We start from the raw sequence: 447299 nt of genomic DNA on the forward strand, positions 1-447299 counted from the left end.
GAAGGCGGTCGCCACACGCCCTTCTTCAACAACTACCGCCCGCAGTTCTACTTCCGCACGACGGACGTGACTGGCGCCATCGAGCTGCCCAAGGACAAGGAAATGGTCATGCCCGGGGACAACGTGAGCATCACGGTCAAGCTGATCAACCCGATCGCCATGGAAGAAGGCCTGCGCTTCGCGATCCGCGAAGGCGGACGCACCGTGGGCTCGGGCGTGGTGGCGAAGATCCTCGACATCTGATTCGAACGCACAAAGGAATCACCATGGCCACCAAGCAAAAAATCCGCATCCGCCTGAAGGCGTTCGACTACAAGCTGATCGACCAGTCGGCGGCCGAGATCGTGGACACCGCCAAGCGCACCGGCGCCATCGTCAAGGGCCCCGTGCCGCTGCCGACCCGCATGAAGCGTTTCGACATCCTGCGTTCGCCGCACGTCAACAAGACGAGCCGCGACCAGTTCGAGATCCGCACGCACCAGCGCCTGATGGACATCGTCGACCCCACCGACAAGACCGTGGACGCGCTGATGAAGCTCGACCTGCCGGCCGGCGTGGACGTCGAGATCAAGCTGCAGTAAGCCCACGGCACTGAGCTCATGAAGCCTGCATGCAGCGATGCATGCAGGCTTTGTTTGTATTGCGCCTATGTTGGTAGCCGGGCTATAATCGCCGGCTCTGCCTAACTTGCGTCCTATGCGGGCGCTTCTTGGTGCAGGGCTTTATCAACCTTCTCTCGCATACCAAACGCTGTCGCCAATTGAAGTGACAGCGGCGGGAGAGGATTCCATTTTTGGAGAAAAAAATGAGTCTGAGCAACTCCCTCGGGTTGCTGGGCCGCAAGGTGGGGATGATGCGTCTCTTCACCGATGACGGGGATGCAGTTCCCGTCACGGTGGTGGATGTGTCCAACAACCGCGTGACCCAGATCAAAACCCAAGAGACTGATGGCTACGTCGCGCTGCAAGTGACGTTCGGTTCGCGCAAGGCATCGCGCGTGACCAAGCCGCAAGCCGGCCACCTCGCCAAGGCGGGCGTCGAAGCTGGTGAAATCATCCAGGAATTCCGTGTCACCGCCGATGCGGCCGCCCAGCACAAGGCTGGCGGCGCGATCGCAGTGAGCAGCGTGTTCGCGGTCGGCCAGAAGGTCGACGTGCAGGGCACCTCGATCGGCAAGGGCTTCGCCGGCACGATCAAGCGCCACAACATGAGCTCGCAACGCGCGTCGCACGGCAACAGCCGTTCGCACAACGTTCCGGGCTCGATCGGCATGGCGCAGGATCCGGGCCGCGTGTTCCCGGGCAAGCGCATGACGGGCCATCTCGGCGACGTCACCGTGACCACCCAGAACCTCGACGTGATCCGCATCGACGAAGCCCGTCAGCTGCTGCTGATCAAGGGCGCGATTCCGGGCTCGAAGGGTGGCTTCGTCACCGTGCGCCCGGCCGTCAAGGCCAAGTCGCAAGCGGCCCCTGCGGCTTAAGGAGCGAAAGCAATGCAACTCGAACTCCTGAACGAACAGGGCCAGGCCGCGTCGAAGTACGACGCCCCCGAGACCGTGTTCGGCCGTGACTACAACGAGGACCTGGTGCACCAGATCGTCGTCGCATTCCAGGCCAACGCGCGCCAGGGCACGCGTGCCCAGAAGGACCGCGAACAGGTCAAGCACTCGACCAAGAAGCCGTTCAAGCAAAAGGGAACGGGCCGCGCCCGTGCCGGTATGACGTCCTCGCCGCTGTGGCGCGGAGGCGGCCGGATTTTCCCGAACATGCCCGACGAAAACTTCTCGCAGAAGATCAACAAGAAGATGTACCGCGCCGGCATGGCCTCCATCTTCTCGCAGCTCGCCCGCGAAGGCCGTCTGGCCGTGGTCGATTCGATCAAGGTCGATTCGCCCAAGACCAAGGCACTGGCCGCCAAGTTCAAGGCGATGAATCTCGACTCCGTGCTCGTGATCGCCGAGGAAGTCGACGAGAACCTGTACCTGGCTTCGCGCAACCTGATCAACGTGCTTGTGGTCGAACCGCGTTACGCCGATCCGGTGTCGCTGGTGCATTACAAGAAGGTGCTGGTCACCAAGGGCGCCGTCGACAAGCTCAAGGAGATGTTCGCATGAGCCGCATGAATCCGACGCCGCAACAACGTCAGTTCGACGAAGGTCGCCTGATGAGCGTTCTGGTCGCCCCGATCGTGTCCGAGAAGGCCACGATGGTCGGCGAGAAGTCGAACGCAGTCACTTTCAAGGTGTTGCAGGACGCCACCAAGCCCGAGATCAAGGCCGCCGTCGAACTGATGTTCAAGGTCGAGGTCCAGGGCGTGTCGGTGCTCAACACCAAGGGCAAGACCAAGCGCTTTGGCAAGTCCATCGGCCGCCGCGACAACATTCGCAAGGCCTATGTGACGCTCAAGGCCGGTCAAGAGCTCAACCTCGCTGGGGAAGGCGCTTAATCATGGCCGTCATCAAGATGAAACCCACTTCGCCGGGCCAACGCGGCGCGGTGAAGATCTCGCGGGACCACCTCTACAAGGGTGCGCCGCATGCAGCCCTGCTGGAGCCGCAATTCCAGAAGGCCGGCCGCAACAACAACGGCCACATCACGACCCGTCACAAGGGCGGTGGGCACAAGCACCACTACCGCGTGGTGGACTTCGTGCGCAACAAGGACGGCATCCCGGCCAAGGTCGAACGCATCGAATACGACCCGAACCGCACCGCCCACATCGCGCTCGTGTGCTATGCCGACGGAGAACGCCGCTACATCATCGCCCCGCGCGGTCTGGAAGCCGGCGCAACGCTGCTGAGCGGTTCGGAAGCCCCGATCCGCGCCGGCAACACGCTGCCGATCCGCAACATCCCGGTGGGCTCGACCATTCACTGCATCGAACTGCAGCCCGGCAAGGGCGCGCAGATCGCCCGTTCGGCTGGCACGTCGGCCACGCTGCTGGCGCGCGAAGGCGTCTACGCCCAGGTCCGCATGCGCTCGGGCGAAGTCCGCCGCATTCACGTCGAATGCCGTGCGACCATCGGCGAAGTGGCCAACGAAGAGCACAGCCTGCGTCAACTCGGCAAGGCCGGTGTGAAGCGCTGGATGGGCATTCGCCCGACCGTTCGCGGCGTGGTGATGAACCCGGTCGACCACCCGCACGGTGGCGGCGAAGGCAAGACCGGCGAAGGCCGCCATCCTGTCGACCCCTGGGGCAATCTCACCAAGGGTTATCGCACCCGCAACAACAAGCGCACGCAAGTCTTCATCGTGTCGCGTCGCAAGAAGTAAGGGACAGCACAATGACTCGCTCTCTCAAAAAGGGTCCGTTCGTCGACCACCATCTGGTGGCCAAGGCCGACAAGGCCGTGACGACCAAGGACAAGAAGCCGATCAAGACCTGGTCGCGCCGTTCGATGGTGCTGCCCGAATTCATCGGCCTGACCATCGCCGTTCACAACGGCAAGCAGCACGTGCCTGTCTACATCACCGACCAGATGGTCGGCCACAAGCTCGGCGAATTTGCGCTCACGCGCACGTTCAAGGGGCACCCCGCGGACAAGAAAGTCCAGAAGAAGTAAGGAACGACCATGTCTGAAACACGTGCAGTCCTCCGCGGCGTCCGCCTTTCGGTCGACAAGGGCCGTCTGGTCGCCGATCTGATCCGCGGCAAGAAGGTCGATCAAGCGCTCAACATCCTGCAGTTCACGCAGAAGAAGGCCGCTGTGATCGTCAAGAAGGTGCTCGAATCGGCCATCGCCAACGCCGAGCACAACGACGGCGCCGACATCGACGAGTTGAAGGTCAAGACCATCTACGTCGAGCAGGGCGCCACGCTCAAGCGCTTCACCGCGCGCGCCAAGGGTCGCGGCAATCGCATCAGCAAGCCCACGTGCCATGTGTACGTGACGGTCGGCAACTAAGAGGCCTGGAAGAATATGGGACAGAAGATCCACCCCACCGGCTTCCGCCTTGCGGTCAGCCGTAACTGGTCCAGCCGCTGGTACGCGAGCAACCGTGATTTCGCGGGCATGCTGGCCGAAGACATCAAGGTGCGCGAGTACCTGAAGAAGAAGCTCAAGAACGCCTCCGTTTCGCGCGTGCTGATCGAGCGTCCCGCCAAGAACGCCCGCATCACGATCTACTCGGCACGTCCGGGCGTCGTGATCGGCAAGAAGGGCGAAGACATCGAGAACCTCAAGCGTGAACTCGGCCGCCAGCTCGGCGTGCCGGTCGCGGTCAACATCGAAGAAGTGCGCAAGCCCGAAATCGATGCCCAACTGATCGCCGACAGCATCACGCAGCAGCTCGAGAAGCGCATCATGTTCCGCCGCGCCATGAAGCGTGCGATGCAGAACGCGATGCGTCTGGGTGCCCAGGGCATCAAGATCATGTCGGCCGGCCGCCTGAACGGCATCGAAATCGCGCGCACCGAGTGGTACCGCGAAGGCCGCGTGCCGCTGCATACGCTGCGCGCCGACATCGACTACGGCACCTCGGAAGCCAAGACCACCTACGGCGTCATCGGTGTCAAGGTCTGGGTCTACAAGGGCGATACGCTGGGCCGCAACGACCTGCCCGCCGTCGAGACGCCGCGTCCCGACGAAGAGCGTCGCCCGCGCGGTCCGCGCCGCGATGGCCGCCCGGGTGGCGACCGTCCCGGTTCCGACCGCCGTGGCCCCGGCCCGCGCGCCGGTGCCCGAGGCCCGATCGGCGGCAACGTCGCGCCGGCCGATGGCAGCGACAAGCCCGCAGAAGCCACCGGTGCAGCCCCTGGCGCCCCGGGTGCAGACTCGAAACCCGCCGTTAAGCGCGTACGCAAAGCCGCGCCAGCTGCAGCAGCTGACGGTGCCAAGACCGAGTGATCGGTCTTAGAACTACGGAGTAAGAAAAATGCTGCAACCTGCACGCAGAAAGTTCCGCAAGGAACAAAAGGGCCGCAACACCGGCATCGCGACCCGCGGCAACGCGGTGTCGTTCGGTGACTTCGGCCTGAAGTCGATCGACCGCGGCCGCCTGACGGCGCGCCAGATCGAAGCCGCACGTCGCGCCATTTCGCGCCACGTCAAGCGCGGTGGCCGCATCTGGATTCGCGTGTTCCCGGACAAGCCGATCTCGCACAAGCCTGCCGAAGTGCGGATGGGTAACGGCAAGGGCAACCCCGAGTACTACGTCGCCGAGATCCAGCCCGGCAAGGTGATCTACGAGATCGTCGGCGTTCCCGAAGAACTCGCACGCGAAGCGTTCCGCCTGGCTGCCGCCAAGCTGCCGCTGCGCACCACCTTCGTCGCGCGCCAGCTCGGCGCCTGATCGAGGAGAACACTGATGGCAACACGCAAGAAGAAGGACGCCGCGGCCAAGCCGGTCAAGGTGTCGAAGGCTGCAACGCTGCGCGACAAGGACGTCGCCGGCCTGCAGACCGAAATCAAGGATCTGCAGAAGGCCCATTTCGGCCTGCGCATGCAGAAAGCCACGCAACAACTGTCGAACACGTCGACGCTGCGCGTCACGCGCCGCGACATCGCGCGTGCCAAGACCATTCTTGCGCAAAAGCAGCAAGAAACCCAAGCCGCCAAGTAAGGAGTGAACATGACGGAAGCTAAAAAATCCCTCAAGCGCACCTTGATCGGCAAGGTGGTCAGCGACAAGCGCGAGAAGACCGTGACCGTGCTGGTCGAGCGCCGTGTGAAGCACGAGCTCTACGGCAAGATCGTGGCGAAGACGAGCAAGTACCACGCGCACGACGAAAAGGGCGAGTACAAGCTCGGCGACACCATCGAGATCACGGAGAGTCGGCCGATCTCGAAATCAAAGAACTGGATCGTGACCCGTTTGGTGGAAAAGGCCGTTCTGGTCTGATCGCCGGCGCCACGGCCTCGCAAAAAGAGCCCACAATGTGGGCTCTTTTTTTTGGGAGCATTTTGATGATCAAAGTTGGCGACGCCCTTCCTTCGGCCACCCTGCAGGAATACTCGGAGGTCGAAGGCGAAGGCTGCAGCATCGGCCCGAACCCGGTCGACGTGACCAAGGCTGCTGCAGGCAAAACCATTGCGTTGTTCGCGCTGCCCGGCGCATTCACGCCGACCTGCTCGGCCAAGCACGTGCCGGGCTATGTACAGCATTACGACGAACTCAAGGCCGCCGGCGTCGACGAGATCTGGTGTGTGAGCGTCAACGATGCCTTCGTGATGGGTGCATGGGCACGCGACCAGAAGACCGGTACCAAGGTGCGCATGCTGGCGGACGGCAGCGCGGCCTTCGCGAACGCCACCGGCCTCACGCTCGACCTGACGGCACGCGGCATGGGCGTGCGCAGCAACCGCTATTCGATGCTCGTGAAGGATGGCAAGGTCGCCACGCTCAACGTCGAGGCGCCCGGCAAATTCGAAGTCAGCGACGCCGCCACGCTGTTGGCGCAGGCACGCGCCTGAGTTTTCGGAGCGACGAACGACGTCGAATCGAAATGCTTGATTCCAGGGAGCTAAAAAACTTCTGGCCGGCGATCATGACGCCGAGCCACGACGGCAAGTTCTTCCAGAACTATGTCGTTTCTCTGATGCACTTCATCGGTCTGGCCAACCAGACCGGCATGCGGCTGCAATTGTGCCTGCAGCAAGGCGAGAGCCTGGTCACCCGTGCGCGCAACAACTGCGTCGCGACCTTTCTTTCGCATCCCGAGTGGACGCACCTCTTCTGGATCGATGCCGACATCGGCTTCTCTGCGGAAGCCGCGACCCGGCTGCTGCTGTCGGACTACGACATCGCGTGCGGCGTCTATCCGCTCAAGCGCGAGGAATGGCCCGCGGAGGGTGTGCCGGCCAGCACCACGCGACAGCAGTTCGAGGCCACGTACACGCGCTACGCCGCGAACACCGATGTGATGCCCGGCGGCACGCCCAACATGGTCGACCTGATCGTGCAGCCCGATGGCTTCATGCGCGTGACCGAGGCGCCGACGGGCTTCATGGTCATCAAACGCCGCGTGTTCGAGCGCCTGATCGAGAGCTATCCCGAAATGCGCTATGTTCCCGACAGCCTGGGCGTTCCAGACGAAGGCCGGCACTACAGATTCTTCGACGTCATGGTGGACCCGGTGACACGGCGCTACCTGTCGGAGGATTACGGCTTCTGCCGCCTCTGGTCGGGTCTTGGCGAATCGATCTACATCGATGCCAATTCGAACCTGACGCATCAGGGCTCGAAGACCTACCGCGGCGACTTCGCCACTTCGCTGAAGACCTTTCTGCCGAACGCCCTTGGCGCGCCTGCCGGCTCCACCCTGCGCCTTCACGGCGCCGAGTACCTGAAGCCGAACGCGTTCCCGGGCTTTTGATCAGCCGACGTCGACCTTGAGGTAGTGCGACCCTGCGATCGGGTTGTGATAGTAGGGTGGCACTTCCACGAAGCCCAGGTCTTCGTAGAGCGCGCGCGCCGACTCCATGTCGTCGAGCGTATCCAGCAGCACGCAGGCGTAGCCCGCGCTGCGTGCTGCGTCCAGGATGGCCTCGGCCAACTGCCGTCCCAGGCCGAGACCGCGGAAGGCGGGACGCACATAGAGGCGCTTCATCTCGGCGGCATTCGGATAGTCGGTCGTGTCGAGCGGCCGCAGCGCGCAGCAGCCTGCGACATGCGCGAGCCCTCCCTGTGCGCGCGGCAGCAGCGGCGCATCGACCGCACCCGATGCGTGCGCCGCATCGACCAGCGCCAGCAGCAACGCGCCTCGCGGTTCCGCATAGTCCCCGGGAAGGCGTGCCAGTTCCTCGTCGAAATTCTGGAATCCGAGATCGATGCCCAGTGATGCGGCGTAGTCGCGAAAGACCGCACGCGTCGCCTCGATCTCATGCGCCTCGTCGGGCGTGATCAGGATCACCGCCGGGGTGCCGGCGAGCGGCAGCGGACGTGAAACCGGGTTGCTCATGCTCTGAGGGACGCGATCCATGCTGCGAAGCCCGCGCACAGCGCGAACACCACGAACGCCAGCAGGCGCGACGCAGCGTCGTCGCGGCTGGAGGGGGCCGCGCCTTCGGTGATCAGCTTGTCGCCTGAAATCATCGGCCGCACCAGGGGCCGGCGCTTGACGAACACGTAGTAAAGCACCGCCAGCACGTGCAGGCTCGCCAGCGCGATCACGATCCACTTGCCCGGTGCCTTGTGCCAGCTCGTCGCCGCGCTGACGACGGCGTCGGAGACGAAGCGGGTGAGCGGCCCCGATGCCGAGATCTCGTCGTCCGACACCAGCCCGGTCGCGACCTGCACCGCCAGAATGCCGAGCACGCCGAACACCGACAACGCGCCCAGCGGCGTGTGGCCGATGAGGTGATCCGGATGGCCTCGGCCGCGCAGATACGCGACGAGCGAGGAGGGCGCGTAGACGAAGGCGTGAAAGCGCGACCACCGGCCGCCCACGAAGCCCCAGATCAGCCGGAACAGCAGCAGCGACAGCACGGCGTAGCCCAGGCGAAAGTGCCATTCCATGATGTCGCCGAGCCCGGTCGCGATCAGGCCGACCACGGCCACCGCCAGGATCCAGTGGAAGAGCCGCGTCGGCAAGTCCCAGACCCGTGTGCGGGGCAGGCTGGCGCGATCCCGGCGTGCGCTGTGCATGGAGAGCTCGAAGGGGGCTGTCATCGAAGAGGTTGGCGAGGCGGCACGATGCGCAGATTAGCAAATTTCAGCGGCCGCGCACGTCATGGCTTGCCTGGTCCCGAGCGCAGAATCGCGTGTTCCCCTAAACTCGCCGGCAGCGCCGTGGCCCACGGACGGCTCAGCAGACGAAGGAATCACGATGAATCGCCTTGTCCCGTTCATGCTGGCGGCCGCCTGTACCGCGCTGTCCGTGCCGGCGGCCGCCCAGTTTGCCAAGCCCGAAGACGCCGTCAAATATCGCCAGAGCGTGATGTTCCTGCAGAACCAGCATTTCGGTCGCATCGCCGCCATGGCCAATGGCCGGGTGCCCTATGACGCTGCGGCGGCACTGGCGAATGCGGACCTGGTGGCCACCATCGCCAAGCTGCCATGGAGCGGCGCCTATGCGCAGGGAACCGAAGGCGGCAGGGCCAAGCCCGAGATCTGGACGGAACAGGCCAAGTTCAAGGAATTGAGCGACACGCTGGTGGACGAAACCGGCAAGCTGGCGACAGCCGCCAAGTCCAACAACCTGGACGCCATCAAGACCTCGGTCGCCGCTGTCGGGGAGACCTGCAAGTCCTGCCACGACAGCTTCCGCAAGCGCTGAACGGGCGGCGCCGCGGCTGCAGCCGCGAAGCCTAGGCTTCGGCGAGCAGCTTCTCGATCAGCTTGTGCAGTTCGGCGAAGTCGGGTTCACCGACATAGCGCTTCACGATCTCGCCGTGCTTGTTCACGACATAGCTGGTCGGCGTGAGCTTCACGTCGCCCCAGGCCTGGGCCACCGCGCCGGTGTTGTCGATCGCCACCTTGAACGGCAGCTTGCGCGTCTCGGCATAGTTGATCACGTAGCTGGGCGGGTCGTAGCTCATGGCGACCGCCAGCGTGTCGAAGCCCTGGCTCTTGTACTTGTCGTAGGTTGCGATCACCTTGGGCATCTCGCCCACGCAGGTGACACAGCTGGTGGCCCAGAAGTTGACCAGCGTCACCTTGCCCTTGAGGTCGTCCGTGCTCTTCTTGCTGCCGTCGAGCAGCACGAAGGTCGATGCCGGCGCTGCCGTGGCTCCCGTGTTCAGATACACGCCCACACCGATGGCCAGGGCAATCGCGGTTGCGGCGACGTAGATGATTTTTTTCATGGGGGAGACGGATGGAGGAAGCCCGGTCATTTTAGTTCCGCTTCGAGGATCGTGCTTGGCGCCGGAATGCCATGCGCAGGACGCCCTCGATAATGGCCTTTCCCATGCCATCCCTGTTCCGTCCCCATTTCGCATCACTCGCGCTGGCCTTTCTTGCCGCATGCAGTCCCACTTTCAACTGGCGTGAAGTGCCGATCGGGGAGGACGGCGTGGTGGCGCTTCTGCCCTGCAAGGCCGATCATGCGACGCGCGCGCTGCCGCTCGGTGGCGCGGAGTCGGTCGCGGTGGATGTGAGCGGCTGCGAGGCCGGCGGCGCCACTTTCGCCGTCGCGCATGCCACGGCCACCAGCACAGTGCAGGCCGAGGCCTGGATGAGCGCCTGGCGCGCAGCGACTCGCACCCGCCTGGCCGGTGCATCGATCCAGGAAGCCGCAGCCGTCGTGCAGCGCGCGGCATCCTCCCCGGCGCCCGGGCGGCTCGACGCGCAGGGCGCAGGGGCCAGTGCCACGCCGACCCATGTGCTCTGGTTCGCCCAGCAGGGCGCAGGCAAGGTCTCGCTCTACCAGGCGACCGTGCTGGGAAAGCCCTCGTCGGCCGACGCGATCAAGACTTTCTTCGAAGGCCTGCGTGTTCCCTGAGTGCCGGCCGCGCGTTGTCTCCTGGTCACTTGCTCCCATGGGTGTCCCCGCATAATCGACAGGCCCCTTCGATCCGCATGAACAGCATCTTCATCATCGCCCATTCACCGCTCGCACAGGCGCTGCGGCAATGTGCGCTGCATGTGTTCCCCGATTGCGAACCCTCGATCGTCGCGCTCGACGTGCTGCCCAACGTGTCGCCCGAAGAAACGCTCGGTGCCGCGCGCATCACGCTGGCGCAGCTGCTGCCCACGCCACGCTCCCAGGTGCTGGTGCTGGCCGACGTGTTCGGCGCCACGCCCTGCAACGTGGCGCAGAAGCTGGTCGACGGCATCCGTTCGCGGCTGGTGGCCGGCGTCAACCTGCCGATGCTGCTGCGGGCGGTAAGCTACCGCAACGAACCGCTCGACACCCTCGTGCAGCGGGCGCTCACCGGCGGGACGGCGGGTGTGATGCAAGTGGCGGTCACGGCACCGCAAAACCAGGCAAGAAGAAAGCACAGTGACCAAGACATCCGTGACCATCAGCAATAAGCTGGGCCTGCATGCGCGTGCGTCGGCCAAGCTCACCAAGCTCGCAGGGAGCTTCCCCTGCGATGTCTGGCTCGCGCGCGACGATCGCCGCGTCAATGCCAAGAGCATCATGGGCGTGATGATGCTGGCCGCCGGCCTCGGCGTGGTGGTGGAGGTCGAGACGCAGGGCGAGCGCGAGCAGGAGGCGCTGGACGCGATCGTTGCCTTGATGAACGACAAATTCGGAGAAGGCGAATGACCTTTGCCGTCCACGGGCTCCCGGTTGCCCGTGGCATTGCCATCGGCCGCGCCGTGCTGGTGGTCTCGAGCCGCATCGACGTGGCCCACTATTTCATCAAGCCCGAGCAGATCGAGACCGAGATCGACCGTGTGCGCACGGCGCGCAACGCGGTGTCCGAGGAGCTGCAGAAGCTGCAGGCCAGCGTTGCGCTGATGGGGCCGAACGACACGCCGCACGAACTCGCCGCGCTGCTCGATGTGCACCAGATGCTGCTGCAGGACGAAGTCCTCACCGGCGGCGTCAAGCACTGGATCACCGAGCGCCTCTACAACGCCGAATGGGCGCTGACCACGCAGCTCGAAGTGATCGCGCGCCAGTTCGACGAGATGGAGGACGAGTACCTGCGCGAACGCAAGGCCGACCTGGAGCAGGTCGTCGAGCGCCTGCTGCACCGCATGAAGGGCACGGCCGCGGTGCTGGCGCCGACCCCGCCGCGGCGCAAGCGTGCGGCCGAGACGGAAGAGGGCGGCGACGATCCGGTCGCCAGCGAGGCGATCGATGCACCGCTGGTGCTGATCGCGCACGACCTCTCGCCGGCCGACATGCTGCAGTTCAAGAAGAGCGTGTTCGCCGGCTTCGTCACCGACGTCGGCGGGCGCACTTCGCACACCGCGATCGTCGCACGCAGCATGGACATCCCGGCCGTCGTCGGCGCGCGCAGCGCGAGCCAACTGGTGCGGCAGGACGACTGGGTCATCATCGACGGCGACACCGGCGTGATGATTGTCGACCCCTCGCCGATCATCCTGGCCGAGTACGGCTTCAAGCAGCGCCAGGGCGACCTCGAGCGCGGCCGGCTGGCCCGGCTGCGCCACAAGCCGGCCGTCACGCTCGACGGCCAGCGCGTCGACCTGCTGGCCAACATCGAGATGCCCGAGGACACGATCGGCGCCGTCAAGGCGGGCGCCGTCGGCGTCGGCCTGTTCCGCAGCGAATTCCTTTTCATGGGCCGCGAGGCGCAGCGTCTCACGCGCCTGCCCGACGAAGAGGAGCAGTACCAGGCCTACAAGCGCGCGGTCGAGGGCATGCAGGGCATGCCGGTCACCATCCGGACCATCGATGTCGGCGCCGACAAGCCGCTCGACGGCAAATCGGTGCGCGACGACGCGCACCTGAATCCGGCGCTCGGCCTGCGCGCGATCCGCTGGAGCCTGGCCGACCCGGCCATGTTCCTCACGCAGCTGCGCGCCATCCTGCGCGCCGCCGCGCACGGCGAGATCCACCTGCTCATCCCGATGCTCGCGCACGCGAGCGAGATTCGCCAGACCATCTCGCTGATCGACTTCGCACGCGCCGAGCTCGACAACCGCGGCGCGGTGCATGGCGCGGTCAAGCTCGGCGCGATGATCGAGATCCCGGCCGCCGCGCTCACGCTCAAGACCTTCCTCAAGCACTTCGATTTCCTGTCGATCGGCACCAACGACCTGATCCAGTACACGCTGGCCATCGACCGCGCCGACGAATCGGTGGCGCATCTCTACGATCCGGCCCATCCCGCCGTGCTGCGCCTGGTCGCCGACACCATCGCCGAGTGCCGGCGCCAGGGCAAGGGCGTCAGCGTGTGCGGCGAAATGGCCGGCGACATCGTATTCACGCGCTTGCTGCTCGGCCTCGGCCTGCGCAGCTTCTCGATGCACCCCTCGCAGATCCTCGCGGTCAAGCAGGAAGTGCTGCGCGCCGACGCGGGCAAGCTCGAGGCCTGGGCGCAGCAGGTGCTCGAGGCCGAGGATCCCGCCGCCGCGCTCATGCCGGTGCCGGCGCGTTAGTCGCGATCGCGCGCGCGGCGCCGCCGTCGCGCCTCTCTCAGGGTTTGCACGCAGTCGCGCATCCGGTGGTCCGGGCGCCGCGCTCACCCTGCGCACGGGTTGCCGGCAACGCCGTCCCGCATGCGTGCATGAAGCCCTGATAAATCAATAACTTAGCTCGCCGCTTGCCTCGGTCGAGGCATGGCACACCCGTTGCTCTGTCCGTGGGCCGGTCGCATCACCCGATGCGGCACGGGTCCATGACACAGGAGACAACGATGAGCACGACGGGCGACCTCGATCCCACCGAGACAGGCGAATGGGTGGACGCACTCAGCGCGGTCCAGCAACACCGTGGCAATGAGAGGGCCAACTTCCTGCTCAATCGCCTGGTCGACGAAGGCCGGCGCGACGGCGTCTACACGCCGCGTTCGCTCAACACCGCCTACCGCAACACCATCGCGCCGGAGCGCGAAGAGAAGAACCCCGGCGACCGCGCGATCGAGCACCGCCTGCGCTCGATCATCCGCTGGAACGCGATGGCAATCATCCTGCGCGCCAACAAGGACTCGTCCGAACTCGGCGGCCACATCGCGAGCTTCCAGTCGGCCGCCACGCTCTACGACATCGGCTTCGGCCACTTCTGGCACGCGGCCACCGACACGCACGGCGGCGACCTGCTCTTCATCCAGGGCCACAGCTCGCCCGGCATCTATGCCCGCGCCTTCCTCGAAGGCCGCCTCACCGAGCAGCAGTTGCTCAACTACCGCCAGGAAGCCGATGGCCACGGCATCCCGTCCTATCCGCATCCGTGGCTCATGCCCGACTTCTGGCAGTTCCCCACCGTCTCGATGGGCCTCGGTCCGTTGATGGCGATCTACCAGGCGCGCTTCCTCAAGTACCTGCACGGCCGCGGCCTGGCCGACACGGCGCCGCGCAAGGTCTGGGCCTTCATGGGCGACGGCGAAATGGACGAGCCCGAATCCCTTGGCGCCATCTCGCTGGCCGGCCGCGAGAGCCTCGACAACCTCGTGTTCGTCATCAACTGCAACCTGCAGCGCCTGGACGGCCCGGTGCGCGGCAACGGCAAGATCGTGCAGGAACTCGAGAGCGTGTTCCGCGGCGCCGGCTGGAACGTCATCAAGGTGCTGTGGGGCAGCGGCTGGGACGCGCTGCTCGCCAAGGACCACAGCGGCAAGCTGTTGCAGCGCATGGAGGAATGCGTCGATGGCGAGTACCAGGACTTCAAGAGCAAGAGCGGCGCCTACGTGCGCGAGCATTTCTTCGGCAAGTACGACGAGACGAAGGCACTGGTCGCCGACATGAGCGACGACGACATCTGGGCGCTGACCCGCGGCGGCCACGATCCGCAGAAAGTCTTTGCCGCCTATGCCGCCGCCGTCAAGCACAAGGGCCAGCCCACGCTGATCCTGCCCAAGACCGTCAAGGGCTACGGCATGGGCGAATCCGGCGAAGGCCAGATGATCGCCCACCAGGCCAAGAAGATGACGCAGGACGCGCTGCGCAATTTCCGCGACCGCTTCCAGATCCCGGTGTCCGACGCCGACCTGCCCCACGTGCCCTTCGTCAAGCTGCCCGAAGACAGCCCGGAGATGAAGTACCTGCGCGAGCGCCGCGTCGCGCTCGGCGGCTACCTGCCGCAGCGCCGCCGCAAGTCGAGCGCGCTCGAGATCCCGCCGCTGGCCACCTTCGAGCGCTTGCTCAAGGACACCGGCGAGCGCGAGATCTCCACCACCATGGCCTTCGTGCAGATGCTCGGCACGCTGGTGCGCGACAAGGCGATCGGCAAGCACATCGTGCCCATCGTGCCCGACGAGTCGCGCACCTTCGGCATGGAAGGCATGTTCCGCCAGCTCGGCATCTGGTCCTCGCTCGGCCAGCTCTACAAGCCGCAGGACGCCGACCAGCTCATGTACTACCGCGAATCGAAGGACGGCCAGGTGCTGCAGGAAGGCATCAACGAAGGCGGCGCGATGTCCAGCTGGATCGTCGCGGCCACCTCGTACAGCACGAACAACGTGCCGATGATCCCGTTCTACATCTACTACTCGATGTTCGGCCTGCAGCGCGTGGGCGACCTCGCCTGGCTGGCCGGCGACATCCGCGCGCGCGGCTTCCTGCTCGGCGGCACCGCGGGCCGCACCACGCTCAACGGCGAAGGCCTGCAGCACGAGGACGGCCACAGCCACATCCTGGCCGGCACCATCCCCAACTGCATCTCGTACGACCCCACCTTCGCCTACGAGGTGGTCGTCATCGTGCGCGACGGCATGCGCCGCATGTACGCCGAGCAGGAGGACGTGTACTACTACATCACCCTCATGAACGAGAACTACCCGCACCCCGGCATGCCCGAGGGCAGCGAGGCGGGCATCCTCAAGGGCCTCTACCAGCTCGGCGACGGCGGCAAGACGCCCAAGAAGGGCCACCGCGTGCAGCTCATGGGCAGCGGCACCATCCTGCGCGAAGTGATGGCCGCGGCCGAACTGCTGAAGACCGACTTCGGCGTCGCCTCTGACGTGTGGAGTGCCACCAGCTACAACGAGCTGCGCCGCGACGGCATGGCCGCCGAGCGCTGGAGCCGGCTGCATCCGACCGAACCCGCGCGCAAGAGCCACGTCGAGCAATGCCTCGAAGGCCACGACGGCCCCGTCGTCGCCGCCACCGACTACATGCGCAACTACGCCGACCAGGTGCGCGAATACGTGCAGGCCGCCGGCCGCCGCTACACCGTGCTCGGCACCGACGGCTTCGGGCGCAGCGACTACCGCCGCAAGCTGCGCCGCTTCTTCGAGGTCGACCGCTGGCACGTGGCCGTGGCCGCGCTCAAGGCGCTGGCCGACGACGGCGTGATCAAGCACGCGGTCGTCGCCGAGGCCATCGAGAAATACGGGCTCGACGCCGAGCGCGCAGCCCCCTGGACCGTCTGAGGCACGACATGAGCAACGCAATCGACATCAAGGTTCCGGACATCGGCGACTTCAGCGACGTGCCGGTCATCGAGATCTTCGTCAAGGTCGGCGACACCGTGAAGGCCGAGGATCCGCTGGTCTCGCTCGAATCCGACAAGGCCACGATGGATGTGCCCGCGCCGCTGTCGGGTGTCGTGCAGGCCATCACGATCAAGCTCGGCGACAAGGTCAGCGAGGGCAGCGTGATCCTGTCATTGGCGACCGGCGATGCGCCCGCAGCGACGGCTGCAGCCGCACCGGCTGCGCCTGCCGCTGCTCCAACCGCAGCGCCGGTGCGCGATGCCGCCAGCACCGGCAGCGCGATCGACGAAGCCGCCTTCGCACTCGCCTACGCCGGCCCCGCCGTGCGCAAGCTCGCACGCGAACTCGGCGTCGACCTTGGCAAGCTCGAGGGTTCGGGCGAGCACGGCCGCATCGTGCGCGCCGATGTCGAGTCCTTCGCGAAAGGCGGCGGCGCAGCGGCCGCACCGGCTGCCGGCAAGACCGCCGCGGCACCTGCAGGCGGCGGCGTGGGCGGCATCGATCTGCTGCCCTGGCCCAAGGTCGACTTCGCCAAGTTCGGCCCGACCGAGCGCAAGGAGCTGTCGCGCATCAAGAGGATCAGCGCCGCCAACCTGCACCGCAACTGGGTCGTCATTCCGCACGTGACCACGCACGACGAGGCCGACATCACCGACCTCGAACCCTTCCGCGTGCAGATGAACAAGGAACTCGAGAAGTCCGGCGTCAAGATCAGCATGCTGCCCTTCATGATGAAGGCGGCGGTCGCGACGCTCAAGAAGTTCCCCGAGTTCAATGCGAGCCTCGACGGCGATGCGCTGGTGCTGAAGAACTACTGGCACATCGGCTTCGCGGCCGACACGCCCAACGGCCTCATGGTGCCGGTGATCCGCGACGTCGACAAGAAGACCGTGCCCGACATCGCCAAGGAGATGGGCGAACTCGCCAAGCTCGCGCGCGACGGCAAGCTCAAGCCCGACCAGATGTCGGGCGGCACCTTCACCATCAGCTCGCTCGGCGGCATCGGCGGCATCTACTTCACGCCGATCATCAATGCACCCGAGGTCGCGATCATGGGCGTGTGCAGGAGCTACTGGAAGCAGCACTCCGCCGACGGCAAGAGCTACACCTCGCGCCTCACGCTGCCGCTGTCCCTGTCGTGGGACCACCGTGTGATCGACGGCGCCGCCGCCGCGCGCTTCAACGTCCATTTCGCCAACGTGCTCGCCGATCTGCGGCGCGTGCTGTTCTGAACTGAAGGAAAGCTCCCATGGCCCACACGGTGGAAGTCAAGGTCCCGGACATCGGCGACTTCAAGGATGTCGCGATCATCGAACTGCTGGTCAAGCCCGGCGAGGTGATCGCGGTCGACACCGGCCTCATCATGGTCGAGTCGGACAAGGCATCGATGGAGATTCCATCCAGCCATGCCGGGACGGTGAAGGCGCTCAAGGTCGCGCTCGGGGACAAGGTCAGCGAAGGCTCGGTGATCCTCGAGCTCGAGGCCGCCGCATCTGCCTCCCCTCTCCCTGCGGCCGCACCCTCACCCCAACCCTCTCCCGCAAGCGGGAGAGGGAGTGAAGCGGCGCCGCAGGCGGCGCACCACGCAGGGTCGGCCGACCTCGAATGCGAAGTGCTCGTGCTCGGCGCCGGCCCCGGCGGCTACTCGGCCGCGTTCCGCAGCGCCGACCTCGGCATGAAGACCGTGCTGGTCGAGCGCTACGCCTCGCTCGGCGGCGTCTGCCTCAACGTCGGCTGCATCCCGTCGAAGGCGCTTCTGCACACCGCCGGCGTGATGGACGAGGTCAAGACGCTCGGCCACCACGGCATCAAGTACGCACCGCCCGAGATCGACATCGACGCGCTGCGCAGCTTCAAGGACGGCGTCGTCAAGAAACTCACCGGCGGCCTCGCCGGCATGGCCAAGGGACGCAAGGTCGAGGTCGTCACCGGCGTCGGCAGCTTCCTCGATCCGCACCATCTCGAAGTCGCGATCGAGGGCGGCGCGAAGAAGGTCGTGAAGTTCGCCAAGGCCATCATCGCCGCCGGTTCGCAGGCCGTGAAGCTGCCCTTCATGCCCGAGGACGAGCGCGTCGTCGACTCCACCGGCGCGCTGCTGCTCAGGAGCATCCCGAAGCGCATGCTGGTGATCGGCGGCGGCATCATCGGCCTGGAGATGGCCACCGTCTACTCGACGCTCGGCACCCGCATCGACGTGGTCGAGATGCTCGACGGGCTGATGCAGGGCGCCGACCGCGATCTCGTCAAGGTGTGGGAGAAATTCAACGGCGCGCGCTTCGACCACGTGATGCTCAAGACCAAGACCGTCGGTGCCAAGGCGACGCCGGCCGGCATCGAGGTCAGCTTCGAAGGCGAGAAGGCGCCCAAGGACGCGCAGGTCTACGACCTCGTGCTGGTCGCCGTGGGCCGCAGCCCCAACGGCGGCAAGATCGGCGCCGACAAGGCCGGCGTGGCCGTGACCGATCGCGGCTTCATTCACGTCGACAAACAGATGCGCACCAACGTGCCGCACATCTTCGCGATCGGCGATCTCGTCGGCCAGCCCATGCTTGCGCACAAGGCCGTGCACGAGGCGCACGTCGCGGCCGAAGCCGCGCATGGCGAAGCGTCCTTCTTCGATGCGCGGCAGATCCCTTCGGTCGCCTACACCGACCCCGAGGTGGCCTGGGCCGGCAAGACCGAGGAGCAATGCCAGGCCGAAGGCCTCAAGGTCGGCCGCGCCGTGTTCCCCTGGGCCGCATCGGGCCGCGCCATCGCCAACGGCCGCGACGAGGGCTTCACCAAGCTCATCTTCGACGAGGCCACGCACCGCATCGTCGGCGGCGGCATCGTCGGCACGCATGCGGGTGACCTGATCAGCGAGGTGTGCCTGGCCATCGAGATGGGCTGCGAGCCCGGCGACATCGGCAAGACCATCCATCCGCATCCGACGCTCGGCGAATCGATCGGCATGACGGCGGAGCTGTTCGAAGGCCTTTGCACCGACCTGCCGCCCGTGAAGAAGAAGTAGGGCCGCGCCATGCCTGTCCAACTCGCGTTCGAGGCCGTCGGCGACGGTCCTGCGGTGGTGATCCTGCACGGCCTGTTCGGCGCCGGGCGCAACTGGGCGCAGATCGCACATGCGCTGGCCGCCGACTACCGCGTCTACCTCCCCGACGCGCGCAACCACGGCGCATCGACCTGGGCCGAAACCATGTCCTACGAGGAGATGGCGCTCGACGTGCGGGCGCTGATCGCGCGCGAAGGGCTCGAACGGCCTTTCATCGTCGGCCACAGCATGGGCGGCAAGACCGCGATGGCGCTGGCGCTCGGCCTCGAGGATCCGGAATCGATCGGCGGCATCGCGGTGATCGACATCGCGCCCGAGAGCTACGCCGACCAATTCTCCTCGTACGTGTCGGCCATGCGCCACCTGGACCTGGCCGCCGCGACCAGCCGCAGCGAGATCCGCCGCGCGCTGGCCGACAGCCTGGTCGGCGATGCGCCGATCGACTTCCTGATGCAGAACCTGCGCCGCCACAAGGACCGCTTCGACTGGCGGCTCAACCTGATGGCCACCGCGGTCTGCATGCGCGAGCTCTGTGCGTTTCCGGAGGCACTCCCACACGCACGCTACGACGGGCCGGCGCTGTTCCTGGCCGGCGCGGAGTCCGACTACGTGCGGCCCGAATCGCTGCCCCGCATCCTCGAACTGTTTCCGGGTGCGGAGCTGGTGCGCATTGCCGACGCCGGCCACTGGGTGCATGCCGACCAGCCCCAGGCGCTGCTGCGCGGCTTGAACGACTGGCTCGCCGAAGCGCGTGCGCTTGCGCCGCGCTGACGCCGCATCCTTCTCGACAGACCCCGAACGAAAGACGACACCATGTCCGACGACAAGCTCCGCGAAGCCGCGCTCGACTACCACCGTTATCCGACGCCCGGCAAGATCTCGGTGACGCCGACCAAGCCGATGGCCACGCAGCGCGATCTCGCGCTCGCCTATTCGCCGGGCGTCGCCGATGCCTGCATGGAGATCGTGCGCGATCCGGCCGAGGCGATGCATCTCACCTCGCGCGCCAACCTCGTGGCCGTCATCACCAACGGCACCGCGGTGCTGGGCCTGGGCAACATCGGCCCGCTGGCCGGCAAGCCGGTGATGGAAGGCAAGGGCTGCCTGTTCAAGAAATTCGCCGGCATCGACGTGTTCGACATCGAACTCGACGAGAACGACCCCGACGCGCTGATCGACACCATCGCGCGCATGGAGCCCACCTTCGGCGGCATCAACCTCGAGGACATCAAGGCCCCCGAGTGCTTCTACATCGAGAAGAAGCTGCGCGAGCGCATGAAGATCCCGGTGTTCCACGACGACCAGCACGGCACCGCCATCGTCGCCGCCGCGGCCATCCTCAATGCGCTGCGGCACGTGGGCAAGGACATCACCGAGGTCAAGCTGGTCGCCTCCGGCGCCGGCGCCGCGGCGCTGGCCTGCCTGGACCTGATCGTCAGCCTCGGCCTGCCGATGGGCAACATCTTCGTCTCCGACAGCCTCGGCGTGGTCTACACGGGCCGCAAGGAGCAGATGGATCCGAACAAGGCCCGCTATGCGCAGCAGACCCCGGCACGCCAGCTGGCCGACGTGATCGGCGGCGCGGACATCTTCCTCGGCCTGTCGGCCGGCGGCGTGCTCAAGCCCGGGATGGTGAAGGAGATGGCGCGCGATCCGATCATCCTGGCCATGGCCAACCCGACGCCGGAGATCCTGCCGGAGGACGCGCTCGCGGTGCGGCCCGACGCGATCCTCGGCACCGGCCGCTCGGACTATCCGAACCAGGTCAACAACGTGCTGTGCTTCCCGTTCATCTTCCGCGGCGCGCTCGATGTCGGCGCCACCACCATCAACGAGGAGATGAAGCTCGCCGCCGTGCGCGCGATCGCCGAGCTCGCGCATGCCGAGATTCCCGAAGTGGTGGCGCAGGCCTATGGCGCGGTCGGCCTGCGCTTCGGCCGCGACTACCTGATCCCCAAGCCCTTCGATCCGCGCCTGATCGAAGCGGTCGCGCCCGCCGTCGCCCAGGCCGCGGTGGACAGCGGCGTCGCGACCCGGCCGATCGCCGACATGGCGGCCTACCGGCAGCGCCTGACGCAGTTCGTCTACCAGTCCGGCAGCAGCATGCAGCCGCTGTTCGCGGCTGCGAAGCAGTCGCCGAAGCGCGTCGTCTATGCGGAGGGCGAAGACGAGCGCGTGCTGCGTGCCGCGCAGGTGGTGGTCGACGAAAAGCTGGCGCGGCCGTTGCTGCTCGGCCGCCCCGACGTGATCGCGCAGCGCATCGAACAGTTCGGCCTGCGGCTCGAACTCGGCAAGGACTGCGAGGCGATCAACCTTCTCGACCCGGCCATCTACGGCGACGCGGCCGATGACTACCATCAGCTGCGGCGCCGCGATGGCGTCTCGCGCGCCGCCGCACGCGCCGAGATGCGCAGCCGCTGCACCCTGCTGGCGGCGATGCTGGTGCGCCAGGGCCGCGCCGACGCGATGCTGTGCGGCACCTTCGGCAACTACGGCGAGCACTTGCGCCATGTGCGCGACGTGATCGGCCTCAGGCCGGGCACGCGGACGCTGGCCGCGATGCAGATGCTGATGCTGCCCGGCCGCCAGCTCTTCATCTGCGACACGCACGTCAACCGCGACCCGGACGCCGCGCAGGTGGCCGAGATCGCGCTGCTCGCCGCCGAGGAGGTGCGCCGCTTCGGCGTCACGCCGAGCGTGGCGCTGCTGTCGCACTCCAACTTCGGCGGCTCGGATGCGGCCTCCGCCGTGAAGATGCGCGAGGCGCTGGGGCTCATCAAGGCCAGCGATCCGAAGCTCGCGGTCGAGGGCGAGATGCGCGGCGACGCGGCGCTGTCCAAGACCATCCTCGACCACGAGTTCCCCGACTCCGGCCTCGTCACCGAAGCCAACGTGCTCGTGATGCCCAACGTCGATGCGGCCAACATCTCGTACAACCTGCTGCGCATCGCGGCCGGCGGCGGCATCACGGTGGGCGGCATCCTGCTGGGCGCGGCGCGGCCGGTGCACATCCTCACGCCGTCCTCGACCGTGCGCCGCATCGTCAACATGACGGCGCTCGCGGTGGTCGATGCGGCCTCGCAGCGCGCCGCGGCCGCGGCGATCGACTGACACGGCGATGAACGAACTCCTCGCCAAGGCGCCGCAGCGCGGCGCCGCCAAGACCCGGCGCATCCCGATCCACGTGGACGGGGCTGCGGCGCTGGGCCAGTACCTGCAGCCGCGGCCGGGCAACCTCGCGGTCGAGCGCTGTGTCGCGCCCGCGCAGTTCGACGCGCCGGCCGGGCAAGCGCAGGCGATGGGCTTCTCGCACGCGGCCTGCGGGCCGCTGGTGCGATCGAGCTGCCACGCCGACCGCCAGGCGCATGCCGCCGGTATCTGAAGCCGCCATCCGAATACCAAGGAACCAAGGAGACATCGTGGACCATCAACCCGTATCCAGACCCTTCTACCGGTCGCTCTATTTCCAGGTCATCACGGCCATCGTCATCGGTGTCGTGGTCGGGCATTTCTATCCGTCGACCGGCGAGGCGATGAAGCCGCTGGGCGACGGCTTCATCAAGCTGATCAAGATGATCATCGCGCCGATCATCTTCTGCACCGTCGTCGTCGGCATCGCCGGCATGGAGGACATGAAGAAGGTCGGCAAGACGGGCGGCCTCGCGCTCCTGTATTTCGAGATCGTCAGCAGCGTCTCGCTGGTCGTCGGCCTCGTGATCATCAACCTCGTGCAGCCCGGCAGCGGCATGAACATCGACCCGAGCACGCTCGACACCAAGTCCATCGCCGCCTACACCGGGCCCGGCAAGATGACCTCGACGACGGACTTCCTGCTCAACATCATTCCGAACACCGTGGTCGATGCCTTTGCCAAGGGCGAGATCCTGCAGGTGCTGCTGATCGCCGTGATGTTCGGCTTCGCGCTGCACCGCTTCGGCGGCCGCGGCACGCTGGTGTTCGATGTGATCGAGAAGGGCTCGCACGTGCTGTTCACGATCGTCGGCTACATCATGAAGGTCGCACCCATCGGCGCGTTCGGCGCGATGGCCTTCACCATCGGCAAGTACGGCGTCGGCTCGCTGGTTTCGCTCGGCGCGCTGATGGCGACCTTCTACGCGACCTGCCTGTTCTTCATCTTCGTCGTGCTGGGCACCATCGCGCGCTTCAACGGCTTCTCGATCTGGAAGTACATCAAGTACATCAAGGAAGAGCTGCTGATCGTGCTGGGCACCTCGTCCAGCGAGGCCGCACTGCCGCGCATGATGGTCAAGATGGAGAACCTGGGCGCCAAGAAGTCGGTGGTCGGGCTGGTGATCCCGACGGGCTATTCGTTCAACCTCGACGGCACCTCGATCTACCTCACGATGGCGGCGGTGTTCATCGCCCAGGCCACCAACACGCCGATGACCCTTGGCCAGCAGATCACGCTGCTGCTGGTGCTGCTGCTCACCTCGAAGGGCGCCGCGGGCGTTACGGGCAGCGGCTTCATCGTGCTGGCGGCCACGTTGTCGGCGGTAGGCCATGTGCCGGTCGCGGGGCTCGCGCTCATTCTCGGCATCGACCGCTTCATGTCGGAAGCGCGCGCGCTGACCAACCTGATCGGCAACGGCGTGGCCACGCTCGTCGTCGCGCGCTGGACCGGCGACCTCGACACCGAGCGCCTGCACCGCCACCTGAACCGGGAAAGCGGCACCGAGGCCGACGAGCCCGAGCTGGTGCTCGACGCGACCGAGACCCGCATGCCGGCCAGCCCGGCACGCTGATGCGCATCGCTTCGAGGCCCGCACCATGAGCGGCTCCCCATCGGCGCATCGCATCGTGATCGTCGGCGGCGGCGCGGGCGGGCTCGAACTCGCCACCCGCCTGGGCGACACGCTGGGCAGGCGCGGCCGCGCCGAGGTCACGCTGATCGACAAGCACCGCACCCACGTCTGGAAGCCCAAGCTGCACGAGATTGCATCCGGCAGCATGGACATGAGCGCGCACGAGGTCGACTACCTGGCGCAGGCGCACTGGCACCGCTTCCGCTTCCGGCTCGGCGAGCTGACGGCGATCGACCGCGCGCGGCGCGAGGTCCGCGTCGCACCCTACCTCGACGACGAAGGCCGCGAGGTCACGCCCGACCGCAGCTTCGGCTACGACACGCTGGTCATCGCCATCGGCAGCCTGAGCAACGACTTCGGCACGCCCGGGGTGCGCGAGCATGCGCTGCGGCTCGAATCGAAGATCGATGCGCTGCGCTTCCATGCGCGCATGGTCAACGCCTGCATCCGCGCCCATGCGCAGACCACGCCGCTTCGGCCCGAGCAGCTGCATGTGGCGATCATCGGCGCCGGCGCCACCGGCGTGGAACTCGCGGCCGAGCTGCACCGCACGGCGCGCCAGGTGGTCGCCTACGGGCTCGACCGCGTGGATGCCGAGAAGGACATCCAGGTCAGCCTCATCGAGGCCGCCGAGCGCGTGCTGCCCGCGCTGCCGCCGCGCCTGTCGAAGGCCACCGAGGACCTGCTGCGCGAGCTGGGTGTCGAGGTCCATACCGCGGCCAAGGTAGCCGAGGTGCTGCCGGCCGGCGTGCGCCTGGCCGACGGCCGCGTCCTGCCCGCCGAGCTGGTGGTGTGGGCCGCGGGTGTCAAGGCCCCGGACCTGCTGCGCGACATCGCCGGCCTCGAGACCAACCGCAGCAACCAGCTGGTGGTCCGGCCCACGCTGCAGACCACGCGCGACGAAGACATCTTCGCGATCGGCGATTGCTCGGCCTGCGCCTGGCCCGAGGCCAACGGCGGCGCGGGCGGCTTCGTGCCGCCGCGCGCGCAGGCCGCGCACCAGCAGGCCTCGCACGTGGCCGCGCAGATCCGGCGCCGGCTGGCGGGCAAGCCGCTCAAGGCGTATCGCTACCGCGACTTCGGCTCGCTGGTGTCGCTCGGCGAATACAGCACCGTGGGCAACATGATGGGCGGCCTGATCGGCGGCAGCCTGATGATCGAAGGCGCCTTCGCGCGCCTGATGTACATGTCGCTCTACAAGATGCACGAGCTGGCGCTGCACGGCATCGTCAAGGTCTCGCTCGACACGCTGGCCCGCCTCATCACGCGGCGCACCGAGCCGCATGTCAAGCTGCATTGAAGCGGCGCTTTCTTCTTCTCATCCCGCCATGAACTCCTCTGCCGCTCCCGGATTCGACGCCGCGAACTGGTTCGATGCGTCTGCCCTGATGCAGGCGTGGCAGCAGAGCCTGACGCAGGGCCATCTGCAGTTCGCGACCGCCATGCGCGGCGCGCTCGATGCCGCGCCGCTCGACGAGCGCGACAAGGGCCGCTGGGGCTTCGCACTGCGCCAGGTGATCGATGCGATGAACCCGGCCAACTGCCTCGCGACCAATCCCGAAGCGCTGCAGGCCGCGCTTGACAGCGGCGGCGAGAGCCTGCGCGAAGGCGCGCGCCTGTTCCTCGAGGACGTGGCGAAGGGGCGGGTGTCGATGTCCGACGAGAGCGCCTTCGAGGTCGGCCGCAACGTCGCCACCACGCCGGGCAGCGTGGTGTTCGAGAACGAGCTGATGCAGGTCATCCAGTACGCGCCGAGCACGGCGAAGGTCCATCGCCGGCCGCTGCTGATCGTGCCGCCCTGCATCAACAAGTTCTACATCCTCGACCTGCAGCCCGAGAGTTCGCTGGTCGCCTATGCGGTGGCCGAGGGGCACACGGTGTTCCTGGTCTCCTGGCGCAACGTCGATGCGCGACAGGGCCGGCTCGGCTGGGACGACTACGTCGAGCACGGCGTGCTGCAGGCGATCGAGGTGGCGCGCGGCGTCGGCCGCAGCGAGCAGGTCAACACGCTGGGCTTTTGCATCGGCGGCACTCTGCTCGCCAGTGCACTGGCGGTCGCGGCTGCGCGCGGCACGCAGCCGGCGGCCAGCCTGACGCTGCTCACGACTTTGCTCGACTTCACCGACACGGGCGAGCTCGGCCTGATGGTGGACAAGGCGCTGGTGGCCGCGCGCGAAGCGGCCATCGGCAAGGAGGGCCTGCTGCGCGGGCGCGAGCTGGCGCAGGTGTTCGCGGCGCTGCGTGCCAACGATCTGATCTGGCCCTATGTCGTCAACGGCTACCTCAAGGGCCAGGCGCCGCGCGCCTTCGACCTTTTGTTCTGGAACGGCGACGACACCAACCTGCCGGGCCCGATGTACTGCTGGTACCTGCGCAACACCTACCTCGAGAACCGCCTGCGCGAGCCCGGCGGGACGGTGCAGTGCGGCGTGCCGGTGGACCTGTCGCGCATCGAGGCGCCGGCCTTCGTCTATGCCTCGCGCGAGGACCACATCGTGCCCTGGCAGACCGCCTACGCGAGCGTGGCGCTGCTGGGTGGCCAGACGCGCTTCGTGCTCGGCGCCAGCGGCCACATCGCGGGCGTCATCAACCCGCCCGCGAAGAAGAAGCGCAACCACTGGGTCGGCGATCCCGCGGCCGGTGCCGGCGCGTGGCTCGAAGCCGCGCAGGGCATCGACGGCAGCTGGTGGCCCGCATGGAGCGAGTGGCTGGGCACGCACGCCGGCACGCGCATCGCGGCGCCGGCGGCGGCCGGCAATGCCGAGTTTCCCGTCATCGAGCCCGCACCCGGGCGCTACGTGAAGACCAAGGCGGCCTGAGCGCGAGCCGTCGTCATTTCATCCCTCCATCCCCATCCCAACCCTGAAGGAATTTCTCATGACAGATGAAATCGTCATCGTGGCCGCACAACGTACGGCGGTCGGCAAATTCGGCGGCGCGCTCGCCGGCACGGCGGCGCCCGATCTCGGCGCGCATGTGGTGAAGGGCCTGCTGGCCAAGGCCGGCGTGCCCGGCGATGCGGTCTCCGAAGTGATCATGGGCCAGGTGCTCACGGCGGCCTCGGGCCAGAACCCGGCGCGGCAGACGGTCATCAAGGCCGGGCTGCCGATCGGCGTGCCGGGCCTGACCATCAACAAGGTCTGCGGCTCGGGCCTCAAGGCCGTGATGCTGGCGGCGCAGGCCGTGAAGTGCGGCGATGCCGAGATCGTGGTCGCCGGCGGCCAGGAGAACATGAGCGCCGCGCCGCATGCGCTGCCCAACTCGCGCAACGGCCAGCGCATGGGCGACTGGAAGCTGGTCGACACCATGATCGTCGACGGTCTGTGGGACGTCTACAACCAGTACCACATGGGCACCACGGCCGAGAATGTGGCGAAGAAATTCGGCATCACGCGCGAGATGCAGGACGCGCTCGCATTGGCCTCGCAGCAGAAGGCCGCGGCCGCGCAGGACGCGGGCCGCTTCGACGACGAGATCCTGCCCTTCAGCATCGCGCAGAAGAAGGGCGACCCGATCGTCTTCAAGGCCGACGAGTTCGTCAACCGCAAGACGAACGCCGATGCGCTGGCCGGCCTGCGCCCCGCCTTCGACAAGACCGGCTCGGTGACCGCCGGCAATGCCTCGGGCCTGAACGACGGCGCGGCCGCGGTGCTGGTGATGTCGGCCGCGCGCGCCGCGTCGCTGGGCCTGCAGCCGCTGGCCGTGATCCGCGCCTGTGCGAGCGCCGGGCTCGATCCCTCGCTGATGGGCATGGGCCCCGTGCCCGCCTCGCAGCTGTGCCTGAAGAAGGCCGGCTGGAAGGCGCAGGACCTCGACCTGATGGAGATCAACGAGGCCTTCGCCGCCCAGGCCTGCGCCGTCAACCAGGAGATGGGCTGGGACACCCGCCGCATCAACGTCAACGGCGGCGCCATCGCCATCGGCCACCCGATCGGCGCGTCCGGCTGCCGCGTGCTGGTGACGCTGCTGCACGAGATGCGCCGCCGCGGTGCGAACAAGGGCCTGGCCTCGCTGTGCATCGGCGGTGGCATGGGCGTGGCCCTTGCTGTCGAGCGAGCCTGAGAACCCATTCTTCAACGACAACAGGAGCAAGAACATGAGCAAGCAACGCGTGGTGCTGGTGACGGGCGGCATGGGCGGCCTGGGCGAGACCATCTCGACCAAGATGGTGGATGCGGGCTACCGGCTCGCGGTGACCTATTCGCCGGGCAACAAGACGCATGCCGAGTGGGTGGCGCAGATGAAGGAGCGTGGCTATGACATCCTCGCCGTGCCCTGCGACGTGGCGGACTTCCCGTCCTGCACGGCAGCGGTGGCCGACGTGGAGCGCCAGCTCGGCCCGGTCGACGTGCTGGTCAACAACGCCGGCATCACGCGCGACACCACCTTCAAGAAGATGGACAAGGTCAACTGGGACGCGGTCATGCGCACCAACCTCGACAGCCTGTTCAACATGACCAAGCAGGTCGCCGACGGCATGGTCGAGCGCGGCTGGGGACGCGTGATCAACGTCTCGTCGGTGAACGGTTCGAAGGGCGCGTTCGGCCAGACCAACTACTCGGCCGCCAAGGCCGGCGTGCACGGCTTCACCAAGGCGCTCGCGCTCGAGGTGGCGAAGAAGAACGTGACCGTCAACACCATCTCGCCCGGCTACATCGGCACCAAGATGGTCACGGCGATTCCGAAGGAAGTGCTCGACAGCAAGATCCTGCCGCACATCCCGGTGGGGCGCCTGGGCAAGCCGGAGGAAGTGGCGGGCCTGATCATCTACCTGGCCTCCGAGGAGGCGGCCTTCGTGACCGGCGCCAACATCGCGATCAACGGCGGGCAGCACATGCAGTGAGCGCGGCACCCTGACAGCGACGCCGAAAGAATAGCCATGGACGCCCTGATCCTGGCCCGCATGCAGTTCGCGGCCAACATCACCTTCCACATCCTGTTCCCGACCATCAGCATCGCGCTGGGCTGGGTGCTGCTGTTCTTCCGGTTGCGCTGGCGCCGCGCGCTGCGGCGCGGCGAGCCCGCGTTGGCGCAGGCATGGCTGGATGCCTACCGCTTCTGGACCAAGGTGTTCGCGCTCAGCTTCGCGCTCGGCGTGGTCAGCGGCATCACCATGAGCTTCCAGTTCGGCACCAACTGGCCGGGCTTCATGGAGAAGGTCGGCAACATCGCCGGACCGCTGCTCGGCTACGAGGTGCTCACGGCCTTCTTCCTCGAGGCCGGCTTCCTCGGCGTGATGCTGTTCGGCCACGGCAAGGTGAGCGAAGGCGTGCACCTGATGTCGAGCTTCTTCGTCGCCTTCGGCACCACGCTGTCGGCGTTCTGGATCCTGGCGCTGAATTCGTGGATGCAGACGCCGGCCGGCTACGAGATCGTCGATGGCATCTATCACGTGAAGAGCTGGGTCGACGTGATCTTCAACCCGTCATTTCCCTACCGCTTCACGCACATGCTGCTGGCCTCGGCATTGACCTGCGCCTTCCTGCTGACCGGCCTCTCGGCATGGCAGCTGCTGCGCGGCGCGGGCCGGCGGTCGGCGGCGCCGGTGATGCGCGTCGGCCTCACGCTCGCGGCGATGCTGGTGCCGCTGCAGATCGTGGTCGGCGATGCGCACGGCCTCAACACGCTCGAACACCAGCCGGCCAAGATCGCCGCCATGGAAGGCGTGTGGCAGACCGAGCGCCGCGTGCCGCTCTTGCTGTTCGCGATCCCCGATGGGGCGACGCGCAGCAACCATTTCGAGCTCGCGGTACCGGGCGTCGCGAGCCTGATCCTCACGCACCAGGCCGATGGCGAGATCAAGGGCCTGAACGAGTTCCCCGACGCGCATCCGCCGCCGCTGCCGCTGTTCTTCGCCTTTCGCATCATGGTCGGTATGGGCCTGCTGATGCTGGCGACCAGCTGGGTCGGCTGGTGGCGGTACCGGCGCGCGAAGTGGCAACCGGCGCGCTTGCCGCGCGCGCTGCTCTGGGGCTTCGCATGCATGACCTTCTCGGGCTGGGTCGCGACCGTGGCCGGCTGGTACGTCACCGAGATCGGGCGCCAGCCCTTCATCGTCTATGGCCTGCTGCGCACCGCCGACGTGGCCTCGGCGGTGGCACCCTTGATGATCGGCCTCACGCTGGCGCTGTACGTGACGCTTTACCTGTCCCTGATCGTCGCCTATGTCTCGGTGCTGAAGTACATGGCCGAGAAGCCCGATGCGGTGCTCGAGATCGAGGCCGCCGAAGAGACCGCGACGCCGGCCGGCGCCATCACCGGGCAGCTGCCGGCAGGAGCCTCGCCATGACCTGGATGGGCTTCGATGCCGCGCTGCCGGTGATCTTCATGGCGCTGATGGGCGTCTCGATGCTGGTCTATGTGGTCAGCGACGGCTACGACCTCGGCGTCGGCATGCTGATGCACCGCGCCACCGATGCCGAGAAGGACGTGATGGTCGCCTCCATCGGCCCCTTCTGGGATGCCAACGAGACCTGGCTCGTGCTGGGCGTCGGCATCCTGCTGGTCGCGTTCCCGAAGGCGCATGGGCTGGTGCTGGGCGAGCTCTACCTGCCGGTCGCGCTGATGCTGGTCGGGCTCACCTTGCGCGGCGTCGCCTTCGACTTCCGCGTCAAGGCGCGTGACGCGCACAAGCGGACCTGGGACCGCCTCTTCTTCGCCGGCTCGACGCTGGCCTCGGTGGCGCAGGGCTGGATGCTCGGGCGCTATGTGAGCGGCTTCGGCACCGGCTGGAACTTCACGCTGTTCGCGGCCGCCATCGCCGCGGCGCTGCCGATGGCCTACGTGCTGATGGGCGCGGCGTGGCTGATCATGAAGACCGACGGCGAGCTGCAGGCGCGCGCCGTGCAATGGGCCCGCATCGCCTGGGCGCCGATGATCGGCGGCCTGCTGCTGATCTCGATGGCGACGCCGTGGATCAGCGCGACGGTGCGCGCGCGCTGGTTCGCGCTGCCCGAGATCATCGCGCTGATGGCGATCCCGCTGATGTCCGGCGTGGCCTTGATCGCGGTGGCCGGCGTGCTCAACGTGCGTGCCGTGCGCGGCCCGCTGTGCTGGCTGCCCTTCGCGCTGATGATCGTTGTCTTCGTGCTCGGCTTCCTCGGCCTCGCGTACAGCATCTATCCCTACGTCGTCATCGACAAACTGACCCTCTGGCAGGCGGCCAGCAGCCCGGAGGCGCTCAAGGTCATCGGCATCGGCGCCTGCATCTCGGTGCCGGCCATCGCGGGCTACACGGTGTTCTCCTATCGGGTCTTCCGCGGGAAGATCGGCGAACTCAAGTACGCATGAGCGGGGATTCACACTGATGCGTGCGGCAGTGCCTTGTGCGATACACGGTCCCATGCCGTTCGCGCCCGATCTCCGCCCCGCATCCCGCACGGAAGCTTCGCGCCGCTGGCGTGGCCTGCTGCGCTGGTGCGGCGCACTGGCACTCGTCGCGGCCGCGGCCTACGCGGGGCACCGGCTCACGATGCAGGCGAGCCTGAAGAACCTGCGCGAGGCGCAGGAGCATCGTCTCGACATGCTGGCCACCGCGCTCGGCGCCGACCTGGCCCGCTTCGACTACCTGCCGGCCTTGCTGCAGATGACGCCGGTCGTTCCCGCGCTGCTCGATGCGCCGGCCGACGCGCAGCTGCGCGATGCCGTCAACCGCTACCTCGGCGGCGTCAATGCCACGGCGGGCGCGGAGATGCTCTACCTGCTCGATGCCGGCGGCACTTCGCTGGCAGCGTCCGACTGGGACCGGCCCGGCACCACGGTCGGACAGAATTTTTCCTTTCGACCCTATGTGATCGATGCGCTGAAGCTCGGGCGGGGCCGCTTCTACGGCGTCGGCATCACCAGCCGCAAGCCGGGTTACTACCTCTCGTACGCGCTGCGCCGCAGCGATCGCATGGGCGGCGTGGTCGCGGTCAAGGTCAATCTCGAAGAGGCCGAACGCGCCTGGCGCAAGCTGCCCGGCGACGTGCTGCTGGTCGACGAGCGTGGCGTCGTCATCCTCTCCACGCGCGACGATCTCAAGTTCAGGCCGCTGGCGCCGCTGGGCGCGCATCAGCTGGACGACGTGCTGCGATCCCGCACCTACGGCACCGCCGATCTGAAGCCGCTGTACTGGACGCCGATGCAGGCGCTGGCTTCCGATGCGCAGGTGGCGGTGCTTGACGGCCACGCCGATCTCGCATCGACACGCACGCTCCGGGAGGCGCCCTGGCGGCTGGTGGTGCTGGACGACCTCGCGCCCGCGCGCGCGGCGGCGCGCTATGGCGCGATCACCGCAAGCCTCGCCATGGCGGTGCTGCTGCTGCTGGCCGTGACCCTGCGCCAGCGCCGGCGCGCGGTGCGCCAGAAGCTGGCGAACCAGGCCGCGCTGCAGGCGGCGCACGACAACCTCGAATCGACCGTCGTCGCGCGCACCGCGCAACTGCGCGCGGCCCAGAGCGAGCTGGTGCATGCCGGCAAGATGTCCGCGCTCGGCCAGATGTCGGCGAGCATGGTGCACGAGCTGAACCAGCCCCTTACCGCGCTGCGCACGCTGTCGGACAGTGCCGGCATCCTGCTCGACCACGACCGCCCCGACGAAGTGCGCGGCAACCTGCAGCGCATCACCGGCATGGTGGACCGCCTGGCACGCCTGACCTCGCAGCTGAAGACCTTTGCCCACAGGAGCGACGCGCCGCTCGCGCCGGTGCCGCTGGCGCGCAGCATCGCCGATGCGCAGGCCCTCGTCGGTGCCGAATCGAAGGCCCATGCGATCGCCGTCGAGGTCGACGTGCAGCCCGCCGGACTCAGCGTCATGGCCGACGCCGCGGGCATCGAAAGCCTGCTGGTCAACCTGATGCGCAACGCGATCGATGCGATGCAGCACGCGCCGCAGCGCGTGCTGCGCATCGAGGCCCGGCCGCAGGGCGCACGCGCGATCCTGACGGTCAGCGACACCGGCCCGGGCATCCGCGCCGACATCCTGCCGCGCCTGTTCGAACCCTTCGTCACCAGCAAGTCGGCCGGCGCCGGTCTCGGGCTGGGCCTGGTCATCTCGGCACAATCGGTGCGCGGCGTCGGCGGCACGCTGCAGGCGGCCAACCGCGAAGGCGGCGGCGCCTGCTTCACCGTCGATCTGCCGATCGCCGCAGAACAGGAGTGACCCGACAGTGAGTGAAGCCATTTCCATCCGTGTGCTGCTGATCGAGGACGACGACGACGTGCGCCAGAGCACCGCGCAGGCGCTCACCCTGGCGGGCTTCGCGGTCGAATCGTTCGCGAGCGTCGAGCGCGCACGCGCGCAGATCGTGCTGGGCGCGCCCGTCGTGGTGGTCTGCGACGTGCGTCTGCCCGGCTCGAGCGGCACCGACTGGCTGCCCGAGATCCGCACCATCGACGCCGAGATCCCGGTGATCCTGATCACCGGCCACGGCCACATCGCGATGGCGGTGCATGCGATGCGCGACGGCGCCTACGATTTCATCGAGAAGCCCTTCACCTCCGAGCGCATGAACGCCATCGTGCGCCATGCGGTGGAACGGCGGCAGCTCACGCTGCAGGTGCGCGCGCTGCGCGATGCGCTGGAGAACTGGAGCGGCATCCAGGGCGTGCTGATCGGCCGCTCTGCGCAGATGCAGCAGGTGCGCGCCACCGTCATGACGCTGGCCGGCACCTCGGCGGACGTGCTGATCTACGGCGAGACCGGCACCGGCAAGGAACTGGTCGCGCGCTGCCTGCACGACCATGGCGAGCGGCGCCGGCAGCACTTCGTTCCGCTCAACTGCGGCGGTCTGCCCGAATCGCTCGCCGAGAGCGAACTCTTCGGCCACGAAGCGGGCGCCTTCACCAGCGCCAACCGCGTGCGCATCGGCAAGTTCGAATACGCGCACGGCGGCACGCTGTTCCTCGACGAGATCGAGAGCATGCCGATGGCCGTGCAGATCAAGCTGCTGCGTGCGCTGCAGGAGCGCTGCATCGAACGCATCGGATCGAACAAGCCCATCCCCTTCGATTGCCGCGTCGTCGCGGCCAGCAAGGACGACCTCAAGTCGCTGAGCGACCAGCAGAAGTTCAGGGCCGACCTGTACTACCGCATCGGCGTCGCCTTCATCGAACTGCCGCCGCTGCGCGAACGGCGCGAGGACATCCCGCTGCTGTTCGAGCACTTCACGCTGCTGGCGGCCAGCCGCTACGAGCGCGCCGCGCCGATGCTCACCCACGCGCAGCTCGCCGACCTGATGGCCTATGCGTGGCCCGGCAACGTGCGCGAGCTGCGCAACGTGGCCGACCGCTTCGTGCTCGGCCTCCTCGGCGAACGCCTGACGCAGGCGCGCAGCATGGGCCAGGGGCCGTCCGCGCTGCCGCACGGGCTGCCGCAGCAGGTCGAGCATTTCGAGCGCACCGTGATCGTCGAGGAGCTGCGCCGCCACCGCGGCGACCAGCCCGCCACCGCAGGCGCACTCGGCATCGCGCGGCAGACGCTGTACGACAAGCTGCGAAAGCTCGGCGTGTCGGCCGAGGACTTCAAGTGACAACACGCAGCGGCGCTGCGCCGCAATAAAACGAAACACGCCGAAACCGCCGCGAAAGGACTTCGCGGCGCGCGCGCCGCACCATCGGGTCTCCCTGATCGATTCCGATCGTTGTTGTTGAAGGAAGACCCTCATGAAACACTGGTTCAAGCGTTCCCTCTTCGGTATCGCCGGCGCGGCTCTGCTCGCCGGCAGCCTGGCCGGCTGTGCCGGTTCCCGCCACGGCTGGAGCGGCGACTCCGCCGAATTCCGCGCCCGCATCGTCGAGCGCGTCGGCAGCCGGCTCGACCTCGACGCGGTACAGAAGCAGAAGCTCACCGTGCTGACCGAGAAGATCCAGGCGCAACGCGCGGCACTGCGCGGCGGCGGCGATCCGCGCGCCGAGTTCCGGGCGCTGTTCGCCGGCGCCAAGCTCGACCAGGAGCGCGCGAAGAAGCTGGCCGACGACAAGATGGCGGCGCTGCAGGCCGGCAGTCCCGAAGTGATCGCGGCCGCGGCCGACTTTTTCGACAACCTGAATCCGGCGCAGCAGCAGAAGGTGCGGGAATTCATGGAGCGTGGTCGCCGTTGGAGAGGATAAAGCTCGCCCCCAGGCTTGCCCACTTCGTGTGGCCGCCCACCCCCTACCGGGGGCAACACCAGCGGCCCGGCGAAGCCGGTTGCACGGTGTTCCCCGAACGGGCCCGGCCTTGCCGGCCGGCCTCATCGTTAGCCACCTCCTTGCTCGTGGGCACAATCGCCTCATGGCTCGCATCCTGCTGATCGACGACGACGCACACCTGGCCGCACCGCTGGCAAGCTACTTCGCGCGCTTCGATTGCGTGCTCGACAGCGCATCGCGGCCGAGCGAAGGCCTGGCCAAGCTGCGCGCCGGAAGCTACGACGCAGCCATCCTCGACGTCATGCTGCCCGAGATGGACGGCTTCGCGCTGTGCCGCGAGATCCGCAAGGAGAGCGACATCCCGATCGTGATGCTGACCGCGCGCGGCGACGTGATGGACCGCGTGGTGGGCCTCGAACTCGGCGCCGACGACTACCTGCCCAAGCCCTTCGAGCCGCGCGAGCTGGTGGCGCGGGTGCAGACCATCCTGCGGCGTCAGCGCACGGCGCCGGCGCAGCCCGCATCCGCGCAGCGCCGCGTGTTCGAAGGCCTCGCCATCGACCTCGACAAGCGCGAAGTGCTGCGCCAGGGCGAGCGCGTGGAGCTCACGGGCACCGAGTTCGAGCTGCTCGCGCTGCTGGCCGGCGAGCCGGGCAAGGTCTTCAGCCGCGACGACATCCTCAACCGGCTGCGCGGCCACGAGGCCGAGCTCTACACGCGCGCGGTCGACATCGTGGTGAGCCGGCTGCGCAAGAAGCTGGAGCCGCTCGACTGCATCAAGACGCTGCGCAACGCGGGCTATGCGCTCGCGGTCGGAAAGGGCTAGCGCGTGATGCGGCGCGGGCTCGACGCAAGCGCCGGCATCGGCCGCCGCCGCTGGCGCCATCGCTGGCGCCATTCGCTGCGCCTGCGGCTCGTCACCGTGTTCGTGCTGCTGGCGCTGGCGATGACGGCGGTGTTCATCGCCGGCATGCAGGGCACGTTGGCGGGCGGATGGCGCGAGGCCGGCCGGCCGCTGATCAAGGACTACGTCGATCGCATGGTCGCCGAGATCGGCACGCCGCCCGATGTCGCGCGGGCCGAGGCGCTGACCACGCGCCTGCCGATCTCGATCCGGATCCAGGGGCCGGTGGTGAACTGGGAATCGCATCCCGGGCGCATGGACCGGCGCGGCTTCGGACCGCGCGGCAACGAGCTGCTCAGCCGCACCACGGCCGACGGCCATCGCATCAGCTTCGGCATCGGCACGCTGCCGTGGCACGAAGGCGCAAGCGGCATCGGCTGGACCACGCTGGCGCTGCTGCTGCTGCTGATCGCCTGCGCGTTCGCCTATGTGCGACGGCTGCTGCGCCCGCTCGACGACATCCGCGAAGGCGCCGAGCGCTTCGGCCGCGGCGCCTTCGACGCGCCGATTCCGCTGCGCCGGCGCGACGAACTGGGCGATCTCGCGCAGCGCATCAACACGATGGCGCACGACCTTCAGGGCATGCTCGATGCCAAGCGCGCGCTGCTGCTGGCGCTGAGCCACGAACTGCGTTCGCCGCTGACCCGCGCGCGGCTCAATGCCGAGCTGCTGCCCGCCACGCCGGAGGGCCGCACCGAGCGCGAAGCCTTGCTGCGCGACCTGGGCGAGATGCGCGATCTGATCAGCGACCTGCTCGAAAGCGAGCGCCTCGCGAGTCCGCATGCGGCGCTGCATCGCGAGCCGGTCGATCTGGCCGCGCTGGTGGAGGAGGTGCTTGGCGATCTGCCCGGCGGCGCGGATGTGACACGCGAGCTCGCGCCCGGCCTGCCCGCGCTCGCGCTCGACCGCACGCGCATCCGCCTCCTGGTGCGCAACCTGCTGGACAACGCGCTGCGCTACAGCAGCGGCGCCGCGCGGCCGCCGCGCATTGCGCTGCGTGCGGCCGGCGGCGGCATCGCGCTCGAGGTGCGCGACTTCGGCCCCGGCGTCGATGCGGCGCAGCTCGAACGGCTGACCGAGCCCTTCTACCGCACCGACAGCGCGCGCCAGCGCGCGACCGGCGGCGTCGGGCTCGGCATGTACCTGTGCCGGCTGATCGCCGAGGCGCACGGCGGCTCGCTCGCGGTGCGCAATGCGCAGCCGGGGCTGCAGATCGACGTGTCGCTCCGCTGATTCGCTCGCGCCGAAGCGCGCGCCTGTCGCGTCCGCTACCGTGGTCGCCGCGCGCCGGGGCTAGCATGCGCATCCACCGTCAGCCCCCTCCAAGGAGACCTTCATGAGCAGCAATCTCAGCAACCACCAGGTCCGCCTCGCCAAGCGGCCCGAAGGCCTGGCCACGCGCGACAACTGGCAGTTCACCACCGAGCCGGTCGGCGATCCGGCCGAGGGCGGCGTGCTCGTCAAGACGCTGTCGCTCTCGCTCGACCCCGCGATGCGCGGCTGGATGAACGAGGGCAAGAGTTACATCGCGCCGGTCGAGATCGGCGCCGTCATGCGCGCGGGCGGCGTCGGCCGCGTGGTGGCCTCGCGCAACCTGGGCTTCGCGGTCGGCGACACGGTCTACGGCACGCTCGGCGTGCAGGAATACCTGCTCGTCGCGCAGGAACAGGTCAAGGGCCTGGCGAAGATCGACCTGCGCGCCGGCTCCATCACGCAATGGCTCAACGTGCTCGGCATGCCCGGCATGACCGGCTACTTCGGCCTGATGGATGTGGGCCAGCCGAAGGCGGGCGAGACGGTCGTCGTCTCGGGCGCGGCCGGCGCGGTCGGCCAGACCGTCGGCCAGCTCGCCAAGATCAAGGGCTGCCGCGCGATCGGCATCGCCGGCGGTCAGGCCAAGTGCGACTGGGTGGTGAAGGAGCTCGGCTTCGATGCGTGCATCGACTACAAGGCCGGTCCGTCGGCCGTGCGCGACGGACTGAAGACGCATTGCCCCAAGGGCATCGACATCTACTTCGACAACGTCGGCGGCGAGATCCTCGATGCGGCACTGGCGCGGCTCGCGCGCGGCGCGCGCATCGTCATCTGCGGCGCGATCAGCCAGTACAACAACACGACGCCGGTGCAGGGTCCGAAGAACTACCTGAGCCTGCTGGTCCACCGCGCGCGCATGCAGGGCATGGTGGTGTTCGACTATGCCGACCGCTATCCCGTGGCCATCGCCGAGCTGTCAGGCTACCTGAAGGACGGCCGCATGAAGAGCCGCGAGGACGTGGTCGAGGGCATCGACACGTTCCCCGAAGCGCTGACGCGGCTCTTCACGGGCGAGAACTTCGGCAAGCTGGTGCTGCAGGTGGCGAAGGACTGAGCGCGGTCACGCGCGGATGCGCGAGCCCATCACCGCGGCCGCGATGATCAGCGCGGCCGCGAGCGCGATGCTCCAGCTCAACGGCCGGCCTGTCACGAGCATCAGCAGCGCGGTCGAGGCCAGCGGCGTGATGTAGCTCAGGATGCCGAGCTGGCGCGCATCGCCGCGCTTGAGCGCCATGTCCCAGAAGAAGAAGGCCGCGCCCAGCGGACCGAGGCCGCACAGAACGATCAGCAGCCCGTCGCGCAGCGATAGCGCGGCCGAGGGTTCGAGCAGCACATGGCAGGCCAACGACAGCACGCCTGAAATCAGTCCGAACAGGCCGATCGCCGTGGTCGGAAATGCCGGCACGCGTTTCGTCCACAGCGAGTAGCTGGCCCAGATGAAGGCCGAGCCCAGCGCCGGCGCGAAGCCCCAGTAACTCACGCCCGCGCCGACTGTCGACGCGTCACCGCCGCGCGCGCCGAGGATCGCGATCGCCGCGCCCGCGAAGCCCAGCAGCGCCGCGACCACGTGCATCGGACGCAGCGACAGGCCCGGCAGCAGCAGCGGCGCCAGCACCACCATGAGGAGTGGCCACAGGTAGTTGACGAGGTTGGCCTCCACCGGCGGCGCATGCCGCAGCGCGATGAAAAGCAGGAAGTGGAATCCGAACAGGCCATAGACGCCGAGTGCCAGCGTGCGCGCCGGGATGGCCCATGCCTGGCGGTCGCGCAGCACCGATGGCCAGCTCAGCACGCTGCCGACCAGCAGCGCCAGCCCCGTGAGCAGGAAAGGCGGCACGTGCGAGAGCGCGGTGCCGAAGGAGGCGAGCGAGGCCCAGAGGGCGATGGCGACGAGGGCGTTCAGCGTGGGCGACATGAATTCAATCAAAGCCGAAGCAGCAGCGCCGAGGCCGCGCAGACCAGAAGAAACGGAATGCTGATGCGATGGAATTCGCGCAGCCCGTGCGGCACCTTCGCGAGCCGCAGCGCGATCAGGTTGGCCAGCGAGCCCAGCACGCAGCCGAAGCCGCCCACGCTCACGCCGGCTGCCAGCGCCGGCAGGTCGTGCACGTAGCGGTCGAGCAGGATCGCGGCCGGCACGTTGCTGATGAACTGCGAGCTCACGATCGCCGCGAGGTAGGCGCGCCAGCCTTCGGCGATCGGCCATGCCTGCAGCAGCGCCGAGACCGCGGGAAGATACGCCAGCTGCCGCAGGTCGACGAACATCAGCGCGATGATCGCCAGCAGCGCCCAGTCGATGCCGAGCAGCACGCGCGGCCGAAAGAGCAGGAAGGCGGCGAACACCACGCCGAGTCCGGCCAACAGCCAGTGCCGATCGAGTGCGACCACGAAGCCGATGAAGAGCGCCCCCGACAGCGCGAGCAGCCGCGGCTGCACCGGCGCCGCATCGGCCGATGGCTTGAGCGCGATCGGCGTGCGCGGCACCAGCAGCCAGACGGCGACGAAGAGCCAGAACAGCATCGCCGCGACCGTCGGCGCCATCATGGTGATGAAGCCCGCGAAGCTTTCGCCGGAGCGGTGCCAGAGATAGAGGTTCTGCGGATTGCCGATCGGCGTCAGCGCCGAGCCGGCATTGACGGCCAGCGCTTCGAGCACCACCAGCCGCCCCAGCGGCAGATGGGCCTGCGCCGCCAGCACGCGCGTGAGCGGCACCAGCAGGAACAGGCTCACGTCGTTGGTGACCAGCGCCGACAGCAGGGCCGCGCTGGCGGTGAGCATCAGCGCCAGTCCGCGCAGATGGGTCGCGCGTGCGAGCAGCCGCTGCGCGGCCGCCTGCAGCATGCCGCTCTGCTCGACGCCCTGCGTGATGGCCAGCAGGCCGGCCAGCGCTCCGAGGGTCTGCCAGTCGATCAGCTTCGGATAGTCGGGCAGTGCACGCGGACGCAGGATCGCGAAGCCGATCGCGACCAGCACCAGAACCCACAGCAGCCCGTTGCCGCCGCCGCCGTGTTCGGACGGCTGCGGGGCAGCCTCAGCGCGCGTCACGTTCACGCAGTTCGCGCTTGAGCACCTTGCCGATGGCACTGCGCGGAAGCTCGTCGATGTACTGCAGGCGCGCGAGACGCTGGGTCTTGCCGACTTGCGCGTGGGTCCATTGCAGCAGCGCCTCGGCGCTGGTGTCGTCGCCGGCATGCCGCACGACGAAGGCCACCGGCGTCTCGCCCCATTGCACGGAAGGCACGCCGACGACGGCGACGTCGGCCACCGCCGCGTGCCCGCGCAGCACGGCTTCGAGATCGCTCGGATAGATGTTGAAGCCGCCGCTGATGATCATGTCCTTCTTGCGATCGAAGAGCACGAGGAAGCCGTCCTCGTCGAAGCGGCCGACGTCGCCGGTGCGGATGAAGCGTTTGCCGTCGGGGTCGAACCACTCGGCCTCGCGCGTGCGCTCCGGCTGGCGGTGGTAGCCCACCATCATGCCGGCTGAATGGCCCACGACCTCGCCTGCTTTGCCGCGTGCGACCTCGCGGCCTGCATCGTCGATCAGCCGGATGTCGCTGCCCTCGGCCGGCCGGCCCACGGTGTGCAGCTTGGTCGGGTGCAGGTGCGCCTCGAGGATGCAGGTGCCGCCGCCTTCGGTCATGCCGTAGAACTCGATCAGGCCGCCGGGCCAGCGCTTCAGCACGTCGGCCTTGAGCGCGGCGTTGAAAGGTGCGCTGGTGCTGAACTTGGCGTGGAAGCTCGACAGGTCGAAGGTGTCGAAATCGGGATGCGCCATCAGCCGCTGGTACTGCACGGGCACCAGCATCGTGTGGGTCACTCGATGGCGTTGTGCCAGCGCGAGGTAGCCGGCGGCATCGAACTTGGGCATCAGCACGACGCAGCCGCCATAGGCGATCGTCGGGAAGAAAACGACCAGCGTGGTGTTGGAGTAGAGCGGCGTGGACAGCAGCGTGACCGTGTCCGGTCCATAGCCGTACTTTGCGCCGCGCCGCACGTGCGCCCAGCGCATGCCGTGGCCCTGCACGATGCCCTTGGGCTCGCCGGTGGTGCCGGAGGAATAGATGATGTTGAAGGGCGAGGTGGACTGCAGTGCGACCGCTGCGGGCCGCGCTTCGGCGGGTGCCAGCCAGGCGTCGAAGTCGGCGCCGGCTGCTGATCCATCGAGCGCGATGCGGGGGATGGCGCGGTCGCCGGCCGCTGCGATGAGTTCGGCCGCGGCCGCATCGACGAACAGGATGCGCGCCTCGGCGTCGTCGATCATGCGCGCCAGGCTGGCCGCGGTCGAGCCGGGCGCCAGCGGCGCGACCGCCACGCCGGCCCGCAGCGCGCCGAGGAACAACGCTGCATAGGTCACGCTCGAGGCGGCGCAGATCGCGATTGCATCACCGGCCTGCAGGCCGTCGCGCTGCAGGCTGGTGGCGATCCGGTCCATCAGCGCGTCGAGCGCGCCCCAACTCAGTTCGCGTGTCGCATCGACCAGCGCAGGCCGCTCGGGCCGATGCTGCGCCTGGAGCCGGACCAGGTCGGCGATCAGATTGAAGTCGCGGTCCATCGCCGCCAGGATCGGGCTCATGCCGCTGCCAAGAAAATATGCATGGTCCGCAGGATATCTCTCGCATGACAAGAACGGGTATCTCGAAGTGTCGTGACTAAGCCATCTGCGGCTCCGAATTCAGAGCCGCACCACGTTCTACATGCTCGGCGAAGCGAGGTGCATCGATGTTCGTGCCGCAAACGAGCAGCCCGACCCGCATACCGTCGAGCTGTGCCTTCAGCGGCCCGAACAACGCCGCCGTGGCCGCGGCGGCGGCCGGCTCGGCCACGAGCTTCATGTCGCGGAACAGCCAATGCATTGCGCGCGCGAGTTCGTCGTCCGACACACGCACGATCGCGTCGACATACCGCCGACATAGGCTGAAGCTGTAAGGCAGCGTGTACGGCGCACCCAGGCTGTCGGCGATGGTGGCGACGCGCTCCAGTGTCTGCGTGTGGCCAGCATGGAAGCTGCGGTACATCGCGTCCGCTCCGAAAGGCTCGACGCCCAGCACGACGCAATCCGGATTGATCTGCTTCACCGCTGCAGCGATCCCGCCGATCAGGCCACCGCCGCCGACGGGCACCACGACCGCATCCAGCTGCGGCACCTGGCGCATCAGCTCAAGGCCGACAGTGGCGGTTCCCTGCGCGATCTGCGGCCCGTCGAAAGGATGGACCATGGTGCGGCCTTCCTCATCGACCCAGCGCCTCGCGAGCGCAAATGCCTCGTGCACCGTGTCAGTCAGGTGGACTTCTGCGGCATGGGCTTTGCAGGCGGCAATGCGCACCGGGCTGGCATGGCGCGGCATCGCCAGTCTGGCGTGCGTGCCGACGGAATGGGCGGCATATGCCACCGCTATCGCATGGTTGCCTGCGCTCGCGGCCGCCACACCCTGGCGAAGCGCAGGCGCATCGAGCGAGGCCACGCAGTTCATGGCGCCGCGCAGCTTGAAGCTGCCGGTGTGCTGAAAAAGCTCCAGCTTGAGCCAGACCCTGGTCGAGGGCTTGAGCACCTGCTCGACGATGCCGGACTGCCAGCGCCACACGGGTGTTTCGACGATCAGGCCGTCGAGACGCTTGGCGGTTTGCTGGATCTCGTGCAGCGAGGGCCCGTCAGCGACGCTGGACGTGCACGCGTCCTTGAACAATGAATTCATCAAAAAATCTCCATTCGAGTTGAATCGGCGAGCGTTCTCGCCGTGCCTGGTGCGGTCGGATCGCCGAGCACCGGCCGAGGCCGTAGCTCAACGACCCAGGCAAATTCGAATGGAGAAGTCCCGCACCGCACCGTGCATGCGAGAGACGCGCGCAGCGGCGCATCGCAAGCAGTCGGGGTGGAGGAGACAGGGGGTCACGCGCAATTTATCGCAGCTGGAACAGGGTCAATTGCGCGTCGTGTCAGGTACCCCGGCGGCGTGCGCCTGCTGGTCGGCGTGGTAGCTCGAACGCACCATCGCGCCGACGGCTGCGTGGCTGAAGCCCATCTTGTAGGCCTCGTCCTCGAACATCTTGAAGGTATCGGGATGCACGTAGCGGCGCACCGGCAAATGGCTGCTGCTGGGCGCGAGGTACTGGCCGATGGTCAGCATGTCGATGCCGTGCGCGCGCATGTCGCGCATCACCTGCAGAATCTCGTCGTCGGTCTCGCCGAGGCCAACCATGATGCCGCTCTTGGTCGGCACCTCGGGGTGCAGCGCCTTGAATTTCCTGAGCAGGTTGAGGCTGAACTGGTAGTCGCTGCCGGGGCGCGCTTCCTTGTAGAGGCGCGGCGCGGTCTCGAGGTTGTGGTTCATCACGTCCGGCGGCGCGGCCTTGAGGATCTCGAGCGCGCGGTCGTCGCGGCCGCGGAAGTCGGGCACCAGGATCTCGATCTGCGTCTCTGGCGAGAGCTCCCGGATGTTTCGGATGCAGTCGACGAAGTGCTGGCTGCCGCCGTCGCGCAGGTCGTCGCGGTCGACGCTGGTGATGACGACGTACTTGAGGCGCAACTTCGCGATGGTCCTGGCGAGGTTGAGCGGCTCGTCCTTGTCCAGCGGATCGGGCCGGCCATGGCCGACGTCGCAGAACGGGCAGCGCCGCGTGCACTTGTCGCCCATGATCATGAAGGTGGCGGTGCCGTTGCCGAAGCACTCGCCGATGTTGGGGCAGGAGGCCTCTTCGCAGACGGTGTGCAGGTTGCTCTCGCGCAGGATCTGCTTGATCTCGTAGAAGCGGGTGGTGGGGCTGCCGGCGCGCACGCGGATCCAGTCGGGCTTCTTGAGCACCTCGCCCTGGACCACCTTGACCGGGATGCGTGACAGCTTGGCCGCGGCTTTCTGCTTGGCCAGGGGGTTGTAGTTCTCGGCGCTCTGTGCGTCGCGGACAACGTCGAAGGTGCTCATGACTTCTTTGTCGGGGCTCAGGGTGCGAGGTAGACACCGAGCTTGTTGCCCAGCACCCGCGCCGCTTCGTCCCAGGTTGTTTGAACGCCGATTGTAGAAAGGTCGACGGTTTTCAGGCCCGCGTAGCCGCAGGGGTTGATGCGCGAGAAGGGTTCCAGGTCCATCGCGACGTTGAGCGCGACGCCGTGGTAGGTGCAATGGCGGCTGACCTTGATGCCGAGCGCGGCGATCTTGCCGAGACCACGGAACGGGTCCGAAGCCATCATCGGGCCGGTGAGCGCCGCATGCGAGAACGGATCGTCGAGCCGCACGTAGATGCCCGGCGCGCCCGCGACGCGATGGCCCGTGACGCCGAAGTGCGCCAGTGTGCGGATCACGGATTCCTCGATCCGGTAGACGTACTCCTTCACGTAGTAGCCGGCGCGGCGCAGGTCGATCAGCGGATAGGCGACCACCTGACCGGGGCCGTGGTAGGTGACCTGGCCGCCGCGGTCGGTCTGGACCACGGGGATGTCGCCCGGGTTCAACACATGGCCGGCCTTGCCGGCCAGGCCCTGCGTGTAGACCGGCGCGTGCTCGCAGATCCAGAGCGCATCGGCGACCTCGGGCGTGCGGGCCTGGGTCATGCGCTGCATGGCCTCGAAGGTCGAGGCGTAATCGGTGCGGCCGAGCAGCTCGACCTGCAGGCCTGTGCTCAGAGCACCACCTTCACCATCGGATGCGCGGACAGCGCCATGTAGATGGCATCGAGCTGCTCGCGGCTGGTGGCGGTGACGGTGATGGTCACGCCCAGGTAGTTGCCGGCCTTGCTGTTGCGCAGTTCGATGGTGCTGGCATCGAAGTTGGGATCGAAGCGTTCGGCGATCTCGGTGACGGCATGCACGAAGCCGTCGGCCTTGGCGCCCATCACCTTGATCGGGAACTGCGAGGGGTATTCGATCAGCGATTCCTTGCGCGCGTCCACCGGCGCGCCGGGTTCTGTGTCGGGCGAAATGCTCATGCGGGAACTCCCTTGTCTTGCGTGCTGCGCTGCTTGGCCCGCTGGTAGCCGGCATACAGTGCCTGGTAGATCGCACCCGGACGGCCGCTGCCGATGGTCTGGCCGTCGAGCGCGACGACCGGCAGCACTTCCTTGCTGGCCGAGGACAGCAGCAGCTCGTCGGCGCCGAATACTTCGTCGCGCGCGATGCGCCGCAGCGAAAACGGGATGCCGGCGTCGGCGCAAAGCCCTTCGATCAGCCCGTAGCGAATGCCGGCGAGCACCAGTTCGTCCTTGGGCGGACCGCTGACCGTACCGTCCTTCACGACCCAGACGTTGCTGGACGACGCCTCGCTGAGCCAGTCGCCGCGGAACATGATGGTTTCGGCCGCTCCGGCCTCCACGCTGATCTGGCGTGCCAGCACGGCGCCGAGCAGACTGGTGCTCTTGATGTGCGCCTTCTGCCAGCGGAAGTCGTGCGCGGTGACGCAGGCGACGCCCGCGGCGCGCACGGCGTCGGAGATCGGCTTCTGGGGGTTGACCATCGCGAAGACCGTCGGCGTCAGGCCCTCGGGCATCGCGTGGTCGCGCGGCGCGACGCCGCGTGTGACCTGGAAGTACACGGCCTGCGCGCCGCTGCGCGCAGCCGGCGCACTCGCCTCGATCAGCCGCATCGCCACCTCGCGCCACTGTGCGTGGGTGAGCGGGTTCGCGATGCGCAACTCGGCCAGCGAGCGGTCGAGGCGCGCCATGTGCTCCTCGAAGCCGAAAGGCTGGCCGCCATAGGCAGGCACGACCTCGTAGACGCCGTCGCCGAAGATGAAGCCGCGGTCGAGCACGCTGACTTTCGCATCGCGCAACGGCGTGTAGTCGCCGTCGAGGTAGCACAGGGACTCGGGGAGGGCGTCGAGGATCGGATGCATGAGCGATTATGGTGGGGGCATGCCGGCGCTTTCCAAGCGCGCTGCCATGGCCGCGTCGATGGCCGAGCCTCTTTTCCGAGTCGGGCGCAGGAACATGCCGGAGAGCGGGTGTTTTTTATTTATAATCAATGGCTTTGTCAAAATCTGGGTCGTCATCCGGGCTTCATTCGAAATGAAAACAATCGCCCGAGATGCCCTGAATGCGAGAGTTCCTGAGGAAGTTCAGGACCCGGACGATGACTTCAAGCCGCTGACAGCCGATGAGGCTCGGCGGCTGCGCGACAGGAAGCCATCGATCTCGCCTTGGCGCGTGATCGCGGTTCAGGTCGTTGGGGGGCTGCTGGTGGCATTGGTCACCTGGGGTCTGACGGGAAGGCAAAATCTGGGGTGGTCCGCCGGATACGGTGCGCTGGCAGTGGTCGTTCCCGCTGCGGTCTTCGCACGGGGGCTGACCGGACGGTTTTCATCCCTGAATCCGGGCACTGCGATGTTCGGATTCCTTTTGTGGGAAATGGTCAAGATGGCCTTGACGGTGGCGATGCTGATCGCCGCGCCAAGGCTGATTACGGCGCTGAGCTGGCCAGCAATGCTGATCGGCCTGGTGGTGACAATGAAGGCGGCTTGGGTGGCGGTGATGCTGGCCCCCAGGCGCCTGAAACTGAGAGACGAGTAAACGGATGGCTGCTGAAAACGCTGCGGAACAAGGTCAGACCGCTGGTGAATACATCATTCACCATCTGACGTATTTTCAAAGCCACAAGCCTTCGGGCGTCGTCGACTTCACGGTCTTCAACTTCGATTCGCTGTTCTTCTCCATCCTGCTGGGCGTGATCGGCTGCTGGCTGCTCTGGCTCGGCGCGCGCAAGGCGACATCGGGCGCGCCGGGCCGCTTCCAGGCCGCGGTGGAAATCCTGGTCGAGATGGTCGACAACCAGGCCAAGGGTCTGGTCCACAACGCGACGAGCCGCAAGTTCGTCGCGCCGCTGGGCCTCACGATCTTCGTCTGGATCATGCTGCTCAATGCGATGGACCTGTTCCCGGTCGACCTGTTCCCCGCCCTCTGGGGCAAGGTCGTCGGCGCCACCGGCGAAGATCCTCACCACGCCTACCTGCGGGTCGTGCCCACCGCCGACCTCTCGGTCTGCATGGGCCTGTCGGTCTCGATCCTGCTGATCTGCTTTTATTACAACGTCAAGATCAAGGGCGCCGGCGGCTGGGCCCATGAGCTCGTCACCGCACCTTTCGGCACCAGCAAGAACCCGATCGTCGCGATCGTCCTCGGCATCTGCAACTTCGCGATGCAGATGGTCGAGTTCGTCGCCAAGACCGTGTCGCACGGCATGCGGTTGTTCGGCAACATGTATGCCGGCGAGCTGATCTTCCTGCTGATCGCCCTGATGGGCGGCGCCTGGACCGCCTCGGCGACCGGCGTGGGCCTGGCCATCGGCCACATCATCGCCGGCACGGCCTGGGCGATCTTCCACATCCTGATCATCACCATCCAGGCCTTCGTCTTCATGATGCTGGCACTGGTGTACATCGGTCAGGCGCACGACCACCACTGACCCGCTTTTTCTCGCGTTTTCCTTTCTCTTCAATCAACCAAAGTCCTCTAGGAGTCATCATGGAAGTTATCAGCTTTGTCGCACTGGCCGCCGGCCTGATCATCGGTCTGGGCGCGGTCGGCGCATGTATCGGGATCGGCATCATGGGCAGCAAGTACCTCGAATCCGCTGCACGCCAACCCGAGCTGATGGGTGAACTGCAAACCAAGATGTTCCTGCTGGCCGGCCTGATCGACGCCGCGTTCATCATCGGTACCGGTGTTGCCCTGTGGTTCGCCACGGCCAACCCGTTCCTGTCGCAAATCGCCAACCTGCCGAAGTAAGGCTTTCCCGTCGGACCCGCGTCGTCATTCCCGCGGAACGGCTTAGGTCAATCCCAAAGAGGGTGAAAAGTGAGCATTACCGGTACCCTGATCGTTCAGATGATCGTGTTCCTGATTCTGATCGGGTTCACGATGAAGTTCGTGTGGCCGCCGATCGCCAAGGCACTGGACGAGCGCGCCCATAAGATCGCCGAAGGGCTGGCAGCCGCCGAGAAGGCGAAGTCCGAACTGTCCGCCGCCAACAAGCGCGTCGAAGTCGAACTGGGCCAGGCGCGCAACGAGTCCGCGCAACGTCTGGCCGATGCCGAACGCCGTGGCCAGGCCATCGTCGAAGAGGCCAAGGCCCGCGCCACCGAAGAAGGCAACAAGATCGTCGCGGCCGCCCGGGTCGAGGCCGAGCAACAGGCCGTGAAGGCGCGCGAGGCGCTGCGCGAGCAGGTCGCCGCACTGGCCGTCAAGGGCGCCGAGCAGATCCTGCGCAAGGAAGTGAATCCGGCCGTCCACGCCGATTTGCTGGCCCGCCTGCAGACCGAACTCTGATCGCCATGGCAGAACTCGCCACCATTGCGCGTCCTTACGCCGAGGCCTTGTTCAAGGCGTCTTCGTCGGACCTCCAGGGCACGGCCGCCTGGCTCGACCGCGTCGCGGCCATCTCCGGCAATCCCGAGCTGCAGCAGTTCGCGGACAACCCGAAGGCCACGCCCGAGCAGGTGCTGGGCGTGATCGCCGGTGCCCACGGTTCGGCGCTGCCGCCGGCGGCGGACAACTTCCTGATGGCCTTGCTGGAAAACGGCCGCTTCGCCGTGCTGCCCGAGATCGCCAAGCAGTTCCGCACGCTGGCGAATGCGCAGAGCGGTTCGTCCGATGCGGTGGTGTACAGCGCCTTCCCGATCGACGCCGCAGCGCTCGGCTCTGTGTCCTCGGCGCTCGAAAAGCGCTTCGGCCGCAAGCTGCAGCTCACGGTGCAGCAGGATCCCTCGCTGATCGGCGGCATTCGCGTGGTGGTCGGCGACGAGGTGCTCGACACCTCCGTCAAAGCGCGCCTCGAACAAATGAAAGTTGCGCTGGCAGCCGCCTGAGGCCGTCAGCCCTTACCAAGAAAGAAGGAAAGAGTCATGCAACTCAATCCCGCAGAAATTTCCGAACTGATCAAGAGCCGCATCGAGGGTCTCGGCGTCAGCGCGAACATCCGCAACGAGGGCACCGTGGTGTCGGTGACCGACGGCATCGTGCGCGTGCACGGCCTGTCGGACGCGATGCAGGGCGAAATGCTCGAGTTCCCGCCCAGCGCCGACGGCACGCCGTCGTATGGCCTGGCGCTGAACCTCGAGCGCGACTCGGTCGGTGCCGTGATTCTGGGCGAGTACGAGCACATCTCGGAAGGCGACACCGTCAAGTGCACGGGCCGCATCCTGGAAGTGCCGGTCGGCCCCGAACTCATCGGCCGCGTGGTCAATGCGCTGGGCCAGCCGATCGATGGCAAGGGTCCGGTCAACGCCAAGATGACGGACGTGATCGAGAAGGTCGCGCCCGGCGTGATCGCCCGCAAGTCGGTCGACCAGCCGATGCAGACCGGCCTCAAGTCCATCGACTCGATGGTGCCGATCGGCCGCGGCCAGCGCGAACTGATCATCGGCGACCGCCAGACCGGCAAGACCGCGGTGGCGATCGACGCGATCATCAACCAGAAGGGTCAGAACATGACCTGCGTCTACGTCGCGATCGGCCAGAAGGCTTCGTCGATCAAGAACGTGGTGCGCGCGCTCGAGCAGGCCGGTGCGATGGACTACACCATCGTGGTTGCCGCCTCGGCCTCCGAATCGGCCGCCATGCAGTACGTGAGCGCGTATTCCGGCTGCACGATGGGCGAGTACTTCCGCGACCGCGGCCAGGACGCGCTGATCGTCTATGACGATCTGTCCAAGCAGGCCGTGGCCTACCGCCAGGTCTCGCTGCTGCTGCGCCGCCCGCCGGGCCGCGAAGCCTATCCCGGCGACGTGTTCTACCTGCACAGCCGCCTGCTCGAACGCGCCGCGCGCGTCAATGCCGACTATGTCGAAGCCTTCACCAAGGGCGAAGTCAAGGGCAAGACCGGCTCGCTCACCGCGCTGCCGATCATCGAGACGCAAGCCGGCGACGTGTCGGCCTTCGTGCCGACCAATGTGATCTCGATCACCGACGGCCAGATCTTCCTGGAGACCAATCTATTCAACGCCGGCATCCGGCCCGCCATCAACGCCGGTATCTCGGTGTCGCGCGTGGGCTCGTCGGCGCAGACCAAGGTCATCAAGGGCCTGTCTGGCGGTATCCGTACCGACCTCGCGCAGTACCGCGAACTCGCCGCCTTCGCGCAGTTCGCCTCCGACCTCGACGAAGCGACCCGCAAGCAGCTCGACCGCGGCGCCCGCGTGACCGAACTGTTGAAGCAGGCGCAATACAGCCCGCTGCCGATCTCGCTGATGGGCGCGTCGCTGTTCGCTGTCAACAAGGGCTTCATGGACGACATCGACGTCAAGAAGGTGCTGGCGTTCGAACACGGCCTGCACCAGTTCCTCAAGTCCAGCCACGGTCCGCTGCTCGACAAGATCGAACAGGCCAAGGCGCTCGACAAGGATGCCGAGGCTGAACTGCTGGCTGCCGTGACTGCGTTCAAAAAATCGTTCGCCTGATCGACGACGACCCAAGGAGTCCCAATGGCAGCTGGCAAGGAAATCCGCGGCAAGATCAAATCGGTGGAGAACACCAAGAAGATCACCAAGGCCATGGAAATGGTGGCCGCGTCGAAGATGCGCAAGGCGCAGGAACGCATGCGCGCCGCCCGTCCCTACAGCGAGAAGATCCGCAACATCGCGGCCAATCTCGGACAGGCGAATCCCGAGTACACGCACGCGTTCATGAAGACCTACGAGGTCAAGGCCGCGGGCTTCATCGTGGTCTCGACCGACAAGGGCCTGTGCGGCGGCATGAACACCAACGTGCTGCGCGCCGTGACGACCAAGCTGCGCGAGCTGCAGGCCGGCGGCGCCTCGATCGAGGCGGTGGCGATCGGCAACAAGGGCCTCAGCTTCCTGAATCGCATCGGCGCCCGCGTGGTGTCGCACGTCACCCAGCTGGGCGACACGCCGCACCTCGACAAGCTGATAGGCCCGGTCAAGGTGCTGCTCGACGCCTATGCCGAGGGCAAGCTCGGCGCGGTCTACCTCTGCTACACCAAGTTCATCAACACGATGCGCCAGGAGTCGGTGGTCGAGCAACTGCTGCCACTGGCGGCCGACTCGCTGCAGCTCGAGAAGGGCCAGCATGCGTGGGACTACATCTACGAGCCCGATGCGCAGAGCGTGATCGACGAGCTCCTGGTGCGCTACGTGGAGTCGCTGGTCTACCAGGCGGTGGCCGAGAACATGGCGTCCGAACAGTCGGCACGCATGGTCGCGATGAAGTCCGCCACCGACAACGCCGGCAACGTGATCGACGAACTCAAGCTGATCTACAACAAGACCCGTCAGGCCGGTATCACCAAGGAGCTGTCGGAGATCGTTTCGGGCGCCGCAGCGGCCGCCGGCGTCTGAGCCTTCGCTCGACGTCCCACAGATTCAATTTTTATCGGAGCAGAAGATGGCTCAAGCAAATGCAGTTCAAGGCAAGATCGTTCAATGTATCGGCGCCGTGGTCGACGTGGAATTCCCGCGCGACAAGATGCCCAAGATCTACGACGCCCTGAAGTTCGAAGGCGGTGGCCTCACCCTGGAAGTTCAGCAGCAGCTCGGCGACGGCGTCGTGCGCACCATTGCGCTCGGCTCGTCCGACGGCCTGCGCCGCGGCCTGATCGTGACCAACACCGGCGCGCCCATCACGGTGCCGGTCGGCAAGGCCACGCTCGGCCGCATCATGGACGTGCTCGGCCGTCCGATCGACGAGCGCGGCGAAGTGGGCCAGGAGCTCACCGCCTCGATCCACCGCAAGGCACCCGAGTACGACGAACTCTCGCCGTCGACCGACCTGCTCGAAACCGGCATCAAGGTGATCGACCTGGTCTGCCCTTTCGCCAAGGGCGGCAAGGTGGGCCTCTTCGGCGGCGCCGGCGTCGGCAAGACCGTGAACATGATGGAGCTCATCAACAACATCGCCAAGGCGCACTCGGGCCTGTCCGTGTTCGCCGGCGTGGGTGAGCGCACGCGCGAGGGCAACGACTTCTATCACGAGATGGCCGACTCCGGCGTCGTGAATCTCGAGAAGCTCGAAGACTCGAAGGTGGCCATGGTCTACGGCCAGATGAACGAGCCCCCGGGCAACCGCCTGCGCGTGGCGCTGACCGGCCTGACCATCGCCGAATCGTTCCGCGACGAAGGCCGCGACGTGCTGTTCTTCGTCGACAACATCTACCGCTACACGCTGGCCGGCACCGAAGTGTCTGCACTGCTGGGCCGCATGCCTTCCGCCGTGGGCTACCAGCCGACGCTGGCCGAGGAAATGGGCCGCCTGCAGGAACGCATCACCTCGACCAAGGTCGGCTCGATCACCTCGATCCAGGCCGTCTACGTGCCGGCCGATGACTTGACCGACCCGTCGCCCGCCACCACCTTCGCCCACCTGGATTCCACCGTGGTGCTGTCGCGCGACATCGCCTCGCTCGGCATCTACCCGGCCGTGGACCCGCTGGATTCGACCTCGCGCCAGCTCGACCCCAACGTGGTCGGCGAAGAGCACTACAACACGGCCCGCGCCGTGCAGGGCACGCTGCAGCGCTACAAGGAACTGCGCGACATCATCGCGATCCTGGGCATGGACGAACTGGCGCCCGACGACAAGCTGGCCGTGGCCCGCGCGCGCAAGATCCAGCGCTTCCTGTCGCAGCCCTTCCACGTGGCCGAAGTGTTCACCGGCTCGCCCGGCAAGTACGTGCCGCTGGCCGAAACCATCCGCGGCTTCAAGATGATCGTCAACGGCGAAGCCGACCACCTGCCGGAACAGGCGTTCTACATGGTGGGCGGCATCGACGAGGCTTTCGAAAAGGCCAAGAAGGTCGCTTAAGAAGGAATCACCATGGCAGGCACCATTCATGTGGACGTGGTCAGCGCCGAGGAGTCGATCTTCTCGGGCGAGGCCAAGTTCGTCGCGCTGCCCGGTGAAGCCGGCGAGCTCGGCATCTATCCGCGCCACACGCCGCTGATCACGCGCATCCGCCCCGGCGCCGTGCGCATCGAGACGGCCGACGGCGGCGAGGAATTCGTCTTCGTGGCCGGCGGCATTCTCGAAGTGCAGCCGCATGCGGTCACCGTGCTGTCCGACACCGCGATCCGCGGCAAGGATCTCGATGACGAGAAGGCCAATGTCGCGAAGGCGGCGGCCGAGGAAGCGTTGAAGAACGCCAAGACGGACATCGACATCGCGATGGCGCAGTCGGAGCTGGCGGTCATGGCCGCGCAGCTTGCCGCGCTTCGCAAGTACCGGCAAAAGAAGTAGCTGTCCCCAGGCTTATTGCACTTCGTGTCGCTTCGCCTGACCCCTGCCGGGGCAACACGAGCGGCCCGGCTAGGCCGGTTCCGCGGTGCATCCAAATATCAAGGCCGCCTTCGGGGCGGCCTTTTTCTTGCGGGCGTATGCTCGCCGCGAAGCCCATGCCGTCGAAGAACAAATTCAAAGCGGCCCTCGCCGCCCGCCGCCCGCAATACGGCCTCGTGCTCGGTACCGGCGATCCCAGTGTGCTCGAGATCATCGCGGGCGCCGGCTTCGACTGGTTGTTGCTCGACGGCGAGCATTCGGCGCGCGAAATGGCGGCACTGCCCCAGCAGCTTGCGCTGATCGCAGCTTCCGGAGCCAGCGCCGCGCTGCGGCCGGGAAGCCTCGACAAGGCAGCGTGCGGCCTTTGTCTGGACATCGGCGTGCAGACCCTCGTGGCGCCGCTGGTTGAAAGCGCGAGCCAGGCCCATGGGCTCGTCGCCTCGACGCGCTTTCCGCCGGCGGGTACGCGCGGCGTCGGCACTGCGCTCGCACGCGCGGCCGGCTGGGGACGCGACGCGGACTTTCTGCGGGGCAGCGCGGCCGAACTCTGCATCGTGGCGCAGATCGAATCGGCCGCCGGCGTGCATTGCGCCGGCGAGATCGCGCGGGTCGACGGCATCGATGCCCTGCTGATAGGCCCTTCCGATCTCGCGGCCAGCCTCGGGCATCTCGGCCAGCCTTCCCATCCGGAGGTCGAAGCGCAGATCGCCGAGGCCGTGACCGCAGCCCTCTCCGGCGGCAAGGCCGCCGGCATCTTCGTGCGCGACCCCGATGCCGCGGCGCGCTACCTGCGCCTGGGGTGCAGCTTCTTCATCGTCGGCGTCGATATGGCGGTCATGGCGGGTGCCTTCGACGCCCTGCGCGCCGGCTACGCCGCTCGCCCGGACTGAGTCCGCGGGCGCGTGAGGCCCGCGCCGTGCGGCCGGCTGACCAGCGCATGGACCAGGTCGCAGGCCCAGCGCTGCGCCCCAGAAGCTTTGGCATGCCGCAGCGCGACCATGCCGATCTGCACCGGCGCCAACTCGAAGGGCGGCGCATGCAACTGAAGCCCTTCGTGAGCGGCCGCATCGCGCAGGAACACGCCCTGGCTGTGGGTGGCGAACAGCGTGGAATGGCGCAGCAGATCGGGCACGCGCGAGTAGGTCGGCACCACACAGCGCACCCGCCGAGCGCAGCCGATCGCGCGCAAGGCCTCGTCCACCGAACCGAATTGCTCGCTGCCCACTTCGACGCTCAGATGGTCGGCCTGCAGATAGCGTTCCAGCGTCAGTGCCGGCAGTTCCACCTCTTGAGAGCAGGCGACGACATAGGGCTCCGAGAGCAGCACCCGGCATTCGAGATCCGGGTGCCGGCAAACCGGGTTGCCGACGATCGCGAGGTCGAGTGCGCCGGACAGCACCATCGGCTCGGCCGCGTAGCGATTGATCGAACGGACCACGAGGCGCACGCCCGGCGTACGGCGTTCGATCTCCATCCACAGTCGCGGGGACAGCAACTGCTCCTCGTAGTCGGTCATGCCGATGCGCAGATCGAAGCTGTCGCGCTGCGCATCGAAGCCGCGTTGCCGCCCGCGCAGCGAATCGATCAGCGAAACCGCTTGCGCGATCGTCGGATAGAGCGCCTCGCCAAGCGCTGTCGGCTGCATCTCGCCGCCGCGCACGACGAACAACTCGTCGCCCATCAACGTCCGCATCTTCGACAGCGAATGGCTGATCGCCGACTGGCTGCGGTGAATGCGGCGCGCTGCCGTGGTGACGTTGCGCGCCTCGTAGACGGCAAGAAAGGCCAGCAGGTATTGGATCTCGATGCCGAACGGCCGCGGCGCGTCGGCCGCCACCGAGCCGGCGCGTGAAGCCCGAAGGCTGGAATGAATGATCTTCATGGCGGTGCTTCGCATTATTCATGCCGCGGCGCCCTCGGGGCGCATCAATTGCTCCACACTCGACATCGGCAGTTCAAGGCCGCGCGCAACCGACGGTCCTGCCCAAGTCTTCCCTTCCACGACAGCGACGAGATCCGACGATGACTGCACGCCGCACTTTCCTGCTTGCCGCCGCCCTGGCGCCCCTTGCACCGCTGGGCTATGCCGCCTCGGGCAGCGACTTTCCACAGAAGCCGATCCGGCTCATCGTGCCCTTTCCGCCCGGGGGCGGCGTCGACCAGATCGCGCGCATCCTCGGCCCGCAGTTGTCGCAGGCGCTGGGGCAGTCGGTCGTGATCGACAACCAGGGCGGCGCGGGCGGCGCGATCGGGGCCGGCGCGGTCAAGCGCGCGAACCCGGACGGCTACACGCTGCTGATGGGCACCGCCAGCACGCACGGCTCGAACTACGTGGTCCAGAAGGACCTGCCCTATGACCCGGTCAAGGATTTCGAGCCGATCAGCCTGCTGATGGAAGCCCCCTACGTGCTGGTGGCCAACAAGTCTGTGCCATACGACAGCATCGCGCAGCTCAACACCTACGCCAACGCGCATGCCGGCAAGGTCAACTTCGGCAGCTACGGCATCGGCAGTTCGAACCACCTGGCCGCCGAACTCTACAAGGCGCTGTCAGGCGCGAACATCACCCACATTCCCTACCGCGGCGCGGCGCAGGCCATGACGGCGCTGCTGGCCGGCGAGATCGACATCACCTTCGACACCCTGCCCAACGTCGTGCCTTACCTGAAGGCACGGACCGTCAAGGCGCTCGGCGTCGGCGCGCGCCAGCGCAGCCCGCTCTTTCCCGACATCCCGACGGTGATCGAGTCGGGCGTGCCGGGCTACATCTCGGGCACCTGGTTCGGCGTCTGGGCGCCCAAGGGCACGCCGCCCGGGGTGATCCGCAAACTCGACAACGCCTTCGTTCAGTCCTTGCACAAGCCCGCGGTCGCGAAGATCTTCGAGGACGCCGGCAATCACGTGCTGGCCGCCGGACCCGCTGCATTGAAGGCGCGCGTGAGCGCGGAGATCGAAGGCCTGCAGCGGCTCGTCAAAGAGCGCGGACTGCGCTTCGACTGACACGGTGCAAGTTCAATCAGATACACGAAAGACGAAAGGCGATTTCATGAGCGTACAAGCGATGCAGGCCAGGGATGGCGCGACGGCCGCGACGAGCGCGATCAGGGTCACGCCCACCGGTGCCGCAGTCGGCGCGCGGGTGGAAGGCGTGGACCTGCGCGCCGGCGTGAACCCGGAGCAGCTCCACACGATCGTGGACGCGCTCGGCCGCTTCGGCATGCTCTACTTTCCCGGTCAGGACCTTGACGACGAATCGCTGATGGCCTTCAGCCGCCTGTTCGGCAGCGAACTCGACATCCATGCGCTGACGCAGTTCGCCAAGCCCGGCCATCCCGAGATCTTCGTGCTGAGCAACATCGTCGAAAACGGTCGCCCGCTGGGTGCCTCCGATGCGGCGCAGTACTGGCACACCGACCTGTCCTATTCGCCGACGCCCAGTCGCGTCTCGCTGCTCTATGCGCTGAAGGTGCCGCAGGACGAGACCGGCCCGCTCGGCGATACGGAATTCGCCAGCACTGCTCAGGCCTATGCAGACCTGAACGCATCGACCAAGGCGCTCGTGGCAGGACGGCGCGCCTTCCACGACGCCAAGAAGGAAAAGCCCCGGCCGGGCTCTCACTTCACGCGGCCGCTGAGCGTCGATGTCGACCAGCGGCTGCAACAGGTGAGCCATCCGATCGTCCGCACCCACAAGGACAGCGGCGCCCAATGCCTCTACGTCAACGAAGGCTTCACCACGGCGATCGATGGCCTACCGCCCGAGGAGGGCAGCGCGCTGCTGCACCGCCTGTTTGACCACATGACGCAACCCCGCTACATCTACCGGCACAAGTGGCAGACCCATGATCTGGTGATGTGGGACAACTGCCTGACGATCCACCAGGGCATCCCCAACTACGGCCCCCACCAGCCGCGGCTGATGAACCGCACCATCGTGAAGGGCGAAGTCCCGTTCTGAGTCGACGCCGCGCCGCGCGGCCCTCCGATCGGCCGGAAACAGGTCGAAGTTCAGTCTTGTTGGGCTGAAGCCCAGCGCCTAGTATTCGCGTTCGCCCGAACCCGGAGACAAGCGCTTGGCCCCCTGGAGCCGACTCACCGCCGATGAGATGCAGCTGCTGGAGACCACCTTCTGGTCGGCCGGCGGCTCGCGCCATGGCATGGCCGAAGGGCTGGGCTTTTCGAAGAGCAAGGCCAATGCGCTGATCGCCGGACTCGTCGATCAGGGGCTTCTGGCCGAAGCCGGCCTGCAGCGTTCGTCGGGCGGACGCCGGCCCGAAAACCTCCAGCTGCATGCCGGGCTCGGCGTGCTGCTCGGTGTCGACATCGGCGCCACCAGCCTCGACGTCGCGGTGCTGCGGCCCGACCTCCGCGTGCTGGCCCATCATGGCGAACCGGCCGACGTGCGCGAAGGCCCGGGCGTGCTGCTGGCGCGCGTGCGGGTGCTGATGCGCGAGCTGCTTGCGCAGAGCGGCTTCGACGCCAGGCAGGTGATCGGCATCGGCATCGGCGTGCCGGGCCCGGTCAACTTCGAGATCGGCCAGCTGGTGAACCCGCCGCTGATGCCGGCCTGGGACAGCTTCTCGATCCGCGACTACCTGCGCGAGGACTATGCGGCGCCGGTGTTCGTCGACAACGACGTCAACCTGATGGCGTTGGGCGAACTCTGGCGACTCAAGCGCTCGCTGTCCAACTTCCTTGTCATCAAGGTCGGCACCGGCATCGGCTGCGGCATCGTGTGCCATGGCGAGGTGTACCGCGGCGCGGCCGGCTCGGCCGGTGACGTCGGCCACATCTGCGTCGATCAGGAAGGCCCGCGCTGCCATTGCGGCAACCTGGGTTGCGTCGAGGCGATGGCCGCCGGGCCGGCGATCACACGCATGGCCGTGCAGGCGGCAGAGGCCGGCGAGAGCGCCGCGCTGGCCGAATGCCTGCGCGTCCAGGGCCGCATCGAGGCCACCGACGTCGGGCAGGCCAGCCGTGCCGGCGATGCGGCGGCCAACGCGATCGTGCAGCGCGCCGGCAGCCTGATCGGTCAGATGCTGGCGTCGATCGTCAACTTCTTCAACCCCTCGCATGTCTTCATCGGCGGTGGCATCACGCGCATCGGGCCGCTGTTCCTCGCGGCGGTGCGCCAGAGCGTCTACCAGCGTTCGCTCGCGCTGTCGACGCGGCACCTGGAGATCCAGTACACGCCGCTCGGCACGCAGGCTGGACTGATCGGCGCCGGCGTGCTGGCGATGCACGAGACGCTCAAGGTGCGCGGGGTCGCGCCATGACCGTGAGCGCCGCCGCCGTCGCGCCGGCCGCAAAGGCCGCTGTCGCCGTCGAGTTCGACGGCGTGCTCAAGGCCTTCGGCCCGGTGCAGGTGCTGCACGGCGTGAGCTTTGCGATGGCGCCGGGCCACGTCTACGGCCTGCTCGGCGAGAACGGCGCCGGCAAGTCGACGCTGATGAAGATCCTCGCCGGCTACGAGGCGCCGAGCGGCGGCGGCGTGCGCGTCAACGGGCAGGCGCGGCAGTTCGCCGGCTCGCGCGATGCCGAGGCGCTGGGCATCGTGCTGATCCACCAGGAATTCAATCTGGCCGACGACCTGAGCGTGGCGCAGAACATCTTCCTCGGCCACGAAAAGAAGCGCGGCTGGCTGCTCGACGACAAGACCATGGACCGCGAAGCGGCCGCCGCGCTGGCGCAGGTCGGCCTGCACATCGATCCCGCTACCAAGGTGCGCCGCCTGATCGTGGCCGAAAAGCAGCTGGTCGAGATCGCGAAGGCGATCGCGCGCCATGCGCGCCTGCTGATCATGGACGAGCCCACCGCCACGCTCACCCGCAGCGAGACCGAGCGCCTCTTCAAGCTGATCGCTCGGCTGCGCGCCGATGGCGTGACCATCGTCTACATCTCGCACAAGCTCGACGAGGTCGAGCGCGTGACTGACGAGGTGATCGTGATGCGCGACGGCCGCTTCGTCGCGCGCGCGCCGACCGCCGAGCTCACGCGCCACCAGATGGCGAACCTGATGGTCGGCCGCGAGCTGGCCGACCTGTACCCGCCGCGCGATCCGGTCGCGGCCGCCGATGCGCCGGCGCTGCAGGTGCGCGACTTCAGCGTGTCGGGCTGGGCGCAGGACGTGAGCTTCGAAGTGCGGCCCGGCGAGATCCTCGGCTTCGCCGGCCTCGTCGGCGCCGGCCGCACCGAACTCTTCGAAGGCCTGCTCGGCCTGCGGCCCGCGAGCGGCCGGGTCGAGATCCTGGGCCGGCCTCTTTCCACCGGCAAGGGCTGGCGCAAGCCGCGCGATGCGGCACGGGACGGCCTTACCTACCTCAGCGAAGACCGCAAGGGCAAGGGCCTGCACGTGCACCTCGGCCTGCGCCAGAACCTCACGCTGATGGCACTCGAACGCTATGCCACGCCCTGGCTCCAGCCCGAGGCCGAGCGCGGCGCGCTGGCCGAGGCGGTGAAGGAGTACGGCATCCGCACCGGCGACCTCGACGCGCGCGCCTCGTCGCTGTCGGGCGGCAACCAGCAGAAGCTCGCGCTCGCCAAGGTGCTGCAGCCGAAGCCGAAGGTGGTGGTGCTCGACGAGCCCACGCGCGGCGTCGACGTCGGCGCCAAGCGCGACATCTATTTCCTGGTCCAGCGGCTCGCACGCGAGGGGTTGGCCGTGATCGTCGTCTCGTCGGAGCTGGTGGAGCTGATCGGGCTGTGCCACCGCGTCGCGGTGATGCGCGCCGGCCGACTGGTCGCCACGCTCGACGCCGCGCAGCTGACCGAAGAGCAGCTCATCGCCCACGCCACCGGAACCGCCACCGCCCATGCCTGAGACCACGCCCGAAAGCTCCACCGCCGCCGCGCACCGCGCGCCGGACAAGGCCCGCTGGCTGCACCGCCTGTACGGCCTCGGCCCGGTCATCGGCCTGGTGTTGCTGTGCATCGCCGGCACGCTGCTCAACAGCGACTTCGCGACCTTCGACAACGCAATGAACGTGCTCACGCGCACCGCCTTCATCGGCATCATCGCGGTCGGCATGTGCTTCGTGATCATCTCGGGCGGCATCGACCTGTCGGTGGGCTCGATGGCGGCGCTGATCGCCGGCTGCGTGATCATGTTCATCAACGAGATGGGGCCGCTGCTCGGCTCGCCGCTGGCGGCGGTGGTGCTCGGCGCCGTGCTGGCCGTGGTGCTGGGCGCGGTGTTCGGGCTCGCGCACGGGCTGCTGATTACCAAGGGCCGCATCGAGCCCTTCATCGTGACGCTCGGCACGCTCGGCATCTTCCGCGCCTACCTCACCTACTTCGCCAACGGCGGCGCGCTCACGCTCGACAACGACCTGTCGGACCTCTATGCGCCGGTCTACTACGCGAGCCTGCTCGGCATCCCGGTGCCGGTGTGGGTGTTCCTCGTCGTCGCGCTGATCGGCGGCCTGATCCTCAACCGCACCGCCTACGGCCGCTACGTGCAGGCCATCGGCTCCAACGAGCAGGTGGCGCGCTACGCGGCGGTCGACGTCGACGGCGTGAAGATCCTCACCTACGTGCTGCTCGGCGTCTGCGTCGGCATCGCGACCCTGCTCTACGTGCCGAGGCTCGGCTCGGCCTCGCCGACCACCGGCCTGCTGTGGGAGCTGGAGGCGATCGCCGCGGTGATCGTCGGCGGCACCGCGCTCAAGGGCGGTGCGGGCAGCATCACGGGCACCGTGGTCGGCGCCATCCTGCTCTCGGTCATCAGCAACATCCTGAATCTCACCAGCATCATCAGCGTGTACCTCAACGCCGCGGTGCAGGGCTTCGTGATCATCATCGTCGCCTTCCTTCAAAGGGGAAAGCGATGACCCGCCCCGCTGGCTACGCGCATTCATTTCATCGGCCCGTTCCCGTTTCACTCAACCACCAGGAGACAAGCAGCATGACATCCATCACACGACGCCTTGCACTCACCGCCGTTGCGGCGGCGACCTTCGCTGCGCTGCCCGCGCTGGCCGACGAGAAGGTCAACCTCGGCGTGTCGATTCCGGCCGCCACGCACAGCTTCATGGGCGGCATCAACTACTGGGCCAACCAGGCGAAGAAGGATCTCGAGAAGGCGCACAAGGACCTGAAGATCACCATCAAGACCGCGGCCAACGCGCCCGAGCAGGCAAACCAGCTGCAGGACCTGTCGACCGTCACCAAGATCAACGCGCTGGTCGTGTTCCCCTTCGAGTCGGCCGCGCTGACCAAGCCGGTGGCGCAGGTCAAGGCCAAGGGCGCCTACGTGACGGTGGTCGACCGCGGCCTCACCGACACCAGCGCGCAGGACGCCTACGTGGCCGGCGACAACACGGCCTTCGGCAAGATCCCGGCCGAGTACATCGCCAAGAAGCTCAACGGCAAGGGCAACGTGGTGGCGCTGCGCGGCATCGCGACCACGCTGGACAACGAACGCATGGATGCCTTCAACTCGGTGCTCAAGAACTATCCCGACATCAAGCTGCTCGACGCCAAGTACGCCAACTGGAATCGCGACGACGCCTTCAAGGTCACGCAGGACTACCTCACGCGCTTCAAGGACATCGACGCCATCTGGGCCGCCGACGACGACATGACGGTGGGCGTGCTCAAGGCGATCGAGCAGGCCAAGCGCAACGACATCAAGATCGTGTTCGGCGGCGCCGGCGCCAAGGACATGGTCAAGACCATCATGGACGGCAAGAACAAGATGATCGACGCCGACGTGAGCTACTCGCCCAAGTTCATCTACGACGCGATCAAGCTCACGGCCGAGGCGCGGCTCAAGGGCGAGAAGCTGCCGGCGACCACGATCATTCCGTCGGTGCTCATCACCAAGGACAACGCGAAAGAGTTCTACCACCCGAACTCGCCTTTCTAAGACTCTCCCCCAGGCTTCGCGCACCTCGTGCCGCTTCGCCAACCCCCTCGCCGGGGGCGACGCCAGCGGACCGGCGAAGCCGGATCCGCGGCGTCCCGCGAAAGGGGCTCGGGCTCGCGGCTGATCGGTATCCATGACTGACTCTATGTTCCCCCGCAAGCTGCGCTACGCCATGGTCGGCGGCGGGCGCGATGCCTTCATCGGCGCGGTGCACCGCAAGGCGATCGCGCTCGACGGGCAGGTCGATCTCGTCGCCGGCGCGTTGTCGTCGAGCGCCGAGAAGGCCCGCGCCTCGGGCCGCGACCTGTTTCTTGCCGACGACCGCAACCATGGCGACTGGCAGCGTCTGCTCGGCGACGAGCTTCAGCGTGCGCCGGACGAGCGCATCGACTTCGTCTCCATCGTCACCCCGAACCACCTGCACTTCCCGGTGGCGCAGGCCTTCGTCGATGCGGGCTTCCATGTGGTGTGCGACAAGCCGCTGGTGCATACGCGCGAACAGGCCGACGCGCTGGTCGCGGCGGTCGCACGCCAGGGCACGGTGTTCGGCGTCACCTACAACTACACCGGCTATCCGATGGTGCGCCAGGCGCGCGAGATGGTGCGCGCGGGCGCGCTGGGCGAGATCCGCAAGGTGGTGGTCGAGTACAACCAGGGCTGGCTCGCGACACGCCTCGAGGACGGCGGCAACAAGCAGGCCGCGTGGCGCAGCGACCCGGCGCGCAGCGGTGCCGCCGGTGCGATGGGCGACATCGGCTCGCATGCCGAGAACCTCGTCGCCAGTGTGACCGGCCTCGAGATCGAAAGCCTCTGCGCCGACTTGAGCGCGCTGGTGCCCGGCCGCGCGCTCGACGACGACGCCGGCGTGCTGCTGCGCTTTCGCGGTGGCGCGCGCGGCGTGCTGGTGGCCTCGCAAATCAGCACCGGGCTCGAGAACGACCTGCGCCTGCGCGTCTCGGGCACCCTCGGCACGCTCGAATGGCGGCAGGAGCGGCCGAGCCAGTTGACGCACCTGCCGCACGACGGCCCGAAGCGCATCCTCACGCGCGGCGCGCCCTGGCTGTGCGAAGCCGCGCAGCGCGCGAGCCGCCTGCCGAGCGGCCATCCCGAGGGCTTCATCGAGGCCTTCGCCAATGTCTATGCCGGCGTGGCGGCGGACATCCGTGCGCGGCTGGCGGGCGGCACGGCCGATCCGCTGGCTGCCGACTATCCGCGCGTCGAAGAAGGCGCGCGCGGTGTGCGCTTCATCGAGCGCACGCTGGCTTCGGCGACGAGCGAGCTCAAGTGGACGGCCTGGTGAGCCGCCGGCGACACGGATGACCGGCGCACCAGCCTTGGCGAAGCGCGGCCATCCGTTGCCGGGGCGTGGAGAAATCAGCCGCGATCGCCTATGCTTTCATGCCAGCTGACCTGGCGCGCGGCATCGCCCGGACTTCGGGTTCCCGCGCCTTTCCCGGAGGAACGACCATGAAGACCGTCGCGCAGATTCTCAAGGCGAAAGGCGACCAGGCGGTTCATACCATGGCGCCCACGGCCTCGGTGTTCGACGCGGTCGCGCTGATGGCGCAGAAGAACATCGGCGCGCTCCTGATTCTGGAGAACGACCGGATCGTCGGCATGTTCACCGAGCGCGACTATGCACGCAAGATCGTCCTGCTTTCGCGCGCGTCGAAGGACACATCGCTGCACGAGGTGATGACCACCTCGGTCATGTACGTGCGTCCCGACCAGACCACCGAGGAATGCATGGCACTGATGACCGAGAACAGGGTGCGCCACCTGCCGGTCATCGACGGCGGCAGGCTGACGGGCCTGATTTCGATGGGAGACCTCGTCAAGGGCATCATCTCGGAGCAGAAATTCATCATCGAACAGCTCGAACACTACATTTCCGGAGAGCGCAGCTGAGCTTCGGCGCACCCATGGACCTGACGCCCGAAGACCTCGCGCACCTCAGCGCGCGCACGCTTGCGCACTACGACCGGCAGGCGGAAGACTTCCGGGCCGCCACGCGCGACCACGACGTGCGCCAGAACATCTCGGCGCTGCTCGCGGCCATCGAGGCGCCGCCGCCGTTCGAGATTCTGGATTTCGGCTGCGGGCCGGGGCGCGACCTTCTCGCGTTCAGGCGGCTCGGTCATCGCGCGACCGGGTTGGAAGGATCCGCGCAGCTCGCGCAGATGGCGCGCGCAGACAGTGGCTGCGAGGTGCTGGAGCAGAACTTCCTTTGGCTGGATCTGCCGGCCGGCCGCTTCGACGGCGTGTTCGCGAACGCGGCGCTGTTCCATGTCCCCACGCAGGCCTTGCCGCGCGTGCTGCGGGAGCTGCATGCGGCGCTGAAGCCGGGCGGCGTGCTGTTCAGCTCGAATCCGCGCGGCGACGGGCAGGAGGGCTGGCGCGGCGAGCGCTACGGCGCCTTCCACGATCTGGCGGCATGGCGACAGCACATGACGGCCGCCGGCTTCGTCGAGCTCGGCCACTACTACCGCCCCGCCGGCCTGCCGCGCGAGCAGCAGCCGTGGCTGGCCAGCGTGTGGCGCAAGCCGATATCCTGAGCGGGCGCGAACTGGCACCATGGCCGTCCCTGAGTTCAACGGAGACACCGCCATGAGTTCATTTCGTCGGTCCCTGGCCGTGAGCGGCGTGCTGCTCGCGAGCGCTCTCGGCGCGCATGCTGCCGGCTTCGCGCTGCACAGCCCCACCATCAAGCCGAACAGCACGCTCAGCGACGCCCAGGTCTTCAACGGCTTCGGCTGCAGCGGCAAGAACATCTCGCCCGCGCTGTCGTGGAGCGGCGCGCCGGCCGGCACCAGGAGTTTCGCGCTGACCCTCTATGACCCGGACGCGCCGACCGGCTCCGGCTGGTGGCACTGGGTGGTCTACGACATCCCGGCCACGGCCACCGGTGTGCCCGAGGGCGCGGGCAACGGCGACGGCAAGGGGCTGCCGGCCGGCAGCGTGCAGGGCCGCACCGATTTCGGCGCGGCGGGCTTCGGCGGCGCCTGCCCGCCGGCCGGCGACAAGCCACATCGCTATGTGTTCACGGTCTACGCGCTGAAGGTCGACAAGCTCGACGTGCCGGCCGACGGCACGGCGGCGCTGGTCGGCTTCGCCGTGCACGCCAACATGCTCGGCGAAGCGAAGTTCAGCGCGCGCTACGGCCGCAAGAACTGAACGGCTAGGTGGAGGCCGCCTCCATCGCGGCCTCGTACTTGCCTTCGCTGGCTGCGCCGTTCAGTCGGGCGCGCTTGAGCAGCGCGTCCTGCGCCGGGCGCAGCTGCGCGGCCTTTCCCTGCCAGGCCTGCAGCACCGGATCCTGCAACGCGCGCCCGTACGAGAAGCTCAGCGACCACGGCTGCGCGCCGAGCCGGTTCAGCGCATCGAGATTGGCCGTCGCTTCGGCGGGCGACTGGCCGCCGGACAGGAAGTTGATGCCGGGCACCGCCGCGGGCACCGTGCGCCGCAGCACGCGCAGCGTCGCGGCGGCTACCTCGGCCGGCGACGCCTGTTGTGCGTGGGTCTTGCCGGGCACCACCATGCTCGGCTTCAGCAGCATGTGTTCGAGCGCCACCCGATGGCGCTGCAGCGCGCGGAACACTTCCTGCAGCACGGCCTGCGTGACCTCGGCGCAGCGCGCCATCGTGTGATCGCCGTCGATCAGCACCTCGGGCTCGACGATCGGCACCACGCTCTCGGCCTGGCAGATCGCTGCGTAGCGCGCGAGCGCTTCGGCATTGGCCTCGACCGCGGCCCGACTCGGCAGCGTCGCGGAGACGTTGTAGACCGCGCGCCACTTGGCAAAGCGCGCGCCGTGCTGCTTGTACCCTTGCAGCCGCTCGGCGAGCCCGTCCAGGCCCTGCGTGATCTCGTCGCCCGGCGACAGGGCCAGCGGGATCTTGCCGGCATCGACCTTGATGCCCGGCACGATGCCCTGCCGCGCCGCGAGTTGCGGCAGCGGCTCGCCGTCGTCGGCGTTCTGCGTCAGCGTCTCTTCGTAGAAGATGACGCCGCTGAGGTAGCGGCCGGCCTGCGGCGTCGTCAGCAGCAGGCTGCGGTAGGCGCGCCGGTTTTCCTCGGTCGAGTCCAGCGCGATCGCCTTGAAGCGCTTCGCGATCGTCGGACCGCTTTCGTCGGCGGCAAGAATGCCCTTGCCCTTCTGGACCAGTGCGTCCACAGTGGCTTGAAGTTCGGTGGTCATGGCGTGTACTCCGTTCGAGCCGTCCAGTCTGCTGCCGCGAGGCGGTCTGGCGCAAGCCCCTTTCGGGCGCTCGGCGATGTAGATTACGAATGCCAACTCGAAAGGCAATCATGCAGACCCAGACAAGAGAGACAGGGCGCAGGGACGAGCGCCTGGACGAAGTGGTGCAACTGGTGCGGGCCAAGGTGGCGGCCGCGACGGCGGATGAACTCGTCGCCTTCGTGCGCGAATACTTCGGCCAGGTCGACCCGGAGGATCTGGCCGAGCGCCAGGTGGCCGACCTGTACGGCGCGGCGCTCTCGCAATGGAGCTTCGCGCGCCAGCGCGAGCCGGGCCGCGCCAAGCTGCGCGCCTTCAACCCGACGATCGCCGAGCATGGCTGGCAGTCCACGCACACCATCATCGAGATCGTCAACGACGATATGCCTTTCCTGGTCGATTCGGTGACGATGGAGGTCAACCGCCACGGGCTCACGCTGCACCTGATCATCCATCCGCTGGTGGCCGTGAAGCGCGGCGGCGACGGCATCCTGCAGGGCTTGGCGGGCGAAGGCGCGTCGCCCGATGCGCGGCGCGAATCCTTCATCCATGTCGAGGTCGACCGCGTGCCCGAGCCGGCCCGGCTCGACGCGCTGGCCGAGGACCTGGTGCGCGTGCTCGGCGACGTGCGGCTGGCCGTGGCCGACTGGAAGAAGATGCAGGACCATGTGCTGGCCATCGTCGCCCACCTTGACGAACACGCGCCGCCGATCCCGCCGCAGGAACTCGCCGAGGGCCAGGCCTTCCTGCGCTGGCTGGCCGACAACCATTTCACCTTTCTCGGCCATCGCAGCCACGAACTGGTCACGGTCGACGGCGAAGACGCGCTGAAGATCGTCCCCGATTCGAGCCTGGGCATCCTGCGCGACGGCCCGGCGCCGAGCGCCAACGCCGCGTTCGCCGCGCTGCCGCCCGAGGTACGAGCCCATGCGCGCCGGCCCGAGCTGCTGGTGGTGACCAAGTCCACCTCGCGCTCCACCGTGCACCGGCCCGGCCATCTTGACTACGTCGCCGTCAAGCGCTTCGATGCCGGCGGCAGCGTCTGCGGCGAGGACCGCTTCCTCGGCCTGTTCACCTCGACCGCCTACAGCGCCAGCCCGGCCGAGATCCCGCTGCTGCGGCGCAAGGTGGCCAGCGTCGTCGAGCGCGCCGGCCTGCCCGCGGGCAGCCACTCCGGCAAGGCGCTGATCAACATCCTCGAGACCTACCCGCGCGACGAACTGTTCCAGACCGGCGACGACGACCTGCTGCAGACGGCCATGGGCATCCTGCACCTGGGCGAACGCCAGCGCTTTCGCCTGTTCGTGCGGCGCGATCCCTTCGAGCGCTTTCTCTCGTGCCTGATCTACGCGCCGCGCGAGAACTACACCACCGAGCTGCGCCAGAAGTGGCAGGACATCCTGCTGCGCGAGTTCAACGGCATCGGTTCGGAGTTCAACGTGCACCTGTCGGAATCGGTGCTGGCGCGGGTCCAGATCACCGTGCGCACCAAACCCGGCAGCATCCCGCCCTTCGACGTGCGCGAGCTCGAGCAGCGTCTGGTGGCGGCGGCCCGGCGCTGGGCCGACGACCTGCGCTCGGCGCTGATCGAGGCGGCCGGCGAGGCGCGCGGCAATGCGCTGCTGCGCCGCTTCGGCGCCGCCTTCCCGCCCGGCTACCGCGACGAGTTCGCGGCGCGCGCTGCGGTGCACGACATCGAGCTGATGGCGCGCCTGAGCGACAAGCAGCCGCTCGGCATGAACCTCTACCGGCCGCTCGAGGCGGCGCCCGGCACGCTGCGCTTCAAGCTGCTGCGGCAGGGCGAGCCGCTCACGCTGTCGGCCAGCCTGCCGATGCTCGAACACCTGGGCATGAAGGTGCTGGACGAGCATCCGCACCGCGTCGCACCGGAGGGCGCGGCGCCGATCTGGATCCACGACTTCGGCCTGCAGAGCGCGCTCGGCGATGCCGACATCGAGGTCGACACGCTGCGCCCTGTGTTCGAGGAAGCCTTCGGCGCGGTGCTCGGCGGCGAGGTCGAGAACGACGACTTCAACCGCCTGGTGCTCGCGGCTCGCCTGCCGGTGCATGAGATCGTGGTGCTGCGCGCCTATGCGAAGTACATGCGGCAGATCGGCTTCGCGCTCTCGCAGTCCTTCATCGAAGGCACGCTGGCAGGCAATGCCGCCGTGGCGCGCGCGCTGGTCGAGCTGTTCAAGCTGCGCTTCGATCCGGCGCTGGCCGCCGATGCCGGCATCGACGCGCGCTGCGGCGAGAAGGTGCGCGAGATCGAGACTGCGCTCGAGCAGGTGGCGAACCTCTCCGAAGACCGCGTGCTGCGCCAGTACCTCGCGCTGATGCTGGCCACCACGCGCACCAACTTCTGGCGCCGCGATGCGGCCGGCCGGCGGCGCAGCTACGCCTCCTTCAAGTTCGATTCGGCGCAGGTGCCCGACCTGCCGGCGCCCAAGCCGATGTTCGAGATCTTCGTGTACTCGACGCGCTTCGAAGGCGTGCACCTGCGCGGCGGCCGCGCCGCGCGCGGCGGGCTGCGCTGGTCGGACCGGCCGGAAGACTTCCGCACCGAGGTGCTGGGCCTGGTGAAGGCGCAGATGGTCAAGAACACGGTGATCGTGCCGGTCGGATCGAAAGGCGGCTTCGTCCTCAAGCGCGCGCCGTCGGCCAGCGACCGCGATGCCTACCTGCGCGAAGGCGTGGCCTGCTACCAGGACTACCTGCGCGGCCTGCTCGACATCACCGACAACCGGGTCGGCGAGACGATCGTGCCGCCGCCCGAGGTCCGGCGCCACGACACCGACGACCCCTACCTGGTGGTCGCGGCCGACAAGGGCACGGCCACCTTCAGCGACTATGCCAACGGCATCAGCAAGGAATACGGCTTCTGGCTCGGCGACGCCTTCGCCTCCGGCGGCTCGGTGGGCTACGACCACAAGGCCATGGGCATCACCGCGCGCGGCGCCTGGGAGTCCGTGAAGCGGCACTTCCGCGAGATGGGCATCGACACGCAGACCACCGACTTCACCGTCGCCGGCATCGGCGACATGTCGGGCGACGTGTTCGGCAACGGCATGCTGCTGTCGAGGCACATCCAGCTGCTGGCGGCGTTCGACCACCGCCACGTCTTCCTCGACCCGGCGCCGGACCTCGAGCGCAGCTTCGCCGAGCGCGAGCGCCTGTTCAGGCTGCCGCGTTCGTCGTGGGCCGACTACGACGCGTCGCTGATCTCCGAGGGCGGTGGCATCCATGCGCGCAGCGCCAAGTCGATCGTCCTCACGCCGCAGGTCAAGGCGATGCTGGGACTCGCGGCCGATGCGCTGACGCCCACCGAACTCGTCAATGCGATCCTGAAGGCGCCCGTCGCGCTGATCTACAACGGCGGCATCGGCACCTATGTGAAGGCGACCAGCGAGAGCCATGCGCAGGTGGGCGACCGTGCCAACGACGCGCTGCGGGTGAACGGCCGCGAGCTGCGCTGCAAGGTCTTCGTCGAAGGCGGCAACCTCGGTTGCACGCAGCTCGGGCGCATCGAGTACGCGCTCGCCGGCGGGCGCATCAACACCGATGCCATCGACAACTCGGCCGGCGTGGACACCTCGGACCACGAGGTCAACATCAAGATCCTGCTCGGCCTGCCCATCACGGAAGGGGAGCTCACCGAGAAGCAGCGCAATGCGCTGCTGCCGGAGATGACCGACGACGTGGCCGCGCTGGTGCTGCGCGACAACGTCTTCCAGACCCAGGTGCTGTCGGTCACCGGCCGCATCGCGCCGCAGTTGCTCGATGCGCAGACGCGCTTCATGCAGTACCTCGAGAAGGCCGGGCGATTGAACCGCGCGATCGAATACCTGCCCTCCGACGAAGCGCTCGCCGAGCGCCGCGCCCAGGGCCTGGGCCTGACCAGCCCCGAGAGCGCGGTGCTGCTGGCGTACAGCAAGATCTGGCTCTACGACGAGCTGCTGGCCTCGCCGCTGCCCGACGACCCATGGGTCGCGACCGCGCTGCAGCGCTATTTCCCCCCGCTGCTGCAGCACAGGTTCGAGGCCTACATGCAGCGCCATCCGCTGCGGCGCGAGATCATCGCCACCCACGTCACCAACAGCATGATCAACCGCGTGGGCAGCACCTTCGTGCACCGGCTGGGCGAGACCACCGGCGCGCGCGCCTTCGAGATCGTGCGCGCCTACCTGATGAGCCGCGAGATCTTCGGCATGGTGACGCTGTGGCAGGCGATCGAGGCGCTCGACAACCAGGTCGACGACGCGGTGCAGTCGAGCATGCTGATCGACACCAGCCGCCAGCTCGAGCGCGGGACGATGTGGTTCCTGCGCTCGCGGCGCCTGGGCGAAGACATGGCCGCGACGATCGAGCACTTCACGCCGAACGTCGAGACCCTGTCGGCGCGGCTGTCCGAACTGCTCGACGCCGACGAGCGCGCGCGCGTCGATGCCGCGGTGGTGCGCTACGCTGCCAGCGGCGTGCCGCGCAAGCTGGCCGAACGCGTGGTCACCTTCGACACGCTCTACGCCACGCTCGACATCGCCGAGATCGCGGGCGGCGCCCGCTGGCCGGTCGCACTGGTGGCCGCGATCTACTTCGACCTCGCCAACCGGCTCGGCATGCCGTGGCTGCGCGACCGGATCGCGGCGCTGCCCGGCGACCAGCACTGGCAGATGCTGGCCAAGGGCGCGATGCTCGATGACCTGGCGGGCCTTCAGCGCTCGATCACCGGCGCGGTGCTGGCCGGTGGCGGCGAGAGCGAATCCCCGGCCGCGCTGGTCGAGGCCTGGCAGGCCGGCAACGGCCGCACGCTCGAACGGGCGGCGCAACTGCTGGGCGAACTGCGCGCGGTGGCAGCGCCCGATGCGGCGATGCTGTCGGTGGCGCTGAGGGAATTGCGGGCCTTGGGATAGCGGCGTGGGCAGGGCCTATGCCGATCGCGCTATTTCGTTGATTCGGCGTGCAGGGTAGAAAGCGGCTGGCTTTTCCTCCACCCCTCCGCCGGAGCCTGCAATGACCTCTTTCATCCCGTCCGCCCGGATCGCCGTCGCATTCGCAGCCGGACTTTCGCTGGCCGGCGCCGCGTTCGCGTTCGACTTCCCGGCGCGCAAGCCCGGCCTGTGGGAGATGTCGATGAACCTGGGTGCCACGGCATCGAAACTCCCGGTCCAGGTGACGCAGCAGTGCTTGGATGCCGCCAGCGACAAGGCCATGCGCGAGATGGGCGAGGGCATGAGCAAGGACCGGTGCTCGAAGCAGGACATGCGCAACGAAGGCGGCAAGATCATCGTCGACACCGTCTGCAAGATGGAAGGGCCGAGCAACACGGTGGCCACCACCCATTCCGTCATGTCGGGCGACTTCAACAGCACTTACCACGTGGAAAGCAAATCGAGCTACAGCCCGCCGATGATGGGCCGTGCCGAGGGCTCGATCGTCATCGACGCGAAGTGGGTCGGGCCCTGCAAGCCCGGGCAGAAGCCGGGCGACATGATCATGTCGAATGGCATGAAGATGAACCTGCTGGACAAGATGGGCGGCAAGAAGTAGCGCGTTGCCTCGCGCGCGTGGCCGGCAGAAAGAGAAAAACTTCTCGCCCACTGCCGCCGTTGTGCGCGCGCCGCGAGAAAGTGCGAGTTTTGGGACTTGGGGCCTCTGAGAAACTGGCCGCGTGTCCTCTTCCTTCCCTCCTTGTCGTTTCGAATTCGCAGGTCGGCCCGTGCCGGGCGGCACCACGCCGGCGCTTCCAGGCATCGGCGGCGAGGCGGTGCGGGCCTTTCCGGCCTGAAGCAGCGGCCATGAATCCGTCCACCTCATCGCCCTTCTGCATCGACCTGCGCGAACATGCGGTCCATCTGCTGATCACCGCGGCGCCGATGGCCCACATGGCCGCGCACGAGGCCCGCATCGTGGTCAATGCGATGAAGCCCCTGCACCTGTTGCCGGACACGCTGCTGTTCGAAGAGGGCGACGCGGCCGGCAGCGACTACATGGCGCTGGTGCTCGAAGGACAGGTGCGCGTTGTCTCCGCCGCCAGCGTGCCGGGCGCCGAAGTCGTGATCTCGGTCGTCGGTCCGGGCAGCCTGATCGGCGAGATGGGCGTGATCGACGGCGCGCCGCGTTCGGCCAGCTGCACCACGCTCACCGAGGTCAAGCTCGGCATCCTGTCGCGCGCCGCGCTGCTCGAGCTGGTCGGCACGCGCCCGGTCGTGGCGGCGCGGCTGATGCTGGGGCTGTGCAAGGGCATGGCGGACCGGCTGCGCGACAGCAACCGGCGGCTGCGCACGCTGTCGCAGGTCTCGCGCGCACTGCAGTCCGAGCTGGATGCGGTGCATGCGGTGAACCACCGCCTGCTGAACGCGCAAGGCTCCTGAGCGCGGCGCCGGCGCTGCGCTTCAGAGCACGACGGGCGCGTCCGGCAGTTCGTTGCGGTTGGCTTCGCCTTCGGCCAGCGGGAAGTGCGCGACCAGCAGCGCCGACACTTCCTCCAGCGCCTGCGTGAGTCCGTCCTCGAAGCGCGCTTCGCGAAACGCGGCAGCCATGCGCTTCGCCATCGCGGCCCATTCCTCGCTGCTGACGTGCGAATCGATGCCGCGGTCGGCCACGATCTCGATCGCGCGCTCGGCCAGCAGCAGGTAGATCAGCACGCCGTTGTTGTGCTCGGTGTCCCAGACGCGCAGCTTGCCGAACAGCATGATCGCGCGCTCGCGCACCGGCGCGCCGCGCCACAGGTAGGACAGCGGCAGCCCGGCCTCGATGCAGACGCGGATCTCGCCGCTGTGCCGGCGCTCGCTCGCGGCAACGCGGCGCGTGAGGCGATCGAGCAGCGCCGGCGGCAGCGCGCGCCGGACCTCGGCCTCGTCGACCCAGCGATGGCGCCACAAGCGGCCGAGCCTGGCAAGAAGAGAGGCCATGGCTACCAGTTCCCCGAGGCGCCGCCGCCACCGAAATCGCCGCCGCCGCCCGAGCTGAAGCCGCCACCGCCGCCGGACGATCCACCGCCGAAGCCGCCGCCGCCAAAGCCACCCCCGAATCCGCCGCCACGGCCGCCGCGCCCGAGACCCGAGCCGAAGGCCAGCGACAGCAGCGTGAAGAACAGCGCGCCGATGCCGGCCAGCACTGCGATCACGAGGCTCGACGTGAGCAGCATCGCGATCACGCCAGTCAGCCCGCCCATCGCGAGCGAGCCCGGGATCCGGCCGAGCACCGAGCGCGCGATCGGGCCGCCGACCATCACCGCGATAAAGAGGAAGACGGCGAGGTCCTGCCAATCGAAGCCCCTCGCCGGCCCGCGCTCGCCGAAGTCGCCGCTCTTCGCATCGACCTCGGGCAGCGGCTCGCCGCTGATGCGCGCGATCAGCTGGTCGGCCGCCGCATCGAGGCCGCCCGCGAAATCGTTCTGGCGAAAGCGCGGCGCCATCGCCTCGTCGATGATGCGCGCCGCCGCCAGATCGGGCACCGCGCCTTCGAGCGTCTTGGCGACCTCGATGCGCATCTTGCGGTCGTTCTTGGCGACCAGCACGAGCACGCCGTCGCCGACCGCCTTGCGGCCGATCTTCCAGGCATTGGCGACTCGGTTGGCATAGCTCGCGATGTCCTCGGGCTGCGTGGTCGCCACCATCAGCATCACGATCTGCGAACCCTTCTTCTGCTCGAAGGCCTGCAGCTTGGCGTCGAGCGCCTGGCGCTGCGACGCATCGAGCGTGTCGGTCTGGTCGATCACGCGCGCGTTGAGCGGCGGTATCGGCTGCAGGTCCTGCGCGTGCGCGCTGCACAGCGCGGCCGCCAACAGGAAGAGGGCGGCCAGCGCGCGCCGGATGCGGACAGCCGCCATGGTGCCGTGGCTACTTTTTCGGGGCGCTGAAGTCGACGGTGGGGGGCGTCGAGATCTGCGCCTCGTTCTGCACCGTGAAGTTGGGCTTGGGCGCGTAGCTGAAGACCTTGGCCGTCAGGTTGGTCGGGAAGCTGCGCGCGAGCACGTTGTATTCCTGCACCGTCTGGATGTAGCGGTTGCGGGCCACGGTGATGCGGTTCTCGGTGCCTTCGAGCGTCACGCGCAGATCGCGGAAGGCCTGGTTGGCCTTGAGGTTGGGATAGTTCTCCGACACCGCCATCAGCCGCGACAGCGCGCTCGACAGTTCGCCTTGCGCCTGCTGGAACTTGTTGAAGGCCTCGGGGTTGTTGAGCGTCTCGGGCGTGACCTGGATCGAGGTCGCCTTGGCGCGCGCCTCGATCACCTTGGTCAGCGTGTCCTGCTCGAAGCTGGCCTCGCCCTTGACCGTGGCCACGATGTTGGGCACCAGGTCGGCGCGCCGCTGGTATTGGTTGAGCACTTCGCTCCAGGCCGACTTGCTGGCCTCGTCCAGGCGCTGGAAGTCGTTGTAGCCGCAGCCCGCGAGCGAGAGGGCTGCAAGGATGATCAGGAACCAGCGTTTCACCATGATGTCGGAGCCTCCGTGCGAAGTGGGCGAAGTTAGCATAGATGGATGGCGGTCGATCCTCTTCAAGCGCTGCAGGCCGCGAACCGGCCGCCCGCGCCGGCCGTTGCCGACGCTGCCGCGGCCGGCACCCTGCTGATCGCCGGCGCCACCGGCGCGCTGGGCCAGGAGCTGGTGCGGCGGCTCGTCGGCCGGCATCGCTTCGCGCGCACCCGCGTGCTGGCGCGCGAGCCGATGCGCGCTGCGCTGCGCGATGTCGAGGCCGTGCCGGCGCCGGCCTTGCCGATCGCGCAATGGCCGCCCATCGCGGCCGATACGGCACTCGTGCAGTTCGAGCCGCCGCGCCTCTACCATGACCGCGAACGCGCGCTCTGGACGCCCGATCCGGCGCAGCTGCCGGCACTGGCCGCATGGCTGCGACGCTGTGGCGTGCGCACGCTGGCCATCGTGCAGCCGCACGAACAGGGCCGCCTGCCCGAGGCGCTGAAGCGCGGGCTGGCCACGCTCGACGAGCATGCGGTGGTCGCGCTGGGTTTCGAGCGCGTGATCCTCGTGCGCTCGGCGCAGAAGCCAGCCGCGGCGCGCTTCGCGAATCCGGCCGAGCGGCTGGCGGCCTGGATGCTGTCGGCCGCGCGCTTCATGGTGCCGGCCAGCGAGCAGCCGGCGCGCGCGTCCAAGGTGGCGGAGCTGGTGGACATTGCACTGCGCCTGGCGCCGCCCGGCGTGCACATCGCCGCGCCGGAAATGGTGTGGCAGGCCTCGCAGGGCGATGCGCTGCGCGCGGTGGCCGAAGCCTGGCTCGGCGTGCCGCGCTGACCCGCCGAGGCGCCGCGATCGCAGGCCCACCAAGCGGTCGCCAAGCCGGAGGCGGCACGCTGCACAATCGCCGGCATCCGTCCGGATTTTTGCCATGCCCAAGACCAAACCCCGTACCGCTGCGACCGGCACCGCCGACGACATCGAAGCGGCCTTCTACGAAGCGTTGCAGCGCGGCGATGTCGATGCGCTGATGGCCTGCTGGGCCGACGAGGACGAAGTGTTCTGCGTTCATCCCGGCGGCCCGCGGCTGGTCGGGCCGGCCGCGATCCGCGCCGCCTTCGAGCACATGTTCGCCAACGGCGCCATCCATGCCACGCCGGCGCGCGTGCGCAAGATCGAGTCGATCGCGAGCGCGGTGCACAACGTGCTCGAACGCATCGAGGTGCTCACCGCCGAAGGACCGCGCCATGCCTTCGTGCTGGCCACCAACGTCTATCACCAGACCGCCCAGGGCTGGCGCATGGTCGCGCACCATGCGAGCCCGGGCACCGCGCACGAACCCGCGGACGGGAGCGACGTGCCTCAGACCTTGCACTGATGCAGAACTACGTCGCACCCCGCTGGCTGCCGGGCGGCCACCTGCAGACCATCTGGCCCGCGCTGTGGGCGCGGCGCGCCGACGCCCCCTTGCCCGACTACCGGCGCGAGCGCTGGACCACGCCGGACGGCGACTTCATCGATGTCGATTTCCTCGATGCCGCGGGCGCGCGGCCGCGGCCGTTGCTGGTGCTGTTCCACGGGCTCGAAGGCTCCTCGCGCAGCCACTATGCCGAGGCCTTCGCATCCTTCGCGGCCGCGCGGGGCTGGGACTATGCGGTGCCGCATTTCCGCGGTTGCAGCGGCGAGATCAACCTCGCGCCGCGCGCCTACCATTCGGGCGATTTCGAGGAGATCGGCTGGATCCTCGCGCGCTTGCGGGCGCACAGGGACGCGACCGGCGGCGGGCCGATGCTGGCCGTGGGCGTCTCGCTCGGCGGCAATGCGCTGCTGCGCTGGGCGGAAGAGGCGGGCGAAGCGGCGGCGAAGACGGTGCGCGCGGTGGCCTCGATCTCGGCGCCGCTCGACCTCGCGGCCGGCGGCGCGGCGATCGGGCGCGGCTTCAATCGGCTGGTCTATACGCGCATGTTCCTCGCGACCATGAAGCCCAAGGCGCTGGCCAAGCTGGCGCAGCATCCGGGCCTGTTCGATCGCGAGCGCCTGCTGGCGGCGCGCGACCTCTACGCCTTCGACAACGTCTTCACCGCGCCGCTGCATGGCTTTCGCGACACCGAGGACTACTGGACGCGCGGCTCCGCCAAGCCGCACCTGCACGCGATCCGGATTCCCGCGCTGGTGGTGAATGCCGTCAACGATCCCTTCGTGCCGGGCGGGAGCCTGCCGCGGCAGGGCGAGGTCGGCGATCACGTCACGCTCTGGCAGCCTGCGCATGGCGGCCATGTCGGCTTCGCGATGGGGCTGCCGCCCGGCCATGTGCGCGGATTGCCGGAGCGTGTCGGCGCATGGCTGGCGGGAGCAGAATAGCTCGATGGACGACATTGTTCGACAGGCGCTGGCCAAGTGGCCCAACGTACCGCACTGCTACGGCTGGCTCGGGCTCGATGCGCGCGGCAACTGGTACATGCGCGACGACCGCACGCAGGCGCTGGGGCCCTTTGCCTCGGCCAAGGGATCGCTGCTGCGGCACGACAAGCTGATCGAATTCATCCATCGCAACTACGACCACGACGAGCAGGGCCAGTGGTTCTTCCAGAACGGTCCGCAGCGCGTGTACGTCGAACTCGAGGCCGCGCCCTGGATCTGGCGCGTGGGCGATGATTTCTCGGTGCGCTCGCACACCGGCCTGGCCGTCGAGCCGGGCACCTGCCTGCTCGACGAGGACGGCAAGCTCTATCTGGCGGCGCCGATCGGGCTCGGCCTGGTCCACACGCAGGACGTCGGCGTCGCGGCCGGCGCGGTCGAAGAGGGACGCTGGGTGCCGCAGAACGTGCGCGCCGCGGACCTGCCGGCACGCTTCGGCCATGTGATGAGTCCGGCGGCGGCGCAGCCCGTCAAGCCTGCGTCGGTCTGACTCGGTCCCCAAAAGAAAAAGAGCCCCGCTGGGGCTCTTTTCGTTGAGGGGATCGATCGCCGGGGCGCTTACTTGCTTGCGGCCGCTGCGGGTGCCGGCGTCGCACCGGAAGCGTCGGCCGCCGGTGCGGAGGCCGCATCGGAAGCCGCGCCTGCTGCGCCGGCAGCCGCCGGGCGGTCCGGCACGGGGAACTTGGCACCACCGGCATCGGCCATGTAGACCACGGCGCGGCCGATCTCGGTGTCTTCGAAGTCGCCGCCGCCCTGCGGGGGCATCATGCCCTTGCCATGCAGCGCATGGTCGAGCAGCGTGGCATAGCCCTGGCCGATGCGCGGGGCCCAGGCTGCGGCGTCGCTGAAGTGCGGTGCGGCCGGAATGCCGGGCGTGCCGTGGCAGGCAAAGCACTGCGCCTTGAACACCGCCTCGCCGGTGGCCAGCGGGCGGTTGGCATCGCGGATCTCGACCGAGCCGATCTTCTCGAGCCGGGCGGCAACGTCGCGGTCGCGCGTTTCCTTCGAGACGCCGTACAGCGCCATGCTCTCGCCTTGCGCGAGGCTCGAGGGATGGTTGCCGGAGACCACGTACGAGACGAGCCCCATGATGATGAAGATGGGTGCGACGAACGCAAAAAATACCGTCAGCAGCAGCTGTTTCGGGTTCTTGATCGGGCCGGTGTGGGCATCTTCTGTGGCCTGGTTGTGCGCGTCGCTCATTGCGTCCTCAGTATCGGGGGGCTCTTCGGGGGCTTGTCGGATCAACCGGGGATTATAGAGAGGCCCATGGACTTGCTCGCCGGACACGGCCGAGGCGGCCTTGCCCGGCTGCCTTCAACCCGCTCCTCCGCCCAGCGTCTTGTAGAGAACCACCTGGTTCTGCAACTGCAGCAGCCGCGTCTCGACCGCGGCCTGCTGCGCCGCGAACAGCGAGCGCTGCGAATCGAGCAGGTCGAGTCCGCTGGCGATGCCGTTGCGATAGCGCAGGTCGGCCAGCTTGAAGCGCACTGCCTCGGCATCGCTCTGCGCACGCAGGGCGCGCACCTGTTCGCCGAAGGTCGCGCGGCCCGCGAGCGCGTCGGCAACTTCGCGGAAGGCGGTCTGGATGGTCTTCTCGTACTGGGCTACGGCGATCTCGCGGCCGGCGCGCGCCGATTCCAGCCCGGCCTGGTTGCGCCCGGCATCGAAGATCGGCAGCGTGATCTGCGGCGCGAAGGACCATGCCTTCGTGCCCTTGTCGAACAGGCCCGAGAACTCGGTGCTCGCGGTGCCGATCGACGAGGTGAGCGTGATGCGCGGGAAGAAGGCCGCGCGCGCGGCGCCGATGTTGGCGTTGGCCGCGATCAGCTGCTGCTCCGCCGCGCGGATGTCCGGCCGGTCGGCCAGCAGGTCGGAGGGCAGGCCGGCCGGCAGGTCCGCCATCGGCGCGGCGGCCTCGAGGCCGCGTTCGTCGCCTGCGGTGGCTTCGGGCGGCACGGGCGCGCCGAGCAGCAGCGCCAGCGCGTTCTCGTCCTGCATGCGCTGGCGCTGCTGCTGGGCATAGGCCGCGCGCGCCGTCTCGGCCAGCGACTCGGCCAGGCGCGAATCGATCTCGGAGGCCACGCCATTGTCGAAGCGCAGGCGCGTGAGCTTGAGCGACTCGTCGCGCGTGGCCAGCGTCTGGCGCGTGATCTCGAGCAACTGGTCATCGGCCAGCAGCGTCAGCCAGCCGCTGGCGACCGCGCTCACCAGGCTGATCTGCGCGGCCTTGCGCGCTTCGTCGGTCGCGAGGTATTGCGCCAGCGCCACATCCTTCAGGCTGCGTACGCGGCCGAAGAAATCGAGCTCCCAGGCCGACACGCCGAGATTCACGCTGTACTGCGACAGCACGCTGCCGAGGCTGGGGTCGATCGCCTGGTACGGATTGGGCCCGGAGCGCGAGCCGCTGGCCGTCACGCCCACCGCCGGGAACAGCGCCGAACGCTGGATCTGGAACTGCGCCCGCGCCTGCTCGATGTTGAGCACCGCCACGCGCAGATCGCGGTTGTTGGCCAGCGCCGTCTCGATCAGCTTCTGCAGCCGCGCATCGGTGAAGAAGTTCTGCCATGCGATCGTGGATGCAGGTGCCTGTCCCGCGGCAGGCGCCTGCGCCGCGTTCGGGAAAGTGGCCGGCACCGGCGCGGCAGGGCGCTCATAGGTCGGAATGAACGAGCAGCCGGCCACGAACAGCGCAGCAGCCAGCGCGAGGCCGTTGCGTGAGATACCGCGGATCCGGCTCCGCCGGTCCGCCGGTATCGCCCCCTGCAAGGGGGTTGGCGAAGCGACACGAAGTGCGCGAAGACTGGGGGTGAGCCTATTCATCATGACTTTCCTCGATGCCAGCGGCTTGCGCATGGCGCTTGTCGGCCTCGTGCTGGCGCGCGCTGCCCTTGAAGAAGCTGCGCACGACGACGAAAAATATCGGCACGAAGAACACCGCCAGCCCGGTGCCCGTCACCATGCCGCCGAGCACGCCGGTGCCGATGGCGCGCTGGCTGGCCGAGCCCGCGCCCGAGGCCAGGAACAGCGGCATCACCCCGAGCCCGAAGGCCAGCGAGGTCATCACGATCGGGCGGAAGCGCAGATGAGCAGCAGCCAGCGCCGACTCGATCACGCCCTTGCCCTGCGCCTGCAGGTCCTTCGCGAACTCGATGATCAGGATCGCGTTCTTCGCCGACAGGCCGATGATGGTGATCAGGCCGACCTGGAAGTACACGTCGTTCGAATACGAGCGGAACAGCGTGGCCAGCAGCACCCCCAGCACGCCGCAGGGCACGACCAGGATCACCGCCAGCGGGATCGACCAGCTCTCGTAGAGCGCGGCCAGGCTCAGGAACACCGCCAGCACCGCGAAGCCGTAGAGGATGATGGCCTGCGAGCCCGCGAGTTTTTCTTCGCGCGACTGGCCGGTCCATTCATAGCCGAAGCCGGCCGGCAGTTTGGCCGCCAGGTTCTCCATCTCGGTCATCGCCGCGCCCGAGCTGTAGCCCGGTGCGGCCGAGCCCGAGATGCGGATCGCCGGATAGCCGTTGTAGCGCACCGTCTGCTGCGCGCCGTTGACCCAGCGCGTGGTCGCGAAGGTCGCGAGCGGCACCGGCGCACCCTGGCTGTTGCTGGCGTTGAGCTTGAGGATGTCCTCCGGCTGCATCCGTGCCGGCGCATCGGCCTGCACGATCACGCGCTGCAGGCGGCCCTGGTTCGGGAAATCGTTCACGTAGGCGGAGCCGAGCGCGGTCGACAGCGTGGTGTTGATCGAATCGAAGCTCACGCCCAGCGCGTTCGCCTTGTCGCGGTCGATGTCGATCTGCAGCTGCGGTGCGTCCTCCAGGCCGTCCGGCCGCACCTGCGTCAGCATCGGGCTCTTGCTGGCCATGCCGAGCAGCTGGTTGCGCGCGTTGATGAGCGCCTCGTGGCCCGCGCCGTTGCGGTCCTGCAGCCGGAAGGTGAAGCCGCTGGCGTTGCCCAGTTCGGGAATCGGCGGCGGGCTCAGCGGATAGATGAAGGCATCGCGGATGCCCGACAGCGCACCGAAGGCGCGGCCTGCGAGCGCGTCCGCCGAATGCGCCGGATCCTCGCGCTGCTTCCAGTCCTTCAGCGTCACGAAGGCCAGGCCCGCGTTCTGGCCCTGGCCCGAGAAGCTGAAGCCCAGCACGCCGACCATGCTCTCCACCTCGGGCTGCTTGAGGATGTAGCTCTCGACCTGCTTGATCACCGACAGCATGCGCTCCTGCGTGGCGCCCGGCGGCAGCTGCACGTTGACCAGGATGTTGCCCTGGTCCTCCTGCGGCAGAAAGGAGGTCGGCAGTTGGCGGTACACCAGCACCACGGCGGCGATGATGGCCGCGTAGACCACCAGGTAGCGCGCCGCGCGCCGCAGCAGCCGCGCGACGACGCTCTCGTCGCCCTTGGCGGTGCGCGAGAAGCCGCGGTTGAACCAGCCGAAGAAGCCCGTCTTCTCGTGATGGTGGCCGGCCTCGACCGGCTTGAGCAGCGTGGCGCACAGCGCCGGCGTGAGCGACAGTGCCATGGTCGCCGAGAAGCTGATCGACGCCACCATCACCGCCGCGAACTGGCGGTAGATGTTGCCGGTCGAGCCGGCGAAGAAGGCGAGCGGCACGAACACCGAGATCAGCACCACGGTCACGCCGATGATGGCGCCCGAGATCTGCCGCATCGCCTTGCGCGTGGCCTCCAGCGGCGACAGGCCTTCCTCGCTCATGATGCGCTCGACGTTCTCGACCACCACGATCGCATCGTCCACCACGATGCCGATCACCAGCACCATGCCGAACATGGTCAGCACGTTGATCGAGAAGCCCAGCGCGAGCAGCGTCGCGAAGGTGCCCAGCAGCGCGATCGGCACCACGATGGTCGGGATGATCGTGTAGCGCCAGTTCTGCAGGAACAGGAACATCACCAGGAACACCAGCGCCACCGCTTCCAGCAGCGTCTTGACCACCTCGGTGATGGAGATGCTGACGAAGCGCGAGCTGTCGTAAGGGATCGTCCACTTCACGCCCTGCGGGAAGTACTTGGCGAGTTCGGTCATCTTGGCGCGGATCGCTTTCGCCGAGGCCAGCGCATTGCCGCTCGGTGCCAGCTGGACGCCGATGCCGACGGCCGGCTGGCCGTTGAGCCGCGCCGAAGTCGAATAGGCCTGGCCGCCGAGCTCGATGCGCGCCACGTCCTTCAGCCGCACGGTCGAGCCGTCGGTGTTGGCGCGCAGCACGATGTTGCCGAACTGCTCGACCGACGTGAGCTGGCCGTTGACCACCACCGTGGCCGCGATGGCCTGGCCCGGCACATTGGGCAGGTCGCCGATCGTGCCGGAGGACACCTGTGCGTTCTGCGCGCGGATCGCCGCGTTGACGTCGGCCGCCGAGAGATTGAGGCCCTGCAGCTTGGCCGGGTCGATCCAGATGCGCATGGCGCGCTCGGTGCCGAACAGCTGCGCCTGGCCGATGCCCGGCACGCGCTGCAGTTCGGGCAGCACGTTGCGCGAAGCGTAGTCGCCCAGCGCGGTCGGATCGATCGCCGGATTGTCCGAGGACAGGATCGTGAACAGCAGGAAGTTGTTGCGCGACTTGTCCACGCGCACGCCCTGCTGCGTCACCGCGGCCGGCAGCCGCGGCGTCGCGCGTGACAGCCGGTTCTGCACGTCGACCTGCGCGAGGTCGGGGTTGGTGCCGGTCTCGAAGCTGATCGTGATGGTGCCGGTGCCGTCGGCCTGCGCAACCGATTCCATGTAGATGAGACCGGGCGAGCCGTTCATCTCGCGCTCGATCACCGACAGCACGCTGTCTTCCAGCGTCTGGGCCGAGGCGCCGGGATAGGCCACGTTGATGACGATGGCCGGCGGTGCCACCGGCGGGTATTGCGAGATCGGCAGCTGCGTGATCGCCACGCTGCCCATCACGATGATGAACAGCGCGATCACCCACGCGAAGATCGGTCGGTCGATAAAGAACTTGGCCATGCGGGCGCGCTCCTTACGACTTCGCCGCCGAGGCCGAAGCCGGCGCGGAAGCGGCCGACGCGGCCGGTGCGGAACCCGAGGCGGCGCCGGCGGGCGCGGCGGCCGCGGCCTTCCACGGCACCGCCTTCACCGCCGTGCCGGGCGGCATCATCTGCAGCTTCTGGAAGCCGTCGACCATGACCTGCTCGCCGGCCTTGAGGCCATCGAGCACCACCCACTGGTTGTCCCGCGCGGCGCTGATCTTCACATCGCGCTTGCTCAGCTTACCGTCGGTGCCGACCACCGTCACCGTGTCGCCCTGCTGGGTGCGCGTGACCGCCTGCTGCGGCAGCGTGATCGCATTGGTGGCCTGTGCCTGTTCCAGCCGCACGCGCACATACAGGCCGGGCAGCAGCTCGCCCTTCGGGTTGGGAATCTCGGCGCGCAGCATGACCTGGCCCGTGGTGGCATCGACCGTCAGGTCGGAGAACAGCAGCTTGCCGGGCAGCGCGTATTCGCTGCCGTCTTCCAGCACCACGCGGATGATGGCCGCATCGGCGCCATTGGCGCGCTTGAACTGCCCGTTCTCCATGGCGCGGCGCAGCTTGAGCACGTCGTTGGCCGACTGCGTGAAGTTCACGTAGATCGGATCGATCTGCTGGATCACCGCCAGCTCCGTCGCATCGCCCTGGCCGACCAGCGCGCCCTCGGTCACCAGCGCGCGGCCGATGCGGCCCGAGATGGGCGCCGTCACGCTCGCATAGCCGAGATTGATCTTTGCGGTCTGCACCGCGGCGCGGCCGACGGCGACGTCCGCCTCGGCAGTCTTCTGCGCCGCCACCGCGTTCGCGTATTCCTGCTTGCTCACGGCATTGGCCTCGACCAGCGGCTTGTAGCGCTCCGCCAGGGCCTTGGCCTGCACCGCATTGGCCTCGGCGCGCGCCAGGCTGGCCTGGGCGCTCTGCGCGGCGGCGGCGTAGGGCGCGGGATCGATGCGGAACAGCGGCTGGCCCGCCTTCACGTCGCTGCCCTCGCGGAACAGCCGCTCCTGCAGGATGCCGGCGGCCCGTGCGCGCACCTCGGCCACGCGCGAGGCTTCGAGCCGGCCGGGCAATTCGGTCACCAGGCCGATGTCGCCCGGCGCCGCGACCACCACGCCCACTTCCGGCGGCGGCGCGGCCTGGCCACCGCCGCCTGCGGCAGCGGGCGGATCGCTCTTGCCGCAGGCCGCGAGCACCAGCACCACGGCGACCGCGGCCGTGACGGCCGCACGGCGCGGCGAGAACAACGAATGATGCGAGACATGCAGGACGGGCATGCGATTCCTTTGAGGCAAAGACGGGAGACGGCGCGATGCATGGCGCGTGCCTGAAGCAGCACGGCGAATGTGGCCATCGGAAAGGCCCGTAGTTTACATACATTCATGGATGTATAGTCCTGACCTTGCGCAGCGTGTTGATTTGATTTCAAGAAGGAGACCCAGTGGTTCGTCGCACCAAGGAAGAAGCGCTGGAGACGCGGCATCGTTTGCTCGATGCGGCTGAGGTGCTGTTCCAGGCCCAGGGCGTTTCGCAGACCTCGCTGCAGCAGATCGCGCAGCGGGCCGGCGCCACGCGCGGCGCGATCTACTGGCACTTCAAGGACAAGGCGGATCTGTTCAACGCGATGATGGAGCGCGTCAAGCTGCCGCTCGAGGCGGCCGTGCAGAAGGCCGCCGGCGCCATCGACGCCGACCCGATGGACGAGGTCGAACGCATGATGGTCGAGGCGCTGAAGATCATGACCACCGACCCGCAGGTGCGGCGCGTGTTCGAGGTCGCCACGCACAAGGTCGAATACACGCACGACATGGCGTCGGTGCAGGAGCGCCATCTGGCCGCGCGCAACGCCTGCGTGCTCGATTTCGAGAAGGCCATGCTGGGGGCCGCGCGCCGCGCCGGCATCCGCCTGCCGCTGCCCGCCGCGGTCGCGGCGCAGGGGCTGCATGCCCTGATCAGCGGGCTGATCCAGAACTGGCTGCTCGACCCGAGCGCGTTCGACCTCGTGGCCTGCGGGCGCCGCACCTTCCGCGTCTACCTCGCCGGACTGGGCTTTTCGCGGCCGCTGGCGAGCGGCGCCTGATCGGCGATAATGATGGGCTCCCGACCCGATCGGGCGCAATCCTCTCGCTGTATTTCAACGGATAGAATTCGGCCCTCCGAAGGCTGAGATCCAGGTTCGATTCCTGGCGGCGACCAGAACATCGTTTCACACGGTCTCAAACCAGCTCAGAACCCGCATGCTTCCTGGCATTGCGGGTTTTTTCTTGCCTCACACCACCCGCCACGCACCATCACATCGCGGAGAAATGCCATCATTTCGGGGAGCCCGTGGTGATGTCTTGGCCCGTGCGAGAAATGCAGTCGCACCGCGCAGCATCGAAGCCCGCGTCAATGCTCGCGCATCCCTTTGCGACCGTTCGACTCCGCCATTGCAAGTTCTCGAGCGTCCAGCACGTAGTTCGTGGACCGGGCCAACCGCTCCACGGTCAGATCGACGAAAGCCCGGACCCGTGATGGCTGCGCCGCACGGCTTCCGTAGTAAACGTGAACGCTCATATGGTCGGTGGCGTGGTCTGCGAGCAACGGCACGAGCCGTCCCGAGCGAATCAGGGGAGCCGCCGACAAGCCCGACAACAAGCCGATCACGTGCCCCGACAGCACCGCCTCGGTCTCGAATTGGGCATCGTTCGTCGACAACGCAGGCGGGACTTCGCGAGAGATCACTTCGCCACCGATCTTGAGGAGCCAGGGCAGTACGCGGCCGGTGCCGGGATGTCGAAACACGCTGCACCGATGCGAGTTCAGTTGTTCGATCGAGTTCGGCGCGCCATGCGCCGCGATGTAGGCCGGCGCCGCGCAGACGATAAGCTGCATGGCGAAGAGACGGCGAGCGGTGACGCCGTCTTCCGGTGCCGACCCGATGCGAAATCCGACATCGGCACGGTCCTGCACCCAGTCGCCGACACGGTCATCCAGTTTGACGTCTGGCTGGACCTCGGGGTGGCGGCGGCAGAACTCGTCGACAAGAGGCCAGAGCAACGGCGCAAACGAGTACTTCGGCGCAACGATGCGCAGCGGACCCGCAACCTCGTCCTTCGCCGTGCGAACGCGATCGACAGCGCGCTCCAGCGCCGCCAGCGCGGGCCGGGTCGATTCGAGGAACTGCTGTCCTTCGTCAGTGAGCGCGATGCTGCGCGATGTGCGATGCAAGAGACGTACGCCCAGTCGCTTCTCGAGGGCTGCAAGTGCCTGGCTTGCGGCCTGAGGGCTCACACCCTGGGCCGCCGCTGCACGCCGAATGCTGCCGAGTTCGATGGCCTTCGTGAAGGTCTCGATCGCGCGAAGGTCGTTGATGGGCACGTGATGATCCTCGAAAGCAGGGGTCGGCAGCATCAATCTGGGCTTGCGGCGGGTTCAAGAAGCGGCCTACTAGTGAGCCGGGGGCATGCCGCCTAGAGTCGAGTTCGACATCAACATCAACATCGACATCAGGAGAATCTCATGAGCGGCCATATCAAAGGCAAGGTCATCGTCATCACCGGCGCGAGCAGCGGCCTCGGTCAGGCGGCCGCGCGCCTTCTGAGCGCGCAGGGCGCGCACGTCGTGCTCGGTGCACGGCGCATCGAGCGCCTGCAGCAACTGGCCGATGAATTGAATGGCCCGGCGCAGCGGGCACTCGCCATCGCCGTCGACGTCACCGTGCGCGACCAGGTCAAGCACCTCGTCGACACCGCCGTGCAGAGCTTCGGCCGCATCGACGTGATGATCAACAACGCGGGACTGATGCCCCAATCGCCGCTCGAGCGACTGAAGGTCGACGAGTGGGATCGGATGATCGACGTGAACCTGAAGGGGGTGCTGTACGGCATCGCGGCTGCCCTGCCGCACATGCAGCGTCAGAAGTCCGGTCATATTCTCAATGTGTCGTCGGTGGCTGGCCACAAGATCATGGTCAACGGCGCCGTCTACAGCGCAACCAAGCATGCGGTGCGGGCCCTGTCGGAAGGCCTGCGGCAGGAGGTCAAGCCCTGGAACATCCGCACCACCATCGTGTCGCCGGGCGCCGTGGACTCCGAACTGCCGGGCAGCGTGACGGAGCCGGACATGGCGCGAGGCCTGCGCGATTTCTACCAGGCCAACGCGATCCCCGCCGAATCATTCGCGCGTGTCGTGGCCTTTGCCATCGAGCAGCCGGACGACGTCGACGTGAACGAGATTCTGTTCCGGCCGACCCGCCAGGTTCCTTGAGAGCGAGCGCCCGAAGGCAGGAGCCCCGGCGGCCGGCGCCGCTTGAATGCAGGATCAGGCGCATCGGGTATTTGACGAGTCGCCGACGCGCAGGCGAGACGGGATAATGCGCCGATGACTCAGCCGTTTCGAATCACATTGCGCCAGCTCCGTGCGTTCTCGCAGGTCTACAAGCTGCGCAATCTCACGCATGCGGCCGAGTCGCTTCATATGACGCAGTCGGCGATGAGTGCGCTCATCCAGCAACTGGAGGAGTCGCTCGGCGTCAAGCTTTTCGAGCGCACGCCCCGGATGCTGCGCCCCACGGAAGCGGCCGATGAAGCTTATCTGCAGGCCAATGAGATTCTTGCGCGGGCCACGACCTTGCAGCGCGACATGACCGAGCGTACGAAAGCAGCGCAGGCCACGTTGGCATTCAGTTGCATACCCGCGCTGACCTCGGGGATCGTACCGACTGTCATCGCGGAATTCGAACGAACGGTTCCGCAGGCGCGCGTGGTTGTGTATGACGAGATCGATGCATCGCTGATCGAACGCGTTCTTTCGCGAAAGGCCGAATTCAGTATCAGCACCTTTGAGCACGATCCGGAACTCATCGAGCACTCGCCGCTCGTCGAAAGCTTCATCAGCGTCGTGTGCCACCACGAATCCGAGCTGGCCGGAAAGGAACAAGTCAGCTGGCGGGACTTGCTGGATCAACGCATCATCAACCTGTTCAGAGGAGATCCCGTCCAGCACTTGATCTCCGAAGTATTTCCCATCGAGGGGAGGCCCTTCGAATCCGCCTTCGAGATCGGCTACATCCAAACCGCACTGGCGATGGCTGCGCAGCGTCTGGGCGTGGTCATCCTTCCCGACTATTTCGTCGTCGAGAATCCGCACTTCGGCTCGCTGGTCGCCAGGAAGCTGCATGACCCGGAAGTCAAGCAAACTCTCTACATTCACACGCGCAAAGGGCATGTGCTTTCTGATGTTGCACAGACCTTTCTCGGGCTGCTCCGCCGGCATCTGGATGCTTCCAGTGTCAATCGGGTTTGATGTTGGCCGCCTTGATGACCCGGCTCCACCGCGCGGTATCTTCGGCGATGCGTTTTGCCAGCGCTTCGGGTGAACTGGACGCGGGTTCCATGCCTGCCAGCGAAAACTGTGCGCGCACTTCACTTGAATTGAGTACCGTCACAAGTTCGTGATTGAGGCGTTCGATGATGGGTGACGGCGTCGCTGCTGGCGCCATGACCGCGAACCAGCCTTCAGCCTCGTAGCCCGGCAGGCCCGCTTCGGAAAGCGTGGGAATATCCGGGGCTGTCGGTGTCCGCGATTTTCCGAGCACGCCGATGGCCTTCAATCGATTGCCGAGATAGGGGCGAACGGTCCCCATGTCGGCAAACACCAGTTGTACGTCCCCGCCAAGCAAGCCAACGACCGCAGGGCCGCTTCCCTTGAACGGGACATGGAGAAGATCCGTGCCTGTCATGAGCTTGAACAGTTCGCCCGCGAGATGGGGCGCTGTGCCATTGCCCCCTGAGCCATAGGCCAGTGTGCCCGGCTTCTGCTTCGCCAGACGTATGAGATCTTTCAGGTTGGAAACCGGGAACTCGTTTCGCACGGCAATGACCAGCGGGCTGACGCCAAAAAGGGATACCGGTGCCAAGTCCTTTTCCGGACTGAACGGGAGGTTCTTGTAGAGCGAAGTCAGCGCCGTCAGCCCGCCCGAAGACGTGAGCACCAAGGTGCGGCCATCGGGAGCGGCTTTCGCGACCAGGGCCATGCCGATGCCGCCCGCCATGCCGGGCCTGTTGTCGACGATCACGGGTTGCCCAAGCCGCTCGGCAAGCTTCGGTGCCACCAGGCGCGCCGCTGCATCGGTGCCGCCGCCCGGCGGAAAAATCACGATGAGACGAACCGGACCCGTGGGGTAAGCGCCCGACCCCTGTGCGGCGGCGGCCGAAGCCGCAACGCTGAGAAGGCCGGCAAGGACGGCTCTGCGTCCCACGACTTTGTTCTGTAAGAAATCCATGGTTGTCTCCTGTGACGCTGAGGCCTTGCTGCAAAAAGAATGATGTCGCAAACGGCGCGAGGATTGCACCAACGCTTTTCGATGGGGGCATCGATGTTTGCGATGGCCTAGATGGCCTTCTGCCTCCATCTCAATCGATGGTCTCATCGAAATTCGTTGGTTCTCCCTGCGCGACCGCTTTTCTAGACTTGCTCCATCGCGCTTCGAGCCGGCACTGCAGGGAATGCCCGTGCGAGTCCGGCCATGAAGTTCCAGAACCCAAGTCCAAGAATTCGGAGACCCCATGCTTTCACACGAACAGAACGAACTCCTCACGCGAGTCGGGCGGGGCACGCCGATGGGAACCATGATGCGACGCTACTGGCATCCCATCGCCATCAGCGCCGAGCTTCCTGAACGCGATGGCGATCCTGTCGTGCGCAAGCTGCTCGGTGACACCTTCGTCCTCTTTCGTGATACGCAGGGCCGTGTGGGTGCCATGGACGAGGGATGCCTGCATCGTGGCGCTTCCATGGCGCTGGGGCGCGTGGAAGAGGGCGGCATTCGATGCATCTACCACGGGTGGAAGTTCGACGTGGAAGGCAAGCTGCTGGAGACGCCGAACATCCCGGACGAACGCATACGGGAACGCTTGCGTGCCAATGCCTACCCGGTCCGAGAACAATCCGGATTGATCTGGATCTACATCGGGCCGAAAGACAAGCAGCCACCCTTCCGTCGCTTCGCCTATGACGAAGTACCGGAGACTCATCACACGGTCGTACGCGTCAATATCCCGTCCAACTACCTGCAGAATTGGGAGGGCGGCACCGACAGCTCGCACGTCAGCATCCTGCACAGCAACGTCACGCGGCCGGGTTGGCTGGCCGAAAGCAAGGCGCAAGCGGCCCACCTGCAGGATTTCGTGAGTTCGGCCTGGGACGACATGGCGCCCAAACTCGAGATCGAGGACACGCACTTCGGTTTTCACTATGCCGGTATCCGCCGAACCGGCCAGGAAGGCATGACGAACGTGCGCGTGGTCCCGCTCTTTCTTCCCTATGGCCGGATGATTCCTCTTCCTGGATTCGAATCGACGATCCTCGAGGTGCCACTGGACGACTTCAATACCTCCACGTATCTGGTCGACCTGAGTGTCGACGCCCCGATCAGCGTCGAGGCGCGGCTGAAGCGATCGGGATTCGGCCCCCACAACTATCGCGGCTACAACTTCATCGTGGACAAGGCGCAGCACTATGGCCAGGACCGCGTGGCCATGCGTGAGAAGAGAAGCTGGACAGGGCTGGAGGGCCTGACGCAGGAGGACGCCACGGTCACCGTCTCCCAAGGGTCCATCTACGATCGAAGCACGGAGCATCTGGTGTCTTCGGACGCTGCAGTCGTACGGCTGCGGCGGCGCCTGATGCAGGCCGTCGAAGTCTGCATGGCCGGCGGCGATCCGCCCGGGGCTCTGGTCGAGGACATGACCGGCGTGCGCTGCGTGGATCAGAACCTGGAACTCGGACGTTCCTGGCGGGCGTTGACCCCCGGCCACATGGCCTTGCCCGACGCCGACGCACGCGGCTAGCAACCCCTGAGGAGATTTCTGTGCTGAATTCAAATGACAACAAGGCCATGTGCCAGGTAGGCCCCGGCGAACCGATGGGTCGACTGCTGCGGCGCCATTGGCTGCCGTTCATGGTCGCTGCCGATCTGCCCGCCGGAGGCGATCCGAAGGACGTTCCCCTCGTGGGCGAGAATTTCGTGGCTTGGCGCGACGCCGAAGGCCGGCCTGCGTTGTTCGAGGACGGTTGCCTCCATCGAGGCGCGTCCTTGCTTCTGGCGCGCTCCGAGGGAGATGGGCTGCGCTGCATCTACCACGGCTGGAAGTTTGCGACCGATGGCACCGTGCTCGATACCCCGAACGTGGCCGATGCGGCCTACAGGGGTCGTTTGCGGGGCCGTACCTCTCCCGTGCGGGAATCCGGGGGAATTCTATGGACTTATCTGGGGGCTGCAGGACAGGAACCGGATTTTCCGCGTTGGCCTTGGATGGATCTTCCCGAGTCCCAGCGCGTGGTCGCCATTCATGTGCAGGAATGCAACTTCGTTCAGATCATCGAAGGTCTGGTCGACTCCTCGCATTTGGGGTTTCTGCATACCGACACACTGCGCAAGACGGGGGGCAGTGATCTGGAATACGCCCAGAAGGTCAACTCCATGCAAGACGACCTGGCTCCGAAGATCGAAGCCGAAGACACGCCATTTGGCTTCTACTACGCGGCCTTGCGAGATATTCGCAGCAAGGAAGGGAACTCGCGGCGGGAAGCGCGCGTCGCGGGCTTTGTCGCGCCTTTCACCATTCTCAATGCGAATGGTGATCTTCACCAGATCGTGATTCCTCAGACCGATACCCGGTCGATCTTCTTTCATGTCTACTACAGCGAATCGCGGCCGTTGAACGAGGAGCCACTGCGCAGTCAGCAATTGCGCATTGTCGGAATGGACGATGACACGCTGCAGCGCTTTCACCTGACCCCCGAGACGCTCGGTCGCGGCGACTACCCCCAGCGAACCAACTACTTTCATCAGGATCGGGCGGCCATGCGTGATGGAAGGACTTGGAGCGGCGTCTCCAGTCTGACGATGGAGGACGCCATCGTCTGTGTCTCTGCAGGCGCTGTTCGCGACCGCTCCCGCGAAACGCTGTCGACGGCCGACGTGGCAATCACCCGGCTGTACCGAGCCTTGCTGAGTGCCGTTGAATCGCAGGAGGTGGCTCGGATCGACTGGGTTCAGTCTCGCGGCTTCGCCGCTCAGCTTGCGCCGGGACAGGAATGGCGGGATCTGTTGCCGTGATTCATGCTCATTCAAAATCGGAGAAATTGATGACAGACATGACGATCTCGCAACGTCGCGCCGCCGGCGCCAAGGTGCGCCGCGAGGTGCTGGGCGTTGCCCACGTGCAGCCCGATGCCCAGCCTTCCATTTTCGATAGCACATTCACCGCATTCACCGAGGACTTCTGCTGGGGCAATGTCTGGACGCGGCCGGGGCTCGAGCGATCGACACGGAGCATGATCAACATTGCCATGCTGGCCGCCATGGGCTGTTGGCACGAGTTCGAGGTTCATGTGCGAGGCGCGCTCAACAACGGTGTCACGGAAGCCGAGATCGCGGAGATCGTGCTGCAGGCTGGCGTCTACGCTGGCATTCCGATCGCCGCGGAGGGCCTGCGCCGTGCCAAGGCAGTGGTGATGCAGGCCAGGGGCTCTCCCGAGGGAACGCAGGTGCCATGAATGCCGTGCAAGTTCAGTTCCGCACGAGGGGCAGCCTCGCCTACAGCATCGGCGGCGATGGTCCGGCCCTGGTTCTGCTGCATCCCATCGGCATGGATCGCTCCTTGTGGGCGCCTTATATGCAGCATTGGCTCCCGCGATATCGGGTCATCGCCGCAGACATGCTGGGTCACGGTGAATCGGGCCCGATCCGGGGGTCCGTCTCGCTGGCGGACCATGCGTGCGCAGTGCTGGAAGTCATCGAGGCAGAGGGCCTCGCATCGGCGGTCGTCATGGGCGTGTCGATGGGCGGCATGGTGGCCCAGAGCATGGCCATCGCAGCGCCCGATCGGGTGCAGGGATTGGTGCTTTGCGCGACGGCAGGAGGATTTCCAGAGGCTTCGCGTGCGGCCATTCGGTCGCGGGGCGATAGCTCCCGCCGCGGCGACATGTCGTCAGAAGTCATTGAATCCACCGCAGCCCGCTGGTTTGCGTCAGACACTCCGTCGGAGCTCGTCGAAAGGTGCTGCGCGAAACTCGCACTGAACGACTGGCACAGCTGGAGCGTCAACTGGGAAGCAATTTCGGAACTGGACCATCTGAGTGTCCTGTCCAGGCTCACGATGCCCGCGCTCGTCGTTGCGGGGGATCGCGATGCCAGCATCCCGGTCGCGGTTTCGAAGGAACTCGCCGATGCCTTGAAGGCAGACTTCGTCGTGCTGGAGAACAGCGCGCACTTCGGTGCTTTCGACGCGCCGCAGCGCATCGAGCCCGTGGTCGACCGATTCCTGGCCAGGCTCCATGCGGATCGAGTGGCGACTGATTCGCCGCTTCGGACAGCCGCAAGTGAATGCCCTAGCCGGCCGATGCGCTCAGGCGAACGAGGTGTTCCTTGAAAAGATCTGCCAATGCCCGCGCGCCGGGCGAGAGGGAGCGTCTGCTCTTGGTGACGACATAGAGGTTGCGACTGACCAGTGGCTCGCGCAGAGGTATCGCCACCAGACCCGGATCGTTGGGCTGTCCGTAGATCATGAAGGACGGCATGACGGCCACGCCCAGCGCCTTGGCCGTCAGGGCGAGGGCGGTCGACGAGTAAGAGGCGCGGTAGCGCGGGTGGATCTCTTCGCCTTCGGCCAATCCCGGGCGCAGGAAGTCGGGCCAGCCCGTGCCGCCGGTGACCACGATCACTCGCTCGTGCCGCAGCTCGCTCCAGGTGGCATCTCCTCGCTGGGCAAAGACCGAATCCGGACGGCAGATCAGGCACAGATGATCCGAATGCAGCAAGGTGTATTCGAGATCGGAGCGCCGCTCTCCCAAGGTGGAAATGCCGAACTGCACCGCCTCGTTCAAGACGAGTTCGAGCAGGCGATCGGGCGGCGCATCCAGCATCGACACCTCGAGGTTCGACCACAGCGCTTCGAATTCGCTCAGCACATCGGGCGCCACGTTCGCGGCAAGCATCGGCGTGATCGCAAAGCTGACGTGGCCGCGTCGCTTCTCGGCCAGCCCCTTGAGACTGGTCTTGAGATAGTCGACGTCGCTCAGGATTCGCTCGACGATCAGGATCGCTTCCTCGGCGGCTTCCGTCGCCTGCAGCGCGCTCTTGGTGCGGTCGAAGAGGCGCAGACCCAGTACTTCCTCGAACTGCTGCGTCAACCGGCTCACTGCCGATTGCGTGAGGTGGAGTTCTTCGCCGGCCTTGGTGAAGCTGCGCAGGCGATAGGCGTAGTAGAACGCGCGCAACTGTTGAACTTTGGGATCCATGCACCGAGCATTTCACACTCGCCGGGCGGGTGAAAGGGTGGATGCCCGAGGAGCGCGCCTGTCACACCCATTCCGTTTCTTCATGTTGCCATGCGCAAGAGTCGTTTGCTGCCGGCGTGCCGCCTTCCTACGATCGAGGCACGAAACGATGGGTAGAAGAACATGAGACTTGCAAACAGGCGCATCCTCGTCACCGGGGGCGCCTCCGGCATCGGACTCGAGGCCACTCGGCGCTTTCTCGGCGAAGGTGCCCGGGTCGCGGTCATCGATCGCAACCCCGCCGCATTGGAGGCCCTGGCCGCGCAGCTTCCGGCCGCGATCGCCTTGAAGGCCGACGTCAGCGATGAGGCGCAGGTGGCGACCGCCGTGGCCGAAGCCGGCGAGAAACTGGATGGCCTGGATGGATTGGCCAATGTGGCGGGCATCGGCACACGCAAGTCTTTCGACGAGACGACGCTGAAGGTGTTGATGACGGACCTGAACGTCAACCTGATCGGCCCGTTCCTGGTGTGCAAGGCCGCGGTGCCGTGGATGCGCAAGGCCGGCGGCGGCGCGATCGTCAATGTCTCCTCCGGCCTGGCGCTGCGGCCCACCGAAGGCCGAACGGCTTACGGCGCATCCAAGGGCGCGCTCATCGTGATGAGCAAGGCCATTGCTGTCGACCTCGCGGCCGACAACATCCGAGTCAACGTCGTCTGTCCTGGACTCATCGATACGCCGCTGGTGGCGAATGCCACCCACGGCGCACTGTTCACGCCGGCCCAGTTCGAGAAGCTGATGGACCGGCGCCTCATCCGCCGGATGGGCCGGCCGCAGGAACTCGCCGACGCGCTGCTGTTCCTGATGTCCGAGGAGTCTTCGTTCATGACGGCCAGCGTGCTGGCGGTGGACGGCGGCGGCTCGATGCACTAGCTCGGAGGCCCATTCCGATGGACAAGCAGATTTCCCGGCGCCGGTTGCTGAGCTTCGCATCGGCCGCGTCGGTGGCAGGCGTGCTGCCGCGCACTGCCGCAGCCACGGCCGCAGCAGCGTCGTTTCCCAATCATCCCTTGCGCCTCATCGTCGGCTTCCCGCCGGGCGGCATCACGGACCAGGTGATGCGTGTCGCCGCTGTCGATGCCGAGAAGAAGCTCGGCCAGCCCGTGATCATCGAGAACCGTCCCGGCGCGGCCGGCGTCACCAGCTTTCTGCTGATGAAGAACGCGGCGCCCGACGGCTACACCATCGGCCAGATCAATACGTCCTTGTGGCGACAGCCGGTCTTCACGCCGGTCGACTACGACCCGATGCGGGACTTCACGTACATCATCAACCTCGTCGACAACATCTTCGCCGTGGTGGTGAATGCGGAGTCGCCGTTCAAATCATGGTCGGAATTGCTGGCCTATGGCAAAGCCAACCAGAATCGGATTTCCTATGGTGCGCCTCCCGGGCTCGGGCAGAGTGCCCATTTGTTCGTCGAGGAGATCGCAGCGAAGGAGCACGTGTCCTGGCAGGCGATCGGCTACAAGGGCAGCAGCGAGAGCATGACGGCCTTGCTGGGCGGCCAGATCGACTTTTCCGTCGACACCGTGATCAGCAGCAGCGCGTTCGTGCGTGCCGGCAAGGCCCGCTATCTGGCCGTGGCGGCGAATCAGCGGATGCAGACCTGGCCGGACGTGCCGACGATGCGAGACCTGGGCTACCAGCTGTCGATCGACAGTCCCATCGGACTCGGCGGTCCTGCGCGAATGCCTCCCGAAGTCGTGGCATCCATCCACGACGCCTTCAAGTTCGCGCTCGAGCAACCCGCGATGACGGCTTTGCTTCAGCGCGCGGACCAGCACGCACGCTACATGGGAACCGCCGAGTTCACCGCCTTCGTCGCGCGCTCGAACGTCGAGCAGCGCGAACTGCTGACGCGCTTCGGCATGGCCAACAAACGCTGACTTCCAGTCGGACCGCGTCTCGACAGGCGCTTTCTTCGACTCCGCGGGTCGGGTTGCCAAATCGCTGGCGCGCCGCAATTGGCCCTGAAAGCGCAATTCCTGTCCATTGCATTGGCAATGGCACTGGAAGATCTTCGCGCTGATAACTCGGGCAGCACCAACACCAATTTTGATGGTGTCACCGGAATTCATCGCTTTTGCCGCCACTGGCCGCGGCCGACAATTTAAGGCATTCAACGAACTGGAAGGATGCCTAGCTTGTCCCACATACTGAGTCATCCGCATCCGGCGCCCATCTTCTCGGACGCCCAGAGCGCCGGGATTCCTCGCCTCGGCGATACGCGCCTGGACGGTCAACATGACGAAATCCATGCGTTGGTACGGAGCCTGCGCACTGCCGATCCGCGGTCGATGCTGGAAGCATTCGATGTGCTGCATGCGCATGTCCTCGATCACTTCGCCATGGAAGAAGCCTTGATGGCGCTGAATGAATTCTCTTCCAAGGAGTGCCACATCAGCGAGCACGCAGCCGTTCGCCAGTCCTTCCAGGAAGTGCGTGCGGCCATCGAGGCGGGCAGGCCCGGCGTTGCGTTTCGATTTGCACAGCAGCTGCTCGACTGGCTCCCCGAACATGCCGACGCACTCGACCGTCACTTGGTCAAGCTTCTCTTCTTTCAGAAGACCGGCGGCGCTGCCGTTCTGTTGCACCGTTTGAGTTCCTGATCATGACTTCCGAAGTTCAATCCTTGAGATTGTCGGCCATCCGATACGAGGCGGAAGCTATTGCGTCCTTCCAGTTTCAGCATCCGGACGCCGCCCCGCTCCCCGCCTTTGCGCCGGGTGCACACGTCGACGTTCATCTGCCGAATGGACTCATCCGCAGCTACTCCCTGAGCAACGAAAGCTCGGAGACGCACCGTTATGTCGTCACGGTCGCCCGCGACGTGAACAGCCGCGGGGGATCGGCCTACATGCACGACAAGCTGCACGTCGGCCAACTGCTCAAGGTCGGTGTCCCAGCGAATCACTTTCCGCTGGACGAGAGCGCCTCGGACACGGTCTTGATCGCGGGCGGCGTCGGCGTCACGCCGATCTGGTGCATGGCCCAGCGTCTGGAGCGACTCGGCCGTCCCGTCAAGGTCTTCTATGCGTCGCGGTCGCGCGCGAACGCTGCGTTCTCGAAGGATTTCGAAGCACTCGGCAGGCGGCATGCCGCCTGCGTCCATCTTCACTTCGACGACGAGCGCGGTTTGCTGGACATCAGGAAGCTGGTGAGCGAGAACGTCGGCGCGGGTACGCATGTGTATTGCTGCGGACCGACTCCCATGCTGCAGGCCTTCGAGGCTGCCTGCAGCCACCTGCCGCCGGAGTGCGTGCACGTCGAATACTTCAAGGCCAAGGACGCGCCGATCACCGCCGATGGCCTCGAGCTTGTTCTCGCGAAGTCGCAGAAGACGCTGCGCGTTGGCCACGGCAAGACGGTTCTCGACGCCATTCTCGAGGCGGGCATCGACGTGCCGTATTCCTGCATGGAAGGCATCTGCGGTTCCTGCGAAGTCCCGGTGCTGGATGGCGTCCCGGATCACCATGACAGCGTACTGAGCGCCAAGCAGAAGGCATCCAACAGCACGATGCTGATCTGCTGTTCCGGCGCGAAGTCTTCGCGCCTGGTGCTCGACCTTTGAATTCGAAATCCACACACTCCATCTGAGAAGGATCACCATGCTGAACAAGGAACAGAACGAAAGGCTGACGCGCGTCGGAAAAGGAACCCCGATGGGAACCATGATGCGTCGCTACTGGCACCCCATTGCGTCCTCTTCGGAGTTGCCGCATCCGGACTGCGACCCGATTCGCGCCAAGCTTCTGGGCGAGACCTTCGTCGTCTTTCGCGACACCGGCGGCAAGGTGGGCGTGCTGGACGAGCTGTGCCTTCACCGCGGCGCATCGATGGCCATCGGGCGGGTCGAGGAAGGTGGTATCCGCTGCATCTACCATGGCTGGAAATTCGCGGTGGACGGCACCTTGCTCGATACGCCGAACCATGCCGACGCGAGGGTGAAGGAGCGCCTCAAGGCCAGGGCCTATCCGGTGCGCGAGCAGTCCGGCCTGATCTGGACTTACATCGGCCCAGCGGAGAAAGAGCCGCCCTTCCGGAATTTCGCCTACGACAAGGTCCCCGAGGCCAACCGCATCGTCCTCAAGCTGGTCGTGAAGGCCAACTACCTTCAGATGTGGGAAGGCGGCACCGACAGCTCCCACGTGGGCATCCTGCACAGCAACGTGACGCGTCCGGGCTGGCTTGCCGAAGGCGGTGGCAAGGCACCGGAGATCAACGACATGGTGAGCTCCGCGTGGGACGACATGTCGCCGAAGCTCGAGATCGAGAACACCGGCTTCGGATTCCACTACGTGGGTATCCGCCGCGTCAACGATTCCACGCGCAACGTGCGCCTGGTCCCGCTGTTCATGCCCAACGGCCGGATCATCCAGTTTCCGGATTTCTACACCACCGTGTTCGACACGCCGCTCGACGACACCACGACGGCAAGCTACCTCGTCGATGCGAGCGAGACCAGAGCGTTGAACCTCGACGAGCGTCGCAAGCGTTCCGGCCTGCAAGAGGAGCGCTTCTACAAGAACGATCAATTCACGGCAACGTGGGACGACTACTTCGGCCAGGATCGGGCGGCCATGCGCGACAAGGAGAGCTGGAGCGGCTTCCATGGCATCACGCAGGAAGACGCCGTCATCTCCACGTCCATGGGGCCGGTCTACGACCGCAGCACGGAGCATCTGGTGGCGGCAGACGCTGCGATCGTGCGGCTGCGTCAGCGCCTGCTGGAATCCGTTCAATTGTCGGAAGAAGGCAAGGATCCATTCGGTGTCGACTACGGGGACCTGACTCACATGATCGGTTTTGATCGCGACATCGGCGAGGGCGACAGCTGGAAGCCCTACGCAGAGCACCACACCTCCCAATACCCCGCCGAGGAATGAACGTGAGCAAACACAGAATCGCAGTGATTCCCGGTGACGGAATCGGCAAGGAAGTCGTCCCGGAAGGGGTGCGTGTCGTCGATGCGGTCGCGCGCAAGCGGGGCATCGAGATCGAGTGGAAATGGTTCGACTTCTCGAGCTACGACTATTACGCCAAGCATGGACGCATGCTGCCCGAGAACTGGTTCGATCAGCTCGCGGGCTTCGATTCGATCTACTTCGGTGCCGTCGGCTGGCCGCAAGGCATTCCCGACCATGTCGCGTTGTGGCAGTCCTTGATGCTGTTTCGCCGGGGCTTCGATCAATACGTCAACATGCGGCCCGTCAAGACCATGCCGGGCCTGAGGAGCCCGCTGGCCGATCGCGGACCCGGAGACATCGACTTCGTTGTCGTGCGAGAGAACACGGAAGGCGAGTATTCAAGCATCGGTGGACGCGCGTTTCCCGACACGGACCGCGAGTTCGTCCTCCAGGAAACGGTCATGACGCGCGTCGGCGTCGATCGCATCCTGAAATACGCCTTCGAAATGGCATCCGGCCGCCCGGACAGGCATGTGACTTCGGCCACGAAGTCCAACGGCATCGCGGTCAGCATGCCGTACTGGGACGAGCGCTTCAGGCAGATGGCGGCCAAGTATCCGGAGGTGCGAACCGACCAATATCACATCGACATCCTGACCGCGCATTTCGTGCAGCATCCCGATTGGTTCGACGTGGTCGTGGCCAGCAATCTCTTCGGAGACATTCTGTCCGACCTCGGTCCGGCCTGCGCCGGCACGATCGGCATTGCACCCTCTGCATCCATCAATCCGGAGCGGATGCTTCCCAGTCTCTTCGAGCCCGTGCACGGCTCCGCGCCGGATATCGCGGGCAAGGGCATCGCCAATCCGATCGGCCAGATCTGGAGCGGGGCGCTCATGCTGGAGCATCTGGGCCATCCGGACGCGGCGGCGACGATCGTGTCTGCATTCGAGAAGGTGCTCGAGGCCGGTCCCCAGCATGCGCCGCTCACGCGCGACATGGGCGGCAGGGCCGGCACACAGGATCTGGGCAAGGCCATCGCCGAAGCGGTCTCCGCATCACATTGAAAGAAGGAAACATCATGATTGTCGAGATGCGCACCTATCAGCTGCGCCCGGGTACCGTCCCCACGCTGGAAAGCCTGTTCCGCGAGCACTTGCCCCACAGAACGCCGCTGGGCCCTCTGGGAGGCCTGTGGCACACGACGACCGGGCAGCTCGACACGGCCGTTCACATGTGGCCGTATGAATCCATCGAAGAGCGGATGGACGTCCGCGCCAAGATGATTCAGCCGGGCAAATGGCCGCCGCCCCTCAGACCCATCCTGCTCGAGATGAAGGCCACCATCCTTCTGCCCGCGCCCTTCTCGCCGCCGATGCTGCCCGCGCGGCACGGCCAGGTGTACGAGTTGTGCGTGGAGACCTATCTGCCGGGTGGTCCCGCAGATTGCGTGCGCGATTGGTCGCCGCTCATCGACAGACGCCAGAAGCTGTCGCCGCTCGTGTTCTGCGGCACCTCCGAGTTCGGCGCACTCAATGAATGGGTTCATCTGTGGGCCTATCGCGACATGGACCATCGCGCGGCAGTCCGCGAGGAGCTCGATCGGGAAGGATGGTGGCCGCCTTCAGGAGGACGGGAGCGTCTCATCCGCCAGCAGACACAGCTGCTCGAACCTGCGGAATGCTCGCCACTCGCATGAGGATCGCGGGCCTGTCCGCAGCCGCGGACAGGCCCTTTGCGGCGTGAACTATTTCAGAGCCCTGCAAACGGCATGGGTGACCTCGCTGCACCTTGCGGTGCCCCCGATGTCTCTCGGCACAGAGCGCCCGTCTTCCAGTACCTGAGCCACGGCGGCATCGATGCGGTCCGCGGCCGCGAGCAGGCGTGGATCCGCGTGCTGTTGAGCGAGCCAGCGCAACATCATGACGCCGGAGAGAATGGTCGCGAATGGATTCGCTGCATCCTGACCGGCGATGTCGGGCGCAGATCCGTGGGCACCCTGGAACAAGCCGTACTGGTCACCGACTTCTGCCGACGGCGCCATCCCGAGTCCGCCGATGGTGCCGGCACCCAGGTCGGAAATGATGTCGCCGAACATGTTCTCGGCCACGATGATGTCGTAGAAGTCGGGCTTGCGCAGCATGTGGACCGTGATGGCGTCCGCGTAGGCGTAGTCCAGCTCGACATCGGAGAACTCAGCGGAGACCTCGGTCGTCACGGCTCGAAAGAACGCATAGCTTCTCAGGATGTTGGCCTTGTCGCAGACGGTCAGGCGACGCTTTCCATCGCGAGGCGCTCCGTTTCGCTGGCGTGAGAGCGCAAAACTGAATCGTGCGACCCGCTCGACGCCCTTGCGCGTCATGACCAGGCTGTCCGTCACGACCTCTCCACGAAGATTGATCCCCGCGCCTCGGCTGGCATAGAGACCTTCGGTATTCTCGCGAACGATGACATAGTCAATCTGGCCCGGGGACCATCGCTTGAGCGGGCCATCAACGCCCGGATACAGCTTGATGGGCCTGACGTTGGCGTAGAGGTCGAGCCGTGAGCGCAGCATCAGGTGAAGGTCGTTCCCCACCTCGGTGCCGTCGGCATAGGTGACGCCCGGCAGACCCGCCGCGCCGTGCAGGATCGCGTCCGCCGAACGGCAGACGGTCTCGGTGGCCGCGGGCAAGACCTCGCCGGTGCGCGTGTACTGGCCAGCGCCGCCATCGAGAGCTTCGAAGTCGAGCCATCCGCTGCCGCACGCTTCGCGCAACACGGCCACCGCAGACTGGCACACCTCGGGACCAATGCCGTCGCCGTCGATGGTTGCGATGCGATATCGGCGGCGATCCGTTCCAGCAGGCGTTTGTTCTTGCGACATGTCGATCGGAGTCTGCATGCGAGTCAGCGATCGATCTGGGCCATCACGGCGGCGCCATAGCGAGGTCCGGTAACACCTGTTTCGGCAACAACGCGCGCGATCTGCGCGGCTTCATCCGCGCTGAGGCGGACATCCAGCGCGGCCAGGTTCTCTTTCAGACGTTCCACGCGCCGCGTTCCCGGGATGGGGACGATCCAGTCCTTTTGCGCGAGGACCCAGGCAAGGGCGAGCTGTGCCACGGTGATGCCTCTGTCTTTCGCCAGCTGACCCAACACCGCGACAGCTTGCACATTCTTCTCGCGATTCTCGCCAACGAATCTCGGATTGCCTGCTCGGAAGTCGGTGGGATCGAAGACGGTCGTTGCGTCGACGGTGCCGGTGAGGAATCCGCGGCCGAGAGGGCTGTAGGCCACGAACCCAGCGCCGATCTCCTCGAGCGTGGAGAAGATCTCGTCTTCGGCCTCGCGCGTCCACAGCGAGTATTCGGTTTGCAATGCGGCAACCGGATGCACCGCGTGCGCTCTTCGGAGGGTCGCCGCGCTTGCTTCGGAGAGCCCGAAGAACCGCACCTTCCCTTGCTTCACCAGGTCGCCGACCGCTCCCGCGACATCTTCGATCGGCACCTTCGGATCGACCCGATGCTGATAGAACAGATCGATCACATCGGTGCGCAGCCGCTGAAGGCAACCTTCAACGACTCTGCGGATGTTCTCGGGCCGACTGTCGAGACCCGTGCGGACACCTCCGATGCCATATGAATAGCCGAACTTCGTCGCAAGGATGACTTTGCTCCGTACGGACGCCAAGGTTTCGCCGATGAGCTCTTCGTTGGCATAGGGCCCATAGCCTTCAGCCGTATCAAAGAAATTGACGCCACGCTCCACTGCTTCATGCAGCACGGCAATGCTTTGCCCGCGGTCGGACGGGCCGTAGCCGGCTGTCATTCCCATGCACCCCAAGCCCAGGGCTGACACTTTCAGGCCGGAGGTTCCAAGTTCCCGTGAAGGTAGATTCGTCGTCATTTTGCTTTCCGAGGCTGACTCAAGAGAGGGAGTGGCGCAGTGTAGGAGCGACGTCGCGCGGCCAAGGCGAAAAATACCGATGACATCATCGGCTGCGGCAATGGCGCATGCCTCTTGAACTAGCCCAGGCTGGCGAGATGCTCCTTCAGCATGTCGATGAACTCGACGGCAACAGCCGAGAGCGTATGGCCCTGCCGGGTGTGAATCAGAAGGCTTCTCTCGATCACCGGATCATGCAGCTTCTTCGCAACCAAGGTTCCCACATGGGGGTTGCCCTTGATCAGGTAGCCGGGCAGCACAACGAGCCCCATCCCTTGGGCCGCCAAGGCGAGGGCCGTATGGATGAATGAAATCTCGTAGGCAGGTCGATAAGCCCGGCCTGCAGTGGAGAGTGCTTCGCTGATCAGCTGATGTACTTTCACACCTCTGGACAGATTGATGATCGGCTCCGAGACAAGATCCTCCCAGGTCACCCGCTCTCTGGCAGCCAGAGCGGAATCGGCCCGGCAAACCACAGAAAGATGGTCCATCACGAGTGGCGTGCTGGCGACCGCTTCGGGTTCATGCTGGAAGAAGCCCAGACTGAACTCCACCTCTTCGTCGAGCACGCGCTTGATGAGGCTCGAATCGCCCGCGTCGTAGAACACGATCTTCACTTCAGGAGCCGCTCGATGCAGCTTGGCCAACACCGTCGGCACGACGCCGGCGGAGAGGGCGGGCGCACAACTGAATGCGAGCACGCTCTCGTGAACCTCCGCGAGGTCTTGCATGTCTGCGCCCAGGGCGTTCACGTTGTCCAGGATCGCCTCGACCTGTGCAAACGCTTTCTCTGCCGCCTTCGTCGGCCGCAGAACGCGGGGCGTACGCTCGAACAGCCGTATGCCCAGCGACTCCTCGAACTGTCGGATCATGGCGCTCATGGCCGACTGAGTCATGTTCATGGCATCAGCGGCATGCGTGAGATTGCGAAGACGATAGGCCGTCAGAAACGCCCGCATCTGCCGCAATGTGATGTTGATTTGGACTGGCATGGCTGGGATTGTCGCGCTGTCCGAAAACGAAGATTGTGGCGCCGCCCCCAAAAAAAGCGATAGCACCATCGAAAAGCCTCGCTCTCGGGCGATAGCCTGCCTTCTATACTTCATCGGACACGAGTCTCAAGGGACGTCTTTAGCCCCTCGGAGAGCGCGAAGCCGGATGGCTATGCGCCGCATTTCCGCGGCCACGAAGAATTCCAGGCATTTGCCATGAAAGCCGAACGCGAGCAGCGAGCGCTGCTGGCCAAGTTCGGACTGCTGCGGATGAACCAGGCCCATGCAAAACGACTTGCCACGATTCGAAGTCTACGCAATGCGCTACGCGACCCGAACCGCGATGCGGCGCGATCATTTCATCGGTGGCGATCCGCACGAGGCGTCGATGCCGATGGATTACTACGTCTGGGCGATCGTCGGAAAGACCCGCACAGTCGTCGTGGACACCGGTTTTTCATCGGCCGTCGCACTGCTTCGAGGCCGGGAGCACCTTCGATGCCCGGCTGACGCCTTGAGGCTGATCGGCATCGATGCCGCCGAAGTTCAGGACGTGGTCATCACCCACATGCACTACGACCACGCGGGCAACCTGCCCAAGTTTCCAGGTGCTCGCGTGCATGTTCAAGAAGCCGAGATGCAGTTTGCGTGCGGGCGGCACATGCGCGAAAGGGTGCTCGCGTATTCCTACGAATGCGAGGATGTGGTTTGCGCCGTTCGATTGAATTTCGCCGGGCGCGTGACGTTCTGCCAAGGCGATACCGAGCTATGTCCCGGCATCAGCCTGCACCTGGCAGGCGGCCATACGCCAGGCATGCAGTTCGTTCGCGTGCACACCCAGCGAGGCTGGGTCGTCCTGGCTTCCGATGTGGCGCACTACTACGAGAACATCGAGGCCAGGCGGCCATTTCCCATCGTGGCGGACTTGCCGCAGATGGTCGACGGATGGAGCCGGGTCAATGCGCTCGCAGACTCAGCGCAGCATGTCATTCCGGGCCATGACCCTCTCGTGATGGCCAGATATCCGGCGCCTCGATCTTCGCTCGAAGGCATCGTCGCCAGGCTGGATGTCGATCCTCTCTCGAGTTGCTGATGCGGGCCGAAGGTGAAACTCGGGTATCGGGGCCTTCGGTGCCGGGATGAACAGGATGATCAATTGAAAAACCTCAATCAAGTCGGATCGCCCCAGGAGCCTCGTGTCATAGGATTGCTCGTCGCGCCGGGTTCCGGCCGAATCCCGCCCGATGGAGAGCTGCTGTACGGGGGGCGTGGGATTCGCTTCATTTCGCAGGGCCTTGGCGTGGGAGAAATATCACCGTCTGGTTTTGATGCGGTGGAAGCCAGGGTCCTGGAAAAGTCGCGCCTTCTGAGCGATGCAGGCGCGCAGCAGATCATTCTGATGGGAACCTCGCTGACCTTCTACCGAGGTCCGGCATACACGGACGAACTCCGCGACGAGATGAGCGAAGTCACGAAAGTGCCTTGCACGACGATGAGCCATGCCATCGTCGACAGCATGCATGCGCTTGGGATGAAGAGGGTGGCGGTTGTGACTTCTTACATCGAAGAACTGAACCTCGCACTTCGAAAATACCTGGAAGACCTTCACTTCGAGGTTGCGGACATCGAGGGCCTGGGGATACGAGGCGTCGATGCGATGCGAGCCGTGCCGGCGGAGACGCTTGTCGAGCTGTCTCATAGAGCGGTTGCGAAAGCCGGGCAGGCTGACGGTCTTCTGATTTCCTGCACAGGTCTCAATACCCTGGGGCTTCACGCAAACCTGGAAAGGACGCTCGGCATCGCGGTGACGTCGAGCGCACCTGCTGGTTTTTGGCATGTCATGCGTCTTGCAGGGCTGCCGACCGCATGTCCTGGGTTTGGCCGTCTTTTCTCACTCTAGACAGGCAGGCCGTTCGGCGGGTCTGTGCGTCAGATGCGATCGCCCCGGCACCTCATCGCGAAAGATATGATGACCCGATGAGCAGGGTGCGAAGCAGAAACCGGAGTTGTCCAGGATGGCACGCAAGCAACTGAAGAGAAGCCCTGTGTCGAGCCTCGTCGCGGCGCCTAGCGCGGCGCGGAGCGATCCGCGATTCAATACGGCCCTCGCGCGCGGACTTGATATCTTGAGGGCATTTCGTCCCGGGGATATGTTTCTGGGAAACACCGAGCTTTCCGAGCGCACAGGCATACCCGCCTCCACGATGTCGCGCTTCACCTTCACGTTGCAGGAACTCGGCTACCTGCTGTACGTCGAAGATCTGGGGCGCTATCAGCTTGGACCCGGTGTCCTGTCACTCGGATTTTCGATGATGGCGACCATTGGCATTCAAACGATCGCGCATCCCCTGATGGTCGAGTTGGCCCATGCATGTGGTGGCGTGGTGGGTCTTGCGGCCATGGATGGGCTGGAGATGGTTTATCTCGAGGTCGTCAAGGGCCATGCCCCTGTCGTTCCGAGTTATGTCGCAGGCTATCGAATCCCGGTTGCTCGCACGACCTTGGGCTGGGCCTGTCTCGGTGGAATGAATCCGCTGGAGCGAAAGCGGTCCTTGGCGGAGCTCGAGCGCGCCTCTGGCGCAGACTGGCCCGGCGTCAAGGCGAGGATCTTCGCTGCGTTCGCAGAACTGGAGACCCGTGGCTTTTGCCTGCAGGTTGGAGGCCCCTATGTGCCTTCGGTCGGTGCTGTCGGCGTTCCGGTGCACTCCCACAATGATGCGCGGAGCTTTTCATTCAATCTCACCGCGTCGGCCACCTTGGTTTCTCAAGAGGATCTCGAAAATATCTGGGGCCCCCGATTGCTGGCGCTGGTGAGGAAGATCGAGGTGGAGCGCGTCTCGCAATTGCCGCGCATTCTCTAGCGCATTGCTTCCGCCTTCGGCAGCACAAGGCCATGGCAAAGCACTTTCATCGGCTTTCTTCCTGCGTGCTCAGGAGGCGGCGAGCTTAAAGCTTCCAACTGCGCCGAGTGAGGATCCGCCATCGACAGCGATGACATTGCCGGTGACATAGGCGGCCAAAGGCGATGCCAGGTAAAGCACTGCCGACGCAACATCGGAAGTTTCCCCGGGACGGCCCATCGGGATGCGGGAAGACTCCTGCTTCCAGTACTCCGCAGAATTGTTCGCGACAAGCCGCGGCGTTCGAGTGAGCCCCGGTGCCACGACGTTCACGCGAATGCCCGAAGGCGCCAATTCCTGCGCCGCGCCTTTCGCCAGGTGATGCAGCCCCGCCTTGGCAGAGGCGTAGGCGAGCGCTGCGCCGCTGCGCACCACATGGCCGGCGATGGAACCGATGAAGACCATGTTGCCGCCTCGATCCTTCATGGCCTTCGCGCCGAAGTGCAAAGTGAGCCACACGTGATCGAGCACCAGTTCGAACTGACGCTTCCAGCTTCCCGTGTCTTCCGAGGCCAGCTCATTGCGCAGGACCATGCCGACCACATTGACGACGCCGAGCGGTCCACTGCCCTGGACTTTCGAAGCTTCGCTGAAGACGCGATCCATCTCCTCGGGCTTCGTCACGTCGGCGGCGAGCGCGATGCCGTTGTTTGCGGACGCCACGTGCTGTGCCCGTTCCAGTACCGAGTCGACGCACACCACGCGCGCGCCGCATTGCGACAGCGCCCGGACGACTTCCTCGCCGATGCCCTGACCCGCGCCCAATACGACGAAGACCTGCCCGTGCAGCGAAAGAAGATTTCGATAGTCGGTGTTGCTCATGGTTTCGGTGCGTCTGTCCGGCGAGTCTAGGCAGCGAACGAGACCCATGAGGCGAATTCTTCCGATGACGCCATCGGAATTCCAGTCTAGGCCCGGCGACCCTTCTTGAGCTGCAAGCGCTCGTGGGTATCGCTGAGGGACGCACGATCGAGGCGGCGCGCCGCCGCGCGACTGTCGCGGGTCCAGAACTCCTTGTCGGCCTGCTCGATCCTGATGGCGGTGTTGTGCATGTGGAGGAACGCAGCGGTGCGCGCGGCCGGTGCGTCGCGCATGCGGATCGCCGCACAGATGGCTTCGTGTTCGGCCAGGACCTGCGCCGCCAGGTCGGCCCGTCGCGCCTCGTTGGTTCGCGTGAGCCGGATGGCATCGTGCAAGGCGCGCGTGAGAAGACCGAGCAACTCGGTGTAGTGCGTGTTGTGTGCTGCGCGTGATATGGCGATGTGAAAGGCAAGGTCTTCCTCGACGCCGTCACCACCGCCCTTGACCGCGCTTGCGATCGCACGAAGCGCCTGCTGGATCTGTGCCATCTCGCCGGCAGTGCGCCGTTGCGCCGCGAGCGCCGCCATCTCTGCCTCGATGCCGCGACGCAGTTCCAGGATTCGCAGCACGCCCTGGGCCGGATCCTTTTGCGTATCCGCCGGTTCGAGGCCGAGCCGGAATGCGTCCGCGCCCTTCGGATCCCGCACCACGGTGCCGCTGCCCTGGCGCGTCTCGACCAGGCCCTCCGATCTCAATCGTGCAATGGCCTCGCGCACCACGGTGCGGCTGACACCGTACTGCTCGGTCATGGACTGCTCGCTCGGCAGCCGCGTGTTGACGGGATAGGCACGACCGCGGATATCTGCCGCGATGAGATCGGTGACCCGGTCTGCCAGGGTGGCGTCCGGGTCTGGACGAGCGTTTGAGTTGTCGATGCGGGTGGGCGCCATGGGCTGGACAGAGCATTGCGAAGCTGAGCGAAGGATACTACCCGGCGTCCTTGGATTGACAAAGTTGTATGATGGATTTGTAATATGACTTTGTTGGCCTGGTGCCGATGTCTCCTAGGACCCATGCAGTCTTCTCCCCAGTCAAAGGCGTTCCTTTGTCGCCGCTACACACCGAAGGTCGAGGCCGCCTTGCGGGAACGTTTCGCGCTGGATCTCAACGAAGACGACACGATCCTGCCGCCCGCAGAGATCGCTCGGCGCGCACGAGGCAGCGCCTTGCTGTTCGTCAGCGCCACCGAGATGGTGGACAAGGCCGTGATCGCGGAACTCGCTCCGGCGCTGCGCGTCATTGCGACGCTCTCCGTGGGATTCGATCACATCGATCTCGAAGCGGCGCGCCAGGCGGGCGTGAAGGTGCTGCATACCCCGGAAGTGCTGAGCGACGCCTGCGCCGAGGTCGCCATGCTGCTGTTGCTCAATGCATGCCGCCGCGGCTTCGAGGCCGATCGGATGGTCCGCAGCGGGTCGTGGCCCGGATGGGCGCCCACGCAATTGCTGGGCATGGGATTGGTCGGAAAGCGCCTCGGAATCTTCGGCATGGGGCGCATCGGGCGCGCGATTGCCGTGCGAGCGCGCGGTTTCGGGCTGGCCATCCACTACCACAATCGCACGCGTGTGCAACAAGAGGAGGGCGCGGTCTATCACGAGACCCTTGAAAGCCTTCTTGCGCACAGCGACATCCTGATGATTGCAGCGCCGGGAACGCCATCGCTGCGGGGCGTGATCAATGCGCGTCGACTCGATGCGCTCCCGGAGGGTGCGGTGGTCGTGAACATTTCGCGCGGCGATCTGATCGACGACGCTGCGCTGGTGCAGGCGCTTCGATCCGGTCGCCTGCGTGGCGCCGGGCTGGATGTCTTTGCGAACGAGCCCGACATCCATCCGGACTATCGAACATTGGACAACATCTTCCTCACGCCGCACATCGGAAGCGCGACCCATGAGACGCGCGACGCGATGGGCTGGCTGCTGATCCATGGCGTCGAGGCGCTGGACCGCGGCGAAACCCCGGACAACCTGCTTTGCTGATCACCTCCTCGCTCATCATGAACCTCCGACATCCCGAACTCTTTCGTCAGCAATGCCTGGTGGACGGCGCATGGGTCAATGCCTCCGGCGGCGAAACCATTCAGGTCATCAATCCGGCCGACGACAGCGTGCTGGGCTCGGTGCCGCGCCTGACGGCCATGGACGTACGCGCGGCCGTTCAGGCAGCCGATCGGGCCCTCTCGCCCTGGCGCCAGACCAGCGCCAAGGAAAGGTCGCGGCTGATGCGGCGCTGGTTCGATCTGTGCATGGCGCACCAGGACGATCTTGCGATGCTGCTGACGCTCGAGCAAGGCAAGCCGCTGCTGGAAGCCAAGGGAGAGATCGCCTACGGCGCCAGCTTCATCGAGTGGTTCGCCGAAGAGGCCAAGCGCGTCTACGGCGACGTCATCCCCGCGGCAACGATGGACCGCCGCATCGTCGTGCTGAAGCAGCCGGTGGGTGTGGTGGCCGCCATCACGCCCTGGAACTTCCCCAACGCGATGATCACCCGCAAGGCGGGAGCGGCACTGGCGGCAGGGTGCACCATCGTCATCAAGCCGGCCTCGGCCACGCCGTACTCCGCGCTGGCACTCGGGCAACTCGCTCTCGAGGCGGGCATTCCGCCCGGGGTGATCAACGTGGTGACGGGGTCGGCCGCCACCATCGGGCAGGAACTCACGTCCAACCCGACCGTGCGAAAGCTGTCATTCACAGGCTCGACCGAGGTCGGCAAGCAGCTGATGGCGCAGTGCGCCGCGACCGTGAAGAAGGTCTCCATGGAGTTGGGCGGAAATGCCCCCTTCATCGTCTTCGACGATGCCGACCTCGATGCGGCGGTCGCCGGCGTGATGGCCTCCAAGTTTCGCAACGCGGGCCAGACCTGCGTGTGCGCCAACCGGATCTTCGTGCAGGACGGGATCTATGAACGCTTCGCGAACAAGCTGAAAACCGTCGTCGAGGCGCAGGTGGTGGGCAATGGCATGGACGAAGGCGTCCATCTTGGGCCGCTGATCGACGACGCGGCCGTCGCGAAGGTGCGCGAGCACATCGACGATGCGGTGTCCCTGGGAGCGACCGTCATCACGGGTGGTGCCTCGCATCGGCTCGGCAAGCGATTCTTTACCCCGACCATCCTCGCCAACGTCTCGCCGAAATCGAAGCTGATGTACGAGGAAACCTTCGGCCCGGTGGCTCCCCTGGTGCGCTTCAAGTCCGACGACGAAGCGATCGCCATGGCCAACGACACGCCGTTCGGTCTGGCCGCCTACTTCTATACGCAGGACTACGCCCGCGCATGGCAAGTGGCCGAGGCGCTGGAAGTCGGCATCGTGGGGCTCAACGAGGGACTGATCTCGACGGAACTTGCCCCCTTCGGCGGAATCAAGGAGTCGGGCGTCGGCCGCGAAGGCTCCAAGTACGGCGTGGACGACTACCTTGAGATCAAATACGTGTGTGCCGGTGGGCTGTCGCGCAGTCCGCTCGCGGCGCGCTGAGCCCACTTGCAAAGGAAAGACATGACTGCAAAGAAAATCGGATTGATCGGTGTCGGATTGATGGGCCATGGCATCGCCACCAACATCGTCAAGCACGGGTACTCGCTCTCGTTCCTGGAGCATCCCGGAAACCAGCCCACTGACGCATTGAAGGCCGCGGGCGCTCGAAGCCATGCGCGCGGCCGCGACCTCGCCGCCGAGGTGGACGTGCTGCTCCTGTGCGTCACCGGTTCGCCGCAGGTCGAAGATGCGCTGCTTTCCGATGGCGGCGTGCTGCAGGGCATGCGGCCGGGCACCGTGATCATCGACTGTTCGACGGCCATTCCGGAGTCGACGGAAAGGCTGGCGGCGTTGGTGCATGAAGCCCATGGCCTCTTCATCGACGCGGCCATGACACGCACGCCGAAAGAAGCCGCCGAGGGGCGACTCAATCTGCTGATCGGCGGGGATGCCGATGTGATCGCCGAATGCCGTCCGCTGCTTTCTTGTTTCGCGGAGAACATCACGCACGTGGGGCCGGTGGGATCGGGACACAGGATGAAGCTGCTTCACAACTATGTGTCCCTTGGATCGGTGGCGCTGATCGCAGAGGCGGCCGCCTGTGCAGAGCGTGCGGGCGTGGCGCCGGAGATCTTCATCCAGGTCCTGTCGCAGGGCGGCGGCGCAGGAACGGCGCTCGAGCGGCTGAAGCCCTTTCTCCTGTCGAGAGACCCGAAAGGACTTCAGTTCACCGTCTCGAATGCCTTCAAGGACATCGGCTACTACGTCGCATCGGCGCAGGCGAGTGGCGCCGCCCTTGCGATTGCCAAGGGCGTCCACGAAACCCTGGAAAGTGCGCTTCAACAAAAGCCTTCGGCATTGATGCCGGAGCTGGCCGAAATACTCGTCAACGCGAAAGCGGGCGACAAATAGATCGCCCTCACGCCATCCAAAAATGAGCTCTGACGCCATCTATCGGCCCCTCGGACAAAGCGGCCTGCGCGTTCCGTCCCTGTGGCTCGGCACCATGATGTTCGGCGGCCCGACAGACGAAGCCGAGGCCCGGGAGATCGTGGCGGCCGCGCAGGATGCCGGGCTGAACGCCATCGACACCGCTGACAACTACTGCGGCGGGGAGTCCGAGCGAGCCGTCGGCCGTCTCATCGCCTCGAACCGCTCGCGCTGGGTGGTGGCCACCAAGGTTGCAAACCCTGTCGGCAATGAACCCAACGACCGCGGGCTGTCGCGGCGATGGCTCATGCAGGCGGTCGACCACAGCCTGGGCCGCCTGCGGTCGGAGTGGATCGATCTCTACTACATGCATCGTGACGATGAAGTGACGCCTGTGGAGGAAATCGTCGGGACCATGGCCCGCCTTATCGAGCTCGGGAAGATTCGCTACTACGGCGTCTCGAACTTCCGCGCGTGGCGCGTCGCCCAACTGGTCGAGACAGCACGCCGGATGGGCGTTCCGCAGCCCATCGCCTGCCAACCTCCTTACAGCGCCGTCAATCGCCAGATCGAAACCGAACTGCTTCCGGCATGCCAGCACTATGGCGTGGGCGTCATCGCTTACAGCCCTTTGGCGCGCGGCGTGCTGTCCGGCAAGTACCGGCCGAACGAAGCGCCCGACCCGGCCAGCCGGGCAGGACGCGGTGACAAGCGATTGCTCCAGACCGAGTTCCAGCCGCGCGCCCTGACGCTCTCGCAAGAGTTCAAGGAATTCGCTTCGCAACGTGGGTTGAGTCCCGTGTCCTTTGCGATGGCGTGGGTGCTCAACAATCGCCACGTCAACGGTGTCATCGGTGGCCCGCGCACCCTCGCGCAATGGAAGGAATACATCGCGGCCCTGTCCGTGCGCCTCACCCCGAGTGACGAAGCGTTTGTCGAACGTTGCGTGCCGGCAGGCTATGCGGCGACCTATGGGTACACCGACCCCCAATACCCATTGGATGGTCGAGCGCCGCGGAACCACGAGGATACAAAATGAAAACGAGACTACTGACCTGTACCTTGGTCACCACGGCATTGGCGACTGCGACCGTTTTGGCTTTCGGTCAGGACAAAGGCTTTCCGAATCGGCAGGTGACGCTCGTCGTACCCATTGCCGCCGGCGGCGGTGGCGACGGGGTCGCGCGCGCAATTGCCGAAGGGCTTTCGAAGGAAATAGGCTTTCCCGTCATCGTGGAAAACAAGCCAGGCGGAAATGGCGTGTTGGCCGCCAACATCGTTGCGAAGTCTCCCCCTGACGCCCACACGGTTCTTTTGGGATTCAGCGGCGTGGTGCAGAACGCGGCTCTGCGCAAGGACATCCCGAACGTCCTTCCTTTGCTGCAGCCTGTGGGTCAGATGGTTTCGAGCGGGTTCTCCTTCGCGGTGAGCCCGTCCTTGAACGTCGCGAACTTGCAGGATCTGATCAAGAGCGTCAAAGCCAGCAATGCGATCATCGACTACGGCACCAATGGCGTGGGGTCTACGCAGCACATCGATGGCCAGCTCTTCGGCAAGCAAGCCGGGATTCGAATGGAGCATGTGCCTTTCAAGGGCGGCGAAGTCGAGTCGCTCTCCGCCGTCATGAGTGGAACGATACAGGCGGCCTTCGGTTCTCCCGGCGTTTTCAAGACTTACCAGGACACAGGCAAGGTCAAGATCCTTGCCGTCACCGGCGCGAAGCGCAGTCCGGCATTGCCCCATGTGCCGACATTTGCAGAGTCGGGGTATGCCAACCTCGATATCGTGGGCTGGATCGGCGCCTTCGTCAGCAAGGCGACACCGGATGCTGAGGTCGCGCGATTGAGCACGGCATTGCAACGCGCATTGCTCAATCCGCGCGTGAAGGAACGCATTGCCTTCATCGGCTTCAACGTCGACTTCACGGGCACAGACGACTTCAAGCGCCAGATCGATTCGGAGATGTCGCGCTGGGCCATCCTCGGCAAGGACGTCAAGCTCGACTAGCGCGCTTTGCGGGCCTTCCGCCGCGCTGCGTCTTTCGTGGCGCGGGCGCTGTCGAAGCGCCCGGACAAAGAACGAAAGCGCCGAGGCCGGTCGGACCTATTTGTCCAGCATGGCCATCGCGGAGGGCGCGTAGCGATTCCCGACGATCACGAAGGACTGGATGAGCTCGGCGATTCGCCCGAGTTCGTCTGCCGTGAGCTGGATCTGCGCGGCCGCCATGTTCTCACGGAGGCGCTCGGAGCGCTTGGTACCCGGGATCGGCACGATCCAGGGCTTCTGCGCAAGCACCCAGGCGATCGCCAGTTGCGAGGACGTCACGCCGCGTTCCGTGGCGATCGCGGAAACCGCTTCGACCAGCGCAATGTTCTGCTTTCGATTCTCGGCCGCGAACCTCGGGTTCGCGTTGCGGGCATCGCCGGCTTCGAAGGTGGTTTCGAGATTGACCGCCCCGGTCAGGAAGCCTCGGCCCAGCGGGCTGTAGGCGACGAAACCAATTCCCAGCTCTTCCAGCGTCGAAAAGATCGCAGCCTCGGGCTCGCGCTCCCACAGCGAATATTCGCTCTGCACGGCGGTCACCGGCTGAACGGCATGGGCGCGGCGAATGGTCGATGCACCCGCTTCCGAAAGCCCGAAGTGCCGCACCTTGCCTTCCTTGATCAGATCGGCGACGGCGCCGGCCACATCCTCGATGGGAACCGCGGGATCGACCCGGTGTTGATAGAACAGGTCGATGACATCGGTGCGCAGGCGCTTGAGCGAGGCCTCGCAGGTCTTGCGGATGTGCTCCGGACGGCTGTTCAGTCCCGTGACAGAGGGCTTGCGGGTCGGGTCGATCTGAAAGCCGAACTTCGTTGCGATGAGCACCTTTGCTCGGACTTCGGCCAATGCTTCTCCGAGCAACTCTTCATTGTCGAACGGGCCGTAGACCTCCGCGGTGTCGAAGAAATTGATGCCGGCATCCGCAGCCTCGCGAAGCAGGCTCAGGCATGCCTCGCGATCCGTCGACCCATAGCTTCGGCTCATCCCCATACAGCCGAGTCCGATGGTCGTGACTTCCAACCCGCTCTTGCCCAGTGCTCTCTTCAACATTCTCTTTTCCTCGTTCAACAAGATTCAAAAACCGCAGTGATTCGATTGCTTCAGGACCGCCCGGGGGCGGTTGCAGGGCGCGATGCCGACTTGGCCATCGGCCGCAACATCCCGATGCCGGCTCCGCCGTCGACAGGAAGGACCACGCCGGTGATATGCGTTGCCATCGGCGAGGCGAGAAACAGGATGGCGCTTGCGATGTCGGACGGCGATCCTGCCCGGCCCAGAGGAATCTCCGCAGCCTGTGATTGCCAGAACTCCTCGTCGTTGGCATCCAGAAGACGCGGCGTGCGCGTCAGACCCGGCGCCACGACGTTCACGCGAATGCGTCTGGGCGCCAGATCCTGGGCGGCGCCCCGCGCAAGGTGGTGCAGCGCCGCCTTCGCCGACGCGTAGGCCAGCAATTCGCCGCCGCGGACCCATGAGCCCGCCATCGAGCCCACCAGAACAATGCTTGCGCCCGGGACGAGAAGCGGGGCACCCATCTGGATGGCCAGGAAGGCATGGCCCACCACCAGGTCGAACTGGCGCTGCCAACTGCTGTCGTCGAGGGTCTCCAGGGTCTTGCCGACGCCGATGCCGACGACATCGACGATGCCGTCGAGACGGTTGCCGAATTCACTGGCTGCCATGGCGAATACCTTCTGGATGTCGGCACGCGAGGTGACGTCCGCGACGCAAGGAACGCCACGCGTCGCCTCGGCAATCGCGCGTGCACGCGCTTCGTTCGAATCCACACACAGGACTCGGGCGCCGCATTGCGCGAGTGCATGCGCGGACTGCTCGCCAATGCCTTGCCCCGCGCCGAGAACGACAAAAGCCTTGCCATCCAGGCGCAACATCGGGGCGAATTCGGGAATATCTTGTCTGGTCACAGGGTCGCAATCCTCAGGGTGTTCGACGATTGTGCGAGTGAGCGCGTCGCCCCTGCCAGCAACTTTTTTCTATGCCGCCATCTGATTTGCCGCTTTCGATGTGCAATCGCCAAATCCGATTGCGGCATAAAAACATACACGTGTTCAGCGGCGCGCAGCCTGACTAGACTCCGCCGCGCCGGAGAAAGACTCTGCGCATTCTCGCCACAAGGACACAGACATGAGACAACCTCCATCCAGCATCGTGTGGTCGCGCCGGCGCGTACTGTCCGTCGCAACCGGATTGATTGCCGCGAATCTCGCCGCGCCGGCGCGCGCGCGCGCATTTCCCGATCGACCCATACGGCTCATCGTCGGCAATCCTCCAGGCGGCATCAACGACCAGATCATGCGCGCGGCTGCGGTCGACGCCGGCAAGAAGCTCGGTGAATCGCTGATCATCGTCAACAAGCCAGGGGCCGGCGGCGTGATCTCGTTCTTGTCGCTCAAAGGCTCGCCGCCGGACGGGTACACGATCGGTGTGACGACGCCTCCGCTGTGGCGGCAGCCCGTCATTGAGGATGTCGACTACGACCCGATCAAGGACTTCACCTACATCATCAATATTGCCGAGACTGTCTTCGGGATTGTCGTACCACAGGATTCGCCGTTCAAGACCTGGGCCGACGTTCTGGCTTACAGCAAGGCCAATCCGGGCAAGCTCTCTTATGGCGCCCCTCCCGGGCAGAACCAGACTTCCCACATCATGGTGGAGGGGATGGCTCGAAAGGAGAAGATGCAATGGGTACCCATCGGCTACAAGGGAAGCGCCGAAAGCATTCCGGCAATGATGGGCGGCTACGTCGCCTTTTCGATGGAGCCCATGGTCAGCATCAGCTCGCTGGTCCGTTCAGGCAAGGCGCGCCTTCTTGCGGTTGCCACGCCGACCCGGCTGAAAAGCTGGCCCGAGGTGCCGACATTGAAGGAACTCGGGTATCCGAGCATCATCGACAGCCCTACGGGACTGGCAGGTCCGGCAAACATGCCACCCGACATCGTGAAGACGCTTCACGACGCATTCAAGTATGCGATGGAACAACCGTCCTTGATTTCCGTGCTCAGCCAATCGGATCAAAGTCCGCGCTACATGGGATCTGAGGAGTACACGAAGTACGTTGTTCGAGCCGCGAAGGAGCAGCGTGATCTCCTGGTGAGCTACGGCATGGCCAAGAAGAAGTGATCGCCACCTGAATCGGTTCCTGCCAATGGAAAAGACGAACGACTACTCGCCGTCGAGGCTCGCCGCCCGATCGGCAATTCAGGACATCGAATATCGCTGGTGCCGTGCGGTCGATCGCCGCGACTACGCGGCGATACCCGGTCTGTTCCACGCCGATGCCTATGACGACCACGGATCGTACCGCGGAGACATTGCAGGGCTGGTCCAGTGGCTCAGAAAGCGTCACGAGTCCGTGGTGCTTTCGATGCACCAGATTGCCAACATGCTCATCGAGTTTGTCGACGATGACAACGTGCTGGTGGAAGCCTATCTCACGGTCGTTCAGAGGTATGCGCCCGGCGCTGCAGGCGCCCTGGCGCCGAAAAGCAGGCCGTTCCTCGGGCAGAGTCACGTGGACCTGATCTCGCGCTCGCGCTACATCGACCGGCTGGAGCGCCGCGAGGGTGAATGGAAAATCCTGCGCCGAACCTTCGTCCAGGATTGGAAGCAGATCCTGGAACTGGCGCACGCGCCTGAAGACAGCCCGAACGCGATATCGGGCCGACGCGGCCTGGACGATCCCGTTTTTTGCGAACGCCGGGAAATGGGATTCGGGGACTGAGGCCCCGGGCGAATTGAACGCCGGTTCTGTATGGAAAGAGTCAACATGACAACGTCGCTGACAATGACCAAGGATTCCTCCGAGGTCGCCATTCTGGATATCGCCGACCTGAGGCATCCGGATCTCGATGTTCGCCGCCGCCTGGGACGCGAACTGGTTCGCGCCTGCACGGAGGTGGGCTTTTTCTACATCGTCAATCACCAGCTTCCGCAGACCCGGATCGACAGGATGTTCGAACTCACGCGGCGCTTCTTCGACCTTCCTTCCGAGGACAAGCAAGCGGTGTCCATGGCCCGCAATGACCACTTCAGTGGCTATCTGCCTCAAAAGCTGTCCGGGGATGCGAACTTGAAAGGAACGCTGATGGAAGCGTTCCATGCCTGGATGGAGCCGGCGGACGGCCGGAAACAAAGCTTCGCAGGCAAAGAGATGAGCAACGCCAATGTCTGGCCGCGACCGCTGCCCGATATGCAGACAGAGGTGACGCAATATATCGATGCGGTGGCCCGGTTGACGCGTGACCTGCTCAAGGTCGCAGCACTCGGAATCGATCTGCCAGAGGAGACCTTTCTTTGCTTCTTTCAATCACCGCTCTCGTTGTTGCGGCTCATCCACTATCCACCGCAAGACTCGACAGACCTCGTCGATGGCCGCTTCGGCATCAGGCCGCACACCGACAACTGTGCATTGACGCTCCTGCTCCAAGATGATGTCGGTGGATTGCAGATTCTCGGCAAAGACAGGGAGTGGATCGACGTCACGCCGATACCCGGAAGCTACGTCATCAACCTTGGCGAAACGATGAAGCTATGGACCAACGGGTTGTTCAAGGCAACGCCGCACCGTGTCATCAATCGCTCGGGCAGGCAGCGTTACTCCATCGCGTTCTTCATGAATGCGGACGACAACGCCCGCATCACGCCGATGCTTCAGGAGGCCCGCTCGGGAGGCGTGGAACCCGTCTTTCATTCGACCGTGCCTTTGGATGATGAGTCGACGGCGGGTGAAGTCCTCCATCGGCTGTATGCACGGATCTATCCCTCGTCGAGTTCAAACCACTCGGCATGACGACGCGATTCGCAGTTGATCGAACGCACTAACCCAAGGAGCTTCACCCATGACAAATGAGTCGGTCCAGGCGATACGACGCGAGATCGCCAAGTTCGGCGCACGTTTTGACGAGTCGCTCAACAAGGCGACGAGAAGCTTGTACGAGCCGCATCTGGATCGTGCGAACGCCAGGACGGAGACGCTCGACCTTGCCTATGGCCCGCACGAGAGGAATCGCCTGGATCTGTTCAGCGATGGCGGCGTCGACCTGCCGATCGTGCTTTTCGTGCATGGTGGTGGATTCATCGCCGGCGACAAGCGGTCGACCGATCACTTCTACGCGAACGTCGGAAGATACTTGGCGGCGAAGGGGTTCCTGTGCGCGACGATGAACTATCGGCTGGCCTCCACGGATGGCTGGCCAGCAGGCTCGGAGGATGTTGCAGCCGCGGTGAAATGGCTTTCCGGGAATGCGGGTTCCCACGGCGGTGATTCGTCGCGAATAGGTTTGTTGGGGCAGTCTGCGGGCTGCTGTCACGTGGCGGGCTATCTTTTCGATCCGCAGTCGTCCTCGATCGCGTCGACGCACGTAAGCGCAAGCGCGCTGCTGAGCGGCTACTACGTCGTCAAGCCGCCTTTGTCGCCTGGGCAGCAGGCCTATTTCGGAACCGATGCCAGTCGATTCGTGGAGCGCTCGCCGGCGACCCATGTCGCCAGCAACGCGGTGCCAGTACTTCTGTCTCTCGCGGAGTTCGATCCGCCCCAGATTGCGCAGCAAACGCTGGAGTTTGCCGCCGCACTGACGGCGTCGCGAGGCGCCTGTCCTGCGATGCATTGGCTCGCCGGGCACAATCACGTTTCCAGCGCCCTTAGCCTTGGGACAGTGGATCGAGAAGTGGGAAATCTGCTGACCGGCTTCTTTTCCGAGCACCTCTCGAAGGTCGCCGCGACCAGGCTGTGATGCCTCCGGCTGCTATTTGCGCCAGCCGACGAACTGCGGAAATCTGCGAGCGATCAGCGAACCGTCGAAGTCCCAGGCAAGGCACTGGCCCATGTGAGGGCCGGGCTTGTCTTGAGCGTAGACGGGCACGCCCTCGCGGCGCTTCTGCATGTTGCGGTAGGGCATGATGGTCTGAAAAGCCACGGTCGCGATCGCATAGAGCAACTCGCGCACATGGGTACAGCCGCGGACGTCGCCCATGGCCTCTTCCACCGCCTTGCGCCAACCGGCACTGCACGACGCGCCGACCAACGCGGCCAGCGGCGGTTCGGCAGCGGGGCATTCGGGAAAAGGCGTCTCGGTCATTGCGGCTACGGCTTCGCGGACCGTCATGCGGTCGTCCAGCGTCAGCCGCACGCGCATATGGTGCACGGACTGGCCCGGCTCCCGGTGCCGGCCGTCGGGGTTGGTGAAGGGATAGGTCTTGGTATCGACCAGTTCCCCCTCGATGTCCCACAGGTCGTCAGCGCGCAGATAGCCGCATGTGGTCACCTGCCGGGTGTGAATCAGTTCCCGCGCGACAGAGTGGGGCAATTCGGTCATGGCGCGTCGTCTCCTTTTGGCACTCTGCTGGATCGTTGGTGTCGGCCTTCTTCGATCACCGCGAAGGAGCCCTACGAGATGGCCTTCGGTATGAATTCCTTCCAACCGATTCCCGCCGGCGCGGTTTCATGGATGCCGTGCAGGTGCGCAATGGATTGGGTTGCGCTGCTCGGCCGTTCACCGCGTTCCGCCTGCTGGCACATCTTCAGGAGCGACCGATAGAGCAGCGCCACGCCCACATCCGGCGCACACAGGGTTTCCTTGTCCCGCGGCCGGATGGTGCCCGCGGTCACGCCTACGACAGCATCCTCGAGCGTCAGCGTGGACAGGCCCGAGAAGCTGCCGTTTTTCATGGCGACGCGGTCTTGGTGCCATCCGTTCTCTTTGCTCATTCTGCGGGGCGTTTCGTATGCCGTTCTGGAGAAGCCGTGCGCGTCCAGCAGCGCTGGCGTTCTGCCCACGAGCTCCAATTGCTTGGTGCGCAACGGCTCCTCGCCAAACTTCCGCTCCCCATCCCACCAGAGCGTGTAGAACGCGGACTTTTCATCCGTGAGCGGAACAACCCCGGTTGCTTGATCGCCATTCGGATTCAGGACCCAAAAGGGCAGCATGAAAGGGGCGATCCGGATTTGCGCCTCGCCATTGACTTCGCGAACAGCCGCGTAGTACATGCCGAAGTCGGTGGCTTCGGCGCCAATCACAGGCGCGGCGTCGAACGCCATATGACTGGTCTTCGTCGCGAAGTTCAGGTCGCTGCTTGCCGCGCGCTCAAGAAAGCTCTTGTGCAATACCGAGAGATGCGCGCTGTCGATCAATCCCTCGATGAGTTGAACGAAATTGCAGCCGATGACCGATCGCGTATGCAAACGCATTGACGCATCCGCGTTCATCCATGGAAAGTCCGGCAGCGGCGGCGGATCGCCGTCGCCCAAGTAGGCCCAGATCAGTCCTCCAGCTTCACGCACCGGATAAGCGTGTGCCTTGAGGCGAGACTTGAATGCCGGATCGATGACGTTCGGCGTCTCGAGCACCTTTCCCTCGGTCGAGAACACCCAGCCATGGTAAATGCAACGAATGCCGCCGGATTCGACGCGGCCGACAGTGAGCGATGTCGCACGGTGCAGGCACAACTCGTCAAGCAATCCCACTTTTCCGGCGCTGTCTCGAAACGCCACGAAACTCTGGCCGACCAGTTCCACCTGGACGGGGTCGCCGTCTGGCCCGGGCAGATCCGAACTCGAAAGTGCGGGCAGCCAGTGGTACCGCAACGCCTTGCCCATGGGTGTGCCGGGGCCGACCCGGCACATCCGCTCGTTGTCTTCCTTGGAAAGCATGCTTTTCTCCGTTGAGAATTGGCGTCCTCCGTTGCGTGAGAGCGGCCGCCAACTGTGTAAAAGGGCGATTTTGGTTTTGCGAACCGACGCATGGTGTGACTTTTTCCGTGAGAGCCATCGGCGAATCCACTGGCCGGCCTTCGCCTTTGTGGACTGTGTTCTCTCGGCGAATGTCTTCCAAGGGCATCGGCTCAGGTCTTTTTTGCGAAGCCGTATTTGGTCAGCAGAATGCGTTGCTCGACTTGCGCCTTGACGGCAAACTGGGTGTAGTCCGAGGTATTTAGATATTGAGGCTTCTGGCCGGCCTTCTCCATGAGCGAGATGAAGGCCGACTGTTCCGTGGCAAAGAGGAAGGCATCCTGAATCTTCCGCACCACGTCCGGCTGCATGTGGGCGGGGCCGCTGATTCCGAATTGACTGTTGATGGAAATAGGGTAGCCGAGGTCGCGCATCGTTGGAACGCTCGGCCAGTTCGCGACCCGGGCGTCCGTCGCCATGGCGAGCAGTCTGATCTTTCCTGCCTGTATCTGGCCCAGCGCACCGATCAGAGTGTCGGTAGAAAATGTGAGCTGACCGGACAGCAGCGCGGTCACGCAGTCATTGCTGGCTCTGAACGGCACCGGAGTCCATTCGACCTTCTCGCGAGACGCGAGTTCGGCGGTGAACATGTGGGCACTGTTGCCAAGGCCCGACGGCGCACCGTAGAACACTTTCTTGGGATTCGCCTTGGCCCAGGCCAGGAGCTCAGCCCATGTGTTGAACGGCGACTCGGCCGCAACCATGACGGCAAAATTGATACCTCCTATTCCGGCAATCCACGTGAAGTCCTTGACGTCTTCGTAGCCTACGTTCTCCAGGATGGGCTGGCGAATCGTACTGAGGCCCGAAATAACCAGCGTGTATCCGTCAGGCGGTGCAAGTTTCGTCTGAACGAAAGCCGGTGTGCCTCCGGCCCCGGATTTGTATTCGAGAATGATCGGCTGGCCGAGCTTCTTCTCTGCTTCGCGCGCAGCTGCGCGCCCGACTGCGTCGTACATGCTGCCCGGGGGGCTGGGAACATACAGCTTGATCGGCTTCGTGGGATAGGCGCTCTCTTGCGCAAAGCTGCCTGTTGCGCCTGTTGCCAGAAGTGTGGCGGCCAGTTGGCCGAAGCTGCGCCGGGTGATCGTGTGCTTTTCGCCTTGGTGATTCATCGCTTGTCTCTCTCAGTATTTGTTTGGGACGGACCGATGACGGCTCCATGGCACTCGCGGGATGCGCACGGAGAAAGCAATGGGAGGAACCGCCATGCGGCAGTCTAGGAAGCGTTGGATCGGCCGAAAAGCAATAGTTATGGATGGCGCTATCGGAATCTTCGATGCCGCGGAGCGGCGCCGCATCAGCGGCCGCTGAACTTCGGCGCGCGCTTTTCGGCCCAGGCGGCGCGGCCTTCCTGCAGGTCGGCAGATTCGCGAGCGGCGTTGCAGTCGCGAGCGATCTCGGTCGCATCCGCCGTGCCGCGCGCAATACGGTTCAGGTTCTTCTTCATGCCCAACAGCGCAATGGGCGCCATGCCGGCCAGCGTGGTCGTGAGTTTGGCGGCGGCCATGGCGAGGTCGCCGGGCTCCACGAGCTGGGTGAGGTATCCGATTCGGTGCATCTCGGTCGCATCGATGCGCTCGGCGGTGAGGTACAGGCGCTTGGCAGCATCCAGGCCGATGCGCTCCACATAACGTTGCAAGCCGGTCGCGTAGTAGTGCAGGCCGAGCCGCGCGGCAGGATTGAACATGTCGCCGCCGGTGACGCCGATGCGGAAGTCGCAAGCCAGGGCCAGGTCCACGGCGCCGCCATACAGCCCGCCGTGGATCACCGCGATGGTGACCGGCCGCGCCAGTTCCAGTGCATCGACCAGGGTGCCGAAGCCTATCGCAAGCCTGTCGCCGATCTTGCCGATGTCGAAGCCGCTGCAGAAGTATTTGCCACCGGACTGCAAGCGCAATACCAGCACTTCGGCCAGGGCGTTGACGGTCGCTATGTGCGCGTAAAGAGTCGCAAGATCGTCCGGCGTCAATCGATTGGCCTTGTCGGGACGCTGCAGGGTGATGGTCGCGACGGCGCCGTCCATGGTGAGCAGCGGCGACCCGTTCATGTCACGACCTCGGCGGCGCGCATCGCGGCGATCTCGTCGTCCCCATAACCCAGTTCGGTCAGCAATTCAGTGCTGTGTTCGCCCGGGTCCGGACCGGCATGGTGGAAGGCTTCGGGAAATGGAAAGGCTGACAGGTTGATGGGCGAGCGCACCAACTGCATCTCGCCGAGTACCGGATGGGTCGCTGGGCGGGTCATGCGCAGGTGGCGGGTCTGGGGGTCCTCGAAAGCCTGGCCGATCGTGTAGACGGGCCCACAGGGCACGCCCAAAGGATTGAGCCGTGCCACCAGTTCGGACACGGTGAATGCAGAGGTCACGCGGTTGAGGTCGGCGTTGAGTTCGTGCCGGTGGGTGAAGCGGTTCGCACGACTCGCATAGGCAGGCCGAGTGGCCAATTCAGGCGCGTCGAGCGCTTGGCACAGGTTCTGCCACATGCGTTCGGTCATGGCGGCGAGATTCACCAGACCATCTTTGGCGTCGAAGGTGCCCATGGGCGCCAGGGTGGGATGGAAATTGCCCTCCTGTACCGGCACCTCGCCCGCGACGGTATAGCGGGCTCCCTGGAAGTCCAGTTTGCTGAGCATGCCTTCCAACAGCGAGGTGTGCACCCATTGCCCTTCTCCCGTATGGGCCCGGTGCAGCAAGGCCATCAGGATGCCCTGGCCCAGGAACATGCCCGCAGTGGTGTCCGAGATGGCGATGCCGACGCGCGTGGGTCGGGTGCCTGGCTCGCCCGTGACGGACATCAGCCCGCTCATGCCCTGCATGATCTGATCGACGCCGGGTCGCTCGGCGTAGGGGCCGGTCTGGCCGAAGCCCGAAATGCTGGCCAGGATGATGTCCCGCTTGACCTTGCGCAGCTGCTCGTAGTCCAGTCCGAGGCGCGTCTTCACCTCGGCGCGGAAGTTCTCCACGACCACGTCGGACTGCATCACCAGCCGGCGCAGCACCTTCGCGCCCTCGGGCGACTTCAGGTCCACGCAAAGGCTGCGCTTGTTGCGGTGCATGTTCTGTTCGTCGGGTGCCCGTCGCTTTCCCGTGACCGAGCCTCGGTTCTGCTGGGGCGGCGCCTCGATCCGGATCACTCGTGCGCCCCAGTCGGCCAAGAGACGCACCGCGACCGGGCCGGCGCGGGCGATGGTGAGGTCCAGCACGGTGTAGTCGGAGAGAGGCAATTTCGATTCTTGTGTCATGGTCAAGAAATGCGAACATCCGTTCTGGGTATCTGCAGATCACAGAGACCCGTTGTGATCCGTCGTCTCGCATCGTCGTTGGTTCCAGATGGCGCACAGGTACCGATGGTGCGAGGCGGCGTCTGTCGATGTCTCCCTGCGGCGCAGTCTATGGCGCGCTGTCGAAGTGCGTTCCGAGAAATCCTGATGACTCAATCGCTTTTCCAACGACATGTTTTGCGAGGGCGATGCTTGGCCGGCGGTACGCCGCGTCGCGGATCATTCGGAGGGAGGCGAGGTCGTCACTGCGTGATCGCCAAGTGATCGCGGCCGCAGGGCATAGCGCCGTATGATGGGGTCGTGTTCATCGAACACGCGATGAAGGTCTCGTTTTACTTCTCTCTCTCTTCTGGAGAACATCATGGGCATCCTGGACAAGTTGGAAGAAGTCGCTGGCGCCGTCGTGGCCGTCGAGGGTCTGAAGAAGTTGGATCCGAATGCGTCCATCCTGACCGAAGCTGCTGCGGCCGTGGCCGGATACAAAGGTGCAGAGCTGCTGAAGGACAAGCTGGAGAACCAGGACGAGGCGAGTGCCACGGATCAGCAGCCCCCTTCCACCTGAACTGATCGCGCATGCTCCGCGGCGCTCTTGATCGGGCGCCGGACCGGCGCGAGAACGTCCGCGTCGGTGAGAGCCAGGACATGTGGGTCGACGTGGCCAACGATTCCGCCGTGACAGACCCGAAATGGGTCGGTCCATGCATGCGATATGACAACCGACGAAAAGCCCACGATACGGATATTGCTGCACGCACCGACGGGCAGCGCCCTGCAGCGAGCTCGCAACAACGCGGCGAACATTCTCAAGGATGATCCTGCGGCGGACGTGCGCATCGTGGTCAATGCCGAGGCCGTGGCGGCCGCGCTGGACCAGCCGGATCCGGCGGCCGATGCGCGGACGTGGGTGTGTCCGAACACATTGCGTCGCCTGTCCCGCGAGCCGGCAGCCTCGATGACCGTGTTGCCGCACGCGGCCGCTCTGGCGCTCGCCCTGCTGCAGCGGGAGGGTTGGATCTATGTTCGCGCGTGAGACCGGCCCTCGCGGACGCGCGTACCGCCCGCCCACTCAACCGTGGTGGCTTCCGATCTCCGCCGGCTCGTGCCGCACATCGGTCGTGAGAAGCCCCGCGTGCTTCGCCCGCCGCATGATGAAGTCGATGAATGCCGCAGCGGACCTGCGCGGCCTCAGCACCGCGTTGCGGACCACCATCACGGGCTCGACGCGGCTGGCGAGATTGAAGCGCAGTGTCTTCGCCATGCCCACCGACACCAGCTGCGCCGCGATCCGCGCCGGCAGCACGGCCAGGAAGTTCGCGTTGCGCAGCACATAGAGCGTCATCGGAACATCGCTGGTCCGGATGCCGCGTGTCGGCGCCTGCAGGTCGTGCGCCTGGAAGGCGGCCTCCAGGTGATACTGCAGCCGCGAGCCCCATGCGGGCAGCACCCATTGCTGCTGCGTCAGCGCCTCGGCGCTGATCTTCGGGCTGCGCAGCAGAGGATGGCCGGGGCTCGCGACGACGACCAGCCGCTGCCCGTTGACCACCGGCGTGCTCAGCAGCTCGCTGCGTTCGAAGCGCGGATCCTTGTAGGCGAACAGCAGGTCGAGTTCGCCCTCCGTGATCTGGTCGATCAGGTCGTCCACGGCGCCTTCGGCCACGTTGACGCTGACGAGCGGATTGGCCTCGTGGAATTCGCACACGGCCTGCGCAAGCAGCGGCTGCACCGACAGCGTCCGGTAGGCGATGGTCAGCCGGCCCCGGGTTCCTTCGCGCGTCGATTGCACGAACTCCGCCATCTGCGTCAGCTGGGCGCCGACGAAGGTGGCGCAGCGAATGACCTCCTCGCCCAACTCGGTCGGGTGCATGCCGCGGCGGCCGCGTTCGAACAGCTCGGCGCCCGCGATCTCTTCGATCTCGGCCAGGGTCTTCGAGATGGCCGCCGGGCTCACGTGGAAGCGTTCCGCCACTCGCGCCAGACTGCCGAGCTCGCTCAGCGCGACGACGATCCGCAGGTGGCGCAGCTTGAGCCGGGAGACGAGAGTGTCGACCGAAGGACGGAGGGACATGGCGCGCAGCGGAGCAGGGTGGGAGCCTTTGGATGTTAACCAGATGCTCAACTCTCCTGCAGAAAATCTCACTTCTGGTTGTTTCCTGCTGGTTCTAGACTGGACTTCTTTTCACGCCGAAGTCAGTTGCCATGCGCTTTGTGATTGCCGTGATACGGCACGAAACCAATACCTTCTCGCCGATCCCTACGCCCCTCGGCGCGTTCTCGCGCGGCACCGGCGTCGTCGGCCCGGCCTATGGCGAAGCGGCGGTCGCGGCCTGCCGCGGGACGGCCTGTGCGGCGGCCGCGTTCATGGACATCGCGCGCGCGCAGGGCGACGAGTTCGTGATGCCGCTGCTGGCGAGCGCGGTCCCGAGCGGCACGGTGACGGCACAAGCCTTCGAATCGATGGCCGCCACCGTCCTCGAGGCGATCGGGGAAGGCTGCGACGCGGTGATGCTGGACCTGCACGGCGCCATGGTGGCCGAAGGCTTTCCCGACGCGGAGGGCGAGTTGCTGCGGCGCATCCGCGCCATCGCGCCGACGATGCCGATCGCGGTCGCGCTGGACTTCCACGCCAACCTCAGCGCGGTGCTGATGGCCCACGCCACGGTGATCACCGGCTACTGCACCTACCCCCACACGGACATGTACGAGACCGGCGTGCGCGCGGCCCGCACCCTGATGGCCAGCCTGCGCGGGAATGCCGAGCCGCGCATCCTGTGGCGCACCTTGCCGATGCTCACCCACATGCTGTGCCAGACGCCGAGCCGCCAGCCGATGAAGGACATCATGGACCGCGCGATGCGGGCCGAGGCCGACGGCGAGGTGCTGAACGCCTCGGTCTTCGGCGGATTTCCGCTGGCGGACATCCCGCACGTGGGACTGGGCCTGGTCGTCGTGGCCGAGGCCGGCCGCCTCGAGGCCGCGCGGCGTCTTCTGGACGAACTGGCCGAGATGGCCTGGGCGCGGCGCGAGGACTTCGTCTATGCCGGCGAAGCACTGGAGCGCACCATCGCCCACGCCAAGACGCTGCGGGACGGGCCGATCCTGCTGGTCGACCACGGCGACAACTGCGGCGCGGGCGGGCCCACCGACAACATGCGCGTGCTGCGCGAGGTGTTCGACCAGGGGCTGGACGATGTCATCGCCGGGCCCTTCTGGGATCCGCAGGCCGTGGCCCGGATCATCGAGGCCGGAACGGGCAGCGAGCTCACGCTCGAGGTCGGCGGCAAGACCGACATGCCGGCGCTGGGCCTGAAGGGCGAGCCGCTGAAGCTCAGCGGCCGTGTCCGCTGCATCACGGACGGCAACTACCGCGTCACCGGTCCCATGTTCACCGGCGTGCAGTTGAGTCTCGGGCGCACCGCCGTCATCGACGTGCGCGGCGTGTCGGTCATGGTCTGCGAGAAGCCGCAGGAGCCCTTCGATGCCGGCGTGTTCACACATGCGGGCCTCGATCCGGCGAAGGCGCGCTACGTGCTGATCAAGTCGCGGCAGCATTTCCGCGCGGGTTTCGAGCAGGGTGCGAAGCACATCCTGATGGTGGCCGGCCCCGGCGTCTGCAGTTCCGACTACGCACTGTTTCCCTTCCGGCACCTGCGGCGCCCCATCTATCCGCTGGACGCGGACGCCGCGCTGGCGCATACCCTGTGCTACGAGGCGCCCGCCACCGAAACTGCCTGATCGTCGAAGTCATCGAAGTGTTCTGAAGAAAGAGGATGTCCATGCTGAACCAGCCCCTGACGCGCCGCGCGTCGCTCGTCCTGTCCGGCCTCGCCCTGGCCTCGCCCGCGACGGTCTTCTCTGCCAGCGCGCAGGAGATCAAGAAGGGCGGCACCCTGGTCGTCGCGACCACCGACTCGCCGCGCCATCTCAACGGCGCCGTGCAGTCCGGCTGGGCCACCGGCATGCCCTCCACGCAGCTGTTCGCGAGCCCGCTGCGCTATGACGACCAGTGGAAGCCGCAGCCCTACCTGGCCGAGAAGTGGTCGCTGGCGCCGGACGGCCTGTCGCTGACCCTGAACCTGCGCAAGAACGCGTTCTTCCACGACGGCCGGCCGCTCACCTCGGCCGACGTCGCCTTCTCGATCATGGCGATCAAGGCCAACCATCCCTTCAGCACCATGCTGGCGCCGGTCGAGAAGGTGGACACGCCGGATGCACACACGGCGATCATCCGGCTGCAGACGCCCCATCCCGCGATCCTGCTGGCGATGTCGCCCGGGCTCTGCCCGATCCTGCCCAAGCACATCTACGGCGACGGCCAGGATCTGAAGAACCATCCGCGCAACAGCAAGGACGTGGTCGGCTCGGGCCCCTTCAAGCTGGTCGAATGGAAGCAGAACGAGCGCATCGTGCTCGAGCGCTTCGACAAGTTCTTTCTCGAGGGCCGGCCCTACCTGGACAAGGTCGTCTTTGCGATATCGGCCGACGCGACCACCGCCACGCTCGGCGTCGAACGCGACGATGCGCAGATGATGCCCTTCTCCTCCAAGCCGGCGAACCTGAATCGCCTCGCCGGCAACAAGAAGGTGGCCGTGCTGTCCAAGGGCTATGAAGGTTTCGGCGGCGTCACCTGGCTCGCGTTCAACCTGACGCGCAAGCCCTATTCGGACATCGCGGTGCGCAAGGCGATCGCCCATGCCCTCGACCGCAATTTCATCGCCAAGGCGCTGCAGGGCGGCTATGCCGAACCGCTCGAAGGCCCGTTCCATCCCTCGAGTCCGTTTGCGACCAAGGACCTGGTGCACTATCCGCTCGACCTCAAGAAGGCCGCGCAGATCCTCGACCAGGCCGGCTACAAGCCCGGCGCCGACGGCGAGCGCTTCAAGATCGTGATGGACTACTTCCCGGGTGCCGACGAGTGGTCCAGGAACGGTGCGGAATACGCGCGCAGCCAGCTCAAGAAGATCGGCATCACGGTCGAGATCCGGCCCGAGCCCGACTTCCCGACCTGGGCCAAGCGGATGGCAGAGCACGACTTCGACGTCTCGCTCGACGGCGTCTTCAACTGGGGCGACCCGGTGATCGGCGTGCACCGCACCTACCTCTCGACCAACATCAAGCCGATCGTCTGGTCCAACACGCAGTCGTACAAGAACCCGAAGGTCGACCAGCTGCTCGAGCAGGCCGGCAAGGAAGTCGACCTGGCCAAGCGCAAGGCCGAGTACGCGGAATTCCAGAAGATCGTGACGGACGAACTGCCGCAGGCCTTCCTGACGACGCAGGGCTACCGCACCGTGGTCAGCAGCCGCATGGTGAATCCGCCGACCTCGATCTGGGGTGCCTTGTCGCCCTACGACGAGATCTACTTCAAGCCCGCATGACCCTCCGTCCGGTGACAGCGACATGACGGCCAGACCCCCGCAGGATGCCGGCGCGGCGAACACCGACGACGACGGCCGCGCCGCAGCCGCGGCGGCCCGCGCGTTCGAGGCGCGCCACGAGACCCTCGACGATTTCCGCTACCCCGACGGGATCCGGATCGCCGTCAACTTCACGGCCGACTTCGATGCGATGCTCTTTCGCCGCGCACTGAACGAGCCGCCGATGCAGAAGGCCAAGGGCGAATTCGGCGGCCGTGTGGGCATCTGGCGCCTGATCGAACTCTTCGATGCACACGGCGTGAAGGCGACCTTCTTCACGCCCGGCCGGATCTGCGAGCTCTACCCGCACTCGCTGCGTGCCGCTGCAGCGAGCGGGCATGAGCTGGCCGACCACATGTGGGAGCACCTGACACCGGAGAGCGACGAACTGCAGCGCGACCACATCGAAAGGACCGCGGCGGCGCTGGCCGGGATCTGCGGCCAGCGGCCGGTCGGCACGCGCAGCTACTACCGGCAAGCGCATCTCAAGGAGGCCGGCCATCTCTACAACAGCGAAGGCACGTCGAGCCGCCTGCCCTACTACGCGGCCGATGAAAAGCGGGAGAACTGCCTCCTGATCCTGCCCTTCCACTACGCGATCGACGATGCGCAGTTCTACAACTTCGGCTGGCTCAAGAGCGAGCCGCAGGCGCAGCGCCTGACGGATCCCGAGCGCATCATGGACATGTGGTGGAGCGCCTTCGAGCAGCAGTACGCGCTGGGCAACGGCTACCTGAACATCTGCCTGCATCCCTTCGTCTCGGGCCGCGCGCTGCGCACGCGCCTCTTGGGGCAGCTGATCGAGCGCATGAAGGAAAAGCCGGGCGTCTGGTTCCCGACCTGCGCGCAACTGGCGCGCTACGTGCTCGCCGAGTTCCCGCCCAAGTCCCTGAAATTCTGAAGCGAAGGACGCCGACACCATGCCGTGGAAAGAGGGCTACACCATCAGCGACGAGCGAACGCTGGCCGATGCGTCGATCCGCTGGCCGGGCGGCGCGCGATGCTGCGTGAAGATCGTGGTCAACCTCAGCCTCGCGAAAGGCCCGGCCGGCGTGCGTCCCGCGGACTTCGGCACCGACGACGCGTACTTCACGATGGGCGAGGGCCTCGATGCGCTGCTCGGCTGCCTCGCGCGCCACGACTTCAAGGCAACCTTCGCCGTTCCCGCGCGGGTCGCGCACGCCTGGCCGGCGCGGATCCGCGAGATCCTCGCCGCCGGCCACGAGATCGCCGCTCAAGGGCTCGCGCACGAGGACGTGAGCGGCCTCGACCGCGCCGACGAGCACGAGCGGCTGCGCCGCACCACCGCACTGCTGGCCGAGGTGACGGGCCAGCGTCCGGCAGGATGGTTCGCGCTGCCGAGGCCGGGCGATGCGTTCGCCGTCGGCACCATCAGCGAGTCCACCATGGACCTGCTGATCGACGAAGGCTATTCGTACATGGGCAACAGCCTGGCGGACGACATTCCGCATCACTGGGTGGTGGATTTCACGCGTCGCAAGAGCATCCTGGCGCTGCCCTACTACTACCATTTCGACGACCAGTTCTTCATGCTGTATCCGAGCCAGGGCTCGGGCCTGGAGAACCCGGATTTCCTGGACCGCAACCGGCGCCACGAATTCGCCGCGCAGCACGAGCGCGGCCGCTTCTTCGAGATGACCCTTCATCCGAAGAGCTCGGGCTGGCTTCATCGCCTGCATGCGCTGGAACAGTTTCTGCGCCACATGCGCAGCGCCGGCGACATCTGGAATCCCACCAGCCAGGCCTGTGCCGACTACTGGCTCGGCGCCTATCCCGCGAGCGCCACGCTGCAGCTCGAGAACAGCATCTGGCAGGACCATGCCGGCAGCCTGAGTTGAGATGATCATGCAGAAAAGATTCGAAGGCATGGCCGTGGTCGTGACCGGCGCGGGCTCCGGTCTCGGCCGCGATGCAGCCATCCGCCTCGCGCAGGAAGGTGCGAGGCAGCTGGTCCTCATGGACCTGAGTGCGCACGGCCTGCGCGAGACGGCCGAGTGCATCGGCCCTGCGGCATGCACCATCGTCTGCGACACGTCCTCGCCCGAACAGATGGCCGATGCCTGGGGCCGCCGCGAGGTTCCGGCCGAGCTGGACGTGCTGATGACGGCCGCCGGCACCATCGGCGACGGCAGCTCGATCGAGCATTGCAGCGTGGCCGAGTGGGACCGCATCTTCGACGTGAATGTGCGCGGCACCTTCCTCGCCATCCAGCACGCGCTGCCGCGGCTGCGGCGCAAGAAGGGCTGCATCGTGACCTTCGGTTCCACCGCCGGTCTCGCCGGCAGCACGGCACTCGGGCCCTATTCCGCCTCCAAGGGCGCGGTCGTCATGCTGACGCGCAGCGTCGCGGTGGTGCACGCCGCCGAGGGCATTCGCGCCAACTGCGTGTGCCCGGGCTCGATCGAGACGCCGATGCTCGATGCCGTCTTCGATGCGAGCGGCGACCCGCAGGCGCGTCAGGCCCGCGAGAGCCTGTACCTGCAACGCATCCCCTTCGGCCGCTTCGGCCGCGCGGCCGAGATCACCGAGGCCGCGCTGTTCCTCGCCAGCCCTGGCGCTTCGTACCTCACGGGCGTGGCGCTGCCGGTGGACGGGGGCCGCCTCGCATGAGACTGCAGGGACGGACCGCCGTCGTCACCGGTGCGAACCGTGGCATCGGCCGTGCCACCGTCGAGCGCTTCCTGGCCGAGGGCGCACGCGTGCTGGCGGTCGATCTGGACGTGCACGAGATCGGCCACCTTCCGGTCCATCGGCTCGCGGTCGACCTCGCGTCGGACGACGGTCCCTCGCGGGTCGCGGCCGAGGCGCGCGCGCTGGGGCCCGTGCATTGCCTGGTCAACAATGCCGGCATCGGTGCGGCCCGCTCGCTCGCGGACAGCGACGACGCGCTCATCGACCGCATGCTCGGGACCAATCTGCGCGCGGTGCTGCGGCTCACGCGCGACATGCTGCCCCTGCTCGATGCGGATGCGAGCATCGTCAACGTCGGCTCGGTTTTCGGCGAAACGGGCTACCCGACCTCGACCGCCTACGCGGTCACGAAGGCCGGCATTTCGCAGCTGACGCGCCAGCTGGTGGCCGACCTGTCGCCCAGCGGCGTGCGCGTCAATGCGGTGGCGCCCGGCGTGATCCGCACCGCCATGACGGCCGCGCGCATCGACGGCGACGAGGCCTACCGCAAGGCCATGGTCGGCGGCACGCCGCTCGCGCGCATCGGCACGCCCGAGCAGGTCGCGGCAGTCATCGTCTTTCTTTGCACCGAAGAGGCGGCCTTCGTGAATGGCCAGGTCATTGCCGTCGACGGCGGCTGGCTGGCCGCTCGCACGCACGCCTGAGCCGGCAGGCCAGCCGGCCTCGTGCGCCGGTCGGTCGCGGTGATGCGCGGCCACCGGCTCGCCATGGCCGGGTTCCCAAAATAGAATGAAGACAGGGCATGGCCCTTGGGGAACCCGTTCTTCCGGGGCCGCCGCGCGCAAGGAGACCTGCCATGACACGCATGACCCGGCGACGTTTTTCCGAGCTGGCCGCCGCGGCTCTGCTGCCAGCTCCGGCGCTCGCGCAGGACAGGTCGGTCCCGCTCCTCCGGCGCGCGATCCCGAGCAGCGGCGAACTGCTGCCAGCGGTCGGCCTCGGCACTGCCCAGGTGTTCGACCGCGACGACGCGCGCACCCGCGATGCCTCGATGCAGGTCGTGCGGACCTTGCTCGATGCGGGCGGAAGCCTCATCGATACCTCGTCGGTCTATGGCGATGCCGAGCAGGTGCTCGGCCAGGTGATGGCGGCCGGTGGCTGGCGCGACAAGGTCTTCGTCGCGACCAAGCTGGAGGCGCCGGACCCGGCCGAACTGGAACGCTCGCAGACGCGGCTCGCGACGCGTCGCATCGACCTGCTCCAGCTCCACAACGTGCGCGACCCGCGCCAGTCGCTGTCGCAGTTCAAGGCCTGGAAGGCGCAGGGCGTCTGCCGCTACATCGGCATCACGTCCACCTCGCACCGCGACTTCGCGGCGATCGAGGCGGTGCTCCAGCGCGAGAAGCCCGACTTCGTGCAGATCGATTATTCGCTCGACGACCGCGAGGCCGAGGGGCGCATCCTGCCGGCGGCCGCGGACGTGCATGCGGGCGTGCTGACGGCATTGCCCTTCGGCCGCGGCCGCCTTTTCCGCGCGGTGCGCGGCAGGCCGGTACCCGATTGGGCCGCGGACTTCGCGGGCAGCTGGTCGCAGTTCTTCCTGAAGTTCCTGCTGGGCGATGCGCGCGTCACGGCGGTGATTCCCGGCACCTCCGATCCGGCGCACATGGCGGACAACCTCGGTGCCATGCGCGGCCGGTTGCCGGATGCCGAAGAGCGCAGGAAGATGGTTGCCTTTGTCCAGAGCCTGTAGCGCCCGTGCAAGCGCGGGCGCGCACGACTGCATCGCGCCGAATCCATGTCAGGCCACGCGCGGCATTCCCGCAGCGGCTTCGACCGGGGCCGGAGACGCCACCATCCGCACGCCACTGCCCGCGTCGAAGAGATGAGCCGCGTGCCCCTTGGGCCGAAGGTGCAGCACGTCGCCAGGCGCTGCGCTCAGGCGCTCGTGGAACAGCGCGATCACCTGCGCGTCGCCCAGGCGCAGCACGAGCTGCGTCTCGGAACCCAGCGGCTCCACCAGCATCACCTGCGCGGGCAGCCCCTCGCCGGCCGCGCAGCGCTCGAAGTGCTCGGGCCGGATGCCGTAGATGGCCTCGCGTCCTGCATGCGCCGCGCCGGATTCCGCAGGAAGCGGCAGCAGCACGCCGCCGGCCGCGAACCCTTCGGCCGTGCAGCGCCCGGGAATGAAGTTCATCGCAGGCGACCCGATGAAGGCCGCCACGAAGCGATTGGCGGGCCGATCGAAGAGCTCCAGCGGCGATCCCACCTGCTCGACGCGTCCCGCGTTGAGCACCACGATGCGATCGGCCATGGTCATGGCTTCGACCTGATCGTGGGTGACGTAGAGGGTGGTGGTCCGGAGCCGCTGGTGCAGGCTCTTGATCTCGCCGCGCATGACGATGCGCAGCTGCGCGTCGAGGTTGGACAGCGGCTCGTCGAACAGGAACACCTGCGGATCGCGCACGATGGCGCGGCCCATGGCGACCCGCTGGCGCTGGCCGCCGGAGAGCTGGCGCGGACGGCGTTCGAGCAGTTGCGACAAGCCCAGGATCTCGGCGGCCCGGCGCACGCGCTCGGCGATCTCCGCCTTGGGGCTGCCGCGGTGCTCGAGCGAGAAGCCCATGTTGGCGGCCACCGTCATGTGCGGGTAGAGCGCGTAGTTCTGGAACACCATCGCGATGTCGCGGTCCTTGGGGTCCAGCTCGGTCACATCGCGCGCGCCGATGCCGATGCTTCCGTGCGTGACGCTTTCCAGCCCGGCGATCATGCGCAGCAAGGTCGACTTGCCGCAGCCCGAAGGGCCCACCAGCGCAAGGAATTCGCCGTCGCGAACATGCAGGTCGAGCCCGTGAATGACGTCGACGGCGCCGAAGCGCTTGCGGACTTGGGAGAGGATGACTTCGGCCATGAATGAGGATGAATGAGGACGATCAGCCCTTGAGCCCCGTATGGGCCAGGCCTTCGACGAACTGCCGCTGCGCCAGCACGAAGACGATCAGCACCGGCAGCGCGGTGAGCGTGGCGGCGGCGAGCTGGATGTTCCACATCGGGCCGCCGTAGGCATCGGTGTACTGCGTGAGCGCCTGCGGCAGCGTGAACTTGGTCGGCGTCGACAGGAACACGATCGGCTCCAGGTACATGTTCCAGCTCTGCAGGAAAGTGAAGATGCCCACCGACGCCAGCGCCGGCCGCGCGAGCGGCAGCGCGATGGTGCGAAAGATCTCGAAGCGCCCGAGACCATCGACGCGCGCGGCCTCTTCCAGTTCCTGCGGCAGCGCGATGAAGAACTGGCGCATGATGAAAGTGGCGAACACGCTGGGCGCACCGAAGACCGGGATCAGCACCAGCGGCCAGTGCGTGTTGACCCAGCCCAGCTTCAGGAACATCTGGAACAGCGGCACGATGGTCACTTCGGAGGGGATCAGCAGCCCCGTCAGCACGACGATGAACAAGAGGTCGGCGCCGGGAAAGCGGATGCGCGCGAAGGCATAGCCCGCCATCGACGACACGGCGAGCGTGCAGGCCGTGACCACCGCCGCGATCCAGGCCGAGTTCCAGTATTGCTGCGCGAAAGGCTGGATCGTGAACACCTGCCTGTAGCTGCTCCAGTCCGGGTGCGTCGGGAACAGCTGCGGCGGAAACACGAAGATGTCGCTGATCGGCTTGAGCGACGAAGTCACCATCCACCAGGTGGGGAACACGAAGGGGATGAGCAGCACGCACATCGCGCCGTAGAGCGCGACCTTCGTCCGCACGGGGATCTCACTGTTCATGGAAGACGAAACGCCTGCGCATCTGCCATTGGGCCAGCGTCAGCAGCGCCACGATCGCGAACAGCACGATCGCCAGCGTGGAGCCGTAGCCGAAGCGGTGGAACTGGAAAGTCTGCTGGTACAGGTAGTACACCAGCACCGTGGTCGACACGCCCGGCCCGCCCTGCGTCAGCACCGCGATCTGCGCGAACACCTGCAGCGAGCCGACGATGGTGATGATCGATGTGAGCAGGATGGTCGGGCTGATCAGCGGCAGCGTGATGCGGCGGAACTGCTTGAAGACCGGCGCGCCGTCGATGCGCGCCGCCTCGTACAGCTCGCGCGGCACGCCCTGCAGCGCGGCCAGGAACAGCACCATGTTGAGCCCCACGTTCTTGAACACCTGCACCACGATCACCGACAGCATGGCGGTGGTGGGCGTGCGCAGCCAGTTCGGCCCCTCGATGCCGAGCAGCGCGAGCAGGCCGTTGATGCCGCCGTTGTTCTGCAGCAGGAAGCCCCAGACGATGGTCCAGGCCACCAGCGACACCACCACCGGCGAAAAAAACAGCGTGCGGAACACCGCGATGCCGGCGAGCTTCTGGTTCAGCAGCACGGCCAGCAGCAAGGCGAGGCTCATGTTCAACACGACGAGGCCGGCCGAGAAGAGCGCCGAGGCCAGCAGCACGCGCGGCAACGAGGGGTCGCCGAGCAGCTGCGCGTAGTTGCGGTCGCCGGTGTAGGTGAAGGTGTTGGCCAGCACGTTCCACTCGTGCAGCGAATACCAGAACACGAGGACCAGGGGCACCAGCACGAACACGAGCGTGCCCGCCAGCTGCGGCGCCGCGAACAGCAAGCCCGCCAGGCCATCGCGCCGCGCCATGGTCCAGAAGGGCCGGGGCTTGACGGGCGCCCGCCCGGTCGCGGATTCGTCCTGCGTACGGATCACGGCGGTGGCTCGGCGAGTCCCGGTGCTTCAGGCCCTGCGCTATTGCGCAAGCAGCGGTCCGAGCTGATCGCAGATCGCACGTGTCGCCGCCGGGATGTCGGCCTGCGGTTGCCACACGGCATCGAGCCCTGCGCGCACGACCTGCTGCAGGCGTGCGAAATCCGTGTGCGCCGGCATCACCTTGCCGGTCGCGATGCCCGAGACCACGACCTTGTCGAGCTGCGCGGGCGACAGCAGCGCATTGGTCTTCGCCAGCACGTCGGCGTTGAGCAGCGACTTGCGTGCCGAAGGAAAGAACTGCGCCAGCCTGGCCGAGTTCTCGGGGTTGGTCATGTAGGCCACGAACGCTGCCGCGCTCGCCGAATTCTTGCCGGCCTTCAGCACGCCGATGCCGGCCTGGCCGACGATCGCGTAGTCGCCCGCGGGGCCCTTGGGCAGCGGCACGAGATCCCAGTCGAAGCGCTTGTCCTTGGGCAGCAGCGAGGCGCGGCTGATCTGCGTGATGGTCATGGCGGCATCGCCGGCGAAGAAGTCGACGTTCTGGCCCGGCCCGGGCATCGCCTTCTTCGCGTAGATCGCGTCGTGGATGAAGCCCAGCGCATCGACCATCGGCTTGTCGGCGAAGCCGCAGCGCTTGCCGTCGGCGCTCCACGGCACGGCGCCCCAGCCGTTCCAGACCGAGGACAGGTACTGCCAGGCCTGGTAGTTGAAGTCGCGCACCACCAGACCGCCCTTGCCGCTCCTGGCCACGGCCTCGGCCGTCGCGATCGCGTTCGGCCAGGTCCACTGGCCGGCGGCGATGAGCTCCGCCGGGGTCTTGGCGCCGGCCTTCTTGATGAGGTCATTGTTGACGAACACCGCGAAGGGCGAGGTCGAGAAGGGATAGGCGTAGAGCACGCCGTCCCGCGACCAGCGCTCGGTCGCGGCCGGGCTGATCTCGCCCGCGTTGTAGCCGGGCGTGGCGGCCAGCGTCTTCGACAGCGGCACCAGCGCGCCCGAGTTGACGAAGTCGTAGGCGGCGGTCTCGAAGATCCAGGCCATGTCGGGCGCATTGCCGCCGGCGATCTGCGTGGTCAGCGCCGTGGTGTAGGTCTCGAAGGGCAATGGCTCGAAGCTGACCGTGACGTCGGGGTGCTCCTTCCTGAAGCCTTCGGCGATGCCGTTGAAGACCTTCAGGTGCGCTTCGTTGGCGCTCCAGATGGTCATGCGCAGCTTGATCTGCTCGGCCGACGCGCCGGCCGCGAGGGTCAATGAAAGGACGAGCCCGCCGGCGATCGCGCGGAGCAGGGCGGAGGTCTTGCGGTGGAACATGGTGAGGGTCTCCTGGTCTTGTTTTCGATGCGATCGATGCTTCAGTAGGCGCGCACGTCGGGCCAGTGCGTCTGGATGCCGGCGCGGTGCAGCATCGCCTGGAAGGCGAGCAGCCGCGCATCGCCGGCCTGCACCTGGTGCGGCGTGGTGCCGGTGTCCAGGCAATGCGCGGCCAGAATGCCGGCCGCTTCGCCGACGTTCCACTCCACCGGGTGCAGCCGGTAGCAGCCGTTGGTGATGTGCGTGGTGGCGATGTTCTTGCCGCCGGCCAGCAGGTTCGTCATGCGGCGCGGCAGCAGGGCGCCCAGCGGGATCTCGAAGGGGCACGACGGCACGTCGATGTAGTTGTCGCCACCCGTCGAAGGGTGCAGGTCGATGCGGTACATGCCGACCCCCACGCTGTCGCGGTAGCGCAGCGCGCCCTGGTCGCCGCGCACGGCATGCGACAGGTGCTGCTCGACGATGCGCGTCACGCCGAGGATGCGCCGGCTCTCGCGGATGTACGGCGCCATGGCCAATCCGTGCGCCGTGCCCGTGATGTCGCCGCGCAGCCGCAGACCTGGAAAGCCCGTGCCGCCGTCGGCGCGCGGCGCCTCGGTCTGCAGCCAGTAGAAGACCGCGTGCGACAGCTCGGCCGCGGCCTCGAGGTGGCGCGCCTTCTCGGCTTCGGGCACGTCGATGATCGTGCCCTCCATGTAGTCGATCATCGGCCAGTTCACGAGGCAGATGTCCGAGGCATAGGCGCCCGGCACGAAGTTGCGCCGCGCTGCGATGCGTCTGAAGGTCCACAGGTTCTCGTCGCCGCCGCCCTTGCGCTGGTCGGCGTCCACCTGCAGCGGATCGTCGTCCGGATTGGGCGTGAAGGAGCGCTCGACGATCTCCAGCGTGCGCGGATGCGGCGCCTTGAAGCCCAGCAGCGGCCCGCCCCAGAAGTGCGGCTGGTACGCGCGCCAGAAGTCGTAGTTGCGCGGCTTGTCGATCGTGTGGTCGCCGTCCACGTGGTCGATCGCGAAGCAGATCGATACCGCTTGCACGTTGTGCGGCTGGGCGATAGCGGGTGCGCTCGGCTCGCCCGTGTCGTCCTGGCTCTCGAAGCCGGTCAGGTACTCGGTGCCGGTCAGCGGCAACAGGTCGCCCAGCTCGGTCGCATCGATCACGAAGGCAGCGGCCACCGTGACGGTGTCGCCGGTGTCGCGATGGCGCAGCGACACGGCGCGCACCGTATCGCCCTGCGTCTCGGCAGCCACCGGGCGGTAGGGCTGCAGCACCGTCAGCCGGCCGCTGCCGCGGTGAGGGGCCAGCATGGCTTCGAGCACGGCCAGGCCCACGCGCGGCTCGGCGCAGACGCGGCTGACCCAGCCTGCGCCCGGATTGAGTTCATTCCATGCGCGGCTGGCCGCGGTCAGCGGATAGTGGTCGCGGTAGTAGCGGCGGATGCCGTCGCGCAGCGCGCGATAGCGGCGCGTGACGCCGAACTGCTCGACCCAGCTGTGCTCGTCGGGCGGCACGGCCTGGCTGGTGAGCTGGCCGCCGATCCAGTCGTATTCCTCGCTCATGACCACCGTGCGGCCGGCTTCGAGTGCGCCCAGCGCCGCGGCAATGCCGCCCAGGCCGCCGCCGACCACCAGGATGTCCGTCTTCAGTTCTCGCATGCGTCGTCGTTGTTGCAGTGGAAGGTTGGGTTGGCGCGTCAGCGCGGCGCCGGGCCGAGCGTTTCGCCGCGGATCGGCTCGCAGGGCAGCAGGACCTGCTGCGGCGTCTGCGCGCTGCGGCCTTCCACCCGGCGAACGAGCATGGCCGTGGCCTGGCGTCCCATCTCCTCGCGCGGAATCGCGAAGGAGGCGAAGCGCGTGCCGCTGCCCTCGGTGCGGATGTGCGAACCCAATGCCAGCAGCGAGAGATCGGCCGGAAGCCCCAGCCCGCGCGCCTGCGCCGCGCGTTCGAGGCGCACCGCGTCGGCCAGCTCGACGCAGAAGGCCGCGGTGGCGCCGCTGGCCAGCAATGCGTCGAGCAGATCGCCGTCCGCAGCCGGCAGGTCCTCCAGTTGCAGGACCAGATTCAAGTCGGTGCCGAGGGCCGCGGTGAATCCCTGCCAGCGGTCCGCCGTCGACTCGGCCGGACCGATGGGCCCGAGGTAGGCCAGACGCCGATGGCCCAGCTCGCGCGCCTGCCGCACCAGCGCGCCGGTGGCGGTCGCGTAGTCGCCGCCCACGAAGGGCACCGGGCCGCCCGCATCCTCGCGCCGCCCGATCGCGACGAAGGGGTAGTCGCCCGCGATCAGCTGGGCGAGTTCATCGCGGTCGAAGTTCTTGCCCAGCACGATGCAGCCGTCGGCGATGCGCAGGCGGCTCTCCTCGGCGAATATCTTGCGCTGCGCCTCCTGGCCCGCGCCGGTGAGCAGCAGCAGGTCGTAGCCGCGGGCCTGCGCTTCTTCCTCGATGCCGAACAGGAAGGGCAGGAAGAAGTCGGCGTGCGCGCTGGGAAAGGCCGGCTCGTAGGTGAAGACGCCCAGGATCCGGTTCGACCCGTTGGCCATGCGGCGGGCGATCGGATCGGGCACATAGCCGGTGTCGCGAATGATCTTCTGCACCCGATCGCGGGTTTCCGCAGGAATACGCACCAGCGCAGGATCGGCCCCGTTGAGCACCAGCGACACCGTGGCCTGACTCACGCCGGCGAGCTTGGCGATGTGGTGCTGTGTCAGGCGACGGGTCGTGGCCATGGTGCCGAAGGAGGTTGCTGATGCGTATTACCGAATAGATAATGCGCATTATCAGAAGATCGATTTAATAATCAAGAGAAACAGGGGGAGGGATTTCCCGCCCCCTCATTGCGACCTGTCGGATGACGGCCGTCCTGCCGTTCAACGCCTGTCGAAGCAGCCTCCCGCGTAGTAGGCCTTGTCGCCCCCTTCAACGAATGGCACCTTGATGGGCTTGCCCTCGTTGCGCCAGCCATCGACACGCTTGTAGCCTGCCGATGCCAGCTCGCCCATGAGTTCGTCATGGCGTTGGATGCGATAGGGACACACCGCGAAGCCGACGCTGTTGAGCGTGTGCATCGTGCGGTCCGGGTGCGCGGCCGTCGTGTTCAGCACGATGCGTCGGGGCTTGACCGGAAGCGCGGCGAGGATCTCGCCGATGCGCGTGGGCAGGTATTGCAGCGTGCCCGATGCGTACAGCACGTCGTGGCCGCTGGCCTCGCGGAAGTCCGTGCAGAAGCTCAGCTGCGCGGCCGCTTCCCGTTCGATGGCCAAGGCCCCGCCGGCTTGCACGACACCCGGCACGTCGCACACCCGCCAGCGGAGTTCGGCGGGGTAGTTCGCGACGCGCCGGAAGGCGTAGTACTTGATGCCCACATGGCCGCCGAGGTCGAAGAAGCTGCGCATGCCGTCCTCGATCGAGCGCTTGATCCAGAACAGCGCGGGGTAGTCCCAGAAGTAGATCTGATGGCTGTACAAGGCCTTTGCAGCCTCGGCGTTGTCATAGCCGACGGCCTTCGAGGCAGGGGCGGCGGCTTCGGCCGCGGCGAAGCTGTCGAACGACCCCATGAACAGGTTGTCTTCGCGATTGGCGAGGAACTTCCGACGGTACGAGGCGACGCTCCAGGGCGCCGCCAGAAGAGTCGAGATCATGTGTGTTTCTCATTCGTGTGAGGATGAAGAAGGCGCCGCCGCCCGGGTCCAGGCGCGGCATTCCCCGGCTTGGACGGGGAAGAGGGCGCCGAGCAGATGGGGTCGGCGTTCTGCAGGAGGCGGACTCCTGGCCGGCGTGGCTATCGGCGCGGAAAGTCAGGCACGCGTGCAGCGTGCGATCCGCAGCCGATCGGCAACATGAAGACAGTCCGCGCGCGCCGAGGCGCGGTGGGCGAATGCGTCTTCAGGTGGCTTGGCGAGGAGGCCGCTGAAGGCCGTCGAGATAGGGCCAGGGCAGGGCAGGCTCTTCCGCCGCGACGGGACGGACTGGGTCGATGCGCGGCAGCATCAAGCTCGTGGGCGGAACCGCTGCGTCCCCGAGAGATCCATCGGCCGCCATGTGATGGGCCGACTCGGCGGAGCTGTTCTGCGAGACAGAGCCATCCGCATGGTGATGGTGCGGCTTCTCTTGCCAGTGAAGGACGGCATGCCCGATGTCCGTCGCGCCGCCGATCGTCAGGACATAGCCGCCCATGGTCAATGCCTGCCAGAAGGCAGAGACCCACAGCAGAACGAGCGCGAACCGACGTGGCATCGGGCAAGTCTAGTCCAAGGCAGCCCATCGGCCAGCATGCACGGCGACGCGGCGGGCCGGCCTCGCCGAACGCTCGGACTGAGCCCCCATCACCGCGTTGTTCGGGCCATTGAAACCGGCCTGTGCGCCCTAGGATCGATGCCGTACCTCCAAGGCAACTTCAACCCCAGAGCCCACCCGCATGGTCGACGACGGAATTTCGCTGGTGGGCATGGCCCGCCTCATGAAGATGGCCTTCGACGGCATCGACCTCGCGCCGATCGCCGTCAAGCTGATCGCGCGCGCGAGCGCCGACGAGCAGGATGCCGAGGCGCTGATGGACCTGTCGACGCTGCTGCAACTGCAAGGCAAGCGGGAGGTCGGTCTCGCGGCGCAGGCGCATGCGTTGAAGATCAAGCGGCTGTACGAGCTGCCGGCCCGTGGCGAAGCCGCCATCCGCCTGCTCGCGATCATGGCGCCGGGCGACCTGATGACGAACACGCCGCTGCCCTTCCTGCTCGAGGACTCGGATGTCTCGCTCGGCATGCTCTACCTGCTGCCGGGCGAGCCGATCCCGAGCGAATTGCCGGTCTGCGATGCCGTCTTCATCGCGGTCGCCGAATCGGATTCGGTGCGCGGCCTGCATCGCGGGCTCGCCGGCAGCGTCGGGTCATGGGGCAGGCCGGTCCTCAACCTGCCCGACCGGATCGTGAACACCTCGCGCACGCAGGCCTACCAGCTGTTGGATGCGGCCGCGGGCGTCTCGATTCCGATGACCACCCGGACCCCACGCGACGCGCTGGAGCGGCTGTCGATCGACGGACTGGCCATCGGCGAGCTGCTGTCGGACGGCGTCTTTCCGGTGATCGTGCGGCCGGTCAACTCGCATGCGGGCCGCGGGCTGGCCAGGGTCGATGCGGCGCACGACATGGCGGCCTATCTGCAGGCGACGGCCGGCGACGAGTTCTTCATCTCCCGCTTCATCGACTACCGCGGCGAGGACGGGTTGTTCCGCAAGTACCGCATCGTGCTCGTGGATAGCGTGCCCTATCCGGCGCACATGGGCGTGTCCGCGCACTGGATGATTCACTACCTCAACGCCGGCATGACCGACAGCGCGTCCAAGCGCGCCGAGGAAGAAGCCTTCATGCGCGACTTCGCGCACGGCTTCGGCCGGCGCCATGCCGAGGCTTTGCGCACGGTCGCCGAGCGCTTCGGGCTGGACTATCTGGTGATCGACTGCGCAGAGACGCCGGACGGCGAACTGCTGGTGTTCGAGGTATGCACCGGTGCGGTGGTGCATGCGATGGATCCGCCGGATCTCTTTCCCTACAAGCCGCCGCACATGGCCAGGATCTTCGACGCGTTTCGCGCGATGCTGGCGCGCGCGACCGGCGCCCTTCCGTAGTCGGACCCGGATCACACGCGCAGCCGGCCCGCGACCACGCACCGCGGTCTGCCGGCGGCGGCAGAATGCGCAGCTCTGACCGCATGGAGGTTCCCGTCTTGGCCTATCAACTTCACTATTGGCCCACCATCCAGGGCCGCGGCGAGTTCGTGCGCCTGGCGCTCGAAGCCGCCGGTGCCGAATACCTCGACGTGGCGCGCGAGCCGCCCTCCAAAGGCGGCGGCGAGGCCGCGCTCGGGCGGCGCCTCGGCGATCCGCACGACCCGCGCCCTCCATTCGCCCCGCCCTTCCTGATCGACGGGGATATCGTGATCGGGCAGACATCCGCGATCCTGCTGTACCTCGGCCCGCGCCTCGGCCTCGTCGGCGCCGGCGAGGCCGACGCGCTCTGGACCCATCAGCTGCAGCTGACCATCGCCGACGCCGTGGCCGAGGCGCACGACACGCACCATCCGCTGTCGACCGGTGCCTACTACGAAGACCAGCGCGACGCGGCGCTGGAGCGGGCGCGTGCCTTTCGCGAAGCACGCATTCCGAAGTTCCTCGGCTGGTTCGAGCGCGTGCTGCAGCGCAATCCCGCGGGCGACCTGCATCTGGTCGGCGATGCGCTGACCTATGCGGACCTGTCGCTGTTCCAACTGGTGGCGGGGCTGCGCTATGCATTTCCCAAGGCCACGGCGCATGCGATGGCGAAGACGCCGGCGGTGGCGAAGCTGCACCTCAACGTGAGCCGCCGCCAGCGCGTGCACGACTATCTGCAGAGCCCGCGCCGCATCGCGTTCAACGAGGACGGCATCTTCCGCGCCTATCCCGAGCTCGACGGCTGAGCAGCGGCTACCCGTTCCCGGCTTGCTCGCGCAGGCGCAGCGCGGTGTCGTAGAGCGCGTTGCGCGGCGCGCCGCTGATCTCGGCCGCGAGACGCACTGCGCTCTTGAGCGGCAGCTCGGCCAGCAGCAGTCGCAGCACGCGTTCGCCCTCGGCACCGTCGTCGGCGACGACGGCCTTGGGATGCAGCACCAGCGCGAATTCGCCGCGCGTGCGGTCGCGGCTGGCCGCGAACCAGTCCGGCAGGGCGGCGGCCGTGACGGTCGCGATCTCCTCGAATTGCTTGGTGAGTTCGCGGCCCACCGTCACCCGCCGTTCGCCCAGCGTGGCCAGTGCGCGCGCCAGCGCCTCGATGCGATGCGGTGCCTCGAGCAGCACGACGCTGCGCGGCTCGCGCTCCAGCCGCAGCACGGCCGCATCGCGCTCGCCGGCCTTGCTCGGCAGGAAGCCGGCGAACACGAAGGCGCTGCTGTCGTCGCCGGCCGCGACCAGTCCGGCCGCGCCGATCAGCGTGGTGACGCTGCTGGCGCCCGGCAGCGGCAGCACGCGGTGGCCCGCCTCGCGCACGGCGGCGACCAGGCGCGCGCCCGGATCGCTCACGCCCGGCGTGCCGGCATCGCTCACGTAGGCGATGCGTTCGCCTCGCGCGAGCCGCGCGACCACCGACTGCGCCGCTTCGGTTTCGTTGTGCTGGTGGATGGCGAGTAACTGCGCGCCCGGGCGGTCGATGCCGTAGGCACGCAGCAGGCTCTGGGTGTGGCGGGTGTCCTCGCAGGCGATCGCATCGACCTGCTGCAGCACCTGCAGCGCACGCAGCGTGATGTCCGCCAGGTTGCCGATCGGCGTGGCGACCACGTAGAGCGTGGCCTGCGGATAATGCTGCGCACCCGCGGCATCGCGTGCCGCCTGCAGGGCGGCGCCGAACGAAGCGGGAGCGAGTGAATTCAACGGACTGACTCCATAACAGGACGGCAGGGAGGCCATCTCGGTGACGACCAAGGAACGCGGCGACGCGGCGGAAGATGCCGCGCTCGCCCATCTGCTGGCGGCGGGCTTGACGCTGCGTGCGCGCAATTATCGAACCCCGGGCCGCGGCGGCGGCGAGATCGATTTGATCATGCGCGACCCGAAGGACGGCACGCTGGTCTTCGTCGAGGTGCGGCACCGCGCCGGCACCACGCATGGCGGCGCCGCGGGCAGCATCACCGGCGTGAAGCAGCGCCGCATCGTGTTCGCCGCGCGGCACTACCTCAGCCGGCTGCCGGCGCTGCCGCCTTGCCGCTTCGATGTGGTGCTGGTCGAGGCGCGCATCGAATGGCTGCAAGGCGCCTTCGACGCCGGTTGATGCATCGACGAGGGAACTGCCGCAGCCGATCGGGCTCAACGCAACACACGTCTTGTTTCACCCCGCGCAGTTATCATCCCGGCCCATGCTCGAGCAACGGATCCAGCAGCACTTCATCGACAGCGCCGACCTCAAATACCAGGCAGGCCCGTTGCTTGGAAAGCCGATTTCGCAGGCCATGCAGGCGCTGCTGGCCTGCGTGACCAGCGGCGGCAAGATCCTGGCCTGCGGTGCGGGCGTCTCGGGCTTCCTGGCGGCGCAGTTCGCAGCCCAGTTCGTGGGCCGCTTCGAGCGCGATCGCCCCGAGCTCGGCGCGATCGCCTTGCCCGGCGATGCGACCGACCCCGCGGCCGATACCGCGGATGCGCTCGACGCCGACCGCTTCGCGCGCCAGGTGCGTGCGCTGGGGCAGGCCGGCGATGTGCTGCTGGCCTTGAGCGCGAGCGGCCAATCCGCAGCCGTGCTGGCCGCGGTGGAAGCGGCGCATGCGCGCGACATGACAGTGGTCGCGCTGCTCGGCAATGCGGCCGGCGGCGCTGCCGGCGGGGCGGTGGGCCGGGCCTTGCGCGAAACCGATGTCCAGGTCTGCGTGCCGCACGAGCGTGCGGCCCGAATTCATGAAGTCCATCTGCTTGCGCTGCATTGCCTGTGCGACGGCGTGGACGCCCAGTTACTCGGAGAACAGGAAGGTTCCATATGACGACGACATCCCTCCAACGCATCGCGTTCGCGCTGAGTGCCAGTGCCGCCCTGGTGGCCGGGCTTTCCGGTTGCGTGCCGCTGGTGGTCGGCGGTGCGGCGGCGGCCGGGGTCGGCCTGGTCGCGACCGACCGCCGCAGCTCCGGCGCGCAGCTGGACGACCAGACCATCGAGCTGCGCGGCGCCGCGCGGGTGCGCGACATCGCCAACGACGAGATGTACGTCAGCGTCACGAGCTTCAACCGGCAGGTGCTGCTGACGGGCACGGTCGGCAGCGAGGCCGATCGCCGCCGGGTCGAGGACGTGATCCAGCGCATGGACAACGTCCGCTCGGTCGTCAACGAGCTGGCGGTGGGGCCGTCGAGCACATTCCCGGAACGGTCGAACGACACCTACATCACCGGCAAGGTCAAGGCCTCGCTGCTCGATGCCAAGGACATCTTCGCCAACTCCTTCAAGATCGTGACCGAGCGCGGCGTGGTCTACATCATGGGCCTGGCCACCCGCCGCGAAACCGACCGCGCGACCGAGATCGCGCGCGGCGTCTCCGGCGTGCGCAAGGTCGTGCGCGTGGTCGAGATCGTCAGCGAGGCCGAACTCGCCGGCCAGGCGCCGCAAGGCGGCACCGGCGCCGCGTCGTCATCGCGCTCCAACGTGCCGCTGCCGCCGATGGAACCCCTGCCGCCCGCAGGCTCGCCGCCGCAGGGCGGCGCCGTCGCCACCCCCGTCCGATAGGCGGCAATACCAGAAACACCGCGGAACCGGCTTCGCCGGGCCGCTGGTGTTGCCCCCGGTAGGGGGTTGGCGAAGCGACACGAAGTGCGCGCAGCCTGGGGGCGAGCTAAAGCCGTTTTATGAGGCTCGAAGTGTCCCAGCGCCCGCCGCCGATCTGCTGCACGTCGGCATAGAACTGATCGACCAGCGCCGTCACCGGCAACCGGGCGCCATTGCGCTTGGCCTCGTCGAGCACCAGGCCCAGGTCCTTGCGCATCCAGTCGACCGCGAAGCCGTAATCGAACTTGCCTTCGATCATGGTCTTGCCGCGGTTGTCCATCTGCCAGCTCTGCGCGGCACCCTTGCCGATCACGCCCAGCACCTCGTTCATGTCGAGGCCGGCGCGCTGGCCGAAGGCGATCGCCTCGGACAGGCCCTGGACCAGGCCCGCGATCGCGATCTGATTGACCATCTTCGCCAACTGTCCCGCGCCGCTGGCACCGAGCAGCGTCACGGCCCGCGCGAAGGCCGCGACCACGGGCCGCACGCGCTCGAAGGCGGCCGCATCGCCGCCGCACATCACCGTCAGCGCGCCGTTCTGGGCGCCGGCCTGGCCGCCGGACACCGGCGCATCGATGAACTGCAGGCCACGGTCGAGCGCGGCCCTGGAGAGCTCCCGCGCCACGTCGGCCGAAGCCGTCGTGTGATCGACGAAGACCGAGCCCTTCGCCATGCCCGCGAACGCGCCGTCGTCGCCCAGCACCACTGCGCGCAGGTCGTCGTCGTTGCCCACGCAGCAGAACACGATGTCGGCCTTCGAGGCCGCCTCGCGCGGCGTCGGCGCGTGGCCCACGGCCGCCTTCGCCTGCGCTGCGATCTCGGCCTGCCAGGCCACGGCCTTGGCGGCGCTGCGGTTGTAGACCGTGACCGCGTGCCCCGCGAGCGCGAGATGGCCGGCCATCGGATAGCCCATCACACCGAGGCCGAGGAAGGCGACCTTCTGCGAGGGAACGGAGTCGTAGGTTTTGGGGTTGAGGCTGCTCATGCCCCGAGCTTAGCGCGCAGCAGCCGTGGCCGCCGCGCGCTCACACGATTGCGAAATGTTCCGTGCCTGCCGACAGATCGGGCGTGCGCGCGCGCTGGCTGTTGAGCTTGATCTGCAGCCGCAGGTCGTTGGCCGAGTCCGCGTTGCGGATCGCATCCTCGAAGGTGATCGCGTTGCCCTCGAACAGGTCGAACAGCGCCTGGTCGAAGGTCTGCATCCCGAGGTTGCGGCTCTTCTTCATGATCTCCTTGATTTCGCCCACCTCGCCCTTGAAGATCATGTCGGAGATCAGCGGCGTGTTGAGCAGGATTTCGACCGCAGCGATGCGGCCGTGCCCATCCTCGGTCGGGATGAGGCGCTGCGAGATCAGCGAGCGCAGGTTCAGCGACAGGTCCATCAGCAACTGGGCCCGGCGTTCCTCGGGAAAGAAATTGATGATGCGGTCGAGCGCCTGGTTGGCGCTGTTGGCATGCAGGGTGGCCATGCACAGATGCCCGGTCTCGGCGAAGGCGACCGCATGCTCCATGGTCTCGCGGTCGCGGATCTCGCCCATCAGGATCACGTCGGGCGCCTGGCGCAGCGTGTTCTTCAGCGCGGCTTCCCAGCTGTCGGTGTCGATGCCGACCTCGCGCTGCGTCACCACGCAGTTCTTGTGCGGGTGCACGAACTCGACCGGATCCTCGACCGTCACGATGTGGCCGTAGGAGTTCTCGTTGCGCCAGTCGATCATCGCCGCCAGCGTGGTCGACTTGCCCGAGCCGGTCGCGCCCACCAGGATCGTCAGGCCGCGCTTGGTCATCGCCACATCCTTGAGCACCTGCGGCATGCCGAGGTCATCGATGGTCGGCAGCTTGGCCGGAATGGTCCGCAGCACCATGCCGACCTTGCCCTGCTGCACGAAGGCGTTGACGCGGAAGCGCCCGATCCCGGTCGGCGAGATCGCGAAGTTGCATTCCTTGGTGCGCTCGAACTCGGCCGTCTGGCGGTCGTTCATGACGGAGCGCGTGAGCGCCAGCGTGTGCTGCGCGCCGAGCGCCTGCTGGGAGACCTTGGTGACCTTGCCGTCGACCTTGATCGCAGGCGGGAAGTCGGCCGTGATGAACAGGTCGCTGCCGTTGCGGCTCACCATGAGCTTGAGCAGATCGTTGATGAACTGGCTGGCTTGATCGCGTTCCATGTCGGGACTCCGGGTCGGGGCGGATTGAGGGCTCTCAACCGGGGAAATTCTCGGGGATTTTTGCTTTGCCGCGCGCTTCCGCGGGCGAAATCACGTTGCGGCGCACGAGATCGGTGAGGTTCTGGTCCAGCGTCTGCATGCCCTGGCCGCTGCCGGTCTGGATCGACGAATACATCTGCGCCACCTTGCCTTCGCGGATCAGGTTGCGGATCGCGGAGGTGCCCAGCATGATCTCGTGCGCCGCCACCCGGCCCTGGCCGTCCTTGGTCTTGCACAGCGTCTGCGAGATCACGGCCTGCAGCGACTCCGACAGCATGGCGCGGATCATTTCCTTTTCCTCGCCCGGGAACACGTCGATGATCCGGTCGATGGTCTTGGCGGCCGACGAGGTGTGCAGCGTGCCGAACACCAGGTGGCCGGTTTCGGCCGCGGTCATCGCGAGGCGGATGGTTTCGAGGTCGCGCATTTCGCCGACCAGGATCGCGTCCGGGTCTTCACGCAGCGCCGAGCGCAGCGCGTTCGCGAAGGACAGTGTCATCGGCCCGACCTCGCGCTGGTTGATCAGGCACTTCTTCGATTCGTGCACGAACTCGATCGGGTCTTCCACCGTGAGGATGTGGCCGTACTCGGTTTCGTTGAGGAAGTTGATCATCGCGGCCAGCGTGGTCGACTTGCCCGAGCCGGTCGGGCCGGTCACCAGCACGAGACCGCGCGGCTTGAGCGCGAGGTCGCCGAAGATCTTGGGCGCGTTGAGCTGCTCCAGCGTGAGAATCTTCGAGGGAATGGTCCGGAACACCGCGGCCGCGCCGCGCGCCTGGTTGAAGGCGTTGACCCGGAAGCGCGCCAGCCCGTCGATCTCGAAGGAGAAATCGACTTCGAGGAATTCCTCGTAGTGCTTGCGGTGCGTGTCGCTCATGATGTCGTACACCATGGCGTGCACGGCCTTGTGGTCGAGCGCGTCGACATTGATGCGCCGCACGTCGCCGTGCACCCGGATCATGGGCGGGAGCCCGGACGACAGATGCAGATCCGACGCCTTGTTCTTGACGCTGAAGGCCAGCAGTTGGGTGATGTCCACGAAGTTCCTCGGTGACGTTTTGATACGCTTTTGATGATTATGACGATGATTGACGACAAGCTCCAACAAGTTCGCGCCCGGATCGTGACAGCGTGCACAGCCGTCGGCCGTGATCCGGCGAGCGTGCACTTGCTCGCGGTGTCCAAGACCTTTGCGGCCGACGCGGTGCGCGAGGCCCTTGCGGCAGGCCAGCAGGCCTTCGGCGAGAACTATGTCCAGGAAGGCGTTGCGAAGATCGAAGCCCTGGCGGGACTCCGCGACCAGCTTCAATGGCATTGCATCGGACCCTTGCAAAGCAACAAGACACGCACCGTGGCCGAGCATTTCGACTGGGTCCACAGCATCGACCGCCTCAAGATCGCCGAGCGCCTGAGCGAACAGCGCCCGGCCCATCTGCCGCCGCTGCAGGTCTGCCTGCAGGTGAACGTGGACGGCGGCGCCAACAAGTCCGGCGTGCCGGCCAGCGAGGCGCTGCCGCTGGCGCGCGCCGTGGCGGCACTGCCGCGGTTGCAGTTGCGCGGGCTGATGGCGATTCCCGAGCCGGCGCCGGACTTCGCGGCGCAGCGGGATCTGTTCCTGCGCGCCGCCGCGGTTTTCGGCGGCATGCGGGAGGCCGGGCTCGCGGTGGACACCTTGTCGCTGGGCATGTCGGCCGACCTCGAGGCGGCGATCGCGGCCGGCAGCACGATGGTCCGCGTCGGCACGGCGATCTTCGGCGCGCGCTGAACGTTGGGCGTCCGGCGCCGCTTGCCGCAAGCGCATAACCGGCAACGCATCGCGCATAGGGCATGGCGCGCCGGGCATCGGAGGTCTATCGTCACGGCCATTCGTTCAACCACAAGGATTGCCATGGGCGCCGATCTCTCTTACGTTCATCCGACCGCCAACAGCCCCTGGGGCACCTACCTGTCGCAGGTCGACCGCGTCGTGCCCTACCTGGGCGACCTGGCCCGCTGGGCCGAGACGCTCAAGCGCCCCAAGCGCGCGCTGATCGTCGACGTGCCGATCGAAATGGACAACGGCACCATCGCCCACTTCGAGGGCTTCCGCGTGCAGCACAACATGTCGCGCGGCCCGGGCAAGGGCGGCGTGCGCTTCCACCCGGACGTGACGCTGGAAGAAGTGATGGCGCTGTCGGCCTGGATGACGGTGAAGACCGCGGCGGTGAACTTGCCCTACGGCGGCGCCAAGGGCGGCATCCGCGTCGATCCGAAGAAGCTGTCGCAGAAGGAGCTCGAGAAGATCACGCGCCGCTACACCAGCGAGATCGGCATCATCATCGGCCCGCACACCGACATCCCGGCGCCCGACGTCAACACCAACGCGCAGATCATGGCGTGGATGATGGACACCTATTCGATGAACATCGGCGGCACCGCCACCGGCGTCGTCACCGGCAAGCCTTTGCACCTGGGCGGCTCGCTCGGCCGCGTCAAGGCGACCGGCCGCGGCGTGTTCGTCACCGGCCGCGAGGCCGCGCGGCGCCTCGGGCTCGACCTGCGCGGCGCGCGCATCGCGGTCCAGGGCTTCGGCAACGTGGGCTCGGTCGCGGCGGAGCTGTTCGTCGAAGCCGGCGCGAAGATCGTCGCGGTGCAGGACCACACGGGCACCATCGTCAACGAGAACGGCCTCGACCTGAAGGCGCTGATCCCGCTCTCGCGCGCCGACGGCCTGGTGAGCTTCAAGGGCGGCGACGTGATCGCCAACGAAGCCTTCTGGGACGTGGCCTGCGACATCCTGATCCCGGCGGCGCTCGAAGGCCAGATCACCGCCGAACGCGCGAAGAAGACCACCGCCAAGCTGGTACTCGAAGGCGCCAACGGCCCGACGGTGCCGGTCGCGGACGACATCCTGGCCGAGCGCGGCGTGCTGGTCGTGCCCGACGTGATCTGCAATGCCGGCGGCGTGACGGTGAGCTACTTCGAGTGGGTGCAGGACTTCTCGTCCTTCTTCTGGGACGAGGACGAGATCAACGTGCGGCTGGACCGCATCATGATGAACGCGCTCAACAACATCTGGGACACGGCCGACAAGCACAAGATCACGCTGCGTACCGCCACCTTCGCCGTGGCTTGCGAGCGCATCCTGATGGCGCGCCAGGAGCGTGGCCTCTACCCGTGATCGCACTGCGCATCGGCGGCTGAGCGGGAACGCCAGGCCCGCGGCATCGTCAAAGGGTGGTTCGTTTCGCGCGATGGGGTGCCGCTAGCATCCCTGATCCTGACCCACCCAATGCCGCCATGCGTTTGCCGTTGTCCCGCGCTTCCTTCCTGCTGCTGCTTCCGCTCGTTCTTGCCGGCTGCGGCGATCTGCCCACCAAGCGCGTCTCGTACGAACCGGAAGAGTTCGATTCCACCACCACCCACACGCGCACCTACGGCGCCAGCGAGGCCCAGACCTGCGAAGCGGCCCGGCGTGCGTTGCTGAGCCAGGGCTACATGATCACTGCGGGCAATGCCGATCTGGTGACCGGGCGCAAGAGCTTCCAGCCGGCCACCGAGGTGCATGTCGAAGTCGAATTCCGCGTCGTCTGCGCGCGCGAAAGCGACGGCAAGGGCGGCGCACGCAACACGATCGCCTTCGCCAGTGCGCTGCAGGACCGCTACGGCATCAAGAAAGTCAACAACTCGGCCAGCGTGGGCGTCGGTGCGATCGGCTCGCTGTCGCTGCCTTTTTCGTCCAGCGACGACGCGCTGGTCAAGGTCGCCAGCGAAACGCTGACGGACGAGCGCTTCTACGACCGCTTCTTCGCGCTGATCGACCGCTTTCTGCCCGAGGCCGCCGAAATCACGCCGTCCGAGCCGCTGGCGCCCGCGCCGGCGGCGGCCACGACGCCGTCCGAGCCGGTCTTGCGGCCCGTGCCGCCATCGGCCACGCGCGGCTGAGGGCGTGCGCAGGCCGCGGCGGCCCGGTTCCGTGTCTGGTCGAGCAGTGGGGGCCCGCTATAGCGATAGCGCGACCGAGCGCGCGGCGTAGGCCGGCAGGCCCGTCAGCCCGCACAGGCGCTGCAACACGCCGTAGCCCTGGGCCAGCGCGGCCGAATAGGTCGCGAACGAGCGCTCTGCGCGGTGCAGCGGCTCGAAACGGCCGTCCTGGCGGACATCCTCGTGGATGACCCAGAAATACGATCCATCGGTCGGTTGTTCCACCAGCAGTCCAATTTTGCGAACGCCCATCTCAGTTCTCCATAAGCCGCAGCGAGTGCTTAAGAATGTAAGGCGATGTGCTTAATTTGAAGTGTTCGAAAATTCACGGTCGGGCCTCTTTTGGCGAGGCCGTCAACGGTTTTCAACGCGCAAGCGTCGACTTGCCGAACAGGCTCTCGATCAGCTCCACCGCCACCTCCGCCGTGCGATTGCGCACATCCAGCGCCGGATTGAGCTCCACCACATCGAGCGAGCCGAGGCGGCCGGTGTCGGCGATCATCTCCATGCACAGCTGCATCTCGCGCCAGGTCGGGCCGCCGCGCACGCCGGTGCCGACACCGGGCGCGTAGTCCGGATCGAGGCAGTCGAGGTCGAAGCTCACGTGCAGGTGGGTGTCGTCGTCGACATCCTGCAGCGCCTCGGTCATCGTCGTGCGCATGCCGTGCTCGTCGATGTGGCGCATGTCGAACACCTGGAACCCGAGCGCGCGGATCGCCGCCTTTTCGTCGGCGTCGACGCTGCGGATGCCGAGAAAGCGGATCGCGTCGTGCGCGATCGCGGCGCGCTCGCCGCTCCAGCCGGTCAGCGCCGCCGGACCGTGGCCCAGCAGGCAGGCCGCGGGCATGCCATGGATGTTGCCGCTCGGGCTGGTGGTCTCGGTGTTGACGTCGGAATGCGCATCCAGCCACAGCACGCGCAGCTTCTGTCCACGCTGGCGCACCTGCCGCGCGATCGCGCTGATCGAGCCGATCGCCAGGCAATGGTCGCCGCCCAGCAGGACGGGCAGGCGGCCCGCGCCGAGCGCCTGGTCGACCGCCGCGTAGACCGCGCGATTCCAGACGACCACCTCGTCGAGATGGCGCAGGCCGTCCATCGGCGCGGCCCAGGGCGTCGCCGGTCCGGCGAGATTGCCGCTGTCGACGACGGTGAAGCCCAGGCGCGCGAGCATGCCCGCGATGTCCGCCACCCGCAGCGCGTCCGGGCCCATGCCGGCGCCGCGGACGCTGGCGCCGATGTCGGTGGGCGCACCGATGAGTTGGAGGATGATGGTCATGGCAGGAGTCCTTGCGAAGGATGTCGTGTCGGCCGGCGATGCGCCGACGGTACAGCATGCGCGCCGGCTTGCGGGTAAGCCCGAGTGCCGCGCCGCACGGATGGCGCGCCGTGCCGTCGTAGCATGCCAGGGTCGGAATTGGGGCAGTTGGACTAACTATCGAACCGTTCTAGTTTTTCAGGCCTAGGGCTTTGCGAAGAAGATGAGACCCATCAACTTCATCAAGGAAACCACCATGTCCACCCAGAACTTCGCAAGCGCCGCCATTCACGTCGTCGGCCAGTACAACGACGCCGGCAAGACCCTCGTCAGCGCCTATCGCAGTGGCGCGCATCGCCTGCTGAACGGCGCCGCCTCGCGCTACGGCCAGTTCCTCGGCAACCGCCAGCTGCCGCTCCTGAACGAAGACATCAAGGCCCGCCTGATCGGCGCGCAGGAAAAGGTCAACGGCTTCCTGGCCAACCGCCTCGACATCGACACCAGCCGCGTCGTCAACGTGATGGACCGCGTCGCCACCGGCGCCACCACCGGCATCGAATCGGTCTCCAAGCTGGCCGCGCGCGTCGAATCGCCGCTGGGCAACTCGGTGCTCGGCACGCTCAACAGCCTCCACATGCCGATCGCCCAGGTCTCGGTGCAGATCGCCGACCGCATCGCCGCCGGCGCCAAGAAAATCGAAGATCGCGTGGCCGGCGCTCCCGTCGCCAAGGCGGCCCGGACCGTCAAGGGCAAGCCGGTCGCACGCCGCGCAGCGCGCACCACGCGCAAGGCCTGACCGGATGGCGGACGGCGGCCTCTCTTCCCAACGCTTTTTCGGAGCCACGCATGGCGACTCGCCGCGATGAAACTGTAGCCGTGAAGAAGAAGGCGCCGGCCTCTGCCAAGGCGCCGCCGGCCCGCAAGGCCGCGGTGCGCAAGACCGCAGCGGCAAGGAAGACCCGATCGCAAGATGCGCCCCCCGCCGCGCCGCCGGCGAAGAAGCCCGGCGCGCAAGCCCTCCTGCGTGCCGGCCTGAAGGCCCTGGACAACGTGCGCAACGACGTCGTCAAGCGCCAGACCAACGTGATCGAAAGCCTGCTCGGTATCGCGCAAGGCAGGCCCGACGCGGCGGGCGGCAAGGCCGCTCCCGCGCGCGGATTCCCGAGCCTCGACAGCTTCGGCATCCGAAAATTCGAAGATGTCTTCGACCAGCGCGTCGCCACCGCGCTGCAGCGCCTCGGCATGCCGAGCGCCCAGGAAATCCAGGAACTGCGCGAACAGATGCGCCAGCTGCTCGAGCACCTCGAGCGCATCGAATCGGGCCGGCGCAAGCGCTGAGGCCGGCGCGGTCCGCATCCCTCGTCGTGGCCAGCTCCAACACGCGCGAACGCATCCTGCAGGTCAGCCTGGCGTTGTTCAACGCACAAGGGCTGGCGGCGGTGTCGACGCACCGGATCGCAGCGGAGCTCGAGATCAGCCCCGGCAACCTGCACTACCACTTCAAGGCCAAGCAGCTCATCGTCGATCGCCTGTTCCGGCGCTTCGAGGACCGGCTCGCACTGCTCAACGGCTCTGCCGCCACCGTGCGCGCGATCGACGACCTCTGGCTCGCGCTGCATCTGCGCTTCGAGGCGATCGAGGCCTTTCGCTTCGTCTACCGCGACATGGCCTATCTCGCGAGCGAATATCCCGCGCTCGGCCAGCGCGCACAGTCGCTGACTGCGCAGAACCTGCTGGCCGCCCAAGCGCTGTGCGAGACGCTGGTCGGCGCCGGTGTCATCGATGCGACAGCCGAAGAGGCGCAGATGCTGGCCCTGCAGATGGTCTTCACCACCACCTGCTGGCTGTCCTTCGAGCGCCTGGTGCCCGGGCGCGACGCCTTGCAGCAGGCCGATCCGGGCCTCGCGGCCTTCTACACGCTGACGCTGGTTTCGCCCTACGTCTCCACCGAGTCGAGGGCTTACCTCGATTACCTGCGGGGCAAATACCTCCGATAAATGAGTCGCCTGTCCGACTCGTATTTCGAAGCCACGACCCTACATTCCCCAAGAACGACCCAGGAGCCTGCCATGACCGCCGCCGCCCACGATCCGATCAAGCCGCCCTCGAAGCTGCTCCTCCTGGCCGAAGGCCGCGCACTCTGGGAGGCCGGCGCTGCCGTGGCCCTGTGGCCGCTGCTTCAGCTGACGCCGCGCGGCGACGGCCATGCCGTGCTGGTGCTGCCCGGGCTGGTGGCCAGCGATCTCTCCACCAAGATCCTGCGACGCTACCTGCAAAGCCGCGGCTACGAGGCGCACGGCTGGGGCCTGGGCCGCAACTTCGGCCCGCGCAAGGGGATCGAGCAAGGAATGCTCGAGCGGCTCGAAGCGCTGCATGCCGAGACCGGCCGCAAGGTCAGCCTCGTGGGTTGGAGCCTGGGCGGCGTCTATGCGCGCCTGCTCGCATCGAGCCGGCCCGAACTCGTGCGCAGCGTCATCACCCTGGGCAGCCCCTTCACCGGCAGCGCACGCGCAACCAACGCCTGGCGCGTCTATGAAGGCGTGAGCGGCCAGAGCTCGGAAGACCCGCGCCGCATGCGGCAGGTGGAGCCCACGCCCTCGGTGCCGACCACCTCGATCTTCAGCCGCAGCGACGGCGTCGTCGCATGGCGCTGCAGCGTCGAGCAGCCGGGACCGAACGCGGAGAACATCGAAGTCGTGGCCAGCCATCTCGGCCTGGGCACGCATCCCGCGGTGCTGTACGCGCTGGCAGACCGCCTCGCCCAACCCGAAGGCACCTGGAAACCCTTCGACCGCGGGATGCTCGGCCCGCTGATCTTCCCGGACCCCGCGCGCCCGGACTGAAGGACCTCATTCCAGAAACACCGCGGAACCGGCTTTGCCGGGCCGCTGGTGTTGCCCCCGGCAGGGGGTTGGCGAAGCGACACGAAGTGCGCGAAGACTGGGGGCGAGTTTATGCACCTGCCCAGACGTCCAGCACGTAGCGCTGGTCGGCAATCATCCGGTCCATCCATGCGCTGCCGTCCTGCCCGTGCTCGCGCGCGATGTCCGACAGCGTGCGCCGCACGTCGGGCTCCATGCGCGAGCCATCGCCGCACACGTAGACGATCGCGCCCTGGTCCAGCAAGCGCCAGACCTGCGCGGCCTGTTCGCGGATCAGGTCCTGCACATAGACCTTGCGCTCGCCCGCACGCGAGAAGGCGGTGTGCAACTGCATCAACCCGCTGTCGGCCCAGCGCTCGAGTTCGTCCCGGTAGATGAAGTCCTGCCCGGGATGCCGGCAGCCGAAGAAGAGCATCGCCTCGCCCGGCGCCGTGCCCTTGGCGATCTGCGCCGCGCGTTCCTGCAGGAAGCCGCGGAAGGGCGCAAGCCCGGTGCCCGGCCCGACCATGATGACCGGCCGCGCCGGATCGTCGGGCAGGCGAAAGCCCTCGGCCGTGGTCTCTCGCACCACGCCATGCACCATGTCGCCGGCCTCGGCGCGTGCGAGATAGCTCGAGCACACGCCCTCGAAACGGCCCAGCCCCGAGCGCGCCGGCCCGTCCACCACGCCCACCGTGACGCTGCAGCGCGCCGCATCGGCGCTCGGTGACGACGAGATCGAGTAGTAGCGCGGCGTGAGCGGCGACAGCATCTCGAGGAACAGCGCGAACGGGATCTGGCAGGCCGGGAATTCCTCCAGCAGGTCGAGCACCGACTTGCGCTTGTGCAGCACCTCGCTCTTGTAGAGCGCGGCCGAGGCCTCGTCCGCGCCCGACAACGCCGCCAGCTTCGGCTGCGTGAACGGGCATTCGGTCTGCGCCGCGAGCTGCGCGATCTGCTTGCGCGTGGCCACGTCCTGCAGTTCGACGTAGTCGCCGAGCAGGCGGTCGATCGCGATCACCTGGTCGACCGGCAGCGCCGCCTTGCGGCCCGGCGCGGCCTGCAGCCGCAGGTGCGCGTTGCGCGCGAAGCCGAAGCGCGCCATCGCGCGCTCGACCTGTGCCGGCCCGTTGCGCGGCACCACGCTCAGGTGATCGCCGGGTCGGTAGCTCACGCCCTCGGGCAGCTGCAATTCGACATGGCGCGTCGAGCGCGTGTCGGCCGCTGCAGCGGCACCTGCGCTCTGCAACTCGCGGTTCTCGATCACACGCATCGCCACCGCACCGAGCGCATCGACCAGCGCATTCTTCTGCGGCGGCGGCAGCTCTTCGAGCGTGTAGAGCGGCTCGCTCTGCGCCGGCGCGTCCGCGCCCGTCTTCAGATCGAAGGCCGCGACCAGCGCCGGCCACAGCGCATCGCTCCAATCCTGGAAGGCGCCGTCCATGTCCTCGCGCGCATCGCCTTCGCCGCGTGCATGCAGGCGCGTCGCGCCCAGCGTCGCGAGCTGTTCGTCGATGCGGCGCGGCACGGCCTGGTAGGTCGAGGCCCAGTCGGTGTTGCCGCAGCCGAACACGCTGAAGCGCACGCCGTTGAGCGCGTCGTCGGCCTTGTCGAGCCAGCGATGGAACTCGGCCGCATTGTCGGGCGCCATGCCGTTGTACGAGGCGCAGACGATGGCCACGGCGCCGTTCGCCGGCAGGCGCTCGGCATAGTCGTCGAGCGAGGCCAGCTGGGTCGAGAAGCCGCGCAGCTCGCCGGCTTCGGCCAGCTGGCGCGCGAGATCTTCGGCGGTGCCGAGGTTGGAGCCCTGCAGCACCAGCAGCGAGGTGCCGTGGCGCGCCGCCTGCGTTCTGCGGGATGCGGCCGGCTTCCCGCTGGCCGCGGCCGGCACTGGCTGCGATGCGCCATCGCCGCGCGAACGCGTGGCCGGGTCGCGCAACAGCGCCTTGATCCTGAAGCCCTCGGGCTTGATCGTCAACGCTTCCTTGATCTTCAGCTTGTAGCCGGTATGGTCCACCAGCGTGAAGCGCTGCAGGATCATGCCGAGCGTGAGCACCGCTTCCTGCAGCGCGAACTGCCGTCCGATGCAGGCGCGCTGGCCGTTGCCGAAAGGCTTGAAGGCATTGACCGGCCGCTCGCGTTCGGCCTCGCGGCTGAAGTGATCGGGGTTGAACCGGTCGGCATCCTCGCCCCACACCGTCTTGTCGCGATGCAGCGCCAGCGCGTGCATGATGATCATGTTGCGCTTCTTGATCGTGTACTGGCCGCCGATGGTCGTGTCTTCCTTCGCGGCCATCGCGATCGCCGGCGCGGTCGGGAACATGCGCAGCGATTCCTTCAGCACCTGCAGCACGTAGCCGAGGCGGTTGACCTGCGCATAGGTCGGCTTCACCGACAGATCGGGGCCGAGCACGTGGTCGACCTCGGCCTGCGCCTTGGCCATCGCGTCCGGATTGTTCAGCAGGAAGTAGATCGCGAACGAGAGCAGCCCGCTCGTGGTCTCGTGGCCCGCGATCAGGAACTCGATGCATTCGTCGCGGATCTGCCGGTCGTCCAGCTGCTCGCCGGTCTTCTTGTCGACGCCGGCGATCATGTAGCTCAGCAAGTCGGGCTTGGTCGCGATGTCGGCGCCGCTCGCACGCCGCTCGCGCACGATGTCCTCCACCATCTTGTGCATGTAGCGCACGTCCTTGCGCTGTTGTGCCAGCTCTTTCTTGAGCATCAGCTCCTCGAGCGGCAGGCCGCGCCGGTTCTGCACCGTCTCCAGCGTGCGCACCATCGCATCGACGAAGGGATGGAAGCCCTCGCGGTAGAACGAGTTGAAGCGATAGCCGAAGCCGCACAGGCCGATGGTGTCGAGCGTGAGCGCGGTCATGTCGCGCACCACGTCGACCTCCTCGTCGAAGTTCAGCCGCTCCCACTTGGTCACGAGCTGCTCGGCGATGTCGAGCATCATCGGATGGTAGGCCTGCATCGCGCGCTGGCTGAAGTTGGCCAGCAGGATGTTGTGCGGCTTCGACCAGGTCGACTCGTGCGTGTCCGAGGTGAAGAGCCCGTGCGACAGCGCGCGCAGCCGGCGCAGCGTGCCCTTGGTGCTCTTGTCGAAGCGCTTCTCGTCGCACAGTTCGTCCACCAGCGCCGCCGAGGACACCACGATCACCGGCATGCCCGGCATGTCGAGCCAGTAGATGGCGCCGAGCTCCTGCGCGATCTTCCACATGTCCAGCACCGGCGAGACGGAGCCGATCGACAGGATGTTGCCGACGAAGGGCTTCTTCGCAGGATGCGGAATCGGGTAGAGCGCGTTCTTGCCTGCCATGGTCTTCGTGCCTTTCGCGTGAAACCGATCACGGACCGCGGATGCGGTCTCGCAGTATCTCGATGGTGGAGGGGTGCGGCGGGCCGGGGTATTCCCTTAGCGGTGCGTGCGAAGGCCGAACACGCGCCAGGCCAGCTTCGACAGTTGCGCCACCACCTCGTCCGGCGACAGGCGCCCGCCCGGGCGGTACCAGGTGTAGAGGAAACCCGGCAGGCTGCAGGCGGCGAGCGCGGTGATGCGGGTGTCGTCGAAGTCGAAGTCGCCGTCGCGCCGGCCTTCCTCGAGCAACGGGAACAGCCGGTCGTAGAAATGGTGCGCGAGCTTCATCTGCGCAGCCTTGTATTCGGGGCGATAGACCTGCGGCTCGCGGTAGGGAAAGAAGGCGCAGGGATGGTGCGCGACGGTGGCGCGGATCAGCCGTTCGATGCCTTCCATCACCTTCTCGCGCGCGCTGCGCCGGTCGTCGGGCGCGAAGTCCATCGCGGTCAGGCAGTCGACCGTGGGTCGCCACGAAAGCGTCTCGAAGATTTCCTGCTTGTCGCGGAAATAGTAGTAGACGAAGGGCTTGGTGACGCCGAGCGCGCGCACGATCTGCGCCATCGTGGTGTTGGCATAGCCCTGGCGCGCGAACAGGTCGGTGGCCGCGGCGAGGATGCGCTCGCGCTGCACGTCGGTCGCCTCGGTGGCGGCGCGCTGGCGGCCCGTGCCCCGCGGCAGGTGGGGTTTGTGCGGTGTCTCCGATGTTCTACCCATCGGTAGGATTGTTGGTGCACCATGCGGGGCTGGCAAGCGAGCCGGTCGCTGCACCGGCTATCGATAACCCTGAGAGAGTGACGCCATGGAGACAAGCTCCCCGCTTCGCGATCCGCGGCGCAAGGGCAGGGCCTGAAGAAGGACCGCGGGTGTTCCAGAAGATCCTCGTGGCCAACCGCGGCGAGATCGCCGTGCGGCTGACGCGCGCCTTGCGCGACCTTGGCATCGCGAGCGTCGCCGTCCATGCGAAGGACGATGCGGCTGCGCTGCACGTGCAGCTGGCGGACGAGGCCGCGCCGCTCGCCGCGGCCGGCCCGTCGGCCTACCTCGACATCGCGGCGCTGATCGCCATCGCGCGCGAGCGCGGCTGCGACGCGGTGCACCCAGGCTACGGCTTCCTCAGCGAACGCGCCGATTTCGCGCAGGCCTGCGAGGCCGCGGGCCTGTGCTTCATCGGCCCGACGCCGGCGCAGCTCGCGCTGTTCGGCGACAAGGCCCGCGCCCGCGCGCTCGCCGAACGATGCGGCGTGCCGGTGATGCCGGGCAGCACCGGCGCGGTGACGCTGGCCGAGGCGCAGGCCTTCTTCGCGGCCCAGCAGGCCGAGGGCGCCGGCATCATGGTCAAGGCGCTCGGCGGCGGCGGTGGCCGCGGCATGCGCGCGGTGTCGAATGCATCCGAGTTGGCCGAAGCGCATGCGCGCTGCATGTCCGAAGCCCGTGCCGCCTTCGGCATCGAAGGCGTCTACGTCGAGCGGCTGATGCGCGATGCGCGCCACATCGAGGTCCAGATGCTCGGCGATGGGCAGGCGGTCGCGAGCCTCGGCGAGCGCGAGTGCACGCTGCAGCGACGTTTTCAGAAGCTGGTCGAGATCGCGCCGAGTCCATCCTTGCCCGAGGGCTTGCGCGCGCTGATCACGCAGGCCGCGCTGCGCATGGCGCGGGCGGTAGGCTACCGCAGCCTCGGCACCTTCGAATTCCTGGTCGACCTGCATTCGCCGACCTTGCCCTTCGTCTTCATCGAGGCCAATCCGCGGCTGCAGGTCGAGCACACCGTGACCGAAGCCGTCACGGGGCTCGACCTGGTGCAGCTGCAGATCGGAGTTGCGGCCGGGTTCGGCCTGGCCGAGCTCGGCATCGATGACGTGCGCACGGCGGCGCAGCGCGGCTTCGCAGTGCAGTGGCGCATCAATGCCGAGACACTCGACGCGCAGGGCCATGCGCGGCCGTCCGCCGGCACGCTGGCGCGCTTCGAGCTGCCATCGGGGCCCGGCGTGCGCGTCGACACGCACGGCCATGCGGGGCTCGCGCCCTCGCCGCACTACGACATGCTGCTCGCCAAGCTGATCGTGCACTCGCCGTCGCCGCGCTTCGGCGATGCAGTGCGGCGCTCGCTGCGCGCATTGGCGGAATGCCACATCGACGGCCTGGCGACCAACCTGGCGCTGCTGCGCGCGATCGCGGCGCGGCCCGAGTTCGCGACGCAGGCGGTGCACACGCGCTTCGTCGAAGAGAACCTGGCCGATCTGCTGGCTGCGGCCGCGCACATCGACGCCGCGGCCGCGAAGAACGCGCGGCCGGCCGCCCTCGTCGAAAGTGTCGCTGCGCCGTCGCAGGGCGAAGCGGGCGGCCTGGTGGTCAGGGCACCGATGCCTGCGAGGCTGGTGCAGTTCGAAGTGGAGCTCGGCGATGTCGTGCCGGCCGGCGCGCAGCTCGGCGTGCTCGAGGCCATGAAGATGGAGCATCTGCTGCCCGCGCCCGCGGCCGGCCGCGTGGTCGCGCTGCTCGCGGTCGCCGGCGACTACCTGGTCGAGGGTCAGTCGCTGGTGCGGCTCGAAGCGGTGGATGCACAGGCGGCTGCGGCCGAAGCGCAGGCCGAACCGGACCTCGATGCGATCCGGCCCGACCTGCGCAAAGTGATCGACCGCCATGCGCCGACGCTCGATGCCAACCGCATCGCGGCGATGGCAAAGCGCCATGCACAGGGCGGGCGCAGTGCGCGCGCCAATATCGCCGATCTCTGCGACACGGCCGGCGATCCCGGCAACTTCACAGAATACGGCGCGCTCGCGATCGCCGCGCAGACGCGCCGCCGTTCGCGCGAGGACCTGGTCGCTCACACGCCGGCCGACGGCATGGTGACCGGCATCGGCAGCGTCAATGCGACGCAGTTCGGCGCTGAAAGCTCGCGCTGCGTCGTCATGGCCTACGACTACACGGTGCTGGCCGGCACCCAGGGCATGCGCAACCACCAGAAGACCGATCGCATGCTGGGCATCGCACACCATCTGAAGCTGCCGGTGGTGCTGTTCGCCGAGGGCGGCGGCGGCCGGCCGGGCGACACCGACATGCCGGTGGTCGCCGGCCTGAACAACCACACCTTCAGCCGCTTCGCCGCGCTCTCGGGCCAGGTGCCGGTGGTCGGCATCGCGCATGGGCGCTGCTTCGCGGGCAATGCCGCGCTGCTCGGCTGCGCCGACGTGATCATCGCCACCGAGGCCAGCAACATCGGCATGAGCGGCCCGGCGATGATCGAAGGCGGCGGCCTCGGCCGCTTCGCGCCCGAACAGATCGGGCCGAGCGGCGTGCAGTCGCGCAATGGCGTGATCGACGTCCTGGTCAGGGACGAAGCGCAGGCGGTCGCCGTGGCGAAGCACTACCTGTCCTACTTCCAGGGCGCGACGCAGCACTGGCAGTGCGCCGACCCGCGCCGGCTGCGCCGCGCGGTGCCCGAGAACCGGCTGCGCGTGTACGACATGCGCGCGGTGATGCACGACCTGGCCGACAGCGGCTCGCTGCTCGAATTGCGCGCGGGCTTCGGCGCCGGCATCGTGACGGCGCTGGCGCGCATCGAGGGAAAGCCCATCGGCCTGCTGGCCAACAACCCGCACCATCTCGGCGGCGCGATCGATGTCGATGCGGCCGACAAGGCCGCGCGCTTCATGCAGCTGTGCAATGCGCACGGCCTGCCGCTGGTGGCGCTGTGCGACACGCCGGGCTTCATGGTCGGCCCCGAGATCGAGGCCCAGGCGCAGGTGCGCCACGTGTGCCGGATGTTCATGGTGGCCTCGCACTTGCGGGTGCCGTATTTCGCGGTGGTGCTGCGCAAGGGCTACGGGCTGGGTGCGCAGGCGATGACGGCCGGCGGCTTCGATGCGCCGGTGTTCACCGTCGCCTGGCCGACCGGAGAGTTCGGTGCCATGGGGCTCGAAGGCGCGGTGCGGCTGGGCTTTCGCAAGGAGCTCGAGGCCGCGGCCGAAGGCGCCGAGCGCGACGCGCTGTTCAAGTCGCTGGTCGCGCAGCAGTATGCGAACGGCGAAGCGATTCCGATGGCCGAGACGCTGGAGATCGATGCCGTGATCGATCCGGCCGACACGCGCGCCTGGCTGGTGCGCGGGCTCGCGTCGTCGGCGCGCATGGCGGCGCAACGGCCGGCGGCAACCTTTGTCGACACTTGGTAACGCGCGCGGGCCGATGTCCGACATGGATCGCGCAGCGCCTTCGTAAACTGATGCGCTTTTGCGCATGAACCTGGTTTCACGATTCTTCAGCCGTGCGGGTGCGGCGGCACTGGCCTGTTGCGCCGGTGCGTTGCTGCTGCTGCTGCCGATGATGGCCGCGCAGGCCGCCGATGTGCGATGGGCGGCGAGCTGGGCCGCGGCGCCGCAGGACTACCAGCAGCTGCCGCCCCCGCTGCGCACCGCGCCGCCGGAGGCGCTGGCCGCGTCCGGCGCGCAGACCTTGCGCGAGCGCCTGCTGCCGACGCTGGGCGGTCGCCGTGTGCGCATCCGCTTCTCGAACGTGTTCGGCAAGGTGCCGCTGCACATCGCCGCCGCGAGCGTGGCGCGCAGCACCGGCGGTGCCGCCGTCTCGCCCGCCACGCTGCGCCAACTGCAATTCGGCGGCCGCACCGACATCACCCTCGCGCCGGGTGCCGAGGCATGGAGCGACGCGGCCCGCCTGAGCCTCGAGCCCGGCCAGGCGGCGGCGGTGAGCTTCGAGGTCGGTGCGCCGACGTCGTTCGCCACGGTGCACCATCTGCCGCCCGATGCGACCTGGGTGCTGCCGGGCCGTGCGGTGATGCGGACGTCATGGCGCGATGCGGCGCCCTCGCCATGGAACCATGTCGTCACGGGGCTCGACGTCGCGAGTGCGACGACGCCGCGCGTGGTCGTCGCCTTCGGCGATTCGATCACCGAAGGCGTGGGCGGCCGGGATGCGCAGGGTCAGCCGGGGTCCTATCCCGATCAGCTCGCGACGCGGCTTCGCGGCCAACCGGGCGGCAGGACTTCCTTCGCGGTGATCAATGCCGGCATCGCCGGCAACCGCCTGCTCGCGGACCGGATCGGCCCCGGCGGCATCGCGCGCTTCGAGCGCGACGCGCTGGGGCAGAGCGGCGTCACGCACGTGCTGATCCTGATCGGCATCAACGACCTCCTCTTCGGCCAGTCGCCTGGCCTGGCCGAAGGCGGCAAGCCCTTGCCGGAGACCCCCGGCGTCGAGCAGATCACTGCAGGACTGCAGCAGTTGATCCGGCAGGCTCGCGACAAGGGCGTGAAGGTGCTGCTGGGCACGCTGCTGCCCTTCAAGGGCATGCCGGAGCCGTACTGGAGCGAAGAGCGCGAGGCGCGCCGGCAGGCGGTGAACCGATGGATCCGCGGCCGCCAGGATGTGGAAGCGGTGGTCGATTTCGACGCCGCGCTGCGCGACCCGGCCGACCCCGCGGCATTGAACCCGCTGTACGACAGCGGCGATCATCTGCATCCGAGCCATGCCGGCTACGCCGCCATGGCCGGCGCGGTCGATCCGCAGGAGCTGAGGGAATGAGGCGACACAGCTTTACACAAGACTTCGCGCGCGACTTACATGCGATTCACACGGGCGCGGGAGGATGAAGTCTTCAACCACTCATGAGGAGCATCCTATGAAAAAACTCGCTGTCACCCTGGCCGTCGGTGCCGCATCCCTGTTGTCGGTGGGGGCCGTGGTCGTGCCGACGGCCGCGCAGGCGCAGCCCCTGGTCATCCAGGTGGCGCCGCCGCCGCCGCGCTTCGAGCGCGTTCCACCGCCGCGCCGCGGCTTCGTGTGGGCGCCTGGCCACTACGAGTGGCGTGGCGGACGCCATGTGTGGGTGGGCGGCTTCTGGGTGCCGGCGCGGCCGGGCTACGTCTACCGTGCGCCGGAATGGCGGCAGCACGGTGGCCGCTGGGAATACTCCGGCGGCCGCTGGGACCGCGACGGCGATGGCGTGCCGGACCGCTATGACCGCAGGCCTAACAATCCCTACCGCCGCTGACGCAGGCACCCCGGCATGAAGAACGCCCGCCCTCATCCGGCGGGCGTTTTCGTTGGGCAGCGAAGACAACGAGACGCCGCACGCGCAGGGCGGGACTGGGCGGGGCCGCGTACCATCGGGGATCGAGAGTCGATCGTGAATTTTCACTGCATTGACCGGATTCCGGAACGATTCGATAGAATGCCGCCCAGGAGTGATTTGCAACGATGGCTTTGTCCCCGGAACTCGAACGCGCGCCTGACGACAAGAGCAGGATCCAGTCCATCAGCAAGATGATGGACATCCTGGGCTGCTTTTCCACCACCTCGCGCCACCTGACCCTCGGGCAGATCGCCAAATCGGCCGGCGTGCCGCGGCCGACGGCGCACAGGATGCTGTCGGCGCTGCGCGAGATCGGCTTCGTCGAACAGGACGGACGCAACGGAAGCTACAGCCTCGGCATCCGGCTGTTCGAGCTCGGGAGCCTTGCCCTGGCGAACCTCGACCTGCTGCGCGAAGCCAAGCCGTACATGGACCGGCTGTCGCGGCTGTCGGGCGAGTCGGCCCACCTCGGCGTGTTCAACGGCTTCGAAGTCATCGTGGTCGAGCGCGAGGAGCCGGTCGACCGGCCGCTGCGCGGGGTGCAGCCCAGCGAATCGTCGCCGGCCTACTGCACGGGCGTGGGCAAGGCGTTGCTGGCGTTCCAGAAACCGGAGGTCATCGAGCGCGTGATCTCGAACGGCCTGAAGGCCTTCACCACCAACACCATCACCTCGCCCGAGCGCCTGCGCTCGGAGCTCGAGGCCATCCGTGCGCGCGGCTATGCCACCGATGATTCCGAGCACCAGCTCTGGACCAACTGTGTCGCGGCCCCGATCCGGAACGCCTCCGGCCACGTGTTCGCCTCGATCAGCGTGACCGGGGCCGCCGATCGGATGACCGCCGATCGCATCGTTCAGCTGGCGCCGGTCGTCGTCCAGACGGCCGACACGATCGCCCGCCAACTGGGTTACGAAATACCGGGCTGACACTGGGCCGAGGCGCTTTCGCGCCTGTCGCCGCGGCCGCCTTCCATCCTGCATCCGCGAGACCTCGCACGGGGGCGCGCGCGTCTGCGCGCCTTCGATCGAAATACGGGAAAACCCTTTGCAGGTCGGACTTTCTTATCGCCTATATTTGTCGAAATGATGTACCGGATTCCGGAATGACATCGACTCGGCGAAACCCCTTCGCCCCACTCAAAGGAACTGCGACATGACCCATCCCGCCTCCAGCCTGCGAAGCAAGCTCACCGGCGTTCTGCCTCCCATCACCATGCCCTTCGATGACCAGGGCGACCTCGTGAAGGGCGGCTTGCGCAAGCAGATCGACTTCATCATCGAGCAGGGTTCGCGTGCCGTCGTCGCCGGCGGCAGCACCGGCGAGGGCCATACGCTGACGGCGGCCGAATACGAGATGGTGATGCGCGAAGCCTTCGACGCGACCGCGGGCCGCGTGCCGTTCGTGGCCGGCCTGATCGTCCAGAGCACGCGCGATGCCATCGAGCGCACCAAGAGCCTGAAGGGCCTCGACATCGCGGCGCTGCAGGTCACGCCGGTCCACTACCTCTTCAAGCCCGATGCCGACGCGACCGTCGAGCACTTCCGGGCCATCCATGCGGCGACCGGCATTCCGATCATCATCTACAACGTCATCCCCTGGAACTACCTGAGCGTCGACCTGATGCTGCGCATCATGGAAGAAGTGCCGGGCGTGATCGGCATGAAGCAAAGCGGCGGCGATCTCAAGTCGATCTCCGACCTGCTGCTGCGCTGCAAGCCGGAAAGCCTGGTCCTGTCGGGCGTCGATGCGCTCCTCTACCCCGGCTTCTGTCTCGGCATCCATGGCGCCATCAGCGCGCTGACCAGCGCCGTTCCCGGCGTCGTCGTGGCCATGCAGAAGGCCGTCGAGGCCGGCAACCACGCGCTCGCGAAAGACATCCATTTCAAGCTCAACGCGCTGTGGAACACGCTGCCGCACGACAACCTACCGGCCTGCGTCAAGTACATCCAGCATCTGCAGGGCGTGCCGATGTTCCAGCCGCGTGCTCCGATGATGCGCGTGACCGAGGCCCAGAAGGCCGCGATCAAGGTCGCCCTCCAGCCGCTGCTGGCTTGAGCTTCCCACGGCGCGGATTCGGAGACACCGGCTTGAAAAAAATCCTCAATCGACCGGACGACTACGTCGACGAGATGCTGGACGGCCTCGTGCTCGCGCACCCGGAGAGCCTGCGGCGCGTCGGGCCCGACGGCCGCGTCCTTGCCCGCGCCGCGGGCGCCCGCAAGGGCAAGGTCGGCATCGTCACGGGCGGCGGCTCCGGCCATCTGCCGGTGTTCCTGGGTTATGTCGGCGAGGGCCTTCTCGATGCCTGCGCGGTCGGCAACGTGTTCGCGGGTCCTCGCGCCTCCGACTGCCAGGAGGCAGTGCGCGCGGCCGATGGCGGCGCGGGCGTGCTGCAGCTGTACGGCAACTACGGCGGCGACCGGATGAACTTCGACATGGCGCAGGAGCTGCTGGAGCTCGAGGGCCTCGGCGTGCGTTCCGTGCGCGTGAGCGACGACGTCGCCAGCGCGCCGCTCGCCGAGCGCGCCAAGCGCGCCAAGCGCCGGGGTGTCGCCGGCATGGTCTACGCGTTCAAGATCGCCGGCGCCAGGGCGGCTGCCGGCGCCAGCCTGGACGAAGTGGCGGCCACTGCGGCCAAGGCCGCCGACGCCTGCCGCTCGATCGGCGTGGCATTGACGCCTTGCGTCATCCCGGAGTCGGGCAAGGCCTCGTTCGAGATTGCCGAGGACGAAGTGGAGTTCGGCATGGGCATCCATGGCGAACCCGGCATCTGGCGCGGCAAGCTCAAGTCGGCAGACTCGCTGGGCGCGGAGATGCTCGAGCGCCTGCAGGCCGAACTGAAGCTCGCGCGCGGCGACCGCGTGGCCGTGCTGGTCAACAGCCTTGGTGCGACGCCTCTCGAAGAGCTCTACATCCTGTACCGCCATGTCGCGACCGCGCTCGCGCAGCAAGGCGTGACACCGGTCATGCCGCTGGTCGGACGCTACGCGACCTCGATGGAAATGGCGGGCGCATCCCTGACGCTGATGCCGCTGGACTCGGAACTCGAGGCGCTGCTGAAGGCGCCGGCCTCGTGCCCGTTCTGGAGCGTGTGATGCCGAGTCCGACCGACCTGCACCAAGGCCTCGAGCGCTGGGCGACCGCGCTGCATGAGTCGACTCACGAGCTCAACGCGCTCGACGGACGGCTCGGCGATGGCGACCTCGGCACGACCCTGGACAAGTGCGCATCGAACGTGCGCGAGGCGCTGCCCGCGCTGCCGCAGGACTTCGCCGGCATCTTCAGGTCCTGCGCTGCGGCTTGTGCCAAGGCCTCGGGCTCGAGCTTCGGCACGCTGCTGGCGCTCGCCTTCATGACCGCGTCCAAGCACGTGAGCGGCGTGGAGCGCCTCGACCGTCCCGCGCTCGTGCGCCTGCTCGATGCCGTGACGACGTCGCTCGGCGCGCGTGGCGGCGCGGCCTTCGGGGACAAGACGATGCTCGACAGCATCGACGCCATTGCGCGCGCGCTGGAAGCCGCGCCCGATGATGCCGAACTGCGCACGGTGGCCATCGACGCCGCCCGTGAAGCCCTCGACACGTACAGATCGAAACCCAACCGGATCGGCCGCGCCCGCATGTTCGCGGACAAGAGCATCGGCATGGACGACCCGGGGATGGTGGCGGTTCACCGGATGACCCAAAGCCTTCAGGCCTGAAGCCTGGCGTATTGAACCAGCGGATCGCGGCGCCATCGCCCGCGCCGCGACATGGAGACAACCAATGAACATGAGCGCAACCGTCGCCGCCGACCGTTCCATGGGCGGCGCGGACGATCGGAATCAGAAGCTGAGAACCGTCGTCGGTTCGAGCCTCATCGGCACGACGATCGAATTCTTCGACTTCTTCATCTACGGGACCGCCGCGGCACTGGTCTTCCCGAAGCTGTTCTTTCCGACCCTGTCGCCGCTGGTCGGGATCCTCGCTGCCTACGCCACGCTGGCGATTCCCTTTCTGACCCGGCCGCTGGGCGCGATCGTGTTCGGCAACTACGGCGACAAGCTGGGCCGCAAGAAAATGCTGATCCTCTCGCTGATGATCATGGGCCTGGCCACCTTCGCGATCGGCCTGGTGCCGACCTACGAATCCATCGGCGTGGCCGCGCCGATCCTGATCATCGTGCTGCGTCTGGTCCAGGGCTTCGCGCTCGGCGGCGAATGGGGCGGGGCGACGACGATGGTGGTCGAATACGCGCCGCCCGCGCGCCGCGGATTCTTCGGCTCCTTCGTGCAGCTGGGCAACGTGCTGGGCCTCTTCATCGCGACCCTGGTCTTCGCGCTGCTGCCCAAGGACACCCTGCTCGACGGCTGGTGGCGGCTGCCCTTCCTGGCCAGCATCCTGATGCTCGGCGTCGGTCTCGTGATCCGCTCGAAGATCGAGGAGACGCCGATCTTCGCGCAGCTGAAGACATCCGAGGTGCGGCGAACGCCCATCGTGGACGTCCTGCGCCACCACAAGAAGGCGGTGCTGCTGGCCATGGGCATGCGCACCGGCGAGATCGTGCTGGGCTGGCTCGTGATCGGCTTCCTGCTCACCTACGCGACGAAGACGGTCGGGTTCAGCTCGAACGACGTGCTCTACGCCATCCTCGGCGCGAGCGGACTCGGGCTCTTCACCTTCCCCCTGTTCGGCGCGCTGTCCGATCGCATCGGCCGCCGGCCGGTCTACCTGATCGGCGCGATCATTGCCGCGGTCTTCGCGTTTCCCTTCTTCTGGCTGATCGATGCCAAGGTGCCGGCGCTGTTCTTCTTCGCCATCATCTTCGGCTACGCGATCGCGCTGGGTGCCATGTTCTCGGTGCAGCCGGCCTTCTTCTCCGAGGCCTTCGACACCAACGTCCGCTACACGGGCGTGTCGCTGGGCTACCAGCTCGCCAACGTCATCGGCGGGCTGACGCCGATGATCGCGACCTCGCTGGTCGCGGCGGCCGGCGGCAAGTCCTGGCCGATCTCGACCTTTCTGGCCATCGCATCGCTCATCACGGTCGGCTGCGTGCTGCTGTCGAGGGAAACCTCCGGCAGCTCCCTGGCTTCCCGTGCGGGCCGCGCGTCGAGATGAGCGATATCCCGGGGCAGGGCGGCGACGCCAGCGGCCCGTCTTTCATTGCCTTTGACTCTTTGTGCCCATCACTTCGGAGAATGCCCATGAATACCAGCACCGTCACCTCACGCGAACCGGGCGCGGCGCAACCGCTTCGTCGAGGCTGCGGCCCGATGGCCAGGCGCTGTGCGCTGATCGGCGCCGCGCTCGTCCTGCCGGGCCTGGCCGCCGCGGAGGACACAGAGCTCTCGTTCTGGACCAACCTCACGACGGCCGCGCAGGCCAATGTGATCCAGAAGCAGGTCAACGATTGCACGGCGGCCACGCCCAACGTCAAGGTGCACTTCGAGACTGTGCCGTTCTCCTCGATGTACACGCGGCTCGTCACCGCGTTGCGCAAGGGTGATCCGCCCAACGTCATGAACACGCTGGAGGGCGCGGTGGCCTTCCTGCAGGCCAAGAACGGCATCGTGCCGGTCACGGATGTCGTCAACGGCCTCGGCCAGGACGACTTCATTCCCGCCTATCTGCATGCCGCCAGCAAGGGCGGCCAGATCTGGGGCGTGCCGGACTGGGCGCTGCACCAGGAAGTCTGGTATCGCAAGGATCTGTTCGCGCAGGCCGGCCTCAAGCCGCCGAAATCCTGGCCCGAGCTGTTGCAGGCAGCCAAGGCGCTCAACCGCGAAGCCAAGGACGGCAAGCCGGCGACCTACGGATTCGCCGTGCCGATGAGCAGCGCGCTGGTCGGGCCGCAGACCTATTTCCAGATCTTCTATTCGGCCGGCGGCACCGTGTTCGATCCGAAGACCGGCGCCTATGTGTTCGACAAGCAGAAGGACATCGCCGTCAAGTCGCTGCAGTTCCTCGTGGATCTCTACAAGGCCGCCTCGCCGCCGTCCAGCGTCGAATGGTCGTGGAACGAATACCGCACCGCCTACGTCAAGGGCCAGGTCGCGATGACCAACGAATGGGGCGCGGTGGTCCAGATGGCCGTCGAACAGAACCCGGACATGCTCAAGCAGATGAGCGTCTTTCCCTTCCCCGGCCCGAGCGCGGACAAGAAGCCGGCGGCGGCGCTCAACGGCGGCTACTACTACGTGGTCGGCAATTCGACGCCGGCCAAGGTGGCGGCTTCGAAGGAACTGCTCAAGTGCCTCTACAAGGTCGATCGCGTCGTCGAGCGCGCGAACACGCGTCCCATCTTCGCGGTGCCTTCGACCAAGAGCGCATTCAACAGCGCGGGCTACCAGTCCAATGAGATGGTCAAGCGCTTCAAGCCCGAGATGGACACCATCTTCAATGACGTCATGCAGAACTGGTACCGCTACGGCATGGAAGCGGGCCTGAATCCGCTGGCGGGGCAGATCGAGGCGACGACCTTCATCGGCGATGCGCTGCAGAATGCGGCGCTCGGCAAGATCACGGTGGAGAAGGCCGTCGATCAGATGAACGACCAGCTCAAGCAGCAAGTCGCGGCGATGTCGCGCTAACCATGGACGCAGCACGCAAGATGCCGGGCGCGACCCTTGCCAGGAGCTTCCGGGGCCGGGGTGCGCGAACCGGCTTCCTGTTCGCGGCACCCGCGATCCTGTTCCTGCTCGTCTTCGTTGCGTATCCGATCGTGGATGCCATCCGTCTGAGCTTCCTGGAGATCGACTTCGTCACCGGGGCCGAGCGCTTCGTCGGCGTGCAGAACTTCGCCGAGATCTTCCAGTCGCCGAAGCTCGGGACGGTCCTGCTCAATACGCTGGTCTGGTCGCTCGGCTCGCTGGTCGGGCAGTTCGCGCTGGGTCTCGGCGCCGCACTGGTGATCAACCAGGACCTGCCCGGCATGCGCTTCGTGCGCTCGGTGCTGCTGATTCCCTACGTGGTGCCGGTGATCACCGTCGCGCTGTTCTGGCGCTGGATGCTCGACGGCACCTACGGCATCGTCAGCTACGGGCTGCAATCCGCGGCCCTGCTGGCGCCCAACCAGTCGCCGCTGGCCCTGCCGGCGGGCGCGATGACGAGCGTCGTGCTCGCCAACATCTGGCGCGGCTTCTCCTTCGTCATGATCTCCTACTGGGCGGCGCTGCAGAACATTCCCAAGGACCAGTACGAGGCCGCGTCCGTCGACGGCGCCAACTGGTGGCAGCAGTTCCGCTACGTGACGCTGCCGAACCTGGCCGAGGTCACGCGCACACTGATCGTGCTGCGGGTCATCTGGACCGTCACCTACTTCGACCTGATCTGGCTGATCACGCGCGGCGGACCGGGCGGCTCCACCGAGCATTGGCCGATCTGGATCTACCAGGAGACGATGGGCTTCTTCCGATTCGGCTACGGCGCCGCCCTGGCCACCACGCTGGCGGCGGGGCTGATGCTGCTCGCCCTGCTGTATCTGCGCTCGACGCGCGAAAAGGTGAACGCATGAGACGCCATCGGAGAATCAGGGCCGGCGTGGTCTATCTCGCCGCGCTCCTGCTGTTGCTGTCGGTGGGTTTTCCGCTGATCTGGATGCTGCTGTCCTCGCTCAAGCCCTCGGCGCAGCTGTTCACCTCGCCGCCGAAGTTCTGGAGCGGCAGCCTGACGCTGGAATGGTACCGGTCGGTCGCGTTCTCGTCGGGAGCGCCGCGCCTGTTCCTCAACAGCTTCCTGGTCGCGATCTGGACCACGGTGATCTGCCTGACCGGCGGCTGCTTCGCCGCCTACAGCGTCACGCGCTTCGACTTTCCGGGCAAGCAGACCTTCATGATCGGCGCGCTGGTGAGCTACGTGTTTCCGGCCATCGTGCTGTTCGTGCCCATCTTCTTCATCCTCAACGCCATCGGCCTGGTCGACACGCTGGCCGGCATCGTGCTGGCCCACACGGTCCTGACCTTTCCGCTGGCCGTCTGGATGCTGCGTTCCTTCTTCCTCGGCATTCCGAAGGAGATCGACGAAGCGGCCTGGGTCGACGGCGCTTCCTACTTGCGGACCTTCATCCTCGTCATCCTTCCGCTGACGCTGCCCGGCATCTTCTCGGTCGGCATCTTCGTCTTCGCGCTGTCGTGGAACGAGTACCTGTTCGCCAGCATCCTCGCCACCTCCGGCATCAACAAGACCATCCCCGTCGGCATCGCCGAATACATCACCTCGTTCGACATCCGCTGGGGGGAGATCATGGCGCTCGGCACGCTGACGACCATTCCGGTGGTCGTCCTCTTTCTCGGCGCGCAGAAATATTTCCTGCGCGGCGTCCTGGCCGGCGCGGTGAAGGGCTAGCGTCGAACACGGCGCAGCCCCGTGCTTCGCCACACCCACAGAATCGGAAAACCATCCATGGCATCAGTAGTGTTCGAAGGCGTCGAAAAGGCCTTCGGCGACACCCGGATCATTCAGGGCATCAGCTTTTCCATCGACGACGGCGAGTTCGTGGTGCTCGTGGGGCCGTCGGGCTGCGGCAAGTCGACGCTGCTGCGCATGCTCGCGGGCCTCGAGGACATCGATGGCGGCAGCATCGCCATCGACGGCCGGACCGTGAACGAGCTCGAGTCGAAGGACCGGGACATCGCGATGGTCTTCCAGAGCTATGCGCTCTATCCGCACATGACCGTCGGCGAGAACATGGCCTTCAGCCTCAAGCTCAGGAAGTTCGATCCGGCGCTGATCGAGGCGCGGGTGTCGAAGGCCGCTGCCATCCTCAACCTCGAACCCTATCTCGCGCGGCGCCCGCGCGAACTCTCGGGCGGGCAGCGCCAGCGCGTCGCCATGGGGCGGGCGATCGTGCGGGATCCGAAGGTGTTCCTGTTCGACGAGCCGCTGTCGAACCTGGATGCCAAGCTGCGGGTGGCGATGCGCGCAGAGATCAAGGCGCTTCATCAGCGGCTGAAGACCACCACGGTCTATGTCACGCACGACCAGATCGAAGCCATGACGATGGCCGACCGGATCGTGGTGATGCAGAACGGACGGATCGAACAGATCGGAACGCCGCTCGCGTTGTACGACGCGCCGGTGAATCTGTTCGTGGCCCAGTTCATCGGCTCTCCCTCCATGAACATCGTCGAAGGCACGATGAGAACCGGTGCCGACCCCTGCGTGGAAGCGGCCGGCGGCGCGCGCTGGCCCGCGCCCGCGGGCACGGGCACGGACGGCCAGCATGTCGCCTACGGCGTGCGGCCCGAGCACCTGCGCCTCGTCGGTCCGGAACACAGCGGGGCCGTGGCCGGCGAGATCGTCGTGGTCGAGCCGACCGGGTCGGAGACCGAGCTTCACGTGCAGGTCGGCGAGGCGCGGATCGTGATGTCGATCCACGGCCGGCTTGCGGCGCGACCCGGTGACCGGGTCTTCCTGGTCGTCGATGCGCAACTCACCCATGTGTTCGACGTCTCGACCGGCATTCGACTGATCGCGCGCTGAGTCTTCCTTCTTCCACGGTTCGCATCCAGTTTCTCGCACCTCATCCGCCCATGAAGACCATCACCGAAGCCGCCCGCCAGACACCGCTGGTCGAAACCTATGACGTCATCGTGGCCGGTGGCGGGACCGCCGGCGTGATCGCCGCGATCGCGTCGGCGCGCAATGGCGCGCGCACATTGCTCGTCGAGCGCAGCGGCTTCCTGGGCGGGCACATCGCATCGCAATTGCTGGAACACAGCGCGGGCTGGTTCGATGCCGCGGGCCGGCGCATCGTCGCCGGGCTTCCACAGGAGCTGGTCGACCGGCTGGTGAGTGCCGGCGCATCGCCCGGCCATGTGCGCGACGACACCGGCTATACGCTGTCGCGCGTGCCGGTCAACCACGAGATGTTCAAATCGATCGTGACCGGGATGGTCGCGCAGGCGGGTGTCGATCTTCTCTTCTTCTCGCCCGTCGTGGGTGTCCTGAAGGACGATGACAAGGTCTCGGGCCTGATCGTCGAGAACAAGTCGGGGCGCACGGCCTACGGTGCCGACGTGGTGATCGACTGCACCGGCGATGCGGACGTCGCCGAAAGAGCGGGCTGCGCATTCCTGTCGGAGGCCGATGCGCCGACCCAGCCGGTCAGCCTGTTGTTCAAGCTCGGCGGCATCGACCACCAGGCCCTGCTCAAGCACGTCGCCGCCAACGAGCAGGACTTCAAGCTCGGCGTCGCCACGGCCGCTCTGGTCGGCGAGGACCATGTGAATCTCTGGGGGTTCGGGCCGCAGCTCGCGCGGGCGTTCGACGACGGCACGGTGTCCCTGAAGCGAAACGAACTGCACTACAGCGGCTGGGTGCGCAGCGGCGAAGCGGTGATCAACGTGACGCGCTTCGCGGCCGACGCCACCCGGTCGGAAGCCCTTGCGGAGGCCGAGATCGCGCTGCGCCGCCAGGTGCTCGAGTTCACCGAGTTCTTTCGACGCTACATCCCCGGCGCGCAGAACTGCTTTCTGTCGGCCAGCGCGTCGTGCGTCGGCGTGCGGGAGAGCCGGCGCATCAAGGGCCGCAACATCCTGACCGACAACGACGTCCGGACCGGACGCCGGTTCGAGGATGCCGTTCTGCGCGGCGGCTTCCCGATCGACAGCCACGACCCGAAGGGCGCGAGCCTGGACTCGGCCGAGCATCTGGCGAGCGGCTACGACATACCGCTGTCGGTGCTCGTGCCTGCGGATGTCGATGGGCTGATCGTTGCAGGACGCTGCATCTCGGCGGAGCGCAAGGCGCTGGCGAGTGCGCGCATCTCCGGCACCTGCATGGCCATGGGACAAGCCGCCGGAACGGCGGCTGCGATGGCGTCGCGTCTTGGCAAGCCGTTGCCGACGCTGGACATCGGCGACTTGCAGCGCGTGCTGGCCGAGCAGGGCGCGATCCTGCGATGAGCCACGGCGGTCCGCGGGATGCCGCGGCGCCGCGCGCCAGCCGTCAGAAGAAGAGCCGGAATACCAGCGGCATCAGCAGCGCCGCCAGCACCACCTGCAGGCCCAGCGCAAGCCCGGCATAGGCGCCCGCATCGGCATCGACGTGCAGCGCACGCGCCGCGCCGATGCCGTGCGCCGCGGTGCCGAGGCCGAAACCGCGCGCCGCGAAGCCCTCGGCATCGGTGCCGATGCGCAGCGCATCGAACAGATACTTGGCCGACAGTGCGCCGACCATGCCGGTGAGCACCGCGAACACGGCCGACAGGGCCGGGATGCCACCGATCTTTTCCGAGATGCCCATGGCCACCGGCGCCGTGACCGACTTGGGCGCCAGCGACAGCACCACGTCGTGCGGCAGGCCGACGGCCCAACCCAGCGCGACGGCCGATCCGCAGGCGGCCGCGCCGCCGAGCAGCGCCGCGAGCATCAGCCGGCCGAAGCGCTGGCGCAGTTCGATGCGCCGCTGCCACAGCGGCCAGGCCAGCGCGACCACGGCGGGGCCGAGCAGGAAATGGATGAACTGCGCGCCCGCGAAATAGGTCGGGTAGTCGACGCCGGTCGCGAGCAGCCCGCTCGCCAGCGCGATCACCGACCACAGCACGGGATTGGCCCAGGGCGGACTGCCGAGCCGCGCATAGGCCGCGTTCGCCAGCAGGTACACCACCAGCGTGGCCGTGAGGCCGAACAGCGGCGTGGCCGAGAGATAGATCCAGAGTTCGACGAAGCGCGGCATGCTGCTAGGCTTTCTTGCGGGTGCCGTAGAGCACCAGCGTCGTCACCGCCAGCCCGATCCAGGTCGACAGCACGATCACGAGCAGCATGCGGCCGCCGTACTGGCTCAGCAGCGCGAGATGCGTCATGACGCCGACGCCGACCGGCACGAACAGCAGCGACAAATGCGCGAGCAGGAAATTCGCGCACTCGCCGACCGGCTCGCGCACGATCGCGAAGCGCAGGCCTGCGAGCAGCAGCACCAGCCCGAGCACCGGCCCGGGCAGGGGCAGCGACAAGCCGCGCGACAGCAGCTCGCCGATCGTCTGGAACACCAGCAGCCAGGCCATGCCGCGCAAGCCGTTCATCGTGTTCTCGCTCTAGAACCGCGGCAGCTCCGCGAAGCGCTGCGCCTGCCCGCCGCGCACCACCTGCTTGCCATACTCCGCGCAGCGCTGCAGCGTCGGGATCACCTTGCCCGGATTGAGCAGCCCCGTCGCATCGAAGGCGCGCTTGACCCCCGCCATCTGCGCGTTCTCCTCGGCCGTGAACTGCACGCACATGCTGTTGAGCTTCTCCACCCCCACCCCGTGCTCGCCCGACACCGTGCCGCCCATCGCCACGCTGGTCTCCAGGATGTCGGCGCCGAACAGCTCGCAGCGGTGCAGCTCGTCCGCATCGTTGGCATCGAACAGCACCAGCGGATGCAGGTTGCCGTCGCCCGCGTGGAACACGTTGCAGCAGCGCAAGCCGTACTTCTTCTCCATCTGCTGGATCGCCAGCAGGATATCGGCCAGCCGCTTGCGCGGAATGGTCGAATCCAGGCACATGTAATCGGGGCTGATGCGCCCCGAGGCCGGGAACGCGTTCTTGCGCCCGCTCCAGAAGCGCAGCCGCTCGGCCTCGTTCTCGCTGCAGGCGATGGCCGTCGCGCCGCACTCGCGCAGCACCGCCGTCATGCGTGCGATCTCTTCCTCCACCTCCTCGGGCGTGCCATCGGATTCGCACAGCAGGATCGCTTGGGCATCGAGGTCGTAGCCCGCGTGCACGAAGTCTTCCACCGCCGCGGTCATGGGCTTGTCCATCATCTCCAGGCCCGCGGGGATGATGCCCGCGGCAATCACCGCGGCCACCGCGTCGCCGGCCTTTCGCACGTCGTCGAAGCTGGCCATGATGCAGCGCGCCAGGCGCGGCTTCGGGATCAGCCGCACCGTGACCTCGGTGGTCACGGCCAGCATGCCTTCGCTGCCGATCACCAGCGCCAGCAGATCGAGCCCGGCGCAGTCGAGCGCCTCGCTGCCGAACTCGATCGCCTCGCCCTCGGCGGTGAAGCCGCGCACGCGCAGCACGTTGTGCAAGGTCAGGCCGTATTTCAGGCAATGCACGCCGCCGGAGTTCTCGGCCACGTTGCCGCCGATGGTGCAGGCGATCTGGCTGGAAGGATCGGGCGCGTAGTAGAGGTTGTAGGGCGCGGCGGCCTCGCTGATGGCGAGGTTGCGCACGCCGCACTGCACGCGCGCGGTGCGCCCGACGGGGTCGAGGTGCACGATCTGGTTGAACCTGGCCAGCGAGAGGGTGACGCCGCCCGCATGGGGCATGGCGCCGCCGGACAGACCGGTGCCCGCGCCGCGCGCGACCACGGGCACGGCCATCGCATGGCAGGCCTGGAGCACGGCCTGCACCTGGGCCTCGGTTTCGGGCAGGGCGACGGCCAGCGGGCGCTGGCGGTAGGCGGTCAGGCCGTCGCATTCGTAGGGGGTCACGTCCTCGGTGGTGGAGAGCACGGCGTGCGGCGCCAGCACGGCCTGCAGGGCGCGCACGACCTTGGCTTGCAGCGCGCTGCGCTCGGAGGCCGGGGGGGCGGAATCGGCTGGCACGGGGTTCATCGCGTCATTGTCCACAAGCCCGATGCCGGCCGCACTCAGCGAAAGACCACCGTCCGATGCCCGTTCGGCAGCACGCGATGTTCGCTGTGCCATTTCACCGCGCGCGCCAGCACCTGGCTCTCGGTGTCGCGGCCGCGCGCCGTGAGGTCGTCGACCGTGTCGGTGTGGTCGGCGCGCGCCACGTCCTGCTCGATGATCGGGCCTTCGTCGAGGTCCGCGGTCACGTAGTGGGCGGTGGCGCCGATCAGCTTCACGCCGCGGTCGTGCGCCTGGTAGTAGGGCTTGGCGCCCTTGAAGCTCGGCAGGAAGGAGTGGTGGATGTTGATCGCGCGGCCCGCCAGCTTGCCGCACAGGTCGTTGCTGAGGATCTGCATGTAGCGCGCCAGCACCACCAGCTCGGCGCCCTCGGCCTCGATGATCTCGAGCTGCTTCGCCTCGCCCTGCGCCTTGGTCGCGGCCGTGACCGGGATGTGGTGGAAGGGCACGTTGTAGCTGGCCGCCAGCTGGTAGAAGTCGCGGTGGTTCGAGATGATGGCGCGGATGTCGATCGCCAGCAGGCCGCTCTTCCAGCGGAACAGCAAGTCGTTCAGGCAGTGGCCTTCGCGGCTCACCAGGATCACGGTCTTCATCGGCTCGGCGGCCGCATGCAGCTTCCAGTTCATGCCGAAGCCGGTGGCGAAGCCCGCGAGTTGCTCGCGCAGCGCGGCTTCGCCGTGCTCGCTGCAGGCAAAGCGCACGCGCATGAAGAACAGGCCGGTGCCGCGGTCGTTGTACTGGGCCGCTTCCTCGATGTTGCCGCCGCGCTCGAGCAGGAAGCCGGAGACAGCGTGCACGATGCCGATGCGGTCGGGACAGGACAGGGTCAGGATATACGCGGGAGTCATAGGGCGGCGATTGTCGCAGGGCGGCCGGGAAATGCGGTCGGTGCCAGAATCGCCATTCCCCAGCACGCAATCTGCAGGAGCGACCCATGGCTTTCAACGACTTCAACATGGACAACCAGTGGTTGCCCTTCACCCCCAACCGGCATTTCAAGAAGGACCCGCGCGTCTTCGTCGCCGCCGACGGCATGGAGTTCACCACGCACGACGGCAAGAAGGTGATCGACGGCATCTCGTCGCTGTGGTGCGTGGGCGCGGGCCACAACCGCAAGCCCATCAACGAGGCGATCAAGAAGCAGCTCGACACGCTCGACTACGCGACCGCTTTCCAGGTCAGCAACGACAAGGCTTTTCGCGCCGCCGAGATGATCGCCGCGATGGCACCCGGCGACCTCAACAAGGTGCTGTTCTGCAACTCGGGCAGCGAGGCGGCCGACACCTCGCTCAAGGTCGCGCTGGCCTACCACCGCGCGCGCGGCGAAGGGCATCGCAACGTCTTCATCGGCCGCGAGAAGGGTTACCACGGCGTCGGCTTCGGCGGCATGTCGGTCGGCGGCATTCCGGGCAACCGCAAGGTGTTCGGCTCGGCGTTCCTGCCGCGCGTCGATCACATGCGCTTCATCCACGATCCGGTCAACCACGCGTACATCCACAACGAATTGCCGGTATGGGCCGAGGATGCGCTGGCCGACCTCGAGCAGCGCATCCTGCCGCTGCACGATCCGAGCAACGTGGCCGCGATCATCGTCGAGCCGATCGCGGGTTCGGCCGGCTGGTATCTGCCGCCGAAGGGTTACCTGCAGAAGCTGCGCGAGATCTGCGACAGGCACGGCATCCTGCTGATCTTCGACGAGGTCATCAGCGGCTTCGGGCGCATGGGCACCAACTTCGCGTCGGACTATTTCGGTGTCGTGCCCGACATGCTGAACTTCGCCAAGTGCGTGACCAACGGCGTCATTCCGCTGGGTGGCGTGATCTGCCGCGACAAGCTGTACGACGCGATGATGAACACCTCGGCGCCGGAGCATGTGGTGGAGTTCTTCCACGGCTACACCTACTCGGGCCACCCGGTCGCCTGCGCGGCCGCGATCGCGACGCTCGAGCTGTACCAGAAGGAGCAGCTCTTCGCGCGCGCCGGAGAGATGGGCAAGGTGCTGGGCGATGCGTTCCACGGCACATTCAAGGGCCTGCCGAACGTGATCGGCATCCGCAGCCTGGGCCTGGCCGCGGCCGTCGAACTCGCGCCGATCGCGGGCGCACCGGGCAAGCGGGCCTACGACATCTTCCTGGACTGCTACCACAAGGGCGCGCTGGTGCGGCCGGCCGGCGATGTGCTGGTGATCGCACCGCCCTACATCGTCGAGAAGTCGCACATCGACACGCTGGTCAACACGCTCGCGGATTCCATCAAGAAGAACGCCTGAGGCTTTCGCAGTAGTCCTTCTCGGGCAGCGCGGGCGTCTGCCACACGCTGTCGAAGGCGGCGCTGCGTTCGCCCGCGGCGCCGGCCTGCAGCTGCACGGTCCTGACGCGAAGGTCGGTCGGCAGATGCTGCGGCACGCCGAGCGCCTTGGTGGTGTGGCCCGAGCCGCTCAGCAGCAGCACCGTCTTGCCCGGCACGCGCGCCTTGACGATGGCCTGTGCCATGGCGCGGTCGCGTGCGATCTGGATGCGCGTCATCGGCACGATCTGCGATTCGGGCAGCAGGTTGCAATGGCCCGCGCGCACGGCGTCCTGCTGCGCGGCGCGGGCCGCGTCGCCGAGCTGCGCATCGAGCGAGACATCGGCCATCGCGTCCTTCATGTGCTCGCGCGGCAGGTTGGCGCCGACCACCGGCACGCCGGCTTGCACCGCGGCCATCACGGCGGGGCCGTAGTCGCTCCAGGGCCAGGCCTTGTCGTCCCAGCTCAGGGCGGTGCGCACCTGCGACTCGCTGGCCGTTCGGTCGAGGTAGCCGGTGCTGTTGCCCTCTTCGGCCATTTCGAGTGCCAGCGCCGCGAGCCGGCCGCGCTCGACCAGCGCCTGGACCGCTTCGCGCTCGATCAGGTGATGCGCGGGTGCGTCGTGCTGTTCGCCGATCAGCAGCGCGTCGGCGGGAAGCAGGGACGCGATGCGACGACTCACCGGCGCATCGTCGGCCGGCGCGAAGGCGCTGCAGCCGGCCAGCGCGATCGCGCCGAGCAGCAGCGCCCAGCGCGGCGAAGAGAGGAGAAACGGGAATGGGCTGGGCGGCATCCGGTTCATCCTATGCCAGCCCGCCGCGGCATGCAGCCGGCCTGTGAAGCTCAGTGCACCAGAACCGGCGTGTGCGCCAGCTCGGCGTAGCCTTCGAGCGTGTCCTCGACCTCTTCCTGGGTCGGCGTCTTGAGCTGCCAGGCGGTGATCTGCTGCTGGAACAGTTCGGCCCACGAGCCGTCGAGGTAGACCTCCTTGCCCGAGCGCTTGTCGACGATCTCGAAGCCATGGCGCGCCAGCACGGGCACGTGCGGTGCGACCGGCGCTTCGCCTTCGGTCGGCTGCACGTGCACGACGACGAAGGAGTCGGAGTCGTAGAGCATTTGCATTTCGGGTCCAGTCAGGATGTCGATGGCATTCATGGTGTCTAGATAGCAATCAACGCGCCAGTTTCAAGACGGCTGTCGTCTTGTAGGCACGGACCGGGATTTTTTGTGCTGTTTTGGGCGTTTCACTGCCGCAATGGCAGGATTTCCCGCAGCTGCAGGTCGGCGAAGTCGCCATTGGCCTGGGTCTGCTTGATGCGCACCGGCAGGTAGCCCAGTTCCGGCGCCACCCAGAGCTCCACCTTGTCGTCGAAGGGCTTGCGCGGGTTGCGCGTGAGCTTGCGCACGGTGTAGTCGCCGGCCGGCAGGCTCAGCTTTTCCTCGCCCTCGACGTTGAAAGTCCAGATGTCGGCATCGCGCGGGCCGACGGTCTGGATGGCGATGACCGCGCCCTGCGGGTAGTGCGCCGGATCGCCCGCGAGCAGGGCGCCCAGCTGCATCACGATGCTCAGCCGGTCCTGCGCGCCGGCCATCAGCGGCACGCTCGGCGTGTTGCTGCTGAAGACGATCGTTCCCTGGTCGCGCACGAAGTGCGAGGCCACCTCGGTCTTGCGCGTTTCCGAGAAGCGCGCCGGCTCGATCCCCGTGGGGCCGATCATGCCGGCGCTGTGCTGCGTGCGGATCGTCCGGAACAGGAAGGTGAGCGACAGGCGGGCGTCGTACTGCTGGCCGTCCTGCAGCCATGTCAGCTCGCCGAACACGCCCTGCATCGGCGAAGTGCCCTGCTGGCCGGTGACCGCGAAGGCCAGCTTGACGGAGCCGGGGATGCGCAACGCGACCGGACCTGCCACGTTGCCTGAGGCATCCCCGCTGGCCGTGGCTGCAGATGCCGACGCCGAACCCGATGCGCCCTTTGCGCCGCTGACCGCGGCGGGGCCGCTCGCCGCCGCGACGGCCGGCGTCGCGGCGGCCGATGCCGCTGGCTCTGCAGCCGATGCCGCCTGCTCCGCCGCGACCGCCGCATTGGCCTGGGCGATCAATTGCTCCAGCGGAATGTCGGGCGTCGCCACGCTGTCCGGCCTGGGGCTGGGCTGCGGCGCGGGCGACGGAGCCGGTGCCGGCGCCGGCGCGCGCGGCCGCGCCGCGGGCCGGGGGCGCGCGGGCCTCGGCGGCGACGGCCGGGCCTCGGCCCCTGCGGTCGCCGCCGGCGCCGGCGCCGCAGCGGCCGGCGGCCCGATCACGATGGTGCGCGTGATGAACTTGTTCGCCAGCGGCGAGGGCCGTGGCCCGACGGCGGCCGGCGTCAGCCCCAGCAGCACCAGGTGCACCAGCACCACCGCCACCGTCAGCGCCGCGATTCCGCGCCGGGGCGGGCGCGGGGCGGCGGGCAGGGCAGGGGCGGCGAGCGTCGGCATCGGGAGTGGATCGGACGCCGGCCCCGAGGTTCACCTCGGTACACTGCCGCCCGTTCAACCAGTTTAGTTGCGATGCCGCACCGGCATCCGAGGCCACCCATGAAACTCGCCACACTCAAGGACGGCTCGCGCGACGGCCAGCTCGTCGTCGTCTCGCGCGACCTTGCCAGCGCCCACTACGCCACCGGCATCGCCAGCCGCCTGCAGCAGGTGCTCGACGACTGGGGCTTCATGAGCCCGCAGCTGCAGGACCTGTACGACGCGCTCAACGCCGGTCGCGCGCGCCACGCCTTTCCCTTCGATCCCGCGCAATGCATGGCGCCGCTGCCGCGCGCCTACCAGTGGGCCGACGGTTCGGCCTACCTCAACCATGTCGAATTGGTGCGCAAGGCGCGCAACGCCGAGGTGCCCGAAAGCTTCTACACCGACCCGCTGATGTACCAGGGCGGCAGCGACGACTTCATCGGCCCCTGCGATCCGGTCGTGGCCGGCAGCGAGGCTTTCGGCATCGACTTCGAGGCCGAGATCGCGGTCGTCACCGGCGACGTGAAGATGGGCGCTTCGCCCGCGCAGGCGCTCGACGGCATCCGCCTGCTGATGCTGGCCAACGACGTCAGCCTGCGCAACCTGATCCCGGCCGAACTCGCCAAGGGCTTCGGCTTCTTCCAGAGCAAGCCCGCGACCGCCTTCAGCCCGGTCGCCGTCACGCCCGACGAGCTCGGCGAAGCGTGGCAGGGTGGCCGCGTGCACCTCGCGCTGCAGAGCACCTGGAACGGCCGCAAGGTCGGCATGTGCGATGCGGGCGAAGAGATGACCTTCCATTTCGGCCAGTTGATCGCGCACATCGCCAAGACGCGCAACGTGCGCGCCGGCAGCATCATCGGCAGCGGCACGGTGAGCAACAAGGGCGTCGAGAAGAACGGCCGCATGGACTGGCCCAAGGGCTACAGCTGCATCGCCGAGAAGCGCTGCATCGAGACAATCCAGGACGGGCAGCCGAGCACCGAGTTCATGAAGTACGGGGACACGATCCGGATCGAGATGAAGGGGACGGATGGGCATTCGATCTTCGGGGCGATCGAGCAGGAAGTGGTGGCGCCGGGCGCTGCCAAGTAGCGTCGGTTGCAGCTTGCCCGTTGCGGGTTCGTTGCGGGCCGGCCCTTCAGAGCATCAGCAATTCTTTCAGCGTGCGAATCCCCAACCGCCGAAACGCCCGGTACTGATGCGTGCGCACCGTCGTGAGCTCGATGCCGACGTCGCGCGCGGTTTCCTTCGCGGTCTTGCCGGCGAGCAGATGGCCGACGACCTCGCGTTCGCGCAGGCTCAGCACCAGCAGGCGCGAGGCCATGGCCGGCGAGACGGCCTCGCGCGCGGCGACGGCGCTGCGGCCGTGCGCGGCCGTCGCATCGGCCAGCAGCGCGGCATGCGCTTCGAGCAGCGCAAAATCGGCGGCGCTGAAATCGGGCTGCGCGAGGCTTCGGTAAAAGCTCACGGCTGCGCGCTGACCCGTCGGCAGCAGCAGCAACACCGAGGCGCGCTCGCGGATGCCGACGTCGCCGTAGCAGGCCGCGCGATAGGCCGGGTCCGCCACGTCCGACGCATGGTGATGCCCAAGCCATAGCTGCGCGCGCTGGGGCAGCTTGCGCGCGGCGAGCCAGACCATGTTGGGATCGAGCAGGTCGAAGCGTTGCGCCACATAGCGTTCGGCGGTGCGCTCGGCCGTGTTGCCATAGGAACTCGCGGCCGACACCGTCTCGATGCGGCCGCTGCTGCCCACCGCGAACACGGTGCAGAAGGTGACCGGCAGCACGCGCTGCATCGCCGCAAGGTAGCTGGCCGCCAGGTGCGCCGTGCCGATGCCGGCGAGCACGTCGCGGACCACGGGCGCCGCCAGGTCGCGCTCGGTGGCATGCAGAGGCCAGCGCTTCATCGGCATCCAAGGGTTGTCACTTCGTACGAAGTTACGACATCGGCTTCGCGAGCGCATGCGGACAATCCCTTCGCATGGACACCGCGATCACCGCTTCCACTTCTTCGCCGGCCGCGCGTGCGGGCGATGCCGCGACCGGGCCCTTGCCGCCCGAGGCCGGCGCACTGCCGCCCTCGATCGGCGCGTTCCACTACACGCGCTTCGCGCCCCGGCTGCCGGCGCTGGAAGAGGGCATCGAGCCGGGCCGCCATCCGGTCGTGATCGCGGGCGGCGGGCCGGTCGGGCTGTCGCTCGCGCTCGGCCTCGCGAACCATGGCGTGCGCAGCGTGATCCTGGAAGCCGACGACACGGTCTGTGTCGGCAGCCGCGCGTGCTGCATCTCGCGCCGCAGCCTGGAGATCGTCGAGCGCCTCGGCGCGCTGCCTGCCTTCCTGGCGAAGGGCCTGCCCTGGGCCGTCGGCCGCAGCATCTACAAGACCGACGAGGTGTTCCGCTTCGAGATGCCGCATGATGCGCATCAGAAGCTGCCGCCGATGATCAACCTCGAGCAGTACTACATCGAGCAGTACCTGCTGGACGAGATCGTGCGCCGCAACGAGGCCGCACCCGGATTGATCGACATCCGCTGGGGCACCGAGCTCGCCGGCTTCACGCAGGACGCCGCGGGCCTGACGCTGCAGGCGCGCAATGCACTCGGCGCCTATGCGCTGCATGCCGCATGGCTGGCCGGCTGCGATGGCGGCCAGAGCTTCGTGCGCAAGTCGCTCGGCCTCGAGCTCGAAGGCACGGCCTACGAGGGCCGCTACGTGATCATCGACATCGAACTGCACAGCACGCATCCGACCGAGCGCCGTGCCTGGTTCGATCCGCCGTGGAACCCGGGCTCGACCGTGCTGATGCACCGCCAGCCCGACGACATCTGGCGCATCGACTACCAGCTGCGCGCCGGCCAGAGCACCGAAGAAGCGCTGCAGCCGGCTGCGGTGCAGGCCTTCGTGCAGCGCCATCTCGAAGCCATCGGCGAAGGCCATCTGCCGTGGAAGACGGTCTGGACCTCGGTCTATCGCGCCGGCGCGATGACGCTCGGCAGCTACCGCCACGGCCGCGTGCTGTTCGCCGGCAATGCCGCGCACGCGATGCCGATCTTCGGCGTGCGCGGCCTCAACTCGGGCTTCGACGATGCCGACAACCTGGCGTGGAAGCTGGCGCTGGTGGCGCGCGGCGTGGCCGATGCGTCGCTGCTCGACAGCTATTCGCAGGAGCGCATCGCGGCCTTCCACATCAACGCCGAGAGCGCGATGCGCAGCACCGAGTTCATGTCGCCGCCGTCGCGCGGCTTCGATCTGCTGCGCGAGGCGGCGCTGTCGCTGTCAGGCGCGCACCGCGGCATCGCCAACCTGATCAATCCGCGGCAGACGCAGGCGGTGCGTTATGAGGGCTCGCCGCTGTCCAGCGAAAGCGATGCGCTTGCGGCCGGGCCGGTGCCCGGTGAGGCGATGCCGGAGCAGTGGCTCGCGCCGGACCTGCATCTGAGCGATCGGCTGGGGCCGGCGTTCACCGTGCTCGTGCTGAACATGGACCGTATGGATGCCGCGCTGGCCGACGAGATCGCCGAGGCCCGGACGGGTCCGCTGCAGGTCGTGCGGCATGAGCTCCCTCCGGGCACTGCGCCCGAGGCGGTCTTCGCTGCGCTGGGCGCGCAACAGGGCGCCGTCTACCTCTTGCGTCCGGATGGCCACGTGGCCGCGCGCTGGCGCCGTGTGCCCGTCGGCGCGTTCAGGTTGGCATTGGCGCGCGCCGCGGCGCTCGCAGAAAGGGGATCCGCATGACGGCATTGAATCCGGATGCGCGCGACCGGCTGTATGCCGACTGCGCGCGCGCCATCAGCGAGGCGGGTGTCGAGCGAGAATCGTTGTTCCTCGCACGGCTCGCGCTGCTGCTGTTCGAGCAGATCGGCGACGAGGCGCGTTGCCGGACCGCGCTGGCGCAGGCGCTGGACGGTCTGCCGATGCCATCGCTGTCCGCCGCGGCGGCGATGGGACGCGTGGGCTGAGTTTCTTCGACAAGAATTTTTCCAACCACCAGGAGACTGACCGATGGATCGCAGAACACTGCTCACCACCCTTGCCGCCGGCGCGACGGCCGCCGCCGCGCCGTGGGCCCGCGCGCAAGGCTATCCCGAGCAGCTCATCCGCTGGATCGTGCCGTACCCGGCAGGTGGCGGCACCGACGTGATCGCGCGCACGCTGGCCGAGGCGATGCGCCAGACGCTGGGCCAGCAGATCATCATCGACAACCGGCCCGGCGCGTCGACCAACATCGGTGCCGACCTGGTCGCCAAGTCCAAGCCCGACGGCTACACCATCATGTCGGCCGACAACGCGCTCCTGGCCTTCAACGAGTACCTGTACAGCAAGCTGCCTTTCAACCCTGCCAAGGACTTCAGCTACATCGGCGCGATCGGCAAGTTCCCGCTCGCGCTGGTGGTGAACCCGGCCTTTCCGGCGCAGGACTTCAAGTCCTTCCTCGCCTACGTCAAGGCCAACCCGGGCAAGGTCAACTACGCCTCGCCCGGCAACGGTTCGCCGCACCATCTCGCGATGGAGCTGTTCAAGAACCACACCGGCACCTTCATCACGCACATTCCCTATCGCGGCGCGGCGCCCGCGATGGCCGACGTGATGGGTGGCCAGGTGCCGTGCATGTTCCTGGACCTGGCCTCGGGGCTGTCGATCATGCAGAGCAAGAAGGTGCGCGTGCTCGCCATCGGCTCGGGCGCGCGCTCGAAGCTCTTGCCCGACGTGCCGACGCTGGCCGAAGTGGGTGTGCCCCATACCGAGGTGTTCGCGTTCCAGGGCATCCTCGGCCCGGCCGGGCTGTCGCCCGCGGTCGTCAACCGGCTCAATGCCGACCTCAACCGTGCCTTCGGCGCGCCCGCGGTGCAGAAGCACTTCAACGACTTCGGCATGGAAGCGATGCCCGGAAGTCCTGAGCAGTTCGCTGCCTTGTCGCGTGCCGAGTCGCAACGCTGGGGTCCCATCATCAAGGCCGCCAACATAAAGCTGGACTGATTGTTGCTCGCCCCCAGGCTGCGCGCACTTCGTGTCGCTTCGCCAACCCCCTGCCGGGGGCAACACCGGCGGACCGGCAAAGCCGGATCCGCGGTGTTTCTGGAAGGAGATAGCGCTCGCGTTTGCGAGCGCTATCTTGAATAGGATTTGCGGGAACCGTCGGCGAAGACCTCGTCGTCGCGCTGGACCTGGCCGTTCTCGTCCCAGGTGCGTTCGCGCGTGATGCGGCCCTTGTCGTCGTAGACCGATTCGGCCATCAGCGTGCCCTTGTCGTTGAAGCGCCGATGCACGCCCACGGCGGTGCGGCGAAAGCGGTCGATGACCAGGAAGCGGCCGGAGCTCGCGGGCTGGCCGTTGTCGTGGAACTCGTTGATCTCGACGGTGCGCGGCGCATCGCCTTCGCTGTAGATCGCCTTCGTGCGCGGCTGGCCGTTGAGGTAGTAGCTGTCGTCGCTGAGCGGATCGCCGGCCGCGTTCCATCGCTGATCGCGCACCAGCGTGCCCCGCTCGGAGAACTCCTGCACGCGCTGCCTGATCGCACCGCGCTCGCTCAGCGTGGACACCACCTCGCGCCGCTTGATGCCTTCGGAGGAGAAGCTGCGCTCGGTGCGCTGGTTGCCGACGATCTCGTCCTGCGCTGCGGGCCTGCCGTTGTCGTAGAGGTCCTCGCTGCGCACCCGCTTGCCCGCGGCGTACGAGAGCCGCGAGCGCAGCGTTCCCTTGCTGTCGTAGAGCTCGACCTGCGACGGGCCGTCGGTGAAGCCGCACAGCCGCGCGTCGTCGGCCGCCGGCGCCAGCATCGGCTTGTCGCCGCAGCGCAGCGATGCGAGGCGACCCGAGGGCGTGAAGTCGACGGCCGCGCGTTCGCCGCCCGGCTCCGCATAGAAAGCGGCGCGCCGCAGCGAGCCGCCGGGATAGAAGTTGCGCACCAGGCCGGTCTCGCGGCCGTCGTCGTAGACCGCTTCGCGCAGCACCTGGCCGGTCGGCGAGAACTCACGCGCAGGGCCATCCATGTTGCCGCGCTCGTTCACGCTCTGTTCCTTGACCAGCTTGCCTTTCTCGTAGAAGCGCGCCAGGCCCATGAAGACACCGTTCTGGAGCTGCTGTTCGCGCATCAGCACGCCGGTGTCGCGGTCCTTGCAGCGCATCAGGCCGGACTTGCCGGCGGTCGTGTTGCCATTGGCGGGATTGACGCTCCGGCCGTCGAGTTCGCAGTCCTGCACCGCCTGCGCGGCGTTGGCCAGCAAAAGGCCGCCGACGATCAGCGCGGCCAGGCGGAAGGCGATCGGCCCGACAGCGCTCATGCTGCGTGGACGCGAAGGGCGCGTGGATAGAGGCCAGGCATGGCCGCGAATTATCCGTCGCGGGACGCTGACAGAATGCGCATTCCGTTTCTCGCCGCGGGCCGCAAGGCCCGATCATCCGTGACCTTTTTCTCGTTTCTCCGCACGTTGCCCCGGTGCTTGCGTGCAGGGGCCGCGCTCTGTGGCGCAGGCCTGGTCTTTGCTGCGGCCGCAGCCCAGGCCGCACCGGCCGGCGAGTCCGCAAGCCCTGCCTGCCCGCCGGCGGCGGTGATGCCCGATCTGTCCCGGGATGGGCTGGCCGCGGCGATGCAGCGTGCCGTCGATCGCGGGATCCTCTGGCGCATCGACAAGGACGGCCACAGCTCGTGGCTCTACGGAACGCTGCATCTGGGCGAAGCCGACTGGATGTTCCCGGGGCCGACCGTGCGGCGCGCCATGGCAGAGAGCGACACGGTGGCGCTCGAGCTCGACCCGCTCGACCCGGCGACGCAAGCCGCCTTCGCCGCGCCCATCGACGAAGCTGCCGCGGCCCGCGTGCTCACGCCCGAACGCCGGCGCCGGCTCGACCGCCAGGCCGCGCGCGCCTGCGTGCCCGAAGCGACGCTCGCCAGGATGCCGCCTGTGCTGCAGGCCACCACGCTGGCCTTGCTCAGCGCGCGCACCGACGGCCTGTACGCCCAGTTCGGTTCCGAGGCCTTTCTGTCGGGTCTGGCACGCGGCCGCGGCAAGCCCGTCGTGGCCCTCGAAACTGCGGCGGCGCAATGGAAGGCCCTGACCGGCGGCTCCGAAGCGGACCAGGGCGAGCAGGTCGACGCAGCGCTCGACGAACTCGAGGCCGGCCAGAGCGCGACGAAGACCAGCGAGCTCGCACAGGCCTGGGCGCACAGCGATGGGTCCAAGCTGGACCGCTATGCGCAGTGGTGCGGCTGCATGGACACGGCCGCCGACCGCCGCATGCTCCGGCGATTGCTCGACGACCGCAACCCGCATCTGGCCGACGGCATCGCGCGGCTGCATGCCGAAGGCCAGCGCGTGTTCGGCGCCGTCGGCGCGCTGCACATGATCGGGCCGCTCGGCCTTCCGGCGCTGATGGCGGCGCGCGGATTTCGCGTGACACGAATGTTGCCCCTTCCCTGAGCCGGACTGGCCGATAATCCCCGTCTCATGACCGCCGTCCCGCGCCGCCTTCGCCGCCTCTGCAGCTTTGTGCTGTTGTGGTTCGTCGCGTCGCTGGGCGTGGCGATGGCCTCGCCGGTGGTGCATCCGCGTGCGATGGAGCTGGTCTGCTCCGCGGCCGGCGCCGTCAAGGTGATCGTGCACACGGACGACGGCGCGCAGGACATGGGCATGGGCCACATGGATTGCCCGTTGTGCATGCTGGCCGGCGCGCCGCCGCCGCCGACGCCGGCCGTCTCGATGCCCTCGATCCTGCCGCTGGCCCACGCGGTCCAGCCGATTCCGGCCGCGCGCATCGCCGCGGCCACCGCTGCGCCCTTGCCGGCGCGCGGGCCTCCCGTTCTCCTCTGACCCTGCTGTAGCTATCGCCGCACGGCGCCCGCTGAACGGGCGTGGTGCTTCGCAGTCACGGCCCCGCGCGGGCCGAGGAGAACCCCAATGAAGAGAACCTGGCTGGCGCTCGCATGCAGCGCCGCCTGCCCATGGAGCATGACCGCCTTCGCGCAGGACACGCCCGAACTCGCCAAGTCGCTCGGCGTGGTGACCGTCACCGGTGGCCGCCCGACCTCGCTGCCGACGCAGATCCCGACCACCATCGAGGGCATCACCGGCGAGCAGATCGAAACCACGGTCAATGCCACCGACAGCGAGGATGCGCTCAAGTACTTTCCGAGCCTGCTGGTGCGCAAGCGCTACATCGGGGACTACAACCACGCCATCCTGTCCACGCGCGCCTCGGGCACCGGCAACAGCGCACGCTCGGCGGTGTATGCCGACGGCATCCTGCTGTCGAACTACCTCGGCAACGGCATCGCCAACGGCACCAACTTCGCGCCGCGCTGGGGACTGGTGACGCCCGAGGAGATCGAGCGTGTGGACGTGATGTACGGCCCTTTCTCTGCGGCTTATCCGGGCAACTCGGCGGGTGCCGTGGTCGACTACGTGACCCGCATGCCCACGCAACTGGAGGCGCACGTCAAGGCCGGCTATGCGTCGCAACCCAACGACCTGTACAACACGCGCCAGAGCTTCGACAGCTGGCAGACCAGCGCCTCGATCGGCAGCCGGAGCGGCGACTGGTCGTGGTGGATCGACGTCAACCACACGACCAGCAACAGCCAGCCGCTGACCTTCACGACGGCGACCATCGCCTCGGGCACACCGGGCGCGGCCGGCACGCCGGTGACCGGCTTCGTCCCGGGGCTGAACACGACCAACACGCCGTGGTACATCCTGGGCACCGGCACCCAGTACCACACGGAACAGGACCATGCCAAGCTCAAGCTGGCCTACGACTTCTCGCCCACCGTCCGCGCGACCTACACGCTGGGCTATTGGCAGAACAGCGCCGAAGCCCGGCCGGCCAGCTATCTGACCAACGCGGCGGGCTTGCCGGTCTATGCGGGCGCGGTGAACATCGGTGGCCGCAGCTTCACGCTCGCGCCGACGGCGTTCCCGCTCGCCGACGATGCGCAGACGCACTACATGCACGGCCTTTCGGTCAAGAGCAACACGCAGGGCGTGTTCGATTGGGAAGTGACCGCCAGCCTGTACGACTATGCCAAGGACACCGAACGCGCACCCACCGTCGCCTTGCCGCTGGCGGCCATCGGCGGCGCCGGCACGCTGCAGGACCAGGGCGGCACCGGCTGGAACACCCTTGCGGCCAAGGGCACCTGGCGCCCGCAGGGTGCGGGCGGTGCGCACATCGTCGACTTCGGCGTCGGGCGCGATGCCTATGAGCTGGACATCCTGAAGACCAATGTGCTGGGCAACTGGCAGGACGGCCCGGGATCCTCGCCGGTCAGCGACGTCGGCGGTCGCACGCAAACGTACAACGCCTGGGCGCAGGACGTCTGGTCTTTTGCGCCGAAGTGGAAGGCCGTGCTGGGCTTGCGCTACGAGCACTGGGAGGCCCGCGACGGCTTCACGTCCGCAGGGATCAACTCGCAGTCCTATGCGGCTCGCAGCGAGTCGGATCTTTCGCCCAAGGCCGCGCTGGCCTATCAATGGACCAAGGACACCGTGCTCAAGGCATCGGTCGGCCGCGCCGTGCGCTATCCCACCGTGGGCGAGCTGTATGGCGCCACGACGGGCGGCGCGCTGTCCTTCATCAACGATCCGAACCTCAAGCCCGAGAAGTCGTGGACCGGCGAGCTTTCGCTCGAGAAGGACCTCGGCAACGGACTCGCCCGCGCGACGCTGTTCCACGAGACCACCCGGGACGCGCTGTTCAGCCAACTGATCCCGGGCACGACGGTGTCGGCGGTCCAGAACATCGACAAGGTGCGCACCACCGGACTGGAACTGGCCTACACCGGACAGGACGTGTTCATGAAGGGCGTGGACCTCGGCGGCAGCCTGACCTTTGCCGATTCGAAGACCGTGGCCGATGCCGCCTTCCCGGCCGCCGTGGGCAAGTGGCAGCCGCGCGTGCCGCGCTGGCGCTCGACCGTGTTCGCGACCTGGAAGCCCGATGCGCGCTGGGCTTTCACGGTCGCTGCTCGCTACAGCGGGCGGCAGTACTCGACGCTCGACAACAGCGACGTCAACGCCTTCGCCTACTTCGGCGCCAGCAGGTACTTCACCGTCGACCTGCGCGTGCGCTACCAGATCGACAAGCAGTGGTCCGCCGCCTTCGGCATCGACAACGCCAACAACGACCAGTACTGGAACTTCCATCCCTATCCGCAGCGCACCTTCAGCGCTGAACTCCGCTTCGACCTCTGACTCCCACTTCTCACCAAGGAACGCTCATGACCTCCTCATCCCTTCTCAAGACCCTTGCCGCATGTGCCCTCGCCGCCGGCGCCGGCGGCGCCATGGCCCACGTGACCCTGTCGCCGGGTGCCGCCACCGCGGGCAGCGACTACACCGCTGCATTCCGTGTCGGCCATGCCTGCAAGGACGCCACCGCGACCCGCGGCATCGCCGTGCGCCTGCCGGCCGGCTTCGTGCTGGCCGATGCGCAGGCGCGGCCGGGATGGAAGCTCGACGTGCAGCGCGCGGCCGGCGAAGTCCGCTGGAGCGCCGAGTCGCCGGGCACCGCCGTGCCTACGGCCGAGCATGCCGAGTTCGTGCTGCGCGGCAAGGTGCCCGCGAAGCCCGGCGTGCTGTGGTTCAAGGTGCTGCAGACCTGCGACGTGGGGCAGGCCGACTGGGCGCAGGTGCCGGCCTCTGGCAGCTCGACCGCCGGGCTGGAGAACCCCGCGGCCAGGCTCGAGGTGGTGGCGGTCGGTGTGGCCACGGTCGACGTCCGCGACGGCTGGGTGCGGCAATCCGTTCCGGGCCAGAGCGGCAGCGGCGCCTTCATGAAACTCACCGCGCCGACGGGTGCCCGGCTGGTCGGCGTGTCGACGCCTGCGGCCGGCGTGGCGGAAGTGCACGAGATGAAGATGGACGGCGACACGATGCGCATGCGCGCGATGCCGGTGCTCGAGCTGCCGGCCGGCAAGACGGTCGAGCTGACGCCCGGCGGCTACCACGTGATGCTGATGGACCTGAAGCAGCCGCTGGTGAAGGGCACGACCGTGCCGATGACGCTGCGCTTCGAGGACGCCAAGGGCGCATCGAGCTCGCTCGAGGTCCAGCTCCCGGTGGGCACGGGCGCGGATGCCGGGGCGTCGGCGCACGATCACATGCACATGAAGTGAGGGTCTCGAAATCGCCATGCCTTGGAGTAAGCTGCCCGCACAAGAACCACCTGCCAGGAGATCTCCCATGAGCGATGCGAGCAAACCCTTTGCCTTCAGCCAGTTCGTTCCGGGCTTCGATTTCCTCAAGAACCTTGCGGGCGCCAGCGCATCGGCCGGCCCGAGCGCGGTGCCGGGCCTGCCGAGCCTGTCGAGCTGGGTGGCGCCGACGCTGAGTGTCGAAGAGGTCGACAAGCGCATCCAGGAACTCAAGACCGTGCAGTACTGGCTGGAGCAGAACGGCCATGCGCTCAAGGCCACGATCCAGGCGCTCGAAGTGCAGAAGATGACGCTCTCGACATTGCGCGGCATGAATGTGCGCATGGAAGATCTCGCGAGCGTCTTCACGCGGCAGGCTGCCGCGCCATCGCCATCGCCATCGCCATCGCCATCGCCTGCAGCAGCCCCGGCGCCGCGGCCGGCGGCAGCGCCCGAGGCGAAGGCCGAGGAAGCGCCGGCCGCTGAAGCGAAGCACACCGAGCACCCCCGGAAGCCGGCTGCTGCCGCGTCAGCACCGGACGCCGCCGGCGTCGTCGACCCCTTGCAATGGTGGGGGGCGCTCACGCAGCAGTTCCAGCAGATCGCGAGTTCGGCCTTGCAGGACGCCTCCCAGCTGAAAGTGCCCGCGATGGCCCAGCCGCTGGCCGATGCGGTCGGCAAGGCCATGGGCGCCGCACCCGGCAAGCCGGCACGCAAGATGCCCGCGGCCGCCGCGAAAAAGCCATCCGCCGCAGCCAGGCCGGCGGCGCGCAAGCGCTGACGAAGAGGTCGAACGGACCAGACAGAGAAAGCCGAGGCCATGAAACTGTTTCCCTCCGGTCATGCCACCCATCCGCAGTGGCGCATGGCGGCCGGGCTCGTGCTCGCCCAGCTGCGCGCGCAGATGGCGCTGCCCGACTACGCGCGCGCACCCACGCTGGGCCTGCTCTACATCACCGACCACTACGCGGCCGATGCGCAGGAGATCCTCGATCACCTCGGCGCCGAGCTGCCCGAGATCACCGACTGGTCCGGCACGGTGGGGGTGGGCGTGGCGGCCAACAATGCCGAGTACTTCGACGAACCCGCGTTGAGCGTGATGCTGTGCCAGCTGCCGAGCGACCAGTACCGCGTGTTCTCCGGTGTGGCACCGCTGGCCAGTTCCGAGACGAGCGGCTTCGCGCCGCACACGGCGCTCGTGCATGCCGACCCCGCCACGCAGGATCTCACCGAGCTGATCGCGGAAATGGCCGAGCGCACCGACACCGGCTATCTGTTCGGCGGTCTGTCGTCGGGGCGTGGCGGCGCCCTTCAGTTCGCGATCGGCGGCAACGGCAATATCCGCGGCCATGGCGCGGCGGGCGGCGTGTTCTCGGGCGGCCTCTCGGGCGTGGTGTTCGGCGAAGGCGTGCGGCTGGTCTCGCGCGTCACGCAGGGCTGCCAGCCCGTGTCGCGCGAACGCGAGATCACCGAAGCCGACGGCAACCTGCTGCTCAAGCTCGACGGCGAACCGGCGCTCGACGTGCTGCTGGCCGATCTGCATGTGTCGCTCGACATGCCGCAGCAGGCGATCGACGCGGTGCGCGCCACGCTGGTCGGTCTCGCCGATGCGGGCAGCGACGGCATCCGGCGCACCGGCGACCTGGGCGCCGACGTGCTGGTGCGGCACATCATCGGGCTCGATCCGACGCGTCGCGGCGTGGCGATCGCCGACGTCGCCGAAGCCGGCATGCGCATGACCTTCTGCCGCCGCAATGCGCAGGCGGCGCGCGCCGATCTCATGCGCGTCTGTGCCGAGATCCGCGAGGAACTCGAACCCGAGGAGCAGACGCTGGCGACGGCGCGCGAGGTCGCGGCCGGCGAGGCCGAGGCCGCGCCCCATCCCGCGCGCCGCATCGCGGGCGCGGTGTACGTGAGCTGCTCCGGCCGCGGCGGCCCGCATTTCGGCGCGCCCGGCGCGGAGCTGCAGATCGTGCGGCATGCGCTCGGCGACGTGCCGCTGGTCGGCTTCTTCGCGGCCGGCGAGATCGCGCGGCATCACCTGTACGGCTACACCGGCGTGCTGACGGTCTTCACCGGCGCCGATTGAGCGCGAGGCGGCCTGCGCCGGCCTACATGCCGCGGAAGGCGAACTCGAGTTCGGGCCGCAGGCCGCTCATGATCCGGGCGATCGACTTGCCGGCGCCGCAGACGTGCACCCAGCCATGCGCGCCGGGCGCCGTGTTGAGGAACAGGTTGGGCAGCCGCGTCTTGCCGATCATGGGCAGCCCGTTCCGGCTCACCGCATGCCCGACGGTTTCGAGCGTGGCGTGCGCCGTGTCGGCGGCGCCGGGGAACAGCTGCTCGAAGCGGCGCAGGATGGCGTCGAAGCGATCGGAGTCGGCTTCGCCTTCCTCGTCGAGGCGGTCGCGCGCGAAGCCCGAGACCCGCAGGGAATCGCCCGCCGGCGTCTCGATGCGCATGATGCGCAGCTTGCCCTGGCGGTCCCGCAGGGTCACGCGCGGAGCGCGGGCGGCGTCCTTGACCGGCATCGTGACGATGTACTCGCGCAGGTGGCGCAGCGGCATCGCGATGCCCAGCTGCTGCGCATGCGGCGCGCCGGCCGCGCCGAGCGCGAGCACATAGGCCTGGGCGCGCATGGCCGTGGGCCGGCCGCCGGCATCGCGCAGTTCGACGTGGTCGATGCGGCCCTCGCGCTCGTGCAGCGACACCACCGTGTGCTTCATCGCGAAGCGGACCCCGGCCGCGCGGCACAGGAAGACGAGGCTGGCCGCGAACTGGGCCGGATCGCGCGCCGGGTCGTCCTGCGCATAGGCCGCGCCGGCGAGGCCTATGCGCATCGCCTGCAGCGCCGGCTCGATGCGCAGCGCGTCCTCGGGCGAGAGCAGGCGTTCTTCGCAGCCCAGCCTGTTCCAGTGCGCGGCGCGGGCCGTGCGGTCCTCGAAAGCGGCGGTGTCCGTGTAAAGGCTCAGCAGGCCTGCGGTGCGCGCGCTCTGGGGCATGCCGGCCTCGTCGCTCAGCGCGCGCACGCTTTCGCGGCTGTAGGCGGCCAGGCGAACGAGATGCTCGAACGGATCGGGCTTGCGGCGTTCGCCGATGGCACGGTCGAGCAGCCGGGCCAAGTGCCTTCGCAGGCGGCTGTACAGCGCCGATTCCTTGCGCTTCGTGCCGGCAGGGGATGAGGACAGTGCCGCCGGCTGCGCTGCGGCGCCTTCCTCATGGCGGTTCACGCGGCCGCGCGCCTTGGCCGCGGGGCTCGCGTGCCGGTCGACCACCGTCACCTCGTGGCCCAGCTGTTGCAGGTAGTAGGCCGATGCGACGCCGAGCAGGCCGGCGCCCAGAACAATCACGCGCATGTCCGTATCCTTTTTGGATGGCACGAACGGCGGGTGGCGGCGCGGATGGCGGCCTTCACCCGGGGTTCAGACTGCCGCTCCCCCTGTCTTGTACCTGAGAGATTCACCCGCGTGCGACCCGCAGCGGGCTTGCTCCTTCGGTGCGCCGCGTGCCGCGGCGGCTCTCCAGTCGGCGATTGATCAACAACGATGCAGTGATCGAATCGCCTTCGGCGATTCACCTGAGCGTTCATGGGAGTTTGCGCCATCGGTGGGATGGGGACCATCCGCTTTCTGCGATCGGTAGTCTAGCGCAGAAACCGGTTTCTTGAATCATGTGGGCGACCCGCTCAAGCCCGGCGCAGGCGCGTGAAAAGCTCGAATTCCCAGTTGCGCATGCCGAGCAGCAAGGTATAGCCCTCGCGCTCCTTGGGCGACAGCTTCTGGTCGGTCTGGTGCTGCTGGGCGAAGTCCTGGGCCACGCGCTGCAGGCGTTCGAGGAAAGCGGGCGCCAGCGAGCGGCTGATCGAGCCGTGGACCAGCAGCAGGCCTTCGGCCGGCCCGTCGAAGCCGCCCTTGTAGTAGTCGAGCACCACGTTCTCGCGGAAGAAATCCATCACCGGGCCATGCGGGCGCCAGCGGAAGGTCTTGGCCAGCTTGAGGCGGTAGCGGTTCAGCGGACGCAGCTCGATGATGCCGATGCGGTCCAGCTGGGCCAGGTAGCCGATGCACTCGGCCTGGCTGATCCGGTAGGCGGTGACGATCTGCTCCAGCGTCCACTGGCTCAGCACGTTGATCGCCACCAGCAGCAGCTTCTTGTCCTTGACCACGGCATTTTCCTGCTCGAGCGTCAGCTCCTTCAGCAAGGGCTGGTCGTCGGCCACGCGGCGGGCGAGTTCGGCGAAATCGATCTTGAGTGCGCGGCAGATCGCGTCGACCCGCGTGAGCGGCATGTCGCCCTTGGCGAGCATGCGCTTGACGCTGGACTCGGCCATGTCGAGCGACTTGGCGAGATCCGCATAGGTCATGCGGGCATTCTTGAGTTCGTTCTTCAGGGCCTGGACGAGGTCGACGGTGGTGCTCATGGGAAGAGTATTGCCTGTTGATACCAAGGGGCGTTGGAAATTGCTCCGTATCGATTTTCGATGCCCGAGAGGGGGTTGGCAACCTACATTCCGCCCCACCGCCACCTCTCGGAGCCCGCCATGTCCCTGCTGCCTTCCCTTTCCCGCCGCGAGCGCGGCCTGCTGTCCGTGTTCGCGTTGCTGACCCTGGTCGCGGTCGCCGGGCCGGACCTGCAAGCGACCGAACTGCCGCCGGCCGTGTTCGCCGATACCCAGGCCTGGCACGGGCTGCCGAACGCGATGGATGTGCTCAGCAACCTGCCCTTCCTGGTCATCGGGCTCTGGGGCCTGCGCTGGCTGCACTGGCTCGACCGGGCGCATGAAGACGTGCTGGATGCGGTGCCGCTGCCGCCATCGATGGTCCATCCGCCGGTCAATGCCCTCGATTGCGCCTGGATGTTCTTCGCCGGCCTGATCCTCACCGCCGCCGGCTCGGCGTTCTACCACCTGCAGCCCGACGACCTGCGCCTGGCGGCGGACCGCGCCGGCATGGCGGTCGTCTTCGCGGGGCTGGTCGGCTTCGCCGTCTGCGAACGGGTCAGTGCACGCGCCGGCTGGCCGGCCGCGTGGTTCGTGCTGGCGGCCGGGCTGCTGGCGGTGGGTGTCTGCGAGGAGACGGGCAACGTGCTGCCATGGGGACTGGTCCAGTTCGGCGGCATGGCGCTGGTGCTGACGCTGGCGCTCGGCAGGCCGATGCATGGCGCGGTCGGGCTCAGGCTCGGCTGGGTGGTCTTCTTCTATGCGTTGGCGAAGTTCTTCGAGTTCTCGGACGGCGCGATCCTCCAGGCCACGCATCAGCTGGTATCCGGCCACACGCTCAAGCATCTGACGGCCGCGCTCGCGGGATTGCCCGTGCTCCATGCACTGCAGGCCATGGGTCGCCGGACGCTGCGGCACAATCCGGGCGCGGCCGCAGTGACGGCCTGAGGAACCCGCAAGGGCATTCGCATGACCATCCCTGCCGACGCTTCCCTCGTCCTCGCGCCCGACGCGCCGGCGCACGCCAACCAGTTCGCGTTGCTGGGGCAGCGCCGCTTCGCGCCCTTCTTCTGGACCCAGTTCGCGGGCGCGGCCAACGACAACCTGTTCAAGTTCGCCTTCACGGTGATGGTGACCTACCAACTCCAACTCGACTGGATGCCGCCGGCGATGGCGGGGTTGGCGATCGGTGCGCTCTTCATCCTGCCCTTCCTGCTTTTCTCCGCGACCTCGGGCCAGCTCACCGACAAGTACGACAAGACGAAGATGATCCGCTTCGTGAAGAACCTCGAGATCGTGATCATGGGGGTCGCGGCCTGGGGCTTCATGCGTGCGGATGCCGCGGTGCTGCTGGGCTGCGTGTTCCTGATGGGGCTGCATTCGACACTCTTCGGTCCGGTCAAGTACGCCTACCTGCCGCAGGTGCTGGAGGCGCACGAACTCACCGGCGGCAACGGCGTGGTCGAGATGGGGACCTTCGTTGCCATCCTGCTCGGGCAGGTGGCCGGCGGCCTCCTGGTCGCGGTGCCGCAGATCGGCCATACCGCGGTGGCGGTGGCCTGTGTGCTGCTGGCGCTGGCGGGGCGCGGCGTGGCGCAGGCAATCCCGCGCACCCCGGCCACCGACCCGGGCCTGCGAATCAACTGGAATCCCGTCAGCGAGACCTGGCGCAACCTGAAGCTCGCCCACGGCAACCTGGTGGTCTTCCGCTCGCTGCTCGGCATCTCGTGGATGTGGTTCTTCGGCGCCGTGTTCCTGAGCCAGTTCCCGAGCTTCGCCAAGGAAGTGCTGCATGGCGACGAGCAGGTGGCATCGCTGCTGCTGGTGGTGTTCTCGGTCGGCATCGGCATCGGCTCGCTGCTGTGCGAGACGTTGAGCCGGCGCCAGGTGGAGATCGGCCTGGTGCCGCTGGGCGCGATCGGCATGAGCGTGTTCGCCATCGACCTGTATTTCGCCTCGCGCGCGCTGCCCGCCTCGGCGGAGATGGGGCTCGGTGTCTTCGTCGGCCGCTCGGCGCACTGGCATGTGATGGCCGATCTCGGCCTGCTGTCCCTCTTCGCGGGGCTCTACAGCGTGCCGATGTATGCGCTGATCCAGCTGCGCAGCCAGGCCACGCACCGGGCGCGGATCATCGCGGCCAACAACATCCTCAACGCGCTGTTCATGATCGCCAGCGCGGTCATTGCCGGCGCGCTGCTGAAGGCTGGCTTCACCGTGCCGCAGATCTTTCTTTTCACCGGCATCGCCAACGCGGTGGTCGCGTTCTACATCTTCATGCTGATGCCCGAGTACCTGCTGCGCTTCGTGGCCTGGGTGCTGACGCGTTTCGTCTACCGCTTCGACGTCCGGGGCAGCGAGCACATCCCGGCCGAAGGGCCCGCGGTGCTGGTGTGCAACCACGTGAGCTTCATCGATGCGGTGTTGCTGATGGCGGCGAGCCCGCGGCCGATCCGCTTCCTCATGGACCACCAGATCTTCCGGGTGCCCGTGCTCGGCGGGCTGTTCCGGCTGGCGAAGGCCATTCCGATCGCGCCGCAGAAGGAAGACCCCGCGGCCTACGAGGCGGCGTTCGCCCAGGCCGTGCAGGTGCTGCGCGAAGGCGACCTGCTGGCCATCTTCCCCGAAGGCGCGATCACGCGCGACGGCCAGCTGCAGCCGTTCAAGGGCGGCGTGATGAAGATCCTCGACGGCGCGCGGGCGCAAGGCCTCGAGGTACCCGTGATCCCGATGGCACTGACCAACCTCTGGGGTTCGTACTTCAGCCGCGTCGAGGTGCGCGGCGGGCAGAACGTGGCGATGGTGCGTCCGTTCCGGCGCGGCTGGTTCAGCCGTGTCGGGCTCCACGTCGGCAGCGCGATGCGGCCGGCCGATGTCGCGCCCGACGCGCTTCACGCGCGCGTGACCGGGCTCCTGAGCACCTGATGGCGTTGCCGTTTCCGGTCGGGTTCTGGCAGGTCGTCACCTGGTTCGGCGACAGCGGATTCCTGCTGCCCGTGGGCTTGTGGATCGCGGTGTGGCTCGGCGTTCGGCGCGCGACCCGGCCGACCGCGCTGATCTGGATCCTGCTGTTCGGTTTCGGCGGCTTCCTGATCGCCGCTTCCAAGATCGCGTTCATGGGCTGGGGCATCGGCAGCGCCACAGTCAACTTCACGGGCTTCAGCGGCCACACGGCGCTGTCGGCCAGCGTCTGGCCGGTCGCGTGCTGGCTCACGGCTTCGCACTGGGAGCACCGCGTGCGCGTGACGGCGGCCTCGCTCGGCCTGCTGTTCGCGATGCTCATCGGCCTCTCGCGGCTCGCGCTCTATGCGCATTCCAAATCCGAAGTGGTGGCGGGCTTCGCGCTCGGTCTCGCTGTCAGCGGATGCTTTCTCTGGCTGCAGCACCGGCGGCCTCATCCGCGATTGAACTGGACGCTGGTGCTGGTCAGCCTGGCCACCCCGATGATCTTCCTGCAGCCCGGGACGCCCGCGCCGGCCCAGGACGCGCTCGAACTGATCGCGATCCGTCTGGCGGGCACCGAGCGGGCGTTCACGCGCGATGACCTGCTGGCCCGGCGCCAGCTGCATTCGAGTATCAAATAGGGATACTGCCAGCGCTGTAGATCGCCACCGGTGCACTTATCTGCACCTTTGCGGCGGACCGCGAACCATCATTCGCGCTCCTTCACTACGCCGCGAGGCATGCATGCAATCCTCATCTTTCGCCACATCCATTCAGCGCGATACGCGCGCCTGGCAGGCCCAGGTCTGGATCTCTTTCGGGCTCGCGGGATTTCTCTGTGCGACCGGTCTCGCATGGCTGCCCGGTGCGACGCTGGACCGCGCCTTCATGGTGATGGGCTACGTGTTCTGCCTGTCGGCGGCCTTCGTGCTGGCGAAGTTCGTGCGCGACAGCCAGCGCGGCGCCATTCCCGGCGCCGGCGATACGCCGATGTGGAAGCTGGTGGTGTGGGGCGGCTTCCTCACCGCCATGGGGCTGACCGGCTGGGGGTTGCTGCGGATGGAGATCAGCGAAACCTACCGCGCCTTCCTCGGCGTCAGCTGGCTGTTCCTGATCAGCAGTGCGTTCACGCTCGCCAAGACGCTGCGCGACCGCCACGAGGCCGATCTTGCCGAGGCGCGCGTGCAGGGGCGCCGTGAAGGCCGCCTCGAAGCCGCGCAAGACGAATGAGGGACCGCATCATGATCAACAAGTCCCTCATCGCTCTGGCTGTCTGGATGGCGGCGTGTTTCGCGGCCGGCAGCCTTGTCGCACCGCTCAGCGCCCACGCGCAAAGCGAAGCCTCGGTCGGGCTCTCGCTGATGCCGGTCGCGTCGGTGGTCGGCGCTGCCTCGGCGACCGGGGCTGCGGCGAGCGCCGTGGTGGCGCTCCCTGCGGCGCTCTCGGTCGGCGGCGCGGCGCTGTCGGTGGTCGCCGTCGAAAGCGTGGCGGAGGGCACGGTCTACGTGCTCGAGCGCGCCTCGGACGGTGCGCGGGCCAGCATTCGGCTGACGGGCCGCGCGGCCCATGCGGCTTCGGTCGGCGTCGGCTCCGCGGTCGCGATCAGCGTGATCGGCACCGGCGTCGTGCTGTCGGCGGCGGGCGAGGTGCTGGCCTTCATCCCCAACGCGATCGGCCGCGCACTGCTCTACGACGAGAGGCTGTCGTGAAGCGCATCCCGACCAACTTCGGCCCCTACGAAGCCGAGGACGAGGCCTGCGTGCCGCGCTCGCTGCGTCTGCTGAAGACGACGCTGCAGCTCGCCGCCACGGTGGCGGCCGTGATCCTGGCGAGCATCTTCCTGTTCCCGCTCAACGCGCACGCCGGCCGGTCGTGCGAGCAGGTGAGGCCGAGCGCCGCCGCGATCGCCAAGGGCATGGCGCTCGCGCAGCGCACGTCCGAGGCGCTCGATGCGAGCGGCGCGCGCGTGGTGCTGCTGGCCCGAGCCGGGCAGGACCTGAGCAAGTACGGCCTGCGCTATTCGCACGTCGGATGGGCCTACAAGACCGAGGCGGGGCCGTGGCGCGTGGTGCACAAGCTCAACCAGTGCGGCACCGCGGTGGCCGAGGTCTATCGCCAGGGGCTGGGCCAATTCTTCCTCGACGATCCCTGGCGCTACGAGACCGCGTGGTCGGTGCCGACGCCGGCCGTGCAGGCCCAGATGCTGGCCGCGCTCAACGAGACACCGGCGCGCATCACACGGCTGCACGTCGAGCCCTACAGCATCGTGAGCTATGTCTGGGGCCGCAAATACCAGCAGTCGAACCAGTGGGCGATCGAGACGATGGCCGCCGCCATGGAGCCCGCCACCATCCGCACGCGCGAACAGGCGCAGGCCTGGCTGCAGTTCAAGGGCTACGAGCCGACCACGCTGAAGCTCGGCCCGCTCGCGCGGCTCGGCGGACGTATCAGCGCGGCCAACGTCGCCTTCGACGATCATCCGAACGAGAAGCGCTTTGCCGATCGCATCGAAACGGTGACGGCCGACTCGGTGTTCGAATGGCTGCCGCGCGCCGGACTCGGCGCGGCGCCGGTGGTGCTCGGCCTGTAGCGCGCACCGTCATGCAATCCCTGTCAGGAGGAACGAGATGAGCAAGTCCTTGCGGCTTTCGGAAAAATGGTTTCGTCGCGGTCTGTGGCTGGTGGCGCTGGCCTTCGCCGGTTTCCTGATCGGCCTCGGCAGCACGATCGTGGGCGATCTGCCACGGGTCGAGCGCACGCTCGGGCCCGAGGACTTCATCGATCGATCGGCCGCCGACCCCTTGCGCGCCACCATCACCGCGGCCGAGCGCAGCGGGCAGCAGGCCGAGCGTGAGCGCGAACAGGCCGAGCTGAAGCTCACGGCCGCACGACAGGCCAGCCGCGCGGCGCGCGAAACCTTCGCGAACTGGCTCGCGACGCGCCATGCCACCGCGCAACCGGACCAGGATGGCGAACTGGTCGCGCGCACCAAGGCATTGGACGTGCTCAAGCAGAAGGAGGACGAGGCCCAGCGCGATCTGGGCGCGCAGAACCAGATCGCGCTCGATGCGCGGCAGTCGCAGCAGCAGGCGCAGCAGAAGCTCGCGGTGCTCGAGGACGAGGCCAATGTCCGGCTGGAGGCCGAGAACCGCCGCGTCGAGCTGCGCGTGTTCGGCTATCGCCTCGCGCTCACGCTGCCGCTCCTGGTCATCGCCGGCTGGCTGTTCGTGCGCAAGCGCAAGAGCCAGTACTGGCCCTTCGTCTGGGGCTTCATCTACTTCGCGCTGTTCGCCTTCTTCGTCGAGCTGGTGCCCTACCTGCCGAGCTATGGCGGCTATGTCCGGTACGTGGTCGGCATCGTGCTGACCGTGCTCGTGGGGCGCTATGCCATCGTCGCGCTCAATCGCTATCTCGCACGCCAGAAGCTGGCCGAGGCGCAACCGGACCTGGTGCGCCGCGAAGAGCTGGGCTACGACACGGCGCTCGCGCGGCTCGCCAAGGGCGTATGCCCGGGCTGCGAGCGCCCGGTCGACCTGAAAAATACCGAGATCGATTTCTGCCCGCATTGCGGCATCGGCCTGTTCGACCATTGCCGCGTGTGCACGGCGCGCAAGAGCGCCTTCTCGCGCTTCTGCCATGCCTGCGGCACGGTGGCCGATGCGCCGGGCGCGCCGGAGCTTTCGGCTCAGGTCCAGCCGGCGTCGACCACGTAGTCCTGCGCAGTGCACATCTTCGAATCGTCGGCCGCGAGGAACAGCGCCATGCTCGCGATGTCCTCGGCCATCACCCGGCCCGGCAGGCACTGGGCGGCGTCGATCTGCGCTTCCGATTCGGGCTTGACCCACAGGCGCAGCTGGCGCTCGGTCATGACCCAGCCCGGCACGATCGAGTTGACGCGGATGTTCTCTTTGCCGAGGTCGCGGGCGAGCGAACGCGTGAGCCCGCGCGCAGCCGCCTTGCAGGCCTGGTACACCGGATAGCCGGCGCCCTTGATCATCCAGCTGATCGAGCCGAAGTTGATGATCGAGCCGCCGCCGAGCGCACGCATGTCGGGTGCGACCGCTTGCGCGGCGAAGAACTGGTGCTTGAAGTTGACGGCCACGAGGCGGTCGAAATCTTCGCTCGTGACATCGGCCATCTCATGGCGGCGGTCGTTGGCCGCGTTGTTGAGCAGCACGGCAATCGGCCCGAAGCGCTGGCGCACGGCATCGATCGCGGCCTGGAATGCGGGCACCTCGGTCACGTCGCATTGACAGAACAGCGGCGCATTCGTTGCGGCCAGTTCGGTTGCCAATGCGTGGCCCGCGGCCGCGTCGAGATCGCAGAAGCCGACGCGCGCGCCCTGCGCGTGAAAGAAGCGCACCAGCGTCTCGCCGATGCCGGAGGCGCCGCCGGAGATGAACACAGTGCGTCCCGACAGCGATGGATAGCGCGCCGAAGCCGAGGAGGTGGTGGATGCGGTCATGGCGAAGATTCTGATCCGGATCAGACGCCGCGTGCGCGTTCGGCCTTGAACTGCGCCCGGAATTCGGCAAAGCGCCCTGCATCGAGCGCGGTGCGGATCTCGTGCATCAGGTTCAGGTAGTAGTGCAGGTTGTGGATGGTCGTGAGCATCGGGCCCAGCATCTCGCCGCAGCGGTCGAGATGGTGCAGGTAGGCGCGGCTGAAACCGTCGCGGCCGCCTTCGTTCCATGGCACGCCCGACGCGCCCGCACAGGCATGGCAAGTGCAGCTCGGATCGATCGGCTGCGGATCGCTCTTGTGGCGCGCGTTGCGCATCTTGAGATCACCGAAGCGCGTGAACAGCGTGCCGTTGCGCGCGTTGCGGGTCGGCATCACGCAGTCGAACATGTCGACGCCCTGCGCCACGCCCTCCACCAGGTCTTCCGGCGTGCCCACGCCCATCAGGTAGCGCGGCTTGTGCGCCGGCAGCCGGTGCGGCGTGTGCGCCATGATGCGCAGCATCTCGTCCTTGGGCTCGCCGACGCTGACGCCGCCGATGGCATAGCCCGGGAAGTCCATCTCGACCAGCTGCGCCAGCGATGCCTCGCGCAGGTTCTCGAACATGCCGCCCTGCACGATGCCGAACAGCGCGTTGGGATTTTCGAGGCGCGCGAACTCCGTCGCGCAGCGCCGCGCCCAGCGCAGGCTGAGCTCCATCGACTGGCGCGCCTGGGCTTCGGTCGTGACCTGGCCGTCGATGTCGTAGGGCGTGCATTCGTCGAACTGCATCGCGATGTCGCTGTTCAGAATGGTCTGAATCTGCATCGAGACCTCGGGCGTGAGGAAGAGCTTGTCGCCGTTGACCGGCGAGGCGAACTTCACGCCTTCCTCGCTGATCCTGCGCATCGCGCCCAGCGACCAGACCTGGAAGCCGCCCGAATCGGTGAGGATGGGCTTGTCCCATTTCTCGAACGAGTGGAGACCGCCGAACTTCGCCATCACGTCGAGGCCGGGCCGCATCCACAGGTGGAAGGTGTTGCCGAGGATGATCTGCGCGCCCATCTCGTCGAGGCTGCGCGGCATCACACCCTTGACCGTGCCGTAGGTGCCCACGGGCATGAAGATCGGCGTCTGCACCACGCCGTGGTTGAGCGTGAGCGTGCCGCGCCGCGCATGGCTCGCGGGGTCGGTGGCGAGGAGTTCGAAATTCAACATGTTCAGGGTTGTCGTGCGAGCAGCATCGCGTCGCCGTAGCTGAAGAAGCGATAGCGCTCGCGGATCGCATGGGCATACAGCGCCATCACGTGCTCGTAGCCCGCGAAGGCGCTGACCAGCATCATGAGCGTGCTCTTGGGCAGGTGGAAGTTGGTGATCAGCAGGTCGACGTGTTCGAACACGAAGCCGGGCGTGATGAAGATGCGCGTGTCGCCGCGGGCTTCGCCGCTCTTGGCCCACGATTCGAGCGTGCGCACGGTGGTCGTGCCGACCGCGACGATGCGGCCGCCGCGCGCCTTGGCTTCGGCGATCGCGCGCTGCGTGGCCTCGGGCACTTCGTAGCGCTCGGCATGCATCGCGTGCTCGGCGATGTTCTCGGTCTTGACGGGCTGGAAGGTGCCGGCGCCGACATGCAGCGTGACGCTGGCGCGCCACACGCCGCGCGCTTCGAGCTGGTCGAGCAGGGCCTCGTCGAAATGCAGCGCCGCGGTCGGTGCGGCGACTGCGCCGGGCACGCGTGCGAACACTGTCTGGTAGCGGCGCTCGTCGTCGGACGAGTCGGTGTGCGTGATGTAGGGCGGCAGCGGGACATGGCCGCAGCGCGCCATCAGCGCATAGGGATCTTCGTTCGCGGCGTTGTCGAAGCGCAGGCGAAAGAGTGCGCCGTCTTCGTCGGGCCAGCGGCCCAGCAGGGTGGCGTTGAAGCCGCCGTGCATCGTCAGCGCGGTGCCGACCTGCGGCTTCTTGCTGACCTTCATGTGGGCGACCACCTCGTTGTCCTGCAATACGCGCTCGACCAGCAACTCGAGCTTGCCGCCGGTCGGCTTCTCGCCGAAGAGCCTCGCCTTGACGACGCGCGTGTCGTTGAAGACCAGCAGGTCACCGGCGCGCAACAGCGAAGGCAGATCCTTGAAGATGCGGTCGATCGCGCCGGGGCCGGTGCCGTCGAGCAATCGCGAGGCGCTGCGTTCGGCGGCGGGATGCTGGGCCACCCGATCGGGTGGCAGGTCGAAATCGAAATCGGAGAGGGTGAAGGTTCGCATGCTGCTCGAGGGTCGGACGGACCCGTGCCAAGTGCCAGAATTGTCCCATGCCCGCCGCCGCCAAGCGTTCGACTCCGGAAAAGCCCGCACCGGCCCCTGCGCCGGGCACGGGGCTGAGCCTGGTGCAGCGGGCGCTGCGCAAGCTCGGCCTCGTGCGCGACGTCGACTTCGCGCTCTACCTGCCGATGCGCTACGAGGACGAGACGCGCATCGTGCGGCTGGCCGACACGCGCGACGGCGACATGGCGCAGGTCGAGGCGGTGGTCACCGAGAGCGAAGTGGTGTTCCGGCCGCGGCGCCAGCTGGTCGTCACCGTCGACGACGGCAGCGATACCTGCCAGCTGCGCTTCTTCAACTTCTATCCCTCGCAGCAGAAGCAGCTCGCGGTGGGCGCGCGGGTTCGCGTGCGCGGCGAAGTGCGCGGCGGCTTTCTCGGGCGGCAGATGATGCATCCGGCGGTCAAGGCCGCGGGCACCGAATTGCCGGAGGCGCTGACACCGGTCTATTCGACGATCGCGGGGCTGGCGCAGCCGGTGCTGCGCCGCGAGGTGCGCTCGGGCCTGGCGCGCGCAGTGCTCGACGAGACCTTGCCGGCCGGCACGGCGCCGCACGGCGCCTGGGATCTGCGCCGCGCGCTGTCCTTCCTTCACTATCCCGCGCCCGATGTGGCGCTGGCCACGCTCGAGGACCGCAGCCATCCGGCGTGGCAGCGGCTCAAGGCCGACGAGTTGCTCGCGCAGCAGTTGTCGCAGCTGCAGGCGCGCCGCGCGCGTGCGGCGCAGCGCGCGCCGGTGCTCGATGCGGCGGCGTCCGGCGCTTCGCTGCATCGCGAGCTGCTTGGCGTGCTGCCCTTCGCGCTGACCGGCGCGCAGCGGCGCGTCGGCGAAGAGATCACGCGCGACCTCGCGCGCGAAGTGCCGATGCATCGGCTGCTGCAAGGCGATGTCGGCTCCGGCAAGACCGTGGTTGCCGCGCTCGCGGCCGCGCGCTGCATTGATGCGGGTTACCAGTGCGCGCTGATGGCGCCGACCGAGATCCTCGCGGCCCAGCATTTCGGCAAGCTGGTCGGCTGGCTCGACCCGCTGCTGGCCGAGCGCGGCCTGCGCGTCGCCTGGCTCACCGGCAGCCAGAAGAAGAAGGAGCGCGATGCGATGTCGGCCGCGGTCGAGAGCGGCGAGGCGGCGCTCGTGATCGGCACGCACGCGGTGATCTCGGAGAAAGTGTCGTTCAGCAAGCTCGCGTTGGCCATCATCGACGAGCAGCACCGCTTCGGCGTGGCGCAGCGCCTCGCGCTGCGCGGCAAGGCGGTCGGTGAACTCGAGCCTCACCTGCTGATGATGAGCGCCACGCCGATCCCGCGCACGCTGGCGATGAGCTACTACGCCGACCTCGATGTCTCGACGCTCGACGAACTGCCGCCCGGCCGCACGCCGATCGTCACGAAGCTGGTGGCTGAACACCGTCGCGACGAGGTCGTCGAACGCATTCGGGCGCAGCTCGCGCAGGGGCGCCAGGTCTACTGGGTCTGCCCGCTGATCGAGGAGAGCGAAGCGGTCGACCTGCGCAACGCGACCGAAACCCGCGACGAGCTGGCCGCCGCGCTCGGCGCGCAGGTCAGCGTCGGCCTGCTGCATTCACGCATGCCGACGGCGGAGAAACAGGCGGTGATGGAAAGCTTCACCGCCAACCGGCTGCAGGTGCTGGTGAGCACCACCGTGATCGAGGTCGGCGTCGACGTGCCCAATGCCTCGCTGATGGTGATCGAGCATGCCGAGCGTTTCGGCCTCTCGCAATTGCACCAGCTGCGCGGCCGGGTCGGGCGCGGCGCGGCAGCATCGGCTTGCGTGCTGCTGTACGCGCCGAACGAAGGCGGGCGCGTCGGCGAGGCGGCGCGTGCGCGGCTCAAGGCGATGGTCGAAACCGCCGACGGCTTCGAGATCGCACGGCGCGACCTGGAGATCCGCGGACCCGGCGAATTCCTCGGCGCGCGGCAGTCGGGCGCGCCGCTGCTGCGTTTTGCCGACCTGGCGACCGATGTGCTGTTGCTCGATTGGGCGCGCGAGCTCGCGCCGCGGATGCTCGACCGTGATCCCGCACTGGCCGAGAAACACATCGACCGATGGCTTGGCACCAGGGCCGAGTACCTCAAGGCTTGAGCACGTTCGGGCAGCGTGCCGGCGCCATGGCCCTTTGCCGGCTCTTTCTTCTCAGGTGTCGAGGCCGCCCTCGGGCATGCGCCGGGCATAGACGGCCAGCACGATGCGCTCTGAATGCACGAGGTAGTCGTTGAGCGCGGCCGCGCCCTCGGTGAACTTGCCGGCCTCGAAGAACTCGAGGATCTTCATGTTCATGTCCACGTACGGCGCGTGCAGGAATTCGGGGTCCTTGAGCAGGCCGAAGGCGAGCCGCAGCTCGACCAGGATGTGGGCGAAGAGCACGTTCAGCCGTTCGCTGTCGGCAAGCTCCACGATCGCCATGTGGAACTCCATGTTGGCCGTGCCCACGCCCAGCCAATCGCCCTTGTCGCGGCAGCGCAGCGCCATTCCCACGGCCTCGCGCATGTGTTTTCTGGCGGGGTGCTGCGGATAGGCCTGCGCCAGCGCCTGGCACTCGATGAGGCGCCGCACGCGGTAGATGTCGATGATCGACGCGATGCTCGGCACCGCCACGAACACGCCGCGGTTGGGCGCGTGCTTGAGCAGGCCTTCCTTGGTCAGCGTGCGGAACACCTCGCGCAGGGTGTTGCGGGAAATCTCGAAGCTGTCGGCCAGCGCGGCCTCCGACAGCCGCTGGCCCGGCGAGAACTCGCCCTTGACGATTTTCTGGCGGATGAGCTCGGCCACCCTCTCGTTGAGCGTCTGCGAGGCGGCGGCCGGCGAAACAGGGTGAGGGTGGGAAGCCAGTGGGTTCATGCCGGACATGGAAGGGGAAGCGCTTTGTAGCAGATCGCCGACCCGGCAAGCAGCGCATCCAACAGCGCTGTGCTCAGGGTTTTCATGGGGTTGTTGCGGCATGATTGTTTGGCAAACTACATGTGATTGTTCAACAATTAAATATGAATGATATGTTCATTCTGAATTGATTGCTCATCGATTGGCGCGAAATTTGCGTTGCCCTGGCGTGCGGGCGCACATTGCGCGAGGTGATTCCGAACTCCAACGAAAGACCCACATGACACCTGAGATCTCTCTGTGGCCGCTGATCGGCGTGGCCGTCATCATTGCGGGCTTCGTCCTGCGCTTCAACCCGATGCTGGTGGTGATCGTGACGGCCATCGTGACGGCGTTCGCTGCGGGCTTCGGCCCGACCGCGGTGCTGGCAGCCATCGGCAGCGGGTTCATCAAGACCCGCAACCTCCCGCTGATCATCCTGCTGCCGCTGGCGGTGATCGGGCTGCTCGAGCGCCACGGCCTGCGCCAGCATGCGCAGAACTGGATCGGCCGCATCAAGTCGGCCACCGCCGGACGGCTGTTGATCGTCTACCTCGCGGCCCGCGAGCTCACTGCCGCCGTCGGCCTCACCAGCCTGGGCGGTCATCCGCAGATGGTCCGCCCGCTGCTCGCGCCCATGGCCGAAGGCGCCACCGAGGCCCGCTACGGCAAGCTGCCCGAGCGCATTCACCACAAGCTGCGTGCCTATGCCGCGGCGACCGACAACGTGGGCCTGTTCTTCGGCGAGGACATCTTCGTGGCCTTCGGCGCGATCGTCCTGATGAGCACCTTCCTGCACGAGGCCGGCATCGACATCGAGCCGCTGCACATCGCGCTGTGGGGCATCCCGACCGCGATCTCCGCTTTCGTGATCCATGCCTGGCGGCTGCGCCGGCTGGACCGGTCGATCGCGCGTGAGATGCGTGAAGAAGAGGGGGCCGACAAGCCGGCGGTTCCCGCCGTTCCCGCTGTGCAGGAAGGCCGCTGATCATGATTCTCTCGATCCAGCTCCTGTACGTTCTGGTCGGCCTGATCCTCGCCATCACGGCGATCATGACGCTGACCGATCGCCAGCACCCCAAGCGCTACACCAGCGCGCTCTTCTGGGGCCTCTATGCGCTGGTCTTCCTGATCGGCGATCGGTTGCCGCCCACCTGGGTCGGTGTCGGCGCGATCGCCATGGCCGTGATCGCCGGCTTGCGCGGTGTCGGCGCGGGCAAGCATCGCGAACCGACGCCGGTCGAGTACCAGGCCAGCGCCCGGCGCCTGGGCAACAAGCTGTTCATGCCGGCACTGGCGATTCCGCTGGTCACCGTGATCGGCACCGTGCTGATGAGCAAGGTGAAGATCGGCGACGCCTTCCTGCTCGACCCCAAGAACACCACGCTGGTCAGCCTGGGCGTGGGCTGCGTGGTGGCGCTGGCGCTGGCGTGCTGGCTGACGCGCGAGACACCGGTGCAGGGCATGCGCGAGTCGCGCCGCCTGACCGACGCGCTGGGCTGGGCCGTGGTGTTGCCGCAGATGCTGGGCATGCTGGGCCTGGTGTTCTCCGATGCCGGCGTGGGCAAGGCGGTGGCGCACATCACCACCAGCTACATCAACATGGACATCCGCTTCGTCGCCGTCGTGGTGTACGTCGTAGGCATGGCGCTCTTCACGGTCATCATGGGCAACGGCTTCGCTGCCTTCCCGGTGATGACGGGTGGCGTCGGCGTGCCGGTGCTGGTGGGCGTGTACCACGGCGACCCGGCGGTGATGGCGGCCATCGGCATGTTCTCGGGCTACTGCGGCACGCTGATGACGCCGATGGCCGCCAACTTCAACATCGTGCCGGCGGCGCTGCTGGAGCTGCCCGACAAGAACGCGGTGATCAGAGTGCAGTTGCCGACCGCTGCGGCCTTGCTCGTGGTCAACACCTTCCTTCTGTACTTCCTGATGAACCGCTGATGGCCGCCCTCGCAGGACAAAGATCGACGGCCCGGCCGATGCCATCGGCGCCGCACTGACCTGATCCCACCGCGCACGCCGTGCGCCGGAGACCGACGATGAAGATCGACTTGAACAGCGACCTGGGCGAAAGCCTGGGCGCCTGGCGCATGGGCGACGACAACGCCATGCTGGCGGTGGTGAGCAGCGCCAACGTGGCCTGCGGCTTCCATGCGGGCGACCCCGCCGGCATCCTCGAGACGCTGCGCCGCGCAAAGGAGCGGGGCGTCGCGGTCGGCGCCCACGTGGCCTACAACGACCTCGTCGGCTTCGGCCGGCGCAACATGGACGTGGCGAGCGCCGACCTGCGGGCCGACGTGATCTACCAGATCGGCGCATTGCAGGGCCTGGCGACGGCCGCCGGCACTTCCGTGCGCTACGTGAAGCCGCACGGCGCGCTCTACAACACCATGGCCCATGACGAGCGGCAGGCGCGCGACGTGATCGCCGCCATCCGCGAGATCGACCCCGGCCTGTGCCTCGTCGCGCTGGCCGGCTCGCCGCTGCTGCGCTGGGCCGAGGCCCAGGGGCTGCGCACGGTGTCCGAGGCCTTCGCCGACCGCGCCTACACGCCCCAAGGCACGCTGGTATCGCGGCGCGAACCCGGCGCGGTGCTGCACGACGCGCAGGAAGTGGCCGAGCGCATGCTGCGGCTGGTGTCGGACGGCATCGTCACCGCCCTCGATGGCAGCACGGTGCGCATCCGGGCCGAGTCGGTGTGCGTGCACGGCGACAGTCCGGGCGCGGTCGAGATGGCGCGCCAGGTGCGCGCTCGGCTCGAGCAGGCGGGCGTGGCGATCCGCTCCTTCGTGGATGCGCCGGCCTCATGACGATGCGCATCCTCAGCGTCAACACGAATGCCGTGCTGGTCGAGCTGGACGACCTCGCGCGCACGCTTGCACTGCAGGCCTCGCTGCGGGCCGAGCCCATTGCGGGGATCGAGGAACTCGTGCCGGCAGCGCGTACCCTGCTGATCACTTTCCGCCCAACCGCCATCTCGGCCGCAGAACTCGCGCGCCAGGTTCGGCAACGCCCCCTGGAAGCCCGCGAGCTGCGTGCGGACAAGCGCATCGAGATTCCCGTGCGCTACACGGGCGAGGATCTGGCCGAGGTGGCCGGGCTGCTCGGCATCACGCCGCAGGAGCTGGTGCGCCGCCATACCGGCAGCGACTACACGGTGGCCTTCACCGGCTTCGCGCCGGGATTCGCCTATCTGTCCGGTGGACATCCGAGCCTGGACGTACCCCGGCGCACTGTGCCGCGCACGCGGATTCCGGCAGGCGCCGTCGGGCTCGCGGGCAGCTTCAGCGGGGTCTATCCGCAGGCCAGCCCGGGCGGCTGGCAGATCGTCGGCGTCACCGACGCGCCGATGTGGGACCTGGCGCGCGAAACGCCAGCGCTTCTGCAGCCGGGCGACACGGTGCGCTTCGTGGACGTCACGGCGTCGCCGCGGCGCCTGTCTGTGGTCGTGGATACAGCGCCGTTGTCTTCGAATGCCGACGTCGTGCCGGGCGGCAGCGCGCTCGAGGTGCGCGCCACGGGGTTGCAGGCGCTGTGGCAGGACCGTGGCCGACTTGGCCAGGCCAAGCAAGGTGTCTCCGCTTCCGGTGCCATGGACCAGCGGGCACTTCAGGCGGCCAATCGCCTCGTCGGCAATGCATCGGATGTGGCCTGCGTGGAGATCGCCGACGGCGGATTTCGGTTCGCCTGCCGCGGCGATGCCGTGGTCGCCGTGACGGGCGCCGACGGGCCGCTCGCGCTGACCCGTGCCGACGGTGCGCAGTGGCCATTGGCGCGCTACCAGGCCATCGCGCTCGCCGATGGCGACACCGTGGCGCTGGCCGAGCCGCGCGCCGGCGTCCGCAGCTACCTGTCGGTGCGTGGCGGCTTCGCCATCGCGCCGGTGCTGGGCAGCTGCGCAACCGACACACTGGCCCGCGTCGGCCCGCCCCCGCTGGCCGTGGGCGACGTGCTGCGGGTGCGCGCGGTGACCGCGGGCGGCGTGGTGGGCGCGCCCGAGACGCCACCGGCCGACCTGCCCACCTTGCAGGAGGAGGTCGTGCTCGACATCGTGCTCGGGCCGCGCACGGACTGGTTCGCGGCCGACGCCATCGAGCGCCTGTGCAGCCAGCCGTGGCAGGTCACGCCGCAGTCCAGCCGCGTCGGCATCCGGCTGGCCGGGGAACAGCCGCTGGTTCGCACCCGGCTGTCGGAACTGCCCAGCGAGGGCACTGCGCGCGGCTCGCTCCAGGTCCCACCCAGCGGCCAGCCGGTGTTGTTCCTCGCCGACCACCCGCTGACGGGCGGCTACCCCGTGATCGCCTCCGTCGCCATCCATCACCTGGACCGTGCGGGACAGATCCCGGTGAATGCCCGCGTCCGCTTCCAACCGGTGGCCGCGCTCGGCCCCGTCGAACTGTGAGAGTCTTGCGATGAAAAAAGTACTGATCGCCAACCGCGGCGAAATCGCCGTGCGCATCGCGCGCGCCTGCGCGGACTACGACGTCCGATCGGTCGCGGTCTACGCCGATCCCGATCTCGATGCGCTGCACGTGCGCATGGCCGACGAGGCCTACGGCCTGGATGGCCACCGGCCCGCCGACACCTACCTGCACATCGCCAAGCTGCTGGCCGTCGCTGCGCGCTGCGGCGCCGACGCCGTGCACCCCGGCTACGGCTTCCTGTCGGAGAGCGCGGCCTTCGCGCAAGCGGTGATCGATGCCGGCCTGGTCTGGATCGGCCCCTCTCCGTCCGCCATCGCGCGCCTGGGCGACAAGGTGCAGGCCCGCAAGCTCGCATTGCAGGTCGGTGCCCCATTGGTGGCGGGCACGGCCGATCCCGTGAAGGATGCTTCGGAGGTGCTTGCCTTCGCCGAGCAGCACGGCCTGCCGGTCGCGATCAAGGCCGCGTTCGGCGGTGGCGGCCGTGGCATCAAGGTGGCGTGGCGCATGGACGAGGTGGCGGGGCTCTTCGAATCGGCCGTGCGCGAAGCGGTGACGGCCTTCGGCCGCGGCGAGTGCTATGTCGAGCAGTTCCTGGACCGGCCGCGACACGTCGAGGCGCAGGTGATCGCCGACACGCACGGGCAGGTGGTGGTGCTCGGCACACGCGACTGCTCGCTGCAGCGGCGCAATCAGAAGCTGGTCGAAGAAGCGCCGGCTCCTTTTCTGAGCGACGCGCAGCGCGAGCGCATTCATCGGTCGGCGCGCGATATTTGCCTGGAAGCCGGCTACACCGGCGCCGGCACCGTCGAATTCATGCTCAGTGCCGGCGGCGCGATCTCCTTTCTCGAGGTCAACACGCGGCTGCAGGTCGAGCATCCCGTGACCGAGGAAACCACCGGCATCGACCTGGTGATCGAGCAACTGCGCATCGCCGACGGGCTGCCGCTGTCGGTCACGCAGACGCCGGTGCCGCGCGGCCACGCCTTTGAATTCCGCATCAACGCCGAAGACGTCGGGCGCGGCTTCTTGCCGTCGCCGGGGCCGGTCGAGGTCTTCGACGCGCCCTCGGGGCCCGGGGTTCGTGTCGACAGCGGCGTGGTTGCCGGCTCGACGGTGCCCGGCACTTTCGATTCGCTGATGGCCAAGCTCGTCGTCGTCGGCGCCACGCGCGAGCAGGCGATGGCGCGCGCGCGGCGGGCGTTGAAGGAGTTCCGCATCGAAGGCCTGCCGACGGTGCTGCCGTTTCATCGCGCGGTCATGATGCACCCGGACTTCGTGTCAGGTGATGCCTTCAAGGTGCACACCCGCTGGATCGAGACCGACTTCGCGAACGGCGAACCTGCCGCGCTGCGCCCCGAGCCGCTGCCGGACACCACGCTGATGCGCACCGCGATCGAAGTGGATGGTCGCCGGATGTCGCTGGGCCTGCCGCCGCAGCTGCTGCGCGGGCTGTCCGTGGCCTCTGCCGGCGGCGCGAGCCCGGCGCCGGCCGGCGCGGCGCCTGCGATGGATGCGGCCGCCGTGGCCGCGCCGGTCTCGGGCACGCTGCAGGGCTGGAAGGTCGCCGACGGCGAGGAGGTCGAGGCGGGCTGCGTGATCGCCGTGATGGAAGCGATGAAGATGGAGATGCAGGTTCTGGCACACCGCAGCGGGCGCATCGCCATGTTCGCGGCGACTGGCGGCTTTGTGGCGGCCGGTGCGACGATCGCGGCCATCGGCTGACGGCATCTTCATCCGGTATCGAGCGGACAAGCCCGGCGGTTGCGCGCGCCCGCCGAGACCCCGCGACGGTCGGGTCACGGACCCCTGCGCATAATTGCCGCAAGCCATGACACTCACCGAACTCAAATACATCGTCGCGGTTGCACGCGAACGGCATTTCGGCAAGGCGGCCGAAGCCTGCTATGTGTCGCAGCCCACGCTGTCGGTCGCGATCAAGAAGCTGGAAGACGAACTCGAGGTCAAGCTGTTCGAGCGCAGCGCCGGCGAGGTCACGGTCACGCCGCTGGGCGAGCAGATCGTGCAGCAGGCGCAGAGCGTGCTCGACCAGGCGGCCAGCATCAAGGAGATCGCCAAGCGCGGCAAGGATCCGCTGTCCGGCCCGCTCAATCTGGGGGTGATCTACACCATCGGGCCCTACCTACTGCCCGACCTAGTGCGCCAGAACATCACGCGCACGCCGCAGATGCCGCTGGTGCTGCAGGAGAACTTCACCGTCAAGCTGCTGGAGATGCTGCGCGCCGGCGAGATCGACTGCGCGATCATGGCCGAGCCTTTTCCCGATGCGGGCCTCGCGACCGCTGCGCTTTACGACGAGCCCTTCATGGCCGCGCTGCCGGCGCACCATCCGCTGGCGCAGCGCGAGTCGGTGAGTTCCGAGGAGCTCAAGAAGGAAACCATGCTGCTGCTCGGCACCGGCCACTGCTTTCGCGACCATGTGCTCGAGGTGTGTCCTGAGTTCGCGCGCTTCTCGAGCAACGCCGAGGGCATCCGCAAGAGCTTCGAGGGCTCGTCGCTCGAGACCATCAAGCACATGGTGGCCTCGGGCATGGGCGTGACCTTGGTGCCGCGCCTTTCGGTGCCGGCGAATGCGCTCAAGCCCAGAGCCAAGGGCCGCAAGGAGCCGGAGCAGATCGTGCGCTATCTGCCGGTGCGCGATGCGCATGGCGGCGAACCGCCGACGCGGCGCGTCGCGCTGGCCTGGCGCCGCAGCTTCACGCGCTATGAAGCGATCGCGGCCTTGCGCAATGCCATCTACGCCTGCGAATTGCCGGGCGTCACGCGCCTCTCGTAGCAAGCGGGTCGAGCGCGTATCGCTGCGATAGAGTGCGGCTGTTGCGCAGGCGGGATGCGGCCTCTAAAGTTTGCGTGTCCATCATCCCCAAAGAGAATCCATCACATGGCCAAAGTCGTGAAGAAAACCAAGTCCACCATTTCCGCCGCGCCGTCGGCTTCGGCTGGCAAGGTGCCCAAGAAGGGTGGTGCCGTGGTCGCACAGGAATCCGGCAGCCGCAACGCGCCGATCATCAACATCGGCATCGACCGGCAGGACCGCGCGGCCATCGCCGAAGGCCTGAGCCGCGTGCTCGCCGACACCTACACGCTTTACCTCACCACGCACAACTTCCACTGGAACGTGACCGGCCCGCACTTCAACTCGCTGCATGCGATGTTCATGAACCAGTACACGGAGCTCTGGGGCTCGACCGACATCCTTGCCGAGCGCATTCGCGCACTCGGCCACTACGCGCCGGGTTCGTACGCCGAATTCAGCAAGATCGCGACGGTGCCCGACGTGCCGCAGAACCCGCCCAAGGCGATGGAGATGGTGCGCATCCTGGTCAAGGGCCACGAGACCGTGTCGCGCATTGCGCGCGAATTCATTCCCGTTGCCGAGGAGGCCGGCGATGACCCGACCGCCGACATGCTCACCGCGCGCTGCACGGTGCATGACCAGACGGCCTGGATGCTGCGCTCGCTTCTGGAAGATTGAGGTGTTGCCATTGAAGCCGGAAACACCGTGGAACCGGCTCCGCCGGGCCGCTGGTGTTGCCCCCTTGAGGGGGGAGGCGGCTACGCGAAGTGAGCAAGCAACGGGGGTGGGTTTGTACCTCGATCTCATTCGCTGGAACCGCCCGGCGGGCTGGCTGCTGCTGCTCTGGCCCACGCTGGGCGCGCTGTGGTTCGCCGCCGACGGCTGGCCGGGCTGGCATCTGCTCATCGTCTTCGTGGCGGGGACGGTATTGATGCGCAGCGCAGGCTGCTGTATCAACGACGTGGCCGATCGGGACTTCGACCGCCACGTCAAGCGCACGGCCCAGCGTCCGGTGACCCGCGGCGCCGTCTCGGTCAAGGAGGCGCTCGCGCTCGGTGCCGTGCTCGCGCTGGCTGCCTTCGGGCTCGTGCTCACGACGAACCGCGTCACGGTGCTGTGGTCCTTCGCGGCGCTGGCCATCACGCTGGTCTATCCGTTTGCCAAGCGCTTCGTCTCGGTGCCGCAGGCGGTGCTGGGCGTTGCCTTCAGCTTCGGCATTCCGATGGCATTCGCCGCCGTGCGCGGCAGCGTGCCCGGGCTGGCCTGGTGGCTGCTGGCGGGCAATCTGTTCTGGGTGCTGGCCTACGACACCGAGTACGCCATGGTCGATCGCGACGATGACCTCAAGATCGGCATGAAGACCTCGGCCATCACCTTCGGCCGCTTCGATGTGCCCATCGTCATGGCGAGCTACGCGATCTTCCTGGCCGCCTGGGCAGCGGCCGGCGCGGGCCGGTCGCTGGGCGTGGTCTTTTTCATTGCCATCGGCATCGCGGCCGCGCAGGCGCTGTGGCACTGGCGGCTGATTCGAGCGCGCACGCGCGATGGCTGCTTCAAGGCTTTTCGCCTGAACCACTGGCTCGGCTTCGCGGTGTTCGCCGGCGTCGCGGCCGGCTACGCGCTGCGCTGAGGCCGGCGCCGGTCCTCAGCCGCGGCCGAACTCGTGCGCGAGTTCGCCGGCACGCTGGTGTGCGGCGCGGATCGCGGCCTTGAACTTCGCCTTGACGTCGGCCCCTTCCAGAGAACTGATGGCGGCGTGGGTGGTGCCGCCCTTGGAGGTCACACGCTCGCGCAGCACCGCCGGCGGATCGGTGGCGTCGCCTGCCAGGGCCGATGCGCCTGCGAAGGTGCCCACCGCGAGTCGATGCGCCTGGTCCGCGGACAGGCCCAGCTCGATGCCGGCCTCGGTCATGGCCTCGATGAAATAGAACACATAGGCGGGGCCCGAGCCCGACACCGCGGTGACGGCATCGAGTGCGCTTTCGGCATCGACCCACAGAAGATCGCCCGTGGCGTCCAGCACCTGCTCGACCCGCTTTCGGTCATCGCCGTCGACCGCCGCGCGGGCGTAGAGCCCGGTCATGCCGCGGCCGATCAGGGCCGGCGTGTTGGGCATCGCGCGCACGATGCGTTCGGTGCCGAGCCAGTGGGCGATGCTGTCGGAGGGGATGCCCGCGGCAACGCTCAGATGCAGGGCGTCACCGCCCATGGCGCGTACCGGCCGTGCGGCTTCCGCAAAGGTTTGCGGCTTCACGGCCCAGACCATCACCTCGCAGCGGGCGAGCGCGCTGCCTGCCTGCGCTTGCGCGACGATGCCGAAGTCGTGCGCCAGCCGGGCGCGGGCTTCTGCAAAGGGCTCGACGACCTCGAAGGCGTCGGCCGGCGTTCCCTGCTTGACGAGCCCGCCGATGATGGCGCTCGCCATGTTGCCGCCGCCGATGAAGGCGATCGGCGGCAAGGGGGCCGCCTCGCGGCGAGGCAGGAAGGTGACTGCGATGTTCATGACTTATCCCGTGAATTCGAATGCGGCGAACTGCGTGATCTGCAGGGGATTGAAATTGTCGTCGTTCACCACCACCAGCATGCGATGGCCGTTCGGCAAGGAGGGTCCCCAGCACATGCCTTCGGTGTTGTCCAGGCGCGAGAGGCCGAGCGTCGCGAAGTCGGCGACCAGGGTTTTCGGCGCCGGCTGGTAGCTGTCCGGGACGAGCGCTTCCAGCGGCAGCGTGTCGCTGGCGTTGCGCGTGTCGATCTCGTAGAGGCGCGGCGAGTTGCCGACGCCGGTCGCGTAGGCGCTCTCGAGCACCAGCATGCGATCGGCATCGATCATCAGCACTTCGCTGACGCCGTTGTCCGCGTAGGCACCCGGAACCAGGGGTCGCTGCGGGATCGCATCCGGCAGGTAGGCGATCTGGCGTGTGGCGCGCCCGGTCGCGAGTTCGATCCGGGTGAATCGGCAAGGCCCCCCCGGCGCGCACAGGGTCGGAACGGGGCCGTCCTGGATCAGGGCGTTCTGCATGGCGAGCCAGGCGTGGCGGCCGTCGGGTGTCAGCGTCAGGCCTTCCAGGGCGAGGTTGTCGCGCGCGCCGCGCCGGCCGTCGGGGCTGGGCTGGAACATCGCCGGCAGCGGGATCTCGCGCAGCAACGAGCCGCCGCGCCGCGATTCGTAGAAGGCCGGACCGAAACCCCGGGCCTCATCGCCCTCGCTGGTCCAGAGAACCGTGCCACTGTCGCGACGCCACCGCAGCGCTTCGGGATCCGGCACGGGCACACCCGCGCGCGCCTGCGGCCGTGCAGGCCAGGACTCGCCATTCGCTTGCCTGAACGTGGTGACGTCGGTGGGTTCGGGCGCCGCGCTGCCGACCGACCAGCGCATGCTGTAGAAGCGGGCAGGATTGATGTCTGATCGGTCATCGCTGATAAGCAGGTACTCACCTCGATCGGTGTCGTAATCGATGCCGGACAGACCGCCGATCGTGGTTCCCCGAAATGCGAGGCGATGCGGCCAGCGCGCCTCGGCCAGCAGCCGCAGGCGCGGCGGCCCGATCACGGCGGGCGCCACGCTGCGGCAAGCTGCCAGGCTGCCTGCAAGTGCCATGGCTGCGAATATCGCCTGGCGGCGGGGCAAATGCGCCGTGGTGGAAGTTTGCACGCGGCGCAGTCTATGGGCGCCGCGTGACATCTCGAATGCAGGGTGGTTGACAGCCCTCGGGCGTCATGCAACAATCGCGGGCTTCGCTTTTCCAAAGGCGATCCAAGGCGAATGCTTTCTGCCCAACGGAAGCGCACCAGAGTGGTTTTGGTGTGTGGACGACGGGCCCAAGACTGACTGCAGAACTTCCGCAAGGAGGGGAGGCGGTACAAGTTGGGAATATCACGAAATGATCCAAACTGAATCCCGGCTCGATGTGGCCGACAACACGGGCGCGAAATCCGTCCTGTGTATCAAGGTGCTCGGTGGCTCCAAGCGGCGTTACGCCAGCGTGGGCGACGTCATCAAGGTCAGCATCAAGGAAGCCGCTCCGCGGGGTCGCGTCAAGAAGGGCGAGATCTACAGCGCAGTGGTGGTCCGCACCGCCAAGGGCATCCGTCGCAGCGACGGGTCGCTCGTCAAGTTCGACGGCAATGCCGCCGTCTTGCTCAACGCCAAGCTGGAGCCCATCGGCACCCGCATCTTCGGACCGGTCACGCGCGAACTGCGCACCGAGAAGTTCATGAAGATCGTCTCGCTGGCTCCCGAAGTTCTGTAAGGACAAGAACGCCATGAACAAGATTCGCAAAGGCGACCAGGTCATCGTGTTGGCCGGGCGCGACAAGGGCAAGCGCGGCACGGTGTCGCTGCGCAAGGACGATTCGCATCTGATCGTCGACGGCATCAACATCGTCAAGAAGCACACCAAGCCGAACCCGCTCAAGGGAACCACCGGTGGCATCGTCGAGAAGGCCATGCCGATTCACCAATCCAACGTGGCGATCTTCAATGCCGCGACCGGCAAGGCCGATCGCGTGGGCATCAAGGTCACGGACGGCAAGCGCGTGCGCGTCTTCAAGTCCAGCGGCGACGAAATCAAGATCGCCTAAGGGGTACTCACAATGGCACGTCTCCAACAGCACTACCGCGAAAAGATCGCGAAGGACCTGACCGAGAAGTTCGGCTACAAGTCGCCGATGCAGGTTCCCCGTCTGACCAAGATCACGCTCAACATGGGTGTGGGCGAAGCGGTCGCGGACAAGAAGGTTCTCGACAACGCCGTCGCCGACCTCACCAAGATCGCCGGCCAGAAGCCGGTCGTCACCAAGTCGAAGAAGGCCATTGCCGGCTTCAAGATCCGCGAGAACCAGCCGATCGGCTGCATGGTCACGCTGCGCGGCGTGCAGATGTACGAGTTCCTGGATCGCTTCGTGACCGTGGCGCTGCCGCGCGTTCGCGACTTCCGCGGCATCTCCGGCCGCGCGTTCGACGGCCGTGGCAACTACAACATCGGCGTGAAAGAGCAGATCATTTTCCCCGAGATCGAATACGACAAGGTCGATGCCCTGCGCGGTCTCAATATCAGCATCACGACGACGGCCAAGACCGACGAGGAAGCCAAGGCGCTTCTCGCCGGCTTCCGTTTCCCGTTCAAGAACTGAGGCGACCCGTGGCTAAAGCATCTCTGATCCAGCGCGAACTCAAGCGCGACAACCTGGTCGCCAAGTACGCCGCGAAGCACGCGGAACTCAAGGCAATCGCCAACGACGCGAAGAAGAGCGACGAAGAACGCGCCGCTGCGCGTCTGGGCTTGCAAAAGCTTCCGCGCAATGCCAATCCGACGCGCCAGCGCAATCGCTGCGAAATCACCGGCCGTCCGCGCGGCACCTTCCGTCAATTCGGTCTGGCCCGCGCCAAGATCCGTGAACTGGCTTTCAACGGCGACATCCCCGGTGTCACCAAGGCCAGCTGGTAAGCCAGGCAGGAGCAAACAACATGAGCATGAGTGATCCCATTGCCGACCTGCTGACGCGTATCCGTAACGCGCAGATGGTGGCGAAGCCCACCGTGTCGGTCCCGTCTTCCAAGGTGAAGATCGCGATCGCGCAAGTCCTGAAGGACGAGGGCTACATCGACGGCTTCCAGGTCAAGACCGAAGCCGGCAAGAGCGAACTCGAAATCGTGCTGAAGTACTACGCTGGCCGTCCGGTCATCGAGCGCATCGAGCGCGTCAGCCGCCCCGGCCTGCGTGTCTACAAGGGCACCACCGCCATTCCACAAGTCCAGAACGGCCTTGGCGTCGCCATCGTCACCACCCCCAAGGGCGTGATGACCGATCGCAAGGCGCGCGCTACCGGTGTCGGTGGCGAAGTGCTGTGTTACGTCGCCTGACCGAGACATCGAGGAGAAACTGAATGTCCCGAGTAGGAAAAATGCCGGTCGCCGTCCCCGCAGACGTGGATGTGTCGATCAAGGAAGACCAGATCAGCGTGAAGGGCAAGGGCGGCACGCTCAACCTGCAACGCCACGCGCTGGTCACTGTCGTCAGCAAGGACGGCAAGCTGAGCTTTGCACCCGCCAACGAATCGCGTGAAGCCGATGCGATGGCCGGAACGCATCGCCAGTTGGTGAACAACATGGTTCTCGGCGTGACCAAGGGCTTCGAGAAGAAGCTCGCTCTGGTCGGCGTCGGGTTCAAGGCTGCGGCGCAGGGCGCGAAGCTCAACCTGCAGGTGGGTTATTCGCACCCGGTCAACATCGACATGCCGCAGGGCATCACGGTGGCGACCCCGACCCCGACCGAAATCGTGATCAAGGGTGCCGACCGTCAACGCGTCGGCCAGGTGGCCGCCGAGATCCGCGCTATTCGTCCGCCCGAGCCCTACAAGGGCAAGGGCATCCGTTATTCGGACGAGAAGATCGTGATCAAAGAGACCAAGAAGAAATAAGGGGCAGCAAAATGATGTTGACCAAAAAAGCACAGCGTCTTCGCCGTTCGCGCCAGACCCGCATCCGCATCGCGACGCAGGGCGTGGCTCGCCTCACGGTGAACCGCACCAACCTTCACATCTACGCCACCGTCATTTCCGACGACGGCTCGAAGGTGATCGCCACCGCATCGACGGCCGAAGCCGAGATGCGCACCTCGCTGGGCGGTTCCGGCAAGGGCGGCAATGCCGCTGCGGCCACCGCTGTCGGCAAGCGCATCGCCGAAAAGGCGAAGGCTGCCGGCATCGACAAGGTCGCTTTCGATCGCGCAGGTTTTGCATACCACGGCCGCGTCAAGGCGCTGGCCGAAGCCGCTCGCGAAGCCGGCCTGCAGTTCTAACCGGACACGAGATTCAAAAATGGCAAAGATTCAGGCAAGAACGCAGAACGAAGGCCCCGAAGACGGTCTGCGCGAGAAGATGATCGCGATCAACCGCGTCACCAAGGTGGTGAAGGGTGGTCGTATCCTCGGTTTCGCCGCACTCACCGTGGTGGGCGACGGTGACGGCCGCGTCGGCATGGGCAAGGGCAAGTCGAAGGAAGTGCCGGCCGCCGTGCAGAAGGCGATGGAAGAGGCGCGCCGCAACCTCGCAAAGATCTCGATCAAGAACGGCACGCTCCATCACCGCGTGACGGGCCACCATGGCGCTGCCTCCGTGGTCATGATCCCGGCCCCGAAGGGTACCGGCATCATCGCCGGCGGCCCGATGCGCGCCGTGTTCGAGGTCATGGGCATCACCGACATCGTGGCCAAGAGCCATGGTTCGTCGAATCCCTACAACATGGTCCGCGCCACGCTGGACGGCCTGAAGAACTCGACGACCGCATCCGAAGTCGCTGCCAAGCGCGGCCTGACGGTCGAAGAACTCTTCGCCTGAACCGGAGCATCGACATGACGACGCAACAACAAACGCTCAAGGTGCAACTGGTCAAGAGCCCGATCGGCACCAAGGAATCGCATCGCGCGACCGTGCGCGGCCTCGGCTTGCGCAAGCTCAACAGCGTGAGCGAGCTGCAGGACACGCCCGCGGTACGCGGCATGATCAACAAGATCAGTTATCTGGTCAAAGTGCTCTAAACAGAGTCGCTGAGAGAGACGCATATGGAACTCAATGGCATCAAGCCGGCGGATGGCGCCAAGCACGCCAAGCGCCGTGTCGGCCGCGGCATCGGCTCCGGCCTCGGCAAGACCGCGGGTCGCGGTCACAAGGGTCAGAAGTCGCGCGCAGGCGGTTTCCACAAGGTCGGCTTCGAAGGCGGTCAGATGCCGCTGCAGCGTCGGCTGCCCAAGCGCGGCTTCAAGTCGCAGCTGCTCAAGTACAACGCCGAAGTGACCCTGGGCGCCCTCGAAAAGCTCGGCCTGGCCGAAGTGGACGTGCTTGCGCTGAAGCAAGCGGGTCTGGTCGGTCAGATCGCGAAGGTCGTCAAGGTCATCAAGTCGGGTGAGCTTACCAAGGCCGTCAAGCTGACGGGCGTTGGCGCGACCGCTGGTGCCAAGGCCGCGATCGAAGCTGCCGGCGGCAGCGTCGCCTGAGCGGACTGAGAGAAGTTCTTCGTGGCAACCAACGCAGCAACGCTCGCAAAAACAGGCAAGTTCGGTGACCTGCGTCGCCGGCTCGTCTTTTTGCTGCTCGCGCTCGTGGTCTATCGCGTCGGTGCGCACATTCCCGTGCCAGGCATCAACCCGGACCAGCTGGCTCAGTTGTTCCAGGGCCAGCAGGGCGGCATCCTGAGTCTGTTCAACATGTTCTCGGGCGGTGCGCTGTCGCGCTTCACCGTGTTCGCGCTGGGCATCATGCCGTACATCTCGGCGTCGATCATCATGCAGTTGATGACCTACGTGGTGCCGAGCATGGAGCAGCTCAAGAAGGAAGGCGAAGCCGGCCGCCGCAAGGTGACGCAGTACACGCGCTACGGCACGCTCGGGCTGGCACTGTTTCAGTCGTTCAGCATTGCGGTGGCGCTCGAGTCTTCGGCGGGTCTCGTGATCTCGCCCGGCTTCGGCTTCCGCATTACCGCCATGGTCAGCCTGACCGCGGGTTCGATGTTCCTGATGTGGCTGGGCGAACAGATCACCGAGCGCGGGCTCGGCAACGGGATCTCGATCCTGATCTTCGCCGGCATCTCCGCCGGGCTGCCGAATGCGGTGGGCGGTCTGCTGGAACTCGTTCGCACGGGCGCCATGAACGTGATCGTGGCGCTGTTCATCGTGGCCGTTGTTGCGCTGGTGACCTATTTCGTGGTGTTCGTCGAGCGCGGCCAGCGCAAGATCCTCGTGAACTATGCGCGGCGCCAGGTCGGCAACAAGGTCTACGGCGGCCAGTCGTCGCACCTGCCGCTGAAGCTCAACATGTCGGGCGTGATCCCGCCGATCTTCGCGTCGTCGATCATCCTGCTGCCGACCACGGTGGTGGGCTGGTTCAGCACCGGCGAAAGCATGCGATGGATCAAGGACATTGCGAGCGCGCTGCGTCCTGGGCAGCCGATCTACGTGCTGCTGTACGCCAGTGCGATCGTGTTCTTCTGCTTCTTCTATACCGCGCTCGTGTTCAACAGCCGCGAGACGGCCGACAACCTGAAGAAGAGCGGTGCCTTCATTCCGGGCATCCGTCCGGGTGACCAGACGGCGCGCTACATCGACAAGATCCTGGTTCGCCTGACGTTGGCCGGCGCGGTGTACATCACCTTCGTCTGCCTGCTGCCGGAGTTCCTGATCCTCAAATACAACGTGCCGTTCTATTTCGGCGGCACTTCCCTGTTGATCATCGTGGTCGTCACGATGGACTTCATGGCCCAGGTACAGAACTACATGATGTCGCAGCAGTACGAATCGCTGTTGAAGAAAGCCAATTTCAAGACTTCGTAGACGGCGGCTGGTGACAAGGTCACTGTCGAGTTGACGCCCTATGACTTGAGCCGGGCGCATTGTGTTTCGGGCGAAATGAATCGCCGGGTTGGACAGAGTTTTAGGAGAATGAAATGAGAGTTTCGGCTTCGGTCAAAACCATTTGTCGTAATTGCAAGATCATCCGCCGCAAGGGTGTGGTGCGTGTGATCTGTACCGACCCGCGCCACAAGCAGCGCCAGGGTTGATTGAAGAGTATTAGAGGACGCACATGGCACGTATTGCTGGCATCAACATTCCGCCGCACAAGCACGCTGAAATCGGCCTGACCGCCATTTTCGGTATCGGTCGCACGCGCGCTCGCAAGATCTGCGAAGCGAGCGGCATCGAGTATTCGAAGAAGATCAAGGATCTGACGGACGCCGATCTCGAGAAGATTCGCGACCAGATCGCGCTCTTCACCATCGAAGGTGACCTGCGTCGCGAAACGACGATGAACATCAAGCGCTTGATGGACATCGGCTGCTATCGCGGCTTCCGTCACCGCCGTGGTCTGCCGATGCGCGGCCAGCGCACGCGCACCAACGCCCGCACCCGCAAGGGTCCGCGCAAGGCCGCGCAGTCCCTGAAGAAATAAGGATAGAACAGCATGGCCAAAGCTCCTGCCAACAACGCCGCACAGCGCGTTCGCAAGAAGGTTCGCAAGAACGTTGCGGACGGCATCGCGCACGTGCACGCATCTTTCAACAACACGATCATCACGATCACCGACCGCCAGGGCAATGCCTTGTCGTGGGCGTCTTCGGGTGGCCAGGGCTTCAAGGGTTCGCGCAAGTCGACGCCTTTCGCCGCGCAGGTCGCCTCCGAAGTCGCAGGCCGCGCAGCGGTCGACCAGGGCATCAAGAACCTGGACGTCGAGATCAAGGGCCCGGGCCCGGGTCGCGAATCGTCGGTGCGCGCGCTGGCCGCGCTCGGCATCCGGATCAACTCCATTGCCGACGTGACCCCGGTGCCGCACAACGGCTGCCGTCCGCAGAAACGCCGTCGCATCTGAGCGTTCGACGTCCGGCGCAGCCTGCTTCACAGCGGCTGCGCATTTTGTTTTTATGTTGAAGCCCACCGCCATCGGCACGCCGCTGATGGCTCCCGCAGGCAACTGCGGTAGATGACACAAAGGAAGATCAAGTGGCACGCTACCTCGGCCCCAAGGCCAAACTCTCCCGCCGCGAAGGCACCGACCTGTTCCTCAAGAGCGCCCGCCGCTCTATCCAGGACAAGGCCAAGTTCGATTCCAAGCCCGGCCAGCATGGCCGCACCTCGGGTCAACGCACGTCCGACTTCGGCCTGCAACTGCGTGAAAAGCAGAAGGTCAAGCGCATGTACGGCGTGCTCGAGAAGCAATTCCGCCGCTATTTCGAAGAAGCCGATCGCCGCCGTGGCAACACGGGCGCCAACCTGCTGTTCATCCTCGAAGCCCGCCTGGACAACGTCGTCTATCGCATGGGTTTCGGTTCGACCCGCGCCGAGGCACGCCAACTGGTGTCGCACAAGGCGATCACGGTGAACGGCCAGTCGGTCAACATCCCGTCGTACCTGGTCAAGACCGGCGACGTGATCGCGGTTCGCGACAAGTCGAAGAAACAGACCCGTGTGGCCGAGGCGCTCCAGCTGGCCCAGCAAGTCGGCATCCCGGCCTGGGTCGAGGTGAATGCCGACAAGGCCGAAGGCACCTTCAAGAAGGTTCCCGATCGCGACGAATTCGCCGCCGACATCAACGAATCGCTGATCGTCGAACTGTATTCGCGTTAAACGGACGATGACGCGCCGCTTCGCGGCTCGTACTTGTGTATTTTTTTGTTCCCGCCGGGGCTCCATTCCCGTCGGGTGCTTCACCAGCCTTACCGGTGTAACGAGCCGGGGGTATTGAGAGGAAGTCTGCATGCAAACCACCCTGCTGAAACCCAAGACCATCCAGGTCGAGCAACTGGCGCCCAACAAGGCAAAGGTCACGCTCGAACCCTTCGAGCGCGGCTACGGCCACACGCTCGGCAATGCGCTGCGCCGCGTCCTGCTGTCGTCGATGGTCGGCTACGCAGCCACCGAAGTCACGATCGCCGGCGTGCTGCACGAGTACTCGTCGATCGATGGCGTGCAGGAAGACGTCGTCAACATCCTTCTCAACCTCAAGGGCGTGGTGTTCAAGCTCCACAACCGCGATGAGGTCACGCTGAGCCTGCGCAAGGACGGCGAAGGCCCGGTCCTCGCCTCCGACATCCAGACGCCGCACGACGTCGAGATCATCAACCCCGATCACGTGATCGCGCACCTGTCGCAAGGCGGCAAGCTCGACATGCAGATCAAGGTCGAGAAGGGTCGCGGCTACGTGCCCGGCACGATGCGCCGCTATGCGGACGAGCCGACCAAGTCGATCGGCCGTATCGTGCTCGACGCGTCGTTCTCGCCCGTCAAGCGCGTGAGCTACACGGTCGAAAGCGCGCGCGTCGAACAGCGCACCGACCTCGACAAGCTGATCGTCGAGATCGAGACCAACGGTGCGATCACCGCCGAAGACGCGGTGCGTGCCTCGGCCAAGATCCTGGTCGAGCAACTGGCTGTGTTCGCGCAGCTCGAAGGTGGCGAACTCGCTGCGTTCGACACGCCGGCGCCGCGCAGCGCCCAGCAGTTCGATCCGATCCTGCTGCGTCCGGTCGACGAGCTCGAACTCACGGTGCGTTCGGCCAACTGCCTCAAGGCCGAAAACATCTACTACATCGGTGACCTGATCCAGCGCACCGAGAACGAGCTGCTCAAGACCCCCAACCTGGGTCGCAAGTCGCTCAACGAAATCAAGGAAGTGCTCGCCTCGCGCGGCCTGACCTTGGGCATGAAGCTCGAAAGCTGGCCGCCGGCCGGCCTCGACAAGCGTTAAGAAGATCACCACACCTGTGTGTTGCACCAGGCAGTACCTGACACGGCTGCCTGTTTTTATAAAGTAAAGGAAAAGCACCATGCGTCACGGACACGGACTCCGCAAACTCAACCGCACCAGCTCGCACCGCCTCGCGATGCTGCAGAACATGATGAACTCGCTCATCGCACATGAAGCGATCAAGACCACGGTCCCCAAGGCCAAGGAATTGCGTCGCGTCATCGAGCCGATGATCACGCTGGCGAAGAAGCCCACGGTTGCCAACAAGCGCCTTGCCTTCGACCGTCTGCGCGACCGCGACAGCGTCGTCAAGCTTTTCGCTGAACTCGGCCCGCGCTACCAGGCACGTCCGGGCGGCTATACGCGCATCCTGAAAATGGGCTTCCGCGTGGGCGACAACGCGCCGATGGCGCTGGTCGAACTGGTCGATCGCCCCGAGGTGAATGAAGCCGCTGCGGATGAGCAGAACGGTGCCGAATAAGCTATAATTCCATCTTGCCGCGCGATGGAGCAGCCTGGTAGCTCGTTGGGCTCATAACCCAAAGGTCGCAAGTTCAAATCTTGCTCGCGCAACCAACACGACAGCGGTCTTCGCTGACACAAAACGCCCACTTCGATGTGGGCGTTTTGCTTTGTGCCTCACTGACGGCCTTCCGAGGCTCAGCCGATCGTCATCAAGCTGGCGTTGCCGCCGGCCGCTGCGGTGTTCACGCTGAGGGCACGCTCGACGACCAGCGCCTCGAGCGGGATGTCGGTGGCACCGGGCCGGAAGGCCCTGACACTCACGATGGGGCCGTCGCGCTCCGCCACTCGGCGGACCACCGTCGCCAATGTCCCGGCATCGCCGTGATGGAGCACGGCATCGAAGGTCACGGTCGGCGCAGTCCAGTCCTGGGCGATGACGATCGACGGTCGGACCGCAGCGGGCAGCGTGGCGAGCAGCGCGTCCGTGCCTTGGCCTGCCGGCCACAGCGCGGTACTGCCCACGGCGAGCACCGCGGCAAGCTGGGTCAGCCGATCGACATCGTTGCTTGCCAGACAAAGCACGGCATGGCGTGCATGCAGCGTATAGACATTGCGCTCGCCGGTCGGACCCGCGAGCGTGCGCGCACGACCGCTGCGGGTGAGTCGCCTGAAGCGATCGCATGTCCGCGCGAGATCGGGCTTTCCTGCGGCCGAAGCCCATGCGGCCAGCGCATCGAGCGCGGGATGGCCCGCGTGGCCCGCGATGTCCGCGGTGTGCCCGGGATCTGCATCGTCGAGTGAGCGAGCGAGCACGTCGTCCGGACGCGACGCCAGCATGCGGTACATGTACAGCGGCCCGCCGGCCTTGGGGCCGGTGCCCGACAAGCCCTCGCCGCCGAACGGTTGCACCCCGACGACCGCGCCCACCATGTTGCGGTTGACGTAGACATTGCCGGCGTTCGCCGCGTCCACCACCTGTGCGATCGTCTCGTCGATGCGCGTATGCACGCCCAGGGTCAATCCATAGCCCGTGGCATTGATCTGCCCCAGCAGCGCGCCCAGGTCGCGGCGGCGGTAGCGGACCAGATGCAGCACGGGGCCGAACACTTCGCGCCGGAGTTCGGAAAGGCTTTCCAGTTCGATGAGCGTCGGCAGGACATAAGTGCCGCGCTGCGTCGCGTGATCCAGCTCGCGCCCGTGCCGGTGCACGTGGCGACCGCGCTTGCGCATCTCCGAGATGTGCTGCTCGATCCCGGCGCGGGCCTCTGCATCGATGACCGGGCCGACATCCACCGACAGCCGTGCGGGATCGCCGAGACAGGCCTCCGCCATCGCGCCCTTGAGCATGTCGATGAGCCGATCCGCCGCTTCTTCCTGCACGCAGAGCACGCGCAGCGCGGAGCAGCGCTGCCCGGCACTGTCGAACGCCGATGCCATCACGTCCAGGACCACCTGTTCGATCAGCGCCGAGGAGTCGACGATCATGGCGTTCTGGCCGCCGGTCTCGGCGATCAGCGGAATCGGCTCGCCACCGGCGCCGAGCCGCGTGGCGAGCGTCTTCTGCAGAATCCGCGCGACCTCGGTCGATCCGGTGAACATCACGCCCTGCGTGCGTGCGTCGGCCACCAGCCTGGCGCCCACGGTTTCGCCGCGGCCGGGCAGCAGCTGAACCGCCGCGCGAGGAACGCCTGCTTCCCACAGCAGGCGGACTGCCTCGGCGGCGACCAGGGGTGTCTGCTCCGCCGGCTTGGCGAGCACCGGATTGCCGGCAGCCAGCGCCGCAGCGACCTGGCCGACGAAGATCGCCAGCGGGAAGTTCCAGGGACTGATGCACACCATGGGGCCGAGCGCGCGGTGGGTCTCGTTCCTGAAATCGTTGCGTGCCTGCGCGGCATAGAAGCGCAGGAAGTCGACGGCTTCGCGGACTTCGGCAATGCCGTTGGCAAAGGTCTTGCCCGCCTCGCGCGCGAGCAGGCCCAGCAGCTGTTGCTCGCGCGCCTGCAGCAGAGCGGCAGTGCGGTCGAGCAAGTCGGCGCGGCGCGTCGGCGACGTGGCGGCCCACTCCTCGGCAACGGCCTGGGCATGGTCCAGCGCCTCGTCGACCTCGGCGTCGCTCGCGTCCCGCGTCTGGCCGACCCCATCGCGATGATCGGCCGGGTTCAGCACCGGATGCCATGCGTCGGTCGCGACCGCGCCCGGCGTCGCTGAGGCCAGCATCGGCGCAGCGATCCATGACTCGCGCGCGCTTTGCGCCAGCGCGTGTCCCAGTTCACGCAGCGACGCTTCGCTCGAGAGATCGAGCCCCTTCGAGTTTCGGCGCCGTGTTCCGTAGAGGTCTGCTGGCAATGGAATGGAAGGATGCGGCTTGCCGATCGCACCTTCCGCCAAGGCCATGCGTTCGACCGTCAGCACCGGATCTTCGACCAGGGTCTCCAGCGATACCGTGGGATCGGCGATGCGGTTGACGAACGAGGTGTTGGCGCCGTTCTCGAGCAGCCTTCGCACCAGGTAGGCGAGCAGGGTTTCGTGCGTGCCGACCGGCGCATAGATGCGACACGGCCGTCCGAGCTTGCCGGCTTCGGCGCGGCCGACGACCTGTTCGTAGAGCGGCTCGCCCATGCCATGCAGGCACTGGAACTCGTACTGCCCGGGCTGGTATGCAGCCGGGTCCGCCAACACGTAGATCGCCGACAGCGTGTGCGCGTTGTGCGTGGCGAATTGCGGATAGACGGCTTCCGGCGCCGCGAGCAATCGGCGCGCGCAGGCGAGGTACGAGACATCCGTGTAGGCCTTGCGGGTGTAGACGGGATAGCCCGCCTGCCCGTCGACCTGTGCGCGCTTGATCTCGCTGTCCCAGTAGGCGCCCTTCACCAGCCGAATCATGAGCCGGTGCCGGCTGCGGCGCCCGAGGTCGATCACGAAGTCGATGACGGATGGACAGCGCTTCTGGTACGCCTGGATCACGAACCCGATGCCGTCCCATCCGGCCAGGCCGGGTTCGAAGCACAGGCGCTCGAGCAGATCGAGCGAGAGCTCGAGGCGATCCGCTTCCTCGGCGTCGATGTTCAGGCCGATGTCGTACCGCTGCGCGAGCAAGGCGAGATCGCGCAGCACGGGATAGAGCTCGTTCATCACGCGCCGGTACTGCGCGCGGCAGTAGCGTGGATGCAGCGCCGACAACTTGATCGAGATGCCGGGCCCTTCGTACACGCCGCGGCCCGCGGACGCCTTGCCGATCACATGGATGGCCTGCTCGTAGGCGACGCGGTATCGCTCGGCATCGTGCGCCGTCAGCGCCGCTTCTCCGAGCATGTCGTAGGAATAGCGAAATCCCTGCGATTCCAGAAGCCTTGCGTGATCCACCGCCTGCCGGATCGTCTCGCCCGTCACGAACTGCTCGCCCATCATGCGCATGGCCATGTCGACGCCCTTGCGGATGAGCGGCTCGCCACCCTTGCCGATGAGGCGCGTGAGCAGCGCGGACAGGCCGGCCTCGCTGTGCGTGGCGACCAGCTTGCCCGTCAGCAGCAATCCCCAGGTGGCGGCATTCACGAACACGGACGGACTGCGGCCCGCGTGCGACTGCCACTGGCCGTGCGCGATCTTGTCGCGGATCAATGCGTCGCGCGTCGCGGTGTCGGGGATGCGAAGAAGCGCCTCCGCCAGACACATGAGCGCCACGCCTTCCTGCGACGACAGCGCATATTCCTGCAACAGGCCCTGCACCAGCCCGGCCCGGCCCGTGGAGGCCTTGCGGGTGCGAAGTTGCCCGGCGATGCGGTGGGCGAGGGCGTGCGCCTCGCTCGCCTTGCCGCCCGGCAGGCGTGCCTGCTCGAGCAAGGCCGGAAGCACCTCTTCCTCGGGCAGACGGCATGCGCCGGTGATCGGCTCCCGCAGCGACGACCGTTCGCCCATGCCATCGGCGAAGGCTTCGAACGGGCGGTGGAGAGCGGGTGCGATGACAAGATCCGACATGTGAACCTCTGTGGTGACATGTTGGATGATGCCGCTACATTTATCGACTTACTGTTCGAAATCGACTGCCTATGCCGAACAATTCACTAGAGGCGGCTGCCGAGCGGCTGGGTCTCGATCGCATCGATCTGCGCATCCTGAGCAGCCTGCAGGAAGACGGCCGCATCGCCAACCTCAAGCTGGCCGAAGCGATCGGCCTGTCGCCGACCGCGGTGCTGGCGCGGGTCCAGCGCCTGACGCGCGACGGCTACATCCTGGGTTATGAGGCGCGGTTGAACCCGCTGAAACTCGGGGCCGGCATGCTGGTCTTCGTGGAAGTCCTGCTGGACAGAACGACCCCCAACGTCTTCGATCAATTCAAGGCCGCAGTGCAGGTGCAGCCAGGGATCCTGGAATGCCACATGGTCGCGGGCGGCTTCGACTACCTGCTCAAGACGCGCAGCGCCGACATGAACGACTACCGCCGCTTCGCCGGCGACGTGCTGTGGCAACTCCCGGGCGTGCGGGAAACCCGCACCTACGCGGTGATGGAAGAGGTCAAGAACTCGACGCACCTGCACCTGCCGCGATAGCCGCGAGCAAGCCTGGGGCGAGCTAAGGAACTACGGCCGTCACTTCGATCTCGATCTTGGCGCGCGGCTCCACCAGCGCAGCGACCTGCACGCAGGTCATCGCCGGAAAATTCCGTCCCATCGCATCGCGGTACACCGGCCCCAGCTCTGCGAGCCGGCGGGTGTACTCGTCGCGATCGACGACATACCAGGTCATGCGAACCATGTGCTCCGGTCCGGCGCCCGCTTCGCGCAGCACCTCGACGATGTTGCGCAGCGCCAGCCCGGTCTGCTCGATGAAGTCGTCGGACTCGAACTGCTGCTGCGCGTTCCATCCGATCTGTCCGCCGACGAACACCATCGTGCCGCGCGCGGCCACGCCGTTCGCATAGCCCTTGGGAGCTGCCCAGCCAGGCGGTTGCAGGAGTTTGATCATGTGGATTGCCTCAGTCTGAATCGTTGGAGTTTCCCGGTTTCCGTGCGCGGCAGGCTCGCGACGAATTCGATCTCGCGCGGGTATTTGAAAGGCGCGATGGTCGCCTTCACGTGGTCCTGCAGCGCCTTGACCAGTGCGGCATCACCCGCATGGCCCGGCTTCAGCACGCAGAACGCCTTGACGATCATGCCGCGCTCCGCATCGGGCTTGCCGATCACACCGCATTCGGCCACGGCCGGGTGCTTCAGCAGCGCATCCTCCACCTCCGGCCCGCCGACGTTGTAGCCCGAGGTGATGATCATGTCGTCGGCACGCGACTGGTAGAAGAAGTAGCCGTCCTCGTCCTGCACGAACGCGTCGCCCGGATAGTTCCAGCCGTCCTTCACGTAGTTGGCCTGGCGCGGATCGTCGAGGTAGCGGCAGCCGACCGGTCCGATGATCGCCAGCTTGCCGACGGTGCCGCGCGGCACCTCGTTGCCTTCGTCGTCCACCACTCTGGCGGTGAAGCCCGGCACCGCCTTGCCGACCGCACCGCGGCGCACCTCATTGCCCGCGGCCGAGATGTAGATGTGGAACACCTCGGTGCCGCCGATGCCGTCCAGCATCTCGATGCCGGTGGCCTCCTTCCACAGCTGCCGCGTCGCGTCCGGCAGCGCCTCGCCCGCGCTCACGCTGATGCGCAGCGTTGGCACGCCGAGGGCCTTGGCAAAGGGCGCCATCTGCCGGTAGAAAGTAGGCGCCGTATAGCAGAGGGTGGCGCCGATGTCGCGAATCGCCTTGACCATCGACTCGGGCGTGTAGGGCCCGTCGGCGTAGTAGACCGAGGCACCGGCCCACATCGGGAAGATCAGCAGGCCGCCGAGGCCGAAGGTGAAGGCCAGCGGCGGCGAGCCGATCACGATGTCGTCGGGGGTCGCGCGCAGGATGTGGCGCGGCCAGGTCTCGCACATCGCGAGCACGTCGCGGTGCGTGGTCGCGGGCGCCTTGGGCTTGCCCGTCGTGCCGGAGGTGAAGGCCAGGAGCGCGATGTCGTCGGCCGCAGTCGGGCAGGCTGCGAACACGCCGTGCTTGCCGGCGGCGCGCGCCTCCAGCGAATCGGGCGCATCGGGCTGGTTGAAGGCGACGATCGTCTTCAGCACGGGATGTGCCTGCTGCGCGATGCGCAGTTCGTCCTGCAGCTTGCCGTCGCACAGCGCGGCCACGGGCTGCGACTTCTCGATGATGTCGCCGAGTTCCTTGGCGCGCAGCAACGGCATGGTGGCGACGGCGATCAGGCCGGCCTTCACCACCGCGAGCCACGCGAGCGCCATGCCGATCGAATTGCCGCCGCGCAGCAGCACGCGATTGCCCGGCACCAGCCCGAGGTCTTCGACCAGCACTTTCGCGATGCGGTCGACTTCGACGCCGGCCTCTGCATAGCTCAGCATGCGGCCCGGCGAGCGCAGCATCGGCTTGTCCGCGAAGCCCTTGGCCGCGGCCTTGTCCAGCAATTCCTCCACCAGGTTCAACTGGTCCGGCAGTTGCAGCTCGGGCAGGTCGTAGCGGAAGATAGGCAACTGCGCTGCCGGCGGCAGGCGGTCATGGACGAAACGGTCGATCTGCGCGCTCATGCTTGGTGGCTCCTCAACACGGCCTTGCCGATGATCAGTTGCTGGACCTCCGTCGCACCTTCGTAGATGCGCAGCGAGCGGATGTCGCGGTAGAGGCTTTCCACCTTGGTGCCCACCTTCACGCCGAGGCCGCCGTGCATCTGCAGCGCCATGTCGATCACGCGGCTTGCGTTCTCGGTCGCGCACATCTTGGCCATCGCGGCTGCGGCCGTGAGATCGCCGACCGCGGGTGCACCGCGGCGCTCGCTGTCGTCGCGCATCCAGGCGGCGCGGTAGGTCAGCAGCGCGGCGCCGTCGATCAGCGCGGCCATCTCGCCGAGCTTCGCCTGCGTGAGCTGGAAGTCGGCCAGCGTCTGGCCGAACATGCGACGCGTCTGCGCATGGTGGATCGCCTCGGCCAGCGCACGGCGCGCCATGCCGAGCGCGGCACCGGCCACCGAGGCGCGGAAGATGTCGAGCGTGCGCATCGCGAGCTTGAAGCCGCCGTTCAGTTCGCCGAGTTGCGCGTCGCGCGGCACCACGCAGCCGTCGAAGCGCAGCGTGGCAAGCGGATGCGGTGCCATCACCTCGATGTGCGCCGAGGTATCGAGGCCAGGTGTCGCCGCGTCGACGATGAAGGCCGTGATGCCGCGCGAGCCGGCGGCCGGATCGGTCTTGGCGAACACGCAGTAGAAATCGGCGATACCGCCATTGCTGATCCAGGTCTTCTCGCCACTGAGGCGCCAGCCGTCGGCGGTGGCTTCGGCGCGCATCGCCATCGCGCCGACATCGGAACCGGCCTCGGGCTCGCTCAGCGCGAAGGCCGCGATCTTGTCGCCGCGTCCCACGGGCTCGAGGTAGTTCTTTTGCTGTTCGGCGCTGCCGGCCAGCGTGATGGCGCCGCTGCCCAGGCCCTGCATCGCGAAAGCGAAGTCGGCCAGCGGCGAATGGAAGGCGAGCGTCTCGCGCAGCAGCACGAGCGCGCGCGAATCGAGCCGCTCCAGCGCGCCGCCCGAAGCCGCCGACACGCAATAGCGCAGCCAGCCGCCATCGCCCAGCCGCCGCACCCAGTCACGGCAGGCCGCGCGGTCGTCGCGCTCGTCCACCGATTGCGAACGGGCCCAGGGCAGCAGCGTGCGCGCGAGCGCGCGGTGCGCATCGTCGAAGAAGGGCAGCGCGAGGTGCGCCGTCGAGGGGTCGAAAGCCGCAGCAGCCATCGCGTCAGTCTCCGCCGAACACCGGCTTGCGCTTGGCCGCGAAGGCTTCGTAGGCGCGCTTGAAGTCCTCGGTCTGCATGCAGATCGCCTGCGCCTGCGCCTCGGCCTCGATGGCCTGGTCGATGGTCATGGCCCATTCGTGCGCCAGCATGGTCTTGGTCATGCCGTGCGCGAAGCCCGGGCCTTCGGTGAGTTCGCGCGCCATCGCGGTCGCGGCGCCGAGCAGCGCATCGCTTTCGTGCAGCGCGTTGAAGAAGCCCCAGGCATGGCCTTCCTGCGCCGTCATGGCGCGGCCGGTGAAGAGCAGTTCCGATGCGCGGCCCTGCCCGATCACGCGCGGCAGCAGCGCGCAGGCGCCCATGTCGGCGCCCGCCAGCCCGACGCGCGTGAAGAGGAAGGCCGTGCGCGTGGCAGGCGTGCCATAGCGCAGGTCGCAGGCCAGCGCGATCATCGCGCCGGCGCCGGCGCAGACGCCGTCGATCGCACCGACGATCGGCTGCGGGCAATGGCGAATCGCCTTCACCAGGTCGCCCGTCATGCGCGTGAACTCGAGCAGCTCGGGCATGCGCATGCGCGTCAGCGGTCCGATGATCTCGTGCACATCACCGCCCGAGCAGAAGTTGCCGCCGGCACCGTTGACGACGATCGCCTTCACATCGGTCGCGTAGTTCAGCGCGCGGAACAGGTCGCGCAGTTCGGCATAGGAATCGAACGTCAGCGGGTTCTTGCGTTCGGGGCGGTTCAGCGTGACCGTGCCCACGCCCGCGTCGAAGGACCAGGAGAAATGCTTCGCCGCATAGGCGGCCTTGGGTTCGAACTGGGCGCGCATGGGATTGTCCGCGCCGATGTAATGCTTCATGTGGCCTCCGCCATTTGTTGATGGGAGTGTTGCTTGACCTTGCCGAGCAGCCGGTGGAGCTGCGCGATTTCCTTGCCGTTCAGCGCCGCAAAGGCATCGACGATCCAGTCCTCGTGCGCCTGTGCCATGTCGTTGAAGAGCTTGCGGCCGCGCGAGGTGAGGCGCACCCGCCATGCACGGCGGTCGCCCGCGACATCCACGCGCTCGACCAGTCCTTCGGCCACCAGCTGGTCGGTGATGCCGGTGATGTTGCCGCCCGTGACCATCATCCGGCGCGACAGCTCGTTCATCTTCAGGCCGTCGGGCGAGCGCTCCAGCTGCGCCATCAGGTCGAAGCGGGGCAGGGTGGTGGCGAACTGTTCGCGCAGGCCGTTGCGCACCTGCTTCTCGACCAGCTGGGTGCAGGTCATGAGGCGCAGCCAGAGCCGCAACTCATCGGGGTGCTCGCTGTGGGCTCTTGCTTCGAGGTCCATTCAGTGTTCCTCCTCGGTGTTGCGTTGCGGGGCTGCGGCTGCCATGGCCGCCGCCATCGCCTGCTGCTTGGCGATCTCGCGGTACATCTGGTCGCGGCCGCTGAGGTACTGCTTCGGCCACTCGACATCGTGGCTTTGCAGCTTGGCGGCTTCGTGCAGCGTCCATGCAGGGTCGGCCAGGTGCGGCCGCGCGATCGCGCACAGGTCGGCGCGGCCGGCCGCGATGATGCTGTTGGCCTGGTCGGCGTCGGTGATGGCGCCGACCGCGATGGTCGCGATGCCGACCTCGTTGCGGATGCGGTCGGCGAAGGGCGTCTGGTACATGCGCCCATACACCGGCTTGGCCGCGCGCGTGGTCTGGCCCGACGACACGTCGATGAAGTCGCAGCCCGCTTCCTTGAACAGGCGGGCCACCACGACCGCGTCGGCATCGGTGTTGCCGCCGGGCGCCCAGTCGTGGGCCGAGATGCGCACGCTCATCGGCCGCTCGGCCGGCCATACGGCGCGCATCGCGCGGAACACCTCGAGCGGATAGCGGCAGCGATTGCCGATGTCGCCGCCGTATTCGTCGCTGCGCAGATTGGTCAGCGGGCTGATGAAGGACGACAGCAGGTAGCCGTGCGCACAGTGGAGTTCGAGCCAGTCGAAGCCGGCTTCGGCCGCGCGCCGCGTGGAGTCGACGAACTGGTCGCGCAGGCGGTCCATGTCGGCGCGCGTCATCTCGGCGGGCAGCTGGTTCTGTTCGCCGTAGGCCAATGCGCTGGCGGACAGCAGCGGCCAGTTGCCTTCTTCCAGCGGCTCGTCGGTGCCTTCCCAGCCCAGGCGCGTCGAGCCCTTGGCGCCGCTGTGGCCGAGCTGCATGGCGATCTTCGCGCTCGACTGCGTGTGCACGAAATCGACGATGCGCTTGAAGGCCGCGGACTGCGCGTCGTTGTAGAGGCCGGTGCAGCCCGGCGTGATGCGGCCTTCGGGCGTCGGGCTGGTCATCTCGACGCACACCATCGCCGCGCCGCCGAGCGCGCGCGCGCCCAGGTGCACCAGCAGGAAGTCCTGCGGCACGCCGTCTACCGCGCTGTAGGTGGCCATCGGCGAGACGAGGATGCGGTTCTTGAGCGTGAGGCCGCGCACCGTCAGCGGCATGAACATCGGCGCCAGCGGCTTGCCGCCGGCCAGCCATTGCTCGTAGCCGCCCAGCCATTGCGTGTCGCGCAGGCGCAGGTTCTCGTGGCTGATGCGCTGCGAGCGCGTCAAGAGCGAATAGGCGAACTGCTCGATCTGCATGCCGGTGTAGCGCGGCACGTTCTCGAACCATTCGGTCGAGTTGCGCGCCGCGTTCTGGATCTTGAGCACTTCGACGCTGCGCCGCGCCTCGTAGGCCTCGAGCACCTGGTCGACGCTGCCGCCGCGCTCGAACTCGCCGGCCAGGTCGATCGCATCCTCGAGCGCGAGCTTGGTGCCCGAGCCGATCGAGAAGTGCGCGGTGTGGGCCGCATCGCCCATCAGCACCACGGGCACCGACCTGCCGCCGACGTCGACGCGGTGCGTCCAGTGCTGGCAGACCACGCGCGGGAAACGGATCCAGTTGGCCGAGCCGCGCAGGTGGGTGGCATTGCTGATCAGCGCATGGCCGTCGAGGTACTTGGCGAACAGCTGCTCGCAGAACGCGATCGCCTCGGGCTGCTCCATCTTGTCGAGGCCATGCGCCTGCCACACCGCTTCGGGCGTCTCGACGATGAAGGTCGAGGTCTTGTCGTCGAACTGGTAGGCATGCGCCTGGAACCAGCCGTGCTCGGTCTGTTCGAACGCGAAGGTGAAGGCATCGAAGGTCTGGTGCGTGCCGAGCCACACGAAGCGGCACTGGCGCAGATCGATGTCGGGCTGGAACACCTCCTGGTAGCGCTGGCGGATGCGGCTGTTGAGGCCGTCGCTGGCGATCACGAGGTCGGCGCCGTACTGCGCGGCCAGCGCCTGGTCGTCGGTCGCGTCGGTCTCGAACACCAGGTCGACGCCGAGCGCGAGGCAGCGCTCCTGCAGGATGTTCAGGAGGCGCTTGCGGCCGATGCCGCAGAAGCCGTGGCCGCCCGAGCGCACCTGCCTTCCCTTGAAGAATACCTGGATGTCGTCCCAGTGATGGAATTCCCGGCCGATGATCGCCGCGGTCTCGGCATCGGCGGCCGCGAGGTTGGCGAGCGTCTGGTCACTCAGCACCACGCCCCAGCCGAAGGTGTCGAAGGGGCGATTGCGCTCGATGACGGTGACCTGCAACTCGGGTCGTCGCGCCTTCATCAGGAGCGCGAAGTAGAGGCCGGCGGGGCCGCCACCGATGCACAGGACACGCTGGAGTTCTGCCGTTGAGCTATTCATGGATAAATAGTTTAGACCTAAACAATCAAATGTCAACGTCAAAAGGTCTTTTGAAGGGGCCGGTTGACGAGCGCCCGCGCGCTGGGAAAAATCCCCGGCATGCAAAGCCTGATACCAAAAATAGAGTCCCAGCTTTCATCCCTGCCGGTGCCGATCACGCTGCAATTGCCCGATGGCAGACGGGTGGCGAAGCCGGGTTCGCGCGTCACCCTGGCCTTCACCGAATGGTCCGTGCTCGCCAAGCTGGCGGCCAAGCAGGTCGGTGCGATCGGCGAGGCGTATGTCGAAGGCCGGGTCCAGATCGAGGGCGCGATGCGCGACCTGATCGACGCCACGGTTGGCATGTTGCCGGGCAATCCGGCCGAGACCAACACCGGCTGGTGGTCCCGCCTTCAGCGGCGTGCCAAGTCCCACGGTGCGCACTCACTGCGCAAGGATGCGGCGCAGATCGAGTTCCACTACGATGTCTCCGATGACTTCTACGCGCTGTGGCTCGATCCGCGGCGTGTCTATTCCTGCGCCTACTTCCGCGAGCCGGGGCTGACGCTGGCGCAGGCGCAGGAGGCCAAGCTCGACCATATCTGCCGCAAGCTCATGCTGCAGCCGGGCGACCGCTATCTCGACGTCGGCTCAGGCTGGGGCGGCCTGCTGCTGTGGGCGGCCGAGCACTACGGCGTCGACGCGACCGGCATCACGCTCTCCAAGAACCAGCATGCGCACGTGCAGCGCCTGATCGAAGAGAAGGGCCTGCAGGGCCGCGTGCGTGTCGAACTGCTCGACTACCGCAAGCTCGACGAAGCGCGGCCTTTCGACAAGATCTCCTCGGTCGGTATGCTGGAGCACGTCGGCAGCGCCAACATGCCGACTTACTTCGGCAAGCTCCATGCGCTGCTCAAACCCGGCGGGCTGGTGCTCAACCATGGCATCACCTCGGGTCAACTCGACTACCGGCAGCTTGGCGCCGGCATGGGCGATTTCATCGAGAAGTACATCTTCCCGGGCGGTGAACTGCTGCACGTGACGCATCTGCTGCGCGACACGGCGGCGGCCGGCCTCGAGATGGTCGATACCGAGAGCCTGCGACCGCACTATGCGCGCACGCTCTGGGCGTGGTCGGACGCGCTCGAGTCCAAGCTCGACCAGGCGCGCGAGGTGCTGCAGCGCGCCGGCGGCCGGCAGGGCGCCAACGCGGAGCGCATCCTGCGGGCCTATCGTTTGTACCTGGCGGGTTCGGCGATGAGCTTCGAGCAGGGCTGGATCTCGCTGCATCAGATGCTGTCGACCCGGCCCGATGGAAAGGCGCAAGGGCGTACGCTGCGCGGCTCACAATCGGTGTACCCTTTTGTCCGGGACTACATCTACAAATAAGCCGCCATGCTCTATCGATTCAAATCACAAGCGACCGCCGATGTCGTGATGCTCGAAGCCAATGCCCGCCAGTTGCTGGAGATCATCGGCAAGTCCTCCGCGCCCAAGGGCATCATCATGGTCGACCAGATGTCGGCCGCCGTGTCCGCGCTCGAAGCGGCGATCAAGGACGATGCCGTCCAGAACCGCCACAACCACGATGCCTTCGCGGTGGAGAACCATGCGAGCGAGGCCGAGTTGCAGCACGTGGGCCTGCACCAGCGCGCCGCGCCGCTGATCGACATGCTCAAGCGCTCCCAGGCCGAGAGCAAGGACATCGTCTGGGGGGTTTAGAGCCCCCCCCCAGGCTTCGCGCACTTCGTGTCGCCTCGCCTTCCCCCTACCGGGGGCAATACCTGCGGCCCGGCCCAGCCGGTTCCGCGGTATTCCTGAAAGGGGTCGCAGGCTAGTCGACGGTTGCGCCGGACGCCTTCACCACCTTCGCCCACTTGACGTGTTCGCTGGCGATGAGCTTCGCGAATTCGGCGGGGGTGTTGCCGCTCGGCAGGGCGCCCTGGGCCAGCATCTTCTCCTTGATGGCCGGGGTGCCGAGCGACTTGGCGACTTCCTGCTGGATGCGGTTGATGATGTCGGGCGAGGTGCCGGCGGGCGCGAGCAGGCCGAACCAGGAGCTGGCCTCGTAGCCCTTGAGGGCCGGGCCGCCGGCTTCCTCGACGGTCGGGATGTCGGGCAGCGCCGGCGAGCGCTGGGCGCTGGTCACTGCGAGCGCCTTGAGCTTGCCGCCCTTGATCTGGGCCATCGACGAGGGCAGGTTGTCGAACATCACGTCGGCATTGCCGCCCACGAGGTCGAGCAGGGCCGGCGCCGATCCTCGGTAGGGAATGTGCACCATGTAGCTGCCGGTCATGCTCTTGAAGAGTTCGCCGGCCAGGTGGATCGAGGTGCCGCTGCCGCTCGACGCCATGTTGAGCTTGCCCGGATGCGACTTGGCGTAGGCCACGAAGTCGGCGACGTTGTTGATCTTCAGCGCGCGGGCCTTGTCGGCGTTCATCTCCATCACGTTGGGCACGGCCGCCACCAGCGTGATCGGCGCGAAATCCTTGATCGGGTCGAAGGGCAGCTTCGGGTACAGCGCGCGGTTGATGCCGTGCGTGCCGACGGTGCCCATCAGCAGCGTGTAGCCGTCGTTCGGCGCCTTGGCCACGATCTCGGCGCCGACGTTGCCGCCCGCGCCCGCGCGGTTGTCGACGAAGAACTGCTGGCCGAAGGCCTTCGCCAGTTCGGGCGCCACGGCGCGCGCGAGGATGTCGGTGGTGCCGCCCGGTGCGAAGGGCACCACGATGCGCACCGGCTTGGTCGGCCAGGCGGCTTGCGCGCCCGCGGGGTGGGCGGCGAGCATCATCGTGCCGAGGGCAGCGAGGGTCAGCACGGTGCGGCGGCGGGGCAGGGACAGGACAGGCATGCTTTTTCCTTGGTGGGCCGGCGGTCTTCGGTGACGCGTGACCATCACGCAGGAAGTCGCCCGCATGGCGCTGTGTTGTACAGGCGCGTGTCCCGTTCGTCGCGGGTGAAAACCCCGTGCGCTCAACTCCCTTGCATGTCGCGCGCGAAGTGCCGGCTGCGGAAATGCTCGACCACGAAATCGACGAACACGCGCGTTCTCGCCGGCAGCAGCTTCTTGCTCGGGTAGTAGAGCGAGATCGGCCCGGAATCGACCCACCACCCGGGCAGCACGCGCACCAGCGTGCCGCTTTGCAGCCGCGGCAGCGCGAACGGCATCGGCAGCAGCGCGATGCCCAGGCCCATCACGGCAGCCTGGGCCATCGCCTCGGGGTCGCTGAAGATCACGCGCGCCCGGGTGTCGACGGCGCCCTCTTCGCCGGCCTTGTTGCGCAGGGTCCAGCTGCGTATGCGTCCCGTGGGGGACGAACGCCGCACGATGCCGTCGAACGCGGCCAGGTCCGAGGGGCGCCGCGGCATCGGCTTGCCCGCCATGTAGCCGGGTGCCGCGGCAGCGACGATGTGGATGCGCGCCAGTTCGCGCGCCACCACGCCCGGCGTGAGCTCGATGCCGCCACCGATGGCCGCGTCGAAACCCTCGCCGATCAGGTCGACCTGCCGGTTGTCGAAATGCCAGTCGGGCAGCACCGCCGGATAGCGCGCGAGAAATCCGTCGAGCAAGGGCACGACGTAGTCACGCCCGAAAGCCTGGCCCATGCTGACCTTGAGTGTGCCGGCCGGCTGGCCATCGTCCTTGGCCACGCTGGCCACCGCATCCGACAGCGTGCTCAGCGCGCCGCCGATCTCGCGCAGCAGCCGCTCGCCGCCCTCGCTCAGGGTCAGCCGGCGCGTGCTGCGCTGGAACAGGCGCACGCCGAGGCCGGCTTCGAGCCGGGCCACGTTCTTGCTCACGGCGGCCGGCGTCAGCCCGAGCTGGCGCGCGGCGGCGGAGAAGCTGCCGGCCTCGGCGCTGCGGACGAAGGATTCGAGATGGCTCAAGGGCTGCATGGCGCTTATTTTCAACCCAGGGTTGAATGTGATAGGGCACTCGGGCGGCTATTCGAAGGGCAGTGGAAACCCGACACTGAAGCCATCGCCACACCACTTCAGGAGCCCGCCATGTCACTCTCCACTTCGTCTTCTTCATCTTCTTCGCAGCCGGTGCTTGCCGGCAAGGCCGCCTTCGTCACCGGCGGATCGCGCGGCATCGGCGCCGCCATCGTGCGCCGGCTGGCACGCGATGGCGCGGCCGTCGCCTTCACCTACGCGAGCAACGAGGCCGCGGCCCGCGAACTCGCCGGCAGCATCGAAGCGGCCGGCGGCAGCGCGCTGCCCCTGCGCGTCGACAGCGCCGATGCGGCGGCTCTGGTTGCGGCCGTGGACCAGGCGGCGAAGACGCTCGGCCGCATCGACATCCTCGTCAACAGTGCGGGCGTGCTCAAGCTGGCCACGATCGACGCGATGTCGCTCGAAGACCTCGACCGCACGCTCGACGTCAACGTGCGCGCCGTGTTCGTCGCCACGCAGGCGGCCGTGCGCCACATGGGCGAGGGCGGCCGCGTCATCACCATCGGCAGCACCAACGCCGAGCGCATGCCTTTCGCGGGCGGCGCCGCCTATGCGATGAGCAAGTCCGCCATCACCGGCCTGACCCGCGGACTCGCGCGCGATCTGGGGCCGCGCGGCATCACGGTGAACAACGTGCAGCCCGGCCCGGTCGACACCGAGATGAACCCGGCCGATGGCCCGATGGCGGCCACCATGCACAGCTTCATGGCGCTGCAGCGCCATGGCAGCGGCGACGAGATCGCCGGCATGGTCGCGTACCTCGCGAGCCCCGAAGCGGCCTTCGTGACCGGCGCAAGCCTGAGCATCGACGGCGGCTTCGCGGCCTGAGCCTCCTACTCGGCGTTTTCGGAGATGGATGCGATCAGCTTGTCCAGCGTCGTGTTCAACTGCCGCAGTTCCTCGGCCTCGACGCCGCTGAAGAGTTCGGCCTCGCGCTCGCGGGCCTGCACGCCGAGCACCGCGAACAGCGCCTTGCCGATGCTGCTCAGATAGAGCCGGCTGCGGCGCAGGTCCGCCGGATCCTCGTGGCGATGCAGCCGCCTGTGGCGTTGCAGTCCTGCCAGTGCGCGGCTCACCGCCATCTTGTCCAGGCCGGTCAGTTCCGCGACCTGCGTGGCCGAGAGACCCGGCTGCTTGCCCAGCACGGCCATGGTGCGCCATTCGTTGAGCGTGAGCTGATGCTGGCGACCGACGCGCTGCTGGAACGGACGCGCCGTCAGGTTGACCACACGCACCAGCTTGAAGAAGACCGAGTCCTCGGCCCTGCGCTCGGGCGCTGCATCGGAGCCGGTGGCTTTTTCGGTGCTCATGGCTGCAGGGCCCGGGCCGCTTTCACGATCTGTTGCGCGCTCACGCGCGACTGCGCTTCGAGCACGGGCGAGTAGCCGACCGGAATCCGCGGCGCACCCAGGCGCGCGACACGGCAGCCGGTCGCTTCGGCCGCGCTGGCCGCGATCTCGGCGCCGAAGCCGCCGGCCTGCACCGCCTCGTGCACCACCAGCAGACGACGTGTGCGGGCGCACGAGTCGAGCACCGTGTCGCGGTCCCAGGGCCACAGCGTGCGCAGGTCGATCAAGTCGACGGCAATGCCTTCGGCCGCCAGCATTTCGCAGGCGGCGCTGCAGGCCTGCATCTGCCTGCTCCAGCTCACGAGGGTCAGCGCATCGCCTTCGCGCACGCGCGCGGCCTTGCCGAGCGGCACCTCGACCGCTTCGCTCACCGGGCCTCGCACATTCCACAAGGTCTTGTGCTCGATGTAGACCACCGGGTCGCCGCATTGCAGCGCGGCGCGCAGCAGCGAATGGTTGTCCTGCGGCGTCGAGGGGCATACCACCACCACGCCCGGCAGATGCGTGAACCAGGCTTCGAGCGATTGCGAATGCTGCGCCGCCGACGCATCCCAGATGCCGCCCGGCATGCGCGCCACCAGCGGCACGCGGCCCTGGCCGCCGAACATGAAGCGGTTCTTGGCCGCCTGGTTCACCAGCTCGTCCATGCCGCACAGCGCGAAGTCGACCACCCGCATCTCGACCACAGGGCGCAGCCCCGCGAGCGCCATGCCGACGCCGGCGCCCATGATCGCGGCTTCCGAGATCGGCGTGTCGATCACGCGCTCGCTGCCGAAGTGCTGCTGCAGACCTCGGTACTGCCCGAAGATGCCGCCGCGCCCGACGTCCTCGCCGAGCACGACCACGCGCGGATCGGCTTCCATCTCGCGCCGCAATGCGAGCATGGCGGCGTCGGCATAGCTGAGTTCCTGGACGGTGGCCGTCGCCGCGCGACCGGTGCGCTCTTCCGCCAAGCCGCTGCTCATGTCCATTGCCCGGCTCCCGTGGTCTGCACGTCGGTGAAGGCCGCGCTCGCATCCGGCCAGGGCGCGGCATCGGCGATCACGAGCGCGGCCTCGACCTCGGCATGCGCCGCGTGCTCGAGCGCATCGAGCGACGCCGCATCGACGCCATCGGTGATCATCCGCACGCGTGCCCGCGCGATCGGATCGGTCTCGAGCGCGGCGGCCAGCTCGCCCGGATCGCGGTAGCCCGCAGGATCGACCGAGACATGGCCCTTCACGCGGTACGTCAGCGCATGCAGCAGCCGCGGGCCTGCCCCGGCACGCACCTCGGCGATCAACTCCCCCGCTGCCGCATGCACTGCGAACACGTCGTTGCCGTCGACCTGCGTGGCGGCAATGTCCAATGCCTCCGCACGCGCGGAAGCGCCGTCGCCGGCGGTCATCGGGCCGCTGGCGGTGGTCGCGCTCCAGCGGTTGTCCTCGCACACGAACAGCACCGGCAGCGCGTAGACGCGCGCCCAATTCAGCGATTCGAGAAAAGGTCCGCGGTTGATCGCACCGTCGCCGAAGAAGCAGACCGTGATCGCGTCCTTCTTCTGCAGCTTCTGTGCATGCGCCGCACCGACTGCGATCGGCAGGCCGGCCGCGACCACGCCGTTGGCGCCCAGCATGCCGACCGAGAAATCGGCGATGTGCATCGAGCCGCCCTTGCCGCCGTTGAAGCCGGTCGCCTTGCCGAACAGCTCGCACATCATGCGCGCGAGGTCGGCGCCCTTGGCCAGCGTGTGGCCGTGGCCGCGATGGGTCGAGGTGATGCAGTCGGCGATGCGCAGATGGGCGCAGACGCCCGCCGGCACTGCCTCCTGGCCGGTGGACAGATGCAGCGGTCCGCGCACGCTGGCCGCGCCCGCGGCCTCCTGGCCATAGGCGCTCACGCCGCCCTGGCTGGCGGCTTCGGCGGCGTTCTCGAAGGCGCGGATGCGCGCCATCGTGCGGTAGAGCGCCAGCCACTCGGCAGCGGAATTCGCGAAGTCCATCCTGTTTCCGGGGTACGCCCGGTGGGCGTTCGGCTGCAAATCGTATCGGCCGTGACCGAGCGCGCCGAAGCGCATTTACCCGCAGGGAATGGTCTATTTCCTCTCGCCGGCTTGGCTCACCGACCTGCTCATCTCGAATTGCGCAGCAATCCTCGGCAATCCCGACATCCCTGCCGACTCGCCGAACAGGATGTCCGGATCGTCCGGCATCGGTTCGCGCTCCCGATTGATCCAGACACAGTTCGCCCCCAGCGCCCTGCCCGGCCTCAAGTCGTACTGGAGGTTCACGGCCGCGTACAGCCAGCGATCGGAAGAGACGCCCGTCAGCTCGAGAAATCTTCTCGCGTGCGCATCGGCCGGTTTGTAGGACCGCACGTCCTGCGCGGTCACGACCAGGTCGATCAGGCAGCTGAAGTGCCTGAGCGTGCCGGTGATGAGGTCGCGATCGACGTTGGACAGGATCGCCAGCTTCCACCCCGCCCGCTTCAGTTCGAGCAATGCCTCGTTGGTGTCGGGATAGACGGGCCAGAAGGGCAGGGTCGCGGCCAGGATCTCTTCGTCGCCTGGGCCCAGCGGCAGCTGAAGGCTTCGGGCCATGCGCCGCACCGACTCCGCGAGGACCTCGCGGTAGGGCCTGTAAGCCTCCTGCATCTCGATCTCGCCTTCGATCTTCCGGTGCAGGGAGAGCATGTCGGCACCTCGGCCAGGTGCAACGATCTCCAGCGAATTTCCCATGCCGGTGCGCCAGTCGACCAGCGTGCCGTAGCAGTCGAAAGTGATCCACTTGTCCATGTCAGCTCCTGTAGGTGAGTCAACCGCTCTCGTCTTCGGCCTCAGCGTGCCCGGGGCGTCATCCTGCGCAAGGCACGGCTGCGCGATTCCAATCCCCTGAGTACGACATCGACCCAGGCGTCGAAGCTGCTGTCGAGCGGCCGCTCCTGACCGCTCGACCAACGCAGCAGGAAGGTGCGATTGCGAAGCGTCGCCGCATGTTCGCCGAGCCGCGGATGGTGCAGCGGGTCGATGGCGTCGATCCGTGCGCGGCAATCGGCTTCCCACGACGCGTCCGCGCCATCGGGCGCCGTCGACAACTCGAGGGTCGCGAAGCCGCACATCGCGGCGATCACGACATTGAAGGCGTCGACCAGTGCGTCACCCTCGAAGCGCGCATCCTCCAGCGCTGCGACCACATGTTCCAGCAGTGGCGCGTCGAATGCGGCGTTGTAAGCCAACTGGCTGGCCACCGCAGGCGCCAGCGCCGGATGGCGGCGCAGCGCGGCGCGGAACTTCTTCAGCAGCGCGCCCAGCCGAAGCTGCCAATCGCCTGCCGGCAGATCGTCGGCCACGCCTTCGAGTGCGATGCCGATGGCGCCGGCGACCAGCGCTTCGCGGTTCGGCACGTGCCAGTAGATGGCGGCCGGGAAGACGCCCAGCGCGGCCGCCAGATCGCGGATGCCGAAGTTGGCGAGGCCCTTCTCGCCGATCAGCGCCAGCGCTGCATGCAGGATGCGATCGCGGCCGAGACTCGGCCCATTGGCATCCGCGCGCGGGCGGCCCGGACCGGCTCGCGGCGGCTTCTTCTTTCTGGTGGCGGTGGCCGGCATGGGTCGATTCTAGTTGCTTATTGAGCCGTGTTCAATTTTAATTGAACTTCGTTCAATTCACATGAAGGAGTCCCGCCATGCCAGTGCCACCCAAGCCGCCGGTCCAACAGTTCGATGGCGGCTGCGTCTTCATCGACGGCGCCTACGCGCCGCTCTCGGAAGCCAAGATCTCGATGTTCGATTGGGGCTTCACGCGCTCCGACGTCACGTACGACGTCGCGACCGCCTGGCGCGGCAGCTTCTTCCGCCTCGACGCGCACATGGACCGATTCTTCGAGAGCCTGGGCAAGATGCATCTGGCAATACCCTTCGACCGTGCCGAGCTGCGCGAGATCCTGCACGGCTGCGTGCGCGCCGGCGGCCTCCAGGATGCCTACGTGGCGATGGTCTGCACGCGCGGCGTGCCCCCGCGTGGCGCGCGCGATCCCCGGCAGGCGCAGAACCGTTTCTATGCCTACGCGCTGCCCTACGTCTGGATCGCGTCGCGCGAGAAGCAGCAGGCCGGCATCGACCTGCATGTGAGCGAACGCCAGCGCATCGCTCCCGAGTCGGTCGACCCGACAGTCAAGAACTACCACTGGATCGACCTGGTGCAATCGATGTTCGACGCCTACGACCGTGGCCACGACACCAGCTGCGTGCTGGACGCCGCCGGCAACGTCACCGAAGGCCCCGGATTCAATGTCTTCGCGGTCAAGGGCGGCGTGGTGCACACGGCCGGGCGCGGTGTGCTGGAAGGCATCTCGCGCCGAACCGCCATCGAGCTGTGCCGGCGCCTGGACATTCCGCTTCGCATCGAGCCTCTGCCGGTGGCCTTGCTGCGCGACGCGGACGAGGTCTTCCTCACATCAAGCGGCGGCGGCGTGCTGCCCATCGCAAAGATCGATGGACGGCCGCTGCCGGCTTTTCCCGGTCCCGTGACCGCCCGCCTTCAAGACGGCTACTGGGCCCTGCACGACGAGCCCGCCTTCAGCGACCCGGTGGACTACGCTGCGTGAGGCGCGTCACATTCTCAAGCCCCCGCACTCGCCAGGTCCGCCCCGCGCCGACCACGCGCATCCGTCACCGCCCACGCAAATACGCCCATGCCCGCCACCGCCAGCAGCGCGCCGACCCAGCCGGTCGAGGTCCAGCCAAGCCCGGCATCGATGGCCACGCCACCCAGCCATGCGCCGAGCGCATTGGCCAGGTTGAAGGCCGAATGGTTGAGCGCCGCGGCCAGGGTCTGGGCGTCGCCGGCCACGTCCATCAGGCGGATCTGCAAGGCCGGCGCGATGGCGACGATGGTGCCGAGCAGCAGCACGTTGATCGATGCCGTGAGCCAGTGGTGCGACGACCAGATGAAAGCCAGCAGCACAACGGCCGAATAGACGATCACGCCGCCGATGGTCCGCATCAGCGCCTTGTCCGCCAGGCGCGCGCCGACCAGGTTGCCCAGCACCATGCCGACGCCGAAGAGCGCCAGCACCAGCGGCACATGCTCCACGCTCATGCCCGCCACCTCGGTCAGGGTCGGCTTGATGTAGCTGAACACCGCGAACATGCCGCCGAAGCCGATGGCGCCGATGCCCAGGGTGAGCCAGACCTGCTTGCGCTTGAGCGCGTCCAGCTCGCGCAGCGGGCTGGCGCCCTGCGTCGGCTGCAGGTTCGGCACGTCGCGCCAGATCATCGCCACCGCCAGCAACGCGATCACCGCCACGAAGACGAAGGCGGCGCGCCACCCGTAGTGCTGCCCGAGCCAGGCCGCGATCGGCACGCCCGCGAGCGTCGCACCGGTGAGCCCCAGCATCACCAGCCCGACCGCGCGCGCCCGCCGCCCGGGCGGTGCCAACGCGGCTGCGACCAGTGCCGCCACGCCGAAGTAAGTGCCGTGCGGCAAGCCGCTGGCGAAGCGCAGCAACAGCAGGGAAGGGTAGCCGGGCGCCGCCGCGCTCGCGAAGTTGCCGATTGCGAAGGCCAGCATCAGCGCCATCAGCAGGTTGCGCCGGCCCCATCCGGCGGCCAGCACCGCCAGCACGGGCGCGCCGATCACCACGCCCATCGCATAGGCGCTGATCGCATGGCCGGCCTGCGGGATGCTGACGCCGATGTCGCGCGCCACCTCCGGCAACAGGCCCATGATGACGAACTCCCCGGTGCCGATGGCGAAACCGCCGACGCCGAGGGCGAGGATCGCCCGCAGCATGCGGGATTCGCTGGTGGGCGCGGAGGGGGAGGCGGCTTCGGCGGGTGCGGGGCTCATTGAGCGGTGATCCTGGGGTTAACCCTTATTTTAGGGTCCTCGGCGATAACCCATCGGAGGCTTCGGTCATCTCACTCGACTGAAGCGTCGAGTTCGGAATGGCCGCCCCCGCCTACCAGACATACGGAATGAGGCGATGGCGCACACGGCTTGCGTAGTCGCTGTAGCCGGGAAGATCGCGGCGCAAGACCCTTTCCTCATCAAGAAGCCGCCAGAAAAGCACCGGCAGGACGAGCGGGACGAGACAGATCGTGAGCCACGAGCCGAGTGCCAGCGGCATGCCGATGAAAAGCCAGAGTGCGCCGGCGTACATGGGATGACGCACATGCGCGTAGGGGCCGCTGTCGATCACTCTTTGATCGTCCGCGACACTGATGTTGGCTGCTGCATAGCTATTGACCTTCAGCACCCAGAAGATAAAGAGGAATGACAATACGACCACGATGTTCCCTGCAAGGGACAGGTACGCGGGCACCGGCGAGACGCCAAAGCGGTGATCGAGTGGAGGCAGGATGATGAAAACAAGGAACGCGAAGATGATGAGCGACACGATGATCTTCTGCGACCACTCTTTCTCATGCTGTGGTCCGGCATTCATGCGGCGCTCGAGAAGCGGCCTGTCGTAGAGAGCGAGATAGACGGTGAAGCCGATGGTCGAGCCGGAAAAGACGGCGATAAAAAGCCAGCCTTGCCAGTACCGCCACGTGCCCGCGGGCAGGAAAATGAAGGCGACGAACACGGCCATCCCCGCAACCCCTTGCGCGATGGCTTTCTTGTAGAGCGGATCCATGGATACGTGTCGAGCAGACGCCGGGGATCGGAGTCGAGAGTGAGCCATCGTAAGGCGGCCAGACTTGCGGTGATCGGACGTGGTCTGATCGGGTCGGCGGCTGCGCGACATCTGTCCAGGATGGGCCACGATGTCGCACTGATCGGGCCCGACGAGCCGGCAGATTATTCGCGCCACGGCGGCGTCTTCGGAAGCCACTACGACGAGGGCCGTATCACGCGGAGTCTGGATTCGAACCCGTTCTGGATGCAAGCGAACCGCGCTGCGATCTCGCGTTACGGCGAGATCGCGGCGGAAAGCGGTATGGCGTTCTACCGGGAAGTCGGCGTGCTCCACGTCGGCCCTCGCGAAAGCAGCGACGTTGCAACGATTGGCCAAGTTGCCGCCGAGGCCGGGATCCTTTGCGAAGCCTACGATGCAGCAGGGCTCGCAGAGTGATTTCCGTTTTTGAGATCAACGACAGCGATCCGGTCGACATTCCGCTCGAAAGCGAGACGGACATCAGGGACTGGTTCCGTTCGGGCGGATCTGTCCACGTTGCCGATGGCCTTCAAGAACCAATCCTCGATCGCATTCGCGACCTCCATTTCGAAGAACGCCGCGTCGTGCCTTGCATGGCCACCTTTGGCGACTCGGGCCTGCCCCGCATCGGACTTCTGTCCGCGCGCGTGGCCGTTGCATTCGGCTGCTACGGCAAGAGCGCGAAGTGTTCGGACGAACTGGGCCGGATCGGCGGGACGGCGCTGCTCGGTGAGGTCAATGCAGAACTCGCGCCCTGACCTAAGGCCACGAACTGCGTCTTGGCAGCGGTTGCGGCCAGTCGATTCTCAGCAGGCTCACCGCTCCACCGGCCAATGCAGCCAATGCCGCGAACGTCAAGCCCCAGTGCACGGCGCGCAGCGAGGGCAACAGCGCGAACAGGAGTCCTGTCCACAGGCTGCCGAGCGTCAGCCCGGTCAGCCGCGCGGTGCCCTGGGCACCTCCAGCCGCTCCACTGCGTTCCTTGGGCGCGGAGAGCAGCATGTTCTGATTGTTGGGTGTCTGAAAGAATCCGAAGCCGAGACCTGCCAGGCCTGTGAAGATCGCCATCGGCAGCCAGGCGTTGCCGTGAATCGGCCACGCGGCGCACAGCGCCAGGCCGAGCGCGAGGCACCCACCGCCGACTGCGCAGAGCCACCCGGTCGGCACGCGCCTGGCCAGGCGCGCCGACAAGGGCGCAGCCACCATCACCGCCAGGGGCCACGGTGTCATCAGGAGGCCGGTGTCCATCGTGCTCAGACCCAGCTCGTGCTGGAAGTAGAACGGCAGCGCCACATAGCCCATCATCTGCCCGGTGAAGCAGCACACCGACGCGACGATCGACACCCGAAACGACGGCACCCGAAGAAGATCCAGCGGGATCAACGGCGCCGATTTCGGCATCTCGCGCCTCACCAGCAGAACCATGGAGACGACCGACGCGGCCAACAATGCAGCGCCGTACCACGGAGACGACGGCAGCCGATCGCTGCCCAGCACGAAGGCGGCGAACATGATCGCGTTGAGCGCGATGCTCACGACGTCGAGGCGACGCCCGCTGACCTGCGGACGTGGCAACCCGGCACAGGCGGCCAGTACCAGCACGCCGAGCGGCAGGTTCACCGCGAAGAGCCACGGCCAGCTCGCGACGGACAGCAAGCCTGCGCCGACGGCCGGCCCGGCCGCCGAGGCGCCTGCGATCACCAGCGCGTTCCACGCAATCGCCTGACCCAGCAATCGACGCGGATAGGTAAAGCGCAACAGCGCAAGACCCAGCGACATCACCGCAGCGCTGCCCAGGCCTTGAAGGCACCTTGCCGCCACCAGCCATGGCAATGACGGCGCCAGCGCGCACAACACCGACGCCGCGGTGAACAGCGCGATGCCCGCGGCGAAAACACGGCGATAGCCCAGTCTCTCGCCCACAGTGGCAGCGGGCAGCAGGAACATCACGACCGCGAGCTGATAGGCGGTGACGATCCAGACCGCGTCGGCCGGCGCAGCGTGCAACTGCTGCGCAATGCTCGGCAATGCCACGTTGGCGATCGCGCCGTCGAGCACCACCAGCACGACCGCGCCGAGGATCGCAGCGACGGCGGCGTAGCGCCGCGGCAGCGGCAGGCCATCGAGCTCGTCTTCCGTGCCGGATCCGGTGCGGCGAGAGACCGTGGGGGAATTGGATGCGAGGACAGGTGACAGCATGTGGAGGACCGGAGGGCGCGCTCGATTGCGCCACGTCAGGATAGGTCGGTGATCCCGGCCCACACAGAGCGTGGCGCGCATCTTGTTCCTGCACGCGGCGCCCGTCCCGCGCTCACGAATCGTGCTAGTTTCCGCGCATGCCCACGGATGCCGACCTCAACCTTCTCATCGCGTTGAACGCCCTGCTCTCCGAGGGCAGCGTCTCCAGAGCGGCCGAGCGGTTGGGCCTGAGTGAATCGGCCATGAGCCGCACGCTGGCGCGACTGCGTGAGGCGACGGGAGACGAACTCCTCGTGCGTGCGGGCCGGGCCATGGTCCACACACCGCGGGCGCTGGCGCTGCGCGACCGCGTCAGGGCGCTGGTCGACGAAGCCAATGCCGTGCTGCAGCCGGCCGGCCCCGATCTGAACTTGGGCACGCTCAAGCGGACCTTCACCGTGCGGGCCAATGACGGCTTCACCGAGGCCTTTGCGCATCTGCTCGTGGCGCGCACCGCGCGCGAAGCGCCCGGTGTGCGCCTGCGCTTCGCGCCCAAGCCCGACAAGGACGTGCGACCGCTGCGCGAGGGATTGATCGATCTCGACGTCGGCGTTCTTGGCGAGTCGGGCCCCGAGGTGCGCATTCAATCCCTCTACCGCGACCACTTCGTCGCCGTCGTGCGACAGGGGCACCCGCTGCTGGCAGAAGGCGAGATCACGCCCGAGCGATATGCGGCTTGCGACCATGTGGTCACGTCACGCCGAGGACAGATCGCGGGTCCCGTGGACAACGCCCTCGCCGCCGCTGGATTGACGCGCAACGTCGCGGTCGTCGTTCCCAGCTTCGGCACCGCGCTGTCGACTGCGGCCGCCACCGACATGGTGGCGCTGATACCCGCCTCGTACTTCGAATACCAGAGAGCAGGCGCCGCGCTGCGCTCGTTCGAGCTGCCGGTGCCGACCGAGCACATCACCATCTCGCAGATGTGGCACCCCCGATTCGATCGAGATTCAGCGCACCGATGGCTGCGCGGCGTCGTGCTCGAGGTGTGCCGCCATCACGGCGCGAAGGGGCCCTGAATATTGCCTCGCCGGCACTGCGTTCACTTGCCGAACAACCTGGTCACGTGTTGCCACGAACGCAGCATCAGCCCCGCTCGCTCCACATCGGCCTGCGCGACCAGCGGGCTTTCTCCCACCGGCTTGCCATTCGCGTTCGCGACCACCTTGCCGATCACCGTGCCCTTGGTCACCGGCGCTTCCAGGTCCGGCTTGATCTGCACCGAGGTCTGCACTTGCTGGCCGCGCGGCACGGTCACCGACCATGCCGACTGCAGCACCGCGGGCACCGTGTCGGCCTTGCCGAAGCTGACCTTGGCCGCCGTCACCACCGTGTTCGGTTGAATCGGGGTGGCCTTCTCGAAGTTGCTGTAGCCCCACCCGAGCAGCGTGCGCGTCTCGTCGGCACGCGCCTGCGCGCTGTTGGTGTTGAGAATCACCGTGATGAGGCGCATCCCGTTGCGCTTGGACGAAGTGACGAGGCAGTAGCCCGCTTCCTGGGTGTGGCCGGTTTTCAGTCCGTCGACCGTGGGATCGGTGTAGAGCAGGGCGTTGCGGTTTCCCTGCTTGATGTTGTTGTACTTGAATTCGCGCTCCGCGTAGATCGGATAGTAGTCGGCGCTGTCGCGGATGATGGTGCGCGCCAGGATCGCGAGGTCGCGCGCAGACGACTTGTGCTCCGGGTCGGGCAGGCCCGTCGCGTTCACGAAATGCGTGTGCGTCATTCCGATGCGCTGGGCTTCGGCGTTCATGAGCTTGGCGAAGTTCTCTTCGGAGCCGGCCATGTGCTCGGCGATCGCCTTGGATGCGTCGTTGCCGGACTGGATGATGATGCCGCGCAGGAGGTCGATCACCGTGGCCTGGCTGTTGAGCGGCAGGTACATGCACGACTCGGTGCTCGAGCCGCGGCACCAGGCGTTCTGGCTGACCGACACAAGATCTTCCTTCTTGAGCTTGCCCGAGCGAAGTGCCTGCTCGACCAGGAAGCTGGTCATCATCTTGGTCAGTGAGGCCGGCGGCAGCGGTTCGTCGGGGTTGTCCGAGGCGAGCACCTCGCCGGAGTCGAAGTCCATCAGCAGCCATGCCTTGGCGGGCAGCGCGGGCAGGCCGCCGCCCGCAGTGGCCGGTGCTGCCGCGGGCGCCGAGGCAGGCGCGCGAGCCGCGGGCTTGTGGTGGGCTGCGGGCTTGGCGGCATGGTTCGCGGCCGCGTACGACGCCGAGTACGGTACAAGGGCGCCCGCGGAGATTGCGAGGGCGAGGGACAGGGTGGTGAGGCGCTTGGTTTGCACGATGATCAGGGGCAAAACGAACATTGTGGCGGATCGTTTGTGGGGGTGGGCATGGACGCCGAGGCCGAGGCGGCTTCGGCGGGTGTGGAGCTCATCGAGCGGTGAGCCCGGGGTTGGCCCTGATTTTATGATTGCCAGCGACCGCTTGCCGCGCGTCTGGCGGAATCCATTTCTCGTACGGAGTGAAGCGTGTCATTGAGATCCCACGAGCCCGTTGCCGCCGATCGGGGCGGCGCCTATCGCGAGCAGACGCTCAGGCGTTTGCAGCTCACTGCCTTCGAGATGGGCGTGACGGCCGTGCTGGGCTCGGCGGTCGCCCTCCTCGCTCGGCTCCTGATCCCCACGCCGGAATACCTTGGGCTGCGCCTGCTGCTGCTGCCGCTGACGGCGCTGTTCGCCTACATCATCGTCCGGGCGCTGGCCTGCCATGCCTTCTTCCTGCCCTTCGTGGTCGATCACGCAGTCAACCGGGCCGACACGGTTTTCAGCCTGTTGTTCGCGGCGATGAAGGCGGCTGCCAGTGCGCGCGCGTCCGGCCGGGGAAGAGTTCTGCGTGCTGTTGCCCGACCAGGGCGAAGCCCTGGTCCGGACGCTGGCGGATCGATTGCGCATCCTGCTGGCCGCGGTGCCGAGGCCCGACGGGCGGCTGACCGTTTCGGCCGGCGTCGCCGGCATGCGAGTCGACGAATCCGTCCTGCAAACGCTGCACCGCGCGGACCTCGCCATGCTCAAGGCCAAGCAGTCCGGCCGCGATGCGGTCTGCGTCGCGGACGAGATCCACTGACGGTCGCGAAGAAGCCTGCTACGGTACGTCCGAGTCCAACCCCCAGCACGGAGACCTCGATGAGAAAGCTCAAGATCATGGAACACATCTCGCTGGACGGCGTGATCCAGTCCTCCGGCGAAGACGACTTCCCCTACGCCGACTGGACCGTGCCCTATCGGACCCCCGCCGGCCGGGATGAAGTCCTCGCCGCGCACGGCGAGCGCTTCGACCTGCTGCTCGGCCGTCGCACCTACGACATGTGGTCGGGCTACTGGCCCAAGGCGCCGAGCGGTCCGATGGCCGACGGCATCAATGCGGCGACCAAATATGTCGTGACCCATCGTCCGGAAAGTCTCGAATGGGGCCCGTTCGAGGGCGTCGGGCCGGACATCGTCGAGGGCATACGTCGCATCAAGTCACAGGATGGTCCTCATCTCATCCTCTGGGGCAGCTCCACGCTGACGTCGACGCTGCTCGAACATGGGCTCGCGGACGAGGTCATGCTCATCGTCTATCCCGTCCTGCTGGGCGCCGGGAAGCGCTTCTTTGCCGAGGGATCCCCGGCACGCGCCTTCGAACTCGTCGGCACCAAGGCCATGCCGTCCGGCATCGTCCTCAGTGCTTACAAGGCCGCGGAGCCGTCGCCATCGCGTGCCATTTGCACACCGGCCTGAAGCCGCTCCGCCATCTTCTGCTGCACCACGCCGATCGCCTTGAGCGGCCTGACCATCACCCTGAACTCGATGATCTGGCCCGCGTCGTTCCATTGGACGATGTCCACGGCGTTGAGGGTCACGCCATCGATCTCGCTTTCGAATTCCATCATGGCGTCCGTGTCGCCGAAGAGCTTGCGGATGACGCGAAAGCTCGGGCTGAAGAACGCATGCAATGCCGCGTCCAGGTAGCGTGTCACGATCTGCTTGCCGCGTTGGGGCGTGTGGACGACGGGGGAGTGGAACACCACGTCGTCCGCGAGCAGGTCCTGCAGGCCGCTCGGGTCCTGGGTCACCACGATGCGATGCCAGGTTTCAAGAGGGTTGGCCGTCAATCTGCACCTCGCTGGTTGGGAGTGAATGCGGTTGCAGGCAAGGGCCTGTGCCTGACCCGGCCCTTCGGCTCGTCGGCGTTGGCAGCGAGCCACTCGCGCCACGTGGTGACGCCCTTGCGGCCGCGCGCTTCGGCAAAGCCCAGCCGGGCCGCCGTCCGGGGCGCGACATTGATGCCGATCACGCGCCTGTTCAGTCCGCGCGCCTGCAGATACTCGCGCGCAAGCGCCGGGAGCGGCAGCGCCGCCGGGCCGCCGATCTCTTCGCGCAGGCCGAGCCTGCCGTCATCGACGCACTCGATCAGATACGACGCCACGTCGGCGGTGTCCACGGCGTCCATGACGGCAGTGGGGAGGATCCACCAGGGCATCCATCGCATGCCGCCGAAGAGCCGCGCCAGCAGGTAGTAGAACGGGCCGGCGCGCACCACCGACCAGGGCAGATCCGACTGCCGAACCAGGGCCTCGCCTTGCAGCTTCACCTTGCTGTAGGGAAGGGAAGCGGCTCCGTCCAGGCCGACGATCGACACGTGCAGAAAGTGCCGCACTCTTGCGCGCCGGCACGCCGCCAGAAGGCGACGAGTTCCGTCCACGTCGACGGCCGAGGGCGTCGTGAAGAAGTCCACGGGCCGGATCCCGCCGCGCTGCGCGATCGGAGAGAAGGTCGCGGCATGGATGACCGTGGTGACGCCGGCCAGCGCCTCGCGCAGGCCGGCGCCTGTCGAAAGATCGCCGCGCGCCCATTCGACGCTCGGATCCGTGCCCGGCAGCCGCGCCAGGACGCGCGCCCGTTTGCCCCGATCGAGCAGCTGGCTCACGATGTCGCGCCCCAGGTGGCCGGTGCCGCCGGTGACAAGAATGCGCTCTTCATCAACGCTGGTTTGCTGGATCATCTTTCCTTCCCGCAGTAAGGTTGATCGAACCCGGGTCCTCGCCGAAGACCCTTCGGTGATTCCCTTCATCATTCCTCCAAGACGTTCGAGGCTGCAGTTTTGTCACCACCCTCAGAGACCCAGACCTTTCTGGACCTGCGGCCGCGCCTGTTCGGCATCGCCTACAGGATGCTCGGAACCACGCAGGACGCGGAAGACGCCGTGCAGGAGGCGTACCTCAGGTGGCGCGAGGCCGATGCCCGCAGCCTGCGTTCGCCGCAAGCGTGGCTCGTGAGCGTGACGACGCGCCTGTGCATCGATCGCCTGCGCAGCTTGAAAGTCGAGCGCGAGGCCTATGTGGGGCCGTGGCTGCCCGAGCCCATCGTCGCGGAAGTGACGTCGCCCGAGGCCGAGTTGGAGAAGGCCCAGCATCTGTCCATCGCCTTTCTCCTGATGCTGGAGCGGCTGAGTCCGGAAGAGCGTGCTGCCTTTCTGCTGTACGAGGTGCTCGACTTCGACTACGCCGAGATCGCCGATGCGCTTCAACGCAGCGAGGGCGCCTGCCGTCAGCTGCTCTACCGTGCCAGGCAGCGGCTGGGCGAGGCCCGGGGCCGGTTCAGTCCATCGTCAGCCCAGCATCGCGCGCTGCTGGAGCAGTTCGTCGCGGCCACGACCGCCGGCGACATCGACCGCGTCGTCGCGCTCCTGTCGGAGGATGCGCAGCTCGTGGCGGACGGCGGCGGCAAGGCGCGCGTGGTGCTCAAGCCTCTGCACGGAGCGCACCGCATTGCGCGGCTCTTCCACGCGGTCGCCCGCCAGGTCGCTGCGCATGGCGCGCGACTCGACCATCGGCTGGTGCGGGTCAATGGCGAGTTGGGGTTGCTGCGGCTCTTCAATGGCGTGCCGCACTCGGTGCTTGCGTTCGAGACGGCTGGGGATCGGATCTTGTCGATCGGCATCGTGGCGAACCCGGGGAAGATGAGTGGGGTGGCCGATCGGGCTTTGGCTGGGGCATAGGTGGGTGCGTGGCGAAAGTCGACTTCGACGCGCCTCGAGCTCCAATGACACCACCTGTGGCAACGGCCTCATCAATGAAGTGAGGAGAGGAAGGGTATGACGCTCAAACGCATGGACAACGTCCTTATCGTTGTCGACGATCTCGAAGCCACCAAGGCGTTTTTCATCGAACTGGGCCTCAGGCTCGAGGGCGAAACGACAGTCGAAGGGCCTTTGGTCGGACAGCTGATCGGGCTCAAGGATGTCCGCGCCACCGTCGCGATGATGCGGACGCCCGATGGACAGGGCATCGAGCTGGACAAGTTCCACACGCCCGACGCGATCAGGTGGGGCCCCGTGGACCTGCCGGTGAACACGCTGGGCATCCGACGCATCATGTTCGCCGTCGATGACATCGACGCCCTCGTCGCGCGCATGCGCGACCACGGGGCCGAGCTCATTGGCGAAATGCAGTACGCGGACACGTACCGCCTGGCCTATCTCCGCGGGCCCGAGGGCATCCTTGTCGGGCTGGCCGAGCAGCTCGGCGCGCCATCTTCTGCTGCACCTATTCGATCACCGGCGTGAAGCCGTTGTCCTGCCAGCGCTCGCTGCCCACGCCGTGGTGGACGAAGAAGAGGCCGTCCGGGTCATGGCGTGCCTTGACCGCCTGCAGCCGCGGGTGGTTGCCACCCCAGAAGGCCCGGGCCCAATCGGGCTGGAAATAGTCGCTCTCCGACACGTAGGCGCCGGCGTCGGGCACGAGGCGGCGGATCGGATCCATGGCGGCGGCGACCGCGCGGGCATGGCTGCGCGCCGCGGCCGTGTCGGGCTCGTGGCCCGGCACGCCGGGGTAGGCCGGGGGCGCATTGGAGGCGCAGATCATCAGCGCGAAGGCATCGATCACGGCGGGGTTCGTGGCCGTGTCCCGCGTGGCGTCGAGCGCCCACGTCGGCGCGCCGGCCAGGCCCTTGTTCAGGTGCAGCGCGAAGCCCCATTGGCGGCTCGCCCGGTAGAGCGCCTCGGCGAGGGCCGTGCCGTTCCCTTCCCGCAGCAACGCGGCCGGCAACCAGGCCGACTGGTAGGCATTCAGCACCTGGCCCGCATCCTTCACGTCGCCGCTCCAGGCCATGTTCGATGCGGGTGCGCCGGGCCGCGCGTCGCGCACCACCACGCCCGGCGGACGCCAGTGCTCGGGATCCCAGAAGCGGCGCGCATCCAGGCCGAGGATGAAGGGCGCGGCCTCGAAGCGGAAGTCGCCCGGCGCGGCCATGACCGCGTCGATGAAAGGCTGCCAGATGGCCGAGGCCTCGCCCCGGCCGATGCCCTGGAACAGCATCGCCACCGACAGCACGTTGCCGGGCTGGAAGATGATCTGCTCGCCCCAGTGCGGGTCGACCAGGTGGTCGCGGCAGTGGGCCACCACCAGCCCGACCAGCCGCCGGTAGGCCGCGTCCGAACTCGCCGCGATGCGCATGTTGACCGTGCCGAAGCCGTCCGGCAGCGGATGGGTGCGCAAGGTCAGCCGCGTCACCACGCCGAGGCTGCCGCCGCCACCGCCCTTGAGGCCCCAGAACAGCTCGGGCTCGCGGCAGCGGTTGACGATGCGGACCTGGCCGTCGGCCGTCACCACCTCGGCCTCCAGCAGGTTGCTGGCCGCCGTGCCGTGGCCCTTGGAGAAACTGCCGAAGCCGCCGCTCTGCACCAGCCCGGCCACGCCGACCGTCAGGCAGCCGCCGCCTTGCACGTAGCGCCCGCCCCGGGTCGTGACCGCGTCGTACACCGGTCCCCAGACCGCGCCGGCGCCCACCGTCACGGCGGGCTGGGGCGCGTCCGCGCAGCCGCTCGCGACGAAGCCCTCATGCAGCTCGATACGGTTCATCGCCCGCGTCCAGACCAAGAGCGAATCGGGCGCGTTCGACGTGCCCTGGTAGCTGTGCCCGCCGCCCTTGACCACCAGCCGCAGGCGATGGCGGCGCGCGAAGTCGACCGCCGCCGCCACGTCGATGGCCGATGCGGCCGCGACCGCATAGGCGCTCGGCTGCGAGGTCCAGGCATCGACCCATGCGAGGGTCTGCGTCAGGCCCACGCTGTCGCCCAGCAACCAGGGGTTGCGCAGCGTGGCGAACAGCGCGTCGCGGCTGGCGGCGGCGGCGCTCCGGCTCGCGATCAGCGGCGATTCCACCTTGACCAGGCGGCCGCCGACGGCCCGGTCGAGCTCGGACCATCGCGCCGGGTCGGGCCAGTCGGCGTCGCCGGGCCGCACGCGCGGGCGCAGGGCCGGGACGCCGGCGGCGGCCGCGGCACCCCGGGTCGAGGGGATGAAAAAGGGCGCCGCCGCGGCGGCTTGAAGGAGTCGTCTTCGGTCCATGGGAAAGGCCTCGTGAATCGATCGGTCTGCCTAGAATCGGACCGATCGCCGCCTCCAGAGTGCCGAAAGTGACCAAACCCGCCGAATCCGGGACGAACACCGCCCCTCCCGTGACCGGCCAGCGCCCGGGCTGGGCCTGGGTCTTCGTTCTGGCGGCCGCCTGGATGGCCGTGCAGGCGACCGTCAACAGCGCCTCGGTGACCAGCGACCTGACGCGCCGCGGCATTGCCTTCCAGCCGGTCGAGCCCTGGATCTGGGAATTCAGCAGCGCCCTGGCCCTGTTGATCTGGTTGATCCCCACGCTGTGGTTCGCCGGCCGCCTGCAGTTCCGGCGGCCCGGCTTCGCGCGCCGGTTGCCGCTCGTGGTGCCGGCCAGCGTCGTCTTCTGCGTGGGCCATGTGGCGACCATGGTGGCGCTGCGCCACCTCGCTTACCAGGCGATGGGCCGGTCCTACGACTTCGGCCGCTGGCTGCCCGGCCTGCTCTACGAATACCGCAAGGACGTGCTGACCTTCGCGTTGATGCTGACCGCGGCGACCGTGCTGGGCCTGCTGCGCGAACGCCAGCGGCCGGTGCCGGCGGACGCGCCGCCACCCCCGGCCGCACCCGCGTCGCCGCCGACCTTCATGGTCAGGACCGCGACCCAGGGCGACGTGCTGGTTCGCACCGACGAGATCGACTGGATCGAGGCCCAGGGCAACTACGTGGCGCTGCATGTCGGCGCCGACACGCGCCTGCTGCGCCAGACCTTGTCCGAGATGGAGACCCGGCTGCGCGAGCACGGCTTCATCCGCACCCATCGCCGCGCGCTGGTCAATCGCCTGCGCATGCAGGCGATCATTCCGCCGGAGCACGGCGAACTCGGCGTCCGGCTCAGCGGCGGCGACATCGCGCCGCTGAGCGAGAGCCGGCGGGCCGAGGTGCTGCGGCTGGTGCTGGCGGGTTGAACCCGCCCGCAATCCAAAAGCGTTGCGTCGCCGGTCATCTCTTCGAGGCGATGGCTCCGCTCACGGACCGGATTGCATCCGCGAACTCCGTGAGGATCGCGGGCCTTGCCATTCCGTCTCGTCGAAAGAAAAGCCCGAACGACGGCAGGACGACCTGCGGCAGGACCTTGATCCTCAGCACGCCGCCCCTGGCGACTTCGTCCAGCGCATGCTCCAGCCGTACCGCGCACAGCAGCGAGGGATCCTTGCGAAGCACGGTGCCGATCGTCACCGAGGACATGGCCTCGATGACCGGCTCGGGCGGCGTCACGCCGCTGTTCAGGAAGGCCGTGATGAATGCCTGCCTGACCAGTGTCTCCTTGGGCGGGAGCACCCAGGCTGCGGATTGCAGATCGGCCCACTGCCATCTTCTGCGTCCCGCGACGCTCCGGTTCGAAGCGGAAGCCAGCACGCACAACTCGTCCTTCAGCAGCACGACGGGCTCGAGCAAAGGGATCATGTCGCTTGAGATCAACTCGGGCGTGATGGCGCCGAAGACGCAGTCGAGCTCCCCTTCGAGCAGGCGATGAATGAGCTCGTGGACGCGGCCCTCGCGCAACTGCACGGCGACTCCCGGCATCCGCTTGCGAAGCCTGACGATGGCCGCCGGAACGGCGGCGGTGACCGAGGGCGCACCCACGCGCAGAACCGCCGTCACGCCGCTCTGCATGGCGTCGACGTCCTCGGTGGCGCGGGCCAGTTCATTCAGCACGGCGCGGGCGCGAAATGCGGCACTCGAACCCAGCGCGTTCGCAACGATCCCCTGATGGCTGCGTTCGAACAGCCGGGCTGCGAAACAGTCTTCGATTTCGCCGAGCATCTTGCTGATCGCGGGCTGGCTCAGGTGCAGCCGCACCGCTGCGCCGCGCATCGTGGGCGTCTCTGAAAGCGTCACGAGCAGCTCGAGATGTCGCAGGCGCAGCTTGCGGATGAGACGGTCTGTCTTCGTGTCCATTTCAGTGCCCGAAGGATATAGCCAATCGTGATCGCCCCCTCACGATTCTCGAATTTTCAAGCATCGGCGAAAGCGCTAACTTCGCGCCAATGAAATTCGAATCCGAAGAGGCAACCGGGCCCGCCGCCCCGTTGAGGAACGTGCGCGTGATCGACCTGGGCCAATACATCGCCGGCCCCGGCGCGGCCATGGTCCTGGCCGAGCTGGGCGCGCAGGTGATCAAGATCGAACCGCCGGCAGGCGACCAGGCCAGACACATCGGCCGCTACGGCGAGTCGATGATCCGCGCCTACAGCCGCGGCAAGCAGTCCATCGCGCTCGACCTGAAGAGCGAGGCCGGCCGGGCGATCGCGTGGCGCCTGATCGAGAAAAGCGACATCGTCATCCAGAACCTGCGCCCCGGCGCGGTGGAGGCACTGGGGCTGGGGCCGTCCGCCGTGCGCGAGCGATTCCCCAGGGTCATCTACCTGTCGATCTCGGGCTTCGGGGACCTGGGACCATCGAGCGAACGTCCCGGCTACGACATCGCCGCTCAGGCCGAGAGCGGCTTGATGTCGGTCACCGGCGAGCCGGACCGCCTGCCGCAGAAGGTGGGCGTGCCGATCATCGACGCGGCCGCTGCGCACCTCGGGGCCCAGGCGGTGCTGGCCGCGCTCTACGGCCGCGAGCGGACGGGGACCGGCGAGACGCTGCGTACCTCGCTGCTCGAGGTGGCCATGCATCTTCAGGCCACCACGTGGTGCGACTACCTCGGAGGCGCCCCCGAGCCCACGCGCATCGGCGACGGCCAGCCCAACAATGCGCCCGCCGCGGAGGTGGTGCCCACGCGCGACGGGCACATCGTCCTGTCCGCCTACGCGGACGAGCACTGGGTGCGGTTCTGTCGCGTGATGGGGCGCGAGCCGCTCGCGACGGACCCGCGCTTTTGCACCAACGCCCTGCGGGTGCAGCACCGCGCCGAGCTTCGCGCCGTGTTGCGTGAATGTCTCTCGGCCTTCACCAGCGAGGAATGCGTGGCGCTGTTGAGCCGCAACCAGATCGTGGTCGGCTTTGTTCGCAGCTACCGGCAGGTGCTGCAAAGTGCCGATGTCCAGGCCAGCGGAATATTGGTCGATGCCATGGACACCGATGGCCGCGCCTATCCGTCCCTCGCATTGCCCTATCGGCTGGGTGATGCGCCCCGTGCCAGGCCGCCCGCTGCGCCTGCGTGCGGCGCGGACACGGATCGGCTGCTGGCCGAACTCGGACTCGCGGCGCACGAGATCGACGAACTTCGCCGTGCCGGCGCCGTCGCGTGACCCCGGAGAAGATGCCCATGAATTCGAAGACGAATCCCGTCGCGCGCGGATGCGAGGCCGTGGTGATCCAGACCCTGCCGCTGTTCGAGATGATGCGCATGCGCGCGGCGACCACCGCACGCCGCCACCCCGTTCTCGGCTTCGCTGCGCCGAATCCGCAATCCACGCTGCGATGGGTCAACCTCTTTACCCATACGCACCGCCGACTCGGGCCAGAGGACAAGGAGGTCGTCAGCCCGAACAACGACACGGTCTACAGCAATGCCTGGCTGGACCTCTCCGAAGGACCGGTCATCATCGAGACGCCCGACATGGGCGAGCGCTATTGGACCCTCGGGCTGCTGGATGCCTGGACCAATCCCTTCGCCTACGTGGGGCGCCGGACGACCGGCAACCGGCCCCAGCGCACCCTGGTACATGGACCCGGCTGGCACGGTGCGGTTCCGCCGGACATCACGGGGACGGTGGCCGCGCCGGGCGACGACGTGTGGCTGATCGGCCGCCACCTCGTGGAAGACGATGGCGACGATGCTGCGCGCGTGCGCAAGTCGCAGTCCGCGATGCGGCTCGTTCGCCTCGACGGCGCCGACGCAGCCCTGCGTGCGGATACCTGGATCGACGGCCGCGATACCGGCATCCCGTCTGCGGACATTTATCTGTCCATCGTGAGCGCCGCGCTGCGGCGCAATCCACCGTCGCCGGGTGAACATCTGGCGTGGCCTGCCGCGGCCGTCGATCTCGCGACCTCGCTGCCTGCCGTCTACGAGCGCCTGCGAACCGGCCATCAGCCGCACGAGCTGGGCGGAGGCTGGGCGATCCCGGTCCTGGTGAAGACCCACTGGGGCGACGACTACCTGACGCGCGCCCGCATCGCTCGCAACTTCATCGGCGCGCTCGGCGTCGAGGAGGCGATGTATCCCACGGCGGAGGTCGACGCGCACGGCGCGCCGCTGGATGGATCGAAGCGCTATGAGTTGCGGTTCGCGCCGGGCAGGGGCCTCAAGGTCGGCGCCTTCTGGTCGCTCACCATGTACCGCCGCAGCGATTGCCTTTTCGTCGCCAACCCCATCCACCGCTACTCGATCGGCGATCGCACGCCCGGCTTGCGCCACGATGCCGATGGCAGCCTCGCCATCAGGCTTCAGGCCGAGGACCCGGGCCCTGGCCTCAACTGGCTTCCGGCGCCGGGGGGCGAGTTGTTCTACGTCGTGCTGCGGCTCTATCAACCGCATGCCGACCACCTGGAACTGCGATTCGACTATCCGCCGATCCAGCCAATCTGAGACCCCAACACAACGGAGACAAGCCAGCATGACACTGAACCTGAACCGCCGACACCTTCTCACGGCCGCCGCAGCCGGCCTGGCGCTGCCCTGGAGCGCATCGAGTCACGCGCAGACATGGCCGGCACGGTCCATCCGCATGGTGTCGCCCTACAACGCCGGTGGGTCGAACGACATCCTGACGCGTGTCCTCAGCGAGTTCCTCGGGCGCAAGCTGGGCCAGGGCGTCGTGGTCGAGAACAAGGCGGGCGCCGGTACGCGCATTGCCAATGACTTCGTGGCCAAGGCGCCGCCCGACGGCTATACGCTGCTCCACGCCGCAGCGCCGATCGCGATCGGCGAGGCCTTGTACAAGGACCTGCCCTACGACGTGCACAAGAGCTTCACGTCGATCGGCAGCACGGCGATCGCGCCCTTGTTCCTCATCGTCAACGCACAAGCACCCTACAAGACGCTCGCTGAGTTCATCCAGTACGCGAAGGCCAATCCTAAGGGAGCGACCTTCGGCTCGCCCGGGGCCGGGTCCGCGCCGCACCTGACGGCCGAGCTCCTGTTGCGCGCTGCCGGCGCGAAAGGCATCGTCGTGCAGTACCGCGGCGATGCGCCGGCCTACACCGAGCTTCTTGCCGGGCGAATCGATGCCACCTTGACGGCCATCTCGACCGCGGTGCCCCACCTACAGGCTGGCAAGTTGCGCGTGCTGGCCGTCGCCAACGAAGAACGCACGCCGCTCTACCCTGACGCGCCGACCTTCCGCGAGCAGGGGCTGCAATCGGTCGTGGGCTATGGGTGGTATGGCATGCTGGCGCCGGCCGGAACGCCGGCCAATATCGTCGAGCGGCTGAATACGGAGATCAATGCCGCAGTGGCCGACGCGGAGGTCCGCCGCAAGGCGGAGGCCGTGGGGCTGCAACTGCGGGGTGGCACCGCAGCCGAATTCAGCGCCTTCATCTCCAGCGAAACGCGCAAGTGGGCGCAGATCATCAAGGTCGCGAACATCACGGCCGAGTGATCGCCCGGCGTTTGGCATGGGTGGCGCTGGCCATTGTCGCGACCAGCGAAGCGCCTAGAAACTGGTCGAATCCGAGATGTAAAGACCATGCGCCACCAGGCCGCCAGCGGCACCCAAAACGAAAAGCAAGACGAGCATCGGAGTTTCCCTAACAGAGGGGCAATTGTCAGGGTTAACCCGAATCCGTGCAGCGCCTGGTCGAGAAACCTTGGAAGACGCGGTGATTGGTCACTGGCGACAGCGCGCTTTCGGTCTGCCTAGAATCGGGCCGATCGCCGCTTCCCCAGTGCCGAAAAGTGACCAAACCCGCCGAATCCGGGAGGAGCCGCCAGAGCACGGCGAACGCGGCTTCGGCGCCAGACCCATTCGGTCGATTCCCCACACGGAGTACCCCATGGAATATCGCTTTCTCGGGAAATCAGGCTTTCGCGTTCCGGTGCTCAGCTTCGGCACCGGCACCTTCGGCGGCAAGGGCGAGTTCTTCCAGGCCTGGGGCAACACCGACGTCGCCGAGGCCCGCAAGCTGATCGACATCTGCCTCGAGGCGGGCGTCAACATGTTCGACAGCGCCGACATCTACTCGGGCGGCGCGGCCGAGTCGGTGCTCGGCGAGGCGATCAAGGGCCGGCCGCGCGACAAGCTGCTGATCTCCACCAAGGCCACCTTCCGCAGCGGCGAGGGCGCCAACGACATCGGCGCTTCGCGCCACCACCTCGTGAGCGCGGTCGACGCGGCGCTCCGGCGCCTCGGCACCGACTACATCGACCTGTTCCAGCTCCATGGCTTCGACGCCGCCACCCCGGTGGAGGAGACGCTCTCCACGCTCGACGATCTGGTGCGTGCCGGCAAGCTGCGCTACGTCGGCGCCTCCAACTTCTCGGGCTGGCACCTGATGAAGTCGCTGGCGGTCGCCGAGCGCTACGGCTATCCGCGCTACGTGGCGCACCAGGCCTACTACTCGCTCGTGGGCCGCGACTACGAATGGGAGCTGATGCCGCTGGGGCAGGACCAGGGCGTGGGCGCGGTGGTGTGGAGTCCGCTCGGCTGGGGCCGGCTCACCGGCAAGATCCGGCGCGGCCAAGCGCTGCCGGCCAACAGCCGCCTGCACGTCACGGCCGACATGGGGCCACCGGTCCCCGACGAACTGCTCTACCGCGTGGTCGACGCGCTCGACAAGATCGCCGGCGAGACCGGCAAGACCGTGCCGCAGGTCGCGCTGAACTGGCTGCTGCAGCGCCCGACCGTGTCCAGCGTCGTGATCGGCGCGCGCGACGAGCAACAGCTGCGCCAGAACCTCGGCGCGGTGGGCTGGAACCTCACGCAGGCGCAGGTGGCTGAGCTCGACGCGGCGAGCACGACGACGCGGGCCTATCCCTATTGGCATCAACAGGGCTTTCTCGAGCGCAATCCCAACCCGGTGTGATCGAGACCCGAATGCGCATCGAACATATTGCCCTTTGGACCGACGACCTCGAACGCTGCAAGCAGTTCTACATTCGCTATTTCGATGCGCAGCCCGGCAGCGGGTATGTCAATGCGGCCAAGGGATTCGAGTCCTGCTTTCTGAGTTTCAAGGAGGGCGCGCGGATCGAAGTCATGAAGACGACGACGCTGCATCCGCTGGTCATCGAGCCCGGAGCGCAGCGCATGGGGCTTGCGCATTTCGCGGTGTCGCTGGGCTCGGAAGTGTTGGTCGATGAACTCACTCGACGATTGAAGGACGATGGATATCCGGTGCTTGATGGGCCTCGTAAGACTGGAGACGGGTACTACGAGAGTGTTGTGCTCGACCCGGATGGCAATCGGATTGAGATTACGGCTTGACGATCCACGATCGCGAATTGAGCAGTTGACGCCTCGGTGACGACACGGTCATCGAAGCGATCCGACCGCCAACGCCAAAGCATCGAGTCATCGGCTTGGCTTACGACCGTCCTCGCGGAAAGTATTGAGCGGGCTCAGGAATCACAACCCAATCGTGCTTGCGTTCCTCCCAAACCGACCGAATGGGAGCCGGGTATGTTGGATCGCAGATCGCCCCGACAGCGACCCCGATCAAGGTGGGATGCTTTGCGGCGCGGGCATAGACGGTAGATCCGCAGGTTGGGCAGAAAAAGGTCTCGAACGTGCCACCTTTTGCAGTCGATCTCTTGTAGCGAGTCGCCTCGCCTGTGATCTTGACGCTCTCAATTGGGTAGTAGGCCAACACACCGAACGGCAACCCGCTTCGCCGCTGGCAGTCGCTGCAATGACAAGCGACGATCGATGAACTCGGGCCGGGCAAATTCACGGAGAGCTGACCGCACTGGCACTTGGCATCCATCCCTTGCCTCCTTGCATGACAACGCTGGACGCAAGGTCCGCAGCGGGTCGAACATTCCCGTAGGGCCACCTCGCGAATCGCGACATTGTGCATGTTCGTGGCTTGGCCAGCGGACGCTTCGATCTTTCAGGGGATGCCGCTGAGTCCCTAGAATAGGAACGGGATATCGCTCAATACTTGAGCAGACGAATTCGCCAGCAAGGGTCAAAATTCGTCTAACTTCGGGTATCCGACTTCGATTGCACGCGTGACGTATTTATGAACTTGAGATACGAGGTTGAAGAGTACGTGCGGACGCGCTACACCATCATTTGGGTGGGTTGAGCGTGCTCAACTTCAAGTTCGGACTGACGCTTTCGGAGGTCTTTGTGGCCTTAGTGCACGGCTACGCCATGGGTGTAGCGCTGCACTAACCAATTCAATCGGCGACGCAACAGGGAGATCGCACAAATGCCGCAGGAGCAGTCGTTAAAGGAAGTCCTTCAGGCCGCGAGCGGCGATCTGCTGCAGGCCATCCACGCGACGGCCCGAGGTGCACGGGATCGATTCGACGATCTCGCCCGGGATCTCGCGGCTCTTCACAATGAGGGCACTGTCGATGCTGTGGCCGCTTTTGCAGGTCTGAAGAATTCCGCCCAGCAGAACCACGAGTTCTTTTTAACCCGTCATGTGTTCGAGAAAGCATTGCCGCAGTTGCAAGCTCCGGTCGAACGGGTTATGGGCTGCGTGCTCGCATTGTGCCGTGAAGCCGGGCGAGATCTGGCGGCCGGCACTATTTTGAACGCCTTCACAGCGTTCTGCGTACAGGATCCGCCTCGCGCAGATGAAGCGATGCGCCTGATTCTGGCCGATCCTGCAGGCCTAGCCGAGATGATCGCCGCCGTAGCGGTCGCCCAATCGACGGTTGCCGAGATTTATGATCCGGCCCCCGTACTTGATCTCGCTTGCCATTCGGTGGTCGAGGTGCGCCAGCACGCGGTTTTTGCTATCGGGCGCATCCGTGTACCAGCGACGAGTACGCTGCCGCAAGTGATGCTTGCGGCCTTGGAGGAGGCGCAGACCCGCGAGACCAACGACCACGTTCTGGCCGCCATGATCGACGCATCGCTTGCTTGCCTAATCCGCGACCCAGCACTGCAGACGCGGGCGGTCATGCTGATCGACGCGGCGCTCGGCAAGGGCCAAGGCGCCAGCCTGCATGCCGCAGCCGGTCTGTTGTGGCTCCGCGGAAAAGAAATCCCGTCATCGCTACGCCGCGCTCTGCTGCCGCATCTTCTGCGCGTCGAGCCACAGCACACGGGTACGCTGGACCAGTTGGACCATGGGCTCGCGATGATGCTGACGCCAGAGAATCCAACGGACGGCCTGCAGTTCCTCGAGACACTGCTCGTCACACACGACGGGCGCTTACTTGTTGAAAGTCTGCGCAGCACGATCAGCGAGATCCAGCAAAGCCCCGCGCTGCTAGCAACGGTAATCACGCGCTGGTTTCTGAGCGGGCGAAAGGTGCTGTGCGAGGCTATCCCTCAAATCGTCCAGGCCCATCGCCGCGTCGACCTGCCGATCGATATCGACGAGCGCGAAATTCCGCGCATGGATTTCGTACACCTCGTCTTCATCGCTCGCAAGGCGATCGGCTACCTGTTCATGGCGCACGTGGCAGCCGCGAGCATCGTGGTGACCCTCATGCATCACGCACCAGACGAAGAAACCCTCGACGCGCTGGCCGCCCTGCTGATTGATCCTTTGCTCTTGAACTATCCGGGCAGCACGCGCGAGTACCTGGAGCGCCGGTCCGCACGCACGAGTGAACCGGTCAGACACGCGATTGACAAGGCGCTGGCCGCCATCGCCGGGCATCTTGGCGAACTCGCTCAAATACCAGTACTCAACGCGCTGCAACCAGGGCCCTCGCAGCGCGAAACCCATCGCCGCCAGATGGCCGAATCGATGGCGACTGCGATGAAGGCCGCAGAGCGCGACTCGGTCTTTCTGAACCTCTTCTCGCGCAGCACCCTACTTTACGGGCACAAGTCGATCAGCTATATCCACACCGGCGAGTCCGAGCCGCGCCGCATCGAACTGCCGTTGACGAGCCATAGCGTGTCGATGGAGTTTCCGCGCATGGAGATCCTGGACCCCTACGGTCTGGACTTTACACTGCGCGTCTTTCGCGTCGAGCGTCTCGACCCATGAAGCTCATCATCAGACAATACCTCTCGGCACTCAGAGAGCGCGGCGAACTCGATGCTGTGCTGCCCGATCTGCTGAGCCAGCTGGGACTCAATGTCTATTCGCGCCCGGCGCGGGGCACGCGCCAGGATGGAGTGGACGTCGGTGCCGTCGGCAGCTTGGATGGCGGCGCCGACAAGGTCTATCTGTTTTCGATCAAGCCAGGAGATCTCACGCGACGCGGCTGGAACGGCGAGTCGGAGCAGTCGCTGCGACCTTCGCTGGACGACATCTTGGATGCGTACATCCCGAACCGACTGCCCGCCGAACACCGGGACAAAGATATCGTAATCTGCGTGACGCTTGGCGGGGATGTGCAGGAACAGGTGCGCCCCGCGCTCGCAGGCTACATGACGCAACGCACGACAGCCCAAATCAGCTTCGAGGAGTGGAACGGCGACAAACTCGCCGCTTTAATTCAGTCGAGTTTTTTGCGTGAGGACCTGTTGCCGACGCAGGCGCGTTCTCTGCTGCGCAAGTCGCTGGCTATGCTCGACGAGCCAGAGGTCGCCTTTCGTCATTTCGCGGCACTCATCTGCAAGCTGTCGTCTGTCGAAGCGCTCGATGACGCGCAGCGCGTGACCGCGACGCGGCAGATGAGCATTTGCCTGTGGATCTTGTTGTCGTGGGCACGCGATACCGAGAACATGGAGGCCGCTTATCAGGCTAGCGAGCTGACGTTGCTGCACGGCTGGAACATCTTGCGACGGCACGTGAGTTCGGGCACGAAGACGGCACGTGAGCTCGAGGCTGCATTTTTTTCGATCTTCCAGGCATATCGCCTGATCTCCGCCGAGTTCCTGGGCAAGAACGTTTTGCCTTATGCGGACAAGACACACGCAGTGTCGAGCGCGGTGCAGGGAGCGAACAGCGTGGATGTCAATCTGAAGCTGTTCGACCTCCTTGGTCGCTTGAGCATGAGCGGAATCTGGGCGCGATGGTTTGCATCGCGCCTAAAGGAGAAGATACAGGAGCGCGATGTCTCTGGCGTTGATGCGGAGACGTCTGTCATGGCGCAAGCGCACAGCGTTTTTTTGCAACACATGGAGGCTGCAAAGATGCTGATCCTGAACAACCCGGCGCTGCGGCTGCCGGCTACTGATGATCAGGCAATCGATATCCTTCTGGCGACCCTTTTGCTGGCGATGGATAGCAGCAACAGGGACTTCGTGCGCAACTGGCTGGCCGATGTTCTGGAGCGGGCGCGATTCTCCTATCAGACCTATGGCCGCTATCCCCGCGCGCTCGCGACATATGCCGAGCTCATCGAACACCCGAAGTCGGGTGATGAGGAAGATCGCAAAAAGGTAACGTCGGCCAGTATCCTTTACCCGTCGATCGCGCTGATTTCTGCATTGTTGGATGACGAGCAGACGTATCGCAAAGTCGCCTCGATGAAGCAGGACATCATGGCGCACTGCACCTTTCAGTTCTGGTATCCCGATGCGGGCTCAGAAGCGCACTTCTATGTCGACTCGGATCACCACGGCGCGACACTCGCCGAACTGAACCTAGATGGTTCGAAGGAAGCTTTCCTAGATCAAGTCTTCGCAGAATGCGCACAGATGCCTTACTTCGGCGAGCTGTCGGCCGTCAAGTTCGGCTGGTGGCCTCTCGTGCTGCTTGCCTGTCGCCAGCACAGGGTTCCCGTGCCCTTGCAGCTCTTCGAAGGGTTGCGTCACGTGGGCGACGGCACTCCCACACCGCCGCGGCGCGATGCGATATAGCTTCTGCAGCAATAGAGGACTTGAGGGATCTTGACCAGCGTGGCGGATTTCTGGGCGCGACTGTGAGCTGCGGCTCATCGCGCGACAGAACGGTTCCTTAACATGGCCAAGCGACTGCGCATTGGCCGATGTGTCGGTTTTGAAAAGTAACAATTGGCCAGAAGATGAACTTCGAAGACTATGAGCGCAGCGGGCTAGCAGCCTATGCATCTCTTGCAGAAACAGTTGCCGCCATCCTAGCCGCTGCAATCGAACGCGAAGGAGGCTACCGGCTGCAGCAGGTGACGAAGCGGGCGAAGAGTCCAGCCTCGCTGAACAAGAAGCTTCAGGACCGGCAACTCGAGGGGACCACAGCCGTTGAGACGAGCATCAAGGATCTGGCGGGCTGCCGTCTCGTCTTCTATACCAACAGCGACGTCTCCCGATTCATCAACTCCGGCATCATCGACCGGAACTTCGAGATTCTAGAGGCCAAGCTTCATCATCCGCGAAGAGACGCAGAGGCCAACAATCTCTACATCTCCAACCACTACCTTGTGGCTCTTCGTCCCGAGCGGGTGGCGCTACCGGAGTACGCTTCATTCGCGAGCATGCGTTGCGAGGTTCAAGTCCAGACCATCCTTAATCATGCGTGGGCGGAGATGGCACACGACACCATCTACAAAACTCCGGAGTTTGGAAGTTTCGGTGCCCAACAATTTGACAGCATCAAGAAGCGGTTACACAAGGTCGCGCGTAAGTACCTTCTTCCCGCTGGCTACGAATTTCAACAGATTGCGAATGACTTTAAGCGACTGTTGGAAGGTAAGGCGCTCTTTGATGGCGATCCGCTGGAGGTAATCGTTCAGGCGTCCGACAACAACGCACGAGCAGATGCGCTTGAGACCTTCTCGGAAAGCGTCCTCCCGCTCTACGACGACTTGCAGAGCGTATACCCGCATGTGGTCGAACGGTTGATTGCTGCAGCTGAGATCTCTCGAGTGACCCAGCCAGTTGCGATAGACACGCCATACGGTGAGATTCCCGCTAAGACTTATGCAGATATCGTTTCGAAAATCGCTAAGGTTCTGACACGCTATCGGTACGTTGACATTGAGGTCACATTCGAAGCGCTCCGGACACTGTATGGCTGGGCAGCAGACGAGGCAGAGAGAAAACCCCTCATTGAAGTCGCCACATCGCTCGCAAAGCACGACCTCGCGGTCTGGCGCAAGCACGGTCCGGCGGCGCAAGCGGTGCTGGTGGACAGCGTTGCCCAGCTTGGCGACGATGAGCGGCGCGGTTCGGCGAAACTTCTAACGTCGGTGCCGCGCGAAATACTTGGCGCAGAAGTGACAGGTAGCTCGAACACATCCGAGACGGTGACCTTTCATCGTGGGGCGGTGGTCGCCTCCGACGCCCTTGGCGACATTCGGACGAAGGCGATTGGTCTCTTGAAGCACCAGTTTGCACTGAGCGAGGAGGAAGACGAACGCCGAGAGGTGCTCTTGGCGCTTCAGGCCGCAACTCGCCCCGCGATAGGAGCTGGGTACAGCAACGCGCTCGCTCGGCTTGTGATGGACGACACGTGCTCCATTATTTGCTTTGAGGCGGAGGTCGCCCCCAGGCTTAGCCTGAGTCTCAGGCAAGCTACAGAGACGCGAGTGCATCGCAACTATCGGATGTACGCAGATTTGCCCGAAGGAATGCGCGAAGATGAGAGTCTTGTCGCAGGGCAAGCCAAGGTGAAGGCCGCAGCGTTCGCCTTCCGTGATGTCGTCAATTCCAATCCAGACTTTGTCGCGTTCAAGACGCTAGTCGGGTTCGACTGCGTGTTTCCGCCTGCATGGGAAGATGAAACGTTCCGGCGTGCTGAAGCCGACGCATATCGAGCCCGGGAGGTGACGGCACTTCTGGCCCTCGTTAACGTGCGCAGCGCCGACGAGTGGTTCGACAGACTGAGTCGCTACGCGCGAATCGAATCGAATGACCTTGCGACCTTTCCAGTATTTGGCAAATTCCTCACCAAACTGGCAGAAGAGCAGCCGGCGATAGTCTTGGGTTACGTCGACAAACTAAATGGCGGACCACTCGAAGCTTTCTTGCCTGCCATGTTGTCCGGATTCTTTGCCAGCGGCGAACGAGAGAAAGTCCTTGCTATGGTCGAGGAATGGCTGAAAGAAGGTCGGTACGTCGAAGAGATTACGTGGTTCCTGCGGTCTGCGGATCCGTTCGATGAAAGCCTGCTGCAACGCGCGGCGCAAAGTGCGCTGCGGCATGGCAACGCTCGAGCAGTGCGCAACGCATTGCTCGCCTGTGCGGACCAGTACGATGAATATCCAGGCATGCTCATCGAGTCAGTGTTTCTCCCGGCGCTCCGCTACCTATCTGAAGCACATGACTTTAGTTGGATTCGTATGCCTTGGGTGTCGTGGCTAAGCAAGCCCATTATTGAGGCTCTCGAGGAAAGCCAGGCGGAAGTAGTGTTGGAAGCGCTGCTTCAGTATCCGGATCTTGAATACGACTCCGAATACATTGCGGCGTCGATTGCCAAGAGGTGGCCGGGACGCGTTATCGACTTTCTAGGGCATCGGCAAGCTTTCAAGCTGACGGGCCGAGCGCCAGCCGACTACGACGCGCTCCCCTTCAGCGTGTATGAACTTCAAGCCCCGCTTGCTCTGGTGCCGGATCTCATGCTTGCGGCTGCACGCCGTTGGTTCAATGCGGATTCGTTGCACTTCCGCTTTGACGGTGGAAAGCTGCTGGCATCTGTGTTTCCAGACCTAGCTAGTGGCCTTAGCGATCGGCTGGCTCAACTAATTGCAGATGGAACCAAAGATGACCTTGCCTTCGCGCTCGCCATACTGTCAGGTTTTGAGGGCAGGGAGATCATCTATGACCACGTTCGAAACATCGTGGCTGCGTTAGACGTCGACAGCCCGTTGCTCAAGGAGGCGAGGTACGTTCTGCAAGAGTCAGGCGTGGTTGCCGGCGAATTTGGATTTGCGGAGCTTCATGCTCGCCGCAAGGTTTGGCTTGAGCCGTGGCTAAGGGACGAGCGCGAGACGGTGAAGGCATTTGCTGCATCAAAGATTCTTGAATTGGAGCAGCAGATTGCCGCTGAGGTCAGAGCAGCCGAAGGGTCGATTGCCTTGCGGCGGCTGAACTATGGCGAGGAGCTGGATGAAGCTGAAGAGCGGACACCAAATGCATAAAATAGGCTAGGCATAGCACGCCGTTTGCGCTTTCCTCATGCGCTATCGATCCGTGGCGGATCAAATGCTGTTCGGAGGCCAAGGAGTCAGCCGGATCTCGTCAATGACTATTTGCTTGCAGCCACCAAGCGATTGTCAAGCTGCTCTAGCTTTGGAATCGCATTGCACTATTCGAGCCAGAGCTGTTGGTATAGCTTAGTTCGTGATTCACCCGAGAGGCCCATCACGCGTATTCCTTATCATGACGAATGACGCAACGCTCATAGAGCGACTGCAGCGTTGCAAGCAGCGAATCGCCAGCACAATTGCCTGCTGGCGACCAGTGGAGTGCGCGGTCCTCCACAGGCAGCACACAACGAATCCATGCAGCGATCGATGGGCCTTCGCGCGTGTGCAACTCAAGACAGCGCGCAACGTCGATGCCGTCGAAACACTCTTGCAGCCGCTTCATGCGGGCAAGAAAAACTTCTGTGTCCAGGGACGGGAAAGCGCCTTGAATGCGATTGCAGGTCGTCTTGAACTTCGCCGCGATGCGAGGCGCATCGCATGACGCGACGACCACGCCTGCGTTGAGGAATTCGCTGGTACCACGATCGTGCATGTAGCGCAGCACCGTGTAGACATAGGGGCTGCCTGTCATCGTGGCCTGCTCAAAAATATCAACTGAACTCACGGAGGGCATTCATGAACGGCGCCTTGAAGGTCGTTGATCTACGTTATTCGTAGAGCAACTATACCCCCATTCTTCGAATATCGAAGAATGATTTCAAGCGCCCGGGGAGACACAACACCGTTGTTCGGCAGGCGCCTTCGCGAAGCGCGCGAGTTGGCCGGCATTCCGCAAGACAAGCTCGGCGTGCTCATCGGTCTTGATGAATCGAGCAGTAGCGCCCGAATCAGCCGCTATGAGACAGGCGTGCATGAGCCCCCCGTGCGAACGGCCAAGCTGATCGCCGCGGCTCTCAAAGTGCCCCTTGCCTTCCTCTATTGCGATGACGACGTCCTGGCCGCCATTCTGCTGAAGGCCCATCGAATGTCCAAGGAGGCGCGGCGCGCACTGTTGGCTTCGCTTCAATCGAGCTAGCGCAGGCGCCGCGCGCCTCTGGTGCTCGAAGAACTCCGCGCAGCTCGATGTAGCGAATTCGCCCGCAGGGATTCCCCCGATACCCGCCCCCCGCGCCGCCTGCCATAGTTAGTTCGGCACTCGAACTAACTCCCTTGGAGGCTCGCACCCATGAAGCTCAATCGCATCCTGTCTTCCGCGGCGACCCTGGCCTTGAGCCTGACCGCCATCGGCGCCGCCGCCCAGACCGTCGTCGGCGTGAGCTGGTCCAACTTCCAGGAAGAGCGCTGGAAGACGGACGAGGCCGCGATCAAGGCGCAGCTCGAGAAGCTCGGCGCCAAGTACATCAGCGCCGATGCCGGCGGCTCGCCCGAGAAGCAGCTGGGCGACATTGACGGGCTGATCTCGAAGGGCGCCAAGGCGCTGATCGTGCTGGCGATGGACAAGGACGCGATCCTGCCGGCCGTCAACAAGGCGCTGAAGGAGAAGATTCCGGTGGTCGCCTACGACCGCCTGATCGAGACGCCTGGCGTGTTCTACATCACCTTCGACAACGTCGAGGTCGGGCGCATGGAGGCGCGCGCGGTCTACAAGGTCCAGCCCAAGGGCAACTACGTGATGATCAAGGGCTCGCCCAGCGATCCGAATGCCGACTTCCTGCGCGCCGGCCAGCAGGAGGTGATTGCCGATGCGGTGAAGAAGGGCGACATCAAGATCGTCGGCGACGAATACACCGAAGGCTGGAAGCCCGAGGTGGCGCAGAAGAACATGGAGCAGATCCTCACCAAGGTCGGCAACAAGGTCGATGCGGTGGTGGCGGCCAACGACGGCACGGCCGGCGGGGTGGTGGCGGCGCTCTCGGCCAAGGGCATCCGCGGGATTCCGTTGTCGGGGCAGGACGCCGACTTCGCGGCACTCAATCGCGTCGCGCTCGGCACGCAGACGGTCACGATCTGGAAGGACTCGCGCGAACTCGGCAAGGACGCCGCATCGGCAGCCGTCGCGCTGGCCCAAGGCAAGCCGGCCGAGAAGGCGGTCAACTGGAACCAGGGCCAGAAGAAGATCTCGATCTCGTCGCGCTTCCTGACGCCGGTGGCGATCACGCGCGACAACCTCGACGTGGTGGTCAAGGCCGGCTGGATCAAGAAGGACGAACTCTGCAAGGGCGTGTCCGGCGACAAGGCGCCTGCGGCCTGCAAGTAGGTTCGCAATGAGCGACTCCCCCGGGCTCTGGCGCAGGAGCGGTGTCGATCTGCGCCTGTTGTTGATGAGCGTGCTGCTGGTCGTGATGGCGATCGTCTTCCACGTGATGTCGGGCGGCCTCTTCCTCACGCCCGAGAACCTCTACAACCTCGCGCAGCAGACCGCCGTGGTCGGCGTCGTGGCGACGGTGATGGTGCTGATCATCGTCGCGCGCCACATCGATCTGTCGGTCGGTTCGGTGATGGGTTTCGTGGGCGTGCTGATCGCCTACCTGCAGTACACGGCCGGCTGGTCCTGGCCGGCGTCCTGCCTCGCGGGGCTGGCGGTGGCGCTGCTGGTGTCGCTCTATCAAGGCGGGCTGACCGCGCTGCTGGGCGTGCCTTCGTTCGTCGTCACGCTGGGCGGGCTGATGTCCTTTCGCGGCGCGGCCTTTCTGGTGGCCGACGGCAAGACCCAGCCGGTCAACGACGAGTTCTTCCAGACGCTCGGCGGCGGCTACGACGGCGGCATCGGCGTCACCGCGACCTGGGTGCTCGCCGCGCTGGTCGGCCTCGCGCTGTTCGCGCGCATGCTGCAGAAGCGCAGCGCGCGCCAGCGGCACGAGATGGCGGTCGAGCCGCTGTGGCTCGATGTGCTGCTGACGGCGGTGCCGGTGGCGGTGGTGCTCGCCTTCGCCGCGACCATGAACCACTACCAGATCCCGTCCAAGACCGCGCCGCAGGGCATTCCGATCCCGGTGCTGATCTGGGCGGTGGTGGCGGTGGTGCTGTCCTTCCTCGTGCACCGCACGCGCTTCGGGCGCTATGTGTTTGCGATGGGCGGCAACCCGGATGCGGCGGCGCTGGTCGGCATTCCGGTCAAGCGCGTCACGCTGATGCTGTTCGCGCTGCTCGCGGTGCTGGTGACCATCGCGGCGATCGTCTCCATCGCGCGGCTCAACGCGGGCACCAACTCGCTGGGCACCGGCATGGAGCTCTATGTGATCGCCGCCGCGGTGATCGGCGGCACGGCGCTCGCGGGCGGCAGCGGCTCGATCTTCGGCTCGGTGCTGGGCGCGCTGATCATGCAGTCGCTCGACAGCGGCATGCTGCTGCTCGACGTGCCGATCGGCAAGCGCATGGTGATCATCGGGCAGGTGCTGATCGTGGCCGTCGTGTTCGACGTGCTCTATCGCAAGTACGTGGGCGAGAGTTCATGAGCACCGCCACCAACACTACCGCGCCGCTGGTCGAATTGCGCGAGATCCGCAAGGCCTTCGGCGGCGTGAAGGCGGTCGATGGCGTGAGCGTCAATCTCTATCCCGGCGAGGTGGTCGCGCTGCTGGGCCACAACGGCGCCGGCAAGTCGACGCTGATGAAGATGCTGGCCGGCGCCTACCCGGTCGATTCGGGCGACACGCTGATCGCGGGCGAGAAGGTCCACATCCGCAAGCCCTCGGACGCGCAGGCGCAGGGCATCGAGACCATCTACCAGACGCTGGCGCTGGCCGACAACCTCGATTCGGTGTCCAACCTCTTCCTCGGCCGCGAGAAGCTCACGCCCTGGCGCACGCTGGACGACCACTTCATGGAGAAGCAGGCGCGCCGTGTGTTCCAGCGCCTGAACAAGAACTTCACCAACATCCGCGTGCCGGTGCGGCGCCTGTCGGGCGGCCAGCGGCAGGTGGTGGCGATCTCGCGCGCGCTGTACTTCAATGCGCGCATCCTGATCATGGACGAGCCCTGCGCCGCGCTCGGGCCGGAGGAAACGGCGATGGTCGGCGGGCTGGTGAAGCAGCTCAAGGCCGATGGCGTCGGCATCTTCCTGATCACGCACGACATGCCCGACGTGTTCGGCCTCAGCGACCGCCTCGCGGTGATGAAGAACGGCCGGCTGGTCGGCACCTACCGCACCGCGGACGTGACCGAGGACGAGGTGCTCGGCATGATCATTGCCGGCAAGCGGCCCGAGGGCAAGGCGCAGGCCGAACACGCGACGGCCTGAGCTGGGGCCGCGATGAAGACCATCGGCGACCAGCAGCTGGTCAAGCGCATCAACCGCAGCGTGCTGCTGCGCCTGCTGCGCGCACGGCCGGGCTTGTCGCGCGCGCAACTCGCCAACGAAAGCGGGCTCACCAAATCGACCGTGAGCGGGCTGGTGCGCGAGCTGCTCGACGATGGCTGGCTCGACGAGGCCGGCGCGCGCGCGGTCGATGGGCTCGGCCGGCCGTCGATCCCGCTGCAGATCAACGTCAAGCTGCGCGCGCTGATCGGCGTCGAGATCGCCATCGAGGTGGTGCGCGTGGTCTGCGTCTCGCTGCAGGGCGAGGTGCTGCATGCCGATGCGCAGCCGCTGCGCGACCATGCGCCGGCCGCGGTCTGCGCGCAGGTCGCGCGCCAGGTGGTCGCGGCGCACCGGCATCTGCTGGCCTCGGGCCTGCAGCTCTCGGGCATCGGCGTCGGCGTGCCGGGCGCGGTGGACGATGCGACCGGCATCGTGCGCTTCGCGCCCAACCTCGGCTGGCGCGACGTGAACCTGCTGCCCGGACTCACCGCCGCGCTGGCCGCCGAAGGCCTGGCGGGCGCGGCCGTGCAATTGCAGAACGATGCGGATGCCGCGGTGCTCGGCGAATTCGAATTCTCGGACGGGGAGGGCGAGGACCCGCTGATCTTCGTCAGCTGCGATGTCGGCGTCGGTGCGGGCATCGTGCTCAACGACCGCCTGTTCATCGGCGCCCGCGGCATGGCCGGCGAGATCGGCCACACCGTGCTGCAGATCGACGGGCCGCGCTGCTCGTGCGGCCGCCACGGCTGCGCGGAAGTCTTCCTCGGCTCGCGCGTGCTGGACCGCGAGGCGCCCGACCTGCGCCGCGCTGCCGGCTTCCTCGGCGTGCTGCTGCAGAACCTGTGGGTCACCTTCGAGCCGCGCGCGATCGTGGTCGGCGGCAAGTCGTGCGCGGCGCATGCGGGCTTCCTGCCCGAGGCAATCGCGACCGTGCAGCGCTATGCCGAATCCGCCGGCATGCCGCCGCCCATCGTGCGTGGGGCGCGCTACGGCGCGTGGGCGCCGGCGGTGGGGGCCGCGGCACTCGCGTTGCACGAGTACCTGCGTCCGCTGCATCCGAATTCGGAAGCGCGCCGCGAGCGCGCGGCAGCGGACGCGGCGGCGTAGTCCTCAGTCGGCGTAGACCCCGGCCGCCTTGATGATCGGACCCCACTTCGCGACTTCGGCGGAGAGGAATTTCTTGTGTTCGGCCGGATCGAGGCGCTTGTCGGTCATCACGACCGCGCCCAGGTCTTCCTCGCTCTTGATGAACTTCGGATCCTTCAGCGCGGCCCTGAGCGCGTCGTTGATCTTCTTGGTCACGGCCGGCGGCGTGCCCTTGGGCGCGTAGAGGCCGTGCCAGATCGTGACCTCGAAGCCCTTCAGGCCGGATTCGTCCAGCGTCGGCAGATCCTTCAGCGCCGGCGTGCTCAGGCGATGCAAGGTCGTCACGGCATAGCCCTTGACGGTCTTGCCCGAGATCTGCGAGGTGGTGTTGGTGGTCTGATCGCACAGCAGGTCGATCTGGCCGCCCATCAAATCGGCGATCGCGGGTGCCGTGCCTTTGTAAGGCACCGGCGTCATCTCGACCTTCATCGCGCTCTGGAACAAGAGGCCGCACAGGTGCGAGGCCGCGCCGAGTCCGGCATTGCCGAGGTTGATCTTGCCCTTGTTGGCATTGATCCAGGCCTGGAGTTCCTTGAAGTTGCCGGCCGGCAGCGTGGGCCGGCCGATCAGCGTCATCGGCACGTCGTTGATCATGCCGAGGTCTTCGAAGTCGGTCTCGACGTTGAAGGGCAGCTTGCGGTAGAGCGCGGGCATGGTCGCCATGCCGATGTGATTGACCAGCAGCGTGTAGCCGTCCGGTGCGGCGCGCGCGACCCTGGCCGTGCCGATGGAGCTTCCGGCGCCCACGGTGTTCTCGATGACGATCGTCGTGTTCAGCGTTTTCTGGAGTGCCTGGGCCAAGTCCCGTGCGACGTGGTCGGTCGGACCGCCGGCTGCGAAAGGCACGACAAGCGTCACGGGTCGGCCGGCCGGATAGTCCTGTGCCTGAGCGCCGAATGCCGAGACCGCGAGCGTTGCAAGAATTAACAATTTTCTCATTGACTCTCCACTGGTTACACAAAAGAGCCGCGATCTTATCGGCTTGCGTTGCCCCGGCTTCTAGCGAATTGCCCTTAAGAAGAATGGCAGGCGCCTATCGCGGGTATCGTGCTGCCCGGCGACGTTCGCAGCGCGCAGCCGCACCTGCTGCCCGGCGACCGCCATCGAACCCACAGAGACCATGGAGTGCGCGAAATGCTGAAACTGAAAGACCCGACCCTGCTGCGCCAGCAGGTCTTCATCGCCGGCGAATGGGCGGACGCGGACAACCGCGAGACCGTTCCCGTCATCAACCCGGCCAACGGCCAGCAGATCGGCACCGTGCCGATGTGCGGCACCGACGAGACGGTGCGCGCCATCGCCGCGGCCGAGACGGCGCAGAAGGCCTGGGCCAGGGTGCCGGCCAAGGAGCGCTCGGCCATCCTGCGCAAGCTCAACGACCTGATGCTGGCCAATGTCGACGACCTCGCACTGATCATGACGACCGAACAGGGCAAGCCGCTGGCCGAGGCCAAGGGCGAGATCGCCTACGCGGCCTCCTTCATCGAATGGTTCGCCGAGGAGGCGCGCCGCGTCTACGGCGACACCATCCCGGCGCCGCAGGCCGACCGCCGCATCCTCGCGCTCAAGCAGCCGGTGGGCGTGACCGCGGCCATCACGCCGTGGAACTTCCCGACCGCGATGCTCACGCGCAAGGCCGGCCCGGCATTGGCCGCCGGCTGCGCGATGGTCGTCAAGCCGGCGACGCAGACGCCGTTCTCGGCGCTGGCCTTCGCCGAGCTCGCCGACCGTGCCGGCGTGCCCAAGGGGCTGCTGTCGGTGCTCACCGGCTCGGCCTCGAAGATCGGCGGCGAGATGACGCGCAGCCCGATCGTGCGCAAGCTCACCTTCACCGGCTCGACCGAGGTCGGCCGCATGCTGATGAAGCAATCGGCCGACACCATCAAGAAGCTGTCGCTCGAACTCGGCGGCAATGCGCCCTTCATCGTGTTCGACGACGCCGATATCGACGCCGCGGTCGAGGGCGCGATGGTCTCCAAGTACCGCAACACCGGCCAGACCTGCGTCTGCGCCAACCGCCTCTACGTGCAGCGCGGCGTGCTGGAAGCCTTCACGCAGAAGCTGGTCGCCAAGGTCAACGCGCTCAAGGTCGGCGACGGCACCGAGGCCGGCGTGACGCAGGGGCCGCTGATCGACGACAAGGCCGTGGCCAAGATCGAGGAGCACGTGGCCGATGCGCTCGCCAAGGGCGGCAAGGTGCTGGCCGGCGGCAAGCGGCATGCGCTGGGCGGGCGCTTCTACGAGCCGACCGTGATCGGCGGCGCCAAGCCCGACATGCTGTTCGCGCACGAAGAGACTTTCGGCCCGTTGGCGCCCATCTTCGCCTTCGACACCGAGGCCGAGGCGATCGCGGCGGCCAACGACACCGAGTTCGGCCTGGCCTCGTACTTCTACAGCCGCGACATCGGCCGCATCATGCGCGTGGCCGAGGCGCTCGAATCGGGCATCGTCGGCGTCAACACCGGGCTCATCTCGACGGCCGAGGCGCCCTTCGGCGGCGTCAAGCAGTCGGGCCTGGGACGCGAAGGCTCGAAGTACGGGCTCGATGATTTCCTCGAGATCAAGTACGTGTGCCTCGCGGGGCTCGACAAGTAGCTCAGAGCCAAAGGGTCAGGCGCGTCAGGTTCGGGTTGCCCGGATCGCGCCGCAGGCGAAAGCCGAGCTTGCGCGCCAGGCCCAGCATCGCGCGGTTGTCGTAGAGCGTGATGTCCGAGAGCACGCGCACGCCGGCGCCGGCCGCGGCCGCGATCAGGCTGCGCATGAGTTTCTCGGCCAGGCCGCGGCGCTGCCATGCATCGGCGATCACGATGCCGAATTCGGCGCTCCCCACTTCCGCATCGCTGGTTTCGCTTTTCACGAAGCGGGCCACGCCGATCTCCTGCTCGACGCCGCCCTGCACGACAGTCGCGACCAGCGCGAGTTCGGCGTCGTAGTCGATGTCGGTCATGCGACGCAGTTCGTCCGGCTGCGGCTTGCGCGGCGAGAGCAGGCGCGCATAGCCGGTCTCGAAGGAGAGACCACCGACGAAGCGCGCATGCGAGGCCAGGTCGTCGGCGCGGATCGGCCGGATGCGCACCGGCGTGCCGTCGGCGAAGGCGAAGTCCTCGATCAGGTGCGCGGGGTAGTCGCGCTTCTTGTCGCTCGTCATGAGCCTGTGCCTCCATCAAAGCGAGCGGATGCGGTCGGCGGCCTTGCAGAATACGCCGGTCGCCGCAGCGGCGCGATGGGGGTCAGCGCGAATCGGCAAGGCTCTGCGAGGTGCCGCGGCAGGACAATGGCGGCTTCCGCATGAAGCTGTCCACCACGCCATCGACCCGCGTCGATCCCGCTGCCGCCGCACCGCCCGAACACACCGCATCGCTGCACTGGCGGCGCAACCTGGTGGTGTGCATGTTCGGCTCCTTCACCACCATCGTGGCGATGACGCTGCTGCTGCCTTTCCTGCCGCTCTACGTCGAGCAGCTGGGCGTGAAGGATTCGGCGGCGATCGTGCAATGGTCCGGCGTCGCCTATGGCGCCACCTTCTTCTCGGCCGCGCTGGTCGCGCCGCTGTGGGGGCGGCTGGCCGATCTCTACGGGCGCAAGCTGATGCTGATCCGCGCCAGTCTCGGCATGGCGCTGGCCATGGCGCTGATCGGCATGGCGCACGACGTCTGGCAGCTGGTCGGGCTGCGCTTGCTGGCCGGGCTGCTCGGCGGCTATGCGTCCGGCTCGATGGTGCTGATCGCGACGCAGACGCCCAAGGAGCGCTCCGGCTGGGCGCTGGGCACGCTGTCCTCCGCGATCATGGCGGGCAACCTCGTCGGGCCGCTGGTCGGCGGCTTGCTGCCGCCGCTGATCGGCATCCGCTGGACCTTCTTCGCCGCCGGCGCGGTCATCTTCGCTGCCTTCCTGGCGACCGCCTTCCTGGTGCGCGAGGAGCGCCGCCCGGCCGTGCCGAAGGGCAGCCCCAAGCCGCGCGGCGGCTGGGCCGCCATCGGCGACCGGCGGCCCGTGATCGCGATGTACCTCACCGGCATGCTGCTGATGCTGGCCAACATGTCGATCGAGCCGATCATCACCGTCTACGTCGCGCAGCTGGTCGCCGACCCGGTCCACGTCACGATGGTCGCGGGGCTGGTGATGGCGGCGGCGGCCCTCGGCAGCATCCTGTCGGCGGCGCGCCTGGGGCGGCTGGCCGATCGCGTCGGTCACTGGAACGTGATCACCGGCTGCCTCGCGGTGTCGGCGCTGCTGCTGATTCCGCAGGCCTTCGTCGATGCCGGCTGGCAGCTGGTGGCGCTGCGCTTCCTGATGGGGCTCGCGCTCGGCGGCCTCCTGCCCTGCATCGCGAGCGTGATCCGGCACAACGTGCCCGTGGCTGTGGCCGGCCAGATGCTCGGCTACTCGATCTCGGCGCAGTACGCGGGGCAGGTCGCGGGGCCGCTGCTCGGCGGCTTCGTCGGCGGGCACTACGGCATGCGCGCCGTGTTCCTCGGCACCTGCGTGCTGCTGGCCGCCGGTGCCGCATGGAACTGGCGCGCGCGCAGGCCGCGCGACCCGGCCGTGCACGAGGAGGGGTAGCGCCCCGGAATCCCGCCAAACTTGTTACTCCCGACGTCCGGCTCCCGGTGCCAAACTCGCTTCACCCACCCAGGAGATTCCAACCATGACGACGTCCACCGAGAGCGCACGACAAGGCGCACAACCCGCCATGCACACACCACCGGTCGTGTCGGCGCAGGCATGGGAAGCAGCCCGCGAGCAACTGCTCGTGAAGGAGAAGGTCCACACCCGCGCGCGTGACGCACTGGCCGCCGAGCGCCGGCGCATGCCGTGGATGGCCGTGGACAAGGCCTATGCATTCGACGGGCCACAGGGCAAGCGCAGCCTGCTCGATCTGTTCGATGGCCGGCGCCAGTTGATCGTCTACCGCGCCTTCTTCGAGCCGGGCGTGTTCGGCTGGCCCGACCATGCCTGCCGCGGCTGTTCGATGGTGGCCGACCAGGTCGCTGATGTCGCGCACTTGAATGCGCGCGACACCACCCTCGTCTTCGTCTCGCGCGCACCGCAGGCCGACATCGCGCGGCTGAAGGCGCGCATGGGCTGGAAGATGCCGTGGTTCACCGTCACCGACAGCTTCGATGCCGACTTCGGCGTGGACGAATGGCACGGCACCAACGTGTTCTTTCGCGACGGCGATCGCGTGTTCCGCACCTACTTCATCAAGAGCCGCGGCGACGAGCAGATGGGCGGCACCTGGAACTACCTCGACATCACGCCGCTGGGCCGGCAGGAGCTCTGGGAAGATTCACCCGAAGGCTATCCGCAGACGCCGACCTACAAGTGGTGGAACTGGCACGACAGCTACGCGGAAGGCGCCGCGCCCGACAAGAAATGGGTCGAGGTGTCGGACGCCGGAGAGAAGGCCTTCCGCGACGAGAGCACGAGCGCGAAGCCCTGAGCCCCCGCGTTCAGGGCTTGACGAACTTCAGCACGAACTCGTCCTTGGGCTGCGGCGGCTCCGGTGTGTTGCGGTCGCGCGGGTCCGAGGGGTTGCGCATGAACGTGCCCTCGGCCGCGAGCTTGAAGCCGGCCTGCTCGACCTCGGCGCGCAGGAACGATTCCTCGATGCGATGCAGCGTGCCCGATTCCGAGATGCCCGTGCCCGGACGCCCCGCATGGTCGGCGATGACGTACATGCCGCCGGGCTTGAGCGCGGCGAACACGGCGCGATTGACCGCCGCGCGGTCCACGCCCATGTGGCCGAAGTCGTGGTAGTTGAACATCAGCGTGACGAGGTCGAGCCCGTTCGATGCGAGCTCCGGCGGCACCGGATCCTCGAAGGGCCGCACGTCGGCCACGATGTGGCCCGCGTTCGGGTTCTTCGCGCGTTCGGCCAGCGCCACCGGTGAGGGCCGCGGTGCGCCGGCGGGCGCGGCAGCGGCGCCCATCGGCATCGGCATCGGCATCGGCATCATCGGCGCGGCGGCGCCTTCGGGCTGTGCCGGGCGGCTCATTGGCGGACGCGGCGGGCTCTGTCCGTAAACGCGGCCGGTCGGGCCGACGGCGCGCGCGATCAGCTCGGTCGTGTAGCCGCCGGCCGCGCTCAGGTCGAGCGCCACCATGCCCGGGCGCACGCCGATGAAGGCCAGCATCTCCTGCGGCTTGCGGCGCACGTCGTTGCGGCGGTCGGCCTCGCTGCGGTCGGGGCTGGCGACGATCTCGGCGATGCGGGCCTGCGACAGCACCGGCTGCGCGGGTGCGCGCGGCCCGGGGGCCGTGCAGGCGGCCAGCGCGCAGGCGGCGCCGATCAGGGCGGCTGCGCGGGCGGCGCGTCGAAGAGGGGAAAGGGAGATGGGCATCGGCTCGGCCTGACAGGCTTCCATATGATGTGGACGTGCGCGGCGCCCGCGGCGCCGGCGCTCCGCTCCCAGTCTATGCCCACACCATCTTCCCTGCATCCGGCGGCCGAATCCTTTCCTTCGCACGGCCGCTGGATCGCGTTCCTGGTCGCCGCCGCGTTCTTCATGGAGAACCTCGACGCCACGGTCATCACCACCGCGGTGCCTGCGATGGCGCAGAGCTTCGGCGTCGCGCCGGTGGCGCTGTCCACCGGCATCAGCGCGTACCTGCTGGCGCTGGCGGTCTTCATTCCGGTCAGCGGCTGGGTGGCCGACCGCCTCGGCCCGCGCCAGGTGTTCGCCACCGCCATCCTCATCTTCACGCTGGCCTCGGTGGCCTGCGGCCTGTCGCAGAGCCTGCCGATGTTCGTCGCGGCGCGCATCGCGCAGGGCGTCGGCGGTGCGTTGATGGTGCCGGTCGGGCGGTTGATCGTGCTGCGCAGCACGCCGAAGAGCGAACTGGTCAAGGCCATCGCCACCATCACCTGGCCCGGTCTCGCGGCGCCGGTGCTCGGGCCGCCGCTGGGCGGCTGGATCGCGAGCACCTGGAGCTGGCACTGGATCTTCTTCCTCAACGTGCCGCTCGGCGCCGCTGCGATCTTCTTCGCGCTGCGCTGGATCGACGGCGCGCCGGGCGGCCGGCGGCCCTTCGACTGGCCCGGTTTCGTCGCCAGCGGTGTCGGACTCGCCGCGCTGATGTACGGCCTCGACCTGATGAGCCACTCGCCCATCGACTGGGCCATGGCCGGCGCGCTCGCGGTGATCGGCAGCTGCGCGCTCGGCTATGCGCTGTGGCACATGCGGCGCGCCGCGCATCCGCTGGTCAACCTCTCGGTCTTCGGCGTGCGCACCTTCCGCACCTCGGTGGCGGGCGGCTCGCTGTTCCGCATCGCGATCGGCAGCGCGCCTTTCCTGCTGCCGCTGATGTTCCAGTTGGCCTTCGGCTTCAGCATGGTGGCCTCGGGCTTCCTGATGCTGGCGCTGTTCGCCGGCAACCTCGGCATCAAGCCGGCCACCAGCTTCGTGCTGCGGCGCTTCGGTTTTCGCGGCACGCTGCTTGGCAACGGCGTGCTGGTGGCACTCGGCTTCGCCGCCTGCGCGGCGTTGTCGCCCGACACGCCGCTCTGGGTGATGATCGTGGTGATGGTGGCGAGCGGCGTCTGCCGCTCGATGCAATTCACCGGCTTCAACACGCTGGTGTTCTGCGATATCACGCCGACGCAGACCAGCGGCGCGACCACGCTGTTCAGCATGTGCCAGCAGTTGAGCGCCGGCATCGGCATCGCCTTCGGCGCCATCGCGCTGCGCCTGGCCGAACAGTTCACGGGCCACGCCGGCACGCCCGGCGTCGCGGATTTCCGCATCGCCTTCGGCCTGGTGACGGTGCTGGCACTCGTGGCGCTGTTCGACGCGTTCGCGCTGCCGCACGATGCCGGTGCGCGCGTGAGCGGGCATCGCAGCAGCGCGCCGGCCTGACCTGGCTGGGCGGGGGAATGCCTGCGTTCGCCACGAAGTCGGTGCTCTTGAAAATCGGACGCGCGAACATCCAATCCAGCGCGTGCACTCACGTAGAACAGCGGTGCCCGTATCGGTTGTCGATGCCACAGGTACAGCGGCACCAGCATCCGGCCCACCTGGCCATTGCCGTCCAGAAACGGGCGCAAGGATTCGAATTTGCACGGCGCGGGAAGAAGGGTGGCAGACGGTTGCGGATCGGGGGTGAGCCGCAAAGAGAAATGCGACGCACAGCCGAGCCACAAGCCATTGGGTCGGCAGGAGCCTTCGCCGCTTACCGATAGCTGCGCGCGTCCTCGATCACCTTGCCGTCGTTCGGCAGCGCACCCACTGCGACGAACTCGATGCTGGCGCGCAGCTTGGTGATTTCGCGCGCGGCCTCGGCCACGCGTTCGCGCAGGCCCTGCAGGTCGCCGGTGCATTCGAGCTGCAGCGTCATGCGGTCGTCGCCGGTCTCGCCGCTGACCACGAGGCGCGCGCGCCGCACCTCGGCGAAGCGGCGCGCGATGTCGGCGACCTGGCCCGGGTGCACGAACATGCCGCGCACCTTGGTGGTCTGGTCGGCACGGCCGAGCCAGCCCCTGATGCGGCGGTTGGTGCGGCCGGTCGGGCAGCGGCCCGGCAGCACGGCCGAGAGGTCGCCGGTGCCGAAGCGGATCAGCGGGTAGTCGGGGTTCAGCGTGGTGACCACGATCTCGCCGACCTCGCCGTCGGGCACCGGATCGCCCGTGCCGGGGCGCACGATCTCGACGATCACGCCCTCGTCGAGCACCAGCCCTTCGCGCGCGCTGGTTTCGTAGGCCACGAGGCCGAGGTCGGCCGTCGCGTAGCACTGCGTGCCGGCCACGCCGCGCTCGGCGATCCAGTCGTGCAGCGAGGGCGGGAAGGCTTCGCCGGAGACCAGCGCCTTGGTCAGCGTCGGCAGCGCGATGTTCTTCTCGGCGGCTTTCTCGAGCAGCATCTTCAGGAAGCTCGGCGTGCCGGCGTAGCCCGCGGGCCGCAGGTCGGCGATCGCTTCGATCTGCTGTTCGGTCTGTCCGGTGCCGCCCGCGAACACGGTGCAGCCGAGGGCGCGTGCACCGCTCTCCATGATCGCGCCGGCCGGTGTCATGTGGTAGCTGAAGCTGTTGTGCACGAGATCGCCGCCGCGAAAGCCGGCCGCATGCAGCGCGCGTGCCGTGCGCCAGTAGTCGCGTGCCTCGCCTTCGGGTTCGTAGATCGTGCCGGGGCTTGCAAAGATGCGCAGCATGCGCGGCCCGCGCGCGATCGCGGAGAAGCCGCCGAAGGGATCGTCGGCGCGATGCGCCTGCTGCAGGGCGAGCAGTTCGGACTTGCGCGTGACCGGCAGCTTCGCGAGCGCCTCGCGGCTGTCGACATCGGCCGCGGCAACGCCGTCGAGAATCTTCGCAAAGGCCGGCGCTGCCGTCTGCGCTTGCGCGATCTGTTTCGGCAGCGCCGCGAGCAGGTCGCGCTCGCGCTCTTCGGGATCGCGCACCTCGAGCTTGTCGTAGTAGTCGGTCATGCGAGCCAGCGCTTTCTGCGCTTGTAGCTTTTGACATCGCGAAAGCTCTTGCGGTCGGCGCCGCCGACGCCGAGGTAGAACTCCTTCACGTCCTCGTTCTCGCGCAGGCTCTTCGCCTCGCCGTCCATCACGATGCGGCCGTTCTCGAGGATGTAGCCGTAGTCGGCATAGCGCAGTGCCATGTTGGTGTTCTGCTCGGCGAGCAGGAAGGTCACGCCTTCCTTCTCGTTGAGATCCTTCACGATGCCGAACACCTCCTCCACGATCTGCGGCGCGAGGCCCATCGAGGGTTCGTCGAGCAGCACCATGTTCGGATTGGCCATCAGCGCGCGGCCGATGGCGCACATCTGCTGCTCGCCGCCCGAGGTGTAGGCGGCCTGCGACGCGCGCCGCGTCTTCAGGCGCGGGAAATAGGCGTAGACCTTGTCGAGCGTCTGCGCGACCGCGGCCTTGCCGTCGCTGCGCGTGTAGGCGCCGGTCATCAGGTTCTCCTCGATCGTGAGATGGGCGAAGCAATGGCGTCCTTCCATCACCTGGATCAGGCCGCGGCGCACCAGCTCCGAGGGCGTGAGCGCCTCGATGCGTTCGCCGCGCAGCTCGATGCTGCCCTTGGTCACGGCGCCGCGCTCGCCTGCGAGCAGGTTGGAGATCGCGCGCAGCGTGGTCGTCTTGCCCGCGCCATTGCCGCCGAGCAGCGCCACGATGCCGCGCTCGGGCACCGTGAGGGACACGCCTTTCAGCACGAGGATCACGTGGTTGTAGATCACCTCGATGCCGTTGACTTCGAGCAAGACTTTGGATGCGTTCATGGTGTTAGCCGGGGACACCGCGGAACCGGCTTTGCCGGGCCGCAGGTGTTGCCCCCGGTAGGGGGTTGGCGAAGCGACACGAAGTGCGCGAAGACTGGGGGCGAGCGTCAGGAACTGCAGTCCGCGACGTCGCGCTTGCTCAACTTTTTCTCCGCCTCGTACTTCTCGCCCGCAGTCTTCACCATCGGCTTGATGATCTGCTCATCGGCCTGGTACCACTCGGGCGCGACGTTCCACTTGGCGCCGTCCCAGGTCTCGATGCGGGCCCAGGTCGATCCCATGTGGTCCTGGCAGGAGGTGCTGATCGGCCGCATCACGCCGGAGAAGCCGAGTGCATCCAGCTTCTTCTGGTCGAGCGCCAGGTTCTCCAGGCCCCAGCGCACCTGCTCGCCGGTCATGACCTTGCCCTTGCCGAAGCGTTCCTGCGCGCGCTTGACGGCTTCGACGCTGAGCATCTGGATGATCACGCCGCGCGTGTAGAGCACCGAGCCGACTTCTTCCTTCGGCCCCGTGCCCTGGCCCTTGTCGTGCACGTTCTTCAGGATGTCCTGGATCACCTTCGGCTGCGTGCCCGCGGTGTTGAGCGCCAGCGCGTTGTAGCCCTTGGCATTGGCGCCGACGTCCTTCACGTCGGGTTCGGCGCCGGCCCACCACACGCCGTACATCTTCTCGCGCGGGTAGCCGGTGGCGACCGCTTCCTTGAGCGCGGTCGAGTTCATCACGCCCCAGCCCCACAGCAGCACGTAGTCGGGCTTCTGCTGGCGCACCTGCAGCCAGGCCGACTTCTGCTCGACGCCGGGCGCGGTGACCGGGATCAGCGAGAGCTCGAAGCCGTTCATCTTCGCGCGCTCCTGCAACAGCGGGATCGGCTCCTTGCCGAAGGGCGAGTCGTGGTAGACCAGCGCGATCTTCTTGCCCTTGAGCTTGTCTTCGCCGCCTTCCTTCTTGGCGATGTGCTGGATCAGGATGTCGGCCGCCGTCCAGTACGAACCCATCAGCGGGAAGTTCCACTTGAACACGCTGCCGTCCTGCGAGGCGGCCAGGCCGTAGCCCAGCGTGATCAGCGGGATCTTGTCGGTCGGCACCTTGTCGGTCAGCGCGAAGGTGATGCCGGTGGCCTGCGGATCGAAGAGCGCGACGCCGGGCCGGCTCTTCAGGCGCTCGTAGCATTCGACGCCCTTGTCGGTCGCATAGCCGGTCTCGCATTCCTCGTAGCCGATCTTCACGCCGTTGATGCCGCCGGTCGCATTGACGAGCTTGATGTAGTCCTGCTTGCCGTTGGCCCAGGGCGTGCCGTTGGGCGCATAGGGGCCGGTGCGATAGACGAGGAGCGGGAAGAACTGCTCCTTGGCCTGCGCCTGCACGAGCGAGGGCGCGAAGGCCGCGCCGAGGGTGGCCGCCGCCAGGACGGCAGTCGTAGCGAGCGATGTCAGTTTCTTCATGCTTTTGTCTCCTCGAAATGAGCACGCAGACGTGCGGGTGGGTACGGGATCAATGGGGGAAGGGCCAGAGGCGCAGCTTCTCCTTGGCGGTGGACCACAGGCGCGCGAGGCCATGCGGTTCGACGATCAGGAAGAACACGATCAGCGCGCCGAAGATCATGAATTCGAGGTGCGAGGCCAGCGCGGTCGAGATCGAGAAGCCGAGCCAGCCCGGCAGCTGGTTGAGAAAGAGCGGCAGCAGCACGATGAAGGCGGCGCCGAAGAAGCTGCCCATGATCGAGCCCAGCCCGCCGATGATCACCATGAAGAGCAACTGGAACGAGCGGTCGATGCTGAAGGCCGCCGGCTCCCACGCGCCCAGGTGCACGAAGCCCCAGAGCCCGCCGGCCACGCCGACGATGAAGCTGCTGACCGCGAAGGCCGTGAGCTTGGCGTAGACCGGCCGGATGCCGATCACCGCGGCCGCCACGTCCATGTCGCGCATCGCCATCCACTCGCGCCCGATCGCGCTGCGCACGAGGTTCTTGGCCAGCAGCGCGAACACCACCACGAAGGCCAGGCAGAACAGGTACTTCTGCGCCGGGCTCTCGATCGGCAGCCCGAACACGTTGAGCCCCGACACGCTGACCGAGCCCGAGGACGAGTTGTTGGTGAACCAGTTGATGCGCAGGAAGGCCCAGTCGACGAAGAACTGCGCCGCCAGCGTCGCCACCGCGAGATAGAGGCCCTTGATGCGCAGGCTCGGAATGCCGAACAGCACGCCGACCACGGTCGAGCACAGGCCGCCCAGCAGCAGCGACACGATCAGCGGCATGCCGTCGATGCGCACATGGAAGTTGTAGGCCGCGTAGGCGCCCACCGCCATGAAGGCACCGGTGCCGAGCGAGATCTGGCCGCAGTAGCCGACCAGGATGTTGAGGCCCAGCGCCGCGAGCGAAAGAATCAGGAAGGGGATCAGGATCGCGCGGCACCAGTATTCCGACACGGCGAGCGGCACGACCACGAAGGCGAAGGCCAGGAATGCGAGCATCAGCACGCGGTCCTGCAGGATCGGAAAGATCTGCTGGTCGGCGCGGTAGGTCGACTTGAACTGACCGTTTTCTCTATAAAGCATGGTCAGACCCGATCGATGATCTTCTCGCCGAACAAACCCTGCGGGCGCACGATCAGGAAAACCAGCGCGAGCACATACGCGAACCAGATCTCGATGCCGCCGCCCAGCATCGGCCCGAGATAGATCTCCGACAGCTTCTCGCCGACACCGATCAGGAGGCCGCCGAGGATCGCGCCCGGGATCGAGGTGAGGCCGCCGAGGATCACCACCGGCAGCGCCTTCAGCGCCACCAGCGAGAGCGAGAACTGCACGCCGAGCTTGGAGCCCCAGATGATGCCGGCCACCAGCGCCGCGAAGCCCGCGACCGACCACACGATGACCCAGATGCGGCCGAGCGGAATGCCGATCGACTGCGCGGCCTGGTGGTCGTCGGCCACCGCGCGCAGCGCGCGGCCGGTGGCGGTCTTCTGGAAGAACAGCGCCAGCACCGCGACCAGCGCGGCCGCGATCAGGGCGGCGACGAGGTCCTCGCCGCTCAGCAGCAGGCCGCCCTCGAAGACGTTCTGCAACACCATCATCGGTTCCTTGGGCATGCCGACGTCGATCTTGTAGATGTCGTTGCCGAACAGCGTCTGGCCGAGGCCATCGAGAAAGTAGGCGATGCCCAGCGTGGCCATCAGCAGCGTGATGCCTTCCTGGTTGACCAGCCGGCGCAGCGCGAGCCGCTCGATCAGCCAGGCGACCGCGACCATCACCGCCATCGCCGCGATGAAGGCCAGCACGTTGGCGAGGATCAGGCTCTCGAAGCCGAACCAGAGCGGAAACCATTCGGCGAAACGCGCCATCGCGAGCGCCGCGAACAGCACCATCGCGCCCTGCGCGAAGTTGAAGACGCCCGAGGCCTTGTAGATCAGCACGAAGCCGATCGCGATCAGCGAATACAGCATGCCGACCATGAGGCCGCCGAACAGGGTTTCGAGGAAAAAGCCCATTGCGTTCTTTCGTTGCCGGCTCAGTGTTCGGTGCCGAGATAGGCGCGAATCACGTCTTCGTTGTTGCGCACCTCATCCGGCGTGCCGTCGCCGATCTTCTTGCCGTAGTCGAGCACCACCACGCGGTCGGAGATGTCCATCACCACGCCCATGTCGTGTTCGATCAGCACGATGGTGGTGCCGAACTCGTCGTTGACGTCGAGGATGAAGCGGCTCATATCCTGCTTCTCCTCCACGTTCATGCCGGCCATCGGCTCGTCGAGCAGCAGCACCTGCGGCTCCATCGCGAGCGCGCGGCCGAGGTCGACGCGCTTCTGAAGCCCGTAGGGCAGGCGGCCCACCGGCGTCTTGCGGTAGAGCTGGATCTCGAGGAAATCGATGATGCGTTCGACGAACTCGCGCTGCGCGAGCTCCTCGCGCTCGGCCGGCCCCCAGCGCAGCGCCTGGGCCAGCAGGCCGCTCTTCATCTTGAGGTTGCGCCCGGTCATGATGTTGTCGAGCACGCTCATGCCCTTGAACAGCGCCAGGTTCTGGAAGGTGCGCGCCACGCCCATCTCGGCGACCTGGCGCGAGTTCATGTGCCTGAACTGCCGGCCGCGGAAAGTGATCGAGCCTTCCTGCGGCTGGTAGACGCCGTTGATGCAGTTGAGCATCGAGCTCTTGCCCGCGCCGTTGGGGCCGATGATGGCGCGCACCTCGTGCTCGCGCACGTCGAAGCTGATGTCGGTCAGCGCCTTGACGCCGCCGAAGCGCAGCGAGATGTTCTGCACGTCGAGCACCACGTCGCCGATCTTTCTCTTGCTCATGCTGCAGCCTTCACCGGCGGAAAGGTTTCGCCTCGACCATCTTCAGCGTCGCATTGACCACGCCCGTGCGGCCGTCCTCGAACTTGACCTGCGTCTCGACGTACTGCTCCGCCTTGCCGCCATACAAGGCGTCGACGAGCACGCCGTACTTCTGCGCGATGAAGCCGCGCCGCACCTTGCGCGTTCGCGTGAGCTCGTCGTCGTCGGGGTCGAGTTCCTTGTGCAGCACCAGGAAGCGCGCGATCTGTGTCTCGTCCATGCCGTCCTCGCTCGCGAGGTCGGCGTTGACCTGCGCGATGCAGTCGGCCACCAGCGCGAGCACCTCGGGCTTGCCCGCGAGATCGACGTAGCCGCCGTAGGCCAGGCCGCGCCGCTCGGCCCAGTTGCCCACGGCTTCGTAGTCGATGTTGATGAAGGCGCAGACCTGATCGCGCTCGTGGCCGAAGCACACGGCCTCCTTGATCTGCGGAAAGAACTTGAGCTTGTTCTCGATGTAGTTGGGCGCGAAGATCGCGCCCGCGCAGCTGCCGCCCGGGCCGGCCATGCGGCCGACGTCCTTGGCGCGGTCGATGATGCGCAGGTGGCCTTCGCTGTCGAGCACGCCGGCATCGCCGGTGTGGAAGTAGCCGTCGGCATCGAGCACCTCGGCGGTCGCCTCGGGCCGCTTGTAGTATTCCTTGAGCACCGACACGCCGCGCACCAGCACCTCGCCGTCGGGCGCGATCTTGAGCTCGATGCCCGGCGCCGCGCTGCCCACGGTCTGCAGCTTGACCTTGCCGTCCTGCTGCAGGCAGACGTAGGCGCAGGTCTCGGTCTGACCGTAGAACTGCTTGAGGTTGACGCCGATCGAGCGGTAGAAGCGGAACAGGTCGGGCCCGATGGCCGCGCCGGCCGTGTAGGCGACGCGGATGCGGCTCATGCCGAGCACGTTGCGCAGCGGCCCGTAGACCACGAGGTTGCCGATCGCGTAGAGCCAGCGATCGACGAGGCCGACCGGCGCGCCGTTGAGGATGTCCGCGCCCACGCGCCGTGCCAGCGCCATGAATTTCGCATAGAGCCAGCGCTTGGGCGCGGCCGCATCTTCCATGCGGATCGACACGGTGGTGAGCAGGCCCTCGAAGGTGCGCGGCGGGCCGAAGTAGTAGCTCGGCCCGATCTCGCGCATGTCGTTCATCACCGTCGCAGCCGACTCCGGGCAGTTGAGCGTGAAGCCGCCGACCAGCCACTGCGCGACCGAGAACAGATGGTCGCCGACCCAGGCCATCGGCAGGTAGCTCATGATGTTGTCGCCGGGGCCGAGGCGGTCGGTCTCGACGCCGCCGCGGCCGGCCGCGATGAAGCTCGCATGCGTCTGGCACACGCCCTTGGGCCGGCCGGTGGTGCCCGAGGTGTAGAGGATCACCGCCACGTCGCCGGGCTCGCCGGCGGCCACGCTCCGGTCGAAGAAGCCGGGGTGGGCCGCATCCCATGCACGGCCGAGTTCGCGCAGCTGCTCGTAGCCGATCAGGCCCGGCTGGTCGTAATGGCGAAGCCCGCGCGGATCGTCGTAGACGATGTGCCGCAGGCCCGATGCGTTCTTCATCAGCGTGCGGCATTCGAGCAGCTTGTCGACCTGCTCCTGGTCTTCCGCGATCACGAACTCGATCGACGCGTCCTCCAGCATGAAGACCATCTCGCTCGCCACCGCGTCCTGGTAGAGCGGCACCGGCACGCCGCGCAGGCTCTGCGCCGCGAGCACCGCCATGTAGAGATGCGGGCGGTTGGCGCCGACGATCGCGAGGTTGCCGCCGGCTTCGAAGCCCAGGCTCGCGAGCCCGCAGGCGAACTCGCGCACCTCGCGCGCCACGGCCGCCCAGTTCCAGGTCTGCCAGATGCCGAGGTCCTTCTCGCGCACGGCCGGCGCGTCGGGCTGCCTGGCCGCGTGGGCGAGCAGCAGGCGGGGAAAGGTGGTGGCGGTGGTCTGCACGATGGGGCGGACTGTAGGACCAACTTTGACGCCATGTTGTCGTTCCGACGACAATCTAAGGGAGACTACTCCCCCGGACTTACCCGATGGCTTCCCGCGCCGCACCCGCCGGCAATTCGATTCGCGACCGCGTCAGGCCGGCCACGGCAGCGGAACTCGAAGGCATCCCGTGGCTCGATGCGCTCGCGCCCGCCGAGCGGCGCCGCGCCGAATCGGCGATCGTGGTCGGCGAGGCCGAGATCGGCGACCTCGTGTGCCGCGTCGGCCGCCCGCCGACCTACTGGTTCGGCGTCATCGAAGGCCTGCTCAAGATGAGCAACGACAACGCCGACGGCGGCTCGGTCACCTACACCGGCGTGCCGCCCGGCGGCTGGTTCGGCGAAGGCACGGCGATGAAGCGCGAGCCCTACCGCTACAACATCCAGGCGCTGCGGCGCAGCGTGGTGGCGGGGCTGCCGATCGACAGTTTCCACTGGCTGCTCGACCATTCGATCGGCTTCAACCGCTTCGTGATGAACCAGCTCAACGAGCGGCTTGGCCAGTTCATCGCGGCATTGGAGATCGACCGCCTGAACAATCCCGACGCGCGCGTGGCGCGCAACCTCGCGGCGTTGTTCAACCCGGTGCTGTTTCCGCGCGTCGGCGAAGTGCTGCGCATCACGCAGCAGGAGCTGGCCTACCTGATCGGGCTTTCGCGCCAGCGCGTCAACGAGGCGCTGCGCGCGCTCGAGCAGCAGGGCGTGCTGCGGGTCGAATACGGCGGCCTGCGCGTGCTCGATCTCGCGGCGCTCAGGGCCAACGGCATGGCGGGAAAGGGCGCGCTGTAGCGGCGGCCGCGCGCCGGACTCAGCCGGCCAGCGTCGCCGCCGGCATCAGCGCATCGCGCTGCATCGTCTCGCGCACCAGCTTGTCGAGCGCGTAAGGGCGCAGGAAGGCCGCGGTCTCTTCGACCGGGCAATGCAGCCAGTCGTCGATCCATGCATCGCGAAGGAACGCGGCCCAGCGCCGCCCGGGCTGGTCCGCAGCGGCCAGGGTCAGCAGCGCGAAGCTCTCCACGCATTCGCCGGTGGGCGCGCGCCAGCCGTTCCACAGGCCGGCGATCGCGAGCGGCTGCCCGTCCGCGCGCGAGACGCGCACCACCTCGTCGTCGCTGTTGCCGTGGCGGATCAGCGCGTCGGCCAGCACCACGCAGCGATGGCCGCGCTTCCACGGCTGGTAAAAATTGCGCTCGGTGGCCGCGCTCTCGCTGCGGGCCTCGGCCGTGCCGGCATCCTGCCCGTCCTTGGAGAACAGCGGGATCAGGCCCCAGCGGCCCGAGGCCGCCTCGTAGCGCGCCGATGCGTTGGTGCCCAGCCCGTCGGCACGCGGCCGGCGCACGAAAAGGCCCTGTTCGCCGGGCCGCACGACGGCGGTCTCCGCGCCGCACGACAGATCGAACCGGTCCTTGAAGTGGCGTCGTTCGGTGGCGGGTTGGTATTGGATCGGCATGGGGTGACTTTAAGAAGGGGGGCGGAGTTTCGTCAACTCGCCGATACCATGGAGGGCTGCGGCGCCGCTGCGCCACGACGATTTGTTCACGAGACCGCCCATGACGTCATCCCACCTCGCCATCATCACCGGCGCATCGCGTGGCCTCGGCCGTGCCATGGCCGAGCAATTGCTGCAGCCCGGACGCTTCGTGCTGTGCATCTCGCGCCAGAGCGACGACTCACTTGCCGCGCAGGCGCGCGAGGCCGGTGCCACGCTGGAGCAATGGCGACAGGATCTTGCCGATCCGGTGGCTGCGGCGGCGCGCCTGGCGGCATGGTTGCAGGGCCTCGATGCGCAGGCCTTCGACAGCGCCACGCTGATCAACAATGCCGGCACGGTCGGGCGCACGCGGCCGCTGTCGGAGGCCGTGGCCGCGGAACTGGCGCAGGCGCTGCGCATCGGCCTGGAGGCGCCGATGCTGCTGACTTCCGCATTCCTGGGCGCGACCAAGGCCTGGCGCGCGCAGCGCAAGGTGCTCAACATCTCCTCGGGCCTGGGCCGCCATGCGATGGGCAGCCAGGCGCCGTACTGCGCGGCCAAGGCCGGCATGGATCATTTCTCGCGCGCCGTCGCACTTGAGGAGAAGGCCGCGCCCAACGGTGCCGCGATCGTCTCGCTGGCGCCCGGCGTCATCGACACCGACATGCAGGTGCAGCTGCGCGAGAGCGAGGCCGACATGTTCCCCGACCGCGTGCGCTTCGAGCGCATGAAGGCCGAGGGGCTGCTCGACAGCCCGGCCACGGCGGCGGAGAAAGTGCTGAAGTATCTGGCGCGAAAGGATTTCGGCAGCAATCCCGTTGCGGATGTGCGGGACCCGGCCTGATCGCAGGCTGCCGCGGGACCGGCTATGCCGGGCCGCAGGCAGCGCCCCCTGAAAGGGGGTTGGCGGCTACGCGAAGCGAGCAAGCCTGGGGGTCATTCAATGGTCGCTCCGGAAGCCTCGACGATGCTGCGCCACTTTTCGTAGTCCGTCTTCAGCAGCGCTGCAAACTGCTCCGGCGTCATCGCCTGCGGCTCCGCGCCCTGGGCCACGATCGCGGCCTTCATCTCGGGCGTGGCGAGCAGCTTGTTCACTTCGGCATTGACCTGGGTCACGATCGCCTTCGGCGTGCCGGCCGGCACGAAGAGGCCGTACCAGGTGCTGACGTCGAAGCCCTTGTAGCCCGACTCGGCCACGGTCGGCACCTCGGGCAGCGAGCTGCTGCGGCGCGCCGAGGTCACGGCCAGCGCGCGCAGCTTGCCCGACTTGATCTGGCCCATCGCCGACGGAATCGACGACACCATCAGGTCGACGTTGCCGGCCAGCACGTCCATCATCGCGGCGTTGGAGCCCTTGTAGGGCACATGCCGCATCTTGATGTGCGCCGCGTCGTTGAAGATCACGCCGGCCAGGTGGATGGTGGTGCCGTTGCCGGGCGAGCCGAAGGTGATCTGGTCGGGTGCCGCGCGCGCCGCGTTCACCACGTCGGCCAGCGTCTTGAAGCGCGAGTCGGCGCGGGTCACGATCACCACCGGCGTGTAGGCCACATGCGCCACCGCGGTCAGGTCCTTGACCGGGTCGTAGCTCAGGTGCTTGTAGATCCAGGGCGCGACGACGAGGTTGTCCTTCTGGCCCATCACCATGTCGTAGCCGGTGGGCGCTGCACGCGCGGCTTCGGCGATGCCGATGGTGCCGCCCGCGCCGGCGCGGTTGTCGGCCACCACAGTCCACTTGTCCACCTCGGTCAGCTTGCTGGCCACCAGCCGCGCCAGGATGTCGGTGCCGCCGCCGGGCGGGAAGGGCACGATCAGCCGCACGGGCTTGGCGGGAAAAGGCTGCGCCTGCGCGGCGGTGAACACGAGCGCGAGCGCGAAAGAAGAAAGCAGTTTGCGGATCATGGGCTTGTCTCTGGTTGCGGCGAGTGTGCCGGAACGGGGCAAGCGAAGAAGTCGCAATTCGAGATGAGCGTCGTATCGAATCGCGAGTCCCCGTGAAGGGGCGGCCGTTTCAGTGCAGCGTTGCCGGGCCGCAGTCGGCATCCCGGTTGACGAAGGCCGTCACCACGGGGACGCTGCGCGCCGCCGCGCAGGGTCCGCGCGCATCGGCGCGGCGCTGCAGGGCGGCGATGCCCGCCATCATCGCCGCGCCATAGGTCGGCATCGGCCCTTCGGCCGCATCGATCGGCCGGCAGCCGGCGCCGTCCTGCTTTTGCAGCACCCAGTAGAAATGGCCGTCGATCGGTTCGTCCACGACCAGTGCGATGGCTTCCGCGTCCATGATTTGCCTTTCGTTCGTTGCGTGTGATCGGTTGTACGCACGCAGCAGACGAACGGATAGCAACGAATTCACAACGCGGCGCACGGCATCCGGAAAACGGGCGCTTGTGTGCAAAACGCACGGCGTGCGTTTTTACGCTTTCTTTACGGCGCCCCCTCCACTCTGTTTCCTGTTTTTACGCGCGCCTGCCGAGACTGGTGTCCTTGTTTCGTGTGCAGGAGTGATGAGATGGACATCGTTTGGATCGTCGCCATGGCGGCGATGTGGGTCGTGATGGCAGGGATGGTGGTCGGGCTGCACAAGCTCGACGCGCCGAGGGGAGCGCGCTCGTGATCAGCCTCGACGTCCTCTACGGTTTCGCCGGACTGATCGCCGTGATCCTGTTCGCCTACCTCGTGTTCGCGCTCATCTGCGCCGAGGAATTCTGACCATGAACACCTCGGCCTGGGGTCTGCTGGCCCTTTACCTCGTCGTGCTGCTGCTGCTCGCATGGCCGCTCGGGCGCTACCTAGCGGCGCTCTCCGAAGGCCATCTGCCGCGCTGGATGCTGCGCGTCGAAGCACCGCTCTACCGGCTCGCAGGCGTTGCGCCCGACAGCGCCATGCACTGGCGCAGCTATGCCCTGGCGCTGCTCGCATTCAATGCGATCGGCGCCTTCGCCGTCTACGGTCTGCAGCGTCTGCAGGCGCTGCTGCCGCTCAATCCGGCCGGCATGACGGCCGTGTCGCCGGACTCGTCCTTCAACACCGCGGTCGCCTTCGTGACCAACACCAACTGGCAGGGCTATGCCGGCGAATCGACGATGAGCTATCTCACGCAGATGCTCGGGCTCACGGTGCAGAACTTCTTCTCCGCCGCAACCGGCATCGCGGTCGCGTTCGCGCTGGCGCGCGGCTTCGCGGCGCGGCGCACCGACGGCCGCGGTTTCGTCGGCAACTTCTGGGTCGACCTGACGCGCATCACCGTGTGGGTGCTGCTGCCGCTCTCGTTCGCCATCGCCATGCTGCTGGCGGGCCAGGGCGTGATCCAGAACTTCGATGCCTACAAGGCCGTGACCACGGTCGAGGCCACGGCCTACCAGAACCCCAGGCTGGATGCCGCGGGCCAGCCGCTCAAGGACGCGCAGGGCAGCCCGGTGACGGAAGACGCGAAGACCACCACGCAGACGCTGGCCATGGGGCCGGTCGCCTCGCAGGAGGCGATCAAGATGCTCGGCACCAACGGCGGCGGCTTCTTCAACGCCAACTCGGCGCATCCCTACGAGAACCCGACCGCGCTCGCCAACTTCGTGCAGATGCTCGCGATCTTCCTGATCCCCGCCGCCCTGTGCTTCAGCTTCGGCCGAATGGTGGGAGACCCGCGCCAGGGCTGGGCCATCCTGGCGGCCATGACGCTGATGTTCGTGGTCGCGGTGATCGTGGTCACGCCCGCGGAGCAGGCCGGCAATCCGCTCCTGTCGCCGCTCGGTGTCGACCAGATGTCGAGCGCGCTGCAGGCCGGCGGCAACATGGAAGGCAAGGAAGTGCGCTTCGGCATCGACGCCTCGGCGCTGTTCGCGGCCATCACCACCGCTGCGTCCTGCGGCGCGGTGAATGCGATGCACGACTCCTTCACGCCGCTCGGCGGCATGGTGCCGATGGTGCTGATGCAGCTCGGCGAGGTCGTCTTCGGCGGCGTCGGAACGGGGCTCTACAGCATGTTGATCTTCGCCGTGCTCGCGGTCTTCATCGCCGGGCTGATGATCGGCCGCACGCCCGAATACCTCGGCAAGAAGATCGAGATCTACGAGATGAAGCTGACCTCGATCGCGATCCTGGTGACGCCGATCCTGGTGCTCGCCGGCACCGCCGTCGCCGTGATCGCGGACGCGGGCAAGGCGGGCATCGCCAACCCCGGCGCGCACGGCTTCTCCGAGATCCTCTACGCGCTGACCTCGGCCGGCAACAACAACGGCAGCGCCTTCGCCGGGCTCTCGGCCAACACGCCCTTCTACAACGCGCTGCTGGCCGTGGTGATGTGGTTCGGCCGCTTCGGCGTGATCGTGCCGGTGCTGGCCATCGCGGGCTCGCTCGCGGCCAAGAAGCGGCTGCCGGTGACGGCCGGCACCATGCCCACGCACGGGCCGCTGTTCGTCACGCTGCTGATCGGCACCGTGCTGCTGGTGGGCCTGCTCAACTACGTCCCGGCGCTCGCGTTGGGCCCGATGGTCGAGCACCTGATGCTGTGGAAGTGAAATCGATCATGACTGGCAAGACTGCTTCTCCTCTTTCGCTGTTCGATGCAGCGCTGCTGCGCCCCGCGCTGTGGGCGTCGGTGACCAAGCTGGATCCGCGCGTGCAATGGCGCAACCCGGTGATGTTCATCGTCTACATCGGCAGCATCCTCACCACGCTGCTGTGGGTGCATGCACGCAGCTTTCCGGGCGACACCGGCATGCCGCCGGCCTTCGTGCTCGCGGTCGCGGTCTGGCTCTGGTTCACCGTGCTGTTCGCCAACTTCGCCGAGGCGCTGGCCGAAGGGCGCAGCAAGGCACAGGCCGCCTCGCTGCGCGGCCTGCGCAAGGACACCTGGGCCAAGAAACTCGTCGAGCCCTTCCATGGCGCCACGTTCCTGCCGGAGCAGGCGCCCAACCTGCGCAAGGGCGACGTGGTGCTGGTCGAAGTGCACGACGTGATTCCGCTCGACGGCGAGGTGATCGAAGGCGTCGCCTCGGTCGACGAGAGCGCGATCACCGGCGAATCCGCACCGGTGGTGCGCGAATCGGGCGGCGACTTCTCGGCCGTCACCGGCGGCACCCGCGTGCTGTCGGACTGGCTGGTGGTGCGCATCACGGTCAACCCGGGCGAATCCTTCCTGGACCGCATGATCGGCATGGTCGAGGCCGCCAAGCGCCAGAAGACGCCGAACGAGATCGCGCTCACCATCCTGCTGGTCGCGCTCACGCTGGTGTTCCTGATCGTCACCGCGACGCTGCTGCCGTACTCGGTGTTCAGCGTCGGCGCGGCGGGCGCGGGCACGGTGGTGTCGCTGACCGCGCTGGTGGCGCTGCTGGTGTGCCTGATCCCGACCACCATCGGTGGCCTGCTGTCGGCCATCGGCGTGGCCGGCATGAGCCGCATGATGCAGGCCAACGTGATCGCCACCTCCGGCCGCGCGGTCGAGGCCGCAGGCGACGTCGACGTGCTGCTGCTCGACAAGACCGGCACCATCACGCACGGCAATCGCCAGGCCAGCGCGATGCTGCCTGCGCCCGGCGTCACGGCCGAGCGCCTGGCGCGCGCCGCGCTGCTGGCCTCGCTGGCCGACGAGACACCCGAAGGCCGCAGCATCGTCGAGCTCGCACGCCGCGGCGGCACCGACGACGCGCCGGTCGAGGGCGCGCGCTTCGTGCCCTTCACCGCGCAGACGCGCATGAGCGGCGTCGACCTGCCGCCGGCCGCGAACAGCCTCGATGCCGAATTCGTCACCCTGCGCAAGGGCGCTGTCGACGCGCTGCGCCGCCACGTCGAGGCGCTCGGCGGCACGATGGCGACCGAGGTGATGCGCGCGGCCGATGCGGTGGCGCGCCGCGGCAGCACGCCGCTGGCGGTGGCCGAGGGCAGCCGCGTGCTCGGCATCGTCGAGCTCAAGGACATCGTCAAGACCGACATCAGGGAACGCTTCGCCGAGCTGCGCCGGATGGGCATCAAGACGGTGATGATCACCGGCGACAACAAGCTCACCGCCGCGGCCATCGCGGCCGAGGCCGGCGTCGACGATTTCCTCGCCGAGGCGACGCCCGAGGACAAGCTGGCGCTGATCCGCCAGTACCAGGCCGAAGGGCGGCTGGTCGCGATGACCGGCGACGGCACCAACGACGCGCCCGCGCTCGCGCAGGCCGATGTCGCGGTGGCGATGGGCAGCGGCACGCAGGCCGCGAAGGAGGCCGGCAACATGGTCGACCTGGACTCCAATCCGACCAAGCTGCTCGAAGTGGTCGAGACCGGCAAGGCGCTCCTGATGACGCGCGGCTCGCTCACCACCTTCTCGATCGCCAACGATGTCGCCAAGTACTTCGCGATCATCCCGGCGATCTTCGTCTCGACCTACCCGCAGCTCGGCGCGCTCAACGTGATGCGGCTGGCGAGCCCGTCGTCGGCGATCCTGTCGGCGGTGATCTTCAATGCGCTGGTGATCGTGTTCCTGATCCCGCTGGCGCTGAAGGGCGTGCGCTACCGGCCGGTCGGCGCGGCGGTGCTGCTGCGGCGCAATCTGGCGATCTACGGCCTTGGCGGCCTGGTTGTCCCTTTCATCGGCATCAAGCTCATCGACTGGCTGCTGGTGGCGGTCGGTCTCGTCTGAGGATCTTCATCATGACAAGCATCTTTCGTCCCGCGCTCGTGCTCTTCGCGCTGCTGAGCGCACTCACCGGGCTGGTCTATCCGCTGGTCGTCACCGGTGCCGCGCAGGCGGTCTTTCCGTCGCAGGCCGCGGGCAGCCCCGTCGTGCGCGACGGCCACGCGATCGGCTCGACGCTGATCGGCCAGAACTTCAGCGACCCCGGGCATTTCTGGGGCCGTCCATCGGCCACCGCGCCGATGCCCTACAACGCGGCCGCGTCGGGCGGCTCCAACCTGGGGCCGTCGAACCCCGCGCTGGTCGACGCGGTCAAGGGCCGCATCGAGGCCTTGCGCGCCGCCGATCCGGGCAACACCGCGCCGGTGCCGGCGGACCTCGTCACGGCCTCGGCCAGCGGGCTCGATCCGCACATCAGCCCGGCCGCCGCGCGCTACCAGGCGGCGCGCGTGGCGCGGCTGCGCAAGCTGCCGCGCGATCGCGTCGAGCAGCTGATCGACGACCACACCGAGGGTGCATTCCTCGGCCTGCTCGGCGAGCCGCGCGTGAACGTGCTCGCGCTCAACCTGGCGCTCGACCAGGCAGCCAGATGAAACCCCCCGGGCTTGCCCGCTTGACGCCCGACGAGCGCCGCCATGGCCGGCGCAAGGACCCGGCAGTGCGCTAACCTGTCCTGTCCATGCAAGACGCCGTTCGCCCCGATCCCGACGCGCTGCTGGCGCAGCTGCGCGCCGAGGACGAGCGCACGCGGCGCGGCAAGCTGCGCATCTACTTCGGCGCCAGCGCCGGCGTCGGCAAGACCTGGGCCATGCTGAGTGCGGCGCAGCGCGAGCGCGCGACAGGGCGCGACGTGCTGATCGGCGTGGTCGAGACGCATGGCCGCAGCGAGACCGCGGCGCTGCTGGCCGGGCTCGGCACGCTGCCCTTGCGCGAGGTGGCGTACCGTGGCCGCACGCTGGCCGAGTTCGACCTCGATGCCGCGCTCGCGCGCCATCCCGCGGTGCTGCTGGTCGACGAGCTCGCGCACACCAACGCGCCCGGCTCGCGCCATGCGAAGCGCTGGCAGGACGTGCAGGAGTTGCTGGCCGCGGGCATCGATGTCTGGTCGGCCATCAATGTGCAGCATCTGGAAAGCCTCAACGGCACGGTCGGCGCGATCACCGGCGTGCGCGTGCACGAGACCGTGCCCGACAGCGTGCTCGACGAGGCCGACGAGGTGGTGCTGGTCGATGTCACGCCCGACGAACTCACCGCGCGGCTGGCGGCCGGCAAGGTCTACCTGCCGCAGCAGGCCGAGCGCGCGGCGCAGAACTTCTTCCGCAAGGGCAACCTGATCGCGCTGCGCGAGATCGCGCTGCGCCGCACCGCCGAGCACGTGGAGGACGACGTGCGCGGCTGGCGTGTCGAGCAGTCCGGCGCGCGCGGCGATGCGGGTCCGCCGGCCTGGAACACCTCGGGCGCGATCCTCGCGTGCATCGGCCCGCACGAGGGCGCCGGCCAGACGGTGCGCACCGCGGCGCGCCTGGCCGGCCAGCTCAACGTGCGCTGGCATGCGGCCTACGTCGAGACGCCGCGCCTGCAGCGGCTCGACGCGGCGCAGCGCGACCGCATCCTCGCGCTGCTCAAGCTGGCCGAGGAGCTGGGCGCGGCGACGGCGGTGCTGACCGGCGTCGATGTCGCGGCGGAGCTGGCCGGGCAGGCGCAGCGGCTCAACTGCGCGACGCTGGTCGTGGGCCGCGCCGAGCCGGCGGGCGGATGGCGGCGCTGGTGGCCTTCCAAGGGGCTGGCGGGCGAACTCGCGCGCCATGCGCCGGGCATCGACATCGTCGAGGTCGCGCGCGCCGACAGCGCGCGGCGGCTCGCGCATGCACAGCCCGGCCGGCGCAGTGGCGAGCTCGATGTCGAGGATGCCGACCGGCCGCATGCGCGCTGGCCCGGCTATGCGTGGACCGCGGCGATCAGCGTGGCGATCACGCTGCTGGCGACGCCGTTGTCGCATGTGCTGGAGCTGGCCAACATCGTGATGCTGTTCCTGCTCGGCGTGGTCGGCGTGGCGCTGCGTTTCGGGCGCGGGCCGGCGGCCTTCGCGGCGCTGCTCAATGTCGCGGCCTTCGACTATTTCTTCGTGCCGCCGCGGCTGTCCTTCAGCGTCAGTGACGTGCAGTACCTGCTGACCTTCGTCGTCATGCTCGGCGTCGGCCTCCTGGTCGGCCAGCTCACCGCGGGGCTGCGCTTCGCGGCCGGCGTGTCGGCCAGCCGCGAGCGGCGCGCGCAATCGCTGTTCGAGCTCACGCGCGAACTGTCGGCCGCGCTCCAGAGCACGCAGGTGATCGCGCTCGGCGCGGCGGCGGTCCAAAGCCATTTCGGCGGCCAGGCGCTGGTGCTGGTGCCGGATGCCGGCGACCGGCTCGTGATGCCCGACGAGCCGCCCGCGGGTTTCGATGCCTCGGTGGCCGATTGGGCCTTTCGCCAGGGGCAGCCGGCCGGCCTCGCGACCGCGACGCTGGCGGCGCAGCCCTGGCACTACGTGCCGCTCAAGGCGCCGATGCGGGTGCGCGGCGTGCTCGCGCTCGAGCCCGCGCGACCGCGCTGGCTGCTGATTCCCGAGCAGGTACAGCAGCTCGACACGCTGGCGCGGCAGATCGCGATCGCGCTGGAGCGCGTGCACTATGTCGAAGTGGCGCAGCAGGCCCTGGTCGAGATGGAATCGGAGCGGCTGCGCAACGCGCTGCTGGGCGCGATCTCGCACGACGTGCGCACGCCGTTGACGGCGCTCATCGCGCTGGCCGAATCGCTGCAGGCGCCGTCCGATGCCGCGGCCGATCCGCGCGCGGTGGCGCGCGCCATCGTCGCGCAGGCGCACCAGCTGCACGCGCTGGTCAACAACCTGCTGGACATGGCGCGGCTCGAAAGCGGCATCGCCGGCGGCGCGGTCAACCTGCGCCGCGAATGGCAATCGGTGGAGGAGGTGGTCGGCGCCGCCATCCGCGCGGCACGGCCCGCGCTCGGCGACATGCCGGTGCGGACCGATCTGCCCGCCGAGCTGCCGCTGGTCGAGTTCGACGCCGTGCTGATCGAGCGCGTGCTGGTCAACCTGCTGGAGAACGCGGCCAAGTACGGCCGGCCGCCGGTGGTGGTCGGCGCGCGCGTCACGCCGAAGACGCTGGTGCTCACGGTGCGCGACCACGGGCCGGGCCTGCCGCCGTCGATGCAGGGCCACGAGCAGTTGCTGTTCGAGAAATTCACCCGCGGCCAGGCGGAGTCGGCCACGCCCGGCGTCGGCCTGGGACTGGCGATCTGCAAGGCGGTGGTCAACGCGCATGGCGGCGAGATCGCGGCCACGAACGCCGTCGATGGCGGTGCAGAATTCGCGGTCACGCTGCCGCGCCGCGAGCCGCCCGAACCGGTGGCCGACAGCGGCGACTGATCGCCACGTCCATGCCCGCTCCCACCGCCATCGTCATCGAGGACGAACCGCAGATCCGCCGCTTCGTGCGCGGCGCGCTCGAGGCCGAGGGCTGGCTGGTGCATGAGGCCGGCACCTTGCGCGAAGGCCTGGCGGCGGCCGGCACGCGGCAGCCCGACCTGCTGGTGCTCGACCTCGGTCTGCCGGATGGCGACGGCGTCGCGCTGATCCGCGACGTGCGCGGCTGGTCGGGCGTGCCGATCATCGTGCTCTCGGCGCGCACCGACGAGGCCGACAAGATCGCCGCACTCGATGCCGGCGCCGACGACTACCTGACCAAGCCCTTCGGCACCGGCGAACTGCTGGCGCGCGTGCGCGCCAACCTGCGCCGGCCGCGCGCGTCCGGTGGCGGCGAGGAGCCCGAGCCGGTGTTCCGCTTCGGCGAGGTCGAGGTCGACCGCAGCGCGCGCCTGGTGCGGCGCGCGGGCGGCGAGGTGCATCTCACGCCCACCGAGTACCGGCTGCTGTCGGTGCTGATCGCCAATGCCGGGCGCGTGCTCACGCAGCGCCAGCTGCTGCGCGAGGTGTGGGGGCCTTCGCATGCCGAGCAGAGCCACTACCTGCGCATCTACATGGGGCACCTGCGGCAGAAGCTGGAGGCCGATCCGGCGCAGCCGCGGCACCTCATCACCGAGACGGCCGTTGGCTATCGGCTGGTGGCTTAAGCGAACCCCCAGTCTTCGCGCACTTCGTGTCGCTTCGCCAACCCCCTTTCAGGGGGCAACACCAGCGGCCCGGCAAAGCCGGTTCCGCGGTGTTCCTGGCCTGGTCCGTGGTCCGCGACAATTCGTCTCTATGACCGACGCCGCCGCACCTTCCCGTCTCAACAAACGCATGGCCGAGCTCGGCCTGTGCTCGCGCCGCGAAGCAGACGAGTGGATTGCGCAGGGTTGGGTCAAGGTCAACGGCCGGGTCGCCGAGATGGGCGTCAAGGTGCTGCCGGCCGATCGCATCGAGGTCGACCGCCAGGCGCAGAACCGGCAGCAGCAACAGGTCACGATCCTGCTGCACAAGCCGATGGGCTATGTGAGCGGCCAGGCCGAGGACGGGCACGAGCCCGCGGTGGTGCTGATCAACCCGCGCACGCACTGGCGCGAAGACCCGAGCCGCAACCGCTTCTCGCCGCCGCAGCTGCGCGGGCTCGCACCGGCGGGCCGGCTCGACATCGATTCGGTGGGGCTGCTGGTCCTCACGCAGGATGGCCGCGTCGCGCGCCAGCTCATCGGCGAGGACTCCGGCATGGAGAAGGAGTATCTGGTGCGCGTGGCCTACGGCCCGGTGGCCGAGAACGCGCAGGCCGCTTTCCCGCGCGAAGGGCTCGCCAGGCTGCGGCATGGCCTGAGCCTCGACGGCCAGCTGTTGAAGCCGGCCCAGGTCGAATGGCAGAACCCCGAGCAACTGCGCTTCGTGCTGACCGAAGGCAAGAAGCGCCAGATCCGCCGCATGTGCGAACTGGTCGGGCTCAAGGTCGTCGGCCTCAAGCGCATCCGCATCGGCCGCGTGCTGCTGGGCCGGCTGCCCGTCGGCCAGTGGCGCTACCTGGGCCCGGACGAGCGCTTCTAGCCGCCTGGCCGGCGCAGCCAAGCCCCTTCCGAGAACACCGCGGATCCGGCTTCGCCGGTCCGCCGGTGTTGCCCCCGGCAGGGGGTGGGCGGCTACACGAAGTGAGCAAGCCTGGGGGCGAGCCTATGCAGCGCAGGCCTTGCCGCCCGATGCGTGCGCGCCCTTGGCCTTGGCATCGGCCTCGCTCATGTACTCGCCCTTCTTGGTCTTGCCGTAATAGCGGTCGCCCATGCAGTGGTAGACCTTGCTCGATTCATTGACCCAGACCTTGCCCGCGCCGCCGCCGGGCGCGGCGGCCATGGTCGAGGGATCGGGGCGCGCGGTCGTCTTGGCCGCCGCGGTGGCGGCCGCCGGTGCGGCGCCGGCCTTGCTCATTGCTGCCGGCGGGGTGGCGGCTGGGGCCGCCGGTGCCGCGGCTGTCGCCGGTGCCGCGGCTGCCGCCGGTGCCGCCGCCGCCGCGGGTGCCGCAGCGCCGGCCTTGCCGAACCAGGTCTTGATTCCCTTGTGGCCGCGGCAGGCGCCCGACTTGCTGTCGGGCGCGGCGTAGCTGCCGTCCTTGCACTGGACCGTGGTGCCGGCCGGCGCATCGGCCGGCAGCGCTTGTGCCTGGGCGGCGAGCGCGCCAAGAAGACCGGCCGCGGCCAGCAATGCCTTGAGGGAGAGATTCATCCTGGATACTCCTGAAAACTGTGTGAAGAGTTGATCATGGTGCGGATCCGATCCCAGCACAAGCTGACCACGCGGGCTGCCGCTCATGCGCGTCTAAGAAATCGGGCGTAGCCTCCGCGAGAACTGTGCCCGGGGCACAAGGAGACCGTGTGCGCGCCTTGCTGGTGGAAGATGACGAAATGATCGGCCGCAGCCTGATGCAGGCGCTCGAGGGCGCCGGCTGGTCGGTCGACTGGGTGCGCGACGGCGCGCTGGCGCACAGCGCCTTCGCCGACGGCGACTACACCTGCGTGCTGCTCGACCTCGGCCTGCCGCGCCAGGACGGCACCGAGGTGCTGCGCCGCGCGCGCGAGCGCGGCGATGCGACGCCCGTGCTGGTGCTGACCGCGCGCGACGGCCTGGACGACCGCATCAACGTGCTCGATCTCGGCGCCGACGATTACCTGCTCAAGCCTTTCGCGCTGCGCGAACTGCTCGCGCGCATGCGCGCCGTGGTGCGCCGCCGCGATGGCGCCGCGCATTCGCTCATCGGCACCGCCGCGCTGCAGCTCGACCTGACGACGCGCGACGTGCTGGTCAACGGCGTGCGCGAGGTGCTGACCGCGCGCGAGTTCGCCCTGCTGCATGCGCTGCTCGAGCGGCCCGGCGCGATCCTGTCGCGCGAGCAGCTGGAGAACCGCATCTACGGCTGGGGCGAGGAGGTCACCAGCAACGCGGTCGACGTGCTGATCCACGGCATGCGCCGCAAGCTCGGCGCCGACGCCATCCGCAACGTGCGCGGGCTCGGCTGGCGGGTCGCGGCGGGATGAGCTGGATCCGTCTGCGACGAGCTTCGCTGGGCGGCCAGCTGCTGGTGTGGCTGATCGCGCTGTACCTGGTGGCGATCGCGACCACGGCCTGGTTCTCGTATGTCGCCTATGGCCGGCTGGTCAACAACTTCATGGACGACCAGATGCGGCTGGTGGCGGAGTCGCATGCGACCCATCACCGGCTGCCGGCGCTGGAGCCCGTGAGCCGCGAGGACGCGCTGCGGCGCGGTGCCTTCGTCGTGCAGATCTGGAGCGCCGACGGCAGCACGCTGCTGGCCGCCTCCTGGCCCGGCTTCCGCGTTGCGCTGCAACCGGCGATGGGCTTCGGTGAGGTTCGCACGGGTGCCGCCGACGAAGACCGATGGCGCGTCTACACGGCCCCGCGCGGCGAGCTGGCCGACGCGCCGCGCGTGCAGGTGGTGCAGAACGGCGCCTTCCGGCGCAACCGCATCGTTCGCCGCGCGCTGCTGGAGAGCCTGCCGCTGTTGCTGCTGCTGCCGGTGACGCTGCTGATCCTCTGGGGCATCGTCTCGGCGGTCTCGCGCTCGCTGCGTGCGGTGGCCCGCGACGTGGCGGCGCAGGACGAAGGCAGCATCGACGAACTCTCCGTCGCGCGGGTGCCCGAAGAAATCGCGCCGCTGGTGACGGCCTTCAACAGCCTGCTCGCGCGGCTGCGCAACACGCTGTCGATGCAGCGCCATTTCATGCAGGACGCGGCGCACGAGCTGCGCACGCCGATGGCCGCGATCGGGCTGCAGATCGAGAACCTGCGCGCCCACGTGCCGCCGGGCGATGCCGCCGAGCGCTTCGCGCAGCTCGAAGGCGGCGTGACGCGTGCGCAGCATCTGATCGAGCAGCTGCTGAGCCTCTCCCGGCACGCGGCGCCGGAAATCGGGCCGCCGAGCACGGTCGATATCGCCGCGCTGCTGCGCGACAGCGTCGGCCAGCTGATGGCGCTGGCGGACCAGCGGCGCGTCGACATCGGCTTCGAGGGGCGCATCGCGCCGGTGCTGTCGGCATCGGCCGCGGAGCTGCGCAGCGTGTTCGACAACCTGATCGACAACGCGGTGCGCTATGCGCCGGAGGGCGGCGTGGTCGACGTGCGGCTGCACGAGGTCGGCGGGCAGGCGGTGGTCGACGTGGTGGACAACGGACCGGGGATTCCGCCCGAACTGCTCGGCCGCGTGTTCGATCGTTTCTTCCGCGTCTCGGGCGCGCCCGTCGGCGGCAGCGGGCTCGGCCTGGCGATCGCGCAGGCGGTGGCGGCGCGGCATGGGTTGCGCATCGTGCTCGCGAACCGCACCGACGGCCCCGGCCTGATCGCGCGCGTGCATCTGCGCGGCGGCTCATCCTGAGCGAAGTTTTCGCTCAAGCTGTGCTCAGTCGGATTTTCTAGAGTGGTGGCGGGTCCGCCGTTCTGCATGCGGCAGGCGGCGCGAGACCCCGACATCGCAAGGAATCCCCATGCCGAAATCGTTCCAGCTTCTTTTCGCCTGCACCTTCGGCGCTGCCGTCGCACTCGGCCCGGCCGCCGCGCGTGCCGACGAAGCCGATGGCTCGCAGCACGTGCTGCGCTTTCACTCGGAGCTCTCGCGCGCCGACCTGCATGCGGGCGCGCTCGATGCGACGCGCAATGCCACGACCGCGCCGCTGCTGTCGCAGGAGACCGCGCCGCCGACCGAGCGCTCCGGCCTGGACCGCGCGGGCGTCACCGCGGCGGCCGAGGAGGCGCAGCGCGACGGGCTGATCCCGTCCGGGCGGGGGGACGTGGGCGGCGACTGAAGGCCGCGGCGCACTGCTTTGCCCGGTGCACGCGCCGCCGGACTCAGCGCTCTTTCTGCACCGGGAAATCGACCGGCAGGGTGTCGCGCACATACACGTCCACGCGCCGTGACGGCGAGCCGGGGCTGCTCCACGGCAGCGGCAGATCGTCCTGGACCAGTTCGAGTTCGTGGCTGCCGCCCGCCACCGAGGGAAAGCTGTAGAAGCCCTGGGCATCGGTCCGTGCGACGTAGCGGCGGTCCAGCAGGACCGTGACGCCGGCGACGCCGCCCTCGCTGGCTTCACGCTGCCCATTGTTGTTCTGGTCGAAGAACACGTGGCCTTCGACCCGGCCCGAGCCGCCGCCGGGCGCGCCGCCGATCGGCGCGGTGGTGACGCCGGCACGGTCTTCGTAGCGCAGCGCGATCATCAGCGAGCGGCTGGCCGGCAGCAGCGGTGTCGGTTGCAGGGTGGCGGCGGTGAGCGCCGAGACCACGGCCGGGTTCTGCGATTCCTGGCCGCGCGCCGAGGTGTACTGGGCGATGAAGGACCAGCCGTGGCCGATCGGCCAGTTCACACGCACGTTGGCGCTCTCGAAGCGCGAGCCCGTCTCGCCCGTGCCGTTGCTGCCGCGCAGGCTCAGATCGAGACGCGCGCCCGCGACGAGCGGCGTGGTGCCCAGCAGGCCCCAGTACACGGTGCGCGTGCTCACGCCTTGCGTGTTCGATTGCTGGAAGGCGAGCGAGGTCGAGAGCGTCTGGCTTTCGCCCACGGCCCAGGCGTGGTCGACACCACTGCGGATCACGCGCAGGTCGACACCGCGCGCGAGGTCGGTGCGCCACTGCGAGTAGCCCCAGTCGGACTTGTGCTCCCAGGTCAGCGAGGCCGATTGCGCCGCAAAGCTGCCGGCGCGCGCGGCCAGCGTGCCGGAAACGGAATCGCGCGAGTCGAAGCGCCAGCGCCCGAACACGTTGGCGAACAGCGAAGGGCGCTGCAATCCGCTCACACTGTCGCTGAATTCGACGCTGGTGCCGAGCTGCCATTGGCGCGTGCCGATATCCCCGCGCCAGGAGGCGCCGCGCAAGTCGCTCGGCAACTGCTCGGCGCCCCAGCGCAGCGAGGGCTCGAAATAGAACACCGAGGCCGCCTGCTGCATCAGCTGCGTGCGCCAGGTGGCATCGACCCAGGTACCGGTGGCCGAGTCGCGCGGTGCCATCGAGGCGCTGTCCGAAGGTCGCCCCGAACTCTGCACCACATTCGCCTGCACGCGCATGCCGCCGATCTTGTCGGCGACGCCGCCGAAGCCGGTGCCGAGCGTGTCGGCCCAGGGCGTGAGGCCCTGCCACGCGACCGCGGCCCAGACCGAGCGCGTGTCCTGCGCGAAGCCCTGAACGCCATTGAGGTCGACGCCGCGCGTCTCGATCAACTGGGCCGCGGCATCGATGCGGCCCAGCGCCAGCGGACCTTCGCCGCCGCTGAGCTGGGTCTGCGCGCCGGCGCTGGCCGCGGTGCCCTGGCTGGCGGAGAAGCCCTGGGACGAGAGGCCGTTGAAATAGCCGAGGCGGCCTGCCGAGACATTGAAGCTGGTGTGCCCGGGTTGTTCGAGGCTGGCGGCCACGCCTTCGATCGGTGAACCGGGCAGGAAGACGCGGCCGACGCCGCGTGCCAGCGGCGTGCTGGCCATGTTGATGTTGCCGACGCTCGTGTTGCCGAGCCAGCCGCCGTCGAAGGGCATGCCGCGCTGGTCGATGCGCCAGGTGCTGCCGGTGCTGTAGTTGAACGGCACCGCGCTGAAGGGCATGCCCGTGCTGCCCGTCACGCCGAATCCGCTGATGGACACCGTGTTGCGGTTGAGGTTCAGGTTGGTGGAGAAGGCGCCGTAGTTGGGCGTGTCCAGGAAGCCCGAGAACAGCAGCGATTGACTGGCCGCGCGACTCTGGCCGCTCTGTCGTGTCGACTGGCCTTCGATGCTCCAGCCGCGCGGCCAGCCGGTGCTGGGTTGCTCAGGCTCGTCGGGTTGCGTCGATGGCGCGCCGCTGTCGAGCACGCGATCGACATAGGTGCTCGCGGCCTCGGGCTGCGCCGGCACCGTGGCCGGGGTTTGTGCAGAGGCCACGCCTGGAGCCAGCATCGCCCATGCGCAGCAGATTCCGCTGACGCCTTCGGCGATGCGAAGCCTCATGGCGCAAATCGTTGGCTGACCGGCAGGCTGCCGTTCTTGCCCCATTCGAGCTTGCCGTCGACGGTCGCCGGAAAGTGCACTGCCACGGCAGTCTCGGTGTCTCCAGGCCGGGTGGCTGTCAGCGGGATCTCGCGCGTCTCGCCCGGCAGGATGGGCGCGGTATCGGCCTGGAGTTCGAGTGCGGTCCCTTGCGCATCGGTGGCGCGGAGGAAGCCGGCCAGCCGGCCATGCGCGGTGCCGGTGTTGCGAATCTTCAGGATCGGCGCCTGCCTGCCATCGACGTTCCGGATCGATGTGCCCGCCAGTTCCAGCGCGGGCGCCACGTCGCCGACCGCGACATACACGATCACGCCGATGCGCGCTGCCAGCGCGATGGGCACGGCCCGCGGCACCGCGGCCTCCTTGCCTGCGATCATGATCGCGAAGCGGCATTCCATGGGTGGCGTGCCGGCCGGGGGCGTGACCTCGAAGCGGAAACGGTAGGGCCGGCCCTGCGTGAGGCTGAGTTCGCGCCGCTCGATCGCGACCCAGGGGCGGCAACTGCCAGGCTGCAGTTCGTCGCTGAACTCGAGCGATCCATCGGGCTTGAGCGTCCAGTCGGCGGTCCTGAATTCGTAGCTGCCGCCCTGGGCGCTGCTGTGCGTGAGTTCGATCACCTCGCGCGCGCGCTCGCCCGGTGCTGTCGACAGCTCGAAGCGCGGCGGCGAAACCGCCAGCGCGAACTGCGCCTGTGCGCCCGCCGCCGACATCAGCGCCACGCCGCCGAGCAAAAGGATGCGTGCCATGCCGCGGCAGGCAGAACGTCCGACAAGTCGCATCATCATGGCGATACCTCGATCTCGAAGGAAAATTGCAGGGATTGGGGCCGTTCCACCGCGCGGCCATCGGCCGTCAGGTCGAGCACGATGTTTTCGACCAGGAAGGGGTCGCGCACCACGCCTTCGAAGACCAGCGTCCGGCCCCCGCTGCGCACCGTGCCCGGCAGCAGCCGGCCTTGCGTGCGCCAGCTGGCGAGCATCTGTTCGCCTTCCGTCGGGGCCATGGCCATGTAGATGCGCGCCGGCCGATTCACCCAGCTCGAAAGATTGAGCCTGAGCGCGACGTTGACGCGGCCCTCCACCGTGTTGTCGCCCGCACGGCCCGGTGCCAGCTGACGCCAGTTCATCGGCGTCATCGGCTGGCTCGCGTAGGTGCCGGTGTCGTCGACGCGGTAGGTCGAGGCGAACGCCGTGCCGCAGATCACGCATGCGACCAGGCCGGCCCATGCGGCAACGCCGCGATCGGTCTTCATGGCGCGGTGAGCGTGAAGATCGCCTGCCCCTTGAAGAGGCCGGCGGGCACCACCTGGGTATTGAGGTAGCGAAATGCCATGCAGCTCTCGAACCAGGTGTTGCGCGTGATCGACAGCAGGTTCTGGCTGCCGCCGCTGAAGCCGCCGCTCGGGATGGTTGGCGTCGCGTCGCCGTTGCCCGAGGAGGTCCAGGCAATGCTGCTGAAGGGGATCGTGTCGCCTTTGCCGTCGGCCAGCGGGAACGGCGTGCTGACCGTCAGCGTGGCGGCCGCGCCGGTCGTGCCGGGGACCCGGTAGAAGCCACCGATGTACACCTGCCCGGTGGTCGCCGGGGTATTGCAAAAGGCAAAGCCGTTCCACGCACTGGCCGTGACCGTGCTGTTGGTCGTCATGAGCAGGGGCGTGCCCGAGCCGAGCGCAGCGGCCGGCACGTTGACGGAGACGGTGTTGACGCTCGTGTTGGTGCCTGGAACGCCGCCCGAATTGAAGGTCCCTCCGGTCATCGTGCCGGTGCCCACCTGCAGGTAGACGGCACGTGTGCCGGGCGCGATACCGACCGTGAAGGCCCGTGCCACCGGGCCGCTCGCGGCCAGCAACGCGGCAAGCGCCAGGAGGCATGGCCGGTGACCGAAGGGAAATGGGCGACGCGATTTCATTCGGCACCTCCAACGACGGGATGAACGGAATCAAACCGCAATCCCTCGGCGTTTTTCAAGCGCGCCGACCTGGAAGTCAGGCCGCCGCAGCGGTGTAGGTGACCCGGCCGTTGTTGGCTGAGGTGCCGTAGGTGCCCGCAGGAAGGAACGCGGTATTGGCATACGCGAAAGTCCAGCTGCCTTCCCGGCGCACCACGCCGTTGGGGGTGGTCAGCGAGACCAGTGGCGACTGGCCGCCGCTCGCGCCGGTATTGAACGCCGGATGCGCGATCGCCGCGTTGGTGAATCCATTGGTGGTGGTGGCCAGCGCGCCAGCCGTCACGACGATGTCGCTCCACTGCACGACGGGGGCGCCAGCCACACCCGAGCTCAGCGGTCCGGTGACGGTGTTGGAAATGCTGACGTTGCCGGTGTTGCCCATCACGCGTACCGTGACGCCGCCGCCGGCCAGATCGCCGCCTGCACCCGCAATCGAAGCGCCACTGCCACTGGAGCCTGCCGGCACGTCGAAGCTGATGTTGTTGACCGTGCCGTTGGCGGCGTAACTGGTCCCGGTGCCGATCTGCAGGAAGAGCATCTTCGGCACGTTGATGGAGAAGTCGAGGCGGGCCGTGGCGGTCGTCGAACTCGCCCCGGGATTGACGGTCAGCGTGGACTCTGCGCGCGCAGCAAAAGGCGCAATGGCGGCGACGGCCGCCGCAATGGCAACAAGCTTTTTCATGAAACTCCCTGATGTGTTGAAATGACGAAGCGACGTCACTGTAGGTGGCGCCCTGCAACGCGAACAGTGCAGAGTTGGCGTCTGCCATCGCAGACATGGGCTCGGAAATGTTCTGTCTGCACTTTCGTTAACAAGTTCGCAGCCGCCGTTGCTTCGGCCCCCATCACGCCGCTGCGCCTTGCGTCATGGCGGGCTCGAACTGCGTGCCTTCTCTCGTTGGCCGATGCCCGCTGCGTCTTGTAAAGTCGCTGGTTCGCCCCATGTGGCGAATGTCCATTCCGACCGCTTTCGTCATGACCACTTCCAAGACCAAACTCCCCTTCCAGGCCGAAGTCGCCCAGCTGCTTCACCTCGTCACGCATTCGCTCTACTCCAACAAGGAAATCTTCCTGCGCGAGCTGATCTCGAACGCGTCGGACGCCTGCGACAAGCTGCGCTTCGAAGCCATCGACAAGCCCGATCTCTATGGAGACCAGCCGAAGCTCGAGGTGCGCGTGGCCTTCGACAAGGCCGCCAAGACCCTCACCATCACCGACACCGGCATCGGCCTGAGCGAGCAGGAAGCCATCGACAACCTCGGCACCATCGCCAAGAGCGGCACCAAGGAATTCATGAGCAAGCTCTCGGGCGATCAGAAGGCCGATGCGCAGCTCATCGGCCAGTTCGGCGTGGGCTTCTATTCGGGCTTCATCGTGGCCGACAAGATCACCGTCGAATCGCGCCGTGCGGGGCTGCCGAATGAAGAGGGCGTGCGCTGGACGAGCAGCGGCGCAGGCGACTTCGAGGTCGACACCATCACGCGCACCGAGCGCGGCACCAGCGTGACGCTGCACCTGCGCGACGATGCCGACGAGTACCTCAACGCGTGGAAGCTCAAGTCCGTGATCGGCAAGTACTCCGACCACATCTCGCTGCCCATCCTGATGGAAAAGGAAGAGTGGAAAGAGGGTGAAGACAGCAAGGGCGGCGAGATGGTCAAAACCGGCGAATGGGAGCCGGTCAATCAAGCCAACGCGCTCTGGAGCCGGCCCAAGAAGGACATCACCGACGAGCAGTACGCCGAGTTCTACAAGACCATCAGCCACGACTTCGAAGCGCCGCTGGCCTGGAGCCACAACCGCGTCGAAGGCTCGACCGAGTACACGCAATTGCTCTATATCCCGGCCAAGGCGCCGATGGACCTGTGGAACCGCGACAAGAGCGCGGGCGTCAAGCTCTACGTCAAGCGCGTCTTCATCATGGACGATGCCGAAGCGCTGTTGCCGAGCTACCTGCGCTTCGTCAAGGGCGTGATCGATTCGGCCGACTTGCCGCTCAACGTGAGCCGCGAGCTGCTGCAGGAAAGCCGCGACGTGAAGGCGATCCGCGAAGGCTCCACCCGCCGCGTGCTCGGCATGCTCGAAGACCTGGCGAAGAAGCAGAAGACCGCGGGTGACAGCGTCGAGGGCAAGATCGACGTCGGCTCCGGCGAATCGGTGCCCGCGCCCGAACCCACCGAAGGCGTGACCGACGTGGTCGACAAGAAGGTCGCCGACACCATGCCCGCCGCCGAGGCCGCGGCCGAGTACAGCGACGAATCGGGCAAGTACGCCAAGTTCTACGCCGAGTTCGGCGCGGTCCTCAAGGAAGGCCTGGGCGAGGACTTCGGCAACCGCGAGCGCATCGCCAAGCTGCTGCGCTTCGCGTCGAGCACCAGCGACACGGTCAGCGTGAGCTTTGCCGACTACAAGTCGCGCATGAAGGAGGGGCAGGACGCGATCTACTACATCACGGCCGACACGCCGGCGGCGGCGAAGAACAGCCCGCAGCTCGAGATCTTCCGCAAGAAGGGCATCGAGGTGCTGCTCATGACCGACCGGGTCGACGAGTGGGCGCTCAACTACCTCACCGAATTCGACGGCACGCCATTGCAGAGCGTGGCCAAGGGCGCGGTCGATCTCGGCAAGCTGCAGGACGAGGCCGAGAAGAAGGCGGCCGAGGAAGCGGCCGAATCCTTCAAGCCGATGCTCGAACGCCTCAAGGAAGCGCTCAAGGACAAGGCCGAGGACGTGCGCGTGACCACGCGCCTGGTCGACTCACCCGCTTGCCTGGTGGTGCAGGACGGCGGCATGAGCACGCAACTCGCGCGCATGCTCAAGCAGGCCGGCCAGCCGGCACCCGACCTGAAGCCGGTGCTGGAGGTGAATGCCGACCATCCGCTGGTGCGCAAGCTCGAAAGCTCGGCGCACTTCGACGACCTCGCGAACATCCTGTTCGACCAGGCGCTGCTGGCCGAGGGCGGCTTGCCAGCGGATCCGGCGGCCTACGTGCGGCGCGTCAACGCGCTATTGGTCTAACCCCCAGGCTTGCCCACTTCGTGTGGCCGCCCACCCCCTTGCAGGGGGCAACACCGGCGGCCCGGCGAAGCCGGTTCCGCGGTGTTTCACGAAGGAGCCTGGCTGCGCCGGCCGGCCTCAGTCGAACTTGCTTCCGGGGGTCAGCGGCGCATGCCGGTAGCTGGCCGGCGTGCGGCCGAGCTTGACGGGCGAGGCGATGCCGCGGTAGCCGCCCTCGAGCTCGACCACCATGCCGCGGTGCGCGGTGTGCGGATGCGCGAGTGCCGCGTCCACCGGCAGCACCGGCGCAGCCGGCACGCCGGCGGCCATCAGCGTCTCGACCAGCGCGCGGCCGTCGAAGTTCGCCAGCAGGGCCTCGAGCCTCGGCTTGAGCGTCTCGCGGTTCACCGAGCGCGAACGGGCATCGCGGTACATCGGATCCGCGGCCAGCGCCGGCTCGCCGATGCAGCGGCAGAAGCTCGCGAACTGGCGATCGTTGCCGACGGCGACGAAGACCGGGTCGGTACCGGTGGCGAGCGCATCGTAGGGATAGATGTTGGGATGCGCATTGCCGGTGCGCTTGGGCGTCGCGCCGTCCATGAACCAGTTGGCGGCATGCGGGTGCAGCAGCGACAGCCCGCTGTCGTAGAGCGCCGCCTCGATGAACTGCCCGCGGCCGCTGCGGGTGCGCTCCTGCAGCGCCAGCAGCACGCCGATGGTGGCGTTCAGTCCGGTCACCATGTCCACCACCGGCAGGCCCACGCGCAGCGGACCGCCGTCGGCTTCGCCGTTGATGCTCATGATCCCGGTCATCGCCTGCACCGCCGCGTCGTAGCCCGGCAAGGCGCCGAGCGGGCCGTCGGCACCGAAGCCCGAGACGCGGCACCACACCAGTCGCGGAAAGCGCTGCGAGAGCTGCTCGTAGCCGATGCCCCAGCGCTCCATCGTGCCGGTCTTGAAGTTCTCGATCAGCACGTCGGCCTCGGGCAGCAGCGCCATCAGCGTGGCGCGGCCTTCTTCCGATCCGAGGTCCAGGTGCTGCACGCGCTTGTTGCGGTTGAGCCCGTGGTAGTAGGAGGCCACGCCGTCCCTGAAGGGCGGGCCCCAGGTGCGCGTGTCGTCGCCTTGCGGCGGCTCGATCTTGAGCACGTCGGCGCCGTGATCGCCGAGCACCTGGCCGCAGTAAGGGCCGCCCAGGATGCGCGAGAGATCGAGGACGCGGATGCCCGCGAGGGCGCCGGTGCCGGGAGGGGGGGTCATGACGATGTCCTGCAGTTCAATCGAGTTGGGCGCCCGATTGTTTCACCACGGCCGCCCACTTGTGCATCTGCACCGGGATGAACTGGCCCAGCTGTTCGGGCGTCGAGGCCGGCGCCGGCTCCAGGCCCTGCGTGGCGAAGAGCTGCTTGACGCGGGGCGAGGCCAGCACCTTGACGAAGGCCTGGTTGAGCTTCGCGATGCGGTCGGCCGGCGTGCCGGCCGGCGCCACGATGCCGAAGAACACGCTCACGTCGTAGCCGGGCAGTCCCTGCTCGGCGATGGTCGGCACATCGGGCAGCGCCTGCGAGCGGGCCGCGGTGGCGACGCCCAGCGCGCGCAGCTTGCCGGCCTTCACGTAGGGCAGCGCGGTGAGCACGTCGGTGAAGCTCATGCTGACCTGTCCGCCCAGCAGGTCGTTGAGCGCGGGGCCGGTGCCCTTGTAGGGCACGTGCTGCAGGTCGGTGCCGGCCATCGAGTTGAACAGCACGCCCGCCAGATGCGACGAGGCGCCGTTGCCGGACGAGGCGTAGCTCAGCTTGCCCGGATGCGCCTTCGCGTAGGCGACCAGTTCCTTCACGTTGTTCGCGGGCACCGAGGGATGCACCACCAGGATGTTCGGCAGATGGCCGACCTGGATCACCGGCGCGAAGCTCTTGACCGGGTCATAGCCGATCTTGCGGTAGAGGCTGGCATTGATGGCCAGCGGCCCCGAGGTGCCGAACAGCAGTGTCTGCCCGTCGGCCGTGGCGCGGGCCACGTACTCGGCGCCGATGTTGCCGCCGGCGCCGGCGCGGTTCTCCACGATCATGGGTTGCCCGAGCGTGTTCTTCATCTCCGCGGCGAGCGTGCGCGCCATCGCATCGGTCGGTCCGCCCGGCGGGAACGGGACCACCAGCGTGATGGGCTTGTCGGGGAAGGTGTCGGCGTGCGCGGCGTGCGCGGCGGGCAGCAGCGGCAGGGCCGCGGCGCAGGCGAGGACGAGGGTGGCGAGCAGTCGCATGGGGTTTGTCTCCTGTGAATCGATGGAATGAAAGTCAGGCCGTGGCGAGCGTCGATGAAGCGGTGTTCGCGTTCCAGCCGGCCGGCACGGTGTCGGGCGTCAGTGGATCGCGCGGCAGCACGCGGTGCAGCAGCACCCCTTGCGCCCATTCGATGCGCTGGGCCGAGCCGGTGCGCGCGCCTTCACATGCCATCGCGATCGCGCTGCAGGTGTGGTAGAGCGCCGAGGCGGCCTGGCGCGCGATCACGTCGCCGCCTTCCTGCGCCGCGGTGCCGGCCAATGCCGACGCGCGCGCGAGTGCGTCGCGCAGCGCGGTCGCGAAGGCAGGCGCCAGTGCCGCTTCGTCGAGCAGCGCGCCGAAGTGCGCCTGCAGCGCGGGCAGCGAGGCTTCGCGCTTCACCGCGCGGATCACGTCCAGCGCGACGATGTTGCTGGTGCCTTCCCAGATCGATCCGAGGTGCGCGTCGCGCACCAGGCGCGGGTCGGCCCATTCCTCGATGTAGCCGCAGCCGCCGCGCACTTCCATCGCGTCGCCGGTCACCTTGCGCGCATCGCGGCAGGCGCGGAACTTGATGAGCGGCGTGAGGATGCGCAGCAGCGGATAGGCGGACGCATCGCCGCCGTCGGAACGCGCCAGCGCGAGCGCGGTCTGGAACACCATGGTGCGCGCCTGCTCGGCCGGCAGGCGCAGCTTGGTCAATTGCTTCTGCATCAGCGGCATGTCGGAAAGCCGCTTGCCGAAAGCACGGCGCTCATCGGCGATGTACTCGGCCTCGGCACAGGCGCGGCGCATCAGGCCCGCCGCGCGCACGCCGTTGGAGAGGCGGGAGTTGTTGACCATGTCGGCCATCTGCACGAAGCCGCGTCCCTGTTCGCCGATCAGGTAGGCGATGGCGCCTTCGAGCCGGATTTCGCCGCTGGCCATCGAGCGTGTGCCCAGCTTGTCCTTGAGGCGGATGATGCGGTAGTGATTGTGCGTGCCGTCGTCGAGCTCGCGCGGCAGCAGGAACAGCGACACGCCCTTCATGCCGGCCGGATCGCCCTCCACGCGTGCGAGCACCATCGCGAAGTCGGCGTCGGGATTGGAGCAGAACCACTTGTCGCCGGAGAGGCGCCACTGGCCGTCGGCGTCCTTCGCCGCTTGCGTGAGCGTGGCGGCGATGTCGGAGCCGGCGGCCTGTTCGGTCATGAACATCGCGCCCTGCGCGAGCGTGTCGAAGTCCAGCGACTGGAAGCGCGGCAGAAAGCGCTGCACCAGCGCCTGGCTGCCGAACTTCTTCAGCGTGCGCGCCAGCGAATCGGTCATCGACACGGGGCAGCACAGGCCGAACTCGGCCTGCACGAAGAGGTAGGTCAGCACGTACTTGACCAGCGGCGGCATCTTGCCCTTCCAGCCGAGGGTCTCGTCGCGGTGCGACATCGCGGCCAGGCCGAATTCGCTCAGCGCGAGGCGCTCCATCTCGACGTAAGCCGGGTGCTTGATCACGCGCTGGTCGTCGATGCCGGTGCGCGTGCGCAGCGACAGCGTCGGCGGGTTGCAGTCGGCCGTGTGTGCGAGCTCGTCGAGCGGGCCGCCGGCCAGCGCGCCCAGGCGTTCGAAGTGCGGCTGCATGTGGCGCAGCAGTTCAGGCGGCAGGTAGAGCGCCAGCAGCCGCTGCAGCTCGCCGTCGGTGGCGTAGAGGTTCTGCCCGTGACGGTCGGGCACGGGATGGACGGCGGTGTCGGCCGTGGGCGAAGCGGTGCTGGTCATGTCTCTGGTCTCCTTGTCGCCGTATTCTTCAATCGCTCGATGATTCTTGTCTAATATCGAATAACACTGGGTCGATCCGATCTGGCTATCGATGGAGAACGGCATGGAACTGCGTCACCTGCGCTATTTCGTCGTGCTGGCCGAGGAGCTGCATTTCGGCCGCGCCGCGCGCCGTCTTTCGATCTCGCAGCCGCCGCTGAGCGTGGCCATCCGCCAGCTCGAGGAGTCGGTGCGCGCGCGGCTGTTCGAGCGCAACAGCAAGGAGGTGCGGCTGACGCCCGCCGGCGAGGCGCTGCAGAGTTCGGCGCGCCTGCTGCTGAAGCAGGCCGAAGAGGCCGCGCTGGAGGCGCGCGACGTCTCGCAGGGCGCGGCCGGCCGGCTGCGCATCGGCTTCGTCGGCGCGATGCTCTACCGCGGGCTGCCGCAGGCGCTGCGCAAGTTCCAGGCCAGGCATCCGGCGGTGCGCGTCACGCTGGCCGAACTCAACTCCGGCGAGCAGATCGCCGAACTGCTGCACGACCGCCTGGACCTCGGCTTCGTGCACACCAGCCGCATGCCGGCCGAGCTGTGCCATGCGCTGCTGGTGTCCGAGGCCTTCGTGGCCTGCCTGCCGGTCGGCCACAAGCTGGCGCGGCGGCGCACGGTGGCGGTGGCCAGCCTGCAGGGCGAGCCCTTCGTGCTGTTCTCGCGCAGCGCCTCGCCCGACTACCACGAGCGCATCCTCGCGATCTGCGCCGGCGCCGGCTTCCGGCCCGAGGTGCGCCATGAGGTGCGCCACTGGCTGTCGGTGGTGTCGCTGGTGTCGCAGGGCATGGGCGTCGCACTGGTGCCCAGCGCGCTGCGCCATGCGGCGCTGCGCGGCGCGGTGTTCCGTCCGCTCGAGGAAGAGGTGGCGCGCTCGGACACCTACGGCGTCTGGCGCGAGGGTCCGGTCAATGCGGTGGTGCAGGGCTTCCTGCGCGATGTGCGCGGCCGGCCCTGAGCGACAATCCGCCGCCGAAGCACCCGAACGACATGGACAACCTGGAAGCCCTGCAGACCCTCGGCATCTCGCTGCCGAGCCCGGCCTACATCGCCGGCACCCTCCTGTTCGGCATCGCGGGCATCGTGGCCTGGCGCTACGGCAAGCGCGTCGGCCGGCCGCGCACCCGGTGGCTCGGCCTCGCGCTGATGCTCTATCCCTACGTGGTGCCGCAGACCTGGCTGCTCTACCTGCTCGGCTTCGCGCTGTGCGCGGGCATCGCGATCGATCGCGACTGAACCGCCGTCAGGCGTACAGCGGCGCTTCCGCCATCGCCTCGCACTGGTCCTGCAGCATCTGGATCTGCCCTTTCCAGTAGTCGCTCGATCCGAACCACGGGAAGTTGATCGGGAAGATCGGGTCTTCCCAGCGCCGCGCCAGCCAGGCGCTGTAGTGGATCAGGCGCAGCGTGCGCAGCGGCTCGATCAGCGCGAGTTCGCGCCGGTCGAAGTCGCGGAACTGCTCGTAGCCGTCGAGCAGGCCGCTCAGCTGCGCGGTGCGCTGTGTGCGGTCGCCCGACAGCAGCATCCACAGGTCCTGCACCGCGAAGCCGGTGCGCGCGTCGTCGAGGTCGACGAAGTGCGGGCCGCCGTCGGGGCGATCGGTCGGCGTCCAGAGGATGTTGCCGGGATGCACGTCGCCGTGCAGCCGGATCTTGCGCGCCGGCGTCTCGCTGTCGCTCGCGTGGGTGGGCGAGAGGGCGGTCGCGGCGATCATGTCCAGCGCCGCGTTGCAGGCCGTCTCCCATTCGCGCTGCACATCGAGCGGCACCCGCTCGTGGCCCAGCAGCCAGTCGCGCGAGGCGATGCCGAAGCTCTGCAGGTCGAGCGCCGGCCGCGCCGCGAAAGGCGTCTGCGCACCGACGGCGTGGATGCGCGCGAGGAAGCGGCCGACCCATTCGAGCACCTCGAAGTCGTCCAGCTCCGGTGCGCGCCCGCCGCGGTAGGGGCTGACGCTGAAGCCGAAGCCGCCATGCCGGTGCAGCGTGTTGCCCTCGACCACGAGCGGCGCCACCGCGGGCACCTCGGCGGCAGCGAGCTCGAGCGCGAAGCCATGTTCCTCGAGGATCTCCGCATCGCTCCAGCGCCCGGGGCGATAGAACTTCACCACCACGGCTCTGCGGTCCTCCAGGTAGACCTGGTAGACGCGGTTCTCGTAGGAGTTGAGCGCCATCAGCCGGCCGTCGCCGTGCAGGCCGAGTGTGGCGAGCGCGTCCAGCACCACGTCGGGCGTGAGCGATTCGTAGGGATGGCCGGCATGCGCCGGTTCGTCGGGAGAAAAGGAAGGAGGTGACACCACGGCGACATTGTCGCGGGTCGGCCCTGTTGCAGGAGATCGGCAAGCGGCCTAAACTAAGTTCAATTAAGAAAGTGAAAAGGAGACGGCGTGGCGGCTCGCGACAACCCCCTGATGGGCACCTGGCAACTCGTTCGCTGGGAGATCGCCTATGGCGACGGGCGACCGGCCACGCTGCCCTTCGGCGAAGCGGCGACCGGCCTGATCCTCTACAGCCACGACGGCTGGATGAACGCCTGCATCGCGCGCGCCGGCCGGCCGCCGCTGTCCAGCGAGAGCATGCGCAGCGCGCCGGAATCCGAGCGGCTCGCGGCCTTCGGCAGCTTCTTCCAGTACGCCGGGCGCTACGAAGTCCGCGGCGAGCCCGGCCGCCAGCAGGTGGTGCACAGCGTCACGCAGTCGCTCAATCCGAACTTCGTCGGCACGCAGCAGGTGCGCGACATGCATTTCGACACCGAGGGCCGGCTCACGCTGTCGGCCTCCGACACCGTGCCGGGCAGTGCGGTGGCGCGCCACCATCGCCTGATCTGGGCGCGCTGCGCGCAGGGGGCGACATCATGAGCGCGGTGCTGAAAGACGCCGCGACCAGCACGCTGTTCGAGCGCCATCGCGCCACCTTCGAGCGCGCCGCGCTGGCTTGCCGCGAACGGCACTGCTGGAGTCCGTACCCGGAGCTGCCCGCCAAGTACCCGAATGCGGCGCAGGCCCAGGCCGACGGTGCCGCGGCGTTCCGCGCGCACCTCGGCCAGCGCTTCGCGCTCGACCAGCCGGGCGCCGTCGGCGAAGCCGGCGAGGAGATCTCGCCGTATACGCAACAGGCGCTTCGCATCCGCTATCCGCAGGCCGACATCAACGCGCTGTTCGATGCCGCCGAAGCCGCGATCGACGACTGGGCCGCGGCCTCCATCGACACCCGCATCGGCGTGCTGATGGAAGCGCTCGACACGGTCTATCGCGAGCACCTGTTCGAGATCGCGCACGCGGTGATGCACACCGCCGGCCAGAGCTTCAACATGGCCTACGCGGGCTCGGGCGTCAACGCGCTCGACCGCGGCATCGAGGCCCTGGTCCATGCGAAGCAGGCGATGGACGCCATCGCGCCCACGGCCCGCTGGGAGCGCGCCTTCGGCAGCGCGCGGATCGCGCTCGACAAGACCTACCGCCTGGTGCCGCGCGGCGTCGCCGTGTGCTTCAGCTGCGCCAGCTTTCCGACCTGGAACGCCTGGCCCTCGATGCTCGCGAGCCTGGCCACCGGCAACGCGGTGATCGTCAAGCCGCATCCGGCCACGGTGCTGCCGATGGCGATCTCGGTGCGCGCGTTCCGCCGCGTGCTGGCCGCCGCGGGCTTCGATCCCAACCTCGTCACGCTGGCGCTCGACACCTCGGCAGAAGCGATCGGCAAGCGGCTGGTGCAGCATCCGAAGACCGCGATCGTCGACTTCACCGGCAGCGTCGCCTTCGGCCAGTGGGTCGAGCGCAACGCGCATCCGGCGCTGGTCTTCACCGAGACCGCGGGCTGCAACACGGTGGTGCTCGAATCGGTCGACGACCTCGATGCCGCGCTGCGCAGCCTGGCCACCACGCTGTGCATGTTCAGCGCCCAGATGTGCACCAGCCCGCAGAACATCTACGTGCCGGCGCAGGGCGTGCGCACGCCCCGGGGCGTGGTGGCCTTCGACGCGGTCGCGCGCCGGCTGGCCGATGCGGTGGCCGCGCTGACCGGCGATGCGAAGAAGGCCGCGATGATCCTCGCGACGCTGCAGTCACCGCAGACGCTTGCGCTGCTGGCGCAGATGACCCAGGAGGGCGAACAGCGCGGCCAGGTCCTGCTGCGGCCGAAGCGCTACCTGCATCCCGAGTTTCCCGACGCGCGCACCAGCACGCCGCTGATGCTCAAGGTCGGCAAGGCCGAGCGCGATCTCTACGGCGCCGAGCGCTTCGGCCCGATCAGCTTCGTGATCGCCTGCGACGACGCGGCCGATGCGCTCGCGCAGGCCGTGCACGACGTGAAGCAGTTCGGCGGCCTCACGGCCTTTCTCTACTCGACCGACGAGGCGTACGTCGCGTCCGCCGAAGCGGCCTACGCGAAGGCCGGCGCGCAGCTCACCATCAACCTCACCGGGCCGATGCCGCTCAACTTCGCGGCCGCCTACAGCGACTACCACGTCACCGGCCTCAATCCCGCCGGCAACGCGAGCCTGACCGACCTCGCCTTCGTTGCCGGGCGCTTTCGCATCTCGCAATCGCGCCGGCCCGCGGCGCCCGACACCTCAACGCCTTGAAGGAGACACGCATGGGACACAACGACATTCCGGTGCTGACCGGCGGCTTCGCGCCGATCGAGCGCGAATTCACGATGGACCTCACCGACATCGAGGGCGAGGTGCCGAAGGACCTGACCGGCATGCACGTGCGCAACGGTCCGAACCGCCGCTTCGAGGCGCCGGGCCGCTACCACTGGTTCGACGGCGACGGCATGCTGCATGCGGTGCGCTTCGAGGGCGGCCGCGTGCAGTACCTCAACCGCTGGGTCATGACCGACAGCCTGCAGGAAGAGCTCGCGGCCGGCAGCGCGCTGTGGCAGGGCATCAAGGACCCGCCGCGCAAGGACCGGCCCGACATGCCGGTGAAGAACACCTCGAACACCGACGTCAAGTTCTACGGCGGCAACCTGGTGTCGATGTGGTATCTCGGCGGCTCGGTCTACCGCTGCAGCCCCGACGACCTCTCGACGCTCGGCAAGCTCGAGTTCGATCCGCGCATGAAGGGCCTGCCGGTGTCGGCGCATTCGAAGGTCGACGAGCGCACCGGCGAATTCCTGTTCTTCGCCTACGGCAAGGAAGCGCCCTACATGCACTACGGCGTGATGGACCGCCACGGCGCGCTGCAGACCTTCATGCCGGTGCAGCTGCCCGGCCCGCGCCTGCCGCACGACATGGCGATCACGCCCAACTACACCGTGGTGCACGACCTGCCGCTGTTCTACGACATGGACGCCCTCGCGGCCGGCCGGCACAAGCTCAAGTTCCATCACACGCTGCCCGCGCGCTTCGGCGTCATTCCGCGCCACGGCACGCCCGAGCAGATCCGCTGGTTCGAGGCCAGCCCGACCTACATGTACCACGTGTCGAATGCGTGGGAAGAGGACGACGGCCGCGGCGGCACCGAGATCGTCATGACCGGCACGCCCTTCCGGCTGCCGCGCGACTGGCGCGGCAACGTCGAGGTCGATCGCTTCCCGAAGATGCTGGCCAACCTCGAGCACGACTTCATGTTCTGCGAGTGGCGCTTCAACCTGCGCACCGGCCAGACGCGCGAGCGCGTGCTCGACGACATCGTCAACCAGGAGTTCCCGGTCATCAACTCGTGGATGCAGGGGCACAAGACGCGCTACGCATGGAACGTGCTGATGGGCCGCAGCAACCGCGCCGAGGATCCGCGCTTCTGCGGCTTCGTGCGGCAGGACCTCGAGCGCGGCATCAGCACCAGCTACCACGAGGGCGTGCACAAGTGGTTCAGCGAGGCGCCCTTCGCGCCGAAGGACCGCTGGCAGGCCGAGGACGACGGCTACCTGGTCGGCTTCCTGTGGGACGACGAGAAGAAGGCCTCCTTCGTCACGGTGTTCGATGCGAGCGACATCGCGAAAGGCCCGGTCGCGCGCATCCGCCTGCCGCACCGCGTCCCGAACGGCTTCCATGCCACCTGGGTCAGCGGCGAGCGCCTCGCACGAGGCTACTGATGATCCTGGTCCCGCAAGACAAGATCGACGCCTACACCGCGCGCGGCTGGTGGGGCAGCGAAACCATGGGCTCGCTGTTCGCGCGCCACCGGCGCGAGCGGCCCGATGACGAGGCCGTGGTCGATGCGCCGAACCGCGCCGACTTCGCGCATGGCGCGCCGCGCCGGCTCACCTGGGCGCAGCTCGGCGACGAGGTCGACCGCTTCGCGCTGCTGCTGTGCGCGGCCGGCATCCGGCGCGACGAGGTGGTGGTGGTGCAGATGCCCAACGGCGTCGAGCAGTTCGTCGTCTACCTGGCCTGCGCGCGCCTGGGCATCGTGGTGACACCGGTGCCGATCCAGTACCGCGAGCACGAGCTGGCGCACATCCTCGAGATCACGCGCGCCGTCGCGGCGGTGAGCTTCTCGCGCATCGGCAAGCCGGCCGGCGGCCACGCGGCGGCGCGCATGTTCGCGGAGCTGCGCGCCGCGCATCCTTCGCTGCGCGTGGTGCTGGCCTGGGGCGACACCGTGGACGATGGCGTGGTCGACGTCGCCGCGCGGCTGCGCGCCGCGCCCGACCTCGAACGCCTCGCGCAGGCCGAGCGTGAGGCGGCCGTGACGGCCAACGACGTGCTCACCATCTGCTGGACCTCCGGCACCGAGGCGACGCCGAAGGGCGTGCCGCGCAGCCACAACGAGTGGCTGGTGATCGCGCCCTCGATCATCGAGGCCGGCGAGATCCGGCCGCATGCGCGCCTGCTCAATCCGTTTCCGCTGGTCAACATGGCGGGCTTCTCCACCGCCATGGCGGCCTGGCTGGTGCTGGGCGGCACGGTGGTGCAGCACCAGCCCTTCGCGCTGCCCATCTTCCTGCAGCAACTGCGCGAGGAGCGCATCGACTACACGGTGGCGCCGCCGGCGATCCTCAACATGCTGCTGCAGAACGACGCGCTGCTCGCCGGCATCGACTTCGCGCGCCTCGCGCGCATCGGCTCGGGCTCGGCGCCGCTGTCGGACTGGATGGTGCGCGGCTTCGCCGAGAAGCACGGCGTGCAGATCGTCAACTACTTCGGCTCCAACGAGGGCGCGGCGCTGTCGGGCAACCACGTCGACATCCCCGACCCCGGGCTGCGCGCCCAGTTCTTTCCGCGCGCCGGCGTGCCGGGGCACGCGTGGAGCATCTCGACCACGCGCAAGATCCGCACGCGCCTGGTCGACACCGAGACCGGCGAGGACATCGAGGAGACCGGCCGGCCCGGCGAGATCCGCTTCGACGGCCCGACCATCTTCAGCGGCTACTACAACGCGCCCGAACTGAGCCGCCGCGCCTTCGACGCACAGGGCTTCTACAAGACCGGCGACCTGTTCGAGATCGCCGGCGACCGCGCGCAGTACTACCACTACGTCGGCCGCTCGAAGGACCTGGTGATCCGCGGCGGCGTGAACATCTCCTCGGAAGAAATCGAGAACCTGCTGATGGCCTGCCCCGGCGTGCGCGAGGCGGCCGTGGTCGGCGTGCCCGATGCGCTGCTGGGCGAGAAGCTGTGCGCCTGCATCGTCGCGGCCGAAGGCGCGCCGGCCGTCACGCTCGACGCGATCACGGCCTTCCTGCGCGAGCACAAGCGCGTGGCGGTCTACAAGCTGCCCGAGTACCTGCTGCCGCTGGCCGAACTGCCGCGCAACCCGGTGGGCAAGATCCTCAAGCGCGAGCTGCGCGACCGCGCGCGCACGCTCGCCGCGACGGCGAAGGCGAAGGCGGCCGCATGAAGCCGGTGCTGCTGCTGATCCCGGGCATGCTCAACACGGCCGCGGTCTGGCGCCGCGTGACGCCGCTGCTCGAAGGCCGCGCCGAAATCCGCATCGCCGACGTGCAGACGCAGGACAGCATCGCCGCGATGGCGCGCGATGCCTGGGCGCGCATCGCCGACGTGCCCGACCATGTGCCGGTCGCGCTCTGCGGCTTCTCGATGGGCGGCTATGTCGCGCTCGAGATGCTGGCGCGCGGCGGCCGGCCGGTGCGCGCGCTCGGCCTGCTCGACAGTTCGTGCCGGCCCGAGAGCGCGGAAGGCGCCGCCCTGCGCGAGAAGACCATCGCCGCGATCGAACGCGACTTCGACAAGGTGAGCGCCGGCATCTCGCAGTTCGCCACCGATCCCGCGCGCCATGGCGACGAGGACTTCATGGCCGCGATGCGCGCGCTGCTGCGCGAGATCGGCGCCGAGGCCGCGATCCGGCAGAACCGCGCCATCGTCGCGCGCGCGGACCATCGCGCGGCGCTCGCAGCGCTGCGTCTTCCGACGCTCGTCATGTGCGGGCGCAACGACCGCATCACGCCGCCGGCGCTGTCGGAGGAACTGGCCGCGCTGATGCCTGCCGCGCGCCTCGAATGGATCGATGACGCCGGCCACATGACGCCGATCGAGCAGCCCGCGCGCGTGGCCGCGCTGCTCGCATCGCTGCTCGACATGACCCAAGGAGACACACCATGATGAACCGACGCGACACCTTCCGGCAGCTCGGCGCGCTCGCGCTGCTGGGCAGCCTGCCCATCGCCCGCGCGCAGGCCCAGGGCAGCTTTCCCGACAAGCCGGTGCGCATCGTCGTGCCCTTCGCGGCGGGCAACACGCTCGACACCGCGCTGCGCCAGGTGGCCGAGGTGTTCGACAAGAACACCGGACAGCCGCTCCTGATCGACAACCGGCCGGGCGGCTCCGGCATCATCGCCGCGCAGAACGTGATGGCGGCGCCGGCCGACGGCTACACGCTGCTGCTGGCCAACACCAGCATGTTCACCATCAATCCGCACACCTTCTCGAAGCTGCCCTACGACCCCGAGAAGAACTTCCGCCCGGTCACCAATTTCCTCGGCGCCTCGATGGTGATGGCGGTCAACAACAAGGTGCCCGCGAACAACATCAAGGAGTTCGTCGCCTGGACCAGGTCGCGGCCGGGCAAGGTGTCCTTCGCCTCGTTCACCGCCGGCAACTCCTCGCATTTCGCGGGCGTGATCCTGAACCAGCGCGCGGGCATCGACATGCTCCACGTGCCCTTCAACGGCACGCCGCCGGCGGTGACCAACCTGGTCGGCGGCGAGGTCGATGCGGCCTTCCTGCCGCTGCAGGCCGTCAAGCCGCATGTGGATGCGGGCAAGGTCAAGGTGCTGGCCGTCACCAGTCCGCAGCGCTCGCCGCAGCTGCCGCAGGTCGCGACCTTCCGCGAGCAGGGCTATCCGGACCTCGACATCTACATCTGGGCCGCGATCGTCGCGCCCGCGGCCACGCCCGATGCGGCGATCGGCCGGCTCAACACCGAGTTCGTGAAGATCCTGCGCACGCCCGAGATCCGGGAGAAGTGGAAGGTCTTCGACTTCGAGCCGCTGCCGTCCACGCCGCAGGAGTTCACGCAGTTCGAGCGGGCCGACTCGAAGCGCTGGGCCGAGGCGGTGAAGATTTCCGGCTTCAAGGCGAGCGAATAGTCGAAGACCACCATGAGTTCACGCATTCCCTTTGCGCTGCGGCTGCCCGTCTTCGCGGCGCCCATGTTCCTGATCTCCGGCCCCGCGCTGGTGCTCGCCGCCTGCAGGGCCGGCATCGTCGGCGCCTTTCCCACGCCCAATGCGCGCCCCATCGAAACGCTCGATGCATGGATGCGCGAGATCACCGAAGGGCTGGCCCGCGCGCGTGACGAACAACCCGCGTCGACCCTCGGCCCGTGGTGCGCCAACCTGGTCACGCATTCGTCGAACACGCGGCTGCCGGAAGACCTCGAACTCGTCGCCAGGTACAAGCCGCCGATCGTCGTGACGGCGCTGGGCAGTCCCAAGCCGGCGATCGAGGTGGTGCACCGCTATGGCGGGCTGGTGTTCGCCGACGTCATCAACCTGCAGCTCGCGCGCAAGGCGGTCGCGGCCGGCGCCGATGGGCTGGCCTGCGTGTCGGCCGGCGCCGGTGGGCACACGGGCTTCCTCTCGCCCTTCGCTTTCGTGAGTGCGGTGCGCGAATTCTTCGACGGCCATGTGATCGCCGGCGGCGGCATCAGCGACGGCTGGGGCGTGGCCGGCGCGATCGCGGCCGGCGCGGACTTCGTCTACATGGGCACACGCTTCATCCCGGTGGCCGAGAGCCTGGCGCCCGAGGCCTACAAGCAGATGCTGGTCGACAGCACGGTCGATGACCTGGTGGTGAGCGCAGGCATCACCGGCACGCCGGCGAGCTGGCTCAAGCCCTCGCTGCGCGCCAACGGGCTCGACCCCGATCACATGCCCGACGCGCCCGCGCGGCAGTACGACAGCAGCCAGTCGATCGCGGCCAAGCGCTGGAAGGACGTGTGGGCGGCCGGGCAGGGCGTGGGCGCGATCCGCGAGGTGGAGCCGGTGGCCGCCGTGGTGGACCGGCTCGAACGCGAGTACGCGCAGGCCGCCGCGCGCTTCGCCGGGCTTCGCTATCCGCCGTCGCAGGAGGCATCGACCTTGAGGAGAGCTGCATGACCGAACCCGTCTACATCCTCGGCGGCCACCAGACCGACTTCGCCAAGGCCTGGTCGCGCAACGGCGAGGACATCTCGGACATGGTGCGCGAGGGCACGCTCGGCGCACTCGCCGCGGCGCGGGTCGATGCGGCGCAGATCCAGAGCATCCATGTCGGCAATGCCTTCGCCGAACTGCAGCGCCAGCAGGCGCACCTGGGTGCGATGGTGTCGCAGGTGGTGCCCGAACTGTGGGGCGTGCCCGCGATGCGGCACGAGGGCGCCTGCGCCTCGTCCTCGCTCGGCGTGCTCGCCGCGATGGCCGAGATCGAGGCCGGCCGCTACGACTGTGTGCTGGTGCTCGGCGTCGAGGAGTTCAAGAACCTGCCGGGCAACCTCGCCTCGCAGAACCAGAATGCCGCCGCCTGGCAAGGCCGCGAGGACATCCCCTGCACCTTCATGTGGCCGGCCGCGTTCGGGCGCGTGGCGCAGGAATACGAGGAACGCTATGGGCTGGACCGGCGCCATCTCAACCGCATCGCCGAACTCAACTACGCCAACGCGCGCCGCAATCCGCTGGCGCAGACGCGGCGCTGGCAGTTCGACGAACGCAGCTTCACCGACGACGACGAGGCCAATCCGCTGATCGAGCCCGGCACGCGCCGGCAGGACTGCGGCCAGGTCACCGACGGCGCCTGCGCCGTGGTGCTGGCCTCCGGCCGCTTCCTGCGCGAACACCGGCGCGACGGCGCCGCGCCGCCGCGCATCGCGGGCTGGGGCCATCGCACCGCGGGCCTGCGGCTGCTCGACAAGCTGGAACGCAGCCGTGGCCAGGCCTATGTGTTCCCGCATGTGCGCGAGACCATCGAGGACGCGTGGCGGCGCGCCGGCATCGGCGGCATCGACGCGATGGACGGCGTGGAGACGCACGACTGCTTCACCACCACCGAGTACATGGCCATCGACCACCTCGGCCTCAGCGCGCCGGGGCAGAGCTGGCGGGCGGTGGAGGACGGCAGCATCGATCCCGGCGGGCGCTGCCCGGTCAACATGAGCGGCGGCCTGATCGGCTGCGGCCATCCGGTCGGCGCCACCGGCACGCGCATGCTCTTCGATGCCGCGCGGCAGGTGACGGGCGAGGCGGGCGAGTGCCAGATCGAAGGCGCACGGCGCATCCAGACGCTGAACATCGGCGGCTCCTGCGCGACCGTCGTCAGCTTCGTGGTCGAGCGCTGACAATCCACCGGTGCCACTCACCCCGGAAGAACTCGACCTGCGCCGCGAAGCGCTGGCCACCAGCACGCTCGACCACGGCCTGCAATTGCTCGGCGACCGCTGGACCATGGCGGTCGTGCTCGGCGCCTTCCTCGGCGTGCGCCGCTTCGACGAGTGGCAGAGCCGGCTCGCCATTCCGCGCCATACGCTGGCGCAGCGCCTGCGCGCGCTGACCGCGCTCGGCCTGCTGCGCCAGCGGCCGTATCAGGAACGGCCGCTGCGCCATGCCTACCATCTCACCGCCAAGGGCCTGTCGCTCTATCCGCATGTGCTGATGATGTGGTCGTGGGAGCGGCGCTGGGGCACGCGCGCGACCGACCTGCCGCAGCGGCTGGTGCACGCCGGCTGCGGCCACGCCTTCGTGCCTTGGCTCGCCTGTGGCGCCTGCCACGAGAAGGTCGGCATCGGCGACCTGGGCTTCACGCTGCAGCCGAACGCGGCGCTGCGCGCCCGCCCGCCCGCCCGCGGCCGCGCGCCGCGGCTCGCGCAGGCCGAAGGCGACGGCTCGAGCAGGGGCCTGCGCGTAGACCGCTGGGCGCTGCTGATCATCTCGGCCGTGCTGCTCGGCTGCCACCATTTCGACGAGCTCAGCCACGTGCTCGGCATCGGCAGCAGCGTGCTGTCGCGCCGTCTGGGCGACATGGTCGACGCCGGGCTGCTGCTGTGCCAGGACGATCTGGTCGACGGGCGGCGCCGGGTCTATCGACTCACGCCGGCGAGCCGCGATCTGTTCGGCTACATCCTCTGCTTCTCGAGCTGGGCGGCGCGGCATCATTTCCAGGAGCCGAGTTCGATCCGCCCCACGCACCGGGCCTGCGGACATCCGTTCGTGCCCGAGGTCGTGTGCAGCCACTGCCGGCAGGTGCTGGAAGCGCGCGAGGTCGGCTTCGAGGCGAGCGCGCCGTGAGGCGCGGCGATCGGCCCGCGCCTCAGCCGCCGCGCGACAGCGACAGGATGTGCCCGCTGCGCGGATCGCCGCGGCCCGAGCGCACCGCGGCATAGGCCGCCTGCACCGCAGCGGCGCCGTCGTGGTGTTCGGCGCGCAGCCAGGGCGCGCGCGGATCCGTCACCTTGGCGGTGAAGGCCTGCCAGGCTTGCACCATGCGCTGGCCGAAGTCTTGCGCGCCCCATTCGGTGGTGCGCTTCTTGATTTGCGCCGGCGCGAAGAACAGCGTGGCGCGCGGGCCGGGCAAATCCTTGCCGGCGCCGCTGGCCGCGAGCTGGTCGACGTGCGTGCCGCCGATCGAGGCGCTGTGCTTCAGGTTGGCGAAGCGCGTGTGGATGGCGCGGCGCAGCGTGCCGTTGCCGGCGAAGTCGATGTAGACGCAGGGCGTGTCGGCCGCGAGCTGGTCGAGCTCCTCGTAGGCCAGCACGCGGTCGTAGCAACCCAGCGATTCGCAGAAGGCCTTGTTGGCGGCCGAGGTCAGGCCGACCACTTCGATGCCGTCGCGCTGCGCGAGCTGGAAGGCGGTGCCGTAGGCGGTCTTGCTCGATGCGCTCGAGAGCAACGCGACGCCGGGATCGGCGCCGAAGAAGCCGTTGTCGGCGAAGAAATCGTCGATCAACCACGAGGTGATGAAGAGCGGGCGCAGCAGCGCCTGGATGTCTTCGGTGCCGGCGGTGTAGAGCGGGTCGAGCTTGCTGCGGAAGTACTGGTTGTAGACGGCCGGCAGCGCGGCGCGGTGTTCGGCGCCGTCGGTGAAGCGCTCGGGCGAGAGCCGCTCGGGCGTGAGCACCACGGCAGAGGCCATCGGGAAGTAGCCATACAGCAGCTCGCCCACCGCGACGCCCGGATGCAGCGAGTGCGTCACCGTTGCGAAGCCCCACACCGGGATGGTGCCCCAGCCTTCCTCGCCGGTCGGGAAGAACTGCCAGTAGTTCATGGCCTCGCCGAAGGCGGCATAGGTGATGTTGTTGGCGGTGAGCGCGAAGCTGTCGATGCGCGCCCGGATCTGGCCGTCGGCCAGCCGCGTGTCGCCGGCGTCGCGCAGGCGGGTGGCGGAAAGATCGTCCTTGCGGACCCACAGTTCGGTGTTCATGGAATGACCTTACTGCAGAGGCGTCGCGGCTGCATGACAAAAGCGCCGGCCGGCGTCACCTGGGCGACGCCGGCCGGCGCTGATGGATGGCGGCAGGCTGGATCAGAGGATCGACAGCTCGACGTCGATGTTGCCGCGCGTGGCGTTCGAGTACGGGCACACCTGGTGCGCGGCCTCGACCAGCTGCTTCTTCTGCGCATCGTCCAGGCCCGGCAGCGTGATCGCGAGCTTGACCGCGATGCCGTAGGCCGCGCCGCCGTCCGTCGGGCCGAGGGAAACGCTGGCGTCGATGGCCACGTCGTCCGGCACCTTGACCTTGATCTTGGGGCCGACCGCCTTCATCGCGCCGATGAAGCAGGCCGAGTAGCCGACCGCGAAGAGTTGCTCGGGGTTGGTGCCGGGCTTGCCGGTGCCGGGCGAGCTGAGCTTGACGTCGAGCGCGTCGTCGCTGGTCTTGCCGGCGCCGTCGCGGCCGCCGATGGTGTGGGACTGCGCGGTGTAGAGCACTTTGTCGAGTTTCTTGACCATGGTGGTTCCTTCGGTTGGTTGGGGGAAAAAAAGACTAGGCAGCCTTGACGCGATCGCGCAGGGTCTGGATCTGCTGCGTGAGGGCGATGAGTTCGGGCACCGAGCACTGCGTGGCGGCCATCAGGCAGCCCGGCACGCCGGCGGCGCGTGCCTTGAGCTTGCGGCCCGCGGCGGTGAGGGTGACGCGGACCCGGCGCTCGTCATCGACATCGCGAATGCGCGCCACCAGGCCGCTGGCTTCGAGCCGCTTGAGCAGCGGTGTGAGCGTGCCCGAGTCGAGCGAGAGCCGCTCGCCGAGCTCGGACACCATGAGCCCGTCGCGCTCCCACAGCACCAGCATCACGAGGTATTGCGGGTAGGTGAGATGGAGCTTGTCGAGCAGCGGCTTGTAGAGCTTGGTCATCGCCAGCGAAGCGGAGTAGACCGCGAAGCAGAGCTGGTTGTCGAGCCGGAGCATCTCGTCGGTCGATGGGGGCTGGGTGCGCATGGCTGGAAGTATAGCTTCCAATTAAATTGTGTGCAATGTAATTTGTGGGAATTGTTGTCTTGCCCCCTCTCCCTCTGGGAGAGGGCTGGGGTGAGGGCGCCGGACCTCCGCAAAGGCCCCCTCATCGCCCACTGAACCGCGAAGGCCGCCGCTCCACAAAGGACCGCACCCCTTCGGCCGCATCCTCGCTGTTCGCCAGCCGCTGCTGCACCGGAATGAAATCCGCGACGGCTGCCGCCGGCCCCTGTTCGATCGCCTTCACCACATTGAGCCGTGTTGCCACCACCGCCAGCGGCGCCTGCGCCGCGATGCGCTGCGCGATGCGCAAAGCCGCGTCGAGTTCCTCCCCGGCCGGCACCACCTTCTGCACGAAGTTCAGCCGGAAGGCCTCGGCGCTGCCGAACTCGTCGGCCGTCAGCAGATGCAGCATGGCGTTGCCCAGCCCCGCGCGCTCCGCCATGCGCAGCGTCGCGCCGCCGGTGGCCATGATGCCGCGCTGCACTTCCATCTGCGAGAAGCGGCAGTTGTCGGCCGCGACCACGATGTCGGCGCCCAGCATCAGCTCGATGCCGACCGTGAAGCAGATCCCCTTGACCGCCACCACCATCGGCTTGCTGCGTCGCCGGTAGCCGGGCAGGCCGTAGTCGTGCGGCTCGACCAGCCCTGCGGGAATCGCCTTCTCGCCGCGCTTCATGTACTCGGCCACCGCGGGCAGATCCAGCCCGGCGGTGAAGTGATCGCCGAATGCGTGCAGCACGCCCACGCGCAGCGCCGGATCGTCGTCGAGCCGCGTGTAGGCCTCTGCCAGTTCGCGGAACATGCGCGGCGTCCAGCCGTTGCGCTTGGCCGGGCGGTTGATGCCGATCAGCAGCACGTGGTCGAGCACCTGGGTGTCGATGCAGCCTTCGGGCGGCGGCGTGGTGGGCGTGGCGGTCATTTGACTCGGCTCCTTGTTCCTGTGTGTGCGTGTCTCTTCCAGGGATACCGCGGAACCGGCTTTGCCGGGCGGCTGGCATCGCCCCCTTTTCAAGGGGGGTGCCCGAGCCACACGAAGTGGGCGAGGCTGGGGGTTAGTAACGGTACACGCCGTGCCCGGTCTTGCGGCCGAGCTGGCCCGCCGCCACCATCTCCTTGAGCAACGGACACGGCCGGTACTTGGAGTCGCCGAACTGCTCGAGGTAGACCTCCATCACCGCGAGGCAGACGTCCAGCCCGATCATGTCGGCCAGTGCCAATGGGCCAATCGGCTGGTTGCAGCCCAGCTTCATGCCGGCGTCGATGTCCTCGGCCGTCGCGAGCCCTTCGGCCAGCACGAAGAAGGCCTCGTTGATCATCGGCACCAGGATGCGGTTGACCACGAAGCCGGGCGCGTTCTTCACCGTGATCGGCGACTTGCCCAGCGCCACCGCCAGCGCCTTCACCGCATCGTGCGTGGCGTCGCTGGTGAGGTAGCCGCGGATGATCTCGACCAGCGCCATCATCGGCACCGGGTTGAAGAAGTGCATGCCGATGAAGCGGTCGGCGCGCGAGGTGGCCGCCGCCAGCTGGGTGATCGAGATCGACGAGGTGTTCGAGGCGATGATCGCCTCGGGCGGGAGCAGGGCGTCGACCTGCTGGAGGATCTTGAGCTTGAGCGCGTGGTTCTCGGTCGCCGCCTCGATCACGAGTTGAGCCGCCTTGAGCTCGTCGTAGTTCGTCGAACCCTTGATCAGCGCCAGCGCGGCATCCTTCTGCGCCGTGCTGAGCTTGTCCTTCTTGATCAGCCTGTCGAGACTGCCGGCGACCGTCGAGAGGCCCTTGTCGACCGCGGCCTGCGCGATGTCGACCATCACGACCTTGACGCCCGCGACCGCGCAGGCCTGCGCGATGCCGTTGCCCATCGTGCCCGCGCCGATGATGCCGACTGTATGGATTGCCATGAGAAATGCTCCTGAAGAAAAAAAGGGAGGGACGTTCCGAAGTCGCCCATCACGGCATTGTGAAACACGCGCGCGGGCGCCGCATTGCCGCGTGTGACAGCGGGCTTGATTTACAGTCCTGCGTACCCGTCTCCTTCTTTTGCACGAACCCGTACCCATGACCACCCTCGGCACCCCCTTGTCTCCTTCCGCCACCCGCGTGATGCTGCTCGGCTCGGGCGAGCTCGGCAAGGAAGTGCTGATCGCGCTGCAGCGCCTCGGTGTCGAGACCATCGCGGTCGACCGCTACGAGAATGCGCCGGGCCAGCAGGTGGCGCACCATGCGCGCACCCTCACGATGAGCGATCCCGCGCAGCTGAAAGCGCTGATCGAGGCCGAGCGGCCGCTGCTGGTGGTGCCCGAGATCGAGGCCATCGCCACGCCGATGCTGCAGCAGCTCGAGGATGCCGGCGTGGTGCGCGTGATCCCGACCGCGCGCGCCGCGCGGCTCACGATGGACCGCGAAGGCATTCGCCGTCTGGCCGCCGAGACGCTGGGCGTGCCGACCAGCCCCTACAAGTTCTGCGATTCGCTGGCCGAGCTGCAGGCGGCGATCGACGAAGGCATCGGCTATCCCTGCATCGTCAAGCCCGTGATGAGCAGCTCGGGCAAGGGCCAGAGCAAGATCGACGGGCCGGCCGATGTCCAAAAGGCCTGGGACCATGCGATGGCCGGGGGCCGGGTGAGCCACGGCCGCGTGATCGTCGAGGGCTTCATCGATTTCGACTACGAGATCACGCTGCTCACGGTGCGCGCGCTCGACGAGGCCGGCGCCGTGCAGACCCGCTTCTGCGAGCCCATCGGCCACCTGCAGGTCCATGGCGACTATGTCGAGAGCTGGCAGCCGCATCCGATGGCGCCGGCCGCGCTGCAAAAGGCGCAGCAGATCGCGCAGGCGGTGACGGCCGATCTCGGCGGGCAGGGACTCTTCGGCGTCGAGCTGTTCGTCAAGGGCGAGCAGGTCTGGTTCAGCGAGGTCAGCCCGCGGCCGCACGACACCGGCCTGGTGACCCTGGCGACCCAGTGGCAGAACGAGTTCGAGCTGCATGCGCGCGCGATCCTCGGCCTGCCGGTCGACACCACGCTCAAGAGCGCGGGCGCGAGCGCCGTGGTCTACGGCGGCGTGGATGCGGGTGGCATCGTCTTCGACGGCGTGGCCGATGCGCTGCGCGTGCCCGGCACCGATGTGCGCCTGTTCGGCAAGCCCGAGAGCTTCGTCAAGCGCCGCATGGGCGTGGCGGTGGCGCATGCGGCCGACATCGACACCGCGCGCCGCAATGCCAAGGAAGCCGCGTCGCGCATCCGCCCTCGCCGGGCCTGAACGCACACCTCCGGAGACTCCCCATGCTGCACCCTCAAGCCCGCGCGCTGCTCGACTTCATGGAACAGCGCGGCATCCCGCCGACCCACACCCTGTCGCCGGCCGACGCGCGCGCCTTCTACCGCGAGCGGCGCAGCGCCACGCAGCCCGAACCCGGGGAGGTCGCCGAGGTGCGCGAACTCGCCGCGACCGGCCCGCACGGCACGATCCCGCTGCGGCTCTATCGTCCGCTGGGCACGAGCCGTGCGGCGCTGCTGCCGGTGCTGGTCTACTACCACGGCGGCGGCTGGGTCATCGGCGACCTCGACACGCACGACACGCTGTGCCGCGAGCTCGCCAATCTGTCGGGATGCGCCGTGGTCGCCGTCGACTACCGCATGGGTCCGGAGCACCGCTTTCCCGCCGCGGTCGACGACGTGCTCGCCGCCACGCGCTGGGTGCGCAAGGAAGCGGGCGCGCTCGGGCTCGATGCCACCCGGCTCGCGGTCGGCGGCGACAGCGCCGGCGGCAACCTGGCCGCCGTGGTGGCGATCGCGGCGCGCGATGCGGGCGACCTGCCGATCGCGTTCCAGCTGCTGATCTATCCCGCGACCGACATGCGCCGCGGCCACGCGTCGCACACCACCAATGGCCAGGGCTATTTGCTCACCAGCGATTCGATCACGTATTTCCACGACCATTACATCGCCGATCCGAAGCACGACCTCGAGTGGCGTGCCTCGCCGCTGCTGCAAGACAAGCTCGCGGGCCTGCCGCCGGCACTGGTGCTCACCGCCGGCTACGACCCGCTGCGCGACGAGGGGCTGGACTATGCGCGTGCGCTGACCGCGGCCGGCAACCGCGCGAGCTACGTCTGCTTCGAGCGCCAGATCCACGGCTTCATCACCATGGGCCGGGTGCTCGACGAGGCGAACACCGCCGTGGCGCTGTGCGCGGCCGAACTGCGCCGCGTGCTGATTCCCGCTCGCCGCTGACACGCGTCCTGGGGCGGGCTATTCCTCCACGAACGCCTCTTCTCGCTTGGCCTTGATCGAGGGCAGCAGCACGATGCCCAGCAGCAGGCAGGCCGCCACCAGCAGGCCGGCGGACAGCGGCCGCGTGACGAACACGCTCCAGGTGCCGCGCGACAGCAGCAGCGCGCGGCGCAGGTTCTCTTCCATCATCGGCCCGAGGATGAAGCCCAGCAGCAGTGGCGCCGGCTCGGTCTTGAGCTTGAGGAACAGGTAGCCGATGAAGCCGAAGGCGCCGACCATCCAGACGTCGAAGGTGTTGTTGTTGGTCGAGTACACACCGATCGCGCAGAACAGCACGATCGCCGGGAACAGGAACCTGTAGGGCACCGTCAGCAGCTTGATCCACATGCCGATCAGCGGCAGGTTGAGCACGATGAGCATCGCATTGCCGATCCACATCGAGGCGATCAGGCCCCAGAACAGCTCGGGGTTGCTGGTCATGACCTGCGGGCCGGGCTGGATGTTGTGGATGGTCATCGCGCCCACCATCAGCGCCATCACCGCATTGGGCGGAATGCCCAGCGTGAGCAGCGGGATGAAGGAGGTCTGCGCGCCGGCATTGTTGGCCGATTCGGGCGAGGCCACGCCGCGGATGTTGCCCTTGCCGAAGGGCACCTCACCGGGCTTCATCCGGATCTTCTTCTCCAGCGCGTAGGCCGCGAAGGCCGCCAGCAGCGCGCCGCCGCCCGGCAGGATGCCGAGGGCCGAGCCGAGCGCAGTGCCGCGCAGCACGGCCGGCGTCATGCGCTTGAAGTCGTCCCGCGTCGGCCACAGGCCCTTGACGTCGGCGGTGAACACCTCGCGCTCGTCCTCGGGCTGCGACAGGTTGCCGATGATCTCGCCATAGCCGAACACGCCCATCGCGATCACCACGAAGCCGATGCCGTCGGTCAGCTCCGGGATGTCGAAGCTGAAGCGCGCGACGCCGGAGTTGACGTCCGTGCCCACGATGCCCAGCAGCAGACCGAGCACGATCATCGCGACCGCCTTCAGCAACGAGCCCGAGGCCAGCACGACGGCACCGATCAGCCCCAGCGTCATGAGCGAGAAGTACTCGGCCGGCCCGAACTTGAAGGCCAGCTCGGTCAGCGGCGGCGCGAACGCCGCCAGGATCAAGGTGCCCACGCAACCGGCGAAGAACGACCCCAGGCCGGCGGCGGCGAGCGCGGGGCCGGCGCGGCCCTGTCGTGCCATCTGGTAGCCGTCGATGCAAGTCACCACCGACGAGGATTCGCCGGGCAGGTTGACCAGGATGGCGGTGGTGGAGCCGCCGTACTGCGCGCCGTAGTAGATGCCCGCGAGCATGATCAGCGCCGACACCGGCGGCAGCGCGTAGGTGGCCGGCAGCAGCATTGCGATGGTGGCCACCGGGCCGATGCCCGGCAGCACGCCGATCAGCGTGCCCAGGATGCAGCCGATCAGGCAGTACAGCAGGTTGGTGAAGGTGAAGGCGACACCGAAGCCGATGCTCAGGTTGTGAATCAGATCCATGGCGCGCTCCTCAACCCGTGATGAAGGTCGGCCAGACCTGGATCTGCAGCTTGAGCGCCCAGATGAAGGCCACGTAGCTGCCTGCTGCCAGGATGGTCGCGAGCACCAGCACGTCGCGCAGCTTGAACTGCTCGCCGGCCAGGCTCGAGATGAGGGTCAGTGCGTAGATCGCGAGGATCATCCCCATGGCCGGCAGGCCGATGCTCGGCAATCCGCCGAGCAGCACGCCGAACGCGAGGTTGGCGCCGAGCACGAAGGCCAGCGGCCTCCAGGCCCATTTGCCGATCTTTCCGCCGTCGAGGGCCTCGACCACCAGCCCCTGGAACATGATCGCCGCGCCGAGGATCGCCAGCAGGATCCCCAGCATGAGCGGAAAGTAACCGGGCCCCATGCGGGCGCCGTCCCCGACGTTGTAGGTGGTGGCGCCGACGGCGAAGGCGCCCCCGACCGCAGCGAACATGACTCCTGAAAAGAAGTCGGCCTGACTCTTGATGCGCATTGTCTCGCTCCTCGTTGTAGTGGCATCGAGGGTCGTCGCCTGAGACTGACTGGTTGCTGACCAGAACTGTACGGACTTCCACGTACCAGGGGGCCGTGCTCCAAGAGGAAAGGCGCCCGAGGGAGCCGGTTCAGCCAAAGAAAAAGGCTCCCGAAGGAGCCTTGTGCTGGATGCCGGAAGGGCTTAGTAGCCGCCGCGGCCACCGCCGCCGCCGCCGTAGCCGCCACCGCCGCTGCGATTGCCGCCACCACCGCCGCCGCCGCCGTAACCACCGCCGCCGCCACCACCGTAGCCGCCGCCACCGCCGCTGCGGCCACCACCACCACCGCCGAAGCCGCCGGGCGAACGGGGCTCCATCGGACGGGCTTCATTGACGGTCAGGCTGCGGCCGTCGAGCGATTGGCCGTTCAGGCCTTCGATGGCAGCGAGTGCTTCCGCATCGGTGCCCATTTCGACGAAGCCGAAGCCCTTGGAGCGACCGCTGTCGCGTTCCATCATGACCTTGGCGCTGGCGACCGAGCCGTAAGCGGCGAAAGCCTGCTCCAGATCGTTGTCGCGCACGGAGTAAGCGAGGTTGCCTACGTAGAGTTTCTTGCCCATGGAGGGACTCCTAATCAAACCAAAAAAACAAAGCGATGGAGTCCCAGTATCACAACAAACTAAACAGGCGCTGTGGCGCGAAACTGACCGATCACCGGATCGCGAACCAGGCAGCAGGGCCGCTGGATCGCTCCGGCATTGTCGTTCACTATTTGACTTTTGGGTGAAATGCTTTGATTTTTAGGCAGACCGGGTCGAAATGAGGCGGAAAAGCGTCACTGGGCCCGTTCAGCGCCTCTTGCGAAGCGGCTCCAGCAACCCCTTGAGCCCGTTGTGGTCGATCTCGTGCATCAGCGCCAGCAGGCGGCCGATCTCTCCCTCGGGAAAGCCCTCGCGGGCAAACCAGTTCAGGTAGTTGCCGGGCAGGTCGGCGATCAGCCGGCCCTTGTATTTGCCGAAGGGCATCTCGCGGGTCAGCAGACGTTCGAGGTCATCGGGGTTCATGCTGGCTATGCTCCTTCATCTTCGCGATCTTCATTCCATGCCATTCCATTCCCTGGGCCTCGACCCCGCCCTGGTGCGCGCCGCCACCGACAAAGGCTATGCCGCGCCCACGGCCATCCAGGCCGAAGCCATCCCCGCGATTCTGCAGGGCCGCGATCTGCTCGGCGCAGCGCAGACCGGCTCGGGCAAGACGGCGGCCTTCGCGCTGCCGCTGCTGCAACGCGTGGCGGCCGGGGGCCGGCACGCGCCGCACAGGCTGCGCGCGCTGATCCTCGTGCCCACGCGTGAACTCGCGGCGCAGGTCGGCGAGTCGATGCGCGGCCTTGCGCAGCACCTGCCGGCGCCGCCCAGGATCGCGGTCGCCTTCGGCGGCGTCTCCATCAATCCGCAGATGATGGCGCTGCGCGGCGGCGCGGACATCATGGTCGCCACGCCGGGCCGCCTGCTGGACCTGAGCGACCATCGCGCCGTGCGGCTGGACATGGTGGACATGCTGGTGCTGGACGAGGCCGACCGCCTGTTCGACCTCGGCTTTGCCGACGAACTCGGGCGCGTCCTCGCGCTGCTTCCCGCGCGGCGGCAGAACCTGCTGTTTTCGGCCACCTTCCCGCCGGCGATCCAGTCCTTCGCCGAGGCCTTGCTGCACGATCCCGTGCGGGTCGAGGTGCAGTCCGAAGCGGCCGAGCAACCCGACATCGCCCAGCGCGCGATCGAGGTCGATCCCGGCCGCCGCACGCAGCTGCTGCGCCATCTGGTCCGGCATGAGGGCTGGGCGCGGGTGCTGGTCTTCGTCGCCACCAAGCATGCGGCCGAGATCGTGGCCGACAAGCTGCGCAAGGCCGACGTCCATGCCGAGCCCTTTCACGGCCTGCTCAGCCAGGGCAAGCGCACGCAGGTGCTCGCCGACTTCAAGGCCTCGCGCGTGCAGGTGGTGATCGCCACCGACCTCGCGGCGCGCGGCATCGACGTCGTGCAGCTGCCGGCGGTGGTGAACTACGACCTCGCGCGCTCGGCGGTCGACCATGTGCACCGCATCGGCCGCACCGGGCGGGCCGGGGAGCGCGGTGTCGCCGTCAGCTTCGTCAGCGCCGCGACCGACGCGCATTTCAGGTTGATCGAGAAACGCCAGGGCCTGAACGTGCCGCGCGAGCAGGTGCCGGGCTTCGAGCCCGTCGAGGCCGCGCCGCCCGCCGACAAGGGCACGGGCGGCATCAAGGGCAAGCGCCCGAGCAAGAAGGACAAGCTGCGCGCCGCGGCCGCGCGCTGAACCTCGGCCCCCGCTCAGGCCTTGCGCGCGTGCGACGCGTTGCGGCGGACCGCACCCGATGGCGCGCGCAGCGTGTCCCATGCCGCCACGCCGAGCATCACGAGCGTGGTCAGCCCGTTCAGCGTGAGCAGATCGATCCGGGCAACGAGCGCCAGCAGCGCCGCGGCGACGACCACGCCGGCGACGTGCGAAGCAGGGAAGGACCCATACACGATGCGCCGGTAGATGCCGTTGCCCAACAGGTAGGCAACCGGCGCGCCGAGCATCACGATGATGCCCGGCAGATCCAGATGGCCATGCGGATGCGCGATCACGAGCTCGTTGCCCACCGCGGTGACGATGATGCCGCCGACGATCAGCACGTGGACGTAGTGGAAATAGGCGCCCATGCGGCCCGGATCGTCCGAATGCGCGATCGCGTGGCTGCCGTCCTCGCTGCCGGTGTCGAAGTAGAGCCACCACATCGCGAGGCTGCCCGCGAAGGCGATCAGGAAGGCGAGCGTCGAGAGGCTGGTCAAGGTCTGCGTCCTGGCGAAGGTGTCGCCGATCAGCAGGATCGATTCGCCCAGCGCCACGATCACGAACAGCTGGCAACGCTCGGCCAGGTGGCCGCCCTCGATGGTCCAGTCGGCGGTGCGCGAACGTCCCAGACCCGGCAGCCGGAAGCCGAACATCGGCGACACGTACTCGCAGGCCACCGCGATGGCCCAGCAGGCCATGCGTGCCCCGCCCGCCGTCGCGGCGCCGGCGATCCAGAACACCGCTGCGATGCAGTTCCACCCGAGGATGCGCGCGAAGTTCGCCGCCAGCGCATGGCGTTCGCGCCGCAGCAGCAGCCAGACGCAGGCCGAGCGCCCGACCTGGATCGCGACGAAGGCGACCGCGAACACCACGCCGCGCTCGGCGAAGGCGCCCGGAATGGCCGCCGACATCACCAGCCCCGCCAGCATGACGCCGAACAGCAGCAACCGGATCGGTGCCGAGCGCGGGTCGAACCAGTTCGTCACCCAGCAGGTGTATTGCCAACCCAGCCAGACCGCGAACCAGAGCAGCAGCGTCTGCAGCGCGCCGAGCGGCGTCAGGTGGCCGAGCAGGTAGTGGGACAGCTGGGTGACCGCGAAGACATAGACCAGATCGAAGAACAGCTCTTCGTAGGTGACTCTGGCCTCGGCGCCGTCGCGCTGGCGCAAGGCTGCGGGTTCGGCCACCTTCGACGGGTCATGCATGCAGGTTCTCCCTCAAGCCCGAAAGCGCTTGCGCGTGAGCCCCAGTGCGATCCAGAACGCGACCACGGTGTAGGCCACCAGCACGAGCGCATGGCGTTCCCAGTCGCCGGGCCAGCGGTCCATGAACAAGGGCCGCACCAGCGCCACCGCGTTCGCCAGCGGCAGCCAGTCCGCGATCCGCCGCACCACCGTGGGCAACTGCTCGAGCGGAAAGAACACGCCCGACAGGAACATCATCGGCGTCATGAACAGCGTGAAGTAGTAGGTGAAGAAATCGTAGCCCTTCGCCAGCGCGTTGAAGATCAGCGCGATGCACGAGAAGGTGATGCCCACGCCCACCAGCACGAACCAGGCGACGAACAGCTTCGGGCTGTGGCTGATGTTCAGCGCCAGCATCACGAACAGGATCGCCGTGGTCGTGAAGATCGCCTTGAAGCCGGCCCACAGCATCTCGGCCAGCACCACGTCGTCCAGTCCCACCGGCGCGTTCATGATGCCGTCCCAGGTCTTCTGCACATGCATGCGCGAGAAGGCCGAATAGAGCGCCTCGAACGACGCTGCGTTCATCGCGCTCATGCACACCGAGCCGCTGGCCAGGAACAGGATGTAGGGCACGCTGATGCCGTCGACCTCGATCCGGCCGACCAGCGCGCCCATGCCGTAGCCGAAGGCCACCAGCCAGATCAGCGGCTCGGCGATGTTGCCGATCAGGCTCGGGATCGCGAGCTTGCGCCACACCAGCAGGTTGCGCAGGAACACCGGCCACCAGCGCATCGAGAGCTCGGGCGGGCGCCAGACCGAGGGGCCAGGGGCGGGCGTCATGCTATCCGTCCTCTCGTATCTGCCGGCCCGTCAATTTGAGGAACAGGTCTTCCAGGTTGGCCGGTCGGTGGAAGGTGCGCAGCCCGGCGTGGCCGGCCAGCGCCTCCATCAGCCCGCGCGCATCCTGCGTGTAGAAGAACACCGTCTCGCCGCTGACCTCGACCCGTGCCGCGTACTGCCTGAGCGGCGATTCGGCCAGCGCGAGCGCGCCGTTGCCGTACACCTCGACCACGTCGGGTTCGAGGTGCTCGGCGATCAGGTCGCGCGGCCGGCCCTCGGCGATCTTGCGGCCGTGGTCCAGCACCAGCAGCCGCGAACACAGCCGCTCGGCCTCGTCCATGAAGTGCGTCGTCAGCAGGATCGACTTGCCCTGCTGCAGCAGCAGTTGCAGCCGTTCCCACATCAGGTGCCGCGCCTGCGGATCGAGGCCGGTGGTCGGCTCGTCCAGCATCAGCAGCTTCGGATCGTTGACCAGCGCCCGCGCGAGCGACAGCCGCCGGCGCATGCCGCCCGAGAGCTCGCCGGGCTTCGCATCGGCCTTGTGCGTCAGCGCCGCGAAGTCGAGCAGATAGGGAATGCGCGGCGCGATCTCCGCGCGGCGCATGCCGAAGTAGCGTGCGTAGACCCTGAGGTTCTCGGCGCAGCTGAAGTCGGGATCGAGCGTGTCGAACTGGCTGACCACGCCGAGCTGCGCCTTGATCGCGCGCGCGTCGCGCGGCATCGACAGCCCGCCGAGCGCTTCGATCGTGCCGCTGTCGGGCGTGGTGAGGCCCAGGCACATGCGGATGGTGGTGGTCTTGCCCGCGCCGTTGGGGCCGATCACGCCGAGGCATTCGCCGGGTGCGATCTCGAAGGAGAGGTCGTCGACCACGAGGGTCGATCCGTAGTGCTTGCGCAGGTGGCTGGCGTGGAAGAGGGGCGTCGGCACCGGGGCATTGTGGCCCATGCGATGCAGATCCTGCCCGTGACGCTCAGAGCCGCAGCCCCGTGAACTCCGCCTTCATCCATTCGATGAACGCACGCGTGCGCGCCGGCAGCAGCCGCGCATGGGGATAGATCACGCTCACCGGCCGCGGCGGCGGCTCGAAGTCTTCGAGCACGATCGCGAGCCGGCCTTGCGCCACCATCGGCAGTACCTGATAGGAGAAGAAGTTGCCGAAGCCCAGCCCTGCGGCGCAGGCTTCGACCGCGGGTGCAATGTGGTTGAAGTCGATGTTGCCCCGGGCCGCGATCTTCAGCGGCCGGCCCTGTTCGCGAAAGGCCCAGTGCGCCGAACTGCCGGGCTGCAGGCACACGCAGTTGGCGTCCAGCAGTTCGCGCGGATGCGCCGGTGTGCCGTGCTGCTTCAGATACGCCGGGCTCGCGACCACCACGCGGCGGATGCTGCCCAGCGTCTGCGCGACCAGTGACGAGTCCTCCAGTGCGCTGATGCGGATGCCGACATCGATGCCTTCCTCCAGGAGGTTGACCGTGCGGTCGTGCAGCAGCACGCTGCAGCGCACCTTGTGGTGACGCTGGAGAAAACGCACGATGGCGGGCGCGACGTACATGTGGCCGAACAGCACGGGCGCCGTGACCGTGAGCTGGCCCGCCGGCTCGGCCGCCTCGACCGCGAGCGCGCGATCGGCGGCGTCGGCCGCGGCCAACACCTCGCGTGCGCTGTCCAGGTAGTGCCGGCCTTCCTCGGTCAGCGAGATGCGGCGCGTGGTGCGGTGGAACAGCCGCACGCCGAGGTGCGCCTCCAGCGCCGCCAGCGCACGCACCACGGCCGGCAGCGAACTGTCGAGCGCGTCGGCCGCGCGGGTCAGGCTGCCCTGCTCGGCGATCTGTACGAAGGTGTGCATGGCCTTGAGGCGGTCCATGGCGTGATTAAACCGGAAATCGGAGCAGTCAAATACGGCTGAGGCCATTACTTCGAAAGATGGAGCAACACAGAATCGACTCTCACAGCCACACCCCCGGAGAAACCCCATGACAGCCACTCGCCCCGCACAGCCCATCAAGGTCTACAGCTCGTCCGTGTCCGGTCATTCGCACCGGGTGCGGCTTTTTCTTTCGCTGCTCGGCTTGCCCTTCGAGACCATCGAGGTCGACCTGCGCGCCGGTGCGCAGCGCACGCCCGAGTTCCTGCGCCGCAACACGTTCGGCCAGGTGCCGGTGATCGAGGATGGCGAAGTGACCCTGCCGGATTCCAATGCGATCCTGGTCTATCTCAACGAACGCTACGCGCCCGATCCGGCGCGCTGGATGCCGCGCGATCCGCTCGGCGCGGCGCGCGTGCAGCGCTGGCTCTCGGTCGCGGCCGGACAGCTGGCGTCCGGACCTTCGGTGGCGCGCGTGATCGTGATGTTCGGTCTGCACCGGGAACCGGCCGAGGCGATCGCGCGCTCGCACGACCTGCTGCGCGTGATGGAGTCCGAGCTGGCCGGGCGGCCCTTCCTCGCCGGCCCGCAATCGACGCTGGCCGACATCGCCAACTACAGCTACGTGGCGCATGCGCCCGAAGGCAATGTCTCGCTCGACGCCTATCCGCAGCTGCGCGCATGGCTGGCGCGCATCGAGGCGCTGCCGGGCTTCGTGCCGATGGCACCGCAGCGGATCGGGCTGGCCGCATGAACGCGCCGGAACGCGTGCCGTGGCACGAGGGCGAGCGCGCCCTGCAGAATCTCGCCGGCGTCAGCGAGCGGATGGCGGAGCTCGGACCGCGCGTGCTGCGCGACCACATGCCCGAACAGCATCGGCTCTTCTTCGCGCAACTGCCCTTTTTGGCGGCGGGGAGCATCGACGACCGGCATCAACCCTGGGCCGGCGTGCTGGCCGCACCACCCGGCTTCGTGCATTCGCCCGATCCGCAGCATCTGCGCGTCGACGCGCGGCCGCTTGCCGGCGATCCGCTGGCTGCGGCCCTCGTCACGGGCGCATCGATCGGCCTGCTCGGCATCGAGCCGCACACGCGCCGCCGCAACCGCATGAACGGCGTGATCGACGTGGTCGATGCAGAAGGCTTCTCGGTCGAGGTGCGGCAAAGCTTCGGCAACTGCCCCCGGTACATCCAGGCGCGGGAGGCTGTCTTCGTGCCGCGCGACGCCGCGCCAAAGGTCGTGCAACTCGGCGGTCGGCTGGACGCGAATGCGAGGCGGATGGTGACCCATGCGGACACCTTCTTCATCGCCACTGCCTACCCGTCGGCGGCCGGCTCGGGCGTCGACGGCGAGCCGTCGCATGGCGTCGACGTGTCGCATCGCGGTGGCCGGCCCGGTTTCGTGGGACTGAGCGGCGAGGGCACGCTGACGGTGCCGGACTTCGACGGCAATCTCTTCTTCAACACGCTCGGCAATATCGTCGTGCATCCGCGCGCGGGGCTGCTGTTCATCGACTTCGAGACCGGCGACCTGCTGCAAGTCGCAGTCAGCGCCGAAGTCATCTGGAACGGACCCGAGGTGGATGCCTTCGAGGGCGCGCGCCGGCTGCTTCGGATGCAGGTGCTGGCGGCGCGGCGCATGCCGGCTGCGTTGCCGCTGCGCTGGGGGCGCGCACAGATGTCGCCGCATCTGGAGGCGACCGGGCGCTGGGCGCAAGCGGCCTGATCGGGCCCGCGCGTCACGGCCCTCAGCGGAAGACGGGAATGCGGACGTTTGCCGAAGGCCGGTAGTCCCAGCCGCGGTCCATCAGCATGTCGATATCGAGTCCATCGGCCAGGAGGGCCTGTACGCCAGCCGCCGCGAGGGTGCAGGCCAGGGCCTGGCCGGGGCACGCGTGCGGGCCATGGCCGAAGCCCAGCATCCGGCGCTCGGCGCGCAGCAACTCGAAGGTCGCGGGCGCCGGGTTGAGCGAGGGATCGCGATTCGCCGCGGCGAGCACCACCAGCACGGCGTCGCCGGGCGCGAGCGGCATGCCGGCGAGGACCGTCGGCTCGGCCACGAAGCGGCGCGTGTTGTGGACCGAAGGATCGTGCCGCGCGACCTCGTCCACCAGCGGCTGCAGCAGCTCGGCGCGCGACCCGATCTTGCGGCGCAGCCCGGGCTCGCGGGCCAGTGCGATCAGGCTGTTGCCGAGCAGGCCTGCCGTGGCCTCGCAGGTCTGCGACAGCAGGCCGACCAGATTGGCCAGCGTCACACGGGACCCATCGCCCGGGACTTCGGCCTGCACCGCGGCGAGCAGGCTGGCGCCGGCTGCCGGCTGATCGCTGACCAGCTGTTCGAAGCGCATCATCAGCGCCGCAGCGGCCTCGCTCGCGGCCTGCAGCTGCGACGCGCTCGACAGCGCGGAAAGGCAGGCGACGAAGTCGCGCATCCAGTCCGTCACGCGCAGCAGCATGTCGTCGGCGAACCCGAGCAGGTGTGCGACGGCGCAGACGGGCATGGCAAAGCAGAGATCCGACACCGGCGCGGCAGGCAGCCCGGCCGCGATCTTCAGCGCCGCCGCATGCACGGCCTGCCGGTCGAGCCCGGCCAGTGCGCGCTGCAGCGGCGGCCGGTGCGCCACGTGTGGCGCGCCGTCGTTCATACGCACCAGATGGCCGAATACTTCGCCGGCCGGCGTGCCCGCGATGGCGCGCGGCACCGCCTCGGCCGGCGGGCGCACGCGCAGTGCTTCGCACGCGAGCACCTCGCACACGACCTCGGCGCGGCTCGCGGCCCACAACCGAAGGTGCTCGTCGAAGACCAGCGGCGGCCCGTTGCGCAGGGCCGCATACCAGGGATAGGGATTCGGATGCGTGACGGCGGCGATCACGTCGGCGGGTGAGGCGGGCGGTTTCATGTCTGCAGTGTGCCGCTTCCTTTGCGTTCACACTTCGTTTAGCATCGAAGTATGGATGCAATCACTGCCGACACCCACCTCGCGCGCCTGGCCGGCGCCATCGCCGAGCCGGCGCGCGCGCGCATGTTGTGCTGCCTGCTCGACGGCCATGCGCGCACGGCGACCGAGCTGGCGGCCGTGGCCGAGGTCGCCGCCTCGACCGCGAGCGCGCATCTGGCAAGGCTCAGGGAGCAGCGGCTGGTCGAGTCGGTCGCGCAAGGCAAGCACCGCTACTTCCGCCTCGCCAGCCCCGAGGTCGGCGCCGCGCTCGAAGGCCTGCTGGTGGTGGCCGGTGCGCCGCGCGGCGAATTCAAGCCCACCGCGCCGAGCCGCCTGCGCGCGGCGCGCACCTGCTACGACCACATGGCTGGCATGGCCGGCGTCGCGCTGCACGACCGGCTGCATGCGCAGGGCTGGCTGCACCGGAAGGCCGAGGACGGCGACTACGAACTCACGCCCGACGGTGCGGTCGCGCTCGAAAGCCTGGGCATCGATGTCGACGGTGCGCGCGGTTCGCGCCGCCGCTTCGCCTGCGCCTGTCTCGACTGGAGCGAGCGGCGTCCGCACCTGGGCGGCGCGCTCGGCGCGGCGTGGCTGCAGCTGTCGCTGCGGCGCGGCTGGGTGCGGCAGGAACTCGATGGCCGCGCATTGACGCTCACGCCCAAGGCGCAGCGCGAAATGCCGGAACTCTTCGAATCGAACTGAGCGCTTCGCCGGCTACTGGAACGCCACTTCGGCAAAGCTGCGCAGCTTGCGGCTGTGCAGCCGGCTCGTGCCTTCGCTGCGCAGCACGTCGATCGCGGCCATGCCGATGCGCAGGTGCTGCTCGACGCGCTCGCGGTAGAACTGGTTGGCCATGCCGGGCAGCTTGATCTCGCCGTGCAGCGGCTTGTCGCTCACGCACAGCAGGGTGCCGTAGGGCACGCGAAAGCGAAAGCCGTTGGCGGCGATGGTGGCGCTTTCCATGTCGAGCGCCACGGCGCGGCTCTGGCTGAAGCGGCGCTGCGGCCGGTTGCCGGGCAAGAGCTCCCAGTTGCGGTTGTCGGTGCTCGCCACGGTGCCGGTGCGCATGATCTTCTTGAGTTCGGGCCCCTCGGTGCCGGTGACCTGCGCCACCGCCTTCTCGAGCGCGAGCTGGATCTCCGACAGCGCCGGGATCGGCACCCACAGCGGCAGCTCCTCGTCGAGCACGTGGTCCTCGCGCACATAGGCATGCGCGAGCACGTAGTCGCCCAGCTGCTGCCCCTGCCGCAGGCCGGCGCAATGGCCGAGCATCATCCACGCATGCGGGCGCAGCACCGCGACGTGGTCGGTGATGGTCTTGGCATTGGCCGGGCCGACGCCGATGTTGACCATCGTGATGCCGCTGCAATCCTCGCGCACCAGGTGATAGGCCGGCATCTGCGGCAGCCGCGGCGGCGGCGTGCCCTGCGTGCCGTCGAGCAGCGCACCGAAGGTCTTGCTCGACCCCGCGGCCAGTCCGCGCCGGCGGGTGATCACGTTGCCGGGCTGGATGAAGGCGACGTATTCGCTGTGCGCGTCGGTCATCGCCTCGAGGCCGAGCCGCACGAACTCGTCGATGTAGAACTGGTAGTTGGTGAACAGCACGAAGTTCTGGAACCACTCGGGCGCGGTGCCGGTGTAGTGGCGCAGCCGGTGCAGCGAGTAGTCGACGCGCGCGCCGGTGAAGAGGGCGAGCGGCTGCGCCTCGCCGGGCCGCGCCTCGAAGGTGCCGTTGGCAATGCCGTCGTCCATCGCGCCGAGGTCGGGCAGGTCGAACACGTCGCGCATCAGTGCGCGGCGCTCGGCACTCATGTTGCCTTCGATGTGGTCGTTCTCGGCGAAGGAGAAGTGGATCGGGATCGGCTGCGTGCTGGTGCCGATCTCGAGCTCGACCTGGTGGTTCTCGAGCAAGAGCCGGAACTGCTCGCGGTAGTAGCGGCTGAACAGGTCGGGCCGCGTGAGCGTCGTCTCGAAGCGCCCCGGCCCCGACACGAAGCCGTAGCTCAGGCCCGCATTGGCCACCGGCGTGCGGCGCGAGACCGTGTGCGTGTGCACGCGAACGAAGGGATAACAGGCCCGTACCCGCCCCGTGAGGCTGTCACCGGCCACGAAGCGCAGCATCGCCTCGCGCAGGTGCTGCAGGCCGCCGTCGTAGATGAGTCGCACCTGTTCGAACGCGGCGTCGGGATCGGTGAAGCGGGCGGGGGCGACGAAGGCGGGCATGTAGGGCATGCCGTCATTGTGCAATGCGGCCGTGTCGGCCACTTTGTCGCTGCGGGACTCAGGCCAGCAGGCAGTCCAGCACCTTGGCGAGCATGTCGTTCACGTCGGCAGTCTGCACCGCGCCCGGCAGCGCCACATCCCCATGCATCACGAAGACCGGCTTGCCCCACTTGAGTCCCATGGCCATCTCCGACAGCGTGCCCATGTTGCCGCCGATGGCAAGCAGGCATACGCCACTGCGCGCGATGATCGCGTTGCGCATCTCGCCCATGCCGGTGGGAATGGCCACGCTGAGCCAGTCGTTGGCGTTGCGGTCATCCTCTTCGGGCAGGATGCCCACGGCAATGCCGCCGGCCGCGGTGGCGCCGCGCGAGGCTGCGGCCATCACGCCGCCGCGCCCGCCGCAGATCACCGCCATGCCGGCACCGGCCAGTGCATGCGCCACGGCGTAGGCCGCTTCGCATTCGGCCGGCCCGCCGTCGCCCGGGCCGAGGATGGCCACGGGCTGGCGGTGGCGGGCCGGCCCCCGTTGTTTCTGCGCGAGGCGCGTCAGCGCCTCAGTGACCGGTGCCGACAGCACCGCGCTCGCGCCTTCGCGTAACGACATCGCCCACTCCCATCACGATCACACACGCCACCATCAGCACCAGCGACAAGGCCGCTGCCACCGAGAAATCGGAACCACCGTCGCCCAGCTGCGCGAGCAGCATCAGCGGCAGGATGTTGAGTTGCGTGCCCACCAGCGCCAGCGCCGTGCCATAGGTGCCCATCGCGATCGCCGCCACCATGCAGGCGCTCGACAGCACCGAGGGCATGACCTCGGGCACCACCGTGTCGCGGAAGGCCCGCGCACGCGAAGCACCCAGCGTGCGCGCCGCCTGCGCCGGGCGCAGGTCGAGGTTCGCGAACACGGGGTACAGCGACAGCGCGACGCGCGGAATCAGGTAGTAGGCATAGGCGCAACCCAGGCCCGACACGCTGTAGATCCAACTGCCGATGACCGCCGGGTCGGCACCCAGCCCCGCGAGCAGCTGCGTCACGAAGCCGGCGCGCCCGAAGGCCAGGATGAATCCGTAGGCGATCACCAACCCCGAGAAGGCCAGCGGCAGGCCCAGCAAGGTCATCATCCACTGGCGCCGGCCTTCGGGCTGGCGCGCGAGTTCGATGGCGATGCAGGTGCCCACCAGCGCCGAGATCGCGCCCGCCGCCAGGCCCAGGCCCAGCGTGTTGCGCAGCGCGCCCAGGAACAGCGGATTGCCGAACAGCCGTCCGAAGGCGCTGCCACCCTCGGCAAAGGCCTCGGGCAGCAGGGCCGCCAGCGGCACCGCGAAGAACAGCGCCATGAAGGCCCATGCGGGCCAGGCGCCAAAGCGTCGCATGGCGGCTTACTTTCCCAGCGCGGCCTGCGCCCAGAGCTTGTCCACGTCGGCCTTGCGCTCCGAGGCTTTCACCACGTCGAGCGGACGGATCTGCGGCGCGGCCGGCATCTTCGCTGCGACATCGGCACTGAGCGGCGTGCCCGGCACGGCCGGACGCACGAAGCCCTGCGCGAACAGCGACTGGCCGGCCTCGCTCATGGTGAAGTTGAGCCACAGCTTGCCTGCGTTCGGGTTCGGCCCGTTCTTCACCAGGCTGATCGCATACGGCGCGGCCACGCTGGCTTCCTTCGGAATCACGACCTCGACCGCATCGCCCATGCCGTCGACGTACTTGGCCTTGAGGCCGTCGTTCTCGTAGCTGATCCACACCGGGATCTCGCCCTTCAGGAACTTGGCATACGGCGTGGTGCCTTCCACCCGCAGCACGTTGCCGGCCGCATGCAGCTTGCCGAGGTAGTCGGTGCCGGGCTGCACGTTGTCGACGCTGCCGCCGTTGGCATAGGCCGCGGCGAAGGCCAGCACCTGGCCGATGCCGGTGGAGCGCGGGTCGAGGTAGACCACCGTGCTCTTGAACTCGGGCTTGAGCAGGTCGGCCCAGCTCGTGGGCACGTTCTTCACCAGCTTCTTGTTGACCAGGAAGGCGATGTTCAGCGTGTGGATGGTGAACCAGCGGCCTTCGGCCTCGCGGAACACGGGCGGCAGCTTGTCGAAGTTGACGGGCTTGAAGGGCGCGACCACGTCCTTCTTCGCGGCATCGACGCCCGAGGCGGCGAAGTAGTAGGCCGTGTCGGCCTGCGGGCGGCGCTTGGTCTTCTCCAGCGCGACCACGGTGGCGGCGGAGCCGATGTCGTTGTAGGTCAGCTCGATCTCGGGGTAGCGCTTCTTGAAGTCGCGGAACAGCGACTTCCAGTTGGCCCATTCGGGACCGGTGTCGAAGGAGACGCACAGCCCTTCCTTCTGCGCCTCGGCGTACAGCGCCTTCTCGCCCGCATAGAGCTCGGGGCCGTCGAAGGCGAAGGCGGTGCGGGCCGCGAGCGTGGCCAGCGGCAGTGCGCCGGCGGCCTGGATCAGATGTCTGCGTTGCATGGTGGCTCCTTGGAGAGACAGGACGAAAGGGGCCGGCTCAGTGGTCGAGCAGGCGAAGGTGTTCGGGGGCGATGGCAATGGCCTCGGCAGCCGGTGCAGCCGACTCGGCGAGGAAGGCCTTGGGGGCGCCGGCCACTTCGAAGTCGTAGCGCGTGAGCGCACCCAGGTAGCGCTGCGCGCCGGTGCGGCCCGCGAGCCGGTTCACGCTGTCGGGCGCGGGGTCGGGCCGGATGTGTTCGGGACGCACCAGCAGATGCACCGCGGTCCCGGACGGGCGGCTGCCGGTGGCGGCGAAAAGCTCGGCAAAGCCCAGGTCCAGCCGACCCGGCGCGGCCACCTTCGCGGGCAGGATCGTCGAGAGCCCGACGAACTCCGCCACCGCACGGCTCGCGGGGTTCTCGTAGATGTCGCGCGGCGTGGCGATCTGCAGCAGCCGGCCGTCCTTGAGCATTGCCACCCGGTCGGCCATCACGAGCGCTTCTTCCTGGTCGTGGGTGACCAGCAAGGTGGTCGCGTTGAAGCGCTGCTGGATCGCGCGGATCTGGTCGCGCAGGTGGCCGCGCACGCCGGCGTCGAGCGCCGAGAGCGGTTCGTCGAGCAGCAGCGCGCGCGGGTCGATGGCGAGCGCGCGGGCCAGGGCCACGCGCTGCTGCTGGCCGCCCGAGAGCTGAGCGACCGCGCGCTGGGCGTATTCACCCAGCCCCACGATGTCGAGCAACTCCTGCGCGCGGCGGCGTCTTTCGGTCGTGGTCACCTTGCGCAACTTGAGCCCGTAGGCCACGTTGTCCAGCACGCTCAGGTGCGGAAACAGCGCATAGCTCTGGAACACCATGCCGATGTGCCGCTCGTGCACCGGCGTGCGGGACATGTCTTCGCCGCCGAGCGCAATGCGGCCGGTGTGACCCGTCTCCAGGCCCGACACCAGCTTGAGCATGGTCGACTTGCCCGAGCCGCTCGGCCCGATCACCGCCACCAGCTCGCCGGTGCGCACATCGAGCGATACATCGTGCAGGCCGTGCGAGCTGCCCGGGTAGTTGTAGCTGACGTTGTCGAAAAGGAGGCTCATGGATGGGTAACCTTCGCGCTGCGCGCTGCGGTGTTCGCCTTGGGAGCGGCCCGGCGGCTCACGGCTGCTTCACCAGAGAGGAAGAAAGAAGGGCCGACGCGCTCGCCAGCACGAGAAGGATGACGGTCGCCGCGCAGGCAAAACCCGTCGCGCCATAGAAGGCCTGCAACAGCACCACCGGGTAGGTGCGATTCTGGAAACTCGTGAGCAGGTTCGACAGCCCGAACTCGCCCACCGAAATGGCCGCCACCATCACCAGCCCGCTGATCAGGCTCTGCCGCAGGCTCGGCAGCACGATGCCGGTGAACTGCTGCCAGCCCGAGGCACCGAGCGTCGCGGCCGCCTGTTCGAGCCGCCCGAGGTTCAGATGGCGCAGATCGGCCAGCAGCGTGTTGGTGAGGTAGGGCAGCGTGAGGATCGCGTGCGCCGCGATCAGCAGCGGCATCGAACCCAGCCAGGGCGTGAGGTCGGTGTTGAACGCGATCATGTAGCCGAAGGCCAGCGTGATGGTCGGCACCGCGACCGGGGTGGCGCTCACGATGCGTGCCGCCAGACTTCCACCGCGACGGGCGCCGTGGTACAGCGCGTAGGCCAGGGGCAGTGCGAGCACCGTGTTGATCACGCAGGCCGACAGGGCCACTGCGAGGCTGCTCGCGAAAGCCTTGCGAAACGAGGTGTCGAGCCACAGGTCGAGGTACCACTGTCCGGTGACGCCCGTGGGCAGCAGCGTGTTGGTCCAGTTGCCGCCGAAGCTGCCGATCAGCAGCAGGGCGATCGGCAGCAGCAGGTACAGGCCGTAGATGAGCGAGATGCCGCGAACCAAGTTTGTCTCCAAAAGTCTTGTGCAATCGGCATACTTTCCGGATGCTCTACTTTTTGCGCACGGCCAGCCGACGCTTGCCGGGAATTCTAGGAAGCAACTGCGAACGCATGGGTGAAAGTTGGATGACGACGCTTGAGCAATCAGACAGTGTTTTTCACGATGCTTTCATCCATCGGAGCCATGCATGAAGCGCGATTGCCCCACCATCCAGGAACTGCTGGCCTTCGACGCCGTGGCGCGCCACCAGAGCATCACGCTCGCGGCCGGCGCCCTGTGCATCACCGTGAGCGCGGTCAGCAAGCAGATCGCGGGGCTCGAAGCCTTCCTGGGCCGCGAGCTGCTGCAGAAGAACGGCCGCGGCGTGCAGCTCACGTCGCAGGGGCGCGTGTACTGGCAGAAGATCTCGGGCGGTCTGCGCGCCATCGAGACCGCGAGCTTCGAGGCGCGCTCGGGCGATGCCGGCGCCGGTCTGCTCACGCTCGCGAGCGTGCCCACCTTCCTCACCAAGTGGCTGATTCCGCGCCTGCCGGCCTTCAGCCAGAAGAGCCGCCATGTGATGCTGAGCTTCAGCCGCCACCTGGAGCCGAACGACGGCATTCCGGCCGGCGTCGATGCCGCGATCCGTTACGGCCCCGACGGTTGGCCGGGCGTGGTCTCCGAATACATCGCAGGGCGCGAGTTCGTGCTGATCGCGGCGCGCGCGCTGGTCGAAGGGCGCCATCGCATCGCGCAGCCGGCCGATATCGCGGGCCGCACGCTGTTGCATCACGAGGGTGCGCCGATGGCCTGGCGGCAATGGGCGGCGCAGCACGGCGTGCCCGAAGTCAAGACCATGGCGGGGCCGCGCTTCGCTCAATATTCGGCGCTGATCCAGGCGGCGCTCAACGGCCTGGGCATCGGGCTGGTGCCCAGGCTGCTGGTGCAGGAAGAGCTGGCCGAAGGCGCGCTGATCAGCCCCTGCGGCACGCCGGTCAGCGTGGACCAGGGGCACTACCTCTGCTACCGGCCGGACCGGCTCGACCTGCCGGCCTTCGTGGCCTTTCGCGAATGGCTGATGGACGAGGGGCTGAAGTCGCGGGGGCGCAAGCGTGAAGTGCCGGTCGCCGTCAGCCTCGAAAACCGAACAACCAGGGAAGTGCATCGATGAAAGTCGCAGTCATGGGCGCCGGCGCAGTCGGCTGCTACTACGGCGCCATGCTGGCGCGCGCGGGTCACGAGGTGGTGCTGATCGGCCGGCCCCTGCATGTGGAGGCTGTTCGTGCGAACGGGCTGCGGCTGGAGACGAAGGCTTTCGACGAACACCTGCGGCTCGATGCGAGCACCGCGCCGAGCGCGGTGCAGGGCGCCGACCTCGTGCTGTTCTGCGTCAAGTCCACGGACAGCGAATCGGCCGCAGCGCAGATCAAGCCGCACCTCTCACCCGGTGCGCTGGTGCTCGTCTTGCAGAACGGCGTCGACAATGACGAGCGCGTGCGTTCGGTGTTGACCTCCAACGCAGTGATTGCGGCCGTGGTCTATGTGGCCACCGAAATGGCCGGTCCGGGCCACGTGAAGCACCACGGCCGCGGTGAGCTGGTGATTGCGTCGTCCCACGCCAGCGAGACGATCGCACGGCATCTGGTCGCCGCGGGTGTGCCCGCGCAGATGTCCGACAACGTGCGCGGTTCGCTCTGGGCCAAGCTGATCCTGAATTGCGCGTACAACGCGTTGTCGGCCGTGTCGCAGCTGCCTTACGGCGTGCTCGTGAAGGGCGTGGGCGTGAGCGATGTGATCCGCGACGTGGTCGCCGAATGCCTGGCCGTCGCGAAGGCCGAAGGCATCGTCATTCCGAGCGACATCGATGCGGCCGTGCGCGGCATTGCGCAGTCCATGCCGTCGCAGTACTCATCGACCGCGCAAGACCTCGCACGCGGCAAGCTCAGCGAGATCGACCACCTCAACGGCCTGGTCGTGCGGCGCGGCGAGGCGCTCGGCGTGCCCACGCCCGCGAACCGCGTGCTGTTCGTGATGGTCAAGCTGCTCGAAGGCAAGCAGCAAACGCGCTGATCAGCCTGTTGGCGAGCCTGTTCACGGCATCGGCTCGCGCATCGTCACGAACTCCTCCGCCACCGTCGGATGAATCCCGATGGTGCTGTCGAACATCGCCTTGGTCGCGCCCGCGCGCATCGCGACCGCGAAGCCCTGCACGATCTCGCCCGCATCCGGGCCGACCATGTGCAGGCCGACCACGCGGTCGCTGGCTTTGTCGACCACCAGCTTCATGAAGGTACGCTCCCCGCTGCCCGAGAGCGTGTGCCGCAGCGCGCGGAATTCGCTCGAGTAGAGCGTGACCTCGCCGAACTTCATGCGTGCCGCGGCCTCGGTGTAGCCGCAGGTGCCGATGTTCGGATGCGTGAAGACGGCGGTCGGCGTGAATTCGTAGTCGAGTTGGCGCCGGCCCTTGCCGAACAGGGTGTCGACCACCACCATCGCCTCGGCCAGCGCGACCGGCGTGAGCTGCTGGCGGGTCGACACGTCGCCCACCGCGTAGACCGAAGGCACCGAGCTGCGGTAGTGCGCATCGACCGCCACGCGGCCCTTCGCGTCCAGCGTCACGCCCGCTGCTTCGAGGCCGAGCCCCTGGGTGTTGGGTACGCGCCCGGTCGCATAGAGCACGGTGTCGACCTCGACGCGCTGGCCGCGCGACAGCATCGCGCACAGGCCGTCCTTCTGCCGCGTGATCATGTTGATCTCGGTGTTGAAGCGGATGTCGATACCGGTGCGTGTCATCTCCTTGGCGAGGAAATGGCGCACATCGTCGTCGAAGCCGTTCAACAGATGCGCACCGCGGCACAGATGCGTGACCTGCGCGCCGAGGCCATTGAAGATCGATGCGAATTCGCAGGCGATGTAGCCCGCGCCGACCACCGCAAGCCGCTTCGGAAAAGGATCGAGGTCGAACATCGCGTCCGAGACGACCACGTGCTCACGGCCGCTGAGCTCGGGCACGAAGGGCATGCCGCCGGTGGCGATCAGCACGTGGCGCGCCGTGTAGCGCTTGTCGTCGACCTGCACCGTGTGCGGATCGGCCAGCTGCGCCCAGCCTTGAATGAGGGTCACGCCCACGCCGTCGAGCAGGCCGCGGTAGATGCCGTTGAGCCGCCGGATCTCGCGCGCGCGGTTCGCCTTCAGCGTGGCCCAGTCGAAACGCGGTTCGCCGATGGACCAGCCGAAGCCCGCCGCTTCCTCGAAGGCTTCGGCATAGCCGGCGGCGTAGCTGTAGAGCTTCTTGGGGATGCAGCCGACGTTGACGCAGGTGCCGCCGAGCTCGGCGCACTCGGCCAGCGCGACGCGCGCGCCGCGCTGGGCCGCCATGCGCGCGGCGCGGACACCGCCGCTGCCGCCGCCGATCACGAAGAGGTCGAAGTCGAATGTGCGCATGGATGCTCCTTGGCACCGACTGTACCGGCGCCGCGGGCCCGCGCGCTCGTGGAGGGCTACGAGCCGCCCGGTTCGCGGCCCTGTGCGCCGTTCTGGAAGCGGGTGTCGCCGGGTCGACGTTGCTGTTGTTGTTGCTGCTGCTGAGGTTCGCGCGGTTGCGGCGGTTGCTGGGGCGGTGCAAGGCCGGGCGGCAGGCGAAGCGTGTTCTGCCGCTGCAGCTGTTGCATCTGCTGGGCCTGCTGCTGCGCGCGCAGGGCTTGTTGCTGCTGCAGCTGGATCTGCTGAGCCTGCTGTTGCTGAAGCTGCATTTGCCGAGCCTGCATCTGCGCCGCCTGCTGCTGCAATTCCTGCTGTTGCCGGATCGCTTCGCGTGGCTGAAGCTGTGGCGGCCGCGGCGCAGGCGGCCGCGGCGCAGGCGGCAGCCGCAGCGGGCCAGGCGGCGGGCCGCCGCTCTGCAGCGTTCGGCCCTGCGCAATGCCCGGCGGCAGCGCGCCGGCCGGACGGCCGGGGGCGCCCGTGCCGCGCTCGCCGCGCAGTGGAACCGGCGGCGCCGTGGCCGCCGCGATGGCCGGCACGCGCGCATCCGGCAGCCGGAGGATGTCGCGGCGCGTGATCGGCGCGCGGCCGAACAGGTCCAACGGCACGATCGTGACCGCGCCCGGTGCGCGCTGGTTCGCGAACTCGGCATTGCGCGCCGCGGCCTGGCGGTTCGCGGCGAGCGAGCGGTTGGCCTCGTCGATGTAGCGTTGGCTGGCCCGAAAGCCCGGCTGCCAGGCTTCGCCCGGCGCCAGCGGGAACCAGCCCACGCCATTGCGGCCGCCGCCGATCGACAGGGCAGCACCGGCACCACCGATGAAGCCCACCAGCGCCGGCGCATACACCGGCCGCGCGTTCGGGCGGCCCGGCACCCAGCACCAGCGCCGGCCGATGCGCGCCCAGCGTCCGTAGTGGAAGGGCGCGAACCCCCAGGGCGCCGCGTCGACCCAGGTCCAGCCCCAGGGCGCGACGTCGACCCATTGGCCGTCCTGGTAGGGCGCCCAGTCGGCGTCGACGTCGCGCGGATACCAGACCTCGCCGTAGTCCGGATCGCTTTGCCAGTCGCCGTAGTTGTCGAGCTGCTGGTAGCCGGCCACTTCGCGCGAGACGTAGCGGGCCGAGACCGACTGGTCCTCGAGCCGGCTGCGCTCGGCCACCCAGCGCTCGAAGGCGTCGGCGCCGGCCTGCACCGGCGTGCCGCTCACGGCCGCGAGATGGCGGCCCGACACGGTCAGCTGCTGGCGGCCGCCGAGCTGCAGGGATTCGCCGCCTTCTCCGTACAGCGTCGCGTTGCCCGAGGCGACCGCGACGTGGGTGATGTCCGAGTCCGGATCGGCATCGATGCGCAGGTCGGCCGCTGCGTCGATCACCACGGCGAGGTTGCCGGTGTCGATCTCGAAGCGGCTGCCCGCGAGATCGCCACGCACCCGCGCGGCCACGCTGCCCTGCAGCGCGGTGAGGCGCGCCGTGTCGTCGCTCAGCTCGGAGAGGGCGAGCTCGGTCTGCTCGTCGAGCCGGACCGCGGTGGATCCGATGTACAGCTCGGCGCGCGCGCCGCGGTCGGTCCAGAGCCGGTCACCGGTGGTGAGCGGCCGGTTGGGCGCGGCGTCGTACCAGCTGTCGTCGCCGGCCGGCGAGAAGCTCACCGTGCCCTGGTGGAAATTCAGCTGGGCGACGCGGCCGGGCGGATCCTGCTGCGCCAAGGCCTGCGGGCCGGTGAAGAGCAGCGCGAGCCCGAGCAGCCATGCAATGCGCGGTCGCGGCTTCGAAGCGAGAGGGTGATGCATCGACGGATCCTTCCTGTCTGCGGATGCAACGCGCGAGTCGGCCTATCGGTCTTTGTCGGCGCGCTTCGGCATCGGATGCGCGAGGAAGAAGCGCAGCATCTCGGCGCTGGCGTCCGGCCCGGCCGGATCGGTGAACGAGCCCGCGGCACTGCCGCCGGCCCAGGCGTGGCCCGCGCCGTGCAGCAGCCACGCTTCGACATCGATGCGGCCGCGGGCATCGGCATATTGGCGGCGGGTGAAGGCCTGGCCCTGCGGCGAACGGCCTTCGCTCTGCCGCGGCGCCGCCGCGCCGCCCTCGCGCTGTGCGAGCGCGGCCGCCACCACGCGCTCGCCGTTGAGGGGATGCACCGTGCCATCGGCATCGCCGTGGAAAACGATGGTCGGCGGCGCCGGGCCGACGGCCGGGGCGTCGGCCGGCGCTGCGGCCGGCCCGTCCTTCATCACGGCGAGCGCGGACATCAGGTCGTGCGCCGCGCCGGCCGTCAGGCCCGAATGCACGCCGACCGCGGCGAAGAGCTCGGGATGCGTGCGCCCGAGGATGTCGGCCATCGCGCCGCCCGCCGACAGGCCAGCCACGTAGACGCGGCCGGGGTCGGCCGCGTGCACGTCGATGACCTCCCGCGTGAGTGCCGCCAGCAAGGCGGGTTCGCCGCGATCCGCGCGCTGGTGCTGGGTGATGAACCAGTTCCAGCATTTGCCGGCGTTGGCGCGCGGCGACTGCGCCGGATACAGGACCAGGAAGTCGCGCTCGGCGGCCAGCCGGTTCATCCCGGTGCCGGTGGCGAAGTCCTCAGGGTTCTGGGTGCAGCCGTGCAGCATCACCACCAGAGGCCGCGGCGTGCCCGTGCCTCGCGCCGGCACGAACAGCTTGTAGGCGATGGCGCGGCCTTGCTGCGAGAAGGTGCCGTCGGTCCATTGGTCCGGGCCGAGCGGCGGTGCGGCGCGTCCGAGGCCGGACAGCAGACGGCGGATCGCGCGGCCCAGGCGTTCAAGAAATGAATTCATCGCAGACGTGGGAAGGGTGGAGAGGCGGGGAGGGTTTCATGAAGGGCCGAGAATCGGCAGTCTCAATGAACGCAAGGATCCGTCAGGATGGGAATCGCCATGACAACGCAGAATTCGAAGCCGGCCCAAGGTTATGCCGGCGACGTGACGCCCGAGCAGGCCGCCGAGTGGATGCACAGCGGCCAGGCGGTGCTGGTCGACGTGCGCAGCGACGCGGAGCGCGAATGGGTCGGCTATGTGCCGGGCGCGGTCGCGCTCGCATGGAAGCAATGGCCGGGCATGGCGCCGAACGCCGGCTTCGACGAGGGCATTCGTGCCGCCGTGCCGGCAGGCAAGAAGGCCGTGCTGCTGTGCCGCAGCGGCGTGCGCTCGATCGCCGCCGCGAAGCGCGCCACCGAGCTGGGCATCGAGGCCTACAACATCCTCGAAGGCTTCGAGGGCGACGCCGACGAGCAGGGGCACCGCGGCCGCAAGGGCGGCTGGCGCCTCCGTGGTTTGCCCTGGAAACAAAGCTAACCCCCAGGCTTCGCGCACTGCGTGTCGCTTCGCCAACCCCCTTGCAGGGGGCAACACCTGCGGCCCGACGAAGCCGGTTCCGCGGTGTTCCACGAAAGGGGCGAATGGTGGCCCGTGTGCTTACGTGCCCAGTGGAGGTATGCGCAGCTTCTGGCCGGGATAGATCTTGTCGGGGCTGGTGAGCATCGGCTTGTTGGCCTCGAAGATCGCGTTGTACTTGTTGGCATCGCCGTAGTACTGCTTCGAGATCGCCGACAGGGTGTCGCCCCGGACCACGTCGTGGTACTGCGCCGGAGCGGCCTCGGGTGCCGTCAGGTTGTTGTCGACCTGCGTCACGTTGTGCACGTTGCCCGCGGCGAGCGAAGCCTTCTCGCTCGCTTCCTGCGAAGGCGCCTGGCCCGAGAGCGTCACCACGCCGGTGGCGGCGGCATAGGCCACTTCGAGGCCGGTCAGGCCGAGGTTCTGGGTTTCGATGTAGGTCTTGATGGCCGTGGCCGCCACCTGCTCCGCATCCGGACTCGGTTCCGCGGCCTGGGCGGTCGAGCCGCCGAACAGTTTTTCTCCCGCTTCCTTGATGAAACTCAGCAAACCCATGGTGTTCTCCTTGCGCCGTGGTTGAGGTTGAGCAGGCACTTTAACGTCTGAACATGACGGCTGCGCGCAGGCGGCTCTCCGATGTGCAAGCGCCCGTAAGCACAACTCGCAATAATCCCGCGCATGGCATTCCTCGCGATCGACATCGGCAACACCCGCCTCAAGTGGTCCCTCTACGACGCGGCGCGGCCGGGCGCCGTGCTGCAGGCGCACGGGGCCGAGTTCCTCGACCACATCGAGCGGCTGGCCGAAGGCCCCTGGGCCGACCTGCCCGCGCCGGCGTCCGTGCTGGGCTGCGTGGTGGCCGGCGATGCGGTGCGGCGCCGGGCGGAGGAACAGCTGGGCGAGCGCTTCGATTGCTCGCCGCAGTGGGTCGTCGCCAGCGCGGCCGAGGCCGGGATCGTCAACGGCTACGACCATCCGACGCGCCTGGGCGCCGACCGCTGGGTGGCGATGATCGGCGCGCGCCACCGCATGCTCCAGCAGGGGCCGGCGCGTCCGATGGTGGTGGTGATGATCGGCACCGCGGTCACCGTCGAGGCCGTGGACGCCGACGGCCGGTTCATGGGCGGCCTGATCCTGCCGGGCCACGGCATCATGCTGCGCGCGCTCGAATCGGGCACGGCCGGCCTGCATGTCCCGACCGGCGAGGTGCGGCCCTTTCCGACCAACACCAGCGATGCGCTGACCAGCGGCGGCACCTATGCGATTGCGGGCGCCGTCGAGCGCATGGTGCAGCACGTGCGGGCGCATTGCGCGGCGGAGCCGGCCTGCTACATGACCGGCGGCGCGGGCTGGAAGATGGCGCCCAGCATGAACGGCGATTTCGAACTCGTCGACGGCCTGATCATGGACGGCCTGCTGGTGATCGCCGAGCAGCGTTCGCTCGCCTCCTAGCCCTTCCAGACCTGGGTCAGGGCATGGATGCCCAGCCCCACCAGGCCGCCGACCAGCGTGCCGTTCACGCGGATGAACTGCAGGTCGCGCCCGATGTGGCGCTCCAGCTCGACCGTCATCTCGCCGGTGTTCCATTCGGCCACGCGCTCGACGATGTAGCGCCGGATGTCCTCGCGGTAGCGCTCGATCGCGCGCGGCGCGGCATCGACGATCTGCTCGTTGATCCAGCGCCGCATCGCGGGGTCCGCCTGCAGCCGTGCGCCCAGCGCGCGCGCCATCGCGACGATGCGCTGGCGGATGCTGGAATCGTCGCGGGCCAGATCGTCGTGCAGCCAGGCCAGCAGCTCGCTCCACAAGCCGTGCAGGTAGTCGCCGAGCGCCGGGTGCGATTGCAGCTCGTCGCGGATGGTCTCGCCGCGGCGCTGGAAATCCGGATCGGTCTTGAGGCGTTCGACGAAGTCCGTCATGTAGCCATCGAAGCGCAGCCGCAGCGGATGCGCGGGCTCGGCCGCCAGCTCGGCGATGGTGCGGGCCGCCGCGGCGACGATCTTGCGCGTAGCCAGGCGTGCAGCGACCTGGTCGAGGCCGACGTAGCGCAGGGCCTTGATCTCACGCGCGATCGCGTCGGCGATCTGCGTCTGCACGTCGTCGCCTTCGACAACCTGCGCGACCTGCGCCAGCACGTCGTCGAGCAGCGCCTGGTGGCGCCCGCCGGCCGTCAGCGCATCGAGCGCCTGGCCGGCCAGCTTCGCGACGTCGACCTGCGCGAGCCCCGCGCTCGCGATGCGGCCGAGGAAGTCGCGCACGCGCGCATCGTCGAAGGCGCCGAGGCCGTAGCGCGCTGCAGCCACCAGGATCTCGCCCAGCTTCGCCGCGCGCTCGGGCCGCGCGAGCCAGTCCGCCAGCCGCGCAGCGGGATCGAACTGCGCGAGCTTGGCCAGCACCTGCGGCGTGCTGAGGAAGTTGTCGACGATGAAGCCCGCGAGCTTGGCGCCGATGCGGTCCTTGTTGGCCGGGATGATCGCGGTGTGCGGAATCGGCAGGCCGAGCGGATGGCGAAACAGCGCCACCACCGCGAACCAGTCGGCGATCGCACCGACCATCGCTGCTTCGGCGAAGGCGGCGACGTAACCCCAGGCCGGGTGTCTGGCTTCGAGCGCCGCTGCCACCGCGTAGAGCAGCGCGGCGGCGCACAGCAGGCCCAGTGCGATCCGTTTCAGCGGATCTCCCTGGTCTTTGCAAGCTGCTGAAGAAATGCCTCGCAACGTGCCAGCTGTGCCAGCGTCACGAACTCGTCCGGCTGGTGTGCCTGCACGATGCTGCCCGGGCCGCAGACCACGGTCGGGATGCCTGCGCCCTTGAAGATGCCGGCCTCGGTGCCGAAGGCGACCAGGGTGGTGCGCGGCTCGTCGGCCAGGCGCTGCGCGAGCCGCGTCACCGGGTCGCTGGCCGAGCCCAGGAAGCTCGGCACCTCGCAGAGGGTCTCGAAGCTGAAGCCGGCATCGGGCGCGACCTTCTTCATGCCGGGCTCCATGTGGGCGGCATAGGTCGCGATCTCCTTTTGCATCAGCAGCGCATCGGCGGTGGGCAGGTTGCGGAATTCGTAGCGGAACTCGGCGTCGCGCGGCACCACGTTGTCGGCGATGCCGCCGTGGAACTGGCCGACACTGGCAGTGCTGTAGGGCACGTCGAAGCCCTCGTAGCGCGGCTCGTCGCGCTCGAAGCCGTCGGCCATGTCGCGCAGCTTGCCGACCACGCGCGCGGCCATCTCGATGGCGTTGACCGACTGCGGCGTGAGCGACGAATGCGCCTCCTTGCCCCGCACGCAGCAGCGGTAGCGGTAGACGCCCTTGTGCGCGATCGCAGGCACCATGTGGGTCGGCTCGCCGATGATGCAGGCCAGCGGATGGATGCGCTGGTCCTTCATGTCGGCGATCAGCTCGCGCACGCCGAAGCAGCCGACCTCCTCGTCGTAGCTGAAGGCGAAGTGCACCGCGAAGGGCGAGTCGCTTTCGATGAAGCATTCGGCATTGGCCAGCGCGATCGCGATGAAGCTCTTCATGTCGGCCGCGCCGCGTCCGTAGAGCCGCGGCTCCACGGCAGTTGCTTCGTCGTCGTCGTTGTCCTGCGGCCAGTCCTGCACGATGGCCGAGAGCGGGTCGACGCTCCAGTCCTGGCCGTCCCACGGCACGGTGTCGGTGTGGCCCGAGAGAATCACGCCGGCCGGCTTGCCGGCGCCGAGCGTGGCGAACAGGTTGGCCTTGGTGCGGTCGGCGTTGTAGGTGAGCCGGCTTCGAATGCCCAGCCCGGCGAGGTGGTCGCGCGCGAAGTCGATCAGCTCGAGGTTGCTGTTCGCGCTGACGGTGTTCATGCGCACCAGGGTCTGCGCGAATTCGAGGCTGCGGGCTGAAAGCGGATGGGCCATAAAACCATCTTGGCACACCCCAAAGCTCTTCGCACACCCCAGACCTACCCACTTCGTGTGAGAGTGGGCCTAGACTGTGCCCATGAAACTCATCGATTCCCTCGTCACCCAGGCGGCAGGCATCGCTGCGGTCCGACGCGATCTGCACGCCCATCCCGAACTCTGCTTCCAGGAGGTGCGCACCGCTGACGTGGTGGCGGCCAAGCTCACCGAATGGGGCATCCCGATCCATCGCGGGCTCGGCACCACCGGCGTCATCGGCATCGTCAAGAACGGCAGCAGCGGCCGCGCCGTGGGCCTGCGCGCCGACATGGACGCGCTGCCGGTCACGGAGCTCAACACCTTCGCCCATGCGAGCCAGCACAAGGGCAAGATGCACGCCTGCGGCCACGACGGGCACACCGCCATGCTGCTGGCGGCGGCGCAGCATCTGGCCAAGCACCGCAATTTCGACGGCACGGTCTACCTGATCTTCCAGCCGGCCGAGGAGGGCGGCGGCGGCGCGCGCGAGATGGTCAAGGAGGGGCTCTTCGAGCAGTTCCCGATGGACGCCGTGTTCGGCATGCACAACTGGCCGGGGATGAAGGTCGGGCAGTTCGCGGTCAGTCCGGGGCCGGCGATGGCGTCGAGCAACGAGTTCTTCGTCACCATCCGGGGCAAGGGCGGCCATGCTGCGCTGCCGCACACGGGCGTCGATCCGGTGCTGGTGGCCTGCGAGATCGTGCAGGCCTTCCAGGCCATCATCACGCGCAACAAGAAGCCGACCGATGCCGGCGTCATCTCGGTCACCATGATCCATGCGGGCGAGGCCACCAACGTCATTCCCGACACCTGCCAGCTCCAGGGCACGGTGCGCACCTTCTCGCTGGAGGTGCTCGATCTGATCGAGGCCCGCATGCGCCAGGTCGCCGAGCACGTGTGCGCCGCCCACGACGCGCAGTGCGAGTTCCGCTTCCACCGCAACTACCCGCCGACCCTCAACTCCGTCGACGAGGCCCGGTTCGCGCGCCGCGTGATGGCCGGCATCGTCGGCGAGGAGAACGTGCTGGTGCAGGACCCGGCGATGACGGCCGAGGACTTCGCCTTCATGCTGCTGGCCAAGCCCGGCGCCTATGCCTTCATCGGCAACGGCGACGGCAGCCACCGTGCCGCGCAGCACGGCGGCGGCCCGTGCATGCTGCACAACGCGAGCTACGACTTCAACGACGATCTGATCCCGCTGGGCGCCACCTGCTGGGTGCGGCTGGCCGAGGAGTTCCTCCAATGATCGGAATTGCCGAAGCCTTCTCGTCGCGCTATGCCCAGGCGCGCCAGAAATTCCTGCAGGCCTGCGCCGACGCGGGGCTGGCCGTGCGCTCGCATGCCCATCCGCTGAAGGGCCGCGACGGCGAAGCGCTGGCGATGGATGTCGCGCTCGACGGCGACGCGGATGCCGAGCGCCTGCTGATCGTCACCAGCGCCTGCCACGGCGTCGAGGGTTACTGCGGCAGCGGCGTCCAGGTGTTCGCGCTGCACGACGCCGAATGGCGCGAGAAGGCCCGCGCGCAAGGCGTGGCGGTGCTGTACGTGCATGCCCTCAATCCGCACGGCTTCTCGCATGGGCGGCGCGTGACGAACGAGAACGTCGACCTGAACCGCAACTTCATCGATTTCTCCCGGCCCGCGCCGGTCAACGCCGCCTATGCGGAACTGCACGCATTGCTGCTGCCCGAGGTGTGGCCGCCCGATGCCGGCAATCAGGCCGCGATCTCGGCGTGGATCGGGCAGCACGGCGTGACCGCCTACCAGGCCGCGGTGAGCGGCGGCCAGTACCAGTTCGAGGACGGCCTCTTCTTCGGCGGCAAGTCGCCGACCTGGAGCAACGCGACGCTGCGCGAGGTGCTGCGCGCAGAGGCGCAGGCCGCGCGCAGGCTGGCCTGGATCGACCTGCACACGGGCCTTGGCCCCAGCGGCGTCGGCGAGCGCATCTTCGCCTGCAGCGACGACAAGCCGGCCTACCAGCGCGCCAATGCCTGGTGGGGCACGCCCGCCGCGCCGGTCACCTCGATCTACGACGGCTCCTCGACCTCGGCCTTCCTGACCGGGCTGATGTGGACGGCGATCTACGAGGAATGCCCGCGCGCCGAATACACCGGCATCGCGCTCGAATACGGCACCCTGCCGATCCTGGAGGTGACCGGCGCGCTGCGGGCCGACCACTGGCTGCACAAGCATCCGGAGGCGCCGGCGGAACTGGCCGCGTCGATCCGCGCGCGGATGCTGGAGGCGTTCTACACGGACAGCGACGCCTGGCGCGGCCAGATCATCAGCCAGGCTCGGCAGGCCATGTTCCAGGCGGTGGATGGCCTCGCCGGGAGCGCGGCAGGCTAGGTCCGGACTCTTCCGTCGCCCGTGATCATCGACAGCTCGACGAACTTCGAAGCCACGTGGTTGCGCGGCGAGAACGACACCTCGAAGCCGCCGAACTGCTGGCGGTCGATGCTTTCCAGTCCGGCGATGAAGCCGTCGCGCGAGACCTTGCCCGAGGGCGCGCGCCGCAGGCCTTCGACCAGCACCTTGGCGGCCAGATAGCCTTCCATGCTCGAGTAGTTGGCCTTGGTCGCGCCGTCGGTCTTGCTCGCCGCCTCGACGAACTCGCGCGTGATCGCGTTGGCCGGGCTGTAGGGCGAGGGCACCACCTGCGTCACGACCACGCCGGCGCCGTCCTTGCCGAGTTCGTCCGCCAGCGCCTGGGTGCCGACGAAGGACACGTTGAAGAAGGTGCCGCCATAGCCCTCCTTGCGCGCCGCGCGGATGAAGGCGGCGCAGGCCTTGTAGGCGCCCACCTGGACCACCGCATCCGGGCCCTTGGCCGTGATGGTCGCCACCGCCGCCGCGACATCGACCGAATTGCGCTCGACCGTGGCCAGCGCGATGGGCTTCAGGTTGAGCTGGGCGAGCGCGAGATTCACGCCGTCCAGCCCGGCCTTGCCGTAGGCATCGTTCTGGTAGAACACCGCGATCTTCCTGAGCCCGAGGTTGGTGAGCTGCTTCACGATCACGGCGGTCTCGTCGTTGTACGAGGCGCGCAGGTGGAACACGTTTCTGTGGAAGGGGTCGCGCAGGGCCATGGCGCCGGTGAAGGGCGCGATGAAGGGCAGCTTCGCATCGACGGCCAGCGGCAGCGCGGCGAGGCTGGTGGGCGTGCCGATGTAGCCGAACAGCGAGAACACGTCGTCGTCGATGAATTGCTTCGTGTTGGCGGCGCAGCGATCGGGCTCGTAGCCGTCGTCCAGAAATTTGATCACGACCTCGCGGTGGCCCGGCTGCGCGTTGTACTGGTCGAGGTAGAGCTTCGCGCCCTGGTAGAACTGGATGCCGAGCTGCGCGGCCGGCCCGGTGAACGGCGCCGACTGGCCGAGCACGATCGGCGTCTCGGCCTGTGCCCGCGCGATGCCGAAGCCCCCGAGCGCCGCTGCGCCCGCGGCGAGTGAAAAGTGCCTGCGATCCATCATCGAAAACCCCTTCACGCGCATCCGCGACGCACAACTTAGACTCGCCCGATGGTTCTTGCCCCGGTCGACGCCATGAACTCCCTCATCCAAGTACGGGGCGCCTGCCCCCATGACTGCCCCGACACCTGCGCGCTCGTGACGACCGTGCAGGACGGGATCGCCGTCAAGCTCCAGGGCAACCCCGCGCATCCGCACACGGCCGGCGTGCTCTGCACCAAGGTCTCGCGCTACATCGAGCGCAACGACCACCCGGAGCGCATCGTTCGACCGCTGAAGCGTTCCGGCCCCAAGGGCAGCGGACGCTTCGAGCCCGTCTCGTGGGAGTCCGCGCTGGATGACATCGCCGCGCAGCTGGAGCGCCGCAGACGTAAAAATCCCGAAACGATTGTGCCCTACAGTTACTGCGGCACCATGGGCCTGGTGCAGGGCGAGTCGATGGATCGTCGCTTTTTCCACAAGCTCGGCGCCTCGCTGCTGGACCGGACGATCTGCTCCAGCGCCGGCGGCGAGGCCCTGGGCTACACCCTCGGCGGCAAGGTCGGCATGCGGGTCGAGTTCTTCGCCGAGGCGAAGCTGATCCTGATCTGGGGCAGCAACTCGATCGCCAGCAATCTCCATTTCTGGCGCCACGCGCAGGCCGCCAAGCGCGCCGGCGCCCGGCTGGTGTGCATCGATCCGCGCCGGACCGAGACCGCCGACAAGTGCGACGAGCACCTCGCCCTGCTGCCGGGCACCGACGCCGCGCTGGCGCTGGCGCTGATGCACGAGCTGGTTGTGAACGACTGGCTCGACTCCGACTACATCGCACACCACACCCTGGGCTGGGACGCGCTGCGCGCGCGTGCGCTGCAATGGCCGCCGGCCCGCGCAGCGGCGGTTTGCGGCGTGCCCGAGGCGCAGATCGCGGCGCTGGCGCGCGCCTATGGCACCACGAAGCCGGCGGCGATCCGCCTCAATTACGGCATGCAGCGCGTGCACGGCGGCGGCAATGCCGCGCGGGCCATCGCCTGCCTGCCCGCGCTGGTCGGCGCATGGCGGGATCGGGCGGGCGGGCTGCTGCTGAGCAGCTCGGGTCAGTTCCCGGTGGACCGCGCCGCGCTGCAGCGGCCCGATCTGCTCGCGGGCCGGCGGCCGCGCACCATCAACATGAGCGCCATCGGCGATGCGTTGCTCGATACGGCGAACCCCGTCGACGCCCTCGTGGTCTACAACAGCAACCCGGTCGCCGTGGCGCCGGATTCCGGCAAGGTGGTGGCGGGCTTCGCGCGCGAGGACCTGTTCACAGTGGTGCTCGAACAGTTCCAGACCGACACCGCCGACTATGCCGACTACGTGCTGCCGGCCACCACGCAGCTCGAGCACTGGGACATCCACACGAGCTATGGCCACACCGATGTGATGCTGAACCGGCCCGCGTTGGCGCCGCGCGGCGAGGCGCGCAGCAATGCCTGGGTGTTCCGCGAGCTGGCGCGGCGCATGGGCTTCGACGAGCCCTGTTTCTCCGACGATGACGAGACGCTGTGCCGCCTCGCGTTCGCGCGCGAGGCCTCGATCGACTTCGACCAGCTGATGGCGCAAGGCTTCGTCCGCCTGGACCTGCCCGATGCGCCGTATGCCGAGGGCCGTTTCCCCACGCCCTCGGGCCGCTGCGAATTCTTCAGCGCGCGGCTGGCCGCGCAGGGCCAGGACGGCCTGCCCGACCACGTGCCCAACCATGAGCCGGCGGGCAGCTCCACCGAGTTTCCGCTGGCGATGATTTCCCCGCCGGCGCGCAACTTCCTCAATTCGACCTTCGTCAATGTGCGCAGCCTGCGCGCGATCGAGGGCGAGCCGCTGCTCGAGATCAACGAGGCCGACGCCGCGGCGCGCGGCATCGAGGACGGTGCGACGGTGCGCGTCTTCAACCCGCGCGGCGAGTACCGCTGCCGCGCCGAGATCTCGCGCCGCGCTCGGCCGGGCGTGGTGCACGGCCTCGGCGTCTGGTGGCGCAAGCTCGGGCTCGATGGCACCAACGTCAACCAGCTCACCAGCCAGCGGTTGACCGACATCGGCCGCGGGCCGACCTTCTACGATTGCCTGGTGCAGGTCGAGGCCGCCGCATCATGAGTCGTCGCCGCTGGGCTGCCGCAGCGGCATTGGCCGGCGTTGCGTGCGCGACGCTGCTCGCGGGCTGTGCCGACGCCAGCTACTACTGGCAGTCGGCCAGCGGCCATCTGAACCTGATGCGGGCCGCGCGCCCCGTGCCGCAGTGGCTGCAGGATCCGTCCACCTCGGCGGCGCTCAAGGCCAAGCTGGAGCTCACGCAGCGCATCCGCCGCTTCGCCGTCACCGAACTCGGCCTGCCCGACAACGCGAGCTACACCCGCTATGCCGATCTGCATCGGGCCGCCGCGGTCTGGAACGTGGTCGCCGCGCCGCCGTATTCGCTCACGCTCAAGACCTGGTGCTTTCCGATCGTGGGCTGCGTCGGCTACCGCGGCTACTACGACGAGGCGGCCGCCAAGGCCGAGGCGGCGTCCCAGACGACGCAGGGCCTGGAGGCCGTCGTCTATCCCGTGCCGGCCTATTCGACGCTCGGCTGGATGAACTGGCTCGGCGGCGACCCGCTCCTGTCCACCTTCATCGGCTATCCCGAGGGCGAGCTCGCGCGCATCGTGTTCCACGAACTGGCGCACCAGGTGCTGTACGTGCCCGGCGACACCATGTTCAACGAGTCCTACGCGACCGCGGTCGAACGCATCGGCGGCGCACGCTGGCTGCGCACCCAGGCCGGCGAGGCCGCGCGCGCGGAATACGCGCAGTTCGATGCGCAGCGCCAGCAGTTCCGCGCGCTGGCCGCCGACACGCGGCGCGTGCTGTCCGGCATCTACGATTCCAGGGAAGCGAAGGCGCAGGACTGGCCGGCCGTCGAGGCCCGCAAGAAGGCCGCGATGGACGAGTTCCGCCGCCGCTACGCCGCCTTGCGCGCCACCTGGAGCGGCCCGCGCCAGGGCGCCTACGATGGCTGGGTCGCGCGCGCCAACAACGCCCTGTTCGGCGCCCAGGCCGCCTACGACGACCTGGTGCCCGCATTCGAAGCGCTGTTCGAGCACGAGGACGAGAACTGGCCGCGCTTCTATGCCGAGGTCAAGCGCCTGGCCGCGCTGCCGCAGGACGAGCGCGTGCCGGCGCTGAAGGCGGAGACCGCCACCGCGTCCACGGCCGCGCGGCCGGCCCCGGATTCCGACAACCACAACAACCATGGAGGCCCCGGTGCCTGATATCCACATCGAACGCCAGCACACGCTGGGACTGGCTGCCGCCCGCGGCATCGCCCGGCAATGGGTGCAGAAGGCCGAGCAGGACTACGGCGTGGCATGCAGCTACGACGAAGGCGAGCGCTGCGACCTCGCCCGGTTCTCGCGCGCCGGCATCGACGGCACCTGCGAGGTCACGGCCGACACCATCACCCTCCGTGCGACCCTGGGCTTTCTCTACAGCAGCTTCAGCGAGCAGATCGAGCAGCGCCTGACGCAGAACCTCGACGCGCTGATGGGCACCGGCACCGACGACGCATCCGTCGACGACGACGCCTACAACGACAAAGACTGGAAGTGAGCAACGGTCCCGCAACGGCGCCGCCGGCGGCCGGGCCGCTCGCCGGGCTCAAGGTGATCGAGCTCGGCCAGTTGATCGCCGGCCCCTTCGCGGCCCGCACGCTGGCGGACTTCGGCGCCGAGGTGATCAAGATCGAGGCACCGCGGGGCGGCGACCCGCTGCGCCAGTGGCGCCTGCTGAAGGACGGCACCTCGGTCTGGTGGCAGGTGCAGTCGCGCAACAAGCGCTCGCTCGCGCTCGACCTGCGCGAGCCCGAGGCGCAAGCGATCGTGCGCCAACTGGCGGCCGATGCCGACGTGCTGATCGAGAACTTCCGCCCCGGCGCGATGGAGGGCTGGGGGCTCGGCCCCGACGAGCTGCTGGCGGCCAACCCGGCGCTGGTGATGCTGCGCATCAGCGGCTACGGCCAGACCGGCCCGTACCGCGACCGGCCCGGCTTCGGCGTCGTGGCCGAGGCGATGGGCGGGCTGCGTCATCTCACCGGCGAGCCGGACCGCGTGCCGGTGCGCGTGGGCGTCTCGATCGGCGACACGCTGGCCTCGCTGCACGGCGTGATCGGCGTGCTGCTGGCGCTGCAGCATCGCCGCGCGACGGTGAGCGCGCAGCATCCGCGCGGATGCGGACAGGTGATCGATGTCGCGCTCTACGAGGCCGTCTTCAACTGCATGGAAAGCCTGCTGCCCGAGTACAGCGCGTTCGGCGCCGTGCGCGAGGCCGCCGGCAGCGCGCTGCCGGGCATCGCACCGACCAACGCCTACCGCTGTGCCGACGGCGGCTACGCGATCGTCGCGGGCAACGGCGACAGCATCTTCCGCCGGCTCATGCGCTGCATCGGCCGCGACGATCTGGCAGCCGACCCCGCGCTGGCCGACAACGCGGGCCGCGTGGCGCAAGTGGCGACGCTCGACGCGGCGATCGGCGCCTGGACCGCCACGCGCACGGTCGATGCCGTGCTCGATGCCCTGGCCGCGGCGCAGGTGCCGGCCGGCCGCATCTACACCATCGCCGACATCGCCGGCGATCCGCACTACGCGGCGCGCGGCATGCTGCAGCAGGTCGAGATGGCCGACGGCAGTGCGCTTGCGGTGCCGGGCTTCGTGCCGAAGCTCTCGCTGACGCCGGCCTCGCATCGGCGCAACGCGCCGGCACTGGGCGAAGACACCGATGCGGTGCTGCGCGAAGTGGGGCTGAGCGAAGCGCAGATCGCCGCGCTGCGCGAGCGGGGCATCGTCGGCTAGCGCGGCGCGCGTCAGCGCAGCGACTCGATCAGGTCCACGTAGGCCTGCTTGGCCTCGTCGGCGCCGAGGCCCTTGCGGGTGGTCCAGGCCTCCCATTTGGCGCGCGCGACGATGTCGCTGAAGCTCGGCTTCTTCTCGGTGTTGTCGCCGGCCGTGGCCTGCTTGAAGAGCCCGTAGATCTTGAGCAGCGTCGGGTTGTCGGGGCGCTCGGCGAGCAGTTTGGCGTTGGCCTGGGCGGTTTCGAACAGGGCGTTCAGATCGGACATGCGGGCATCGTCGTCAGGAAAAGGAGCCGCATCTTAAGGCGGCGCCGCCGCCGATCGAACTCAGTCGAAGAGCCCGGCGCGCGCCAGTTCCACGTCGAGCCGCTCGCGCGCATCGGCCGGCTCCAGCGCCGAGGCCCGCTCGTAGAGCCGCGTGGCCTCGGCCATGCGCGAATCGCCGTGCAGCATCAGCAGGCCGCGGCCGTACTCCATCAGCGCGCAGGCCGAATGGGGATGGAGCTGCAGCCCGCGCTCGAAGAGCTGGATGGCGGTCTCGGTGCGCACGCCGTAGGTCATGCGGCCCACCAGCACGCCGACCTTGTCGATCACCTCGGCGTGGAACGAGGCGAGCGCGATGTGCGCGTCGGCGTGGTGCGGTTGCAGCGCGATCACGCGTTCGAGTGCATTCTTGACCTTGCCGCCCAGGCCCTGCGCCAGCGCACGCGCCACGCTGATGCCCTGGCTGTAGCGTCCCAGCGCGTAGGCCTGCCAGTAGAGCGCCTGGCAGTTCTCGGGCTCTTCGCCGGATTGCGCGGCGGCACGTTCGGCCACCTGCCTGAACAGCGCCAGCCGCACCGCTTCGCGCGGCTCGAGGTAGTTGGCATAGATGGCCGTCGCCTGATTGGCGAGCGCGAGCCCGTCGTGGCCGTGCTGCAGGCCGATGGCGGCGGCGCGCTCGAAGTCGCCGCCGTGGTAGTGGGCCCAGCCCTCGGCCAACGGTCCGGGCGCGGGCGGCTGCAGGCCCTGGCCTGCGTGCAGCCGCGTCCATTGCGCGAGCAGCGAGGCGGCGTCGAAGCGGGGCACGTCCCGGTACGGGAGCCGGGTCCACGGTTGGGCATCGGCCGCCTGGCCGGCCGACAGCAGCGAGAGAGGTTGAAGATCCGGAGGGGGCATGCGTGGACGTGTCAGACCGTTGCAGGTTGATCTTCGCCGGAATAGGCATTGCTCAGCGTCAGCAGATGCCGCCGCTGTTCGGTCGCAAGGTAGGGCGCCAGCAGGTGCAGCGTGTGGTGCGCACCGCGCAGCAGCGCGCCCTGCGCGTGCGCGGGCTCCAGCGCCTCGCGCGGATTGCGCACGTACTCGTAGCTGAGCCAGTAGGTCAGCACCACCACCATGCTTTGGGCCAGCGGGTCGACCTCGTGCACGTCGATGTCGAGGTGCCCGGCGTGGCTCATGCCCGCGAGCAAGGCGCGGATGGCGCGCGCCTTGTTCTTCAGCACCAGCTGGAACTGGGTCTCGAGATGCCGGTTCTTGCTCAGCAGGTCGTTCAGGTCGCGGTAGAGAAAGCGGTAGCGCCAGATCAGCTCGAACAGGCTGTGCATGAAGAACCACGCATCCTCGACGTCGTGCACGCCTTCGCTTGCGTGCAGCAACTCGTTGAGCTCGGTCTCGTAGCCCTCGTAGAGCCGGTTGATCAGCTCGTCCTTGGCGGGATAGTGGTAGTAGAGATTGCCCGGGCTGATCTTGAGCTCGCCCGCCACCAGCGTCGTCGAGACGTTCGGCTCCCCGAAGCGGTTGAACAGGTCAAGCGCGGCTTCGAGGATGCGTTGCGCAGTGCGGCGTGGCGCTTTCTTGGCCATGTCGTAGCCCCTGGTTGTCTCTGGGGGCACTCTAGCGCAAGTCCCGGGCGGCCGGGCAATCGATGTCGAAGGTCGATGGCGGCCGGGGACAGTCAGGCGATGCTCAGGACGCCTCAGGTACCCGAACTGCCGCGCGTTGCGCGGCGCCGCAGGGGCTTGGCCGCGGCGGCATCGCTGGACTTGCGTGCCGCGGTCTTGCGTGCCGGTCGAGGCGATGCATGGCCCGCCGTATCCGAGCGCCGCAGCTGGGCTTCGAGGGCTTCCACGCGCGCCTGCAGCGCGGCCATCTGCTCGGCCGAAGGCGTGCCGAGCTTGTCCAGCGCGCGTGCCACGCGGTCTTCGAAGATGGTCTCGAGCTTGCCCCAGCCGCCCGCGGCCTTGGTGCCGAACTCGCTGGCGAGGCCGGCCATGCGGGCCTGCGCCTGGGCCAGCGTTTCCTCGGCGGCGCGCTGGGTCTTTTTCTGCACGCCGGCGCCGTCCTTCACCAGCGCTTCGAAAGCCTTGCTGCCTTCCTGCTGCATCTTGGCGAAGGCGCCGAGGCCGGCCAGCCAGATCTGCTGGGCCGAGTCCTTGATGCGATCGGCGGCCGCGGTGGCCTCTTCGTTCTTGGGGTTGGGCTTTTCCATGGATGTGATCTCGGTGGGCGAAGCATTCGACTTTAGGCCACGGGGCGGCCCATTGTTAGAGCGGGGTGCCCATGCGTCAGCCGCGATGCTGCCGCAGCAGCAGATGGAGGTCGTCGCGGACCCACTCGACCGGGGTCGTGAGGGTGCTCTTGATCTGGGTCCATTGCGCCGCGCCGGTCACTTCGGCTTCGGGATCGGCGCTGCTGGCGCGCAGCAGCGCAGAGCTGAACACGCCCAGGAAGATGAGCGCCACCATGACCGCGATGGCCGAGGCGGCCGAGGGCATCGCGGCGCTGGCCGCAGGACTTGCGGTCGGCCGCACGCCCAGGCGCTGCAGCTCGAAGTTTGCGCGTCCATCGCCGGCCATCTCGAACTCGAGCACGAGCACGCGCGGTGCAGGGTCCGCATTCAGGCGGATCGAGAGGTCGAGGCGCACCTTGGCTCGCACGCCGCCGCTCGGCATCGCCTGCACGTCGGCACGGTGTCCGTCGATCCAGGCACGCACGAGCGGCCGCCGTGCCGCTGCCGGCGCGGACAGCAGGCCTTCGACATGCGCGTGAAGAAAAGAGGCGCCGGCCAGGGATCCGGCCTCCAGCGGGATGACGACGCAGGCTCGTTCGCCGGCAGTCAGCACCCCGGCGCCATCGATCGTGCGCCAGCCGAAGCTGAGCCAGTTCCGCGCCGGTCCGGCGGCCCGCAGATCGTGGACCGCACCGAGCGTCGGCACGGGTGGCGTGACCAGCCCCGGGTTTTGCGCATCCCGCCCCCAGCGCAGGGCGAACGCGCGGTCCAGCGCGTCGTCCGGAAAGCGGGATGCGCGCGGCGGCATGTCGGACGCGCTGGCGACGATGCCGGCGAGCGCTTCGAGCGACATGATGCCCGGGCCGACCGGCATCCAGTCCGAGCAGCTTGCCGGCAGATGGCCGCGGCTGTTCCTGTCGGAGGCAATCAGGTGCACGGCCGGCTTCATGAAGTAGGTCGCCTCGTGCAGCGCGCCCGACGAGAGTCCGCAGACGAATTCGACGTTGTCCGCGCACAGCAGCGCGTAGATGTTGGCGTCGGTCCAGGCCGTGTTGGGGATCTGGGCCGCGAGTTCGGCGAGGTGCCGCAGGTCGGGCTCATAGGGGTGCGGCTTGATCACCAGGAGATCGACGCTCCGGGCCAGCTCCCGCACCGGGTCGAGCACCTCGATGGGGCGCGCGATCCTGCCGTCGCGCACCAGCGCCAGGTCGATCGCGCTCTGGCCGCAGAACAGCCCGACACGCAGCCCGCGATGGAAGAGCTGCGAGGCGCTGCGGCGCGAGAAGTAGCCGTGCGTCGCGGTGGCTTCGTTCCAGAACGCTTCCTCGTCGATGCGCCAGCCCGCGAGCACGGCTTCGATCTGCCGATCGTTGGTGCGCGCGCAGAAGGCCAGGTGCGATGCGAAACGGACCGGCGAGATCTCGATGTCGATGAAGGAGGCGCCCTGCCGGTCGACCCAATGCATGAGGGAGGGCGGCATGCCCCAGCCGATCACCAACTGGTTCGGCGTGAGCCGGGGCAGCAGTCCCGCGTCCAGCAGCGGCGCCAGGTCGGCCACGCAGGTGCGGGCCCAGCCCGCCGCGCTGCGCGGCAGCGCCAGCGCATCCATCATCGCGCCGACGTCGAGCGTTCCGCCTTCGGAGCGGGCATGGACCTCCCGGCACCGGAGGCCGAGCCGTCCGGCCGGCAGCCCGAAGGCCTTGAAAAGAAATTGCCGGTTCGCCGGATACGACGGCAATGCGTTGTCGGGCGAGCGAAAGAAATTGTCGACGAACACGATTTCGTCGAAGCGCATGCCGCTCATGGTTCCATCCTCGAAGGTCGGTCTTCGCCGTTTTTCACGGCTTTGCAATTTCGGAGCCGGCGCCGATGCATCGAGTTCCAGGCTTTACCGTTGCTTAACCAAGGGCCGCCTCAAATGACGCGAGCCTGACAATGCCGTCAGCGTGGCGGCCCATCCCGAGGGCGATGAGATAATTCCGCCCGATCGTCGGCGGGCGGTCGTTCATTCCAAACTGCAGGGAATCCGCATGATCCTCGTGACCGGCGGCGCCGGCTTCATCGGCGCCAATTTCGTACTCGACTGGCTCGCCCACGGCGATGAAGCGGTCGTCAACCTCGACAAGCTCACCTATGCCGGCAATCTCGAGACCCTGGCGTCGCTGAAGGACAACCCGAGGCACGTCTTCGTGCAGGGCGACATCGGCGACAGCGCCCTGGTCGACCGCCTGCTGGCCGAGCACCGGCCGCGCGCGGTCGTCAACTTCGCGGCCGAGTCGCATGTCGACCGCTCGATCCATGGGCCCGAGGACTTCGTGCAGACCAACGTGCTCGGCACCTTCCGCCTGCTCGAATCCGTGCGCGGCCATTGGAGTGCATTGCCGGCCGATGCGAAGGCGTCGTTCCGCCTGCTGCATGTCTCGACCGACGAGGTCTACGGTTCCCTGTCCGCCAAGGACCCCGCCTTCACCGAAGAGAACAAGTACGAGCCCAACAGCCCCTACTCGGCCAGCAAGGCTGCGAGCGACCATCTGGTGCGCGCCTGGCACCACACGTACGGCCTGCCGGTGCTCACGACCAACTGCTCCAACAACTACGGTCCCTTCCATTTCCCCGAGAAGCTCATCCCGCTGATGATCGTCAACGCGCTCGCCGGCAAGTCGCTGCCGGTGTACGGCGACGGCATGCAGGTGCGCGACTGGCTGTATGTCAAGGACCATTGCAGCGCGATTCGCCGGGTGCTCGAAGCGGGCCGACTCGGCGAGACCTACAACGTCGGCGGCTGGAACGAGAAGCCCAACATCGACATCGTCAACACGGTCTGCGTGCTGCTCGACGAACTGCGCCCGCGCGCCGACGGCAAGCCCTACCGCGAACAGATCACTTATGTGACCGACCGTCCCGGCCACGACCGCCGCTACGCGATCGACGCGCGCAAGCTCGAACGCGAACTCGGCTGGAAGCCGGCCGAGACCTTCGACACCGGCATCCGCAAGACCGTCGAGTGGTACCTGGCCAACGGCGAATGGGTGCGCAACGTGCAAAGCGGCGCCTACCGCGACTGGGTGCAGAAGCACTACGACGCGGCACCCGCAAAGGCCGCGGCATGAAGCTGCTGCTGCTCGGCAAGGGCGGCCAGGTCGGTTGGGAGCTGCAGCGCAGCCTGGCGCCGCTGGGCGAATTGGTGGCGCTGGATTTCGACAGCGCCGAGCTGCACGCCGACTTCAGCCGTCCCGAGCAACTGGCGGACACCGTGCGCCAGGTGCGGCCCGACGTGATCGTCAATGCCGCGGCGCACACCGCCGTCGACAAGGCCGAGAGCGAGCCCGATGTCGCGCGCAAGCTCAACGCGACATCGCCGGGCGTGGTCGCCGAAGCGGCGCAGCAGATCGGCGCCCTGATGGTCCACTATTCCACCGACTACGTGTTCGACGGCAGCGGCAGCGCGCCATGGCGCGAAGACGATGCCACCGGCCCGCTGAGCGTGTACGGCCGCACCAAGCTCGAAGGCGAGCAACTGGTGGCCGCGCACTGTGCACGGCATCTGATCCTTCGCACCAGCTGGGTCTACGCGGCGCGCGGCGGCAACTTCGCCAAGACCATGCTGCGCCTGGCCAAGGAGCGCGAGCGGCTCACCGTCATCGACGACCAGTTCGGCGCGCCGACCGGCGCCGAACTGCTGGCCGACGTGACCGCCCATGCGATCCGGGACACCTTGCGCGATCCGGCCAAGGTGGGGCTCTATCACGTGGTCGCCGGCGGCGAGACCACCTGGCATGGTTACGCGCGCTTCGTGCTCGAACAGGCCGAGGCCGCGGGCGTTGCGCTCAAGGCATCGCCCGCCGCGGTAGACCCCGTGCCGACCAGCGCCTTTCCGACGCCGGCAGTGCGCCCGCACAATTCGCGGCTCGACACGAGCAAATTCCAATCGACCTTCGGACTCCGCCTGCCGCCCTGGCAGGAAGGCGTCGCGCGCATGCTGCGCGAGACGCTTTGAGCTTCACGCAGACAGAGAAGACCAAGACAATATGACGCAACGCAAAGGCATCATCCTGGCCGGCGGCTCCGGCACGCGGCTGCATCCCGCCACGCTCGCGATGAGCAAGCAGCTGCTGCCGGTGTACGACAAGCCGATGATCTACTACCCGCTGAGCACGCTGATGCTCGGCGGCATGCGCGACATCCTGATCATCAGCACGCCGCAGGACACGCCGCGTTTCCAGCAACTGCTGGGCGACGGCAGCCAATGGGGCATCAACCTGCAATATGCCGTACAGCCGAGCCCGGACGGCCTGGCGCAGGCCTTCCTCATCGGCGACAAGTTCATCGGCAATGCGCCGAGCGCGCTGGTGCTGGGCGACAACATCTTCTACGGGCATGACTTCGTGCATCTGCTCTCCGATGCCGATACGAAGCAGGCCGGTGCCACCGTGTTCGCCTACCACGTGCACGATCCGGAGCGCTATGGCGTGGTGGCCTTCGATGCCAACGGCAAGGCCAGCAGCATCGAGGAAAAGCCGGTCAAGCCCAAGAGCAGCTATGCGGTGACGGGGCTCTATTTCTACGACAACCAGGTCATCGACATTGCCAAGGCCGTGAAGCCGAGCGCGCGGGGCGAGCTGGAGATCACGGCGGTGAATCAGGCGTATCTCGACCGTGATCAGCTCAATGTGCAGATCATGCAGCGCGGCTATGCGTGGCTGGACACGGGGACGCACGAGAGCCTGCTGGAGGCCGGGCAATTCATCGCGACGCTGGAGCATCGGCAGGGGTTGAAGATTGCTTGCCCGGAAGAGATTGCGTGGCGGCATGGGTTCATCGATGCAGAGCAATTGACGAAGCTTGCCGCGCCGCTGGAGAAGAGCGGGTATGGCAAGTACCTGAACCACCTTTTGGCTGAAGAGGTCCGGTCATGAAAGTGACGCCTACAGCGATTCCGGACGTGCTCGTCATCGAGCCCAAGGTGTTTGGCGATGCGCGCGGATTCTTTTTCGAGAGCTTCAATCAAAAGGCATTCGACGAGGCGATCGGGCGGCATGTGGAGTTCGTGCAGGACAACCATTCGCGATCGGCCAAGGGTGTGCTGAGAGGGTTGCACTATCAGATCAAGCAAACGCAGGGGAAGCTGGTGCGGGTCGTGCGCGGGGCTGCGTATGACGTGGCGGTGGACATTCGCAAGTCGTCGCCGACTTTCGGGCAATGGGTGGGGGTCGAGTTGAGCGAGGAGAGCCAGAAGCAACTGTGGGTGCCCGAAGGCTTCGCGCATGGCTTCTTGGTGGTGAGCGAGTCAGCGGACTTTCTGTACAAAGCGACGGACTTCTATGCCCCGCAGTACGAGCGCGCGATTCGCTGGAACGATCCCAAGTTGGGTATTCAATGGCCCGATACGGGTGCACCCCCGCAACTGTCAGCGAAAGATCAACAGGCGGTGACGCTTGAAGTTGCCGAGCACTTCGTTGAAATTAGATGAGATTGCAATCGACACAATGAGAAAGATCGCAATCGTTCAATCCAATTACATCCCCTGGAAGGGATACTTCGATCTGATTGCGCGGGTCGACGAATTCGTGCTGTACGACGACATGCAGTACACGCGTCGAGACTGGCGCAATCGCAATCAGATCAAGACGCCGCAAGGCCTCCACTGGCTTACCGTCCCCGTCATAGCCAAGGGCAAGTACACGCAAAAGATCAAGGACACCGAGGTCGATGGCACGGCATGGGCCGAACTTCATTGGAAAGCCTTCGAGCAAAACTACAAGCGCGCGGCCTGCTTCAACGAGGTTGCAGACTGGCTTGCGCCATACTATTTTTCCAGCGATGTGCCGACGCACTTGTCGGTCCTCAATCGCCGTTTGATCGAGGCGGTCTGCGGTTATCTTAAGATCGAGACCAAGATCAGCAGTTCGTCCGACTACGCGCTGAGCGAAGGCAAGACCGAACGGCTGGCGGACATTTGCGTTCAGGCTGGCGCCAGCGAATACTTCTCAGGTCCGTCCGCAAGGGACTATGTCGACGAATCGATCTTTGCGCAGCGTGGCATCGGCTTGCATTGGTTCGACTATTCGGGCTATGGCGAGTATCCACAACTGTGGGGCGAATTCACGCACGAGGTGACCATACTCGACCTTCTGTTCAACTGCGGTCGGGAAGCGCCGGGCTTCATGAGGTACATCGACAAATGAAGCTGTCCATCGTCGCAACGCTCTATCAGTCCGAGCCGTACATCGCTGAATTCCACCAGCGCGCGAGCGCTGCTGCGCAGGAGATCGCGGGTGAGGACTATGAGATCGTGCTCGTCAACGACGGATCTCCCGACCGGAGCCTTGATGTTGCGGTGCAGCTGGCTCACGGGGATTCGCATGTGGTCGTCGTTGACCTGTCGCGCAACTTCGGGCATCACAAGGCCATGATGACCGGGCTCGATGTGGCGATCGGAGACCACGTCTTTCTGATCGACAGCGATCTCGAGGAAGAGCCCGAGTGGGTCCAGCCCTTCTCGCGCCAGTTGGCCGAAGACAAGAGCGACGTCGTCTATGGAGTGCAAGCGGCACGCAAGGGCGGCGGCATCGAGCGGGTGACGGGAGCGGCGTTCTACAAGCTGTTCCGCTTGCTCACCGGCATTGCGCAACCTGACAATATCGTGACTGCGCGCCTGATGACCCGTCGATATGTCGATGCCCTTCTTCGGCATCGCGAGCGCGAGCTGAACATCGGCGGGCTCTGGATCATCACGGGTTTCCGGCAAACGCGTCGCATGGTTCAGAAGCGTTCGTCGAGCCCGACCACCTATTCGCTGTCGCGAAAAATCAGTCACCTGGTCAATGCGGTCACTTCGTTCAGCAGCCTGCCGCTGGTCTTTACTTTCTATTCGGGCTTGCTGATCTCGGTCACCGCGCTGTTCTATATCCTTTATCTGTTGTCGCGCTACTTCTCGACCTCGTCTCCACCAGATGGCTACACCTCGATCGTTGCATCGATCTGGCTTTTTTCAGGTCTCATCATTTCTTTCCTGGGCGTGCAAGGTATCTACATCGCCAAGATCTTCTCTGAGGTCAAGCAGCGTCCTTACACCATTGTTCGAGAGATCATTGCCTCGAATCCGGAACGAGGAGTCATTCGATGAACGTCCGAACTTTCGAGAATGTTCCATCGGGTTTCTATGGTGTCTTGCAGCAATCGAAGATCGACACGCCGCTTGATGAAGCCATCGAGCAGGTTCGTGCGCTTGGCTATGCGGTCATCGATGTCGAGTACACCGAGGAAGAAAGAAAGCACATCGCCAACGCCTTCGACATCGTTCGAGAGGGCTACATAAGGCACCACGGCGCAGCGCTGCTGCGGGAGATCGACGAATACAACAACATCCGTTTGCTGGTAAGCCACGGAGGCGGGATCTTCCTGCGTTTGGCCACGAATCCGATGCTTCTTCGAGCCGTGCAACAGCTCATCGCCGGAAAGTTCGTGCTCAACCAGCAGAACGGCGTCGTCAATCCCCCGAAGGAGCGCTACAACCAAGGGGCTTGGCATCGAGATCTGCCTTATCAGCATTTCGTATCGTCCACGCCGCTCGCGGTCAATGCGCTGTATTGCATCGATGACTTCACGCGAGAGAATGGTGCAACTTTCGTGCTTCCGGCGTCGCACAAGCTGGCCGCATTGGCTTCGCCAGAGTACATCCGTAAGAATGCCGTGCAGATCGAAGCGCGGGCCGGCCAAATCATTCTGCTGGATGCCATGGTTTTCCATTCCGGCGGATTCAACGGCAGTGACCATGAGCGACGGGCGATCAACCACGTCTTCAACATTCCGTATTTCAAACAGCAGATCCGCATCCCCGGCAACCTGGACGTCGCCGGACTCTCGCCCTTCGAGCTGGAGATCTTGGGTTTCAAGTTCCAAGAGCCTGCGTCGGTGGCCGATTTTCTTGCCGAGCGCAAGCGCTGAAGAAGAGGCTCCGATGGCATCCCCCACTTCGCGCAACCATCGCCCCGCGGTTCTTCCGCCCGGTACGCTCCTTCAGCTGATGTACCTCGAAGAGAGGCTCGAACCGCTTACGCCGGGCCGTTTCGTCGAGATTGGACCGGGCGCCGGCGAGATCACGCAGGTGTTGTTGGACAGAGGCTGGAGCGGAAGTTCTTACGATCTGGATTCCGGAACCATTGCCATGTTGGATGCGCGATTCGCTGAAGAGATTGCTCAGCAGCGTTTCGCCGCGATCAACAGCGACTTCCTGAATTTGCCGGCCGCCCAGCTGGAACCCGTTGACCTTGTCATCTCGTGCATGGTCATGGAGCATCTCGACGAAGCTGCGGAGGCTCGGTTCATGGGGGTCGCGAGCCGCATCCTGAGGCCGGCCGGCTTGATGATCGGTTTCGTGCCGGGCTCGCCCTCGCATTGGGGCATCGAGGACGACATAGCCGGGCACTGTAGAAGGTATACCCGATCCAGCTTTGCCAAGCTCACGGCGAGCAACCGATGGAGAATCCTGCACATGGCGGGCCTGACTTTTCCTGTTTCCAACTTGTTGTTGCCACTGTCCAACTATTTGGTCCGCAAGAGCGAGAGCGCCAAGCTGACGTTGTCAGCGCTGGAACGGACCAAGCAATCCGGGCGACGCGAAGTCAGTTTCAAGACGAAATTTCCGACTGTGCTTGGCATGGTCCTCAACCGCGTGACCATGAGTCCGCTGCATTGGCTCCAGAAGCTGTTTGCGCGTTCGGACAGCGCGCTCGTCCTGTACTTCGAAGTCAAACCGAGCGAGGAGTCAATTCATGGCTGAGTCCGAAAGAATGGGGATCCTGTCGGAGGTGGCAAGCTACTATTCGAACAAGCTGGACGAGCACGGCCAAAGTTCTCGCGGCGTGGACTGGAATGACGAGAAAGGGCAGAACGCGCGCTTCGAGGAGTTATGCCGTGTGATAGATGGCGGCCGACCCTACTCAGTGACCGATCTGGGCTGCGGCTACGGCGCCCTCCATGACCATCTGGTCGCCAAAGGTCACGACTTCAGCTATCTGGGTGTGGATGTCGCTGAATCGATGATTCAAGCGGCGCGCGAACGCCTGCAAGCTCGCGCCAAAGTGAGACTGCTGCAGGCGAACTCGGCGGACGACGTGAGCGACTACAGCATTGCGAGCGGGATATTCAACGTGAAGCTCGGGCGCACCGAGACGGAATGGCGGGCGTATGTGGAAGACACGCTCGACCAGCTCGATCGCGGCAGTCGGCTGGGTTTCGCGTTCAATTGTCTGACGTCCTATTCGGACCCGGAGCGGATGCGGGCAGACCTCTACTACGCGGACCCGTGCCAGCTTTTCGATCGCTGCAAGCGGCGTTACGCCAGGAACGTTGCCCTGCTTCATGATTACGGCCTTTACGAATTTACGATCCTGGTGAGGAAGCTCGCATGACCGAACGTCTCGTAATCTTCGGTACCGGCCAGATCGCTCAGCTGGCTCACTACTATTTCAAAAGTGATTCCCGATTCGAGGTGGTCGCGTTCACGGTCGATGCGGCCTACATGGACGCCTCGCGGTTCTGCGATTTGCCGGTCATTCCGTTCGAAGACATCGTGGACCGATGTCCACCCGGCAACCACGCGATGTTCGTGGCCCTGAGCTATGCAAAGCTCAATGCAGTCCGGAAGGAAAAATATTTGGCCGCGAAAGCCAAGGGCTACGCCATCGCCAGCTATGTGAGCTCCCAGGCGACCGTGCTCATTGACGGCCAAATAGGCGAGAACTGTTTCATCCTCGAGGACAACACCATTCAACCGTTCGCGAAGATCGGCAACAACGTGACGCTATGGAGTGGCAATCACATCGGGCACCATTCGGTGGTCCACGACCACTGCTTCCTGGCCTCGCACATCGTGGTGTCGGGAGGCGTGGTGATTGGTGAGCAATGTTTTGTCGGAGTGAATGCCACGTTGCGGGATCACATCACGATCGGAGAGCGCTGCGTGATCGGTGCCGGTGCGCTGATGCTCGCCGATGCCGAAGCCGGCGGGGTGTACCTCGGCGCCGCCACCGAGCGCTCGAAAGTGCCGAGCCACCGGTTGCGCGGCCTATGACGGGCGCCTGGAGAAAGCTCGGGCGGCTCTACGATCCCCAGCGCGAGGGGCGCCATCCGAAGCTCTCGACGCATGCTGCAAACCCTTTGCCTGTGCAACTCGACGGCGACGTCTACCGCGTGTTCTACAGCGGGCGCGATGCGGCGAACCGTTCGTCGGTGGGAGCGGTCGACATCGACATCGTGGCCCGCCGGATCGTGCGCGAGCATGCGGAGCCCTTCTTCGAGCATGGCCCGGCTGGCAGCTTCCATGCCGATGGCGTCAGTATCGGCAACTGCTACCGCACGCCCACGGGCCGCTACATCCTCTTCATGGGCTGGCTGAACCCGCCCGACGCGCACTGGCGCGGCGAGATCGGGCGTCTGCGGGTCGACGACCGATTGCGGCTGACGCTGGACGGCGACGGGCCCTTCATGCCGCTGGATGCCGATGATTCGGTGAGTCTTTCCTATCCTTGGGTGCTGCATGATGAGCCGAATGCCCGGTGGCGCATGTGGTATGGCTCCACCGACAGCTGGGACAGCGGCAACGGCGAGATGGTGCATGTGATCAAAGGGGCCGTATCCGACGATGGCGATCGCTGGCAGCGCGGGGGGCTGGCCGTCCCTTATGCGCTGGGCGAGGCGCAGGCCTTCTCTCGGCCCACTGTGGCCCGGGACGCGGCCGGCTGGCACATGTGGTTCTCGTACCGCAGCGGCGCGGGCGAGAGCTACCGTATCGGCTATGCCTGGAGCGCGGACGGGGAGGGCTGGACGCTGCGCCTGCAGGACGCCGGCATCGACGTGTCCGACGCGGGCTGGGATGCCGAGATGATCGAATACCCCTTCGTGCTGGAGCACGGCGGCGCGCGCTACATGTTCTATAACGGCAACGGCTACGGCCGCACCGGCTTCGGCCTCGCCATCCAGGACGCTGCATGATGGCCCGGCTCGCCGACTATCTCTACATCGCGGCCACGATCGCGTTCACCGTCTACGGCCAGCTGGTGCTCAAGTGGCGCGTGGCTTCGCACGGGCCGCTGCCGCTGGAGTTCGCCGACAAGGCGAGCTATGTCTTCGGCGTCCTGATCGACCCCTGGATCGTCTCGGGCCTGGCGGCCGCCTTCCTCGCATCCCTGACCTGGATCGCGGCGATGACCAAGTTCGAGCTCAGCCATGCCTATCCGTTCATGAGCCTGAACTTCGTCGTGGTGCTGGTTTTGAGCGCCTGGCTGCTGGACGAGCCCGTCACGCTGGCCAAGCTCGTCGGCATGGCCTTGATCGTGGTCGGCACCGTGGTCATTGCGCGTGGCTAGTTCCCGGCCGGAGAGCCGGCGTTCCGAGCGCGTCGATTTGGCGCTGGCGCTTGCCCTGGCGGCCGCGCTGATGGGCGTGCTCTGGAGCCTGTGCGCGCCGCGCTGGGAGACCAACGACGACGTCGCGATGTCCATGATCGTCCACGGCTACGGCATCGCCGCCCCGGGCGCTGCGCCGCAGCTCATGTTCTCGAACCTGCTGTGGGGCTACCTGGCCCGCAGCATCCCGACGGTCGGCGGCTTGCTCGGCTATTCGAGCGCCACGATCGCCGCCATCTTCCTGGCCTGCGCCGGCCTGCTGTACGGCTTGCGAAGGCTCGGCATCGATGCCTGGACCAGCCTGGCCGCGGCCGCGCTGGTCTTTGCGCGGCCGATCCTCTTTCCGCAGTTCACGCTCAACGCCGGCCTGCTGACGATCGCGGCGCTGGCGTTATGGCTGGCCTTCGCGGTCGATGGCCGGCGCTGGCTGCTGGCGGCCGCAGCGTTGCTGGCCTTCGCGAGCTTCCTGATCCGCAGCCAGGAGTTCATGCTCGTGCTGGCCGTGGCGCTGCCCCTGCTGTCCTGGCGCATGCTGCGCGCTGGCGCCGCACGGCTTGCGATCGTGGTGGTGATGTGTGCGATAGGCGCCGCCGTGTGGATCGACGAGGCGTCTTACCGCGTCGAGGCTTGGCAGCCCTTCAATGCGCTTAACCCGGCGCGGGCGCGCTTGACGGACTTCCATGCCGGCGACTCGCTACGCGAGCATCCGGAGATCGCCGCACGGCACGGCTACAGCTTGAACGACGTCGAACTCGTGGAGCAATGGTTCTTCGTCGATCCGAAGATCGCCGATCCGGCGCGCCTGAAAGCCCTCTTGGCAGATGCCTCGGAGCGCCCGGCGCGCGATCGCTTCCATGTGGGCGCCAGCATGCAGGCCCTGGGGCACGGCGCCCTCCTGATGCTGGTGCTCGTCGCGGTGCTCGGCACGGTGCTGTGGCCCAGCCGCCGGATGCTGCTGGCCTGGGCCGTCTTCCTCGCCGCGATCGTTGCGATCGGCTTCTTCGGCCGGCCAGGGATCATCCGTGTCTATCTGCCGGCCGTTGGTCTTTTGGCGATCGCCCCGATGCTGCGCGGCGTCCGACTGCAAGGGGTGCGCGGGCGAGTCTTCAGCATGGCCCTGGCGCTGGCGATGGTGGCGAACGCGGTCCAAGTGCTCGACGAATCGCGCGCAGCCCGGACGGCGGACGCGGCCGCCCGGAGCCAGATCGCCGGCTTTCCGACCGACCCCGTGGTGATCTGGGGCGTAGGATTTCCCTTCGAGGCGGTCTACCGGGTCTTCGGTGCCTCGCAGGAAGCCATGCACTACCAGCTCTATGGCCTGGGCGTTTCCACGCTGGCGCCCTTCTCGGTCGCGAGCGCCGAGGAGCGGCGCGGCCGGGGCATGGTTGCGCGGCTTCTGAGCACCGAGGGCGTGCCGCTCCTGGCCACCGACAAGTCGCTGCGTTTGCTCGGCGCCTATTGCCGCGAACACCACCGTAGCGAATTGCAACGGGTCGACCGGGAGGCGGAGCCGGGCGCGCAGCCGCCGCACTATCGTTGCGCCGTGCAGTAACGGCGCGACGCTGCCAACCTACAGACGAGCAGGACATTACATGACGAGCAACAGGATTCCCTTCAACTGGCCCCACATGACGGGCAAGGAGCTTTATTACATCGCCGAGGCGCATTTCAACGGCCGCCTCGCCGGTGATGGGCCCTTCACAACGCGCTGCCATCGGTGGATCGAAGAGCGCACCGGCAGCCACAAAGCGCTGCTCACGCATTCGTGTACTGCGGCGCTCGAGATGGCCGCGCTGTTACTTGATGTGCAGCCCGGCGATGAAATCATCATGCCCTCGTACACCTTCGTATCGACGGCCAACGCCTTCGTGCTGCGTGGCGGTGTTCCGGTGTTCGTAGACATCCGGCCCGACACGTTGAACATCGATGAAAAGCTGATCGAGGACGCGATCACTGCACGTACGCGAGGCATCGCAGTGGTGCACTATGCCGGTGTCGCGTGCGAGATGGACGCGATCATGGCGATCGCTGCGCGGCATCGATTGCAGGTCGTCGAGGATGCGGCGCAGGGCGTCATGGCCAGCTACAAAGGGCGCGCGTTGGGCAGCATCGGCGACCTCGGGGCCTTCAGTTTTCATGAGACCAAGAATGTGATCTCCGGCGAAGGTGGCGCATTGCTCGTCAACGATCCGGCGCTCGCGCTGCGCGCGGAGGTCCTTCGGGAGAAAGGCACCGATCGCAGCCGCTTTTTCCGCGGCGAGGTCGACAAATACACCTGGCAGGACCTCGGCTCGTCCTTCCTGCCCGGAGAATTGATCGCTGCCTTCCTTTGGGCCCAGCTGGAAGAAGCCGAGCGCATCACGCAGGCCCGTCTTGAGGCCTGGGACCGGTACCACGCCATGTTGCAGCCGCTGGAGGCCCGCGGCGCGCTCAGGCGGCCGATCGTGCCCGAGGAATGCCAGCACAACGCGCACATGTACTACGTGCTGCTGGAGCCGAGCATCGATCGCCAGCAGGTGCTCGATGCGTTGAAGCGAGCCGAGATTTCGTCCGTGTTCCACTACGTTCCGCTCCATTCCTCGCCCGCTGGTCGGCGCTATGGCCGTGCGCACGGTGACCTGACGATCACCGAACGGGAATCGGAGCGCCTGATTCGTCTGCCTCTCTGGGTAGGATTGACGAAAGAGCAGCAGGACAAGGTCGTGGGCGTGCTTGAGCAAACGTTGTCGATACGCTCCTGATGCCTCGGCGCGGTGCGATCCTCAGCGTGAAGTACCGAGCACCGCTTAAGTTAAAGTGAGAATCCGCCCGAAATTCTCGTCACAGCTTCCAGAACACAGAAATGCAAAAGCCATTCAACAAGAAAACCCTCCTGATCACCGGGGGAACCGGGTCTTTCGGCAATGCCGTCATCCAGCGCTTTCTGACCACCGACATAGGCGAGATCCGAATCTTCAGCCGCGATGAGAAAAAGCAGGACGACATGCGCAAGCGTTACAACGACGCCAAGCTCAAGTTCTACATCGGTGACGTGCGCGACGGCCGCAGCCTGGTCTCGGCCATGCGCGGCGTGGACTATGTTTTCCATGCGGCAGCGCTCAAGCAGGTGCCGTCGTGCGAGTTCTATCCCATGCAGGCGGTGCGCACCAACGTGCTGGGTGCCGAGAACGTGCTCGAACATGCCGTCAACGCGGGCGTCAAGCGCGTGGTCGTTTTGAGCACCGACAAGGCCGTGTATCCCATCAATGCCATGGGCATCAGCAAGGCAATGATGGAAAAGGTGATGGTCGCAGCCAGCCGCAATCTTGAAGGCACGGGCACTGTCCTCTGCGGCACGCGCTATGGGAACGTGATGGCTTCACGTGGTTCCGTGATCCCGCTCTTCGTGCAGCAGGTGATGGATGGCCACCCGATCACCATCACCGACCCCGCGATGACCCGGTTCATGATGACGCTGGCCGACGCGGTCGATCTGGTGCTCTACGCATTCGAGCATGGAGGCAATGGCGATATCTTCGTGCAAAAGTCGCCGGCTGCGACGATGGAGATCCTGAGCCAAGCGATCCTGGAGTTGATGGGACGGAAGGAACATCCGGTCAACATCATCGGCTCACGCCACGGCGAGAAGCTGTACGAATCTCTTCTCAGCAAGGAAGAGCGTGCCTGCGCCGAGGATCTGGGCAACTATTTCCGCGTGCCGCCCGATGGCCGAGACCTGAACTACGCCAAGTTCGTCGAGGAGGGTGAGAGCCGCATCACGCTTGCATTGCATGGCGAAGAATACAACTCCCACAACACCACTCGCCTGGATGTGGAAGGCATGAAGCAATTGCTGCTCAAGCTCGATTTCATGCAGAAGGTGACGCGCGGTGAGCCCGCCATCCTGGAGGGCTAGGCAGTGAAGGTATTGGTCACCGGGGCCGGCGGCTTCATTGGAAAGAATCTGCGCCAGGCCTTGGCGGAGCGTCAGGACGTGGAACTCGTGTCCTTCGAAGCCGACAACGATGTGGCCGAGCTGCCTGCGATGCTGCAGGGCGTGGACTTCGTCTTCCATCTGGCTGGGGTGAATCGGCCGCAAGATCCCGGGGAATTTGCCATCGGCAACCGCGGCTTGACCGAGTCGCTGTGCGACGCGATCTGCCGCCAGATCGACGCCGGCGGCAAGAAGGTGCCCGTGGCGTTGACCTCCTCGATCCAGGCCGCGCAGGACAATCCCTATGGCCAGAGCAAGTTGGGCGCCGAGCAAGCGGTCTTCGCGGCCGCCGCGAGCCACGGATTCCCGGCGCACGTCTTTCGACTGCCCAACGTGTTCGGCAAGTGGTGTCGCCCCAACTACAACTCGGCCGTCGCCACTTTTTGCCACAACGTCGCGCGCGGCCTGCCCATCGCAGTGCGCGACCCGGCAGCGCCCCTCACGCTGGTGTATATCGACGACCTGGTGGCGCGCTTCATCCAACTGCTCGATGGCGCCGATGCCGCGGTGGATGTCGAAGGGTTTTCGACGGTCACCCCGCAGTACACGACCACCGTGGGCGAAATCGCCGATCTGATCCAGCGATTCAGGAAAAGCAGGGAAACACTGGTCACGGAGCGCGTCGGCAGTGGCCTGGTGCGAGCCCTGTACAGCACCTATGTCAGCGCGCTGCCCGTGGAAGAGTTCAAGTACGCCGTGCCCAGCCATGGAGATCCGCGGGGTGTCTTCGTCGAAATGCTGCGAACCCCTGACAGCGGCCAGTTCTCTTACTTCACCGCCCATCCGGGGATCACGCGCGGCGGTCACTACCACCACAGCAAGACCGAGAAGTTCCTGGTCATCAAGGGCCGGGCGCGATTCAAGTTCCGCCAGATCCAGACGCAAGAGACCTACGAACTGGTCACGAGCGGTGACAAGGCCGAGATCGTCGAAACCGTGCCGGGCTGGACCCACGACATCACCAACATCGGCGACGACGAGATGGTCGTCATGCTCTGGGCCAACGAGCTCTTCGACCGCAGCCGGCCCGACACCTTCGCCTGCCCGGTGTGATTCCCATGAAGAAACTCAAAGTCATGTCCGTGGTCGGCACCCGGCCCGAAATCATCCGCCTGTCGCGCGTGTTCGCGGCGCTGGATGCGCATTGCGATCACGTGCTGGTGCATACGGGCCAGAACTACGACTATGAGCTGAATCAGGTCTTCTTCGAAGATCTGAAGATCCGCAAGCCCGATCATTTCCTGAACAGCGCGGCCAACAGCACGGGCGCGGCGCACACCATCGGCAATCTCATCATCGAGGTCGACCGCGTGCTGGCGCAGGAACAGCCCGAGGCCGTGCTGGTGCTGGGCGACACCAACAGCTGCCTGTCCGTGATCCCCGCGAAGCGGCGCAAGATCCCCATCTTCCACATGGAGGCCGGCAACCGCTGCTTTGACCTGCGCGTGCCCGAGGAGATCAACCGCCGGATCGTCGACCACACCTCGGACATCAACCTGACCTACAGCACCATCGCGCGCGACTACCTCCTGCGCGAGGGCCTGCCACCGGACCAGATCATCAAGACCGGCAGCCCCATGTACGAGGTGTTGCACCACTATCTGCCGCAGATCGATGCGTCCGATGTCCTGCAGCGCCTGTCGCTGACGACGGACCAGTACTTCGTGGTCAGCGCGCATCGCGAAGAGAACATTGAATCCGACCGCTCCTTTGGGAAGCTGGTCGCCACCCTCAACGCCGTCGCAGAAGACTATGGCCTGCCCGTCATCGTCTCGACGCACCCGCGCACGCAGAAGCGCGTGGACGCGATGGCGGTCGCATTCCATCCCCGGGTGCGGTTGCTGAAGCCGCTGGGCTTTCACGACTACGTGAAGCTGCAGAAGTCGGCACGGGCCGTGTTGTCGGACAGCGGCACCATCAACGAGGAATCGTCGATCCTCAACTTCCCGGCGCTCAACCTGCGCGAGGCCCATGAGCGGCCCGAAGGCATGGAGGAGGCGGCCGTGATGATGGTCGGGCTCGAGCCCGAGCGCGTGCGACAGGGTCTTGCGATTCTCGCCTCGCAGTCGCGTGGGGAGCAGCGCAGCTTGCGTCTGGTGGCCGACTACAGCATGCCTAACGTGTCGGACAAGGTGCTGCGGATCGTTCATAGCTATGTCGACTATGTGAATCGCGTGGTCTGGAAAAAATACTGACGACAAGAGAGCGTTCATGTGCCTCTGCATCGTTCGCCGCAATACAAGGGTTTGAACGAGCAAGGCGAGGCGAGCTTACGTTGGCTGACTACCTGACCTTCGAGGCTCTCTGACGCCCACTCATACCATCCGGCCTATCTAAGTGCACGCCCTATGAAGTTCAAGTCGTTGATCGGTCTCCTGACGCGGAGGTCTACGGGCTCTCAGAATCTGTGGAATCAAGCCGAAGCGGCGGAATCAAGCAATGACGAGCGGTTGGCCGCAGAGATCTATCACCGGATCGAGCGCACCAAGCCTCGCAACGAGTCTGACTTCCTCCGTGCCGCGTTGGCTTCCGAGAGACGCGGCGAGTGGGATCGCGCCATCGATCGGTTGGAGCAAGGGTTGCGCGTGTACCCTCAATCGGCGGCCATATTGGGTGCCTACGTTCAACGGTGTCTGGCGCAGCAAAGGTCAGACAAGGGGGTCGCCTTTCTTTCCGCCATGCACGGCTCGACAGACAAGGCCAGGGATGAGTTCATCGCTGCGTGTTCAACCCCCGAAACGCAGATCGACCTGATTCGTATCCTTCTGCAAGATGCGACCAGGGGATGGCCGACTCAGAGCCTGTCGACTGTCGTTGGTCGCATGGAACGCCTGGAGGGCTTGTGGTCTCTTGGCGATGAATTCTTGCAAGGCAACCGGCGAGAAGCAGCGAATGAGATCTATCGCCTGCTGGCGAGTCGGCCCGTCGAAACGGCATCTGAGTTCATGTTCGCCGCCCTTTCCGAATCTCGCTTGCAGAACGTCGATCGTGCGCTCGAGATTTTCGAGGCTGGCCTTCGGAGATATCCAGAAGACCAGTCGTTACTGCAGAATTTTGGACGGATCTGCTCGGGGAGTGGTCGCGTCGATCAATTGGCGACATGGGTTTCTTCAAACGCGGCCAACTCGAGGCAGGCGCATGAAGCGCTGTTCCTAAAATTTGCGGATCCTCATATCCAGGTGAACCTGATTGCGCATCTCTTGAATGGGGAGAGTCGTGCGCTCGCCATGAATCGAATCGAGATCGCACGAACGGAGTTCAGGTCTTCGCTGGCGCTTTGGGAACTGGCAGACGTCATGCTTCAGAACCAGCTGCGAGAAGAGGCCGATTCGATCTATCGCAATCTGTCAAGCCGCGTGGCCGAGACGCCCGACGACTTCTTCTTTGCAGCGCTTGCCAATGAACGTCAGGGCGATAAGTACGCTGCCATCGCTTGTCTCGAGGCGGGACTCGAGCGCGTTCCGCAGTCCGATCGTTTGCTCGAGCAACTTGCTCGAATATGCGTCGAGATTGGGCAGGTCGAGCGAATGGGTCGATTCATTGGCGTAGACGGCCAAGACCGGGAGTATGTCGTCACGTTACTTTTCGAGCGATTCCAGACACCAGCGATTCAAGTGTCATTGATCGACTACTGCCTCAAACACGGACTCTTGGGGCTCGCAGATCAAAAGCTGGAGCTTGTCAAAGCGAATTCAACGGATGCAAAGACGCTGTGGGGTGTGGCCGAACTGTTTTCGCGGCTAGCTCGTCGAAACGATGCAATGGAAATTTACAAGCGCCTCGCGCAGCGCGATCCGAATACGCCCGATGATTGCTATTACTCCGCGCTGGGTTTGCTGAGACTCGAAAAACCGGAGCAATGCCTAGACGTGCTGGAGGCCGGGCAGTCAAAATTTGGCTGCCTGAATGACCTTCTAACCTTGTACCTGCAGATATGTGCTCGGAGCCTCAACTATGAGCGCTACGCCCGATTTCTGCAGAAGCTGAGGAGCGGGATGAGCATTGCGCCGCTGTCCGCTCTGGACTTCTACAAGGCCGCGAGCCGCATGGCGCCGGTCGACTTCATAGTTAACCTGAAAGATCTGGAAGCGGAACTCGACCCGCAGACCTTCGGCGTGCTCAGACGCGAGCTGACGGCGCATTTGCGAGAGAAGCCTCTGCCGATCGAGGTTGCGCGCGTGGTGGCATTTTTTTGCAAGTATCTCGATACCAATCCAGACATCGATGCCGAACTCTTTGCGGCGATCGATGCGCCAGCGGCAGGGTACGACGATGCCGAGAGACGTGCGCTGAAGATCCTTCACGACCTCACGCTGCCGATGATTCCGCACTATTCAGCCGATCCGGAAGAGGTTGTACGCTCGTTCATCAGCGCGGCGCAATCGATAACGAGCGATCCAAAGGTGTTGGCCGACCCTATTTCGGACGTCACGGCAAATTGGACGCCCTGGCAATTGATCTTCTGCCACGCTGTACCCCGGCTCTATGGCGAGGCGATGGCCGCCTTCGAATCGATGGCATTCTCGACCTGGCCCCGGCTCGACCATGTCGCGCCACATGTAAATATGCCCGCAACGACGGGAGGCGGTGCAAAGCGAAAACTGCGAGTCGGCTTCAATGTGCACGATTCCATGCCGATGATGTCAGGCCTGTTGACTCAACTGGACGATGACCTTTTCGAGACGATCTACCTGCGTCCAGGAAAGCAAGGTCAGACACCGGCTTCGAAAAAGTGGTGCGAGCGTGCGGATGCAGTGGTCGAGTACTCCGACATCGACATGTACGCAGCCATCGAGACGATTTCCAACGAGCGCCTCGACATCATCATTTCCGGACCTGCTGTTGCTGCGGCTTTTTATCCAATGATGGCTCGGCTGGCGCCACTCCAAATGGTGCTTCTCGAGCCCAACTGGACAGACGGCCTCAAGAACTCGGACTACTACATTTCATGGGGTCTGGCCGAGCCCAAGAATCCGTCGACATTCTATGCCAGCTCGGTGGCCTACTTCCAGCATCCACCCTATTGGATCGAGCGCCCGGCCGAGCAACAATCGGTACCGATCTCGCGGGCAGAAAGGACTGAAGTCCGTCAACGTTTGCTAAAGTGCGGAGCCGAAGCCCGTGTCTACCTTTGCGCCAACACGCCACCAAAGGTTCATCCGGAGATGGACAAGATCTTTGTCGATCTGCTTGAGCGAGATTCCGAGGGGATCCTCGTTTTCTTGCGGGCGGAATACAAGAACCTCAGGATTCGACTGCAAGAGAAGTTGGGGCCTCTGTTCGCGCGCGTCGTGTTCGTTCCTGCGCTACCGAAGGATGACGCTCATCGATTGTTGCGGGCTGTTGACTGCTGCCTCGACTCCTATCCACTGTGCGGGATGTCATCTAGTTTCGATGGAGCCATGCTTGGAGTGCCTATCGTGACGTTGCCCTCGGGCATTCCGTTCGGCGAATGGACTTCTGCGATCTATGAGTACATCGGTGTAGAAGGCCTGACGGCGAGAAGTCGCGAAGAGTATGTCAGCATTGCGGTCAAAATCGCCAAGGATCCAGCGTGGCGGCAACAGCTAAGCAGCGAGATCCGCGAGAAATCTCTACGTTTCGTCGAGAGCACCGACGCCAGCGCGGAGTTTCAGGACTTCCTGCTTCGTGCTTGGGAGCGAAAGGTCTCTGGAGCCTCCGCCGCGAACTGGATCGATGGCCGATGGCAGTAGTGCTCTCGCATAGCATCCGTGAGTTGCACCGCGAGCTCGCGCTCGCGCGCAGTGTGCTGTTCGACATTCCGCCATGAAGTCGTCTGAGAAACTGCTTATCGCAGCTGTAGCGGTGTCGGCGCTGTTGGTTGTTGCGCTGGCGTGGCTGGTGCCATTGTATTCAGACGAAGTTGCGATGCAGATGGTGCGGTCGCGCTTTTTCGTTGAGGGCGGACGGCTTCTCAATCTACTGCCGCAGTGTCGAGATCTTGCGCTGCCGATTCCTGCTTCTTGGTATCCCGGTGCTGCTGTGAACGCGCTGCTGTACGGAGGCGCGAGCGAGCTTGGTCTTCGATTCCGAGGCATCGCGCTGTGCCTGGTGTGGCTGTCGATCCTCTGGATCTGGGCAGGGTGCAATCCTCAGGAGTTTCTTCCTCGGCGCAGCTTTCAAGCCTTCGTGCTGGGCCTGAACCTTCTCGGTGTGCTGCCCCTTGTTTTGATCCTTGCACGATCTGAACAGCTGATGGTGATCGCACTGACCTTCTATTGTCTGATGCCGCTCTACTTGGCCATTACCCGCCAAGACAGATTGTCGACACGGTGGATGAAAGCCGTTCTATTCGCGATTGTGAGCTCGGTGTTCCTGCTGGCGCATCCAAAAGCGCTGTTCTTTGCGCCTGTGATGCTCGTGTCCTGTGCGCTGGTATTTCGCCGAGGTGGCTGGCAGTGGATGGCAATGTTGCCGCTGACGGTGTACATGATTCTGCAGACCTTCCAGCACGCGAAATCCATCGGTCAGTGCACGAATGCGCCGCTGGTCTCGCAAATGCTTGTCCAGCAGACACTGGATTTCCGACTGCTGTTTGCGCAGCCGATGATGTTTTTCGAGTCAGCCGTACGAAACCTCGCCATGGCGCCCGGCGCCGTGCTCGATCGAGTGCCCGTCACGATGAACTTTCAATCGAATTGGCTCCCGCCAATCGATTCGTTCAGGTTCGAGACGTTGCTGCTCGTCTTCGGCACGATCCTCAAAGCCAGCCTCGCTGCAGGGATCGCGTCACTTGTTATCTTCGTGCTAGTTCGCGCAGTCATCGACCTCAGACGGCGAAGTCTTGGCCCGGCAAGCCTCTTGGCACTATCGCTGCTCTTGTCTTTGGTGGCGCATGCCAGCATCTACAGCGTTTCAATCTGGCACTTTTACACGCCGGGACTGATCCTTCCCGCATTCATCCTGATGTTGATGCTGGCAGTTCGTGGAACCGAAGCCGTCGCGCCGAGGGTGAAAAGAGGCGCTTCCCTGGTCGCGTTCTATGCCGCGACATTGACGTTCGTGAGCGCAGTCATTCTTTTTGCCCTCGTCGCCCCCAAGCTCTTCGCGCTTGCCAGGGCTGACGACTTTGTCATTTCGGAGCAACCCCTGTCCACACCAGTGTTCCTGAGCGACGACCGTCGCTCGCAGATGCAGACGCTGGCCGCGCAATGCAGCATCCGTGACGGCGATTCGCGCCTCGTGGTCGACGGCTCTAGCTATTTCGCGTTCCAGCATGGTCGCCAGCCGATCAATGTGCTCTATGTGTCGAGCTACGCTTTCGGAGCTGACATCGGCAGGGCGCTGCCGGCGTTTCTTCGGAAGATTGACAGCGCCGGTGTCATTTCGCACTGCGAATACCTTCCCCCGGGTCTCATCAAGAAGGCCACGGTGGCGGGCACCATGTGCTGCGTGTCCAAAGCGCAATTGCTGCAGGACTAGGATCTCGTCACTGGGATGAGCGCGCACTGAACGGCCGCGCCGCTTCGGCGGCCCGCATGTTCGCGTGTGCCGCCTGTCAGCCGCTGGAAGATCGCGAGAGGTTCGGCGATATCGTCCGTAACCAAAAGGTGGGGCGTTGCGTTCGATTCGTTCATGGCGGCGCTCAGACTCTGTTCAATGTCGATCACTGGCCCTGCAGCGGTCACTCGAGGCCGAGTTCGACCAAATGGCGAATGTATGAATCCGCGGAGAAGGTCTTCTGTGCCCAACGCTGACACGCTCCATCATGATTTGGCGTGCCTCGGCATCTTCGACTCGCGCTTGGTTCTGACTACGACAGTCGTGTGCCCCAAGGCGGTCGAGCGCTCCGCCCAGCAGCGCCGTCACGCGGCCAATCTCCGAGGCGCGCGCAAAAGGGGTGAAGAAGACAAACTTCATGACACCAGGGCATGCGCTGTGGCGAATCAGTCGATTCAATGGCTGTTCCATGGCGCATGCGCCGCCTCGTCGAGGGCCCGCGTGCGCTGCGCGTCGACTTCGACGTCGCTCAAGGCGCGTGCCATCGAGGCAGCGTCTGGCTCGCAGACTCCGCCGGATTCATCCTCGCGCGTGACCCAGCACGCCGCCGTCAGTCGTGCCGATGATCGGCTTTGATGCGGTTGCCGCCTCATGGCGACGTAGCTGGAGTTTTTTTTCGCCGAAAGGCTGTGAGGCGACGGCGGTCGAACGGTTCAAGCCGGTGCAACGTATTTCGATTGCAGAGTTACCGTCTGATCCGAGTGGCTTCCCATGATTGGAAGAAACGCCCGACATTTCTAGTCTTCCGGCCTAATCTCGATCTCGCTCAACCTCGCAGACAGGTCATAGAAGGTGTTGTCTACGCTCGAATCGAATTCGATCGTGTTCGTGCCTGCACGGAGTGTTCCTTCGGGAATCTCGGCACCGAACTTGTAAGGCGGCGACCAGACCAACGGCACCCTCACGTCGTTGACGCGCACGCTTATGCTGTCCTTGATCGCGGCATTGCGGACCATGTCGAAATGCCCGGTCAGCCTGTACGCCTTGTCGACAGGCAAGATCTCGAAGAGCAGCCTCGATTTTTCTTGCGACTTCCAGGCAGCCGCATCATGGTGCAAATAGCCTATTGCGCTCCAGTCCGCCTCCCGCCAGCCGGTGCCTCGAAACGGTTGCTCGAGGCTCCACCAATCTCCGAAATCCCAGCGATAGCTCGCGCCGGGCGTGACAGCCTTGAACAGATCGAGATGCACCCTCTGTGGCACGGGATTCAAGATATTGCGGTAGCGCCTCGCTGCGGGCGTATCGGCCGATGCGAGTTGCTCGCGGTACGCGTCCAGCGCCCTGTCGGGAACCACACTGCCATCCTCATTGATCACGATCTGGATCACACGCGACTTGGGCCGCACGATGTCCGCGGCAGGCGGGGTGGCTGTGTTCGGTAGTGGACCCGCAGCCTTGAAGGTCCAGTTCTGCGAGTCTTCGATACAACGACCGGAGCGCCCTATGGAATCCAGTCGCTGCCAGTCGCCGTCGGGCATCAAGCAGATGTCAGGCAGAGAAATGGGCTTGTCGTAGAGATAGGTCAAAGCCGAGTCGAGATTATCGCGCAGGAGCCAGGTGTGGGACAGCTGATTCGAATAGTCGAGGATCACCAGCGTCTTGCCGCCCTGCATGTCGCCATTGAAATTCTCGACGATGGCGCGCAAGACCTTGCGTTGCGCCTCCGAAATGTTCACGTAGTGATGGAACTGATACAGCTGTGCTGCCGCACCGGCCGTCATGAAGAACACCACGGCGGCACAGGCCAGCAGCTTCGACACTCTCGCCAGGCTCATCACCACGGCCACGACCACCAAGGCCGCGCCAAAGGTCGCGAACAGGAAGGTGCGCTGGGAGATGAGCACGTGCGAGCCCGAGAACAGATACGGCACATAGCCAAGCATCAGCAGGATCAGGCCGGAGATGACAAGGCGAAGCCGCAAATGGCGCTCGCTGAACCTTCCCGCGACGCCGTCGGCAGGCGGAGCTGTCTGCTCATTGCGGGGAAAAACGACAACGCAGGCCGAACAGATCAAGCCGAAGGCGAAGAGGTACCCGTAGCGATGGAATTCCTTGACACCCATGCCCCAGGCGTCGTACCACCCTCCGACGAGGGCCCGCACGAGCGCTACGTCGAAGAGCCTCGGAAGCGCGTGAAAGAGAAGCTTGAACGGGGAGTGGCGGTCGGTGATGGTCTCCTGATAGGCGGCTCCGCCCGACGCGGAAGCGTAGAGAACGAAGAGCACGTACGCGAGTGCTGCGGCGATCCACGCCAGGGTCGGCGCGGGATTCTTCCGCACCTCGAGCCAGGTCGGCCGGGTTCCAATGCGACACCAGAGAACGAAGAGCGGCAGTACCACCATCATCAGCGCGACTTCGTACATCATCTGCGCCGCCAGAATGCACGAGGCGCCCACCAGTACGCTGATCCATCGAACCCATCCCGTGCGTTGACCCTGCGCGCGAACCAACAGCGCAGCGCCCAGCATCAGCGCTGCCAGAGACAGGTTGATATGCTGGCTGCGGAACGACAGTTGCATCGTGTCGGCCGGGTACAGGAGCACGAGCAGACCGAAGAAGACGCCCCAGCGTGGCGAGCGCGTGGCGAAAGCGGCGAGGTACGAGGCGGCTGCGCCTTTCAGGACGAGCGTCGCGATCAGCACCCAATGCCAGCCATCGAACGAATCGCGATCCAGCAGGAAGCCGATGGCATGGGCGAACACCGTGAGCGGCCGGAGCCGGTGCGCCTCCAGCACCGAGTGCGCCTTCACGAAAAGCACCGGCCCGGTGTTCGAGAAGATCCCCAGCACCCCCCATTCCTCGATCAGTCCGTGAAGGCTGAAACCAAAGGGCAACCAGAGCAGCAGCACAAGAATGGTGGGCGGCAGCGCAAAGCTGAGCCAGGGTCGTCTCATGAGATTCATCGAGCGAAGATTCGCAATGTGTCTTGTCTCAGCGGAACAGCCATCGGCTGGCCGCGAAGGTGAGGGGAATGGTGATGAGGATGCTCGCCAGTGGCGCCATCGCAGCCGGCAGGTGCAGCACGTCGACCCACAGGTACACGATCAACGCGCCAAGAAGATACTGCGCAAGATAGACCAGCGGCAGCATCGCCGCCTTCTTCTCGCTGCGCGGCGCGCCGAAGACGAAGAACCTGTTGAGCACGTACGCGAGCGCGATGCCCGATACGAATGCGATCGCGTAGCTCTGCCAGTACGGCAGAACCTGAAGCAACGCAAGATACAGCAGGTAGGTGCCGAGGGTGTTCACCCCCCCCGAAACCAGGAACCGAACGAAAGGGGAGGTGATCTGTCTCGCGACCATGGGCGCAATCAGGCCCGGCTCGCGTCGCCGAGCTTGAGGCGCAGGAACTCCGCGTGATCGCGAATGTAGTCGGCACCGTCGTAATAGTCCGATGCGAATACGAGCAGGACGGCATCCGCCGAATAGCGGTACTGGATCCCCCAGGTCATGGCGGGCAGGTAGATGCCGACGGAGGGCTTGTCGAGCTTGAATTCCTCGCGCTTCAGGCCGTCGTCTGCGACCACGCTCACCTCGCCCTTGACCGCGACCAGGAACTGATGGCATTTGTGGTGCGCATGCTCTCCGCGCGTCTCGGCCGTGGGCACGTCGTAGACGATGAAGTAGCGCGCGGGCTTGAATGGGATCTCGCGTTCGAATTCGCCGACCGACAGGCTGCCGCGCATGTCGGGCACCGCGCGCAGCGTGTGCAGCGTGACGCCCCGGACCGATGTGGAGGTTACGCCTGGTGCCCTGATGCCCTGTTGCGGATCGCTCGCGGCGACCGTGCGTGCAGCCGCGTCCACGTAGCCCGTGATGCGCGCCGGGTTGCCGACCACGATCGCATTCGGCGGCACCGATCGCGTGACCACCGCGCCGGCGCCGACCATCGCGTTGCGGCCGACCGTGATGCCGGGCAGGATCGTCGCGTTGGCGCCCAGCGAGGCACCCGATTGGATCGTGGTGCGGCCGAAGGCCTCGGGGTATTGCTTGCTGCGCGGGAAGAGGTCGTTGGTGAAGGTGACGTTGGGGCCGACGAAGACATCGTCCTCGATCCGCACGCCGTCCCAGACCTGAACGCCGCATTTGATGGTGACACGATCGCCGATCACCACGTCGTTCTCGATGAAGACGTGATCGCAGATATTGCATTCGCCGCCGATGCGCGCTTGCGGCAGCACGTGCGCAAAGGCCCACACCCGCGTGCCCGCACCGATCTGGCTGCTTTCGCAGAGCGCATTGGGATGCGTGAAATGATCCATGGTCTTAATCGCCCTGATTGAATTCGTGCATTCGCATCATGACCGTGTGCGGCCGGCCCTTCGTATTTTCGTAGATGCGCCAGGCATATGAGCCCACGATCCCGAGCCCGAACAAGTTGACCGCGCCGAGAAAAACAATGGTGAGGATCGTCATCGCATAACCTGGCACCGAGATGATCCCCGCCAGCCTGCCGATCGTCACGATGATGCCGAACAGGCCGGCCAGAGCAGCGGTCGTACCGCCCACGCGGACCAGCAATCGGATCGGAAGATCGGTGAACGAGAACACGCTGTCCATCAAATAGTTGACCTTCTTGCGAAGCGTCCACGCCGACTTCCCGTGCTGTCGTGACTTGCGCGAATAGTGAATGAGCTTGCGGCGGAATCCCAGCCAGAAGAGCTGGGCGATCAGTGAGCTGTGGCGTTCGTCGAGGCGCAGCAGGTTGTCGCGGAATTCCCGATTGCATCCGAAGACATCGACACCGCCCGGCGGCATCTCTGGCACCACAAACTTCCTGTAGAGCCACCAGAAGATCTGTGCGGGCAGGCGGCTCATCAACGGGTCCTCGCGGCCCTGACGCGTGCCGATCACGACATCGACCGGCTCGTCACGCAGCACCTTGTCCATCTCGAGCACGAGTTCCGGTGGCTCCTGCAGGTCGGCCGCCATCACCGCGTAGCGATCGCTTTCGACCAGTTCCAGGCCGGCACGAATCGCAGAGAAGGAACCGAAGTTGCGCGAAAGGAGTGCGAGCCTGGACGCGAACGGGCGTGCGGGGAGCGCATCGCGCAAAAGCTCGAAGCACCGGTCCGGACTGCCATCGATCACGAAGACCGCTTCCATCTCGCCGTGCAGGTCGCGGTGCAGACCGCTCACCGCATCGAGCAGGTCCGGGATAGACGCTTCATTGCGATACACGGGGATGACGAGCGTCAGCATGCCTGTCGACCTCAATGCGCGAAGAACGCGCGTACCGCGTCGATCACCTGAGTGACCTCACTGTCGGCAAGTCCGGGAAAGCACGGCAGCGAAACCACCGTGTCGCACGCACGTTCGGTCTGCTCGAGCGTGCCGGAAACCTGCGCACCGGGATAGGCGGTCTGAAGGTGATCGGCCAGCGGATAGTGAACGTCGGTCGCGACATCCCGCGAGCGCAGATGCTCCCGGAAAGCATCCCGCCCATCGATGCGCACGACGTACAGGTGGCCGACATAGTCTTCCTGCGTCGACGGCGGCAGGCCGAGCGGCAAGTCGGCGAAGGCCGCGTTGTATCGGGCCGCGATCTGGCGCCTCTCGTTGTTGGCAGCGTCGAGATGCGGCAACTTCGCGCGCAGCACCGCGGCCTGAACTTCGTCGAGGCGGCTGTTGCGGCCGTGTGGCGTCGAGACGTGGTACTTGGTCGACCAGCCGTATTGGCGCAGCGTGCGCACGGCCTTCGCGATGGCGGGATCGTTGCAGACGACCGCACCACCGTCGCCCAACGCGCCGAGGTTCTTGGTTGGGTAGAAGCTGAAGCAGCCGATATCGCCGATGCTGCCTGCCCGGTGGCCGTTGCGCATGGCACCGTGCGATTGGGCACAGTCCTCGATCAGCTTGATGCCCGCCTTGCTCGCCATCGCCGCAAGCGCTTCGATGTCGGCCATCTGGCCGTAGAGATGGGTCACGATGACGGCCTTGGGGCCTTGCTGGATGGCCCGCTCGAACGCGGCGGCCGACATGTTCAATGTCTTTGCGTCGATATCGACATACAGCGGTTTGGCGCCGATGGCATGGATCGCCGTGCTCCCGTAAAAGCCGGCGTTGGCGACACAGGCGACGTGGTCGCCGGCTGCAACGTCCACGGCGCGCAGTGCAAGTTCGAGCGCATCGGTACCGTTGGCGAGCGACACGCACTCGGCCGCGCCGGCATGGGCGGCGAACTCCTGTTCGAACGCAGTGACCTCAGCGCCCAGGACGTACCAGTTGCTCCGGAGAACGCGAAGCAGGACCGACTCGAGATCCAGGCCTGCGTTCGCGGCCTTGGCAGAAAAGAGGGGAATCATGGAATGTTTTCTGGACTTGGGAGCCTGGGGGTAGTCTGGAACAATGCCAGCGGCTCGGCGATCTCGTCGGCCGTGAGCAGTGCGGGCGAGGCCTGCCAGCCGTCGAGTAACTCGCCCATCGTCTTCACCATTGCGAGCACCGGCCGCGCCGCAGCGGCGAGTCGCGACATTTCGATCAGGTTGGCAACGTAGGCATCGGCACTGAAGGTCCGTTTGGCCCACGCCTGGCCGCGCCGCGCCATCCCTCGCCTTGCGCCGGTGTCGGCCGCAAGTTCCTCGAGAACGGCCCGCAGGTCGGCGATCTCGCTGCTCGGTGCGACCTTGCGCACGCAATCGTCGGGCAGCTCGCTGTAGAAGGCGGCATCGGTAACCACGACAGCCTTTCCATAGAGGAGTGCCTCGATCGTGGTGGCGGAGGCGGCTTCGAAGCTGGGCCAGCGCAGGCAGCATGCCACGTCGGCTTCTGCCATCGCTTGCTGCAGCGCGGGGTCGCTCATCTCGCCCGAGATGGTCAAGTCGACGCCGAGCGTCCGTGCCAATGCCGAGAGCTCGTCTGCGACGTGCGGTTGAATCAGGCCGCAGAGCCGGTAGCTGACCGTCTCGCGCAAGCGTTCGCTGGTACCGATCGCGCGGATCACGCTGTCGACCCGCTTGTTGGGATTGACATGGCCGACCGTCACGATGCGCAGTCTTTCGTCGTCGCGTATGGCAGCCGGCACCGCACCGGGCGCGTCGTAGGGCAGTGCCAGCACGCTCAGCGGCCCGGCGCAGGACGCAGCCACGCGGTGCATTCCCCAGTGGCTGTGCGACACGACCGCCAGGGCTTCCGCGCAGACCCATTCGGTCATTGGATAGAGCTGGCTGGCCATGTCCATGAAGGCTTGCGGCGTCGAGGCCGAGGCCTCGAAGAACTCGAGGGGGGCCTGTTCTCCATACCAACGTTCGAGCACCGACGCGGCCTCTGTGGGTCGGCGATGCGACCATTCCGAAAACATGTGTGCCAAGAGGAAGTCATGCAGACACACGATCCCGGGCAGGCGGCCGAGCCAGTGCAGACCACCGCAGTGATAGGCGTAGTTGTTGCCGATCTGGTAGACGAGCGCATCGGCATCGTGCGTCACCTCTTCCACGTCGGCTTCGTCGTTCCACCGCAACACCGGGACCGTGCATGCATGCGGCACGGTGTCGAGCAGGTCGTCGCGCTCCGTGCGCACAATGACGGCCGTGTGGCCCAGACGCTCGAGGCTGGTCAGGAGCAGCGCCGTCACGCGACCGATCGCCGAGGCCGTTCCGAAGGGCGTGAAGAAGACCAGCTTCATGACAGCAGCGCCTGCACCGTCGAAGGCCAGTCGATGCCGAAGCTCTTCCAGCGCGCGTGCGCGGCCTGGCCGAACTCGCGCGAGCGCGCGGCATTGGCGCAGGCAGCGCTCATCGCTTGCGCCAGCGCCTGCACTGAAGGCTCGGCCACCCAGCCGGTCTCGCGATCCCTTGCCAGGCCGAGCACGCCGCCGCTGTCGGTGGTGCTGATCAGTGCCTTGCATGCAGTCGCGGCTTCCATGGCCACGTAGCTGAATGATTCCTCGTCGAAGGGCAGCGACGCGACGGCCGACGATCGATTGACATAGTCCGCGTATTCGCTGCGCGTGAGGAAACGCAGATCCAGGCGCACCCTGTCCTGGATGCCGAGACGCTCGACCGTCGATCGCAGGCGTTCGGCGTCGGCATCCGTGTCGGGCGGACCGGCGACGACGAGCCGCACGTTCGCGGCCGCGTGCGCCATGGCTTCCACCAGCAGGTGCTGGCGCTTTGCGCCGTTGACGCGGCCACCCGCGAAGACGTAGCCGTCGGCTGCACCGCCGACAAAGATTTCCGGATCGTTGATCGGTGCGCGCAACACCTCCGACCGGAAGCCGTTGTAGTGCGCCAGGCGCTTCTGGGTCACGTCCGAGATCGAGAAGATGCGATGCGCGCTTCTGAAGCACTCGTCGTCGGCGTTTCGGATCAATCGGCGGATGTCGTCGCCGAGTTCGCCCGCGGGCAGGTTCGTCTGGCCCGCGTCGTAGAGATCGTAGGCCTGCCGGTATTGGTGCACCAGCCACATCGTCTTGCGCGGATGAGGTGCCAGGTAGGCCGGGAATTTCAATGCGATCACGTGGTCGACATTCGGGATCTCGAAGGCACGTGCCATCAGCATCTGCGAGGGAATGCGGGTTGCCGGCTCCCACTGGAAAGGAACGCGCAGCACCTCCGCCTCGTGGCCCGCGATCTGGAGCTGCCGCTGCAGATGGCTGGCCATGGCTTCGGCGCCGCCGGAGACGAAGGGCGCCATGTTGTTGACGACGAGGACCTTCACGCGAGAAGCCTTTCGAGCACGTGCGGCCAGCCGATGTGCAGGGCGTCGATCCTCGCATTCGCTTCTTCGCCCATGCGGCGTGCTTCAGCGCGGTCCGCGTAGAGCCGGTCCATGGCCGCCGCGAGCGCCTCGGGGGCCGGATCGGACACCAGTCCGTCATGCCCGTGTCTCACGAACTCGAGCGGTCCCCCGGCGTCGGTGGTGGTGAGGATCGGCTTGCGTGCGTGCGCAGCCTCCAGGATCGGATAGCCGTACGAGTCTTCATCCAGCGGCACATAGGCGGCGGCAAGACAGTCGGCGAGATGGTTCTCCTTTTCCGCCTCACTGATCCAGCGTTCGTCCAGCACGACCCTGTCGCCGAGGCCGTGTGCCGCAACCTGCCGTGCCAGTTGCTGCGGGTAGTCCGGCCCGCTGCTGCGTCCCGCGATGCGCAGTCGCACGGGCGTCCTGCAATGGCTCAGGGCTTCGATCAGCAGATGCTGGCGCTTGTGGTGCTCGATGCGGCAGATGCAGACGATCTCGTCGTTCATCGACCGATGATGAAAGCGCTCCGGCTTGTAGACGGGAGGGAAGAGCGGCTCGCTGTCCACGCCGTTGTAGCGACGCAGGCGTTCCGACACGACACTTGAATTCGAGAAGACACGCTGCGCCTCGGTCAGCGCCGCGGTATCGGCGGCGCGCAACGCGTCGCGGATACCGCGGTATTTCGCATCATCGGGGAAGCTGCGGTAGGGACTGTCCCACAAGTCGTAGAACACGCGCAGGTGATGGATGAACCAGACGATCTTGTGCGGATGCGGGATCAGATGGGACTGCGGCCGAAAACAGATGATCCGGTCTGCAGCGGAAAGGTCGACGAAGCGATAGGCCGCCATCTGCTTGAAGAGCAATTCCGGCTCGTCCGCCTCGGGAAGATAGATGCGCTCGACCCGATGCCCTGCTTCGAGAAGCATGGCCTCGAGCCATTCGACGATGTTCCTGTAGCCGCCGTTGACGAATGGGACGAAGGACGAACAAAGCGCAATCTTCATCGGCCCACGGCTTGGCGCAACGCAACCGCGATGCGGTTGACGTCGTCTTGGGTCAGGTCCTGGTGCGTCGGCAGGTTGATGCCACGCTGAGCCCACTCGTCGGCCACAGGATAGGTCTTGTCTTCCAGATAGGGCGGCAGAACGTGCATCGGGTAGAACACCGGCCGCGTCTCGATGCCCTGTTCTTCGAGCGCCCGCATGACCGCGTCGCGCCGCTCTTCGCCGCCTTCGCGCAGGTAGACCGTGTACATCCAGTAGACATGCTGCATGCCTGGCTGCGTGGTCGGCAACACCAAGGCGTCGGCGAGTGGGGCAAGTGCCTTGTCATAGATGCGCGCGAGCGCCTGGCGTTCGCTCAGCGCCGCATCGATCGTCTCCATCTGCGCCAGTCCGATCGCGGCCTGGATGTTCGTCATGCGGTAGTTGTAGCCGATCACCGGAAACCAGTAGCGTCGCTTCGGGTCGACGCCCTGGCCGCGATAGAGGCGCAGCCTGGCTGCGATCTCGTCGTCATTGGTCGTCACCATGCCGCCCTCGCCGGTCGTGACGATCTTGTTGCCGAAGAAACTGAAGATCGCACAGTCGCCGATGCCCCCGACACGCTGGCCGTTCACTTCGGCGCCGTGGGCTTCGGCGGCGTCTTCGAGCACCCAGAGCTTGTGCTTGCGCGCGATCGCCATCACCGCCTCCATCTGGGCCGGGTGTCCGTAGAGATGTACCGGAATGATGCCGCGCGTGCGGGGCGTGATGGCGCGTTCGATCTGATTCGGATCGATGTTCATCGTGTCGGCGCTCACATCGACGAGCACCGGCGTCGCGCCGCAGTACTTGACGGCGTTGGCGGTCGCGATGTAGGTCACCGTGGGAACGATGACCTCGTCACCCGGCTTCAGGTCGAGAGCGACCAATGCGAGATGGAGCGCGGTCGTTCCGTTGTTGGCGGCGACCGCGTGCTTCACGCCGCAGAACGCCGCAAAGGATTCCTCGAAGGCGGCAATGTACTTGCCGTTCGACGAGATCCAGCTGGTGTCGAGACAGTCGAGCACGTACTTGCGTTCATTGCCTGCCAGTCTCGGCTGGGCCACTGCGATTCGGTTCATAGGTCTACCCTCTTCGGTTTATTTGTCTCGCAGGCACGCCGGCAACTCTGATGTTTGGCTCGATGTCCGAGATGATGATGGAACCCGCGCCTGCCACCACGTCGGGCCCGATGGACACGCCCGGAATGACCTTGCTGCCGATCCCCAGGAACGCGCGCGGGCCGACGGTGACGTTGCCTGCGAGCCCGCATTGCGGCGCGACATGCGCTGCCTCGCCGATGCGGCCATCGTGGTCGACGCTCGCCGACGTGTTGATGATCGCGAGGTCGGCGATCGTCGTGTCCGCATTGACGACCGCGCCGGCCATGATCGCGATACCTTTGCCGAGCCGCACGGTCGGGGACAGCACCGCAGCCGGACTGATGGCATTGACCAGTTCGTAGCCGAGTGCAGTCACCGACGCCGCCAGGCGCTGCCGGATCGCGTTGGCGCCGATCGCGACGAAGGCAAGGGCGTGGCCCTCCGCGCGCAGCCGGGCAAGGTGCTCGTCGCCGCGCAGCACCGGCACGTCCAGGCACCGGTCGCCGCTTTCGGCACCGCCGATGCAGCAGGCCACCGACACCCCCATGGCGCGCAGCAGTTCGATGCACACCTTGGCATGGCCACCCGCCCCAATGACGATGACATCCTGCCTCACAGCGCGCCTTGTGCCCGGCGCCAGGCGTTTGCGCCCTCGCGGGCAAGGAACAGGTTATGCGGCAGCGCATCGTCCGCGCTGTGCATCGAGGCGTCCTGCAGGACGCCGGATTCAGGGTCGATCGCCTTGGCGACAAGCCCCAGGTGTGCGAAGACCCGTGGCCAGTCGGGATTCGAATGCCGTGCGTTGGGATGATGCGATGCATCGAAGGCGACGATCAGCGCCATGTGCGGGTTGCGGGACACGATCGATGCGATCTCGTCCAGCATGCCCGGTTCGAAACGCGCGGCATCGATCTTCAGCACGGCGATCGCGCCCTGCACTTCCGCATGGGCCCCGAATTCGGCGAACGTTCCGGCCGGCTGCAGCAGGTTTTGAATCAGGGCGCTGGTGGCGCGAGTTGCGAGGCGGGAGCGCAGCGCGTCCTGCGATGCCTTGAGTTCGCGCTTGACGCTCATGGTGTGCGCTGACAGCAGGCGTTCCGTCGCTTCCTGTTGGGCGCGTTTGTGCGCAGCCAGATCCTTGGCGATCTGCTGCCGAATCTGGTGGATCTCCGTGACCAGAGGCGCCATGAGATAGGCGCGGGTGCGGAACGCGAGGGGACTGCCCACGGGGCGGAAGATCTTGTAGACCCCTCGCGCGAAGGGCTTGATCCAGCGCTTGATTCGCGCGCGAAAACCCTGGCCGCCAGCACCTGTGCCGGCCTGCGCCGCGCTGCCGGCCTGCAGGTGATGCGCCTGCGCGGAAATTGCCTTGGCTCTCGACGACAGCGCGACGCGGATGTCCACGCCGGTTCTTTCAGTGTTCTTCATGGTCTCCATCGAAACGCCTGTTGCGGCACAAAACATGAGACCCACCCGCGCGCCACCTTGGCCGCGGCTCCCCATCGATGCTGGCAACCCGAGCGACGCCCTAGAACGAACGCCCCTCGGCATTCCGCCGAAGATCGGCCTTCACCATCATCGCGCACAACTCTTCCAGCGTGGTCTTGGGCTCCCAGCCGAGCTTCTCTTTGGCGCGCGCCGGATTGCCGATCAGCAGATCCACTTCGGCGGGCCGATAGAACTTGGGATTGACGCTGACCAGTGTCTTGCCGGTCTTGACGTCAATGCCCACTTCGTTCTGTTCCGCGCCCTCGAAGCGAAGTTCGTAGCCCGCGGCCTTGAAGGCCATGTCGACGAATTCCCGAACCGTCTCGGTCCGGTTGGTCGCGAGCACGAAGCTGTCGGGCTCCTTGGCCTGCAGCATCATCCACATGCCTTCCACGTATTCCTTGGCAAAGCCCCAGTCGCGCTTGGAATCCAGATTGCCGAGTTCGAGCGCGTCGAGCTTGCCCAGCTTGATCTTGGCCACGCCATCGGTGATCTTGCGCGTCACGAACTCGCGTCCCCGCAGCGGGCTTTCGTGGTTGAACAGGATGCCGCTGCAGCCGAAGATGTCGTAGCTCTCGCGGTAGTTGATGGTCATCCAGTGCGCGAACAGCTTGGCGACGCCATAGGGGCTGCGGGGGTAGAAGGGCGTCTCCTCGACCTGCGGAATGGCCTGCACCTTGCCGAACATCTCGGAAGTGGAGGCTTGGTAAAAGCGGATCTTCGGATTGGTCAGGCGGATGGCCTCGAGCAGATGCAGCGCGCCCATGCCCGTGATCTGCGCCGTGGCGTCGGGTTGGTTGAAGCTGACGCCGACGAAGCTCTGGGCGGCGAGGTTGTACACCTCGTCGGGTACGGCCTCCTTCATCAGCGTCATCGAGCTGCCGAGGTCGGTGAGGTCGTACTCGATCAGATGCAGGTCAGGGTTGTCTTGTATACCCAGTTCCTCGATGCGCCAGAAATTGACCGAGCTGGTCCTGCGATAGGTGCCATAGACCACGTAGCCCTTGCTCAACAGGAGCTCGGCCAGATAGGCGCCATCCTGGCCGGTGATACCTGTGACTACTGCGCGTTTCTTCATGAAGACTTTCCGATAGGGACGAAGCGCCGCCTGCGCGACGCCGAACCCGGGGATTTTGCCTGAAGCGGGCAGGGTACTTTCACCCCGGGACCCTTGAAACGCGGCGCGGAGGCTGACAGACACCCGGATGGGCCACCGTAAAATCTGGCGGAATGCTTCTGGGGGAGCTCGTGCAGGTGCGTCAGTCCTTCGACGGGAGAGCGGCCTTCATGCGGCAATCCGTCGGGCTGCGACCCGGTCCGAGTTGGAATGAGCCACAGCGCTTCATTCCTCACCGCTGGATACATTTTTTTCCATCCTTGTGGTTTGGCGCCTCACGTGGCGTCTCTTTCCCCATTTGGCGGACGCGCGCTCGGCTTCGATCCTCTATGCTTTTGAGATGACTATTTTTCGATGATGAGCGAATACAAACCACGGCTTGCGCTGGACATGTACGTGCTGGCCCAGGGCATCAAGACGGGCGTCTACCGGGTCTGCGACGAACTCTTTGCACGCCTGGCGGCGTCGCCGCGCTTCGATGTCCGCACGCTCATCCGGGAGGGCGACGAAGACCGGGCCGCGGAGTACATCGAAGCGAAGGGCCTGCGCGCCGATCGCGCCGCGAAGCCTGCTGATGCCGACATCCTCTTCTCGCCCTTCGGGGTGGCGCCGCGCCCATGGCTGGACGATGCGCAGCGGCTTCGGGCGCACCTCGTCTACGACCTGATCGCAATCCATCGGCCGGACTACTTCACCCCGGAGGCCTCGGCCGAGGTCCGCGGCATCATCGCCAGCCTGGACGAAGAAACCGTCATCTTCGCGATCTCCGAGCACACGCGGGAGGAACTGCTCGCCTATCGGCCGGACCTTCGCCCCGAGCAGGTCACCGTGATCCCGCTCGCCGCCGGCGCCTGGTTCAAGCCCTGCGAGGACCGCAGCGAAAAGGCCGCCGTACGCGCCAAGCACGGGATTCCTTCGGATGTTCCTTACGTCCTGAGCCTCGCGACGCTGGAGATCCGCAAGAACCTCGACCAGGTGGTGCGCGCCTTCGTTCGCTTTCTCGAACTGAATCCGACCAGTGCCATGCGCCTGGTCCTGGCCGGCATGTCGGGCTGGAAGCTCGAGAAGCTGAACGAAGCCCTGGCCGCCGCGGGCACGTGGCGCAACCGGATCATCCTGACCGGCTTCGTCGAGGATGCCGAACTCTCGCCGCTCTACAGCGATGCGACCTGCTTCGTCTACCTGTCGCGCTATGAAGGCTTCGGCCTGCCGCCGCTGGAGGCGATGGCCTGCGGTACACCCGTGATCTGTGCCGACAACTCCTCGCTGCCCGAGGTCGTCGGCGATGCCGGCATCGCCGTGGATGCCGACGACGTGGAGGCGGCCGCGCAGGGCATCCAGCGCATCGCTGGCTCGGACCTGTTCAGGGAAGAGCTCTCCCGCAAGGGCCTCCGGAGAGCGCGGCTCTTCGATTGGGACCGCTGCGCGCAGATCGTGGCCGACACGCTCGCCGCTGCCTACGCGCGCCATGCCGCCCAGCCTTCCCATCATGAAGCCGGCTTCTCCGGTTACAAGAACGGTAGCAGGGGACCCGCCTTTGCCGCCTGCGGCCCGGCTGTGCCCGATCGGTGCGACGGCGCCTGGCCGCTCTGGCGCCATGGGTTGGCCGCTCCGTGCCCACCTCACCGGACGGAGGGCGGCTTGCGCATGCGAGGACAGCTGAAGCGAGGCACGCCGGACGAACCGCTGGTCAGCTACGTCACCATCGTGCGCAACAACGCGGCAACGCTGGCTCGAACCATCGAGAGCGTGCAGTTGCAGAGCTACGCGAACGTCGAGCACATCGTGCTGGATGGCGCGTCGACCGATGGCACGCTGGAACTCATCAAGCAGCATGCCGACCGACTCGACTACTTTGCATCGGAACCCGATGGCGGGCTCTATGACGCGCTCAACAAGGTCATACCGCTGGCGCGCGGGCAACTGATCTGCGTTCTGAATTCGGACGACTGGCTCGAGCCGGATGCGGCGGAAATCGCGGCCCACCGGATGCGCGCGGAGAGTTCGCAGCCCGCCATGCTGCTGTCTGCCGCACTCGTGGAGGCCAGCGATGTCCTCCACCCGTGGCCGCCCGCATTCGTCCATCCGGGCAGCTACTTCACCTGCGCGCACGATTGCCACAATGCGATCTACGCGACCCGCGCGGCCTACGAACGCACGGGGCCCTACGACGCCTCCTACAAGATCGCGGCCGACTTCAAATGGATCATGGCGTGCCTGGACGCCGGCGTGAGATTCGTCTATTCGAAGGAGGCGACCGTCAACTACTCGCTGGGCGGCACATCGAGCGATACCGGCAGGCACAGCATCGAGTGCAAGCGGGTGGTGGCGGATCGCTTTCCCTGTCTCCTGCCCGCCGAGGTCGACGGCCTCTACGACTGCTTCTTTTCGCTGCCGGGCGTGGAGCTTGGCACCCGGTCCGATCGCACCGTCGATCACATTCACTTCCTGCAGGCCCTCTTCACGAAGTACAGCGACAAGCCCGAGCTGCTGAATGCCTTCGGCTGGGCATCCATCACGACGCTGAAGCATCCGCTCGACGCGCCGACGGTCGACACCGCCAGGGACGAATCCTCCATCGCGCGAGCCCTCAAGGACGCTGCCAAGAGCGTGCTGGGCAAGTATCCCTGGCTCTACGACGCTGCCGCAGGCGGGTATCGTCGATTGAAGGGGTGACCGGGATGGCTCGCATCGCCTATGTCGATCACTCCTTTCATCAAACCACGCTCTCGACCGCTTTCCTGCCGGATCTGCTGACGCGCCACGGCCATGCGGTCGACCATTTCTGGGACGAGGCCTGGCGCGGAGGCGCGCCGGTGCGCTTCGCGGACGTGGCATCGCACGATGCCGTGATCATGTTCCAGTCCTATTGCCCGCCGGAGGGCCGGTACTTCAGGCACAGGCATCCGAACGTCGTGTACGTGCCCATGCTCGATCAGTTCGGGTTCTGGAACGGACCGCACCACGACTTCTCCGGTTTCTGGGAGCCGTTCCAGGGTTCCAAGGTGCTGAATTTCTCCAATGCCGCGCATTGCATGACGCAGGCCTTCGGCATCGCCAGCCACTTCGTGCGCTACTACCAGCCTGCGCGCGAGCGGCCATCGCCACCGGCCGAAGGGCTGCATGGCTTCTTCTGGGTGCGCCGCGAACTGGAGCTGCCCTGGCGGTCGATTCGCAAGCTGATCGAAAACGAAGCATTCGACAGCTTCCATGTCCACTTGGCGGCCGATCCGGGCACCCCGCCGCCGGAACCGCCGACGGCCGAGGACATCGCGAAGCACCACATCACCCTGTCGACATGGTTCGACGACAAGGCGGATCTCGAGGCCGTGCTCGACCGTGCCAACGTCTTCTTCGCGCCGCGTCCGGAAGAGGGCATCGGGCAGTCATTCCTCGAGGCAATGGGCCGCGGCCAATGCGTGGTGGCGCCCAACCAGGGCACGATGAACGAGTACATCGTGCCGGGGCTCAACGGGTTGCTCTACGACGTCCACGATCCGCGGCCGCTCGATTTCTCCGCGGCGGCCGAGCTGGGCGCGCGTGGCAGGGACAGTACAGCCACGGGCCGTGCGCGCTGGGAGGCCGCAGAGGCCGAACTCGTGCGCTTCCTGCTGACGCCGAGCGAGGCGCTGTACCACGGGAAGTACCAGCATTCGTTCGCCGGTGTCGCGGCGCGGCAGGCGGTGCAGACGCCGGCCGTCGGCGGCCTGCGCGGCGCGGCGCAGCGCTATGCGATCTTTCGTTGCACGCGATTCATCTGGCACCCGATGGTCCGCTGGGTGCGGCAGCTCTCGGGGCACTGACGGAGGCTCTTCATGGAAACCAGGAAAGTATTTGTCGCCGGTCATTCAGGGCTCGTGGGTTCCGCCACGCTGCGTGCATTGAGCGGCGATCCGCGCCTGCAGGTGCTGACCCGCACGCATGCCGAACTCGACCTCGAGGACCGCAGCGCGACCCGCGCGTTCCTCCTCGACGAGCGGCCCGATCACATCGTGATGTGCGCGGCCAAGGTGGGCGGCATCCTTGCCAACTCGAACGACCCGGTCGACTTCCTGCACCGGAACCTGGGCATCCAGCTCAGCGTCTTCGACGCCGCCTATGAGGCGGGCGTCGATCGAATGATCTTTCTCGGCTCCTCGTGCATCTATCCCCGCGACTGTCCGCAGCCGATCAAGGAAGAATATCTGCTGACCGGGCCGCTGGAGGCCACCAATCGGCCCTATGCGCTGGCCAAGATCGCCGGTGTCGAGTCCTGCTGGGCATTCAACCGCCAGTACGGCCGCCGCTTTCTCGCCGTCATGCCGACCAACATGTACGGGCCGGGCGACAATTTTCACGCGCAGAACTCGCATGTCCTGCCGGCACTCATCCGGCGCTTCCACGAGGCGAAGGTCCGGCGCGATCCGTCCGTGACGGTCTGGGGTTCCGGCACGCCGAGAAGAGAGTTCATGTTCTCTTCGGACATCGGCGATGCCATCGCTTTCCTGCTCGCGCTGCCGGATCCGCAGTTCACGCACCTGACGCGCCCCGAACAGGCGCCCTTGATCAACATCGGTGTGGGCGAAGACGTCACGATCCGCGAGGTGGCGGAACGCATCAGGGCGACGGTCGGGTACCGGGGCGAGCTGGCGTTCGACGCCAGCAAGCCCGATGGAACGCCGCGCAAGCTGCTCGATGTCAGTCGCATGTCCGAACTGGGATGGAAAGCCTCGACGGACCTCGACACAGGCCTTCGAGCGGCCTACGCCGCCTATCTGCAGCACCATGCCTCATAGCCCGGTCGTCCGCTATGTGCTCAAGGCGGCGAAAGGGGCGTGGTGGCTGGCGACGCCATGGCGCCTGCGTGAGCGGCTCGCATTCAGGCAGGGGCAGGCGATTGCCGCGGCCCGCACGGCCGAGCTGCAGCTGCTCGTTCGGCATGAGGAGGCGCGCGTGGCCACGCGGGGGCGAGGCGAAGGCGTTGCGCCGGACCGCGTGCTCGATCTCTTCTCCGACGAAGATGCGTCCGATGCCGCAGGCCTGCCTCTCGGCGCGCTGCTGTGGGCGCCGCTCTCGCCCGGCGACATTCGCGACCCTGAGTCCGCGGCACGTTTTCTGATCGATCTCCTGCGCGGACGCGGTGATTTCCAGGCGCGCTGCCCGGGAGCGCCGATCGGCGGCAGCCCCGAGGCGCTCGGACTGTGGCTTCGGCGCGATGGCTCCACTGAACTCGGCGAAGACGCCGCCAGGCACCTCGCCGATGCGCTGGACGCAGGCCCGGGCAAGAGGGCGCGCCAGGCCTATCTGGCGCACGAGCGCATCGGGTCCGTCCTGCCGCACGGCCTCACGCCGGCCGGCATGCGCCGCCTCTTTCGATGGTTCATGCGCACCGGCAGGGACGAATGCCAGCTTCGGCTGGAGGAGGTCTGGTGGCTGTTTCTCGACGCCGCGCATGCGCCCGAGCACGAACTGATGCTCGCCTACGCGTTCTCGCCGGCCTGGCAGCACGCGCATCCGGACGGAATGACCGTGTTCGGCCGGGATGCTTTCGCGCAATGGTTTCGCGCGGAGTACGGCGCCGAGGGTGCGTGGCTCGATCCTCTGCGGTGGCCGGACCTGCAGCCCCCGGCACAGCAGATTCGAAGCAGCTACGCCATTCGCGCCGATTGGCAGGCGGCCCATCCCGAAGCATTCGACGGCGACCCCGGCCGCGCGCGCGCCTTGGTGGCCTGGCTGTCATCACCGGAGGCCGGGCTGCCCGCATCGGTTCGCGACGGTTGCCGCCGGTGGGACGCGGCCGCGGTCGCCGCCGAACTGGGGCGTCCCGGGGTGAACGTGATCGGGCATTTCTGCTATCCCTCGGGCCTGCGCGTTTCCGTCGAATCCATGGTCGGCGCGATGCAGGCGGCGGGCGTGCCGACATCGTTGCGCGATGTGCTGACCGATTCGAGGGATGAACCCCGCCACGTCGAATACCGGGGATTGGAATGCCACGACGTGACCATCCTCCATACGCAGCCGGAGCCCTTTCTCGACCTGGCCTATGCGCGTGCCCATTTGTCGGAGCGGGTGCCGCGCAGCTACAGGATCGCGTACTGGTATTGGGAGTTCGATGCGATCCCCGACGCATGGATCGCGCATGCGAAAGACGTCGACGAAGTCTGGGCGGCCACGGAGTTCGTGGCACGCGGTCTGCGCGCGCGACTCCCGCTGCCGGTTCGGACGCTGTTCCCGGGCGTCAGGCTGGCGCCGTTCGGACGGCGCGGCAAGGCGCATTTCGGACTGCCCGAGAACACGTTCACGTTTCTCTTCACCTTCCACATGGTCAGCGTGATGGAGCGCAAGAATCCGCTCGGCCTCATCCGCGCCTTCAAGGCGGCTTTCACGGAAGAGGAGCCGGTGCGGCTGGTGCTGAAGACGTCCTTCAGCGACCGGTATCCGGCGGAGTTCAATGCATTGCGAAGCGCAGCCGCCGCGGCGGGCGCTGCGATCACGCTCATCGACGAGGTCTACACCCCCGACGAGGTCCTGTCGCTGATGGATGCCTGCGATGCCTATGTTTCGCTCCACCGCAGCGAAGGGCTTGGCCTGACGCTGGCCGAAGCGATGCTGATGGGCAAGCCCGTGATCGCCACCGCGTTCTCCGGCAACATGGACTTCATGGACGACGGCAACAGCTTGCTGGTCCCCTATGAACTCGTGAAGCTCGATGAGCCGATCCCGCCCTACGACGCGGGCCTGCAATGGGCCGAACCGTCGCTCGACCATGCGGCGCAGCTGATGCATCGCCTCTACGAGAACCAGGCCTGGGCGCGCGAGCTCGGTGCGCGCGGCAAGGCGAGCGCCGAGGCCAACCTGTCGCTGCCGGCCGCTGGCCGCAGGATCGCCGCGCGGCTCGAAGAGATCAGGGCCTTGCGGCGCGTCCCGCGCTGACGCCGATCAGCCTTCGTTGATCCGCTGCTCCACGATCCGCCCGTGCTCCAGGTGGATCACCCGGTTGCATTCCTTGGCGATCAGGGCCGGCGAATGCGAGGCCAGCACCAGGATGCCGGACTTGGCGACCACGTCCTTCATCCGCTTCTCGGCCTTCTCGGTGAACTCGGCATCGCCGACCGACAGCCATTCGTCCATCAGCAGGATGTCGGCCTGCACGCTGGTCGAGATCGAGAACGCCAGCCGCATCATCATCCCGGTGGAGTAGGTGCGCACCGGCATGTTGACGTACTCGCCGAGGCCGCTGAACTCGCAGATCTCGGGGGTGAGCGCATCGATCTGCTTCTTGCTCATGCCCATCACGAGGCCGCGCAGCATGATGTTCTCGACGCCCGAGGCGTCCGCTTCGATGCCCAGCGAAGGGTCGATCAGGCTGGAGACCGTTCCTTCGCGCACGAACTCGCCCGAGGACGGCTCGTAGACACCGGCCAGCGCGCGCAGCAGCGTCGACTTGCCGGCGCCGTTGTGGCCGATCAGCCCGAGGCGGTCGCCGCTCTTCAACTCGAGGTTGATGTCGCTCAGCGCCTGCACCACGTTGACGCCGGTCTCCTTGCCGAAGCGCCCGCCCGTGACCGATGCCGCCAGCGTCTTCTTCAGCGAGGCGGCGCCGGCGCCGTAGATGGGGAAGTTGACCGAGACGTTCTTGAGGGAAATGAAAGCCATGTTTACAGCCAGTAGACGACGCGGCGGCGGTATTTCGCGAACAGGGCGGCCGACAGGCCCAGGCTCAGCGCCGTCCACACCAGGATGCCCCACCAGTTGTGGACTTCCGCCACGCCGCCCATCAGCGGCGTGCGCAGCAGGTCGAGCATTTCGGCGAAGGGGTTGTAGAGGATGTACTTGGCGCGCCCGGGCAAGGTGGACGGCAGCCAGAACACCGGCGTCAGGAACATCAGCATCTGCATCACGCTGGTCACGATCTGGGTCACGTCGCGAAAGCGCGTGCAGACCAGCCCGAGTGCGAGACCGATGGCCTGCGCATTGACCAGCACCAGCAGGAAGGCCGGGATGAAGAGCAGCGCCGACCACGACAGCGTGATGCCGGCCCACAGCGCCACCGGCACGTACAGCACGATCTGATGCGCGAACTGGATCAGGTTGCGCGCCATGCTGCGCCACACGAACAGGCTGATCGGGAAATAGCCCTGCTTGAGGTAGTTGGCCGAGCCGATGAAGGCGTTGCACGAGTCCGTCACCATGCTGGAGAAGAAGCTCCAGAAGATCAGGCCGAGCGCGAGGTGGGGAAAGAACTCGGACAGCTTGGTGCCGAACAGCGAGCTGTAGAGCGGCCCCATGCCGGCGATCATGACCCCCATGCTGAGCGTGAGCCACAGCGGGCCGAGCATCGAGCGGCGGTAGCGCAACACGACGTCGAACCAGGCCAGCGTCCACCAGATGTCGGTGCGGCGGGTGCCTTCCCACCAGTCCGCCCACGCGCTGCGGCGAATGTTCGATTGGGCTTGACTCATACGCGCCCGTAGGTGTCGGCCAGACGCACGATGTCGTCTTCGCCGAGGTACCCACCGCACTGGACTTCGATGAGCACCAGCTCGTCCTTGCCGATGTTGGTCAAACGATGCTTCTCCTTGAGCGGGATGTAACGGTACTGGCCGGGCAGGGTTTCGTGCTCCACCTCGCCGACCTGCACGATCGCCTTGCCCTGCACCACCACCCAGTGCTCCGCGCGCTGGTGGTGGTACTGGAGCGACAGCGACTCGCCCGGCTTGACCGTGATGCGCTTGACCTTGTAGCCGTCTTCTTCCTTGAGCGATGCGTAGGTGCCCCAGGGACGGTGGACCACGGCCGGCAGGTGCACGGTCTCGTGCTTGCGGGCCTTGAGCGTATCGACCACTTGCTTGACCTTCTGCGCGCTGTCCTTGTGGGCGACCAGCAGCGCATCGGGCGTGTCGACGATCACCAGGTCATGCACGCCCAGCGTGGCCACCATCTTCGGTCCGTGGCTGTGCACCTCGACATGGGTGCCGGTGGTGTCGATCGCGACCACGTCGCGCGGCATCGTGTTGCCGCTCGCGTCGGGCGTGTGCGCACGCGCGACGGAAGGCCAGGAACCGACATCGCTCCAGCTGAACTTGGCGGGCACCACGTGCACGTTGTCGGCGCGCTCCATCACCGCGTAGTCGATGCTGATGTCCGGTTGCAGGCCGAAGGCGTGCAGGTCGAACTGGACCGTGTCCTTGGTGCTCTGCGAGCTCTCCAGTGCACGGCGCGCGGCCGCCAGCAGCTCGGGCGCGCAGCGCTCGAAGGCCGAGACGATCGCGTCGGCCGTGAAGCAGAACATGCCGCTGTTCCAGTAGTAGCGCCCCGTGGCGAGGTAGTCCTGCGCGGTCTGGAGATCGGGCTTCTCGACGAAGCGCTTGGCCGGCTGGCTGTCGCGCGAGACGTGCTCGACCTCGACGTAGCCGAAGCCGGTGTCCGGGCTGGTGGGGCTGATGCCGAAGACCACCAGCGCGCCCTTCTCGGCGAGCCGGAAGGCCTGGCTCGCGCTGGCCACGAAGGCGTCGACATTGGGCACCAGGTGATCGGCCGAGAGCACCAGCATCACCGTCTCGCCGCCGAACTTGCGGATGCATTCGAGCGCCGCCAGCGCGATCGCCGGGCCGGTGTTGCGGCCCCGGGGCTCGAGCAGCAGGGTCGCTTCGGGCGGATCCGCCATCTGGCGCAGCACGTCCTTGGTGAGGAACAGGTGGTCCTTGTTGGTCACGACCATCAGGTCGCCCGTGCCGCAGGCCTGGCCGCGTTCGATGGCCTGCTGCAGCAGCGTCGAGCCTCCGAGCTTCATGAAAGGCTTGGGGAAGGCCTGCCGCGAGGCGGGCCAAAGGCGGGAGCCTGCGCCTCCGGAGAGCACAACTGAAAGCACGTGCATTTTTTTGAGGGTGTGAAGGGAGTGGATAATTTTACCGGCCCCGGTTCGGGGCCCCGTGACGATGCCCATGCCGCTTCAGGCACAGATGACCGACCATGCTCTTGATTGCCGCCAGTGATGTTCAGTAAGCCCACGTTGCCGGCATCGCAGGCGCCGCGCCGGCGACCCGCGCCCGGCGCCGGCCGCAGCGAGGCCCAGCTGCAGCGGCAGATCGGCTTGTTGGAAGTGCAAACGAGGGCTTTGGAGGAACAGGTCCGTACGATGAGGCAATCCACCAGCTGGCGCGTGACGGCGCCGCTGCGGTGGGTCAGCCGGCATTTTCAACGCATTGTGCGCGGGACGCAGCCCGAGGTGCCGATGCAGCGCGGCGGCTATGCCGAATGGGTGGCCGCCTACGACAGCCCGGGCCGCAACGCTTGCGAGGGCTTGCGCCGGGAAATCGAGGGCTGGCCGGTGCGGCCTCGGCTGTCGATCCTGATGCCTGTGCAGGACTGTGCCGTGTCGTCGCTGCGTGCGGCGATCGCTTCGGTCCAGTCCCAGATCTATCCGGCGTGGGTGCTGCGCACGGTGCCGGCCGCCGCGCAGGGCGAGGCGCTCGGCGCGCTGCTGGCGGAATGTGCAGCCGCGGATCCGAGAATCAAGGCCGACGCGGGCGATGCGCCGGCGCCCGGCGACTGGGTCGTCTGGTTCGAGCCGCACGCCGTGCTGCCTGCGCATGCGCTCTTCTGCGTGGCGCGGGAGATCGTCGCCCATCCCGAGGCCCGCATGGTCTACGCCGACGAGGACGCCATCGACGCGGCGGGGCGGCGCAGCGATCCCTTCTTCAAGCCGGACTGGAATCCCGATCTTTTTCTTTCGCGCAACCTGTTCGCGCCGCTGGGCGCCTTCGAAGGCCGACTGTTCCAGGAGGCCGGCGGCCTGCGCGAAGGCTTCGATGGCGCGCAGGGGCATGAGCTCGCACTGCGCTGCGCGGAGCGGGTCGATGGCGCGCAGATACGCCACATTCCCCGCGTGCTCTCCCACACCCGTTCGGACGCGCAGGGGGTTGCGGCGACCCCGAACGAGGCGCAGCGCGCCGGCGAGCGCGCCCTCGACGCGCACTTCCAACGCCTCGGCATCGCCGCGACGGCCGAGGCCACGCCGCGCGGCCATCGCGCGCGCTATGCGCTGCCGAGCCCGCCGCCCTTCGTCTCGCTGATCATTCCGACGCGCAACGCGCTCGCGCTGGTGCGCCAGTGCATCGAGAGCATCGTGGCGGAGACGGCCTATCCGCACTACGAGATCCTGCTGGTCGACAACGGCTCGGACGATGCCGAAGCGCTGGCGTACTTTGCCGAACTCGGCGCGCAGCCCGGCATCACCGTGATCCGCGACGACCGCGACTTCAACTACTCGGCCCTCAACAACGCAGCCGTGGCCCGCGCCCGCGGCGAGGTCGTGGGCCTGCTCAACAACGACATCGAGGTCGTCTCGCCCGGCTGGCTCGACGAAATGGTGTCGATCGCGCTGCAGCCCGGCGTGGGTGCCGTGGGCGCGAAGCTGCTCTATCCCGATCGGACCGTGCAGCATGGCGGCGTGCTGCTCGGCGTCGGCGGCATCGCGGGCCATGCGCACAAGCACCTGTCCGCGGACGACCCGGGACACGGCGGCCGCGCCCAGCGCATGCAGACCTTCAGCGCGGTGACGGCCGCCTGCCTGGTGGTGCGCAAGGCGCTCTACGAACAGGTCGGCGGGCTCGACGAGGAGCGCCTGGGCGTCGCTTTCAACGACGTCGACTTCTGCCTGCGCCTGCGTGCGGCCGGCTATCGCAATGTCTGGACCCCGTATGCCGAACTGCTGCACCACGAGTCGGCCACGCGCGGGCTCGAGATCGCGGCCGGATCGCGCGACCGGCTGGCGCGCGAGTCCGCCTGGATGACCGAGCGCTGGGGCGCGCTGCTGCGCGACGATCCGGCCTACAACCCCAACCTGACGCTGGACACCGAGGACTTCGGCCTCGCCTGGCCGCCGCGCGTCGCGCCCTTGTGCCCATGAGTGCCGCCGAGATCTCCGTCGCCCTGTGCACCCACAACGGTGCCCGCTTCCTGCGCGAGCAGGTGCGCAGCATCTGCCTGCAGACCTTGCCGCCGAACGAGATCGTGCTGTCCGACGATGCCTCGCGCGACGGCTCGGTCGCGGTGGCGCGCGCCGCGGTCGAGGAATGCGCGCTGGAGCGGCCGGAAGCGGCCGTGGCACTGCGCGTGCTCGAGAACGCGACGCCCTTGCGCGTGGTCAAGAACTTCGAGCAGGCCATCGGCGCCTGCCGCGGCGAATTCATCGCGCTCAGCGATCAGGACGATGTCTGGGTGCCCGACCGGCTCGCGCGGATGGCGGCCGCCTTCGCGCACGACCCCGCGCTGCTGCTGCTGCACACCGATGCGCGCCTGGTGGATGCAGAGGGCAAAGGCCTGGGCCAGACGCTGTTCCATGCGCTCGAGGTCACGCCGGTCGAGCTCGAACGCATCCACGGTGGCCGGGCCTTCGACGTGTTCTTGCGCCGCAACCTGGTGACCGGCGCCACCGCCGTCTTTCGCCGCTCCCTGCTGACGGATGCCATGCCGCTGCCGGTCGAATGGGTGCACGACGAATGGCTGGGCATCATCGCGGCCGCGACCGGGCGCGTCGACGTGCTGGAAGACGCGCTGATCGACTACCGCCAGCACGAATCCAACCAGATCGGCGCGCGCCGCGATACCTTCCCCGACAAGGTGCGCAAGGCGCTGGCCTCCCGCGGCCGAACCCATCTCGATCGCGCGATCAAGGCCGAACTCCTGCTTGCGCGGCTGCAGTCGCTCGGCGACCGGGTCGCGCCCGGCACCCTCGAAAAGGTACGCGGCAAGGTCGTGCATCAGCGCTTTCGCGCGGCCCTGCCGGCGTCGCGATGGGCCCGCTGCCTGCCGGTCCTGCGCGAAGCGATGACCGGCCGCTACGATGCCTTCGGCCGCGGCGTGCGCGGCGTGGTGCGCGACCTTTTCGAATCTGTGTAGGCTCGGTCCGCGCACACTTCCACCCCTTCAATGAACGCCTTGCCTGAAACATCCGCCGCCCGATCTGCGACATGGCCGACCGTCGTGGTCGTCATCCCGTTCTACAACGGCGCCGACTTCATCGAGCGCTCGGTGCGCAGCGTGTTCGCGCAGTCGGTGCCGGCCAGCGAGGTGATTGTCGTCAACGACGGCTCGCGGCCCGAGGAGCGTGCGGCGCTGGACGGGCTGGCCGCGCGCTATCCGTTCCGCATCCTCGACAAGGAGAACGGCGGCCAGGGCTCGGCGCGCAATGCCGGCGTCGCGGCATCGACGGCCGACTGCATCTGCTTCCTGGACCAGGACGACTTCTACCTGCCCAACCACATCGAGACGCTGGTCTCGTCGATTCCGCCGGACGACCGGCTGTTCGGCTTCGTCTACGCCGACCTGTACGAGGCCGACGGCGACGGCAACATCGTGCGCACCGGCGTGGTCAAGGAGCATGCGCAGCACCCGAAGCGCAACATCCTCGATCTGTTGCGCCACGACATGTTCGTGCTGCCCTCGGCGGCACTGGTGAGCCGCGAGGCCTTCGAGGCCGTCGGCGGCTTCGATTCGCAGTTCATGGGCTTCGAGGACGACGACCTGTTCCTGCGCATCTTCCGCAAGGGCTACAGCAATCATTTCGTCGACAAGGCGGTGACCGTCTGGTGCATCCACACCGCGAGCACCTCGTTCGGCATCCGGATGGTGCGCAGCCGCTTCAAGTATTTCAAGAAGCTCACGCAGATGTTCCCCGACGAGCACCAGCGCGGGCGCTACTGGTTCCGCGAATGCCTGGTGCCGAGGTTCCAACCCTACTTCGTGAATCACGCGATCGAGTCGATCAAGAACGACGACCAGTACCGCGCGGAGATGAGCGCGATCCTGGCCGAGTACGCGGCCATGGTGCTGGCCAATCCCTACGTGGGCCGCAAGAAGAAGCTGCGGCTGCGGCTGACGGTGTTCCTGCTCGAACACAGCTCGCCGGCCCTGGTGCGCTTCATCGGCGCGCTCACGCGCATGCCGGGCATTCGCGCGCTGCGGCGCCTGTACGCCTGAAGGCGCGGGCCGCCGCTACTTCGGCGTCGTCATGGCCGCGTCCATCCAGGTCGCGAACTTGCGCGTGTACTCGGCGCGCAGGTGGCCTGCGTCCTTGTAGATCGGCGTGCCGTCGGCGGTGGTGCGGGTGCACTGGCCGTCGTGGCACAGGGTCTCGGTCGGGTCGATGACGATGGCGCCGCTGCGCACCGCGATCTGGCGCATGCGATCGTGCAGCGCCTTCTGCTCGGCCGGCCAGGGCGCGGTGGGCGACATGCGCCCGACGCTCATCTGGCCCAGGCGGTTGCCCTTGACCAGCTTCTCGGGGCCGAAGTCGTCGCCGACCGGGTTGTCCAGGATCAGGTAGACCTGCTTGGTCTTGGCCAGCGTGGTCATCACGACCTCGAGCGTGGCGAGCGCGTAGTCCACGCCGCCGCCGCCCATGAAGCGCCGGTGGGTCTTGCCGTCGAGGTAATAGAAGCGATCGGCTTCGGCGTTGGCGGCGGTGGGCTTCGACGGATCGGAGAAGTAGCAGTTCCAGCAGCCGCCGAACACCACCGCATCGATCTTGTCGCTGACCGCGATGCGCATGGCGCCGTCGCGGCGCTCGGCGCAGAGGTTGTTCTTCTCGTCGACCACGTTGGGGATCGGCGGGCAGGCGCCCCAGGTCGCGAAGGACAGCGAATCGAGCGTGTCGGGCGAGGTCCTGGCGAGCTCGACCGCGCGCGGGCCGTACTGCTCGATGTGGCTGTCGCCGAACAGCAGCACGCGCCGCTTGCCGTGCCCGGTCTGGAACAGCACCTCGCCGTCGACTTTGACCGGCGTCAGCCCGTCCGGATAGCCCCAGTCGTGCGCCGCGGCCGCCGTCTTCTTGAAGTAGGGATCGCTGTGGCGGCCGTCGAAGATCTGCGTGGTGGCCAGCACGCCGAGCACGACGAAGGCCACCATCGGCGCGACGAGCCCCGGAACCACCGCCGCGTTCTCGCTCCGGCGCAGGGGCCGCTCGACGAAGCGGTAGGTCAGCCAGGCGAGCACGACCGAGGCCACCATCGCCCCGGTGCGAATCGCGTCGGACGGGCTGTCGCCTTCGAGGATGCGCGCATAGACCAGGAGCGGCCAGTGCCACAGATAGAGCGGATAGCTGATCAGCCCGAACCAGACCATCGGCCGCGAGGCCAGCAGCGTGCGGTTCAGCACGCCGGTCGGCCCGGCCGCGAGACAGAAGAAGGCGCCCAGCGTCGGCAGCAGCCCCCACCAGCCCGGAAAGGCCTTGCCGCTGCGGATGAGGACCAGGCCCAGCGCGATCAGCAGCAGCCCCGCGATCGACTGGACATGGCGCCGAAGGCCGGGCGGCGCCGGCTTGTGCAGCCGCATGTACGCGAGCATGCCGCCGACCATCAATTCCCAGAAGCGCGACAGCGGCGAATAGAAGGCCGCGGTGCGATGGCCGTGAATGGTGCCGACGTTGACCAGGAAGGACAGTGCCGCGACCGTGCCGACCACGCCCAGCACGCGCCACTTGCGCCGCCAGGCGAGCCCCAGCAAGAGCGGCCAGAAGATGTAGAACTGCTCCTCGATCGCCAGCGACCACAGATGCTGCAGCGGCTTGGTCTCGGCCGCGTTGTCGAAGTAGCCGGCCTCGTTCCAGAACGCGAAGTTGGAGACGAAGCCCGCGCCGGATGCGACGTGCTTGCCGAGCTGCTCCCATTCCTGCGGCAGCAGCGCATACCAGCCGAACACGAAGCACAGCAGCATCACCAGCACCAGCGCCGGGAAGATCCGCCGGATGCGCCGCTCGTAGAACTCGCGGTAGCTGAAGCCCTCGCCCTCGAAGCTGCCCATGATGATCGTGCTGATCAGGAAGCCGGAGATGACGAAGAAGATGTCGACGCCGATGAAGCCGCCCTGCAGCCACTGCGGGAACGCGTGGAAGCCGAGCACCGACAGCACGGCCACGGCGCGCAGCCCATCGATGTCGGGGCGGTATTTCGGGTGGAGGAGGTGGTGGTGGGGCTCTGCGGGGGAGGTCGTGCTGCTCGTCATCGTCGTCGCAGGGCTGCTGCGGCTTGCTTCTTTGCCCTCGATTGTCCCGCAAACAATGAGGGCGCCCTGACTCAGAGCGGCCGGCGCTTCAGGTAGCGCCAGAAGGCCGCCGACAGCCAGACCTTCAGCAGGCTCGTCACATGCCAGTACAGGTGCTTCGGCCTGGCATGGCTGGCGCGCCGCGCGTCGTGCAGTGCGACCAGGTCCTCGGCCACCTGCAGCTTCCAGCCGGCCAGGCGCGTGCGGGCGCAGATGTCGAAGTCCTCGCCGTACATGAAGAAGCGCTCGTCGAAGCCGCGCACCTGCCGGTAGGCCTCGCTGCGAAACAGCATGAAGAGGCCGGGGATCCAGGCCGGCACGGCAGGCCTCGCGTAATCGGGGCGCCGGCGCGTCAAGATCTCGCGCGGCGTGATGATGGCGCGATGCTGTTCCGGCTCGGCCTTGCCGGGCTCGAGGATGCGCGGCGTGAGCAGGCCGGCATCGGGCGCGGCCTGCGCGACGAGCGGCGTCAGGACGTCGCTCGCGAAGCGGATGTCCGGGTTGAGCACCAGGAACCAGGGCGTGGCGCAGCGCGCGAAGGCCTGGTTGTGGTTGGCGCCGAAGCCCCGCGGCCGCGTGTTCTCGATGCGCTCGATGTCGAAGCCCCAGTGCCGGCCGGCCAGCGCATCGGTCTCGGGGATGTTGATCGTGAGCAGGACGCGGGCGACGCACGGACGGCTGAAGCGGTCCAGCTGATCGAGCAGCGGAAGCACCAGTTCGAGCTGACCGTGGCTCACGATCGAAACCGTGATGGCTTGTAAAGGAGGCGGTGGCATCGGCATGGTCTAATTTCGCTCGGGAATTCTAGGGTTCCCCACACCCACCCATGATTGCTCTGATCTTCATCAGTTTTCTCGTTGCCGCGTTTGCCGTGCAGGTCTTCATGCGCCGGGCGCGCCGGCATGCGCGGCGCTATGCCGCCGACATGCCGCAGCGCTTCCACAAGGGCCACGTGCCGCGGCTGGGCGGCGCCGGCATCTTCATCGGCATGGGCGTGGCCTGGCTGGTGGCGGGCATCCCGTCGGACCCCTTCAACGTCTTCTGGCCGGTCAAGGTGTCGGCGATCGCGCTGCTGTGCATCCTGCCGGCCGTGCTCGGCGGCATCATCGAGGACGTGACGCAGCGCGTGTCGGTGCGCTACCGGCTCGGGCTCACCATCGGCTCCGCGGTGCTGGTGTGCTGGGTGCTGAAGCTGGGGCTGCACCGCACCGGCATCAGCCTGGTCGATGGCTGGCTGGAGATGGTGCCCTACGCGGCGCTGCTGTTCGCGGCGCTGGCGATCGGCGGCCTGCCGCATGCCTTCAACATCATCGATGGCTACAACGGCCTCGCCGGCACGGTGGCGGTGCTGGTGTGCCTCGCGATCTCGCACGTCGCACTGCAGGTGGGCGACCGCCAGCTCGCGGCCATGGTGGTCTGCCTGGTGGGCGCGACCTTCGGTTTCCTGATCTGGAACTACCCGCGCGGCAAGATCTTCGCCGGCGACGGCGGCGCCTACGTCTGGGGCATGGTGATCGCCGTGGCCTGCGTGACGCTGGTGCAGCGGCACCGCGTGGTGTCGCCGTGGTTCCCGATGCTGCTCCTGATCTATCCGGTGTGGGAGACCATGTTCTCGATCTACCGCAAGGTCGCACGCGGCCAGTCGCCCGGCACCGCCGATGCGCTGCATTTCCACCAGCTGATCTTCCGCCGCATCGTGCGCGTCGCCTTCGCCGACGACGAGGCGCGCCAGCTGCTCGCGCGCAACAACCGCACCTCGCCCTACCTGTGGATCTTCGCGGCGCTGACGGTGGTGCCGGCCGTGCTGTTCTGGAACAACACGCCGGTGCTGATGGCCTTCTGCGCGCTGTTCGTCGCGACCTATGTCGCGGCGTACCTCATGATCGTGCGCTTCAAAGTCCCCCGCTGGCTAAGGCCTTAGCTCACCCCCAGGCTTGCCCACTTCGTGTGGCCGCCCACCCCCTGCCGGGGGCAACACCAGCGGCCCGGCGAAGCCGGTTCCGCAGTGTTCCCCGAATGCCTGCAAAATCCGCCCATCTTTTTTTCAGCGCCGATGCCATGACCGATCCCGTCCTCAACATCCCTCCGCGCGACAAGGCCGAGATCCTGGCCCAGGCGCTGCCCTACATCCGCAAGTTCCACGGCAAGACCATCGTCATCAAGTACGGCGGCAATGCGATGACCGATCCGGCGCTGCAGGCCGACTTCGCCGAGGACGTGGTGCTGCTCAAGCTGGTCGGCATGAACCCGGTGGTGGTGCATGGCGGCGGTCCGCAGATCGAGGCCGCGCTCAACCGGCTCGGCAAGAAGGGCCACTTCATCCAGGGCATGCGCGTAACCGACTCCGAGACCATGGAGGTGGTCGAGTGGGTGCTGGCCGGCGAGGTGCAGCAGGACATCGTGGGGCTGATCAACCAGGCCGGCGGCAAGGCGGTCGGCCTGACCGGCCGCGACGGCGGCCTGATCCGCGCGCAGAAGCTCAAGATGGCCGACCGCAACGATCCCAGCGTGCATCACGACGTGGGACAGGTCGGCGACATCGTCTCGATCGACCCGAGCGTGGTCATCGCACTGCAGGACGATGCCTTCATCCCGGTCATCAGCCCGATCGGCTTCGGCGAGGAGAACGAGAGCTACAACATCAATGCCGACGTCGTCGCCGGCAAGCTCGCCACCGTGCTGAAGGCCGAGAAGCTGATGCTGCTCACCAACACGCCGGGCGTGCTCGACAAGAACGGCCAGCTGCTCACCAACCTGAGCGCGCGCGAGATCGACGAGCTGTTCGCCGACGGCACCATCTCCGGCGGCATGCTGCCGAAGATCGAGGGCGCGCTCGATGCGGCCAAGAGCGGCGTCAACGCCGTGCACATCATCGACGGGCGGGTTCCGCATGCGATGCTGCTCGAGATTCTCACGGACCAGGCCTACGGCACCATGATTCGG

At 67.1% G+C, this 447299-nt stretch carries 432 protein-coding genes, 2 tRNA genes, 2 pseudogenes and 1 riboswitch (2 of these 437 cut by a window edge); of the genes and pseudogenes, 270 read left to right on the forward strand and 166 right to left on the reverse strand.

The features are described from left to right. From tuf to E5P2_RS01710, 14 genes are all read left to right on the forward strand, one after another. On the forward strand, positions 1–243 hold the final stretch of the coding sequence (gene tuf / locus E5P2_RS01645; protein WP_162565439.1) for an elongation factor Tu. It extends 951 nt beyond the left edge of the window; only the last 243 of its 1194 coding nucleotides appear in the window; its start codon lies off the left edge, out of view; its stop codon occupies positions 241–243. Positions 244–266: 23 nt separating this feature from the next. Beyond that, positions 267–581 carry a 30S ribosomal protein S10 gene (rpsJ, locus tag E5P2_RS01650; RefSeq protein ID WP_028250951.1) on the forward strand — a complete coding sequence of 105 codons (315 nt, stop codon included), beginning with the start codon at positions 267–269 and terminating at the stop codon, positions 579–581. A 224-nt stretch (positions 582–805) separates the two neighbouring features. Then, positions 806–1483, forward strand: a complete 678-nt coding sequence (gene rplC, locus E5P2_RS01655) for a 50S ribosomal protein L3 (protein WP_162565440.1) — start codon at positions 806–808, stop codon at positions 1481–1483. Between the two features lie 12 nt (positions 1484–1495). After that, the gene (rplD, locus tag E5P2_RS01660) at positions 1496–2116 is read left to right on the forward strand and encodes a 50S ribosomal protein L4 (protein ID WP_162565441.1); all 621 of its coding nucleotides are present in this window, start codon (positions 1496–1498) and stop codon (positions 2114–2116) included. Between the two features lie 5 nt (positions 2117–2121). Next, on the forward strand, positions 2122–2448 hold the full coding sequence (gene rplW / locus E5P2_RS01665) for a 50S ribosomal protein L23 (RefSeq protein WP_174259914.1): 327 nt from the start codon (positions 2122–2124) through the stop codon (positions 2446–2448). A 2-nt stretch (positions 2449–2450) separates the two neighbouring features. Beyond that, positions 2451–3275, forward strand: coding sequence for a 50S ribosomal protein L2 (gene rplB, locus E5P2_RS01670; RefSeq protein WP_162565443.1), 825 nt, complete (start codon positions 2451–2453; stop codon positions 3273–3275). A gap of 11 nt (positions 3276–3286) precedes the next feature. Beyond that, positions 3287–3565 (forward strand): 30S ribosomal protein S19, encoded by a 279-nt coding sequence (rpsS, locus tag E5P2_RS01675; RefSeq protein WP_007838132.1) that lies wholly within the window; start codon positions 3287–3289, stop codon positions 3563–3565. A gap of 9 nt (positions 3566–3574) precedes the next feature. Beyond that, a complete protein-coding gene (gene rplV / locus E5P2_RS01680) occupies positions 3575–3907 on the forward strand; it encodes a 50S ribosomal protein L22 (protein ID WP_019657678.1) in 333 nt (110 codons plus the stop codon). A 15-nt stretch (positions 3908–3922) separates the two neighbouring features. After that, a complete protein-coding gene (gene rpsC / locus E5P2_RS01685; RefSeq protein WP_162565444.1) occupies positions 3923–4849 on the forward strand; it encodes a 30S ribosomal protein S3 in 927 nt (308 codons plus the stop codon). Between the two features lie 28 nt (positions 4850–4877). Further along, positions 4878–5294 carry a 50S ribosomal protein L16 gene (gene rplP / locus E5P2_RS01690; protein ID WP_028250943.1) on the forward strand — a complete coding sequence of 139 codons (417 nt, stop codon included), beginning with the start codon at positions 4878–4880 and terminating at the stop codon, positions 5292–5294. Positions 5295–5354: 60 nt separating this feature from the next. After that, a complete protein-coding gene (gene rpmC, locus E5P2_RS01695) occupies positions 5355–5564 on the forward strand; it encodes a 50S ribosomal protein L29 (protein ID WP_162570302.1) in 210 nt (69 codons plus the stop codon). Between the two features lie 9 nt (positions 5565–5573). After that, the gene (gene rpsQ / locus E5P2_RS01700) at positions 5574–5843 is read left to right on the forward strand and encodes a 30S ribosomal protein S17 (protein ID WP_162565445.1); all 270 of its coding nucleotides are present in this window, start codon (positions 5574–5576) and stop codon (positions 5841–5843) included. Between the two features lie 65 nt (positions 5844–5908). Continuing rightward, entirely contained in the window at positions 5909–6415 is a 507-nt protein-coding gene (locus E5P2_RS01705; protein ID WP_162565446.1) for a peroxiredoxin, read from the forward strand. Between the two features lie 74 nt (positions 6416–6489). Continuing rightward, entirely contained in the window at positions 6490–7317 is an 828-nt protein-coding gene (locus E5P2_RS01710; RefSeq protein WP_332107534.1) for a hypothetical protein, read from the forward strand. Here E5P2_RS01710 and E5P2_RS01715 read toward each other — a convergent pair whose 3' ends face one another. Both E5P2_RS01715 and E5P2_RS01720 read right to left on the reverse strand, forming a co-directional pair. Beyond that, positions 7318–7902, reverse strand: a complete 585-nt coding sequence (locus E5P2_RS01715) for a GNAT family N-acetyltransferase (RefSeq protein WP_162570303.1) — start codon at positions 7900–7902, stop codon at positions 7318–7320. Further along, the gene (locus E5P2_RS01720) at positions 7899–8588 is read right to left on the reverse strand and encodes a cytochrome b/b6 domain-containing protein (RefSeq protein WP_232080547.1); all 690 of its coding nucleotides are present in this window, start codon (positions 8586–8588) and stop codon (positions 7899–7901) included. Before E5P2_RS01720 ends, E5P2_RS01715 begins: the two co-directional genes overlap by 4 nt. A gap of 181 nt (positions 8589–8769) precedes the next feature. On the opposite strand from E5P2_RS01720, the gene E5P2_RS01725 reads away from it, so the two are divergent. After that, positions 8770–9219, forward strand: a complete 450-nt coding sequence (locus E5P2_RS01725) for a c-type cytochrome (protein ID WP_162565449.1) — start codon at positions 8770–8772, stop codon at positions 9217–9219. Between the two features lie 31 nt (positions 9220–9250). Here E5P2_RS01725 and E5P2_RS01730 read toward each other — a convergent pair whose 3' ends face one another. Continuing rightward, on the reverse strand, positions 9251–9748 hold the full coding sequence (locus E5P2_RS01730; RefSeq protein ID WP_162565450.1) for a TlpA family protein disulfide reductase: 498 nt from the start codon (positions 9746–9748) through the stop codon (positions 9251–9253). 104 nt (positions 9749–9852) lie between these two features. Between E5P2_RS01730 and E5P2_RS01735 the strand changes: the two genes are divergently transcribed. The 23 genes from E5P2_RS01735 (at position 9853) to E5P2_RS01845 (ending at position 38214) form a co-directional block, all read left to right on the forward strand. Beyond that, positions 9853–10386 carry a hypothetical protein gene (locus tag E5P2_RS01735; RefSeq protein ID WP_162565451.1) on the forward strand — a complete coding sequence of 178 codons (534 nt, stop codon included), beginning with the start codon at positions 9853–9855 and terminating at the stop codon, positions 10384–10386. A gap of 77 nt (positions 10387–10463) precedes the next feature. Then, a complete protein-coding gene (locus E5P2_RS01740; protein WP_162565452.1) occupies positions 10464–10919 on the forward strand; it encodes a PTS sugar transporter subunit IIA in 456 nt (151 codons plus the stop codon). Further along, positions 10888–11157, forward strand: a complete 270-nt coding sequence (locus E5P2_RS01745) for an HPr family phosphocarrier protein (protein ID WP_162565453.1) — start codon at positions 10888–10890, stop codon at positions 11155–11157. Before E5P2_RS01740 ends, E5P2_RS01745 begins: the two co-directional genes overlap by 32 nt. Beyond that, the gene (gene ptsP, locus E5P2_RS01750; protein ID WP_162565454.1) at positions 11154–12965 is read left to right on the forward strand and encodes a phosphoenolpyruvate--protein phosphotransferase; all 1812 of its coding nucleotides are present in this window, start codon (positions 11154–11156) and stop codon (positions 12963–12965) included. The genes E5P2_RS01745 and ptsP overlap by 4 nt, the downstream gene beginning before the upstream one ends. A 257-nt stretch (positions 12966–13222) precedes the next feature. Further along, positions 13223–15895 (forward strand): pyruvate dehydrogenase (acetyl-transferring), homodimeric type, encoded by a 2673-nt coding sequence (aceE, locus tag E5P2_RS01755; protein ID WP_162565455.1) that lies wholly within the window; start codon positions 13223–13225, stop codon positions 15893–15895. 8 nt (positions 15896–15903) lie between these two features. Continuing rightward, positions 15904–17190, forward strand: coding sequence for a dihydrolipoyllysine-residue acetyltransferase (locus E5P2_RS01760; protein WP_162565456.1), 1287 nt, complete (start codon positions 15904–15906; stop codon positions 17188–17190). 17 nt (positions 17191–17207) lie between these two features. Next, positions 17208–18968 carry a dihydrolipoyl dehydrogenase gene (lpdA, locus tag E5P2_RS01765; RefSeq protein ID WP_162565457.1) on the forward strand — a complete coding sequence of 587 codons (1761 nt, stop codon included), beginning with the start codon at positions 17208–17210 and terminating at the stop codon, positions 18966–18968. A 9-nt stretch (positions 18969–18977) separates the two neighbouring features. Then, positions 18978–19778 carry an alpha/beta fold hydrolase gene (locus E5P2_RS01770; RefSeq protein WP_162565458.1) on the forward strand — a complete coding sequence of 267 codons (801 nt, stop codon included), beginning with the start codon at positions 18978–18980 and terminating at the stop codon, positions 19776–19778. A gap of 42 nt (positions 19779–19820) precedes the next feature. Further along, on the forward strand, positions 19821–22118 hold the full coding sequence (locus tag E5P2_RS01775) for an NADP-dependent malic enzyme (RefSeq protein ID WP_162565459.1): 2298 nt from the start codon (positions 19821–19823) through the stop codon (positions 22116–22118). Positions 22119–22125: 7 nt separating this feature from the next. Beyond that, complete coding sequence (locus tag E5P2_RS01780; RefSeq protein WP_162565460.1) at positions 22126–22389, forward strand: hypothetical protein; 264 nt, start codon at positions 22126–22128, stop codon at positions 22387–22389. Further along, positions 22373–23770: a dicarboxylate/amino acid:cation symporter gene (locus tag E5P2_RS01785; protein ID WP_162565461.1), complete on the forward strand. Its 1398-nt coding sequence runs from the start codon at positions 22373–22375 to the stop codon at positions 23768–23770. Before E5P2_RS01780 ends, E5P2_RS01785 begins: the two co-directional genes overlap by 17 nt. Positions 23771–23795: 25 nt before the next feature. Beyond that, entirely contained in the window at positions 23796–25130 is a 1335-nt protein-coding gene (locus E5P2_RS01790; protein ID WP_162565462.1) for an NAD(P)/FAD-dependent oxidoreductase, read from the forward strand. Positions 25131–25158: 28 nt separating this feature from the next. After that, entirely contained in the window at positions 25159–26649 is a 1491-nt protein-coding gene (gene phaC, locus E5P2_RS01795) for a class I poly(R)-hydroxyalkanoic acid synthase (protein ID WP_232080549.1), read from the forward strand. Between the two features lie 58 nt (positions 26650–26707). Then, positions 26708–27892 (forward strand): acetyl-CoA C-acetyltransferase, encoded by a 1185-nt coding sequence (locus tag E5P2_RS01800; protein ID WP_162565464.1) that lies wholly within the window; start codon positions 26708–26710, stop codon positions 27890–27892. Between the two features lie 34 nt (positions 27893–27926). Further along, positions 27927–28673, forward strand: a complete 747-nt coding sequence (gene phbB, locus E5P2_RS01805; protein WP_162565465.1) for an acetoacetyl-CoA reductase — start codon at positions 27927–27929, stop codon at positions 28671–28673. Positions 28674–28709: 36 nt separating this feature from the next. After that, positions 28710–30119 carry a cytochrome ubiquinol oxidase subunit I gene (locus tag E5P2_RS01810; RefSeq protein WP_443083495.1) on the forward strand — a complete coding sequence of 470 codons (1410 nt, stop codon included), beginning with the start codon at positions 28710–28712 and terminating at the stop codon, positions 30117–30119. Between the two features lie 5 nt (positions 30120–30124). Then, a complete protein-coding gene (locus E5P2_RS01815; protein ID WP_197908558.1) occupies positions 30125–31120 on the forward strand; it encodes a cytochrome d ubiquinol oxidase subunit II in 996 nt (331 codons plus the stop codon). 52 nt (positions 31121–31172) lie between these two features. Continuing rightward, positions 31173–32972 carry a sensor histidine kinase gene (locus E5P2_RS01820; RefSeq protein WP_162565467.1) on the forward strand — a complete coding sequence of 600 codons (1800 nt, stop codon included), beginning with the start codon at positions 31173–31175 and terminating at the stop codon, positions 32970–32972. Positions 32973–32979: 7 nt separating this feature from the next. Next, positions 32980–34341, forward strand: coding sequence for a sigma-54-dependent transcriptional regulator (locus E5P2_RS01825; protein ID WP_162565468.1), 1362 nt, complete (start codon positions 32980–32982; stop codon positions 34339–34341). Between the two features lie 133 nt (positions 34342–34474). Beyond that, positions 34475–34921, forward strand: coding sequence for a Spy/CpxP family protein refolding chaperone (locus E5P2_RS01830; RefSeq protein WP_162565469.1), 447 nt, complete (start codon positions 34475–34477; stop codon positions 34919–34921). Between the two features lie 163 nt (positions 34922–35084). Continuing rightward, positions 35085–35768 carry a response regulator transcription factor gene (locus E5P2_RS01835; protein ID WP_162565470.1) on the forward strand — a complete coding sequence of 228 codons (684 nt, stop codon included), beginning with the start codon at positions 35085–35087 and terminating at the stop codon, positions 35766–35768. Positions 35769–35774: 6 nt separating this feature from the next. Continuing rightward, positions 35775–37079, forward strand: a complete 1305-nt coding sequence (locus E5P2_RS01840; protein ID WP_162565471.1) for a HAMP domain-containing sensor histidine kinase — start codon at positions 35775–35777, stop codon at positions 37077–37079. A 103-nt stretch (positions 37080–37182) separates the two neighbouring features. Then, a complete protein-coding gene (locus E5P2_RS01845; protein WP_162565472.1) occupies positions 37183–38214 on the forward strand; it encodes an NADP-dependent oxidoreductase in 1032 nt (343 codons plus the stop codon). 6 nt (positions 38215–38220) lie between these two features. On the opposite strand, the gene E5P2_RS01850 is transcribed toward E5P2_RS01845, so the two are convergent. The 8 genes from E5P2_RS01850 to E5P2_RS01880 all read right to left on the reverse strand — a co-directional run bounded on the left by E5P2_RS01850 (position 38221) and on the right by E5P2_RS01880 (position 45982). Further along, positions 38221–39075 (reverse strand): DMT family transporter, encoded by an 855-nt coding sequence (locus E5P2_RS01850; RefSeq protein WP_162565473.1) that lies wholly within the window; start codon positions 39073–39075, stop codon positions 38221–38223. Positions 39076–39083: 8 nt separating this feature from the next. Then, complete coding sequence (locus E5P2_RS01855; protein ID WP_174262622.1) at positions 39084–40211, reverse strand: SLC13 family permease; 1128 nt, start codon at positions 40209–40211, stop codon at positions 39084–39086. Further along, a complete protein-coding gene (locus tag E5P2_RS37635) occupies positions 40192–41736 on the reverse strand; it encodes a class I adenylate-forming enzyme family protein (RefSeq protein WP_162565475.1) in 1545 nt (514 codons plus the stop codon). The genes E5P2_RS01855 and E5P2_RS37635 overlap by 20 nt, the downstream gene beginning before the upstream one ends. 76 nt (positions 41737–41812) lie before the next feature. Further along, on the reverse strand, positions 41813–42856 hold the full coding sequence (locus tag E5P2_RS01860; RefSeq protein ID WP_162565476.1) for a threonine ammonia-lyase: 1044 nt from the start codon (positions 42854–42856) through the stop codon (positions 41813–41815). Positions 42857–43081: 225 nt separating this feature from the next. Next, complete coding sequence (gene lipA, locus E5P2_RS01865) at positions 43082–44080, reverse strand: lipoyl synthase (RefSeq protein ID WP_162565477.1); 999 nt, start codon at positions 44078–44080, stop codon at positions 43082–43084. A gap of 17 nt (positions 44081–44097) precedes the next feature. After that, positions 44098–44766, reverse strand: a complete 669-nt coding sequence (gene lipB, locus E5P2_RS01870; RefSeq protein ID WP_443083543.1) for a lipoyl(octanoyl) transferase LipB — start codon at positions 44764–44766, stop codon at positions 44098–44100. An 8-nt stretch (positions 44767–44774) separates the two neighbouring features. Beyond that, complete coding sequence (locus tag E5P2_RS01875; RefSeq protein WP_162565478.1) at positions 44775–45080, reverse strand: YbeD family protein; 306 nt, start codon at positions 45078–45080, stop codon at positions 44775–44777. After that, complete coding sequence (locus E5P2_RS01880) at positions 45077–45982, reverse strand: aminotransferase class IV (RefSeq protein ID WP_162565479.1); 906 nt, start codon at positions 45980–45982, stop codon at positions 45077–45079. Before E5P2_RS01880 ends, E5P2_RS01875 begins: the two co-directional genes overlap by 4 nt. A 172-nt stretch (positions 45983–46154) precedes the next feature. Here E5P2_RS01880 and E5P2_RS01885 point away from each other — a divergent pair, with 172 nt between their 5' ends. The 10 genes from E5P2_RS01885 (at position 46155) to E5P2_RS01930 (ending at position 54262) form a co-directional block, all read left to right on the forward strand. Then, entirely contained in the window at positions 46155–46655 is a 501-nt protein-coding gene (locus E5P2_RS01885; RefSeq protein WP_162570306.1) for an ATP synthase subunit I, read from the forward strand. A 4-nt stretch (positions 46656–46659) separates the two neighbouring features. Then, positions 46660–47547, forward strand: coding sequence for a F0F1 ATP synthase subunit A (atpB, locus tag E5P2_RS01890; protein WP_162565480.1), 888 nt, complete (start codon positions 46660–46662; stop codon positions 47545–47547). 59 nt (positions 47548–47606) lie between these two features. Further along, positions 47607–47870 carry a F0F1 ATP synthase subunit C gene (gene atpE, locus E5P2_RS01895; protein WP_162565481.1) on the forward strand — a complete coding sequence of 88 codons (264 nt, stop codon included), beginning with the start codon at positions 47607–47609 and terminating at the stop codon, positions 47868–47870. A 69-nt stretch (positions 47871–47939) separates the two neighbouring features. Beyond that, positions 47940–48410: a F0F1 ATP synthase subunit B gene (locus tag E5P2_RS01900; RefSeq protein ID WP_162565482.1), complete on the forward strand. Its 471-nt coding sequence runs from the start codon at positions 47940–47942 to the stop codon at positions 48408–48410. Between the two features lie 5 nt (positions 48411–48415). After that, positions 48416–48949: a F0F1 ATP synthase subunit delta gene (locus E5P2_RS01905; protein WP_162565483.1), complete on the forward strand. Its 534-nt coding sequence runs from the start codon at positions 48416–48418 to the stop codon at positions 48947–48949. 36 nt (positions 48950–48985) lie between these two features. Beyond that, positions 48986–50539: a F0F1 ATP synthase subunit alpha gene (gene atpA, locus E5P2_RS01910; RefSeq protein ID WP_162565484.1), complete on the forward strand. Its 1554-nt coding sequence runs from the start codon at positions 48986–48988 to the stop codon at positions 50537–50539. Between the two features lie 24 nt (positions 50540–50563). After that, positions 50564–51439: a F0F1 ATP synthase subunit gamma gene (gene atpG, locus E5P2_RS01915; RefSeq protein ID WP_162565485.1), complete on the forward strand. Its 876-nt coding sequence runs from the start codon at positions 50564–50566 to the stop codon at positions 51437–51439. 46 nt (positions 51440–51485) lie between these two features. Next, on the forward strand, positions 51486–52901 hold the full coding sequence (gene atpD, locus E5P2_RS01920; RefSeq protein WP_162565486.1) for a F0F1 ATP synthase subunit beta: 1416 nt from the start codon (positions 51486–51488) through the stop codon (positions 52899–52901). Positions 52902–52913: 12 nt separating this feature from the next. After that, entirely contained in the window at positions 52914–53333 is a 420-nt protein-coding gene (locus tag E5P2_RS01925) for a F0F1 ATP synthase subunit epsilon (RefSeq protein ID WP_162565487.1), read from the forward strand. A 137-nt stretch (positions 53334–53470) separates the two neighbouring features. Beyond that, positions 53471–54262 (forward strand): HpcH/HpaI aldolase family protein, encoded by a 792-nt coding sequence (locus E5P2_RS01930; protein WP_162565488.1) that lies wholly within the window; start codon positions 53471–53473, stop codon positions 54260–54262. On the opposite strand, the gene E5P2_RS01935 is transcribed toward E5P2_RS01930, so the two are convergent. Next, a complete protein-coding gene (locus E5P2_RS01935; RefSeq protein ID WP_162565489.1) occupies positions 54241–55254 on the reverse strand; it encodes a LysR family transcriptional regulator in 1014 nt (337 codons plus the stop codon). The two genes, E5P2_RS01930 and E5P2_RS01935, sit on opposite strands and share 22 nt — an antisense overlap. A 140-nt stretch (positions 55255–55394) precedes the next feature. On the opposite strand from E5P2_RS01935, the gene E5P2_RS01940 reads away from it, so the two are divergent. The 10 genes from E5P2_RS01940 (at position 55395) to E5P2_RS01985 (ending at position 65412) form a co-directional block, all read left to right on the forward strand. Beyond that, a complete protein-coding gene (locus tag E5P2_RS01940) occupies positions 55395–56372 on the forward strand; it encodes a Bug family tripartite tricarboxylate transporter substrate binding protein (RefSeq protein WP_162565490.1) in 978 nt (325 codons plus the stop codon). 46 nt (positions 56373–56418) lie between these two features. Beyond that, positions 56419–57330, forward strand: coding sequence for a TauD/TfdA dioxygenase family protein (locus E5P2_RS01945; RefSeq protein WP_162565491.1), 912 nt, complete (start codon positions 56419–56421; stop codon positions 57328–57330). A gap of 148 nt (positions 57331–57478) precedes the next feature. Further along, positions 57479–58648, forward strand: coding sequence for an ROK family protein (locus E5P2_RS01950; protein ID WP_162570307.1), 1170 nt, complete (start codon positions 57479–57481; stop codon positions 58646–58648). Continuing rightward, entirely contained in the window at positions 58645–60192 is a 1548-nt protein-coding gene (locus tag E5P2_RS01955; protein WP_162565492.1) for a sugar ABC transporter ATP-binding protein, read from the forward strand. Before E5P2_RS01950 ends, E5P2_RS01955 begins: the two co-directional genes overlap by 4 nt. Then, positions 60185–61201, forward strand: coding sequence for an ABC transporter permease (locus E5P2_RS01960; RefSeq protein WP_162565493.1), 1017 nt, complete (start codon positions 60185–60187; stop codon positions 61199–61201). Before E5P2_RS01955 ends, E5P2_RS01960 begins: the two co-directional genes overlap by 8 nt. 74 nt (positions 61202–61275) lie before the next feature. After that, positions 61276–62238 carry a substrate-binding domain-containing protein gene (locus tag E5P2_RS01965; RefSeq protein WP_162565494.1) on the forward strand — a complete coding sequence of 321 codons (963 nt, stop codon included), beginning with the start codon at positions 61276–61278 and terminating at the stop codon, positions 62236–62238. 145 nt (positions 62239–62383) lie between these two features. After that, a complete protein-coding gene (locus E5P2_RS01970; RefSeq protein WP_443083496.1) occupies positions 62384–63538 on the forward strand; it encodes a Gfo/Idh/MocA family protein in 1155 nt (384 codons plus the stop codon). A gap of 167 nt (positions 63539–63705) precedes the next feature. Then, positions 63706–64146, forward strand: coding sequence for a CBS domain-containing protein (locus E5P2_RS01975; RefSeq protein ID WP_162565496.1), 441 nt, complete (start codon positions 63706–63708; stop codon positions 64144–64146). 14 nt (positions 64147–64160) lie between these two features. Beyond that, positions 64161–64793: a class I SAM-dependent methyltransferase gene (locus E5P2_RS01980; protein ID WP_162565497.1), complete on the forward strand. Its 633-nt coding sequence runs from the start codon at positions 64161–64163 to the stop codon at positions 64791–64793. Positions 64794–64845: 52 nt separating this feature from the next. Beyond that, positions 64846–65412 (forward strand): YbhB/YbcL family Raf kinase inhibitor-like protein, encoded by a 567-nt coding sequence (locus tag E5P2_RS01985; RefSeq protein ID WP_162565498.1) that lies wholly within the window; start codon positions 64846–64848, stop codon positions 65410–65412. Between the two features lie 4 nt (positions 65413–65416). Here the strand turns inward: E5P2_RS01985 and E5P2_RS01990 are convergent, their stop codons facing one another. Continuing rightward, the gene (locus tag E5P2_RS01990) at positions 65417–66436 is read right to left on the reverse strand and encodes a class I fructose-bisphosphate aldolase (protein ID WP_162565499.1); all 1020 of its coding nucleotides are present in this window, start codon (positions 66434–66436) and stop codon (positions 65417–65419) included. A 110-nt stretch (positions 66437–66546) separates the two neighbouring features. On the opposite strand from E5P2_RS01990, the gene E5P2_RS01995 reads away from it, so the two are divergent. The 3 genes from E5P2_RS01995 (at position 66547) to E5P2_RS02005 (ending at position 72846) form a co-directional block, all read left to right on the forward strand. Beyond that, positions 66547–71385 carry an NAD-glutamate dehydrogenase gene (locus E5P2_RS01995; protein ID WP_162565500.1) on the forward strand — a complete coding sequence of 1613 codons (4839 nt, stop codon included), beginning with the start codon at positions 66547–66549 and terminating at the stop codon, positions 71383–71385. A gap of 100 nt (positions 71386–71485) precedes the next feature. Further along, a complete protein-coding gene (locus E5P2_RS02000) occupies positions 71486–72022 on the forward strand; it encodes a DUF3617 domain-containing protein (RefSeq protein ID WP_162565501.1) in 537 nt (178 codons plus the stop codon). 248 nt (positions 72023–72270) lie between these two features. Beyond that, positions 72271–72846, forward strand: coding sequence for a Crp/Fnr family transcriptional regulator (locus E5P2_RS02005; protein WP_162565502.1), 576 nt, complete (start codon positions 72271–72273; stop codon positions 72844–72846). Positions 72847–72867: 21 nt separating this feature from the next. Here E5P2_RS02005 and E5P2_RS02010 read toward each other — a convergent pair whose 3' ends face one another. The 3 genes from E5P2_RS02010 to E5P2_RS02020 are packed head-to-tail and all read right to left on the reverse strand — an operon-like array spanning position 72868 to position 74913. Continuing rightward, positions 72868–73386: a TPM domain-containing protein gene (locus E5P2_RS02010; protein ID WP_162565503.1), complete on the reverse strand. Its 519-nt coding sequence runs from the start codon at positions 73384–73386 to the stop codon at positions 72868–72870. 2 nt (positions 73387–73388) lie between these two features. Next, entirely contained in the window at positions 73389–74306 is a 918-nt protein-coding gene (locus E5P2_RS02015; protein ID WP_162565504.1) for a TPM domain-containing protein, read from the reverse strand. 10 nt (positions 74307–74316) lie between these two features. Then, positions 74317–74913 (reverse strand): LemA family protein, encoded by a 597-nt coding sequence (locus E5P2_RS02020; RefSeq protein ID WP_162565505.1) that lies wholly within the window; start codon positions 74911–74913, stop codon positions 74317–74319. A gap of 45 nt (positions 74914–74958) precedes the next feature. Between E5P2_RS02020 and E5P2_RS02025 the strand changes: the two genes are divergently transcribed. The 4 genes from E5P2_RS02025 (at position 74959) to E5P2_RS02040 (ending at position 77797) form a co-directional block, all read left to right on the forward strand. Next, positions 74959–75726 carry a hypothetical protein gene (locus E5P2_RS02025; RefSeq protein WP_162565506.1) on the forward strand — a complete coding sequence of 256 codons (768 nt, stop codon included), beginning with the start codon at positions 74959–74961 and terminating at the stop codon, positions 75724–75726. Between the two features lie 94 nt (positions 75727–75820). After that, the gene (locus E5P2_RS02030) at positions 75821–76267 is read left to right on the forward strand and encodes a YybH family protein (RefSeq protein WP_162565507.1); all 447 of its coding nucleotides are present in this window, start codon (positions 75821–75823) and stop codon (positions 76265–76267) included. Next, entirely contained in the window at positions 76267–77250 is a 984-nt protein-coding gene (locus E5P2_RS02035) for a YheT family hydrolase (protein WP_162565508.1), read from the forward strand. The genes E5P2_RS02030 and E5P2_RS02035 overlap by 1 nt, the downstream gene beginning before the upstream one ends. Before the next feature lie 4 nt (positions 77251–77254). After that, positions 77255–77797, forward strand: a complete 543-nt coding sequence (locus E5P2_RS02040) for a DUF2946 family protein (RefSeq protein ID WP_162565509.1) — start codon at positions 77255–77257, stop codon at positions 77795–77797. Positions 77798–77865: 68 nt separating this feature from the next. Here E5P2_RS02040 and E5P2_RS02045 read toward each other — a convergent pair whose 3' ends face one another. The 4 genes from E5P2_RS02045 to E5P2_RS02060 all read right to left on the reverse strand — a co-directional run bounded on the left by E5P2_RS02045 (position 77866) and on the right by E5P2_RS02060 (position 84581). Further along, entirely contained in the window at positions 77866–78510 is a 645-nt protein-coding gene (locus E5P2_RS02045) for a c-type cytochrome (protein ID WP_162565510.1), read from the reverse strand. A 114-nt stretch (positions 78511–78624) separates the two neighbouring features. Further along, positions 78625–80130: an efflux transporter outer membrane subunit gene (locus tag E5P2_RS02050; protein ID WP_443083497.1), complete on the reverse strand. Its 1506-nt coding sequence runs from the start codon at positions 80128–80130 to the stop codon at positions 78625–78627. Continuing rightward, the gene (locus tag E5P2_RS02055; RefSeq protein ID WP_162565511.1) at positions 80123–83284 is read right to left on the reverse strand and encodes an efflux RND transporter permease subunit; all 3162 of its coding nucleotides are present in this window, start codon (positions 83282–83284) and stop codon (positions 80123–80125) included. Before E5P2_RS02055 ends, E5P2_RS02050 begins: the two co-directional genes overlap by 8 nt. A 13-nt stretch (positions 83285–83297) precedes the next feature. Then, positions 83298–84581 (reverse strand): efflux RND transporter periplasmic adaptor subunit, encoded by a 1284-nt coding sequence (locus E5P2_RS02060; RefSeq protein WP_162565512.1) that lies wholly within the window; start codon positions 84579–84581, stop codon positions 83298–83300. Between the two features lie 164 nt (positions 84582–84745). Between E5P2_RS02060 and E5P2_RS02065 the strand changes: the two genes are divergently transcribed. Beyond that, positions 84746–85384 (forward strand): TetR family transcriptional regulator, encoded by a 639-nt coding sequence (locus E5P2_RS02065; RefSeq protein ID WP_162565513.1) that lies wholly within the window; start codon positions 84746–84748, stop codon positions 85382–85384. 44 nt (positions 85385–85428) lie between these two features. Beyond that, a tRNA-Arg gene (locus tag E5P2_RS02070) sits at positions 85429–85499 on the forward strand. Positions 85500–85692: 193 nt separating this feature from the next. Here E5P2_RS02070 and E5P2_RS02075 read toward each other — a convergent pair. Continuing rightward, the gene (locus E5P2_RS02075) at positions 85693–86664 is read right to left on the reverse strand and encodes a LysR family transcriptional regulator (RefSeq protein WP_162565514.1); all 972 of its coding nucleotides are present in this window, start codon (positions 86662–86664) and stop codon (positions 85693–85695) included. Between the two features lie 141 nt (positions 86665–86805). Between E5P2_RS02075 and E5P2_RS02080 the strand changes: the two genes are divergently transcribed. Beyond that, complete coding sequence (locus E5P2_RS02080) at positions 86806–87552, forward strand: SDR family oxidoreductase (protein ID WP_162565515.1); 747 nt, start codon at positions 86806–86808, stop codon at positions 87550–87552. A gap of 114 nt (positions 87553–87666) precedes the next feature. After that, on the forward strand, positions 87667–88590 hold the full coding sequence (locus tag E5P2_RS02085) for a LysR family transcriptional regulator (protein WP_162565516.1): 924 nt from the start codon (positions 87667–87669) through the stop codon (positions 88588–88590). Here E5P2_RS02085 and E5P2_RS02090 read toward each other — a convergent pair. Further along, entirely contained in the window at positions 88577–89569 is a 993-nt protein-coding gene (locus E5P2_RS02090; RefSeq protein WP_162565517.1) for a tripartite tricarboxylate transporter substrate binding protein, read from the reverse strand. The genes E5P2_RS02085 and E5P2_RS02090 overlap by 14 nt on opposite strands. 346 nt (positions 89570–89915) lie before the next feature. Here E5P2_RS02090 and E5P2_RS02095 point away from each other — a divergent pair, with 346 nt between their 5' ends. From E5P2_RS02095 to E5P2_RS02110, 4 genes are read left to right on the forward strand one after another with little or no spacing between them, the layout of a single operon-like run. After that, positions 89916–91136: a Rieske 2Fe-2S domain-containing protein gene (locus E5P2_RS02095; RefSeq protein ID WP_232080551.1), complete on the forward strand. Its 1221-nt coding sequence runs from the start codon at positions 89916–89918 to the stop codon at positions 91134–91136. A gap of 20 nt (positions 91137–91156) precedes the next feature. Further along, positions 91157–92407: a Rieske 2Fe-2S domain-containing protein gene (locus tag E5P2_RS02100; protein WP_162565519.1), complete on the forward strand. Its 1251-nt coding sequence runs from the start codon at positions 91157–91159 to the stop codon at positions 92405–92407. A gap of 29 nt (positions 92408–92436) precedes the next feature. Continuing rightward, positions 92437–92847: a carboxymuconolactone decarboxylase family protein gene (locus E5P2_RS02105; protein ID WP_232080552.1), complete on the forward strand. Its 411-nt coding sequence runs from the start codon at positions 92437–92439 to the stop codon at positions 92845–92847. Further along, positions 92844–93722: an alpha/beta fold hydrolase gene (locus E5P2_RS02110; RefSeq protein WP_162565520.1), complete on the forward strand. Its 879-nt coding sequence runs from the start codon at positions 92844–92846 to the stop codon at positions 93720–93722. The genes E5P2_RS02105 and E5P2_RS02110 overlap by 4 nt, the downstream gene beginning before the upstream one ends. Here the strand turns inward: E5P2_RS02110 and E5P2_RS02115 are convergent. Continuing rightward, on the reverse strand, positions 93682–94590 hold the full coding sequence (locus E5P2_RS02115; protein ID WP_162565521.1) for a LysR family transcriptional regulator: 909 nt from the start codon (positions 94588–94590) through the stop codon (positions 93682–93684). The two genes, E5P2_RS02110 and E5P2_RS02115, sit on opposite strands and share 41 nt — an antisense overlap. 162 nt (positions 94591–94752) lie before the next feature. Between E5P2_RS02115 and E5P2_RS02120 the strand changes: the two genes are divergently transcribed. The 7 genes from E5P2_RS02120 (at position 94753) to E5P2_RS02150 (ending at position 101238) form a co-directional block, all read left to right on the forward strand. Next, positions 94753–95502 (forward strand): SDR family NAD(P)-dependent oxidoreductase, encoded by a 750-nt coding sequence (locus E5P2_RS02120; protein WP_162565522.1) that lies wholly within the window; start codon positions 94753–94755, stop codon positions 95500–95502. A 17-nt stretch (positions 95503–95519) separates the two neighbouring features. Further along, entirely contained in the window at positions 95520–96518 is a 999-nt protein-coding gene (locus E5P2_RS02125) for a tripartite tricarboxylate transporter substrate binding protein (RefSeq protein ID WP_162565523.1), read from the forward strand. A gap of 258 nt (positions 96519–96776) precedes the next feature. Then, on the forward strand, positions 96777–97241 hold the full coding sequence (locus E5P2_RS02130; RefSeq protein ID WP_162565524.1) for a bacteriohemerythrin: 465 nt from the start codon (positions 96777–96779) through the stop codon (positions 97239–97241). Beyond that, positions 97241–98203 (forward strand): PDR/VanB family oxidoreductase, encoded by a 963-nt coding sequence (locus E5P2_RS02135; RefSeq protein ID WP_443083544.1) that lies wholly within the window; start codon positions 97241–97243, stop codon positions 98201–98203. Before E5P2_RS02130 ends, E5P2_RS02135 begins: the two co-directional genes overlap by 1 nt. 37 nt (positions 98204–98240) lie before the next feature. Continuing rightward, positions 98241–99518 (forward strand): Rieske 2Fe-2S domain-containing protein, encoded by a 1278-nt coding sequence (locus tag E5P2_RS02140; RefSeq protein ID WP_162565526.1) that lies wholly within the window; start codon positions 98241–98243, stop codon positions 99516–99518. Between the two features lie 2 nt (positions 99519–99520). Next, on the forward strand, positions 99521–100606 hold the full coding sequence (locus E5P2_RS02145; protein ID WP_162565527.1) for a tartrate dehydrogenase: 1086 nt from the start codon (positions 99521–99523) through the stop codon (positions 100604–100606). 14 nt (positions 100607–100620) lie between these two features. Next, a complete protein-coding gene (locus E5P2_RS02150) occupies positions 100621–101238 on the forward strand; it encodes an NIPSNAP family protein (protein WP_162565528.1) in 618 nt (205 codons plus the stop codon). 48 nt (positions 101239–101286) lie between these two features. On the opposite strand, the gene E5P2_RS02155 is transcribed toward E5P2_RS02150, so the two are convergent. The 3 genes from E5P2_RS02155 to E5P2_RS02165 all read right to left on the reverse strand — a co-directional run bounded on the left by E5P2_RS02155 (position 101287) and on the right by E5P2_RS02165 (position 104458). Then, complete coding sequence (locus E5P2_RS02155) at positions 101287–102423, reverse strand: isocitrate/isopropylmalate dehydrogenase family protein (protein ID WP_232080553.1); 1137 nt, start codon at positions 102421–102423, stop codon at positions 101287–101289. 5 nt (positions 102424–102428) lie between these two features. Further along, positions 102429–103427 (reverse strand): aldo/keto reductase, encoded by a 999-nt coding sequence (locus E5P2_RS02160; protein WP_162565529.1) that lies wholly within the window; start codon positions 103425–103427, stop codon positions 102429–102431. 119 nt (positions 103428–103546) lie between these two features. Next, complete coding sequence (locus E5P2_RS02165; protein ID WP_162565530.1) at positions 103547–104458, reverse strand: LysR family transcriptional regulator; 912 nt, start codon at positions 104456–104458, stop codon at positions 103547–103549. 283 nt (positions 104459–104741) lie between these two features. Between E5P2_RS02165 and E5P2_RS02170 the strand changes: the two genes are divergently transcribed. From E5P2_RS02170 to E5P2_RS02180, 3 genes are all read left to right on the forward strand, one after another. After that, positions 104742–105551, forward strand: a complete 810-nt coding sequence (locus E5P2_RS02170) for an N-acyl homoserine lactonase family protein (protein ID WP_162565531.1) — start codon at positions 104742–104744, stop codon at positions 105549–105551. A gap of 63 nt (positions 105552–105614) precedes the next feature. Then, entirely contained in the window at positions 105615–106358 is a 744-nt protein-coding gene (locus E5P2_RS02175) for an aspartate/glutamate racemase family protein (protein ID WP_162565532.1), read from the forward strand. 115 nt (positions 106359–106473) lie between these two features. Beyond that, positions 106474–107319, forward strand: coding sequence for an IclR family transcriptional regulator (locus E5P2_RS02180; RefSeq protein WP_162565533.1), 846 nt, complete (start codon positions 106474–106476; stop codon positions 107317–107319). 69 nt (positions 107320–107388) lie between these two features. Here the strand turns inward: E5P2_RS02180 and E5P2_RS02185 are convergent, their stop codons facing one another. Both E5P2_RS02185 and E5P2_RS02190 read right to left on the reverse strand, forming a co-directional pair. Next, entirely contained in the window at positions 107389–108180 is a 792-nt protein-coding gene (locus E5P2_RS02185) for an SDR family NAD(P)-dependent oxidoreductase (protein ID WP_162565534.1), read from the reverse strand. A gap of 86 nt (positions 108181–108266) precedes the next feature. Then, positions 108267–109109: a FadR/GntR family transcriptional regulator gene (locus tag E5P2_RS02190; RefSeq protein ID WP_162565535.1), complete on the reverse strand. Its 843-nt coding sequence runs from the start codon at positions 109107–109109 to the stop codon at positions 108267–108269. Positions 109110–109232: 123 nt separating this feature from the next. On the opposite strand from E5P2_RS02190, the gene E5P2_RS02195 reads away from it, so the two are divergent. From E5P2_RS02195 to E5P2_RS02215, 5 genes are read left to right on the forward strand one after another with little or no spacing between them, the layout of a single operon-like run. Then, a complete protein-coding gene (locus tag E5P2_RS02195) occupies positions 109233–110198 on the forward strand; it encodes a 2-hydroxyacid dehydrogenase (protein ID WP_162565536.1) in 966 nt (321 codons plus the stop codon). A gap of 17 nt (positions 110199–110215) precedes the next feature. Then, positions 110216–111691: an NAD-dependent succinate-semialdehyde dehydrogenase gene (locus E5P2_RS02200; protein ID WP_162565537.1), complete on the forward strand. Its 1476-nt coding sequence runs from the start codon at positions 110216–110218 to the stop codon at positions 111689–111691. A 21-nt stretch (positions 111692–111712) separates the two neighbouring features. Further along, positions 111713–112603, forward strand: a complete 891-nt coding sequence (locus tag E5P2_RS02205) for an NAD(P)-dependent oxidoreductase (protein ID WP_162565538.1) — start codon at positions 111713–111715, stop codon at positions 112601–112603. A 22-nt stretch (positions 112604–112625) separates the two neighbouring features. Continuing rightward, positions 112626–113660: an aldo/keto reductase gene (locus E5P2_RS02210; protein ID WP_162565539.1), complete on the forward strand. Its 1035-nt coding sequence runs from the start codon at positions 112626–112628 to the stop codon at positions 113658–113660. Beyond that, a complete protein-coding gene (locus E5P2_RS02215) occupies positions 113657–114628 on the forward strand; it encodes a Bug family tripartite tricarboxylate transporter substrate binding protein (protein WP_162565540.1) in 972 nt (323 codons plus the stop codon). The genes E5P2_RS02210 and E5P2_RS02215 overlap by 4 nt, the downstream gene beginning before the upstream one ends. 96 nt (positions 114629–114724) lie before the next feature. Here E5P2_RS02215 and E5P2_RS02220 read toward each other — a convergent pair whose 3' ends face one another. Then, entirely contained in the window at positions 114725–115717 is a 993-nt protein-coding gene (locus E5P2_RS02220) for an aldo/keto reductase (RefSeq protein WP_162565541.1), read from the reverse strand. A 50-nt stretch (positions 115718–115767) separates the two neighbouring features. Next, positions 115768–116592 carry an SDR family NAD(P)-dependent oxidoreductase gene (locus E5P2_RS02225; protein ID WP_162565542.1) on the reverse strand — a complete coding sequence of 275 codons (825 nt, stop codon included), beginning with the start codon at positions 116590–116592 and terminating at the stop codon, positions 115768–115770. A gap of 220 nt (positions 116593–116812) precedes the next feature. Here E5P2_RS02225 and E5P2_RS02230 point away from each other — a divergent pair, with 220 nt between their 5' ends. Genes E5P2_RS02230 through E5P2_RS02245 form a run of 4 tightly spaced genes read left to right on the forward strand, consistent with a single transcriptional unit; the run spans position 116813 to position 120423 of the window. Next, positions 116813–117811 carry a tripartite tricarboxylate transporter substrate binding protein gene (locus E5P2_RS02230; RefSeq protein WP_162565543.1) on the forward strand — a complete coding sequence of 333 codons (999 nt, stop codon included), beginning with the start codon at positions 116813–116815 and terminating at the stop codon, positions 117809–117811. 25 nt (positions 117812–117836) lie between these two features. Then, positions 117837–118412 carry a nuclear transport factor 2 family protein gene (locus E5P2_RS02235; protein WP_162565544.1) on the forward strand — a complete coding sequence of 192 codons (576 nt, stop codon included), beginning with the start codon at positions 117837–117839 and terminating at the stop codon, positions 118410–118412. A 45-nt stretch (positions 118413–118457) separates the two neighbouring features. Beyond that, on the forward strand, positions 118458–119480 hold the full coding sequence (locus E5P2_RS02240) for an isopenicillin N synthase family dioxygenase (protein WP_162565545.1): 1023 nt from the start codon (positions 118458–118460) through the stop codon (positions 119478–119480). A 49-nt stretch (positions 119481–119529) separates the two neighbouring features. After that, entirely contained in the window at positions 119530–120423 is an 894-nt protein-coding gene (locus tag E5P2_RS02245) for an alpha/beta hydrolase (protein ID WP_162565546.1), read from the forward strand. A gap of 12 nt (positions 120424–120435) precedes the next feature. Here the strand turns inward: E5P2_RS02245 and E5P2_RS02250 are convergent, their stop codons facing one another. From E5P2_RS02250 to E5P2_RS02270, 5 genes are all read right to left on the reverse strand, one after another. Further along, positions 120436–121005 carry a DUF2889 domain-containing protein gene (locus tag E5P2_RS02250; RefSeq protein ID WP_162565547.1) on the reverse strand — a complete coding sequence of 190 codons (570 nt, stop codon included), beginning with the start codon at positions 121003–121005 and terminating at the stop codon, positions 120436–120438. A gap of 71 nt (positions 121006–121076) precedes the next feature. Beyond that, positions 121077–122339, reverse strand: coding sequence for a Rieske 2Fe-2S domain-containing protein (locus E5P2_RS02255; protein ID WP_162565548.1), 1263 nt, complete (start codon positions 122337–122339; stop codon positions 121077–121079). Positions 122340–122530: 191 nt separating this feature from the next. Beyond that, entirely contained in the window at positions 122531–123532 is a 1002-nt protein-coding gene (locus tag E5P2_RS02260; protein WP_162565549.1) for a Bug family tripartite tricarboxylate transporter substrate binding protein, read from the reverse strand. A gap of 185 nt (positions 123533–123717) precedes the next feature. Beyond that, the gene (locus E5P2_RS02265) at positions 123718–124467 is read right to left on the reverse strand and encodes an enoyl-CoA hydratase/isomerase family protein (protein ID WP_162565550.1); all 750 of its coding nucleotides are present in this window, start codon (positions 124465–124467) and stop codon (positions 123718–123720) included. After that, complete coding sequence (locus E5P2_RS02270; protein WP_174262634.1) at positions 124464–125660, reverse strand: CaiB/BaiF CoA transferase family protein; 1197 nt, start codon at positions 125658–125660, stop codon at positions 124464–124466. The genes E5P2_RS02265 and E5P2_RS02270 overlap by 4 nt, the downstream gene beginning before the upstream one ends. A gap of 400 nt (positions 125661–126060) precedes the next feature. On the opposite strand from E5P2_RS02270, the gene E5P2_RS02275 reads away from it, so the two are divergent. Beyond that, complete coding sequence (locus E5P2_RS02275) at positions 126061–126261, forward strand: hypothetical protein (RefSeq protein WP_162565552.1); 201 nt, start codon at positions 126061–126063, stop codon at positions 126259–126261. A 147-nt stretch (positions 126262–126408) separates the two neighbouring features. Continuing rightward, positions 126409–126729, forward strand: coding sequence for a hypothetical protein (locus tag E5P2_RS02280; RefSeq protein WP_162565553.1), 321 nt, complete (start codon positions 126409–126411; stop codon positions 126727–126729). A 36-nt stretch (positions 126730–126765) separates the two neighbouring features. On the opposite strand, the gene E5P2_RS02285 is transcribed toward E5P2_RS02280, so the two are convergent. Next, positions 126766–127764, reverse strand: coding sequence for a LysR family transcriptional regulator (locus tag E5P2_RS02285; RefSeq protein ID WP_162565554.1), 999 nt, complete (start codon positions 127762–127764; stop codon positions 126766–126768). Positions 127765–127895: 131 nt separating this feature from the next. Between E5P2_RS02285 and E5P2_RS02290 the strand changes: the two genes are divergently transcribed. The 7 genes from E5P2_RS02290 (at position 127896) to E5P2_RS02320 (ending at position 135518) form a co-directional block, all read left to right on the forward strand. Further along, the gene (locus tag E5P2_RS02290) at positions 127896–129431 is read left to right on the forward strand and encodes a M81 family metallopeptidase (RefSeq protein WP_162565555.1); all 1536 of its coding nucleotides are present in this window, start codon (positions 127896–127898) and stop codon (positions 129429–129431) included. Positions 129432–129472: 41 nt separating this feature from the next. After that, positions 129473–131074: an ABC transporter substrate-binding protein gene (locus E5P2_RS02295; protein ID WP_443083498.1), complete on the forward strand. Its 1602-nt coding sequence runs from the start codon at positions 129473–129475 to the stop codon at positions 131072–131074. 22 nt (positions 131075–131096) lie between these two features. Further along, on the forward strand, positions 131097–132014 hold the full coding sequence (locus tag E5P2_RS02300; protein ID WP_162565557.1) for a polysaccharide deacetylase family protein: 918 nt from the start codon (positions 131097–131099) through the stop codon (positions 132012–132014). Positions 132015–132033: 19 nt separating this feature from the next. Further along, positions 132034–132972: a polysaccharide deacetylase family protein gene (locus E5P2_RS02305; RefSeq protein ID WP_162565558.1), complete on the forward strand. Its 939-nt coding sequence runs from the start codon at positions 132034–132036 to the stop codon at positions 132970–132972. A 7-nt stretch (positions 132973–132979) separates the two neighbouring features. Next, positions 132980–133744 carry an SDR family NAD(P)-dependent oxidoreductase gene (locus E5P2_RS02310; protein ID WP_162565559.1) on the forward strand — a complete coding sequence of 255 codons (765 nt, stop codon included), beginning with the start codon at positions 132980–132982 and terminating at the stop codon, positions 133742–133744. Further along, positions 133741–134469: an SDR family NAD(P)-dependent oxidoreductase gene (locus tag E5P2_RS02315; protein ID WP_162565560.1), complete on the forward strand. Its 729-nt coding sequence runs from the start codon at positions 133741–133743 to the stop codon at positions 134467–134469. The genes E5P2_RS02310 and E5P2_RS02315 overlap by 4 nt, the downstream gene beginning before the upstream one ends. A 152-nt stretch (positions 134470–134621) precedes the next feature. Continuing rightward, positions 134622–135518, forward strand: coding sequence for an aldo/keto reductase (locus E5P2_RS02320; RefSeq protein WP_162565561.1), 897 nt, complete (start codon positions 134622–134624; stop codon positions 135516–135518). A 48-nt stretch (positions 135519–135566) separates the two neighbouring features. Here E5P2_RS02320 and E5P2_RS02325 read toward each other — a convergent pair whose 3' ends face one another. The 8 genes from E5P2_RS02325 to E5P2_RS02360 all read right to left on the reverse strand — a co-directional run bounded on the left by E5P2_RS02325 (position 135567) and on the right by E5P2_RS02360 (position 144009). Then, entirely contained in the window at positions 135567–136676 is a 1110-nt protein-coding gene (locus E5P2_RS02325) for an ABC transporter ATP-binding protein (RefSeq protein ID WP_162565562.1), read from the reverse strand. A 22-nt stretch (positions 136677–136698) separates the two neighbouring features. After that, positions 136699–137541 (reverse strand): carbohydrate ABC transporter permease, encoded by an 843-nt coding sequence (locus E5P2_RS02330; protein ID WP_162565563.1) that lies wholly within the window; start codon positions 137539–137541, stop codon positions 136699–136701. Next, positions 137531–138469, reverse strand: coding sequence for a carbohydrate ABC transporter permease (locus tag E5P2_RS02335; protein ID WP_197908434.1), 939 nt, complete (start codon positions 138467–138469; stop codon positions 137531–137533). Before E5P2_RS02335 ends, E5P2_RS02330 begins: the two co-directional genes overlap by 11 nt. 39 nt (positions 138470–138508) lie before the next feature. Beyond that, positions 138509–139780 (reverse strand): ABC transporter substrate-binding protein, encoded by a 1272-nt coding sequence (locus E5P2_RS02340; protein WP_162565564.1) that lies wholly within the window; start codon positions 139778–139780, stop codon positions 138509–138511. A 41-nt stretch (positions 139781–139821) separates the two neighbouring features. Beyond that, the gene (locus E5P2_RS02345) at positions 139822–141432 is read right to left on the reverse strand and encodes an FAD-dependent oxidoreductase (protein ID WP_174262635.1); all 1611 of its coding nucleotides are present in this window, start codon (positions 141430–141432) and stop codon (positions 139822–139824) included. Between the two features lie 38 nt (positions 141433–141470). Beyond that, entirely contained in the window at positions 141471–142502 is a 1032-nt protein-coding gene (locus E5P2_RS02350; protein ID WP_162565565.1) for a LacI family DNA-binding transcriptional regulator, read from the reverse strand. Between the two features lie 141 nt (positions 142503–142643). After that, on the reverse strand, positions 142644–143414 hold the full coding sequence (locus E5P2_RS02355; protein ID WP_162565566.1) for a methyltransferase, TIGR04325 family: 771 nt from the start codon (positions 143412–143414) through the stop codon (positions 142644–142646). Between the two features lie 244 nt (positions 143415–143658). Beyond that, a complete protein-coding gene (locus E5P2_RS02360) occupies positions 143659–144009 on the reverse strand; it encodes a hypothetical protein (RefSeq protein ID WP_162565567.1) in 351 nt (116 codons plus the stop codon). A gap of 181 nt (positions 144010–144190) precedes the next feature. On the opposite strand from E5P2_RS02360, the gene E5P2_RS02365 reads away from it, so the two are divergent. Beyond that, a complete protein-coding gene (locus E5P2_RS02365) occupies positions 144191–145396 on the forward strand; it encodes an ATP-grasp domain-containing protein (RefSeq protein ID WP_162565568.1) in 1206 nt (401 codons plus the stop codon). A 98-nt stretch (positions 145397–145494) separates the two neighbouring features. Next, positions 145495–146223 (forward strand): glutathione S-transferase, encoded by a 729-nt coding sequence (locus tag E5P2_RS02370; RefSeq protein ID WP_162565569.1) that lies wholly within the window; start codon positions 145495–145497, stop codon positions 146221–146223. 7 nt (positions 146224–146230) lie between these two features. On the opposite strand, the gene rsmI is transcribed toward E5P2_RS02370, so the two are convergent. Next, positions 146231–147169 carry a 16S rRNA (cytidine(1402)-2'-O)-methyltransferase gene (gene rsmI / locus E5P2_RS02375; protein WP_162565570.1) on the reverse strand — a complete coding sequence of 313 codons (939 nt, stop codon included), beginning with the start codon at positions 147167–147169 and terminating at the stop codon, positions 146231–146233. Between the two features lie 34 nt (positions 147170–147203). Here rsmI and E5P2_RS02380 point away from each other — a divergent pair, with 34 nt between their 5' ends. From E5P2_RS02380 to E5P2_RS02390, 3 genes are all read left to right on the forward strand, one after another. Continuing rightward, positions 147204–147566 carry a YraN family protein gene (locus E5P2_RS02380; RefSeq protein ID WP_162570313.1) on the forward strand — a complete coding sequence of 121 codons (363 nt, stop codon included), beginning with the start codon at positions 147204–147206 and terminating at the stop codon, positions 147564–147566. A gap of 85 nt (positions 147567–147651) precedes the next feature. Continuing rightward, positions 147652–148266 carry an SIS domain-containing protein gene (locus tag E5P2_RS02385; RefSeq protein WP_162565571.1) on the forward strand — a complete coding sequence of 205 codons (615 nt, stop codon included), beginning with the start codon at positions 147652–147654 and terminating at the stop codon, positions 148264–148266. Continuing rightward, positions 148263–149000, forward strand: a complete 738-nt coding sequence (locus tag E5P2_RS02390) for a BON domain-containing protein (protein WP_162565572.1) — start codon at positions 148263–148265, stop codon at positions 148998–149000. Before E5P2_RS02385 ends, E5P2_RS02390 begins: the two co-directional genes overlap by 4 nt. A 106-nt stretch (positions 149001–149106) precedes the next feature. Here the strand turns inward: E5P2_RS02390 and E5P2_RS02395 are convergent, their stop codons facing one another. The 3 genes from E5P2_RS02395 to E5P2_RS02405 are packed head-to-tail and all read right to left on the reverse strand — an operon-like array spanning position 149107 to position 152279. After that, on the reverse strand, positions 149107–150024 hold the full coding sequence (locus E5P2_RS02395) for an NAD(P)-dependent oxidoreductase (protein ID WP_162565573.1): 918 nt from the start codon (positions 150022–150024) through the stop codon (positions 149107–149109). 40 nt (positions 150025–150064) lie between these two features. Then, positions 150065–151201 carry a PilT/PilU family type 4a pilus ATPase gene (locus E5P2_RS02400; protein WP_162565574.1) on the reverse strand — a complete coding sequence of 379 codons (1137 nt, stop codon included), beginning with the start codon at positions 151199–151201 and terminating at the stop codon, positions 150065–150067. Between the two features lie 34 nt (positions 151202–151235). Then, complete coding sequence (locus tag E5P2_RS02405) at positions 151236–152279, reverse strand: type IV pilus twitching motility protein PilT (RefSeq protein ID WP_162565575.1); 1044 nt, start codon at positions 152277–152279, stop codon at positions 151236–151238. Between the two features lie 39 nt (positions 152280–152318). Between E5P2_RS02405 and E5P2_RS02410 the strand changes: the two genes are divergently transcribed. The 3 genes from E5P2_RS02410 (at position 152319) to E5P2_RS02420 (ending at position 155164) form a co-directional block, all read left to right on the forward strand. Continuing rightward, complete coding sequence (locus E5P2_RS02410) at positions 152319–153005, forward strand: YggS family pyridoxal phosphate-dependent enzyme (protein WP_162565576.1); 687 nt, start codon at positions 152319–152321, stop codon at positions 153003–153005. Between the two features lie 123 nt (positions 153006–153128). Then, complete coding sequence (locus E5P2_RS02415) at positions 153129–154400, forward strand: Glu/Leu/Phe/Val family dehydrogenase (protein WP_162565577.1); 1272 nt, start codon at positions 153129–153131, stop codon at positions 154398–154400. Positions 154401–154531: 131 nt separating this feature from the next. Beyond that, positions 154532–155164 (forward strand): DUF2242 domain-containing protein, encoded by a 633-nt coding sequence (locus E5P2_RS02420; protein ID WP_232080555.1) that lies wholly within the window; start codon positions 154532–154534, stop codon positions 155162–155164. 57 nt (positions 155165–155221) lie between these two features. On the opposite strand, the gene E5P2_RS02425 is transcribed toward E5P2_RS02420, so the two are convergent. After that, positions 155222–155455, reverse strand: coding sequence for a hypothetical protein (locus E5P2_RS02425; protein ID WP_162565579.1), 234 nt, complete (start codon positions 155453–155455; stop codon positions 155222–155224). A gap of 112 nt (positions 155456–155567) precedes the next feature. Next, entirely contained in the window at positions 155568–156479 is a 912-nt protein-coding gene (rocF, locus tag E5P2_RS02430) for an arginase (RefSeq protein ID WP_162565580.1), read from the reverse strand. Positions 156480–156714: 235 nt separating this feature from the next. Between rocF and E5P2_RS02435 the strand changes: the two genes are divergently transcribed. The 4 genes from E5P2_RS02435 to E5P2_RS02450 all read left to right on the forward strand — a co-directional run bounded on the left by E5P2_RS02435 (position 156715) and on the right by E5P2_RS02450 (position 159301). Next, positions 156715–157254: a hypothetical protein gene (locus E5P2_RS02435; protein ID WP_162565581.1), complete on the forward strand. Its 540-nt coding sequence runs from the start codon at positions 156715–156717 to the stop codon at positions 157252–157254. A gap of 50 nt (positions 157255–157304) precedes the next feature. Continuing rightward, on the forward strand, positions 157305–157796 hold the full coding sequence (locus E5P2_RS02440) for a phasin family protein (protein ID WP_162565582.1): 492 nt from the start codon (positions 157305–157307) through the stop codon (positions 157794–157796). A gap of 26 nt (positions 157797–157822) precedes the next feature. Continuing rightward, entirely contained in the window at positions 157823–158455 is a 633-nt protein-coding gene (locus E5P2_RS02445) for a TetR/AcrR family transcriptional regulator (RefSeq protein ID WP_162565583.1), read from the forward strand. A gap of 72 nt (positions 158456–158527) precedes the next feature. After that, positions 158528–159301, forward strand: a complete 774-nt coding sequence (locus E5P2_RS02450) for an esterase/lipase family protein (RefSeq protein WP_162565584.1) — start codon at positions 158528–158530, stop codon at positions 159299–159301. 109 nt (positions 159302–159410) lie between these two features. Here the strand turns inward: E5P2_RS02450 and E5P2_RS02455 are convergent, their stop codons facing one another. Beyond that, complete coding sequence (locus E5P2_RS02455) at positions 159411–162638, reverse strand: bifunctional cytochrome P450/NADPH--P450 reductase (RefSeq protein WP_162565585.1); 3228 nt, start codon at positions 162636–162638, stop codon at positions 159411–159413. 96 nt (positions 162639–162734) lie between these two features. Beyond that, positions 162735–163391 (reverse strand): TetR/AcrR family transcriptional regulator, encoded by a 657-nt coding sequence (locus E5P2_RS02460; protein ID WP_162565586.1) that lies wholly within the window; start codon positions 163389–163391, stop codon positions 162735–162737. A 149-nt stretch (positions 163392–163540) separates the two neighbouring features. Here E5P2_RS02460 and E5P2_RS02465 point away from each other — a divergent pair, with 149 nt between their 5' ends. The 13 genes from E5P2_RS02465 (at position 163541) to E5P2_RS02525 (ending at position 179647) form a co-directional block, all read left to right on the forward strand. After that, the gene (locus E5P2_RS02465; RefSeq protein WP_162565587.1) at positions 163541–166849 is read left to right on the forward strand and encodes an acetyl-CoA carboxylase family protein; all 3309 of its coding nucleotides are present in this window, start codon (positions 163541–163543) and stop codon (positions 166847–166849) included. Between the two features lie 64 nt (positions 166850–166913). Further along, positions 166914–168215, forward strand: coding sequence for an SGNH/GDSL hydrolase family protein (locus E5P2_RS02470; RefSeq protein WP_162565588.1), 1302 nt, complete (start codon positions 166914–166916; stop codon positions 168213–168215). Positions 168216–168312: 97 nt separating this feature from the next. Then, the gene (locus E5P2_RS02475; RefSeq protein ID WP_162565589.1) at positions 168313–168684 is read left to right on the forward strand and encodes a YXWGXW repeat-containing protein; all 372 of its coding nucleotides are present in this window, start codon (positions 168313–168315) and stop codon (positions 168682–168684) included. A gap of 206 nt (positions 168685–168890) precedes the next feature. After that, positions 168891–169691 (forward strand): IclR family transcriptional regulator, encoded by an 801-nt coding sequence (locus tag E5P2_RS02480; RefSeq protein WP_162565590.1) that lies wholly within the window; start codon positions 168891–168893, stop codon positions 169689–169691. A gap of 226 nt (positions 169692–169917) precedes the next feature. Further along, entirely contained in the window at positions 169918–170820 is a 903-nt protein-coding gene (locus tag E5P2_RS02485) for a dihydrodipicolinate synthase family protein (RefSeq protein ID WP_197908436.1), read from the forward strand. A 32-nt stretch (positions 170821–170852) separates the two neighbouring features. After that, a complete protein-coding gene (locus E5P2_RS02490) occupies positions 170853–171860 on the forward strand; it encodes a dihydroxyacetone kinase subunit DhaK (protein ID WP_162565591.1) in 1008 nt (335 codons plus the stop codon). Further along, complete coding sequence (locus E5P2_RS02495) at positions 171860–172462, forward strand: dihydroxyacetone kinase subunit L (RefSeq protein WP_162565592.1); 603 nt, start codon at positions 171860–171862, stop codon at positions 172460–172462. Before E5P2_RS02490 ends, E5P2_RS02495 begins: the two co-directional genes overlap by 1 nt. Positions 172463–172526: 64 nt before the next feature. Continuing rightward, positions 172527–173861 (forward strand): MFS transporter, encoded by a 1335-nt coding sequence (locus E5P2_RS02500; protein ID WP_162565593.1) that lies wholly within the window; start codon positions 172527–172529, stop codon positions 173859–173861. 86 nt (positions 173862–173947) lie between these two features. Next, a complete protein-coding gene (locus E5P2_RS02505; RefSeq protein WP_162565594.1) occupies positions 173948–175333 on the forward strand; it encodes an ABC transporter substrate-binding protein in 1386 nt (461 codons plus the stop codon). A 2-nt stretch (positions 175334–175335) separates the two neighbouring features. Continuing rightward, a complete protein-coding gene (locus tag E5P2_RS02510; protein WP_162565595.1) occupies positions 175336–176256 on the forward strand; it encodes a carbohydrate ABC transporter permease in 921 nt (306 codons plus the stop codon). Then, on the forward strand, positions 176253–177086 hold the full coding sequence (locus tag E5P2_RS02515) for a carbohydrate ABC transporter permease (protein ID WP_162565596.1): 834 nt from the start codon (positions 176253–176255) through the stop codon (positions 177084–177086). The genes E5P2_RS02510 and E5P2_RS02515 overlap by 4 nt, the downstream gene beginning before the upstream one ends. A 57-nt stretch (positions 177087–177143) precedes the next feature. Then, positions 177144–178223, forward strand: coding sequence for an ABC transporter ATP-binding protein (locus tag E5P2_RS02520; protein ID WP_162565597.1), 1080 nt, complete (start codon positions 177144–177146; stop codon positions 178221–178223). 50 nt (positions 178224–178273) lie between these two features. After that, entirely contained in the window at positions 178274–179647 is a 1374-nt protein-coding gene (locus E5P2_RS02525) for an FAD-dependent oxidoreductase (RefSeq protein WP_162565598.1), read from the forward strand. A 43-nt stretch (positions 179648–179690) separates the two neighbouring features. Here the strand turns inward: E5P2_RS02525 and E5P2_RS02530 are convergent, their stop codons facing one another. Genes E5P2_RS02530 through purU form a run of 4 tightly spaced genes read right to left on the reverse strand, consistent with a single transcriptional unit; the run spans position 179691 to position 183167 of the window. Then, positions 179691–180419, reverse strand: a complete 729-nt coding sequence (locus E5P2_RS02530) for an LrgB family protein (RefSeq protein ID WP_162565599.1) — start codon at positions 180417–180419, stop codon at positions 179691–179693. A gap of 4 nt (positions 180420–180423) precedes the next feature. Beyond that, entirely contained in the window at positions 180424–180765 is a 342-nt protein-coding gene (locus E5P2_RS02535; protein WP_162565600.1) for a CidA/LrgA family protein, read from the reverse strand. A gap of 12 nt (positions 180766–180777) precedes the next feature. Further along, the gene (locus tag E5P2_RS02540) at positions 180778–182283 is read right to left on the reverse strand and encodes an FAD-linked oxidase C-terminal domain-containing protein (protein ID WP_162565601.1); all 1506 of its coding nucleotides are present in this window, start codon (positions 182281–182283) and stop codon (positions 180778–180780) included. Between the two features lie 35 nt (positions 182284–182318). Then, a complete protein-coding gene (purU, locus tag E5P2_RS02545; protein WP_162565602.1) occupies positions 182319–183167 on the reverse strand; it encodes a formyltetrahydrofolate deformylase in 849 nt (282 codons plus the stop codon). 86 nt (positions 183168–183253) lie between these two features. Here purU and E5P2_RS02550 point away from each other — a divergent pair, with 86 nt between their 5' ends. After that, entirely contained in the window at positions 183254–184588 is a 1335-nt protein-coding gene (locus E5P2_RS02550; RefSeq protein ID WP_162565603.1) for an aminotransferase class III-fold pyridoxal phosphate-dependent enzyme, read from the forward strand. Here E5P2_RS02550 and E5P2_RS02555 read toward each other — a convergent pair. From E5P2_RS02555 to E5P2_RS02565, 3 genes are all read right to left on the reverse strand, one after another. Continuing rightward, the gene (locus E5P2_RS02555; RefSeq protein WP_162565604.1) at positions 184572–185399 is read right to left on the reverse strand and encodes a ChaN family lipoprotein; all 828 of its coding nucleotides are present in this window, start codon (positions 185397–185399) and stop codon (positions 184572–184574) included. The two genes, E5P2_RS02550 and E5P2_RS02555, sit on opposite strands and share 17 nt — an antisense overlap. A gap of 50 nt (positions 185400–185449) precedes the next feature. Beyond that, positions 185450–185728, reverse strand: coding sequence for a BTH_I0359 family protein (locus E5P2_RS02560; protein WP_174262707.1), 279 nt, complete (start codon positions 185726–185728; stop codon positions 185450–185452). Between the two features lie 122 nt (positions 185729–185850). Further along, positions 185851–187080, reverse strand: a complete 1230-nt coding sequence (locus E5P2_RS02565) for a DUF3108 domain-containing protein (protein ID WP_162565606.1) — start codon at positions 187078–187080, stop codon at positions 185851–185853. Positions 187081–187179: 99 nt separating this feature from the next. Between E5P2_RS02565 and E5P2_RS02570 the strand changes: the two genes are divergently transcribed. Next, positions 187180–188196, forward strand: a complete 1017-nt coding sequence (locus E5P2_RS02570; RefSeq protein WP_162565607.1) for a fumarylacetoacetate hydrolase family protein — start codon at positions 187180–187182, stop codon at positions 188194–188196. A 46-nt stretch (positions 188197–188242) separates the two neighbouring features. Here E5P2_RS02570 and E5P2_RS02575 read toward each other — a convergent pair whose 3' ends face one another. Then, the gene (locus tag E5P2_RS02575) at positions 188243–189010 is read right to left on the reverse strand and encodes a helix-turn-helix domain-containing protein (RefSeq protein ID WP_162565608.1); all 768 of its coding nucleotides are present in this window, start codon (positions 189008–189010) and stop codon (positions 188243–188245) included. Between the two features lie 74 nt (positions 189011–189084). Here E5P2_RS02575 and E5P2_RS02580 point away from each other — a divergent pair, with 74 nt between their 5' ends. The 3 genes from E5P2_RS02580 to E5P2_RS02590 are packed head-to-tail and all read left to right on the forward strand — an operon-like array spanning position 189085 to position 192081. Continuing rightward, entirely contained in the window at positions 189085–190839 is a 1755-nt protein-coding gene (locus E5P2_RS02580; RefSeq protein WP_162565609.1) for an FAD-dependent monooxygenase, read from the forward strand. Next, positions 190836–191063: a hypothetical protein gene (locus E5P2_RS02585; RefSeq protein WP_162565610.1), complete on the forward strand. Its 228-nt coding sequence runs from the start codon at positions 190836–190838 to the stop codon at positions 191061–191063. The genes E5P2_RS02580 and E5P2_RS02585 overlap by 4 nt, the downstream gene beginning before the upstream one ends. A 43-nt stretch (positions 191064–191106) precedes the next feature. Then, a complete protein-coding gene (locus E5P2_RS02590) occupies positions 191107–192081 on the forward strand; it encodes a Bug family tripartite tricarboxylate transporter substrate binding protein (RefSeq protein ID WP_162565611.1) in 975 nt (324 codons plus the stop codon). A 131-nt stretch (positions 192082–192212) separates the two neighbouring features. Here the strand turns inward: E5P2_RS02590 and E5P2_RS02595 are convergent, their stop codons facing one another. Further along, on the reverse strand, positions 192213–193385 hold the full coding sequence (locus E5P2_RS02595) for a toxin-antitoxin system YwqK family antitoxin (RefSeq protein WP_162565612.1): 1173 nt from the start codon (positions 193383–193385) through the stop codon (positions 192213–192215). 270 nt (positions 193386–193655) lie between these two features. Between E5P2_RS02595 and E5P2_RS02600 the strand changes: the two genes are divergently transcribed. The 6 genes from E5P2_RS02600 to E5P2_RS02625 all read left to right on the forward strand — a co-directional run bounded on the left by E5P2_RS02600 (position 193656) and on the right by E5P2_RS02625 (position 200321). Next, the gene (locus tag E5P2_RS02600) at positions 193656–194522 is read left to right on the forward strand and encodes a TraB/GumN family protein (protein WP_162565613.1); all 867 of its coding nucleotides are present in this window, start codon (positions 193656–193658) and stop codon (positions 194520–194522) included. Positions 194523–194549: 27 nt separating this feature from the next. Then, positions 194550–194912, forward strand: coding sequence for a DUF2946 family protein (locus E5P2_RS02605; RefSeq protein ID WP_162565614.1), 363 nt, complete (start codon positions 194550–194552; stop codon positions 194910–194912). An 87-nt stretch (positions 194913–194999) separates the two neighbouring features. Continuing rightward, on the forward strand, positions 195000–197291 hold the full coding sequence (locus E5P2_RS02610; RefSeq protein ID WP_162565615.1) for a TonB-dependent receptor: 2292 nt from the start codon (positions 195000–195002) through the stop codon (positions 197289–197291). Between the two features lie 92 nt (positions 197292–197383). Then, entirely contained in the window at positions 197384–198214 is an 831-nt protein-coding gene (locus E5P2_RS02615; protein ID WP_232080882.1) for a copper chaperone PCu(A)C, read from the forward strand. A 67-nt stretch (positions 198215–198281) separates the two neighbouring features. Continuing rightward, complete coding sequence (locus tag E5P2_RS02620; RefSeq protein ID WP_162565617.1) at positions 198282–199013, forward strand: PhaM family polyhydroxyalkanoate granule multifunctional regulatory protein; 732 nt, start codon at positions 198282–198284, stop codon at positions 199011–199013. A gap of 39 nt (positions 199014–199052) precedes the next feature. Continuing rightward, positions 199053–200321 carry an FIST signal transduction protein gene (locus tag E5P2_RS02625; RefSeq protein ID WP_162565618.1) on the forward strand — a complete coding sequence of 423 codons (1269 nt, stop codon included), beginning with the start codon at positions 199053–199055 and terminating at the stop codon, positions 200319–200321. Positions 200322–200343: 22 nt separating this feature from the next. On the opposite strand, the gene E5P2_RS02630 is transcribed toward E5P2_RS02625, so the two are convergent. Continuing rightward, a complete protein-coding gene (locus E5P2_RS02630; protein ID WP_162565619.1) occupies positions 200344–201588 on the reverse strand; it encodes an FAD-dependent oxidoreductase in 1245 nt (414 codons plus the stop codon). A 73-nt stretch (positions 201589–201661) separates the two neighbouring features. Next, a riboswitch (glycine riboswitch) is annotated at positions 201662–201769 on the reverse strand. 148 nt (positions 201770–201917) lie between these two features. Continuing rightward, positions 201918–202652, reverse strand: coding sequence for a helix-turn-helix domain-containing protein (locus E5P2_RS02635; protein WP_162565620.1), 735 nt, complete (start codon positions 202650–202652; stop codon positions 201918–201920). Positions 202653–202772: 120 nt separating this feature from the next. Between E5P2_RS02635 and E5P2_RS02640 the strand changes: the two genes are divergently transcribed. The 7 genes from E5P2_RS02640 to E5P2_RS02670 all read left to right on the forward strand — a co-directional run bounded on the left by E5P2_RS02640 (position 202773) and on the right by E5P2_RS02670 (position 209323). Beyond that, positions 202773–203618 carry a hypothetical protein gene (locus E5P2_RS02640; protein WP_162565621.1) on the forward strand — a complete coding sequence of 282 codons (846 nt, stop codon included), beginning with the start codon at positions 202773–202775 and terminating at the stop codon, positions 203616–203618. Positions 203619–203639: 21 nt separating this feature from the next. Continuing rightward, positions 203640–205592 (forward strand): MFS transporter, encoded by a 1953-nt coding sequence (locus tag E5P2_RS02645; protein WP_162565622.1) that lies wholly within the window; start codon positions 203640–203642, stop codon positions 205590–205592. Continuing rightward, the gene (locus E5P2_RS02650) at positions 205592–206251 is read left to right on the forward strand and encodes a phosphatase PAP2 family protein (protein WP_162565623.1); all 660 of its coding nucleotides are present in this window, start codon (positions 205592–205594) and stop codon (positions 206249–206251) included. Before E5P2_RS02645 ends, E5P2_RS02650 begins: the two co-directional genes overlap by 1 nt. 103 nt (positions 206252–206354) lie before the next feature. After that, positions 206355–206840 (forward strand): YiaA/YiaB family inner membrane protein, encoded by a 486-nt coding sequence (locus tag E5P2_RS02655; RefSeq protein ID WP_162565624.1) that lies wholly within the window; start codon positions 206355–206357, stop codon positions 206838–206840. An 11-nt stretch (positions 206841–206851) separates the two neighbouring features. Next, positions 206852–207319, forward strand: coding sequence for a hypothetical protein (locus tag E5P2_RS02660; protein ID WP_232080556.1), 468 nt, complete (start codon positions 206852–206854; stop codon positions 207317–207319). Positions 207320–207420: 101 nt separating this feature from the next. Continuing rightward, positions 207421–208200, forward strand: coding sequence for a DUF2145 domain-containing protein (locus E5P2_RS02665; protein WP_162570316.1), 780 nt, complete (start codon positions 207421–207423; stop codon positions 208198–208200). 37 nt (positions 208201–208237) lie between these two features. Continuing rightward, positions 208238–209323 (forward strand): zinc ribbon domain-containing protein, encoded by a 1086-nt coding sequence (locus tag E5P2_RS02670; RefSeq protein ID WP_162565625.1) that lies wholly within the window; start codon positions 208238–208240, stop codon positions 209321–209323. Here the strand turns inward: E5P2_RS02670 and E5P2_RS02675 are convergent. Genes E5P2_RS02675 through queA form a run of 3 tightly spaced genes read right to left on the reverse strand, consistent with a single transcriptional unit; the run spans position 209296 to position 212311 of the window. Next, positions 209296–210075 carry an SDR family NAD(P)-dependent oxidoreductase gene (locus E5P2_RS02675; protein WP_162565626.1) on the reverse strand — a complete coding sequence of 260 codons (780 nt, stop codon included), beginning with the start codon at positions 210073–210075 and terminating at the stop codon, positions 209296–209298. The two genes, E5P2_RS02670 and E5P2_RS02675, sit on opposite strands and share 28 nt — an antisense overlap. Positions 210076–210095: 20 nt before the next feature. Then, positions 210096–211268 carry a tRNA guanosine(34) transglycosylase Tgt gene (gene tgt, locus E5P2_RS02680; protein ID WP_162565627.1) on the reverse strand — a complete coding sequence of 391 codons (1173 nt, stop codon included), beginning with the start codon at positions 211266–211268 and terminating at the stop codon, positions 210096–210098. A gap of 2 nt (positions 211269–211270) precedes the next feature. Further along, positions 211271–212311: a tRNA preQ1(34) S-adenosylmethionine ribosyltransferase-isomerase QueA gene (gene queA / locus E5P2_RS02685; RefSeq protein ID WP_162565628.1), complete on the reverse strand. Its 1041-nt coding sequence runs from the start codon at positions 212309–212311 to the stop codon at positions 211271–211273. A gap of 47 nt (positions 212312–212358) precedes the next feature. Between queA and recG the strand changes: the two genes are divergently transcribed. Next, entirely contained in the window at positions 212359–214467 is a 2109-nt protein-coding gene (gene recG, locus E5P2_RS02690; RefSeq protein WP_162565629.1) for an ATP-dependent DNA helicase RecG, read from the forward strand. 51 nt (positions 214468–214518) lie between these two features. On the opposite strand, the gene E5P2_RS02695 is transcribed toward recG, so the two are convergent. Further along, on the reverse strand, positions 214519–215223 hold the full coding sequence (locus E5P2_RS02695) for a GntR family transcriptional regulator (RefSeq protein ID WP_162565630.1): 705 nt from the start codon (positions 215221–215223) through the stop codon (positions 214519–214521). A 259-nt stretch (positions 215224–215482) separates the two neighbouring features. On the opposite strand from E5P2_RS02695, the gene E5P2_RS02700 reads away from it, so the two are divergent. From E5P2_RS02700 to ubiA, 8 genes are all read left to right on the forward strand, one after another. Further along, the gene (locus tag E5P2_RS02700) at positions 215483–216229 is read left to right on the forward strand and encodes a DUF969 domain-containing protein (protein WP_162565631.1); all 747 of its coding nucleotides are present in this window, start codon (positions 215483–215485) and stop codon (positions 216227–216229) included. Positions 216230–216231: 2 nt separating this feature from the next. Next, entirely contained in the window at positions 216232–217188 is a 957-nt protein-coding gene (locus E5P2_RS02705) for a DUF979 domain-containing protein (RefSeq protein WP_162565632.1), read from the forward strand. A 98-nt stretch (positions 217189–217286) separates the two neighbouring features. Next, positions 217287–218057 (forward strand): LamB/YcsF family protein, encoded by a 771-nt coding sequence (locus E5P2_RS02710; RefSeq protein WP_162565633.1) that lies wholly within the window; start codon positions 217287–217289, stop codon positions 218055–218057. A gap of 2 nt (positions 218058–218059) precedes the next feature. Further along, on the forward strand, positions 218060–219649 hold the full coding sequence (locus E5P2_RS02715) for a 5-oxoprolinase/urea amidolyase family protein (protein ID WP_162570317.1): 1590 nt from the start codon (positions 218060–218062) through the stop codon (positions 219647–219649). A 10-nt stretch (positions 219650–219659) separates the two neighbouring features. Beyond that, positions 219660–221393 carry an acetyl/propionyl/methylcrotonyl-CoA carboxylase subunit alpha gene (locus tag E5P2_RS02720; protein ID WP_162565634.1) on the forward strand — a complete coding sequence of 578 codons (1734 nt, stop codon included), beginning with the start codon at positions 219660–219662 and terminating at the stop codon, positions 221391–221393. Positions 221394–221499: 106 nt separating this feature from the next. Next, positions 221500–222465 (forward strand): LysR substrate-binding domain-containing protein, encoded by a 966-nt coding sequence (locus E5P2_RS02725; RefSeq protein ID WP_162565635.1) that lies wholly within the window; start codon positions 221500–221502, stop codon positions 222463–222465. A 105-nt stretch (positions 222466–222570) separates the two neighbouring features. Continuing rightward, positions 222571–223164 (forward strand): Dps family protein, encoded by a 594-nt coding sequence (locus tag E5P2_RS02730; RefSeq protein ID WP_162565636.1) that lies wholly within the window; start codon positions 222571–222573, stop codon positions 223162–223164. A gap of 112 nt (positions 223165–223276) precedes the next feature. Continuing rightward, positions 223277–224116: a 4-hydroxybenzoate octaprenyltransferase gene (gene ubiA / locus E5P2_RS02735; RefSeq protein WP_232077394.1), complete on the forward strand. Its 840-nt coding sequence runs from the start codon at positions 223277–223279 to the stop codon at positions 224114–224116. Positions 224117–224131: 15 nt separating this feature from the next. Here ubiA and proC read toward each other — a convergent pair whose 3' ends face one another. Both proC and E5P2_RS02745 read right to left on the reverse strand, forming a co-directional pair. Next, positions 224132–224989: a pyrroline-5-carboxylate reductase gene (gene proC / locus E5P2_RS02740; RefSeq protein WP_162565638.1), complete on the reverse strand. Its 858-nt coding sequence runs from the start codon at positions 224987–224989 to the stop codon at positions 224132–224134. Between the two features lie 3 nt (positions 224990–224992). After that, entirely contained in the window at positions 224993–226084 is a 1092-nt protein-coding gene (locus tag E5P2_RS02745; RefSeq protein ID WP_162565639.1) for an esterase-like activity of phytase family protein, read from the reverse strand. Positions 226085–226367: 283 nt separating this feature from the next. On the opposite strand from E5P2_RS02745, the gene rplN reads away from it, so the two are divergent. From rplN to E5P2_RS02840, 19 genes and pseudogenes are all read left to right on the forward strand, one after another. Further along, positions 226368–226736, forward strand: coding sequence for a 50S ribosomal protein L14 (gene rplN, locus E5P2_RS02750; RefSeq protein WP_093105273.1), 369 nt, complete (start codon positions 226368–226370; stop codon positions 226734–226736). A gap of 13 nt (positions 226737–226749) precedes the next feature. After that, complete coding sequence (rplX, locus tag E5P2_RS02755; RefSeq protein ID WP_162565640.1) at positions 226750–227067, forward strand: 50S ribosomal protein L24; 318 nt, start codon at positions 226750–226752, stop codon at positions 227065–227067. 12 nt (positions 227068–227079) lie between these two features. Then, complete coding sequence (gene rplE, locus E5P2_RS02760) at positions 227080–227619, forward strand: 50S ribosomal protein L5 (RefSeq protein WP_068674580.1); 540 nt, start codon at positions 227080–227082, stop codon at positions 227617–227619. A gap of 8 nt (positions 227620–227627) precedes the next feature. Next, positions 227628–227933 carry a 30S ribosomal protein S14 gene (gene rpsN / locus E5P2_RS02765; RefSeq protein ID WP_038118843.1) on the forward strand — a complete coding sequence of 102 codons (306 nt, stop codon included), beginning with the start codon at positions 227628–227630 and terminating at the stop codon, positions 227931–227933. A 20-nt stretch (positions 227934–227953) separates the two neighbouring features. After that, positions 227954–228349: a 30S ribosomal protein S8 gene (rpsH, locus tag E5P2_RS02770; RefSeq protein WP_162565641.1), complete on the forward strand. Its 396-nt coding sequence runs from the start codon at positions 227954–227956 to the stop codon at positions 228347–228349. 23 nt (positions 228350–228372) lie between these two features. Beyond that, positions 228373–228906 carry a 50S ribosomal protein L6 gene (rplF, locus tag E5P2_RS02775; protein ID WP_162565642.1) on the forward strand — a complete coding sequence of 178 codons (534 nt, stop codon included), beginning with the start codon at positions 228373–228375 and terminating at the stop codon, positions 228904–228906. A gap of 14 nt (positions 228907–228920) precedes the next feature. Then, positions 228921–229286, forward strand: a complete 366-nt coding sequence (gene rplR / locus E5P2_RS02780; RefSeq protein WP_162570318.1) for a 50S ribosomal protein L18 — start codon at positions 228921–228923, stop codon at positions 229284–229286. Between the two features lie 19 nt (positions 229287–229305). Then, a complete protein-coding gene (gene rpsE / locus E5P2_RS02785) occupies positions 229306–229824 on the forward strand; it encodes a 30S ribosomal protein S5 (RefSeq protein WP_028250822.1) in 519 nt (172 codons plus the stop codon). A 14-nt stretch (positions 229825–229838) separates the two neighbouring features. After that, entirely contained in the window at positions 229839–230024 is a 186-nt protein-coding gene (rpmD, locus tag E5P2_RS02790; protein WP_009124818.1) for a 50S ribosomal protein L30, read from the forward strand. A 24-nt stretch (positions 230025–230048) separates the two neighbouring features. Further along, on the forward strand, positions 230049–230480 hold the full coding sequence (gene rplO / locus E5P2_RS02795) for a 50S ribosomal protein L15 (protein WP_162565643.1): 432 nt from the start codon (positions 230049–230051) through the stop codon (positions 230478–230480). Between the two features lie 21 nt (positions 230481–230501). Next, entirely contained in the window at positions 230502–231812 is a 1311-nt protein-coding gene (secY, locus tag E5P2_RS02800; protein WP_162565644.1) for a preprotein translocase subunit SecY, read from the forward strand. A 9-nt stretch (positions 231813–231821) separates the two neighbouring features. Next, positions 231822–231891, forward strand: a pseudogene (infA, locus tag E5P2_RS02805) (translation initiation factor IF-1); the annotation flags it as partial. A 34-nt stretch (positions 231892–231925) separates the two neighbouring features. Next, the gene (gene rpmJ / locus E5P2_RS02810) at positions 231926–232039 is read left to right on the forward strand and encodes a 50S ribosomal protein L36 (protein WP_038201958.1); all 114 of its coding nucleotides are present in this window, start codon (positions 231926–231928) and stop codon (positions 232037–232039) included. A gap of 23 nt (positions 232040–232062) precedes the next feature. Beyond that, positions 232063–232428: a 30S ribosomal protein S13 gene (rpsM, locus tag E5P2_RS02815; RefSeq protein ID WP_019653977.1), complete on the forward strand. Its 366-nt coding sequence runs from the start codon at positions 232063–232065 to the stop codon at positions 232426–232428. Between the two features lie 12 nt (positions 232429–232440). Beyond that, a complete protein-coding gene (rpsK, locus tag E5P2_RS02820) occupies positions 232441–232845 on the forward strand; it encodes a 30S ribosomal protein S11 (protein ID WP_162565645.1) in 405 nt (134 codons plus the stop codon). A gap of 131 nt (positions 232846–232976) precedes the next feature. Further along, on the forward strand, positions 232977–233600 hold the full coding sequence (gene rpsD, locus E5P2_RS02825) for a 30S ribosomal protein S4 (RefSeq protein WP_162565646.1): 624 nt from the start codon (positions 232977–232979) through the stop codon (positions 233598–233600). A gap of 130 nt (positions 233601–233730) precedes the next feature. After that, the gene (locus tag E5P2_RS02830) at positions 233731–234720 is read left to right on the forward strand and encodes a DNA-directed RNA polymerase subunit alpha (protein WP_162565647.1); all 990 of its coding nucleotides are present in this window, start codon (positions 233731–233733) and stop codon (positions 234718–234720) included. 79 nt (positions 234721–234799) lie between these two features. Then, the gene (gene rplQ / locus E5P2_RS02835) at positions 234800–235201 is read left to right on the forward strand and encodes a 50S ribosomal protein L17 (protein WP_162565648.1); all 402 of its coding nucleotides are present in this window, start codon (positions 234800–234802) and stop codon (positions 235199–235201) included. An 18-nt stretch (positions 235202–235219) separates the two neighbouring features. Beyond that, positions 235220–235296 (forward strand) — tRNA-Met (locus E5P2_RS02840). 84 nt (positions 235297–235380) lie between these two features. Here E5P2_RS02840 and putA read toward each other — a convergent pair. Then, complete coding sequence (gene putA, locus E5P2_RS02845) at positions 235381–239160, reverse strand: trifunctional transcriptional regulator/proline dehydrogenase/L-glutamate gamma-semialdehyde dehydrogenase (RefSeq protein WP_162565649.1); 3780 nt, start codon at positions 239158–239160, stop codon at positions 235381–235383. Positions 239161–239231: 71 nt separating this feature from the next. On the opposite strand from putA, the gene E5P2_RS02850 reads away from it, so the two are divergent. Further along, on the forward strand, positions 239232–239732 hold the full coding sequence (locus E5P2_RS02850) for an Lrp/AsnC ligand binding domain-containing protein (protein WP_162565650.1): 501 nt from the start codon (positions 239232–239234) through the stop codon (positions 239730–239732). Positions 239733–239754: 22 nt separating this feature from the next. Here the strand turns inward: E5P2_RS02850 and E5P2_RS02855 are convergent, their stop codons facing one another. From E5P2_RS02855 to E5P2_RS02880, 6 genes are read right to left on the reverse strand one after another with little or no spacing between them, the layout of a single operon-like run. Further along, complete coding sequence (locus E5P2_RS02855) at positions 239755–240147, reverse strand: RidA family protein (protein WP_162565651.1); 393 nt, start codon at positions 240145–240147, stop codon at positions 239755–239757. Further along, positions 240144–241757, reverse strand: coding sequence for an AMP-binding protein (locus E5P2_RS02860; RefSeq protein ID WP_162565652.1), 1614 nt, complete (start codon positions 241755–241757; stop codon positions 240144–240146). The genes E5P2_RS02855 and E5P2_RS02860 overlap by 4 nt, the downstream gene beginning before the upstream one ends. Beyond that, positions 241754–242953: an acyl-CoA dehydrogenase family protein gene (locus E5P2_RS02865; RefSeq protein WP_162565653.1), complete on the reverse strand. Its 1200-nt coding sequence runs from the start codon at positions 242951–242953 to the stop codon at positions 241754–241756. Before E5P2_RS02865 ends, E5P2_RS02860 begins: the two co-directional genes overlap by 4 nt. 4 nt (positions 242954–242957) lie before the next feature. Continuing rightward, positions 242958–243812, reverse strand: a complete 855-nt coding sequence (locus E5P2_RS02870) for an enoyl-CoA hydratase family protein (protein WP_162565654.1) — start codon at positions 243810–243812, stop codon at positions 242958–242960. After that, the gene (locus E5P2_RS02875) at positions 243809–244285 is read right to left on the reverse strand and encodes a MarR family winged helix-turn-helix transcriptional regulator (RefSeq protein ID WP_162565655.1); all 477 of its coding nucleotides are present in this window, start codon (positions 244283–244285) and stop codon (positions 243809–243811) included. Before E5P2_RS02875 ends, E5P2_RS02870 begins: the two co-directional genes overlap by 4 nt. Next, positions 244286–246649: a bifunctional salicylyl-CoA 5-hydroxylase/oxidoreductase gene (locus E5P2_RS02880; RefSeq protein WP_162565656.1), complete on the reverse strand. Its 2364-nt coding sequence runs from the start codon at positions 246647–246649 to the stop codon at positions 244286–244288. Between the two features lie 99 nt (positions 246650–246748). Here E5P2_RS02880 and E5P2_RS02885 point away from each other — a divergent pair, with 99 nt between their 5' ends. Then, positions 246749–248017 (forward strand): class I SAM-dependent methyltransferase, encoded by a 1269-nt coding sequence (locus tag E5P2_RS02885; RefSeq protein WP_162565657.1) that lies wholly within the window; start codon positions 246749–246751, stop codon positions 248015–248017. Between the two features lie 6 nt (positions 248018–248023). After that, positions 248024–248350 (forward strand): DUF1840 domain-containing protein, encoded by a 327-nt coding sequence (locus E5P2_RS02890; RefSeq protein WP_162565658.1) that lies wholly within the window; start codon positions 248024–248026, stop codon positions 248348–248350. 112 nt (positions 248351–248462) lie between these two features. Here E5P2_RS02890 and E5P2_RS02895 read toward each other — a convergent pair whose 3' ends face one another. Together E5P2_RS02895 and E5P2_RS02900 are read right to left on the reverse strand one after the other, a co-directional pair. Next, positions 248463–249479, reverse strand: coding sequence for a Bug family tripartite tricarboxylate transporter substrate binding protein (locus E5P2_RS02895; RefSeq protein WP_162565659.1), 1017 nt, complete (start codon positions 249477–249479; stop codon positions 248463–248465). Positions 249480–249601: 122 nt separating this feature from the next. Continuing rightward, positions 249602–250525 (reverse strand): LysR family transcriptional regulator, encoded by a 924-nt coding sequence (locus tag E5P2_RS02900; RefSeq protein ID WP_162565660.1) that lies wholly within the window; start codon positions 250523–250525, stop codon positions 249602–249604. 111 nt (positions 250526–250636) lie between these two features. Between E5P2_RS02900 and E5P2_RS02905 the strand changes: the two genes are divergently transcribed. Continuing rightward, the gene (locus E5P2_RS02905; protein WP_162565661.1) at positions 250637–251413 is read left to right on the forward strand and encodes an SDR family oxidoreductase; all 777 of its coding nucleotides are present in this window, start codon (positions 250637–250639) and stop codon (positions 251411–251413) included. Positions 251414–251418: 5 nt separating this feature from the next. Here the strand turns inward: E5P2_RS02905 and E5P2_RS02910 are convergent, their stop codons facing one another. The 5 genes from E5P2_RS02910 to E5P2_RS02930 all read right to left on the reverse strand — a co-directional run bounded on the left by E5P2_RS02910 (position 251419) and on the right by E5P2_RS02930 (position 255519). Beyond that, a complete protein-coding gene (locus E5P2_RS02910; protein WP_162565662.1) occupies positions 251419–251895 on the reverse strand; it encodes a MarR family winged helix-turn-helix transcriptional regulator in 477 nt (158 codons plus the stop codon). Next, positions 251892–252899, reverse strand: coding sequence for an alpha-ketoacid dehydrogenase subunit beta (locus tag E5P2_RS02915; protein WP_162570319.1), 1008 nt, complete (start codon positions 252897–252899; stop codon positions 251892–251894). Before E5P2_RS02915 ends, E5P2_RS02910 begins: the two co-directional genes overlap by 4 nt. Then, positions 252896–253915 (reverse strand): thiamine pyrophosphate-dependent dehydrogenase E1 component subunit alpha, encoded by a 1020-nt coding sequence (locus tag E5P2_RS02920; protein ID WP_162565663.1) that lies wholly within the window; start codon positions 253913–253915, stop codon positions 252896–252898. Before E5P2_RS02920 ends, E5P2_RS02915 begins: the two co-directional genes overlap by 4 nt. 93 nt (positions 253916–254008) lie before the next feature. Then, on the reverse strand, positions 254009–254707 hold the full coding sequence (locus E5P2_RS02925; protein ID WP_162565664.1) for an HAD hydrolase-like protein: 699 nt from the start codon (positions 254705–254707) through the stop codon (positions 254009–254011). Between the two features lie 41 nt (positions 254708–254748). Then, positions 254749–255519, reverse strand: coding sequence for a TetR/AcrR family transcriptional regulator (locus tag E5P2_RS02930; RefSeq protein WP_162565665.1), 771 nt, complete (start codon positions 255517–255519; stop codon positions 254749–254751). Positions 255520–255596: 77 nt separating this feature from the next. Here E5P2_RS02930 and E5P2_RS02935 point away from each other — a divergent pair, with 77 nt between their 5' ends. After that, positions 255597–256517, forward strand: a complete 921-nt coding sequence (locus E5P2_RS02935; RefSeq protein ID WP_162565666.1) for an aminotransferase class IV — start codon at positions 255597–255599, stop codon at positions 256515–256517. Between the two features lie 14 nt (positions 256518–256531). On the opposite strand, the gene E5P2_RS02940 is transcribed toward E5P2_RS02935, so the two are convergent. Together E5P2_RS02940 and E5P2_RS02945 are read right to left on the reverse strand one after the other, a co-directional pair. Further along, complete coding sequence (locus E5P2_RS02940) at positions 256532–257761, reverse strand: MFS transporter (protein WP_162565667.1); 1230 nt, start codon at positions 257759–257761, stop codon at positions 256532–256534. 112 nt (positions 257762–257873) lie between these two features. After that, the gene (locus E5P2_RS02945) at positions 257874–258551 is read right to left on the reverse strand and encodes a methyltransferase family protein (RefSeq protein ID WP_162565668.1); all 678 of its coding nucleotides are present in this window, start codon (positions 258549–258551) and stop codon (positions 257874–257876) included. Positions 258552–258590: 39 nt separating this feature from the next. Between E5P2_RS02945 and E5P2_RS02950 the strand changes: the two genes are divergently transcribed. Next, positions 258591–258989, forward strand: coding sequence for an FAD-dependent oxidoreductase (locus tag E5P2_RS02950; RefSeq protein ID WP_197908438.1), 399 nt, complete (start codon positions 258591–258593; stop codon positions 258987–258989). Further along, on the forward strand, positions 258986–259330 hold the full coding sequence (locus tag E5P2_RS02955) for a hypothetical protein (RefSeq protein ID WP_197908441.1): 345 nt from the start codon (positions 258986–258988) through the stop codon (positions 259328–259330). Before E5P2_RS02950 ends, E5P2_RS02955 begins: the two co-directional genes overlap by 4 nt. A gap of 1 nt (position 259331) precedes the next feature. On the opposite strand, the gene E5P2_RS02960 is transcribed toward E5P2_RS02955, so the two are convergent. Further along, a complete protein-coding gene (locus E5P2_RS02960; protein ID WP_232080557.1) occupies positions 259332–260852 on the reverse strand; it encodes an MFS transporter in 1521 nt (506 codons plus the stop codon). Between the two features lie 56 nt (positions 260853–260908). On the opposite strand from E5P2_RS02960, the gene E5P2_RS02965 reads away from it, so the two are divergent. Then, complete coding sequence (locus E5P2_RS02965; protein WP_162565669.1) at positions 260909–261829, forward strand: LysR family transcriptional regulator; 921 nt, start codon at positions 260909–260911, stop codon at positions 261827–261829. A gap of 23 nt (positions 261830–261852) precedes the next feature. On the opposite strand, the gene E5P2_RS02970 is transcribed toward E5P2_RS02965, so the two are convergent. Next, positions 261853–263121 (reverse strand): D-alanyl-D-alanine carboxypeptidase family protein, encoded by a 1269-nt coding sequence (locus tag E5P2_RS02970; protein ID WP_232076943.1) that lies wholly within the window; start codon positions 263119–263121, stop codon positions 261853–261855. Positions 263122–263289: 168 nt separating this feature from the next. Beyond that, on the reverse strand, positions 263290–263556 hold the full coding sequence (locus E5P2_RS02975) for a hypothetical protein (protein ID WP_162565670.1): 267 nt from the start codon (positions 263554–263556) through the stop codon (positions 263290–263292). A 61-nt stretch (positions 263557–263617) separates the two neighbouring features. Here E5P2_RS02975 and E5P2_RS02980 point away from each other — a divergent pair, with 61 nt between their 5' ends. Together E5P2_RS02980 and E5P2_RS02985 are read left to right on the forward strand one after the other, a co-directional pair. Beyond that, positions 263618–263881, forward strand: a complete 264-nt coding sequence (locus E5P2_RS02980) for a diguanylate cyclase domain-containing protein (protein WP_232080558.1) — start codon at positions 263618–263620, stop codon at positions 263879–263881. 59 nt (positions 263882–263940) lie between these two features. Beyond that, positions 263941–264537: a dihydrofolate reductase family protein gene (locus E5P2_RS02985; RefSeq protein ID WP_162565672.1), complete on the forward strand. Its 597-nt coding sequence runs from the start codon at positions 263941–263943 to the stop codon at positions 264535–264537. Here E5P2_RS02985 and E5P2_RS02990 read toward each other — a convergent pair. Next, complete coding sequence (locus tag E5P2_RS02990) at positions 264486–264911, reverse strand: nuclear transport factor 2 family protein (protein ID WP_162565673.1); 426 nt, start codon at positions 264909–264911, stop codon at positions 264486–264488. The two genes, E5P2_RS02985 and E5P2_RS02990, sit on opposite strands and share 52 nt — an antisense overlap. Next, the gene (locus E5P2_RS02995) at positions 264908–265870 is read right to left on the reverse strand and encodes an SDR family oxidoreductase (RefSeq protein WP_197908443.1); all 963 of its coding nucleotides are present in this window, start codon (positions 265868–265870) and stop codon (positions 264908–264910) included. Before E5P2_RS02995 ends, E5P2_RS02990 begins: the two co-directional genes overlap by 4 nt. Positions 265871–265900: 30 nt before the next feature. Between E5P2_RS02995 and E5P2_RS03000 the strand changes: the two genes are divergently transcribed. Both E5P2_RS03000 and E5P2_RS03005 read left to right on the forward strand, forming a co-directional pair. Next, positions 265901–266797 carry an RNA polymerase sigma-70 factor gene (locus tag E5P2_RS03000; protein WP_162565674.1) on the forward strand — a complete coding sequence of 299 codons (897 nt, stop codon included), beginning with the start codon at positions 265901–265903 and terminating at the stop codon, positions 266795–266797. Positions 266798–266893: 96 nt separating this feature from the next. Then, entirely contained in the window at positions 266894–267364 is a 471-nt protein-coding gene (locus E5P2_RS03005) for a VOC family protein (RefSeq protein ID WP_162565675.1), read from the forward strand. On the opposite strand, the gene E5P2_RS03010 is transcribed toward E5P2_RS03005, so the two are convergent. Continuing rightward, complete coding sequence (locus E5P2_RS03010) at positions 267345–269147, reverse strand: FAD-binding protein (RefSeq protein ID WP_162565676.1); 1803 nt, start codon at positions 269145–269147, stop codon at positions 267345–267347. The genes E5P2_RS03005 and E5P2_RS03010 overlap by 20 nt on opposite strands. A gap of 68 nt (positions 269148–269215) precedes the next feature. Here E5P2_RS03010 and E5P2_RS03015 point away from each other — a divergent pair, with 68 nt between their 5' ends. Further along, positions 269216–270094: a LytTR family DNA-binding domain-containing protein gene (locus E5P2_RS03015; RefSeq protein WP_162565677.1), complete on the forward strand. Its 879-nt coding sequence runs from the start codon at positions 269216–269218 to the stop codon at positions 270092–270094. A 34-nt stretch (positions 270095–270128) separates the two neighbouring features. Here E5P2_RS03015 and E5P2_RS03020 read toward each other — a convergent pair whose 3' ends face one another. After that, positions 270129–271088: a LysR family transcriptional regulator gene (locus tag E5P2_RS03020; protein ID WP_162565678.1), complete on the reverse strand. Its 960-nt coding sequence runs from the start codon at positions 271086–271088 to the stop codon at positions 270129–270131. A gap of 89 nt (positions 271089–271177) precedes the next feature. Here E5P2_RS03020 and E5P2_RS03025 point away from each other — a divergent pair, with 89 nt between their 5' ends. The 5 genes from E5P2_RS03025 to E5P2_RS03045 all read left to right on the forward strand — a co-directional run bounded on the left by E5P2_RS03025 (position 271178) and on the right by E5P2_RS03045 (position 276505). Then, positions 271178–272386: a CaiB/BaiF CoA transferase family protein gene (locus E5P2_RS03025; protein WP_162565679.1), complete on the forward strand. Its 1209-nt coding sequence runs from the start codon at positions 271178–271180 to the stop codon at positions 272384–272386. A 17-nt stretch (positions 272387–272403) separates the two neighbouring features. Further along, positions 272404–273669, forward strand: a complete 1266-nt coding sequence (locus E5P2_RS03030) for a DUF1254 domain-containing protein (protein ID WP_162565680.1) — start codon at positions 272404–272406, stop codon at positions 273667–273669. Between the two features lie 28 nt (positions 273670–273697). After that, positions 273698–274681, forward strand: a complete 984-nt coding sequence (locus E5P2_RS03035) for a Bug family tripartite tricarboxylate transporter substrate binding protein (protein ID WP_162565681.1) — start codon at positions 273698–273700, stop codon at positions 274679–274681. 394 nt (positions 274682–275075) lie between these two features. Next, positions 275076–276104, forward strand: a complete 1029-nt coding sequence (locus tag E5P2_RS03040) for an aldo/keto reductase (RefSeq protein ID WP_162565682.1) — start codon at positions 275076–275078, stop codon at positions 276102–276104. A gap of 11 nt (positions 276105–276115) precedes the next feature. After that, positions 276116–276505 (forward strand): VOC family protein, encoded by a 390-nt coding sequence (locus E5P2_RS03045; RefSeq protein ID WP_162565683.1) that lies wholly within the window; start codon positions 276116–276118, stop codon positions 276503–276505. A gap of 100 nt (positions 276506–276605) precedes the next feature. Here E5P2_RS03045 and E5P2_RS38335 read toward each other — a convergent pair whose 3' ends face one another. After that, positions 276606–277097, reverse strand: coding sequence for a GFA family protein (locus E5P2_RS38335; protein ID WP_443083499.1), 492 nt, complete (start codon positions 277095–277097; stop codon positions 276606–276608). Positions 277098–277454: 357 nt separating this feature from the next. Between E5P2_RS38335 and E5P2_RS03055 the strand changes: the two genes are divergently transcribed. The 3 genes from E5P2_RS03055 (at position 277455) to E5P2_RS03065 (ending at position 284157) form a co-directional block, all read left to right on the forward strand. After that, positions 277455–279200 (forward strand): hypothetical protein, encoded by a 1746-nt coding sequence (locus E5P2_RS03055; RefSeq protein WP_162565685.1) that lies wholly within the window; start codon positions 277455–277457, stop codon positions 279198–279200. Then, complete coding sequence (locus tag E5P2_RS03060) at positions 279197–280963, forward strand: hypothetical protein (protein ID WP_162565686.1); 1767 nt, start codon at positions 279197–279199, stop codon at positions 280961–280963. Before E5P2_RS03055 ends, E5P2_RS03060 begins: the two co-directional genes overlap by 4 nt. Positions 280964–281127: 164 nt before the next feature. Continuing rightward, positions 281128–284157 carry a RelA/SpoT domain-containing protein gene (locus E5P2_RS03065; protein WP_162565687.1) on the forward strand — a complete coding sequence of 1010 codons (3030 nt, stop codon included), beginning with the start codon at positions 281128–281130 and terminating at the stop codon, positions 284155–284157. A gap of 223 nt (positions 284158–284380) precedes the next feature. Here the strand turns inward: E5P2_RS03065 and E5P2_RS03070 are convergent, their stop codons facing one another. After that, complete coding sequence (locus tag E5P2_RS03070) at positions 284381–284830, reverse strand: DUF3037 domain-containing protein (RefSeq protein WP_162565688.1); 450 nt, start codon at positions 284828–284830, stop codon at positions 284381–284383. 87 nt (positions 284831–284917) lie between these two features. Here E5P2_RS03070 and E5P2_RS03075 point away from each other — a divergent pair, with 87 nt between their 5' ends. The 5 genes from E5P2_RS03075 (at position 284918) to E5P2_RS03095 (ending at position 289573) form a co-directional block, all read left to right on the forward strand. After that, positions 284918–285241 (forward strand): helix-turn-helix domain-containing protein, encoded by a 324-nt coding sequence (locus E5P2_RS03075; protein ID WP_162565689.1) that lies wholly within the window; start codon positions 284918–284920, stop codon positions 285239–285241. Between the two features lie 150 nt (positions 285242–285391). Then, positions 285392–286423, forward strand: coding sequence for a D-xylose ABC transporter substrate-binding protein (gene xylF / locus E5P2_RS03080; RefSeq protein ID WP_162565690.1), 1032 nt, complete (start codon positions 285392–285394; stop codon positions 286421–286423). Between the two features lie 7 nt (positions 286424–286430). After that, complete coding sequence (locus E5P2_RS03085) at positions 286431–287621, forward strand: sugar ABC transporter permease (RefSeq protein ID WP_162565691.1); 1191 nt, start codon at positions 286431–286433, stop codon at positions 287619–287621. Continuing rightward, positions 287618–288406, forward strand: coding sequence for an ATP-binding cassette domain-containing protein (locus tag E5P2_RS03090; protein ID WP_162565692.1), 789 nt, complete (start codon positions 287618–287620; stop codon positions 288404–288406). The genes E5P2_RS03085 and E5P2_RS03090 overlap by 4 nt, the downstream gene beginning before the upstream one ends. Positions 288407–288418: 12 nt before the next feature. Beyond that, entirely contained in the window at positions 288419–289573 is a 1155-nt protein-coding gene (locus tag E5P2_RS03095; RefSeq protein WP_162565693.1) for an ROK family transcriptional regulator, read from the forward strand. A 3-nt stretch (positions 289574–289576) separates the two neighbouring features. Here E5P2_RS03095 and E5P2_RS03100 read toward each other — a convergent pair whose 3' ends face one another. Continuing rightward, positions 289577–290551, reverse strand: a complete 975-nt coding sequence (locus E5P2_RS03100; RefSeq protein WP_162565694.1) for a tripartite tricarboxylate transporter substrate-binding protein — start codon at positions 290549–290551, stop codon at positions 289577–289579. A gap of 195 nt (positions 290552–290746) precedes the next feature. On the opposite strand from E5P2_RS03100, the gene E5P2_RS03105 reads away from it, so the two are divergent. Next, entirely contained in the window at positions 290747–292207 is a 1461-nt protein-coding gene (locus tag E5P2_RS03105; RefSeq protein WP_162565695.1) for an NAD-dependent succinate-semialdehyde dehydrogenase, read from the forward strand. Position 292208: 1 nt separating this feature from the next. Here E5P2_RS03105 and E5P2_RS03110 read toward each other — a convergent pair whose 3' ends face one another. Beyond that, positions 292209–292760: a GNAT family N-acetyltransferase gene (locus E5P2_RS03110; RefSeq protein WP_162565696.1), complete on the reverse strand. Its 552-nt coding sequence runs from the start codon at positions 292758–292760 to the stop codon at positions 292209–292211. Positions 292761–293002: 242 nt separating this feature from the next. Here E5P2_RS03110 and E5P2_RS03115 point away from each other — a divergent pair, with 242 nt between their 5' ends. Then, complete coding sequence (locus tag E5P2_RS03115) at positions 293003–294175, forward strand: MFS transporter (RefSeq protein WP_197908560.1); 1173 nt, start codon at positions 293003–293005, stop codon at positions 294173–294175. A gap of 85 nt (positions 294176–294260) precedes the next feature. Beyond that, the gene (locus E5P2_RS03120; RefSeq protein ID WP_162565698.1) at positions 294261–295055 is read left to right on the forward strand and encodes a DUF899 domain-containing protein; all 795 of its coding nucleotides are present in this window, start codon (positions 294261–294263) and stop codon (positions 295053–295055) included. 10 nt (positions 295056–295065) lie between these two features. On the opposite strand, the gene E5P2_RS03125 is transcribed toward E5P2_RS03120, so the two are convergent. Then, the gene (locus E5P2_RS03125; RefSeq protein WP_162565699.1) at positions 295066–295956 is read right to left on the reverse strand and encodes a class I SAM-dependent methyltransferase; all 891 of its coding nucleotides are present in this window, start codon (positions 295954–295956) and stop codon (positions 295066–295068) included. 75 nt (positions 295957–296031) lie between these two features. On the opposite strand from E5P2_RS03125, the gene E5P2_RS03130 reads away from it, so the two are divergent. Then, a complete protein-coding gene (locus E5P2_RS03130) occupies positions 296032–297471 on the forward strand; it encodes an MFS transporter (RefSeq protein ID WP_162565700.1) in 1440 nt (479 codons plus the stop codon). A gap of 313 nt (positions 297472–297784) precedes the next feature. Here the strand turns inward: E5P2_RS03130 and E5P2_RS03135 are convergent, their stop codons facing one another. The 7 genes and pseudogenes from E5P2_RS03135 to E5P2_RS03165 form a co-directional block, all read right to left on the reverse strand. Beyond that, a complete protein-coding gene (locus E5P2_RS03135; RefSeq protein WP_162565701.1) occupies positions 297785–299032 on the reverse strand; it encodes a phenylacetate--CoA ligase family protein in 1248 nt (415 codons plus the stop codon). Further along, the gene (locus tag E5P2_RS03140) at positions 299029–299841 is read right to left on the reverse strand and encodes an ABC transporter ATP-binding protein (RefSeq protein ID WP_162565702.1); all 813 of its coding nucleotides are present in this window, start codon (positions 299839–299841) and stop codon (positions 299029–299031) included. Before E5P2_RS03140 ends, E5P2_RS03135 begins: the two co-directional genes overlap by 4 nt. A 107-nt stretch (positions 299842–299948) precedes the next feature. Beyond that, complete coding sequence (locus tag E5P2_RS03145; protein ID WP_162565703.1) at positions 299949–301283, reverse strand: ABC transporter substrate-binding protein; 1335 nt, start codon at positions 301281–301283, stop codon at positions 299949–299951. A gap of 49 nt (positions 301284–301332) precedes the next feature. Beyond that, entirely contained in the window at positions 301333–302397 is a 1065-nt protein-coding gene (locus E5P2_RS03150) for a branched-chain amino acid ABC transporter permease (RefSeq protein ID WP_162565704.1), read from the reverse strand. A gap of 2 nt (positions 302398–302399) precedes the next feature. Continuing rightward, positions 302400–303329, reverse strand: coding sequence for a branched-chain amino acid ABC transporter permease (locus E5P2_RS03155; RefSeq protein WP_162565705.1), 930 nt, complete (start codon positions 303327–303329; stop codon positions 302400–302402). 20 nt (positions 303330–303349) lie between these two features. After that, positions 303350–304135, reverse strand: coding sequence for an ABC transporter ATP-binding protein (locus tag E5P2_RS03160; protein ID WP_162565706.1), 786 nt, complete (start codon positions 304133–304135; stop codon positions 303350–303352). Beyond that, positions 304132–306101 (reverse strand): annotated as a pseudogene (locus E5P2_RS03165) (AMP-dependent synthetase/ligase). The gene E5P2_RS03160 and the pseudogene E5P2_RS03165 overlap by 4 nt, the downstream one beginning before the upstream one ends. Positions 306102–306187: 86 nt before the next feature. Here E5P2_RS03165 and E5P2_RS03170 point away from each other — a divergent pair. Then, on the forward strand, positions 306188–306928 hold the full coding sequence (locus E5P2_RS03170) for a Crp/Fnr family transcriptional regulator (RefSeq protein WP_162565708.1): 741 nt from the start codon (positions 306188–306190) through the stop codon (positions 306926–306928). 19 nt (positions 306929–306947) lie between these two features. Here E5P2_RS03170 and E5P2_RS03175 read toward each other — a convergent pair whose 3' ends face one another. Further along, complete coding sequence (locus E5P2_RS03175) at positions 306948–307589, reverse strand: SOS response-associated peptidase family protein (protein ID WP_162565709.1); 642 nt, start codon at positions 307587–307589, stop codon at positions 306948–306950. 100 nt (positions 307590–307689) lie between these two features. On the opposite strand from E5P2_RS03175, the gene E5P2_RS03180 reads away from it, so the two are divergent. Continuing rightward, positions 307690–308454, forward strand: coding sequence for an SDR family NAD(P)-dependent oxidoreductase (locus E5P2_RS03180; RefSeq protein WP_162565710.1), 765 nt, complete (start codon positions 307690–307692; stop codon positions 308452–308454). A 92-nt stretch (positions 308455–308546) separates the two neighbouring features. Here the strand turns inward: E5P2_RS03180 and E5P2_RS03185 are convergent, their stop codons facing one another. Continuing rightward, positions 308547–309509 carry a Bug family tripartite tricarboxylate transporter substrate binding protein gene (locus tag E5P2_RS03185; RefSeq protein ID WP_162565711.1) on the reverse strand — a complete coding sequence of 321 codons (963 nt, stop codon included), beginning with the start codon at positions 309507–309509 and terminating at the stop codon, positions 308547–308549. A gap of 109 nt (positions 309510–309618) precedes the next feature. Further along, positions 309619–309888 (reverse strand): hypothetical protein, encoded by a 270-nt coding sequence (locus E5P2_RS03190; RefSeq protein WP_162565712.1) that lies wholly within the window; start codon positions 309886–309888, stop codon positions 309619–309621. Positions 309889–310217: 329 nt separating this feature from the next. Between E5P2_RS03190 and kdpF the strand changes: the two genes are divergently transcribed. The 7 genes from kdpF (at position 310218) to E5P2_RS03225 (ending at position 319252) form a co-directional block, all read left to right on the forward strand. Further along, on the forward strand, positions 310218–310316 hold the full coding sequence (gene kdpF / locus E5P2_RS03195; RefSeq protein ID WP_162565713.1) for a K(+)-transporting ATPase subunit F: 99 nt from the start codon (positions 310218–310220) through the stop codon (positions 310314–310316). Positions 310317–310318: 2 nt separating this feature from the next. Then, positions 310319–312121 carry a potassium-transporting ATPase subunit KdpA gene (kdpA, locus tag E5P2_RS03200; RefSeq protein WP_162565714.1) on the forward strand — a complete coding sequence of 601 codons (1803 nt, stop codon included), beginning with the start codon at positions 310319–310321 and terminating at the stop codon, positions 312119–312121. Between the two features lie 8 nt (positions 312122–312129). Then, complete coding sequence (kdpB, locus tag E5P2_RS03205) at positions 312130–314229, forward strand: potassium-transporting ATPase subunit KdpB (protein WP_162565715.1); 2100 nt, start codon at positions 312130–312132, stop codon at positions 314227–314229. Between the two features lie 11 nt (positions 314230–314240). After that, a complete protein-coding gene (gene kdpC / locus E5P2_RS03210; RefSeq protein ID WP_162565716.1) occupies positions 314241–314816 on the forward strand; it encodes a potassium-transporting ATPase subunit KdpC in 576 nt (191 codons plus the stop codon). An 86-nt stretch (positions 314817–314902) separates the two neighbouring features. Further along, positions 314903–317650, forward strand: coding sequence for a DUF4118 domain-containing protein (locus tag E5P2_RS03215; RefSeq protein ID WP_162565717.1), 2748 nt, complete (start codon positions 314903–314905; stop codon positions 317648–317650). An 11-nt stretch (positions 317651–317661) separates the two neighbouring features. After that, positions 317662–318354, forward strand: a complete 693-nt coding sequence (gene kdpE, locus E5P2_RS03220; RefSeq protein WP_162565718.1) for a two-component system response regulator KdpE — start codon at positions 317662–317664, stop codon at positions 318352–318354. A 130-nt stretch (positions 318355–318484) separates the two neighbouring features. Further along, entirely contained in the window at positions 318485–319252 is a 768-nt protein-coding gene (locus tag E5P2_RS03225; protein WP_162565719.1) for a pseudouridine synthase, read from the forward strand. A gap of 123 nt (positions 319253–319375) precedes the next feature. Here E5P2_RS03225 and E5P2_RS03230 read toward each other — a convergent pair whose 3' ends face one another. Further along, the gene (locus E5P2_RS03230; protein WP_162565720.1) at positions 319376–319921 is read right to left on the reverse strand and encodes a DUF3761 domain-containing protein; all 546 of its coding nucleotides are present in this window, start codon (positions 319919–319921) and stop codon (positions 319376–319378) included. A gap of 149 nt (positions 319922–320070) precedes the next feature. On the opposite strand from E5P2_RS03230, the gene E5P2_RS03235 reads away from it, so the two are divergent. From E5P2_RS03235 to E5P2_RS03245, 3 genes are all read left to right on the forward strand, one after another. Then, positions 320071–320730 carry a response regulator gene (locus tag E5P2_RS03235; RefSeq protein ID WP_162565721.1) on the forward strand — a complete coding sequence of 220 codons (660 nt, stop codon included), beginning with the start codon at positions 320071–320073 and terminating at the stop codon, positions 320728–320730. Then, positions 320727–322085: a sensor histidine kinase gene (locus E5P2_RS03240; RefSeq protein WP_162565722.1), complete on the forward strand. Its 1359-nt coding sequence runs from the start codon at positions 320727–320729 to the stop codon at positions 322083–322085. The genes E5P2_RS03235 and E5P2_RS03240 overlap by 4 nt, the downstream gene beginning before the upstream one ends. Positions 322086–322194: 109 nt before the next feature. Further along, a complete protein-coding gene (locus tag E5P2_RS03245; protein WP_162565723.1) occupies positions 322195–322512 on the forward strand; it encodes a hypothetical protein in 318 nt (105 codons plus the stop codon). Between the two features lie 43 nt (positions 322513–322555). On the opposite strand, the gene E5P2_RS03250 is transcribed toward E5P2_RS03245, so the two are convergent. The 5 genes from E5P2_RS03250 to E5P2_RS03270 form a co-directional block, all read right to left on the reverse strand. Next, positions 322556–324673 carry an SdrD B-like domain-containing protein gene (locus E5P2_RS03250; RefSeq protein WP_162565724.1) on the reverse strand — a complete coding sequence of 706 codons (2118 nt, stop codon included), beginning with the start codon at positions 324671–324673 and terminating at the stop codon, positions 322556–322558. Then, positions 324670–325497 carry a COG1470 family protein gene (locus E5P2_RS03255; protein ID WP_232080560.1) on the reverse strand — a complete coding sequence of 276 codons (828 nt, stop codon included), beginning with the start codon at positions 325495–325497 and terminating at the stop codon, positions 324670–324672. The genes E5P2_RS03250 and E5P2_RS03255 overlap by 4 nt, the downstream gene beginning before the upstream one ends. Beyond that, on the reverse strand, positions 325494–325964 hold the full coding sequence (locus tag E5P2_RS03260) for a hypothetical protein (protein ID WP_162565726.1): 471 nt from the start codon (positions 325962–325964) through the stop codon (positions 325494–325496). Before E5P2_RS03260 ends, E5P2_RS03255 begins: the two co-directional genes overlap by 4 nt. Next, positions 325961–326620, reverse strand: a complete 660-nt coding sequence (locus E5P2_RS03265) for a hypothetical protein (RefSeq protein WP_162565727.1) — start codon at positions 326618–326620, stop codon at positions 325961–325963. The genes E5P2_RS03260 and E5P2_RS03265 overlap by 4 nt, the downstream gene beginning before the upstream one ends. Positions 326621–326696: 76 nt before the next feature. Beyond that, positions 326697–327341, reverse strand: a complete 645-nt coding sequence (locus E5P2_RS03270) for a hypothetical protein (protein ID WP_162565728.1) — start codon at positions 327339–327341, stop codon at positions 326697–326699. A 293-nt stretch (positions 327342–327634) separates the two neighbouring features. Here E5P2_RS03270 and htpG point away from each other — a divergent pair, with 293 nt between their 5' ends. After that, positions 327635–329677: a molecular chaperone HtpG gene (gene htpG, locus E5P2_RS03275; protein WP_174262636.1), complete on the forward strand. Its 2043-nt coding sequence runs from the start codon at positions 327635–327637 to the stop codon at positions 329675–329677. Positions 329678–329794: 117 nt separating this feature from the next. Here htpG and E5P2_RS03280 read toward each other — a convergent pair whose 3' ends face one another. Genes E5P2_RS03280 through E5P2_RS03290 form a run of 3 tightly spaced genes read right to left on the reverse strand, consistent with a single transcriptional unit; the run spans position 329795 to position 333666 of the window. Beyond that, positions 329795–330916, reverse strand: a complete 1122-nt coding sequence (locus tag E5P2_RS03280; RefSeq protein WP_162565730.1) for a CaiB/BaiF CoA transferase family protein — start codon at positions 330914–330916, stop codon at positions 329795–329797. Between the two features lie 16 nt (positions 330917–330932). After that, positions 330933–331916 carry a Bug family tripartite tricarboxylate transporter substrate binding protein gene (locus E5P2_RS03285; protein ID WP_162565731.1) on the reverse strand — a complete coding sequence of 328 codons (984 nt, stop codon included), beginning with the start codon at positions 331914–331916 and terminating at the stop codon, positions 330933–330935. Positions 331917–331950: 34 nt separating this feature from the next. Next, positions 331951–333666, reverse strand: coding sequence for an acyl-CoA dehydrogenase family protein (locus E5P2_RS03290; RefSeq protein ID WP_162565732.1), 1716 nt, complete (start codon positions 333664–333666; stop codon positions 331951–331953). 103 nt (positions 333667–333769) lie between these two features. Between E5P2_RS03290 and E5P2_RS03295 the strand changes: the two genes are divergently transcribed. After that, positions 333770–334648 carry a LysR family transcriptional regulator gene (locus E5P2_RS03295; protein ID WP_162565733.1) on the forward strand — a complete coding sequence of 293 codons (879 nt, stop codon included), beginning with the start codon at positions 333770–333772 and terminating at the stop codon, positions 334646–334648. Between the two features lie 32 nt (positions 334649–334680). Further along, complete coding sequence (locus tag E5P2_RS03300; protein WP_162565734.1) at positions 334681–334926, forward strand: hypothetical protein; 246 nt, start codon at positions 334681–334683, stop codon at positions 334924–334926. A gap of 7 nt (positions 334927–334933) precedes the next feature. Here E5P2_RS03300 and E5P2_RS03305 read toward each other — a convergent pair whose 3' ends face one another. Further along, positions 334934–335986 carry a serine/threonine protein kinase gene (locus E5P2_RS03305; protein ID WP_443083500.1) on the reverse strand — a complete coding sequence of 351 codons (1053 nt, stop codon included), beginning with the start codon at positions 335984–335986 and terminating at the stop codon, positions 334934–334936. A gap of 87 nt (positions 335987–336073) precedes the next feature. Here E5P2_RS03305 and E5P2_RS03310 point away from each other — a divergent pair, with 87 nt between their 5' ends. From E5P2_RS03310 to E5P2_RS03350, 9 genes are read left to right on the forward strand one after another with little or no spacing between them, the layout of a single operon-like run. Further along, a complete protein-coding gene (locus tag E5P2_RS03310) occupies positions 336074–336544 on the forward strand; it encodes a lipocalin-like domain-containing protein (RefSeq protein ID WP_162565735.1) in 471 nt (156 codons plus the stop codon). After that, positions 336541–338265 (forward strand): phenylacetic acid degradation protein PaaN, encoded by a 1725-nt coding sequence (gene paaN, locus E5P2_RS03315; RefSeq protein ID WP_162565736.1) that lies wholly within the window; start codon positions 336541–336543, stop codon positions 338263–338265. The genes E5P2_RS03310 and paaN overlap by 4 nt, the downstream gene beginning before the upstream one ends. Before the next feature lie 11 nt (positions 338266–338276). Continuing rightward, positions 338277–339722 carry a carotenoid oxygenase family protein gene (locus tag E5P2_RS03320; RefSeq protein WP_162565737.1) on the forward strand — a complete coding sequence of 482 codons (1446 nt, stop codon included), beginning with the start codon at positions 338277–338279 and terminating at the stop codon, positions 339720–339722. Continuing rightward, the gene (locus E5P2_RS03325) at positions 339722–341470 is read left to right on the forward strand and encodes a class I adenylate-forming enzyme family protein (protein WP_162565738.1); all 1749 of its coding nucleotides are present in this window, start codon (positions 339722–339724) and stop codon (positions 341468–341470) included. Before E5P2_RS03320 ends, E5P2_RS03325 begins: the two co-directional genes overlap by 1 nt. Beyond that, positions 341467–342192, forward strand: a complete 726-nt coding sequence (locus E5P2_RS03330; RefSeq protein ID WP_162565739.1) for an alpha/beta fold hydrolase — start codon at positions 341467–341469, stop codon at positions 342190–342192. Before E5P2_RS03325 ends, E5P2_RS03330 begins: the two co-directional genes overlap by 4 nt. Further along, the gene (locus tag E5P2_RS03335) at positions 342189–343178 is read left to right on the forward strand and encodes a Bug family tripartite tricarboxylate transporter substrate binding protein (protein ID WP_232080561.1); all 990 of its coding nucleotides are present in this window, start codon (positions 342189–342191) and stop codon (positions 343176–343178) included. Before E5P2_RS03330 ends, E5P2_RS03335 begins: the two co-directional genes overlap by 4 nt. Positions 343179–343190: 12 nt before the next feature. Then, a complete protein-coding gene (locus E5P2_RS03340; RefSeq protein WP_162565740.1) occupies positions 343191–344189 on the forward strand; it encodes an NAD(P)H-dependent flavin oxidoreductase in 999 nt (332 codons plus the stop codon). Then, positions 344186–345403: an acetyl-CoA acetyltransferase gene (locus E5P2_RS03345; protein WP_162565741.1), complete on the forward strand. Its 1218-nt coding sequence runs from the start codon at positions 344186–344188 to the stop codon at positions 345401–345403. Before E5P2_RS03340 ends, E5P2_RS03345 begins: the two co-directional genes overlap by 4 nt. Before the next feature lie 10 nt (positions 345404–345413). Next, entirely contained in the window at positions 345414–346349 is a 936-nt protein-coding gene (locus tag E5P2_RS03350) for a winged helix-turn-helix transcriptional regulator (protein WP_162565742.1), read from the forward strand. A gap of 22 nt (positions 346350–346371) precedes the next feature. Here E5P2_RS03350 and E5P2_RS03355 read toward each other — a convergent pair whose 3' ends face one another. The 5 genes from E5P2_RS03355 to E5P2_RS03375 all read right to left on the reverse strand — a co-directional run bounded on the left by E5P2_RS03355 (position 346372) and on the right by E5P2_RS03375 (position 350415). Further along, on the reverse strand, positions 346372–347481 hold the full coding sequence (locus E5P2_RS03355; protein WP_162565743.1) for a DUF2855 family protein: 1110 nt from the start codon (positions 347479–347481) through the stop codon (positions 346372–346374). 102 nt (positions 347482–347583) lie between these two features. After that, entirely contained in the window at positions 347584–348009 is a 426-nt protein-coding gene (locus E5P2_RS03360) for an organic hydroperoxide resistance protein (RefSeq protein ID WP_162565744.1), read from the reverse strand. 34 nt (positions 348010–348043) lie between these two features. Next, positions 348044–348496, reverse strand: coding sequence for a MarR family winged helix-turn-helix transcriptional regulator (locus tag E5P2_RS03365; RefSeq protein WP_162565745.1), 453 nt, complete (start codon positions 348494–348496; stop codon positions 348044–348046). 121 nt (positions 348497–348617) lie between these two features. After that, a complete protein-coding gene (locus tag E5P2_RS03370) occupies positions 348618–349433 on the reverse strand; it encodes a crotonase/enoyl-CoA hydratase family protein (RefSeq protein ID WP_162565746.1) in 816 nt (271 codons plus the stop codon). A 133-nt stretch (positions 349434–349566) separates the two neighbouring features. After that, a complete protein-coding gene (locus E5P2_RS03375) occupies positions 349567–350415 on the reverse strand; it encodes a 3-hydroxybutyryl-CoA dehydrogenase (RefSeq protein WP_162565747.1) in 849 nt (282 codons plus the stop codon). Between the two features lie 157 nt (positions 350416–350572). Between E5P2_RS03375 and purT the strand changes: the two genes are divergently transcribed. After that, positions 350573–351775 (forward strand): formate-dependent phosphoribosylglycinamide formyltransferase, encoded by a 1203-nt coding sequence (purT, locus tag E5P2_RS03380; RefSeq protein ID WP_162565748.1) that lies wholly within the window; start codon positions 350573–350575, stop codon positions 351773–351775. A gap of 23 nt (positions 351776–351798) precedes the next feature. Then, a complete protein-coding gene (locus E5P2_RS03385) occupies positions 351799–352749 on the forward strand; it encodes an alpha/beta hydrolase (protein ID WP_162565749.1) in 951 nt (316 codons plus the stop codon). Positions 352750–352767: 18 nt separating this feature from the next. Here E5P2_RS03385 and E5P2_RS03390 read toward each other — a convergent pair whose 3' ends face one another. From E5P2_RS03390 to E5P2_RS03405, 4 genes are all read right to left on the reverse strand, one after another. Continuing rightward, complete coding sequence (locus E5P2_RS03390; RefSeq protein ID WP_162565750.1) at positions 352768–354279, reverse strand: tripartite tricarboxylate transporter permease; 1512 nt, start codon at positions 354277–354279, stop codon at positions 352768–352770. A 10-nt stretch (positions 354280–354289) separates the two neighbouring features. Then, the gene (locus tag E5P2_RS03395; RefSeq protein WP_162565751.1) at positions 354290–354778 is read right to left on the reverse strand and encodes a tripartite tricarboxylate transporter TctB family protein; all 489 of its coding nucleotides are present in this window, start codon (positions 354776–354778) and stop codon (positions 354290–354292) included. 183 nt (positions 354779–354961) lie between these two features. Continuing rightward, positions 354962–355378: an RNA recognition motif domain-containing protein gene (locus E5P2_RS03400; protein ID WP_162565752.1), complete on the reverse strand. Its 417-nt coding sequence runs from the start codon at positions 355376–355378 to the stop codon at positions 354962–354964. Positions 355379–355606: 228 nt separating this feature from the next. Then, positions 355607–355822, reverse strand: coding sequence for a DUF3820 family protein (locus E5P2_RS03405; protein WP_162565753.1), 216 nt, complete (start codon positions 355820–355822; stop codon positions 355607–355609). Between the two features lie 37 nt (positions 355823–355859). Here E5P2_RS03405 and E5P2_RS03410 point away from each other — a divergent pair, with 37 nt between their 5' ends. After that, entirely contained in the window at positions 355860–357089 is a 1230-nt protein-coding gene (locus E5P2_RS03410; RefSeq protein WP_162565754.1) for a DEAD/DEAH box helicase, read from the forward strand. A 14-nt stretch (positions 357090–357103) separates the two neighbouring features. On the opposite strand, the gene E5P2_RS03415 is transcribed toward E5P2_RS03410, so the two are convergent. From E5P2_RS03415 to E5P2_RS03430, 4 genes are read right to left on the reverse strand one after another with little or no spacing between them, the layout of a single operon-like run. Beyond that, a complete protein-coding gene (locus E5P2_RS03415; RefSeq protein WP_162565755.1) occupies positions 357104–358315 on the reverse strand; it encodes a low temperature requirement protein A in 1212 nt (403 codons plus the stop codon). 12 nt (positions 358316–358327) lie between these two features. After that, complete coding sequence (locus E5P2_RS03420) at positions 358328–359137, reverse strand: ABC transporter permease (RefSeq protein WP_162565756.1); 810 nt, start codon at positions 359135–359137, stop codon at positions 358328–358330. A gap of 1 nt (position 359138) precedes the next feature. Next, positions 359139–360083 carry an ATP-binding cassette domain-containing protein gene (locus E5P2_RS03425; RefSeq protein ID WP_162565757.1) on the reverse strand — a complete coding sequence of 315 codons (945 nt, stop codon included), beginning with the start codon at positions 360081–360083 and terminating at the stop codon, positions 359139–359141. A gap of 25 nt (positions 360084–360108) precedes the next feature. After that, positions 360109–360999, reverse strand: a complete 891-nt coding sequence (locus tag E5P2_RS03430; protein ID WP_162565758.1) for a LysR family transcriptional regulator — start codon at positions 360997–360999, stop codon at positions 360109–360111. A gap of 109 nt (positions 361000–361108) precedes the next feature. On the opposite strand from E5P2_RS03430, the gene E5P2_RS03435 reads away from it, so the two are divergent. Next, positions 361109–361753: a glutathione S-transferase family protein gene (locus tag E5P2_RS03435; protein ID WP_162565759.1), complete on the forward strand. Its 645-nt coding sequence runs from the start codon at positions 361109–361111 to the stop codon at positions 361751–361753. After that, on the forward strand, positions 361750–362724 hold the full coding sequence (locus tag E5P2_RS03440) for a pyridoxamine 5'-phosphate oxidase family protein (protein WP_162565760.1): 975 nt from the start codon (positions 361750–361752) through the stop codon (positions 362722–362724). The genes E5P2_RS03435 and E5P2_RS03440 overlap by 4 nt, the downstream gene beginning before the upstream one ends. A 22-nt stretch (positions 362725–362746) precedes the next feature. Here E5P2_RS03440 and E5P2_RS03445 read toward each other — a convergent pair whose 3' ends face one another. Continuing rightward, a complete protein-coding gene (locus tag E5P2_RS03445) occupies positions 362747–363898 on the reverse strand; it encodes a cytochrome P450 (protein WP_162565761.1) in 1152 nt (383 codons plus the stop codon). A gap of 51 nt (positions 363899–363949) precedes the next feature. On the opposite strand from E5P2_RS03445, the gene E5P2_RS03450 reads away from it, so the two are divergent. Further along, positions 363950–364642, forward strand: a complete 693-nt coding sequence (locus E5P2_RS03450; protein WP_162565762.1) for an ArsR/SmtB family transcription factor — start codon at positions 363950–363952, stop codon at positions 364640–364642. Between the two features lie 12 nt (positions 364643–364654). Here E5P2_RS03450 and E5P2_RS03455 read toward each other — a convergent pair whose 3' ends face one another. Genes E5P2_RS03455 through E5P2_RS03480 form a run of 6 tightly spaced genes read right to left on the reverse strand, consistent with a single transcriptional unit; the run spans position 364655 to position 370517 of the window. Beyond that, positions 364655–366172 carry an AMP nucleosidase gene (locus tag E5P2_RS03455; protein WP_162565763.1) on the reverse strand — a complete coding sequence of 506 codons (1518 nt, stop codon included), beginning with the start codon at positions 366170–366172 and terminating at the stop codon, positions 364655–364657. Positions 366173–366221: 49 nt separating this feature from the next. After that, positions 366222–366770, reverse strand: coding sequence for a TIGR00725 family protein (locus E5P2_RS03460; RefSeq protein ID WP_162565764.1), 549 nt, complete (start codon positions 366768–366770; stop codon positions 366222–366224). Beyond that, positions 366721–367542: an ABC transporter permease gene (locus E5P2_RS03465; protein ID WP_162565765.1), complete on the reverse strand. Its 822-nt coding sequence runs from the start codon at positions 367540–367542 to the stop codon at positions 366721–366723. Before E5P2_RS03465 ends, E5P2_RS03460 begins: the two co-directional genes overlap by 50 nt. 6 nt (positions 367543–367548) lie before the next feature. Continuing rightward, a complete protein-coding gene (locus E5P2_RS03470) occupies positions 367549–368628 on the reverse strand; it encodes an extracellular solute-binding protein (protein WP_162565766.1) in 1080 nt (359 codons plus the stop codon). Positions 368629–368665: 37 nt separating this feature from the next. After that, positions 368666–369694, reverse strand: a complete 1029-nt coding sequence (locus E5P2_RS03475) for an ABC transporter ATP-binding protein (RefSeq protein ID WP_162565767.1) — start codon at positions 369692–369694, stop codon at positions 368666–368668. Between the two features lie 58 nt (positions 369695–369752). Then, on the reverse strand, positions 369753–370517 hold the full coding sequence (locus E5P2_RS03480) for an ABC transporter permease (protein ID WP_162565768.1): 765 nt from the start codon (positions 370515–370517) through the stop codon (positions 369753–369755). A 184-nt stretch (positions 370518–370701) separates the two neighbouring features. Between E5P2_RS03480 and E5P2_RS03485 the strand changes: the two genes are divergently transcribed. Beyond that, positions 370702–371664, forward strand: a complete 963-nt coding sequence (locus E5P2_RS03485) for a LysR substrate-binding domain-containing protein (RefSeq protein ID WP_162565769.1) — start codon at positions 370702–370704, stop codon at positions 371662–371664. Continuing rightward, complete coding sequence (locus E5P2_RS03490) at positions 371661–372563, forward strand: ketopantoate reductase family protein (protein ID WP_162565770.1); 903 nt, start codon at positions 371661–371663, stop codon at positions 372561–372563. Before E5P2_RS03485 ends, E5P2_RS03490 begins: the two co-directional genes overlap by 4 nt. 21 nt (positions 372564–372584) lie before the next feature. Here the strand turns inward: E5P2_RS03490 and gorA are convergent, their stop codons facing one another. From gorA to E5P2_RS03505, 3 genes are read right to left on the reverse strand one after another with little or no spacing between them, the layout of a single operon-like run. Further along, positions 372585–373937: a glutathione-disulfide reductase gene (gene gorA, locus E5P2_RS03495; protein ID WP_162565771.1), complete on the reverse strand. Its 1353-nt coding sequence runs from the start codon at positions 373935–373937 to the stop codon at positions 372585–372587. A 56-nt stretch (positions 373938–373993) separates the two neighbouring features. Next, the gene (locus E5P2_RS03500) at positions 373994–375760 is read right to left on the reverse strand and encodes a DUF6600 domain-containing protein (RefSeq protein WP_162565772.1); all 1767 of its coding nucleotides are present in this window, start codon (positions 375758–375760) and stop codon (positions 373994–373996) included. A gap of 42 nt (positions 375761–375802) precedes the next feature. Next, a complete protein-coding gene (locus E5P2_RS03505) occupies positions 375803–376765 on the reverse strand; it encodes an extracellular catalytic domain type 1 short-chain-length polyhydroxyalkanoate depolymerase (RefSeq protein WP_162565773.1) in 963 nt (320 codons plus the stop codon). Positions 376766–376864: 99 nt separating this feature from the next. Between E5P2_RS03505 and E5P2_RS03510 the strand changes: the two genes are divergently transcribed. After that, the gene (locus E5P2_RS03510) at positions 376865–377281 is read left to right on the forward strand and encodes a rhodanese-like domain-containing protein (protein ID WP_162565774.1); all 417 of its coding nucleotides are present in this window, start codon (positions 376865–376867) and stop codon (positions 377279–377281) included. A gap of 120 nt (positions 377282–377401) precedes the next feature. Here the strand turns inward: E5P2_RS03510 and lysM are convergent, their stop codons facing one another. After that, positions 377402–377875: a peptidoglycan-binding protein LysM gene (lysM, locus tag E5P2_RS03515; RefSeq protein ID WP_162565775.1), complete on the reverse strand. Its 474-nt coding sequence runs from the start codon at positions 377873–377875 to the stop codon at positions 377402–377404. Between the two features lie 123 nt (positions 377876–377998). Here lysM and E5P2_RS03520 point away from each other — a divergent pair, with 123 nt between their 5' ends. Then, positions 377999–378772: a type III pantothenate kinase gene (locus E5P2_RS03520; protein WP_162565776.1), complete on the forward strand. Its 774-nt coding sequence runs from the start codon at positions 377999–378001 to the stop codon at positions 378770–378772. On the opposite strand, the gene E5P2_RS03525 is transcribed toward E5P2_RS03520, so the two are convergent. After that, positions 378769–380037: a DUF445 domain-containing protein gene (locus E5P2_RS03525; protein ID WP_232080562.1), complete on the reverse strand. Its 1269-nt coding sequence runs from the start codon at positions 380035–380037 to the stop codon at positions 378769–378771. The genes E5P2_RS03520 and E5P2_RS03525 overlap by 4 nt on opposite strands. After that, positions 379989–381197, reverse strand: a complete 1209-nt coding sequence (argE, locus tag E5P2_RS03530; protein WP_162565777.1) for an acetylornithine deacetylase — start codon at positions 381195–381197, stop codon at positions 379989–379991. Before argE ends, E5P2_RS03525 begins: the two co-directional genes overlap by 49 nt. Before the next feature lie 82 nt (positions 381198–381279). Between argE and E5P2_RS03535 the strand changes: the two genes are divergently transcribed. Together E5P2_RS03535 and E5P2_RS03540 are read left to right on the forward strand one after the other, a co-directional pair. Further along, positions 381280–382464: a M20 aminoacylase family protein gene (locus tag E5P2_RS03535; RefSeq protein ID WP_162565778.1), complete on the forward strand. Its 1185-nt coding sequence runs from the start codon at positions 381280–381282 to the stop codon at positions 382462–382464. After that, positions 382461–383567: a M14 family metallopeptidase gene (locus E5P2_RS03540; protein WP_162565779.1), complete on the forward strand. Its 1107-nt coding sequence runs from the start codon at positions 382461–382463 to the stop codon at positions 383565–383567. Before E5P2_RS03535 ends, E5P2_RS03540 begins: the two co-directional genes overlap by 4 nt. Here the strand turns inward: E5P2_RS03540 and E5P2_RS03545 are convergent. After that, the gene (locus tag E5P2_RS03545) at positions 383564–384691 is read right to left on the reverse strand and encodes an ABC transporter substrate-binding protein (RefSeq protein ID WP_162565780.1); all 1128 of its coding nucleotides are present in this window, start codon (positions 384689–384691) and stop codon (positions 383564–383566) included. The two genes, E5P2_RS03540 and E5P2_RS03545, sit on opposite strands and share 4 nt — an antisense overlap. A gap of 48 nt (positions 384692–384739) precedes the next feature. Here E5P2_RS03545 and E5P2_RS03550 point away from each other — a divergent pair, with 48 nt between their 5' ends. The 4 genes from E5P2_RS03550 to E5P2_RS03565 are packed head-to-tail and all read left to right on the forward strand — an operon-like array spanning position 384740 to position 389526. Next, positions 384740–386797, forward strand: a complete 2058-nt coding sequence (locus E5P2_RS03550; protein ID WP_162565781.1) for a molybdopterin-containing oxidoreductase family protein — start codon at positions 384740–384742, stop codon at positions 386795–386797. Beyond that, positions 386794–387951, forward strand: a complete 1158-nt coding sequence (locus tag E5P2_RS03555; RefSeq protein WP_162565782.1) for an aminopeptidase — start codon at positions 386794–386796, stop codon at positions 387949–387951. The genes E5P2_RS03550 and E5P2_RS03555 overlap by 4 nt, the downstream gene beginning before the upstream one ends. Then, positions 387944–388288: a polyhydroxyalkanoic acid system family protein gene (locus E5P2_RS03560; protein ID WP_162565783.1), complete on the forward strand. Its 345-nt coding sequence runs from the start codon at positions 387944–387946 to the stop codon at positions 388286–388288. Before E5P2_RS03555 ends, E5P2_RS03560 begins: the two co-directional genes overlap by 8 nt. Continuing rightward, positions 388285–389526: a CaiB/BaiF CoA transferase family protein gene (locus tag E5P2_RS03565; protein ID WP_162565784.1), complete on the forward strand. Its 1242-nt coding sequence runs from the start codon at positions 388285–388287 to the stop codon at positions 389524–389526. Before E5P2_RS03560 ends, E5P2_RS03565 begins: the two co-directional genes overlap by 4 nt. Positions 389527–389537: 11 nt before the next feature. Here E5P2_RS03565 and E5P2_RS03570 read toward each other — a convergent pair whose 3' ends face one another. The 5 genes from E5P2_RS03570 to E5P2_RS03590 form a co-directional block, all read right to left on the reverse strand. Further along, entirely contained in the window at positions 389538–389792 is a 255-nt protein-coding gene (locus tag E5P2_RS03570) for an acyl-CoA-binding protein (protein ID WP_162565785.1), read from the reverse strand. A 60-nt stretch (positions 389793–389852) separates the two neighbouring features. Beyond that, on the reverse strand, positions 389853–390683 hold the full coding sequence (locus E5P2_RS03575) for a hypothetical protein (RefSeq protein ID WP_174262637.1): 831 nt from the start codon (positions 390681–390683) through the stop codon (positions 389853–389855). A gap of 11 nt (positions 390684–390694) precedes the next feature. Then, a complete protein-coding gene (locus tag E5P2_RS03580) occupies positions 390695–391369 on the reverse strand; it encodes a TetR/AcrR family transcriptional regulator (RefSeq protein WP_162565786.1) in 675 nt (224 codons plus the stop codon). A 113-nt stretch (positions 391370–391482) separates the two neighbouring features. Beyond that, on the reverse strand, positions 391483–391995 hold the full coding sequence (locus E5P2_RS03585) for a phasin family protein (protein WP_162565787.1): 513 nt from the start codon (positions 391993–391995) through the stop codon (positions 391483–391485). Between the two features lie 76 nt (positions 391996–392071). After that, positions 392072–393820: a hypothetical protein gene (locus E5P2_RS03590; RefSeq protein ID WP_162565788.1), complete on the reverse strand. Its 1749-nt coding sequence runs from the start codon at positions 393818–393820 to the stop codon at positions 392072–392074. Positions 393821–394046: 226 nt separating this feature from the next. Here E5P2_RS03590 and rfbB point away from each other — a divergent pair, with 226 nt between their 5' ends. The 19 genes from rfbB (at position 394047) to E5P2_RS03685 (ending at position 414840) form a co-directional block, all read left to right on the forward strand. Then, positions 394047–395126, forward strand: a complete 1080-nt coding sequence (gene rfbB, locus E5P2_RS03595) for a dTDP-glucose 4,6-dehydratase (RefSeq protein WP_162565789.1) — start codon at positions 394047–394049, stop codon at positions 395124–395126. Then, positions 395123–396013 carry a dTDP-4-dehydrorhamnose reductase gene (gene rfbD / locus E5P2_RS03600; protein WP_162565790.1) on the forward strand — a complete coding sequence of 297 codons (891 nt, stop codon included), beginning with the start codon at positions 395123–395125 and terminating at the stop codon, positions 396011–396013. The genes rfbB and rfbD overlap by 4 nt, the downstream gene beginning before the upstream one ends. A 31-nt stretch (positions 396014–396044) precedes the next feature. Then, positions 396045–396932 carry a glucose-1-phosphate thymidylyltransferase RfbA gene (gene rfbA, locus E5P2_RS03605; protein WP_162565791.1) on the forward strand — a complete coding sequence of 296 codons (888 nt, stop codon included), beginning with the start codon at positions 396045–396047 and terminating at the stop codon, positions 396930–396932. Beyond that, positions 396929–397486: a dTDP-4-dehydrorhamnose 3,5-epimerase gene (gene rfbC / locus E5P2_RS03610; RefSeq protein WP_162565792.1), complete on the forward strand. Its 558-nt coding sequence runs from the start codon at positions 396929–396931 to the stop codon at positions 397484–397486. The genes rfbA and rfbC overlap by 4 nt, the downstream gene beginning before the upstream one ends. Positions 397487–397502: 16 nt before the next feature. Then, positions 397503–398201, forward strand: a complete 699-nt coding sequence (locus E5P2_RS03615; protein WP_162565793.1) for a WbqC family protein — start codon at positions 397503–397505, stop codon at positions 398199–398201. Further along, entirely contained in the window at positions 398198–399142 is a 945-nt protein-coding gene (locus E5P2_RS03620) for a glycosyltransferase family 2 protein (RefSeq protein ID WP_162565794.1), read from the forward strand. Before E5P2_RS03615 ends, E5P2_RS03620 begins: the two co-directional genes overlap by 4 nt. Next, positions 399139–399963 carry a phytanoyl-CoA dioxygenase family protein gene (locus tag E5P2_RS03625; RefSeq protein WP_162565795.1) on the forward strand — a complete coding sequence of 275 codons (825 nt, stop codon included), beginning with the start codon at positions 399139–399141 and terminating at the stop codon, positions 399961–399963. Before E5P2_RS03620 ends, E5P2_RS03625 begins: the two co-directional genes overlap by 4 nt. A gap of 13 nt (positions 399964–399976) precedes the next feature. Next, positions 399977–400798, forward strand: a complete 822-nt coding sequence (locus E5P2_RS03630; protein WP_162565796.1) for a methyltransferase domain-containing protein — start codon at positions 399977–399979, stop codon at positions 400796–400798. Then, complete coding sequence (locus tag E5P2_RS03635) at positions 400791–401429, forward strand: class I SAM-dependent methyltransferase (RefSeq protein ID WP_162565797.1); 639 nt, start codon at positions 400791–400793, stop codon at positions 401427–401429. The genes E5P2_RS03630 and E5P2_RS03635 overlap by 8 nt, the downstream gene beginning before the upstream one ends. Next, complete coding sequence (locus E5P2_RS03640; RefSeq protein ID WP_162565798.1) at positions 401426–402091, forward strand: acetyltransferase; 666 nt, start codon at positions 401426–401428, stop codon at positions 402089–402091. Before E5P2_RS03635 ends, E5P2_RS03640 begins: the two co-directional genes overlap by 4 nt. Before the next feature lie 86 nt (positions 402092–402177). After that, complete coding sequence (locus E5P2_RS03645) at positions 402178–403011, forward strand: hypothetical protein (RefSeq protein WP_197908445.1); 834 nt, start codon at positions 402178–402180, stop codon at positions 403009–403011. Beyond that, positions 403008–403385 carry an EamA family transporter gene (locus E5P2_RS03650; RefSeq protein WP_232080564.1) on the forward strand — a complete coding sequence of 126 codons (378 nt, stop codon included), beginning with the start codon at positions 403008–403010 and terminating at the stop codon, positions 403383–403385. The genes E5P2_RS03645 and E5P2_RS03650 overlap by 4 nt, the downstream gene beginning before the upstream one ends. Next, entirely contained in the window at positions 403378–404976 is a 1599-nt protein-coding gene (locus E5P2_RS03655; protein WP_162565801.1) for a hypothetical protein, read from the forward strand. Before E5P2_RS03650 ends, E5P2_RS03655 begins: the two co-directional genes overlap by 8 nt. A gap of 40 nt (positions 404977–405016) precedes the next feature. Beyond that, positions 405017–406165, forward strand: coding sequence for a dTDP-4-amino-4,6-dideoxygalactose transaminase (rffA, locus tag E5P2_RS03660; RefSeq protein ID WP_162565802.1), 1149 nt, complete (start codon positions 405017–405019; stop codon positions 406163–406165). Between the two features lie 101 nt (positions 406166–406266). Then, the gene (locus tag E5P2_RS03665; RefSeq protein ID WP_162565803.1) at positions 406267–407319 is read left to right on the forward strand and encodes a polysaccharide biosynthesis protein; all 1053 of its coding nucleotides are present in this window, start codon (positions 406267–406269) and stop codon (positions 407317–407319) included. Positions 407320–407322: 3 nt separating this feature from the next. Next, positions 407323–408450, forward strand: a complete 1128-nt coding sequence (gene wbjC / locus E5P2_RS03670) for a UDP-2-acetamido-2,6-beta-L-arabino-hexul-4-ose reductase (protein WP_162565804.1) — start codon at positions 407323–407325, stop codon at positions 408448–408450. A gap of 5 nt (positions 408451–408455) precedes the next feature. Further along, complete coding sequence (wecB, locus tag E5P2_RS03675) at positions 408456–409592, forward strand: non-hydrolyzing UDP-N-acetylglucosamine 2-epimerase (protein ID WP_162565805.1); 1137 nt, start codon at positions 408456–408458, stop codon at positions 409590–409592. Between the two features lie 153 nt (positions 409593–409745). Then, positions 409746–413111, forward strand: a complete 3366-nt coding sequence (locus E5P2_RS03680) for a tetratricopeptide repeat protein (RefSeq protein WP_162565806.1) — start codon at positions 409746–409748, stop codon at positions 413109–413111. A gap of 73 nt (positions 413112–413184) precedes the next feature. Beyond that, on the forward strand, positions 413185–414840 hold the full coding sequence (locus E5P2_RS03685) for a hypothetical protein (RefSeq protein ID WP_162565807.1): 1656 nt from the start codon (positions 413185–413187) through the stop codon (positions 414838–414840). Between the two features lie 815 nt (positions 414841–415655). On the opposite strand, the gene E5P2_RS03690 is transcribed toward E5P2_RS03685, so the two are convergent. From E5P2_RS03690 to gmd, 12 genes are all read right to left on the reverse strand, one after another. Further along, entirely contained in the window at positions 415656–417812 is a 2157-nt protein-coding gene (locus E5P2_RS03690) for a hypothetical protein (RefSeq protein ID WP_162565808.1), read from the reverse strand. Positions 417813–417849: 37 nt separating this feature from the next. Continuing rightward, positions 417850–418221, reverse strand: coding sequence for a GtrA family protein (locus E5P2_RS03695; RefSeq protein ID WP_162565809.1), 372 nt, complete (start codon positions 418219–418221; stop codon positions 417850–417852). A gap of 8 nt (positions 418222–418229) precedes the next feature. Next, positions 418230–419180: a WxcM-like domain-containing protein gene (locus tag E5P2_RS03700; protein ID WP_162565810.1), complete on the reverse strand. Its 951-nt coding sequence runs from the start codon at positions 419178–419180 to the stop codon at positions 418230–418232. Between the two features lie 4 nt (positions 419181–419184). Continuing rightward, the gene (locus E5P2_RS03705; protein ID WP_162565811.1) at positions 419185–420120 is read right to left on the reverse strand and encodes a glycosyltransferase family 2 protein; all 936 of its coding nucleotides are present in this window, start codon (positions 420118–420120) and stop codon (positions 419185–419187) included. Between the two features lie 11 nt (positions 420121–420131). Beyond that, the gene (locus E5P2_RS03710) at positions 420132–421223 is read right to left on the reverse strand and encodes a DegT/DnrJ/EryC1/StrS family aminotransferase (RefSeq protein ID WP_162565812.1); all 1092 of its coding nucleotides are present in this window, start codon (positions 421221–421223) and stop codon (positions 420132–420134) included. Beyond that, positions 421220–422542, reverse strand: a complete 1323-nt coding sequence (locus E5P2_RS03715; protein WP_162565813.1) for a glycosyltransferase family 4 protein — start codon at positions 422540–422542, stop codon at positions 421220–421222. Before E5P2_RS03715 ends, E5P2_RS03710 begins: the two co-directional genes overlap by 4 nt. Next, complete coding sequence (locus E5P2_RS03720) at positions 422539–423576, reverse strand: glycosyltransferase family 4 protein (RefSeq protein ID WP_162565814.1); 1038 nt, start codon at positions 423574–423576, stop codon at positions 422539–422541. Before E5P2_RS03720 ends, E5P2_RS03715 begins: the two co-directional genes overlap by 4 nt. Next, on the reverse strand, positions 423573–424607 hold the full coding sequence (locus E5P2_RS03725) for a glycosyltransferase family 4 protein (protein WP_162565815.1): 1035 nt from the start codon (positions 424605–424607) through the stop codon (positions 423573–423575). The genes E5P2_RS03720 and E5P2_RS03725 overlap by 4 nt, the downstream gene beginning before the upstream one ends. Next, the gene (locus tag E5P2_RS03730) at positions 424604–425707 is read right to left on the reverse strand and encodes a DegT/DnrJ/EryC1/StrS family aminotransferase (protein WP_162565816.1); all 1104 of its coding nucleotides are present in this window, start codon (positions 425705–425707) and stop codon (positions 424604–424606) included. Before E5P2_RS03730 ends, E5P2_RS03725 begins: the two co-directional genes overlap by 4 nt. A 4-nt stretch (positions 425708–425711) precedes the next feature. Next, positions 425712–426344 carry an acetyltransferase gene (locus tag E5P2_RS03735; protein WP_162565817.1) on the reverse strand — a complete coding sequence of 211 codons (633 nt, stop codon included), beginning with the start codon at positions 426342–426344 and terminating at the stop codon, positions 425712–425714. Next, positions 426341–427132: a hypothetical protein gene (locus E5P2_RS03740; RefSeq protein WP_162565818.1), complete on the reverse strand. Its 792-nt coding sequence runs from the start codon at positions 427130–427132 to the stop codon at positions 426341–426343. Before E5P2_RS03740 ends, E5P2_RS03735 begins: the two co-directional genes overlap by 4 nt. Positions 427133–427256: 124 nt before the next feature. After that, on the reverse strand, positions 427257–428294 hold the full coding sequence (gene gmd / locus E5P2_RS03745; RefSeq protein ID WP_162565819.1) for a GDP-mannose 4,6-dehydratase: 1038 nt from the start codon (positions 428292–428294) through the stop codon (positions 427257–427259). Between the two features lie 393 nt (positions 428295–428687). Here gmd and E5P2_RS03750 point away from each other — a divergent pair, with 393 nt between their 5' ends. The 4 genes from E5P2_RS03750 to E5P2_RS03765 are packed head-to-tail and all read left to right on the forward strand — an operon-like array spanning position 428688 to position 435245. Next, positions 428688–431009 (forward strand): glycosyltransferase, encoded by a 2322-nt coding sequence (locus E5P2_RS03750; protein ID WP_232080567.1) that lies wholly within the window; start codon positions 428688–428690, stop codon positions 431007–431009. 5 nt (positions 431010–431014) lie between these two features. After that, positions 431015–432136 (forward strand): glycosyltransferase, encoded by a 1122-nt coding sequence (locus E5P2_RS03755; RefSeq protein ID WP_162565821.1) that lies wholly within the window; start codon positions 431015–431017, stop codon positions 432134–432136. Between the two features lie 12 nt (positions 432137–432148). Next, complete coding sequence (locus tag E5P2_RS03760; RefSeq protein ID WP_162565822.1) at positions 432149–433108, forward strand: GDP-L-fucose synthase family protein; 960 nt, start codon at positions 432149–432151, stop codon at positions 433106–433108. Then, positions 433098–435245 carry a glycosyltransferase family 4 protein gene (locus tag E5P2_RS03765; RefSeq protein WP_162565823.1) on the forward strand — a complete coding sequence of 716 codons (2148 nt, stop codon included), beginning with the start codon at positions 433098–433100 and terminating at the stop codon, positions 435243–435245. Before E5P2_RS03760 ends, E5P2_RS03765 begins: the two co-directional genes overlap by 11 nt. A 6-nt stretch (positions 435246–435251) precedes the next feature. On the opposite strand, the gene E5P2_RS03770 is transcribed toward E5P2_RS03765, so the two are convergent. The 3 genes from E5P2_RS03770 to E5P2_RS03780 are packed head-to-tail and all read right to left on the reverse strand — an operon-like array spanning position 435252 to position 438189. Continuing rightward, complete coding sequence (locus tag E5P2_RS03770; protein WP_162565824.1) at positions 435252–435968, reverse strand: ABC transporter ATP-binding protein; 717 nt, start codon at positions 435966–435968, stop codon at positions 435252–435254. A 2-nt stretch (positions 435969–435970) separates the two neighbouring features. After that, positions 435971–436774 (reverse strand): ABC transporter permease, encoded by an 804-nt coding sequence (locus tag E5P2_RS03775; protein WP_162565825.1) that lies wholly within the window; start codon positions 436772–436774, stop codon positions 435971–435973. After that, positions 436771–438189 carry a mannose-1-phosphate guanylyltransferase/mannose-6-phosphate isomerase gene (locus E5P2_RS03780; RefSeq protein ID WP_162565826.1) on the reverse strand — a complete coding sequence of 473 codons (1419 nt, stop codon included), beginning with the start codon at positions 438187–438189 and terminating at the stop codon, positions 436771–436773. Before E5P2_RS03780 ends, E5P2_RS03775 begins: the two co-directional genes overlap by 4 nt. Positions 438190–438450: 261 nt before the next feature. Here E5P2_RS03780 and E5P2_RS03785 point away from each other — a divergent pair, with 261 nt between their 5' ends. From E5P2_RS03785 to E5P2_RS03795, 3 genes are read left to right on the forward strand one after another with little or no spacing between them, the layout of a single operon-like run. Then, a complete protein-coding gene (locus E5P2_RS03785) occupies positions 438451–440223 on the forward strand; it encodes a glycosyltransferase family 2 protein (protein WP_162565827.1) in 1773 nt (590 codons plus the stop codon). Next, on the forward strand, positions 440220–441215 hold the full coding sequence (locus tag E5P2_RS03790) for a glycosyltransferase family 2 protein (protein ID WP_162565828.1): 996 nt from the start codon (positions 440220–440222) through the stop codon (positions 441213–441215). The genes E5P2_RS03785 and E5P2_RS03790 overlap by 4 nt, the downstream gene beginning before the upstream one ends. Before the next feature lie 30 nt (positions 441216–441245). Further along, positions 441246–442295 carry a glycosyltransferase family 2 protein gene (locus tag E5P2_RS03795; protein ID WP_162565829.1) on the forward strand — a complete coding sequence of 350 codons (1050 nt, stop codon included), beginning with the start codon at positions 441246–441248 and terminating at the stop codon, positions 442293–442295. A gap of 15 nt (positions 442296–442310) precedes the next feature. Here the strand turns inward: E5P2_RS03795 and E5P2_RS03800 are convergent, their stop codons facing one another. Together E5P2_RS03800 and E5P2_RS03805 are read right to left on the reverse strand one after the other, a co-directional pair. Then, positions 442311–444317 (reverse strand): acyltransferase family protein, encoded by a 2007-nt coding sequence (locus E5P2_RS03800; protein WP_162565830.1) that lies wholly within the window; start codon positions 444315–444317, stop codon positions 442311–442313. A gap of 71 nt (positions 444318–444388) precedes the next feature. Then, complete coding sequence (locus E5P2_RS03805) at positions 444389–445093, reverse strand: glycosyltransferase (RefSeq protein WP_232080568.1); 705 nt, start codon at positions 445091–445093, stop codon at positions 444389–444391. A gap of 89 nt (positions 445094–445182) precedes the next feature. Here E5P2_RS03805 and E5P2_RS03810 point away from each other — a divergent pair, with 89 nt between their 5' ends. Then, entirely contained in the window at positions 445183–446277 is a 1095-nt protein-coding gene (locus E5P2_RS03810) for a glycosyltransferase family 4 protein (protein WP_162565832.1), read from the forward strand. Positions 446278–446414: 137 nt separating this feature from the next. Beyond that, on the forward strand, positions 446415–447299 hold the 5' portion of the coding sequence (gene argB / locus E5P2_RS03815) for an acetylglutamate kinase (RefSeq protein ID WP_162565833.1). Its footprint extends 9 nt past the window's final position; the window shows 885 of its 894 coding nt (coding positions 1–885); it begins with the start codon at positions 446415–446417; its stop codon lies off the right edge, out of view.

The sequence above is a fragment of the Variovorax sp. SRS16 genome (assembly GCF_901827165.1).
Classification (GTDB): Bacteria; Pseudomonadota; Gammaproteobacteria; order Burkholderiales; family Burkholderiaceae_C; genus Variovorax.

What these genes read in the sequence shown, in the direction of transcription:
- rpsJ (WP_028250951.1), top strand. Translation starts at nt 267, where the DNA reads ATGGCCACCAAGCAAAAAATCCGCATCCGCCTGAAGGCGTTCGACTAC.
- rplC (WP_162565440.1), top strand. Translation starts at nt 806, where the DNA reads ATGAGTCTGAGCAACTCCCTCGGGTTGCTGGGCCGCAAGGTGGGGATG.
- rplD (WP_162565441.1), top strand. Translation starts at nt 1,496, where the DNA reads ATGCAACTCGAACTCCTGAACGAACAGGGCCAGGCCGCGTCGAAGTAC.
- rplW (WP_174259914.1), top strand. Translation starts at nt 2,122, where the DNA reads ATGAATCCGACGCCGCAACAACGTCAGTTCGACGAAGGTCGCCTGATG.
- rplB (WP_162565443.1), top strand. Translation starts at nt 2,451, where the DNA reads ATGGCCGTCATCAAGATGAAACCCACTTCGCCGGGCCAACGCGGCGCG.
- rpsS (WP_007838132.1), top strand. Translation starts at nt 3,287, where the DNA reads ATGACTCGCTCTCTCAAAAAGGGTCCGTTCGTCGACCACCATCTGGTG.
- rplV (WP_019657678.1), top strand. Translation starts at nt 3,575, where the DNA reads ATGTCTGAAACACGTGCAGTCCTCCGCGGCGTCCGCCTTTCGGTCGAC.
- rpsC (WP_162565444.1), top strand. Translation starts at nt 3,923, where the DNA reads ATGGGACAGAAGATCCACCCCACCGGCTTCCGCCTTGCGGTCAGCCGT.
- rplP (WP_028250943.1), top strand. Translation starts at nt 4,878, where the DNA reads ATGCTGCAACCTGCACGCAGAAAGTTCCGCAAGGAACAAAAGGGCCGC.
- rpsQ (WP_162565445.1), top strand. Translation starts at nt 5,574, where the DNA reads ATGACGGAAGCTAAAAAATCCCTCAAGCGCACCTTGATCGGCAAGGTG.
- E5P2_RS01705 (WP_162565446.1), top strand. Translation starts at nt 5,909, where the DNA reads ATGATCAAAGTTGGCGACGCCCTTCCTTCGGCCACCCTGCAGGAATAC.
- E5P2_RS01710 (WP_332107534.1), top strand. Translation starts at nt 6,490, where the DNA reads ATGACGCCGAGCCACGACGGCAAGTTCTTCCAGAACTATGTCGTTTCT.
- E5P2_RS01715 (WP_162570303.1), bottom strand. Translation starts at nt 7,902, where the DNA reads ATGAGCAACCCGGTTTCACGTCCGCTGCCGCTCGCCGGCACCCCGGCG.
- E5P2_RS01720 (WP_232080547.1), bottom strand. Translation starts at nt 8,588, where the DNA reads ATGCACAGCGCACGCCGGGATCGCGCCAGCCTGCCCCGCACACGGGTC.
- E5P2_RS01725 (WP_162565449.1), top strand. Translation starts at nt 8,770, where the DNA reads ATGAATCGCCTTGTCCCGTTCATGCTGGCGGCCGCCTGTACCGCGCTG.
- E5P2_RS01730 (WP_162565450.1), bottom strand. Translation starts at nt 9,748, where the DNA reads ATGAAAAAAATCATCTACGTCGCCGCAACCGCGATTGCCCTGGCCATC.
- E5P2_RS01735 (WP_162565451.1), top strand. Translation starts at nt 9,853, where the DNA reads ATGCCATCCCTGTTCCGTCCCCATTTCGCATCACTCGCGCTGGCCTTT.
- E5P2_RS01740 (WP_162565452.1), top strand. Translation starts at nt 10,464, where the DNA reads ATGAACAGCATCTTCATCATCGCCCATTCACCGCTCGCACAGGCGCTG.
- ptsP (WP_162565454.1), top strand. Translation starts at nt 11,154, where the DNA reads ATGACCTTTGCCGTCCACGGGCTCCCGGTTGCCCGTGGCATTGCCATC.
- aceE (WP_162565455.1), top strand. Translation starts at nt 13,223, where the DNA reads ATGAGCACGACGGGCGACCTCGATCCCACCGAGACAGGCGAATGGGTG.
- E5P2_RS01760 (WP_162565456.1), top strand. Translation starts at nt 15,904, where the DNA reads ATGAGCAACGCAATCGACATCAAGGTTCCGGACATCGGCGACTTCAGC.
- lpdA (WP_162565457.1), top strand. Translation starts at nt 17,208, where the DNA reads ATGGCCCACACGGTGGAAGTCAAGGTCCCGGACATCGGCGACTTCAAG.
- E5P2_RS01770 (WP_162565458.1), top strand. Translation starts at nt 18,978, where the DNA reads ATGCCTGTCCAACTCGCGTTCGAGGCCGTCGGCGACGGTCCTGCGGTG.
- E5P2_RS01775 (WP_162565459.1), top strand. Translation starts at nt 19,821, where the DNA reads ATGTCCGACGACAAGCTCCGCGAAGCCGCGCTCGACTACCACCGTTAT.
- E5P2_RS01780 (WP_162565460.1), top strand. Translation starts at nt 22,126, where the DNA reads ATGAACGAACTCCTCGCCAAGGCGCCGCAGCGCGGCGCCGCCAAGACC.
- E5P2_RS01785 (WP_162565461.1), top strand. Translation starts at nt 22,373, where the DNA reads ATGCCGCCGGTATCTGAAGCCGCCATCCGAATACCAAGGAACCAAGGA.
- E5P2_RS01790 (WP_162565462.1), top strand. Translation starts at nt 23,796, where the DNA reads ATGAGCGGCTCCCCATCGGCGCATCGCATCGTGATCGTCGGCGGCGGC.
- phaC (WP_232080549.1), top strand. Translation starts at nt 25,159, where the DNA reads ATGAACTCCTCTGCCGCTCCCGGATTCGACGCCGCGAACTGGTTCGAT.
- E5P2_RS01800 (WP_162565464.1), top strand. Translation starts at nt 26,708, where the DNA reads ATGACAGATGAAATCGTCATCGTGGCCGCACAACGTACGGCGGTCGGC.
- phbB (WP_162565465.1), top strand. Translation starts at nt 27,927, where the DNA reads ATGAGCAAGCAACGCGTGGTGCTGGTGACGGGCGGCATGGGCGGCCTG.
- E5P2_RS01810 (WP_443083495.1), top strand. Translation starts at nt 28,710, where the DNA reads ATGGACGCCCTGATCCTGGCCCGCATGCAGTTCGCGGCCAACATCACC.
- E5P2_RS01815 (WP_197908558.1), top strand. Translation starts at nt 30,125, where the DNA reads ATGGGCTTCGATGCCGCGCTGCCGGTGATCTTCATGGCGCTGATGGGC.
- E5P2_RS01820 (WP_162565467.1), top strand. Translation starts at nt 31,173, where the DNA reads ATGCCGTTCGCGCCCGATCTCCGCCCCGCATCCCGCACGGAAGCTTCG.
- E5P2_RS01830 (WP_162565469.1), top strand. Translation starts at nt 34,475, where the DNA reads ATGAAACACTGGTTCAAGCGTTCCCTCTTCGGTATCGCCGGCGCGGCT.
- E5P2_RS01835 (WP_162565470.1), top strand. Translation starts at nt 35,085, where the DNA reads ATGGCTCGCATCCTGCTGATCGACGACGACGCACACCTGGCCGCACCG.
- E5P2_RS01840 (WP_162565471.1), top strand. Translation starts at nt 35,775, where the DNA reads ATGCGGCGCGGGCTCGACGCAAGCGCCGGCATCGGCCGCCGCCGCTGG.
- E5P2_RS01845 (WP_162565472.1), top strand. Translation starts at nt 37,183, where the DNA reads ATGAGCAGCAATCTCAGCAACCACCAGGTCCGCCTCGCCAAGCGGCCC.
- E5P2_RS01850 (WP_162565473.1), bottom strand. Translation starts at nt 39,075, where the DNA reads ATGTCGCCCACGCTGAACGCCCTCGTCGCCATCGCCCTCTGGGCCTCG.
- E5P2_RS37635 (WP_162565475.1), bottom strand. Translation starts at nt 41,736, where the DNA reads ATGAGCCCGATCCTGGCGGCGATGGACCGCGACTTCAATCTGATCGCC.
- E5P2_RS01860 (WP_162565476.1), bottom strand. Translation starts at nt 42,856, where the DNA reads ATGAATTCATTGTTCAAGGACGCGTGCACGTCCAGCGTCGCTGACGGG.
- lipA (WP_162565477.1), bottom strand. Translation starts at nt 44,080, where the DNA reads ATGAGCACCTTCGACGTTGTCCGCGACGCACAGAGCGCCGAGAACTAC.
- E5P2_RS01875 (WP_162565478.1), bottom strand. Translation starts at nt 45,080, where the DNA reads ATGAGCATTTCGCCCGACACAGAACCCGGCGCGCCGGTGGACGCGCGC.
- E5P2_RS01880 (WP_162565479.1), bottom strand. Translation starts at nt 45,982, where the DNA reads ATGCATCCGATCCTCGACGCCCTCCCCGAGTCCCTGTGCTACCTCGAC.
- E5P2_RS01885 (WP_162570306.1), top strand. Translation starts at nt 46,155, where the DNA reads ATGAAAACAATCGCCCGAGATGCCCTGAATGCGAGAGTTCCTGAGGAA.
- atpB (WP_162565480.1), top strand. Translation starts at nt 46,660, where the DNA reads ATGGCTGCTGAAAACGCTGCGGAACAAGGTCAGACCGCTGGTGAATAC.
- atpE (WP_162565481.1), top strand. Translation starts at nt 47,607, where the DNA reads ATGGAAGTTATCAGCTTTGTCGCACTGGCCGCCGGCCTGATCATCGGT.
- E5P2_RS01905 (WP_162565483.1), top strand. Translation starts at nt 48,416, where the DNA reads ATGGCAGAACTCGCCACCATTGCGCGTCCTTACGCCGAGGCCTTGTTC.
- atpA (WP_162565484.1), top strand. Translation starts at nt 48,986, where the DNA reads ATGCAACTCAATCCCGCAGAAATTTCCGAACTGATCAAGAGCCGCATC.
- atpG (WP_162565485.1), top strand. Translation starts at nt 50,564, where the DNA reads ATGGCAGCTGGCAAGGAAATCCGCGGCAAGATCAAATCGGTGGAGAAC.
- atpD (WP_162565486.1), top strand. Translation starts at nt 51,486, where the DNA reads ATGGCTCAAGCAAATGCAGTTCAAGGCAAGATCGTTCAATGTATCGGC.
- E5P2_RS01925 (WP_162565487.1), top strand. Translation starts at nt 52,914, where the DNA reads ATGGCAGGCACCATTCATGTGGACGTGGTCAGCGCCGAGGAGTCGATC.
- E5P2_RS01930 (WP_162565488.1), top strand. Translation starts at nt 53,471, where the DNA reads ATGCTCGCCGCGAAGCCCATGCCGTCGAAGAACAAATTCAAAGCGGCC.
- E5P2_RS01935 (WP_162565489.1), bottom strand. Translation starts at nt 55,254, where the DNA reads ATGAAGATCATTCATTCCAGCCTTCGGGCTTCACGCGCCGGCTCGGTG.
- E5P2_RS01940 (WP_162565490.1), top strand. Translation starts at nt 55,395, where the DNA reads ATGACTGCACGCCGCACTTTCCTGCTTGCCGCCGCCCTGGCGCCCCTT.
- E5P2_RS01945 (WP_162565491.1), top strand. Translation starts at nt 56,419, where the DNA reads ATGAGCGTACAAGCGATGCAGGCCAGGGATGGCGCGACGGCCGCGACG.
- E5P2_RS01950 (WP_162570307.1), top strand. Translation starts at nt 57,479, where the DNA reads ATGCAGCTGCTGGAGACCACCTTCTGGTCGGCCGGCGGCTCGCGCCAT.
- E5P2_RS01955 (WP_162565492.1), top strand. Translation starts at nt 58,645, where the DNA reads ATGACCGTGAGCGCCGCCGCCGTCGCGCCGGCCGCAAAGGCCGCTGTC.
- E5P2_RS01960 (WP_162565493.1), top strand. Translation starts at nt 60,185, where the DNA reads ATGCCTGAGACCACGCCCGAAAGCTCCACCGCCGCCGCGCACCGCGCG.
- E5P2_RS01965 (WP_162565494.1), top strand. Translation starts at nt 61,276, where the DNA reads ATGACATCCATCACACGACGCCTTGCACTCACCGCCGTTGCGGCGGCG.
- E5P2_RS01970 (WP_443083496.1), top strand. Translation starts at nt 62,384, where the DNA reads ATGTTCCCCCGCAAGCTGCGCTACGCCATGGTCGGCGGCGGGCGCGAT.
- E5P2_RS01975 (WP_162565496.1), top strand. Translation starts at nt 63,706, where the DNA reads ATGAAGACCGTCGCGCAGATTCTCAAGGCGAAAGGCGACCAGGCGGTT.
- E5P2_RS01980 (WP_162565497.1), top strand. Translation starts at nt 64,161, where the DNA reads ATGGACCTGACGCCCGAAGACCTCGCGCACCTCAGCGCGCGCACGCTT.
- E5P2_RS01985 (WP_162565498.1), top strand. Translation starts at nt 64,846, where the DNA reads ATGAGTTCATTTCGTCGGTCCCTGGCCGTGAGCGGCGTGCTGCTCGCG.
- E5P2_RS01990 (WP_162565499.1), bottom strand. Translation starts at nt 66,436, where the DNA reads ATGACCACCGAACTTCAAGCCACTGTGGACGCACTGGTCCAGAAGGGC.
- E5P2_RS01995 (WP_162565500.1), top strand. Translation starts at nt 66,547, where the DNA reads ATGCAGACCCAGACAAGAGAGACAGGGCGCAGGGACGAGCGCCTGGAC.
- E5P2_RS02000 (WP_162565501.1), top strand. Translation starts at nt 71,486, where the DNA reads ATGACCTCTTTCATCCCGTCCGCCCGGATCGCCGTCGCATTCGCAGCC.
- E5P2_RS02005 (WP_162565502.1), top strand. Translation starts at nt 72,271, where the DNA reads ATGAATCCGTCCACCTCATCGCCCTTCTGCATCGACCTGCGCGAACAT.
- E5P2_RS02010 (WP_162565503.1), bottom strand. Translation starts at nt 73,386, where the DNA reads ATGGCCTCTCTTCTTGCCAGGCTCGGCCGCTTGTGGCGCCATCGCTGG.
- E5P2_RS02015 (WP_162565504.1), bottom strand. Translation starts at nt 74,306, where the DNA reads ATGGCGGCTGTCCGCATCCGGCGCGCGCTGGCCGCCCTCTTCCTGTTG.
- E5P2_RS02020 (WP_162565505.1), bottom strand. Translation starts at nt 74,913, where the DNA reads ATGGTGAAACGCTGGTTCCTGATCATCCTTGCAGCCCTCTCGCTCGCG.
- E5P2_RS02025 (WP_162565506.1), top strand. Translation starts at nt 74,959, where the DNA reads ATGGCGGTCGATCCTCTTCAAGCGCTGCAGGCCGCGAACCGGCCGCCC.
- E5P2_RS02030 (WP_162565507.1), top strand. Translation starts at nt 75,821, where the DNA reads ATGCCCAAGACCAAACCCCGTACCGCTGCGACCGGCACCGCCGACGAC.
- E5P2_RS02035 (WP_162565508.1), top strand. Translation starts at nt 76,267, where the DNA reads ATGCAGAACTACGTCGCACCCCGCTGGCTGCCGGGCGGCCACCTGCAG.
- E5P2_RS02040 (WP_162565509.1), top strand. Translation starts at nt 77,255, where the DNA reads ATGGACGACATTGTTCGACAGGCGCTGGCCAAGTGGCCCAACGTACCG.
- E5P2_RS02045 (WP_162565510.1), bottom strand. Translation starts at nt 78,510, where the DNA reads ATGAGCGACGCGCACAACCAGGCCACAGAAGATGCCCACACCGGCCCG.
- E5P2_RS02050 (WP_443083497.1), bottom strand. Translation starts at nt 80,130, where the DNA reads ATGAATAGGCTCACCCCCAGTCTTCGCGCACTTCGTGTCGCTTCGCCA.
- E5P2_RS02055 (WP_162565511.1), bottom strand. Translation starts at nt 83,284, where the DNA reads ATGGCCAAGTTCTTTATCGACCGACCGATCTTCGCGTGGGTGATCGCG.
- E5P2_RS02060 (WP_162565512.1), bottom strand. Translation starts at nt 84,581, where the DNA reads ATGCCCGTCCTGCATGTCTCGCATCATTCGTTGTTCTCGCCGCGCCGT.
- E5P2_RS02080 (WP_162565515.1), top strand. Translation starts at nt 86,806, where the DNA reads ATGAGCGGCCATATCAAAGGCAAGGTCATCGTCATCACCGGCGCGAGC.
- E5P2_RS02085 (WP_162565516.1), top strand. Translation starts at nt 87,667, where the DNA reads ATGACTCAGCCGTTTCGAATCACATTGCGCCAGCTCCGTGCGTTCTCG.
- E5P2_RS02090 (WP_162565517.1), bottom strand. Translation starts at nt 89,569, where the DNA reads ATGGATTTCTTACAGAACAAAGTCGTGGGACGCAGAGCCGTCCTTGCC.
- E5P2_RS02095 (WP_232080551.1), top strand. Translation starts at nt 89,916, where the DNA reads ATGATGCGACGCTACTGGCATCCCATCGCCATCAGCGCCGAGCTTCCT.
- E5P2_RS02105 (WP_232080552.1), top strand. Translation starts at nt 92,437, where the DNA reads ATGACAGACATGACGATCTCGCAACGTCGCGCCGCCGGCGCCAAGGTG.
- E5P2_RS02110 (WP_162565520.1), top strand. Translation starts at nt 92,844, where the DNA reads ATGAATGCCGTGCAAGTTCAGTTCCGCACGAGGGGCAGCCTCGCCTAC.
- E5P2_RS02115 (WP_162565521.1), bottom strand. Translation starts at nt 94,590, where the DNA reads ATGGATCCCAAAGTTCAACAGTTGCGCGCGTTCTACTACGCCTATCGC.
- E5P2_RS02120 (WP_162565522.1), top strand. Translation starts at nt 94,753, where the DNA reads ATGAGACTTGCAAACAGGCGCATCCTCGTCACCGGGGGCGCCTCCGGC.
- E5P2_RS02125 (WP_162565523.1), top strand. Translation starts at nt 95,520, where the DNA reads ATGGACAAGCAGATTTCCCGGCGCCGGTTGCTGAGCTTCGCATCGGCC.
- E5P2_RS02140 (WP_162565526.1), top strand. Translation starts at nt 98,241, where the DNA reads ATGCTGAACAAGGAACAGAACGAAAGGCTGACGCGCGTCGGAAAAGGA.
- E5P2_RS02150 (WP_162565528.1), top strand. Translation starts at nt 100,621, where the DNA reads ATGATTGTCGAGATGCGCACCTATCAGCTGCGCCCGGGTACCGTCCCC.
- E5P2_RS02155 (WP_232080553.1), bottom strand. Translation starts at nt 102,423, where the DNA reads ATGCAGACTCCGATCGACATGTCGCAAGAACAAACGCCTGCTGGAACG.
- E5P2_RS02160 (WP_162565529.1), bottom strand. Translation starts at nt 103,427, where the DNA reads ATGACGACGAATCTACCTTCACGGGAACTTGGAACCTCCGGCCTGAAA.
- E5P2_RS02165 (WP_162565530.1), bottom strand. Translation starts at nt 104,458, where the DNA reads ATGCCAGTCCAAATCAACATCACATTGCGGCAGATGCGGGCGTTTCTG.
- E5P2_RS02170 (WP_162565531.1), top strand. Translation starts at nt 104,742, where the DNA reads ATGCAAAACGACTTGCCACGATTCGAAGTCTACGCAATGCGCTACGCG.
- E5P2_RS02180 (WP_162565533.1), top strand. Translation starts at nt 106,474, where the DNA reads ATGGCACGCAAGCAACTGAAGAGAAGCCCTGTGTCGAGCCTCGTCGCG.
- E5P2_RS02185 (WP_162565534.1), bottom strand. Translation starts at nt 108,180, where the DNA reads ATGAGCAACACCGACTATCGAAATCTTCTTTCGCTGCACGGGCAGGTC.
- E5P2_RS02190 (WP_162565535.1), bottom strand. Translation starts at nt 109,109, where the DNA reads ATGGCGCCCACCCGCATCGACAACTCAAACGCTCGTCCAGACCCGGAC.
- E5P2_RS02195 (WP_162565536.1), top strand. Translation starts at nt 109,233, where the DNA reads ATGCAGTCTTCTCCCCAGTCAAAGGCGTTCCTTTGTCGCCGCTACACA.
- E5P2_RS02200 (WP_162565537.1), top strand. Translation starts at nt 110,216, where the DNA reads ATGAACCTCCGACATCCCGAACTCTTTCGTCAGCAATGCCTGGTGGAC.
- E5P2_RS02205 (WP_162565538.1), top strand. Translation starts at nt 111,713, where the DNA reads ATGACTGCAAAGAAAATCGGATTGATCGGTGTCGGATTGATGGGCCAT.
- E5P2_RS02210 (WP_162565539.1), top strand. Translation starts at nt 112,626, where the DNA reads ATGAGCTCTGACGCCATCTATCGGCCCCTCGGACAAAGCGGCCTGCGC.
- E5P2_RS02215 (WP_162565540.1), top strand. Translation starts at nt 113,657, where the DNA reads ATGAAAACGAGACTACTGACCTGTACCTTGGTCACCACGGCATTGGCG.
- E5P2_RS02220 (WP_162565541.1), bottom strand. Translation starts at nt 115,717, where the DNA reads ATGTTGAAGAGAGCACTGGGCAAGAGCGGGTTGGAAGTCACGACCATC.
- E5P2_RS02230 (WP_162565543.1), top strand. Translation starts at nt 116,813, where the DNA reads ATGAGACAACCTCCATCCAGCATCGTGTGGTCGCGCCGGCGCGTACTG.
- E5P2_RS02235 (WP_162565544.1), top strand. Translation starts at nt 117,837, where the DNA reads ATGGAAAAGACGAACGACTACTCGCCGTCGAGGCTCGCCGCCCGATCG.
- E5P2_RS02240 (WP_162565545.1), top strand. Translation starts at nt 118,458, where the DNA reads ATGACAACGTCGCTGACAATGACCAAGGATTCCTCCGAGGTCGCCATT.
- E5P2_RS02245 (WP_162565546.1), top strand. Translation starts at nt 119,530, where the DNA reads ATGACAAATGAGTCGGTCCAGGCGATACGACGCGAGATCGCCAAGTTC.
- E5P2_RS02250 (WP_162565547.1), bottom strand. Translation starts at nt 121,005, where the DNA reads ATGACCGAATTGCCCCACTCTGTCGCGCGGGAACTGATTCACACCCGG.
- E5P2_RS02255 (WP_162565548.1), bottom strand. Translation starts at nt 122,339, where the DNA reads ATGCTTTCCAAGGAAGACAACGAGCGGATGTGCCGGGTCGGCCCCGGC.
- E5P2_RS02260 (WP_162565549.1), bottom strand. Translation starts at nt 123,532, where the DNA reads ATGAATCACCAAGGCGAAAAGCACACGATCACCCGGCGCAGCTTCGGC.
- E5P2_RS02265 (WP_162565550.1), bottom strand. Translation starts at nt 124,467, where the DNA reads ATGAACGGGTCGCCGCTGCTCACCATGGACGGCGCCGTCGCGACCATC.
- E5P2_RS02270 (WP_174262634.1), bottom strand. Translation starts at nt 125,660, where the DNA reads ATGACACAAGAATCGAAATTGCCTCTCTCCGACTACACCGTGCTGGAC.
- E5P2_RS02275 (WP_162565552.1), top strand. Translation starts at nt 126,061, where the DNA reads ATGGGCATCCTGGACAAGTTGGAAGAAGTCGCTGGCGCCGTCGTGGCC.
- E5P2_RS02280 (WP_162565553.1), top strand. Translation starts at nt 126,409, where the DNA reads ATGACAACCGACGAAAAGCCCACGATACGGATATTGCTGCACGCACCG.
- E5P2_RS02285 (WP_162565554.1), bottom strand. Translation starts at nt 127,764, where the DNA reads ATGTCCCTCCGTCCTTCGGTCGACACTCTCGTCTCCCGGCTCAAGCTG.
- E5P2_RS02290 (WP_162565555.1), top strand. Translation starts at nt 127,896, where the DNA reads ATGCGCTTTGTGATTGCCGTGATACGGCACGAAACCAATACCTTCTCG.
- E5P2_RS02295 (WP_443083498.1), top strand. Translation starts at nt 129,473, where the DNA reads ATGCTGAACCAGCCCCTGACGCGCCGCGCGTCGCTCGTCCTGTCCGGC.
- E5P2_RS02300 (WP_162565557.1), top strand. Translation starts at nt 131,097, where the DNA reads ATGACGGCCAGACCCCCGCAGGATGCCGGCGCGGCGAACACCGACGAC.
- E5P2_RS02305 (WP_162565558.1), top strand. Translation starts at nt 132,034, where the DNA reads ATGCCGTGGAAAGAGGGCTACACCATCAGCGACGAGCGAACGCTGGCC.
- E5P2_RS02310 (WP_162565559.1), top strand. Translation starts at nt 132,980, where the DNA reads ATGCAGAAAAGATTCGAAGGCATGGCCGTGGTCGTGACCGGCGCGGGC.
- E5P2_RS02315 (WP_162565560.1), top strand. Translation starts at nt 133,741, where the DNA reads ATGAGACTGCAGGGACGGACCGCCGTCGTCACCGGTGCGAACCGTGGC.
- E5P2_RS02320 (WP_162565561.1), top strand. Translation starts at nt 134,622, where the DNA reads ATGACACGCATGACCCGGCGACGTTTTTCCGAGCTGGCCGCCGCGGCT.
- E5P2_RS02325 (WP_162565562.1), bottom strand. Translation starts at nt 136,676, where the DNA reads ATGGCCGAAGTCATCCTCTCCCAAGTCCGCAAGCGCTTCGGCGCCGTC.
- E5P2_RS02330 (WP_162565563.1), bottom strand. Translation starts at nt 137,541, where the DNA reads ATGAACAGTGAGATCCCCGTGCGGACGAAGGTCGCGCTCTACGGCGCG.
- E5P2_RS02340 (WP_162565564.1), bottom strand. Translation starts at nt 139,780, where the DNA reads ATGTTCCACCGCAAGACCTCCGCCCTGCTCCGCGCGATCGCCGGCGGG.
- E5P2_RS02345 (WP_174262635.1), bottom strand. Translation starts at nt 141,432, where the DNA reads ATGCGAGAACTGAAGACGGACATCCTGGTGGTCGGCGGCGGCCTGGGC.
- E5P2_RS02350 (WP_162565565.1), bottom strand. Translation starts at nt 142,502, where the DNA reads ATGGCCACGACCCGTCGCCTGACACAGCACCACATCGCCAAGCTCGCC.
- E5P2_RS02355 (WP_162565566.1), bottom strand. Translation starts at nt 143,414, where the DNA reads ATGATCTCGACTCTTCTGGCGGCGCCCTGGAGCGTCGCCTCGTACCGT.
- E5P2_RS02360 (WP_162565567.1), bottom strand. Translation starts at nt 144,009, where the DNA reads ATGCCACGTCGGTTCGCGCTCGTTCTGCTGTGGGTCTCTGCCTTCTGG.
- E5P2_RS02365 (WP_162565568.1), top strand. Translation starts at nt 144,191, where the DNA reads ATGGTCGACGACGGAATTTCGCTGGTGGGCATGGCCCGCCTCATGAAG.
- E5P2_RS02385 (WP_162565571.1), top strand. Translation starts at nt 147,652, where the DNA reads ATGCTCGAGCAACGGATCCAGCAGCACTTCATCGACAGCGCCGACCTC.
- E5P2_RS02390 (WP_162565572.1), top strand. Translation starts at nt 148,263, where the DNA reads ATGACGACGACATCCCTCCAACGCATCGCGTTCGCGCTGAGTGCCAGT.
- E5P2_RS02395 (WP_162565573.1), bottom strand. Translation starts at nt 150,024, where the DNA reads ATGAGCAGCCTCAACCCCAAAACCTACGACTCCGTTCCCTCGCAGAAG.
- E5P2_RS02400 (WP_162565574.1), bottom strand. Translation starts at nt 151,201, where the DNA reads ATGGAACGCGATCAAGCCAGCCAGTTCATCAACGATCTGCTCAAGCTC.
- E5P2_RS02410 (WP_162565576.1), top strand. Translation starts at nt 152,319, where the DNA reads ATGACGATGATTGACGACAAGCTCCAACAAGTTCGCGCCCGGATCGTG.
- E5P2_RS02415 (WP_162565577.1), top strand. Translation starts at nt 153,129, where the DNA reads ATGGGCGCCGATCTCTCTTACGTTCATCCGACCGCCAACAGCCCCTGG.
- E5P2_RS02425 (WP_162565579.1), bottom strand. Translation starts at nt 155,455, where the DNA reads ATGGGCGTTCGCAAAATTGGACTGCTGGTGGAACAACCGACCGATGGA.
- rocF (WP_162565580.1), bottom strand. Translation starts at nt 156,479, where the DNA reads ATGACCATCATCCTCCAACTCATCGGTGCGCCCACCGACATCGGCGCC.
- E5P2_RS02435 (WP_162565581.1), top strand. Translation starts at nt 156,715, where the DNA reads ATGTCCACCCAGAACTTCGCAAGCGCCGCCATTCACGTCGTCGGCCAG.
- E5P2_RS02440 (WP_162565582.1), top strand. Translation starts at nt 157,305, where the DNA reads ATGGCGACTCGCCGCGATGAAACTGTAGCCGTGAAGAAGAAGGCGCCG.
- E5P2_RS02450 (WP_162565584.1), top strand. Translation starts at nt 158,528, where the DNA reads ATGACCGCCGCCGCCCACGATCCGATCAAGCCGCCCTCGAAGCTGCTC.
- E5P2_RS02455 (WP_162565585.1), bottom strand. Translation starts at nt 162,638, where the DNA reads ATGGCAGGCAAGAACGCGCTCTACCCGATTCCGCATCCTGCGAAGAAG.
- E5P2_RS02460 (WP_162565586.1), bottom strand. Translation starts at nt 163,391, where the DNA reads ATGGGTAGAACATCGGAGACACCGCACAAACCCCACCTGCCGCGGGGC.
- E5P2_RS02470 (WP_162565588.1), top strand. Translation starts at nt 166,914, where the DNA reads ATGAACCTGGTTTCACGATTCTTCAGCCGTGCGGGTGCGGCGGCACTG.
- E5P2_RS02475 (WP_162565589.1), top strand. Translation starts at nt 168,313, where the DNA reads ATGAAAAAACTCGCTGTCACCCTGGCCGTCGGTGCCGCATCCCTGTTG.
- E5P2_RS02480 (WP_162565590.1), top strand. Translation starts at nt 168,891, where the DNA reads ATGGCTTTGTCCCCGGAACTCGAACGCGCGCCTGACGACAAGAGCAGG.
- E5P2_RS02485 (WP_197908436.1), top strand. Translation starts at nt 169,918, where the DNA reads ATGACCCATCCCGCCTCCAGCCTGCGAAGCAAGCTCACCGGCGTTCTG.
- E5P2_RS02495 (WP_162565592.1), top strand. Translation starts at nt 171,860, where the DNA reads ATGCCGAGTCCGACCGACCTGCACCAAGGCCTCGAGCGCTGGGCGACC.
- E5P2_RS02500 (WP_162565593.1), top strand. Translation starts at nt 172,527, where the DNA reads ATGAACATGAGCGCAACCGTCGCCGCCGACCGTTCCATGGGCGGCGCG.
- E5P2_RS02505 (WP_162565594.1), top strand. Translation starts at nt 173,948, where the DNA reads ATGAATACCAGCACCGTCACCTCACGCGAACCGGGCGCGGCGCAACCG.
- E5P2_RS02510 (WP_162565595.1), top strand. Translation starts at nt 175,336, where the DNA reads ATGGACGCAGCACGCAAGATGCCGGGCGCGACCCTTGCCAGGAGCTTC.
- E5P2_RS02515 (WP_162565596.1), top strand. Translation starts at nt 176,253, where the DNA reads ATGAGACGCCATCGGAGAATCAGGGCCGGCGTGGTCTATCTCGCCGCG.
- E5P2_RS02520 (WP_162565597.1), top strand. Translation starts at nt 177,144, where the DNA reads ATGGCATCAGTAGTGTTCGAAGGCGTCGAAAAGGCCTTCGGCGACACC.
- E5P2_RS02525 (WP_162565598.1), top strand. Translation starts at nt 178,274, where the DNA reads ATGAAGACCATCACCGAAGCCGCCCGCCAGACACCGCTGGTCGAAACC.
- E5P2_RS02530 (WP_162565599.1), bottom strand. Translation starts at nt 180,419, where the DNA reads ATGCCGCGCTTCGTCGAACTCTGGATCTATCTCTCGGCCACGCCGCTG.
- E5P2_RS02535 (WP_162565600.1), bottom strand. Translation starts at nt 180,765, where the DNA reads ATGAACGGCTTGCGCGGCATGGCCTGGCTGCTGGTGTTCCAGACGATC.
- E5P2_RS02540 (WP_162565601.1), bottom strand. Translation starts at nt 182,283, where the DNA reads ATGAACCCCGTGCCAGCCGATTCCGCCCCCCCGGCCTCCGAGCGCAGC.
- purU (WP_162565602.1), bottom strand. Translation starts at nt 183,167, where the DNA reads ATGACTCCCGCGTATATCCTGACCCTGTCCTGTCCCGACCGCATCGGC.
- E5P2_RS02550 (WP_162565603.1), top strand. Translation starts at nt 183,254, where the DNA reads ATGGCTTTCAACGACTTCAACATGGACAACCAGTGGTTGCCCTTCACC.
- E5P2_RS02555 (WP_162565604.1), bottom strand. Translation starts at nt 185,399, where the DNA reads ATGCCGCCCAGCCCATTCCCGTTTCTCCTCTCTTCGCCGCGCTGGGCG.
- E5P2_RS02560 (WP_174262707.1), bottom strand. Translation starts at nt 185,728, where the DNA reads ATGCAAATGCTCTACGACTCCGACTCCTTCGTCGTCGTGCACGTGCAG.
- E5P2_RS02565 (WP_162565606.1), bottom strand. Translation starts at nt 187,080, where the DNA reads ATGCCGACGCTCGCCGCCCCTGCCCTGCCCGCCGCCCCGCGCCCGCCC.
- E5P2_RS02570 (WP_162565607.1), top strand. Translation starts at nt 187,180, where the DNA reads ATGAAACTCGCCACACTCAAGGACGGCTCGCGCGACGGCCAGCTCGTC.
- E5P2_RS02575 (WP_162565608.1), bottom strand. Translation starts at nt 189,010, where the DNA reads ATGAAGCGCTGGCCTCTGCATGCCACCGAGCGCGACCTGGCGGCGCCC.
- E5P2_RS02580 (WP_162565609.1), top strand. Translation starts at nt 189,085, where the DNA reads ATGGACACCGCGATCACCGCTTCCACTTCTTCGCCGGCCGCGCGTGCG.
- E5P2_RS02585 (WP_162565610.1), top strand. Translation starts at nt 190,836, where the DNA reads ATGACGGCATTGAATCCGGATGCGCGCGACCGGCTGTATGCCGACTGC.
- E5P2_RS02590 (WP_162565611.1), top strand. Translation starts at nt 191,107, where the DNA reads ATGGATCGCAGAACACTGCTCACCACCCTTGCCGCCGGCGCGACGGCC.
- E5P2_RS02595 (WP_162565612.1), bottom strand. Translation starts at nt 193,385, where the DNA reads ATGAGCGCTGTCGGGCCGATCGCCTTCCGCCTGGCCGCGCTGATCGTC.
- E5P2_RS02600 (WP_162565613.1), top strand. Translation starts at nt 193,656, where the DNA reads ATGCCCGATCTGTCCCGGGATGGGCTGGCCGCGGCGATGCAGCGTGCC.
- E5P2_RS02605 (WP_162565614.1), top strand. Translation starts at nt 194,550, where the DNA reads ATGACCGCCGTCCCGCGCCGCCTTCGCCGCCTCTGCAGCTTTGTGCTG.
- E5P2_RS02610 (WP_162565615.1), top strand. Translation starts at nt 195,000, where the DNA reads ATGAAGAGAACCTGGCTGGCGCTCGCATGCAGCGCCGCCTGCCCATGG.
- E5P2_RS02615 (WP_232080882.1), top strand. Translation starts at nt 197,384, where the DNA reads ATGGCCCACGTGACCCTGTCGCCGGGTGCCGCCACCGCGGGCAGCGAC.
- E5P2_RS02620 (WP_162565617.1), top strand. Translation starts at nt 198,282, where the DNA reads ATGAGCGATGCGAGCAAACCCTTTGCCTTCAGCCAGTTCGTTCCGGGC.
- E5P2_RS02625 (WP_162565618.1), top strand. Translation starts at nt 199,053, where the DNA reads ATGAAACTGTTTCCCTCCGGTCATGCCACCCATCCGCAGTGGCGCATG.
- E5P2_RS02630 (WP_162565619.1), bottom strand. Translation starts at nt 201,588, where the DNA reads ATGCGCGTGATTGTTCTGGGCGCCGGCCTGCTCGGCGTCGCATCGGCC.
- E5P2_RS02635 (WP_162565620.1), bottom strand. Translation starts at nt 202,652, where the DNA reads ATGAGCACCACCGTCGACCTCGTCCAGGCCCTGAAGAACGAACTCAAG.
- E5P2_RS02640 (WP_162565621.1), top strand. Translation starts at nt 202,773, where the DNA reads ATGTCCCTGCTGCCTTCCCTTTCCCGCCGCGAGCGCGGCCTGCTGTCC.
- E5P2_RS02645 (WP_162565622.1), top strand. Translation starts at nt 203,640, where the DNA reads ATGACCATCCCTGCCGACGCTTCCCTCGTCCTCGCGCCCGACGCGCCG.
- E5P2_RS02650 (WP_162565623.1), top strand. Translation starts at nt 205,592, where the DNA reads ATGGCGTTGCCGTTTCCGGTCGGGTTCTGGCAGGTCGTCACCTGGTTC.
- E5P2_RS02655 (WP_162565624.1), top strand. Translation starts at nt 206,355, where the DNA reads ATGCAATCCTCATCTTTCGCCACATCCATTCAGCGCGATACGCGCGCC.
- E5P2_RS02660 (WP_232080556.1), top strand. Translation starts at nt 206,852, where the DNA reads ATGATCAACAAGTCCCTCATCGCTCTGGCTGTCTGGATGGCGGCGTGT.
- E5P2_RS02670 (WP_162565625.1), top strand. Translation starts at nt 208,238, where the DNA reads ATGAGCAAGTCCTTGCGGCTTTCGGAAAAATGGTTTCGTCGCGGTCTG.
- E5P2_RS02675 (WP_162565626.1), bottom strand. Translation starts at nt 210,075, where the DNA reads ATGACCGCATCCACCACCTCCTCGGCTTCGGCGCGCTATCCATCGCTG.
- tgt (WP_162565627.1), bottom strand. Translation starts at nt 211,268, where the DNA reads ATGTTGAATTTCGAACTCCTCGCCACCGACCCCGCGAGCCATGCGCGG.
- queA (WP_162565628.1), bottom strand. Translation starts at nt 212,311, where the DNA reads ATGCGAACCTTCACCCTCTCCGATTTCGATTTCGACCTGCCACCCGAT.
- recG (WP_162565629.1), top strand. Translation starts at nt 212,359, where the DNA reads ATGCCCGCCGCCGCCAAGCGTTCGACTCCGGAAAAGCCCGCACCGGCC.
- E5P2_RS02695 (WP_162565630.1), bottom strand. Translation starts at nt 215,223, where the DNA reads ATGAACCCACTGGCTTCCCACCCTCACCCTGTTTCGCCGGCCGCCGCC.
- E5P2_RS02700 (WP_162565631.1), top strand. Translation starts at nt 215,483, where the DNA reads ATGACACCTGAGATCTCTCTGTGGCCGCTGATCGGCGTGGCCGTCATC.
- E5P2_RS02705 (WP_162565632.1), top strand. Translation starts at nt 216,232, where the DNA reads ATGATTCTCTCGATCCAGCTCCTGTACGTTCTGGTCGGCCTGATCCTC.
- E5P2_RS02710 (WP_162565633.1), top strand. Translation starts at nt 217,287, where the DNA reads ATGAAGATCGACTTGAACAGCGACCTGGGCGAAAGCCTGGGCGCCTGG.
- E5P2_RS02715 (WP_162570317.1), top strand. Translation starts at nt 218,060, where the DNA reads ATGCGCATCCTCAGCGTCAACACGAATGCCGTGCTGGTCGAGCTGGAC.
- E5P2_RS02720 (WP_162565634.1), top strand. Translation starts at nt 219,660, where the DNA reads ATGAAAAAAGTACTGATCGCCAACCGCGGCGAAATCGCCGTGCGCATC.
- E5P2_RS02725 (WP_162565635.1), top strand. Translation starts at nt 221,500, where the DNA reads ATGACACTCACCGAACTCAAATACATCGTCGCGGTTGCACGCGAACGG.
- E5P2_RS02730 (WP_162565636.1), top strand. Translation starts at nt 222,571, where the DNA reads ATGGCCAAAGTCGTGAAGAAAACCAAGTCCACCATTTCCGCCGCGCCG.
- proC (WP_162565638.1), bottom strand. Translation starts at nt 224,989, where the DNA reads ATGAACATCGCAGTCACCTTCCTGCCTCGCCGCGAGGCGGCCCCCTTG.
- E5P2_RS02745 (WP_162565639.1), bottom strand. Translation starts at nt 226,084, where the DNA reads ATGGCACTTGCAGGCAGCCTGGCAGCTTGCCGCAGCGTGGCGCCCGCC.
- rplN (WP_093105273.1), top strand. Translation starts at nt 226,368, where the DNA reads ATGATCCAAACTGAATCCCGGCTCGATGTGGCCGACAACACGGGCGCG.
- rplX (WP_162565640.1), top strand. Translation starts at nt 226,750, where the DNA reads ATGAACAAGATTCGCAAAGGCGACCAGGTCATCGTGTTGGCCGGGCGC.
- rplE (WP_068674580.1), top strand. Translation starts at nt 227,080, where the DNA reads ATGGCACGTCTCCAACAGCACTACCGCGAAAAGATCGCGAAGGACCTG.
- rpsH (WP_162565641.1), top strand. Translation starts at nt 227,954, where the DNA reads ATGAGCATGAGTGATCCCATTGCCGACCTGCTGACGCGTATCCGTAAC.
- rplF (WP_162565642.1), top strand. Translation starts at nt 228,373, where the DNA reads ATGTCCCGAGTAGGAAAAATGCCGGTCGCCGTCCCCGCAGACGTGGAT.
- rplR (WP_162570318.1), top strand. Translation starts at nt 228,921, where the DNA reads ATGTTGACCAAAAAAGCACAGCGTCTTCGCCGTTCGCGCCAGACCCGC.
- rpsE (WP_028250822.1), top strand. Translation starts at nt 229,306, where the DNA reads ATGGCAAAGATTCAGGCAAGAACGCAGAACGAAGGCCCCGAAGACGGT.
- rpmD (WP_009124818.1), top strand. Translation starts at nt 229,839, where the DNA reads ATGACGACGCAACAACAAACGCTCAAGGTGCAACTGGTCAAGAGCCCG.
- rplO (WP_162565643.1), top strand. Translation starts at nt 230,049, where the DNA reads ATGGAACTCAATGGCATCAAGCCGGCGGATGGCGCCAAGCACGCCAAG.
- rpmJ (WP_038201958.1), top strand. Translation starts at nt 231,926, where the DNA reads ATGAGAGTTTCGGCTTCGGTCAAAACCATTTGTCGTAATTGCAAGATC.
- rpsM (WP_019653977.1), top strand. Translation starts at nt 232,063, where the DNA reads ATGGCACGTATTGCTGGCATCAACATTCCGCCGCACAAGCACGCTGAA.
- rpsK (WP_162565645.1), top strand. Translation starts at nt 232,441, where the DNA reads ATGGCCAAAGCTCCTGCCAACAACGCCGCACAGCGCGTTCGCAAGAAG.
- E5P2_RS02830 (WP_162565647.1), top strand. Translation starts at nt 233,731, where the DNA reads ATGCAAACCACCCTGCTGAAACCCAAGACCATCCAGGTCGAGCAACTG.
- rplQ (WP_162565648.1), top strand. Translation starts at nt 234,800, where the DNA reads ATGCGTCACGGACACGGACTCCGCAAACTCAACCGCACCAGCTCGCAC.
- putA (WP_162565649.1), bottom strand. Translation starts at nt 239,160, where the DNA reads ATGTCGGATCTTGTCATCGCACCCGCTCTCCACCGCCCGTTCGAAGCC.
- E5P2_RS02850 (WP_162565650.1), top strand. Translation starts at nt 239,232, where the DNA reads ATGCCGAACAATTCACTAGAGGCGGCTGCCGAGCGGCTGGGTCTCGAT.
- E5P2_RS02855 (WP_162565651.1), bottom strand. Translation starts at nt 240,147, where the DNA reads ATGATCAAACTCCTGCAACCGCCTGGCTGGGCAGCTCCCAAGGGCTAT.
- E5P2_RS02860 (WP_162565652.1), bottom strand. Translation starts at nt 241,757, where the DNA reads ATGAGCGCGCAGATCGACCGTTTCGTCCATGACCGCCTGCCGCCGGCA.
- E5P2_RS02865 (WP_162565653.1), bottom strand. Translation starts at nt 242,953, where the DNA reads ATGGCTGCTGCGGCTTTCGACCCCTCGACGGCGCACCTCGCGCTGCCC.
- E5P2_RS02870 (WP_162565654.1), bottom strand. Translation starts at nt 243,812, where the DNA reads ATGAAGCATTACATCGGCGCGGACAATCCCATGCGCGCCCAGTTCGAA.
- E5P2_RS02875 (WP_162565655.1), bottom strand. Translation starts at nt 244,285, where the DNA reads ATGGACCTCGAAGCAAGAGCCCACAGCGAGCACCCCGATGAGTTGCGG.
- E5P2_RS02880 (WP_162565656.1), bottom strand. Translation starts at nt 246,649, where the DNA reads ATGAATAGCTCAACGGCAGAACTCCAGCGTGTCCTGTGCATCGGTGGC.
- E5P2_RS02885 (WP_162565657.1), top strand. Translation starts at nt 246,749, where the DNA reads ATGCAAAGCCTGATACCAAAAATAGAGTCCCAGCTTTCATCCCTGCCG.
- E5P2_RS02890 (WP_162565658.1), top strand. Translation starts at nt 248,024, where the DNA reads ATGCTCTATCGATTCAAATCACAAGCGACCGCCGATGTCGTGATGCTC.
- E5P2_RS02895 (WP_162565659.1), bottom strand. Translation starts at nt 249,479, where the DNA reads ATGCCTGTCCTGTCCCTGCCCCGCCGCCGCACCGTGCTGACCCTCGCT.
- E5P2_RS02900 (WP_162565660.1), bottom strand. Translation starts at nt 250,525, where the DNA reads ATGCAGCCCTTGAGCCATCTCGAATCCTTCGTCCGCAGCGCCGAGGCC.
- E5P2_RS02905 (WP_162565661.1), top strand. Translation starts at nt 250,637, where the DNA reads ATGTCACTCTCCACTTCGTCTTCTTCATCTTCTTCGCAGCCGGTGCTT.
- E5P2_RS02910 (WP_162565662.1), bottom strand. Translation starts at nt 251,895, where the DNA reads ATGAGCACCGAAAAAGCCACCGGCTCCGATGCAGCGCCCGAGCGCAGG.
- E5P2_RS02915 (WP_162570319.1), bottom strand. Translation starts at nt 252,899, where the DNA reads ATGAGCAGCGGCTTGGCGGAAGAGCGCACCGGTCGCGCGGCGACGGCC.
- E5P2_RS02920 (WP_162565663.1), bottom strand. Translation starts at nt 253,915, where the DNA reads ATGGACTTCGCGAATTCCGCTGCCGAGTGGCTGGCGCTCTACCGCACG.
- E5P2_RS02925 (WP_162565664.1), bottom strand. Translation starts at nt 254,707, where the DNA reads ATGGACAAGTGGATCACTTTCGACTGCTACGGCACGCTGGTCGACTGG.
- E5P2_RS02930 (WP_162565665.1), bottom strand. Translation starts at nt 255,519, where the DNA reads ATGCCGGCCACCGCCACCAGAAAGAAGAAGCCGCCGCGAGCCGGTCCG.
- E5P2_RS02935 (WP_162565666.1), top strand. Translation starts at nt 255,597, where the DNA reads ATGCCAGTGCCACCCAAGCCGCCGGTCCAACAGTTCGATGGCGGCTGC.
- E5P2_RS02940 (WP_162565667.1), bottom strand. Translation starts at nt 257,761, where the DNA reads ATGAGCCCCGCACCCGCCGAAGCCGCCTCCCCCTCCGCGCCCACCAGC.
- E5P2_RS02945 (WP_162565668.1), bottom strand. Translation starts at nt 258,551, where the DNA reads ATGGATCCGCTCTACAAGAAAGCCATCGCGCAAGGGGTTGCGGGGATG.
- E5P2_RS02960 (WP_232080557.1), bottom strand. Translation starts at nt 260,852, where the DNA reads ATGCGCGCCACGCTCTGTGTGGGCCGGGATCACCGACCTATCCTGACG.
- E5P2_RS02965 (WP_162565669.1), top strand. Translation starts at nt 260,909, where the DNA reads ATGCCCACGGATGCCGACCTCAACCTTCTCATCGCGTTGAACGCCCTG.
- E5P2_RS02970 (WP_232076943.1), bottom strand. Translation starts at nt 263,121, where the DNA reads ATGTTCGTTTTGCCCCTGATCATCGTGCAAACCAAGCGCCTCACCACC.
- E5P2_RS02985 (WP_162565672.1), top strand. Translation starts at nt 263,941, where the DNA reads ATGAGAAAGCTCAAGATCATGGAACACATCTCGCTGGACGGCGTGATC.
- E5P2_RS02995 (WP_197908443.1), bottom strand. Translation starts at nt 265,870, where the DNA reads ATGAAGGGAATCACCGAAGGGTCTTCGGCGAGGACCCGGGTTCGATCA.
- E5P2_RS03005 (WP_162565675.1), top strand. Translation starts at nt 266,894, where the DNA reads ATGACGCTCAAACGCATGGACAACGTCCTTATCGTTGTCGACGATCTC.
- E5P2_RS03010 (WP_162565676.1), bottom strand. Translation starts at nt 269,147, where the DNA reads ATGGACCGAAGACGACTCCTTCAAGCCGCCGCGGCGGCGCCCTTTTTC.
- E5P2_RS03020 (WP_162565678.1), bottom strand. Translation starts at nt 271,088, where the DNA reads ATGGACACGAAGACAGACCGTCTCATCCGCAAGCTGCGCCTGCGACAT.
- E5P2_RS03025 (WP_162565679.1), top strand. Translation starts at nt 271,178, where the DNA reads ATGAAATTCGAATCCGAAGAGGCAACCGGGCCCGCCGCCCCGTTGAGG.
- E5P2_RS03030 (WP_162565680.1), top strand. Translation starts at nt 272,404, where the DNA reads ATGAATTCGAAGACGAATCCCGTCGCGCGCGGATGCGAGGCCGTGGTG.
- E5P2_RS03035 (WP_162565681.1), top strand. Translation starts at nt 273,698, where the DNA reads ATGACACTGAACCTGAACCGCCGACACCTTCTCACGGCCGCCGCAGCC.
- E5P2_RS03040 (WP_162565682.1), top strand. Translation starts at nt 275,076, where the DNA reads ATGGAATATCGCTTTCTCGGGAAATCAGGCTTTCGCGTTCCGGTGCTC.
- E5P2_RS03045 (WP_162565683.1), top strand. Translation starts at nt 276,116, where the DNA reads ATGCGCATCGAACATATTGCCCTTTGGACCGACGACCTCGAACGCTGC.
- E5P2_RS38335 (WP_443083499.1), bottom strand. Translation starts at nt 277,097, where the DNA reads ATGCACAATGTCGCGATTCGCGAGGTGGCCCTACGGGAATGTTCGACC.
- E5P2_RS03055 (WP_162565685.1), top strand. Translation starts at nt 277,455, where the DNA reads ATGCCGCAGGAGCAGTCGTTAAAGGAAGTCCTTCAGGCCGCGAGCGGC.
- E5P2_RS03060 (WP_162565686.1), top strand. Translation starts at nt 279,197, where the DNA reads ATGAAGCTCATCATCAGACAATACCTCTCGGCACTCAGAGAGCGCGGC.
- E5P2_RS03065 (WP_162565687.1), top strand. Translation starts at nt 281,128, where the DNA reads ATGAACTTCGAAGACTATGAGCGCAGCGGGCTAGCAGCCTATGCATCT.
- E5P2_RS03075 (WP_162565689.1), top strand. Translation starts at nt 284,918, where the DNA reads ATGATTTCAAGCGCCCGGGGAGACACAACACCGTTGTTCGGCAGGCGC.
- xylF (WP_162565690.1), top strand. Translation starts at nt 285,392, where the DNA reads ATGAAGCTCAATCGCATCCTGTCTTCCGCGGCGACCCTGGCCTTGAGC.
- E5P2_RS03085 (WP_162565691.1), top strand. Translation starts at nt 286,431, where the DNA reads ATGAGCGACTCCCCCGGGCTCTGGCGCAGGAGCGGTGTCGATCTGCGC.
- E5P2_RS03090 (WP_162565692.1), top strand. Translation starts at nt 287,618, where the DNA reads ATGAGCACCGCCACCAACACTACCGCGCCGCTGGTCGAATTGCGCGAG.
- E5P2_RS03095 (WP_162565693.1), top strand. Translation starts at nt 288,419, where the DNA reads ATGAAGACCATCGGCGACCAGCAGCTGGTCAAGCGCATCAACCGCAGC.
- E5P2_RS03100 (WP_162565694.1), bottom strand. Translation starts at nt 290,551, where the DNA reads ATGAGAAAATTGTTAATTCTTGCAACGCTCGCGGTCTCGGCATTCGGC.
- E5P2_RS03105 (WP_162565695.1), top strand. Translation starts at nt 290,747, where the DNA reads ATGCTGAAACTGAAAGACCCGACCCTGCTGCGCCAGCAGGTCTTCATC.
- E5P2_RS03110 (WP_162565696.1), bottom strand. Translation starts at nt 292,760, where the DNA reads ATGACGAGCGACAAGAAGCGCGACTACCCCGCGCACCTGATCGAGGAC.
- E5P2_RS03115 (WP_197908560.1), top strand. Translation starts at nt 293,003, where the DNA reads ATGTTCGGCTCCTTCACCACCATCGTGGCGATGACGCTGCTGCTGCCT.
- E5P2_RS03120 (WP_162565698.1), top strand. Translation starts at nt 294,261, where the DNA reads ATGACGACGTCCACCGAGAGCGCACGACAAGGCGCACAACCCGCCATG.
- E5P2_RS03125 (WP_162565699.1), bottom strand. Translation starts at nt 295,956, where the DNA reads ATGCCCATCTCCCTTTCCCCTCTTCGACGCGCCGCCCGCGCAGCCGCC.
- E5P2_RS03130 (WP_162565700.1), top strand. Translation starts at nt 296,032, where the DNA reads ATGCCCACACCATCTTCCCTGCATCCGGCGGCCGAATCCTTTCCTTCG.
- E5P2_RS03135 (WP_162565701.1), bottom strand. Translation starts at nt 299,032, where the DNA reads ATGACCGACTACTACGACAAGCTCGAGGTGCGCGATCCCGAAGAGCGC.
- E5P2_RS03140 (WP_162565702.1), bottom strand. Translation starts at nt 299,841, where the DNA reads ATGAACGCATCCAAAGTCTTGCTCGAAGTCAACGGCATCGAGGTGATC.
- E5P2_RS03145 (WP_162565703.1), bottom strand. Translation starts at nt 301,283, where the DNA reads ATGAAGAAACTGACATCGCTCGCTACGACTGCCGTCCTGGCGGCGGCC.
- E5P2_RS03150 (WP_162565704.1), bottom strand. Translation starts at nt 302,397, where the DNA reads ATGCTTTATAGAGAAAACGGTCAGTTCAAGTCGACCTACCGCGCCGAC.
- E5P2_RS03155 (WP_162565705.1), bottom strand. Translation starts at nt 303,329, where the DNA reads ATGGGCTTTTTCCTCGAAACCCTGTTCGGCGGCCTCATGGTCGGCATG.
- E5P2_RS03160 (WP_162565706.1), bottom strand. Translation starts at nt 304,135, where the DNA reads ATGAGCAAGAGAAAGATCGGCGACGTGGTGCTCGACGTGCAGAACATC.
- E5P2_RS03170 (WP_162565708.1), top strand. Translation starts at nt 306,188, where the DNA reads ATGGCTTCCCGCGCCGCACCCGCCGGCAATTCGATTCGCGACCGCGTC.
- E5P2_RS03175 (WP_162565709.1), bottom strand. Translation starts at nt 307,589, where the DNA reads ATGCCGATCCAATACCAACCCGCCACCGAACGACGCCACTTCAAGGAC.
- E5P2_RS03180 (WP_162565710.1), top strand. Translation starts at nt 307,690, where the DNA reads ATGACGTCATCCCACCTCGCCATCATCACCGGCGCATCGCGTGGCCTC.
- E5P2_RS03185 (WP_162565711.1), bottom strand. Translation starts at nt 309,509, where the DNA reads ATGATCCGCAAACTGCTTTCTTCTTTCGCGCTCGCGCTCGTGTTCACC.
- E5P2_RS03190 (WP_162565712.1), bottom strand. Translation starts at nt 309,888, where the DNA reads ATGGACGCGGAAGCCATCGCACTGGTCGTGGACGAACCGATCGACGGC.
- kdpA (WP_162565714.1), top strand. Translation starts at nt 310,319, where the DNA reads ATGAACACCTCGGCCTGGGGTCTGCTGGCCCTTTACCTCGTCGTGCTG.
- kdpB (WP_162565715.1), top strand. Translation starts at nt 312,130, where the DNA reads ATGACTGGCAAGACTGCTTCTCCTCTTTCGCTGTTCGATGCAGCGCTG.
- kdpC (WP_162565716.1), top strand. Translation starts at nt 314,241, where the DNA reads ATGACAAGCATCTTTCGTCCCGCGCTCGTGCTCTTCGCGCTGCTGAGC.
- E5P2_RS03215 (WP_162565717.1), top strand. Translation starts at nt 314,903, where the DNA reads ATGCAAGACGCCGTTCGCCCCGATCCCGACGCGCTGCTGGCGCAGCTG.
- kdpE (WP_162565718.1), top strand. Translation starts at nt 317,662, where the DNA reads ATGCCCGCTCCCACCGCCATCGTCATCGAGGACGAACCGCAGATCCGC.
- E5P2_RS03225 (WP_162565719.1), top strand. Translation starts at nt 318,485, where the DNA reads ATGACCGACGCCGCCGCACCTTCCCGTCTCAACAAACGCATGGCCGAG.
- E5P2_RS03230 (WP_162565720.1), bottom strand. Translation starts at nt 319,921, where the DNA reads ATGAATCTCTCCCTCAAGGCATTGCTGGCCGCGGCCGGTCTTCTTGGC.
- E5P2_RS03240 (WP_162565722.1), top strand. Translation starts at nt 320,727, where the DNA reads ATGAGCTGGATCCGTCTGCGACGAGCTTCGCTGGGCGGCCAGCTGCTG.
- E5P2_RS03245 (WP_162565723.1), top strand. Translation starts at nt 322,195, where the DNA reads ATGCCGAAATCGTTCCAGCTTCTTTTCGCCTGCACCTTCGGCGCTGCC.
- E5P2_RS03250 (WP_162565724.1), bottom strand. Translation starts at nt 324,673, where the DNA reads ATGAGGCTTCGCATCGCCGAAGGCGTCAGCGGAATCTGCTGCGCATGG.
- E5P2_RS03255 (WP_232080560.1), bottom strand. Translation starts at nt 325,497, where the DNA reads ATGATGATGCGACTTGTCGGACGTTCTGCCTGCCGCGGCATGGCACGC.
- E5P2_RS03260 (WP_162565726.1), bottom strand. Translation starts at nt 325,964, where the DNA reads ATGAAGACCGATCGCGGCGTTGCCGCATGGGCCGGCCTGGTCGCATGC.
- E5P2_RS03265 (WP_162565727.1), bottom strand. Translation starts at nt 326,620, where the DNA reads ATGAAATCGCGTCGCCCATTTCCCTTCGGTCACCGGCCATGCCTCCTG.
- E5P2_RS03270 (WP_162565728.1), bottom strand. Translation starts at nt 327,341, where the DNA reads ATGAAAAAGCTTGTTGCCATTGCGGCGGCCGTCGCCGCCATTGCGCCT.
- htpG (WP_174262636.1), top strand. Translation starts at nt 327,635, where the DNA reads ATGACCACTTCCAAGACCAAACTCCCCTTCCAGGCCGAAGTCGCCCAG.
- E5P2_RS03280 (WP_162565730.1), bottom strand. Translation starts at nt 330,916, where the DNA reads ATGACCCCCCCTCCCGGCACCGGCGCCCTCGCGGGCATCCGCGTCCTC.
- E5P2_RS03285 (WP_162565731.1), bottom strand. Translation starts at nt 331,916, where the DNA reads ATGCGACTGCTCGCCACCCTCGTCCTCGCCTGCGCCGCGGCCCTGCCG.
- E5P2_RS03290 (WP_162565732.1), bottom strand. Translation starts at nt 333,666, where the DNA reads ATGACCAGCACCGCTTCGCCCACGGCCGACACCGCCGTCCATCCCGTG.
- E5P2_RS03295 (WP_162565733.1), top strand. Translation starts at nt 333,770, where the DNA reads ATGGAACTGCGTCACCTGCGCTATTTCGTCGTGCTGGCCGAGGAGCTG.
- E5P2_RS03300 (WP_162565734.1), top strand. Translation starts at nt 334,681, where the DNA reads ATGGACAACCTGGAAGCCCTGCAGACCCTCGGCATCTCGCTGCCGAGC.
- paaN (WP_162565736.1), top strand. Translation starts at nt 336,541, where the DNA reads ATGAGCGCGGTGCTGAAAGACGCCGCGACCAGCACGCTGTTCGAGCGC.
- E5P2_RS03320 (WP_162565737.1), top strand. Translation starts at nt 338,277, where the DNA reads ATGGGACACAACGACATTCCGGTGCTGACCGGCGGCTTCGCGCCGATC.
- E5P2_RS03325 (WP_162565738.1), top strand. Translation starts at nt 339,722, where the DNA reads ATGATCCTGGTCCCGCAAGACAAGATCGACGCCTACACCGCGCGCGGC.
- E5P2_RS03330 (WP_162565739.1), top strand. Translation starts at nt 341,467, where the DNA reads ATGAAGCCGGTGCTGCTGCTGATCCCGGGCATGCTCAACACGGCCGCG.
- E5P2_RS03335 (WP_232080561.1), top strand. Translation starts at nt 342,189, where the DNA reads ATGATGAACCGACGCGACACCTTCCGGCAGCTCGGCGCGCTCGCGCTG.
- E5P2_RS03340 (WP_162565740.1), top strand. Translation starts at nt 343,191, where the DNA reads ATGAGTTCACGCATTCCCTTTGCGCTGCGGCTGCCCGTCTTCGCGGCG.
- E5P2_RS03345 (WP_162565741.1), top strand. Translation starts at nt 344,186, where the DNA reads ATGACCGAACCCGTCTACATCCTCGGCGGCCACCAGACCGACTTCGCC.
- E5P2_RS03355 (WP_162565743.1), bottom strand. Translation starts at nt 347,481, where the DNA reads ATGAACACCGAACTGTGGGTCCGCAAGGACGATCTTTCCGCCACCCGC.
- E5P2_RS03360 (WP_162565744.1), bottom strand. Translation starts at nt 348,009, where the DNA reads ATGGTCAAGAAACTCGACAAAGTGCTCTACACCGCGCAGTCCCACACC.
- E5P2_RS03365 (WP_162565745.1), bottom strand. Translation starts at nt 348,496, where the DNA reads ATGCGCACCCAGCCCCCATCGACCGACGAGATGCTCCGGCTCGACAAC.
- E5P2_RS03370 (WP_162565746.1), bottom strand. Translation starts at nt 349,433, where the DNA reads ATGACCGCCACGCCCACCACGCCGCCGCCCGAAGGCTGCATCGACACC.
- E5P2_RS03375 (WP_162565747.1), bottom strand. Translation starts at nt 350,415, where the DNA reads ATGGCAATCCATACAGTCGGCATCATCGGCGCGGGCACGATGGGCAAC.
- purT (WP_162565748.1), top strand. Translation starts at nt 350,573, where the DNA reads ATGACCACCCTCGGCACCCCCTTGTCTCCTTCCGCCACCCGCGTGATG.
- E5P2_RS03385 (WP_162565749.1), top strand. Translation starts at nt 351,799, where the DNA reads ATGCTGCACCCTCAAGCCCGCGCGCTGCTCGACTTCATGGAACAGCGC.
- E5P2_RS03390 (WP_162565750.1), bottom strand. Translation starts at nt 354,279, where the DNA reads ATGGATCTGATTCACAACCTGAGCATCGGCTTCGGTGTCGCCTTCACC.
- E5P2_RS03395 (WP_162565751.1), bottom strand. Translation starts at nt 354,778, where the DNA reads ATGCGCATCAAGAGTCAGGCCGACTTCTTTTCAGGAGTCATGTTCGCT.
- E5P2_RS03400 (WP_162565752.1), bottom strand. Translation starts at nt 355,378, where the DNA reads ATGGGCAAGAAACTCTACGTAGGCAACCTCGCTTACTCCGTGCGCGAC.
- E5P2_RS03405 (WP_162565753.1), bottom strand. Translation starts at nt 355,822, where the DNA reads ATGAACCCCGATGACCTCGAACGTCTGCTGACCCGCGAGATGCCCTTC.
- E5P2_RS03410 (WP_162565754.1), top strand. Translation starts at nt 355,860, where the DNA reads ATGCCATTCCATTCCCTGGGCCTCGACCCCGCCCTGGTGCGCGCCGCC.
- E5P2_RS03415 (WP_162565755.1), bottom strand. Translation starts at nt 358,315, where the DNA reads ATGCATGACCCGTCGAAGGTGGCCGAACCCGCAGCCTTGCGCCAGCGC.
- E5P2_RS03420 (WP_162565756.1), bottom strand. Translation starts at nt 359,137, where the DNA reads ATGACGCCCGCCCCTGGCCCCTCGGTCTGGCGCCCGCCCGAGCTCTCG.
- E5P2_RS03425 (WP_162565757.1), bottom strand. Translation starts at nt 360,083, where the DNA reads ATGGGCCACAATGCCCCGGTGCCGACGCCCCTCTTCCACGCCAGCCAC.
- E5P2_RS03430 (WP_162565758.1), bottom strand. Translation starts at nt 360,999, where the DNA reads ATGGACCGCCTCAAGGCCATGCACACCTTCGTACAGATCGCCGAGCAG.
- E5P2_RS03435 (WP_162565759.1), top strand. Translation starts at nt 361,109, where the DNA reads ATGACAGCCACTCGCCCCGCACAGCCCATCAAGGTCTACAGCTCGTCC.
- E5P2_RS03440 (WP_162565760.1), top strand. Translation starts at nt 361,750, where the DNA reads ATGAACGCGCCGGAACGCGTGCCGTGGCACGAGGGCGAGCGCGCCCTG.
- E5P2_RS03445 (WP_162565761.1), bottom strand. Translation starts at nt 363,898, where the DNA reads ATGAAACCGCCCGCCTCACCCGCCGACGTGATCGCCGCCGTCACGCAT.
- E5P2_RS03450 (WP_162565762.1), top strand. Translation starts at nt 363,950, where the DNA reads ATGGATGCAATCACTGCCGACACCCACCTCGCGCGCCTGGCCGGCGCC.
- E5P2_RS03455 (WP_162565763.1), bottom strand. Translation starts at nt 366,172, where the DNA reads ATGCCCTACATGCCCGCCTTCGTCGCCCCCGCCCGCTTCACCGATCCC.
- E5P2_RS03460 (WP_162565764.1), bottom strand. Translation starts at nt 366,770, where the DNA reads ATGTCGTTACGCGAAGGCGCGAGCGCGGTGCTGTCGGCACCGGTCACT.
- E5P2_RS03465 (WP_162565765.1), bottom strand. Translation starts at nt 367,542, where the DNA reads ATGCGACGCTTTGGCGCCTGGCCCGCATGGGCCTTCATGGCGCTGTTC.
- E5P2_RS03470 (WP_162565766.1), bottom strand. Translation starts at nt 368,628, where the DNA reads ATGCAACGCAGACATCTGATCCAGGCCGCCGGCGCACTGCCGCTGGCC.
- E5P2_RS03475 (WP_162565767.1), bottom strand. Translation starts at nt 369,694, where the DNA reads ATGAGCCTCCTTTTCGACAACGTCAGCTACAACTACCCGGGCAGCTCG.
- E5P2_RS03485 (WP_162565769.1), top strand. Translation starts at nt 370,702, where the DNA reads ATGAAGCGCGATTGCCCCACCATCCAGGAACTGCTGGCCTTCGACGCC.
- E5P2_RS03490 (WP_162565770.1), top strand. Translation starts at nt 371,661, where the DNA reads ATGAAAGTCGCAGTCATGGGCGCCGGCGCAGTCGGCTGCTACTACGGC.
- gorA (WP_162565771.1), bottom strand. Translation starts at nt 373,937, where the DNA reads ATGCGCACATTCGACTTCGACCTCTTCGTGATCGGCGGCGGCAGCGGC.
- E5P2_RS03500 (WP_162565772.1), bottom strand. Translation starts at nt 375,760, where the DNA reads ATGCATCACCCTCTCGCTTCGAAGCCGCGACCGCGCATTGCATGGCTG.
- E5P2_RS03505 (WP_162565773.1), bottom strand. Translation starts at nt 376,765, where the DNA reads ATGAATTCATTTCTTGAACGCCTGGGCCGCGCGATCCGCCGTCTGCTG.
- E5P2_RS03510 (WP_162565774.1), top strand. Translation starts at nt 376,865, where the DNA reads ATGACAACGCAGAATTCGAAGCCGGCCCAAGGTTATGCCGGCGACGTG.
- lysM (WP_162565775.1), bottom strand. Translation starts at nt 377,875, where the DNA reads ATGGGTTTGCTGAGTTTCATCAAGGAAGCGGGAGAAAAACTGTTCGGC.
- E5P2_RS03520 (WP_162565776.1), top strand. Translation starts at nt 377,999, where the DNA reads ATGGCATTCCTCGCGATCGACATCGGCAACACCCGCCTCAAGTGGTCC.
- argE (WP_162565777.1), bottom strand. Translation starts at nt 381,197, where the DNA reads ATGGCCCATCCGCTTTCAGCCCGCAGCCTCGAATTCGCGCAGACCCTG.
- E5P2_RS03535 (WP_162565778.1), top strand. Translation starts at nt 381,280, where the DNA reads ATGAAACTCATCGATTCCCTCGTCACCCAGGCGGCAGGCATCGCTGCG.
- E5P2_RS03540 (WP_162565779.1), top strand. Translation starts at nt 382,461, where the DNA reads ATGATCGGAATTGCCGAAGCCTTCTCGTCGCGCTATGCCCAGGCGCGC.
- E5P2_RS03545 (WP_162565780.1), bottom strand. Translation starts at nt 384,691, where the DNA reads ATGATGGATCGCAGGCACTTTTCACTCGCCGCGGGCGCAGCGGCGCTC.
- E5P2_RS03550 (WP_162565781.1), top strand. Translation starts at nt 384,740, where the DNA reads ATGGTTCTTGCCCCGGTCGACGCCATGAACTCCCTCATCCAAGTACGG.
- E5P2_RS03555 (WP_162565782.1), top strand. Translation starts at nt 386,794, where the DNA reads ATGAGTCGTCGCCGCTGGGCTGCCGCAGCGGCATTGGCCGGCGTTGCG.
- E5P2_RS03570 (WP_162565785.1), bottom strand. Translation starts at nt 389,792, where the DNA reads ATGTCCGATCTGAACGCCCTGTTCGAAACCGCCCAGGCCAACGCCAAA.
- E5P2_RS03575 (WP_174262637.1), bottom strand. Translation starts at nt 390,683, where the DNA reads ATGCCCCCTCCGGATCTTCAACCTCTCTCGCTGCTGTCGGCCGGCCAG.
- E5P2_RS03580 (WP_162565786.1), bottom strand. Translation starts at nt 391,369, where the DNA reads ATGGCCAAGAAAGCGCCACGCCGCACTGCGCAACGCATCCTCGAAGCC.
- E5P2_RS03585 (WP_162565787.1), bottom strand. Translation starts at nt 391,995, where the DNA reads ATGGAAAAGCCCAACCCCAAGAACGAAGAGGCCACCGCGGCCGCCGAT.
- E5P2_RS03590 (WP_162565788.1), bottom strand. Translation starts at nt 393,820, where the DNA reads ATGAGCGGCATGCGCTTCGACGAAATCGTGTTCGTCGACAATTTCTTT.
- rfbB (WP_162565789.1), top strand. Translation starts at nt 394,047, where the DNA reads ATGATCCTCGTGACCGGCGGCGCCGGCTTCATCGGCGCCAATTTCGTA.
- rfbD (WP_162565790.1), top strand. Translation starts at nt 395,123, where the DNA reads ATGAAGCTGCTGCTGCTCGGCAAGGGCGGCCAGGTCGGTTGGGAGCTG.
- rfbA (WP_162565791.1), top strand. Translation starts at nt 396,045, where the DNA reads ATGACGCAACGCAAAGGCATCATCCTGGCCGGCGGCTCCGGCACGCGG.
- rfbC (WP_162565792.1), top strand. Translation starts at nt 396,929, where the DNA reads ATGAAAGTGACGCCTACAGCGATTCCGGACGTGCTCGTCATCGAGCCC.
- E5P2_RS03615 (WP_162565793.1), top strand. Translation starts at nt 397,503, where the DNA reads ATGAGAAAGATCGCAATCGTTCAATCCAATTACATCCCCTGGAAGGGA.
- E5P2_RS03620 (WP_162565794.1), top strand. Translation starts at nt 398,198, where the DNA reads ATGAAGCTGTCCATCGTCGCAACGCTCTATCAGTCCGAGCCGTACATC.
- E5P2_RS03625 (WP_162565795.1), top strand. Translation starts at nt 399,139, where the DNA reads ATGAACGTCCGAACTTTCGAGAATGTTCCATCGGGTTTCTATGGTGTC.
- E5P2_RS03630 (WP_162565796.1), top strand. Translation starts at nt 399,977, where the DNA reads ATGGCATCCCCCACTTCGCGCAACCATCGCCCCGCGGTTCTTCCGCCC.
- E5P2_RS03635 (WP_162565797.1), top strand. Translation starts at nt 400,791, where the DNA reads ATGGCTGAGTCCGAAAGAATGGGGATCCTGTCGGAGGTGGCAAGCTAC.
- E5P2_RS03640 (WP_162565798.1), top strand. Translation starts at nt 401,426, where the DNA reads ATGACCGAACGTCTCGTAATCTTCGGTACCGGCCAGATCGCTCAGCTG.
- E5P2_RS03650 (WP_232080564.1), top strand. Translation starts at nt 403,008, where the DNA reads ATGATGGCCCGGCTCGCCGACTATCTCTACATCGCGGCCACGATCGCG.
- rffA (WP_162565802.1), top strand. Translation starts at nt 405,017, where the DNA reads ATGACGAGCAACAGGATTCCCTTCAACTGGCCCCACATGACGGGCAAG.
- E5P2_RS03665 (WP_162565803.1), top strand. Translation starts at nt 406,267, where the DNA reads ATGCAAAAGCCATTCAACAAGAAAACCCTCCTGATCACCGGGGGAACC.
- wecB (WP_162565805.1), top strand. Translation starts at nt 408,456, where the DNA reads ATGAAGAAACTCAAAGTCATGTCCGTGGTCGGCACCCGGCCCGAAATC.
- E5P2_RS03680 (WP_162565806.1), top strand. Translation starts at nt 409,746, where the DNA reads ATGAAGTTCAAGTCGTTGATCGGTCTCCTGACGCGGAGGTCTACGGGC.
- E5P2_RS03685 (WP_162565807.1), top strand. Translation starts at nt 413,185, where the DNA reads ATGAAGTCGTCTGAGAAACTGCTTATCGCAGCTGTAGCGGTGTCGGCG.
- E5P2_RS03690 (WP_162565808.1), bottom strand. Translation starts at nt 417,812, where the DNA reads ATGAGACGACCCTGGCTCAGCTTTGCGCTGCCGCCCACCATTCTTGTG.
- E5P2_RS03695 (WP_162565809.1), bottom strand. Translation starts at nt 418,221, where the DNA reads ATGGTCGCGAGACAGATCACCTCCCCTTTCGTTCGGTTCCTGGTTTCG.
- E5P2_RS03700 (WP_162565810.1), bottom strand. Translation starts at nt 419,180, where the DNA reads ATGGATCATTTCACGCATCCCAATGCGCTCTGCGAAAGCAGCCAGATC.
- E5P2_RS03705 (WP_162565811.1), bottom strand. Translation starts at nt 420,120, where the DNA reads ATGCTGACGCTCGTCATCCCCGTGTATCGCAATGAAGCGTCTATCCCG.
- E5P2_RS03710 (WP_162565812.1), bottom strand. Translation starts at nt 421,223, where the DNA reads ATGATTCCCCTCTTTTCTGCCAAGGCCGCGAACGCAGGCCTGGATCTC.
- E5P2_RS03715 (WP_162565813.1), bottom strand. Translation starts at nt 422,542, where the DNA reads ATGAAGCTGGTCTTCTTCACGCCCTTCGGAACGGCCTCGGCGATCGGT.
- E5P2_RS03725 (WP_162565815.1), bottom strand. Translation starts at nt 424,607, where the DNA reads ATGAAGATTGCGCTTTGTTCGTCCTTCGTCCCATTCGTCAACGGCGGC.
- E5P2_RS03730 (WP_162565816.1), bottom strand. Translation starts at nt 425,707, where the DNA reads ATGAACCGAATCGCAGTGGCCCAGCCGAGACTGGCAGGCAATGAACGC.
- gmd (WP_162565819.1), bottom strand. Translation starts at nt 428,294, where the DNA reads ATGAAGAAACGCGCAGTAGTCACAGGTATCACCGGCCAGGATGGCGCC.
- E5P2_RS03750 (WP_232080567.1), top strand. Translation starts at nt 428,688, where the DNA reads ATGATGAGCGAATACAAACCACGGCTTGCGCTGGACATGTACGTGCTG.
- E5P2_RS03755 (WP_162565821.1), top strand. Translation starts at nt 431,015, where the DNA reads ATGGCTCGCATCGCCTATGTCGATCACTCCTTTCATCAAACCACGCTC.
- E5P2_RS03760 (WP_162565822.1), top strand. Translation starts at nt 432,149, where the DNA reads ATGGAAACCAGGAAAGTATTTGTCGCCGGTCATTCAGGGCTCGTGGGT.
- E5P2_RS03765 (WP_162565823.1), top strand. Translation starts at nt 433,098, where the DNA reads ATGCCTCATAGCCCGGTCGTCCGCTATGTGCTCAAGGCGGCGAAAGGG.
- E5P2_RS03770 (WP_162565824.1), bottom strand. Translation starts at nt 435,968, where the DNA reads ATGGCTTTCATTTCCCTCAAGAACGTCTCGGTCAACTTCCCCATCTAC.
- E5P2_RS03775 (WP_162565825.1), bottom strand. Translation starts at nt 436,774, where the DNA reads ATGAGTCAAGCCCAATCGAACATTCGCCGCAGCGCGTGGGCGGACTGG.
- E5P2_RS03780 (WP_162565826.1), bottom strand. Translation starts at nt 438,189, where the DNA reads ATGCACGTGCTTTCAGTTGTGCTCTCCGGAGGCGCAGGCTCCCGCCTT.
- E5P2_RS03785 (WP_162565827.1), top strand. Translation starts at nt 438,451, where the DNA reads ATGAGGCAATCCACCAGCTGGCGCGTGACGGCGCCGCTGCGGTGGGTC.
- E5P2_RS03790 (WP_162565828.1), top strand. Translation starts at nt 440,220, where the DNA reads ATGAGTGCCGCCGAGATCTCCGTCGCCCTGTGCACCCACAACGGTGCC.
- E5P2_RS03795 (WP_162565829.1), top strand. Translation starts at nt 441,246, where the DNA reads ATGAACGCCTTGCCTGAAACATCCGCCGCCCGATCTGCGACATGGCCG.
- E5P2_RS03800 (WP_162565830.1), bottom strand. Translation starts at nt 444,317, where the DNA reads ATGACGAGCAGCACGACCTCCCCCGCAGAGCCCCACCACCACCTCCTC.
- E5P2_RS03810 (WP_162565832.1), top strand. Translation starts at nt 445,183, where the DNA reads ATGATTGCTCTGATCTTCATCAGTTTTCTCGTTGCCGCGTTTGCCGTG.